The sequence below is a fragment of the Streptomyces sp. NPDC093591 genome (assembly GCF_044764885.1).
Taxonomy (GTDB): domain Bacteria; phylum Actinomycetota; class Actinomycetes; order Streptomycetales; family Streptomycetaceae; genus Streptomyces.
Map to the genome: position 1 here is coordinate 1 of NZ_JBIWIY010000010.1, position 378,203 is coordinate 378,203.

A 378,203-nucleotide genomic window follows, 5' to 3' on the forward strand; every position below is an offset into this window, starting at 1 on the left:
CTGCTCGGCGCGGTCCCCTCCATCGCCAACGGCCTGGTCTCCGGCGTCGACCAGGTACCGCCACTGTTCCTGCGAGCGGGCCGCACGCTGGGCGCGACGGGCCTGAAGGGCACCTGGCACATCGTGATGCCGGCCGCGCTGCCCGGCTATCTGGCGGGCCTGAAGCAGGGCTGGGCCTTCTCCTGGCGCTCGCTGATGGCCGCCGAGATCATCGCCTCCCACCCCGACCTGGGCGTGGGCCTGGGCCAACTCCTGGAGAACGGCCGCAACAACAGCAGCATGTCCATGGTGTTCTTCGCGATCCTGCTCATCCTCGTCGTCGGCATCGCCATCGATCTGCTGATCTTCAGTCCGCTGGAGCGGTGGGTGCTGCGCAGCCGCGGTCTGCTGGCAAGGAGCTGAAGTCCTGTGTTCAACAAGCCGGTTCTTCTCGTCATCGCCCACGGCAGCCGTGACCCGCGGCATGCCGCGACGGTGCATGCCCTGGTACGCCGGGTGCGCTCGCTGCGCCCGGACGTACGGGTGGAGACCGGCTTCCTGGACTTCAACATCCCCTCGGTACAAGGGGTGCTGGAGTCCTTGGCGGCGGAGGGGGTCCGCGATGTCGTGGCGCTGCCTCTGCTCCTGACCAGGGCGTTCCACGCGAAGGCCGACATCCCGGCGGTGCTGCGGGACGCGCCGCCGCAGCTGCGGATCCGGCAGGCCGAGGTGCTGGGGCCGTCGCCGCTGCTCCTGGCGGCCCTGGAGCGGCGGCTGTACGAGGCGGGGCTGACGCCCGCCGACAAGTCCTCGACCGGGGTCGTGCTGGCCTCGGCGGGGTCCACCGACCCGGAGGCGATCGCAGTGATCGCAGAAATCGCGCGGGAGTGGCGGCACACCGGTTGGTGCGCCGTGCGGCCTGCGTTCGCCTCCGCATCCCTTCCCCGCACCGAGGACGCCGTCCGCGAACTGCGGGCCCTCGGCTGCGCGCGCGTGGCCGTGGCCCCGTACGTCCTGGCCCCGGGCTTCCTCCCGGACCGCATCGCGCGGGGCGCGGCCGAGGCGGACGTACTGGCGGACGTGCTCGGGGCCGCGCCCGAGGTGGCGCGGGTGCTGCTGGAGCGGTACGACGCGGCCGGGTTGCCGGTGCTGGCGGCCGTGGGCGCCTGATCTGGGAGCGACGGTCCGGTTCTACGCGGTGCCCGCGGGTCCGACCGCTTCGTCGGCCAGGCGTACCAGCTCCGCCACCGGCATCGAGCCCGCCGCCCGCCTCTCGCGCGCGAAGGTGTTGGCGAGGCGCTGGAGGAGTTCGTTCAGCGGGGTCGGTACGCCGTGCAGGCGGCCGAGGAGGACGATCTCGCCGTTGAGGTGGTCGGCCTCGATGGTGCCGGTGCCGCGGGTGAGGGACTGCCAGGAGGAACCGCCACCGCGCGGGGCGCCGTCGAGGGGTACGAGGGTGATCTTGTCGCCCCGTGCGGCCTGCTGCTCCTCGGCGCTCACGTACGCGATCCCGGCGGCGTCGAGCACGGCCGCGCCCTCGGCCCGTACACGCCGGAACAGCGCTGCGGCCTCCTCGGTGTCGACGGGTCCGGTCACCGCTTCCAGGGAGTTGCCCAGGTTGGCCAGCAGCTTGGCGTACTGCCAGCGGGCCACGTCCGCCACGACCGGCGCCTCGAAGTGCGACTTCTCCAGGTCGGCGGCGATGAGGCGGGCGGTCTCGTCGGTGCCGTGCGGGTAACGGCCGAGGTGCAGCATGCCGGTGAGGGGGCTGCCCGCGGCGGAGACGACGCCGGGTTCGACGTACGTCGACGGCAGCCACACACAGACGCCGTGGACGCGGCGGAAGAGCCGCAGGGCGAGGCGCTGACTCTCGACCCCGTTCTGCGCGCAGACCAGCGGCAGGCGCTCGGCGGCCGTACCGCCGCCCGCGACCGGGGCGGGGCCCCACGTCTGGAGGGCGGCCGTGCTGTCCTGCGTCTTGACGGCGAGGACGAGGACGTCGTCGGGGCGGAGCTCGCCGAGCGCGGCGGGCCCGTCGACGACCGGCAGTCGGTGGGTCAGCTCGCCCTCCGGCACCCTGAGCCGCAGTCCGTGGTCCCGCAGCGCCTCGAAGTGCGCGCCCCGCGCGACCAGAACGACCTCGTGTCCCGAGCCCGCGAGCCGTCCGCCGATGACACCGCCGACCGCCCCTGCCCCGATGATGATGTAGCGCATGGGACGAGCCTCGCACAGCCGTTCCGCCGGGTTGACCCTGCCCCTGGGGCAGGCTTCAGGGTTCCGCGGCATGGACGACTTCTACTTGAAGCAGACGCCGTACAGCGATCCGGGGGACCTGGATGTCACCGGACTGCCGAATGATCCTGGTCAACTCGCCCAATTAGTAAGGGATGTGATCATCCATCAGGGCGACGGGAAGCGCCTGGGGTACGCCATCCCCGAGCAACGGCTGCGCGAGGACGCCGAGTCCCGGTACGTCACCGAGATCCTGCGGATCCTGCGGGAGCGCCGGGACGCTCCGCTGACCGAGGCGCGGGGGCCGCAGGAGCGGTTCGTGGGCACGTGCCGGGACTTCGCGCTGCTGCACGTGTCGCTGCTGCGCGCCACGGGTACGCCCGCCCGGGTCCGCGGCGGCTTCGGCACCTACTCGTCGACGGCTTCCACGAGGACCACTGGGTCACGGAGTACCGCCTGCCGGACGGGAGTTGGCGGCTGGTCGACCCGCAGGTCCTGCATCCGGCGTACGGCGACCTGGGCTTCGACCCGCTGGACGTGCCGCGCGACCGGTTCCTCGTGGCGGGCGAGGCCTGGCGGGCCTGCCGGGCCGGGGACGCGGACCCGGAGACCTTCGGGTTCTGGTCCGTCGAGAGCCTGCGCGGCATGTGGTTCGTCCGGGGCAGCCTCGTCCTCGATCTGGCCTGCCGGAACGGCGTCGAGACGCTGCCCTGGGACGGCTGGGAGCCACTGGCGGGCTTCGGCGACCACGAGTCGCTCCGCGCCGACGACCTCGCCCTCCTGGACGCTGTCGCCGGCGCGCGCACCGACGAGGAGGGCAGGCGCCTGTACGCGGATCCGCGGCTGGCTCCGCCTCGCGAGATCCTCTCCCAGTCGCCCTGTTTCGGCCTGCGCGGGGTCACGCTTCCTCAGGGGTGAAGGGCGTCCCCTGGTGGAAGTACATCTGCCATCCGTCACCGGTCCGCCGCCACAGCGAACTGCGGTGGGCGTGCCTGCCGTTGTTCACCGTGTCGAAGGTCAGATGGACGAGGTCCGGGGCGAGCCGGACGCCCCTGAACTCGGAGGTGACGACGTACCGGTCCTCCGGATCGGTGACCAAGGGGAGGCGGGACACGGTCGACTGCCAGTCCCAGCGCCGCCCCGAGGAGCCGAACTCGTGGAACTCGGGGTGCAGCAGCGCCCCGAGGAGTTCGGGCGAGCGGCGGACCTCGGGGTCGAGCAGCCTCAGCTCGCCCTCGATGGCGGCGCTCACGGCGGAATCGCGCTCAGTCACTGGTCATCTCCACGAGCTTGACGACGGTGTTCCAGTTACGGCTGGTGGCGATCAAACCCTTGTTCAGCCGGGGCCGCGACAGAATTTCGCCGAGCTTGGACCGCCCGAGGCCGTTCGGGGCGTACAGGTACAGCGCCCGGTCGCCGAGCCGGAACTCCTCCGGGAGATAGGCGGCCGGGTCGATCTCCGCGAAGCGCTCGGCGTCGACCGGGGCGGAGCAGTAGGTGACATGGAGCTGTTTGGGCTCCAACTCCGCTGCGGGGAAGGGGCAGTTGTCGGCGATCGCCTTGAGGTAGGCGTGGTCGCGCACGATCACGTCCACGGTGAAGCCGAAGTGCTTCTCGATCGCGGACGCGAGCTCCGCGGCCAGGGACTCCTCGTCGCCGTGGTCTGCGGCGAAGACCGCCTGACCGCTCTGCAGGTAGGTGCGTACGCCGTCGTGACCGAGGCCGGTCATCAGGGTGCGCAGGTCGGCCATCGGGACTTTTCTGCTGCCGCCCACGTTGATCCCGCGCAGCAGCGCCGCATACGTCGTCGTCATTCGGTCACCATAAGGCGGCCCACTGACACGGACACCGACGCGGCGGTCGTGCCCCGTGGGGGTGGGCACGACCGCCGCGCAGACCCGTAAGTTACTTACCGGTCAGCATGAAGCACAACCTCATTCGGCTGATCCACTTCCCGAGCCCCGCCCCCGAGCCAGGTCCCCGAGCCACCCGGATAGATGTAAGGGACCCCCATCCTCCCCAGTGGGGAGGGGCCGGTGGCCGAGCGGATGACTTTCGGCCGCCGCACTTCACCGGACAGCACGACGAGATGGCCTTATCCGGCCCATACCTTCGAAACGAAAGGGGGCGGCAGGGGGCCGCCACCGCAATCAAGGGGGCAAGCCCGTCATGGGGAACGGAGACACACGCGTGCGGGGACTCGCCGCCCGCGCCGGCGGCTGGAGCGCCCGCCATCGATGGGCTGCCGTCGGCATCTGGGTACTGTTCGTCGTCCTGGCGATGGGGCTCGGTTCGGCGGCGGGCCGGGTCGACGTCAAGGACAGCGACCAGCTGAAGGGCGAGACGCACACCGCGGCCAAGATCATCGAGGACGCGGGGATCGAGGAGCCGGCCAGTGAGACCGTCCTGATCCAGGCGAAGGAGGCGGGCCTCAAGGCCACGGACGCCGAGTTCAGGTCGGCGGTCACCGCGGTCGTGAAGGCGGTCGAGGACACCGGCAGGGTCACGGACGTGACATCGCCGTACGACACGCAGACCATCTCGAAGGACGGCCGCAGCGCGCTGGTGCAGTTCGACATGCGCGGTGAGTCGGACACCGCGGGCGAGCGCGTGGAGCCCGTGCTGAAGGCCGTCGAGGACGTCCAGAAGGACCATGAGTCGCTGCGGATCGAGGAGATCGGCGGCGCGAGCATGATGAAGACGTTCGACGACGCGTTCGGGGACGACTTCCAGAAGGCCGAGTACTCGGCGGTGCCGGTGGCCCTCGGCATTCTGCTCATCGCCTTCGGCGCGCTGGTGGCGGCCCTGCTGCCGGTACTGCTGGCGGTCACCGCGATCATGGCGACGATGGGCCTGATGGGCATCGTCAGCCATGTGATGCCGATGAGCGAGACGGCGAACTCCGTGATGCTGCTGGTCGGTCTGGCCGTCGGTGTCGACTACTGCCTGTTCTACCTGCGCCGTGAGCGCGAGGAGCGCGAGGCCGGCCGGGACGCGCAGACCGCCCTGAGGGTCGCCGCCGCCACCAGTGGCCGCGCGATCATCGTCTCCGGTGTCACGGTGTGCGTGGCGATGGCGGGCATGCTGTTCACGGGGCTCGCCGAGTTCGAGGCGATGGGCCTGGCCTCGCTGATGGTCGTGGCGGTCGCCATGGTCGGGTCGGTGACGGTGCTTCCCGCGCTGCTGTCGCTGCTGGGCGAGCGGGTCGAGAAGGGCAAGATTCCCTTCCTGCACCCGCAGAGCAAGCTCCGCCGCAACCGTGGGCGCGGCAATCGCGAGAGCCGGTTCTGGACGGCCGTGCTCAAGGGAGTGCTCGCGCGGCCCGTCCTCTCGGTCGTCGTGGCGACCGGCGCGCTGCTCGCCGTAGCGGCTCCCGCGGTCGGCATGAAGACCCAGAACCTCACGCTGGACCAGGAGTTCGGCGACTCGCTGCCCATCGTGCAGACGTACAACCGGCTCAACGAGGCCTTCCCGGGCGGTTCCGACCCGGCCGAGGTCGTCGTCAAGGCGGACGACATCAACGCTCCCGAGGTGACGTCCGCGCTGGCCGACTTCCGTGAGCGGGCGGTCAGTTCGGGTGCCTCGCGCGGGCCGGTGGAGATCAAGCTGCACGACGACAAGAACATCGCGTTCGTGTACGTCCCGCTGGTCGGCGGCTCCGACCTGGACAAGGCGGGCGAGAGCCTGGACAAGCTGCGCGACGACGTACGGCCCGCCACGCTCGGCAAGGTGGACGGCGTCGAGGCGCCGATCACCGGACAGGTCGCCGGCTCGCAGGACTTCAACGACCAGCTGGCCGGAGCGGTCATCCCGGTCTTCGCCTTCGTCGTGGTCTTCGCCTTCCTTCTGATGCTGCTGTCGTTCCGCTCGCTGACCGTCGCGATCACGTCGATCGTGCTGAACCTGCTGTCGGTGGGCGCGGCGTACGGCATCCTCGTCGCCGTCTTCCAGCACGGCTGGGGCGCGTCCCTGGTGGGCGCGGAGGGCGTCGGCGCCATCATCAGCTGGCTGCCGCTGTTCCTGTTCGTGATCCTGTTCGGCCTGTCGATGGACTACCACGTGTTCGTGGTCTCCCGGATCCGCGAGGCGCGGCTGCGGGGCCGTACGACGAAGGACGCGATCCAGCACGGCGTGGTCACCACGGCCGGGGTCGTCACCAGCGCCGCGGTCATCATGGTCGCCGTGTTCGCGATCTTCGGCACGCTGTCCATGCAGTCCATGAAGCAGATGGGTGTCGGCCTCGCGGCCGCGGTCCTCATCGACGCGACCATCATCCGGGGCGTACTGCTCCCGGCGGTCATGGCGCTGCTGGGCGAGCGCAACTGGTACCTGCCGAAGTGGCTGAACCGGCTGCCGGACCTGACGCACGACGAGGCGCCCGAGGCCGTGACGCGCAGCGCGGCCCGGGACGACGAGGGCGAGCGGGTGCCGGTCTGACCCCACCCGCCCGACGCGCAGGGCCCGTTGACTCCGGGGGAGTCAACGGGCCCTCGTACGTCGTCTACTCGGCCCGGCGGGCGGGCAGTTCGGCCTCGATGAGGTCGGCGGCCCGCCGGGTACCGCCCTCCTGGGCCATCTCGGCCTGGATGTCCTTCAGACGCCGGGCCACCTCGGGGTCGTCGACGAGCGCGAGTACGGCCTCGCGGAGGGTTTCAGCGGTGGCCTCCTCCGTCGGGACGTGGCGGGCGACGCCGAGGGACTGGAGCACGTCGGCGTTGCCGAACTGGTCGGCTGCCTGCGGTACGGCGACCATCGGCGTGGCGGTCGCGAGTCCCTCCTGGCTGCCGCCGGCGCCCGCGTGCGTGATAAAGGCGTCGGCCTGCTTCAGGATGGCCAACTGCGGTACCCAGTCCCGTACTTCCACATTGGCCGGGACAGCGCCCAGCTCGGCCGGGTCGACGTGCCTGCCGATCTGGAGCACCATGTGCCAGCCGGGCAGATCACCGAAGGCCTTGACGCACTCGCGGTAGAAGCCGGGCTGCTTGGTGAAGGCGGAGCCGAGGGAGACGAGGAGGACCTTCTCCGCCCCCGCCGGCCGCTGCCAGTCGCCCTGCGCCGAGCGGTCGCCCTGGCAGGCGCCGACGAAGGTGTAGCGGCTCTCGTCGACCCGATCGGCGCTCCACTGGAGCGCCTTGGGGATGAGGACGAGCGAGCGGTCGGGGCGGCCGCCGAAGGAGTCGGGGTCCAGGTCGATCCCGTTCTCGTCCAGCCAGGCCTGGAAGCGGGCGTAGTACGCCTGGCCGCGCTCGGTCTTCTTCGGCTCGGCCCACATGGGTTCGGCGACCTCCTCCTCGTAACCCTCCCAGGCGACCATGTGCGGGGAGAGCGAGATCGCCTTGACGCCCCAGCGGTGGGCGAGGACACGGGCCGGGTAGGAGGCGGTGTCGTGCAGCACGAGGTCCGGTTCGTCCCCCTCGTATGCCTCGATGAGCTGCGGCAGGGCCTGGATCGCGTCGTCGAGGAACGGCTCCACGTTGTCGAGGAGCGTGCTCCCCCACGCCTCGGGATCGTCGTCGGGTCCGGGCAGGGTCGAGTTCCAGAGCTTCGGCTCGGCACCGGTCTCGGCGACCTTCTCGGCGAACAGCGGCGGAATGGCGTAGGTGACCCGGTGCCCGCGCGCCACCAGCTCGCGGATCACTTCGAGGCTGGGGTTCACGTGGCCGTGGGCGGCGATGGAGAACATGGCGATGTGAGCGGGGCGACTGGTCATGGGCCCCACCGTAGGCGAGACGATACGTCTCGTGCAACTGGATTCCGTGGACTGGTGCGGCTTGGTTCCCGGGGGTGTCCGCTCGAATCCCGCCTCGATTCCGAAGGGTGCCGAGCTCACCGCTCGGGACAGCTCGCGCCGCTCCCCTCCATCTCCCGGCCGTCCGGCCCCGTGACGGTCACCGGCGAGGGTTCGGCACGGGGGTCCGCGAGGCGCTGGACCCCGAGGGCCGTGCAGGTCAGCTGGTCCACCGCGAGGCCGGGCAACTCGCCCGCCTCGGCGGCCAGTTCGATGGACACGCCCGTGTCGCTGGTCGTCACCTCGACGGGGTCGGCCGCAGGGGGCTCTTCCGGAGGGAGACTGTAGGTCGCCGCGGGAGTGGCTCGCGGGTCCGGTGCGAGCGTGGGCATGCCCGACAGGACCAGCCGCGTGGTCAGTCCTTTGGCGCGTTCGGCGTCGCTCGGACCCAGGAGCAGGAGCTCCACGGCCGACTCGACATCGACCGACGCGGGCGTCCTGCGGGGCGCGGCGATGAGGCTGCCGTCCGCCACGAAGTACACCGGGATCATCGGGATCACCCCACTGGCGGGCCCGCCCGCCTCCACCACCCCGGTCTCAGGGATGCCGCAGGACGCGAGCGTGAACAGGGCGGACAGGGCGGGCACGGTCAGCAGCGCGGCTCGGCGCACGGCTCTCACTCTCCACCTTCGGGGGCCGACTCGTCCCGGCGCAGCGGGAGTTCCACCGTGAAGACGGCGCCGCCCTCAGGACGGTTCGCCGCCCGGACGGTGCCGCCGTGCACCCTGACGTTCTCCGCGGTGATGGCGAGGCCGAGACCGCTGCCCTCGGTCCGGGTGCGGGCGGCGTCCGACTTGTAGAACCGCTCGAAGACATGGGGCAGGACGGCGTCGGGGATGCCGGGTCCGCTGTCCAGCACCTCGATCACCGCGAGGTCCTCCGTGCTGCCGTACAGCCGCAGTCGGACCGGCCGGGTCCCGTGCCGCAGCGCGTTGCCGACCAGGTTCGCGACCACCACGTCGAGGCGGCGCGGGTCGACGCGTCCCCGTACGGCGTCGGGCGGAGGCAGATCGGCGTCCACCTGGTCGGTCCAGCCCCGGGCGGCGAGGGTGCGCCGCAGTGACTCGGCGAGGTCTATCTCGTCCAGGTGCAGCACGGCCGCGCCCGCGTCGAAGCGGGAGATCTCCATCAGGTCGTCCACCAGCCGGGCCAGTTTCACGGTCTCCTCGCTGATCAGCCGGACCGCGGTGGCGGTGTCGGGGTCGAGGCGGGCGGCGTCCTCGTCGAGGACGTCGGTGACCGCCGACATGGCGGCCAGTGGGGTGCGCAGTTCGTGCGAGACGTCCGCGGCGAACCGGCGGGCCCGGGCCTCCATGCCGCGCAGTTCGGCCACGGTCGCCTCCAGGGCGGCGGCCGTCTCGTTGAACGTGTGGGAGAGATCGGCGAGTTCGTCGGAGCCGTCGACCGCGAGCCGGGTGTCCAGTCGCCCTTCGGCGATGCTGCGGGTGGCGTGCCGCAGCGCGCGTACCGGCCGCAGCACTCCGCGGGCGGCGAGCAGCGCGAGGAGTACGGCGAGCCCGAGGGCGGGCAGGGTGGCCCGTTCGATGGCGGTCACCAGGGCGTCGACGGAGGCCGCCTCGGCGGTCTGCGGCACGGTGAGGAAGACCTGGACCCCGGACGCGGCCATGTCGGGCACGGCGAACACGATCGTCATGCCGACGACCAGCGCGGTATGGTCGCCGCTGCGCACCCGCTGGAAGACGGTGGCCCGGCTGGAGTTCACCGCCCCGCGCAGGGCGGGGGTCAGCTCCTCGAACGGGTCGTCGACGGCGGAGGTCGCGCTCAGCTCGCCGTAGGCGACCAACACCCGCCAGGTACCGGCCGGTTCGGCGGCGGCGACGTCGGCCGCGAAGCGCCGCAGCTCGGACTCGCCCGGAGGGACGGCGAGCTCGGGGGCGAGCCGGTCGAGCTGGGCGCGCAGTTGCTTGATCACGGCGTCCTGGCTCTGCTGGAGGACCCCCGTGCGGGCTTCCCGGAAGGTCAGGGCGCCGGTGGTCGCGGCGGTGAGCGCGGCGACGAGCGCGAACGCCACCACCAACCGCATGCGCAGACCGCGCAGTTGGGGACGCCTTATGTTGATGGTCGGCCTCGCCTTGGATCCGTCGCGCGTCCTCACGGGGCGACGGACCGGGCGGCGAACCGGTAGCCGAAGCCGCGCACGGTCTGGATGTAGCGGGGTTCGCGCGGGGGTTCGCCCAGCTTGGCGCGCAGCCGTTTGACGCAGGCGTCCACCAGGCGCGCGTCGCCGTGGTAGCTGTGCTCCCAGACCGCCTCCAGGAGCTGCTGCCGGCTGAACACCTGGCCGGGCGAGGCGGACAGGGTGAGCAGCAGCCGCAGCTCGGACGGGGCCAGCGCAACCGGCTCGCCCCTCTGGCTGACCGAGAACCCGGCCCGGTCGACGGCCATGTCCCCGTAGGTCTCGATCTTCGGTATGCCCTCGTCGGCGGGTGCACCACCGGCCCTGCGCAGCACGGCCCGGATCCGGGCCTCCAGCACCCGCGCCTGTACGGGCTTGACGACGTAGTCGTCCGCCCCGGCCTCCAGTCCTACGACGATGTCCTCGTCGTCGCCCCGCGCGGTCGCCATGATGATCGGCAGCGTCTGGTCGAGGGCGCGCATCCCCCGGCACACGTCCAGGCCGGGCATCCCGGGGAGCATCAGGTCCAGCACCACGACGTCCGGCCGGAAGGACCGCAGCCGCTCCAGACCCTCCTCGCCGGTCTCGGCGGCGGCGACCTCGTGGCCCTGGCGGCGCAGCGCGAGGGCCACACCCTCCCGCACGGCACGGTCGTCTTCGATCAGCAGAACGCGTGGCATGTGCCCAGTATCCGCACGCCGTTCACCGACCCAGGGCTCTGTTACCGGATGATCACATCAGGCGCCGTTATCCATTCGTTACCACGCGGGCCAGATTCGATCACATAGTGGTCACAACCTGAACCATCATGACCGCGCACCGAACAACTCCGCCCCGCAACCGCCGCCGCAGGAGCGGCCCCGCACACGCCTCCGGGCTCGGGCGGAAGGAGACGCGGAAGACGCGGAAGGGGACGCTGTGGGGAGGTCTGACCGCGCTGGCCGTTCTCGGGGCGGCCGGTTTCGCGGCCGCGGGGTGGACGTTCGTGTCCGGGGGCGGGGACGGGGACGGGGGTGTGCGCGGGGCCGGTCGCGCCCCGAGCCCGTCATCGAGTCCGAGCGCGACCACGAGTCCGAACCCGCCCTCGTCGAGCCCGAACTCGCCTTCCAGCGCGAGCCGGCCGTCGAGCCCCTCCTCGAGCCCGTCCGCCCGCCCCTCCGAGCCCGACATCCCGGCGACGGGACCCGGCACGTTCACCACCGCCCCCGGCGAAAGCGCCAAGGTGGGGACGGGAACGGCCCTGCGCTACCGGGTCGAGGTGGAAGACGGCCTCAAGTTGTCGCCGGCTGACGTCGCCGAACAGGTGGAGCGCATCCTGGGCGATCCACGCGGCTGGACGACGGACGGGAAGTCGGCGTTCCAGCGGGTGTCGGGCGGCGCCACCGATTTCGCCGTACGCGTCGCGACGCCCGGGACCGTGGACGAGATCTGCGGGCAGTACGGGCTCGAAACCGGCGGCCGGGTGAACTGCAGCGTGGGCCGGAACGTCATGGTCAACCTCAGGCGCTGGGAACTGGCGACACCTGTCTACGCCAAGGACGTGGCGGCCTACCGGGCGCTGATCATCAACCACGAGGTCGGCCACTTCCTCGGCCACGACCACGTCGGCTGTCCCGGCCCGGGCAAACCCGCCCCCGCGATGATGCAGCAGATCAAGGGCATGCACGGCTGCGTGCCCAATGTCTGGCCGTACGACGAGGACGGCCGGTACCTCACCGGGCCCGCCGCGCCGTGAGGGCGGGCGGGACCGCGGGGCCCACGGGCGGGCGGGACGCGGGCGGGCGGTACTGCGGGCGGGCGGCTCAGCGCTGGTACCGGGCGAGCACCAAGTTGCCGTCCTTCTCCAGGCGTTCGCGCAGCTCACCGAGGTCGATGGCGCCGCTGTAGTACTCCTGGAACGCGGGGGTGGCGACCTTGTCCTTCCACTCCGGGTAGCCCCGTACGGACTGCGCGGGTGCCGAGCGCAGGTGGGCGGCGAGGGCGGTGCCGGTCGCCCAGCCGTTCTCCGTGGTGTGCAGGGCGGGGTCCTTCAACGCCTGGGTGCCGGTGGGCAGCATCCAGTCGCCCAGGGCCAGCCGGACCATGTTCTTCGGCTGGAGCAGGAAGTCGATGAACTCGGCGGCCTCCTTCTTGTGCGGGCTGTCCTCGGCGACGGACAGGGTCTGCGGACTGACGCCCTGAGTGAGCCCGTCGGCGCCGGCCGGCGCGGGCAGCACCTGCCACTGGAAGCCCTTGGGCGCCTGCTGGACGATCTGCTGACGGTACGAGAACCCGAGCGGCACCATCGCATACTTGCCGCCGAAGAAGCCGGGCAAGGTGTCCGAGCCGCCGCTGCCGAGGGTGGTCGGCGAGGCGCTGCGGTCGGTGCCGGCCTGGTCGTGGATCGTGCGGGGCACGACCTCGTCCCCCTGGTCGAACCGGATGGTGACCTTGCCGTCCGCGCCCCGGTGGAAGAGCCGGCCGCCCGCCGACAGCGACAGGTTGAGCGTGGCGGAGACGGGTTCCTTCAGCGGCCAGGCGACGCCGTACTTGCCGTCGCCGCTGAGCTCTTGGGTGATCCTGCGGAACTCCGGCCAGCTCCAGGGGCGTTGGGTGGTCGGGACCCGTACACCGGACTCCTTCAGCCACTTCGCGTTGGCGATGAGGACGCGCGGCTCCTGAAGGAAGGGCACGCCGTAGATCCCGTCGCCGAACGTCGTCGTGTCCCAACTGTGCCGCGGTATGTCGGACTTGAGCCGCTCGGGCAGCAGGTCGGTGAGATCGGCGAGGTAGCCGCCGTACGCGAAGTCCGCGAGGTCGTCCGAGGCGTCGTGGATGATGTCGGGCGCCTCACCGCCCTCGAAGGAGGTCAGGAGCTGGTCGTGGACGCTGTCCCAACTCCCCTGTACGTACTCGACCTTGACGTCGGGATGGGCTGTGTTCCACTCCTTCACCAGCTCCCTGTTGGCCTCGACGGACTCCTCCTGCCAGGCCAGGGACTGGAAGCGCAGGGTGACACGGCCGTCGGCACCGCCACCGTCGTCGCCACTGCATCCGGCGAGCAGCAGAGCCAGGACGACCAAGGGCCACAGCACTCTCGTACGCATCAGTTCTTCACCGCCCCGGCGAGCATGCCGCCCGTGATGCGGCGTTGGATGATCGCGAAGACGACCAGTGAGGGAAGGGTCGCCAGGAAGGCGGCCGCCGCCAGCGGGCCGAGGTCCGCTACGCCCTCCGCGCCGATGAAGTGGGTGAGGACGACCGGGAGGGTCTGCTTCTCGGGCGTCTTCAGCAGCACCAGCGCGAAGAAGAACTCGTTCCACGCCGTGACGAACGCGAACAGCCCCGTCGCCACGATCCCCGGCGCCAGCAGGGGCGCGGTCACCGACACCAGCGTCCGCACCCGTCCGGCCCCGTCGACCGCAGCCGCCTCCTCCAACTCGGGCGGCACCGCGCGGACGTACCCGACGAGCATCCACAGCGCGAACGGCAGCGCCCACACCACGTACACCATGACCAGCCCCGGCACCGAGTTGATCAGCCGCAGGTTCTTCAGCACCAGGAACAGCGGAATGATCAACAGCACCAGCGGGAACGCCTGGCTGACGACCACCCAGCCGGTCGCCGCTCGCGCGAGCGGGGTGCGGCGGCGGGCCATGACGTAGGCCATCGGAGTCGCGAGCAGTACGGCGATCAGGGCCGCGCCGAGCGCGGCGACAAGGGAGTTGAGGGCGGCGTGCAGCAGGGGCTGTTCGTCGAAGGCCTGCCGGAAGTTGGCGAGGGTGGGGTCCTTCGGGATCCAGGTGGGGTGCAGGCTGCCCAGCTCGCGCGGGGGCTTGAAGGCGGTGGAGATCAGCCAGAGGAAGGGGAAGGCGAGGAAGACGAGGTAGGCGAGCAGGGCGGCGTACTGGCCGACGCGGCCCGCGGTGCTGGTCCTCATGACTCGTCACCTCCCCTGAGCCGGCCGACGAGGAAGACGGCGAGGAGTATCGAGATCACCGCGACCATCACGCATCCCATCGCCGCCGCGTAGCCGAACTGCCCGTAGCGGAAGGCCTCTTCGTAGGCGAAGAGCATGGGCAGCCGGGTGCGGCCGCCGGGCCCGCCGCTGGTGAGCACGTAGACCAGGGCGAAGGAGTTGAAGTTCCAGATCAGGTTGAGTGCCGTGATGGACAGGGCGACGGGCCTGAGGGCGGGCCAGGTGACGGTGCGGAAGCGGCGCCAGGCGCCGGCGCCGTCCACGGCCGCCGCCTCGTGCAGTTCACGCGGGGTGTTCTGCAGGCCGGCGAGCAGAGCGACCGTCGTGGTCGGCATCCCCGCCCACACGCCCACGACGATGACAGCGGGAAGCGCGGTGCCGAGCCCGCTGAGCCAGTCGCGGCCGTCGCCGAGGCCCAGGTCGCGGAGCGTCTCGTTGAGGATGCCCGCGTCGGGGTTGTAGACCAGCCGCCACATGACGCCGACGACGACCTCGGGCATGGCCCACGGGACGATCGCGAGGGCTCGGGCGAGCCAGCGCAGCCGCAGGTCCTGGTTGAGCAGGAGGGCGAGGCCGAGCGCCAGCAGGAACTGCGGCACGGTGACGCCGACCGCCCACACCAGGCCGATCCGGAACGACTCCCAGAACAGCGTGTCGTGCAGCAGGTCCCGGAAGTTGAGAGCGCCGATCCACTGAGTGGATCGGGTCCGCCCGGACTGCGCGTCGGTGAAGGCGAGCAGGATGCCGTAGAGCAGCGGTCCGACGCTCAGGATGAGAATGGGGATCAGCGCGGGGAGTACGAGGAACCAGGCGCCGTGATCCGTGACGCGCCGCCGCCCGGTGCCACCCGGCGGGCGTCTCACCGGCCTTTCCGCCTCCGTCACCGTCGTCACGGAATCAGCCCCTTTGCGCCGCTCGGGATGGGCCCCGTCATGGTCGTGAAGGCGCTCTGCCCCGTCAAGGCAGCGCGCACGCGCTCCGACCTGTGCGAATGCGAGACTGAGCGAGGGATGGCGGGAATCCGACGCCGTTCCTGGAGGCGTACGACCACACGGAGGCGGGCGATGGACGAGGCACGGGCGCGGGACGTACTGGCCGCGGCGGGGGTGGTACCCGTCCCGGCGCGGGACGCGCGACTGCTCGCCCTGGGCGAGAACGCGGTGTTCGCCGCCGGTGACCTGGTCGTCAAGGTGGGCCGCGACGCCGAACTCCTGGGCCGGGCGCGGCGCGAACTGGACATCGCGCAGTGGCTGGCCGAGGCGGGCGTGCCGGCGGTGCGGGCGGCCGACCCCAAGGCACTGCTGGTGGAGGGGCACCCGGTGACCGTGTGGCACCGGCTGCCCGATCCGGTACGGCCCGCCGAGCCACGGGATTTGGCCGAACTGCTACGGGTCGTGCACACGTTGACGGCTCCCTCCTTCGAACTGCCGCCCCGTGAGTTGCTGGGCGGCGTGGAACGGTGGCTGCGGCTGGCGGGCGACGCGATCGATCCGGCAGACGCGGCGTATCTGCGGGAGCGGCGGGACGGGTTCGCCGCCGCCGCGGGTGCGCTGACGCCGCATGTGCCGCCGGGGCCGATTCACGGTGACGCCCTCCCCCGCAACGTCCATGTCGGCCCGGACGGGCCGGTTCTCGTCGACCTGGAGACCTTCTCGGTGGATCTGCGGGAGCACGACCTGGTGGTCATGGCGCTGTCGCGGGATCGGTACGGCTTGCCTGCGGCGGCCTACGACTCGTTCGTCGAGACGTACGGCTGGGATGTGCGGGAGTGGGAGGGCTGCTCGGTGCTGCGGGGGGCTCGGGAGACGGCCAGTTGTGCGTGGGTGGCCCAGCATGCGCCGAGCAGTCCGAAGGCGTTGACGGAGTTCCGTCGCCGGGTGGCTTCGCTGAGAGAGGGGGATGAGACGGTGCGGTGGCATTCGTTCTGAGCGCGTGTTTCTGACCTCGAAACAGCACGTCAGGCTGTGGCCACCCGCACCGCCGGCACCCTCGACCCGGTTCCGGTGGTCGCCCGGATGCTTTACGCGAGCATCAGCAGCAGCCGCGTGTTCGGTACGAGCTTGCGGTTCACGCTGGTGCTCTGCACGAATATCGTGAAGTCGGCGTTGTGGTCGGGCTTGACGCGGACTTCCACGTCCGGCAGGCCGAGCAGGGCTCGGGCCTCGGGCCCCGTGTACACCCGGTCCGTCTTCTTCTCCAGCACCGCGATCTGCTTCTGCGCCTGGATCTTCTCGGACTTGCTCAGCTGGTAGAACGCCCCACCGGTGCGGTAGGTGTGCCCGCATTCGACGACCCAGTCCCGGATCGCGGCGTCACGGGCCACGGGGATCAGCTGGTACTGCGACGGATCCACCGGGGTGAGCCCGGCTGCCTTGATGGTGTCCTTGTTGACCACGTCCGCACCCGTGGAGAACACCGCCCGTGATCCGCGGATGCCCTGGGCGCGGCCCATCATGAACTTCTCGGTGGCCTGCTGGATGACCTGCCCGGCCTCCTCCAGGCCCTGGGTGCTCGTGGCGTCCCAGATGGCGATGTTGTCCTTCGGGAACCCGCACTGCATGGCCTCGCGCTTGCCCATCTGATCGGGCACGAGGACGGCCAGCGTCCAGTTGTCCTCCTGTGTCGCGATCAACTTGGCGACGCCGTGCACCAGTTCACGCGGATCCCTGTCACGGGCGTCCGGGCAGCGGTGACTCGCGTTCTCCTGCCCGTCGGTGAGCACGAAGGTCAGGAAGCTGTGGTCTCCGTACAGTTGAGCCGTCTGCGCCAGCTCCCGCTGCGATTTGAGCGTGGCCGCCAGCAGCGCCGTCATTCCCCCGACGCGGTACAGCTGCTTCAGGGACGGCATCCGCAGCACGTCCTTGTCGTAGATGACGCACTCCACCGTGTCCGCGAAGACGTACACGGTGACGCGGGTCTCCTGGTCCAACTCCTGTGAGCGGCGGGCCAGATAGGCGATCTGCTGGTCGGCGACCTCGACGACCTTGCGGCTCAGGTGCGACATGGACGAACTGGCATCCAGCACGAGAGCGACGTGATTGATGTAGTTCTGGCTTCCGGACATGGCAGCTCCCCCTCTTTCCGAATCTTTCCGACTCGATGCTTCGATGCTCTCACCCACCACTGACAATCGATCTTGACGTCGGCGGCGGCCCAGCGGGCCTACGCGAGAGGGGCCGGGGCACCCGGGCCGGGACGCCATGCCGTGGCGGCACTCAGGGCATCGCCCAGCCGTCACTCTCCCTGCTCTGGATCCTGCGAGCCGCGCGCCCCAGTTCGGCGAGTACGGTGCGCACCGCCGACCTGGCCGTCCGCTCGGGGCGGTAGAGGGCGTCGATATGGCGTCGCGCCTGCACTCCGCTGAGCGGCCGCAGGACCAGCGCCGGATGCGGGCGCATCGTCCAGCGGGGCATCAGGGCCAGGCCCCCGCCGGCCGCGACGGCCTCGGCCACCACCGCGAACTCGTTGATGCGGTGGGCCAGATGGAGTCGGCGTCCGGCCGCGGCGGCGATGGCTTCGATGACCGCCAGGACCGGGAAGCCGTCGTGTACGGTGATCCACTGCTCCTCGGCCACGTCGCGCGGGGTGACGCGGCGCTTGGCAGCGAGCGGGTGATCGACGGGCATCGCCACGTCCAGCGGCTCGCGCAGCAACGTCGTCGCGGTCACCGTGCCCGGCCACGGCGGGGCGTGGTCCAGGCGGTGGGCCAGGACGATGTCGTACTCCCGGGTGAGCCGGGGGAAGTCCTCCTGCGGTACGTCCTCGTCGGCCAGCACGGGCACCGGCTTGCCCGGCCCGGCCAGCGCGCGGATCAGCAGCGGGAAGAACGCCGTGGCCGCGCTGTGGAACGCCGCCACGGACACCTCCCCGTCCGGCCGCTCGACGAACTCCTCGACGGTGTGCCGCGCCCGCGCCAGCGCCGTCTCCACCTCGACGGCCGCTCCGGCCAGCGCCTGTCCCGCGTCGGTGAGCACCAGCCGGCGCCCCTGCCGCTCGGTGAGCGGCACCGGGATCGCGCGCTGCAGCAGCCGTAGCTGCTGGGAGATCGCCGAGGGCGTCACCAGCAGCGCCTCGGCGACCGCCGTGACACTGCCCAGTTCGCCGAGCTCCCGCAGGATCCTCAGCTGCCGTTCGTCCATGGCCTCAGTGTAGGGACGATGTAGGGCTTCTAAATGATCGTTTTAGGGACTGGTACTGGGCTTCAGGGTCGCCGTCGGTGCACCGTATGCGGGTGTCCGACGTCCGCCGTACCGATGCGGTACTCCTCCTTGTCGCGCTCGTCTGGGGCTCCAGCTATCTGTCGGCCCAGACGGCCACCGCCGCGCTCCCCGTCCTGCTCGTGCTCTTCGCCCGCTACGCCCTGTCCGCGCTCACCTGCCTCGGCGTCGTCACCTCCCGTGGGCGCGGTGCGCGCCGGTGGACGCGTGACGAACTGCGGGCCGGTGTACCCCTGGGGGTGACCCAGGCCGCGGTGCTGCTCGTGGAGACGTACGGCGTCGCCCACACCAGTGCCGCCAACGCCGGGCTCATCATCAGCCTGACCATCGTCCTCACCCCGCTGCTCGACCGCGGTGGCCGCCGCGGCGCGCTGCCGGTCTCCTTCTTCGCCGCGACCGGCGTGTGCGTCCTGGCCGTCGGACTGCTGATGTCCGGAAACGGCTTCCATGCGCCCCGTCTCGGCGATCTGCTGATGCTCGGCGCCGCGCTGATCCGGGCCGGGCATGTGGCGCTGGTCGGCCGCTTCACCACCGGGCGGGCGATCCGCCCCCTGCACCTGACGACCGTGCAGACCCTCGTCGGCACGGCGCTGTTCCTGCCGGTCGCCGTCCTCGACCTGCCGACGCTCGCTCACGCGACCCCGGCCACCTGGGCCCAGCTGGTCTATCTGGCCCTGTTCTGCAGTGTGTTCGCCTTCCTCGCGCAGACCTGGGCCGTGCAGCGCACCTCCGCCAGCCGGGCCAGCCTGCTGCTGGGCACGGAGCCGGTCTGGGCCGTCGCGCTCGGCATCGCGCTCGGCGGCGAGCACCTCACCGCGCTCACCGGTCTCGGGGCGGCCCTGATGCTCGCCGGCACGTACTGGGGACAGGCGGTGGAGCGGGCGCACCGCGGCTCTCCAGGACTCCGGCTTCCCCCATCCCACCCACTCGACAAGGACCCGGCATGCCCGACCGAACCCTCCACGACACTTACGACCACCTGATCTCCCTGCTCGACTCCTCCTGCGTGGACTACCGCCTCATCGACCACGAGCCCGAAGGCGGCACGGAGGCGGTCTGCGCGCTGCGCGGGCACCCGGCCTCCGAGGCCGCGAAGTGCATCGTGCTGCGGGTCAAGGTCGACCGCCGCACCACACGGCATGTCCTCGCGGTCGTACCCGGGGACCGGCGGGTCGACCTGGACGCCGTCCGGGCGCTGTTCGGCGCGCGCTACGTCGGCTTCAGCGACCCGGAGACCGCCGAGCAGCTGGCCCGCGCCGTCCCCGGGACGGTTCTGCCGTTCAGCTTCGATCCCGATCTGGAACTGGTCGCCGACCCGGATGTCCTGGCCCAGCCGAGGCTGTACTTCAACGCCGCCCGGCTCGACCGTTCGCTGCTCATCTCGGGGGCCGACTACGAACGGCTGGCGAGGCCACGTGTCGAGCGCGTCGCGTCACCGGCACCCGGATCGGCGTAGGCCCGGACGCCGACACGTCGGGGGGGGCACCCGCCGTTCCTGTGGCGTCGCACCACGATCCTGCCGAGGATCTGACCATGGCCCACCGCACCACCTCCCGCACCCGCCGATCCCCCGGCCGCCGCCCGGGCCGGCCCACCTGGCTGTGGAGTGCGGTGGGCTTTCTGGTGCTGGCGGCGCTCGTGGGCGCCGGGACCGGCCTCTATCTCAACGAGCGGGACGAACGACAACGTCCCCTCAGAGCAGGCAGCAACGGCCCCGGCCGGATCGAGGTGCTGGCCGGCGTGCAGAAGACAGACCCTGACGAGCGCACGGCGACAGTCCACCTCAGCGTGACAGCGACCGGCGCGTACGCGGACTCGGACGGGTCAGGCTCCCCGACCAAGGACGTCACCGTCTTCACCAACTCGGCGCAGCAGCCTGAGGTGACATTCGACGCGGAAAGCCTCCGCTTGGTCAAGAGCGTAGTGGTTCCCCTGGAGTCGGGCACGGCGTCGGACTACCCCTTCGACCGCTACCAGGTCAGCCTCAGTGTCGCGGCCACCGTCGGCGACACCTTCGTCCCCACCCGCCTGGTGCTGCGCGACCAGGATCCGCGCTTCACACTGCGCCGAGCCGCAGTCGCCTACAAGGCCGAGGCCTCGGCTGTGCGAGTGCACGCGCAGAGGTCGCGCAGCACCTTCATCCTGGCCTGGTTCATGATCGTCGCCATGTGGGCCGTCACTCTGGCCGTTCTGATGGCATGCCATCTCGTCGTACGCCAGCGGCGCGGCCTGGTGTGGGGTGCCCTCGGCTGGATGGCGGGCACGCTCTTCGCGCTGGTCGGCCTGCGCAACGCCGCACCGGGGGACCCTCCCAACGGTTGTCTGCTGGACTACGCCGCCTTCTACTGGGCCGAAGCCCTGATCGCGCTGAGCCTGACCCTGCTCGTCTTCCGCGGCCTCTACGTCGAGCACCACCACGGCGGACCGCTGCCCGAGCCGGCTCTCGGGAGCCGTACGTTCCCTCCCGGACGCCGCCCCGTGCGGCCGCGAGCCCGTACCTCCCCGCATGTTCGGGTGCGGCATCCCGGCCGACGAGGCTGAATCGCGGCGCTGTGCAGTGGGTCCTCAGCGAGCCCTCAGCGAGCGAATCATCCAGGTTTCGCCTAGTGTCGTGTTCGGGTGGTGATCCCGTGAGCTGCGCACGGGCGAGGAGGTGCGAGGCATGAATCGGATCGCTGCGCCCACGCTGGCCGTCGCATCCGTCCTGGCGGTCGCCGCCGGGAACATACCGGCCGGCACGCCGAGCGATGAGGCGGCGATCCGCACGGTGACGTTCACCGCGGCCGACCGTCGCGAGACTCTCGCATACTGGACGGCAGACCGGATGCGTGACGTCGGTGCCGCCGACGTCCTCGGGCACGACGCCGCGTCCGTCCAGCCGTGGCGTGGCCCCGCAATGAAGACGGTGGGGCGGCTCTTCTTCACCAACGACAAGGGCCAGGACACCTACTGCACCGCCACCGCGGTCCAAAGCCGCAACCGTTCCACGGTAATGACGGCCGGGCATTGCGTGCAACCGCCCGCCGCCCCGGACAATTACCACATCAACATGGTCTTCGTACCGGGCTACAGCGACGGCAAGCGTCCGTACGGCGTGTTCGCGGTCCGGGCGGTCGCCATGCCGCGCAGTTGGGCGCAGGACGCCCAGAACGACGTGGCCGCTGTCGTGGTCGATCAGGGGAACGAGGCCCTGACCGACGCGGTCGGCGCGCAGGCAGTGGCTTTCGACCGCGAGCCGGGTGACGCGGTGACCGTCTTCGGGTATCCCGACAGCCAGGAGCAGCGCGGCGAGCACCTGATGTACTGCGCGGGCACCACGTCGACGGCCTCCGACCGCAAACAGAGCGTTCGCTGCCCGATGGAGGGAGGGTCGAGCGGCGGGCCGTGGCTGGCCGGATTCGACCAGAAGTCGGGCCAGGGCACGCTGGTCTCCGTGAACAGCTCTGGTGACGCGCTGGAGAACGGCACGGTCATGGAGGGTGAGGTCCTCGGCGCGGTGGCGGACCAACTGCACGCACAGGCCGAGAAGTTGTGAACCCCAGCCCTTGGTTCCTCAGGACTTGAGGTAGGGCTCAAGAAGCGTGCCCCAGGAGTGAGCGATCTTCTGGAACTCCTCGGGGCACCCCTCGGCCCGCTCCTCGGGGAGAACGCCGTCCGGGCTGTCGTCGCTCCGCACGATCCATTGGTACGCGGCCGGGTCCGAACCGTAGAGCCAGCAGGACCAGTTGTAGAACCGCTGGATGTCGAGGGAGTGCTCGTCGGCATACTCGTCGGCGGGCATCTCCCCGGCCGCGTCCGCCTCCGCGAGGCCGGCCCAGGCGTTGATCGTGTCGATGGCGTACTTCCGGTGTTCGTCGTCGCCGCCGGCGAGCAGCAGTGCGGACAGCTGATCGACTGCGTCCTCCTCCTTGCCGGTGGCGGGCAGGTCGTACATGGTGATGAGGCCGTGGCCGAGTTCGTGCAGGAGGACGCCGTTGGTGAGGCCGATGAGGTCCTGCTCCACGGCCGCGCCCCTTTGCCTCGCGCTGCCCTCGGTCTCCTGCTTCTCGTAGATCGGCCTGAGGGCGTCGATGAACTCGTAGCAGTAGGTGATGTCCTTCGTCTCTGGGTTCCAGAAGGCGTTGGCGAATCCGCAGCTCTTCGCACGCAGCGGCACGTCGTACGGAAGAGCGATGATGTCGTCGGCGTAACTCGACACGCGCTCCAGGACTTTGGCGCGTCTGAGGAAGTCTTCGGTCCTCCGGTCGACGGGGTTCTTCGGCCTCTCGTACGAGACCACGAGATCACCCTGGCCCGCGGACGGCGACGGGGCGGCGGTGACGGCTGCGGAAGCGGTGACCTTGACCGGCCGCACCCCGTCCTTGGTCTTCGTCGTCGCGTGGTGGGGGCCGGACGAGCAGCCGGTGGCGGTGGTGAGGGCGGCCACGACGACAGCGGCGCCCGCTCGGACTCGCGCATTTCTCACCGCTGTCACGAGGAATCACCCCTCACGGTACTGCCGCAGCGGAACGCCTCCGCACCCCACCCTGGTCACGGAACCTGCGCCGGGCAAACGGCACGGGCCGGACGGGTGGCCTCACTCACTCAGACCGTCTCGCCCGCCACCGTCTCCCCCGCCGGCTCCCTCAGCGGCCACGTCCCGTCGACCACCGCCGTCGCGTCGCCCTTGCGGCGCAGGAAGCTCTGGAAGTCCGCCGCCCACTCGGCGTACCACTCGATCTGGCGGCGGTGCAGCTCCGCCGGACCCAGGGCCGCGATCTTGGGGTGGCGGGTGGCTATCGCGCAGGCCAGCCGGGCCGCGGCGAGGGCGTCGGCGGACGCGTCGTGCGCGGCGTCGAGGGAGATGCCGTACTCCCGGCAGACCGCTTCGAGGTTGCGCTTGCCGCGGCGGTAGCGGTCGGCCCAGCGGTCGATGGTGTACGGGTCGATGACCGGGGCGGGATCCGGGCCGCCCAGCCGGTCGCGCAGGGACGGCAGGCCGTACCGCCGCAGTTCGGCGGAGAGCAGGCTCAGATCGAAGGCCGCGTTGTAGGCGACGACCGGTACGCCTGTCTTCCAGTGGGCCACCAGGACCTCGGCGATGGCGTCCGCCACCTGGTCGGCCGGGCGGCCCTCGGCGGCCGCGCGTTCATTGCTGATGCCGTGGACCGCGACCGCGTCCGCCGGGATCTCCACGCCCGGATCCGCCAGCCATTCCCGGTGCCCCAGGGCTTGCCCGTCCCTGACCTCGATCACGGCCCCCGTGACGATGCGCGCCTCGTGCGGATCGGTCCCGGTCGTCTCCAGGTCGAAGCCGATCAGCAGCTCCCGGTGCCAGCCCATGGGCGGTCCCCCTTCTTGGTGGTGCTTTCCCCCAGTGGTCTCCACCCTCCCATGCGCCACTGACAATCAGAGGACCGCATTCCGCTTATGCGGTGTGAGACCGCGCCGGCACGGCGGGACGACGCTTCCACGGTGGGACAGTTCAGGACACTGGTCGCGAATCCGCCCACATGAGCTCGAACTCCTCGCGATACGTCGGAAAAAGCCCACCTGGGTCGATCTCGTCCGACTTGACCACCCTGCTGCCGTTGCGCAGCACCAGGACCGGCGCCTCCAGGCCTCGCGTGCGCCTCAGATAGGACTGCACCACCGCGATGCCGTCGGTGCCGTCACCGTCCACGAGGTACGCCGTGAACCGGGGCGTCTCGTCGAAGACCTGGATCTCGAAGGCGCCCGGGTCCCGCAGCCGGGACCGCACCCGGCGCATGTGCAGGATGTTCATCTCGACCGCGCGGCTCAACTCGCCCCGCTTGATGCCGAGTTCACGCTCACGCCGCTTCACCGCGCTGGAGGCCGGGTTCAGGAACAGCAGCCGCACCCGGCAGCCGGACTCGGCGAGCCGCACCAGGCGCCGCCCGGAGAAGTTCTGCACGAGCAGGTTGAGGCCGATGCCGATGGCGTCGAGCCGGCGCGCGCCGCCGAAGATGTCCTCGGCCGGGAACTGGCGCAGCAGCCGCACCCGGTCGGGGTGCACGGCGACCACGTCGGCGTACCGGTCGCCGACCAGGTCCTCGACCGCGTCGACGGGCAGCCGGCGCGCGGAGGGTACGTCGCCGCCCGCGCCGAGGATCTCGAGCAGCCGTGCCGAGGCCCGCTCGGCCTGGTTCAGGACCGCCTCGGACAGGGCCCGGTTGCGGGAGACGACGTTCCGGGTCACTTCCAGTTCGTCCAGGGCGAGTTCGACGTCCCGGCGGTCGTCGACGTACGGCTCGAAGCACGGCCAGTGCTGCACCATCAGCTCGCGCAGCTGCGGCAGCGTGAGGAAGCTGAGGACGTTGTCGTCGGCCGGGTCGAGCAAGTAGCCCTTGCGGCGGCTGACTTCGCGTACGGCGACCGCGCGCTGCACCCACTCCTGGCCCGCCGGTCCGGCCGCCGCCACCACCCAGTCGTCGCCGTGGACGGGTTCGTAGATGGGGCGCAGAACAGCGGCCACGACCGCGCGCAGCCGCTGTTCGACGAGGTTCAGCCAGATGTAGGCCCGGCCGGCGCGCTGGGCGCGTGTCCGCACCTCGCGCCAGGCGCCGGTGTCCCAGTCCAGCTCCGGGCCGATGGAGTTGGTCTCCATCGGCCTGGCCAGGGACACCGTGCCGGGCGGGACGTCTGTGGAGTTCCCCTCGTGACCCTCGTCACCAGGGGGCAACTCCAGCCCTCCCGAGCCCACCCGCGCACCGCCTTCCGCTCCCCCGAGCACTCCCCGTCCCAACGATCAAGGAAGGGTACTCCGGGAGCGGTCGGCGGTGCAGCCGGATGGGCAGGGTCATTCTCAACGAGGGAATCCCCAGTTGCCGTTCTGCCAGGCGACGTCGGCGGGAGTGAGCGGATTCATAGCCGTCACGTCCCTGGGGACGACGGAGAATCCCTGCCAGTGGACCGGCATGGGCTGCTGGTCCTCGTCCCGCACGATGTGGTGGAAGCCCACGTTGGCCCAGACGACCGGGCGCGTGAGGTTCTGGCCGTTGACCCACTTGTCGACGGACTTGGGGTGGCTGCCCGCGCACGTCGGGTTGTGGCTGGCGAACTTCTCGCAGCTGTTGTACTGCGTGAAGTAGAAGTCGTGCTTGGTGAAGCTACGCCCCGGGAACTTCGTGCTGATGCCGGGGACGATCTCGTACGACCGGGCGTGTCCGTCCTTGTTCTTGCCGGTCGCGCTGACCACACGCCACCAGCGGTAGTTCTTGGAGTCGCCCGTCAGCTCCTTGGTGACCTTGGTGGCGGTGGTCTTGGTCTTCGGGCGGCCCTGTCCGGTGGTGACGGCCGAGTCGTACTGCTCCACGCGGTTCTTGGTGGAGCCGTCGAGCGCGAAGTCGAGCCGCCAGAAGACGTTGTGGCTGTGGCTGGTGGCCTTCGCCCGGGCACCCTTGCCGATCGGCCAGCCACGGCCGTCGCCGGCGTCGTAGTCGTCGTAGGAGAGGCTGCCGGTCGCGCCGACGTTCATGTTGATCGCGCCGTCGTCCTGGAAGCGCCACTCGGTGATGTACTCGTACCAGCCGACCTGGTTGACCGTGTAGACGAGCAGGTCCTTACCCTGGGCCTGGTAGGTCTTGTTCCCGTCGTTCATACGGTAGGCGTGGCCCCGGGAACGGGTGGTGGTGCACAGGCCCTTGACGTTGGGGTCCTCGGTCCAGGCATCGGGGACCTTGACCGTCTTGATGGTGCCGCCGGGGCACTCGCCCGGCGACAGTTCCATCAGGCCCTGGGCGAAGGGCTGGCCCGTCAGGTCGTCGAACTCGTTCTTCCCGTCGTCGTACGGGACGTGGATCTGTCCGAGCCGGGCGCTGTTGAGGACCTTGATCGGCTTGGTCTCGCCCTTGGGCTGGTAGGAGATGTGGTCCAGGACGAGTCCGGCCTTGCCGTCGTAGCGCCAGCACATCCGCCAGGTCGTGCCGCCGGAGAGCTTCTGCTCGATGCGGTAGGCGGCACTGCAGTCGGCGGCCGGCGCGGGGGCGGCCTTCGGCTGGGCGACGGCCGGTCCCGCGGCGGTCGTCACGCCGGCGGCCAGCGTGGCCACGGTCAGGCCCACGGCCGCATGGGTGCGGGCACGGCTCAGTCTGTTCACGCGCATGAAGAAATGACTCCCTTACAGGAGGTGCAAGTACTGGGTGCGAGTTGGAAAAGTGAACGGAGAGCCGCTCAGTCGAGCTTGGCCACCTTGCGGGCGCTCAGGTCGATCACGAGAGCACGGGTGTCGATCCACGGGCCGTTCTTGACCTTCACGAACAGCCGCACGCAGCGGTGCTCACCGCACTTGTCGAGAGCGGCGGACTGGGCGCCCGGATCGGCCCGGTAGATGCCGGCGCTGAGCTGCAGCTGGTCCGGGGAGGTGAGTTCCTTGCCGATGGCGTCCTTGTAGTCGGCCTTCAGGTCCGCGCCCAGCGGGTCGGCGATCAGGAGCCTGGCCGCCTCGATGCCCTCGTCGCGACTCGGGGGCGGCTGGACGCCCTGCGCGGTGTAGGACTTCTCGACCTTCCCGGTGTCGAGATTGACGGTCTTCGTCACGAGGGAGTCGTTCTTGTAGTCGTAGAACGTCACCTCGGCCCGGCGCGGCACGTTCGAGGAGTCCAGTTCGCCGGCCTCCGGCTCGGCGAGGCCGACACTGAGCCGCTGCGCGCCCCGGTCACCTTCGACGTCCTCGCCGGCGCTGCGCAACTGCCGGTCCGCCGCGATGCTCGCGACCCGGTCGATCTCGTCGTCGGTCAGCGGATCGCTGCCCTTGCCCGTCGCCCCCTGGCTCGGCGCCTCCTCGACGACGCCCGGCGCCACCGCACCGGGCCCCTGCCCCTGGGCCGCCTGCTGGGCCGACTGGGCGCTGCTGTCGGTCCCTCCCGCCGTGTCGGCCCCCGCCGTCCCCGGCAGGGTGATTCCGACCATCACGGCGGTTCCCGCCACCGCGATGGCCGCACCGGCCACCACCTTGCCCAGATGGCGGTGCACTATCTTGCGCACATCTTCCCCCTACTCCCCCTATGTCCTCGGGAGTACGTGATTGCCCCACTGGTTCGGCATACCGCGTATGCACTGGTCGACCGGTAAGAGGGACGTAAGTCATAGGTGGTTCCATCACTTTCGGGGAGACTCGAAGCCAAGGCGCCCCCGACGGCGCGCTCCAGCTGAAAGAGTCGTGTCCATGCAGGTCTGGCCTGGAGAGGCATATCCACTCGGTGCCACCTACGACGGCGCCGGCACCAACTTCGCGGTCTTCACGGAGGCCGCGGACCGAGTAGAGCTGTGTCTGCTGCACGACGACGGCTCGGAGACGGCGGTGGAACTGCGGGAGAGCGACGCGTTCGTGCGGCACGCGTACGTGCCGGGCGTCATGCCGGGGCAGCGGTACGGGTTCCGGGTGCACGGCCCGTACGCCCCCGAGCGCGGCCTGCGCTGCAACTCCGCGAAGCTGCTGCTCGACCCGTACGCCAAGGCGATCAGCGGCGCGATCCGCTGGGGCGAGGAGGTGTACGGCTACCACTTCGACAAACCCGACAGGCGCAACGACCTGGACTCGGCGCCGCACACGATGTCGTCGGTCGTGGTCAACCCGTACTTCGACTGGGGCGACGACCGGCCGCCGCGCACCGAGTACCACCACACGGTGATCTACGAGGCCCATGTGAAGGGCCTCACGATGCGCCACCCGGGACTGCCCGAGGAACTGCGCGGCACCTACGCCGCCCTCGCGCACCCGGCGGTCATCGAGCACCTCACCGAGCTGGGCGTGACGGCGCTGGAGCTGATGCCGGTCCACCAGTTCGTGAACGACCACCGCCTGGTCGACATGGGCCTGAACAACTACTGGGGCTACAACACCATCGGTTTCTTCGCCCCGCACAACGCCTACGCCTCCTGGGGCGACCGCGGCCAGCAGGTGCTGGAGTTCAAGTCGGCGGTGCGGGCGCTGCACGAGGCCGGCATCGAGGTCATCCTCGACGTGGTCTACAACCACACCGCCGAGGGCAACCACCTGGGCCCCACGCTGTCCTTCCGGGGCCTGGACAACCCGCAGTACTACCGCCTGACGGACGACCCGCGCTACTACATGGACACCACGGGCACCGGAAACTCCCTGCTCATGCGGTCCCCGCACGTCCTGCAGCTGATCATGGACTCGCTGCGCTACTGGGTCACCGAGATGCACGTCGACGGCTTCCGCTTCGACCTCGCGGCCACCCTGGCGAGGCAGTTCCACGAGGTGGACCGGCTGTCGTCGTTCTTCGACCTGGTGCAGCAGGACCCGGTGGTCTCCCAGGTGAAGCTGATCGCCGAGCCGTGGGACGTGGGCGAGGGCGGCTACCAGGTGGGCAACTTCCCGCCGCTGTGGACCGAGTGGAACGGCAAGTACCGCGACACCGTACGGGACCTGTGGCGCGGCGAGCCGCGGGCGCTGGCGGAGTTCGCGTCCCGGCTGACGGGCTCGTCCGACCTGTACCAGGACGACGGGCGGCGCCCGCTGGCCTCCATCAACTTCGTGACCTGCCACGACGGGTTCACGCTGCACGACCTCGTCTCGTACAACGACAAGCACAACCACGCCAACGGCGAGGACAACCGGGACGGCGAGAGCCACAACCGGTCCTGGAACTGCGGGGCGGAGGGCGATACCGACGACCCGGCCGTCCTGGAGCTGCGCGCCCGCCAGATGCGCAACTTCATCGCCACGCTGATGCTGTCCCAGGGCGTGCCGATGCTCAGCCACGGCGACGAGTTCGCGCGCACGCAGCGCGGGAACAACAACGCCTACTGCCAGGACAGTGAGCTGGCGTGGATCGAGTGGCCGCAGGAGGGCGGCGCGGACGGGGAGGACGGCTCGGCCGGCGAGGGCACGCGCGGGCTGCCCCGTGAGCTGCTCGCCTTCACGCGCGCGATGGTGTGGCTGCGGCGGGACCATCCGGTCTTCCGCAGGCGACGCTTCTTCCACGGGCGGCCGGTGCACGGCACCCACGACGACCTGTCGGACATCGCCTGGTTCACTCCGCAGGGCAAGGAGATGACCCAGCGGGACTGGGACCGGGCGCAGGCGTCGGCGCTGACGGTGTTCCTCAACGGCAACGCGATCTCGGAGCCGGGGGCGCGCGGGGAGCGCATCACCGACGACTCGTTCCTGCTGATGTTCAACGCCTCCCACAAGACCCTCGACTTCGTCGTGCCGGTCAACCACGGCCGCCAGTGGCAGGTGGTCGTCGACACCGCCCGCACGGACGGGGTGCCGCCGGGGACGGGAGCGAAAGTGCAGGCCGGGGACCGGTTGACGCTGGTGGACCGGAGCCTGACGGTGTTGCAGCGGCCGGTGTAGTGCGGTGCGTCCGGTGTGCGACGCCGGGCGCGCCGTCCGCCGGGGGATCCACGTCGGGACGGTACCGGTTCGTCGTTGCGGCAGTGGCCCACGTGGAGGCGCCGATGACACGAACGGCGTCCGGGCGGGTACGTAGCTTTCCATGACACCTGAGCGACCCGACCCGATGGTGCCCACCGCCACCTACCGGCTGCAGCTGCAGCCCGCGTTTCCCTTCGGGGCCGCGGCGGCGGCCGTGCCGTACGTGGCCTCGCTCGGTGTCTCGCACCTGCACCTGTCCCCCGTCCTGGAGGCGGTCCCGGGGTCGGGGCACGGCTACGACGTCGTGGACCACGCGCGCGTGCGCGAGGAACTGGGCGGCGAGGACGGGCTGCGCGCGCTGGCGCGTACCGCGCGCGAGCACGGCCTGGGCCTGGTGGTGGACATCGTGCCGAACCACATGGCCATGGCCCCCCGGCACAACCGCGCCCTGTGGGAGGTGCTGCGCGAGGGCCCCAAGTCGCCGTACGCGCGGTGGTTCGACATCGACTGGGAGGCGCAGGGCGGCCAGGTGCTGCTGCCGGTGCTGGGGCACCCGCTGGGCGAGGAGCTCGGCCGCATGGAGGTCGACGGTGACGTCCTGCGCTACTACGACCACGTGTTCCCGCTGCGCGAGGGCACCGAGGAGCTGCCGCTGCCGCAGCTCCTGGACGCGCAGTGGTACCGGCCGGCGTGGTGGCGGCTGGCCCGTACGGAGCTCAACTACCGGCGGTTCTTCAGCATCTCGGAGCTGATCGGGGTGCGGGTGGAGGACCCGGAGGTGTTCGAGGCCACCCACGCCAAGATCCTCCAGCTCCTGCACGAGGGCGTGATCGACGGGCTGCGCATCGACCACCCCGACGGCCTCGCCGACCCCGACACCTACCTCCAGCGCCTGCACGAGGCGACCGGCGGGCGCTGGACCGTGGTGGAGAAGATCCTGTCGGACGGGGAGCAGCTGCCGGCCTCCTGGCCCGTCGCGGGCACCACCGGCTACGACGCCCTGCGGCACATCGACGGCCTGTTCACCGACCCGGCCGGGTTCGGGGAACTCCTCGGCCAGTACCGGCGGTTCGCGGCCCCGCAGACGGACCGGGGCGGCGACTGGGAGGCGACGGTACGGCGGGCTGCGTACAAGGTGCTCACGCACGAGCTGGCCACGGAGGTCGACCGGCTGACGCGCGTGGCGAGCCGGGTGTGCGCCACGTCCCCGGAACCCGCCCTGCGCGACCGCGCGCCCTGGGCGCTGCGCACCGCGCTGCAGGAGCTCCTCGTCCGGCTGGAGGTCTACCGGCCGTACCTTTCCGGTGACGCGGCCCGTGTCGTCACCGAGAAGGCCGCTGCCGAAGCCCGGCTCGCCTTCGTCGTGCCCGAGGAGGCCGGCGCGGTCGACGTCGTGCGCGACCTGGTGCTCGGGCGGGCCGGTGACGGGCCGGAGCACCTGGAGTTCCGGACCCGGTTCGCGCAGACGGCGTCGGCGTTGCGGGCCAAGTCCGTGGAGGACACGGCGTTCTACCGCTATGTGCCGCTGCTGTCGGCGACCGAGGTGGGCGGGAATCCGGGGAGCCCTGCCGTCTCGTCCGACGAGTTCCACGCGTACTGCGCGCGCGTGCAGCGCGACTGGCCGCTCACCGGGACGGTCGCGTCCACCCACGACACCAAGCGCAGTGCCGACGTACGGGCCGCGCTGGCCGTGCTCACGGAGTGCCCGGAGCGCTGGGCGGACGTGCTGGCCGAGGTGACGCGCGACGGCGAGGGCGTGCCGGACGCGCAACTGGCGTGGGCGGCCTGGCAGACGGTGTTCGGGCTGGGCGACGCGGCCGGCGACCGCGTGCAGGGGGCCCTGTTGAAGCATGTGCGCGAGGCCGGGCTGTTCACGAGCTGGACGGAGCAGGAGCCGCCGTACGAGGAGGCGGTGGCGGAGTTCGTCGCGGCCGGGCCGTGCGGGGCGCCGTACGCGCGCGTGGCCGCCTTCCGGGACAGCCTGGAGCCGCACATCCGGGCGAACATGCTGGGCATGGCGCTGACCCAGCTGACGATGCCGGGCGTCCCCGACGTCTACCAGGGCACCGAGGGCGAGTACCGGGCGCTGGTCGACCCCGACAACCGGCGGGCCGTACGGTTCCCGCACGAGGATCCCGGCGAGAAGGGCGCCGTGACGGCGGCGGCGCTACGGCTGCGCAGGGGGCGCCCCGATGTGTTCGGTGACTCGGCGTCGTACACGCCCTTGACGGCCGCGGGACCGTCGGCCGCGCACTGTGTGGCCTTCGTGCGCTCCGGTGAGGTGGTCACCGCCGTGACGCGGCTGTCGCTGCGGCTGGCGCGGTCGGGCGGCTGGCGCGACACGGTACTGGCGCTGCCGCCCGGGCGATGGGCGGACGCGCTGGCTCCGGAGCGGGAGTTCAGCGGACACGCGCGCGTGGCGGAGCTGTTCGAGCGGCTGCCGGTGGCGTTGCTGGAGCGGGTCGGTGCGGAGGAGGCGGGGTGAGCGGGCTGAGCGGACGCACGGCCGTACGGCGTGCCCATGGAGCATGCTCTCGGGCGCGTACGGCCGTCCCGCGCGCCGTGGTGTCCTGCCGGCGACCGGCTCGGGCCCGCGCACGCTCCCGGGGCTCGGGCACGACGGCCGGCGCGTGGTGACGAGCGACGACGCCCTCTCGCGCCCGGGCTCTCGGCGGCCGCCGTGACGTTCGCAAGTGGTGCGAATGGGTTGAAAAAGGGCCCGCGATCCCCGGCAGGACGGGCCTCATGCACCCGAGAACGGGCCTCGTGCTCCCGTTGCCACCGGCCGCTCCTTGCCTGCCCGTGGCAAATGCTCCTGGGCGCCCCCAGGAGCCTCCCCCGTGAACTCCTTGACACGTAAACCAGACCATGGGGTACTGCGGATTGCGAAGCAGGGCGGACGTGACGGGGGTGAGTCTCCTGCCGGAGCTGCGCTACCCAACTCTGAGCGAACTGACCCTGTCCGCCCGAGCGTTGGCCGCTCACCGGCCCGACCTGTGTGTACTCAGACAGGTGGGGGCCTCCCGGGCGGGCAGACCCCTCCATCTGCTGTCCATAGGTCACGCGCGACGCGCCGTACTGGTGGTGGCGGGCGCGCACTCCAACGAACCGACCGGCAGCTCCACCCTGCTGGCGGTCGCCGAACGGGTTCTGCACGAGCGGGAGTTGCGGGCCGAAACCTCCTGGCACTTCCTGCTGTGCGCGGATCCCGACGGGGCGAGCCTGCACGTCACGCCGGCGCCCCGCAGCCTGTTCGACTACCACCGCGGCTTCTTCCGGCCCGCGGCCCCGGAGCAGCCGGAGTGGGCGCCGGCCGCGCTGCCGCCGGACCGGCTGCCGCCCGAGACACGCACGCTGACCCGGGTCATCGACGAGCTGCGCCCCTACCTTCAGGTGACCCTGCACGGCACCGACCTGGGCGGCAGCTGGGTGCAGTTGACGAAGGACGTCCCCGGTCTCGCCGAGCCGTTCGCGAAGTCCGCGGCTCAGCTGCACATCCCGGTGGAGACCGGCGCCTCGGACGCGGCGGGCTGGCCCGCGGCCGGCCCCGGGGTGCATGTGATGCCGGCGCCGGGCGCCGGCGCGGCGTATCCGAGCATGCCGGACGACGCACGCAGCAGCACCTGGTATCGCGTACACCGGTACGGCGGCCTGACCGCGGTCGTCGAGGTGCCGATGTGGGCGAGCGACCTGGTGGACGACCCTGCGCCGCATCCGGACCCGGCCGGGGCGATGCGGCGACTGGCGGCCCGGCTGCGGCGGGACGCGCTGGAGGTGGAGCGGGTGCTCGCCGAGGCGCTCCCCCGCCTGGACGGTGTCGACGGGCCCCTGTTGCGGGCCGCGAAGTGGTCGCTGGAGCTGGTGCCGGGGCTGGCCGCCGACTGGATGCACACGCCGCCCGCCGACGACACCATGGCGTACGTCGGGAGCGTGGACGCCTTCGGGCGGCGGCTGCCGCTGCGGGCGGCGGCCATGCTGCTGCGCGTCCTGCGGGAGACCGGCGACCGCGCGGCGCCGCCGCTCGAACGCCTGGTGGCGACCTGGAGCGACGCCTTCGCCGAACGCTTCCGCGCCCGCTGGGTGCCGCTGGAGCACCAGGTCGAGCACCAGTCCCGGACGGTCGTCGCGGCCGCGCTGCACGCACGTGACCGGGCGGCGTGAGCCACACCGACGGCACACGCGCGTGCAGCGCCGTGCGGTACGGCGTCAGTCGTCCAGGGCGAACACCGCGCCCGTCCGGGCGGACATCCCGCATCCGTTCGAGAACGTCTCCCGGTACTCGACCGGGCGTCCGTTCCACTCTCCGCGCGCGTGGGCGGTCACCGGCGCGTAGATCATCGGGCAGAAGGCGTCCTTGCGCTGGAGTCGGCCGATGTCGCCGCCCACCCTGTTGAGCTGCTCGCAGGCCTCCGCCGCCTTGCCGTGACCCTGCGGCGGATCGCACAGCAGCAACCTGCCGGGCGCCTCACCCTGGGGGGCGTCGCCCCGGGTGACGGTGACGAAGAGCCAGTTGACGGGGTCGGTGGCCCGGGCCGTCGCCTGGGGCGCGGCGGCGCCGAGGGCGAGGGCGGCGGCTGCGGTGAGCAGAGTGCCTCGTACGGCTGTGATGCATCGCGTCATTCCCGATGCATCGGCACGGCGGCCCCGGCATTCCACCCCGACTCACCCGAACGAGAGCACGCGGGCGCGTGCCGCGTGGCGAGTTCGAACGCGGCGAGCACCACCCGCGACTGGTACTCCACCTGGCGCGCGACCGGTATCCAGCGCGCTCCGCAGCCGTCGCGGTAGTCGTCGCACCACTCGTCGAGGAGCCGGTCCAGTTCGGGCAGCACCCGGGCCGGGTCGCGCCCGGCGCCGATCACGAGTTGGTGCAGCAGCCCGGCCGTCCGCAGGGCGAGGCGCCGTCCGGCGATGCGCAGGGCGGCCAGGTGGGCGGTGCTGAGCGGGGGCAGGGGGCGGGCGCCGACGGGTTCCTCGACGTCGGGGTCCCAGGTGTCGGCGAGGCCGGGGCAGACCAGTAAATAGTCGTCGACCGGGGCGAGCAGCCGGGCCGTCTCCGGTCCGGCGGGAAGATGGGGCCGCAGACGCTCCAGCAGCCGCTCCAGGACGCGGGTGTCATGGCGCAGGGTGTGGCTCACCCTGCGCAGGACCGTTTCCTCATCCGGGTGCGGGGCGCCGTCCGCCACGGCCGCCACGCCCCACATGGGGGCCTCGACGACCGCCGTCACCGTGCCGTGCCGGTAGGGATGGAACCAGGTCGACTCGACGGCCGCCTCGGTGATGGCGGCGGCCAGATCGCCCCGGCGGGGCCTGGGGATCCGGTAGACGGCGGGTCCCAATGCCGGCCAGTACAGGGTGTCGTAGGGGCCGAGCTCGCGCGGGATGCCGAGGCGGGCGGCGGTGTACGCGACGCGCTGGGCGAGGCCGGGCAGGTCGTGGGTCAGCTCGACGAAGCCGCCGCCGACGTCGACGCCGTGCAGGGAGCACTGGAGGAAGGGCCGCAGTTCGTCCTGGACGTCGAGCAGGGTGCGCGTCTCCGGCAGCGTGGCGGCGTCCGCGCCGTCGGGCAGCCATTCGGGCTGCTCCAGGAAGCCGGGCCGGAAGAAGTGCCGGAAGTAGCCGCCGAGGGCGTACGGGCCCTGCAGCCAGCCCTCGTTGCGGCGCAGGCCGTCCGGGTCCAGGCACAGCAGCAGGTTCCACGTGGCGTCGGCGCCCTCGTGCAGACGGGGGTCGGCCAGCACGCGTTCGGCCAGCCGCAGCACGGTGGCGCCGCCCACCGGTTCGTTGGCGTGCGGGCCGGCGACGACGAGGGCCTGGCGGCTGCCGTGGCCGACGGACAGCAGCCACAGGGGTGTGCCCGCGCGGGACGTCCCCACGCGGCGCAGCCGGGCGTCACTGGGGCGGCGGGCGACGAGCGCGGCAGCCCGGGCGCCCAGCTCGTCGACGGTCGGGTAGCGGAGGAGTGGCGGCAGGGCACACCTCCACAATGTGGTGCCGTCGATTCACCTGGTGTGCATGGTGTACGCACAGTCAGTCACGAGTTGACGAGTTCGTCAACACCACAGAGGGCAAAGCGACTTGAGTCAAGCGTCACGTAAAGCCAAGGCCAGAGCAGGCCGGAGCTGAGGTTCGGCTCAGTTCGCGGCGAGCCGGAACGACATCCGGCCGAAGCCGAGCTGGTCGCCCTCGCGGACCACGACGGCCCCGATGACGCGTCGGCCGTTCACCGTGGTGCCGTTGGTGGAACCGAGGTCGCGCAGGACCCACAGGCCGGCCTGGTGGCTCAGTTCGGCGTGCACCCGGGACACCGTCTCGTGGGTCAGCCGCAGACCGTTGGCGGGGTCGCGGCCGATACGCAGCGGATGACCGGTCGCGGGGTGGGGCAGCAGCAGCTTGGGCAGCCGCTCGGCCTGCCAGGCCCGGCGCAGCCGTACGGTGAAGCCGGAGATAGCCTCGACCGAGCCGAACACCAGGCGCGAGATGCGGCTCTCGACGGGCAGGTCGGCGGTGAGCACGGCGAGCTCGTCCGCGCGGCGGGCGGCGAGGGCCAGTTCCATGCGCCGCACGAACGTGTCGTGCGACAGCCGGCCCATGGCGACGCCGTCACGGAGCACCTTCAGCGCCTTGTCGCGCTCCGCGTCGGAGAGCCGCGCGGGGTAGGTATTGAACTCGAAGGACGACGTCACGGTGCTGATTGTCGGTCAGTGAACCCCGGGTGTCCAGAAAACGGGGAAACGGCCGCCACGCGCGCGTGATCGGCGAGAACGGCACGACACCTGCCGCAAAAGGGAAGATTCAAAAGCGGATTGATCTCGTTTGAAGCACCATGGACGGGCTACATCACGGTGAGCAGACGAAGGGGAACCGTCCGTGCAGTTCGAGGTGTGGGCACCGCAGGCCGACCGTGTGACGCTCCAGTGCGAGGGCGCCACGCGCGCGTTGGAGCGCGATCCCGATCGCGCGGGATGGTGGTGGGGGGAGGCCGAGGCGCGGGACGGCACGCGGTACGGCTTCGCGCTCGACGACGGCCCCGTGCTGCCCGATCCGCGCTCGCGCCGGCAGCCGGACGGCCCGGACGGGCTGAGCGCGGTCGTCGATCACGGGCGGTACGAGTGGCGTACCGAGTGGGCGGGGCTGCCCCTGCCCGGTGCGGTCCTGTACGAGCTGCATGTGGGCACGTACACGCGCGAGGGCACGCTGGACGCGGCCGCCGAGCGCCTCGGGCATCTCGCGGAACTGGGCGTCACCCATGTCGAGTTGATGCCGCTGTGTCCCTTCCCCGGGCGACACGGCTGGGGATACGAGGGCGTCTCTCTCTGGGCCGTGCACGAGCCGTACGGCGGGCCCGAGGCGCTGAAACGCTTCGTCGACCGGGCGCACGAGCTGGGCCTGGGCGTGGTCCTCGACGTCGTGCACAACCACTTCGGCCCGTCCGGCAACTACCTGCCCGCCTTCGGGCCCTACCTCACGGACACGCATCAGACGCCCTGGGGTTCCGCCGTCAACCTGGACGCGCCCGGCTCGGACGAGGTGCGCGCGTATCTCGTGGAGAGCTCGCTGGCCTGGCTGCGGGACTACCGGATCGACGGACTGCGCCTGGACGCGGTGCACGCGCTGGTGGACACGCGCGCGTGCCACTTCCTGGAGGAGCTGTCGACAGCCGTGGACGGCCTCTCCGCCGACCTCGGCCGGCCGCTGTGCCTGATCGCCGAGTCCGACCTCAACGATCCTAGGCTCATCACCGCGCGCGAGGAGGGCGGTCTCGGTCTGCACGCCCAGTGGAACGACGACTTCCACCACACCCTGCACGCCGCGCTGACCGGTGAGTCCCAGGGCTACTACGCCGACTTCGCCCGCGCCCCCATGGCGGCCCTCGCCAAGACCCTCACCGGCGGCTACTTCCACGACGGGACGTACTCGAGCTTCCGGGGCCGCAGTCACGGGCGCCCCCTGGACCGCACGCGCGTGGGCGCGCACCGGCTCCTCGGCTACAGCCAGACGCACGACCAGGTCGGCAACCGCGCCCAGGGCGACCGGCTCGCGGCCTCCCTCTCCCCGGGTCTGCTGGCCTGCGCGGCCACGCTGACGCTGACCGCGCCGTTCACGCCGATGCTGTTCATGGGCGAGGAGTGGGCGGCGGGCACGCCCTGGCAGTTCTTCACCGACCACACCGATCCGGAGCTCGCCGAAGCGGTACGCAGCGGCCGGCGACGGGAGTTCGCGGCGCACGGCTGGGCCGAGGAGGACGTGCCCGACCCGCAGGACCCGGCGACCCGGGACCGTTCCTGCCTCGACTGGTCCGAGCTCGACGGCGAGCACCACGCGCGCGTACTGGCCTGGTACCGGCGTCTCATCGCCCTGCGCCACGAACAGCCCGATCTCACGGATCCCGACCTCGCCGACACCAAGGTGGCCTACGACGAGCGGGAGCGCTGGCTCGCCTTCCGGCGCGGCGACGTACGCGTGGCCGTCAACCTCGCCAAGGAACCGGCGACGATCCCCCTGGGGCCCCGTCAGGCGACCGTACTGGCCGCGTGGGAGCCCGTGGAGGCGCCGGGCGCGGACGGCGTGCTGCATGTGCCCGGGGAGTCGGGCGTGGTGCTGTTGCAGGGATGAGCGGGGCGCCGGGGGCGTGAGCGTCCGCGCATGCGCCTCCGGCCGGAGAAGGTGCCCGCCGCCTACAGTTCCTCGTCCCCGTCGTCCTCCCGGAACTCCGTCACGCGTTCCAGCAGGATCGCCTCCCACGCTTGCCGGAGTTGCGCCCTCAGCAGCGGGAGGGGCGCCTCGCCCTTGCCGTCGAGGCGGCCCGCGAGGCGGACGAGCGCGTCGCAGCGGGCGAGCCAGAGGCCGCGCAGGCACGGGCGGGCACCGTAGCCGGCGAGGGTGGCGGCGCGTACGGCGGCCGGGGAGCCGACGGCGAGGGCGAGGCCGGCGATGTCCTCCGCGGGGTCGCCGAGGACGGTGTCGGCCCAGCCGAGGACCCCGCGCACCCGGCCATCGGCGCTGACGACGAGGTGGTCGCCGGTGAGGGCATGGTGGACGAGGACCGCGGTGCCGGGCTGGGCCGCGAGCTGGACGGCGGCCGGCGGGGTGAGCTGGCGCAGCCGGGCGGCATCGAACTCGTCGGCGTCGGCGAGGCGCGCGGTGGCCCGTTCGGCGGCGCGGCGCAGGGCCTCCAGGGAGCGCGGCGCGGCGCGCGGCACGCCGAGCGTCTCGGCCTGCCGTGCCGGGACCTCGCGCAGCCCCGTGAGCAGCCCGGCCAGGTCGGCCTCCCCGAGGGCGGAGACGTCGTGCTGCCCGCCCGCCCCGCCGGGCACCTTGGTGTCCAGGGTGTAGGTCAGCCCCGGCGCCCACTCCCCGTGCGCGACGCTCGTCGGCACCGCGACCGGGAGGTGCGGGCGGACGAGGTCGCGCAGGCGCAGTTCGCGGCGCTGACGGGCGGCGGCCTCGCGGTCGGGGGCCAGGCGCAGGACATGGCGGGTGCCGACCAGCCAGGTGGCGGGTTCGGCACCCGGGGCGGCAGGGCGGACCTCGGGTCCGGCCGAGTCGTCCACGCCGTCCTTGAGCAGGGAACGGACCAGTCGGCGGACGGTGTCCGCGGTGGGTGTCGGTGCCTGGGTCATGGTCGCGCCGTTGTCGCTCGGGGGTCTACGGGGGCTCCTTGCGCCGGGATCGGTCACCGGGGTCAGTCCACTATGACCATCTCGCGGGTCGTGTCGTTGAGCCGCCGGCCGCCGTCCTCGGTGACGGTCACGATGTCCTCGATGCGCACCCCGAAGCGGCCGGGCAGGTAGACACCGGGCTCCACGGAAAAGCACATGCCGGGCACCAGGGGCTGCTCCTCGCCCTCGATCATGTACGGCGGCTCGTGCGTGGTGACGCCGATGCCGTGCCCGGTGCGGTGGATGAAGTACTCGCCGTACCCGGCGTCCGCGATGACCGCGCGGGCGGCCCGGTCGACCTCCTGGCAGGCGACGCCGGGCCGTACGGCGCGGTAGCCGGCCTCCTGGGCCGCGCGCACCAGGTCGTGCACCCGGCGCTCCTCGTCGGTGGGTTCGCCGACGTGGACCGTGCGGGAGGTGTCGGAGCCGTAGCCGTCCTTCAGGCCGCCGAAGTCGAGGACGACCATGTCGCCGCGCTCGATCACGCGGTCGCCCACCTCGTGGTGCGGGTTGGCGCCGTTCGGGCCGGAGGCGACGATGGTGAAGTCGACCTGGGAGTGTCCGAACCGGCGCAGCAGGTGGGCGAGGTCGGCGGCGACCTCGGACTCACGGCGGCCACCGAAGGGAACCTTTCGGATCTCCTCGAACGTTGCGTCCGCGGCCGCGCCCGCGGCCGCCAACAGCTCCAGCTCGGCCGTGTCCTTGACGGCCCGCAGCATCGGCAGGGCGTCGGTGAGGGAGGCGTACGAGGTGCCGGGCAGCGCCTTCTGCAGAGCCAGCAGATGCATCGCCCAGGCGTTGTCGCTGATGCCGAACCGGCCGCTCGCGTCGAGAAGGGTCGCGGTGGCGGCGTAGGGGTCCTTGCCGTCGGTCCAGTCGCGCAGGGCCAGGCCGGGCACGCCGGCCGCCTTCGCGGCGTCCGGGGCCTCCAGGGCGGGGACGACGAGCACGGGGTCCTGGCCGGGGACGAGGACCAGCAGGGTGAGCCGCTCGGTCTCAGCGGTGGGCGCGTAGCCGGTGAGCCACACCAGGTCCGGGCCGGGGGCCACCAGGAGGCCGGCCAGTCCGGCGTCCGCGGCCGCCCTCGCGACCCGTTCCCTGCGGGCCCGGTAGTCGTCGGCGGTGAAGGGCGCGGGTGCGGTGCCGGTCATCCGGGCCTCCCTGGGCGCGTGAAAGGACTACGGTCAGCATCCTGCCCGGCCGCAGAGGGCGGCGCGAGCCGGTCGGCGGGGGTTTCCCGCGGCCGGCCGGGCATGACGTCAGCTGTCCAGTGCCATGCGGACACCCAGGAGCAGCAGCACGCCTCCGGAGACCTGCTCCAGGCGCCGACGCACTCCCGCGCGGGACAGCACGGTCTTCATCCGGCCCACGAACCACACGTACAGGCCGTAGTAGCCGACCTCATAGACCGCCCAGAGCGCGGCGAGGCCCACCATGGCCGGCAGGTGCGGGGCGCCCTCCGGCACGAACTGCGGGAGGAAGGACATCGCGAAGACGGCCGCCTTGGGGTTGGCGAGATTGAGCAGCAGTCCGCCGCGGTAGGAGGCCCAGCCGCTCTTCGGCGTGCCCTCCCAGGCGTCCTCGTGAGCCCCCTTGGCGCGGCGCGCCTGGCGCAGCGCCTGGACGCCGAAGCCGACGAGTACGACCGCGCCGACGATGCGCATCACGTCGTAGGCCACCTCGGAGGCCGTCAGCAGCGCGGTCAGGCCGAATGCGGCGACCACACCCCAGATGAAGACGCCGGTCTCGTTGCCGAGCACGGTGAGGAATCCGGAGCGCCTGCTGTGCAGTGACTGCTTGATGATCAGGACGGTGCTGGGGCCTGGCGAGGCGGCGACGAGGGTGCACGCCCCCAGGAAGGCGATGAGGGTGGTCGGCATGGGGTCATCGTGGCCCTGTCGGTGGAAGGGGACCAGTGGTTTTCGCGTACTCCCCCACGAGCTGCGAGGTGGTCAGGTCACGACGCCCGGGACCGCCGTCAGCTGCTGGAAGCCGCCGCTGCGGTGGCGCACCGTCAGGGTGACCTCGCTGCCCGGGCGGGCTCGGGCGACGGCTCGCGCGAGGTCGGCGGCCGAGTCGACGCGGGTCTCGTCGAACGCGAGGATCACGTCGCCCCGGATCAGGCCGGCCGCGTATCCCGGGCCGGGCACGTGGACGCCGACCACCAGGGCGCCCACCTTCTGGGCGTCCACCGCCTCCACGCCGAGGGTCGCGACGGCGGGGGCCTGCGGCGAGGCCGGCGGCGGCGACGGCCGGGCCGAGGCACCGGGGTCCGCCGAGGGGGCCGGGGCTGCCGGGGCGCCCTGCCCTGCCTGCCGCTGCAGCTCGGCGAGCTTGCTCATGCCGATCACCGTGGCCCCCACCGTGCCCAGTCCGACCCCGGACAGGACCAGGACCGTCCCGACGAGCAGGGCGGCCAGGAGGGGCGTGAGCCGTCGTCCGCATCGGCCGGGCCCGCCGTGCGGGCGCCGGGTGCCGGGGCCGGACCTGGCACCGTCGCCGGGCCCCTGACCTGGCATGGGCTTGGGTCGCAACGCAGTCTGTTCCATCGGATCGCCTCCGGCTGGTGACTACCCTGCGCACCGGCGCACAACGAGACACGATCGAGTGAGACTGACCAGTGGTCAAGGGCGGGAAGCCGTAGGCGTCACGGCGAGAACCGGACGTCAGAGAGCGTGACGGGACGTGAGGGAGGGGCGGAGGGATGGGCGGGCCGCTGCCTCGCGCGCGTGCGGCGAGTGCGTCATCTCCCTGCCCCACGTTCGTACGGCGCGTGGTCGCCCCCTCTCACGCCCGTTCGGTCAACGCCTCCGCGACCGCCGCCGCGGCTCCCCCGAGCGCTCCCGCGTGGACCAGTTCCGTCCGGTGCACGACACGCGGTTCCGTGACCGGTACGGCGACCGTGCCGGCCGTGCCGGTGGCTGCCGGGCGCGGCAGCAAAGTCAGGCCGTGACCCGCCGCGGCCAGGGCGGTGAGGGTGCGGACGTCGGTGCCCGCGTAGCGCAGGGCGGAGCGGAAACCGTGGCCGCCGTTCGCGGCGCGGAGGTGGGCGAGCGGCAGTCCCGCATCGGGGGCGTCCAGCCAGCGGGCGTCGGCGAGGTCACCCAGACGCAGGCCCGTGCGCCGGGCGAGGGGGTGGGTGTCGGGCAGGAGGACGCAGACCGGCTCCTCCCCCACGCCGTACGTCGTCAGCGGTGCCACGTCGGGCAGGCGCAACGGGTCGCTGGGGGCGGCCAGGCCGTCCACGAGGCCGAGATCCGCCATGCCCGTGGCGACGGCCGCGGGCACCTCGTCGCGCGGCAGCACGCGCAGGGTCACTCCGGAGGCCGGCAGCGCGGCGAGGACGCGTGGTCCGAGCGCGGTCGGCGCGGTAGCGAGCGTCAGCCCGTGGTCCGGTGCGGCCACCATGCGGGCAACGTCCGCGCGGGCCGCCTCCAGGCGCAACAGCAACGGCCCCGCGTGTTCCAGGAGCCGCTCGCCGGCCGATGTGGGCGCGACGGGGCGACGGGTGAGCAGCGGGGCGCCGAGGTCCTGTTCGAGCGCGGCAATGTGCTGGGACACCGCCGACTGGGTGTAGCCCAGCTCGCGCGCGGCCTCGGAGAACGAGGCGAGGCGGACGACGGTGACGTAGGTACGCAGCAGGTGCGGGTCCATGCCGGACAGCATCCCGCATGCCATCAGCTCTGCTTATCGGAGGTGCAGGAATCATCGTTGGACGTGAAGTGCGGGCCGCGCCCAGGATGAGTGCCATGACGAACACCGCTGCCCGGACGGCACAGACGGCAAAGCTCGCCCTGGTCGGGGACCGCTCCCCCAACGTCACCTCCCACACGCGCGTGCCGCTCCTGCTGGACGCCCTCGCCGAACGTGACCGGCTCGTCCTCGACGCCTACTGGATCCCGTCGCAGGACGCGGCGGCCGATGACGCGGTGCGCGGCTTCGATGCCGTGTGGGTGCTGCCGGGCAGCCCGTACCGCAGCGAGGCGGGCGTGCTCTCGGCGGTCCGCACCGCGCGCGAGGAGGGGATCCCGTTCCTCGGCACGTGTGGCGGCTTCCAGTACGCGCTCCTCGAGTACGCCCGCCACGTGTGCGGGCTGACCCGGGTCGCCCACGCCGAGAGCGACCCCGACGCCGACGACTTCCTCATCGAACCGCTGGCCTGCTCGCTGGTCGGCCATGAGGCGGTGGTCCGGATCGAGCCGGGCTCGCTCGCCCAGTCGGTGATCGGCTCGGAACGCACGGTCGAGCGCTACTTCTGCGCATACGGTCCCTCCCGCCACCTCGACACCCTGCGGGCACACGGACTGCGCTTCTCCGGGCACGACGAGGACGGCCACGTCCGCATCGCCGAACTCGCCGGCCACCCCTTCTTCCTGGCCTCCCTCTTCCAGCCGGAGCTGTCCGGCGACGGCTCGCGCCCACACCCCATCGTCAGGGCGCTGGCACGAGCCGCGGTCGAGCACGCGGCGCGGAAGGTTCCCACACGCGCGTGACGCGCCACGCGCGCCCACGGAGGCGCATGGCGTGCGCGCACCGGCTCGCGGCTTCGAGGAACTCGGCGACCACACCCAGGCACTCCGCCCCCAGCGTCTGCACACCGCGTTGCAGACGGCCGGAGACCGGATATCGGCCCGCCTCACCCAGGTGATCACGGGCACGCTCGATCCGCACCCGGCCCGCTACCCCGACGACGAATGGGCCCAATCGCCACAGCCCAGCTCACCGGGGTCCGTGCCACCCTCGCCCAGCTCTCCAAATAGCCCCCCGTCCACCCCCGATCACCTCTGCCGAGCCCGCCATGCCCGCTGCTTCCCGTCGCCGCCGCTGCCCGTCCGACGCATCCGTCGCCGAATGAGCCCTCCTGGAACCCTTGTTGCCGGTCCCGGCTTGCCAGACGAAGAGCGGCGGCCACCCGGAGAAGTGGCCCCGGACGTCGTCGACGGCATCCGCTACGTCGTCGACAACGGCGGGAAGTGGCGGGCCCTGCCTGCGGACCTTCCCCCGTGGGAGACGGTCTACGGGTTTTTCTGGAGGTGGAACCGGACCGGGGTCGTCACCTACATCCGTGACCAGCTCCACCGGAGGATCCGGGAGCCTCCACCGTCGGCCGGGACAGCCGCGGCTACGACGCCGCGAAGAAGATCAACGGACGCAAGCGGCATATCACCGTGGACACGCTCGGCCTGCCCGTGATGATCACGGTGACGCTCGCCGATGTCCAGGACCTCGACGCCGCCCGCGACGTGTTCTGGCGCCTGCGTCTCACGCAGTCGCAGATCACGCAGGTCTGGGCCGACCGCGGCTACGCCGACGACCTCGTGGACCAGGCCCGCGAACGCCTCTGGCTCACCCTGCGCATCGTCTCCCGGCCCAAAGGCACCAAGGGATTCGTCGTCCTGCCCCGCCGCTGGAAAGTCGAGCACACGAGCGGCTGGTGCATGAACGGCCGCCGCGACGCCCGCGACTACGAACGTCTGCCCCAGCACTCCGAAGCCCACCTGAACTGGGCACTCATCACCCTGCTGACCCGCCGCCTGACCCGCAAGAACCCCTCCCCTGACCGGGCGAAGAAGACCACGCAGCCGGAGACAATGGCTCCGTGATCACTTGCCACCTGCGCTACGAAATCGATCCACGGCAGATCTCCGCGTTCGAGAGGTATGTCACCGGGTGGATACCGATCGTGAACCGGCTCGGCGGCACCCACCATGGCTGCTTCTTGCCGCACGAAGGCGCCAATGACATCGCCTACGCGCTGTTCTCGTTCCCCAGCCTCACCGCCTACGAGACCTATCGCGAGGCCATCCGCCACGACCCCCAAGCACGCGAGCTCTGGCATCTCAGCGAGAGAACCGGCTGCATTCGCCGATTCGACCGAACCTTCCTCCGCCCAGCGTTCGACTCAGCCGACACCGAGGCTTCACCCGCAGCACCGCCCGGGACCACCGAGCCAGCCTGAGGGAGGGCGCCCAGGCACTGCCGCTGGCCTCTGTCGTCAGGCGACCAAGCCTTTCTGCCGGAGCAGCGGCAGAATCTGATCCCGCACCGCCGGAGCGAGCCGCACGTCCGGTTCACTACCAGAAATCCATCGCAAGTCCGCCAGCTCAGCTGCAGGCCGAGGGTCCTGGCTGATGCCCGCCTCGAAGACCGTCATCTTCATGGGCACGCCCTCAAGAGCCGCTAGTGCTTCAACAACAGCCAGGAACCTCGGCTTCAGCGGACGGACCCCCAATTCCTCATCGAGCTCTCGAACCAGTGCCTCCAGCAACTCCTCGCCCGCGTCAGGCTTCCCGCCGGGCAGATAGAACACGTGGGGAGCCGCCTTCTTGCTCACGACAAGCAGGCGCCCGTCCTGGACGATCGCGGCAGCCACGACCACCAAGAGCTCTGCCTCGTCGAGATCGCCGGGAACGACCACCCCACCGTCTTGTGTCATGCGTGCCATCTCCCCAGGCATCCCACCAGCGCTGCGCCAGCGGACTCGGAGGGATCAAAAACACCTGCTGAGGATGGGTACAGCCGGCGGGCGGTCCGGCAGGAAGCCGTGGGCGCGGCGGGACAGGAAGTCGGGCTTGTAACGGTCGACCGACCGGTGCCAGTTCAGGATGGCCGCCGTGTAGTTCCGCAGGTCGTCCACATAGTCCCCCATGGCCTTGCGCGCCTCGTCCGAGAGGCCGAAGTCCTCGTACACGACCGGCAGTTCATGCGCGGCCACGTGCTCGAACTGGCGCATCCGCTGGGTCATCAGGTCGTGGACGACTCCTAGCGCGGTCGGGTAGTCGATCCCGAAGAAGTTCTGCACGACGAGGATCGCGTTGTGGATCTCGCCCTCGTACTCGATCTCCTTCTGGTAGGAGAAGACGTCGTTGATGAGCATGGCGTAGTCGACGGCGGCGTTCTCCAGGGAGCGCACGGGCCCGCTGCGGTAGACCTCGGGCGGGACGGCGGGACCGCAGCCGGTGCGGCACAGGTTGAGCGTGAGGTCGGCGCCGAAGGTGGCGCGCCGCATCTCCAGGTAGTCGACCGGGTCGGGGATGCGGTTCTGGAACTGGTTGGCCAGCTCCCACACCCAGCTCTCGGTCATCTTGTTGATCGCGTCCTTCAGGGAGCGCCGCTGGGCCGGGGTCATCCCGGCCGTCGTCCGCGTCCAGAGGTCGGCGAGGCCGCACTCCATGCCGCCCACCGGGGTGACGGCGGCCTCACCGTCGAGGGGCATGCAGTCCGCCAGGCGCCGGGTGGTCAGCCGCGCGGCGGCCAGGTCGCGGCGGTGGCCGAAGACCAGCGGGTAGTAGTCGTCGCCGTACGTCCCCCAGGCGAGCCACTGCGCACTGAGGTCGAGCGCCTCGGGTGTGGCGTCCGGGTCGAGGCCGGCGGAGCACAGGGCGAGGTCGTAGGCGGCGAGTTTGTCCTCGTCCCAGACGCCCTCCTGGAGAATGCCCATGCGGTGCGTCCACTCGGTGAGGCGGGTGCGGGCGCCGGGCAGGTGCGGGCTGAGCTCCACCGCGAACGGCATGTAGAAGTCGGGCAGCCGGGACGGACCCACCTTCTGGAAGGGCACGTGCGTGTATGCGCGCAGGCGTTCGGCGCCGGCCGCGGCGAGCAGCGCGCCGACGTCGGCGGCGGAGGTGCCGGGGCCGGTGAGTGTCTGCCATGGCGTGGAGGACCGCGCGCGCTCGTTCATGTAGCGGCTGGAGCGCATGTGCCATTCGTGGCCGCCCGACTGCCAGTCCTGCAGGCCTTTGGTGTACGCGGCGACCGCGGCGACCTCCTGCGGCGTGAGCCCTTGCTCCAGTGCCACGGCGGGGACTTCGGTGAGGGCGGTGTGCTCGAACTGGTGGAGCCGGGAGGTGAGGACGTCGTTGACGGTGTCGGCGGCCTCCTGGGTGGTGCAGCCGAAGAACTTCTCCAACACGAGGACGCCGTTGCTGAGTTCGCCCTCGTCCTCGACCTCGCGCTGGTAGGAGAACAGATCGTTGCGCAGGTGCACGGCGTCCGAGAAGGTCTCCATCAGCACCCGCAGCGGCCTCGACTCGGCGACGGACGCGGGCACTTCGGCCGTCGCGTACTCCACGAGGCCCGAGGACCAGGGGGCGCCGCCCACCTTGCGGCGCATCTCGATGTACTCGACGGGGTTGGCGACGCGCCCCTCGTTGATGTTGGACAGCTCCCACAGGGACTCGTTGAGAAGGTGCTCGGTCGCGACGGCGAAACGACGGCGCCAGTCGGCCGACATCGAGGGCACCGTGCGCGTCCACAGGTCGGCGAGGCCCGCCTCGACCGGGTTCTGCGGCTCCGGCATCGGGGTCGACAGGTCCATCGGCATGAACAGCGGCAGCCGGTCCAGGTAGGTCTTGCCGCCGGCGCGGTCCTGGGTGCGCTTGAAGATCTCCAGGAAGTGGTCGTCGAAGAAGAAGACCCACACGTACCAGTCCGTGATGAGAGACAGGGCCGGGCCGTCGCAATCTGGGTGGGTGTAGGCGCAGAGCAGGCCGTAGTCATGCGCGTCCAGGTCGGCCTGCTCCCAGATCCCGGACCCCTCCAGCATGCCCATCTCGCGCGCCCACTGGGTCGAATGGGCGCGGGCCTCGTCCACGTGCGGGTTCAGCCGTGCGGGATACGGCATGTAGAAGTGCGGGAGTTCGAAGGGCTGCTGCGTCATGGCCGGGCCCTACCCCCGGGCCCCAAGGGGCATCCACCGCACGGCACATGATCACACCATCGCGTGAATCGCGGGTGAATCCGGGAGTTCTCGCCGGACCTTGTGGCGTTCATCTCTACGCGCGCAGAATTTTCGAGCCTCATGCGTCGCCTCCGTCCCCCTCCGCCTTCCCCCAACTTCCGCCTCTCGCCCTCCACCTCCACCTCCACCTCCCTCTCTCCGGAGCCTCGATGAACCACACCGGATCCCTCTCCCGCCGCACGGCGCTCGCCTCCCTCGCCGGAGCGGCGCTGGCCACGACCGCGGCGTTCCCGGCCTCGGCGGCCGAGCGGCACGGCCGCCGGTCCGTACGGTTCGCCACCTTCAACGCCTCGCTGAACCGCTCGGCCCAGGGCGCGCTGATCACCGACCTGTCCACGCCGGACAACATCCAGGCGCGCAACGCCGCCGAGACCATCCAGCGGGTCGACCCGGACATCCTGCTGATCAACGAGTTCGACTACGACGACCAGGGCCGGGCGGTCCGCCTGTTCCTGCGCAACTACCTGTCCGTCGGGCAGGGCGGAGCGAAGCCGGTTCGCTTCCCGTACCACTTCACCGGCCCGGTCAACACGGGCGTCGCGACGGGTGTCGACCTCGACGGCAAGAACGGCGCGGTCACGACACCCGGTTCGGATGCGTACGGGCAGGACGCGTACGGCTACGGCTGGTTCCCCGGGCAGTACGGCATGGTCGTGCTGTCGAAGTACCCGATCGACACGCGGGCGGTGCGGACCTTCCAGCGCTTCCTGTGGAAGGACATGCCGGGCCACCTCATGCCCCCGGGCTACTACAGCGACGAGGCCCACGCGATCCTGCGGCTGTCGTCGAAGAGCCACTGGGACGTGCCGGTGCGCATCGGCCGCTCCACCGTGCACTTCCTGGTCTCGCACCCGACCCCGCCCACCTTCGACGGCACCGAGGACCGCAACGGCCGCCGCAACCACGACGAGATCCGGCTGTGGGCCGACTACATCGGCGGGCGCGGACGCAGCGCCTACCTCTACGACGACAAGGGCGTGCGCGGCGGACTGCGGCCCGGGGCTCGGTTCGTGATCGCGGGCGACAACAACGCCGATCCGTACGACGGCGACAGCTACGACCACGCCATACGGCAGCTGCTGGACCACCCGGCGGTGAACCTCCCGGCCACTCCCCCGGCCAGCGCGGGCGCCGTGGAGGCCGCGAAGCTCCAGGGCGGCGCCAACGCCTCGCACACCGGCGACGCGGCGTACGACACCGCCGACTTCGGCGACACCGCTCCCGGGAACCTGCGGGTCGACTACGTCCTGCCGTCCAAGGGCCTGATACCGGGCGCGAACGGCGTGTTCTGGCCGACGTCCGACGACCCGCTGTACCGGCTGGTGGGGAACGGGACGACGGTGCCGACGTCCGATCACCGGCTGGTGTGGCAGGACGTGCGCGTGGGGTGAGCGACGGCGGCGTGGGCGGCGCGGTCTCTCGCCCCTGCCGCCCCAGCCCCGTTTCGGCCCTGAACGGGCCTCGTCCTCAAACTCCCCCAGAGGGGGCACCCCCAGACGGGCTGGGTCGGTTGCGCACCGCCCGTCCCACCTCCGACCGCAGGGCGACGAACTCCGCCAGGCCGCGGGTCGTGATCTGGTCCCGGGTGCCGGGGAGGTCGACCGGCAGGTCCAGGACGACCTTGGCGCCGGGCCCGGGGGACAGGACGACGACTCGGTCGCCCAGGTAGACGCTCTCGTCGATGTCGTGGGTGACGAAGACGATCGTCGCGCCGTCCGTGCGGTGGACCTCCAGGAGCAGGTCCTCCAGGTCCTCGCGGGTCTGGGCGTCCAGGGAGCCGAAGGGTTCGTCCATAAGGAGGAGGGAGGGGCGGCAGACCAGGGCGCGGGCGATCGCCACGCGTTGCTGCATTCCGCCGGAGAGCTGCCAGGGGTGGCGGCGGGCCGCGTCGGTGAGGCCGACCCGGGCCAGGATGCGGTCGGCCTCGGCCCGGCGTTCGGCTCTCGGCAGGCCCCGGCGGCGCAGCGGGAGCGCCACGTTCTCGCGGACGGTGAGCCAGGGGTAGAGGGAGCGGGCGTAGTCCTGGAAGACGACGGCCAGGTTGTCGGGGACGCCGCGCACGGGCGTGCCGTCCAGCGCGATCGTGCCGTCGTACGCCGGCAGCAGGCCCGCGATGGTGCGCAGGAGCGTGGACTTGCCGCAGCCGGACGGGCCCACGACGCACAGGAGTTGGCCCTCCGGCACGGTGAGGGTGATGTCGTGCAGGATCTGGTGGTCGCCGTAGTGCTGGCCGACCGCGTCTAGGCGGAGCATGGATGTCCCTCGGCGAAGGTGGTGGGGGGTGTGCGGGTCATACGGTGGTCGTCCTCCCCCTGCCGACGAGTCGCTTCTCGACCGCCAGCAGGCCGGTGTTGAGCAGGTAGCCGAGGGCGCCGAGCAGGGCCAGCGCCGCCCAGACGGTGAGCAGGTCGGAGCGGGACTGGGCGTCGGTGAGTGTGAAGCCGATGCCGTTGGCGGTGCCCGGGAGCAGTTCCGAGAACACCATGAGGATGAGGGAGAGGGAGAGGCTCAGGCGCAGTCCGGCGAAGATGCGCGGCAGCGCGGAAGGCAGGATCAGGAAGCGGAGCCGTTCGGTCGGGGTGAGGCGCAGGACTGCGGCGACCTCGATGCGCAGCGGGTCGGTGTCGCGGGCCCCTTCGGCCGTGTTGATCAGCACCGGCCAGACGGCGCTGAAGGCGATCGACGCGATCTGCATCGGCGTACCGAAGTCGAGGAGCACGACGAAGACGGGGACCAGGGCGGGCGGCGGGACGGCGCGCGCGAACTGCAGGACGGGGTTGCACAGGGCGTACACGCGCCGCGAGCGGCCGACCGCGATGCCGAGTGCGATCCCGGCGACGGCGGCGATCCCGAACCCGGCCGCCATTCGGCCGAGGCTCGGCAGGACGTCGGCCACGGCGACGTCGGTGAGGAAGGCGTGCCGTACGGGGCCGGAGAACCAGAGGTCGCGCGCGTGCCGGGCGATCTCGGCGGGCGGCGGGAAGTAGACACTGCCGTGGGCCCGGGCTGCCAACTGCCAGACGGCGACGGCGAGAGCGAGGACGAGCCAGCGGAGCAGGGCGTGCCGTACGGGGGCGGGGGCCAGGGTGCGGTGGATGACGGGCGGGAGCTTGGAGTGGCGTGAGGAATGGCGTGCGGCGGCCGGCCGTCGGTCGGGTGGCCCGGCGGATTCGGCTGCGGTGGTGCGCGGCTGGTTCACTCGGGACTCCTCGCAGCGCGAGGCGGCGAGTGTCGAAGGTGCTCGGGGCGGATCGGCCTGGGAGCCGGTGGGCGGGTCACGGGGGCGGCCCCGGGACGGCTGACGGGCGTCATGACCGCCGGGGACGGCTCGGGCCACGCGCCCGCTTCGCACAACGCGCCCGGCAGCGACGCCCGGGCGCCCAGCCCATGGGCCCTGCGCCCCACCACCCGCCGCGCCCCCGTGCCGAGCGCGCCACCCGGCACAGCAACGCGCGCACCCGCACCCGCACCGAGCGATCCACCCCGCGCAGCACCCCACACGCCGTCCCCCGCGCCCGCGCCCGGCAATCCACCCCCCACAACACCCGCCGTGCCCAAGCCCTCCACCCCAACCCCGCTCACGTCACCCCACGCCCCCTCCGACACCACTCCTCCCGGCCACGGCACCCCAGCCAGGGCCCGCCGATCAACCCACCGCCGCACCGCACCCCCGCGCACCGCACCCCCGCGCACCGCACCCCCGCGCCTACCCGACACCCCGCCGCCCCGGTGTCCACGGAAACAACCTCCGCTCGCCCCACACCAGCGCCCCGTTGATGACCAGCCCCAGCACCCCCGCCCACACCACCCCCGCCAGCACATCCCGCGTCCCGTCCGTGGCCAGGCCCGCCTGGGCAATGAAGATGCCGAGGCCGTCTCCGAAGCCGGAGAGGATCTCCGTGGCCACGGCGAGGATGAGGGCGACCGCCGCCGAGATGCGGATGCCGGCCGCGATGAAGGGGGCCGTGCCCGGCAGTTCGACGCGCAGGAGGACGGCGAGGCGGCCGAAGCCGAAGGCGCGGAGGGTGTCCTTGGCCAGGGGGTCGGTCTCGCCGAGGCCGTAGATGGTGTTGAAGAGGATCGGCCAGACCGACGCGTACGTCACCAGCGCGACCTTGGTCTCGGTGCCCGAGCCGAGGAGGAGGGAGACCAGGGGGATCAGCGCGACGGACGGCAGCGGCCGCAGGAACTCTACGATCGCACGCACGGCGGCGTCGACGACCGGCACGCTGCCGAGGACGAGGCCGACCGGGACGGCGATGGCACAGGCCAGGCCGAGCCCGAGCGCCCAGGCACGCAGTGTGGCGGCGATGCCCTCCAGGAAGACCGCGTCGCCCGCCAACTCCACCGCGCGGGCGACGACTTCGGAGGCGGGCGGGAGATAGCTGCGCCGTACGAGACCGGCGCGGGAGACGGCCTCGCAGGCGCCGAAGGCCAGCAGTACACCCAAAGCGCCCAGCAGAAGCCGCTCCTGACGGCTGCCCTTCACGTCACCACGTCACTTGACCATCAGCGTCGCCGGATCGATCGGCTTTTTCAGCATCCCCTGCTTTTCCATGAGGTCGGTGAGCCGGGTGAGCTGCGTGGCGTCCATGGTGGGCGGAAAGACGGGCAGGTCGATCGACTCGGCCTGCTGCTCGGTCACCTTGGTGTACGTCGGCAAGGTGTCGCGTACGACGGACGGGTCCTCGGCGGCGATCTGGACGGCCGCCTTGATGGCCCGCTGGAACGCGGCCAGGGTCTCGCCGTTCCCCTCGGCGTACTTGCCCGTGCTGATGTACCCGCTGAGGGGAAGGGCCTCCACAGGCGCGGACGAGCCGTCGACGAGCACCCTGGCCTTCAACTCGTCCTGGATGGAACTGTCGTAGGGCTCCACCGCGTGCACGGCGTCGACCTGCCCCTTGTCCAGGGCGGCCCCCATCTGTGGGAAGGGAATCGCCCGGTAGACGGGGTGTCCGACGCCCTGTTTGTCCAGGATCTCGTTGAAGGTGAGCGACTGGACGTTGTTCAGGGTGTTCACCGCGAGCTTCTTGCCCGCGAGGTCGGCGACGGTCTTGATGTCCGAGTCCTCGGGCACCAGGACCTCCATCATGCGCGGGGCCGCCCTGATCGCCTCCGCGACGATGCGGGCGTCGAGGGTGCCCTGCTCGTGAGCCTGCAGATAGGTGACGTAGTTCGCGCTCGCGACCATGTCGATCTGCCCCTTGGCCAGGGCGGGCAGCGCCTGGAGGCTCTGCTGGACCTGCTGGATGCGGACGTCGAGACCCTCCTTCTCGAACAGTCCCCGATCGCGCGCGATGTAGAGGGCGACACAGTCGATCAACGGCAGGGCGGCCACCGTGACGGTCTTCTGCCCCTCGGCCCCGGACGAGGAGTCCCCGTCGTCGCCACAGGCCGTGAGTGCCACCAGCATGAGGGTGGCCGTGGCGGCGGTCGCTGTCCTCGTTCCCGAGCGCAATTGGCGTAACGGCATGTCGACATGACTACCAAGCTTTTGTCATGATCACCACATACAGCATGTGAATGACGTCCCGTCAATCTGCCGGTCTCCGCCGATATGCGCCACCTTGGTCCCATGACCTCCTTCACACTTCCGCACGAGTTGCACGGCGACGGCACCCACAAGGTGTTCGCCGTGCACGGCTGGTTCGCCGACCGGTCCGCCTACGCGCCCGTCCTGCCCGACCTCGACCGCACGGCCTTCACCTACGCCTTGGTCGATCTGCGCGGATACGGTGACGGCAAGGACGCCGTCGGTTCGTGTACGACCGCGGAGGCCGCCCTGGACCTGGTGGAACTCGCGGACCGGCTCGGCTGGGAGCGCTTCTCCGTGGTCGGTCACTCGATGGGCGGAGCGGTCGGACAGCGCCTCCTCACCGTCGCCCCGCACCGGCTGCGCAGGCTCGTCGGAGTCTCGCCGGTGCCGGCCTCCGGGCTGGCCCTGCCGCCGGAGCAGTGGGAGCTGTTCGCTGACGCGGCGCACAAGCCGGAGAACCGGCGCGCCATCATCGACATCACCACCGGTGGTCACCGACCGGCCGCCTGGCTCGACCGTATGGTCGCCCGTTCGCTCGCGGTCAGCGACCAGAAGGCGTTCCGTGCCTGGCTGGACTCCTGGGCCGGGGAGGACTTCCACACTCAGGTCGAGGGCTCGCCCGTGCCCGCGCTCGCCGTGGCCGGCGCCCTCGACCCGGCCCTGTCCGCCGACCTCCTGCGCCGGACGTGGATGACCTGGTATCCCCGTGCCGAGCTGCACGAACTCCCCGCCGCCGGCCACTACCCGATGGACGAGACCCCGTTGGAGTTGATCCGGGTGGTCGAGGACTTCCTGCGCACGGACGGCACGGACGGCACGGACCGCGCGAACGAAGGTGGGCGGGCGTGACCGTCCACGACGCACCGCCCGTCCCCGACGTCTTCGACCCCCGGCAGTACGCCACCGGCGTGCCCTACGACGCCTATCGCACCCTGCGCGACCACCACCCCGTGGCGCGACAGGAGGAGCCCGAGGTGCTGGGCTGGCCGGCCGGGCCCGGGTTCTGGGCGGTGACACGGCACGCGGACGTCGTGCGCGTGCTCAAGGACTCGGCGACGTACTCCTCGTACATCGGCGCCACGCAGATCCGGGACCCCGACCCGGACGACCTGCCGTTCATCCGCCGCATGATGCTCAACCAGGATCCGCCGGGGCACGGGCGCCTGCGGCGGCTGGTCAGCCGGGCCTTCACTCCCGGCCGCATCGACCGTTTCACCGAGGTCGCGCGGGAACGGGCCCGATCGCTCCTCGCGCGCGCCCTGGGCGAAGCCCGCGCCTCGGACGGCACCGTCGACCTGGTCACCGCCGTCACCGACGACTACGCCCTGCTCAATCTCGCCGACCTGCTCGGCGTGCCGGAGGCCGATCGCAAGCTGCTGCTGCACTGGACGCAGCGGGTGATCGGCTACCAGGACCCGGACGAGGCGGGCGCCCCGGTGCTGGACGCGGCGGGTCGGCCGGTCAATCCGCGCTCGCCCGCGATGCTGGCGGACATGTTCGGGTACGCCCAGCAACTGGCCGCGCACAAGCGGCGCTACCCCGACGACGACGTCATGACCACCTTGGCCCACGACGCCGAACTCTCCCGCGCCGAGCTGGAGATGTTTTTCTTCCTGCTCACCGTCGCGGGCAACGACACCGTCCGCAGCGCGGCCCCGGGCGGCCTGCTGGCGCTGGCCGAGCACCCTGAGGCGTACGAGACACTGCGAGCCGGACGCGCCGAACTACCCTCGGCTGTCGATGAGTTGCTTCGCTGGCACCCGCCCGTCCTCACCTTCCGCCGCACCGCCGTCGAGGACACCGAACTGGCGGGCCGACACATCCGCGCGGGCGACAAGGTGGTCGTCTTCCATGCCTCCGCCAACCGCGACGAACGGGCCTTCGCCGCCCCGGACCGGCTGGATCCGTCCCGCGCCCCGAACCCGCACGTGTCGTTCGGTGACGGCCCGCACGTCTGCCTGGGCGCGCACTTCGCGCGGCTGCAGCTGCGGGTGCTCTACCGGGAGGCGCTGCGGGTCCTGCCGGTCCTGCGGACGGCGGGTCCACCCAGGCGGCTGGTGTCGAATTTCATCAACGGACTCAAGTCGCTTCCCGTACACATCACTTGAGAGCCGCCGAGCGAGCCGGCGCGGTCGTCACGTCCGTACCTGGACCAGCGCATGCGTCCCGCCGGTACGCCACTTCTGCCCCTCCGCCGCCACCAGTGCCGCCTCCGTGCGGGCGTCCAGGCCGGTGATCACGTCGGACTTCAGGGTGCGCAGGGCGGCGACCGGGCCGGGGAAGTGGGCGGTCACCTCGGCGAACGGCGTCGTCGGCGGCCACAGGCGGTCGCCGACGAGGCGGCGGTAGTTGAGATCGCCCTTGACGATGGTGAGGGTGGCCGCGGCGAGCTCCTCGCGGAGGTCATCGGGCATCGCCGCGTACGGCAGGGGGGCGGCGGCGAAGGGGTGGGCGCGGACGGCGAGGCGGCCGTCCGTCATCGCCGCCCAGAGCACGCGGCCGTACGTCGCGGCCGCGCCCGGTGCTCGAGTCAGCCGGCGCAGGGCGTCGAGCACGTCTGCGTGGGTGGCGTCGGAGACGTAGTAGGGGTACGGCTTGACGTGGAGGACGGCCCGTCCGACGCGCCCCTGGGTGAGGAGGCGGGCGATGAGGAGCAGGTCGGGGACGAGTTCGCGGCCCGCGTTGTCGGCGATCAGGCACAGGGTGGCGGAGCCCGAGGGTGGGAGCAGGGACCACAGGGTCTCGCTGTCGTCGGCCACCAGGGGCGGGGTGTCGGAGGAGGTCTCGTCCTGCGCGGCCGACAGACGGAATCCGAGGTCCGCTCGGTTGCCCCACAGCGACCCGTGCAGCAGCGCCCGGTCCTGCTCGTCGGCGGGCAGGTCCGCGAGGGCGTCGAGGGCGGCGAGTTCCTCGTCCGTCTCGGGGGCGTCGAGTTCAGCCAGCTTGGAGGGCCGGAAGGGGTCGATGCCCTGCCAGGGGCCCGGCGTGAAGTAGCCGACGGCTTCGAGGAGTTGGCGGTAGAAGTAGCTCTCCGACCACAGCCACGGTACGTCGAACCAGGACCGGCCGGTGCAGGTGTCGGCGCCCCAGGACGCCCAGCGGCCGCCGTCGGGCGCGTCGGCGGGGAGCGGTTCGATCACGCCCTTGGTGCAGCTCGCGAGGAGCGCGTCCAGCGCGCGGTGCCGCTCGGGGCCGTACGGGAACGACTCCCGTACCTGCCGGATGATCGCGGGATGCCGCTCGGCGAGCACGCTGTGCGGGAACGAGCCGGGTTCGTTGCCGAGGAGTACGGGTGCGAGCTGGGGGTCGGACCTGTCGGGCATACGGCTCACCGTATCGCGCCTGTCATACGGCTCTGATCTCCCGCTCCAGCTGCGTCGCGAGCGCGAGATAGCGGGCCCGGCGGGGTACCGGGACCAGGCCGCGGATCATGAGGTGCCACATCTCGGCCACCCTGCGGGGCTGGCGTGCGACGGGTTCGAGGGGGCGGCCGACTACGCGGGTACCGACGAAGAAACAGACCAGGGAGTGCGCCGCGGCCTCGGCGTCGACGTCCGGATGGATGTCGGACTCCTTGGCGGCGCCCAGGAGTTTGCGGGTGGTGATGTCCAGCAGCTCGGTGTAGGGGTGCCGCAGGGGCGGTCGTATCACCACTCCCCCCGTGGCCAGGCGCAGGCCGGCCCGGGGTATCGGCCCTTCGACGGACAGCCGCGTGATGCCGAACGTCGTGCGTATCAGGGCCTCCAGCGAGGAGTAGCCCCTGCCGTCCATCTCGGCCGCCACCTGGCGCGAGGCTCTGGACTGGAGCTCCAGGATGGCCTGGGCGAGGTCCTCCTTCGCCGCGAAGTGGAAGTACAGGGCGCCCTTGGTGACTTGGGCCTGCTCGACGATGTCGCTGAGACTGGTCGATTCATAGCCGTGACGGTCGAACAGTTCGGCGGCGGCTGTGAGGATCGTGGTGCGGGTCTGTTCGGCGCGTAACTGCCTCACCATCGGCGGGACTCTCCTGGGACGGAAAAGAACGGGTCATGCCGTTTGTTTCTAACTCTCCGCACACGATATCTCACCGCCCCTCGGTTCCCACCTCGCACTCGAAAACCGTCGATTCTCCCTGCCCTCCCAGCACTTGGACGCGGTCGCCGTTACCGCTGCCCCCGTCGACCGCTTCTATCCAGGTGAGCTGGTCGAGTTCGGCGTACTGATGGAAGACGGCATCGAACGCGACGGGCCGCCGTCGGCCGCCCCGCGTGCGGGCCCGTGCGGCCTGGCGGGCCGCCTCCAGCAGCAGCATTCCGGGCACATGATCGAGGGGATGGTCGAAGAAAACAGCATGTGCGGTATCAACTCGCAGCTGCCAGCGGCCCGGTCGGCCGGTCGGGGCGAGGACCACGTCCGCGGGCAGGGCGCGGTCCACCTCGGCGGGTGGCAGACCGGGCGGGACGGGCAGCGCGGACACGGTGGTCGCGGTGCGCCCGCCGCGCAGCCGGCGGTAGACCGCTGCGTTCGTCCAGGTGACGGCCAGGTGCCCGGTCGCGACACGTTCGCCACCGAGCCGTATGTCCGCGTCGCAGCGGAATCCGGCCGGGCGACCGGCGCGGTGGTCGACGTCGGAGACGGCGATGTGGAGGACGGGTTCGGCGGGCACGGCACCGACGGCCAGACACTCCGGACGGGTGCTGATCCTCAGTTCCCTGAGCACGAACTGGTGGCCCAGGGGGACGTCGTAGGCGGTGTGCGCGAGGAGCGCGGCGGTCTGACGGACGGTCTCCGCGACCAGTAGCGGCTCATACGCCGACCGGTCCGGCGACACGTGTAACTGATGAGCTCGCGGCCACTGGGCGAAGACGGTGAACCGGTCGGTGCCGGTGCTGGTCGCCCCGGTGAGAAACGTTTCGGCGACGGAGGCTCGGTGGACCAGCTGACGGGGTACGGTGGCGGTCAGGCCGTCCGTCGCCCTCGGGGTCTCGGTGAGCGGGATCGTGGCGAATTGCCGCGGATGAGGCATGTCCCCTCCTTGGGTCCCCCCGTATGTGCGTGAACAGACGGCGAGGTGCCCGTGCCGCGAGCGTTAGAGTACGAGGCGACCGGTTTGTTTTCAATGCGGCCTCGGGTCGCCCGACCGTGCCCGAACCGCTCCGGCGCACGCCGGACGCAGAGGTCAACTCGGTGCAGCGGAGGGGCTGTTATGGCGAGGCAGGAGCGCGCCATCAGAACGCGGAAGGTCATCCTGGAGGCCGCGGGCGCGGTCTTCGACGAGCACGGGTACACCGCGACGACCATCGCGATGGTCCTGGAGCGGGCCGAGGTGACCAAGGGCGCCCTGTATTTCCACTTCCCCTCGAAGGAATCCCTCGCCCAGGCCGTGCTGGACGAGCAGTTGTCGCTCGGCGCGGTGCCACCTCAGCCGTGCAAGCTGCAGGAACTCGTCGACATCACCTTCGTGTTCGGGCAGCGGCTGCTCAGCAACTCGCTACTCAAGGGCAGTGTGCGGCTGGCGGTGGACCAGAGCGGGCCGCCCGGCGTCGATCACTCCGGGCCGTTCCGGCAGTGGGCGGACCATCTGCTCGAGATACTGGAACGGGCCCGCGCCCAGGGCGAGTTGCTGCCCACGGTGCAGCCCCGGCAGACGGTGGAGCTGGTGGTCGGCGCGTTCGCGGGCATCCAGCTGATGTCCCGGGCACTGAACGACCGCGACGATCTGGCGGAGCGGATATCGGTCCTGTGGGGACACCTCCTGCCGAGCATCGCGCTCCCCGGCCTGCTGACCGGCATCGACCGGGAGCCCGATCGCGGGGCGCGCGTGCTGGCCGCCCTCGACGCCGCGGACTTCGAACCGGTCGCCATGGATCTGTCCGTACGCTGAGTACACGACACCGACCGGACCGACGGTTTCCGCCGGGCCGGCCGGTGGCCGAATCGCTCTCAACATACGACGGGCCGGCCGATGCCCCATCCGCACCGGCCGGCCCGCCCGCTTGTGGTACGCACCCGCTCAGGGCGCGCGTTCAGTTGTCGGTCGTCATGACTGTCGTCAGAAGGTCAGCTTCCAGCTGTTGAGCGTGCCCGTGTCCTGGGCCGCCGTGTCCTGGACGCGCAGCTTCCAGGTGCCGTTGGCGGTCTCGCTGGAGGCGTTGACCGTGTAGGTGGTCTTGACGTTGTCCGCGGAGTCCGAGGAGCTGGCGGACTTCAGACGGTAGGTCGAACCGTCCGGCGCCACCAGGTCGATGACCAGGTCACCGCGGTAGGTGTGGGTGATGTCCACACCTACCTGGAGGGCCGACGGGGCGTTTCCGCTGCGGCCACTGACGGCGATGGCGGACTCGATCGCGGAGCCGTTGTCCGGGACGGAGACGGCGGAGGTGCTGGTGAAGGTGGTGCCCCCCGTGGAGCCGCCGGAGCTGCCGCTCACCGCCTGCACCGTCTTGGCCGCGTCCGCCAGACCCGCGCCGCAGCCGCCCGAGCAGGTACCCGGCAGCGCACGCGAGTTGGTCTTGATCGCGGACTCGATCTGCGCCGGGGTCAGCGACGCGTTGGCCGACTTCATCACTGCGGCCAGGCCCGCGATGTGCGGGGCCGCCATGCTGGTGCCCTGGTAGTAGTCGTAGCTCTCGGAGGACGGGCCCTGCGTGCCGGAGTTCAGCGTGGACAGGATGCCGCTGGAGGTCACCGAGTTGGTCTCGCCGCCCGGGGCCGCGATGTCGACGACCGTTCCGAAGTTGGAGTAGTAGGAGCGGTTCCCCTGGCGGTCGGAGGCGGCCACGCTGATGACGTTGTTGCAGCTGGCCGGCGAGTAGTTGGCGGCGTTCGCGTTGCTGTTACCCGCCGCGACGACGACCGTCGTGCCACGGTTCACGGCCGCGTTGATGGCGCTCTGGGTGGCGGTCGTGCAGGCACCGCCACCGCCGAGGCTCATGTTGATGACCTTGGCGACGTTGGCGTTCGCCGGGACGCCGGAGACCGTGCCGCCGGACGCCCAGGTGATGGCGTCGATGATGTCGGAGTCGAAGCCGCCGCACTTGCCGAGGACACGCAGCGGGGAGACCTTCGCGCCGTGCGCGATGCCCGCGACGCCCTTGCTGTTGTTGGTGACGGCGGCGATGGTGCCCGCGACGTGGGTGCCGTGCCAGGAGGAGTCGGAGGCCGGGTCGCCCGCCTGGCACTCGTTGGCGGCGGTCCAGTCGCCCGGGTCGGCCGGGTTGCTGTCGCGGCCGTTGCCGTCGTTGCCGACCGTGGCGTCGGAGATGAAGTCGTAGCCCGCGACGATGTTGGCGCCGAGGTCGGAGTGGGTGACGTAACCGGTGTCGATGACGGCGACGGTGACCCCGCTGCCGGTGGCGACGTCCCAGGCTCCCGGCACGTTCATGCCCGCGGTGGTCTCGAACAGGTCCCACTGCTTGCTGTACTCGGTGTCGTTGGGGGTGGCCAGCGGCTTGTTCAGCCGGTCCGGTACGACGTAGGCGACCTGCGGGTCGGCCTGGTACTCGGCGACGACGTCGGCGACATCGGCCTTGGTGAGGTCCTCGCCCAGGTCGACGAGGGCGGCGCCGGAGCCGAGGCGGCGCTGGAAGTCGAGGTCCTCGCCGGCCTCCTTGCCCTTGGCGGCGGCGTCGGCCTCGGCGGCCTTGTTCGACTTGGCCTCGCTGGCACCGGACTTGTAGCCGACGATGAGGCGCTCGGCCGGGGTGCCGGGGGCGGCCTCGGTCTGGGCCGCCGGGACGGGGGCGGCGGCTTGCGGAGCGGCGGTGTCCTGGGCCACGGCGACGGTGGTGGCGGCCGTGAACAGCGCGGCGGAGACGGCGGCGACGGATATCAGCTTCCGTCTCATGGATGCAGAGGTACGCAAGGGATTGCCTTTCGTGGCCGGCCGTACTCCGGGCAGCGCGGAGCGGCGGTCGATTTCGCTTCGTCGTCGAAGCGGCGGGGGGTACGCCGGAAGGCGGGTGGAGTGGTGCGAAGTGCAGGTGGGGGTGGTGCGAAGTGCGGGGGCGCGGCGGCCGGCCTGGCGCGAGCTACGACCCGTTCGGGGTTACCTGTGGGTCGGCTGTGGTCGAACAATAGGCAAAGGGAAGGTCATCGGGATACAGGGGAAACCCTCGATCCGGCCGGAAACCCACCCTCGGGCTCCGCAGGTTGAGCAGGTATGGCCCGAGTTGCGCCGGATGCCTCGCGGTGAACGCGCCGGGCGTCGTTGCCGTACTGCACGGGAGCACACCGTTTCAGCGCCGGCCGAGGAGAGGTTCCGGATGTTCCGGACGACCGCATACAGCACCGCCGTCTTCAGTCTGCGGCGACGTCGCGGCTGGTCGCGCGCACGCGGCGGAACCGCATATCGGTACAGCCCCGCGCCCTTCGGGGCGCTGTCGAGCCGTCGGGGACTCCGTCTGGCCTGCTTGGCCGCCGTCGCCGTGAGCCCATTCCTCGCCGCCGGTCCCGCGCAGGCTCACGGTGCGCCGACGGATCCGGTCAGCCGGGTGTACGGCTGCTCCCCCGACGGCGGCAGCACGTCGCGGTCGGCGGCCTGCCGGGCGGCGGTCGCGTCGAACGGCCAACCCTTCACGGCCTGGGACAACCTTCGGATCGCGGGGGTGAACGGACGGGACCGGCAGATCGTCCCCGACGGGGAGCTGTGCAGCGGCGGACTGCCGGCCTACCGGGGCCTCGACCTGGCCCGCGCCGACTGGCCGTCGACCCGGCTGACACCCGGCTCCGCCCTGACGATGCGGTACGTCTCGACGATCCCGCACACCGGCACCTTCAAGCTCTATCTCACCAAGCCCGGATACGACCCGACGAAGCCGCTGACCTGGTCCAACCTCCCGGAGAAGCCGTTCGCGCAAGTGAGGGACCCGGCACTGACGGACGGCGCGTACCGGATCAGGGCGACGCTGCCGTCCGACCGGGCCGGGCGCCATGTGCTGTACACGATCTGGCAGAACAGCAGCACGCCGGACACGTACTACTCGTGCTCTGACGTGGTGTTCCCGGCGAGCGGGGGCGGCGAGGAGAGCGGAGGCGGGGGCACGGCCTCGGCAACCGCGAACGTGAACCGCGGCAACGGCCGTACGGATGCGGATCCTTCACCGGCGTCCGAGCCGACGAGCAAGGCGCGTACGACCGCCTCCCCGACGGCTTCCTCCCCGTCCGGCCCCGCGAACCCGGGCTCTCGGGAGGGCACCGTGCCCGACAGCACGCCGCTGGCGTCCACCGGCGGCACGAGTACGGGGCCCTCCACGCCCCTACTGGCGGGCGGCGCCGCCGCGGTGCTGGTGCTCACCGGGGGCGCCGCTCTGGCGCTGCGGTTGCGTCGGAGGTGAACTCCGGTGCCACGGACCTCAGTTGACGTACACCGCCTCGCCGCTGCCGGTCACCGGGGCGTACTTGGCGGTGAAGTAGCCGTTGGCGAAGCAGAGGGACGAGCCGGAGACCTTGGCGAACGGAGCGCTGGCGAAGTTGATCGTGTTGTCGTCGTTGCTCGCCGTACCGGACAGGGTGGGGGCCTGGTAGACGCAGTTGATGCTGCCCAGCAGGGTCCGCAGGACGACCGTCGTCTGGATGGTGGACCCCTCGGCCGGGGTGACGGTGACGGTGCCGTCGGAGGTCACCGCCGCACTGTACGGCAGGTTGTCGACCGTGATGCTGGTGACGCCGAGGACGCCGACCACGTTGGCGGTGCAGCTGGCGGCGTCGAAGGTGTGCGCCGAGACCGACTCCGTCGCGGTCCCGGGCGCGCTGGGGTTGTCCGTCACGGTGGCCGTGAACTGCGACGACGTGCAGGAGATACCGCTCGTACCGGTCGCGCTGGAGTAGAACGTGGCGGCGGTGCCGCTCGCCAGCGGCGCGGTGAGGACCTCGCCGACCGCGACCGCCGTACCCCCGGCGGAGCCGGTGGTGAGAACGGTCCCGTCGGCCGCGGACGCGGGGGCGGCCATGGGGAGGGCGAGGGCGGCGACGGTGCCGGCGAGGGTGAGGAGGGTGCGGGTGCGCATGGGGGTGTACCTCGGCTTTCGTTGGGGGGTGTGCCCTGAGGGCAGCTGAGCGGCTCAGGGGGGTTGGGAGGGGGTGGGGGGTGGGGCGCTTGAGAGATGGGCGCCGTTGCCGGTCCGTGACGCCTTCTCCGTACATCACGGACCGGCAACGGCAACCCGACCGGTGACCGGCCGGAGTCCCTGGGGAGGGCTCCTGACCGGACCGGGCGGGGGCGTCCGGCACGGACCGAGGGGGGAAGCGACCGTGACGGCGCCATGGAGTGATCTCGAGGAAATGTGAAGGACATCAAGTCCGGGAACGCGGGCCAAGGCCACGCGGCGGCGGATCCGGCGCCACGGATCCAGGGGGGAGCCAGGGCAAGTTGTAGACCTGAGTGTCCGTCAACGTCAAGGAGTGGAAAGGGAGTTGATGTCGGCGGCGAAGCTTTGCCGAGCCCTCGGAGTCCCTTGACGCACAGGTGACGCACAATCAACACCGTTTTTCCATAACCGCCTTGACCCTCGCCTGTAACCACCGGTAACTTCCCGGCTGGCTACTGCGGAGTACGAGAAAGCCCTTGCACCCGCCGGGAGTTGCGAGGGGCGTGCGCCGTGGGCGCTGTCCGCGCCAGGACAACGTGCCGCTGATGCCCTACCCGCACTTTCATGCACCTGGGAGCAGTTATGGCCTCGTCCTCGGACGTCACCTCGTCCGCCGACAACTTCCCCGAGAACCCGGAAAGCGGTTCCGGGTCCGAAGCATCCGACACCAGCGACGGCCCCGCCAGACGCGGACGGGTCCGGGCGCGCCGGGCCGCCGTGATGGCGGTGCCGGCCACCCTCGTCGCCGGCGCCCTCGCGGTCCTCACCGCCGAAGGCGCGCTGGGCGTGCAGTTCGCCATCTCCGGCATGCCCTTTACGGTCACCGCCACCGAGCTCAACGGCACCGGGTTCGAGCAGTTCGGCGGACTCGACAACATGGCGCCGGGCAGCCCCAACGCCGGGGACACCGGCGGGCAGGTGCTGGTCGTCACGTCCGCGATCAAGAGCGCGACGCTCACGAAGCTGTGCCAGAGCGTCGACCTCGGTGGCACGAACCTGCTCATCACCGCGGGCAGTGGTTCCGAGAAGGTGACGGCGAGCGATCTGACCACCGACTCGACGGAACTGTCGGGTGACGCGGCGTTCACCAACATCGAGATCGGCAACGACGCGAGTACGTTGACCAAGGCCGGGGTGAAGGGTCCGATCGGGGTCTTCAGCCAGCAGGCGGACACCGTGCGCATCGCCAACCTGCGGCAGACCAACTACGCGACGACGGCGGGTGTCTTCCGGCTTCCGGGTCTGAAGCTTCGCTTCAGCGGTACGGGTTGCTGATGAGCGGGCCTGCGGGTTTCCGGTCGGCCTTCCGTCGCTGGCGGGCCGACCGGCCGTTCTGGGGTGGGCTGCTGCTCGCGCTGGGCGGGGCGGAGATCCTGCTCACGATGAAGGCCTCGATGAAGGTCGTTCTGCATGTCGGGATGCAGGGTCTGGCGGGGTATCTGCTGCCTGTCCTGATGGTGCTGCTCGGGCTGTTGATCCTGTTCAATCCGGCGCAGCGGCTCTTCTACTCGATCACCGGGGTGCTGGTCGCTCTGGGGACCTGGCCCACGTCGAATCTGGGCGGGTTCTTCGTGGGGCTCCTGCTGGGGGTCACCGGAAGTTCCCTTGCCTTCGGGTGGCTTCCGGATCAGGAGCCGCGGGGGCGCCTGCGGCGGCGGGGCGGGCGGAAGGGCGTTGCGGTGACCGGCGCTCAGCAGGCGGGGGAGCCCGCCTGAACCACGCCGGAGCACCGTAGGGGGCCAGTGGGTTTGGCGCGTGCGGGTGTGTGGGGGCTGGTCGCACCCCGCGGCGGAGCCGCAAATCGACACAGCCCCGCGCCCCCTGGGTGGGGCATGCCGGCCGCCGGTCGGCCAGTGCCCGGGGTGGGCGTGCCGAACCACCGGCTCCCCTCCCCCGGCCATACGCACGCCCCGCCCAACTTCCCCGCTCCGCCAGCCCGTTGGCAGACTGAGCCGGTCCGACCGCCCGTGTCCCGGAGGCCCCATGTGTGCCGAACGTATTGACACCGAGATCGCCCACTCCGCCCGGATCTACGACTACATCCTCGGCGGCAAGGACCACTACCCGGCCGACCGGGAAGCGGGTGATGCCATGGCGCGTGAGTGGCCCGCGCTGCCCGTGCACATGCGGGCCAACCGGGACTTCATGAACCGGGCCGTGCGGTATCTCGTCGAGGAGGCGGGGATACGGCAGTTCCTCGATATCGGGTCCGGGATTCCGACGTCGCCCAACATCCACGAGATCGCCCAGTCGGTGGCCCCGGAGTCGCGGGTCGTGTACGTCGACAACGATCCGCTCGTGCTCGCGCTGTCGGAGGGGCTGATGGCGAGCACGCCCGAGGGGAGGACGGCGTACATCGAGGCCGACATGCTCGATCCGGCGGCCGTGCTCGACGCCCCGGCGTTCCGCGAAAGCCTCGATCTCGGGGAGCCGGTCGCGCTCACCGTCATCGCGATCGTGCACTTCCTGCTGGACGAGCACGACGCGGTGGGGATCGTGCGGCGGCTGCTCGAGCCCTTGCCCGCGGGCAGTTACCTCGCGATGTCCGTCGGCACCGCCGAGTTCGCGCCGGACGAGGTGGGCCGGGTCGCCCGGGAGTACGCGGCCCGGGGCATGCCGATGCGGTTGCGCACCCACGCCGAGGCCGAGGAATTTTTCACCGGTCTGGACCTCGTCGAGCCCGGCATCGTGCAGGTCCACAAGTGGCGTCCGGACGGAACGGGCACCGAGGTGATCCGGGACGAGGACATCGCGATGTACGGGGCGGTGGCACACAAGCCGAGTTGACCCGGTCGCGTGCGCGAGCAGCGGGCGTGGGCCGGTTCTCGGCCCGCCCTCCCGCCAGCGGTTCATCACGATGTGGCAGCAACGACTCACGCCGAGTGGTTGCACACTTGACTACCGGTGGTCACACGCGATTGGCTCCGGCCCAGCGAGAGTTCACCAGGTCGGCGCACTTCCGTGCGGCGCGGGCCGTGCTCTCGTTCGTTCCTCCGGCTCGGCCGCACAGCGAGGTGCCGCACCCTCATGAAGACCCCATCCCCCTCCTCCGCTTTCGCTCGCATCGCGACCCTGACGGCCGCCGCCTGTCTGCTGCTGGCCGGTTGTTCCGCCGTCGGCGGGACCGACGACGCGTCGGGTGCGGAGGCGGCGGGCACCTCAGGGATGAAGATCACCCTCATCACGCACGGCGGCGACGGTGACGCCTTCTGGGAACTCGTACGCAAGGGTGCCCAGGTGGCGGCCGCCAAGGACGGCGTCGAGCTGACCTACGCGCACGACGACGACCCGGCGGGCCAGGCCGAGCTGATGCGGGACGCGATCCGGCAGAAGGCCGACGGCATCGCGGTGACCCTGGCCAAGCCGTCGGCGATGGCGGGTCCGGTCGCCGAGGCGCGGGCCGCCGGCATACCCGTGGTCGGCCTCAACTCCGGTATGGACCAGTGGCAGTCCGCGGGGCTGCTGGGGTACTTCGGCCAGAACGAGAGCGTCGCGGGCACGGTCGTCGGCAACAGGCTCGACGGCCTCAAGGCCAAGCACGCCCTCTGTGTCATCCACGAGCGCGGCAACGTCGCCCTGGAGGCGCGCTGCGCCGGGGTGAAGAAGGGGTTCGGCGGCGAGACCGAGATGCTCTATGTGGAGGGCACCGACATGGACGCGGCGACCACCGCCATCACGGACCGGCTGCGGCAGGACTCCAGCATCGACGAGGTGGTCACCCTGGGCGCGCAGTTCGCGCTCGCTGCGGTCGACGCGGCCGAGAAGGCGGGCAGCGACGCCCGGGTCGCGACCTTCGACCTCAACAGCGATCTGGTCAAGGCCGTCAAGAACGGCGATGTCCAGTTCGCGGTGGACCAGCAGCCGTATCTGCAGGGCTACCTGGCCGTGGACTCGCTCTGGCTCTACAAGACCAACGGCAACACCCTCGGTGGCGGCGAGGCGCCCGTGCTGACCGGTCCCGCGCTCGTCTCGAAGGCCAATGTGGCCTCGGTGACGAGGTTCGCGGCCCGTGGGACCCGCTGAGCGGACGTTGCGTACAACGGTGTCCCCAAAGATTCGGTCACTCATGGGCTGTGCGGCCACTTGTGCGGATAACATCCTGCGCATCCCTTGTGCCGTACCGGACGCGTCGTCACCCCTCGCGCTCGTCCCCCGCCTCCCCTTCCCCCGCCGTTCCGTCTCCGCCGCCCGCCCGCCGCTCCCCCACTGATCGCCCTAGGACGACGATGTCTCCGCAGACACGTGCCCGGCGCCGCCTCGGCTCCATACGTCTCTCCCTGATCCTCCTGGCACTGATCCCCAGCATCACCCTCGCCGCCATGTGGGGGGTGACGACGACGCAGATGTTCTCGGAGGGGCTGCGGCTGCGGGAGCAGACCGAGCTGAGCAGGTCGAGCGGCGCCATGGGCACCGACGCGACCCTCGCCCTGCAGCGCGAGCGCGGTCTGTCGGCAGCGTTCCTGGCCGGTCAGCGCGGTGCCCGGGCCGCCCTCGACCAGCAGCGGCGGGAGACGGACGCGGCGATCGCGAAGCTGGTCGGCCGGTCGGAGGCGATCGAGGACGCCCCGTACCGCATCGGCGACCGGATGTACTCCGTCATCGCGGGCGTCGGAAGCCTCGAGTACTACCGGGACCAGGTCGACGACCTCACCGACATCTCCCCGCAGCAGGCGCTCGACCAGTACACCTCGATCATCGACGACCAGATCAACGCCTTCCGGGAGCTCTCCCAGGTCGACGACGGAAACCTCACCTCGCAGGCCGGCCCGCTCGTCATGCTGGAGCAGGCGGCGGAGCTGGTCTCCCAGGAGGACGCGCTGCTCACCCTCGCCTGGCCGTCCGGGGAGCTCGACGCGGACGTACGGGCCCGGTTCACGGAACTGGTCAACGCCCGCCGGTGGCTGCTCGAGGACCAGGTCGTCCCCTCCCTGAGCGGCAGTGTGAAGACCCAGACCGAGCGGATTCTCCAAGGGGCGGCGTGGCAGAATGTCGAGGTCATCGAGAACCAGGTGCTGGCGGCCCGCACGTCGGGCAGCGGCGACAGCGTCCGCACCGCCCTGCCCGACGCCCAGAAACAGTGGGCCGCAGCGATCGACACGCTCTCCGACCAGTACACCGGCCTGATCCAGCAGCAGACCCGGGCCCTGCTCGACCGCACCGACGACCAGGCGCACTCCCTGCTCATCAAGGCCGGCTCCCTGAGCGTGGGGGGCCTCGTCGCCGTACTCGTGTGCGCCGTGATGTCCTGGCGCATCACGCGCTCGCTGTCCCGGCGCCTGCGCGGTCTGCGCGTGGCCACCCTCAGCCTGGCGGAGGAGCGGCTGCCGGACGTGGTCACCCGGCTCGACCGCGGTGAGAAGGTCGACGTGGAGCTCGCCACGCCGCCGCTGGACTACGGCCACGACGAACTCGGCCAGGTGGCCAAGGCGTTCAACGCCGCGCAGCGCACCGCCGTGCACACCGCCGTCGAACTCGCCGACACCCGGCGTGGCTTCCAGAAGGTCATCCTCGGCATCGCCCGGCAGAGCCAGAACCTGGTCAACCTGCAGCTCACCAAGCTCGACGCGCTGGAGCGCGCGCATCAGGACCCGGAGATCCTCAAGGGCCTGTACGAACTGGACTCCACCGCCAGTCAGTTGCGCCGCTACGAGGAGAACCTCGTCATCATCAGCGGCGAGCGGCCCGGCCGCAGCTGGAGCGAGCCGGTCGCGCTGATCGACATCCTGCGCAGTGCCGTCGGTGAGGTCGCCGAGTACCAGCGGGTGGAGGTGCACACCGAGGAGGAGGTGCATCTCGCGCCGCCCGCGGTGGCGGACGTGATCCATCTGCTGGCCGAGCTGATCGAGAACGCCACGCTGTACTCCCCCGCGCCGGCCCCGGTCGGGGTGCGGGCCGCGATGGTGGCCAAGGGCCTGGCCGTGGAGGTCGAGGACCGCGGCCTCGGCATGTCGGAGGAGGACTACGACTCCTTCAACGCCCAGTTGGCCGATCCCCCGCAGTTCGACGTGGTGGCGCTCGCCGACGACCTGCGGCTCGGCATGTTCGTGGTCGCCCGGCTCGCCCGCCGGCACGGCATCGCCGTCACCCTGCGCTCCTCGCCGTACGGCGGCACGACGGCGATCGTGCTGATCCCGCACGACATCGTGGTGCGGGACGTGCCCGCGCCGGACCAGGACGAGGTGGAGCACGCCGGGGCCGCCGAACCGGAGGAACCCGTACGGGAGTCCCGCCCGGTCGTCCCGGCCCGCACCGCGCCCGAGCGGACCGCCGCGCCCGCCGCCGGCCGTGACCGCCTCACCCCGCTGCCCCGGCGCGTGCCGCAGACCAGCCTGGCCGCCGAGCTGCGCGAAGAGGCCGCCTCCCCCGAAGAGGACGGGGGCGCCGACGACTTCACCGCGGAACGAGCCGCCTCCTCGCTCGCCTGCTTCCAGCGGGGAACGTTCCAGGCCCGCGACGAATGCGACCACGAGGAGCCGTCCCCGGTGGGCTCGGCCCCCTCCGCCTCCTCCCCCACGTCCCCCACCCCGCCCGCCGACCGTTCATGAAGGACATCGCCATGACACGCCCCACCCCCGCCACGGACACCCAGCTCGACCAGTTGCTCACCGGACTCGTGGAGCGGGTCGCCGACGTCAACCACGCCGTCGTGCTCTCCGAGGACGGCCTGGTGGTCAGCAAGTCCACCGGCTTCCTGCGCGACGACGCCGAGCGGCTGGCGGCGACCGCGTCCGGCCTGATGAGCCTCAGCAAGGGCGTCAGCATGGACTTCAGAGGCGGACCGGTGCGCCAGGCGCTGATCGAGATGGCCAACAGCTATCTGATCCTGACCTCCGCCGGGCCGGGCGCCCATCTCGTCGTCCTCACCAACCAGGGCGCGGACGTCGGTGTGGTGGCGTACCAGATGAACATGCTGGTGAAGAAGATCGGCGAGCATCTGTCGGCGGCACCGCGGGCCCATGTCGGCCCTGGCGCGTGAGGTGGGCGGAGACGATTCGGCGGCCCGGCTGGTACGTCTCTTCGCCCTCACCGGCGGCCGGACGCGGCCCAGCCGCACCGACTTCACGCTGATCACCACGGTGACGGCGGTGGATCCGCCGCCGGAGCGGGCGCCGCGGCCGCAGCCCGAACAGGCACGGATCCTGCGGCGCTGCGCCCGGCCGATCGCCGTCGCGGAGCTCGCGGCCCATCTCGACCTGCCGGTGAGCGTGGTCGCCATCATGCTCTGCGATCTGCTGGAGGCGGGCCTGATCACCGTGCACCCGCCGCACCCCGTCACCCCTCGCACCCCGGACCTGGACCTGCTGCAGAAAGTGAGGGACGGCCTTGGCCGGCTCTGACACCACCGTGGAAGCGGTCGCACCGCCCGACACGGTCAAGATCCTCATCGCCGGCGGTTTCGGCGTCGGCAAGACCACCATGGTCGGGTCGGTCAGCGAGATCGCCCCGCTGCGTACCGAGGAGCCTCTGACCACGGCCGGTCTGGGCATCGACGACCTCAACGGCATCGAGGAGAAGCGGGCCACCACCGTGGCCCTGGACTTCGGCCGGATCACCATCAGCCGGGAGCTGGTGCTGTATCTGTTCGGTACTCCCGGGCAGCAGCGGTTCTGGTTCATGTGGAACGACCTGGCGATCGGCGCGCTCGGGGCCGTCGTCCTGGTCGACGTCCGCCGGCCGGACTCCAGCTTCGCGGCGCTCGACTTCTTCGAGCGCCGGGGCATCCCCTTCGTCGTCGGCGTCAACGGCTTCCACGGCGAGCATCCCTATCCCGCCGAGGACATCCGGGACTCCCTCGCGCTCCCCGGGCATGTGCCGGTGCTGCTGTGCGACGCGCGGGAGCGCGAGTCGTGCCGGGACGTACTGATCGCCCTGATCGACCAGTTGATCGCGGACGCTCGCAAGGCGAGCTGAGCCGCGAGCGGTCGCGTCCGCGCGTGGCGAGAACCCGCCAAGGATGACCATGTGATTGACGCGCCCCCAACTCACGCCTACTTTCTGGTCGATTCACCGAACTTCGTTCGATATATCGGCCATGACTGTCGGTCATAGAGCCGTACGGCAAGCCCCCCCGCCCCCTGGAGAGCCGCATGACGAACCCCTCCCGCAGACACTTCCTCGGCATGGCCGCCACCGTCCCGCTCGCCGCGACCGGTGCCCTGACCCTGGGTGCCGGAACCGCCCACGCCGCCGACTCGGCGTACGCGATGGTCTACTTCACCGAGTCCAACACCATGCTGGAGGCGGACTACAACCTCCATCTGGCCGTCAGCACCGATGGCCTGCGGTGGACGCCGCTCAACCAGAACGCCCCCGTCGCCACCCCCACCCTCGGCGCCGGCGGTCTGCGCGACCCGTTCCTGCTGCGCAAGCAGGACGGCACGTTCGTCGTCATCGCGACCGACCTGAGCGGCACGGACTGGACCCGCAACAGCGTCTACATCCACGTCTGGGACTCCACCGACCTGCGCACCTTCACCGGCTACCGCCTGCTGAAGCTGCACGACATGACCACCACGCACAGCTGGGCACCGGAGGCGTTCTGGGACGCCTCACGCGGGCAGTACGGCATCCTCTACTCGTCGGTGAACAGCAGCGGCCACAACGTCATCATGGTCAGCTACACGACCGACTTCCGTACGACGACGAACCCGCAGGTCTTCTTCGACCCCGGCTACGACGTCATCGACGGCAACCTCACCATCGGTGTGAACGGCGTCAACTACCTCTACTTCAAGAGGAACGGCACCCTGGTCGGCGCCCGCTCGACGAGCCTGAACCCCGGCAGCTTCACCCCGTTCAGCACGGCCGTGAACCACGGCGGCACCGAGGCGCCCACCGTGGTCAAGTCCCTCACCGGCAATACCTGGTACCTCTGGGGAGACACGTACACGCCGAACGGCGTCTTCTACGTCTGGCAGACGAGCAACCTGGCCGCCGGCACCTGGACGGCCCTGGACCAGAAGCTCTACACCCAGCCCCTCAACTCCAAGCACTGCGGCATCCACCCGATCACGTCGACCGAGTACAACAACCTGATCGCCAAGTGGGGCGCCCCGCCTGGAACCGGCTCAAGTCGTACAACTACCCGGCGCGTTACGTCCGGCACAGCGGCTTCGCCGGCCGGATCGACGCGTACCCCTTCGACCCGTTCCCCGACTCGCAGTGGAAGCTGGTGCCGGGCCTCGCCGACTCCTCCGGCGTGTCCTTCCAGTCGGTCAACTACCCGAGCCGCTATCTGCGGCACTACAGCTACGCCCTGCGCCTCGACGAGAACGACGGCACGTCGACGTTCGCCGCGGACGCGACGTTCTACCGGACGGCCGGGCTCGCCGACTCCTCCTGGGCGTCGTTCCGCTCGTACAACAACCCGACGCGCTACATCAGGCACTCCGACTTCGCCCTGCGCATCGACCCGGTCTCCACGGCCACCGAGCGCCAGGACGCCACGTTCCAGGTCGGCTACTGAGCAGCACAGCGGGGTTGTGACGAGAGCCCGTCACAACCCCGCGAGAGCCTGCCGCAGGTCAGTCCAGACCGGCCGACTTCAGCCAGGCCTTGGCCACGTCCAGCGGGTCCTTGTTCTCCAGCTGGACCTGGGAGTCCAGGTCGAGGAGCGTCTTGGTGTCCAGCTTGGCCGAGACGGCGTTGAGCGCCTCGACGCCCTCCTGGGAGAGGCCGCTCTTGTAGACGAGCGGGGTCACGTTGGCGAAGCCGAAGAGGTTCTTCGGATCCTTGAGGACGACGAAGCCCTCCTTGGTGATGGTGGGGTCCGTGGTGAAGATGTCCGCGGCCTGCACGGTGTTCTTCGTCAGCGCCGCCTGGGTCAGCGGGCCGCCCGCGTCCAGCGCCTTGAAGGACTTGAACTTCAGGCCGTACTCGGACTCCAGGCCCTTCAGGCCCTGCTGCCGGGTCTGGAACTCGGGCGAACCTCCGATCACCAACTCCGGGGCGATGTCCTTGAGGTCCTCGAGGCTGGAGTCGGCGGTCAGCTTGTACTTCTTCGCCGTCTCGGCGTTGATGCTGACGGAGTCCTTGTCCTCGGCCGGCGAGGACTCCAGCAGCGTCAGCTTCGCGTCCAGCTTGGCCTTCACCGCGGTGTTCACGGCGTCGGCCGACTTCTGCTCCGCCTTCGGGTCGAGGTAGGCGAGCAGCGAGCCGTTGTACTCCGGCAGGACCGTGACGGAGCCGTTCTTCAGCAGGCCGTAAGTCGTCTCGCGGCTGCCGATGTTGGGCTTGTAGGTGACCTTGATGCCCTTCGCCTTCAGGGCCTCGCCGTAGATGTCGGCGAGCAGGATGCTCTCGGCGAAGTTGTTCGAGCCGACGACCACGGTGTCGCCGCTCGCCGCGTCCTCGGCGAGCGGGTCGGACTTGTCGCCGGAGGAGGAACATCCCGCCAGCAGCGCCGCCGTGGCGGCGAGCGCGACGGCGGCCGCGCCGGGATGGTTCCTGAGGGACCTGCTGCGTGAGGCGGTGAGAGTCACGATTCCCGTTCCGGATTCAGGGGATTGTGGTGCGCAAAGAACGCTCTCCACTGATCCAATCCAGCCACCTCTTGGTCAGTCAAGAGCAGCCCGGTCACGATTGGCCCGGAAAAACGGGCAGTTGTGGGCCGATGTGAAGGCGGGACGGTTGAGGCACGGGGTGTTGTAACGGATTATTGAGGTCCAGTTTCGGTCATGACCAGCAAGAGACTGTAGTCTCCCCGAAATTGACCTGATCAACACCGGTCACGTGAACCCTTCGCGCGCCGTGTGACGCCACGAAGGAGGCAGGTATGCGCGGGTTCGCCGTCCGCTGGCCGTTCCGGCGCAAACTCAACCTTCTCGTGGGCGTACCGCTGACCGCGGTCGCGGCTCTCCTCGCCTACCTCATCGCCGACCAGACCGCGCAGTCACGCAACGCCGCCGACGCCGCCCGGCTGGTCCGGGAGAGCGTCGAGGTCGCGAGGCTCGTCGACCGGCTGGCCGCCGAGCACCAGCAGGCCGTCCTGCTCTCCGTCCGACACGAGGCCGCCGAGGGCGGTGCACCCTCGCCGGCCACCTACCGCACGGCGCAGTCCCTGGTGAACGCCCAGGTGGAGCGGGTGCGCGACGCGTTCGGTGACCAGCTGCCGGAGACCGAGGCGCAGGCCCTGAAGACGGTCGAGGGTCTGAGCAGCCTGCGCGACACCGTCGAGCAGGGGTATCTGGCCGCCGACAACATCGACCCCGCGTACACCCATGCCTCGCAGGGTCTGATCGACGGCCTGGGGCTGGACCGCAACCCCGATCTCGCGACCACCTTCACCGGCAACCTGCTCGACTCGCTGCTGCGCGCGGGCGCCGCGCACAGCGCCTTCGAGACCGGCGTCTTCTCCGCGTCGACCGGCGACTCCAACGCGCTGATCGAGTTCATCGGCGCGATCGGCGCCTACGACGAGTACACCCACCAGGCCGAACGCTTCGCCCGGTTCGCCACCGAGGCGCAGGCCCGCACGCTCGACGGGATCAAGTACACCCACGCGCAGACCACCATCAGCCGCCAGTACGCCGAGCTGCAGATCGACCCGGGCGCGGTGCAGGCCCAGTCGCCCGCCGAGGTCCGCGAGTCACTCGCGGAGGCGCTCGACTCCTACGGCGCCTACCGCGAGCAGGCCGAGACCCGGCTGTCGATCACCACCTCGCTCATCGACCAGATCGCCGACCAGGCGGACAGCGCCTCCGACGAGGCGGCGTGGCGCGCGCTGTCGCTGCTGGGGCTCGCCCTGTTCGGCTTCGCCGTCTGGCTGGTCCTCGCTGTGCTGGTGCGCCGCTCGGTGGTCCGCCCGGTGCAGGCCCTCACGGGTGCGGCGCGGCAGGTCGCCGAGGTCGCCGAGCGCGAGCTGGCGCGGGTGGCCGACGACGACGCCGAGGACGACGGTCCGCCGCGGCTGGGCGAGATGCCGGTCATGGCGCGCGACGAGATCGGCGAACTCGCCGAGGCGTTCAACCAGGTGCAGGCCACGGCGGTCGCGCTGCTGGAGCGGCAGGTGCTCAGCCGGCGCAACACGGCGGAGATGTTCGGCAACGTGGGCCGCAGGGTCAGCAACCTGACGTCACGTCAGCTGTCGTTGATCGACGTGGTGGAGCGGGGCGAGACGGACCCCGCGCTGCTGGAGCGCCTCTACTCCATCGACCACATCGCGGTCCGGCTGCGCCGCAACGCCGACAGTCTGATGCTGCTCGCCGGCATCCACGAGGCGGTCCTGGACACCGGGCCCGTCGCGCTCACCAACGTCGTACGCGCCTCGCTCGGCCAGATCGAGGGCTACCAGCGGGTGGAGCTGCGCGCCCGGACCGAGGTCGTGGTGGAGCCGGAGGTCCTCGGGGACCTGACGCTGATGGTGGCCGAACTCCTGGAGAACGCGGTGTCGTTCTCGCCGGAGGGCCGACCGGTCGAGGTGACCGTGGCGGACGGCGAGCACGGCGGCGCGGTGATCGTCGTCACCGACCACGGCCTGGGCATGAGCCCCGAACGCCTCGACGAGGAGAACGCCCGCCTCATCCGCCGCGAGCGACTGGACCTCGTACCGACCAAGGTGCTGGGCCTGTTCGTGGTCGGCACGCTGGCCCGGCGCTGGGAGATCGCGGTCGTCCTGTCGCGCACACCGGGTGGCGGCGTGACGGCCGAGGTGACGGTGCCGTCGTCGCTGCTGGTGACCGCCGGCACGACGGGGGCGACGGCGATGGCGGCCCTGGCCGCGGTCGCGGGCGGTACGAAGACGGACGACGCCGACCCCGCGGGCGCGGTCGGTGCCCCGGCATCCGACGCCGCGACGTCCTCGGCCCCCGCCTCTGGGCCCCGGCCCTCGGTCGCCGTGCAGGGGGATGCCGTACGGCCGGACGACGGCGCGGACGGCGACGGGCCGCGTCCTCTCCCCCGCCGGGTCTCCCAGCGGGGCGCCGCGCCGGGCGACACGGCGACGTCGACGGCCCTGCGGGCGGACGGGCCCACGGCACCGCCCTCCGGACCCCAGCCGGACGGGACACCGTCCACCCCCGGGGCCCGTGCCGAGGAACCGGCGGCCACCCGCCCCCTGCGTCGCCGCGTCCGCGGGGCGACCCTGCCGACGACGGCCGCCTCCGCCCCGCAGGCGGTGCCGCGGCAGAGCGTGCGTACCGTGGACCCCGAGGCCGTGCGGGCCGCGCTCGACGAGTTCGAGGCCGCCGTGGAACGCGCGCACCGCGACAGCCCACGCGCCGGCAGCGGAGCACGCTCCGCGCCGGCCACCCACCCGACCCCCCGTACGCAGGACCAGAACGACCCCCCGGAAGGAGCGGAGCAGTGAGCACGTCGACAGGTGGCACCCCGGCGGGAGGCACCACACCGGCCGAACTGCAGGCCGCCGCAGCCGACTTCACCTGGCTGCTGAATCGCTTCGCGAAGGAGACGGCCGGAGTCGTGGACGCCATCGCCGTCTCGTCCGACGGACTGCTCATCGCCGTCTCCGAACTGCGCGAGCACGCCGACTCCGAGCGGCTCGCCGCGATCGTCTCCGGCATCACCAGCCTGGCGGCCGGCGCCTCCGGCAACTACGGCCTCGGCGGCCTCAACAAGGTCATCATCGACCTGGAGGGCGGCCACGTCCTGGTCTCCGCGATCGGCAGCGGCGCCGTGCTCGGCGTGGTCACCGACAAGGAGGCCAAGCTGGGCAACATCGCCTACGAGATGACCGTGTTCGCCAACCGCGCCGGGTCCGCCCTCAGCCCGCAGCTCGTGCTGGAGCTGAAGAACAGCGTCGGCGCCGCGTCGGCCCGCTGACCAGGCCGGGCAGAGAGCCGGGAAGGACAAGGCACCGGGTCGAGGAGGACGGACAAGCCCATGGCGGACGGCATCCCAGCGCCGGACCCCGACGGACCGGACCCCGACGGACCGGCCCCGGTCGGACCCGCCCCCGCCGTGCGGCCGTTCCTGGTCACCGCCGGCCGGGTGGCGGCCGACGCCGACGGCCGGTCGATGCCCGTCGAGACCCAGGTGGTCGCCACCACCGAGGGGCTCGACGCGCTCGACCGGCTCGCCTTCGAGCAGCACGACATCGTCGCCGTGTGCCGGCTGCCGCAGTCCCTCGCGGAGATCGCGGCCCGGCTGCGGCTGCACCTCAACGTGGTGCGCGTCCTCGCCGAGGACCTGCGCGCCGCGGGGCAGTTGACGGTGCACGTGCCCGACCTGGGCGTCGTCCACGACGCATCCGTCCTGCGCAGGGTCATCGACGGCCTTCGCGCCATCCCCGACTCACGAGGGGTCACTCCGTGACGACGACTGAACAGGCCGCCGTACGACCGCCGCTGCCGGTCAAGATGGTGATCGCGGGCGGCTTCGGCGTGGGCAAGACGACCACCGTGGGCTCGATATCCGAGATCGAGCCGCTGACCACCGAGGCCGCCATCACGGAGGTCGCGGCGGGCGTGGACGACCTCGGCCACACCCCGCGCAAGACCACGACCACCGTGGCCATGGACTTCGGCTGCATCACCATCGACCCCACCCTGAAGCTGTACCTGTTCGGCACGCCGGGCCAGGAGCGGTTCGGCTTCATGTGGGACGACATCGTCGAGGGCGCGGTCGGCGGGCTCGTCATCGTCGACACCCGCCGCCTCGACGACTGCTACGCCGCCGTCGACTACTTCGAGCACAAGGCCATCCCCTTCGCGGTCGCCGTCAACGCCTTCGACGGCAAAGTCGAGCACACCCTGGAGGAGGTCCGCTGGGCGCTCGACGTCACCGACGGCGTCCCGGTGGTCGTCTTCGACGCCCGAGAGACCGGCTCGGTACGGGACGCCCTGCTCGTCGTACTGGAACTGGCGCTGGCCCGCACGCAGGGGTGACGCTCGGCGCAGTTCCCCACGGCCCCAAGGGGCGCCGCAAGCCAGTCAGTGGCGCCTGCGCACCCCCGGCGACACCGCGAGCCGCCCCACCGCCCAGAACACCGCGAGCGTCGTCAGCGCCATGGCGGCGACCAGTGTGGCGCCGCCCACCACCTTCTCGTAGTTCCGCTGGTAGAGGCCGTCGATGATGTAGCGGCCGAGGCCGCCGAAGCTGACGTACGCGGCGATCGTGGCCGTCGAGACGATCTGGATGGCCGCCGAGCGCAGGCCGCTGAGGATCAGCGGGAGGGCGACGGGGAGTTCGACCCGGAACAGGACCGCGGCCTCCGCCATGCCCATGCCGCGCGCGGCGTCGACCGGCGCGGGGTCGACGGAGCGCATCGCCTCGTAGGTGGTGACGAGGATGGGCGGGATGGCGAGCACGACCAGCGGGATCATGACGGGGGCCATGCCCAGGCCCAGCAGGATGAACATCAGCACCATCAGGCCGAAGCTGGGCAGCGCCCGGGCGGAGGTGGCGATGAGGCCGAGCGCGTTGCCGCCGCGCCCGGTGTGGCCCGTGAGCAGGCCGACCGGCAGGCCGACCGCGGCGGCGATACCGAGGGCCATCAGCGTGTACTGGACGTGCTCGGCGAGCCGCGCCGGGATACCGTCGTAGCCCTGCCAGTGGGCGTTGTCGCTGAAGAAGGAGTTGATGAAGTTCAGGACGTTCACCGGGCGGCCTCCTTCACGGCGAGCGTGCGCGCGCTCTTGCGGGTGGCGCGCGGCATCCAGGGCGTCAGCAGCACGCGCAGGCCGATCAGCGCGGCGTCGACGAGCAGGGCGAGAACGGCCGTGCCCACCACGGAGAGCCAGATCAGGCGCGGCTGGTTGTAGATCAGGCCGCTGTTGAGCAGATTGCCGAGGGCGCCCTCGTTGCCGATCAGCATGCCGATGCTGACCAGGGAGACGCTGGACACGGACGCCACCCGCAGTCCGGCGATGATCGCGGGCGCCGCGATCGGCAACTGCACCTGGACATAGCGGCGTACGGGTCCGAAGCCCATGGCGGTGGCGGCGGCCAGCGTCTCCTGCGGCACCGACCGCACCCCGTCCACGATCGCCGGGACGAGCACCACCAGGCTGTAGACGGCCAGCGGGATCATCACCGTGAGCTCGCTCAGTCCGGTGTAGTCGATGAGGATGACGCAGAAGGCGATCGAGGGGATCGCGTACAGCACGGTCGTCACCCACAGCACCGGCGCGTACAGCCAGCGCACCCGCACGCACAGCTGGGCGACGGGCAGGGCCACCAGCAGCCCGGCCAGCACCGGGATCAGTGCCTCGCGCAGGTGCAGGGCGACCAGTCCGAAGTAGCTGTTCTGGAGGTCACTGGGCAGGTCGAAGAGCTCACTCATGGGGCGACCTTCTGGGCCTGGCCGTCCCCGCCGCGCTCCGCGTCCGCACCGCGCTCCGCGTGCGCGCCGCGGATGGCCTCGCCGATGCTCTGCTGCGAGACGACCCCGGCGGCCCGGCCCTCGGCGTCCACGGCGACGGCCCAGCCGGTCGGCGAGAGCACCGCACAGTCGAGCGCGGCCCGCAACGAGTCGGTGCCGGCCACGAACGGGCGGCCGTACGACAGCAGTCGGCCGGTCTCGATCTCGCCGGCGGTGAGCTCCTGCGGCTCGCTCCAGCCGAGGGGTCTGCCGTCCGGGTCGGTGACGAGGAGATAGGGGGTCTCGGCCGTGCCGGCGGCGGCGATCCGCTCGGCGGTGGCGTCGACGGCGACGATGGGCCCCGTCAGCAACTCCAGCCCCGCCGAGGGGAAGAAGGACAGCCGCCGGATGCCGCGGTCGGCGCCGAGGAAGTCCTCCACGAAGGAGTCGGCGGGGTGGGACAGCAGCTCGGCGGGCGGCGCGAACTGGGCGAGATGGCCGCCGGTGCGCATCACGGCGACCATCGTGCCGAGCTTGACGGCCTCGTCGATGTCGTGGGTGACGAAGACGATTGTCTTGCCCAACTCCTCCTGGATGCGCAGGAGTTCGTCCTGCAGCCCCTTGCGCACCACGGGGTCGACGGCCGAGAAGGGTTCGTCCATCAGCAGCACCGGCGGATCCGCCGCGAGCGCCCGCGCCACGCCGACGCGCTGCTGCTGGCCGCCGGAGAGCTGGTACGGGTACCGCTTGGCGAGCGCCCCGTCGAGCCCCACCCGCTCCATCAACTCCCGTGCCCGCGCCCGGGACTTCTCCTTGCCCCAGCCGAGCATGCGGGGCACGGTGGCGATGTTGTCGAGGATCGTCCGGTGCTGGAAGAGGCCGGCGTTCTGGATGACGTAACCCATGGACCGGCGCAGCGTGTTGACCGGCTGCTGCTGGATGTCCTTGCCGTCGAGGAGGATGGTTCCCTCACTGGGCTCGACCATCCGGTTGATCATGCGCAGGGTGGTGGTCTTGCCGCACCCGGAGGGTCCGACGAGGACGGTGATCGAGCGGTCGGGTATCTCCAGGGAGAGCCGGTCGACCGCCACCGTGCCGTCCGGGTATCGCTTGGTGACTGAATCCATCCGTATCAAAACGCCGAACACCCCTCGGGTCTGGGACCGTCCGGCAGAGTCTAGACCTCTTGTGTTTCGGTCCTTCGCGGGCCGGTTCCTCGCCATCGGTCAGCGCTGTCCTGTGCGCGACCTGTGAGTCCGCTGATTCTCACCCTTCCCTCAGAACGGCCTCAGGGATCCCCCAGAAGCGGCCCCGATGGTCACTGACATGAACGAAACGAACGCGGGAGGCGTCCGGCGGCGGTCGGTCGAGATCGTGGTGCCGGTCCACAACGAGGCGCACGTCCTCGCCGACAGCATCGGCCGTCTCCACGCATACCTCGAAACGTCCTTCCCGTTCCCGTTCCGGATCACGATCGCGGACAACGCGAGCACGGACGGCACTTGGCAGGCGGCCGCCGAACTCACCGAGCGGCTGCCGCACGTGCACGCCGTCCACCTGGAGGCCAAGGGCCGCGGGCGCGCGCTGAAGCACATGTGGAGCCGCTCCACCGCGGACGTCGTCGCCTACATGGACGTCGACCTGTCCACGGGCCTGGAGGGCTTCCTGCCCCTGGTCGCGCCGCTGCTGTCCGGCCACAGCGACCTCGCCATCGGCAGCCGGCTGCACCGGCGGGCGGGCGTCGGGCGCGGCCCCAAGCGGGAGTTCATCTCCCGGTCCTACAACCTGCTGCCCAGGCTGGGGCTCGCGGCGCGCTTCTCCGACGCGCAGTGCGGCTTCAAGGCGGTGCGCACCGACGTCTTCCGGGCGCTCGCCCCGCACGTCGAGGACACCGCCTGGTTCTTCGACACCGAACTGCTGGTCCTCGCCCAGCGCAACCGCCTGCGCATCCACGAGGTGCCGGTCGACTGGGTGGACGGCCCCGACAGCCGGGTCGACATCGTCCGCACCGCCCTCGACGACCTCTTGGGCATGGGCCGGATGCTGCGCTCCACCGTCACCGGCCGCGCCCGCGTCCCCGCCGTACCCCGCCGGACCCGCACCCCACAGGTGTCGGCCGCCCGAACCACCGCCGCTGTCCTGCCCGTCGGGGCGAACACCCAACTGGAGTACGCGTCATGACGACCCTCGCCCCACCCCCCGCACCCGTCCAGGACGGCGGGCCCCGGCACCGGGCCGAGCCCCCGGCCGGCGGCGGCCTCGCCGCCCGTACGCGCAGGCTGCTGACCGGCGCCCCCGACGACCCGCGCTGGGCCCGCCCCGCCCTGGGGGCGATCCTGCTGCTGGCCACCGCCCTGTACGCCTGGAACCTCTCCTCCGTCACCGGCAACACCTTCTACAACGCGGCGGTCTACAGCGGCACCCAGAGCTGGAAGGCGTTCTTCTTCGGCGCGCTGGACGCCGGCAGCTTCATCACCGTCGACAAACCGCCGTTCGCGCTCTGGGTGATGGGCCTGTCGGCCCGCGTCCTCGGCTACGGCACCTGGCAGTTGATGCTGCCGATGGTCGCGGTGGGCGTCGGCTCGGTGGCGCTGCTGTACCGGACGGTCAAGCGGGACTTCGGGGTGGTCGCGGCGACGATCGCCGCACTGGCCCTGACGCTGACCCCGATCACCGCCGCCATCACCCGGGACACCAACCCCGACCCGATCCTGGTCTTCCTGATGCTGCTCGGCGCCGCCGCGCTGATGAAGGCCGTGCGCACCGGGCGGCTGATGCCGCTGGTGTGGTCGGGCGTGGCGATCGGCTTCGCGTTCAACACGAAGATGATGCAGGCGTACGTCGTCCTGCCCGTGTTCTTCCTGGTGTACCTGTGGGCCGCGAACGCCTCCCTGGGCCGGCGGATCCGCAATCTCGCCGTCGGCACGCTCGCGCTGGTGGTGAGCAGCGCCTGGTGGATGGTGGTCGTCGATCTGATCCCCGCCTCGTCGCGTCCGTACATCGGCGGCTCCACCGACAACACCGTCTGGGATCTCGTCATCGGCTACAACGGCTTCGGCCGTATCTTCGGGGCGAGTTCGTCGGTGGGCTCGCAGGGCAACGGCGCGAGCTTCGGCGGCGACGCCGGTCTGTACCGGATGTTCAACGAGATCATGGGCGGGCAGATCTCCTGGCTGATCCCGTTCGCGCTGATCGCTCTCGTCGGCGGCCTGGTGCTGCGCGGCCGGGCGCCGCGGACCGATGCCAAGCGTGCGGCGCTGATGCTGTGGGGCGGCTGGTTCGTGCTGCACTACCTGACCTTCGCCCTCGCCGAGGGCACCTTCCACCCGTACTACGTCACCGCCATGGCGCCGGGCATCGCGGCCCTGGCCGGTATCGGTGCCGTGATGCTGTACCGGGCGTTCGTCGAGGGTTCGGCCGTGAAGTGGGGCTGGGTGCTGCCGGGTGCGGTCGCCGCCAGCGCGGTGTGGGCGGTCGTGCTGCTCCAGCGGGTCTCCGGTTCCGGGACGCTGTACGTGGTCGCCGAGGTCGTCGTCGGTGTGGCGGGCGCGGCGGCCGTGCTCGGGCTGCTGGCCGGGCGGTTCACCAAGCGGCGGCGGCTGATCGGGATCGCGGCGCTGGCGGCGGTCGTGGCCCTGCTGGCCGGTCCCGCCGCGTACTCGGTGTCGGCGGCGACGAGCGCGAGCACCAACGGCACCAACCCGACGGCCGGGCCGAACACCGGTGGCGGTATGGGTGGCGGCCAGCGTCCGAGCGGCGGCGCGCCGAGCGGATCCAACAGCTCCGACGGCCAGGCCATGGGGCAGCCACCGACCGGCACCGGAAGCACCGGCGACGCCGAGGACGCCGGGCAGTCGCAAACCGGTCGAACCGCCGGAGGCATGGGCGGCACCCAGGTCAGCTCCGAGATGATCACGTACCTGAAGAAGAACCAGGACGGCGCGACCTGGCTGGTCGCGGTGGCCACCGACCAGACCGCCTCCTCGATCATCCTGGAGTCCGGTGAGCCGGTGATCTCCATGGGCGGCTGGTCCGGCACGGACGACGCGATGACGCTCGCCAAGCTCAAGAGTCTGGTGAAGGCGGGCAAGCTGCACTACATCGTGATCAGCGACAGCGGCCAGGGCTCCTCGAACACCGAGATCTCGACCTGGGTCAAGAAGTACGGCACGGCGGTGAGCGACTACAGCGGGCTGTACCGCCTGGACGCCTCCGACGTCGGCTGAACCACCGGCCCTCCCTGTGACGCCCCCGGCATGCTCGACGCCGGGGGCGTCATTCGGGTACCGCGTCCAGCAGCTCCGCCAGCCGCGGGTCGACCTCGGTGCTCGTCGCCACCTGGACGGCCTCGCCGTCCTTCCACCAGTGCACGCCGGTGATGGTGGTGAAGGAGGTGTCGTTCTCGTTGTCCGCGCACATCTTCCGCATCCCCGCCACCACGGCCTGGGCCCATATGCGCCGGACGATCCGGTGGTACATGAACAGGCCGGGGTCTCCGAGGATCCCCACCAGCACCCCGTGTTGTGGCGGCCCCCCGAGCCGCTCACCGAGCCGGTGGACCGACCATCGGGTCAGTTCGTCGATCCGCAGCAGGTGGCCGAGTCCGAAGCGGTCCTCCCCACTGGCATGGGTGAGTTCCGGTACGCCGTCCGCCGCCTCGGTGGTGGTGAGGTGGACGGGTTCGTCGCGCACGTTGCGCAGGGCGGCCTCCCACCACACGTCGGGATCCGCGCCGACCGCGCTCGCGTCGCTCACCGTGACCGCTCGCGTGCCTTCCGGTGCCCGTACGCAGAGCACGGCGACCACCCCGTCCGACCACCTCCGCACGAGGCCGTTGCTGAGGTCCGCGTCCTCCTCGACGGGTACGAGGAGCGGCATCAGGAGCGGGCGCAGCCGCTCCTCCTCCGTCCTGGCGCGCAGGACCTCGGGCGCGTGCCGGGCCTGGAACTCGAATTCCCGCCTGATGCCCTTGACCCAGGTCTTGTACTCCCAGGTGCAGGTGTCACGCAGCAAGGGGCCGATGTGGATGTCGATCCGAGGCCGGGTGAAGGTCCCGGTCACCGGGATGCGGCCGCTGCGGTGCCAGAGGGCGTACTCGCCGCGGCCGTACTCCCTGAGCACCCGTTCCAGACAGCGGACGCCGAGCTGGAACTCCTCGCTGGTCATACTGCCCAACTCCGCGTACCACTCGGGTACGCGACGCCCCCGCCCGAACCGCTTCATGTACCGCTCCCCCAGCTGCGCGGCCCCCCATGAGGCTGGCGACGGCACTCGCATGTCCCTCGGACATGATGCCGCCGCCGCTCGAGTCGCGTCAGCCGGTGAACCGGCCCCTTTTACGCCGTTTTACGCCGCCCGCGCCTCCGCGCGAGCCACCGGAAAGCCCTCGGTACGCAGGACCCGCCGCTCGGCGTCCACCGCGAACACCTCGCAGCCCTCCCGTGAGGCGGCCCACTCGACGCCCTCCGCGCCCATGGCGAAGGCCGCCGTGGCCACCGTGTCCGCCACGGTCAGGGAGGACGCCGCGACGGTGAGGGACAGCAGTCCCGTCGCCGGACGTCCGGTGCGGCCGTCGATGATGTGGTCGCCGCGCTCGTAGCGGGCGGACGTCGCGACGGCCCCGTCGGTGAGCTCGGCCACCACGCACACCTTGTCGGCCTGCTCGGGGTGGCGTACCCCGACCCGCCAGGGGCCGCCGGAGGCGACCACGTCACCACCGGCGTTGAGGACGAAGCGCCGCGCGCCCGCCGCCTTCAGCAGCTCGGCGGCCCGCTGCACGGACCAGCCCTTCACCACCGCGCACGGATCCAGCCCGCGCCCCGGCAGCCGTACGTCGAAGGCGCCGCCGGTGGCGAGCCGGTACTCCTCGCACAGGCCCAGTACCTCGTCGAGGTCCGCGCTGACGTCGCTCCGCGCGATCTCGTCCCGGTCCAGCCGGCACACCTCGCTGTCGGCCTTGAAGGGGCTGAACCGGGCGTCGACCTCGCGCAGCCAGGCGAACACGACATCGGCGGTCTCCTCGCCAACGTGCTCGTCGTCGACCCGCAGCGAGACCGGGAACCCCATGACGTGTTCGACTCGGTGCATGATCAGCCCTTCGCGTCGATCGCGGCCTGGAGGGACTCCTTGTAGCCGCCGCTGGTGATCGTCGCACCGGACACCGTGTCGATGTCCGCGCTCTGCGCCTCGAGCGTCTCCGCGATCAGCTTCGGCACCGCCGCCGTCGTCTGCGGATGGTTCGGCTGCTGGAGCATCTTCACAGCCGTGATCTCGTCGCCCTCGAAGGTCACCTGGACCTGCACGGGACCCTTGTCGGTGTTCACCGTCGAGCCGTCGACCGTCTGCGACTGCGCGGCGGCGGACGCCGAGGCCGAAGGGGAGGCGGAGGAGGACGCGGACTCCGCGTTCGCGTCGATCGCGGCCTGGAGGGACTCCTTGTAGCCGCCGCTGGTGATCGTCGCACCGGACACCGTGTCGATGTCCGCGCTCTGCGCCTCGAGCGTCTCCGCGATCAGCTTCGGCACCGCCGCCGTCGTCTGCGGATGGTTCGGCTGCTGGAGCATCTTCACAGCGGTGATCTTGGTGCCCTGGAAGGTCACCTGGACCTGCACGGGGCCCTTGTCGGTCTGCACGGTCGAGCCCTTGACGACCGTGCTGCCGGAACCCGAACCCGACGCGGCGGAGGACGACGCCGAGGGCGTCGCGGCTTCCGTGGAGACGATGCCGAGGGAGGGCTCGTAGAGCCAGACCGGGACCAGGCCCGCGACGCTCAGGACGAGGACAGGTATTGCTCGCTTCACGATGTCTTTCCCGTCCTTCTCAGCCGGCCAGGCTGAAGCGCTCGAAGTGGACCTGCTGCTTGGGCACGCCCAGCTCGCGCAGGCTGCCGATCACCGCGTTCATCATGGGCGGCGGCCCGCACAGGAAGACGTCCCGGTCGGTGATGTCCGGAACCAGCCGCGCCAGCTCGGCCGGGGCCAGCTTGTCGGGGACGGGCGGGCCGGTCACCAGGTGCAGCTCGGCGCCCTTGGCGTGGGCGAGCTCGACCAGCTCGCCGTACAGGACCGCGTCCCGGTCCGTGGCGACCCGGTAGATCACGACCGCGTGGCCGTGCAGCTCCTCCAGCAGCGCCCGGATGGGGGTGACGCCGACGCCACCGGCGATGAGCACGGCCTCCGGCCGGGTGCGGTGCATCGTGGTGAAGGCGCCGTAGGGGCCCTCGGCGAAGACCCGCGTGCCGACCTTGAGGTGCCTGAGGCCCGCCGAGCCGTCGCCGGCCGCCTTGGCGGTCAGGCGCAGCGTGCGGCCGTCGGGGGCGGCGGACAGCGAGAACGGGTTCGCCTGCCACCAGCGGTCCTTGGTCAGGAAGCGCCACAGGAAGAACTGGCCGGCCCGCGCGGGCAGCTGGTCCAGGTCACGGCCGGTGACGTAGACGGAGACGACGTTGTCGGACTCGGCGACGACCGCGGAGACGCGCAGCTGGTGGCGCCGGTTCCGCCACAGCGGCAGGACCAGCCGGCCCACGAACACCGAGGCGAGGGCCACGCCCCACACCGCGTACCAGTACGCGGTGGCGGCGGAGGACGAGGTGAAGGACGTACCGACCGCGACCTGGTGCGTGAACGCCAGGACGACGGCGACGTAGGTGTACAGGTGGATGAAGTGCCACGTCTCGTACGCCAGCCTGCGGCGCGCGAACCGGGCCGAGACCACGCCGATCACGATGATGATCCCCAGCGCGACGACGGCGCGCAGCACGCCCTCGACCGTCTCGGCGAGGTCGATCAGCTGGTTCACCGGGTCCAGGGAGGACGACTCGGCGTAGCCGAAGGTGATGAACACGGCGTGCGCGAGGAGGGCCCACAGGACGCTGAAGCCGGTCCAGCGGTGCCAGGACGTCAGCCGGTCCATGCCGATCCGGCGGTCGAGCCAGGGCAGCCGGGCCACCAGCAGCAGCTGGAAGGCCATGAGCAGGGCGCCGAACAGGCCGGTCAGCCGGCCGAGCACGATGAGCGTGTTCGAGGCGAAGCCTGCGGCGAAGAAGAAGTAGAGGACCACGGCCACGTTCGCGGCGAGCAGGGCGTACAGGCCCGTGCGGGCGACCACCCTGGGGCGTATCGCCGTGGGGGGCGCAGGGGGCGATTGGACGGTCGTCACGGGCGACAGCTCCTTGATCTCGTCTGTGGATACCGAGCTTGTCCGGCTGCTGCTGTCGAAAAGCTGTCGTACTTCTTTCAACTGGTTATCGATGTGGTCGCGGTACCCGCCCCGCCCCCGGGGGTCGCCGCCGGGTGCCGCACTATGAACGGGTGGAGAAAGTACGCCTTCTGGTCGTGGACGACGACCCGCCCATCGCCGACCTCGTCGCGACGGTCGCCCGGTACGAGGGCTGGGAGGCGGTCACCGCGAACTCCGGTGAGGAGGCGCTGCGGCTGGCCGCCGAGTTCCACCCGGACATCGTGGTGCTCGATCTGATGCTGCCCGACCTGGACGGCTTCGGCGTCCTGGACCGGCTGCGCCGTGCCGGGACGATGGTGCCCGTGGTGTTCCTGACGGCCCGCGACGGGGTCGCCGACCGGGTGGCCGGGCTGACCCGGGGCGGCGACGACTACCTGGTCAAACCGTTCGCGGTGGAGGAGCTGATGGCCCGGCTGCGGACCGTGCTGCGGCGCAGCGCCGGACCCGGCTTCCAGCGTTCCGTCCTTCGGGTGGCGGACCTGATGATGGACGAGGACACCCGCGAGGTGCGCCGCGGCGACAGGCTGCTCACGCTCACGCCGACCGAGTACGAGGTGCTGCGCTATCTGATGCGCAAGTCACCGACCGTGCTGACCAAGGCGCAGATCCTCGACCATGTGTGGGAGTACGGCTTCGGCGGCCGCTCGAACGTGGTCGAGCTGGTCGTCAGCCGGCTGCGCCGCAAGCTCGACGAGTCCGACGACGGCAGGGCGCCGCTGATCCACACCGTGCGGGGCTTCGGGTACGTGATCCGGCAGGCGGCCGAGTGATCGGGCGGGTGCGCCGGGCGTACCGCAGGATGCGGCTCGGGACCCGGCTGGCGCTGGGTCTCGGCGTGCTGTCGCTGGTCGTCTTCGGCGTCGTCGGCACGGCCCTGACGACGTACATGCGCGACTACCTGTCGGCCCAGCTGGACACGCAGCTCGCGCAGGGCCAGATCGCCCAGTCCAAGAGCATCGCGGACTACGGCACGCTGTCGGGCAAGAAGTACTACAGCTGGTTCTACGCCGTGTACGACGTCTCGGACGGCACCCCGCAGCTGCGCAGGCCCGAGGACCCCGCCGACCTGCCGAAGGACGTCGACGACTTCACCTCGCTCGCCCGGGCGCAGACCACCGCGCACAAGGAGCTGCTGCGCACCGAGTACCTGCGGGACAAGGGCGAGTACCGGCTGCGCGCCTGTGAGGTCGAGCCCGGCGTGGTGCTGGTCAGCGCGGCGCCCATGGAGGAGATCGAGGACACGGTGGGTCAGCTGATCACCATCCAGGTGGTCACCTTCGGGCTGGCGCTGCTGGCCCTGGTCGTCTTCGGGCGGGGCATGCTGCGGCGCGGCCTGAAGCCGCTGAGCGACATGGCGCACACCGCCCGCGGCATCACCTCGCACGATCTGACGGACTCGGCGCGGCTGCCGGTGCGGCACGACGGGCGCAGTGGCGGTCCCGAGGTCGAGGAGCTGCGGACCGCGTTCAACACGATGCTGGAGCACATCGACGACTCCCTCGCGGTGCGGGCGGAGGCGGAGCAGCGCCTGCGCCGCTTCGTGGCGGACGCCTCGCACGAGCTGCGCACGCCGCTGATGTCGGTGCGGGGCTATGCCGACCTCTTCCAGTACGCGGCCGCCAACGCCCCCGAGGAGCGGGACAGGCACCTGGCCCGGCTGCGCGCCGAGGCCGCCCGCATGGGCTTCCTCCTCGACGACCTGCTGCTGCTCGCCCGCCTGGACGCCGCGGAGGTCGAGACGCCGCTGCGCCCGCAGGAGGCGGACCTGGTGGAGCTGGTCGAGCAGGCGGCGGACGCGTTCCGGGTCACCCACGCCGACCACCCGCTGACGGTGGCGCCCGGCCCCGGTTCCCTGAAGCTCCGCCTGGACCCCCAGCGCGTCCGCCAGGTCCTGGACAACCTCCTCACCAACGCGGCGGTGCACACCCCCGCCGGGACGCCGGTGTCCGTCGCCGTGTCGATGGCGAACGGCTCGGCCCAGGTCCGCATCGCCGACGCCGGCCCCGGCATCCCGCCCGACGACCGGGAACGCGTCTTCGACCGCTTCTACCGCGTCGACAAGGCCCGCAGCCGCGACCGTGGAGGCAGCGGCCTGGGTCTGGCGGTCGCCCAGTCACTGGTGCACGCGCACGGCGGCCGGATCGACCTGACCAGCGAGCCGGGGGCGACGGTGTTCACGGTGACGATCCCGCTCACGCTCGGACGTCTTACGGACCCGTGACATGACCGGCGCCGACCGGCCGAAACACCCGTCGCCGCCCTAGCGTGAGCGCATGCGTGTACTGGTCACCGGCGGTGCCGGGTTCATCGGGTCCCATGTCGTCGAGGCGCTCACCGCGCACGGGCACGAGCCCGTGGTGTACGACGTCCGCGCCGACCCCGCAGCGGACGTACGCGACCCGCACGCCGTCCGCACCGCCCTGACCGGCGTCGACGCGGTGTGCCACCAGGCCGCGATGGTCGGCCTCGGTGCCGGCTTCTCGGATGCCGCGGAGTACGTCTCCCGCAACGACCTCGGCACGGCCGTACTGCTCACCGCCATGGCCGACGCGGGCGTACGGCGGCTGGTGCTGGCCGGGTCGATGGTGGTGTACGGGGAGGGGCGGTACGCGTGCGCACGGCACGGCGTCGTACGGCCGGGCCCGCGTGCCGTCGCCGACCTGGACGCGGGGCGCTTCGAGCCGCCCTGCCCGGTGTGCGGCGCCGATCTCGCGCCCGGGCTGGTCGCGGAGGACGCCCCGGTCGATCCGCGCAACGTGTACGCGACGACCAAGCTCGCCCAGGAGCACCTGGCTGCGGCGTGGGCGCGCGCGACGGGCGGTACGGCGGTGTCGCTGCGCTATCACAACGTCTACGGCCCGGGCATGCCCCGCGACACCCCCTACGCCGGGGTCGCCTCCTTCTTCCGCTCGGCACTCGCCCGCGGCGCGGCCCCGCGGGTCTTCGAGGACGGCCGCCAGCGCCGGGATTTCGTCCATGTACGGGATGTGGCCGCCGCCAACGTGGCCGCGCTGGAGGCGAGTTCGGCGGTGCTGCCGCAGGGCGCGCTCACGGCGTACAACACCGGCAGCGGCGATCCGCACACCGTCGGCGAGATGGCCCGGGCGCTCGCGGCGGCGTACGGCGGGCCCGAACCGGTGGTGACCGGGGAGTACCGGCTGGGCGATGTCCGGCACATCACGGCGGACTCCTCGCGGCTGCGGGCGGAGTTGGGGTGGAAGCCCGAGATGGAGTTCGCGCAGGGGATGCGGGAGTTCGCGGGAGCCGGATTGCGGGGGGCGTAGTCTGCCTCGGAGTCTGCCTCGGACCGGTGGTGCTGCCCGCCTTCAGGAAGCGGCAGCGGGCAGCACCACCTCGAAGCGGCAGCCGCCGGGGACGTTGCGTACCGTGGCCCGCCCGTCGTGCGCCTCCACGATGCCGCGCACGATGGCGAGGCCGAGCCCCGCGCCGGCCGGGGGTGTGCGGGCGTGGGTGCCGCGCCAGCCGGTGTCGAAGACGCGGGGCAGATCCTCCTCGGGGATCCCGCCGCAGCTGTCGGTGACGGACAGCACCACGCCGTCGGGGCCGCGTTCGGCGGCGACGGCGACCGTGCCGTCGGCGGGGGTGCGCCGGATGGCGTTGACCAGCAGGTTGCCCAGCACCCGGCTCATCTCCTTGCCGTCCACCCGCACCGGCACCGGTTCGACCCGGGCGCCGACGAGCCGGACCCCGTGTTCGCGGGCCAGCGCGTCCGCGCCCGAGAGGGCGTCGCCGACGAGGTCGTACAGGGACATCCGGGCGAGCGAGAGCGTCAGCGCGCCGGCGTGGATGCGGGACAGCTCGAAGAGGTCGCCCACCATGCCGTTGAGGCGCTCCACCTCCGTGCGGATCTGCTTGAGGTAGCGGTCGGGGTCGGCGGCCACCCCGTCCTCCAGAGCCTCCGCCATGGCGCGCAGGCCGGCCAGCGGGGTGCGCAGGTCGTGGGAGATCCAGGCGACGAGTTCGCGCCGCGAGGACTCAAGGGCCCGTTCGCGCTCGCGGGACTCGGCGAGCTTGGCGCTGGTCGTCTCCAACTCGCGGCTCAGCGCGGCGAGTTCGGCGGTGGCGGGGCCGTCGGGCGAGGTGAAGGCGCCGCCGTCGCCGAAGGAGCGGGCGGCGAGCGCGAGGGCGTGGCTGCGGGCGGCCACCCAGCGGCCGAGCAGCAGGGCGGTGGCCAGGGAGACCACGGCGGCCATGGCGACGACGGTGGTGACGACGGTCAGGTCGTGCCGGGACAGGAACATCGCCTGGGCGACGGCGAGGGTGCCGGCGAGCATGGCGGTGATGCCGACGCCGGCGACCACGGCGAGGTGGGCGATGAGCGAGCGGCGCCGGATCAACAGGAGTACGCAGGCGCCGAGCAGGCCGGCCGCGGCGGCGCCGAGGAAGGCGAAGAGGGCGATGAGCAGGGTGTCGCGCACGGTTCACGCCTCCCCGTCGGGAGCGCAGCCGGTGGCGTCGAAGCGGTAGCCGACGCCCCACACGGTCTGGATGAGCCGGGGCCTGGCCGGGTCGTCCTCCACCTTGCCGCGCAGGCGGCGGACGTGGACGGTGACGGTCGACAGGTCGCCGAAGTCCCAGCCCCACACCTCGCGCATCAGGTCCTCACGGCTGTAGACCCGGCCCGGATGGCGCAGGAAGAAGGCGAGGAGGTCGAACTCGCGGATGGTGAGGGCGAGTTCACCGCCGTCCTTGACGGCGCGGCGGGCCGCCGGGTCGACCGAGAGGCCCGCGGCGCGCACGGTCGCGGACGCCTCGGCTGGCCGGGTGCGGCGCAGCACGGACTCGACGCGCAGGACGAGTTCGCGGGGGCTGAAGGGCTTGGTGACGTAGTCGTCGGCGCCGACCTCCAGGCCGAGGATGCGGTCGTCCTCGTCGCCGCGCGCGGTGAGCATGATGACCGGCACGGGCCCGTGGCCGCGCATCCGGCGGCACACCTCCAGGCCGTCCATGCCGGGCAGCATCAGGTCGAGGACGACGAGGTCGGGCCAGTGCGCGGCGGCCCGGGCGAGGGCGTCGGGGCCGTCGCCGGCGCGGTCCACGACATATCCGGCGCGGTCGAGGTACCCGGAGACGATCTCGGCGACGGTGGGGTCGTCGTCGACCACCAGAACCCTGGCCCCGGCCTGCGCGTTCGATTGTTGCTGCTCCATGCCGCCAGCGTCGCACCCGACGCGCGCGTGCGGAGCCGGGCCGGCTCCGACGTCCGTGTTTCGTAAGGAGCAGCAGTCCGATATGCCCCTTTCGCGCTCGTAGGGTGAAAGCCGTGACGACTTCATCACCACGAGCGAGCGACCCTCACCCGACGTCCGTGGACGTCGTGCTCCCCTGTCTCGACGAGGCCGGGGCGCTGCCCTGGGTCCTGGAACGCGTCCCGCCCGGCTGGCGGGCCCTGGTCGTGGACAACGGCTCCACCGACGGCTCGGCGCGCGTCGCCCGCGACCTCGGCGCGACCGTCGTGCACGAGGAGCGCCGCGGTTTCGGCGCCGCCTGCCACGCCGGGCTGGCCGCCGCCACGGCCGACATCGTCTGCTTCTGCGACTGCGACGCCTCCCTCGACCCGGGCGACCTGGTGCCCTTCGTACGGCGGATCGCGGCGGGCGAGGCCGACCTCGTCCTGGGGCGGCGCCGCCCGCATGCCCGCGGGGCCTGGCCGCCGCACGCCCGCGTCGGCAACCTCGCGCTCACCCGCCTCCTGCGCCGCCGCACCGGCCTGCGCCTGCACGACCTGGGCCCCCTGCGCGCCGCCCGCCGTGAGCGGTTGCTCGCCCTCGGCCTGACGGACCGGCGCAGCGGCTACCCCCTCCAGATGGTCGTCCGCGCCGCCGACGCGGGCTGGCGCATCGCCGAGTACGACGTGCCGTACCTGCCGCGTACGGGTGCGTCGAAAGTGACGGGGACCTGGCGGGGGACATGGCAGGCGGTGCGGGACATGAGCCGGGTGCTGGCTGAGGACGACGGAGGGCGTACCGGGGCCGGTGACGAGCCCGCCGGGCGCACGGAGCCCACCCCCGTACAGAAGGGAACCCGCCCATGACCACGCTCCTCGTCATCGCCAAGGAGCCCCGGCCGGGCCGGGTGAAGACCAGGCTGACGCCGCCCTTCACACCCGAGGAGGCCGCCGTGCTCGCCGAGGCGGCCCTCGCGGACACGCTGGAGGCCGTGGCGCGCACGCCCGCCCGGCGCCGGGTGCTGGTCCTGGACGGGGCGCCGGGCCCCTGGCTGCCGCCCGGCTTCGAGGTCGTACGGCAGTGCGCGGGCGGTCTCGACGAACGGCTGGCCGCCGCCTTCGCGGGCTGCGACGGCCCGACGCTGCTCATCGGCATGGACACCCCGCAGGTGACTCCGGAGCTGCTGACCGTGGACTGGGCCGACTGCGAGGCGTACTTCGGCCCCGCCGAGGACGGCGGCTTCTGGGCACTGGGCCTGGCCGCACCGGACCCGGCACGGCTGCGGGGCGTACCGATGTCGACACCGCGGACCGGCGCCGTACAGCGCGCCCGCCTCGCGGACCTGCGGGTGCGCGACCTGCCCCGCATACGGGACGTCGACACGGCGTACGACGCCGATCTGGTCGCCGAGGCGGCGCCGGACGGACGTTTCGCCGCGGCACTGGGGCGGCTGACGGCGGCGGGCCGATGAGCGGCGTACGGGACATGATGTCGGCCCACATCGCGCTCCGGGCGGGCCCGGTCGGGACCCGCCGTGCGGACCCGGGCGACGGAGAAGTCGGTGCGTACGGCGATCGGGGCGGCGCGGGCGAGGCCGGAGACGGGTTCGGCGACGACGGCGACGGGCACGGCGGTCGCGCCGCAACGGCCCCCGCCGACGGCCGGCCCTGGTCGGCCGACCCCTATTCCCACGCCCTGCGCACCGGCCGGGGCCCTCTCTTCCTGCGCCGCCCCGACGGCTGGCTGCTGCCGCTCGAAGTGGAGCGGTGGTGCGCGGACGCCGACGCGGCGGATCTGGAGGTGCTGCGGCGCTGTGAGGGTGCGGTGCTGGACGTGGGGTGCGGGCCGGGGAGGCTGGTGGCGGCGTTGGCCCGGCAGGGGCGCCGCGTGCTCGGCGTCGACGTCAGCGAGGCGGCCGTCGCCCGCACCGTACGCCTCGGTGGCCCGGCGTTGCGCCGCTCCGTCTTCGACCCGCTCCCGGGCGAGGGCCGCTGGGGCACCGCCCTCCTCGTCGACGGCAACGTCGGCATCGGCGGAGACCCGGCCGCCCTGCTCGACCGGATGGCACAACTCCTCGCCCCGGGCGGCCTGTTGGTCGCCGAGACGGTGCCGGAGATGGACCTCGACGAACGGGTCCGGGTCCACGTCACCGACGCCCGGGGCGCCACCGGCACCGCCTTCCCATGGGCCCGGCTCGGCACGCCCGCCCTGCTGCGGCACGCGCAGCGCGCCGGCTGGCGGGCCGTCGATCAGTGGACGGCCGACGGGCGTTCCTTCGCCGCCCTGCGCAGCCGTCGCCACCGCAGCACGAGCAGCACCGCGGAGCCGCCGAAGAGCACGGCGGTGATCAGCAGCCAGCGGGCCGGGAAGCCGTCGGCGGACAGGCCGGTTCCGGAGGTGTAGCGGTCCGCTACCCGGCCGCTGATCAGCGGGAACCAGACCAGCAGGAGCAGCAGGGACAGTGCGGCGGGGACGCGGACGTACGCCACCCACCGTCGGTGTCCGGCCGCCTCGAACCCTCGTAGCAGCGTCCGGTCCGCCGCCCCGTACAGCGGCAGCAACACGAGGTCGTGAAGGACCGCCGCCGCCACGAACCACAGCGCGACCTCGAACCAGTCCCCCTCCAGCAGCCGCACCCCCGCATATCCGGCGAGTGCGAACGAGCAGACGAGCAGGAGGAGTTGGAGGGGGCTGCCCAGAGTCGGCCGGCCCAGAGCCGGCCTGCGCGGAGTGAGCCTCGGTCCTCGCATCACAGGTCTCCGAACGTCATCCGCGCCACCCACTTGGTATTCAGCACACCGGGCGCGGCGGGCACGATGATCCGCGCCGGGTAGCCGTGGTCGGGGGTCAGGTCCTCGCCGTTGACGAACAGGGCGAGCAGGGAACGGGGGTCGTCGACCTGGTTGGCGCGCAGGGCGGCCCGCCGGAAGGCGCCGCGCCGCTGGAGCGACTCCACGAGGACGTCGGGCGGGTCGCCGTCGTGGCCGACGAGCGCCGCGAGGTCCCGCAGCCGTACCCCGCGCCACCACTGGTCGGACGTCGACCAGCCCTCCACGCAGGCGATGGGCAACGCCGCGCTGTGCAGCGGCAGGTCGAGCAGGTCGGCACGGCTGAGGCGGACGGTCCGCCCGTTCCTGCCCTCCACCACCAGCCGCCACGCCTCCTCGTTCGTGTCGGCGTCGCGGATCCCCGCGTACGCCGCGGTCTTGTTGATCTGGAAGCCACCCGGCCCGCTGCCCGGTTCGGCGCCGCCGTGCGGGGCGAGGAGAGCGGTCCGGCGCAGGGCCCCGTCGAAGTTCTGCCCGACGGTCGTGCCGAAGAGCAGCAGCGAGCCGCCACCGACGAACCACAGCGCACCGCGCCGGGAGACGGTCGGCTCGGCGGGATCCGGAGAGGTCAACTCGCTTTTCTCGTCCCGCAGTTGACGCAAGTTCCGCAGCGCCATCGGTGTCTTCAGCACCGCGTGCACGACGAACGCGGCGAAGAACACCCACGCCCCGTAGAAGTGCAGGGTGTAGAAGGAGCCGGGGAAGACGTAGTCCAGCTGGACGTTGAGCACGCCCGTCACGAACTCGAACAGGGCGCCGCCGACCAGGAGCAGCAGCGAGATCCGCTCCAGGGCGTGCGCGAGCGACCGCGCCGGCGGCAGCGTGAAGAGCTTCGGTACGACCGACCATAGTTTGGCCAGGAGCACGGGGATCAGCGTGATGCCGAGCGTGACGTGGACGCCCTGGTTGAGCCGGTACAGCCAGTGCGGGTCGGTCGGCCAGGAGAAGAGGTAGAAGCCCAGGATCCCCTTGTCCGGGGTCTTGTCGTTCACCGGCGCCAGGTTCGGGTTGTAGGCGGCGTAGGACACCAGTCCCGTCACGAACAGCACCGTGATGCCGCCGAGCAGTACGACGCCGAGCACCGAGGTCAGCCAGGGGCCGCGCAGCGGACTGCGCCAGAAGGCGGGAGAGAAGGGGGAGAGAGGGGAGGAGGGAGTCCGTGCCATGCCCCGACGGTAGGTCCGGTCCACCCCGGGAAAGGGTGCGCGAACCATGACGAATCTCTGACGTCCGCGCCTGTCAGCCGTCCGGAGGAAGGTGCCCGTCCTAGCGTTCTGGCGTGAACCGCGACCTCCGCCATGACCTGTCCGCCGCAGCGGCCGCCGCACTCCTCGTCGTGACCGCCGCCGTCGTAGGCACCGTGATCCAGAACCGGGACGGCACCCTGCGGGTCAACTGGCCGCCACTGCTGGCCGATTGGGACCCCCATGCCGGTCCCGGCACCCCGGCCGCGCTCGCCGTCGCGGCGGCGGTCGTGGCGTACGGTCCCTCGGTGGCGGCCCGGCTGCGCTGGCCTGTCCTGCTCCTGGCCACCTGGGTCACCGGCATGGCCTGGACCTGGTCCCTGGCGCTGGTCGACGGCTGGCACCGGGGCGTCGCGGGGCAGCTGACGACCCCGCACGAGTACCTCCGGGCCGTGGACCGCTTCCAGGACATCCCCGCCACCCTGCGGGGCTTCTCCGACCACATCCTGCTCCAGTCGCCGGACAACTGGCCCGCCCATGTCGCCGGGCATCCCCCGGGCGCCACCCTCACCTTCGTCCTCCTCGACCGGATCGGCCTGGGCGGTGGCGGCTGGGCGGGAGCCTGGTGCATCACCGTGGGGACGACGGCGGCGGTCGCGGTCCTCGTCGCCGTGCGCGCACTGGCCGACGAACGGCTCGCCCGCCGCGCCGCGCCCTTCCTCGTCCTCGCCCCGGCCGCGGTGTGGGTGGGCACCTCGGCCGACGGGTACTTCGCGGCGGTCGCCGCGTGGGCGGTCGCGTTCCTGGCGTTGGCGGTGACGGGCCACCGGCCCGGGTGGACGGGTCCGGCCTCGGGCCTCCTCTTCGGCTGGACGGCCTACCTCTCCTACGGCCTGACCCTCCTCGCCGTGCCCGCGGCCGTCGTCCTGCTGCTGGGCACACGCCGCGGCCGCCCCCTGCCCTTCGTGCTGGCCGGATTCCTGGTCGCCCCCGTCGCCTTCACGGTCGCGGGTTTCCACTGGTGGGAGGCGTACCGCCTGCTGGTCACCCGCTACCACCAGGGCGTCGGCGGTGTGCGGCCCTACGGCTACTGGGTGTGGGCCAACTTCGCGTGCACGGTCGTCGTCGTGGGCCCGGCGACGGCGGCGGGGCTGCGCCGGGCGGGGGCGGCACTGGTCCGGCGCACGGAGACTGCCCAAGTCCGGTCGGCGGCCCTCGTGTTCGGGGCGCTGGTCGCGTTGCTGGTCGCCGACCTGTCCGGGATGAGCAAGGCGGAGACGGAGCGGATCTGGCTGCCGTTCACGCTGTGGCTGCTGCCCGCGTGTGCCTGCCTGACGGGGGCGCGTGGCTGGCTCGCGGCGCAGGCGGTGCTCGCGCTGCTCGTCAATCACCTGCTGTTGACGGGTTGGTGACCCCACGACAGAGAAGGATAGGTTAGGCTTACCTAAGTCGACCGTGCAGGATCGGAAGGTTCCCATGTCTGCTGCCACCCGCCCCGAGCCGACGCCCGCCGAGCGCGCACGCTCGGTGCTGGCGGCGGCCGGCTCGCTGACCGTCACCACGCACGGCCATCGCATCGAGCTGATCGGCCTGCACACCGTCGACGCCGCCGCGCGACTGCTCCTGCACAACCCGCCGGACGGCCACCTGGCCGCCGAGCTGACCATGGCACCGCACGGCGAGCTGACCGCCCTCGTGGAGTTCACCGACATCGCCCCCGTCTCCGTACGCGAGCGGGTGCGCGCCCGGCTGACGCTGGGCGGCCGGCTCGGCGCCCTCGGCCCGAAGACCCTGGTGTTCCACCCGGCTCGGGCCGTGCTCACCGAGGACGACGGGACGACCGTCGTCGACCTCGACGAGCTGAGCCTCGCCTCCCCCGACCCGCTGGCCACCCACGAGGCGGAGATGCTGGCCAGGCTGGACGCGGTCCACGCCGACACCGTGGCCCCGCTCGCCCGCCTGCTGCCGGCCCGGGAGCGACTCGGCGCGACCGGCGTACGGCCGCTGCGCCTCGACCGCCACGGCCTGGTGCTGCGCGTGGAGACAGCGGACTCCCACCACGACACCCGCCTGCCCTTCGCCGCCCCGGCCACCCACCCGGGAGACGCGGTGCGGGGGATCCACGCCCTGCTCGCCGAGGCCACCGCCCGTCCGCGCCGCCGGCGCCTGCCGACCACGTCGTAGCCGAGGCGCACGACCACGAGCCGCCGACCTCCGGGCCACTCGCAGAGGCCTTCCCGTCTCCTCCGCGAAGGCGCCCGGAGGTCGGCTCATCCGCGGACCCCCGCCCCGGTCCCCTCCTCCAGGCGCTGCGTCGTCTCCATGAGCGAGATCGTGAACGGATGCGCCGGCTGCGTCAGGATCCGCCGCGCCGCCCCCTGTTCGACCAGTTCGCCAGCGTCCAGTACGGCGATGCGGTGGGCCAGGCGTGCCGTGTCCAGGTCGTGGGTGATGAGCACGAGGGACAGGTCGTCGCCCTCGCCCACCAGGCCCGCGAGGACGTCGAGGATGCCGCGCCGGGTGACCATGTCCAGACCGGAGGTGACCTCGTCGCAGATCAGCACCCGGGGGCGGGCGAGCAGGGCACGGGCGAGGGAGGCGCGCTGGAGTTCGCCGCCGGAGAGTTCGCCGGGGCGGCGGCGGGTCAGGTCCGCCGCCAGGCCGAGGCGGTCGAGAGTGGCCGATGCCTCGTCCAGGGCCGCCCGTTCTCCGGTGCCGCGCAGGCGAACCGCCGTACGGGCCACCTGGTGCAGCACGGGCCGGTGCTCGTCGAAGGCGGCGCGGGCGTCCTGGAAGACGTACTGCACGGCGGCGAGTTGAGCGCGGTCGCGGTGACGCAGGCTGCGCGGGAGCGGTGTGCCGTCGAGCAGGATCTCGCCGTCGTGGTCACGGTGCAGGCCCGCGAGGCAGCGGGCGAGCGTGGTCTTCCCGCTGCCGGAGCGGCCGACCACGGCCAGGCACTCGCCCGGGCGCAGAGCGAGACGCGGGACGCGCAGGACGGTGGTCCGGCGATCGTGTATGGCGGTCAAGTCCCGTACTTCGAGGACCGGTTGGGCCGAGTCGGCACTCTCCGCGCCCTGCGGTACCGCGCGCTGTTCGTCGAGCAGTCGGCGTGTCCACTCGTGGCGGGGCGCCGACCACAGCCGCTCCGCCGGGCCCGACTCGACGACCCGGCCCGCGCGCATGACGAGGACCTCGTCGGCGAGGGAGCGCACCACGTCGAGGTCGTGGCTGAGGAGCACGACCGCGATGCCGCGGGTCGCCACGGCCGCCAGCTGCTCGACGATACGGCTCTTGGTCAACGCGTCCTGGCCGGTGGTCGGTTCGTCGGCGACGATGACACGGGCGCCGAGCAGCAGGGCCTGGGCGAGGACGACGCGTTGCTGCTGGCCGCCGGAGAGCTGGTGGGGGTGACGGCGCAACAGGGCTTCGCCGTCAGGGAGTTGGGCGTCGGACAGGGCGCGCAGGACCAGTTCGCGGGCCGCCGTGCGGCGTTCGGCGCGGGGCAGGTGGCGGACCTGGGGGCGGGCGATGTCGTCGAGGAGGGCGCTGACGCGGCGGGCGGGGTTGAGGACGGCCGCGGGGTGCTGGGGCACATAGCCCACCAGCCGGTCGGCGGGCGGGCTCACCTCGCCCGTGACCCGGGCACCCGGCGGGTACTCCCCCAGCAGCGCCAGGCCGGTGGTGGTCTTGCCGCTGCCGGAGGCACCCACCAGCGCGGTCACCTTGCCCGGCAGGACCCGCAGGTCCACTCCGTCCACGATCGCACGGCCGTCGATCTCCACGCGCAGGCCGCGGATCTCGGCGACGGCCTCATCCGTTGCCCGGCTCACGAACGTCGTCCCTTCTTCTCCAGCGCGGCGTCGAAGAGCAGGTTGGTGCCCATCGTCAGCGCCACGATCAGCAGCGCGGGCACCACCACGGCCCAGGGCTGCACCAGCAGGCCGGTGCGGTTGCGGTCGACCATGACCGCCCAGTCGGCGGCGTCCGGCGCGACACCGACGCCGAGGAACGCGGCCGTCGACACCAGGTACAGCACGCCCGTCAGCCGGATACCGGCGTCGGCGGCGAGGGTGCGCAGCGCCGACCGGCCGACGTAGCCGACGGCGATCCGCCACCGGCTCTCGCCCTGCATGCGCAGCGCCTCGACGGCGGGGCGGGCGGCGGCCTCCCCCGCCGCCGCCCGCACGATCCGGGCCGCGTCGGGCACGTTCACCAGGGCCACCAGCAGCGCGAGCCCGGCGGCGCCCGGCGACAGCACGGAGGCCACCAGCAGGATCAGCAGCAGCGACGGTACGGCGAGCAGCACGTCCAGCGGCCGCATCAGCAGCTCCTCCAGCCACCGCAGGCGGGTGAGCGCGCTGATGAGGGCGACCGGGACGGCGACGAGATAGGCGAGCGCGGTCGCGGCCAGGGCGGTGAGTACGACGGTACGGCCGCCCAGCAGGACCTGCTGCCACACGTCGCGGCCCACGAAGTCGGTGCCGAGCCAGTGGTCGCCGCCGAGGGTGAAGGACGTCGCCCGGGGGCCGGGGTCACCGGTGAACAGCGGTCCGAGGAGGGCGAGTGCGAGGGGGACGGCGACGACCGCGAGGCCGAGCGCGAAACGGCGATGCGCTGTCATGCGGCCACCCCCGCGCGGGGCGTGAGCCGATGCGCCACCAGGTCGGCCCCGAGGTTGAGCAGGACCGTCAGCACCCCGAACACCACGGCCAGCCCCTGCACCACCGGTACGTCACGTTCGGCCACGGCGTTGAGGAGGACCGTGCCCAGGCCCGGGATCACGAAGAGGGCCTCCACCACGATGACCCCGCACAGCAACCAGTCGACGGTACGGGCGAGTTGCTGTGCGGCCGGGGCGAGGGCGTTCGGCAGGGCGTGGGTGTAGCGGACGCGGGCGCCGGGGACGCCGTAGCGGCGGGCGTGGGCGGCGTAGGGGGAGGCGAGGGCGTCGACCATGCCGGCCCGCACCAGGCGCGACAGGGAGCAGACCGGGCGGGACAGCAGGACCAGCACGGGCAGGACGAGCGCCGCCGGATGGCCGAGCAGGTCGGTGCCGTAGCCGACCGCGGTGGGTGGCAGCCAGGCCAGCTTCAGGGCGAGGACCGTCACCAGCAGCACCCCGAGGGCGAACTCGGGGACGGCGTACACGGCCAGCGTCACCGAGCTGACCAGCCGGTCGACGAGGCCTCCCTCGTGGCGGGCGGCGAGCACGCCGAGGCCGAAGCCGAGGGGGACGAGGAGCGCCAGCGTGAGCGCGGCCAGCAGCAGGGTCGGGCCGAAGCCGTCGGCGATGTACTGGCTGACCGGGCGGCCGGAGGCCAGGGAGGTGCCGAAGTCGCCGTGCAGCAGGCCCGTCGCCCAGTCGGCCAGCCGCTCGTACGCCGGCCGGTCCAGGTCCATCGCCTCGCGGATCGCGGCGATGCGCGCGGGGTCCGGCTGATCGCCCGCGAGGGCCACGGCGGCGTCGCCCGGCAGCGCCTCGGTGAGCGCGAAGACCAGCAGCACCACGGCCGAGGTCTGCGCGACACCGAGGAGGAGCCGCCGGGCGGCGAAGGAGCGAAGTCCGCTCACGCCAGCCACACCTTGTCGAAGCGGGCCCAGTCGAGGGTGTTGGCGGGCGCCTTGGTCTCAACCCCCTTCACCGTGCGGGCCGTTCCGATGATCCAGTCGGCGAAGCCCCAGATGAGGAAGCCGCCCTCGGCGTACAGACGGCGCTGCATGCGCTCGTAGACGGCGGCCCGTTCGGTCTTGTCGCGGGTGGACTGGGCCTGCTGGTAGAGGGCGTCGAAGTCCTTGTGCCGCCACTTGGTGGCGTTGGTGGTGGAGTCGGTGAGCAGGCGCTGGGAGATGTGGGCCTCGATGGGCATGGCGCCGGAGCGGTAGCAGCACAGGGTGCCGCCGTCGAGGATGTCGCTCCAGTAGGAGTCCTTGCTGCCCATCTTGACGTCGATCGTGACGCCCGCCTTGGCCGCCTGGTCGCGGAAGATGCCGGCCGCCTCGGTGAACCCGGCGGCGACGGCCGACGTGTCCAGGGTGACCTTGAGCTTCTCGGCACCGGCCTGCTTGAGCAGGGCGCGGGCCTTGTCGAGGTCCTGTGCGCGCTGGGGCAGGTCGGCGGCGTAGTACTCGTAGCCCTTGCCGAACAGGTCGTTGCCGACCTCGCCCGCGCCGGACAGCGCGCCGTCCACGAGTTCCTGCCGGTCGGCGATCAGGAAGAAGGCCTCGCGGACCCGCTTGTCGTCGAAGGGGGCCCGGTCGGTCTTCATGCAGAACGCCTGCATGGCGCTGTTGCGCAGCCGGACGATCTCGATCTGGCCCTGGCCTTCGTGGGCGCGGGCGGTGGTGGGGTTGAGCTCGTGCGCGTACTCGACCTGGCCGCCGAGGAGGGCGTTGACGCGGGCGGACTCCTCGTTGGCGACGACGAACTCGATCTCGTCCAGGAGCGGGGCGCCGTCCCAGTGGTCGTCGTAGCGGCGGAAGACCGCCGAGCGGCCGGGGGCGAACGACACGAACCGGAAGGGGCCGGAGCCGACCGGCTTCTTGTCGAACTCGGTGGCGTTCTCGGGGACGATGTACGCGCCGAACGCGGCCAGGATGTTGGGGAATTCGGCGGTCGGCCGCTTCAGCACGAACTCGATCGACCGCTCACCGGTGGCGCGGCTGGCGTCGAGGTCGAGCGGCTCAAGGGACGCCTTGGCGCGGAACGCCTGCTTGGGGTCGGCGATACGGCGGTAGCTGTACAGGACGTCCTTGGCGGTGACCGGCTTCCCGTCGTGGAAGGTGGCCTGACGCAGCGTCACCTGCCAGCGGTCCAAGGTCTTGTTGGACTCCCACTTCTCGGCGAGGCGGGGCTGGGCGGAGAGGTCGGCTCCGTAGTCGGCGAGCTTGTCGAAGAGGGCCTTGGCGCGGGCGACGTCGGCGAAGAGGTTCGCCAGGTGCGGGTCGAGGGTCTCGCTCGCGCCTCCGCCGGCGAACGCGGCGCGCAGACGGCCGCCGCGCTTGGGGGTGCCGGACGCGCTGTCCGCCTTGTCGTCCGTGCCGCCGCCGCAGCCGACGAGGGCGAGGGCGGCGGCGCCCGAGGTGGCGGCGAGGAAGCCGCGGCGGCGCAGGCCGGGGAAGCGTTCGTTCATGACTGTCCCTTGAGATCTCGGTGTGTCAGTGGGAAGAGGTGCGGCGCGCGACGACGTGCAGCCGGTCCGCGTCGGCCGTGTGGCCGGGCAGGTCGCCCTCGCACCAGACGGGTTCGGTGCGCGGGCCGGGGCCGTCGTGCAGTTCGAGCACCTCGAAGCCGTGGACGGCGAGGAAGTGCCGTAGCTCCCGCGGGAACAGCAGCCGCCAGGCGGAGCGCTGTTCGACGGGCGCCGAGCCGTCGTCGGACGTCCATACGCGGGTACGGCGCAGGAGTTGGGCGGTGCGGTCGACGGTCAGGGTGGTGGTGGACCGGTAGGCGGCGCCCTGCCAGGTGAAGGTGTTGACGGACGGGGTGTCGAGGAGGTCCGTACGGCCCAGGAAGTACGCCCCGTTGCGCATCTCCGCGACCAGCAGGCCGCCCGGCGTGAGGGCGTGGCGGCAGGAGGCGAGGAAGCCGTCGAGCTGGTCGTTGGTGTGGCAGTACAGCACGGAGCTGTCGAGGCAGACGACCGCGTCGAAGGGGGTCCCGCCCAGCTCTCGCGGATCGAAGCCGTGCAGGTCGGCCCGGACGTACGCCGGGCCGGGGTGGTGGGCGCGGGCGTGCGCCAGCATCGCCTCGGAGAGGTCGGCGCCCGTCACCGTACGGCCGGCGGAGTGCAGGTGGGCGGCGTCGCGGCCGGTGCCGCAGCCCATGTCGAGGACCCGCGGACCGGCGCCGTGGCGGCGCAGGCAGTCCTCGGCCCAGCGTCCGGCGAGCCGGTCGGGGTCGGGGAAGCGGGCCTCGTAGAGGGCGGGGTTGTCGGTGAGGAGGTTGGCGTCCGTCATGCGTTGCTCCTCTCGCGCACCGGCTCCACCTGGGCCGGCAGCGCACCGCGGCGACGCAGCCACGCGACCCCGCCCGCCGACGCCAGCCCGAACAGGGCGCAGCACACCCACGGCAGCCAGGCGTGCCCGCCGTGCTCCCCGGCGTCCATGGACCAGCCGACCGCCGTGTTGCCGAGGGCGGCGGCGACGCCCGAGACGACGTAGAAGATCCCGAAGTACGTGCCGGTCAGCTCGGGCCGGCCGAAGCGCGGGATCAGCTCCATCACGAACGGCGAGGCGATCATGATGCCGAGGTAGAGCAGCAGCGTGCCCGCCAGGACGGGCACCACACCCGCGCTCAGGGCGGGCGGCAGGAAGGCCAGCCCCATCACCGCGAGGCCGAGGGCGATCCAACGTGCCCTGTCACCACGGGACTTGAGGCTTCGCGTGATTCTCAGCTGAAGCGCCAGGTTGGCCACCGTACCGACGAGGAAGACGATCCCCGCCGCGCCGTCCCAGCCGGTGGCCTCGCGGGCCCCGTCGGGCAGCAGCAGGTAGAGCTGGTTCTCCAGGGTGAACATGCCGACCATGGCGAGCGCGAAGGCGAGGAAGGCCTTGTTGCCGAGCACCTCCCGCCAGTCCGCGAGGACACCGCTGTTGCCGCTGGGCTCGACCTTCCGCGCGGGCAGGACGAGGGCCTGCGCCACGGTGAGCACCGCGAAGATCCCGGCGGCGGTGAGCGCGGAGGTACGGAAGTCGACGAGGAGCAGGGCGCTGCCCAGCAGCGGCCCGATGAGCGCGCCGGTGGTGGCGAACACGTTGAACAGCGCGAACGCCTCCGCCTTCCGCTCCCCCGACTCCTGCGCGAGATACGCCCGCACGGCCGGGTTGAACAGCGCCCCCGCGAGCCCGCTGAGCACGGAGGCGGCGAGCAGCACCGCCAGCCCGTCGCCGAGCGCGAACAGGGCGAACCCGACGGTCCGCAGGGCGCACCCGGCGATGATGACGCCGCGCGCCCCGAGCCGGTCGGACGCGGAGCCGCCGATGATGAACAGTCCCTGCTGGCTCAGGTTCCGCACGCCGAGGACGATCCCGACGACCGCCGCCGACATGCCGAGGTTCTCGCCGAGGTGGGTGGCGAGGTACGGGATGAGGAGGTAGAAGCCGGTGTTGACGCCGAGCTGGTTGACGAGGAGAAGTTGCACGGCGAGCGGGAATCGGCGCATCTCACGCCACGTCTTCATGCGCCGTCACCTCCTCGACTCCCAGTCCGGGCCGGTCACTTGGGCGTACGGTGCCGTCGGCGCCGCCGATCCCCGTCCACGGGTCGTGCGCGAGGAGCAGATGTCCGTCCAGGTCGGCCCAGCGGGCGCGGTCGGCCAGATGGACGGCGGGTGCCAGGCCGAGGCTGCTGGCGGTGAGGCAGCCGAGCATCAGCTCCGTCCCGCTGCCCTCGATCGACTCCGCGATCCGCAGGGCCGCTCGGACTCCCCCGCACTTGGCGAGCTTGACGTTGACGCCGTGGACGCGCCCGGCCAGCCGCCGTACGTCGTCCACGCTCACCGCGTCCTCGTCGGCGATGACCGGCAGCGGTGACTTCTCGGCGAGGGCGCCCAGCGCGTCCGGGTCGCCGGGCGGCAGCGGCTGTTCGACGGCCTCGACCCCGAGCGCGGCGAACCGGGGCAGCAGCCGCTCGGCCTGTGCCGCACTCCAGGCGCCGTTCGAGTCCAGCAGCAGCCGCACGCGAGGGGCCGCGTCACGGATGACCCGGGTGCGCTCGATGTCGTCCTCGGGGTCGGGGGTGCCCGCCTTCACCTTGATGACCTGGAAGCCGTGGGCAGCCAGGCGGCGGGCCTCGGCGGCCGCATGCGGGAGCGAGGTGATGCCGATGGTGCGTGCGGTGGCGACACCGAACGGCGTATCGGTGCCCAGGAGCCGGTGGACGGGCACACCGTCCCGCTTGCCGACGAGGTCCAGCAGCGCGGACTCGACGGCGGCGGTGACGGCGGGCGGAACGGACGGAACGGCATCCGAGGAAAGGGCCTGCGAGGACAGGGCCTCCAGGGCGCTCTCGGGATCGGCGAACCGTTCCAGGGCGACCGCCGAGATCAGCCGTACGAGCGTGTCGGCGTCCAGCCCGTAGTACACGCTGCTGACGGCCTCGCCGTATCCGGTCACTCCGTCGTGCTCGACGGCCAGCCACACGGCGTCGCGGGCGGTCATGGTGGAGCGGGAGATGCGCAGCGGCTCGGCGAGTTCGAGACGTACGGTGCGCAGGCGGACCTTCATCGTGTCCTTCCGGAAGAGAGCGGATCGGCGACCCGGGCGCACCGCGCCCACCCGCTCGCCTCGGCGGCATACGGATGCGGTATCTCCACGGGCCGGGTGGCCGCGGCGGCCAGGTCGAGGCCGTGGGCGGCGAGGAAGTCGTCGTCGTAGACGGTGCCGAGGTAGCGGTGCGGCCCGTCGGGGAACACGGTGGCGACGACCGCCCCCGGGTGCACGCAGGCCGCCCAGGCGGCGACCCGCCCGACGGCGCCCGTGCTCCAGCCGCCGCTGACGAAGCTGCCCCGGGCGAGCCGTCGGCAGCTGTCCACGGCCTCGGCGGGGCCGATCCAGTGGACCTCGTCGAAGGCGTCGTAGGCGACGTTGCGCGGGTGGATGCTGCTGCCGAGGCCGCGCATCAGGCGGGGCCGGGCGGGCTGGCCGAAGATGGTGGAGCCGGTGGCGTCGACGCCGATGAGCTTCAGCGCGGGCCAGTGCCGGCGCAGCGGGGCGATGACGCCGGCGCTGTGCCCGCCGGTGCCGACGCTGCACACCAGGATGTCCAAGTGGTCGAGCTGGGCGCCGAGTTCGGCGGCGAGGGAGGCGTAGCCGACCGTGTTGTCGGGGTTGTTGTACTGGTCGGGCCAGTAGGCGCCGGGCAGTTCGGCGAGCAGCTCGCGCAGTCGGCCGAGGCGGGCCGCCTGCCAGCCGCCCTGGGGCGCCGGGCGGTCGACGAGCTCCAGCCGGACGCCGTGCGCGCGCAGCAACTGGCGCATGGACGGCTCCAGTTCGCTGTCGCCGACCAGCACGACGGGGTGACCGAGCGCCTGCCCGGCGAAGGCGAGTCCGATGCCGAGCGTGCCGGAGGTGGACTCCACCACCGGGGCGCCGGGCCGCAGTTCACCGCGCTCGCGCGCACCGAGCAGCATCGACACGGCGGCCCGCGCCTTCATGCCGCCCGCCGCGAGGCCTTCGAGCTTGGCCCAGAAACCGGGGTGGGCGTGGGGCAGGTCGGTGGTGACACGGACGACCGGCGTACGGCCGAGCAGGGCGAGCAACTCCGGGCGCGCGGTGGGAAGTACGGCGGTGGCGGTCATCGCGCACCCCCGGGACAGCGGTACCGGTGCACGACGCCGGGCCCGCCGTCGAGCCAGAAGAAGGGGTACGGCTCCGCGCACACCGCGCTCACTCCGTGCCCGAGGAAACGGGGCAGGACCGCGCTGCCGGTCTGCGCGAACATCACCAGCCGCTTGCCGTGCCGCAGCGCGTGCTCGCGCAACGGCTCGAAGGTGCCGTTGCCCAGGGTCATCCCGGACACCAGCAGGGCGTCGCAGCGCCGGGCGGCGGTGAGCGCGTCGGTGGCGACCGGCTCGTCCCACTCGGTCACGCCACCCTTGAGGTCGCACGGCAGATAGCCGAGCCCGCGTGAACGCAGCGCCTCCAGCAGGGAGTTGACGACACCGACGACCAGCACGGTGCCCCCGGCCGGAAGGTCCAGCAGCTCGACCACCGCCCTCGCCCTGGCCTTGGACTTCTCCAGCGACGACCCGGCGGGCAGGGCGACGGGCAGTGCCCCGTGGTCCGGCGTGTGCGGGGTGACGTGCATCAGGTAGGCGTCGAGGGCGGCCACCCGCACCGCCGGCAGCGGATGCTCCAGCAGCCGTGCCACGTCGGCGCCCACGCAGTCGTCGAGGGCGCTGTCGGGCAGTTCGCCGGGCTCGACCGCGCAGGAGCCGACGGCCTCGGCGAGGCGCAGGCTGAGGACCTCGTTGCGGTAACCGGTGCCGCGCCCGTCGTGCCGTACGGCCTGCCGGGTGGTGAAGGCGACGGCGATGCGCTGGGTGCGCGGGTCGGGACCGAGGGCGCCGGCGCGGACGCGGGCGAGCAGTTCGTCGTACGTCCGGCACGGGGCCGTCGGGGAGACGGTGGCGCTGACGGTGGTCACCGGATCACCAACCCCGCGCGCAGTCCGGTCAGCAGGTCCGCCACGCGGTCACGGGCGCCGAGGCCCTCCGCGTCGCCCGCCATGACGTGGCCCAGGTACTCGTTGTTGCTGCCCGCCGCCTTCACGGCCTTGCCGGGCTCGGCGAGCTGGACCTCCAACACGCCTGGCTCGTCGGCCAGTTGTCCGGCGTCGAGCGCTTCGAGCCGGCCCGCGCGGTCCGGCACGAGGAAGCCGATGGCGGCGCTGCGCAGCCCGGTGTCCGTGCGCCTGAGGTCGGGCTCGCGGCCGAGGGCGACGTCCACGAAGGCGGCGGCGAGGTCGATGCCGGTGACATGGCGGACGAGCTCGGTGATGCGGTTGCCCGCGGGGCGGGGGTTGACCTCGACGACGCGCGGCCCGGCGGCGGTCAGCTTGATCTCGGTGTGCGCCACGACGCCGTCCGTCAGGCCGAGCGCCTTGAGCGCGCCGAGCGTGGTCTGCTCGGCGGCGTCGATGTCGGCGAGCGGCAGGGCGGCCGGGAACATGTGGCCGGTCTCGATGAAGGCGGGCGCTCCGCCGATGCTCTTGTCGGTGACGCCGATCAGGTGCACCACGCCCCCGTGCGACACGGTCTCGACGCTCACTTCGGGGCCGTCGAGAAGCTCCTCCAGGAGCACGGCGGAGGTGCGCCGCTGCCCGCGGGCGTTGACCGGGAAGTCGGCCAGCGCCCGGAAGGAGTCGGCGAGTTGGGTCTCGTCGTCGACGCGCCGCACATACATGCCCGCGCACAGGTCGACCGGCTTGACGACCAGGGGGTAGCCGATCTCCTTCGCGGCCCGCGCGAGGTCGGCCCACTCCTCGTGGACGGCGAAGCGCGGTCCGGGCAGGCCCGCGTCGGCCAGGACGCGGCGGGTGGTGTCCTTGCGGCAGGCGTTCTCCACCGCCTCGGGGCCGGGGCCGGGCAGACCGAGGTGGCCGGCGATCCGTGCCACGGTCGGCAGGTAGTAGTCGCAGGAGGTGACCACCCCGTCGAAGCCCAGCACCGAGTGCAGCCGCTCCACCTCGGGCAGCAGGGCGTCGATGTCATTGGTGTCGGTCGTGATCACGTTGCGGGCGCCGAGCAGCGGGTGCGCCGTGCCCTCGGGCGCCGAGCGCAGGTAGTGATGCAGGTCCCGGGTGAGGAAGGTGAACTCGTGTCCGCCCTCCCGGATCGCCCGTGGCAGCAGCCTGCTCATCGACCCGACCCAGCTCTCTACCACCAGCAGATGAGCCACAACTCCCCTTTTCGTGCCGTGAGTTCAGACGTCAAGGCAGCCCGGCGCGCCCCTCGGTCGGAGGGGTGCCGGACTTGATGCGCACACGTTAGCGATAATCATTTTCATTTACCACCCCGTTCTTACCCATCCGCCCAGGAGCGACCTCTTGTCCTTCCCGCCCCGCCCCACCGCCCTGCTGTGCGCCCTCGTGGCCGCGGCCGGCCTGCTCCCCACGGCCGCCGCCCCCGCCCGGGCGTCGGCCTCACTCACCTTCGGCGCCTGCCCGGACTCCGTACCGGGGCCGCCCGCGCCGGACCGCGTGGAGTGCGGGCGCCTCACTGTCCCGCTCGACCGGACACGGCCGTCCGGCCCGCGCATCGAGATCGCCGTCTCCCGCGTCCCCGCCTCCGGCACCCCGGCCGAGCGGCGCGGCATCCTGCTGGTGAACCCGGGCGGGCCGGGCGGCTCCGGGCTCCCCTACGCGGTGACCAAGCGCGCCAAACTCCCCGCGAGCGTGCGGCGTTCGTACGACGTCATCGGCTTCGACCCGCGCGGCGTGGGCCACAGCACGCCGGTGGACTGCGGTGCGATGGGCGGCCTGTTCGCCGCTCCGGGAGCCGACCCGGTGCCGACGACCCCGCGCGCCGAGCGGACCTACCTCGCGTCACAACGACACCTGGCCGACGACTGCGCGGCGGGCACGGACACGGGAGTGCTGCCGTATCTGTCCACCGAGCAGACGGCCTACGACATGGACGCGATCCGCGCCGCGCTGGGCGAGCCGCGCACGAGCTTCCTCGGTGTCTCGTACGGCAGTTACCTGGGCGCCGCCTACGCCGCGCGCTTTCCGCACCGGGTCGGCCGCATGGTCCTGGACAGCGTGGTCGGGCCCTGGGACTGGCACGACTTCGACGTGATCCAGAGCCGGGCGATGCTGCGCGCCCGTGACACCTTCTTCGCCTGGACCGCCGAGCACCCCGAGCGCTTCGGGCTGGGCGCCGGCGCGGACGCCGTACGGCGGTCGTATCTGCGCGTACGCGGCGGACTCGCCGCCCGCCCGGTGAACGGCTTCGGCCCGGCGGAGTTCGACCGCGCCGTCTACCGCGCCCTGGGCCGCACCGAGCGCTGGGCGGGCCTGGCCGACGGGCTGCGCGTCTATCTGACCGACGGCAGCCCGGACGGCCTGCGCCCCACGTCCGCCTTCGACAGCCCGGAATCGCGCAACTACGAGGCGGCCAACCGGATCGTGAAGTGCGCGGACGGCCCGGGACCGACGCCCCGGGAGGTCGTGGCGGACATACGGCGCATACGCCGGCTCGACCCGCAGCCGGTGCTGACCGGACTGGAGGCGTCGGCCTGCGCGTACTGGCGGCACCGCCCGGACCACCGAACACCGCTCGGCAGCCCGGCCGCTCCGCCCGTGCTGCTGGTCGCCTCCGCGCACGACCCGGTGACCCCGATCGAAGGCGCCCGCAGGCTGCGGGAGGTACTGCCCGGCTCCCGCCTGATCACCCTCGACGACGACTACTCGCACGGCGTGTTCGCCAGCCGGGGCAACGCGTGCGTGGACGGGACGGTCGCCGCCTATCTCGTCGACGGGACGGTACCCGCGGCCGATGTGCGCTGCTCAGGGCCGGGACTGCCGGTCACGGCAACGGCTGCTCCGTCCAAATGATCTTGCCGTTGGGGGTGTACCGCGTCCCCCAGCGCTCGGTGAGCTGGGCGACGAGGAACAGGCCGCGCCCGCCCTCGTCCGTGCTGCGGGCCCGGCGCAGCCGCGGTGAGGTGCTGCTGCCGTCGGAGACCTCGCAGATCAGGGCGCGATCGCGGAGCAGGCGGAGCTGGACGGAGCCGTGCGCGTGGCGGATGGCGTTGGTGACCAGTTCGCTGGCGATCAGTTCGGTCGTGAAGGCCAGGTCGTCCAGGCCCCAGGCGGCGAGCTGGCCGGTGACCGCGACACGCGCGCGGGAGACGACCGCCGGGTCGCTGGGCAGCTCCCACTGGGCCACCCGGTCGGCGCCCAGCGTGTGGGTGCGGGCGATGAGCAGGGCGACGTCGTCGCCGGGGCGGGCCGGCAGCAGGGCGTCGAGCACGGCCTCGCAGGTCTCCTCCGGCGGGCGGCCGACGTCGGCCAGGACGGTGCGCAGCTTGTCCAGGCCGGCGTCGATGTCACGATGCCGGTCCTCGACGAGACCGTCCGTGTAGAGCACGAGTTGGCTGCCCTCGGCCAGCTCCAGTTCGACCGTCTCGAAGGGCATGCCGCCGAGACCCAGGGGAGGGCAGGAGGGCAGGTCGACGAACTCGACCGTGCCGTCCGGGGCGACGACCGCGGGCAGGGGGTGCCCGGCGCGGGTGAGGGTACAGCGCCGGGACACCGGGTCGTAGACGGCGTAGAGACAGGTGGCGCCGACGATGCCGGAGTCGGGGGTGTTCTCCGCCGCCCAGCCCTCGCCGCGGTCGAGCCGGCCGACCAGGTCGTCGAGGTGGGTGAGGAGGTCGTCGGGCGGCATGTCGAGGGCGCAGAAGTTGTGCACCGCCGTGCGCAGGCGGCCCATCGTGGCGGCGGCGTGCAGACCGTGGCCGACGACGTCGCCGACGACCAGGGCGACGCGGGCGCCGGACAGCGGGATGACGTCGAACCAGTCGCCGCCCACACCGGCCTGCGCGGGCAGGTAGCGGTAGGCGACCTCGACGGCGCTCTGCTCGGAACGCCCCCGGGGCAGCAGGCTGCGCTGCAGCGTGAGGGCGGTGTTGTGCTCGCGGGTGTAGCGGCGGGCGTTGTCGATGCAGATCGCGGCGCGCCCGGACAGTTCCTGGGCCAGGGACAGGTCGTCGTCCTCGAAGGGGGCGGGCCGCACGGAGCGGTAGAAGCTGACCACGCCGAGGGTCGTGCCCCGCGCCCGCAGCGGCACGGTGATCAGCGAGTGGATGCCCGCCGCCAGCACCCGTGCCAGCCGTGCCGGGTCCTGCGCGATCCAGCCGCCCGCCTCCGCCAGGACGGGTTCGAGCACGGACTGCCGGGTCTCCAGGGAGCGGGCCTGCGGCGTGGACGGGACGTACTCGACCAGGTCGCCGACGTCGTAGAGGTTGTGGGGATCCTTGCGTACGGCGCGGATGGCCACCCGGCGCAGCGCGGTGGCGCCGCCGAGGGCTTCCGGTTCCTCGCCGCGCAGCACGGAGTCCGGAAGGTCCACGGCGACGAAGTCGGCGAACCGGGGGACGGTCACCTCGGCGAGTTCCTCCGCGGTGCGGGTGACATCCAGGGTGGTGCCGATCCGCACGCTCGCGTCGTGCAACAGCTCCAGCCGCCGCCGCGCCAGCACGGCCAGCCGGCCGACGCCGGGCTCCCCGACGAGAAGCAGCCACCCTTCGGCGCCGCCGCCGTCGCTCTCGCCGTCCGGTCCGGGCGGGGTGGGCGGTTGCGGCGTGGGTACGACCGTGGGGGCGCGCGGAGGCTGTCCGGCGGGGAGAGGGAGGACGGTGCGCGTCGTGGCGGGCGGTGCGGAGGCCGACCCCGGCAGCACCTTGGTGGACTCCGGCCCGTTCTGGGGCCGGGAGGGGGCGGGCCCGTCGGACGTGGGCGGTGCGACCGGCGCGACCGGCACTGCGTGGAACGCCTGGACGGCCTGGGCTGCCGGTCCGAGCGTGGTCTGTACGGCCGACGCGGCCGGCGCCTGCGCGACCGACGGCGCCGCGCGGACGTGACGCAGCCGCGGGCCGTCGAGGACGCGGGCCTCGACGGCGACGCCGGTCTCCCCCGCCGCTCCCTGGACCTGCCGGCGCAACAGGGTGGCGGTGCGGCCGCTGGGCAGGGTGACCTCGGCGAAGGTGCGCTGCGGTGAGGCGATGAGTTCCTCGGCCCTCTCCCGCAGCACCGCCAAGTCGATCCGGCCGAGAGCATCGGCGGCGTCGCCGTACCTCAGTTCCTCGGGCTGCCTCGGCCAGCCACGGGCGTGGCCGTCGGCGCGCCGGTACGCGGCGAGGAGGGCGCGTTCGCGCTGGGAGGCCTGTTCCAGCAGCCGGCCCTCGATGTCCCGGGCGGCGTCGCGGACCAGACGCACCATGGCCGGGTCGCCCTGGTCGCGCAGGCAGGTGAGGTCGAGGACGGCCTCGATGCGCCCGCTGAGCGGGTCCCGGACGGGCGCGCCCGCACAGGCGAAGGGCTGCAGGCAGTCGGCGAAGTGCTCCCGGCCGGCGACATAGACCGGGCCGCGCTCGGCGAGGGCGGTGCCGACGCCGTTGGTGCCCACGGCCGCCTCGGAGGCGTCGAACCCGGGCGCGAACTGCACCTCGTCGAGACGCTCGCACAGCTGCCGGCCACCGCCGAGCCGCTGGACCATCCGGCCCTGCCCGTCGCACACGGCGATGGTCATCCCCACGTCGACGAGCGAGGCGGCCAGGCCCTTGAGAACCGGGTCGGCGGCGCGCAGCAAGCGGTCGTCCAGCGCCACGTCCGCGGTGTAGCGGACCAGCAGCCGGTGCGGCTCGAGCCCGACGGAGCGGCAGCGCTTCCAGGAATCGAGCACGGAGTCCCGGACGTCCGACTCGACCAGTGAGCCGGCGAGGAAACGTTCGTGGGCATCGACGAGTCCGCCGATGTCGTCCCAGGCGACGGACAAAGGGATCACTTCCCTCACCCGAAGCCGGCCCGGCCACGCGCCGCCGCTCGACCCGCGGCCCCGTCGGCTTCTCCAGGCGTAATCACCCTAGTCCTTTTGTGACGTGCATCACAACGGATCTCTTGAGTGGCGACTCCGCCGCGTGGGCACCAGCCGCGCCGCCACCCCGAATGTGACGCACGACGCACAGCGGGCCCCAATTTTTTGCCTGCGGCGGTGATTGTTTCTCGCTCGCCCTACGTACCTCCTGGGGACCGAGCAGCTCACCTCAGGAGGCTAGGCACGATGCCCATCTCGCGCCGCATGGTAGGAACCGTCTTCGTGGGAGGCGCCCTCGTTCTGACCCTCTCCGCCCTCGCCTACCCCGCCATGCTGGGCGTGGAGACCACGTCCGCCAGTCAGGACCGCGTCATCGCCAACACGCAGTATGGGCCGCTGACCGAGGCCGACCGCGACTTCGTGGTCAAGGTCCGCGCGGCAGGCCTGTGGGAGCACCCCCTGGGCTTGATGGCCATGGAGCGGGGCACGACCCCGGAGATGAAGGAGGCCGGCGAGCACCTGGTCGTCGGACACGCCCGGCTCGACCTCGCCTGTCGCAAGATCGCGTCCGAGCTGAACATCACGCTGCCCAACCAGGCCAGCCCGCAGCAGCAGCAGTTCGTGGCGACCGTGGACTCCAAGACGGGCAAGGAGTTCGACGCCACCGGTGTCGCCATCATGCGGGTGACCCACGGGCAGATCTTCCCGGTCATCGCGAAGATCCGGGGCACCACGCAGAACACCATGGTCCGTCAGCTGGCCGACCTGGCCAACGACACCGTGCTCGACCACATGACGGTCCTGGAGAAGACCGGCATGGTGAACTTCGACGCGAACAACTTCCAGCAGACCACCCCGCCGAAGCTCCCCAAGGACCAGCTCACCCCGCCGGCGCCCCAGCCGGGCGCCCCGGTCCTCACGCTCGCCATCCCCAAGGGGCTCGAGGACCTGAACACCGCGTCGCCGTCGGCACTGCCGAGCGCGGACGTCAAGTGACGGCAGCAGCGCCCCGGAGGCCCTCCGGGGCGCTGTGACCCGACGTGCGACGCGGGATCAGCCCGTCTTCCACCCCCACGGCGTGTCCATCCGCTCCCACTCCGCGGCCCACTCCGCCAGCCGTCGCCGCTCCAGCAGCAGCCGTACCACCCAGGTGGACCCCAGCACGAGGCCGGCGGTGCCCGCTCCGGCCAGGACGCCTCCGGCGATCGAGTGCAGGACCAGCTCGCTCTCGGACAGCGGCTCGTTGGCGATGGCGCCGTTGCGGTCGGTCCACACCTCGACCTTGCTGCCCGCCTGTGCCTTCGGCGGTACTCGTGCCTCGTCCGTGCGGGTCGAGCCGTCCGGTTCGGACCAGCGGACGGTGGCCCACACCAGATGGTCGGTGGTGACCCGCGAGGGCGCCGGATCCTCGGCGTCCTTCACGAGTACGGCCGTCACCCTACGGCTCTCGTCCCGGTGCGCCTGCGCCGACTGCACGACCGCGTCCGCCGCCGCCAGTCCCACGAACAGGGCCCCGACCAGCGCGAGCACCCATCCGCACAGCACGACCCAGGCCTCGATGACGTCACTGCGCCGCCGCAGCGGACTGCGCCGCCACCGCCACAGCCGCACCCTCGTGCACTCCGACGCAGCCATGCCGACACCCCCTTGAGCACCGACAGCACTCTTCCAGTGTGCGCCCTCCGCGGCGGCCGCGTACGTCTCGTGTCGATGTCGCCGGCTCGAGCCGCGCCCCGCACCCGTGCCCGGCGGCTCAGCTCGCGGTGCGCCGGATCCGTCCGGCGTACCGCCTCTCCAGCTCCAGGTTGCCCTCGAAGCCGCCCGGCACGTTGGCCGAGACGTACACCGGCGGGCGCTCCCCGGCGGCCAGGAGCTGGGAGGAGGCCTCGGCCACGGCCATCTGGACGAGCATCACGCCGGTCAGCGTGGACAGGGCGCACACCGCGCCGCCGCCCGGGAGCTCCAGCAGCGCGTCGCCGCGCGGGGCCGCGTTGTCGAGGACGACGTCGGCGAGGTCGGCGAGCTTCCTGCCGCTGGGGTGGCCGGCGGGGACGGCGCGGGTGTGGGTGAGGGAGGTGAGGGCGAGGACGCGGTGGCCGCGCTCCTTGGCCCGCAGGGCCATCTCCACGATGACGTTGTTGACGCCGGAGTTGGAGATCACGACGAAGAGGTCCTGGGGGTGCGGTGCGGCAAGGTCGTAGATCCGGTCCGCCACCCCGGCCCGACGTTCCAGAAGCGGGTCGTCGAGGACGCTCGGCGAGTCACCGCCGTACAGGACGAGGTCGGCGATGCTCAGCCGGTTCGTCGGCACCAGCCCGCCCGCGCGTCCGGCGAGTTCGAGGACGACGGCCTGCGAGTGGCCGGTGCCGAAGGCCTGGATCACGCCGTCCGCGCGCACGCAGTCGGCGATCAGCCGGGCGGCACGCACCACGTCGTCGCGGGCGGAATCGGCGATGCGGTCGAGGACGGCCATGCTCTCGCGTGCGAAGCGCCGGGCGCTCAGGGACTCGTCGGACACGCGTCACTCCCCACGGGTGGATTGAACCACCCCATACGACTCTATCGGTGAATCAATAAATCACACACCGGACGGCGGGAGCAATGAGCGCACAGGCAAGGAGCCGGAGGCGCCCCATCCCCGCCCTCGGTCCTGGTATTCAACCTGCGGAGCAAACGGTGGCTGGTACCTTCTCCCCATGCCCCCGACGGACGTCACCACACTGATCCGCACCGAGCTGCCCCGGCTGGCCGGCTCCCTGCGGAAGGTCGGCGAGCTGATCCTGGAGGATCCGGCCGCCGTCACCCACTGCTCGGCCGCCGAGCTGGGCCGCCGCACCGGCACCTCCCAGGCGACGGTGACCCGCTTCTGCCGGGCCATCGGCCTCGACTCCTACCAGCATCTGCTGATCGAGCTGGCCCAGGAGCGCGGCCGCGGCGAGGTCTCTGACTGGGGCACCGCCGAGATCGGGCCCGACATCTCCCCCGACGACAGCCTGGAACGGGTGGTGCAGGTCGTCGGCACCGCGGACCTGCGGGCCATCCAGCAGACCATCGACCGGATCGACCTCGACGCGCTCGAACGCGCGGCCCAGGCCCTGGCCCGCGCCCGGCGCATCGACGTCTACGGCGTCGGCGGCAGCGGCGCCGTGACGCAGGAGACGGAGACACGGCTGTTCCGCATCGGCTGCTCGGTCCGCGGCTGGACCGAGGTGCACGCGGCGGCCACCTCCGCGGCCCTGCTCACCCCGGCGGACGTGGCGATCGGCATCTCCCACTCCGGGGCGACCCGCGAGACCCTCGAACCGTTCGAGATGGCCAAGGAGCGCGGCGCCACCACCGTCGCCCTCACCACCGACCCGCGCTCGCCGCTCTCCAGGGCCGCCGACATCCGGCTCATCTCGTCGTCCTCGGAGACCAGCTTCCGCGCCGAGAGCATCAGCAGCCGCCACTCCGTCCTGATGCTCGTCGACTGCCTGTACGTCCGGGTCGCCCAGCTCACCTACCAGCGCGCGAGCGCCTCGCTGGCGTTGACCGACCACATCACCCCGCAGCACGCGGTGAAGTCGCGCCGGGCGCGCTGAGCCCGTCCGGACCGTCCGGGACTGCATGGATGAACCACCGAAGAGACATCCACATGGTTGTTTGAACCAACCTCTCGGTGCCAGGATGGGGCTCCCCACGAGCACTCGTAGGAGCCCCATGCGCGTCATCTCTGTCGAGTCGACCGAGCTCTTCGTCGGCACCGAGGACCACCCGCAGCAGATACTGGCCGTCGAGATCGGGCACATCCCCGGCCGGAGGGTCCGCCTCACCGCCGAGGGGCCGGGGGTCCACGGCACTGCCGAGGCGACCGCGGCGGACGACGGCACCGTACGGGCCGAGATACCGGTGACGACCGACCTGGCCCCGGGCGACCGTACGCACATCAGGGTCACGGCCGAGGACGCCGAGGACCCGGCCCGCCGCGTGGGGCACTCCGCCGCGTTCACGGCCGCCGAACCCGGCTGGACCATGTTCATGGTCAGCCACTTCCACTACGACCCCGTCTGGTGGAACACCCAGGGCGCCTACACCGAGACCTGGGACGTCGCCGACGACCCTGCCACCACCGGCCTGCCCGCCCGCACCTTCGACTCACGCGGCCAGTCCGGCATGAGCCTCGTCCGCGCCCACTGCGATCTGGCGCGGCGCGACCCGGCGTACACCTTCGTGCTCGCGGAGGTCGACTACCTCAAGCCGTACTGGGACGCCTTCCCGGAGGAGCGCGCCTTCCTGCGCCAGCTGATCCGCACCGGCCGCGTCGAGATCATGGGCGGCACCTACAACGAGCCGAACACCAACCTCACCGGCGCCGAGGCGACCGTACGCAACGCCCTGTACGGCGACGGCTTCCAGCGCGGGATCATCGGGGCGTCGCCGGAGACGGCCTGGCAGCTGGACGCATTCGGGCACGACCCGCAGTTCCCGGGGCTGATGGCGGACGCGGGGGTCAGCTCCAGCTCGTGGGCGCGCGGCCCCTTCCACCAGTGGGGGCCGACCCTCTCCGTCTTCGGCGAGGAGCCGCGGGATCCGCAGCGGATGCAGTTCCCGGCGGAGTTCAGCTGGATCGCCCCGTCCGGGCGCGGCCTGCTGACGGCCTACATGGTCAACCACTACGGCGCCGGCTGGGCGATCGACAACGCGCCCACCCTGCCGGAGGCGGAGGCGGCCGCGCTCAAGCTCTTCAAGGGGCTCAAGCAGGTCGCGCTCACCCGCAACGTCCTCCTCCCGGTCGGCGGTGACTACGCGCCGCCGTGCCGCTGGGTGATGGACATCCACCGGGACTGGAACGCCCGCTACGTCTGGCCGCGCTTCATCAGCGGCATCCCGAGGGACTTCTTCGCCGCCGTACGCGCGGAGCTGGAGTCGGAGGGCCGCAAAGCGTCCCCGCAGACGCGCGACATGAACCCCATCTACACCGGCAAGGACGTCTCCTACATCGACACCAAGCAGGCCCAGCGGTACGGCGAGACGCTGCTCGCCGACGCGGAGGCCTGGGCGACGCTCGCCTCGCTGGTGACCGGGCACCCGTATCCGGACGCGGCGCTCGACAAGGCGTGGCGGCAGCTGATCTACGGCGCCCACCACGACGCCATCACCGGCTCGGAGTCCGACCAGGTCTACATCGACCTGCTCACCGGATGGCGGGAGCTGTACGACCTCGCCGAGACCGTGCACGCCGACGCGACCGACGCCCTTGCGGGCAAGGTCGCCCAACTACCCGGCGGGACACCGGACTTGGTCGTCTTCAACGCGGCGACCTGGGAGCGCCGGGACGTACTGGAGGTCGACGACCCCGGACTCGTCCCGCTGGACGACACCGGCCTGCCCCTGCCCGCCGTACGGGAGGACGGCGAACTCCGCGTCGTCGTACCGCAGGTGCCCGGCATGGGCCTCAAGGCGCTCCCCCTCGCCGAGGGGACCGTCCCCGAGTGGACGCGCGGCGAGGGCACCAGCATCCGCAACGAGTTCTACGAGGTGACGGTCGATCCCGCGCGCGGAGGCGCCGTGAGCAGCCTGCGGGCACTCGCGGAGGCCGGCCGGGAGCTGCTGCGCCCCGGCGACATCGGCAACGAGCTGGTCGTACAGGAGGAGTACGCCCGGCATCCGCGCTTCGGCGAGGGTCCCTGGCACCTCACCCCGACCGGCACCACGGCCGCCCGCAGCCGGGACGTCACGGCCGACATCGATGTCGATCACTCCCCCGCCGGATCGCGGATCACCGTCCGCGCCGACCTGGGCCTGTTCCGCTACACCCAGCGACTGACCCTCTGGAAGGGCGTCGACCGCCTCGACCTGACGACCACGCTGGACGGCTACGACGGCGCCGACCGCCTCATCCGGGTCCGCTGGCCGTCCGACGTGCGGGGCGGGCTGCCGGTGCACGAGGTGGCCGACGCGGTGATCGGGCGCGGGTTCGGGTTCGTGGAGGTGGACAGCGAGCGGTTCCCGTGGACGCTGGACAACCCGGCCAACACGTGGTTCGGGCTGGGGTCCACCGCGCGGGTCGCGGTGGCCGACGACTCCGGCCGCCCCCTCGGCGAACGGTCCATCGGGGTCGCCGAGTTGGTGTACTCCTCCTGGGACGACGCCGGTGAACTGGGCTCCGCGCTCGCGGCGGCCCTGGTGCGCGTGGGCGTGACGGCGACCTCGACGATCGCCGGGGGCCCGCGCTACGGCGACCTGGAAGTGGACTCCAACCTGCCCGACATCCGGATCGCGGTCGGCGCGCCCGAGCGCAACTCCGTGGTCGCCGAGGCCCTCGGCTGGGACCCGGCGGCCGGGCGCGAACTGCGCCGGCAGCTCGCCGAGCAGGGCGTGGCCGCCGTCTGGGTCGCACCGCGCGCCTCACTGCGGGAGGAGTGGGTGCCCGGCGCCGACCTGCGCGACCTGGAGCGGCTGCCGCTGCTCGTGGTGGCGGGCGCCCGCCCCGAGGACGACGCCAAGGCCGTGGACGCGCTCGTCGCCGACCTGGACGACGCGGTCCTGCGGGCCACGGCGGCGGGCGGCGGGGAGGCCCTGCCACCGGGGGACGCGTGGGACGGCCGCAGCTTCGCGGTCCTGAACCGGGGGACGCCGGGCTGTGTGGTGACGTCGTCGGGCGACCTCTACATGTCGCTGATGCGCTCCTGCACCGGCTGGCCCTCGGGCATCTGGGTCGACCCGCCTCGTCGCACCGCCCCCGACGGATCCGCCTTCCAGCTCCAGCGCTGGTCCCACACGTTCGAGTACGCCGTCGTCGCGGGTCCGGGCGACTGGCGGGAGCTGCGGCTGCCCCAGGCCGGACATGCGTTCAACCATCCGCTGACGGGGCGGGTACGGCGGACGGCCGCCGAGGATGCGGCGCTCCCCAGGAAGGCCGTACTGCTGGGGCTCGAACCGGCCGGGGAGGTGCTGCTCGACGCGCTCAAGGCGGCCGGGTCGCCGCTCGCGCGGGGCAGCGTGGCGGCGGCCGATCCGGGGCGCGGGGTCGTCGTACGGGTGCACGAGGTGAACGGGCGGCCGGTGCGGGCGCGGGTGCGCGGGCCGCAAGGGTGGACGGAGGGTGCGCGGGCGGATGTCCTGGAGCGGCGAGGTGAGCCGCTGACGCCCGACGATCAGGGGGCGCTCCCGGTCGGCCTGACCGGTTTCGAAGTTGCCACCCTCCTCGCCACCGCCGACGCGGAGAGCTCCTCCGGTCCCGGCATCGCCGCCCACGAACCGGCCCAGCCCGTCCCCACCCGTTACTGGCTGCACAACTCCGGCCCCGCCCCACGCGGCAACATGCCGGTCGCGGTGTACGTCTCCCCGACCACCCTCACCGTCGCCGACGGTCCGGTCACGGCGACGGTCCGGGTGAGCTCGGAGCTGACCGACGCGCCGGTGTCCGGCACGGCGAGCCTGCACGCCCCGCCCGGCTGGTCCATCGAGCCGGCCGAACTCCCGTATGCCCTGGGCCCCGGCGGGTTCACGATCGCCGAGGTCACGGTCACACCACCGCCCACCGCGGAGCCGGGCCGGCACTGGCTCGCCGCCCGGCTGTCGTACGGCGGGCAGACGTACGAGGACGTCGTGGCGCTGGACGTGCCGGACGGGCACAGGGGCCCAACGATCCTGACCGAGCTGGGAGTTGAGCGGGTGAGCGTACGCCGGGGTGACCGGACCCGGGTCCCGGTGACCCTGCGCAACCCGACCCGGGGGCCGGTCAGCGGCACGCTGTGGGCGGTCTCCTCGTGGGGGACCTGGGCGGCTGTGACACCGGGCTGCCAGGGCTTCACCGTGGCCGGCGGGGAGCGGCTGGAGTGCGCGATCGAGGTGGACGGCGGGGCGGTGCCGCCGGGGTCGTACTGGCTCATGGTCAAGGTCGGCTGGCACGGCTGTGTCGCCTATACGGAGGCGGTCGAGCTGGAGGTGACACCGTGACGGAACACGCCGCTGTCGTACAGGGCGAAGCGGTCCCGAAGGTCCGCGTGGACGCCTTCCTGGAAACCGTGCCACCCCGTGATCGCGAGACCCGTCCCGAGGCTCTCGCGCGTGCCGAACGGCAGCGGCGGCGCTGGGCGACCCAGGTGGTGGTGACCGACGAACTCGCCCGGCGCGCCTGCGCCGACCGAGGGCTGGACCCACCGGACGAGGTGTCCCCCTCCCTCCTGCTCACCGTGGCCGAGTCGGACGTCGCCGACCTCGGCAGCATCGTCGCGGCGGCGTTGACCCACTCCCCCGCCGCCCGTCTGCTGCTCGCCGAACTGGAGGCGGAACAGGACGTCCCGGAAACGGCCGTACGCGACTACTACGACCGCAACCGCGACCGCTTCCTCACCCCCGAGGCGCTCAGGCTCGGCGCCGACCCCTTCCAGGAGGCGGCGGACGTCGTGCCGTACGAGCACGCCCGCGACGGCATCGAACGCGAACTGCGCCGGGCGGCCGGCCGGCGGGCCTTCTTCGACTGGCTGGACCAGGCGCGCACCGGCGTGGAGTACGCACCGGGCCACGAGCACCCGGGCGACCCCTCCCACCCGGACCACGAGCACCGCCACTGACCGACCGGAACGTAAAAGCAACCCGGCAACCCATTGACCTCCGATGAATTCTGGTCCACCTTTTCATCAATCAGCGTCCAAGTTGGTGATTTGAACCAGCGAAACCCCGCCGTCTAGGTCGGCCGCAGGAGGGCACCCATGCGCGCAAGCAGACTTCCCGGATCCCTGGCATGTTTCCTCGCCCTGGCACTCGCGGCCGCCGGCTGCGGCCTCTCCGGCGGCTCCGACGACGGCGAGGCCACGGCCGGCGGCTGCAAGGTGGACAAGGCGAACGTCGGGTCCGGCGCGCTCTCCGGGGACGTCAAGGGCGACATCACCTTCCAGACGACCAATCTGAAGAAAGACTTCGGCGACTACTTCAACGGCGTCATCGACGCCTTCGAGAAGGAGCACCCGGGCACGAAGGTCAAGTGGATCGACGACCCCGGGGACGCCACCTTCACCCAGCGCCTGGTCGCCGACGCCCAGGGCTGCACCCTGCCGGACGTGGTGAACATCAACGTCAACACGGCGGTGGCGCTGACCAAGAACGGCTACCTGCTCAACCTCGACGAGAAGGCGCCGGACGCCGGCAAGCCGTTCACCGAGTCGATGTGGAAGTCGAGCACCTACGCCGCGGCCGACGGCACCGAGGTGCACAGCGTGCTCCCTTGGTACTCCGGCGGCATCGTGCAGACCTTCAACGACGACCTGCTGCAGAAAGCGGGCCTGGACCCGGCCAAACCTCCGACGTCCATACTCGGTCTGTTCTCCGACGCCGAGAAGATAGCCAAGGCCTCCGACGGCAAGTACTTCGCCTTCCTCGCCAACCCGCAGCTGCGCATCCCCGCCGACTGGCAGCAGATGGGCATCGAGGTCCTCTCGGCGGACGGCAAGAAGTTCACCTTCGCCGACGACCCGAAGACGGTGCGGTGGGTCGAGGGCATGACCAAGCTCTACAAGGCGGGGGCGATGCCGAAGGACTCCCTCTCCTCCACCCAGGACCCGGCCAACGTCTACGGCCAGGGCAAACTGGCCTACGGCCCGACCAACCCCAACTTCCTGCGCTTCATCCAGCAGAACAACCCGAGCGTCTACAAGAAGACCGGCGTCGCCCGCTACCCGCTGGACGACCTCGGCCACACCGTCGGCGCCCCGCAGTACATCGGCGTGGCGTCCACCAGCAAGAACGCGGTGACCGCGCTGGCCTTCGCGCGGTTCCTGACCAACGCGAAGAATCAACTGGAGTGGGCGAAGGACCCGAACGTCGTCATCTTCCCCTCCACGACCGAGTCGCTGAAGGACCCGTTCTTCCAGCAGGTCGAGGGCACCGACCCGTTCGCCGAGGCCCGCAAGATCGTCGCGAGTGACCGGCAGACCGCCACGGCCGACGAGATCGCCCTCACACCGGGCGAGCTGAACGCCATCTCGGCCCAGATCCAGCTGGCCATGCAGGGCAAGAAGAGCGCGCAGGACGCCCTCGACGAGGCCCAGTCCAAGGCCAACGCGCTGATCGAGCAGGCCGGCTGACGATGACTCAGCGCACCGCACCGGACAAGGCGCCCGTTCCCGCTCCCCCGGGGGCGGGCGCCCCGCGCCCCGGCGCTCTTCCCCCGCCGTCCCCGCCGGGGTCGCTGCGCCGCGTCCTGCGTGCCGTCACGCCCGGCCCGACGGCGGACGCCGGGGGCGCGGCGCTCTACCGCCGCTGGTGGCTGCCCTGGCTGTGGATGCTCCCGGCGATCGTCGGCACGACCGCGTTCGGGGTGTTCCCGTTCCTCAACACGATCCTGGTGTCCTTCACCGACGCCAAGCCGCTGGGCGGCGCGTACGAGCTGGTCGGCCTGGACAACTACAAGCGGATGCTGTCCGACTCCGACTTCTGGCTGGCCACCCGCAACAGCCTGCTGTACGCGCTGATCGTGGTCCCGCTGATGGTGCTGCTGCCGCTGCTGCTCGCCATCCTGGTCGAGAAGAACCTCCCGGGCATCGGCTTCTTCCGCTCCGCCTTCTACACCCCCGTCCTCGCCTCCAGTGTGGTCGTGGGCCTGAGCTGGCAGTGGCTGCTGAGCGACCAGGGCCTGGTCAACACCTGGCTGCAGAAGGCGCATCTCATCCGCGAGGCCATCCCGTTCCTGTCCGACTCCTGGCTGATCCTGCTGTCGGCGATGGGCCTGACACTGTGGAAGGGCCTCGGCTGGTACATGATCTTCTACCTGGCCGCGCTCGGGAACGTGCCGAGAGAACTGCACGAGGCGGCCGCCGTGGACGGCGCCGGCGCGGTCCGCCGCTTCTGGCACGTCACGGTGCCCGGCGTACGCACGTCGATGATGCTGGTCGGCACCCTGACGGGCATCGGCTCGCTCCGCGTCTTCACCGAGATCTACATGCTCGGCGGCGCCACCGGCGGCCCCGGCGGCGCCGACCGCACGCTCCCCTTCTACATCCGGGACGTCGGCCTCGACCCGCTCACCGGCAACGCCGGCTACGGCGCGGCGGTCAGCGTCGCCCTGTTCGCACTCACCCTGGGCCTCACGCTGCTCGCCCAGCGGCTGACGAAGGAGGACGAGGCATGACGACCGCCGCTCCCGAGGGCACGGCGACCGCGCCGCTCGAGTCCAGGCGCCGCCGCCTGATGCCCCGCTGGCGCGACTACGGCCGCCCCCGCGAACTCGCCCTGCGCTACCTGCTGTTGGTGTTCGTCCTGTTCATCACGGTCGGCCCTCTGGTCTGGCAGGTGCTGTCGTCGCTCAAGGGCGCCGGCGAGGACGTCTTCGGCGCGGGCGCCTCCCTGATCCCGCACCACCCGACGCTGCGCGCCTACGAGCAGGTCTTCGACCAGGTCCCGGTGTGGACGTACATCAGGAACAGCCTGTTCGTCGCGGTCATCTCGATCGCCAGCCAGCTCGTCTTCTCCACCATGGCCGGCTACATGCTCTCCAAGCCCGGCTGGAAGGGCCGGGGGCTGGTCTGGGTGCTGCTGATGGCGTCCATGATGTTCCCCTTCGAGTCGATCATGGTGTCGCTGTTCCTGAGCATCCGGGACATGGGCCTGGTCGACCACCTCGTCGGCGTCTGGCTGCCCGGCTTCGTCGCCGCGATCAACGTCCTGATCATGCGGGCCGCGTTCCTCGCCGTCCCGCGCGAGATCGAGGACGCGGCGATGCTGGACGGGGCGGGTGAGTGGAAGCGATTCCGGTATCTCTATCTCCCGTCCGCGTACGGCGCGATCCTGGTCGTCACCATCAACACCTTCATCAGCGCCTGGGACGACTTCCTCTGGCCGCTGATCGTGCTGCGCTCCGAGGAGCACTTCACGCTGACGCTGGGTCTGGCCCGGCTGCAGACGTCGTCGTTCGGGTACGACCAGCGGCTGGTGATGGCGGGGTCGGTGATCTCGGTGATCCCGGTGCTGGTGCTGTTCGTGATCACGCAGCGGTGGTTCTACAAGGGCGTCTCGTCCGGTGCCGTGAAGCTCTGAGTCGGTACGGCGGTCAGTGCGGCCCGCGCCGACTCGGCGACGCGGGCCTCCACCGTGGTCCCGGCGTCGGTGGCGGGCCGGGGGAAGACAACCGTGCGGGTCTCGCCCGGCGCGAGCTCGACGGCCCGGAACCCCCTCAGTTCGAGGGCGCGGGGCCAGACGGGGGTCCGCAGCCGCCGGATGTACAGCTGCGCGACCGTACGGCCGTACCGCTGCCCGGTGTTGGTGACGTCGACGCGGACGGTGTCCCCGTCCAGCCGCGGCGGTCCGTAGGTGAAGCTCGTGTACGACAGCCCGTGCCCGAATCCGTACAGCGGCTCGGCGCTGCCGTCGACATAGCCGCCGTACTCCGTCTCCTTGTGGTTGTAGTACACCGGGAGCCGGTCCGCCGAGCGGGGGACGGAGACGGGGAGGCGGCCGGTCGGCTCGGTGTGCCCGAGGAGGACCTCGGCGATGGCCTCGCCGCCCCAGGGGCCCGGGTACCAGGCGGTGAGCAGCGCGCCCGCGCGGTCCGCGGCCTCGGGTACGGCGTGCGGGCGGCCCTGGATCAGGACGACCGCCGTCGGCGTGCCGGTCGCGGTGACGGCGTCCAGCAGGGCGTGCTGGGCCCTGCCGAGCCGCAGTCCGGCCAGGTCGGCGCCCTCGCCGCAGGTCATGTGCGAAACGGCGGTCCGCGCGGCCCCGTTGGCGTCGAACTCCGTGTCGGGCGTACGGGCGCTGGATCCGCCCAGCACGAGCACCGCCAGGTCGCAGGCGGCGGCCGCGGCGACCGCCTCGGGGATGCCGGTGAGGTCGTCGCCCGTGAGCGCGCAGCCCCGGGCGTGCCGGATGCCGACCCCGGGCGGGGCGAGGCGCCGGAGTCCGTCGAGCACACTCGTCCCCGTGCCGGGGCGCTGTGGGGCGGTGTAGTCGCCCGACTGGTGGGCGACGGTGGCGGAGTGGGGTCCGAGGACGGCGATACGGGAGACGGCCGCCGGTATGGGCAGCACGCCGCCGTCGTTGTGGAGGAGGGTGACCGCCCCCCGGGCGACGCGCGTGCTCACCTCCCTGCCCCCGGCCGGGAAGGGCGGCGGCGCGCCCTGCCGGTCGAACAGCCCCAGCCGGAACTTCAGCCGCAGGACCCGGGCCACGGCGGTGTCGAGAGCCTCCTCGGCCACCAGCCCCCGCTCGACCGCCTCCCGAAGGTGGGTGAAGCCCTCGTCCCACAGGCTCAGATCGACACCGGCGTTCAGCGCGAGCGCGCCCGCGGACACCTTGTCGCCGGTGATACGGGCCAGCCGGTCCACGGCGAGGCCGTCGGCCATGACGAGGCCCTCGAAACCCCAGCGGCCCCTGAGCAGCTCGGTGAGCAGGGCCTTGTTTCCGGAGCAGGGCGTCCCGTCGACCTCGTTGTAGGCGGCCATGACGGCGGCGGCGCCGGTCCGGACACCGGCGCGGGCGGCGGGCAGATGGATCTCGTTCAGTTCGCGGAACCCGAGCTCGGACTCGGCGGAGTTGCGGCCGCCGACGGTGGCGCCCTGTCCGGCGAAGTGCTTGAGGACGACGGCGGCCTTGTCGGCGGCGAAGTACTCGGCGGGCCCGCCCTGCATGCCGCGTACGACGGCCTCCGTGAAGCAGGCCGCCAGGTACGGGTCCTCGCCGAAGCACTCCTCGGTGCGGCCCCAGCGCGGGTCGCGGGCGATGTCGAGGGCCGAGACGAGGGCGACATGGCCGCCGCGGGCCCGCAGTTCGGCGGCGGCGTGGGCGGCGGCGCGTTCGTACAGCCCGGGGTCCCAGGTGGCGCCGACGGCCAGATTGACCGGCAGGACCGTGCCGTCCAGCGCCATGTGGCCGTGCGGCACCTCCTCGACGAACAGCGCCGGTATGCCGAGCCGGCTGCGCTCGACGACATGCCGCTGCACCAGCTCGGCGAGGGCCGCACCGTCCTCGGCGCCGGGCCCGTCGGGGTGGTCGACGCCGGACCAGGCGTCGGCGCGCTGGAGGCCGTACAGGGCGCCGAGTCCCTCGAAGCGGTCGGTCTCGGTGTACAGGGCCTCGGTGAGTTCGAAGCCGCCGTCGGGGGTGCGGCGGTAGGCGTTCCAGCCGTACATCCGCTGGTTGAGCTGGCCCACTTTCTCGCGCAGCGTCATGCGGGCGAGAAGGTCGCCGACCCGGGCGTCCACGGGGGCGGTGGGGTCGCGGTACAGCGGGGTCGGCGGGAGTCCTGCGGGGTGCCGCCGCGCGGCGAGCCCGCTCATCCGGCGTACCCCAGTCGGGCGAGGGCGACGGCACCCCGGGAGCCGTCGGCCACCCAGTCGAGGGTGAGGCCGAGGGGGTGCAGCCGTGCGGTGAGGGGTGCGGTCAGCGGTCCGTCCGGGCCGAGCAGGGCGCCGGTCGCGACGATCCGCTCGCCCGGCCTGGGTTCGAGGGCGCGGACGGTGGCGGTGAGGTGCTCGGCGGCCGTTTCGAGGATGCCGGTGGCGACGGCGTCCTCGTACCGGGCGGCGGCCTCGGTGACGAGCGGGGCGAGCCGGGCCAACTGGACGGGCGGCCGGTCCATCACGGCGGGGAGCAGGTGCATGCGGTACGCCTCCCGCCGCGCCCGAGTCCAGGCCCCGGCGTCGTACGGCCCAGGAGTCCCGCCCGGCAGCACGTCCTGCGGCACCCCCAGCGCCCGCCCGACCGAGGCTGCCAGCGCCGTCGGCCCGCCCCTGCCGTCCGCCATGCGCAGCGCCACCCGGACCGCCTCGCGCCCGATCCAGAAGCCGCCGCCGTCGTCCCCGAGCAGCCAGCCGTCGCCCCCGGCGGTCGTCGTGCACGCGCGTGCGGTGATACGCGCCGCGACCGCGCCGGTGCCGGCCACCAGGGCGAGTCCGTCGGCGGGGTGGCCGGGCGCGGAGGCGAACGCGGCCTCGATGTCGCTGTGCACCTCGACCGAGGCGGCGCCGATGCCCAGCCGGCTCAGCGCGACGGTGAGCGCGGCGTGCGCCTTGACCCGGCCCGGCTCGTCCGGGGCGGTCCGGGACGCGCCCGCGAACCCGCCCGCCACGGCCACGACACGGCCGCGCAGCTCTTCCGGCACGGCGTGCGCGAGGGCCTCGGCGAGATGCTCGGTGAGCTGCGCACCGGGGACGGTCAGGGCGTTGCCCGGCCCGCCGACGCCCTCGCCCTCGGGGGCGCCGGCTGGCAGGGGTGCCAGGACGGCGCGGGTACGGGTGCCGCCGGCGTCCAGGCCGACGACGTACGCCGGGGCCTGCCCGACCGAAGCTTGGTTCAAATCACTATTCATCGGCGACCATGGTGGTTGATACATTCGCGATGGACAAGAGCCCGACCTAGCCCGACCGAGAGCCGGACGAAGAGCACGACCAGAGCCGGACAACAGCCGACAACAGCCGGACAGGCGCCAGGCCCCGCCCGAGGGCAGGCCCCGACCCGAGGAGGATCCCATCCACCCGCTCCGCTTCGGCGTCAACTACACGCCCCGCCACGGCTGGTTCCACTCCTGGCACGACTTCGACCCGGCACGCGCGCGTGAGGACCTGGACCGGATCGCCGGTCTCGGCCTCGACCACGTCCGCGTCTTCCACCTCTGGCCGCTGCTCCAGCCCAACCGCACCCTCGTCCGCAGCGCCGCCGTGGACCAGCTGGCACACCTGGTCGACCTGGCCGGCGAGGCCGGTCTGGACGTCATGGTGGACGGCGTCCAGGGCCACCTGTCGAGCTTCGACTTCTACCCGGAGTGGACCCGCAGCTGGCACCACCGCAACGTGTTCACGGACCCGGAGGCCATCGAGGCCCAGGCCACCCTCCTGCGCACTCTCGGCCGCGCACTCGCCGGCCGGCCGAACCTCATCGGCCTCCAGCTCGGCAACGAGCTCAACAACCTGGTCGAGCACAACCCGGTGACGGTCGACGAGGTCGACCACTACCTCGACACCCTGCTGGCCGCCGCCCGGGACGGGCTCGGCGACGGGGGCGGCCTGGTCACGCACTCCGCGTACGACGCCGCCTGGTACGGCGACGACCACCCCTTCACCCCGGAGGCCTCGGCCCGCAAGGGCGACCTGACCACCGTCCACCCCTGGGTGTTCTCCGGCGACTGCGCCCGCCGCTACGGCCCCCGCTCCCCGCAGGTCCGGCATCTCGCCGAGTACGGCACCGAACTGGCCAAGGCGTACGCCACCGACCCCGCGCGCCCCGTCTGGGTTCAGGAGACGGGCGCGCCCGAGCCGCATATCCCGGCCGCCGACGCCGCCGAGTTCGCGCGGGCGACCGTTCGGAACGCGGCCGAGTGCGCGGGGCTGTGGGGTGTGACCTGGTGGTGCTCGCACGACGTGGACCGCTCACTGGCCGACTTCCCGGAGCTGGAGTACACCCTGGGCCTGTTCGACTCCTGCGGCCGCCCCAAGCCGATCGCCGAGGCGCTCACCGAGACCCTCACCGAACTGCGCGAGGACCCCCACCCCGCACAGCCCCGTGCCACCGCCCTGGTCCTGGACTGCACGCCGGGCACGCGGTCGGTGTCCGGTCCGGGCGGCGCGTTCTTCGAGGCGTGGATGCGGATGCGGGCGGAAGGCGTCCGCCCGGCGGTGCTCCTGGCCGCGCGGGCGCAGGACGCGGAGTACTTGTCCGCCCGGGGGATCAAGGAGGTCGTACGGCCCTCCTGAGCGGCGTACGTCCGGCGGGCGCGCCTCAGTCGTCGGCGACGCCCGCCAGCACCTCGGCGACCGCCCGCAGGTTGGCCCGCCCGCGCCCGTACGAGCACAGCGCGCCGCCCTCCGGCAGCCCCGTGTCCACCCGTACCGCGTCCGGCCGCCGGGCCAACAGGGCGTCCCGCAAGCACAGTTGCCAGGGATGCAGAGCGGCGTCGCAGGTGGCGACGACGAGGGGCGCGTCTTTGCAGCAGCGCAGCATCCCGTCGACGAGCTCGGCCGGATCCGCCGGTTCACCGGTGACGGAGGTGCCCGTCGCCGTGGGGTCGGCGGAGCGCATCTCGGTCAGCAGGTCCTCGCCGCCCCAGTTGAGGGCGGGGTGCGGCGGCGGGAAGAGGTCGACGACATGGGCCCCGCGCACGGCGGGCGGTACGCCCCGGCCGCGTACGGCCCGGCGCGCGGCCGTGAGGCCGGCCTCCGCGTCCCAGCCGGCGACCTCCAGGGGCGGGGTCGCATAGCGCGCGGCGAGGCGCCGCACCCGCCCCGCAGCCTCCTCGACGCGCTCCCGGGCCAGCACGCCGGTGCGCAGCGCGTCGAGCACGGCTTCCCGGCAGGCCAGGGTGACACCGAGGTCCCCCACGGCGACTATGACCTGGTCCGCCCCCGCCGCGAGCGCGATGCGCGCGCCGGCCGCCTCGCCGTACGCGTCGGCGATCGCCTTCATCTCCAGGGCATCGCTGACGAGGACGCCGTCGAAGCCGAGGTCGTGGCGGAGCAGATCGCCCAGGATGCGGCGGCTGAGCGTGGCGGGGCGGCCCGGGTCCAGCGCCGGGAAGACGACATGGGCGCTCATCAGCATCGGCACGCCCGCGGCGACGGCCGCGCGGAACGGTTCGAGGTCGGCGCGCAGTTCGTCGTACGGCCTCGGGTCGACCGCGATGCCGTGGTGGCTGTCGGTGACGGTGCCGCCGTGGCCGGGGAAGTGCTTGGCGCAGGAGGCTATGCCGCGCGCCTCGGTGGCGGTGATCCAGGCGCGCAGGTGGCGGGCGGCGAGCTCGGGGTCGGCGCCGAAGGAGCGGGTGCGCACGATCGGGTTGTCCGGCCGGTGCTGGAGGTCGGCCACGGGGGCGTAGGAGGCGGTGATGCCGAGGGTGGCCAGGTGCCCGGCCAGCGCGTCGGCGCAGCGGGCGGTGAGGTTCGGGTCGTCGGCGACGCCGAGGGCGTAGGAGCCGGGTACGTCGGGGGCGCCGGCGCTCACCAGGTGGCCGATGCCGCCGCCCTCGTTGTCGATGGCGACGAGGAGGTCGGGGCGGATGGCCCGCAGCTCGTCCGTGAGGCGGCGCACCTGCTGCGCGTCGCGGATGTTGCGGGTGAAGAGGATGACCCCGCCGAGGCCCCGGTCGATGAGCTCCTTGAGCGTGCCCGGCACGCTCGTGGTCCCGTCGAACCCGGCGACGAGACAGCGGTGGGCGGCTTCGTCCAGATCGGCGGGGAGCGCGCTCGACCTGGACGATATGTGCTCGAAGTGGCTCACCCCGGCAATGCTCTGGCTCGATCAGCCGAAAGTCAACCTGTTGGTGGATGGCTGATTCAAGGTGCGGGCGGGGTCTCGGGTCCATGGGCAGGTTCAGGCCGGGGTCCCGCAAGGCCGTTTCGGCGCCCGATCAGCGCAGCACCGCGGCACGGCGGCACGGCGAACACGCCGGTCGTGTCGCCCGCCGGCCGACGATCCTTCGGGTCCCGGACACCGGGATGTCACGCCGGGCGGGCACGTTTTCGTCGTCCCCTCCTGCCTCGCCCTGTGTCCGTCCGCTCCGTGCCGCGCGGGCGTGACGTGGAAGGACGACCAGCGCCGTGTCCCTGCTCCCGCTCGGTGGTCTCCCCGGACCGCTCCCCGCCGCTCCCGCACCTTCCCCTGTCCCGTCCGCGACGACCACTGAGCCCTCCCGGCCCCCGTCCGCCGCCACCCCCGCGATCGCGCCTCCCCCCACCTGCGCCCGCTCCTCCTTCTCCCCCGCGAGCCTCGCCCGTCATGCGCTGACCCTGCTCCCGCTCGTGCTGGTCGGAGTGTGGGCGGCGGCCGACTGGCGCGCCTTCCGGGACGGAGTCACGCGGCTCGCCGCCGCCGACCCCTGGTGGCTGCTGGCCGGTCTCTTCTTCACCTGCATGGGCTGGGTGGCCGCCGCCTGCGTCCGCCAAGGGGCCGTACCGGAACGGCTTCCGCCGGGCCTGTTGCTCGCGTCGCAGTTCGCGGCCGGCGCCGCGAACCAGGTACTGCCGGCGAGTCTCGGCGCCCATGCCGTCACCCTGCGCTTCCTGCAGGGCCGCGGCATCCCCCTGGCCCGGGCCACGGCCTCCCTCGCCCTGTACTCGCTGGTCAAACCGATCGCGAAAACAGCGGTGCTCCTCGGCTTCCTGCTGGCCTTCCCCGAGCTGCTGCACCTGGGCGAACTCGTCCCGGACGGGCGGACGTTGCTCCTGGTGGCCGCGGGGGTGGCGACCGCCCTCGCCACGGCGGGCATCGTCGCGGCGGCCGTACGGCCCCTGCGCCGCCCCCTCGTCGGCTTCGTACGCACCGCACTGACCGACGTACGCCGGTTGCACGCCATGCCCACCCGCGTGCTCGCCCTCTGGGGTGGGGCCGCCGCCACTCCGCTGCTCCAGGCGAGCGTGATCGCCTCGGTCGGCTTCGCGCTCGGCCTGCCGCTGTCCTGGACCCAGGTGACCCTCGCCCTCCTCCTCGCCAGCACGGCGGTCGGGGCGGTGCCCGCGCCGGGCGGCATCGGCCCCGTGGACGCGGCGCTGGTGTTCACGATGGTCACCTTCGGCGCACCCATGGGCCTCGCCGCCGCCACGGTCATCGGCTACCGCGTCCTGACGGTCTGGGTCCCCCTGCTGCCGGGCGCGCTCGTGCTGTCGATCCTCGTCCAGCGGAAGGTCCTCTGACCCGACGACGGCGCCCGCCGCTCCCCTCTCCACGCTTCACGGCCGACCGAGCCGGCCGAGCCGCCCGCACACCGCATTGAATAGACGCGACGACTAGTCTAATCTTCTTGAGTAGACGCAACGGTAAGTCTCGCTTTTGATCGTGCGTCCTGTGTCCACAACCGCTCATGAGAGGCCACACCCGTGGGGAACCCGACCGTCCGCGCCATGGACCGGACCAGCGCGCCAGAGAAGGTGAAGGGCGGCGGTCTCGCCGCGTTCAGCGTCGCCTTCGCCTTATGGATCACCATGGCGGGCACCACGGCGCCGACCCCCCTCTACCCGCTCTACGGCGAGGAGTTCGGCTTCACGCCCTTCACCGTGACCGTGGTCTTCGCCGTCTACGCACTCGGCGTCGTCCTCGGACTGCTGGCCTTCGGCCGGCTCTCGGACCAGGTGGGCCGCCGCCCGGTACTGATCGCGGCCACGTTGCTGTCCGTGTGCGCCGCGGTCGTCTTCCTGCTCGCCCAGAACGTCGCAGCCATGCTCGTGGCCCGCGTCATCTCCGGCTTCTCGGCGGCCCTGGTGACCGGCGCCGCCACCGCCTCCCTGGCCGAACGACTCGGGCCGGACGCCCGGGTGAAGCCCGCCACCGTCGCACTGTTCGCGAACATGGGCGGCCTGGCGTGCGGCACGCTGCTGGCCGGCATCCTGGCCGACGTCGCCCCCTCCCCGCTGCGCACCCCCTGGGTCGTCATGCTCGCCCTGGCCGCCATCGGCACGCTCGGAGTCATGGTGAACGGGGAGAGCTCCGCGCACCGGTCCGGCTTCTCGCTGCAGTTCCAGCCGCTGCACGTACCGAGCGAGATCCGGTCGGACTTCCTGCGCTCCGCCATGGCGGCGGGTTCGGGCTTCGCGGTGCTCGGCGTGCTGACTGCGGTGACCGGCCTGTTCCTGGGCACGGTGCTGAACGAGTCCAGCCATGCGCTGACCGGCCTCGTGGTCTTCATCGCCTTCGCCTGCACCGCCTTCGGCCAGCTCCTGGTCCGCACCCTCAAGCCCGCCACCGCCCTGCCCGTGTCCTGCGTGGGTCTGATCGTCGCCGCCGGCCTGATCGCCACGTCGATGGCCACCAGCACCCTGGCACCCCTGCTCATCGGCGCCGCCGTCAACGGCCTGGCGACGGGCATCGCCGTGGGCCATGGCATCGGCAGCATCACCACGCGCAGCGCTCCCCAGCACCGCGGCGCCTCGGTGTCCACCTTCTTCGCGATCCTGTACTCGATGCTCGCGGTGCCCGCGATCGGTGTGGGCGTCCTGATCCGCGAGACCAGCCTGCGCCCCGCCGGCGAGACGTTCAGCGCGGTGGTCGCCGCGCTCTGCCTCGGTGTACTGCTCAGCCTGGTGCGAACCGGCGGGAAGTCGTCCTGATTCCGGTCGGCCGCACATCCGTTCGCGGCGAGCCCCTGTGCCAGAATCTCAGAAACGCACGACTCGAAAGGTTGACGGGACCATCAGCGCCACGCGGAAGCCACGACCGGCCTGCGAACAGACCGCGGTCATCAGCCGAACCGGCCCACGCCGCAGCGAGAGCGTCCGGCTGGCGGTGCTGCACGCCGCGGACGACCTCCTCGTCGAGCGGGGTTTCGCCGGACTGACCATCGAGGGCATCGCCCAGCGCGCGGGTGTGGCCAAGCAGACGATCTACCGCTGGTGGAAGTCGAAGGTCGACATCCTCCTGGACACCCTCATCGACGACGCGCGTGAGGCCCTGGAGTGGCGGACGGACGAGGCCGCGGGTGTCGAGGAGAACCTCGCGTCCCATCTGCGGCGGGTGGCAGACTTCTTCGCGGAGCCGGCCGGCCAGGTGCTGCAGGCACTGCTCGGCCACGCCCAGTTGGAGAGCGACACGGCCACATCACTGCGTGAGGGGTTCCTGCGGGAACAGCGCGAACGCGACATGGCCGGCCTGCGCGAACTCCTCGCCCGCGACGCGGAGATCACCGTCGACGAGGGGACCCTCGACCACCTCGTGGATCTCCTGCTCGGCCCGCTGTACTACCGGGTGCTCGTGTTCGGTGCGCCCATCGACGAGGAGCTCGTGGACTCCACGACCCGGCTGGTGCTCACGCTCGCCCGCGAGTCGTCACCCCGGACCTCCTGACCGACCGTTGGTATGTGAGTGGCCCCCGGCGGGAGCGCCGGGGGCCACTCACATACCAACGGTCAGTGCAGGCTGATACAACCGCTCCTGATTCCCTCTATGACTGCCTCGGTACGCGAAGCGGCACCCAGCTTGATGAAGATCGAGTGAAGATGCACCTTCACGGTACGCTCGGAAATTCCCAGCGCCCTGCCTACCATCCGGTTGGAGTATCCCTCCTTGATGCCGTTGAGGACTTGGCACTCGCGTGGCGTGAGCATCGAAGCCGGCCTCGGCGCTAAGTCCTCTGGTGCCGGACGGGATACGCGAGACATGTGTTCCCCCTGTCATGCAATGGTCACCACTCGCAACGATTACGCGCTGCGCAATAATTATATGGGCCGGACTCAATCGCGCCATCAAACGTGGGTTACCTCACAAATGAAAGTTGCGCCTTAAAATTCTTACGATTTCACTGTGCGTCATCTGTGAAGGTTCCCAGTCAGCGCCAATTCCTTTCAGGGAAAGTGTAGGTTGCACACAACGCACTGGATTAATTAATCGAGGATCAATAGAGTGAAGCTCGGAGGTGAGCCGATGCTCATTGACCGCAAACGGCGAAATAATCACTTGCTCTATCTTGCGGGCTGCCTCGTCTTCTCCGGTGGCGCCTATCTCTTCATTCACTCGGATCTGGGAACCGACCCCCTCGACGTGTTCGCGCTCGGCCTGCTGGAGCACGTGCCCGTCACCGTGGGTGTCTCCCAGGCCACGGTGGCCGCGATCTGCCTGGCCGTGGTGGCCGCCTGGACCCGGACGAGGCCCCTGCTGTCCCCCTTGTTCACGTTCTTCTTCTGCGGCAGCCTGATCGACCTTCTCCGCTGGTCCGATCCGGCTCGGGGCCTCCCGATTCCCTCTCCCGGAGTACTCGCGTGCGCGGTCCTGATGTGCGCGTACGGTTCGGCCCTCATCATCATGAGCGGCTTCGGCATCAGGGCCATCGATCTGCTCGCCCTCACGATGACCAGCAAATGGCGTTGGCCTTTCTGGGCGTCCAAAGGAATCATCGAGGCCTCTCTCATGGCCTTCGGATTCCTTATGGGCGGCCCCCTGGGAATCGGCACGATCTGTTTCCTCGCGGGCGTCGATCTGCTGATCCAGCCGCTTATCACAGCGAACTCCAGGGTTTTTCGGATTCCCAATCTCGGGCTCCCCGAGTGCTCCGTCAATCCTGCCCGATGAAAACTCTGAGCAGCCCGCCAAAAGCCATTCAGAAGCAGCAAAAATCCACCCACGAAGCCACCCAAGGAAGTACTGAAATGACCTCCTCGCTTTTCTCCCCGAAGGTACGGGACGTACTGGACCACATCGCGTCCGAGCAACGGCGGGTGGACGAGACGGAGCAGCCGAAACTGCTCGAGAAGATCAGGCAGCGCAAGGATCCCTGGACCCCCGAGGAACTCGTGTCGGCGTGTGCCGGCGGCTACTACGCGGCCCCGGCGGCCATCGGCCGGATGCTGTACACCTGTGTCCGCGCCGTACGCCCGCGCACCGTCTTCGAGTTCGGCACCTCGTACGGATTCACCGCCATCCATATCGCGGCGGCCCTGCGGGACAACGGCACGGGAAAGCTCTGCACGGTGGACCTGCACGGCGGAAAGTGCGCCGCGGCCCGGGACAATCTGAAATCGGCCGGACTCGACGCATACGCCGAAGTCGTCACCGGTGAGGCGGTGGACGTGGTGTCCTCGTTCTCCCCGCCGATCGATTTCCTCTATCTGGACGGCTGGGTGGATTTCTATCTCGACGTCCTCCGGGCCGCCGAACCCCGGCTTCGCTCCGGTGCGTTGGTGCACGCGGACGACACCGAGAAGTTCGCCGCCGGTGCCCGCCCCTATCTCGACTACATCCGCGATCCCGCCAACGGCTATGTCTCCCTCGGCATCACCGACGGGCAGGGCCTCGAACTCTCCACGTACACCGGCCGCCCTGAACGGGTCGTGTCGTGACCGCCACCTCGTCGGCCGGCCCCGCGCGGCGCACAGCCGCGCGGGGCGGTGCCCGTTCCGGCTCGCGCACCGCCGCCGCCGCGCTCGGGATGTGCGTCATGCTGGTGTTCGGCCTGGGCGCCGGGGTGAATCTGGCGGTCGGCCGGCTGGCCACCAGCGCGCTCCATCCGACCCCGACCCAGGTCCTGTGGATCGTCGACAGCTATCTCATCGTCTTCGGCTGCCTGCTGATCCCCAGCGGCGCCCTGGGAGACCGCTACGGCCGCAAGGGAGCCCTGCTCGTCGGCCTGGCCCTGATGATCGTGGGGTCCCTCGGTTCCGCCGTCGCCCCCACCGTGCCCCTCCTGCTCGCGGCACGGGCGGTGACCGGTGCCGGCGCCGCCCTGATCCTGCCCAACAGCCTGCCGCTGATGATCAGTTGCTATCCGGCCGACAAGCGTGGCCTCGCCGTCGCGCAGTGGACCGCGTTGAGCGGAGGCGGCGGCGTGGCGGGCAACGTCGTGGGCGGTGCCGTTCTGCAGTTCTTCGACTGGCAGGCCCTGTTCGCGATCGCCGCCCCCCTGGCGGCGCTCGGTCTCGTGGCGGCCGCGAGGTCCCTGCCCCGGGTCGAACGCCATCACCACACCGTCGACACGGGCGGGGTTCTCCTCCTGGTCGTCCTGGTGTTCTGTGTGCTGTTCGGCATCATCGAGGGAGCCGAGCTCGGCTGGACCTCACCCGCCGTACTGGTGGCCTTCGCCACCGGCGCGCTGTTCCTGTTGGTCTTCTGCCGCTACGAACTCCGCCGGAAGGAGCCGCTGTTGGACCCCCGGCTGTTCCTGCGTCCCGGGATGCGCGCGGGCACCCTCGGCATCGTCGTCTCGTTCGTCGCGATGTACTCGGTGTTCTACCTCAACGGCCAGTACCTGATGAACGTCAAGGACTACCCGGCCGTGCTGGCCGGACTGGGGACGGCCCCCCTGGCCGTGGTGATCTTCCTTGTCTCGCCGCGTGCCGCCCGGCTCGCCGACCGCCACGGCTCCCGCCCCGTCGTCGCCTGCGGACTGCTGCTGGTGGTCGCCGGTCTGGGGCTGTTCTCCCTGTGCGGGCCCGGGACCGCCTACCTCCTCTACGCCGGGTGCATCGTCGTGGTCGGCATCGGGTCGGGACTGTCCAACCCGCCGCTGTCCAACGCCCTGGTGGCCTCCGTGCCCGCGCATCAGGCGGGGGTCGGCTCGGGCGTCAACAGCTTCAGTCGTGAGATCGGCGGGGCGCTCGGTTTCGCCGTCTTCGGCACGCTGCTCAACGTCCGGTTCACCGACGCCCTCCCGGCCGAGTCCCGGCATCTGAAGGACGGTTCGGCGGGCGGGCAGGCCCTGGGGACCGCCCTGCGCGGTGCGCGGGACCTCGGCTCCGACACGGGCGTACGGCTCGCCGCGCAGGTGCGGGAGGCGTTCACCACCGGTATGGCCGAGTCGTTGCGGGTGATCGGCATCGCCGTGCTCCTGGCGGCGCTCCTGGTCATCACGTGGCTCCGCCCGCACGACGCGGAGCGGAACACCTCCCGGGAGAGGCCTTGAACGGAACCGATGTCGAAGACCCCGGTCACCACCGGGACTGGACCGACGGGCTGTCGGGCCCCTGCGTGCCGCACGTGGACATGCGTCTGCTGCCGGCCCTGGACGCGCTGCTGCAGGAGGGGAGCGTCACCGGGGCCGCCGAGCGTCTGGCGCTGTCTCCGCCCGCCATGAGCCGTGCCCTGGCCAAGATCCGCCGCGCCCTCGGCGATCCCGTCCTGGTCCGCGCCGGACGCGGTCTGGTGCCCACTCCGAGGGCGCTGGAACTCCAGCCGAAGGTACGGGCCCTGATGCGGGAGGCGGAGGCCCTGCTCACGCCGAGCAGGCAGGAGGATCTCACCCAGGTCGACCGGACGCTCACCATCGTCGCGGACGAGGCCTACGCGGCCGTCCTGGCGCCGGTGCTGCTGAACCGGGCGAGCACTCAGGTGCCGCTCGCCCGGTTCACCTTCACCGTGGAGAACTCCCACGGCAGCGCGCCGCTGCGGGAGGGCGCCGTGGACATCGAGGTCGGCATCATCGACGAGCCCAGCCCCGAACTGCGGATCGAGCCGCTCTTCGAGGACCGGTTCGTGGGAGTGGCGCGAGCCGGTCATCCGCTCCTCGACACCGAGGTCACCGCGGAGGCGTTCGCCTCGGAGCGGCACATCAGCGTCTCCCGCAAGGGCCGTATGACGGGTCCGATCGACGTGGCACTGCACGCCCGCGGTCTGCGCCGGGACGTCGTCGCCTCCGTGCCGAGCTACGGCGAGGCGCTGCTGATGATTCCCGCCGGCGACTTCGTGACCGCGATGCCCCGCTCGCTCGCCGGCAGCGCGTGCCGGGCCGTGGACATCGAGGTGTTCGACCTCCCGGTCGAGACGGCCCCCATCAGCATCTGCCAGGCGTGGCATCCGCGGCACGACACCGAGCCGGTGCATGTGTGGCTGCGGCACGCCGTCCGGGCCGCGCTCACCCGTCGGCCCTCAGGGGACCCCGGCGAGCGCGGCCCGGACCGGCCCGTCGAGCAGCAGGCCGACGACTGAGTCCGGCGCCACCCTCGGTCCGTCCGGGAGGCCGCCGGCGACGACGGCGCCGAGGAGCAGCCGGGCCGCGAGCCGGGGTTCGATGTCGGCCCGGACGTCGCCCTGGGCGGCTGCGTGCTCCAGCAGTTCCGCCAGCCGCCGGAACACCGCCTCACGGCAGACGGCGTCCGGGCCGTCCTGGCTCCGCATGCCGTGCGCTCCCCAGAAGAGGGCGTGTCGCGGCGGGTCCATGGCCGCCGCGCCGGCCAGTCCGCGCAGCAGTGCGGCAAGGGTGTCGACATGCCGGCCGTCCGCCGTCGCGCCCGCCGGGAGCAGCGCCAGTACGGTCGTGCGCACCGGCGCCGTCACCGCGTGCAGCAGCTCCGCCTTGCTCTTCACATGGCGGTACAGCGCGGCCTTGGTGACACCGAGGCGGTCGGCGATGTCGCTCATGCTCGTCGCGTCGTAGCCGCGCTCGTGGAACAGAGCCGTCGCGGCCGCGAGGACGAGCTCACGGCCGCGACGCGGAGGGGACGAGGACGGTGCCGTCCTCGGCGGCGCGCTCACCTCGACGACTGTCCCCGGCACAACGCGAGCAGGGCCTCGGCGAGCCCGGCTCCGCCCTCCCCCAGCTCCTCGGCGTACCGGCCGCGTATGGTCTGCTCCCGCCCGGAGTCCACCTGCGAGCCGCCACGGCCCGTTCGCAGGCCCTGGATCTCCCGTGACGTCCGCAACCGTTGCTTTAGGGTGCCGATGAGGGAGCGGTCCAGGTCGTCGATCTGCTCGCGCAGCCGCGCGATGTCCTCGGGCGCGGGTTCCGCGGGGCCGCCGGCCCCGGTGGTGGCCATGGTGTCCATCGTCTTGCTCCGTTCGTACAAGTCACACAAGTCGTACGGGCTGAACGGGTCGAGCGGGGCGTGCCGGTCGTACGGGTCGGCCGCCGAGGGGTACGACCCCAGGGATCTCAGCCCCGGTACGCGCAGTCGCAGCAGGCCGACGGCGCGGGCCGTGGGCTCCTGGTCCAGGCGGCCGGGGCAGTCGGCGAGGAGGAGCGAGCCGCTCGTGCCGTCGGGCACGAGGTGCAGGGACACGGCCCGCAGAAAGGGGTGCCGCCGCAGGCCGTCCAGCAGTCCGCCGATGTCCTCCGGCCGCCCGTCGAGCCGCCCGATCAGCGAGGTGCGGTCGGCGGGCCCGGGGGCGGGCCCGCTCTGCCTGCCGGAGCAGGCGCACAGCAGGAACCGGGTGGTGGCGCCGGCCGTGTCCTGTATTCCCGTGGCGGCAGGCTGCAGGCCGTAGTGGGCGGCGGTGAACTCACCGGCCACGGCGGCGTCGCACTCCCCGTCCCGCACCCGGCGCGCGGCCTCGGCGTTCGACGGCGCGGAGGCCCAACGCGCCTGTGGCACATGGCGGTCGAGCCAGCCGCCGACCTGCCGCCGCGCATGCGGATGCCCGCTCACGGTACGGATGCGGGCGAGCCGCGTGCCGGGGCGCACCAGCAAGGCGAACTCGATGCCGAGCACGACTTCCCGCAGCACGGTCGGCGCGGGGGACTCCGCGAGCGCGCGCAGCGTGTCCGGGACCGTCCCGGCCACCGTGTTGTGCACGGGAAGCATGGCGGCGTCGACGTCTCCGCGGCACGCCAGCGCCAGGGCCTCCCGCGCCGTCGCGGCCGGCGTCAGCAGGGAGCCCGCGGCCTCGGGGATCGAGCGCAGCGCCCGCTCGGTGAAGGTTCCCTCCGGTCCCAGATAGGCGAACCTCCGCTCCGGGCGCGGGAGTCGGGCCGCGGCGGGACGCGCTCGTGTGTCCTGTACCGGCGTCTTCATGTCACACGGCCGCCAGAGCCGCGTCCATCGTGGCGGCCACCGCGCTCTTGGCGCGCCGCAGCTCCTTCTCCTCCAGCAGCCCCGGAGCGAAGGCGGCGGCGTCGATGGTCACACCGGCGGCGACCCGTCCGGCCTGCTCCACCTCCACCGTCGTACGGAGGATGAGCCTGCTGGGCTCCGTCAGGTCGGACTCGTCCACCGTCAGACGCAGCGTGGCGCCCACCGGGAAGAGGAAGTTGGAGAACGTGGTGTTCATGGAGTTGAGGACGATGTAGTAGCGCTGCTGCGGCCACCGCGAAGTGAAGTAGTGCTCGACCACCGAGAGGAACATCTGGCGGGCCGCCTCGATCGCCACCATGCCCTGGACATGGACGCGGTCCTGCACGTCGACGAGGAGTTCGTTGTGGTCGTGCAGGCGCAGCCCTGCCTCGTACGTGCTGTCGTCGACCTGGGTGAGGCCGGCGACCAGCACGTTGTCCTCGCGGGCCTTGTGCAGTTCCTGGCGGCGGGCCGGCCGCTCGGCGGAGTGCACCAGGACGATCCGGTCGTCCAGTTGCCGACGGGTGATCGCGTCCTTGAGGTAGGAGATCTCGAACTCGCCGATCCCCTGGCCGGTGACCACGTGCACCGGCCCCTCCACGGTGTCCAGGTCACCGGCGTCGAGAGAGCGGGCGAGGGCCGAGAGCGTCTCGGCTCCGACGGCCTCGGCGAAGTCGCGGAAGCGGTCGCCGACGACGAGACGGGAGGTGGCGGTGCTGCTCATGGACATGCCTCCTGGCTGGGGAAACCGCGGTCGGTGAGCCGCGGGAGTGCATTCAGCGTGAAGTCCCCGAAAAGCCGCCGGTAGTCGCCTGTTGGGCGTAGGTCCGGGCGTCTAGTTCCAGGGTGTTAGCCCGGTCGGATCCCACGTTCGCGCCCGGCGCCGGGCGCCCCCGGACGCAGGGGTTAGAGCGGAGGTACTAGCCGCATCGGCCGACTGCCGTTCCCTCGCCCCGTCACGAATCCTGGTGACAGCCCCCGGCCCCCGGCCCTCGCCCACAAGGCGCATCGCATGCCGGGTGGTCTGGCCGCGGTCCCCTGGTCGACAGGGCAAGGGGCGACGCGCCGGACCAGGAGAGGATCCTCTCGTCCGGGGCCCACCCGGCACGCAGCCGCGCCGCGGCGCTCACCCGGCGGCTCGAGTGGTCGGATCCGCCACGGGGCTCAACGGACGGCGCTTTCCCCGCCGCATCCGGCGGGACCAGCGCCGCCATCGCCTCCGCGACGGCCGCCGATCGCGTCGTGTGCCCTCGATCCCCGCACCCGCGCGAGGCCGAGGCCGTCGCCGATCTCGACGCCTTTGATGGCTTGGACGCCCCGCAACGCGCCCGCCGGTCGGGCCCGGCGCCTTCGCCGAGGCCCGTTCGACGACATGGCTGACGATCTCGCTCCCAGCCGGCCGTCTCCTTCAGGTACGACCGGACCACCGCCCCCCACGACATGCGCGGAGGCCCGCTCCAGGATCGGGCGGGCCTCGTCGAAGCCGTACGTCTGCATGCCGGCCAGGCCGGGACGGCCGGGACGCGGCGCGTTGCGCGTCAGGCCGCCGGCAGCTTCAGGCCGACGGGGTCGGCCGCCATGACCTGCTCCACCCCGCCCATGACCGAGCCGCCGCCCGGTCGGAGGGCCCGCCACCTCAGCGGGCCCGGAACTCCTGCAGGGTCACGTGCTCGGGTTCGCCGGAGTGCGCGCGGCCCGTGCCGTGGGCCCGCTCGGTGGCGGGGTCCGCCGGGTGGAGGCCGGTGAGGCAGCGTTGGGCCAGCTTCTGGTACTGCAGGGTCCCGTTGCCCTTCCAGGCGATCTCGTCGGCCGTCAGCTCACGCACGACCTTCGCCGGGCTGCCCGCCACGAGGTGCCGTTCCGGCACATGGAAGCCGGACTTGACGAAGCTGCCGGCGCCGACGAACGCCTGCCGCCCCACGACCACGCCGTCCATCAGGACGGACTTCATGCCGATGAGGCTGTCGCGGCCCACCCGGCAGCCGTGCAGCACACTGCCGTGGCCGACGTGGCCGTCCTCCTCGACGACCGTGTCGGCTCCGGGGAAGCAGTGCAGCACGCAGCCGTCCTGCACATTGGAGCCCGCGCGGAGTTCTATGTGCCCGAAGTCGCCGCGGAGGCTGGCGAGGGGGCCGACGTAGCACCCGGGTCCGACGTCGACCGAGCCGATCAGTACGGCGTCGGGGTGGACGAACGCCGTGGGGTGCACAACGGGCACGCTGCCTTCGAAGGAGTAGGTCCTTGCCATGGTTTCTCTCACCGTTCGTCCATGTCGGGGGCCGGGGCGGGCAGGGTCGGGTGTTACGGCCGGCGCGGTCACACCGGTGCCGCCGCCGCACGCAGCGGGCCGAGGGCGTCGTGTCCGTGGATCCAGGCGAGGTCGTCGGGCAGGCCGGCCAGCCGCACGTTGCGGGCGTCCGCCTCCGGGCCGTCCGGCAGTTGGAAGCAGGTGGCGTTCTTGCGGGAGCCCGCCTGGAGCAGTCGGGTGCGCGGCCGGCGCAGCTGCTCGTAGGCGCGCAGGGCCACCGCGACCTCGTCGGCGCCGGCGCCACCGAGCAGGTGGGCCAGCACCACCGCGTCCTCCAGCGACTGGTTCGCGCCCTGCCCGTGGTGCGGCAGCATCGCGTGGGCCGCGTCGCCGAGCAGCGTGACCCGGCCCGCGCTCCAGGTCCGCTGCGGTTCGCGGTCGTACAGCGCCCAGCGGCCGGGCCGTTCGCACGCGGCGAGGATCTCGGTGACGAACGGGTGCCAGCCGTCGAAGGCGGCGAGCAGTTCGGCGCCGTCGCCCTCGGTGGACCAGGACTCGATCGTCCACTCGGCATCGGGGACGACGGCGAGGAAGTTCAGCGCGCCGCCGCCGGCCACCGGATAGGCGATGAAGTGCCGGCCGGGGCCCAGCCACAGCCACAGCACCTGTTCGGCGAGTTCGGGGAGGTGCCCGAGCCGGTCCATGGGGACCAGGGCGCGGTAGCCGCTGGTGCCGGAGAACACGGCCTCGTCCGGGCCGAAGACGCTGTGGCGTACGGCGGAGTGGATGCCGTCGGCGCCGATGACCGCGTCGGCCTCCGTCTCGGTGCCGTCGGCAAAGCGGAGCACGGCGCCGGAGCCGGTCTGCTCCACCTCCGTGCAGCGCGCGCCGAGCCGGACCTGCCCGGTCCCCAGCTCGGCGAGCAGGGCCTGCTGCACGGCCGCCCGCTCCACGGTCCAGAAGGGGGCCTTGAACCTCTCCTGGTACCTGCCGGCCAGGGCGTGCGTCACCATCGGCCGGCCGGTGCGCCAGTGCCGGAAGTCGGCACGCACGGGCTCGACGGCCGTTCCCGTCAGGCGCCCGGCGACACCGAGGTCGCGCAGGGCGCGGTGGCCGTTGGCGCCGACGGCGATGCCGGCGCCCTGGTGGGCCAGTTCGCGGGCCTGTTCGTGGACGACGACCTCGACGCCCTGCCGTCGCAGTCCGATGGCGACGGCGAGGCCACCGATTCCGCCGCCGACGACGGCCACGTACGGGCGTGTGCGCGCCATGGATGTCTCCTCCTGTCTCTGTGCGGGACCCGCGCGGTCAGCGCGCCGGCGAGAGCCCGGTGAAGGCGCCCCGGTGGAAGACCAGGGGCTCGTGGTCGCGGCCGACGGCGCCCAGCACCCGCCCGACGACGAGCACGTGGTCGCCGAGGGGCTGGGTGAGGTGCAGGGCGCATTCGAGCGTTCCGGGCCCGTCCGGCAGGACCAGGCAGCCGGTGTGCGGCCCGACGGCCCAGTCCGCGGCGTCCTCCACGGCGGGGCGCTGCGCTGCGGGCGTGGTGAGGACGCCGACCAGGGAGCGCGCCCGGTTGCCGAGGAACGACACGGCCCACTGGCCGGAGGTGCGCACGCGGTCCAGAAAGGTGGAGTCGGCGCGCAGGTACATGGACACCAGCGGCGGGTCGAGGGAGACCGAGGTGAACGAGTTCACCGCGATGGCATCGTGCCGGACTCCGGAAGGAGTGTCGAACCGGGTCGACACCGCGCACACACCGGTGACGAACTGCCCCATAACGCGCCGGAGTTGGGCTTCGTCCGGCAGGGCGCGGGTGCTCACCGCGCGGCCTCGGTGGGGGTGCCACCGCCGATGACGGTCGTGTCCTTGGGGTTGATCAGGTCGGGTACCGTCCAGCCGTTCTCGTCGTACTCCGACAGGCACTGGTCGACGAGCCGCTTGTAGTCCTCGAACTTCCCCGATGCCTGCTGGGCGTGCAGCGCCTCGAATCGGATCTGCTCGTGGTTGCCGGCGTAGTTCATCTCGTACAGCTCCCAGCGGGCACCGAACTCGGTGCCGACCGCGTCCCACGCGAGCTTCATCAGCTTGACGCGGTCGACCGCCTCCACACCGAGGCCCCTGACGTACTTGTCGAGGTAGGGCCGGACCTCCGGGTTGGACCAGTCGAGCGCGTGGGAGTTGTTGTAGATCAGGGCGCTGCCGAGGTCCCGCAGGAAGATCTCGCGGACCTTGGGGAAGATCGAGGAGGACAGGACGCGGAAGGCCAACGCGGTCTCGCCGTTGGGGGTGACCGTGCCGTCGGGCCACTTGGTCGGGTTCTCGGCCATGGAGTCCACCAGGGCCCAGAACATGTTGCGGTAGGCGAGAACCTCACCGAGCCGGCTCTGCACCCCGCGGAACTCCGAGGTGCCCGTCGTCTCCAGGCACTTGGCCAGCAGGCCGGTCAGGAAGTCCATCTTCACCGCGAAGCGGACGCAGGCGTGGAACATGGCGCGGTAGAAGAATCCGGAGCCGTAGAAGAAATTGTTCGCCTTGTCGACGTCGTAGCAGAACACGTTCTCCCAGGGAATCAGCACCTGGTCGAAGACGAGGATTCCGTCGTTCTCGTCCAGGCGACTGCTCAGCGGCTGGTCGAACGGGCTGCTGACGGTGGCCGCCGCGAATTCGTACGAAGGCCGGGAGATGACCTTCAGTCCGGGGCTGTTCGTCGGCACGATGAAGTACGCGGAGAATTCCTTCGCGCCCTTCGGTATGACGCCGTAGCTGCCGATGAAGATGTGCTGCGTGAGCGCCGCTCCGGTGCCGACGACCTTGGCCCCGGACACGACGAGACCGGCGTCGGTCTCCCGGTCGACCGTGAGCATCACGTCCTTGAGCTCGGTGAGCCCCCGGTTGCGGTCGATCGGCGGGTTGACGATGCCGTGGCCGATGAACAGCACGTTCTCCTGGGCCTTGCGGTACCACGCGGCGGCGTTGTCCTCGAACGGCGCGTAGTGCTCCCTGTTCGACCCCAGGGTGGACAGGAAGGCGGCCTTGAAGTCCGGGGTGCGGCCCAGCCAGCCGTAGGTCATGCGGGCCCACTCCTCCATGGCCCGCGCCGCCGCGCGCAGGTCGCCGGTGGTGTACGGGGCCTTGAAGTAGGGGTGGGTGAAACCGCCGTTGCCGGTGTCGGTGGGGACGACCAGCTTGCTGTTGCGCTCCGGGTCGTGCAGCGCGTCGTACAGCCGGGCCACCATGCGGGAGTTGTTGCGGAAGGCCGGGTGGCCGGTGACGTCCTCCACCCGCTCGCCGTAGATCCGCACCTCGCGGCCGTCGCGGAGGCTCTCGAGGTATTCGTCCCCGGTCTGCGGGCGGGAGACGGATCCGGACGGGTTGACGGTGTTGCTCATGCGGGATCACCTTTCGAGCGGACTTTTGCGCCTGCCGAAATGCTCCAGGAGTGCGACTGGCCACGACAGTCGGCCACTGGGGCTAGTACTCGGGTAGTAGATCCGCCCTTCTAGCCACAACGACGCACTGCACACCGCCTGTTGGCGCGTGACAGGCTGCGCCCACCAGCTGCCCCACCATGCCGTCGTCAGCGGAAGGCGTTGAGGTTGTCGCCGTGAAGTCCGTGGAAGCCATAGAGAATCCCGTAGCGAATGCTGTGGCGAATGCCGTAGAGAATTCAGCCGACGCGGAGAATTCACCTCCCGCGTCCTCCTCCGAAGCGTGGCGTGTCCTCCCCGCGGCCCAGCAGCCCGACTGGCCCGATCCCGCCGCGCTGCACGCCACCGTCTCGTCCCTTTCCGCCGCACCGCCCCTGGTGTTCGCGCGGGAATGCGACGCCCTGCTCGACCGTCTCGGCGAGGTGGCCCGCGGCAGGGCCTTTCTGCTGCAGGGCGGCGACTGCGCGGAGACCCTTGGCTCGGTGAGCGCGGAGTCCGTGCGGGGCAAGCTGGAGGTCCTGCTCCAGATGGCCGCCGTGCTGACGTACGCGGCCGGGGTGCCCGTGGTGAAGGTCGGTCGCATCGCCGGCCAGTACGCCAAGCCCCGTTCGCAGCCGACCGAGACCCGGGACGGCGTGACGCTGCCCTCGTACCGGGGCGACGCCGTCAACGGACTGGAGTTCACCGCCGAGGCCCGCACCCCCGATCCGGCCCGGCTGCAGCGCGTGTACCACGCGTCCGCCGCGACGCTGAATCTGTTGCGCGCCCTGTCCGCCGGCGGGCACGCGGATCTCGACCGGGTGCACGAGTGGAACCGTGACTTCGTGGCCCTGTCCGCCGCGGGACGCCGTTACGAGCGGCTGGCGGACGAGATCGACGCGGCCCTCACCTTCATCCGGGCGTGCGGCATGAGCACCTCGACGCTGCGCACCACGGAGGTGTTCGCCAGCCACGAGGCGCTGCTCCTCGACTACGAGTCCGCCCTCGTGCGCACGGACCCCGACACGGGGCGGCGCTACGCCCTTTCGGGGCACATGCTGTGGATCGGGGAGCGCACCCGCCAACTCGACGGGGCGCACGTGGCGTTCGCCGCCGGCGTCGGCAACCCCCTCGGCGTCAAGCTGGGTCCGGACGCCGGTGCCGATGACGTGCTGCGGCTGCTGGACCGGCTGGATCCGCACCGCACGCCCGGCCGGCTGACGTTCGTCGCCCGGATGGGGCGGGCCCTGGTGCGCGACCGGCTGCCCGCGCTGGTCGAGGCGGTACGCGCTCAGGGCGCCCGGGTGGTCTGGGCGTGCGACCCCATGCACGGCAACACGTACACCGCGCCGAGCGGTCACAAGACACGTCGCTTCGACGACGTCCTGGACGAGGTCACCGGTTTCTTCGAGGTGCACCGGGCGCTGGGCACGCATCCCGGCGGCGTCCATGCGGAGTTGACGGGCGAGGACGTCACCGAGTGCCTCGGAGGCAGCAGCGAGGTCCTCTCCGACGACCTGCATCTGCGCTACGAGACGGCGTGCGATCCGCGGCTGAACCGTGCGCAGTCGATGGATCTCGCCTTCCGGATCGCCGAGTGGTACAGCGCCGAGAAGCGCCGCCTCGGCCGCCCCCGCCCGGAACCCGTCCCCGCCCGCCCGTCGGGCATGTCCCTGCACGCCGACTACGCGGCATCCCTCGGCTGAGCGCCGGATCCGCGACCACGGAGGACAGTCACTGTGCGGCACTTCGAGCACTTCCCCGCCGGCAGCACCTATGAGCTGGGGGCCACGCGGCTGACCAGCGAGGACATCATCGACTACGCGCGCGCCTGGGACCCCATGCCCTTCCACCTGGACCCCGGGGCGGCCCGCCGCTCTCCTTTCGGGGGTCTGGTGGCCAGCGGCTGGCACACCGGAGCCGTGGTCATGGGGCAGTTCGTGCGCACCCTGCTCGCGGGCTCCGCCTGCCAGGGCTCCTACGGCATGGACGAGGTCCGGTTCCTCGCTCCCGTGCGCCCCGGCGACGAACTGCGCGGCCGGGCCACCGTGGAGGAGGCCTCACCGCATCCCCGGCGGCCCGGTACGGGCACGGTCCGCTTCGTCGTCGAGGCGGTCAACCAGGAGGACATGACGGTGTACCGGATGCGCACCCGGCTGCTGTTCGCCTGCGCGCAGCCGGCCGGCACCGAACACGAGGCCGTGTCCGTACGGCGCTGAGACCCGGCCCGGTCGGCTGACTCCCGTTCCTCCTCGGGCCTCCCCCTGCTCGAGGAGGAACGGGTTGCCTGTCACACACACCCTTTTGACTACACGCACCGTTGCGTCTAGTCTAAGGGCGCATCGATCGACGATCGAGGAGGGCCGCCATAGACGCACCGCACGACACCCCCCAGCCGGCCGGCGCGGCACAAGGGCGACGCATCAGAAACGGACCGAGGCGCAGCGAGGCCGCCCGTGTCGCCGTTCTGCGAGCCGCCGACGACCTGCTGGTCGACACCGGGTTCCAGGCCGTGACGGTCGGTTCGATCGCCGACCGGGCGGGGGTCTCCAAACAGACGATCTACCGCTGGTGGAGATCGAAGATCGACATCCTCCTCGACGTCCTGGAGGAGGACCTGCGGGACACGGCGTCCTGGCCGGCCCGGACGGAGTCCGCACCGGCCGCCCTGGTCGAGCATGTGACCCGGCTGAGCGGGGTCTTCACCCGGTCCTCCACGGGCCGCGTCCTGTTCGTGCTCATCGGCCACGCCCTGCAGGACGCCACGACCGCGGCCGCACTCCGAAAGCACGTGCTGGACCCCCAGCGCGGCCAGGACCGCGCACGGCTGCGCGCCGCCCTGGCCTCCGACTCGCCCGGCACCCTGCCCCGGCAGGAGGCCGACCAGTTCCTCGACCTGCTGGCGGGCCCGGTGTTCTACCGGGCCTTCATGACGGGACGGCCGACGGACCCACGGTTCGCCGAGCGTCTGGTCGCCACCCTCCTCACCTGCCGGCCGGGCACCCCGCCGGACCCGGCACCGACCGCCGACCCCATCCCCTGAAAGGCTGTTCCCGCATGTTCCGCGCACGCCGACCCCGTTACACCGCCACGGTGGAGGCGGTCTCCCTGATCGCCCCGCGGATGGCGCGCATCACCCTGGGAGGGCCCGGGATGTCGGCCTTCCGGTGCGACGAGCCCACGCAGTGGGTGAAGCTGTTCGTGACCGACCCGCTCGACGGCCGGACGGTCGGCCGCGCCTACACGGTCCGCCGCCAGTCCCCGTCGAGGCCATGCATCGACGTCGACGTCGTTCTGCACGGCAAGGGCCCGGCCGCACGCTGGGCCGAGTCCGCGCGCCCCGGCCAGGAGGTCTCCTTCGGCGGCCCCAAGGGGTCCTTCCGCCCCCTCCCGGACGCCGGCTTCTACCTCCTGGCGGGCGACGAGAGCGCCCAGCCCGCGGTCCTCACCATCGCCGAGAGCCTGCCGTCCGGAGTGCGCGGCACCGTCTACCTGGAGGTCGCGGGTCCCGAGGCCGAGGTCGCGGTGGACCGGCGAGCGGATCTGGACGTCGTATGGCTCCACCGGACCGCCGGCCGGCCCAAGGGTGAGGCCCTGCGCGACGCCGTGCTGACGGCCACCGTTCCCCCGCAGGGCGTCACCGCGTGGGTGGCCGGCGAGTCCGGCGCGGTGCGGGACATCCGCCGCCACTTCACGGACCGTCTCGGCCTGGACCGTCAGTACGCCTACGCGAAGGGCTACTGGAAGCTGGACGAGGCGGACCACCGCGACCCACTGGCCTCGGACTGAAACCCCTGCCGCATCGGTGACCGGTCTCGGCTTCCGGACCGCACTGCTCGCCCGGCCGGGCACACGCCGACCTCCGAGGGGCAACGGGTCACTCGTCGCCGACGCGTACGACCGCCACCGTGATGTTGTCGGGCCCGCCCGCCTCGATCGCGGCCTTCCACAGCTCGAAGGCCGCCCGCCCGTCGTCGTGCTCCCGCAGGATCTCGTCGAGTACGTCCTCCTTCACCGCGTCCGTCAGCCCGTCCGAGCAGACGAGGTAGCGGACGCCGGGCTCGAGGGACTCGGCCCTGACATGGGGCTGGACGGCACGGTACGTGGGCGAGCCGCCCAGGCACTGGGTGACGAGGGAGGTGATGCTCCCCGCCGGGTGCGGTGGGCTGTCGTCGACGCTCACCTGGCGCAGCCCGTCGCGGGAGACCGCGAAGACCCGGCTGTCGCCCACGTTGAACGCCAGCAGCGAGCCGGGCAGTACGACGACTCCGGCGACCGTCGTCCCCATGGCCGACAGCGCGCCTCCCTCGTCGCCGCCGGCCGCCTGGTACACGGCGCGGTTGCAGGCGTTCAGGGCGTCACGGACGGCGACCTCACTGCTCAGGGCGGGGCCGAGGGAGGCGATCCGGCGGACGACCAGGGCGCTGGCCACATCGCCGCCGGGATGCCCGCCGAGCCCGTCGGCGACGGCCACGACCAGGGGCGTCCCGAGCGGGAAGACCAGGCTCTGCGGATTCTCGGTGACGGTGGCGCACAGGGTCCACGGCCCCACGACGAGGCTGTCCTCGTTCCGCTCGCGCAGCAGCCCCGGATGGCTGATCGCACTCACAGCGACGTACGGCATGCAGCGCCACCGCCTTCCCGCACCGGACTGATCACCGGGGCCGGACGTCGACGTCCCCTACGAGTCTAGGAACACCGGCTTCCGACATGCCAGCGCAGCCGGAAGCGGCACCCCTCGCCCTCGAAGACATGCCCGAGATGCGCCCCGCACCGGGCAGACCGCACCTCGGCCCGCACCATCCCGTGCGAACGGTCCTCGATGAGCTCCACCGCATCGGAGTTGCGTGCATCGTAGAAGCTCGGCCGGCCTCAGTACCTGCAGCCGGCCGGGCATGAGCGCCCGTCCCGCGGGCGGGAGCACCTCACTCCCGCGCCACCGAGGCGATCTCACCCGCACCGGCCCGGTCACGCCGGAGTCGACTCAGGTCTCCCTCTGCGGCGCGTAGTCGGCCTCGTCCAGTCCGAAGGTCCAGGCGACGCCCTCCCGGGCGGTCCGGGCCCGCGGCGGCACCCGGAGCCAGTAGGTGCGGTGGGTGCCGTCGGGCTCCGGGGTGGAGTTGACGACCTCGACCATCACCAGGGGCTCGTCCCCCTCCAGTTCGATCCGCCACAGCACCCCGGTCTCGTCCCGCTGCAGGGGTTCGGCGCCGGACTCCTCCAGGTAGCGGTCGTAGCCGTAGTGCTCCAGCATCACGCGGCGCAGTTCGGCGTTCTCCTCTTCGCGTATCCGCCGGGGGGTCAGTGTGGCGAGCCCGCCCAGGAACGCGGCGGGAACCGGCATACCGTGCCAGGCGTGCAGCGCGAAGCCGTCGGGGAAGGCGAGCGCCGGGCCGTCCCCGCGGTGGAGCCGACCCGCCTCGTCCCGGTGCAGTTCCACGGGGCGTTCGGTGATGACCGCGGTCTTCTCGTACGGCCACCACCAGCCCGCGGCGCGGGCGACCGCGGCGATCCCGTCGAGTGCCTCCCCGCCGTCCTGGCCGTCGAAGGCTGCCAGCCAGGCCGCGTCGTGCTGCCCCAGGACCGCCTCGAGCAGTACGAGGCGGACGGCCTGTTCGCCACCGGCCACACCGGTGGCGGCCTCGACCACGCCCGTCCGGATGCGCTCGGTCAGACTGACGGTGCCGTCCCACAGCTGAGCGCCTGTCAGGGCCCACTGCTCGGCCCAGCCGGCCGGTCCGAGCCGGTCGGCGACACGCTCTCGCGCGACCGCCCAAGGGCGGGTGCGCACCTCGTCGCGGACGCTGCGGCCGGCGGCGCCCTGCCCCGTGAGCCGTGCGGCCAGTGCCGCGCCCTCGCGGGGCGATCCCGCCCAGATGACGCGCTCCGGCTCGGGCAGGTCCGCCCGCCGGTAGGCCAGACGCACGCCGTCCTCGGCCGCGGCGCGGTCCGCCGGACCGGTCGCCGCCGCGACGTCGCGCCACAGCACCGTCGTGTCCAGCAGTTCCGTTTCCATCGGCGCCCTCTCCACCGGCGCTTGCGACGGCGCCTCCATCGGCAGCGTCATCGTCCCGCTCCCCCGGTCTCAGTCCGCCACGACGCGTACCGCGCCGGGCACGTACTCCCGCTGTCGCACCACCCGGTACCAGCCCTTCGGCAGGGGTATCGCGGCGTGCTCCTCGTGCACCACCCGCCCACCGTCCGGGAGTTGGAGGTAGGCGGCGCCGAACGGCCCGGACTCCCGGACCAGAGTCCCCGGCCCGACCACCGCGTGGGCGTGTCCGGTGACCTCGCCGAGTGCCAGCACGAGCCTTCCCCGCGCGTCCCGCGGCTGCCGCGGCAGCCGGTCCGTGCCCGGTGGCACGGCTGCCTCGGCGATGGGCACGATCAGGACGTCCCCTTGCCGGTACATGCATGTCTCCCTTCACCGCCGGCGCCTTGCCGACCGATGCCAACGACGCTACGCCGGGGGTCTGACAACGCCCCTGGACAACGCGGCGGGCCGCGATCGCACAGCCCGCGAGGGGCGTTGTCAGAGGGGCTTGGTAGAACTCTTCGGGCCAGCACAGCGCCCCGCGTGCGTCCACCCGAGGAGACCAGCCGCATGTCCCACGTCGAGCATCTGAAGGAACTGCACGGCCTGCCGGCCTTCGACTTCCCCCGGCCCGGCGCGCGGCAGGAACTGCCGGAGGCGGGCACCGTGGCCTGGCGACTGAGCGTCGACCCCTATGACGACGACTCGGACGAGGATTTCGGCGCCCTGTGGGACCGCTTCCTCGACTCGGTGGACCCCGCCGGGGTCCGCGCGATCATCGTGGGCCAGTGGGGCGAGGCCTACGACCACGACTCCGGCTTCATCGTGCGACGACTCGTGGACGCCCGAGACCGGCTGAGCGCCCTGCAGGCCGTCTTCATCGGCGACCTGGAGATGGAGCAGGCGGAGATCTCCTGGATCGAGCAGTCCGATGTCACGCCGGTCCTGGAGGCCTATCCGCTGCTGGAGGAGTTGGGGATCCGCGGCGGCACCGGACTGCGCTTCCCGGCGCTCCGGCACAAGCACCTGCGCACTCTCTGCTTCGAGGCCGGCGGCCTGCCCGGCGAGGTCGTCCGCGGTGTCGCCGCCAGCGAACTCCCCGCGCTGGAGTACCTCGAAGTATGGCTCGGGGTGGAGGGGTACGGCGGCGACGCGACCGTCGCCGACCTCGCGCCGATCCTGTCCGCAGGGCGCTTCCCGGCGCTGCGCCATCTGGGCCTGCGCAACAGCGAGATACAGGACGAGATCGCCGCCGCCGTGGCCGGGGCCCCGGTCGTCGCCCAGCTCAAGTCGCTGGACCTGTCCCTCGGCGTGCTCACGGACGAGGGCGTGACGGCGCTGCTCGGCGGCCAGCCGCTCACCCACCTGGCCTGGCTCGACCTGCGCCACAACTTCGTCACGGACGCGGTGGCCCAGCGGGTTCGGGCGGCGCTGGAGCCGTCCGGCGTCGAGGTCGACCTTTCCGAGCCCGGCGAGGCCTGGGAGGACGACGGCGTCGTCCACCGCTTCACCGCCGTCGCGGAATGAGGCCGTCATGACCCTCGCGGATCACTTCGAGAGCTTTCACGGACTACCCGTCTTCACCCTCCCCGAGCCCGGTGAGCAGGCGCTTCCGGCGGCCGACGGTGTGGCCTGGCGACTGGACTGCTTCGCGGCCGGGGAGTTGCCGTTCGCCGAGCTGTGGCAGAGCTTCACGGACCGGGTGCCGAGTACCGGCGTGCGGGCTCTGGTCATCGGGCCCTGGTGGGACGACGAGTACACCGAGTTGCGTCCGGCGCTGGAGCTGATCCTGGCCGACGCCGACCGCTTCCCCGCACTGCGCGCCCTGTTCCTCGCCGACGTCACCGGCGAGGAGTGCGAGATCTCCTGGCTGCAGCTCACCGACGTCACCCCCGTCCTGGAGGCATTCCCCCTGCTGGAGGAGTTCGGCGTCCGCGGCGGCGACTCACAGGGGCTAGGTGAGGAGCCGCTGGCGCTGCGCCCGGTGCGGCACGGCGCGCTGCGGGTGCTGCGATTCGAATCAGGTGGCCTGCCCGGCCAGGTGGTGCGGGCCGTGGGCGCCTGCGAACTGCCCGCTCTGGAGCATCTGGAGCTGTGGCTCGGCGTGTCGCAGTACGGCGGTGACTCGACGGTGGCCGACCTCGCGCCGATCCTGTCCGCGGCACGCTTCCCGGCACTGCGCCATCTCGGCCTGCAGGACAGCGAGTTGCAGGACGAGATCGCGGAGGCGGTCGCCTCGGCTCCGGTCGTGGCACAACTCGAATCACTGAGCCTGTCCATGGGCACCCTCACCGACACCGGTGCCGAAGCCCTGCTCGGCGGCCGGCCGTTGACCCATCTCAAGCGGCTCGACCTGCATCACCACTTCCTGAGCGAGGCCGTGGCCGACCGGCTTCGTACGGCCGTCGGCTCCGCCGGGACCGAGGTGGACCTGTCGGACCCGCAGACCCCGCACCGGTGGCGGGACGAGGAGTGGCGCTATGTCGCCGTCTCCGAGTAGCCCGGCGGCCGGCTTGGCGCAGCACCCCGACGGCCATGTGGCCGGCTCGCGCCTTCGGTTCGCCGTCGTCGGCAATCCGGAGAACCGGCGGACGACGATGTTCGCCGACGCCGTACGCGCGGCGGGCCACCCGGCACCACGTGTGCTGGCCTGGCGCGATGTACTGGGCGGACGGTATGCCTTCACGCCCGGCGAGTTCGTGAGGATCGACTCCCCCGGCGAGAACGCCGAGGTCGACCGACTGCTGCGGGACACCGACGATCCCACGCGGGTGGAGGGAACGGCCCTGTGGTACCGCCGCTTCACGACGGCCGTCCGGCAGGTGACGCGCGCGGCGCGCCGTGCGGGTGCCATGCCGTCCGCCGACCCCGAGGAGGTCGCGGTGATGTTCGACAAACGGCGCTGCCATGCCCGGCTGACCGACGCGGGCGTCCCGGTGCCCCCGGCCCTGACGGGTCCGATCGGCGGCTGGGCGGAGCTACGGGACCGGATGAAGGCGGCGGGCGTCTCCCGGGCGTTCGTGAAACCGGCGCACGGTTCGTCGGCATCCGGCGTCGTGGCGCTCTCGGTGGCCGGACCCGGCCGGGTCAGGGCGACGACCTCGGTGGAGACCGCCCCCGATGGCCGACTGTTCAACTCCCTGCGGGTACGGCACTACAGCGGGGAGTCCGAGGTCGCCGCCCTCGTCGACGCGCTGGCCCCGGACGGGCTCCACGTAGAGCGGTGGCTGCCCAAGGCCACGCAGGACGGCCGGGCCGCGGACCTGCGGGTGGTCGTGGTCGCCGGACGCGCCACGCATGCCGTCGTACGGACCAGTCGGCACCCCATGACGAACCTGCACCTGGGCGGCGCCCGCGGCGACCTGGCCGCGGCACGCGAGGCGATCCGGGCCGCGGGAGGCAGCCTCGGCGACGCGCTGGACGCCGCCGAGCGGGCCGCGGCGTGCTTCCCGGGCACGCTGTGCGTCGGCGTGGACGTCCTGCCCTCCACCGGGTGGCGCCGCTTCACCGTCGGCGAAGTGAACGCCTTCGGTGACCTGCTGCCCCGCCTGACCGGCCTGCCCGCCAGCGGCGCCGAGGGCCTGGACACCTACGGCGCGCAGGTGGCCGCCGTACCGGCCGCGCTGCGGCACACCGAGCACGAGGAGCACCACCATGACGCCACCGGCTGACCAACCGTCGGCGGTCATGCCGCCGATCGACATGAACGAGGTCGTCGGCAGCCACGACCTCCTGATGGTCACGCTGGACACGCTCCGCTACGACGTGGCTCAGGAACTGGCCGCGTCCGGCCGCATCCCGAACCTGGCCCGGCATCTGCCCGGCGGCGCCTGGGAGCGCCGGCACGCCCCCGGCAGCTTCACCTACGCCTCCCATCAGGCGATGTTCGCGGGTTTCCTGCCGACACCGGCCACACCGGGTCCGCACCCGCGGCTCTTCGCCGCGCACTTCGCGGGCAGCGAGACCACGGCGGACGGCACTTTCGTCTACGACACTCCCGACCTGGTGTCGGGGCTCGCCGCCGCCGGTTACCGCACCGTCTGCGTCGGTGGCGTCGGCTTCTTCAACAAGCGGGGGCCGCTGGGCTCCGTGCTGCCCGGGCTGTTCCAGGAGAGCCACTGGGAGCCGGAGTTCGGCGTGCCCTCGCCCACGTCCTTCGAGGCGCAGGTGGCCTGTGCCGAGAAGGTCGTCGCCGGACTCCCGCGGGGGCAGCGGCTGTTCCTCTTCGTGAACGTGTCGGCGCTGCACCAGCCCAACTGGTTCCATCTGCCCGGTGCCACCGCCGAGGCGGGCGACACGCGGGCCACGCACGCCGCGGCCCTGGAGTACGTGGACCGGCACATCGGCCGGCTCTTCGCGGCCGCCCGCAGCCGCCGTCCGTGCTTCGCCGTCGTCTGCTCCGACCATGGCACCGCGTACGGCGAGGACGGCTACACCGGCCACCGCATCGGCCATGACGTCGTCTGGACCGTGCCCTACGCCCACTTCTTCCTCGACGAGGCCCGATGACGATCACCGAAGCGACCGGCACCGAAACCCGGGCACCGCGCACCGAAGCCGCGCCCCCGCCCGCCGTCCGCCCCTACCAGCACTACGTCTACGCGTACCCGCACAAGACCGCCTACCGACCGCTGCCCCACGAGCATGCGTCACTGCGCGCGCTGTGGGCCGACGAGCCGAAGACCGCCCTCTCCCTCTACTTCCACATCCCCTTCTGCGAGGTGCGCTGCGGCTTCTGCAATCTCTTCACCCGGATCGGGGCGCCCGGCGATCTGACCAGCGCCTACCTGGACGCGCTGGAGCGCCAGGCGGCGGCGGTGCGTGAGGCGCTGGGCGACGGGGCGCGGTTCGCGAACGCGGCCTTCGGCGGCGGCACTCCGACGTTCCTTCAGGCCGCGGAGCTGGAGCGGCTGTGCGATCTGGCCGAGCGTGGCCTCGGCGCCGATCTGAAGGCGATCCCGCTGTCCGTGGAGGCCTCGCCGGCCACGGCGACCGCCGACCGGCTGGCCGTGCTGGCCGCACGCGGCACCACACGGCTGAGCCTGGGCGTGCAGAGCTTCGTCGACGCCGAGGCGCGCACAGCCGTCCGCCCCCAGCGCCGGGCGGACGTCGAGGCGGCACTCGCCCGGATCCGCGACTGCGGCATCCCCGTCCTCAACATCGACCTCATCTACGGCATCGGGGGCCAGACCGAGGAGACCTGGCGCCGCTCCCTCGACGCCGCGCTCGCCTGGCGCCCCGAGGAGCTGTACCTCTATCCGCTCTACGTCCGCCCGCTCACCGGCCTCGGCCGGCACCGCGGTTCGGCGCCGACCGACGACGAGTGGGACGAGCAGCGACTGCGCCTGTACCGCCACGGCCGCGACCACCTGCTCACGCACGGCTACGAGCAGGTGTCGATGCGCATGTTCCGCCGCGCGGACGCGCCGACCACCGGCGGGGAGGACTACGCGTGCCAGACCGACGGCATGGTCGGCCTGGGCTGCGGCGCCCGCTCCTACACCTCCACGCTGCACTATTCCTTCGACTACGCCGTGGACATGCACCGCATACGCGGGATCATCGACGACTACACCGCCCGCACGGCCGAGGACTTCCGTCACGCGGACTTCGGCTGGGAGACGAACGAGGAGGAGTCCCGGCGCCGCCACCTGCTGCAGTCGCTGCTCCAGGCCGAGGGCATGCCCGTCGCGGACTACCGGGCCCGTTTCGGCACCGCGCCCGGTGACGACTTCGCCGCCGAGCTGGACCGGTTCGCCGGCCGGGGCTGGCTGGACGACTCCGCCGGTCCGGAGCTGCTGCGGCTGTCCCCCGAGGGCCTGGCCCATTCCGACGCGCTGGGCCCCGAGCTGTTCTCCGCCGCCGTGCGGGAGCGCATGGCCGCCTACGAGCTCAAGTGACGGAGCCCGCATGGACCTGACGATCCTCTACCGCGGCCCCCTGGCATCGTGCGACTACGACTGCCCGTACTGCCCCTTCGCCAAGCGCCGGGACAGCCGCGCCCAACTGGCCGCGGACCGCACCGCGCTGGAGCGCTTCACCGACTGGGCGGCCACGCAGCAAGAAGACCGGCTCTCCCTGCTCTTCACGCCGTGGGGCGAGGGCCTGGTTCGTTCCTGGTACCGGCGCTCGCTCGCGGAGCTGAGCCGGCTGCCGCACATCCACCGGGTGGCGATTCAGACCAACCTCAGCTGCCGTACGGACTGGCTGGCCGAAGCCGACCGGGACACCATCGCCCTGTGGTGCACCTTCCACCCCGGCCAAACGCCGTACGAGCGCTTCCTGGCCAAGTGCCACGATCTGGCCGCCCGCGGCATCCGCCACAGCGTCGGCGTGGTCGGCCTCCCCGAGCACCTGAAGCACGCGCGCCGCCTGCGCGCCGACCTCCCCGCCCATGTGTACCTGTGGGTCAACGCCGCCGAGGGCCATACGTACACCGATGCCGAGGCCGACCAATGGACCGCCCTCGACCCACTCTTCCCCTACAGCCGCCACCCCCACCGCAGCTCGGGCCTGCCCTGCCGGACGGGCGAGTCCGTCATATCCGTGGACGGCGAGGGCACGGTCCGCCGCTGCCACTTCGTCCGGTCGGAACTGGGCAACCTCTACGACGGCTCCTACCGGAAGGCGCTGCGGCCCCGCACCTGCCCTCTGACCGTCTGCGACTGCCACATCGGCTACGTCCACCTGGAAACCCTGCCGCTTTACGACGTGTTCGCAGGCGGAGTCCTGGAGCGAATCCCCGCAGTTCCGTGATTCCCAGGCCCAGCGGCAGGAAGGCGGGATGTAACTCGTGGTGTTGACTGGGACCGCATCGCGCACCCGTGCGGGGTAAGAGACCGGTGAAGACCCCGCAGTCCGAGCATGTCGACCTGGCCGGCGGTGCTCGTCGTCGGCGAAGATGCGCCGGTGAACAACCACATAACACCCCACACAGCCACGCCGGCACCCGCCCTGCGCCCCGTCCGCGGCGCGGCCCGGCTCGCGGTTGCCGCCCTCGCTCGGCGCGGTCTGGGCCGTACGGGCCGTCTGGGAGATCCGGCTCGCCGTGACCGGTCAGCCCGCCTCGGGACCGCCGGACCAGGGGGAGGGCGTGCACCGGCCGCTGACCTCGCTGGAGGACTCGTACCACCTGGTCGGCGCGGTGGGGGGCGGCGCGGTGCTGATCTGCGCGATCGTGTTCCTGCGGTGGCTGGACAATGTGCGGGACAACGCTCGCACCTTGTCCGGGCAGAAGCCGCGGTACTCCGGTTTCTGGCTCTACGCGGGGTGGTTGATCCCGATCGCCAACCTGTGGATCCCGCGCGGCATCATCGCGGACGCCCATCGGGACAGCGCCCCGGGCGAGCGGCTGCCGGGCTCCCTGAATGTGTGGTGGGGCCTGTGGCTGATCGGGATGTTCAGCGGGGTGGGCCTGATGTACGGCGATGACACGGACGAGATCATCGCCCGCGCCTACACCGACCTGTGGACGCTGCTCGCCTCGGACGCGGCCGTCATCGGTGCTGCCGTGGCCGGCATCCTCCTCGTCCGCGCCGTCACTGCCGTACAGGTGCGGTACCTGGACGGCAGTGTGCGGTAGCGATGCACCGGTTCACGCGAACCAGTGAGCCGGTTGCAGCTCACACAGAACCGTCGGCCGCAGTCGGCCGATGCCCACTCACTCCTCGTCCGGCACCAATCGCAACGAGATCGAGTTGATGCAGTACCGCTGATCCGTGGGCGTCGGATAACCCTCCCCCTCGAACACATGCCCGAGATGCGACCCGCACCGGGCGCACCGCACCTCGGTCCGCACCATCCCGTGCGAACGGTCCTCGATGAGTTCCACCGCGTCGGTGTCCTTCGGGTCGTAGAAGGACGGCCAGCCGCAGTGCGACTCGAACTTCGTGGTGGAGGTGAACAGTTCGGCGCCGCAGGCCCGGCAGGAGTAGACGCCCGTCGTCTTGGTGTTGGTGTACTCACCGGTGAAGGCGGGCTCCGTGCCGGCCTGGCGCAGGACGGCGTACTCGGCCGGACTCAGCTCCGCGCGCCACTGCTCGTCCGGCTTCTCGACGTCGTACGACATGGGTCCTCGTCCCTCACTTCGGCAGGCGGTCCAGGATGAGCGGGCCGAGGTCGGTGACATCGCCCGCGCCCATGGTGAGAACGAGATCGCCGGGCTTCGCCATTCCCGCGATCAGCGCGGGCACCTCGCCCTTGTCGTGCACCGCGGTCACTTCGGCGCCCGCCGCCCGGGCCGCCTCGATGATCAGGTCGCTGGTGACGCCGGGGATGGGGTCCTCGCGCGCCGGATAGATGTCCAGGACCAGCGAGGAGTCGGCGAGGGCCAGGGCGTCGCCCATCTCCTTGCCGAGCTCCTGCGTGCGGGAGAAGAGGTGGGGCTGGTAGACGACCAGGATCCGGGCGTCACCGGCGGCCGAACGCATGGCCTCCAGGTCGGCCGTCATCTCGGTCGGGTGATGCGCGTAGGAGTCGATGACCTGGACGCCGGCGGCCTCGCCCTTCAGCTGAAGACGCCGCTTCACACCCGTGTAGGCCGCCAGCGCCGGGGCCAGCTCGGCGGCCGGGACACCGAGCGCCGCGCCCGCCGCGAGGGCGGCCACCGCGTTGAGCGCGTAGTGGCGGCCGGGGACCGAGACCGTGAAGGTGAGCTCCTGGCCGTCGAGGAGGACGGTGACCTGGCTCTTCAGCCCCTGCGCCAGCACCGACAGGACCCGTACGTCGGCGTCCCGCGCCTCGCCGTACGTCACCACCCGCACCTCGCGCGCCGCGACCCGTCGGGTGAGCTCCCGCGCCCCGTCCTGGTCCGCCGAGATCACCAGCGTGCCGCCGTCGGTGATGCGGTCCGCGAACGTCTCGAAGGACTCGTAGATCTCGTCCATCGACGCGTAGTTGGCGTGGTGGTCGAGCTCGACGTTCAGGACGATCGCGACGTCGGGCGCGTACTTGTGGAAGCTGCGGTCCGATTCGTCCGCCTCGGCGACGAAGATGTCACCGTCGCCGTGCAGGGCGTTCGAGCCGGGGGCGTCGAGGTCGCCGCCGATGGCGTACGACGGCTTCAGGCCCAGCTCGCTCAACGAGACGGCCAGCATCGACGTCGTGGTCGTCTTGCCGTGCGTACCGGCGACGGCGATCGGGCGCAGCCCGTCCATCAGCGACGCGAGCGCGTCGGAGCGGTGCACCACCGGAATGCCCAGCTCGGCGGCGCGGGCCAGCTCGGGGTTGTCCTGCCGGATGGCCGACGACACGACGACACAGCTGGCATCGTCGGCGAGATGCTCCGCCGCGTGCCCGATGTGCACGGTCGCCCCCAGCGCCCGCAGCGCCTCGGCGGTCCCGGACTCCTTGGCATCACTGCCCGCCACCTTGGCCCCACGCTGCGCGAGGATCTTCGCGATCCCCGACATTCCGGCCCCACCGATACCGATGAAGTGCGGTCGGTCCATGGCGGGGGGAAGGCCGGCTGCCATGCGTGTTCTCCCAAGGTTGCGGTACGTGCGATACGACGGTGAGGCCCCAGCCTATGGGGTGAGGAGGTGGGCCTCACACATGGACGCAGGGAGCTGTGCCGACCTCAGGGGCGCGGGGAACTGCGCGACCAGCCACACGCGCCCCGCAGCCGGAAGGAGTGCCCAGCCCCTACGGCACTCACGGCCCAGCCCAGCGGCAGCGCTACGCCTTGCTGTGCGAGAACAGCTTCAGCACCGGCACCCCCACCTTGTGCCGAGCCCTCGACGCCCAGTCCCGATGGAAGAACTCCTCCACGTAGTGGGGATCGGTCAACACGATCACCTCGTCCGCGCCGACCTCGTCCACCACCGCCTTGAGCGCGTCGAGCGGATGGTCCTCCAAAAGCCGCCCCTCGGCCTCCGCCCCGGTCCCGCGCAGGGCGGTCAGCGACACTTCCAGCGCCCGCTCCCCCGTGCTCAGCGCCTCCTCGCCCTCCGGGGTCTTCCCCTCCCGGACCGCCTCGTCCAGCTCGCCGAGCGCGATGTCGTCGATGGCGCGCAGCAATCTGTCGGCCTGCTCACCGCGCGGCTGGAGCAGGACGTGGAAGGCGACCTGCTCGTCCCCGTGCAAGGTGGTGACGAACTCCACGTCGGCGGACGTCAGGGCCTTCTCGATCATCAAAACGCTTGTGAACACCGGGCGCCCCTTCTGCGGAAACCATCCTGCCCCGCGCTCGCACGGGGACTGCGACTTTCAGTGTGCCCGGCGGAAGCTAAACGGAACGGTAGATTCCGCCGTTTTCAGGACCACGACAGCGATAGAACCCTTTTCCGAACCACTCAAACCATCCTCACGTCCGCCGGTACCGGCTGAACAGGAAACCCTCCTCCTCCAGCAGCGACACCAGCTCGAACCGTTTCGGGACCGCCACCGAGGGCCCTCCGGCGATGCGCTGTGCGTCACCGGCGGTGAGCATCGGGGAGATCGTCAGACAGAGCTCGTCGAGCACCCCGGCGGCCACCAGCTGCCCGAGCAGCCGCGGGCCGCCCTCCGTCAGCAGCCGGGTGTGGCCGAGCTCGGCGAGGGCCTGGACGGCCCGTACGGGGTCGACGCCGACGCCGTCACCGGCGATCACCACCTGGGCACCGGCCTTCTCCGCGGCCGCGATCCGGTCCGGGGCCGCGGCGGCACCCGTGAGGACGAGGGTCGGGACCAGCGGCGAGGTGAAGAGCGGCAGGTCGTAGTCGAGGTCCAGGCTCGCGCTCACCACCGCGATGGCCGGGGCGGGCCCCTGCCCGGCCGCCTCGCGCGCCGCCGCGAACTCCGCACGCGCGCGTGCCGGACGGTACCCCTCCAGACGTACCGTTTCGGCACCGACGATCACGACGTCCGCCAGCGCCCGCAGCGTGCCGAAGATGCGCATGTCGGTGGCGGTGGAGATGGGCTGCGAGCGCCCGTCGTGCTGGGCGGCCCCGTCCAGCGTGGACACCATGTTGGCCCGCAGCCAGGGCAGCGCCCCGCCGGGTCCCGGCTCGGGATAGGCATACGCGGCGGCGATCTCGGCGAGACTCCACTCGCGGTCGATCAGGCCACCACCGGGAACCCCACCGGAGGCCTCGGCCCTCACCGCACCAGCCCCTGCACCCGAGGCGCCCTCACCACCGGCCGCGGAAGGCCCACCAGGCCCCTCGGCCACACCCCCCGCATCGACAGCTCCCACCCCCTCCTCCCCGGCCGAACCGCCGAAGGCCCTCGCTGCTGTCTCATCGGTCACAGGGAACAGGCGTCGCATGTCAAGGAGTGTGGCACGGCGATTAGCATGGTGAACCGTGTCGTCCTCCTCCGCCGCCTCCGGTCCGCGCCCGATAGCCGAAGCGAGCCCGCTGTCCCTGTGCGCGCGTGAGCCGCACGTCCCCGCGGACCGGCTGGTCGCCGAGATGGTGCCACCGCCGCGCTTCGACTCGGTCCGGTTCAGCACGTACATACCGGACCCGAACCAGCCCAGCCAGACCGAGGCGGTCGGCATCCTGGAGAACTTCGCCGCCGGGCTCGGCGGTGCGCACGCCAGCGGCGCCGGCAAGGCCAGGCGCGGCTTTCTCGGCTTCGGCAGGCCCAAGACGCCCAAGGCCCCCGCAGGCCCCCGCGGCGTCTACCTGGACGGCGGCTACGGCGTCGGCAAGACCCATCTGCTCGCCTCCCTCTGGCACGCCACCCCGGCCGAGCCGTCCCTCAAGGCGTTCGGCACCTTCGTGGAGCTGACGAACCTCGTCGGCGCCCTCGGCTTCCAGCAGACGGTCCAGACCCTCTCCGGTCACCGTCTGCTGTGCATCGACGAGTTCGAGCTCGACGACCCCGGCGACACCGTCCTCGTCTCGACCCTGCTCGGCAAGCTCGTCGACGCGGGTGTCGCCCTCGCCGCCACCTCCAACACCCTCCCCGGCAAGCTCGGCGAGGGCCGCTTCGCGGCGGCCGACTTCCTGCGGGAGATCCAGGGCCTGTCGGCCCACTTCCGCGCGCTGCGCATCGACGGCGAGGACTACCGCCACCGCGGACTGCCCGAGGCGCCGGCGCCGTACTCCGAGGAGCAGGTGACGAAGGCGGCGTACGCCACCGACGGCGCCTCGCTCGACGACTTCCCGCATCTGCTGGAGCACCTCGCCCGCGTCCACCCCAGCCGTTACGGCGCGTTGACCGATGGCCTGAAGGCCGTGTGTCTCACGGACGTCCAGCCGATCCCGGACCAGTCCACCGCGCTGCGGCTCGTCGTGCTCGCGGACCGGCTCTACGACCGTGAGGTCCCGGTCCTGGCCTCCGGACTGCCGTTCGACCAGCTGTTCAGCGAGGACATGCTCAAGGGCGGCTACCGCAAGAAGTACTTCCGCGCCATCTCGCGCCTCACCGCCCTGGCGCGCGACGCGCAGGGCCTCGTCACCGCCTGACGCCTTCTAACCGGCCAACTCCCCCAGGTCAAGGGGGAGTTTCAGCCATGCCACCCTCGCATTTCAGGCTCTCTTCAGCTCGAAACGTTAAGTTAACCCTGCAAACAACTTTGCCGGGCTAATGTGTTTCTTGACCAACGGTTGACCAAGTGTTGGCGCGGTCAAGAGGTGTGGACAGACTGGAGGGGGGCTCATGTTTCGAGGTACGACGGCCAGGACCGCGATTTCGATCTTCGCCGCCGTCCTGCTTGCCCTCCAGTTCTTCGCACCCACGACATCCTTCGCACACGCGCACACAGTCAGTCATGCAAAGGCCAAAGCCCAGCCCGGAATCAAGCTCTCCGGGAAGGCGCTGCGCGACGAAACCCTCACGTCCCGCAACTGCTTGCCGTCGGGTGATGGGGACCCGACCGGTCCGCTGCGCACTCGTGACCATCTGCGCTTCGCCGAATCCGGGCCTCAGGCGCCCGAGCGACCGTTGCTCACCCGGGACCCCGCGTCCGCGCACCAGCCGGCCAGAGCCGGCGCCGCGCACCAACGCACGTCGAGATCCTCGACATCCCACTCTCCGGCGGGACTTCAGGTCTTCCGCTGCTGAGAAGCAGAGCAGTCCCCCCACCTCTGTCATGTAAAACCACACCGACGCGCAAGTGCAGCGCGCCAGGAGGAGTCACCACATATGCAGCCCCTCATCGACAACGCCCGTACGTTCGGACAGCGCCCTGAGGAGTTCGCCAAGCTGGCCGAAGGGCAGTCACCGCAGGTCCTCTTCATCACCTGCTCCGACTCCCGTGTCGTACCCGCCCTCATCACGGGCGCCCGCCCCGGCGAGCTCTTCGAGCTGCGCACCGCGGGCAACATCGTCCCGCCGTACGTCTCCGAGCACCCCACCAGCGAGGCGGCCACCATCGAGTACGCCGTGGAGGTCCTCGGCGTCAGCGACATCGTGGTCTGCGGCCACTCCCACTGCGGTGCCGTCGGCGCGCTGGTGCGCGGCGACGACCTGGACGCCGTACCGGCCGTGCGCGACTGGCTCTCGCACGCCACCCCGCGCCCGTCCGGTGCCGTCGAGGACCCGGAGGTCGCCGAGGGCGTCCAGGCCCATGTGCTGACGCAGCTGCTGCGGCTGCGCTCGTACCCGTTCATCGAGAAGAAGCTGAAGGAGCGTCAACTGACCCTGCACGGCTGGTACTACGAGGTGCACAAGGGCGCCGTGCGCGCCCACAACACCGAGACCGACGCGTTCGAGGCACTGTGAGCGCCGTGATGACCAAGTTCCCTCACCTGCGGCAGGACTTCCTCGCCTCCATCGTCGTCTTCCTGGTCGCCGTGCCGCTGTGCGTCGGCGTGGCGGTCGCCTCCGGTGTCCCGGCCGAACTCGGCCTGATCACCGGCATCGTGGGCGGACTCGTCACCGGGCTCATGCGCGGCAGCAGCCTTCAGGTGTCGGGTCCGGCCGCCGGCCTGACCGTCCTGGTCTTCGAAGCCGTCAGCGAGTTCGGCGTGGCCACGCTCGGTGTCATCGTGCTGATGGCCGGTCTGCTCCAACTCGCCATGGGCTTCTCCGGGATCGGCCGCTGGTTCCGCGCGATATCCGTCTCGGTGGTCGAAGGCATGCTGTGCGGTATCGGTCTGGTGATCATCGCCGGACAGATCTACGCGGCAGCGGGCCTGAAGGCCCCGGAGAGCGGCCTCGGCAAGATCGCGGGGCTTCCGGACGCCTTCGCCGAAGCGTTCGGCAGCACCTCGGCGCTGGCCTCGCTCGCGATCGGGGCGGGCACCATCGCCGTGATCGCGCTGTGGAAGAAGATGCCGAGGGCCGTGCAGTCCGTGCCGGGCGCCCTCGCGGCGGTGGTCCTGGCCACGGTCACCTCGCTGGCCTTCAGTCTGCCGGTCGCCACCGTCGAGGTGGAGGGCCTGCTCGGCGTCATCCAGCCGCCCGGCGCCGAGGCCTTCGGCGAGCTGGCCAGCCCGGCCATCTGGGGCACGATCGTCGCTTTCGCGCTCATCGCGTCCGCCGAATCGCTGTTCAGCGCCGCGGCTGTGGACCGGCTGCACGACGGCCCGCGCACCGAGTACAACAAGGAGATGATCGCCCAGGGCGCGGGCAACACGGTGTGCGGCCTGCTCGGCGCGCTGCCCATGACCGCGGTGATCGTGCGCAGCTCCGCCAATGTCAACGCGGGCGCGAAGACCAAGGCGTCCCGTGTGCTGCACGGCGTGTGGCTGCTGCTGTTCGCCGCCGCGATGCCGTGGGCCCTGGCCCTGATCCCGATCCCCGCCCTGGCCGGCATCCTGGTCCACGCCGGCTTCAAGCTCATCCCGTTCCGCGAGGTCGCGGCGCTGTGGCGGAGCCACAAGGGCGAGGCGCTGATCCTCGTCGTCACCGCCGTCTCCATCGTCGCGGTGAACATGTTCGAGGGCGTGCTGATCGGTCTGGCCCTGTCGGTCGCCAAGACCGCCTGGGAGGCCTCGCACGTGAAGCTGGAGGTCATAGACAAGGGCGCCGGACCCATCCAGGCGTACCTGTCGGGCAACGCGACCTTCCTCAGGCTGCCGAAGATCCTCGACAGCCTGGAGGCCCTGCCGCAGGACCGCCCGGTCGAGCTCGACCTGTCCGGGCTGCACCACCTGGACCACGCCTGCCGTACGGCCCTGGAGTCCTGGGCCGAGCGGCACAGCGCGGTGGGCACGGAACCGGTGCGGGTCACCGAGCCGGAGCGGGTCACGGCGACCTGACCGGCGTATGACTCCTGGCGCGGTATGAAGTCCGGTCCGGGGCCGTCCATGGCCCCGGACCGGACACCGGGCATATCGTTACAGGAGCATACGGAACAGGCCTCTCGGCGAGGAGGTCGTCATGGTCGAGGAGCTGCTGGGCGCGGCTGTGGGCGTCGGCGTGGCGGGACTCGTGTATCTCGCGGCGGCCGCGCGGGTCGTCAAGCAGTACGAACGCGGGGTGATCCTGCGGCTCGGACGCCTGCGAGGCACCGTGCGCCAGCCGGGATTCACGCTGATCGTCCCCGCCGTGGACCGGCTCCACAAGGTCAACATGCAGATCGTGACGATGCCCGTGCCCGCGCAGGAGGGCATCACCCGTGACAACGTGACCGTGCGGGTCGACGCGGTCGTGTACTTCAAGGTCGTGGACGCGTCGGCCGCGATCATCAACGTCGAGGACTACCGCTTCGCCGTCTCCCAGATGGCCCAGACCTCGCTGCGCTCGATCATCGGCAAGAGCGACCTGGACGATCTGCTCTCCAACCGCGAGAAGCTCAACCAGGGCCTGGAGCTGATGATCGACAGTCCGGCGGTCGGCTGGGGCGTGCAGATCGACCGCGTCGAGATCAAGGACGTGTCCCTGCCGGAGTCGATGAAGCGCTCCATGGCCCGGCAGGCCGAGGCCGACCGCGAGCGGCGGGCCCGGGTCATCAACGCCGACGCCGAACTGCAGGCCTCCAAGAAGCTGGCCGAGGCCGCGCACCAGATGGCCGACGCGCCCTCCGCCCTCCAGCTGCGGCTGCTGCAGACGGTGATGGCGGTGGCGGCGGAGAAGAACTCCACGCTGGTGCTGCCGATCCCGGTGGAGTTGCTGCGGTTCCTGGAGAGGGGGGCGCAACCGCCGCCGGACCACGAGGTCCAGCCCGCCTCCGAGCACGCCACCGTGGAGAAGTCCGCCGAGCAAGCCATCCCGGAGTCCACGCCGGAATCCATCCCGGAATTGGCCCAGGAGTCCGTCCCCGAGTCCGTCCCGGGGCTCGTCCAAAGCTCCGCCCCGGAACCCGTCCCGGAATCCACGCCGGACACCCCCGGACAGCCCCTCAACAAGTGACACACGCTACGCGCGTGGTTCCCGCGACTCGCACCAGGTGATAGACACGGCGGGGTCACAGTTCCTGTCCGCCAGCAGGAAGGTTGCCCCATGTCCGAGCACACGACCGCCGACGGTACGTCACGTCGTCAACTCCTCGCCCGCACCGGCGCGTTGGGCGTCTCGATCGCCTTCGCCGGAAACCTCACCGAACTCTTCGCGGGCACCGCCGCCGCACAGAACCTCGGCCACACCGGATACGGCCCGCTGGTCCCCGACCCCAAGGGCCTGCTCGATCTGCCGGAAGGTTTCTCCTACCGCGTCCTCTCCCGCGAGGGCGACAAACTCCGCTCCGGTGAGGGCCTGGTCCCCTCCAACCACGACGGGATGACGGCGCTGCCCGGCAGACACGGCCGCGTCCACCTGGTCCGCAACCACGAGAACCGCGCCAACGGCAGGGTTCCGGTCCCGACGGTCGAGGGACTCACCTACGACCCCGCCGGCAAGGGCGGCTGTACGGCCCTGACGCTGGACTCCCGCAACCGGGTGCTGTCCGAGCGGGTCGCCATCGCCGGTACGGCCGTCAACTGCGCGGGCGGGCCCACGCCTTGGGGTACCTGGCTGACCTGCGAGGAGACCGAGGACAGGGCGGGCACCAACGGCTACACCAAGGACCACGGCTTCATCTTCGAGGTCGACCCGGCCAACCCGCACCGCTCCGGCGCGGTCCCGCTCACCGCGATGGGCCGCTTCCAGCACGAGGCGATCGCGGTGGACCCACGGCGGGGCATCGTCTACGAGACCGAGGACGCCTTCGAGAAGCCCTTCGGCCTCTTCTACCGCTTCCTGCCCCACCAGCCGCACGGCAGCCTGGGCACCCTGCGCGCGGGCGGCCGCCTCCAGGCGATGCGGGTGCCGGGCGTACCCGACCTCTCCTCGATCCAGGAGACCGGCGCGAGCTTCGAGAACATCGAGTGGGTCGACGTACCGGACCCCCTCGCCGCCCAAACTCCCATCCGCCACCAGAACTTCGGCCCGAAGGGCATCACGCACGCGCAGAAGCTGGAGGGCTGCTACTGGGGCGGCCGCAGCGTGTACTTCGTCTCCTCCTTCGCCCGCCGATCGGAGGGCTCGGCGGCGGACCACTACGGCCAGATCTGGCGCTACGACCCCGCCGCACGCCGCCTCACCCTGGTGATCGTCTTCGGCCCCGACACGAACGTGCAGCTCCCCGGCGAGTCGCCGGACAACATCTGCCTCGCCCCCAGCGGCGGCCTGATGGTGTGCGAGGACGGCAACGGCGCCCAGCACGTCTACGGCGTGACACGACGCGGGGAGGTGTACGCGATGGCGCGCAACGCCCAGAACATCGGGACCCCCGCGGAGCCGGAGTGGGGCGAGTTCGCCGGCGTCACCTTCTCGCCCGACGGCGGGACGATGTACGTCAACTGCTACACGCCGGGCACGACGTTCGCGGTGACGGGACCCTGGCGCGGGTAACTGCCCCGTCACGCCCCCGGAGCGGAGGTCTCCCCTGTCCGGGACGTCCTCTAGCCTGTGCGGCATGAACGTTCCGGGGGATGTCGTCGACGGCCGTTTCGAGCTGGTGGAGCGGCTCGGCAGCGGCGGAATGGGCACCGTGTGGCGGGCTCGTGACACGGTGCTGCACCGCGAGGTCGCGCTCAAGGCGGTCCGGTCCGACCCGGACACGGTCGGCGTGATGCGCGAGAGGGTCCTGCGGGAGGCGCGGGCGCTGGCCCGGCTCAGCCACCCACACGTGGTGACGGTCCATCAGATCATCGACGCCGACCCGCATCCGTGGATCGTGATGGAACTCGTGCCGGGCGTCTCGCTCCAACGGCGGCTGGACGACGGGCCGTTGACCCCGGTGGAGGCGGCCCGCCTCGGCCGTCAGGTGCTCGCCGCGCTGCGCGCCGCGCACGCGGCGGGCATCCAGCACCGGGACGTCAAACCCGCCAACATCCTCCTGCGCCCCGACGGGGACGCCGTCCTCACCGACTTCGGCATCGCCGCCCTGCAGGGCACGACGGCCCTCACGGTCACCGGCGAGCTCGTCGGTTCGCCCGAGTACATGGCGCCGGAGCGGATCCGGGGGCACGACGGCGACCCGGCCGCCGACCTCTGGTCACTGGGCGTGGTCCTGTACGTGTGCGTGGAGGGCGTCAGCCCCCTGCGCCGCCCCACCACCCTCGCCACCCTGGCCGCCGTACTCGACGCCCCGCTCCCGGCACCGACCCGCTCGGGCCCGCTGACGCCGGTGCTCGACGCCCTGCTCGTACGCGACCCGGCAGCCCGCCCGGACGCCGCCCGGCTGGACGCGATGCTGACGCAGGTGGAGGCGGGGGCGACACCGCACTGGACCCTGCCGACCCTGACCGCCGTCGCACCGCCCCACCCGACGCCGACCCCGCCACCGATCCCCACTCAGCTGGACACCCCGCACCCGACAACTCCGCAGCAGTCGCCGGGCCCACGACGCCGTACCCCGCTCGTGGTGGCGGCGAGCGCGGCGCTGGTGATCGCCACGGCGACGGCTCTGGTCCTCGCACTGCGCCCCGGCGGCACCGGCGACGACAAGGCCGGCGGCACCAAGACGCCGACGGCCACGAGATCCACCGACGCCCCGGCACCCCAGCGACAGTCCCCCGCACCGACCCCCAGCCCGACCGGCACACCCGTCGGGACGTCGGAAGGCGGCTGGATCGCCCAACTCCACTCCGAACCCATCGCCTCGGGCACCGCCGCCCGCGACCGGCGTCTCGCCACGGTCCGCCGATCCGTCCCGGAGGCGGCCGTACTGCGCAGCGACGACTACGCCTCCCTGCGCCCCGGCTACTGGGTGATCTACGCCCCCGGCCCCTTCACCGACGGCCGTGCCGCCCTGGCCTTCTGCGCCGAGCACGGCCGCACCACGGTGAACAGCTGCCTCGGCCGCTACCTGAGCACGGACGCGACCGACTCCGGCCTCCAGTGCCGCCCTCCGGCCACCGCTCCGACGGGGTCCTGCACCCGCCCCGACTGAGCAGACCAGTCCCGCCGGGCGGGTGACACCGACCCGGCACACCAGCCGACGAGCCGATATGACCAGTTGATCCTCATATCGTCATGCGGTGATCACTCCTGTACGACGCGTCGCCGCCGTCTGCGCCCTGAGCGCGGCGCTCAGCGCGCTCGCCTCCTGTGCTCCCGAGGCGACCCGCGCTCCCCTCCCGGCACCCAGCGCCACCGCCACCTCCTCCCCCGCCGCCAAGCCTCCGACCCTCGCGCCGGGCCCCGCCGGCCTGACCCCCGTCTTCGAGCACGGCCCCCGCACCCGGGACAGGACCGTCGCGCTCACCTTCGACGCGGACATGACCTCCGATCAGGGGCCACGGGCGGCGAGCGGGGAACGGTTCGACAATCCGGGGCTCGTCGCGGCCCTGCGGGAGCTGAAGGTTCCGGCGACCGTGTTCATGACGGGCCGATGGGCCGAGGAGTATCCGCGGCAGGCCCGGGCCATCGGGCGGGATCCGCTCTTCGAGGTCGCCAACCACTCGTACAGCCACCACGCCTTCACCGACGACTGCTACGGACTGCCGACCGTCGAGGAGGAGCGGATGCGGACGGATGTGGAGCGGGCCTACGCCGCGTTCCGGAAGGTGGGGGTGCGTGATGCGATGCCGTACTTCCGGTTTCCCGGCGGCTGTTACGACCGGCGTGCGCTGAAGGCGCTGGTCCCGGTCGGTGTCACCGCCGTGCAGTGGGACGTGGTGAGCGGGGACGCGTTCGCGACGGACGCCCGCGCGGTGGCCCGGGAGGTGCTGGACGGGGTGCGGCCCGGCTCGGTGGTCGTCCTGCACTGCACGCTCAGTGCCGCTCCGACGACCGAGCGGGTGGTCCGCAGCGTCGTGCCCGAGCTGCGCGGGAAGGGGTTCCGCTTCGTGAAGGTGTCCGAGCTGATCGGGGCTGCCGGCGGGCGGGGCTGATGCTCGTACGCTGGACGTATGAGCAAGGACCAGCCCACGACCGACTACTGCCTGATCGACGCGACCAGGCCGCCCAAGGCGGACGGGCCGCCCTACGCGGAGTGCGTGCTGTGCCGGGAGCCGACGGAGTACCCGGAGTCGTACAAGGGGATCACGCTGTGCCCGGTGTGCGAGTGGCAGGAGGCGCAGCGCACGGCCTGTTCAGGGTGATCTGCGGGACGTGAGCGCGCAGGCCGCGGCGGTCGCCGCCGCCGTGAGCAGGGCCGCCGCGGCCAGGGGCAGCAGCGGCAGGGGGACCGTTCCCGATCGGGAGCCGGTGACCAGGCCGCTGACCGCCGCCTGGGCCGGGGAGCCGGTCACCACCACCGACAGCAGGGCCGCGAGCAGCATCGTGGGGACCGCGCGGCCGGTCGAGCGCAGCACCGGCCAGCTGGTGAGGGCGCCGACGGCGGTGCCGAGCAGGGCGCAGGCGAGCGCGGCCAGCAGCCCGGCGGCGCCGGCGGGCAGCCGTGGCACCCGGGTCTGGAGGTCGGAGCTGACCGGGTTGCTGATCAGGGTGACGACGACGGTCGCCACCGTGCCGAGGGCCACTGCGGCGGCCAGCGCCACCAGCAGCGCGGCGAGGTGCGCCCGCCCCGGGCCGACGGCCGCGGAGACACAACTGCGGGCGGCGGGCGGCTCGTTGGTGACGCAGATCCGCACGAGCCAGGCGGCGACGGGCAGCAGGGCGGCGGCCGCGTAGCCGAGCGAGTCGAGCACGGGCTGCCCGCTCTGCACGCCGACGCCGAGGAACACGGCGTACAGGATGAACGGCGGCAGCCAGCGCTGCGAGCGGGCCAGCAGGGCGGCCTGGTAGCGGAGGAGGGCGTTCATCGGCGTCATCGGCGGCTCTCGGTCTCGGGGTGGTCGGGTCTCTCCTGGCTCACGCTCACCACATGCCATGGCGGCCGGGCGGTCAGCAGGGCGCGCAGGAGGACGTCCGAGTGGGACGCGGGGACGGTGAGGCGGTGGGTGCCGGGCGTGGGCTCCTCGACCGATGTGACGACGCGGGGCACGTCGGCGGGGAGTTGTCCGCCGCGCGGGCCCTGGACGACGACGATCACATGCGGGCCGGTGGGATCCGAAGCCGCCTCTTCCGTACGGCGCTCCAGGCCCGCGTCCCGCACGGTGTACGTCGCGTCGGGCGCACCCGCCAGGCGGCGCGGGTCGTGGTCCACGAAGACCACGGCGGTGCCGTCCGCCGTGCGTTCGGCGACGGCGCGCTCCAGCTCCGCGCGGGCGTCGGCGTCGAGGCCGGTCCACGCCTCGTCCAGGACGAGCAGCTCCGGTTCGGCGAGGAGGGCCTGTACGACGGCGACCTTCTGGCTGCTGCCCTTCGACAGCTGCGCCATCGGCGTGCGGGCGTACGCGGCGGCGCCGAAGCGGTCGAGCCACTCCAGGGCGGCACGGGTGGCCGCCGGCCGGGACAGGCCGTGGACCGTGCCGAGGTGGGTCAGGTAGCCGAGGGCGGTGAAGGGGAGGGCCGTGGGGAAGCGTTCGGGGACGTATGCGGTGCGCGGGCGTCCGGTGACGCGGCCCTCGGAGGGGGCGTCCAGACGGGCCAGGAGGCGCAGGAGGGTGGACTTGCCGGTGCCGTTGGGTCCGTCGACGCGGATGAGCGTGCCGGGGGAGACCGTGAGGTGGACGCCGCGTAAGACCCATGGGCCGCGTATGCCGTAACGGCGGCCCACGTTGTCCAGACGAAGATCGCGTTGCATGGGGCCCATCCTCTCGCGCCGAAGAACGGATCTTCCGCCTGGCAGACTGGAGGACGTGACCAGTGATCCGTCCGTTCCCGGCGCCAGCCCCTTTCGTACCGAGCCCTCGACGCGCGACGCGGCACCTCAGTTCGTCCTGCCCCTCGTCGTCCGCATCGAGCGGGCCGCTCCCCCGCCGCGTACGGACGCCCTGGAGACCGCCGCCCGCGCGGTACTGGTCATGCTGAGCGACGAGCGGTCCCTCGGCGAGGGCGAGTGGGCCGAGGCCGTGCGGGACTGGCAGGACGCCCGTATCCGCAAGGTGGTGCGGCGGGCTCGCGGAGCCGAATGGCGGCGGGCGGAAGGGCTGCCGGGCATCACGGTCACCGGCAAGTCGGCCGAGGTGCGGGTGTTCCCGCCCGTGCCGTTGGACGGGTGGCCCAAGGAACTGGCGAAGCTCCAGGTGTCCGGGACCGACCTCGACGATCCGGAGCCGCCCGTGGACGCCGACCTCTCGGCGCCGGTGCTCTGGCTCAACCCCGACCTCGACATGTCCGCCGGCAAGGCGATGGCACAGGCCGGGCACGCGGCGCAGCTCGCCTGGTGGGAGCTGTCGGACGAGGAACGCGGCGCCTGGCGCGAGGCGGGGTTCCCGCTCGCCGTACGAACCGCGCGGGCGGGGCGCTGGGGCGAGCTGACGGCCAGTGGGCTTCCGTTGGTGCGGGACGCGGGGTTCACGGAGATCGCGCCCGGGTCGTGCACGGTCGTCGCCGATCATCCGGCGCTGCGGCGGGCGCCGGGCGTTTGAACAACTTCGGTGGCTCACTCGTACGACCTTGCGGTGGCCGTTCGCGGTAGCGGCTGTTCGCCGGGTGTGCGGTATGGGGCGCCGGGTGGATCCCAACCTCAAATGTTGCTCTGAAGCTGCCGCCCACGGGGTTCGGGCGAGACCTGCGGGGCCATACCCCCGTCACGTCCGGCACGTCCGAGGAGACGGGGCAGCGGGTACGAAGCGGCCGAGGAGGGGACGATGGAGCGACTGGGCAAGCGACTGGGCACGGGAATCGGATGGCGTCCGGAGATCGCGGACGCCGTGGAGCGCATGCCGGGCATCGACTGGGTCGAGACGGTCGCCGAGAACGTCTGCCCCGGACACCTGCCGGAGTCCCTGGTACGGCTGCGCGAGCGCGGAGTGACCGTGATCCCGCACGGCGTCTCACTGGGCCTCGGCGGCGCGGACCGGCCCGACGCCGAACGGCTCGCCGCCCTCGCCGAACGGGTGGAGGCTCTCGGCTCTCCGCTGGTCACCGAGCACATCGCGTTCGTACGGGCGGGCGGTCCGCTGACGGCGTCCCCGCGTCTGGAGGCGGGGCATCTCCTGCCGGTCCCCCGCACCCGGGACGCCCTCGACGTGCTGTGCGAGAACGTCCGTATCGCACAGGACGCCCTGCCCGTGCCGCTCGCCGTGGAGAACATCGCCGCGCTGATCTCGTGGCCGGGCGAGGAGATGACCGAGGGTCAGTTCCTGTACGACCTCGCCGACCGCACCGGGGTACGGCTCCTCATCGACGTGGCCAACCTGCACACCAACCACGTCAACCGGGGCGAGGACCCGGCGAAGGCGCTCGCCGAGCTGCCGCTGGAAGCCATCGCGTACGTCCATGTCGCCGGCGGCTTCGAACGCGACGGCGTCTGGCACGACAGCCACGCCCACCCGGTCCCTCAGCCGGTCCTCGACATCCTGACCGACCTGGCCTCCCGCGTGTCCCCACCGGGGGTCCTCCTGGAACGGGACGAGAACTTCCCCGAACCGGCCGAGCTGGAGCGGGAGTTGGGGGCGATTCGGGGGGCTTTGGAGAAGGGGGGCGCTGAGAGGGCGGTGTCTGCGGGGGTGGGCGCCGGGAGCGGAGGGCTTACGGAAGGGGGCGCCGAGAGCGGGACGTCTGCGGAGGGGGCTACTGCGGGAGCGGCGACTGCGGGTGGGCCGTCCGGAGGGAGGTCAGCCGCGGAGGTGGTTCGCTCGGGAGAGGTTTCCGGGGTGGGGGCGTTCGCGGTCGGGTCGTCGGCGGAGGCCCTTGGGGGGTCGGCGCCGGTGGAGGGAGTCTCGGGGGAAGCGGGGCGGGAGCGGGAGAGGGCCCGCTCGGAAGAGGGGTCCAAGGAGAGGGCGCTCGCAGGCGGGGCGTCGCCAGCGGAGACGGCCGGAGGCTCGGCGCCCTTAGAAGGGGTCCCGCGCGAGGCGGGGCGGCAGCGGGAGACGGCTCACTCGGAGGAAGCGCCCGGGAAGAGGGCCTTCGCGGGCGGGGCATCGCCGACGGAGACGGCCGGAGGCTCGGCGCCCGCAGAGGGGGCCCCGGAGGAAGCCGCGCGCGAGCAGGAGTCGGCACGCAAGGCGGAGGTCATACCCGAGCCGGAGGAGGCCGTGGCCGGGGCGTTCGCCGACCCCGCCCGGCAGCGCCTCGCCCTCGCGCAGGCCGCGCTGCTGTCCGCGCTCGTCGCCGGTACGCCTGTGCCGGAGGGGTTCGACCGGGTCCGGCTCGGCGTGCAGGCGCGGGCGCTCGCCGGGAAGCGGGCGGACGTCGTGGCGAAGGTCGCGCCGGAGTTGCCGGTGATCCTCGGGGACGGATATCGGCGGGCGTTCCTCGCGTACAGCCACGGGCACCCGATGACCGACGGCTATCGGCGCGACGCCCTGGACTTCGCCGGATACCTGCTGGCCGAGGGCCGGCTCGGGGACCCGCGGGTGCGGGCGGAGGTACGGGAGTGGTGGCTGGAGCGGTCGGGACCCAAGCCGCGGTCACGGCGGCCGGGGGTGCGGCTGGCCCGGGCCACACGGCGAGTGCTGCTGCGGCGGTGAACGAGCTACGGCGGGCGCGCGACGGAGGTGACCGGGGCCGGGGCCGCGGGATCCACGGAACCGGGGGAACCACCGAACCGGGGGCTCTACGGGGCGGGGCCCGGCAGGACCGAGGGACTGAGGCGAAGGCGGTCGAGCCACCGACGGGGCCGGAAGGTCGAGGCGGCCCGGCGGTCGGGAAACGGAGGCTGGGAACCCACCGGGGCGGGGCCCGACGGGTCAGGAACCCGACGGGACCAGGGGACTGAGGCGAAGGCAGCCGCGCCACCGACGAGGCCAGAGGGTTGAGGCAACCCGGCGGTCGGGAACCAGGTCGAGGGACCACCGAATCGGGGGCCCGACGGGGCGGGGACCCGACGAGGCCGGGGGAGGCGGAGGCGGCCGGGCCACCGGCGAGACCAGGAGCTCGCCGCCAACGGGCCGGGAATTGGGGCGGCCGGGAATAAGGGCCGGAGACGCCCTGAATCGGGGGCCCACGGAGCCGGGGCCTTACGAGCCCCCGGGGCGGCGAGGAAGCCGGGGAACTGAGGCACCGGGAGCCCCGGCGCGGCCGTGTCGCCGTCGCGGCGCGCAGCAAAAGGCGGGAGGCGCGCAGCGGAAGGCACGCCGTGGTAAGCGCGCCGGCGTCGGAGCGGCGCGCAAGTCGGCGGCAGGAACGGCACGTGAGGCGTGTTCGGCGCAGTGGATCCCGTTGCTGATCGGCCCCCACGCGATCCGCCCCGCACCCGCGACCTGGCGACCCCGCCTACGCCAACTCCCGCTCCCCCGCTGGACACCCCCGCCCCTTCGAGTGTGCCGGGGTTAACACCCCAGCCCGCGGCACTGCCAACGCACCCGTTTCATCCACCTGTGGCACCCTATGCCTCCCCCCTCTCCTCCCCCATTCGCCCGTAACCATCCCTGTTGCAACCATTCGCTCCGGTACGGCAGTTGGCGTAGACCCCGAGGTACCCCGAAGTAATATGCCAATCCCACCCCCGAAGCGCACTAACGTGCGGTGCCGCAACAGGAGGCACCATGCGACCGCGACCGCGACCCCCCATCAACGGCCGAGGCATCTTCAGCGGCACCGGGCTCATCATCACGGGCCTGACGGCGACACTGCTGGCGATGATCTTCCCGATCTGGTCGTACGAAGACCGGTCCGGGACCGGACTGGACGTGCTCAACGCCGAGACCGTCTCGACCGGGTACGGGCCGCTGTCCGCCCTCGACCGCGACTTCATCACGAAGGTGCGGCTGGCCGGGCTGTGGGAGCTGCCGGCCGGTCGGCAGGCCCAGCAGAAGGGCACCACCCCGGCCGTACGGACCGCGGGGCAGCACCTGATCGAGGGGCACGCCTTCCTCGACGAGCGGGTCCGTGACGTCGCCGCCAAGCTCAGTCTGCAGCTGCCCAACGAGCCCACCGAGCAGCAGCGGGAGTGGCTGGCCACCCTGGACTCGGCCCAAGGCGTCGAGTACGACCGGCAGTTCGCCAACATCCTGCGGCTGGCGCACGGCAAGGTGTTCTCCGTCGTCGCCCAGGTGCGGGCCAGTACGCGCAACTCCCTCGTGCGCGAGCTCGCCGACGACGCCAACTCCACGGTGCTGGACCACATCACGGTCCTGGAAGCCACCGGTTACGTCGACTTCGACGCCCTGGCCCGGGGCATGGTCGCCGACAGCACGCCACCCCTGACGCCCTCCCCCGGCCCGCCCGGCCCCACCGCCGACCCCGCTCCGGCCGTCCCGATGACCCCGCCCGCATCGCCGGTCTACACCCTGCCGCCGGCCGCCACCAGCCCACGAACATCCGGCTCCCGAAATCCGGAACGTCACATCCCGGCAACTCTCCGTCCGCATTCTGAGCAAGGCATGGCGTTCCACGGAGCCTTTGACATAGAAACGCGGCATGTTCTGGGTCCTTCTCCTGCTGCTGGCCTGGGCCGTCGCCGGCACGGCGTGCACGCGGCTGTGCCTGGCCGCCGTACACGCCGCGGCCGCGGAAACGAAAGAGGCGGCCGCAGGCCGGGGACATGATCTGACGCTGTACGAGGCCGCGTTCCTGTCCGGCGGGCCCCGCCGGGTCGCCGATCTGACCCTCGTCTCCATGGCGCGGCAACGGCGGCTGCTGCTCGCGCACACCGGCTGGGCGACGGTCGTCGATCCGCGGGGCCGGGACGAGATGGAACGCTCGGTGATAGGGGCCATCGGGCCTCAGGGCCAGTCCCGGATCGAGCCGGTACGGGACGCCGCGGCCGCCGCCGACGCGATCGGCAGCCTCGCCGACCGGCTGGTCAGCGCGGGCCTCGCCGTGCCGGACGGGACGCGCAGTGGGATCGCCGCCGCGATCCGGCAGGTGCAGCTCGCCGCGGTGGTCGTGCCCGCCCTGGGGGCGGTCGCCCTGCTGGCGCCGGCCCAGTCGGACATGCCGGCGCATCTGGTCGCCCTCTGGTTCGCGCTCCCCTTCGTGCTCACCCTGAGCTGCCTCGCCATCGCCCGGATCGAGATCCACCCCTACGCGCAGTGGGCCTCCCCGGCGGGGCAGCGGCTGCTGAGCGGCCTGGTCCGGCGCTCCCGGGGCGGGGGCGACCGTACGTTCCTCACCTCCGTCGCCGTACGGGGCGTGCGCGCGATCGGCGAGCCGGACCTGCGGGCGGCGTTCACCCATCGCGAGCCGCACAGGCAATGAACAGGGAACGAACAGCGTCCCGAAGGCGTCAGGGCGTCCGCCCTCGACGCGGACCAGCGGAAGCTGCTGCACCCCGCTGTCGTCCCCCTGGCAGCTGCTGCTCCTGCTCGGCGCCTTTCACGCCCTGACGCCGGGTCATGGCAAGGCGCTGCTCGCCTCGTATCTGGTCGGCTCCCACAGCACCCGCCGGGCAGGCGGTCCTCCTCGGCGCGACGGTCACCGTCACACACACCGCCTCCGTGATCGCGCTCGGCACGGCGGTGCTCCTCGCGGGCGGGCTCATCCTGCTGCTGCTCGCCATCGGCCTGGGGCGAACGGCGCTGGGCCTCGCCGTGATCGTCGCGTTCAGCGTCGGCCTGGCCGGGGTGCTGGTCGGCCTGGGGCTGATCCTGGTCAGTGGCCGCACGGCGCTGGAGCGATTCCGGCGCCCCGGCAACGGCGCGCTCATCCGGCGGCTCCCCCTGCTCTCCGCCACCGTCGTGACCGCCCTCGGCGTGACCATCACGGCCGGCGGGGTGAGCGGGCTGCTGGGCTAGGGCGCCGGGCCTCGGTGACGCATAGGGGGCATTGACGCCGACACCGGCAGGGTGGTGCTTGCCTTCACCAACAGACAAACGAAATATCCCTTTTGTTGCTGCCGTGCTGCGAAGGGATACGCGATGAGAGCTGCCGCCCTCTACTCGGCCGCCGGGGCCATGCTCCTGACGACCCTCTCCGCCGCCCCGGCCGGCAGCACCGGGGCCGCGGCCCCGGGCGCGGACGAGCGGCGCGGCACGGCGGTGGCTGTGGCACGCGCCGAGGCGGCAGGCCTCACCTTCGGAAGCTGCCCGAAGAAGCTGGAGCTGCCGGACCACGTGAAGTGCGGCACGGTGTCCGTCCCGCTCGACTACGCACATCCCGACGGCAAGCAGATCAAGCTCACCGTCAGCCGGGCGCGGGCCACCCACAAGGATCCGCACAACAGCAAGCGCCGCGTGCCGAGCCAGGGTGCCCTGGTCTACAATCCGGGCGGACCGGGCGCCTCCAGCCTGCACTTCCCGCTGATCGGTGTCCTGCCCGCGTGGAAGCGACTGGCGGGCGCGTACGACCTCGTCGGCTACGCCCCGCGCGGAGTGGGACCTTCCGCGCCGCTGTCCTGCCAGGACCCCAAGCACTCCCTCAAGGGGCCCACGCAGGCGCCGACGTACCCCTCGGAGTCGTACAAGAAGGAGCGCATCGCCCGCGCGAAGGCCTACGCCCGCGGCTGCGCCCAGCGCACGGGCAGCGCGCTCAGGCACTACAACTCCCTCAACAACGCCCGTGACCTGGACGTCCTGCGCGCCGCGCTGGGCCAGCAGAAGCTGACGTTCATGGGTGCGTCGTACGGCACCTACTTCGGCGCGGTGTACGCGACCCTGTTCCCCTCGCACGTACGGCGGATGGTGTTCGACTCGGCGGTGAACCCCGACCCCGCGCAGGTCTGGTACCGCAACAACCTCGCCCAGTCGGCCGCGTTCGAGGGGCGCTGGGAGGACTTCCGGGAGTGGGTCGCCAAGCACCACGATGTCTACGGGCTCGGTGACACCGCCGAGGAGGTGACGCGCAATTACGACAAGGTGCGGGCGCGGCTGGCCGTGGAGCCGGCGGGCGGGAAGATCGGGACGGGGCAGTTGCAGGAGGCGTTTCTGCAGGCCGGTTACTACGACGACTACTGGCCCGCGCGGGCGCAGGCGCTGTCGGCGTATCTGAAGGGCGACCCGAAGCCGCTGGTCGAACTGGCCGCACCAGTGACGGAGGCGGCGGCCGAGGACGAGAACTCGCGCGCGGTGTACACGGCTGTGGAGTGCAACGACGCGTCCTGGCCGACGGACTGGGCGGTCTGGGACCGGGACAACACGCGGCTCGCGCGGGTGGCGCCGTTCGAGACCTGGGACAACGTGTGGATGAACCTGCCGTGCGCCTACTGGCAGGCGCCCCGGCAGGTGCCCGTCGATGTGCGGACCGGGCCGGGTGAGGTGCCGCCGATTCTGATCCTGGCCGCCGAGCGGGACGCGGCCACGCCGTACGAAGGGGCGCTGGAGATGCACCGGCGCCTGGCGGGCTCGGTCCTGGTGACCGAACGGGACGCCGGCACGCACGGTATCGCGTACGGCCCGAACGCCTGCGTCAACGGCCACCTCGACGCCTACCTGCTGGAGGGCCGCCTCCCGGCTCGGCGGGCGGCGTGCGAGGGGCACCCCGAGCCGAAGCCGGAGCGCCCGGGCGAGGCGAAGAAGCTGCGCCGGCAGACCGACACGAACCCGGGCGGCCGGCCCCAGGACGTCGCGACCGCCCGGCTACCGCACTGATCAAGCGAGCCCGGCGACCAGCTCCGCCACCGACTTCCGGCGCCCGGTGAAGAACGGCACCTCTTCGCGGACGTGCATCCGGGCCTCGGAAGCGCGCAGGTGGCGCATGAGGTCGACGATGCGGTAGAGCTCGTCGGCCTCGAAGGCCAGGAGCCACTCGTAGTCGCCCAGCGAGAACGAGGCGACCGTGTTGGCGCGCACGTCCGGGTAGCCGCGGGCCATCTTGCCGTGGTCGGCGAGCATGCGGCGGCGGTCCTCGTCGGGCAGCAGGTACCAGTCGTAGGAACGCACGAACGGGTACACGCTGACGTAGTTGCGCGGCGTCTCGTCGGCGAGGAACGCCGGGATGTGCGAGCGGTTGAACTCGGCGGGGCGGTGCAGCGCCATGTTCGACCAGACCGGCTCCAGGGCGCGGCCCAGCTTGGTGCGGCGGAAGAGGTTGTACGCCTCCTGCAGCTGGTCGCTGGTCTCGGCGTGCCACCAGATCATCAGGTCGGCGTCGGCGCGCAGACCGGACACGTCGTAGGTGCCGCGGATCGTCACGTCCTTGGCGGCGAGCTGGTCGAACAGCTCCTGGACCTCGTCGGCGTAGCCCGCGCGGTCCTCGGGGAGCACGTCCTTCAGCTTGAAGACGGACCAGAGGGTGTAGCGGATGACCTCGTTGAGGTCCTTGGCCAGCTTGCCCTTGTTCGGGATCCTGCCGGACTCGGTGGTGGGGGCGTCGTCACTCATGTCCCTTATTCTCCCGCTCCTCCGTGCAGACTCTGCACCGGGTGGGCGGTGAGCTCCTGCACACCGCTGAGGTCGCCATGGATCTGGTCCACCGCGGCGTACGCGCTCGCGATGCAGGCCGGGATGCCGACGCCGTCGTACTGCGCGCCGCACACCGCGAGGCCCGGCACCTTGGCGACGTGCTCGCGGATGCGGGCCACGCGCGCGTGGTGCCCGACCGGGTACTGGGGCAGGCCGTCGGTCCAGCGGGTGACGCGGGTTTCGAGGGGCGTGGCGGCGAGGCCGGTCGCCGCCTCCAGATCGTGCCGGGAGACGTCGACGAGGTGGGCGTCGTCGCGCTCCAGGATCTCCGTCTCGCCGTACCGCCCGACGGAGGTGCGCAGCACGACCACGTCCGGGTCCTCGTCGGCGATCCAGCCCCACTTCTGGGAGGCGAACGTCGACGCCTTGATGGTGCGCCCGTCCACCGGCGGCACGAGGAAGCCGCTGCCGGCGGGGAGGTCGGTGTCGGCGCGGCGGTAGGCGAGGCTGACCAGGGCCATGGAGGCGTACTCGATGCCGGCCAGCTCGGCGGCGGCCTCGGGGGCCTCGGCGCGCAAAAGGCCGGCAGCGGCCGGGGCGGGTACGGCGACCACGACCGCGTCGGCGTGCAGCACCCGGTCGCCGGCGACGACGCGCCAACCGGCGGCCGCCTCGCGACTCAGCTCCGTGACCGGCGCTCCGGTCACGATCTCGCCGCCCCGGGCGCGCACCGACTCCGCGACGGCGAGCGGGAGTTGGCCCACGCCGCCCTCGATGCCCATGAAGACCGGCCCGGTCTGCTGGTTGGCGGCGGCCTTGGCCTGGATCTCGCGGACCGCCTCCGTCAGGGAGTCGTGCGTCCGGGCGGCCTGGTAGAGCTGCGGGACCGCCGAGCGCATCGAGATGCGGTACGCGTCGCCCGCGTAGACGCCGCCCAGCAGGGGTTCGACCAGGCGGTCGACGACCTCGCGGCCGAGGCGTGCCGCCACGTACTCGCCGACCGCCACGTCGTCCCCGACCTCGGTGCGGGGCAGGTCGGCGTCGCGCTCGATGCGGGCCAGGCCCTCGTCGGACAGGACGCCGGAGAGGGCGGCGGCGGTGCCGGGGACGCCCATCACATGGCCCTTGGGCATGGGGCGCAGGGCGCCGCGGGTCCAGATCGAGGCGGTCGCGGTGGCGGGCGGCTGGAGGCGGTCGGCGAGGCCCACCTCGCGGGCGAGGGCGAGGGCCTCGGGGCGGCGGGCCAGCATCGACTCGGCGCCGAAGTCCACGCGCACGCCCGCGATCCGGCCCGGCAGCAGCTTGCCGCCGACCCGGTCCGACGCCTCCAGGACGGTCACCTGCCGGCCGGCGTCCAGCAGCCGGTGGGCCGCGGCGAGCCCCGCGATCCCGCCACCGATGACGACGGCCCGTCCCGTCCCCGTACGTGTCTCCACTTCGCGCATGTCCACAGCCTCTCAGACCCCACTGACATTCCGTCCGCGCCCCGGTGTCCTTCACGAGTCCCGACCGTGACCGCATCGGGACCGTTTCCCGCCAACGTTCCGCGGGGTCCCGGCGTCGAAGGAGCATCAGTCGTCACGACGACCCTCGGGGGGACGCCCGCATGCGCACACGACGCTCCACACGATCCGTACGACCGGTTCAGGCCCTGGCCGGCATCCTGCTGGCCGCGGCCCTCGCACTAAGCGGCTGCAGCGGCGCGGGCGACTCGGCGTCCGGCAGCAACGCCGGCGGGGACGAGGCGGCCGCGGCGGGCCCTCAGGAAGGGGTGAAGGAGGGCGCCCCGGGCAGCGGCTACGGCGCCGGCAAGGCGAGCGCGGCACCCAAGGTCACCGCGAGCCGCATCATCCGCACCGCCTCGCTGACCGTGCAGGTCAAGGACGTACCGAAGGCTTTGGACGAGGCCCGCGCCACGACCGAGAACGCGGGCGGCTACGTCGGCAACGAGACGACCACACGGGACGAGGAGGGCCACGAGCACACCCGCGTCGTCCTGCGCGTGCCCGTCGACCGGTACGCCGAGGTCCTCACCGCACTGGAGGGCGCGGGCAAGCTGGTCGAGCGCAGCGCCAAGGCGCAGGACGTCACCGACCAGGTCGTGGACGTGGAGAGCCGCATCAAGTCGCAGCGGGCCAGTGTGGCCCGGATCCGCGAGCTGATGGACCAGGCGACCAAGCTCAGCGACGTCGTCACGCTGGAGGGCGAGCTGAGCTCCCGCCAGGCCGACCTGGAGTCGCTGCTCGCCCAGCAGGCGTCTCTGAAGGACCGCACGAGCCTGGCCACGATCACGCTCTCCCTGTCGGAGACGCCGGTGAAGAAGGCGCCCAGGGCCGATGACGACCCCGGCTTCCTGGACGCGCTCGCGGGCGGCTGGGGCGCCTTCGTGACGATGCTGCGCTGGCTCGCCGTCGCGATCGGTGCCGTGCTGCCCTTCGCCGCGGTGACGGCGCTGATCGTGCTGGTGTGGCTGAAGGTCCTGCGCCCCCGGCTGCCCCGCCGGCCGGCCACCGCGCCCGTGACGACGGCCCTGGGCCCGCTGCCGACCGCCCGCCCGGCACCGCAGCCCACGCGCGCGGGCGACGATCAGAGCGGCGAGGGCGACTGAAATGCCCGGCCCTCGTAGCGTGTTCGCATGAACATGAGCGCTGCGAGGGGTGTGCGGGGTACGCGGGAGCGACTGGTCGTGATCGGAGGCGACGCCGCGGGGATGTCCGCGGCGTCGCAGGCGCGGCGCCTGAGGAGCGCCGAGGAGCTGGAGATCGTGGCGTTCGAACGCGGCCACTTCACCTCCTACTCGGCCTGCGGCATCCCGTACTGGGTGGGCGGTGAGGTCCCCGACCGCGACCGGTTGATCGCCCGTACGGCCGAGGAGCACCGCGCGCGGGACATCGACCTGCGCATGCGGACGGAGGTCACGGAGATCGACGTGGCCGGCGGCCGGGTACGCGCGCGTGACGTCGATTCCGGCGCCGAGTCCTGGACGTCGTACGACAAACTCGTCATCGCGACGGGCGCCCGCCCGATCCGCCCCGACATGCCGGGCGCCGACGCCCCCGGCGTGCACGGTGTGCAGACCCTCGACGACGGCCAGGCCCTCATCGACACGCTGGCACGCACGCGTGGCCGACGCGCGGTCGTGGTCGGCGCCGGCTACATCGGCGTCGAGATGGCCGAAGCCCTCATCAACCGCGGCTACGAGGTGACCGTCGTCAACCGCGGCAGCGAGCCCATGTCCACGCTCGATGCGGACATGGGCCGCCTGGTGCACCAGGCCATGGAGGGGCTGGGCATCACCATGGTCAACGACGCCGAGGTCACCAAGATCCTCACGGGCGAGGACGGCCGCGTCCGCGCGGTGGCCACGGAGGAGGCCGAATACCCGGCGGACGTGGTCGTCCTGGGCATCGGCGTTCGCCCGGAGACGACGCTCGCGCGAGCCGCCGGCCTCCCCCTCGGCGACCACGACGGCCTGCTCACCGACCTGGCGATGCGCGTGCGCGGCCACGAGAACGTCTGGGCGGGCGGCGACTGCGTGGAGGTCCTCGACCTGGTCTCCGGCCAGGAGCGCCACATCGCCCTCGGCACCCACGCCAACAAGCACGGCCAGGTCATCGGCACGAACGCCGCCGGCGAGTACGCCACCTTCCCCGGTGTGGTCGGCACGGCCGTCAGCAAGGTCTGCGACCTGGAGATCGCCCGCACGGGCCTGCGCGAGAAGGACGCGCGCAGGGCGGGCCTGCAGTACGTCACGGCGACGATCGAGTCCACGAGCCGCGCCGGCTACTACCCGAGCGCGTCGCCGATGACGGTCAAGATGCTCGCCGAACGCCGCACCGGCCGCCTGCTGGGTGTGCAGATCGTGGGGAGGGAGGGCGCGGGCAAGAGGGTGGACATCGCGGCGGTGGCCCTGACGGCGGGGATGACGGTGGAGCAGATGGTGTCCCTGGACCTGGGATATGCCCCACCGTTCTCGCCTGTATGGGATCCGGTACTGGTGGCGGCGCGCAAGGCAGCAAAGGCAGTGCATGCCTCATAACAGGCGGCGCGTGCAACTCCCTGAGGGGCGCGGGGCTGGATCGATATGCGGCTCCGCCGCGTGGGCGCGACCAGCCACAGACAGCCCGCAGCCGCCGAACCACCCACGCCCCTACGGCGCTTACGCAGATCCGTTGATCCTCTCAATGGCCTGCCGAGCCTGCTCAGCCGGCGGCCGCGACGGCAACGACGACACAGACGCACTCACGCTCGGCGGCATCGCCGCGGCGGCAGCCGGCTGCTCCCCCGCCGGCTTCGCATGCGCAGCCCCCCGCGCGGAGCGCAGCCGATGACTCACCGCCTCGTCAAGGGTCACCGGCCGCTGCATCTGCGAAGCAAGCCTCCCGGCCTCCTGGCCCAGCCGGGCCACGTCTTCCCACGGCAGCCGCAGCACCACGGCGATCTCGGCCTCCCCGTCGGGCATCGCCTGAATCGGAGGAGTAACTCGGTCGTTCATCGCCTGTTCCTCACGTAGTCCCCGCGACCCGCCTTCCCCGTGCCGCGGGCGGTTGCCGAGACATACGCACGCGGCGACGGCGACGTTCACCGATTCGCCGGACGTATCCAGGGCAGATACCTGTCGTGGTCATACCCGTCCATGACGTGAACCCGGTGCGCCGCACGCCCTGGGTGACATACGCGCTGATCGCCGCGAATGTCTACGTGTTCCTGTCCATGCCCGGCACAGTCGGCTCCGTGGCCGGTGAGAGCAGCCTGGCGCAGCTGTGCCATCTGCACGCGTTCCTGGACCACTACGCGGCCGTGCCGCGGGAGTTGATCCACGACCAGCTGCCGAGAGTGGTTCCCACGGGCGAGGTCGCCGTGGGCCCGCAGGGCCCCGGCTGTGTGATCGGCGCGCCGGACTACGACAAGTCCCCGGTGCTGTCCGTCTTCACCGCGATGTTCCTGCACGGCGGCTGGCTGCACCTGCTGGGCAACATGCTCTTCCTGCTGATCTTCGGCAACAACATCGAGGACCGCATGGGCCATGTGCGGTACCTGCTCTTCTACGTCGCCTGCGGCTACGTGGCGTCGTACGGCTTCGCGCTCCTCAACGACGACTCCGCCGACCCGTTGATCGGCGCGTCCGGGGCCATCGCGGGCGTACTGGGCGCCTATCTGGTGCTGTATCCGAAGGCCAGGGTGTGGGTCCTCGTCCCGTTCCTGATCTTCCTGCCGCTGCGGCTGCCGGCCTGGCTGGTGCTGGGCTTCTGGTTCGTGCTGCAGGCGGTGTACTCGAACGGCGAGGGCGTCTCCGACGCGGGCACGGTGGCGTACGCGGCGCACATCGTGGGCTTCCTGGCCGGTATGGCGTTCGCCTGGCCGCTCAAGCCGGGGACGCCGCCGCCACCGGAGCCGCGCGGTCTGCTGTTCGGCAGGAGGGCGCGGCCCCACACGTGGTGAGCGCCGCTACCGGGCCGTCTGCGTGTGGACGTAGTCGACGAGCCGGGTCAGCGCGTCCGGGTCGGTGGACGGCATGACGCCGTGGCCGAGGTTGAAGACGTGGCCTTCCAGGCCCGCCGCCGCGTCGAGCACCTCGCGGGTCTTGGCCTCGACGGCCTCGGGGGTGGTGAACAGGATGGTCGGGTCGAGGTTGCCCTGGAGCGCCTTGCCGGGGCCGACGCGGCGGGCGGCCTCGTCGAGCGGGACGCGCCAGTCGACGCCGACGACGTCCGCGCCGGCCTCGCCCATGAGATTCAGCAACTCACCGGTGCCGACGCCGAAGTGGATGCGCGGGACGCCGTAGCCGGCGACGGCGTCGAAGACCTTCGCGGAGTGGGGCATCACCGAGCGCCGGTAGTCGGCGGGGGCGAGGGAGCCGACCCAGGAGTCGAAGAGCTGGACCGCGGAGGCGCCGGCCTCGATCTGGACCTTGAGGAAGGCGGCCGTGATATCGGCGAGGCGGTCGAGCAGGTCGGCCCAGAGCTCGGGGTCGCCGTACATCATCGCCTTGGCGTTCTCGTACGTGCGGGACGGGCCGCCCTCGACGAGGTAGCTCGCAAGGGTGAAAGGTGCCCCCGCGAATCCGATGAGGGGGGTGGAGCCCAGCTCGCGCGTCAGCAGGCCGATGGCCTCGGTGACGTACGAGACGTCCTCGGGGGTGAGATCGCGCAGCTGGGCGAGGTCGGCGCGGGTGCGGATCGGGTTCTCGACGACCGGGCCGACGCCGGGCTTGATGTCGAGGTCGATGCCGATGGCCTTGAGCGGGACGACGATGTCGCTGAAGTAGATCGCCGCGTCCACGCCGTGCCGGCGCACGGGCTGCAGGGTGATCTCGGTGACCAGCTCGGGCCGCATGCACGATTCCAGCATCGGGATGCCCTCGCGCACCTTGCGGTACTCCGGCAGGGAGCGCCCGGCCTGCCGCATGAACCACACGGGCGTGTGCGGCACGGGTTCGCGCCTGCACGCCTTGAGGAAGGCGGATTCGTACGTGGCTGTCGGCGGCGTCTGGTTGGCACTCACGGGGGCAAGTCTCGCACGGCCGCACAGGGCCCGGCGTCGGGGTTGCCGTGTTGTCCGGGTGTCTCTCCCTGCACGAAGCCCCCGTTCCCCTTAATCTTCCCGGCATGGCTGCGGCTCAGGAACGACTGTCGGACGGCGCTGGCGGAATGGTCGACGCAAAGGACGCCAAGGAGGGCGACTTGGACGGGAGCAGTACGGCTCCGACGCCCTTCCGGGCCGCCGTCGACGCGCTCAGGGCCGCGCGGCTGCGGCCGCAGATCGAGGTCGAGCAGACGAAGGCGCCCCAACGCCTGGCTCCTTACGCGTACGCGCTGGAGGCCGCCGTCGTCGACGGTGACCAGGACCTGGCCGACGGCCGCCTGGTGCTGCTGCACGATCCGGCGGGGCACGACGCCTGGCGCGGTGCCTTCCGGCTGGTGACTCTGGTGCGGGCGGAGCTGGAGCCGGAGATGGCCGCCGACCCGCTGCTGCCCGACGTGTGCTGGTCCTGGCTGACCGGTGCGCTCCAGGCGCGCGGGCTGTCGTACGGCGAACCGAGCGGCACCGTCACGCGCGCGAGCTCGCATTACTTCGGCGGTCTGGCCGATCGCCCGGCGGCCTCGCAGATCGAGATCCGCGCCTCCTGGACGCCGCGCGAGGGCCTGGGCGGGGTTCCGGACACCGGGGCCCATCTGGCGTCCTGGTGCGACCTGCTGGCCCAGGTCGCGGGTCTGCCCCCGGCGGGTCCGGGCGACGCGTCGGTGGTGACGCTGCCGCAGCGCCGCGATCCGCAGTCCCGCTGACCGCCACCGGCTCGACCCTCACCTGCTCGATCTCCGCTTGCTCGAGCGCCCCCTGGTCGAGCCGTCACACACTTGACCATCACTTTGTCGATACGGCCACTTTCGGTCAGGAATCGACCTTGAGCGAACCGATTCAATCACCGAACGATCGACCACGTGTCTGAATTGCCCCGATTGTTACTCACTAAATCGTGATCTTTCCCTAAAGGGCCACGGGTTTGGTGCCGAAGACGACTGTGACCTTGAAAGCCGTCCCCGCACCCAGGAGGCCTGGTGTCCGTTCTCCTCGAGCAGCCCGCAAGCCTGGTCGCCTACCGCCCGAACAAGCCGACCGCCATGGTGGTCGTGGCCGATCCACGCGTCCGCTCCACCGTCACCCGCCACCTCTGGGCGCTCGGTGTGCGCGATGTCATCGAGGCCTCGTCCATCGCGGAGGCTCGTCCCCGCATCGGCAACCCCCGCGACATCTGTGTCGCCGACGTCCACCTGCCCGACGGCTCCGGCCTCACCCTCCTGTCGGAGACCCGCGCCGCGGGCTGGCCCAACGGCCTCGCCCTGTCCGCCGCCGATGACATCGGCGCCGTCCGCAACGCCCTCGCCGGCGGCGTGAAAGGTTACGTCGTCACCGGCACCCGCACCAACGTCGGGCTCCCCACCCGGCCTGGTGCCGCCCCCATCGGCGCCGCCGCCGCCCGTATGCACCGTCGCCACCCGGGTGCCCCGAGCCACCCGGGCGGCTACCGCGAGCTGTCCGGTCGCGAGGTCGAGGTGCTGCGGCTGGTGGCGGAGGGCCAGTCGAACAAGGCGATCGGCGTCTCGATGGGCCTGTCCGCCCTGACCGTCAAGAGCCACCTCGCCCGCATCGCCCGCAAGCTGGGCACCGGTGACCGCGCCGGCATGGTCGCCGTGGCCCTGCGAACCGGCATCATCCACTGACATCCGCCCCCGACATCCACCGCCACCCACCGAGCCCCGCCCCACCCCATTCGAACACTTGATCATTCCCTGACGTGAACGGGATCGGCCGCTGATCCCGCCCGCGTCCCCCCTCTGTCGTGGACCGGACCTTTCAGCCGACCGACTGGTTTACGACCCTCAGGCGCCCGCCGACGGAACGTTCCGTCGGCGGGCGCTGTCCATGCGGTGCCGCCGGGCAGCACGGCTCCTCGCCCGCGTGCGGGTGTGCCCCTACTGCGCCCCGTGGACGAGCCGGAGCACACCGGCGAAGAACCCGCCCGCCACCAGCAGCACCCCGCCCATGACGAGCGCGGCGACCCGCCACGGATACTCCTTGTCGCCGACGACCAGCGTGAACTTCCCGGGGACTTCGGCTCGGTTCAGCCCAGGGAGGCCAGGGGCTGCCGCCGGGGCGGGCGCGGGGGAAATGTGTGACCGCGAGGTGCGGATTGTGAGGGAGCACCAGGGGGGTGGGCCCGCGAAAGGGCCTCGGGGGATGCTGGCGCCATGAGTGGAATCGAAGCAGTCCTGTTCCTGCTGGCGATTGCCGGCGTCGTGGCTCTCGTCGTGTGGGACCGCCGGGGCAAGGCCCGCAAGCAGCGCAGGGCCGAAGAGGCGTCCGCGCGGCTGCAGTCGTTCGCCGAGAGCCGGGGGTGGACCTACGAGGAGGGCGTGCCCAGCCTCGTCGACGCGTACCAGGGGGGAGAGCCGCTCCCGGACCGGGCCAGCGGCGTCATGGGGGACAACGTCATCAGCGGCACGTACCGCGGATTCGGCTTCCGCGCCTTCGAGTACCGCTACTACAACAGCGACATCGACACAGAGACGACGCAGGTCATCGTCCACTCCGTCTGGGCCCTGAATCTGGGCGTGGAGGTTCCGGACCTGCGCGCCTACCGCGACGGCTGGTTCGACACGCTCATGCGGGGGCGGGCCATGGAGCTGGGAATCCCGCGGCTCGACAAGGACTTCCACATCGTCTCCCGTGACGAGGAGCGTGCCCGGGCCGTTCTGCTCGGCGGCCTGGCGGAGTTCCTCACCTCCGACCCCCGGGCCACGGAGCTCCCGCTCCGGCTTCACGACGGTCAGCTGATCACCTCGCGTTCGCGGACCGAGTTGAGCGGTGAGACGTTCGACGAGCCCCTTGAGTATCTCGTCGACGCCGCCGGCCACTTGGGGTCGCTGTCACCCGCCCGGCCTCCGCAGGCGCCGTAGGACAGCGCAGGACGGCCGTCCGAGGCGCACGATGCGGTCGCGCTATGAAGCTTCCCGGTAGGAATCATGTGAGGTCCGCAGCCGGTGTCGCAGCGTCTTTGCCTTTGGGAGACCCTTTTTGCGTTCTCAACAATCAGGGCGCGGACGTGCGTTCGCGCCCGCCTGGACGTAGAGGGGGGAGCCGATGGGCCAGTTCGACGTGGAGCCGTCCGAACTGCGGTCGGCCGCCAAGAAGATCAAGGACTCCGTGGGCAAGAGCGACAAGGTGAAGCTCGACGAACTCGGCAAGTCGAGCGGCGACTTCGGCCACGGCGACGCGGCCAAGGAGTTCGGGCAGCTGATGGCCACCTGGATGCAGGCCGTCAAGAGCCCGATGAAGGAGGACGGGGAGAACTCCTCGGCCAAGCTGGACGAGAACGCCGAGTCCTACGAACGCTCCGAGCGGGAGTCCCAGAACCACTTCACCGGGCCCGCGGTCACCGCCGGCCCGAGCTACTGACGGGGAAGCAATGGCGGCACAACTCGGCTCCACCAAGGACCCGCGCGAGCTGATCCCGGGAAACCCGTCGAAGCTCACGGGCGACGCGGACAAGCTCGACGGCCATGCGAAGACCCTCGACGGCATCGGGGACGAGCTCGGCTCCGTCCGCATTCCCGGCTGGCATGGACAGGCCAGCGACGCCTTCTGGGAGGACTTCTCGGGCCAGAAGCAGAAGTGGTACCGCGGCTCGGACGCCCTCGGTGCGGCCGCGCAGGCGCTGCGAGCCTACGCCGGTGCCCTGGCCTGGGCCCAGGGTCAGGCGGAGGACGCCATCCGGCTGTACGACGGGGGCGACGAGAGCGGCGGCGAGCAGCTGCTGGCGGCCGCGCGCGCCCACGTCGAGTCCGAGGGCGACGCCGCGGCCAAGAAGTTCAAGGCCCAGGGCGGTGAGGGCGACAACGCGCCCGACTGGCTGTTCTGGGCTTCGGAGGCGGCGCAGGACAACACCGGCGCGACGTCCAGGAAGATCCAGCGCAGCGAGCTGGAACGGGCACCCGAGACCAGGCCCGTCGGCGCCTGGGGCGACCACAAGAACATGACGCAGGCGGAGCGGGAAGCGCTGCGCGAGGGCAAGGGGCCGGGCGTCACCGTGGCCGGCCCTTCCGTCACCGCCGACGCCAAGGTCTGGGGCGCCGAGGCCAAGGGCCGCGGTGAGTTCGCGGGCGGCGAGGTCTCCGGCAAGGCCGGCGTCAACCTCCTCGGCGTCGATGCCTCCGCCGGCGTGGGCCTGGTGGACGGGAACGCCACCGCACAGGCATCCGGCAAGGCCTATCTCGCCCAGGCCGCGGCCGAAGGCAAGTACTCGGCCGGTCTGTTCGAGGCCTCCGGCAAGGGCGAGGCGTACGTGGGCGCCGAGGCCGGCGTCAAGGGCTCCATCGGCACCGACGGCGTCCACGTCGGCGGCGAGGCCTTCGCCGGTGCCAAGGCCAGCGCGGAGGGACATGCCTCCGTCGCCGGTGTCGGCGTCGGTGGCACGGCGGAGGCGTGGGCCGGCGCCGGTGCCGAGGCCCACTTCGACGCCGGCATGAAGGACGGCAAGTTCGTCATCGGCGCAGACCTGGGCGTCGCCGTCGGCGTCGGCGGCAAGCTCGGGGGCCAGATCGAGATCGACCCGGGCAAGATCACCGACGCGGCCGGCGACGCGGTCGACGCGGTCGGGGACTGGTTCGACTGACTCGCCGCGGGGAGCCCCGGCCGGGGCTCCCCGCCGTCGCCTCTCCCCCGTCGCTTCCCGTACCGTCAGAACCCGTACCGCAAGGAGTTGATCCACCATGCCGGGCACGCTTCCGGTCCCGCTCACCATCGAGCTCCCGCAGGGCTGGCAGTCGGCACCCCCGGACGAGGTCGGCGCCCCGAACGCCGCCTTCGTCGCCCTGCACATGGCCTCCCGGGGCCAGGGCTTCATGCCGAACATCACGGTCACCGGCCACACCCTCGACGGCCCGTCGAGCCTGCACGGCCTCGCCGAGGAGTCGGTACGGCGGCTGCGCGAGAACGTCGGCGCCGTCGACGTCGTCAAGCGCGCCGAGGTGGGCACCTCGCCCGCGCCGGGCCTCATCGACGCTCCGGGGATCGTGCAGAACCTGCGCATCCAGGCCACCGTCAACGGGCAGCCGATGGAGCTCGCGCAGAGCCAGTTCATCCTGGTGCTGGAGAACGCGCAGCGGCGCAGTGAGCGCGCCGAGATCGAGATCGCGCTGACGGCGAGGACGAGCCAGCTGCAGGACGTCCTGGAGGACTTCCAGGCCTTCCTCTCCACCCTCCGTCCGGCCACCTCCACCCCGGAGGGGTAGGGCCGTCCGACGAACCCCGTCCGCCCGGAGGGCGGGCGGGGAGGCGTCGCGCAGGGGCTGCGTCACGGGGGCCGGGGCCACGGCTCCCCGGTGGTGGAGATGGGCCGCTTTCGGAGGATTCCGGCCATCTGCGGGGCGCATCGAGGGCCGGAGTGGCCGAGAAGCACCGGTCGGCCATGAGAAACGACGAGGCGTGTTTCCGCAGGTCAGCGCCAATGTGTCCAGAACGCGCAGGTCAGACGCTCGCGCGTACGGATACCCTTGACATGTGACCGACGCCCAAGAGACCGCAGCAGACAGTTCACTGCGAACCACCGGAGGCGCCCCTCCGGACGACGGCGGATCTTCTGTTACGGAGGCGCCGATCCCTTTGCTGGAGCCCCGCGAGGGCATCCCGCCCGTGATCGCCGACGAGGCCGCGCTCGCCGAGGTGATCGCCGCCTTCACCGCGGGCTCCGGCCCCGTCGCCGTCGATGCCGAACGCGCGTCCGGCTACCGGTACGGCCAGCGCGCCTATCTCGTGCAGCTGCGCCGCGAGGGCGCGGGGTCCGCGCTGATCGACCCCGTGGCATGCCCCGATTTGTCCGGGCTCGGCGAGGCACTCTCCGGCGTGGAGTGGGTGCTGCACGCGGCCACCCAGGATCTGCCCTGTCTGCGCGAGATAGGCATGGTGCCGACCCGGCTCTTCGACACCGAGCTGGCCGGGCGGCTCGCCGGGTTCCCCAGGGTCGGCCTCGGGGCGATGGTCGAGAACGTGCTCGGGTTCGTCCTGGAGAAGGGGCACTCGGCCGTCGACTGGTCGACCCGCCCGCTGCCCGAGCCGTGGCTGCGGTACGCGACGCTCGACGTCGAGCTCCTCGTCGATCTGCGCGACGCCCTGGAGAAGGAGCTGGACCGGCAGGGGAAGCTGGAGTGGGCGTGGCAGGAGTTCGACGCGATCGCCGCCGCGCCGCCCGCTGAGCCGCGCAAGGATCCGTGGCGGCGTACGTCCGGGATGCACAAGGTGCGCAGGCGGCGGCAGCTCGCTGTCGTCCGGGAGCTGTGGCAGACGCGGGACCGGATCGCGCAGAAGCGGGATGTGTCGCCGGGCAAGGTGCTCAGTGACGCGGCCATCGTGGAGGCCGCGCTCTCCTTGCCGGCGAATGTGCACGCCCTGGCCGCGCTCAATGGGTTCGGGCACCGGATGGGGCGGCGGCAGCTGGAGCAGTGGCAGTCCGCGGTGGATCGTGCGAAGACCTTGACCGACGCGCAGTTGCCGGCGCCCGGGCAGCCGGTGACCGGGCCTCCGCCGCCGCGGGCCTGGGCCGACAAGGACCCCGCCGCGGCGGCTCGGCTCTCCGCGGCTCGGGCCGCGGTTTCGGCGCTGGCCGAGCAGCTCAATATGCCTCAGGAGAACCTGATCACGCCGGATACGGTGCGGCGGGTTTGCTGGGAGCCGCCGAAGGTTGTCGACGCGGAGGCTGTCGCGGAGGCGCTGGCTGCTTGCGGGGCCCGGCCTTGGCAGGTTGAGCAGGTCACGCCGGTACTGGTGGCTGCTTTGTCCGCCTAGTCGCCGTAGGAGGATCTCCTGTAGGGCGCCCAAAGGCCGTAGGCCCCTGAAGGGGCGCCTCACCTGGTCGCTCCCTTCATGAAGCCGTTGTAGACGAACCTCTGCAACAGCAGGAAGACGATCAAGGTCGGCAGGATCACCAGCACCGCTCCTGCCGAGATCGTCTCCCAGTGGGCGCCGAAGGGCCCTTTGAAGCGGAACAACGACGTCGAGATCACGCCAAGGTCCTCCGAGGGCATGTAGAGGAACGGGGTGTAGAAGTCGTTGTAGGTGGTGATGCCCTTGACGATCACCACCGTCGCGATCGCCGGCTTCAGCAGCGGGAAGATGATCTTGCGGTAGATCGTGAAGGCGTTGGCGCCGTCCAGGCGGGCCGCCTCGTCCAGGGAGGTCGGGATGGAGCGGACGAACTGCAGGAAGATGTAGATCGAGACGATGTCCGTGCCCATGTAGAGGGCGATCGGCGCCCAGAGGCTGTCGAACATGCCGAAGCTGTTGACGATCTGGAAGGTCGCCACCTGGGTCGTCACGCCGGGGACCAGGGCGGCGACCAGGAACAGGGCCACGACCAGCTTCCTGAAGCGGAAGGTGAAGCGGTCGACGGCGTACGCCGTCATCGAGCCGATGAGGACCGTGCCGCCGATGGCGAAGAGCAGGATGATCGCCGTGTTGGCGAACGCCGAGAGCATCCGTCCGTCCTGGAACGCCGTCACGTAGTTGCCGAAATTCAGCAGGTCGTCGGGGAGGGCCAGCGCTCCGCTGTCGTTCGCCATCTCCTGCTCGGACTTGAGCGACGTCAGGACCACCGCCGCCAGCGGGAGCAGGACCACCACCGTCGCGGCCATCAGGGACAGGTACACCAGGGTGCGGGCCACCGCGCGGCGGGTCATGCGAGGTCCATCCTCTTGTCGTCGGCGGAGTCGGGGACGAGGCGCCGCTGTACCCAGGTCACGGCCAGGACGATCAGCAGCAGCACGACCGCGGCCGCGGAGGCGAGCCCCGTCTTGTTGAACTGGAAGGCCAGCTTCACGGTCTGGATCACGAAGGTCTCGGTGCCGGTCGCCCCGCCCGTCATGATGTACGGGATCTCGAAGACCGAGAGCGAGCCGGAGATCGAGAGGATCACCGTCAGGCTCAGGACCGGCTTGATGCCCGGCGCGATGATGTAGCGGAACTGGTGCCAGCGGTTCGCGCCGTCCAGTTCGGCCGCCTCGTACAGCTCCCCGGGGATCGACTGGATCGCGCCGAGGAAGAGGACGAAGTTCAGGCCCAGGTAGCGCCAGACGGAGACGGCGGCGAGTGAGGTGTTCGCCGATTCCGGGGTGCCGAGCCAGGCACGGTCCGTCTCCACGCCGAACAGGCCGAGGACGGAGTCGAGGGTGCCGCCGTCCTGGAAGAAGTAGAGGAAGACGAAGCCGATCGCGACCCCGTTGATCAGATACGGGAAGAACAGCACGCCCTTGAAGAAGTTCCGGAAGCGGACGTTGAAGCTCAGGATCGTCGCGAAGTACAGCGCGGCGACGATCTGGAAGACGGACGCGGCCAGGTAGTAGCCGCTGACCCAGAAGACCTCGAACAGGTCGGAGCGCGTGAAGAGTTCGGCGTAGTTCTCGGTGCCCGTGTAGTGCAGCTCGGGGCTGACGCCGTCCCAGTCGGTGAAGCTGTACGCGACCATGTTGGCGATCGGCGCATAGGTGAAGGTGAGCAGCAGGGCCAGCGGGGCGAGCAGGAAGAGCCAGGGGGTGGCCCCGCGCCACAGACGGGCTGTGCGCGGGGCGGGGGCCGGTTCAGGGACGGCCGGCCCTGGTGAGGATTCGACCTCCCCCTTCTCGGTCGTGTCCGTCATCAGGACCCCAGCGACTTCTGGGTGTCCGTCCACTTCTCGCCCAGGCCGTTCAGGAAGTCGTCCAGGCTGCCCTTCGTGGCGCCGCGCGCGAGGTCGACCAGGTCCTGGCGGTAGTCGGGCTTGTAGATGCCGACCTCGGACTGGTTGTCGATGGACTTCACCTGGGCGCCCAGGGCGTCGTCGAGGTCGAGGAGCTTGACGCCCGCTTCCTCGTACGGCTTCAGGATCGCCGGCAGCGGGTCGGCCTTGAGCGGGGACAGCGCGAGGTTGTCGGCCGCGTAGCCGGACTTGTCGGTGAACCAGTCGATCCAGGCGCGGGCCGCCTCCTTGTGCTCGGAGTTGATGTTCACGGCCTGGTTGTAGTCGGGCAGCGTCACCGCGCAGAACATGCCGTCCTTCTGGGCGGGGAAGGGCATGAACCCGATGTCGTCCGGGTCGGCGCCGGCCTGCTTCGCCGCGCCCTGCATCTGGATGACCGCCCAGGAGCCGAGCCACATCGTGGCGATCTCACCCTTGGCGATCCGGGGCTTGGACGCCTCCCAGTTGGTGGTCGTCGGGTCCTTCTCGATGAGCCCCTCGTGGACGATGTCGTACAGCAGCGTGTCGGCGGTCCGGACATCGGCGCCCTCGGCCCACGGGTTGCCCTCGGCGAGCTTGGTGGTGGCCTGCTCGTCACAGCTGGGCGAGCCGTTGACCTGCGTCCACTGGGTGAGCGGCCACATGTCCTTGAAGTTGGTGTAGTACGGGACCGCGTCGGTCTTCGACTTGATCGCCTTCAGGCCGTCGAGGAACTCGTCCGGTGTGGTGGGCCAGTCGGTGATTCCGGCCTCGCTCCAGACCTTCTTGTTGTAGATGAAGCCGGGGACGGCGCCGAGCGGACTCTGGCCGTAGACCTTGCCGTCGACGGTGGTGTAGTCGGTGAAGCGGTACTTCTTGCTCCGCTCGGCCTGGGTGCCCAGCGAGGCGAAGAACTTGGGGTAGTCCTTCTTCTCGATCACGGCCGGGATCATGAGGACGTCGCCGTAGTTCTCCGTGTTCATACGGATCTTGACTTCGCCCTCGTAGTCGGTGATGGCGTCGAACTCGACCTTCACCTTGGGATACGTCTTGTTGAACTCGGCGGCGTACTTTTTCATCGTCCCGTCCTGCACGAGGTCGGTCCGGTGGGTGAGGACGGTGATGGTGCCGCTCACCTTCGACGGGTCGTCGGCGGCCTTGGCCTCGGCGCCCTGCGAGCTTCCTCCGGTGCCGGTGCACGCCGAGAGCAGCAGGGCACCCGTGACCATGGCGAGGACTGTACGGCTGTTCATGTGCGTCAGCTCCGTTCTTGGGATGGACGAGCACGAGCGGGTTGGCTGGTTCCGAACTCTGACAACGTTTTCTTAACCGGTAAAGTCCGTATCTCGCCAACGATGCCAAAAAGCTTCCCCGCGCTGGGACTTGATCGGTTTAGGAGAGCGCGCATGCTTCAGGCCACACCGCTCACCGACGGATGGACCCTGCGGCACGAGGGAGCGGCGCTCCCGGCCGCCGTGCCCGGCTGTGTGCACACCGATCTGCTGGCGGCGGGGGTGATCCCGGATCCGTTTCTCGGGCGGAACGAGGCCGAGGTGGCGTGGGTGGGTCGGCGGGACTGGACCTATGAGACCGACCTGACCGTCACCTCCGGTCATGAGCAGACCGACCTGGTCTTCGACGGGCTCGACACGGTCGCCGAGATCCTGCTCGACGGCCGGCTCCTGGGCCGGGTACGGAACATGCACCGCTCGTACCGCTTCGACGTGACGGGGCTGAGCGGGCGGCTCTCGGTGCGTTTCGCCTCCGCCTATGCCGAGGCCGAGGCCGTGCGCGGCAAGCTGGGCGAACGGCCCGCCGCTTACGCCGAGCCCTATCAGTACCTCCGCAAGATGGCCTGCTCCTTCGGCTGGGACTGGGGGCCGACCCTGGTGACGGCCGGGATCTGGCGGCCGGTGCGGCTGGAGCAGTGGTCGACGGCCCGGATCGCCCGCGTACGGCCCTTGGTGACGGTCGAACAGGGCACCGGGCACGTCGAGTTGGCGGTCGACGTCGAGCGGACCCGGGTCGAGGCGCCGCTCACCGTGGAGGCGACGGTCGGCGGGGTGCGGGCCCGGGCCGAGATCGACGGGACGGGTGGGGTCGTACGGCTGACGGTGCCGGACGTGGAGCTGTGGTGGCCGCGTGGATACGGTGAACAGCCACTGTACGACGTCGAGTTGACGCTTCTGCAGGGCGGGGACGCGCTGGATGTGTGGCGTCGGCGGGTCGGTTTCCGGACCGCCGAGCTGGACCGCCGGCCCGATGAGCACGGCACCGGCTTCACCCTCGTCGTCAACGGCGAGCGGCTGTTCGCACGGGGCGTCAACTGGATCCCGGACGATGTGTTCCCGTCCCGGATCACCCGCGAGCGGTACCGGGAGCGGCTGCGGCAGGCGGCCGACGCGGGCGTGGATCTCGTACGGATCTGGGGCGGCGGGATCTACGAGAGCGAGGACTTCTACGACGCCTGCGACGAGCTGGGGCTGCTGGTGTGGCAGGACTTCCCGTTCGCGTGCGCGGCCTATCCGGAGGAGCAGCCGCTGCGCGGGGAGGTGGAGGCCGAGGCCCGCGAGAACGTCGTACGGCTGATGCCGCATCCCTCGCTCGTGCTGTGGAACGGCAACAACGAGAACCTGTGGGGGTTCCGGGACTGGGAGTGGGAGCCTCGGCTGGCCGGGGACTCCTGGGGCGAGGGGTACTACCTGGGCCTGCTGCCGCGGGTGGTGGCCGAGTTGGATCCGACGCGGCCGTACACGGCGGGCAGTCCCTGGTCCGGGTCGTGGGACCGGCATCCGAACGATCCGGCGCACGGCACGCACCACTCCTGGGAGGTGTGGAACCGGGAGGACTACGCCGACTACCGGCTGAACGTGCCCCGGTTCGTGGCCGAGTTCGGCTGGCAGGCGCCGCCCGCGTACGCCACACTGCGGCGCGCGCTGCCGGGCGAGGAGCTCGCGCCGGACTCCCCCGGCATGCTGCACCACCAGAAGGCGGACGACGGCAACGGGAAGCTGCGGCGGGGGCTGGAGCGGCATTTCGCCTTTCCCGAGGGGGACTTGGAGGGGAGTCCCGGGGGGAACTTCGACCGCTGGCACTACCTCACGCAGGTCAACCAGGCGCGGGCCGTGGCGGCCGGGATCGAGCACTGGCGGTCGCACTGGCCGGTGTGCGCGGGCACGGTCGTATGGCAGCTCAACGACTGCTGGCCGGTGACGTCGTGGGCGGCGATCGACGGGGACGGGCGGGAGAAGCCGCTCTACCACGAGCTGCGGCGGCTGTACGCGGACCGGTTGCTGACGCTGCGCGTGCGGGACGGTGGGCTGGAGTTGGCCGTCGTCAATCAGGCGGCCGAGGGGTGGGCCGGGACCGCGCGGCTGCGGCGGATGTCCGTCGAGGGGGTGGTGGCCGGCGAGGCGAGCGTGAGGTTCGGCGCCGAGGGGCGGGCGGTGGCCCGGGTCGGTGTGCCCGGGGAGCTGGAGCCGGTCGGGCCGAAGGAGTTCCTCGTGGCGGACGCGGACGGTCTGCGGGCCGTGCACTTTCCCGCGCCGGATCGTGAAGTCCCGTATCCGCGGCCGGAGTTCGAGGTGAGGCTCGTGCCGGGTGGGCTCGTGGTGACGGCCCGTACCCTCGTACGGGACCTGCTGCTCCAGGCCGATCGGCTGCATCCGGACGCCCGGGCCGACCGGGGGCTCGTCACGCTGCTGCCCGGCGAAGAGGTGACCATCGGGGTGCGCGGCTGGGAGACTCCCGACGCGGAGGCCGCACGCTCCGCCCTGTACTGCATGGAGCCCAGCCGATGACGGCCACGCCGACACCCCGCGTCACCATCAAGGACGTCGCCGCGCGCGCCGGTGTGTCCAAGGGGGCCGTGTCCCTCGCCTTCAACCACAAGCCGGGCCTGTCGGAGGCGACCCGGGACCGGATCTTCCGGGCCGCGCGGGAGCTGGGCTGGGCGCCGAACCTCACGGCGCGGACGCTGGCCGGGTCGCGGGTGGACGTGGTGGGGCTGGCGATCTGCCGGCCGGCCCGGCTGCTCGGCCTCGAACCCTTCTACATGGAGTTCGTCTCGGGTGTGGAGAGCGTCCTGACCGAGCACTCCTGCTCGCTGCTGCTCAGGCTCGTACGGAATCTGGACGAGGAGGTCGGGCTTCAGGAGTCGTGGTGGCGGGGGCGGCAGATCGGCGGTTCGATCCTGGTCGACTTCCGCGCCGACGACCCGAGAGTGGCGGCGGCGCAGCGGCTGAAGATGCCGGTCGTCGCGGTCGGGCACCCGTCGCTGACGGGCGGGCTGACCTCGGTGTGGACCGACGACGCCACCGCCGTCACGGAGGCTGTGCGGTATCTGGCCGCGCTGGGGCATCGGCGGATCGCCCGGGTGGGCGGGGCGGCGGCGCTCGGGCACACGGCCATCCGCACGGCGGCGTTCGACGAGGCGGCGCGTTCGCTGGCGCTGGCCGGGGCGTGGCAGGTGGCGACGGATTTCTCCGGGGATGCGGGTGCTCGGGCGACACGGTCGCTGCTCATGGCCGCGCCGGCTGATCGGCCGACGGCGATCGTGTACGACAACGACATCATGGCCGTGGCGGGGCTTTCGGTGGCGGCGGAGATGGGCTTGTCGGTGCCGGGGGACGTGTCGTTGCTGGCTTGGGACGACTCGCAGTTGTGCCGGCTTACGCATCCGACCTTGTCCGCGATGAGTCATGACGTGCATGGGTTCGGGGCGGAGGTGGCTCGGACGTTGTTCGGGGTGATCATGGGTGGTGGGGTGGGGTCGCATCCCGTGCCTACTCCGGTGCTCACTCCTCGGGGGTCCACTGCGCCGCCTCGGTGAGGTTTCGTACGGGGCTGCGGGTTGTCGTGGGTTGCTCGCGCCCGCGCGGCGGTAGCCGCATATCGAGACAGCCCCGCGCCCCCTGGAGGGGCGCTCCTCGCCACCGGCGTTTATATGTGACCTTCGCCGCTCCGCCCTCCAGGGCTGTGCAGCTACGTTACTCATAAGTAGCATGGGCCTGAGCGCGCGCTCAGCGCATCGCAGCAGTGCCGTCCCGCATCCTGGAGGAGAGCCATCGTGCCTCGTACCGTCAGGGACGTCGTCTTCGTCGACGGCGTCCGCACCCCGTTCGGCAAGGCGGGCCCGAAGGGCATCTACCACGAGACCCGCGCCGACGACCTCGTCGTGAAGGCGATCCGGGAGCTGCTGCGCCGCAACCCCGGTCTCGACCCGAAGCAGATCGACGAGGTCGCCATCGCCGCGACCACGCAGATCGGTGACCAGGGCCTGACCCTCGGCCGCACCGCCGGCATCCTCGCGGGCCTGCCGCAGTCGGTGCCCGGCTACTCCATCGACCGTATGTGCGCCGGCGCCCTGACCGCCGTGACGTCCGTCGCCGGTTCGATCGCCTTCGGTGCCTACGACGCCGTCATCGCCGGTGGTGTCGAGCACATGGGCCGCCACCCGATGGGCGAGGGCGTGGACCCGAACCCGCGGTTCGTCAGCGAGAAGCTGGTCGACGAGTCGGCGCTGTTCATGGGCATGACCGCCGAGAACCTGCACGACCGCTACCCGCACATCACCAAGCAGCGCGCCGACGAGTACGCCGTGCGCTCGCAGGAGAAGGCCGCCAAGGCGTACGCCAACGGCAAGATCCAGCAGGACCTGGTGCCGATCTCCGTGCGCCGGACCAACGCCGAGGCCGGCGAGACCGGCTGGGGTCTGGTCACGGCGGACGAGCCGATGCGTCCCGGCACCACCCTGGAGAGCCTGGCCGGTCTGAAGACGCCGTTCCGCGTCCACGGCCGGGTCACCGCCGGTAACGCGGCCGGTCTGAACGACGGCGCCACCGCCTCGATCATCGCCTCCGAGGACTTCGCCCGCGAGAACAACCTCCCGGTGAAGATGCGCCTCGTCTCCTACGCCTTCGCGGGCGTCGAGCCGGAGGTCATGGGCTACGGCCCGATCCCGGCGACGGAGAAGGCCCTCGCCAAGGCGGGCCTGTCGATCGAGGACATCAACCTCTTCGAGATCAACGAGGCCTTCGCCGTCCAGGTCCTGGCCTTCCTCGACCACTACGGCATCGCGGACGACGACGCGCGCGTCAACCAGTACGGCGGCGCGATCGCCTTCGGTCACCCGCTGGCCTCCTCCGGCGTCCGTCTGATGACGCAGCTGGCCCGCCAGTTCGAGGAGCAGCCGAACGTCCGCTACGGCCTGACCACCATGTGCGTCGGCTTCGGCATGGGCGCGACGGTCATCTGGGAGAACCCGCACTTCGACGGAGGCAACAAGTGAGCACCACCGCTGAGCTCCTGAAGGGCGCGGCCGAGCTGTTCCCGGACGAGGTCGTGACGTCCGCGCACGTACGTCACCTCGACCTGCCGTACGGCGCCGGGCGCTTCGCCCTGATCACGCTGGACAACGGCTTCGACCACACCAAGCCGACCACGTTCGGCCCGCAGTCGCTGGCGAACCTTGACAAGGCCATCGACCAGGTCGAGGCCGAGGCCGCCGCCGGTGACATCGTCGGCGTCGGTATCACCGGCAAGCCGTTCATCTTCGCCGTCGGCGCCGACCTCAAGGGCGTCGAGCTCCTCAAGGAGCACAAGGACGCGCTCGCCATCGGCAAGGGCGGCCACGAGGTCTTCAAGCGCCTGTCGGGTCTGGCCGTGCCGACCTTCGCCTACTACAACGGTGCCGCCATGGGCGGTGGCGTCGAGGTCGGTCTGCACTGCAAGTACCGGACTGTGTCGAAGGCGCTGCCGGCCTTCTCGCTCCCCGAGGTCTTCCTCGGTCTGGTGCCCGGCTGGGGCGGCTGCACGATCCTGCCGAACCTGATCGGTGCCGACAAGGCCGTCTCGGTGATCATCGAGAACAGCCTCAACCAGAACAAGCAGCTCAAGGGCCGGCAGGTCTTCGAGCTCGGGATCGCCGACGCCATCTTCGAGGGCGCCGACTTCCTGGAGCAGTCGCTGATCTGGACCGCCCAGGTGCTGAAGGGCGACGTCGAGGTCGAGCGTCCGGTGATCGACCGCGGTGAGGCCTGGGACCAGGCCGTCGCCAAGGGCCGCTTCATCGCGGACAGCAAGGTGCACGGGGCCGCTCCGGCCGCCTACCGCGCCCTCGACATCATCGCCGCCGCCAAGAACGGTGACCTGCAGCAGGGTTACGACGCCGAGGACAAGGCCCTCGCCGACCTGATCATGGGTGGCGAGCTGCGGTCCGGCATCTACGCCTTCAACCTGGTGCAGAAGCGCGGCAAGCGTCCGGCGGGTGCGCCGGACAAGAACCTGGCGCGTCCGGTCACCAAGGTCGGCGTGGTCGGCGCGGGCCTGATGGCCTCGCAGCTGGCGCTGCTCTTCCTGCGCCGCCTGGAGGTGCCGGTCGTGCTGACCGACATCGACCAGGAGCGCGTCGACAAGGGTGTGGGCTACGTCCACGCCGAGATCGACAAGCTGCTCGGCAAGGGCCGTATCAACCAGGACAAGGCCAACCGCCTGAAGGCCCTGGTCACCGGTGTGCTGGACAAGGCCGAGGGCTTCTCGGACGCGGACTTCGTCATCGAGGCCGTGTTCGAGGAGATCGGCGTCAAGCAGCAGGTGTTCGCGGAGGTCGAGGCGGTCGCCCCGGCGCACGCCATCTTCGCCACCAACACCTCCTCCCTCTCCGTCTCGGAGATGGCGTCGAAGCTGAAGAACCCCGAGCGGGTCGTCGGCTTCCACTTCTTCAACCCGGTCGCCGTCCTCCCGCTGCTGGAGATCGTCCGCGGCGAGAAGACCGACGACGCGTCGCTGGCCACGGCCTTCGCCGTCGCCAAGAAGCTGAAGAAGACCGCGGTGCTGACGAAGGACGCCCCGGCGTTCGTCGTGAACCGCATCCTCACCCGCTTCATGGGCGAGATCCAGAACGTCATCGACGAGGGCACGCCGGTCGAGGTCGCCGAGAAGGCCGTCGAGCCGCTGGGTCTGCCGATGTCGCCGCTGGTGCTGCTGGAGCTGGTCGGCCCGGCGATCGGTCTGCACGTCTCCGAGACGCTCAACAAGGCGTTCCCGGACCGCTTCAAGGTGTCCCCGAACCTCGCGGCCGTCGTCAAGGCGGGCAAGCGCGGCTTCTACGTCTACGACTCCGGCAAGCCGGAGCTGGACCCCGAGGTCGCCGCGCTGCTGAAGCAGGGCGACGTCGTCCTGACCGAGGAGCAGGTCCGCGACCGCGTCCTCGACGCCGTCGCCCAGGAGATCGGGCTCATGCTCGACGAGGGCGTCGTCGCCGAGGCCCAGGACATCGACCTCTGCCTGATCACGGGCGCCGGCTGGCCCTTCCACCTGGGCGGCATCACGCCGTACCTGGACCGCGAGGGTGTCTCCGAGCGCGTGAACGGCAAGAAGTTCCTGGCCCCGGGCGTGGCGAGCGTCCCGGCGTAAGCGCTCCGCTGTGAACGCCGGTGCCCCGCATGCCGAGTTGGTGTGCGGGGCACCGGCGTTGTCGGCAGGTACCTGGGGGCTCCGCCCCCAGACCTCCGTACCGGGCTGAAGATGCCGGGACCGGCCGTTCAGAGAATCGCCGGAACCGCCCTCAAGGCGACAGCCCGCCGAACGCCCAAGGGGCGCGGGCCTGTATTGAATGTGCGGCTACCGCCGCGTGGGCGCGAGCAACCACGTACCACCCGCAGCCGCCGCACAAAAGCAGCCGACCGCTCCTCAGCGCCCTAGACCTCCCGCCACGCCTCCAGCGCCAACCCCGGCTCGTCCTTGCGCCGGGTGAGGAGCAGTTGCCCCGTCGACGGGGACAACGTTGCCGCGACCACCCGCTCGTCCTCGTCCACCGCCAGCGCCACCACCGCGTCCACCGGCAGCTGCGGACCGGACTCGGTCCACCACGCCCCGGCCGACTCCTGCTCCGTCGGATACGCGGCGAAGGCGACGCGGCCGCTCGCCGAGCGCTGGGCGAGCAACGTGCAGTCGTGGCCGTCGAGTTCGCAGCGGATCGCGGACACCGGGCCGGGGCCGGCGGACGGCAGCAGTGTCACCGGCTTGGTGCCGGGGCGCCAGGCGCACAGGTCGCCGGAGTCGTCGGCGTAGAAGAGGGTGGTGTGGTCCGCGGAGGTGGCCAGGGCGTGCAGGGTGCCCGGGCGGACCGGGGTCTCCAGCGCCTCCTGAAGGACGGGGACGCTGCCCGGCTTCTCCTGCTGCCAGTGCAGGATGGCGCCGGGGACGGCCGCGTACAGCTCGACCAGTCCGGACTCGCCGGTCACGGCCGCCAACTCGCCTTGTACCTCACGGCCCTTGAGGTCGCGCCAGGGCCCCCAGCCACCCACCTCCTTCTGGCCGCGCATGCTCACGCCGCCGCCCTTGTTGGGGACGAAGACGTGGGCCCGCCCCTGCGCGTCGACCGTGACGGCGGGCGTACCGGTGCGGTCGCCGGCCTGGTTGGGGTGGCCGATGGATATCCAGTCCAGGGCGGCCAGGCGCGGCCGGAAGTGCGTGGAGTGGACCAGTCCCGCCTCGCCCGCCTTGGTGGGCCGCCAGGCGGCCAGATGGGCGTAGGCGTCGGCGCCCTGCCCGACCGCCGGACCGGGGCGCAGCTTCTGGTCGCCGCCGACGCGGCGCGGGGGTTCCCAGGGGCCGCCGGGTCCGAGTTCCGCCCGGCACAGGACGCCGTCGTCGGTCGGCAGATAGACGCTGAGGCGGCCGTCGCGGCCGCGGATGAGCCAGTCGCCGTTCACAGTTTCACCTTATGCGGGGCGGTCCGGCGTGCGCGTGCCGCCCCCTGCCTGGTCAGGCGCGGCACCCGCCGGGCCCGTCGAAGGTCTGCGCTCCGCGCAGGACGTTGATCACAATCCGGGGTGATCGCACCTGACTCGACCGTCAGATGCGCGCCGCCCGGCCCCGAGAAGGCAGGCTGGACGTCGGCAGCAACGTCCGCAGGAGAAGGGGAAGTCGACGTCATGACCGACAAGCTCACCGTGAGCGTCCTGGGCACCGGAATCATGGGCGCCGCCATGGCCCGCAACCTCGCCAGGGCCGGACACACCGTCCGCGTCTGGAACCGCACCCGCGCCAAGGCCGACCCCCTGGCCGCCGACGGCGCACTCGTCGCCGACACCCCCGCCGAGGCGGTCCAGGGCGCCGACGCCGTCCTGACCATGCTCCACGACGGTCCCGCCGCCCTGGACGTCATGCGCGAGGCGGCGCCCGCGCTGCGCTCCGGGGCCACCTGGGTCCAGTCGACGACCGCCGGCATCGAGGCGATCGCGGACCTCGCCGTCTTCGCCCGCGAGTACGGCCTCGTCTTCTACGACGCCCCCGTGCTCGGCACCCGCCAGCCCGCGGAGGCCGGTCAGCTCACCGTGCTGGCGGCGGGGCCGGTCGAGGGGCGCGGGACGGTGACGCCGGTGTTCGACGCCGTCGGCGCCCGTACGGTGTGGACCGGCGAGGACGGCGGGGCGGGCACCGCGACGCGGCTGAAGCTGGTCGCCAACAGCTGGGTGCTCGCGGTGACCAACGCGGCCGGTGAGGTGCTGGCGCTCGCCAAGGCCCTGGACGTGGATCCGCAGAGCTTCTTCGACGTGATCGACGGCGGTCCGCTCGACATGGGGTATCTGCGGGCCAAGACCGGCCTGGTCCTGAACGGCGGGCTGTCCCCGGCCCAGTTCGCGGTGGCCACGGCGGCGAAGGACGCGCGGCTCATCGTGGAAGCGGGCGAGCGGTACGGCGTACGCCTGGATGTGGCGGCGGCGAGCGCGGAGCGCTTCGAGCGGGCGGCCGCGCAGGGGCACGGCAACGAGGACATGGCGGCGGCGTACTTCGCGAGCTTCGACGAGAAGGGGACGGCCGAGGAGTGAGCCACGCCGTGCGACGCTTGCCCCATGACTGAGGACACCCCGCTGCTCGTGATCGTCGACGCCGCCAATGTCGTCGGATCCGTGCCCGACGGCTGGTGGCGGGATCGGCGCGGGGCCGCCGAGCGGCTGCGGGACCGGCTGGCGGCGGACGGCGTGCCGGGGCGCGCGGGGCCGGTCGAGATCGTGCTCGTGGTGGAGGGGGCCGCTCGCGGAGTGCAGAGCGTGCCGGGCGTGCGGGTCGAGTCCGCTGCCGGGAGCGGGGACGATCACATGGTCGAGCTCGTCGCGCGGGCGAGTGGGCGGCCCTGTCTGGTGGTGACCGCGGACCGGGAACTGCGCCGGAGGGTGACGGAGTTGGGGGCGGAGGTGGCGGGGCCGCGTACGGTACGGCCGTAGGGAACGGCGGGGACCCGGAGGTGTTGCGCCCCTAGGTACGGCTCCGTACGTACAGCACCGCCCCCTCCACCATCCCCGCCTCCTCGTACCCGGCCGCGAGCAGCCGCCGCAGACCGGGCACCCCACGAGGTCCGTACGGCTTGCCCCGCGAGTCGTCGACCACCAGCGCCGGTGCCCGCTCGGTCATCTCCTCGCGGAAGACCGCCCACGCCCCGTCGACGGCGTATCGCTCGCCGACCTGTGGGCCGTCGCGTCCCCCGCTGTAGTTGGTGAGGAGCCCCGCCGTCAGATAACGGCTCGCGGGTCTGCGGTCGGCCAGCCAGTACGTCTCCGGGTGTATGCCCCAGACAAGGACCCGCTCCCCCGGCTCGGTCCGCATCGCCACCTCGTCCGCCAGCCTCCTCGCGTGGTCGAGCTCGGGTCGGGGCGCGAGCAGCCCCCAGGTGAGGAACAGGGCACAGCAGCAGGCCGAGGTCAGGACGGCTTGAGTCAGGCGCTCGCGCGGCAGGAGCTGCAGCGCGGCGGTCGCCAACAGGGTGAGGGGCGGCAGGAGTTGGAGGTAGTAGTGGCCGAAGAAGTGGAAGCCGAGCACGACCGCGCCGGCCGACGCGGCCGACCACAGCCAGAGGTCGGCGGCGCCCGTGCGGGCCATCCTCAACACCCGTAGCACCGGCGGGATCAGTCCGGCGCATGCCACCGCCAGGATCGCCGCGTTCGTCAGCCCCCGTGCCAGGACGTGGATCTCGGAGCCGGTGAACGAGGCGTACGCCCCCGATCCCGTGACCGTCCAGAACAGGAACCCCTCCGGATCGGTCACCACGGCCACGCCCAGCACCGGCACCACCACCCCGGCCGCCAGCCGGGCCGGTCCCCCGGCCCGGACCTCTCCCGCCGACACGCACAGCCACAGCACCGGCGCCAGGACCGCCCCGCCGGTCTGTTTGGTGAGGAAGGCGGCCGCGACCGCCAGGCCCGCCGCGCCCCACCGGCGCCGGTCCGCGCACCACATCGCCGCCGCCGTACAGGGCAGCATGAACACCTCGAAGGTCGCGGCCTGGGCGTCCTCCGGGTTGAGCCCGACCGAGACCAGCAGATACAGCACTCCGGCCGTCCCGCCCGCCGTGTCGCCCCAGCGCCGGCGGGCCAGGGAGGCCAGCAGTACGGCGGTCAGCAGCTGGGCCGCGACGGCCAGGACCCGCACCGGCGTGAGCGATCCGGACCCGGCCACCGCGAACGCGGCCTGGTACAGCCACGGCACCAGCGGCGGCTTGCGGTCGACGACCGTGGCGTACAGCTCTCCGCCCTGCGCGAGCAGCCGTGCCTGTACGGCGAGATAGCCCTCGTCGGGGTTCCACAGCGGCCGGGTGAAGGAGGGGATGCGGGTGACGCAGGCCAGCAGGGCCAGGGTGGGGAGCAGCCGTCTCCAGTAGCCGTGTTCCGCGCGTGGGGTGGACACGGAGCGTGGTGGTGTGAGGAGCTCGGCGACCATGGGGTGAACGCTATCCGGCCCCGCAGTTCCTGCCGAAGCAGGACATACGGGGCCGGAGAGCGGCGGGTTGACCGTCCGTCAACCGCTGGTTTCGACTACGCGCTGTCTCCCTTCGGCGGCTGGGTGACCTCGCCGACGGTCGTCTCCTCGTGCCGTCCGAGCCGGCTGTGGGAGCGGCCGTAGAGGAAGTACACGAAGAACCCGGCGGCCATCCAGATGGCGAACCGCACCCACGTCTCGGCGGGCAGGTTGATCATCAGCCACAGCGAGGCGCACACCGACAGGATCGGGATGACCGGCACCCACGGGGTGCGGAAGGCCCGGTGCAGGTCAGGGCGGGTCCTGCGGAGGATGATCACGCCGATGGCCACGACCACGAAGGCGAAGAGGGTGCCGATGTTCACCAGGGCGGCGAGTTCGGTGAGGGGAGTGAAACCGGCGAGGATCGCGATGACGACGCCGAGCAGGATCGTCGGGCGGTGCGGGGTCTTGAACTTCGGGTGGACGTGGGAGAAGAAGCGGGGCAGCAGTCCGTCGCGGCTCATCGCGAAGAAGACCCGGGTCTGGCCGAGGAGCAGGATCATGCAGACGGTCGTCAGGCCGACGGCGGCGCCGAAGCTGATGAAGCCCGCGTACCAGGGATGCCCGGTGGCCTTGAAGGCGTCGGCGAGCGGGGCGTCCACGGACAGCCGGCTGTAGTGCTGCATGCCGGTGACGACGATGGACACGGCGACGTACAGGGTCGTGCAGATGAGGAGGGAGCCCAGGATGCCGCGGGGCATGTCGCGCTGCGGGTTCTTGGTCTCCTCGGCGGCGGTGGCCACCACGTCGAAGCCGATGAACGCGAAGAACACCACCGAGGCGGCCGTGAAGATGCCCATCACACCGAAGTTGGAGGGCGCCCAGCCGAACATCAGCTGGATCAGCGGTGCCTGGAGACTCTCCCCGGCCTCCACGGCCTTCTGCTTCGGGATGAACGGGTCGTAGTTGTCGCCGTCGATGAGGAACGCGCCCGCGATGATCACGACGAGGACGACGGTCACCTTGATGGCGACGACGATCGACGTGATCCGCGCGGACAGCTTCATGCCGACGACGAGGATGGCGGTGAGGACGAGGACCAGCGCCGCGGCGAGGATGTCGAAGCCGAAGACGTCGGAGCCCTCCCGGCTGCCCAGGGCCGCGGGCATCTCCCAGCCCGCGTTGTCCATGAGCGACTGGATGTAGCCGGACCAGCCGACGGCCACCACCGCCGTGCCGAGCGCGAACTCCAGGACCAGGTCCCAGCCGATGATCCAGGCGGGCAGTTCGCCGAGGGAGGCGTACGAGAACGTGTAGGCGGACCCGGCGACCGGGACCGTGGAGGCGAACTCGGCGTAACACAGCGCGGCCAGCGCGCAGGCGACGCCGGCCGCGACGAACGCCAGGGCCACCGCGGGCCCGGCGTTGTTCTTGGCGACCGTACCGGTCAGGACGAAGATGCCGGTGCCGATGATGACGCCGACACCGAAGACGGTCAGATCCAGCGCGGACAAGGACTTCTTGAGCGCGTGCTCTGGCTCCTCGGTGTCGAGGATGGACTGCTCGACTCTCTTCGTCCGGAAGAGACTGCTGCTCACGGGGCTTACCTCCCACGCTTGTCGTCCTCGACATGATCGAGAGGGGGCGTGGTACGCATGCCCCGGCGCGGACGGATTCACACAGATGGGCCGGTTTCGCCACCGACACGGTGGAGAAACCGGCCCATCCGGCCGCATGAGGGTGTCAGTCGCGCGCGGGCTCGACCGAGTCGACCTCGGCCGCCGTACGGTCGAACCGGCCGTCCAGCTTGGAGACCAGCCCGGTCACCTGGCGGGCGATGTCGGGGGCGGTGAGGCCGATCTCGGCCATCACCTCGGCGCGGGAGGCGTGGTCGAGGAAGCGCGGCGGGATGCCGAAGTCCCGCAGCGGGACGTCGACGCCCGCGTCGCGCAGGGCCTGCGCGATCGCCGAGCCGACACCGCCGACGCGGGAGTTGTCCTCGACGGTGACGACCACGCGGTGCCGCTCGGCGAGCGGGGCCATGGCCTCGTCGACGGGCTTGACCCAGCGCGGGTCGACGACGGTGGTCGAGATGCCCTGCTTGTCGAGCAGGCCGGCGATCTCCAGGCACATGGGGGCCAGCGCGCCCACGGAGACCAGCAGCACGTCCGGGGTGTCGGTGCCGGGCTCGCGCAGTACGTCCATGCCGCCGACGCGGCCGACGGCGGCCACGGCGGGGCCGACGGCGCCCTTGGAGAAGCGGACGACGGTCGGCGCGTCCTTGACCTCGACGGCCTCGCGCAGCTGCGCCCGCACCTGGTCGGCGTCGCGCGGGGCGGCCAGCCGCAGGCCGGGCACGACCTGGAGGATCGACATGTCCCACATGCCGTTGTGGGAGGCGCCGTCGGTGCCGGTGACGCCGGCCCGGTCGAGCACGAAGGTGACCCCGCACTTGTGCAGCGCCACGTCCATGAGGACCTGGTCGAAGGCGCGGTTGAGGAAGGTGGCGTAGACGGCGAAGACGGGGTGCAGCCCGCCGTGGGCCAGCCCCGCGGCCGACACGGCACCGTGCTGCTCCGCGATGCCGACGTCGTAGATCCGGCCCGGGAAGGCGTCCGCGAACTTCTTCAGGCCGACCGGCTGGAGCATCGCCGCGGTGATCGCCACGATGTCGTCGCGCTCCTTGCCGAGCTTGACCATCTCGTCGCCGAAGACGGAGGTCCAGTCGGCGCCCGAGGCCTTGATCGGCAGGCCCGTGTCCGGGTGGATGGGCCCGATGCCGTGGAAGCGGTCGGCCTCGTCCTGGAGGGCGGGCTGGTAGCCGCGGCCCTTCTCGGTGAGGCAGTGCACGATGACCGGGCCGCCGAAGCGCTTGGCCCGCGCGAGGGCCGACTCCAGCGCCTCGATGTCGTGCCCGTCGATCGGCCCGACGTACTTCAGGCCGAGGTCCTCGAACATGCCCTGCGGCGCGATGAAGTCCTTCAGGCCCTTCTTGGCGCCGTGCAGGGTCTCGTAGAGCGGCTTGCCGACGACCGGCGTGCGGTCGAGGATCTCCTTGGTGCGGGTGAGGAAGCGCTCATAGCCGTCGGTGGTCCGCAGCGTCGCCAGGTGGTTCGCGAGGCCGCCGATCGTCGGCGCGTACGACCGCTCGTTGTCGTTGACGACGATGACGAGCGGGCGGTCCTTGGCCTCGGCGATGTTGTTCAGCGCCTCCCAGGCCATACCACCGGTCAGCGCGCCGTCACCGATGACGGCCACGACATGGTCGTCGCGTTTGCGCAGCTGGTTGGCTTTGGCGAGGCCGTCGGCCCAGCCGAGGACGGTCGAGGCGTGCGAGTTCTCGATGACGTCGTGCTCGGACTCCGCCTGCGAGGGGTAGCCGGACAGACCGCCCTTCTTCTTCAGCTTGCTGAAGTCCTGGCGGCCGGTGAGCAGCTTGTGGACGTAGGACTGGTGGCCGGTGTCCCAGAGCACCTTGTCCTTGGGCGAGTCGAAGACCCGGTGCAGGGCGATGGTCAGCTCCACCACACCGAGATTGGGGCCGAGGTGGCCGCCGGTCTTGGACACCGCTTCGACGAGGAAGGTCCGGATCTCCTCTGCCAGCTGGTCCAGCTGCTCAGGGCTGAGCCGGTCCAGATCGCGCGGTCCCGTGATGCGGGTCAGCAGCGGCACCCGTGCCTCCTTGCAGTAGAGCTGTTCGAGCTGTTGCCGGGCTCGTCGAGTCTAATGTTCCGCTCAGGCGGAAGGTTCCCGGCCCGGGAGTCGTACGTCACGCATTCGGCTCTACCCACGAACACGCTGTACTACAACGCCGCAAAGGGGCGCGGGGAACTGCGCGACCAGCCACGACGGACCGGCACACGGCAATCCACCCACGCCCCTACGGCGAGAGCCCTACGCTCGACCGGCGGTCTTCTGCGTCTTGCGGGTGATCGAGTCGATCACGACCGTCGTCAGCAGAACACCCGCGGTGATCATGTACTTCACCGGCTCGGCGATCGACTCCAGCTGCAGCCCGTACTGGATCGAGACGATCACCAGCACACCGAGCAGCGCGTTCCAGGTACGGCCGCGCCCGCCGAACAGCGAGGTGCCACCGATGACGGCCGCCGCGATGGCGTTCATCAGCAGGTCACCGGTACCGGCGCTCTGGTTGGCGGACGCGATCTTCGAGGCCAGGAACAGACCACCGATCGCGGCGAAGCCACCCGAGATCGCGAACACGGAGATCCGCACCGCGGTCACGTTGATGCCCGCACGGCGGGACGCCTCGACGCTGCCACCGAGCGCGAAGACCTTGCGGCCGTACGAGGTGCGCCGCAGCACGAAGTCCGTGCCGACCAGGAACACCAGGAAGATCACCGTGGCCAGGGGCAGGCCCTTGTACTGGTTGTACATGATCGCCGCGGCGAACGAGACCGCGCCCAGCAGCACCGTGCGCAGGATGGTGTCGCTCAGCGGCCGGGACGGGATCCCGGCGGCCTCACGGCGGCGGTTGCTCAGGAACGAGGTGATGAAGAACACCGCGGTCATGAACGCCGCCAGGCCGTACGCCGCCGCGACATCCGTGAAGAAGTACGTCGTCAGGTTGCCGATCAGACCGTCGCTGTCGAGGTTGATCGTGCCGTTCTCGCCCAGCGTCTGGAGCATGAAGCCGAGCCAGAAGAGCAGACCGGCCAGCGTGACGGCGAACGCCGGAGCGCCCAGCACCGCGAAGAAGAAGCCGTGCGCCGCGCCGATGACGACACCCGCCGCGATGGCGAAGAGCACGGCCGCCCACTCGGGCCAGCCCTGGTTGACCGCGAGGACGGCCGCGATGGCGCTGGAGGCGCCGCTGACCGAGCCGACGGACAGGTCGATCTCGCCGAGCAGCAGCACGAAGACGATGCCGACGGAGATCATGCCCGTGCCGACCATCGTGACGGTGATGTCGCTGATGTTCTGCGCGGACAGGAAGGCGGAGTTCAGGCTCTGGAAGATGACGCAGATGACGACCAGGCCCAGGATGACCGGCAGGGAGCCCAGCTCACCGGCCTTCATCTTGCGCCGGAACTCGGTGACGTAGCCGGCCAGACCCTGTTCCTGCACCAGCAGACGGGGGTCGACGGCGGTCACCGCGGCCGCGGCGGCCTCGGTGTTGACGACTTCGTGGTCCTGCGTCGCCGCGGAGGTCTTGTCGATGCTCACTTGGAAACCTCCCCGGTCGTGCGCGCCGCACGGCGGGTCACGGCGTTGTCGGTGGCGCCGGTGATGGCGGAGATGATCTCCTCCTGCGAGGTCGTCTTGACCTCGAAGACGCCGTTGTTGCGGCCGAGGCGCAGCACGGCGACCTTGTCCGCGACGGCCTTCACATCGGCCATGTTGTGGCTGATGAGGATGACCGCGTGGCCGCGCTCGCGCAGCCGCTCCACCAGGTCGAGGACCTGGGCGGTCTGCTCGACGCCGAGGGCGGCGGTGGGCTCGTCGAGGATGACCAGCTTGGGCTCGCCGAGCATGGAGCGGGCGATGGCCACGGTCTGGCGCTGACCGCCGGAGAGCGAGGCGATCGGGATGCGCACGCTGGGGATGCGGATCGACAGCGTCTGGAGCAGCTCGCGCGAGCGGCGCTCCATCTCCACCTCGTCGAGGACACCCCACTTGCGGACCTCACGGCCCAGGTACAGGTTGCCTACGACGTCGATGTTGTCGCACAGCGCGAGGTCCTGGTAGACCGTCGCGATGCCCAGGTTCTGGGCGTCGTGCGGCCGGTTGATCGAAACGGCCTTGCCTTCCCACTCGATGACGCCCTCATCGATGGGGTGCACGCCGGCGATCGTCTTGACCAGCGTGGACTTTCCGGCGCCGTTGTCGCCCACCAGGGCGACCACTTCACCGGCGTGGACCTCAAGCTCTACGTCGGTGAGCGCCTGGACGGCACCGAATCGCTTGGAGACCCCGCGCAACGCCAGCACGGGCGTAGCGGACACGTGAACCATCTCCTTCGCCGCCTGACCCGGCGGAAGGGTTGTACAGAGAGATTTGGGGGGTCCGTCCGGCGCCCCGCGCCGAGCTTGCGGGGCTGTCGTATGCGCGGGGCGCCGGAGGAGTCTGGAGCGAGCAGTCATGTCCCGTGCGGGAATTCAAGGACGAATTCCCGCACCTGGAAAGGGACCGGTACTGCTTGGCCGGTGCCGGTCTACTTGAGGCCGACCTTGGCGCAGGCGTCCTTGTACTTGCCGGTGCAGATCTCCTCGACCGTGTAGAAGCCTTCCTTGATGACCGTGTCGTTGATGTTCTCCGTGGTCAGCGACACGACCGGGATCAGGGCGGCGGGGATGTCGTTCGCGCTGCCGCTGGAGACCTTGTCCTTGGCGATGGAGTCCAGCTTCTCGCCCTTGGCCAGCGCGACGGCCATCTCGGCGACGACGCTGGCTTCCTGCGGGTAGGACTTGAACACGCTCATGTACTGGTCGCCGGCGACGATGCGCTGCACGGCGGCGAGTTCGGCGTCCTGGCCGGTGACCGGGACCTTGAGGCCGGCGGCCTGGAGGGCGGTGATGATACCGCCGGCCATGCCGTCGTTGGCGGAGTAGACGCCGGCGATGTTGTTCTTGCCGACCGCCGAGATCGCCGCCTCCATCTCGGAGTTGGCGTTCTCCGGCTTCCACTCCTTGGTGTCGTACTCCTTGGCGATGGTGACCTTGCCGTCGAGGGCGGAGTGGGCGCCCTTCTTGAACTGGGCGGCGTTCGGGTCGGTGACCGAGCCGTTGATCATGACGATCTTGGAGTCCTTGGTGGCCTTGTCACCCAGGGCCTTCAGCAGGGCCTCGCCCTGGGTCCTGCCGACCTCCTCGTTGTCGAACGAGGTGTAGCCGCTGATCGGGCCCTCGGCCAGGCGGTCGTAGGCGACGACCTTGATGCCGGCGTCCACGGCCTTCTGCACGGAGTTCTTGATCGCCTTGGCGTCGACGGCGTCCAGGATGAGGACGTCCACCTTGTTGGTGATCATGGTATCGACCTGCTGCGCCTGCAGGTTGGCGTCCTGCTTGGCGTTGTTGTAGTCGATCGTCGCCTTGTTGTTCGTCAGCTCCTTGATCTTCTTCTCGATCAAGGGCCGGTCGAACTTCTCGTAGCGCGCGGTCTGGTTCTCCGGGAGCAGGAGACCGACCTTGATGTCGTCGCCCTTGGCGGCGGAGGCGGTGGAGTCGTCCTTGCCGCCGGCTTCCTCGGCGCTGCCACAGGCAGCCAGCGAGACGGCCATCGCACCAGCGGCAACGGCAACGGCGGCACGACGCATACGCGTGTTCACTTCAGAAACCTCCCTGACGAGGCCGCGACATTGCGGCCGAGGTGGCTGGAAGTCAACTCGGCCACACGTGCGACGTCAAGAAGTAAATCCTTAACGGGTTGGCAACGGTGCCATCCGTTCTCTAAGTGAAGGCAGGCGTCACCGCATGCAGGGTGCTGTCCAAAAGGGTTGAATCGCCCATCTCGCTGAGCGCGAGCGCCAGCGCTCCGAGCACCTCCGCACGACCGCCAAGTGCCCCGGGGAGAACGGACAGTTGGCGCGCCGCACTGGGGATGGCGTAGCGGCCGACGGACTCCCGGATCGGCCCGAGCACCAGCTCACCGGCCTCGGCGAGATCACCGCCCAGGACCACGCGGCTCGGGTTCAGGAGATTGCAGAGATTGGCGACTCCACTGCCGATATGGCGGCCGACGTCGGCGATCACGCGACGGCAGCCCGGGTCTCCGTCCCTGGCCAGCCGTACGACACCCTCCATCGTCAGATCGGTGCCGTGACTGGACTGGAGGAGCGGCAGCACATAGCGGGCGGCCGCGAAGGTCTCCAGGCAGCCCCGGTTTCCGCAGCGGCAGACAGGGCCGGACTCATCAAGAGTAATATGCCCGATTTCTCCCGCCGTGCCACCCGGGCCCCGGTAGATCTTGCCGTTGATGACCAGTCCGGCACCGACACCGCTGGCCACCTTGATGTACGCCAGGTCCCGCACACCCCGCCCACTGCCCCAGACCAGCTCACCCAGGGCGCCCAGGTTGGCGTCGTTGTCCACGTGCACGGGCACGCCGAGCCGGCCGCGCAGTTCCTCGGCGGGCTTGGTGCCGGTCCAGCCGGGCAGGATGGCGGTCGAGCCGAGGGTGCCGGACTCGACGTCGATCGGGCCGGGCACGCCGAGACCGACGCCGGCGATCTTGGAGCGGTCGACGCCGGTCGCCGCGATCAGCCGGTTGACCAGCTCCTCGGCCCGGTCGAACCCCTGCGTCGAGGAGGCGTCCACGTCCAGCGGTTCGGACTCCTCGGCCAGCACCTGGTGGGCGAGGTTCCCGACCGCCACACGCAGGTGCGTATGGCCGAAGTCGACCCCTATGACGATGCCGGCATCTCCGCTCAGCGAGACGCTGCGGGCCCGGCGGCCACCCGCCGATGTGGGCGTGACCTCGACCGTTCCGCCGTCCTTGAGCTCCCGGACGATATTGGAGACCGTCGCCGCGGACAGACCCGTCGTCCTCGCGATCTCCGCCTGCGTGAGGGATCCGGCCAGCCGGACGGCCCGTACGACCCGCTCCAGGTTGGCTCGGTGCAGCGATGACTGCGACCCCGGAGTCTCCACGACGACCTCCTGCGCGCGGGACCGCTTCGATGAGGCCCCGTTACGTGTCCAACTAGTGAACTCTAAGCTGAGCCGTTCGGGTTGCCTCCCGTCAAGAGGTTGAACCGGATCCGGGAGTGTGTACGCGCACACGTGAGCCGCCCCGGGGTGAGGCGGCTCATGTGTGACGTGGGGTGATCCGGCGCTTACGGTGGAGCGAACAGAGAGCGTTTACTTGAGCGCTCCGGCCGTCAGACCCGCCTGCACCTGCCGTTGGAAGATGAAGTAGACAATCAGGACCGGCAGCATCGCGATCATCATGCCGGCCATCAGGGCGCCCCAGTCGTTCTCGTAGCCCTGCTGGAGGGCGATCATCGCCAGGCCCTGGGTGAGGACGTACTTGTCCTCGTTCTGGTTGAGCACCATCGGCAGCAGGTACTGGTTCCACTGCCCGAGGAAGTTGAAGATGCCGATGCTGATCAGCCCCGGCTTGGCCATCGGCAGCATCACCTGGAAGAACGTGCGCGTGTGCGAGGCGCCGTCGATCAGCGCGGCCTCCGCGACCGACGTGGGCAGCGTGCGGAAGAACGCGGTCATGAAGAAGACCGTGAACGGCAGCGAATAGGCGATGTAGACCAGGATCAGCCCCTGGTACGTCGCCAGCAGCGGGCTGCCGGGGAAGTCCCGCAGCACGAAGAACAGCGGGATGACCAGCATGAACACCGGGAAGGACATGCCGGCCACGAACATGAAGTAGATGAACCGGTTGCCCGGGAAGGTGAACCGGGCCAGCACGTACGCGGCCATGGAGCCCAGCACCATGGTGCCGACCACCGAACCGCCCACCACGATCGCGGTGTTGAGGAAGTACTGGCCCATGTTGGCCTTGTTCCAGGCGTTGGCCCAGTTCTCGAAGTGCAGCGAGGTCGGCAGCCCCCACGGGTCGGAGAGGATGCCGTTGCTCGTCTTGAAGGAGCTCCACAGCACCCACAGCAGCGGTACGCCGACCATCAGCGCCCACAGCACGAGCATGCCGTGCGAGAAGACGTGGAGCACACCGCCCTCGGAGCTGCGGCCGTCGGTCGCGCCGAGCTTCTTGGTCAGGCTCGGACGGTCCGGCTCGTCCGCCTTGGTGACGGTGCCGGTGTTCGTGTCGGTCGTCATGTCGCCCCGTACCCCTAGAACTCGATCCGCTCACGCCGCGCGAAGCGCATCGTGAGCACTGCGAACGTCATGGTGACGATGAGCATCGCGACGCCCATCGCGGACGCGTAGCCGAACTGGCTGTCGCGGAACGCCGTCAGATACAGGCGCAGCGGCATGACGTCCGTGGCGCCGTCGGGGCCGCCCATGTTGACCGACATGATCTGCACCAGGGCGAAGCCGTCCAGGGCGATGATGCCCATGTACACCCAGCCGGTCTGCACGGTGTCCCACAGCAGCGGCAGGGTGATCCGGAAGAAGGTGGGGAAGCGGCCCGCGCCGTCCAGCAGCGCCGCCTCGTAGATGTCCCGCGGAATGGACGCCATCGCCGCCGAGAACAGCACGACGTAGAAGCCCACGTGGGACCAGATCATCACCGCCATGATGCACAGCAGGGCGAGGCTCTTCTCGCCCAGCCAGGCGTTCTGCAGGCCGTCCAGACCGACCGCGCCCAGCAGGGAGTTGAGCATGCCGTCCTGCGGGTCCGGGTTGTAGATGTTGAACCAGATGACGGCGATGATGGTGATGGAGATGACCTGCGGGAAGAAGAACACGAAACGGTAGAACTTCGATCCGGTGACACCGGTGATGACTTCGTTCTTGCGTCGCTTTCCGCCGACGTTGAGCATGAAGGCGAAGAACAGGCCGAGTCCCAGTGTCACGATCGGCACCGCGATCAGCATGTAGACGTTGTGCCACAGCGCGTTCCAGAAGTCCTCGTTGTGCCACAGCTTTTCGAAGTTCTCGAGTCCGACGAACTTCGCCGTGCCGACAAGCCCCGACCAGTCGGTCAGCGAGATCTGGAACGCCTGGACGAACGGCGAGATCACGAAGACCGCGTAGACGATGACGGGCAGGGCCAGGAAGCCCACGATGAATCGGTATTTGCCGTGTTGCATGGTGCTTCCCGGCCCTTCCCCTTGAGTGCCGTTGTGCCTGACCGGACTCTTACTTCTCGCGCTTGAACTTCTTCACCGAGTCGTCCTTCGCCACGGCGTCGGCGTATTGCTGCGTCTTCTTGATCCAGTCGGCGGCGCTCATCTCACCGGTGAGCAACTGCCCGGTGAGACCGCCGATCTTCTCGTCCGTGAGCGAGGGGTACCACTCCTGGAGCTGCAGGCTGATGATGTTGTCGCCGGCGTCCTTGAACGCCTTGCTCGCCGAGGCGAGGCCCGGCGAGAGACTCATGCCCTCGGTGGCGTCGACGACACAGGTCAGCGACTTCACCAGCTTGGCGAAGTTCTGCGCGTGCTTCTTGGACAGCATGATGCGCAGCAGTTCCATACCGCCGGCCGGGTTCTTGCCCTTGCTCGCCACGATGTACGGCTCGCTGGGCTCGGCGCGGAGCGTTCCGTGCGGCATTTTGTCGCCGCTGCCGCCGTCGAAGAGGGCGCCCACGGACATCTGGAAGTCCTTGGGCGTGGTCGGGGCGGCCTCGTTCTCCACCCAGGAGCCGTTGGGGATGAAGATGGCCTTGCCCTTGTTCCAGGCGGTCTGCGACTGAATGTGCGTCAGGCCCTGGCTGCCTTCCAGGAAGTACTTCTTGGAGGCCAGCTCCGCATAGTGCTCGACGACCGTCTTCACCGCGTCGTTGCTGGTCCAGGCGTTGGGCTCCAGATTGTCGATGGCGATCCAGCCGTCCATGCCGCCGATCTTGGCGATCTGGGCGAACAGATTGAAGTGGACGTAGTACGGATACTTTCCGGCGTACGTCCAGGGCGCGATGCCCTTCTTCTTGATCTCGCCGCACAGCTTGACCATCTCGTCGAGGGTCTTGGGGTATTCCCAGCCGTTGTCGTCGAGGGCCTTCTGCGAATACCAGGTGCCGTAGATGGTGAAGGCGTAGTAGAGCACGTCGAAGGTGTCGCCGTGCTTGCCCTTCTCGATGGTGCTCGGGTGGATGACGTCCGAGATCTTCTTGCTCGCGTCGTCCATCGAGGGGGCGTCCAGCAGCGCCTGGAGGTCCTGGAGCTGGCCCTGGGTGGACAGCTTGTTCATGTCCAGGTGGTCGGCGCCGGAGTTGTCGATGACGTCCGGCGGGTTGCCGCCGGCGAAGCGCGGGGTCAGCTTCGGGCCGACCTGCTGGGTGCCGGTGTGCTTGACCGAGGCGCCGTAGGTGGCCTTGTAGTCGGCCTCCGCGTCCTTGGCGTACTGGTCGCCGAGGCCGCCCTTGAAGATGAACGCCTCCAGGGCGACGCCCTTCTCGACGCCGAGCGGGTTGGTGGCGGACTTCGCTCCGCCGGGCGCCTTGCTCTCCTTCTCCTCGCCGCCGCCACCGCCGGTGGCACACGCGGACAGGAAGCTCATCGTCGGTACGGCGATCAGACCCAGCGCGGCGGACCGCTTGATCAGATCGCGGCGTCCGACGCCTGCGGAGCCGTTCTTCTCAGGGTTCTCGGCGGAAGTGGATCCCATGCTCAAGTCCTCGCCTTCTCCAGGACTCAGGCGGTGAACCGGATCCTCCCCGGCACCGCGATCGGGTCAAGCTGGGGTCGTGCAGGAAGTGCGGAATCATGTGAAGTGCCGACAGGTATAGTCCACTTCCCGCCAGCGGAGCAAGATCGAATGCAAGGTTGGCCGATGGTCTTTTCCGAGTTGAGACCTCGCGGAAATATGAGCGGCCTGTGGGCGGCTTGCCGGAAAAATCCGCGACATAGGCCCCGAATGCCGCAGGCAACACCCTTGACAATACTTGGCACTTGAGCCACAACTGATCCTTGCTCAGCGAAGGTGACAACGTTATCCCGTGCGCAGGGAGGGTACCCGTTGAAGCAGGAGAGAGCTCGGCACAGATGGGGTACGGCGGTCGTGTCGGCGACCGCCTTTTGTGTGGCCGTGGGCTCGCAGGGCGCGGCGGTCGCCCTGCCTCAGGCGCCCGCGGCGGCCGACCGGGAGTTCGTGTCCTCGTTCGAGGCGGGCGACCCGGCACCCGACTGGCTCAACACCGTCGACACCGCACCGGACGGCGGCAAACGTGCCTCGGGCGTCGACGGCGGCTACAGCAGTGGCATTCCGGGCAATGTGACCGACCAGGTCACGGACGTACGGGCGAGCGGCGAGAACACCGGCGGCGGGGAGGTGAAGGAGAACCTCGCCGACGGGGAGCCGAGCAGCAAGTGGCTGGTCTTCGAGCCCACCGGGTGGGTGGAGTTCGACCTGGACAAACCGGTGAAGGTCGCGAGATATGCGCTCACCTCGGCCAATGACCATGCCGAGCGCGACCCGCAGGACTGGACCCTGAAGGGCTCCGCGGACGGCAAGGAGTGGAAGACCCTCGACACCCGCTCCGGCGAGTCGTTCGCCGAACGGTTCCAGACGAAGACGTACGACATAGCGGAACCGGCCGAGTACCGGCACCTCCGGCTGGAGGTCACCAAGAACAACGGCGCCTCCGGCATCCTGCAACTCGCCGACGTCCAGTTCTCCACGGGCGGCGGTGACGGCCCCGTCCCGCCCGACATGCTCTCCGTCGTCGACCGCGGCCCGAGCGGCTCGCCGACCGCGAAGGCGGGCGCGGGCTTCACCGGCAAGCGGGCGCTCAGGTACGCCGGACGTCACACGGCGGACGGGCGGGCGTACTCGTACAACAAGGTCTACGACGTGAACGTGGCCGTCGGCCGCGACACCCGGCTGTCCTACCGCGTCTTCCCGTCGATGGCGGACGGCGACCTCGACTACGACGCCACGAACGTCTCCGTCGACCTCGCTTTCACCGACGGCACGTACCTGAGCGACCTCGGCGCCACCGACCAGCACGGCTTCCCGCTGACGCCGCGCGGGCAGGGGGCGGCGAAGGTGCTGTACGTCAACCAGTGGAACAACGTGGTCTCGCGGATCGGGTCGGTCGCGGCGGGCCGGACGGTCGACCGGATCCTCGTGGCGTACGACTCCCCCAAGGGCCCGGCGAAGTTCCGGGGCTGGCTGGACGATGTCGCGCTGAAGCGCGTGGCGCCCGAGAAGCCGAAGGCCCACCCCTCCGACTACGCGCTCACCACCCGCGGCACGCTCTCCAGCGGCGGCTTCTCGCGCGGCAACAACTTCCCGGCGACCGCTGTGCCGCACGGCTTCAACTTCTGGACGCCGGTGACGAACGCGGGCTCGCTGAGCTGGCTGTACGACTACGCACGCGCGAACAACGCCGACAACCTGCCGACGATCCAGGCGTTCAGCGCCAGTCATGAGCCCAGCCCCTGGATGGGTGACCGGCAGACCTTCCAGGTGATGCCGTCGGGGGCCGCCGGCACTCCGGACACCGGGCGTGAGGCGCGTGAGCTGGCCTTCCGGCACGAGAACGAGACCGCGCGGCCGTACTACTACGGGGTGCGGTTCGAGAACGGGCTGAAGGCGGAGATGGCGCCGACCGACCATGCGGCGGTGCTGCGCTTCACCTACCCCGGTGACGACGCGAGCGTCCTCTTCGACAACGTGACCGACCAGGCCGGGCTCACGCTCGACAAGGAGAACGGGGTCGTCACCGGCTACTCGGACGTGAAGTCCGGACTGTCGACGGGTGCGACCCGGTTGTTCGTGTACGGCGTGTTCGACAAGCCGGTGACGGAGGGTTCCTCGAGCGGGGTCAAGGGACACCTGCGCTTCGACGCCGGCGACGACCGGGCCGTCACCCTCCGCCTCGCCACCTCGCTCATCAGCCTCGACCAGGCGAAGGACAACCTCCGCCAGGAGATCCCCGACGGCACGTCCTTCGACACCGTGAAGTCACGCGCCCAGCGCCAGTGGGATCGCCTGCTCGGCAAGGTCGAGGTGGAGGGCGCGACGCCGGACCAGCTGACGACGCTGTACTCCAGCCTGTACCGGCTGTACCTCTACCCCAACTCCGGCTTCGAGAAGGTCGGTTCGAAGTACCGGTACGCGTCCCCGTTCTCGCCGATGCCGGGTCCCGACACCCCGACGCACACCGGCGCGAAGATCGTGGACGGCAAGGTGTACGTGAACAACGGCTTCTGGGACACCTATCGGACGACGTGGCCGGCGTACTCGCTCCTGACGCCCGGTCAGGCGGGCGAGATGGTCGACGGGTTCGTGCAGCAGTACAAGGACGGCGGCTGGACCTCCCGCTGGTCCTCCCCCGGCTACGCCGACCTCATGACCGGCACCTCCTCGGACGTCGCCTTCGCGGACGCGTACGTCAAGGGCGTCGACTTCGACGCGGAGTCGGCGTACGACGCGGCCGTGAAGAACGCGACCGTGGTGCCCCCGTCGTCGGGCGTGGGCCGCAAGGGGATGGCGACCTCGCCCTTCCTCGGCTACACGAGCACCGAGACGCACGAGGGCCTGTCATGGGCGCTGGAGGGCTACCTCAACGACTACGGCATCGCGCGGATGGGGCAGGCGCTGTACCGGGAGACGGGCGAGAAGCGGTACAAGGACGAATCGGAGTACTTCCTCAACCGCGCCCGGGACTACGTGAACCTGTTCGACGGGAAGGCCGGGTTCTTCCAGGGCCGGGACGAGAAGGGCGACTGGCGCGTCGAGTCCTCGAAGTACGACCCGCGGGTGTGGGGGTACGACTACACGGAGACGAACGGTTGGGGGTACGCCTTCACCGCACCCCAGGACAGCCGCGGCCTGGCCAATCTCTACGGCGGCCGCAGCGGCCTGGCTGACAAGCTCGACGAGTACTTCGGCACCCCGGAGACGGCCTCGCCCGACTTCGTCGGCTCCTACGGCGGTGTCATCCATGAGATGACGGAGGCGCGGGACGTCCGGATGGGCATGTACGGACACTCCAACCAGGTCGCCCACCACGCCCTCTACATGTACGACGCGGCGGGCCAGCCCTGGAAGGCGCAGAAGAACGTGCGCGAGGTGCTGTCGCGGCTGTACGTCGGCAGCGAGATCGGGCAGGGGTACCACGGCGACGAGGACAACGGCGAGCAGTCGGCCTGGTTCCTCTTCTCCGCGCTGGGCTTCTATCCGCTGGTGATGGGCAGTGGCGAGTACGCCATCGGGTCGCCCTTGTTCACCAAGGCGACGGTCCATCTGGAGAACGGCCGGGAGCTGGTCGTCAAGGCGCCGAAGAACAGCGCGCGCAACGTGTACGTCCAGGGTCTGAAGGTCAACGGCGTTCCCTGGAGGTCGACTTCGCTGCCCCACTCGCTGATCGCGAAGGGCGGTGTCCTGGAGTTCGACATGGGGCCGCGGCCCTCCTCGTGGGGTACCGGCAAGAACGCGGCGCCGGTGTCGATCACCAAGGACGACGAGGTGCCCGTGCCACGGGCGGATGTGCTGCAAGGTGAAGGGGCCCTGTTCGACAACACCTCGGCGACCCAGGCGAGTGTCACGTCGGTGGATCTGCCGGTCTCCGAGGCCACCAGGACGGTGCAGTACACCCTCACCTCGCCGTCCGACCGGACGAAGGCGCCGACCGGCTGGACGCTCCAGGGATCGGACGACGGGACCACGTGGCGGACCGTCGACCGGCGCTCCGGGGAGTCCTTCGCCTGGGACCGGCAGACACGGGCGTTCTCCGTGGGGTCTCCGGGTACGTACGGGAAGTACCGCCTGGTGTTCGACGGTGAGGCGGTGGTCTCGGAAGTCGAACTGCTCGCCTGAACAAGGGAGTTGGGGTCTCATGCAGGGTGTCGATGCGGCCTGGCTGCCGGACGGGGCGTTCCGGCCGATCGGCACCCGACGGACGCTGATCCGTGGTTCGGGCCCGCTGGTGGACACGGTGCACGGTGAGGTGGCGCAGGCCTGCGTACGGTTCGGGGGGAACGTCTCGCGCGACGGGTCCCCCGGGCCGTACGACCTGGTGCTGGAGCTGACCGGTGACGGTCGTGACAGCGGCGACGGCGGCGAGGCGTTCACTTTCGAGCGCGGGGACGGCCGTACGACCGTCACCGCGTCCGGGGGCCCCGGGCTGCTGTACGGCTTCTTCCACGTCGTACGGCTCGGGGACGCGGCGTTCCGGGGCACATGCGAACGTGCGTACCACCGGCCGGAGTTGGCGCTGCGCATGCTCGATCACTGGGACAACGTGGCCGTGCATCCGGTCATGGGCCAGGTGGAGCGCGGATACGCCGGCGGGTCGCTGTTCTGGGCGGACGGGCGGGCGCGCGCCGAGTTGCTGGGGCGGGTGCGGGCGTACGCGCGGCTGCTGGCGGCGTGCGGGATCAACGCGGTGGCCGTCAACAACGTCAACGTGCACGAGGCCGAGGCGCGTCTGCTCACCGACCGGATCGGCGAAGTCGCCGATATCGCAGGCGTGTTGCGGCCGTACGGCATCCGGACCCATCTGTCGGTGACCTTCGCCGCGCCGATGGTGCTCGGCGGGCTGTCCACGGCCGATCCGCTGGACGAGGGCGTGCGGGAGTGGTGGGCGGAGACGACCTCGCGGGTGTACGAGGCGATCCCCGACTTCGGCGGGTACGTGGTGAAGGCCGACTCCGAGGGGCAGCCGGGGCCGTTCGCGTACGGCCGCAGCCACGCGGACGGCGCGAACATGCTGGCCGCCGCGCTGACTGCATCTGACAGCGGCTACGGCGGCACGGTGCACTGGCGGGCGTTCGTCTACGACCACCGGCAGGACTGGCGGGACCGGACGACGGACCGGGCGCGGGCCGCGTACGACCATTTCGTGCCGCTGGACGGCAAGTTCGCCGACAACGCCGTCCTCCAGGTGAAGCACGGGCCGATGGACTTCCAGGTGCGCGAGCCGGTCTCGCCGCTGATCGGCGCGATGCCGCGCACCCGGCTGGCGGTGGAGCTGCAGGCCACGCAGGAATACACCGGGCAGCAGCGGCATGTGTGCTGGCTGGGGCCGATGTGGAGCGAGGTGCTGCGGTTCCGGGTCGACGGGGTGTCCCCTGTCGGGGAGTTGGCGCGCGGTGGGCTCGTCGCCGTGTCCAACGTCGGCGACGACCCGTTCTGGACGGGGCATCCGCTGGCCCAGGCGAACCTGTACACCTTCGGGCGGCTGGCCTGGCAGCCGGACGCGGATCCGGGCGGGATCCTCGACGAATGGATCCGGCTCACGTTCGGGGTCTTCGAGGCCTTCGGGGCGGAGCCCGCGGCGGGGCTGCACGCGATCATGGACGGTTCGTGGCGGACGTACGAGAAGTACACCGCGCCGCTCGGGGTGGGCTTCATGGTGCAGCCGGGGCACCACTACGGGCCGAGCGTGGACGGGTACGAGTACAGCCCGTGGGGGACGTATCACTTCGCCGATCGGGACGGCGTGGGGGTGGACCGCAGCTGCACCACCGGTACGGGGTACGCGGGGCAGTACGCCAAGCCGTGGGCCGAGGTGTACGAGTCGCCGGGGACCTGCCCGGACGAGCTGCTGCTGTTCTTCCACCACGTGTCGTACGGGCACATACTGCACAGCGGCAAGACGGTGATCCAGCACATGTACGACACGCACTTCGAGGGCGTCGAGGAGGTGGAGGCGACCATGGAGGTGTGGGCCTCGCTGGCCGACTCGGTGGACCCGGCGCGCCACGCACGGGTGACGGAACGGCTTGAGGAGCAGCTCCGCAGTGCCCGCGAGTGGCGGGATCAGATCAACAGCTACTTCTTCCGGAAGTCCGGTGTGCCCGACGCACATGGGCGGCGCATCCACTGAAGTGCCGGTCTACTGAACGGCCCCTATCGCGGGCGTATCGAAAAGCGCATACGCCGTCGCAACGGCCCTCCGTCTCCCATGGGGGCATGAATCACGACGCATCTCTGTCAGCACCGCCCGACCGCGCGCGCAGGATGGTGTTCCTCGGCCTGGTGATCCTCGGCGTGGTGAGCGCCGTGTTCGTCGTGCGGGGGCCGCTCATGATGGCCGCTCCGAGGTGCACGGCGGGGCGGTGGCACGGCTGCTTCGACACGTTCAACGGTGTGGTGCTCATGACGTTGGTCGCGCTGCCGTTGGCCGTGCTGGTGGTGTGGGCTCTGGCACGGCGTCGGCGTGCCGCCGGCGTCCCATGGGCGTGGCGCATGTCGCTGGCGGAGGTGGGCATGGTGCACGGGACGGTGCCGTTCCTGTGGATGACCCTGATGCCGGGCGCCGGGGTCGGCATCGTCCCACCCCGGGTGAGCCTGGTACCGCTGCGGGACCTGGCCACGATGGGGCCGCTCGGGATCGGCGGCAACCTGCTGGTCTTCGCGGCGCTGGGGTTCTTCGCCCCGATGCGGTTCGCGGCACTGGCATCCGTGCCGCGGGTCCTGGCGCTCGGGGCGGGCTGCTCGGTCTTGGTCGAGACGGCACAGTACGTGCTGCGGCTGGACCGGGTGTCCTCCGTGGACGACGTACTGGTCAACGCCGTCGGCGCCGTGCTGGCCGCGCTGGCGTCGCGCCGCTGGTGGCGCACGGCGGCCGAAGTGCCGTCGGGCCGGGCTCGTCCCGCGCCGGCGCCGGCATCGGCAGGCTGAGGTGCGGTTGCGGTGTGCACACGCCTTTGCGCATGTCCCGCATACGTCGGCGATATGTGGTGCTGCTTAGGTTTCCGACATGCGCGTACTGATCGTGGAGGACGAGCCCTACCTGGCCGAAGCCGTCCGTGACGGTCTGCGGCTGGAGGCGATCGCCGCCGACATCGCCGTCGACGGCGGCCGCGCCCTGGAACTGCTGAGCGTCAACTCCTACGACCTCGTGGTCCTCGACCGCGACATCCCCGGCCCCTCCGGCGACGAGGTCGCGCGGCGCATCGTCGCCTCCGGCAGCGGCATCCCGATCCTCATGCTCACCGCCGCCGACCGGATCGACGACAAGGCGTCCGGGTTCGAGCTCGGCGCCGACGACTACCTCACCAAGCCGTTCGAGCTGCGGGAGCTCGTCCTGCGGCTGCGGGCGCTCGACCGAAGGCGCGCGTACGCCCGGCCCCCGGTCCGCGAGATCGCGGGCCTGCGGCTCGACCCGTTCCGCCGCGAGGTCTTCCGCGACGGGCGCTACGTCGCGCTCACCCGCAAGCAGTTCGCCGTGCTCGAAGTCCTCGTCGCCGCCGAGGGCGGGGTCGTCAGCACCGAAGAGCTGCTGGAGCGGGCCTGGGACGAGAACGCCGACCCTTTCACCAACGCCGTGCGCATCACCGTCTCCGCACTGCGCAAACGGCTCGGCGAGCCGTGGGTCATCGCCACGGAGCCGGGTGTCGGCTACCGCATCGACACCGGCACTGAAACTCACCCTCAGCTACGCCGGATTCCTCGCCGTCGCCGGCGCTCTCCTGCTGGCCGTGGTGTGGGGGTTCCTGCTGCGCTATGTACCCGACAACTCCCAGGGCCTTCTCGGGGTCTCCCCCAACCGCTACCTGCTGGTGCGCACCTTCGCCCCCGCCGCGGCCGTGGAGATGGTCTTCCTGCTCGTGTTCGGCCTCGTCGGGGGATGGTTCCTCGCCGGCCGGATGCTCGCACCGCTCACTCGGATCATGGCCGCGGCACGGATGGCCGGGGACGGATCGCTCTCCCACCGGATCCGCATGGAAGGCCGCCAGGACGAGTTCCGTGAACTCGCCGACAGGTTCGACACCATGCTCGAACAACTCGAGTCGCACGTCGCCGAGCAGCGGAGGTTCGCCGCGAACGCCTCCCACGAACTGCGCACCCCGCTGGCCATCTCGCAGACGCTGCTCGATGTCGCCCGCAAGGACCCCACGCGGGGCCGGGGCGAACTCATCGCACGCCTGCAGGCCGTCAACACGCGCGCGATCGACCTCACCGAGGCACTCCTGCTGCTCAGCCGCAGTGACCGCGGGACCTTCACCCGCGAGAGCGTCGACCTCTCCCTCGTCGCCGAAGAGGCAGCCGAAACCCTGCTCCCCCTCGCCGAACAGCGCGGGATCACGCTCGACGTCGGCGGCGGAGCGGCACGGGCCAGCGGCTCCGCGGAGCTCCTGCTGCGGATGGTGACGAACCTCGTCCAGAACGCGGGTCGAGAACACGGGCCATCCGCTCCCTCCGGAACTGGTGCCGACCCTCACCGAACCCTTCCTGCGCGGAACGGAACGCGTACGCACCGACGAGCACGCCGGCGTCGGCCTGGGCCTCGCCATCGTGCACAGCATCGTCCGCGCCCACGACGGCACCCTCGACCTCGTCCCCCGCCCCCGCGGCGGCCTCCTCGTCACGGTCCGGCTTCCCCGCACTCCGTAGGCGTCGTGCCCGTGCGCTGCGAGAGGCTCAGGATCGCCACGCCCAGCGGATCGAGGGTCAGCAGCTCACCCTCCTCGACCCCCTTGCCGGTCAGCAGGTCGGTGGCGGGGGTGTGGGCCGTCAGGTGGGCCGGTTCGGGGGCGTGGTTGAGGAGGAAGAGGAGGCGGGTGCCGTCGGGGGCGATTCGGGTCGCCGTCTCGACGGTCGGCCGGTCGGCGTAGGGGCCGAGCAGGTCGTGGCGGGCGAGGACCATGCGGACGACCTCGGCGACGCCGGGCTGGTCGAGGGCGGTGGCGACGTACCAGCCCTCGCCGCCGCGCTCGCCGAAGCGGTTGCGGGTCACCGCGGGTGTGCCCGCGTAGAAGTCGGCGCCGTACGTGCCGACCGGCTCGGCGCCGCGCAGCAGCACGATCTCGAAGACCAGCCGGGCTTCGCAGGTCAGCTGCCCCAGCTGGACCGGCTGTACGACCTCCGCGGGCCGCGCGTCCCATTCGTCGACGCGGACGCCCATGAGGGGCGCGAGCGGGCCGGGTACGTCGCTGAGGAAGGCCCGGTCGTGTTCGTCGACGCGCCCGGAGAGGAAGGTCGTCAGGACGGTGCCGCCGCGGGTGGCGACGGCCTCCAGGCGGGCGGCAAGGTCGCCCTTGACCATGTGCAGGGCGGGTGCGAGGACCACGTCGTACGCCGTGAGGTCGGCCGTGACCGGGACGACGTCCACGTCCGCGCCGACCTCGCGGGCGGCCCGGTAGTAGGCGTGGACCACCTCCTGGTACTTGACCAGCCGGGAGGGGCCGTCGGAGATCTCCAGGGCCCACCAGCTGTCCCAGTCGAAGAGCAGGGCGGTGCGGGCCGGGGTGCGGGCGCCGAGGGTCGCGTTGCCGAGGGCCGCCAACTCCCGGCCCAGCTCGGCCACTTCACGGAACACCCGCGTGTCGTCGCGGCCCGCGTGGCCGATGACCGCGCCGTGGTACTTCTCGCAGGCGCCGCGGGAGGCGCGCATCTGGAAGTAGAGGGCGGCGTCGGCGCCGTGGGCGACGGCCTGGAAGGTGGCGAGGCGGAGTTCGCCGGGGCGCCGCAGCGGGTTGACGTCACGGCAGGCCGTCGTGGACGGGGTCTGCTCCATCAGCCAGAACGGGGCGCCGTCCTTGAGTCCTCGCATCAGGTCGTGGGCGAGGGCGGGCCAGGTGGGCGGGGCGTCGAGGGGCGGGTAGCTGTCCCAGGAGGCGAAGTCGAGGTGGGGCGCCCAGCGGTGGTAGTCGAGGGGGCGAAACATGCCCATGAAGTTGGTGGTGACGGGCGTGTCCTGGTCGTGGGCGCGGATCACCTCCTTCTCGGCGAGGAAGCAGCCGAGGAGGGCGTCGGTGGTGAAGCGGAAGTAGTCGAGGGTGATGCCCTGGAAGGCGGTGTGGTCGGGGCCGCGCCAGTGCTCGGTGAGGGCGTTCGGCGGCTCGATCTCGGCCCAGTCGGTGTAGTGGTGGGACCAGAAGGCCGTCCACCAGGCGTCGTTGAGGGCGTCGAGGGTGCCGTACTTGTCCCTCAGCCACTCCCGGAACGCCTCGGCGCACAGATCGCAGTAACAGGCGCCGCCGTACTCGTTGTTGATGTGCCAGGCGAGCAGCGCCGGGTGGTCCGCGTAGCGTTCGGCGAGGCGGGACGCCATGGCGGTCGCATGGCTGCGGTACGCCGGTGAGTTGGGGCAGAAGTTGTGGCGCTGGCCGTAGCGGTGGCGGCGGCCCTCGAAGTCGGTGCGGTTGACCTCGGGGTGCCGTTTCGCCAGCCAGGGTGGGAGGGCCGCGGTGCCGGTGGCCAGGCAGACCTGGCGGTGCTCGGCGGCGGCTCGGTCCAGGATGCGGTCGAGGAGCGTGAAGTCGTAGGTGTCGGGGGCCGGTTGGGTGAGCGACCAGGAGAAGACGCCGACGGTGAGGGTGTCGATGCCGGCCTGGGTGAACAGGCGGTGGTCCTCGTCCCACACCGGCTCCGGCCACTGCTCGGGGTTGTAGTCGCCGCCGTACGGGATCCTCGGGGTGCGCGGCGCGGTCATGCGGTGAAGTCCTCCTCGGTCTCGGCGATCACCGGGCGGCTGCCGTGCAGCAGGGAGAGCAGCAGCGGGGCGGCCAGCAGGGCGGGCAGGGCCTCGGTCAGCAGGGCGGTCGACGCGGCCACCAGGACGAGCAGGGAGGCGGCGGCGAGGGTGGCGCGGGCGTGCCGGAAGAGGAAGTACGCGGCGAGGCGGGCGGTGTCGCGGCCCCGGAAGGCGAACAGCGAGGTGAGGACCAGCGCGTGCGCGCCCCACAGCAGCGAGCCGGCGCCGATCGCCCCGAGCAGCACCGCCCACCAGCCGGGCAGGCCGGTGGCGGCGAAGTGGGTGAGGGTGAAGGCGATGACGGTCAGCCAGGCGAGCAGGGGCGCCCAGAGCTTCAGCGCCGGGAGGGCGTTGAGCCGCCAGCCGCGTGCGTAGACGCGGGCCGGGTGCAGGTCGGTGAGGTCGCGGCTGCGGTGGTGCAGGGCGTACAGCGCGGCGGACAGGGCCGGGCCGAGCGGCAGCAGGCATACGGCGGCCAGCGGCAGGTTGGCGGGGTCGGGGCCGAGGAGGAGCAGGCCGGCGAGTCCCGGGGCGGCGGCGAGGAGCAGCAGCGCCTCCACCGTGACGAGGGTGTGGATCAGGCCGGCGGCACGGGAGAGGACTCCGGTGCCGAAGTCGGCCGTACGCACTCCGCTCACCCGTTCTCCTTCTTGTACCGCTCGTACGCCTTGTTGTGCAGGTCGACGAACTGCTGCATGTTCTTGGCCTTCAACTCGGTGACGTACGCGTCCCATTCGGACAGCGGGCGCTTGCCGAGGGCGAACTTGAGGGTGTTCTGGGTGACGTGGTCCCTGAGGGGTGTCTCCCACAGGGAGGCCTGTTCCTGCTCGAAGGACTGCAGCGGGTGGGCGGGGCCGATGGGCGTCTGTTCGCGCTGGGACATGGCGTCCTGGAACTTCTTCTCGTCGGGGCTGAACATGGAGGAGACGAGCTCCCAGCTGCCGCCGTAGGCGAAGACGCCGTTGTAGAAGCCGTAGTCCTTCTGCATGTCCTTCGGGGCGTCCGGGTCGGAGCCCATGAGGCTGATGCCGGGCTTCGGCTTGTACTGGCCGCCGGAGCGGGTGTAGGTGACGCCCTCGACGCCCCACCGGGCGAACCGCTGGCCCTCGTCCGAGTACCACAGCCAGTCCACGAACTGCATCATCGCGACGAAGCTGTCGCTCTTGAGTGCCTTGCTGGAGATCATGAGGCCGTTCTCCAGCCGGAGGCCGCCCAGCACCACCGGGCCGGCCGGCCCGAGCGGCACCGGGATCATCTCGATCTCCGCGCCCTTGACCTGCTTCTCCAGGTTGTACCGGTACTCCTGCACCAGTACCTGCGGGTTGGCGCTGATCGCGAACGACTTCTCGCCCAGCAGTTTCTGCGCGGCCTCGTCGTCGGTCTGGGTGAAGCTCTCCGGGTCCACGAGCTTCTCGGCGACCAGCTTGCGCACGTACTCGATCATCTGCCGGAAGGCGTCTGTCGCTCCGGTGAAGACGTACTTCTGCGCGTCGGCGTCCCAGCTGATGTTGTCGTACGTCCAGCCGGCCCGGACGCCGTACGCCTGGCCGAGGTAGCTGAAGAGGGCGGCGGCCGGGTAGGGCGTGTTCTTGCTCCAGCGGTCGGAGAACGGGTAACGGTCCGGGTACTCCTCCTTGATCGCCTTGAGGACGTCGTACACCTCGTCCCAGGTGCCGGGCCGGTTCAGACCGAGCCGGTCGAGGACGTCCGTGCGCAGCGCCATCGAGTAGCCGGATCTGGGCTTCTCGTGCAGGCCGGGCAGCAGGTACAACTTGCCGTCGGCCTGCCGGAAGGAGTCGATCTCCGGCTCCAGCTTCCAGCGCTTGACCTTGTCCTCGAAGTTCGGCATCAGGTGCAGGTAGTCGCTGACCGGGAGGATCGCGCCCGACGACACGAACGCGACCTCGGAGGGGTGGTACGTCTTGGGGATCAGGAACGGGGCGTCGCCCGAGCCGATGAGGACGCTGCGCTTCTTCTCGTAGTCGACGAGGGGGACGGCGACGGGGTCGAAGGTGACGCCGGTGCGCTTGGTGAGCTCCTTCCAGAACAGCCAGCCGTCCTTCATCGGGTAGACCGGGTTGTTGTTGTGCAGGACGGAGAACGACAGCGGCTTGGTCGCCTTGAACTGCTGGCCGACGCGGTACTCCTTCATCGCGCCGTTCTGTTTCTTCGACAGGTCCTTGGAGTCCCCTCCGTCGTCGCCGCTGCCGCAGCCGGTGAGGCTGGCGAGGCCGATGAACCCGGCGGCGGCAAGTATCTGACGCCGCGACAGCTGTCCTGCGTTGTTCACGGATGACACGGACACTCCTTTGTTAGCCCTTGACGGCGCCGAGCATCACGCCCGAGACGAAGTAGCGCTGGACGAACGGGTAGACACAGAGGATGGGCAGCGAGGTCAGCACGATCGTGACCGCCTGGATGTTCGCCCCCACCTGGCTGAGCTGCGCGTCCGCGGCACCGGCGTTGCCGCCCGTGGTGGCGCCCGAGATGAGGTTGCGCAGGTAGACGGTGACCGGCATGAGCTCGGACTTGTCCAGGTAGAGGAAGGCGCTGAACCAGGAGTTCCAGAAGGACACCGAGTAGAACAGCACCATCGTCGCGACGACCGCCTTGGACAGGGGCAGCACGATCCGCAGCAGGATGCCGTAGGTACTCAGGCCGTCGATCTGCGCGGCCTCCTCCAGTTCGGTCGGCAGGCTCTCGAAGAAGGCCTTCATCACCAGGAGGTTGAACACGCTGATCGCGTTGGGGAGCGCGATGGCCCAGACGCTGTTCTTCAGGCCGAGGCTGGTGACCAGGACGTAGTTGGGGATCAGGCCGCCGGTGAAGAACATGGTGAAGACGGCGAGGCCGACGAGGACGCCGCGTCCCTTGAGGTGCTTCTTCGACAGGACGTAGGCGTAGCAGGTGGTCAGGATCATGGCGACGGTGGTGGCGACCACCGTGTACAGCACGGTGTTGCCGTAGTTCCGCCAGAACATGGAGTCCTGGAACACGATCTTGTACGTGGTGAGGTTGAACCCCTCGGGCCACAGCGTCACTTCGCCGGCCCGGATGTGCCGCTCGGAACTGAAGGAGCGGGCGATGATGTTGGCGAACGGGTACAGGGTGACGAGCACGACCAAGGTGAGGACGACGCCGTTGACGCCCTGGAAGACACGGTAGGAACGGCTCGGCTTCACCACAGGCTCGTCCCCACTGTGCGGCGCGAGAGCTGGTTGGCGGACGTGATCAGCACCAGGCCGATGATCGCCTCGAAGAGCCCGATGGCGGCGGCGTAGCTGAAGCTGTTGGACTCCACGCCCGCGCGGTACAGATACGTCGAGACCACGTCGGCGGTCGGATAGGTCAGCGGGTTGTACAGCAGCAGGACCTTCTCGAAGCCGACCGCCATGAACGTGCCGATGTTGAGGATCAGCAGCGTGATCATGGTCGGGCGGATGCCGGGCAGGGTGACGTGCCAGATCTGCTTCCAGCGGTTGGCGCCGTCGATGCGGGCGGCCTCGTACAGGTCCTCGTCGATGGTGGTGAGCGCGGCGAGGTAGAGGATCGTGCCCCAGCCGGCGGTCTGCCAGATCTCCGAGCCGACGTAGACGGTGCGGAACCACTCGGGTTCCTGCATGAACCGGATCGGGTCGTGCCCGAACCACCCCAGGACGTGGTTGACCGGGCCGTCCGTGGCGAGCATCTGCATGGTGATGCCCGCGACGATCACGATCGACAGGAAGTGCGGCAGATACGACACCGACTGCACGAACCGTTTCAGCGCGCTGCGGCGCACCTCGTTGAGCAGCAGCGCGAGCACGATCGGGATCGGGAAGCAGAAGACGAGCGTGAGTCCGCCGAGCCACAGGGTGTTGCGGAACACCTGCCAGAACGTCGGGTCGTTGAGGAACATCTGGACATAGCGCAGTCCCACCCACTCCTCGCCGAAGATCGACCCGCCCGGCTCGAAGCGCCGGAAGGCGATCACGTTGCCGATCATCGGCAGATAGCGGAAGACCAGGAAGAACAGCAGCGGCAGCACGGCCAGCGAGTACAGCTGCCAGTCCCGGCGCAGCGCCCGCCGCCATCCGGTGCGCGCCGGCCGCCGCCCCCGGCGGGGTGGGGCCTTCGTCGGCGGCGGCCCCTTCGTGCCGGGCGGTGGAGCCGACGTGGTGGAGGTGCTGCTCATGCGGTGGCCTCCCGGTGGCACCGAAAGTTTCGGAGTCGTACCGGCAACTTTGCGGCGAGGTTAGGGGCGGGTGTAATGGCTGTCAATGGGACTGACAGGGAAGGCCAGTTGGGGGGCCGTTACCAGGGCGAGTCAGGGACTACGAAACATTCTGCTGTAGAGGCGCAACAATCGGAGGCCGTCGTTGCCCGCGTTCGATCTGCCGCTCAAGCAACTGGAGCACCACCGCCCGGACCCCCAGGAGCCCGCCGACTTCGACGAGTTCTGGCACGACACCCTCAAGGAGGCCGCGCAGCCGGAGGTGTTGGTGGCGGCGCGACCGGTGGAGACCGGTCTGCGGCTGACCGAGACCTGGGACGTGACGTTCCGGGGGTTCGGCGGCGATCCCGTGCGGGCGTGGTTCAGCAGACCGGCCGGGGTACGCGGCCGGGTGCCCGCCGTCGTCGAGTACGCCGGCTACGGCCGTGGCCGCGGCCTCCCGCACGAGCGGCTGACCTGGGTGAACGCCGGATACGCGCATCTGCTGATGGACAACCGGGGCCAGGGCGACCAGTACGGCAACGGCGGCGCCACCCCGGATCCGCACGCCATGGCGCCGGGCGGCCCGGGCCCGGCCGTGCGCGGCCTGCTGTCCCCACGGGACTACCACTACCGCCGCCTGATCACGGACGCCGTACGTGCGGTCGCGGCACTGCGCGCGCTGCCTGGCGTGGACGCCGCACGCATCGCCGCCGTCGGCAACAGCCAGGGCGGCGGGCTCGCCCTGGCCGTCGCGGGACTCGTCCCCGACCTCGCGGCGGCGCTGGTCACCGCCCCGTTCCTGTGCGGCATCCGGCGCGCACTCGACCTGACCGACGCCTCGCCCTACGGCGAGATCGCCGCGTACCTCTCGGTGCACCGGGGCGCCGAGCGGGCCGCGTACGACACGCTCGCCTACATGGAGGGGATCGCCTTCGCCCGACGGGCCCACGCACCGGCCCACTTCGGGGTGGGCCTGCGCGACACGGTGTGCCCGCCGAGCGGGGCGTACGGCGCGTTCAACCGCTATGCGGAGCTGTCGGGCGCCGATCCGCGCAGGGAGATCCACGCCTATCCGTTCAACGGCCACGAGGGCGGTGACGCGGTGCATGTGCGCCGCCAACTGGACTGGCTGGCGGCCGTGTTGCTCCCCTCGTGAGCCGGACGGACGTCACGCCGGGCCGGCCGACACCTCCACGGAGAGGTCGTTGTCGACCGTGTAGTAGGGGCGCACGGTGGCAGCGCCGACCACGGCGGTCGGATAGACGAAGATCTCCTTGCGGTCCGCCACGTCGTCCAGCAGCCGGCCGATCCGGATCACCGGGGCTCCCGCATCGAGGCCGGGCCGGACGGACAGGTCCCAGACGCCGGTTCCGGCGCCGTGGTCCGGGTCGCGGTCGGTGGCCAACTCCTCGTAGTCCACGGTGAAGGAGAACGCCCGACCGTCGCCCTCGGCCTGCGGCTCCAGCGTCCGTACGACGCCGTCGGTGCCCCGCAGGCGCAGCCGTACGGCGGCGGTCTCGGTGAGCGTGGCGCCGTGCAGCCGGGCCCTGACCGTCATCGACCGGTCCGTGACCTCGATGCCCTCGACCTCCGCGTGGGCGGTGCGCAGCCAGGCCCGCACCGCGAGGTAGCCGTCCTTGGTGGTGTACGGAACCCGCACGGCCACCGGTGACGGCCGGTCACGGGTGTGTCCGTCGACGAGGGCACGCTGGTCACGCAGACCGGGGCGCATGCGCTGCCGTGCGGCTCCCGGCTCGGGGAGCAGGTACACGTCCCACCGGCCGTCGGCGAGTGCGGGCTGTGGCTCCAGGACGGCGCGCAGGCGGCCGGCGTCCAAGGGCTCCGGATCGAGCACCCGCAGGAGCTTCTCGGGCTGCCCCTTCTTGGGGCGCAGCCGCAGCAGCAACTGGGGCGACCCGGGGGCGGTGTTCGCCGGTCGCGGAAGGACGAAGGTGATCCGGCCGTCCGCGTCGGTCGTGCAGTGGACCCGAAGGCTGGTGTCTCCGGTGGTGTCGCGTGTCGTACCCGGCTTCGTGTTCATCGACGTCCCTTCCGTACCGTGCGCAGGGCGCCGGAGGCCACCGCGTACGCGGCGTCGCGTGCGGCGAAGCCCTGGCTGACCAGGGCGCGATGTATTCGGCCGTGTTGCGGTGCGGCCGGTTTCCCGGCCGTGCGGGCCGAGATCGCCTCGTCGATCAGGCGCTCCGCCTGCTCCACGACCGGGGCCGGGGCGAACCGTCGCGCGTTCTCCATCGCCGTACGTCCCATGAGCCGGCGTCGCTCGTCGTCGCGGACCAGGTCCAGCAGCGCGGCGCCCAGCGCGTCCCGGTCCCCGACCGGGACCAGCCGGCCGTCGGCGCCGTCGTCGATGATCTCGCCGGGGCCGTACGGGCAGTCGGTGCTCACCACCGGCAGGCCACAGCGCATCGCCTCGACGATGGTCATGCCGAACGGCTCGAAGTTGGACGCGGCAGCGCCGATCGAGCCCTTGACCCACTCCGCCTCCATGGGGGCGGCCGCGCCCATCAGGAAGACGTTCTCGCTCAGGCCGAGACCGTGGACGAGCTGCCGCAGCCGGGCGTGCTCCTCCCCCTTGCCGTAGATGCGCAGCTGCCAGTCCGGGTGTTCGGCGGCGACCAGGGCGAAGGCCTCGATGAGCAGGTCGTAACGTTTCACCGGGACCAGCCGGCCGGCCGCGACCACCACCTTCGCGGTGCCGTCCGCCGCGGGCAGCACCGGGTCGGGGACGCTGTTCGGGAGCGCCGCCACGCGGACGCCGGGCAGCCGCATCTTGCGCCGGTAGGCGGCGGCGTCCGCCTCGGTGACCGTGGTGAGCACATCGAGCCGGCGGTAGGCCCGGCGCAGTGCGGTGCGCAGCCCGGGCGGATGGTTGTCGAGGGTGAGGTGCTCCTGCCCGACGCGGACGACGCGCTCCGGGGCCTGGAGGGCGAGGTGCACATTGAGGCCCGGCCGGGTGCCGATGACGACGTCGGCGTCGGTCGCCGCCAGACACTCCCCGATCCGCTGGTCGGTCAGCTCGCTGTACTGCTGGTAGCGGTACTCGGCGACGGGAAACACTCTTGCCGGTCTCAGATGCAGCGGATGTTCCTTCTCGTGGCGCAGATCCACCAAGGGCCTCAGCGACACTCTGGGGTCCAGGGTGAAGTTCGGGTGTTCCCGGTGGCGCAGCACGGAGACGATCTCCACCTCGTGCCGCTCGGCCAGCGCCTGGGCCAGATTGAACGTGGTGGTGATCGTGCCTCCGATCCCGTAGGCGTTGTGCAGCAGGAAAGAGATCTTCATGGCGGGCTAGACCTCGCCGAACTCCCCCAGGTTGCCCGCCGTTACCACATTGTTCTCCTGTCCAACACCCCTTCGACGGCCCCCGGCGACGGGCCCGGTGGACGGCGGCTCACCGCCCACCGGGCCCGCCCCGAGCAGCGGTTCAGCCCACCCGGCAGGGCAGGGTCGCCGTACTGTCTCCGCCCGGTCCGGAGACGACGTACCCGAACGTCGTGCTCTGACCAGGACTCAACGATCCGTTCCAGTTGGCGTTGTGGACCATCACGGCCTGACCGTTGTAGGTCGCGTTGCCGCTCCACAGGCTGTCGACCCTCTGGCCGGCGGGGAGCGTCCAGTCCACCATCCAGCCGAGCATCGGGACGTCGCCGGTGTTGGTCACGGTCACCTCGGACTGGTAGCCACCGTTCCAACTGCCGGTCGTACGGCGGGTGGCGGAGCACTCGCCGGGCACCGGGTCGGTCGGGTTGCCGGGCTCCTTGATCCCGGTCACCTCGCCGTTGCCGCCGTCGAAGACGATGTCGGAGCAGGAGTAGAAGGTTTCCTGACTGTCCGAGCGCTGCCAGACCATGTAGATGATGTGGCGGCCCGACTTGTTGTCAGGAAGCTTTCCCGTCCAGGAGTAGTTGGCCTCGACCGTGCCCGGGGAGCCGTTGAGCGGCGGGTGGTCGACCGAGAGGAAGGGCTGCTCCTCCATGTCGTCCCAGGTGAGGGTCTGCTTCGGGTCGAAGCCGTCCTTGGTGATGTAGACGTAGAACCAACCCGGGTGCGCTGCCCAGGCGTTGTAGGAGAAGTCGACCGTCGCACCCGAGGTGAGGTGGGTCAGCGGCCAGTCGTCGCGCGGCGCGTTGAAGCCGGTGAAGTTCGTGTTGCCGCCGCTGCACAGTTCGCCGTCGGGCACGAAGCCACGGGTGCGGCCGGCGCCGTCGGAGCGCAGCACCGAGAACCAGTTGTAGAACGGCGTTGTGCCGCTGACCTGTTGGGCCGCCTTGCAGGCCGGGTTCACCGGCTTGATCTCACCGGTGTCGGTGAGGCCGTCCTGCCAGCACAGGAAGGTACGGCTGCCCGGTTTCATGGGGGTGCCGTGGGCCTCCGCCTCGCCGCCGGCAGTCATGACGAGGGCGACGGCCGGGATGGTCGCGAGCAGGGAGACGAGGACGAGGAACAGGGCTCTGGCGCGGGTGGGGAGAGTTAATCGGCGGGGCGGCGGCGCGGTCGCCCCTGAGTTTGTCAGGATCATGACACTCAGTCCGTTCCTTCAGGCACGGGCCGTGCGGATGCGTGTGTGGGTGTGCGCGTGCGGATGTGCGGATGCACGGGGCGGGAGCGGTTCCGGGGTGGCGGGTTCCGGTCCACCACCCATGGGAGCGCTCCCACCCCGTCTGCTGCGGAAGGTAGCGCCGTGTGGCGCGGATGTAAACGCCTGGCGCACCAGGACCGCACCGGGATGGGTGCGGTCCTCCGGGACCCGTCAGAGGTTCCGGGCGAGCACAGGCCTGGACGGCGCCGAAGCCGGCACGGACGGACCGGACACCGTGTCGAGGAGCGGCGGTTCGGCTCCCACGGGCGGCAGTTCGACGGTGAACTCCGTACGGCCCGGCTCGCTCGCCACGTCGATACGGCCGCCGTGCGCGGAGACGATCGCCGCCACGATGGCGAGACCGAGACCGGATCCGCCGTTGTGCGGGCCGCTGCGCGCCCGGGAGGTGTCGGCGCGGGTGAAGCGGTCGAAGACCTGTGGGAGGAGCCCGGCCGGAATGCCGGGGCCGTCGTCCCGCACCCGGATCACGCAGCGGTCGGGGGCGGCCTCCACGGAAGCGACCACGGTCGTGCCCTCGGGGGTGTGGACCCGGGCGTTGGCCAGCAGGTTGGCCACCACCTGGTGGAGCCGGGCCTCGTCCCCGAGGACCAGCGCCGTGGCGTCCAGGCGGAGTTCGAGCTGCCAGTCGTGCCCGTCCCCGGCGGCCCGCGCGTCCCACACCGCCTCGGCGACCAGGGCCGCCATGTCCACCTCCGTGGACTGCAGCGGGCGCCCCTCGTCCAGCCGGGCCAGCAGGAGCAGGTCCTCGACCAGCCCCGTCATACGGGCCGACTCGGCGGAGACCCGGCGCCAGGCGAGCACCGGCTCGATCCGGTCGGTGCCGCGGTTCATGAGTTCGGCGTAGCCGGCGATCGAGGCGAGCGGGGTGCGCAGTTCGTGGCTGGCGTCGGCGAGGAAGCGGCGCATGCGTTCCTCGGTGCGCTGGCGGGCGGTGAGGGAGGACTCGACGTGGTCGATCATGCGGTTGAGCGCGGCGCCGACCTGGCCGGCCTCGCTGGCGGGGTCGGTGTCCCCGGCCGGGACGCGGGTGAGGCCGGCCACCTCGCCGCGGTCGAGCGGCGCGCGGGAGACCTCGGCGGCGGTGGCGGCGACCCGGCCGAGGGGCCGCAGCTGGCGCCGTATGACGACGGCGCACACGCAGCCCGCGACGGTGAGTCCGGCGCCCGCGACGACCGCCTCCACCACGACCAGGCCGCTGATCATGTCCTGTACGTCGTCCATCGGCAGCCCGGTCAGCACCCGCACGCCGTCGCTGTCGAGCGCGGTGATCCGGTAGGTGCCGAGGCCGGGCACGCTCCGGGTGTGCTTGCGGCCGTCGGCCTCGATGCCGGTGAGGGCCGCGCGCTGGGCGTCGGTGAGGTTCCGCGGGGCCGCGTCCTGGCTGACGACCTCGGCGGAGAGGATGTCGCCGTCGTCGTCGAACCGGGCGGCGAGCATGCCGGCCGGATGCCCGTTCTCGTTGAGGAAGCCCAGGTCGTCCGCGAGCTCCGGGTGGAGCAGGGCCCCGCCCAGGCTGCGTTCGGCGGCGTTGGTGACCCGGTCGTCCAGGTTGCCCAGCAGATAGGCGCGTTGGACGAACACGGTGGTGAGCGCCATAGCGGCGCACACGGCGACGAGGGTCGCGCCGATGAAGAGGAGCAGCCGGGTGCGCATCGAGCGGGTGCGCGGCCTCGGCCACGGCTTGCGGGACGTCACCGTGTTCATCTCCCGTCCTCCACCGGCCTGATGGCGTACCCGAGCCCGCGCACCGTATGGATCATCGGCGCCCGGCCCTTGTCGATCTTGCGCCGCAGGCCGGAGAGGTAGACCTCGACCAGGTTGCCGCCGCCGTCGAAGGAGCTGCTCCAGACGTGGTCGAGGATCTGGGACTTGCTGAGCACGCGCAGCTCCGGGCTCTCGTATCTCAGGCGGCGCAGCACCTGCAGGCCGTCCGGGTCGGGCAGCATCCCGTCGAGCACGACGGCGTGCGGCGGGCAGCCGCGCGCGATCCTCAGCGCGCTCTGTCCGTCGAGTGCCGGGTAGGGCCGCCAGCCCGCCTCCTCGACGGCCCCGGAGAGCACGTCGGTGAGCGCGGGCTCGTCGTCGACGATGAGTACACGGACGCGGCCGTTTCGGAACCCGGTGGTGGCGGTCATGTCCCGATCCTGTCCCCGTCCGCTGAGGGAATCCTGTGTTCCACCTGAGGGTGGGTGATGACCTGGGGTCTTTCCGCGTGGGCACGGCGAAGGGCCGCGCCCCCGGCACCGGGAACGCGGCCCTCAAATGGCCTGCGGGAAGGCTTACTTCCGGATCAGGCTGCGCAGCACGTACTGCATGATGCCGCCGTTGCGGTAGTAGTCGGCCTCACCGGGGGTGTCGATGCGGACGACCGCGTCGAACTCGACGCCCGTGTCGGTGGTGACCTTGACCGTGCTCGGGGTGGTGCCGTTGTTCAGCTCGGTCACGCCCGTGATGGAGAAGGTCTCCTCGCCGGTCAGGCCGAGCGAGTCGGCCGACTGGCCCGCCGGGAACTGCAGCGGCAGGACGCCCATGCCGATGAGGTTCGAGCGGTGGATGCGCTCGTACGACTCGGTGATCACGGCCTTGACGCCGAGCAGCGCGGTGCCCTTCGCGGCCCAGTCGCGGGACGAGCCGGAGCCGTACTCCTTGCCGCCCAGGATGACCAGCGGGGTGCCGGCGGCCTGGTAGTTCTGCGACGCGTCGTAGATGAAGGAGACCGGGCCGCCCTCCTGCGTGAAGTCGCGGGTGTAGCCGCCCTCGGTGCCCGGCGCGATCTGGTTGCGCAGGCGGATGTTGGCGAACGTACCGCGGATCATGACCTCGTGGTTGCCTCGGCGGGAGCCGTAGGAGTTGAAGTCACGACGCTCCACACCGTGCTCGGTGAGGTACTTGCCGGCCGGGGTGTCGGCCTTGATGGCACCGGCGGGCGAGATGTGGTCCGTGGTCACCGAGTCGCCGAGCTTCGCGAGGACACGGGCGCCGGTGATGTCGGAGACCGGGGTGGTCTCCATCGTCATGCCCTCGAAGTACGGGGGCTTGCGGACGTAGGTCGACTCGGCGTCCCACTCGAAGGTGTCGCCGGTCGGGATCGACAGCGCCTGCCACTGGGCGTCACCGGCGAACACGTCCTCGTACGACTTCGAGAACATGTCCTCGCCGATGGCGTTGGCGACGACGTCGTTGACCTCGGCCTCGGAGGGCCAGATGTCCTTCAGGAAGACCGGGTTGCCGTCCTGGTCGGTGCCGAGGGCGTCCTTGGTGATGTCCACCTTCATGGAGCCCGCGATGGCGTAGGCGACGACCAGCGGCGGGGACGCCAGGTAGTTCATCTTGACGTCGGGGTTGATACGGCCCTCGAAGTTCCGGTTGCCGGAGAGGACCGAGGTGACCGCGAGGTCGTGGTCGTTGACGGCCTTGGAGACCTCCTCCGGCAACGGGCCGGAGTTGCCGATGCAGGTGGTGCAGCCGTAGCCGACGAGGTTGAAGCCGACCTTGTCGAGGTACGGGGTGAGGCCCGCCTTGTCGAAGTAGTCGGTGACGACCTTCGAACCCGGGGCGAGGGTGGTCTTGACCCAGGGCTTGCGGGTCAGGCCCTTCTCCACGGCCTTCTTCGCGACCAGCGCGGCGGCGACCATGACGTACGGGTTGGAGGTGTTGGTGCAGGAAGTGATGGCCGCAACCGTCACCGCACCGTGGTCGATCTCGTACGTCGAGCCGTCGGGGGCGGTCACGGTGACCGGGTTGGACGGGGCGCCGTTCGGGGCGACGGCCGGGGCGTCGGAGGCCGGGAAGGACTCCTGGCCCGCCTCGTCCACGGTGTCCACGTAGTTGCGTACGTCCAGCTTGAACTGCTCGGCGGCGTTCGCGAGGACGATGCGGTCCTGCGGACGCTTCGGGCCGGCGATCGACGGGACGACCGTCGACAGGTCGAGCTCCAGCTTCTCGGAGAAGTCCGGCTCGGCCTTCGGGTCCAGCCAGAGGCCCTGCTCCTTGGCGTACGCCTCGACGAGCGCGAGCTGCTGCTCGGAGCGGCCGGTGAGCTTCAGGTACTTGATGGTCTCGTCGTCGATCGGGAAGATCGCGGCGGTGGAGCCGAACTCCGGCGACATGTTGCCGATGGTGGCGCGGTTGGCCAGGGAGGTGGCGGCGACGCCCTCGCCGTAGAACTCGACGAACTTGCCGACGACACCGTGCTTGCGGAGCATCTCGGTGATGGTCAGCACGAGGTCGGTGGCGGTGGTGCCGGTGGGCAGCTCGCCGGTGAGCTTGAAGCCGACGACGCGCGGGATGAGCATCGAGACCGGCTGGCCGAGCATCGCGGCCTCGGCCTCGATACCGCCGACGCCCCAGCCGAGGACGCCGAGCCCGTTGACCATGGTGGTGTGCGAGTCGGTGCCGACGAGGGTGTCGGGGTAGGCCTGGCCGTTGCGGACCATGACCGTGCGCGCCAGGTGCTCGATGTTCACCTGGTGGACGATGCCGGTGCCGGGCGGGACGACCTTGAAGTCGTCGAAGGCGGTCTGGCCCCAGCGCAGGAACTGGTAGCGCTCCTTGTTGCGGCCGTACTCCAGGTCGACGTTCTGCTTGAAGGCGTCGGACGTGCCGAACTTGTCGGCGATGACGGAGTGGTCGATGACCATCTCGGCCGGCGAGAGCGGGTTGACCTTGGCCGGGTCGCCGCCGAGGGCCTTGACGGCCTCACGCATGGTCGCGAGGTCCACCACACAGGGCACGCCGGTGAAGTCCTGCATGATCACGCGGGCCGGCGTGAACTGGATCTCCTGCGACGGCTGGGCCTGGGAGTCCCAGCCGCCGAGGGCGCGGATGTGGTCGGCGGTGATGTTCGCGCCGTCCTCGGTGCGGAGGAGGTTCTCCAGCAGCACCTTCAGGCTGTAGGGGAGGCGCGCGGCGCCCTCGACCTTGTCCAGCCGGAAGATCTCGTACGACTCGTCGCCCACCTGCAGCGTGCTGCGGGCGTCGAAGCTGTTCGCCGACACGACAGTCTCCTTCATTGATGTGCGCGTACTCACCACGATCCTGCCGCCACGGCGTCTTGGCCGATCCGCTAAGGTAAGGCTAAGTTAGGTAACCCTTACCGGGGTGGCGGCTGCGGTGCACCTCGGGCAGATATCTCGATGTCGAGATAACTCTAGTACATGGGGCCGGGATGGTCATGCCCGACCTCCCCCTCGCGCGCGTCAAAGAGGAGCGTCCGGCCCTGTGCGGCGCCCTCCACGGCCGCCATATGAGCCTCGGCCGCCCCGCAGCCTCAGCTGCCAGCCGGGCGGAGAGCGCGTTGCCGACCAGCGCGACGGAGCCCCCATTCCGCAGGTGGTGGCGCCCACCGAGCCGGCGCGACCCGATTCGACCGGCAGCGCGCCTCCAACCCCAGCCGCGATCTCGCCGCCAGACGCGACTTCCGGATCCGCCGGGAGCATGTCCAGCGAGGCCGGACGCGCCAGATCACCCCGCACAGGGCCGCCGCACACGGCCCCGACCACCTCGCGAGACCCCTCCCCATCCCGCCGAAGCCAGGGCTTCAGCACAGCCCTTTGCATGATCATGCGGAATCATGCATACTCTTCCCATGTCCAAGGTCCTCACCTCCCTCCCCACCGGCGAGCGCGTCGGCATCGCCTTCTCGGGCGGTCTCGACACCTCGGTCGCGGTCGCCTGGATGCGCGACAAGGGCGCCGTCCCGTGCACCTACACCGCTGACATCGGCCAGTACGACGAACCCGACATCGCCTCGGTGCCCGGCCGCGCGAAGACCTACGGCGCCGAGGTCGCGCGCCTGGTCGACTGCCGGGCGGCGCTGGTCGAGGAGGGGCTGGCCGCGCTCACCTGCGGGGCGTTCCACATCCGCTCGGGCGGGCGGGCGTATTTCAACACCACGCCGCTCGGCCGCGCCGTCACCGGCACCCTGCTGGTGCGGGCGATGCTCGAGGACGACGTCCAGATCTGGGGCGACGGCTCGACCTTCAAGGGCAACGACATCGAGCGGTTCTACCGGTACGGCCTGCTGGCCAACCCGAACCTGCGGATCTACAAGCCCTGGCTGGACGCGGACTTCGTGACCGAGCTCGGCGGCCGCAAGGAGATGTCGGAGTGGCTGGTCGCCCACGACCTGCCCTACCGGGACTCGACGGAGAAGGCGTACTCCACCGACGCCAACATCTGGGGCGCCACCCACGAGGCCAAGACGCTGGAGCACCTGGACACCGGCATCGAGACCGTCGAGCCGATCATGGGTGTCCGGTTCTGGGACTCGTCGGTCGAGATCGCCGCAGAGGACGTGACGATCGGCTTCGAGCAGGGCCGCCCGGTCACCATCAACGGCAAGGAGTTCGCCTCCCCCGTCGACCTGGTGATGGAGGCCAACGCCATCGGCGGCCGCCACGGCCTGGGCATGTCGGACCAGATCGAGAACCGGATCATCGAGGCCAAGAGCCGCGGCATCTACGAGGCGCCGGGCATGGCCCTGCTGCACGCCGCGTACGAGCGCCTGGTCAACGCGATCCACAACGAGGACACCCTCGCCCAGTACCACAACGAGGGCCGGCGCCTGGGTCGCCTCATGTACGAGGGCCGCTGGCTGGACCCGCAGGCGCTGATGATCCGTGAGTCGCTGCAGCGGTGGGTCGGCGCGGCCGTCACCGGCGAGGTCACCCTGCGCCTGCGGCGCGGCGAGGACTACTCGATCCTCGACACGACGGGTCCGGCGTTCTCGTACCACCCGGACAAGCTCTCCATGGAGCGCACCGAGGACTCGGCGTTCGGCCCGGTGGACCGGATCGGCCAGCTCACCATGCGCAACCTCGACATCGCCGACTCGCGCGCCAAGCTGGAGCAGTACGTCGGCCTCGGCTTGATCGGCACCGGCAGCCCCGCCGTCGGCGCCTCCCAGGCGGCCGCGACCGGGCTGATCGGCACCATGCCGGAGATGCCCCAGGGCGGCGCGGAGGCCATCGCCTCCCGCGGCGAGGTCTCCGAGCAGGACGCCCTGCTGGACCGGGCCGCGATGGAGTCGGGCACGGACTGACGACCGGCCACGACGAGGGTGGGACCACCGAAAGGGCCGGCCCGGCGCGCACAGCGCCGGGCCGGCCCTTTCCGTTCGTTCCCCGCCCGCCCCGGGGCCCGCGCCATTAGGCTCACCGCGTGATCCTCTGGCTGAACGGAACCTTCGGCGCAGGCAAGACGACCACCGCGAACGAGCTGGTCGGTCTCGTCCCGGACGCGACGATCTTCGACGCCGAAACCGTCGGCTACATGCTGAGACATGTCGAGAAGCTCCCCCCGGTCGGCGACTTCCAGGACTGGCCGCCGTGGCGCCATCTCGTGGTGGAGACCGCCGCGCAACTGCTCGGCTACCTCGGTAGCACGCTCGTGGTGCCGCAGACGGTTCTCGTCGAGCGGTACTGGACGGAGATCCGCACCGGCCTGGAGAAGTACGGCATCCCGGTCCACCACTTCGTACTCCACTCGGACCCGGACACGCTCACCGGCCGGATCGAGACGGACAGCGAGACCAACACCCGGTTTCCGCAGGCCCGCCAGTGGCGCCTCGACCATCGCGCCGTCTACCGGGAGGCCCTGCCCTGGCTCACCCGAGAGGCCGAGGTCGTCGACACGTCCCGGCTCTCCCCTCCGCAGGTCGCCCGGCTGGTCGCCGACACCGTTCCCGGCACTGCATCCGAGGCCTCTCCGTGACGAACTGCCATCAGTTCGCCAAGTCGGGGTAACCGGGGAACACGTACCTCGACCTCGGAGGGAGGCGTCCATGCCCCTCACATTCCGCAAGAGCTTCCGGATCCTGCCCGGCGTGCGGCTGAACATCAACCGGCACTCCTGGTCCATCACCACCGGCGGCAGGCACGGCCCGCGGCGCACACACAGCAGTACGGGACGTCGTACGACATCGATGGATTTGCCCGGACCTTTCGGGTGGCGGCGTACCCGTGCCGCCAGGCGACGTTGACGGTCCGTCACTCGAACGGCCCCCCTGGGATGTGCCATCTCATATCTGAGATAACCTCAACCTCATGGCAGACGATTACCTCGTACGCATCGGCAAGCTCATCCGTGACGCCCGGCAACACCGAGGCTGGACACAGGCGCAGCTGGCCGAGGCGCTCGGCACCTCCCAGAGCGCCGTGAATCGCATCGAGCGCGGCAACCAGAACATCAGCCTTGAGATGATCGCCCGAATCGGTGAAGCCCTGGACAGCGAGATCGTGTCCCTGGGTTACGCCGGCCCGATGCATCTGAGGGTCGTCGGCGGACGTCGGCTGTCCGGTTCCATCGACGTCAAGACCAGCAAGAACGCCTGCGTGGCCCTGCTGTGCGCCTCGCTGCTCAACAAGGGGCGCACGGTGCTGCGCCGCGTCGCCCGCATCGAGGAGGTCTACCGCCTCCTGGAGGTCCTCAACTCCATCGGTGTGCGCACCCGTTGGATCAACGACGGCGTCGACCTGGAACTCGTGCCGCCGGCCGAGCTGAACATGGCGGCGATCGACGCCGAGGCCGCCGTACGCACACGGTCCATCATCATGTTCCTCGGCCCGCTGCTGCACCGTATGACCCATTTCAAGCTGCCGTACGCCGGCGGCTGCGACCTCGGTACGCGGACCATCGAGCCGCACATGATCGCGCTGCGCCGGTTCGGTCTGGACGTGGCGGCGACCGAGGGTCAGTACCACGCCATGGTCGACCGTGACGTACGCCCCGACCGCCCGATCGTGCTGACCGAGCGCGGCGACACCGTGACCGAGAACGCGCTGCTGGCCGCCGCGCGGCACGACGGCGTGACGGTCATCCGCAACGCGTCCTCCAACTACATGGTCCAGGACCTCTGCTTCTTCCTGGAGGCGCTCGGCGTCCGGGTCGAGGGCATCGGCACCACCACGCTCACCGTGCACGGCGTGCCGAACATCGACGTGGACGTGGACTACTCGCCGTCCGAGGACCCGGTCGAGGCGATGAGCCTGCTGGCCGCCGCCGTGGTCACCGAGTCGGAGCTGACGGTGTGCCGGGTGCCGATCGAGTTCCTGGAGATCGAGCTGGCGGTCCTCGAGGAGATGGGGCTCGACCACGACCGTACGCCCGAGTACTTCGCGGACAACGGCCGTACGCGACTGGTGGACCTCACCGTACGGCCCTCCAAGCTGGAGGCGCCGATCGACAAGATCCACCCGATGCCGTTCCCCGGCCTGAACATCGACAACGTCCCCTTCTTCGCGGCCATCGCCGCGGCCGCGCAGGGCAAGACGCTGATCCACGACTGGGTCTACGACAACCGCGCGATCTATCTGACCGACCTCAACCGCCTCGGCGGCAGGCTGCAGTTGCTGGACCCGCACCGCGTCCTGGTCGAGGGCCCCACCCGCTGGCGCGCCGCCGAGATGATGTGCCCGCCTGCACTGCGGCCGGCCGTGGTCGTCCTGCTGGCGATGATGGCGGCGGAGGGCACGTCCGTGCTGCGCAACGTGTATGTCATCAACCGCGGTTACGAGGACCTCGCGGAGCGGCTGAACTCCATCGGGGCGCAGATCGAGACCTTCCGGGACATCTGATGTGCGGATGCCGCCGCACCCTGTCTGACCTGCACGAATGAGGGTCAATAAGGGCTGCGGCGGCACCTCTGGGACTTCTCTGGGACTTTGGCCCTGGACCGGCTTCCGCCGGCCGTCCGGGCTACGCGAAGACCGCGTCGATGGCGGCGCTGCCGCGTGCACCCGCGCGGGGCAGGAAGTGCGCGTACTTCCGGAGCGTGAACCCGGGGTCGGAGTGGCCGAGCCATCGGGCCAGGGACACGATCGACTCGCCGGCCTCCAGTTGCTCGGAGGCGTAAAAGTGGCGCAGGGCATGGTAGCCGTGCTCTCGGGACGGCTCCCATACTCGCGCCCCGTCCGGGGCACTCTCCTCCAACGTGGCGATCACGCCGGCCCCGGCCAGGGCGGGCTTCCAGACGTAGGAGTTGAAGTAGTTCCGGTTGATCGCCTTTCGCTCGCGGCCGGTCACCAGGAGGTTGTAGGTCCTCGGCCTTCTGTGCTTCGCCTCTACCGGCGTCTCTGCCGGGCGCGGGTCGTCCCAAGCCATCGTGACGGGCACAGGTGCGAAGAGCTCCATGTGCTGCCGCAGGGCTTTGGCCACGCTGGGGGGCAGGGGCACATCACGGACCTTGCGGCCCTTGGGAAGCGCGAAGCACAGCTTCGTCCGCACCATCTTGACCTGGCGCCGGACATGGACTACTTCCGCCTCGAAGTCGATGTCCTCCGCAGCCAGACCGAACGCCTCTCCTTGGCGGAGGCCAAGGCCGGCACCGATCTCGACGAGGACCCGGTAGCGCTCGGACAGAGCCGCGCGTACCGCCAGGACCCGCTCGGGCGGCCACGCCTCAACCCGACCCGGTGCAGCAGCAGGAGGGCGGACCGTACTCGCGCGGCACGGGTTGCGTGCAAGTCGACGGTCTTCGACGGCAGCCTGCAGTACGCCGGACAGCGTCGCCCAGACAAGTCGGATCGAAGTAGGGCCGAGGTCCTTCTCCAGCCGCTTCTTCCAGCTTCGCAGCGCTTCGGTGCCGACGCTGTTGAGCGGCAGCGCGCCGAGGTGCGGGACGATGTGCCGACGCACCCGCTGCTCGATGCGTTCGAGGGTGGACGGGTCGCCACTCTGGGTGGGCCACCAGTGGGTCTCGATGTAGTCCTTGAGGGAGATGGCTCCATCACGTGGATCGACGAACTCGCCTCGTCGTGCGTCGGTCTGGGCCTGGGCGAGCCAGGTCTTGGCGTCCTGGAGGGCGTCGAAGGAACGGTCCTTGACGCCGGGGATGCCCTTGACTCGGTAGCGGGTGCACTTGCCGTACATGGCGGTGCGCTCGCGCTTGCCGGTCTTCGGATTGGGGCGCTTCTTCAGCCATCGGTCTTCTATGTAGCCGGCCAGGTGGAGCTCCTTTTCGAAGGGGATGAAGACGGCGCTCTACGGCGCTCGGCGCGTCAGGCGCCCAACAAGCGGGCGGACCGCTCCTGAGGAGGGACGTTGAGTGGGTCGAGGGCCTGGTTGGAGCGGGAGTCGGCCCTCGGGGAGTATCCGAACGGAAAATAGCGGTAGGCGTCAGGTCATGGATCCCGGCCGAAGACCCTGCGCCACTTCGACGCCTGATCGTCAGCTGGGGCGTTTGGCCATGACGACGAGACCGGGCCCGCTGTAGTCCGTCGGGGGCAGCCGCAATTCGGCGACCGGGTTCAGGCCGGCCTGCTCGATCAGGTTGACGAGTTGTTCCGGCCGCCACTTGTGGGTCGTCCAGTGGACGGGTACGCCTCCGTAAGCCTCGGTGCGCACCGCGTCCTCGTCGCCGACGTGTGTTCCGGTGATGAAGTGTCCGCCTGGCTTCAACGCGCGCGCGAACAGGGCGAGGACCTGGGGAAGGACGTCACGGGGGAGGTTGAACAGCGACCACCACCCGAGCACGCCGCCCAGGGACGCTTCACCGAGGTCGAGTTCGGTGGCGGAAGCGACAGCGAAGCGGCACTCCGGATGAAGTCGGCGCGCGTTCTCGATCATGCGAGGAGAGAGATCCACCCCGGACACGTCGAGTCCGCGTTCAGCAAGGTAGGCGGTCACCGTTCCGGGCCCGCAGCCGACATCGAGGACAGGCCCGAGCCCGCGCACGGTGTCAGCGAAGGCGTCGATCGACGCCTTGAGCCACGGATCCCTGCGGATGTCGCCGACTCCCGTCGTCACGACCATGTGGGCATAGTTGTCGGCCACCCGGTCGTAGGACTCACGTACGACGTCGAGATCGGCCGGGCGGTCAATAGGGTGTGCGCGCATCAGCCAACCATAGGACCGCACGGAGGACTTGGGGCTGGTGAAGCGGTTAACACCAAGCCGTTCTTCACGGCCCGGCTGACCTCATGAGGGCGTTCACGCGGTTCTCGTACTCACGGCGGGCCTTGCGCTGTGCCGGTATCACCGGGACACCCTGGGCGCCGTCGAGCGGTTGACAGCGGGCGAGGAGCTGGCCGTGGACCGCGGGCGCGGCGCTGACGCGCAGGGTGTAGCCCTGGCCGCGCCGTACGGTGACGCCATGGTCGAGCGCGGCGCGCTCGGCGGGCTCCAGCTCGGTCGTGCGGAGGAATTCGGCGATCTTGCCCGGCATGTCGAGGGTGACCGGCACCTCTGAGGCCGGGGCGTCATGCTGGGTGGGTGTGCGGTGCTCGGGCAGGAGGTCGGCGACGGCGGTGCGGATGGCGCCACGACTGACGCCGTGTTCGCGGGCCAAGGCGGCGATGGACCGGCCGCTCAGGTACGCCGTGCGGACAGCATCAGTCTTCCCAGGCGCGATGGCAGGGCGGCGGCCGCCCCTGATCCCCTTGGCCTCGGCGGCCCGCAGCCCGTCGTAGGTCAGCTCACGTTGGAGGTCGCGCTGGAGTTCGCCGGCGGCAGCGAGGGTCTGCACCATGAACTTCACCGTGGACAGTAGCTCTCCGGTGCGCGGGTGGCGGGCGGTGAGGTCCATCGCGGAGAACGCGCCGTCGTGGATACGCAGGGCGAGGCGGTCGCGGTGGAGGACGTCGAGCACGTCGAGGATGTGCTGGGTGCCGCGCACGAGGCGGAACATCTCCGAGATGTGCACGGTGTCGCCCGGCCGGGCGTAGGTAAGCAGCTCGCTGAACTTCGGCCGCTGGAGCGGGTGGAGACGGCTGGAGGTGCCCGCGTCCTCCTCGAAGACGACCGGGTCCTCGATCCCGGCCTCGGTCAGGACGAGGTTCTGCCGGGCGGTCGACTGCTGGTCGGTCGAGACCCGCTTGTAGATCAGATTCGCCACCGGGGCCCCTTCCGCGCGGAGGATCAGAACCTATCTGTCCTCAATCCCTGTCATCAATCGCCATCGGATCTGATTGGATCGGCGCCGTCTCGGCGCCCCGGTATGTCCGAGTTCATTGGATGCTCGTGCAGTCTGTCGCCAAACGATCCTTTGCCGACAGGGGCGGCGGTTGATCGGGAGCAGTCAGCCACGTGGCCGAAAGGTGTTGAGCAAGCAGTCCCCGAGTCGAGGTCATCCGGGATCATGAAGCATGCTCCCGGATGACTGGCACCTCACCCAAGACGTCGACGACTTCCTCGCCCGAGCCGGGGACTTCCTGTGCTCGCGCGCCGCCCTGCACAACATGCCGCTGACGGACATCGAGAAGCTGCGGATACGTAGGGCGGCCGATCACGACGCCGAAGCCGCCGTTTTCGGCCGACTGGAGTCACAGGGTGAGGTCCGCGCGATCTTCTATCTCACTCCCCGCGGACGCCTGGGCCTCACGCCTCTCTCTGTCGAGCAGACCGATACCCTCGCTGCACACCTGGCCGACCTCGGCCACTCACCTGCCAACGTCATCGCGGACCACGAAACCGCTGGCGCTTTCGCCGAGTCATGGCAGCGGCGCACGGGCGCGGCGCCGGTACCTTTCTGGCGCACGCATCTGTACCGTCTGGGCACGCTCACCCCACCGCAGCCGTGCCCGGAAGGCCAGGGGCGCCTCACGGGCGGTAAGGACCGTGAGCAAGTCGTGCGCTGGTGCCGTGAGTTCTGTGTCGACGTTGGGGAGCAGTCTTCCATCGACTTGATCGACGCCGGCTCCTGGGAGGACTCGCGTTTCGGCGACAGGCACTTCACATTCTGGGAGACCCCGGAGGGCACCCCCGTCTCGATGGCGGCCGCGACCTCGGTCGTCGGCGGCATGGTCCGGGTGGACCCCGTCTACACCCCTGCCCACCTCCGCGGCCGCGGCTACGCGGGGGCCGTGACGGTCGAGGTGAGCAGTGCCGCGCTGGCCGCGGGGGCGACGGACGTTGTCCTGTTCACGGACCCGGACAACCCAACGAGCAACGCCCTCTACCAGCGCATTGGGTATGTCCATGTCGCCGACTTCGCCGGGTACAAGTTCTCCTACGGCGCGCCAGAAGTCGGGGGAGGGTCGTGATCGGGGCAAACACACCTGCCACCTACCGGTTGGGCGACCGCCGCGAAGCGGCTGACGAGAGCGGTGGCGCAGGCTGATCAGCCTTCTGGCCGGTGAAGCTCAGTCCTGCCCGCCGTCGTCGTCCTGGTCATCGGTGTGCGGGTCACGTAGCTGCCGCAGCCCCGGCGCGGCCGGCCGGGTGAAGGCGTAGCGGCCGAGGAAGTTGATGTGGTCGTACTGGAGCGGGGACAGCCGGGCGAGCAGCTCGTCGGTGATGGGGAAGCCGTCGGCGGCGAGCTGCTTGACGGCGGCGTCGATGTAGAGACTGTTGAACAGCACCACTGCGTTCAGGGCCAGACCAAGGGCGCCGAGCTGGTCTTCCATGCCCTCGCGGTAGTGCTGGCGTAGTTCGCCGCGCTGTCCGAAGAAGATCTTCCGGGCGAGGCGGTGGCGGGCCTCGGTGACGTTGAGCTGGGCGCCGATCATCCGCCGGTATCCCTCGTCGGAGACGAACTGGAGCAGGTGAAGGGTTTTGAAGATCCGTCCATAGTGGGCGAACGCGTCGCCCAGTCCGGTCGGTTTGCCGTCCCGGGAGAGCATGCGGATCAGGTCGTGGCCGCGGACCTCACCCAGGGTCAGGGAGCCCGCCACCCGGAGCATGTCGCCCCAGTGGGCGCGTATCCGGTCCAGGCGGATCGTGTGGTTGGAGACCGGCTGGAGCGGCCCGTAGTCGGCCGCGGTGTTCGTCCGCCACAGTCGGGCGTCGGAGATGTCGGCAATCCGAGGGGAGAACTGGTAGCCGCAAATCGCGAACAGGCCGAAGACGATGTCGGAGTACGACGCGGTGTCCGTGATGACGGTCTCCGGCTTCGGCCCGCCGTCGCGGGCGTGGATGGCGTCCAGGATGAACAGCGAGTCACGCAGCGTGCCCGGCACTACCACCCCACCCAGCCCCATCACCTGGTCGTTGACCACGTTCAGCCAGGTGGCGCCCTTGTGCCGCAGGCCGAAGTAGCGGGGATTCGAGCCCGCGTAGAGGGTCTGCACGGGGACGGTGAAGCGGACGCCGTCGGCGGAGGCGACCAGGCCGCCGCCCCACGCCCTTACGACGTCGATCTTCGCCTGTGCCTCGATGAACAGGCCATTGGCCGTCGAGATGTTCTCCGCCCGGAAGTAACCCTGGTCGACCTGGACCAGGCGGCCCCGGGTAAGCGCCGGGACGTCCGGCTTGATCACCGGGGTGAACCCGACGTTGCATGCCTCCGTCAGCAGGACAGCGCACAGGCTGGTGGTGAAGCCGTCCATGTGGGAGTCGGCGCCGGAGATGTGCGTGAAGGCGTCCGCCATCCCGGTCAGCTCGGCGACCTCCAGTAGCAGCTCGGGGAAGTCAACCTTCGGCAGCATGCCGTTGACCAGCTGCCTGAACGGCGGCATGAGCTTGGGCTCTTCGGCCTTGCCGAGCTTTGCCAGCTTCAGTTTCCCTCCCACCACCTCCAGTGCGGTGTTGCCTGGCAGCCCGGCGGCGACCTGGATGTACGCGGCGTGCAAGGCGGAGGCGAGTTCGGCAAGGTGTCCGGCCGGTTCGCTCTCCAGGCCGAGCGCGGTGAGCACCGTCGGCTCGGCGACGGTCCACTTCTCCCCGGCCAGCAGTTTGGCGCGGGGGTCGCCCCAGCGGTCGCCAGCCTTGGCGAACACGTCCCGCCGGCGCAGGGAGCGGTGCAGGTGCTCCAGGACGCAGAACGAGTACGCGGCCTTGTCGACCACGCCGTGCGGCAGATTCGGGTTGGCGAACACAAGCCGCCGCCACGAGCCAGTCACCAGATCTGAGGCGACCTCCTCGGCACCGACCTTCTTGCGGCCGATAAGGTCCGGCAGCCCCTTGAGCGCCTTCACGACCGGGGCGCCGGCCTCGACCGCGCCGAAGTCGATGACCTCGACCAAGAGGCGGATGAAGCCGCGCACGGTGCCATAGCGGGCGACGAGTTCGGCCCGCCATTCCGCGTCGTCGTCCCCGTCGGTGTCCGGGACCACCGCGGCGATCGTGGCGAGCGCCTCGGCCAGCTGCTCGCGCGGCACGACCTGCTCGATCGCCGACCACGCATCGACCACGGAGACGAGTTCGCCGGTGTCGGTCGCGGGCGGCGTCGTCATGAGTACGTCGACCGCCGCGGCGACCTTCTTCGCAGCCTTGCGCAACTGGGGCAGGGCCTTGAGCTTGGTGTCGTTTCCCATCCGCTCGGCCTTCGCGAGCAGTTTGGTGGCCATCAGTGCGTGCAGCAGGTCGAGCGCGTCGTCGACCGTGGCGGTCTCTAGGTGCCGCACGGTCGCCAGCAGGGTGGCGGTCTGCCGGGTGACCTCCAGGCGCTTGAGCGTCGGCGCCTTGGAGGTCAGCCCGTAGCGGGCCAGCCCGGTCATCCGCGCGGCCGGGATCCGCCCGGCGTCGACTGCGCCAGCACCCAGGCCCCGTACCTCACGGGCTCGGTCCAGAGCCAGCTGCATGGCCTTGCCCGACACTTTCATCGGGCCCAGCCGCAGCCGCTCCAATTCCGAAATCCGCTTGTTCTCGGGCACTTCGAGCAGCCGGACCATCTCAGTGCGCAGGTCGTACGGCACCGCTTCGTACAGCGTGGCGTGCAGCCGGTCGTTCTCCTCTTGGCGGACCGCGGCGACCAGCCGGGCCAGGGTCGTCAGGCCGGGCAGCAGCACCCGGTTGTTCACCAGCCACACCACCGCCCGGTCGAACAATGCGCGCGGCCCCTCCAGCGACGACCACACCCGCGCCGCCAGGAACTCCCGCAGCTCCGCCTCACCCGCGGCGAAGTCCCGGTAGCTGTACTCATCCCGGATCTCCCACGCGTGCTCGTAGGCCGTCTGCGAGCGCCCCCCGTACTCGGCGAAGTGCTCGTCATCGATGCCAAGCTGCTCGGCGACGAACCGCACTACGGAGGCCGGGACCGCCGTGGGCTCCTCGGTCAGGAAGGTCCCGAGCATCCGCACCGTGCCCCACTGCACCGCCCACCCCAACCGAGTCGCCGGACGGCGCTTCGCCCGCGCCAGACCCAGGGCTTTGGTGTCCAGGCGGAAGAACTGTTCCAGCTCGCCGGGCGACGGCTCCGTGGCGAACCGGCCGTAGCGGGCCTCTTGCTCAGCAGACAGGTACTCAACAGGCATGCCGAGGACCGTAGAGCCCGCTGAACAGGCAAAACAGGCACGTCACCGAACCGGAATCAAGATCGCCCCGCTACCGCTAATTTACGTTCCGATGCTCCCCACGGGCCGAGTCGGCCTGCTCCTGTTCACGGATCCAGGCGTCGAGAGCTTCCAACCGGTACATGACGCGGCCGCGTGGGCCCATACGAAAGCTCGGCGGTCCTTGGCGTCGGTGCCTCCAGACATACAGGGTGTGGGGCGAGAGGCCGAGGTATTCGGCTGCGTCGCTGACGTTCAGGAACGCTTTGCGGGTGGCGCCGGTGGAGTGCGGTGCGGTGCAGGAAGCAGATTGGGGGCGTGCAGGCATGGGAGGTCTTCTGTGAGGAGGTGGGGGCCGCGGGCGCGTAAGCGCGAGGCTCTTACGCCTGCATCCAGTGCTGAAAGGAGGGGAGGTCGGTCGTCAGGCTGCGGATGGAGGCACCCCTAGGCGTGCCGGGCTGTGCATCTCTTGTCGCCCTCCCGGCCCGTCGTGGTGAAAGCGGCTTCGATCAGGTCGTTGGCGATGTCACCCGACGTCCGGAAACAGTGCGGGAAGCGCCGGACGAGCGAGGGGGCACTGACGCCGACGCGCTCAGCCACCACGAAGCCCTTGAAGCCAGTGCAGTACTGGCCCAGCCACTTGGAGATGCAGGCGTCTCGGAGGCCAGAGACATGCCGACCAAGCGGCGAATCAATTTCGTGCGCTTCCAGGACCGCCTCCCGCGCCTGGTTCCATGCCCTTCGGTAGACCGCCCCAGACAGCGGCCGGCCGTCATCGCAGGTGAACAACGCGTCATCGGGGTGAAGCCCGCGCCGGGCGACCTCCTGCCTCAGGACCTCTACGAGCTCCGGGCACGCGGGTACGACCCGCGGGGCATCGTCGCCCTCCACTGCCTCGGACCTGTCCCTCGGGCGACGGGGGCGAATCACCAGGTCACCAGGTCCTTCGTCGGGCAGATGCGCATCACGAACTCGCAGGGCAAGGGCCTCTTGCTGCCTCAGCGCCGCGAACGCGACGGATGACAGGAAGGCATGCAACGGGCGTCCGTTGCAAGGACGTTGGCGAATCCAGTCCAGCAGAGCATCACGCTGCTGATCCGACAGCAGGAACCTATTGTCGACGATGGCATTGGACACAGGCGGAAACTCCTCTTTTGGGGGCTGCAGTTGCTTCACGGCAAGGCGTTCTCGGCGTCGCCGCCGACGAACAAGGTCAATACTCCGGAGAATCCCCGGTTTTGGTAACCGGGGATTGCGTGTTATAAGCCTCCGGGGAAGGCCGAGGCACCCTTTACAGACCTGCGCGAAGCATCATTAGCGCGTGGCGAGACATATGAGGGCCGACCCGCCGGAAGCCCTCACGAGCAGCCATGTGCGAGGTCTGGCCTCTTGTCCTGCGACACTTCCGATAGTCCCTCGTGCCGACATGATCAAGGTTGGCATGGTCCTGGCAAGCATTTCCAGTCCGTGCCACTTCGAATTGGTCTGCCGTCGGCGAACTGCCTTCAGAAGCAGCGCACAACCGAGCGCAACCCACACGAAGAGGCATGCACCTTGAGGGAAGTTCGGCTAGAATTTCCTTGTTTTCCAGTCGACTGCGGGAAGTTGACACGCTGTCACTCGGCAGCAATCCCCTCACTCCGGGAAAGAGCAACGGCCTCCGGAGTCGTTGCTCCTTTAGGCCGGAAGCATGAATCCGCCGACCCCGCGGCATGCATGACCGGAGCGGTATGGGCCCTGGGGCCGGGTGAATGACCTGTTCCGGCGCGTGCAGCGGGACGGCACGTAGAAACGGGGCTTCACCGAGCTGCAGGCCCAGGCCGACGCCAAGAACCTGATCACCTGGGACATCAGCGTCGACTCCACCGCCTGCCGGGCACGTCAGCATGCTGCTGGGGCGAGGAAAAGGGGGATCTGCAGAAGGAACCGCCCGGAGGCATCGCCATCGAGCCGGACGACCATGGCCTGGGGCGCTCACGACGCGGCCTGACCACCAAGCTGCATCTGGCCGTCGAGCAGGGGCAAAAGCCTATGTCGATCGTGATCACGGCCGGTCAGCGCGGGGACTCACCGCAGTTCGAGCCCGTCCTGAAGGCGATCTCTGTACCCCCGCGTCGGGCCGGGCAGACCCCGTACCCGATCCGATCACGTGCGCGCCGACAAGGCGTATGCCTCCCGGAAGAACCGTGCCTACCGTCGCAGACGCGGGATCCGCTGCACCATTCCGGACAAGGCCGATCATGTCCGCAACCGCAAAAAACTCGGCTCCTGCGGCGGCCGTCCGCCGAAGTTCGACAAGACGGACTACCGCGAGCGCCACGCGGTTGAGTGCCGAAACTCGCCGTCCGCTACGAAGCCACCGTGCACATCGCCGCCATCGACGAGTGGTTGTGACGGTGCCCGCGCCGCGCGAATGAAGGATACGGGCCGGGCAAATCGCTTGCTACCGCCGACACTGCTGCCCGACGATCAGCCATGTGATCGACACGTTCATCCTGCTCGACCGTCTGCCCACCCTGGCCGAGCACCGCCGACTCGCCGAAGCGGTCGGCTGGACATCCGCATTCGACTGGGACACGATGCCCGCGTCCCTGGCCGGATCCCTGGCTGGCGTGGTCGCCCTGGACGGCGACCATGTCGTCGGCATGGGCCGCCTGGTCGGGGACGGCGTCAAGTACTTCTACGTCCAGGACCTCGCCGTACTGCCCGCCTACCAGGGAGCCGGCATTGGCACGGCGCTGGTGCGTCGGCTGCTCGATCATGTGGCAAGCACCGCACCGTCCACGGCATTCGTCGGGCTGTTCGCCACGGATGGAGCTGTCCCGCTCTACCAGCGGAACGGGTTCACCCGCGGCGACATGACCGGCATGTTCCGCCTGGTCCAGCCAGCCGAGGACTGAAAGTCGTCAGTGATCGATCCCCCGGCACTGACATTCGACTGCGCAGGAACCCATAAAGCCCGCGCGCGTAGGCGGCCATCGAACCAGGAACCGCCACCACGGCGTGCGCCTTCACCGGGGCATCGGCGAGCGAGGGGGCAAGAAGGACGCCCACCCGGTGCCCCAGTTCCTGCGCGAGCTCCGCTTCGGCGACGACCTTCTCGGGCTCGACGAGGACGCCCGCGCTCGCGGCGTGTAGTGGGACGAATGCTGGCCCGGGACCCGAACACGGCTCGTCGAACGGACCGCAAGCGGGCACCCCAGCACCGCTTCGAGGTCCTCGCGCGTCACCCCCCACCGGGCCGAAGGACGCTCGGAACATCGCCCGTGGCGTCGGCGATGGTCGACTCGACGCCGACCTCGCAGGGCCCACTGTCCAGCACGAAGTCGCGTCCGGCCTGCTGCTGCGGGAACTCCGCCGCCGCGTCCACGTCCAGCTCGACACCGAGACCGGGCTCGTGGGAGAGGTAAAAGCAGCCGTCCTCGGAGTTCACCTGGGGGCAAGGGCAACGTCGTCCCCCGACTCCAGGCGGAAGCTCGAACACTCGCCTATCCCAGTGCGCGTAGTTCGGCGAAGTGGTCGTTCAGGGTGCGGCGGCAGGAGGCGAGGTGGTCCGCGTCGTATCCGCGGGGGCCGCACTCCACGACGAGCAGCAGGCCCAGGTAGAGGCCGTAGAGCGCCAGCCGGTGGCGGAAGGCGGGAGTGAAGTCGAGGCGGCCCCCGGCCTGGACGTAGCCCGCGACGAGGTCACTGTCCGGGCCGGCGGCCCCGCCGAACGCCAGGGAGACCAGCTCGGCGGCCGGGTCGCCCCAGAACGCCCGCTCGTGATCGATGATGCCGGTGATCCGGGGGTCCGAGGCGTTCCCGGCGGGGACGTGGACGAAGATGTTGCCCGGCCACAGGTCGAAGTGGATCAGACGCGGCTCGGTGACTTCGTCGAGGGCGTACCCGCCCTCGGCCACCATGGTCCGTATGTCGGCGGGCGGTACGCCGAGCGCGGACTGCCAGCGCTCGGCGTCGTCCAAGATGGCGTCCACCATGGCGGTGAACGCGGTCCGCCAGTCGGGGGCGGACAGCGCGGACTCGGGGGCCGGATAGCCGAACCGGCCGTCTTCGGGGGCCAGGGCGTGCAGGCGGGCGGTGATCGCGCCCAGCTCGCGGCGGAGAGCCGTCCGGGCGGTGAGGGGAAGGCGGTCGGCCACCTTGTCCCAGGGGGTGCCCTCCAGCACAGAGACGGCGAGGAATCCGTCTCCCGCGTGCAGCAGTGCGGGGGTCGGCACCCCGCCACCGGAAAGGGACGCGAGGCGCCGGTAGACCATAGCCTCGGTCGCCATGATGCCGCGCTCGTATCTCAGTACCGGAGCGCCGGCGGGCGGCGCGAGCTTCACCACAACCGCTCGGCCGTCGTCGAGCCGGACGCGGTACGCGCTGTTAAACCAGCCGTCGGTCAGTTCCGTCTCCAGGCGGCACCCGACGCCGGTGGATCCGCGCACCAAGGCATCCAGCTCGGCGGCGGACAGGCGGCGCTTGGTCAGGCTCTGCATGGGGCAGCACTCTTTCGGTGGTAGGCGCAGGGCGTAATTGCACAGGGTGTGGGAGCGCTCCCATAATGCCGTACGCATGGATCTCCGTACAGGCCCCATTGACGCATTCGACCTTGGCCGTTGGTCCTTTGGCAGCGGGCTGGAGGTTCTGCGCCAACTGGGACGACGTCGCACGGACGCCTTCGATGTCGCGATGATCCGCTACTCGTTGCGGCTGCCCGCCTTCGCGGGGGAAGGCTACTGTTTCTGCGCGGCCCGCACGCCGCCGGTGTCGGCTTCTGGGCCCGGTGGGATGTCGGCGTCCGGGTTCTGGATCTGCGCGGCAGCGCGGCGGAGTTCGGCGAGGACCGTTCGGACGGCTCTGCGGGCGGTGCGCTCGGGGCGGTGGAGCGCGTCGATGTGGCGTTGGGCGTGTACGTCGCTGAGTGGTCTCAGGACGATCGCCTGGTGGCGTCGGGCGGTCCAGCGCGGCATCAGGGCGAGACCAGCGCCAGCTGCGACGGCCTCGGCGGCGACGGAGAACTCGTTGATGCGGTGGACGATGTCGACTCGGCGGTTCGCTGCGGTGCCGATGGCCTCGATGGTGGCCAGCAGGGGGAAGCCGTCGTGGACGGTGATCCAGGGTTGGCCTGCTACGTCCTGCGGGGAGAGCCGTGTCTTGCCGGTCAGGGGGTGGCCGGCCGGCAGGGCCACGCCCAGGGGCTCATGGAGGAGGGGGGTGACCGTGACGGTGCGCGGCCACGGCGGAGCATGGTCGAGTCTGTGGGCGAGTACCAGATCGTAGTCTCGGGTGAGCCGGGGAAAACGGTCTTGGGCCACGTCCTCGTCGGCGAGCACGAGCCGGGGACTGTCCGGCCCGGCCAGACCGCGCAACAGCAGGGGGAAGAAGGTCGCGCCCGCGCTGTGGAACGCCGCGACCGACACGTCGCCGTCCGGTTGCTCAAGGAAATCGGTGATCGTCTGCCGAGCCCGGGCCAGTGCGGTCTCCACCTCGACTGCCGCGTCGGCCAGTGCCTGGCCGGCGTCGGTGAGGACCACCCGCCGCCCGGAGCGTTCGGTGAGCGGGACGGGGATCGAGCGTTGCAGCAGCCGCAGCTGCTGTGAGATCGCGGACGGCGTCACCAGCAGGGCCTCGGCGACTGCGCTGACGCTGCCGAGTTCTCCCAGTTCACGCAGGATCCGCAACTGCCGTACGTCCATCCGTACAGTGTAGGGAGGCTAAAACATCATTGCAGAAGTTAGTACTGGGCTTCAGCGTCCGTGGGGCTCAGCGTGGGCGCATGTCTGATGCGCGCCGTACTGATGCGGTACTGATGCGCCCGGAAACGGCCGTCCACCAGCCCGAGGCCATCGCGCTGTACACCCGGGCCGGCTACCTCCCGATCCCCAACTGCCCGCCGTACCAGCACAAGTCGCCCAGCCGCTGCTACGCCAAGCCCCTGCCGCTGCCCGCAGCCCGGTCGGCGGACCGGGAGGAGCTCACGGCCTTCCTCACGGACCAGGGGCTCTCCCCCCAGGACGTCCTCGCGCCCGGCACCCTGTACTGGCTCACCAGGGACACGGCAGGCCCGGCCATGGCTGCGGGCCTGGAGCGGCAGGGCCACCGTGTGCTGCTGCGCAGCGTCGCCGTCCGCGCCGATCTTCGGGGGTGCGGAGCCGCACGGCGGCTGGTCGAGCATGTCCTCGCGGAAGCGGCTGCGCGGGGAGGACGTACGGCATACCTGTTCTCCACGGGCGCCGGACCGTTCTGGGAGCGGCTCGGCTTCCGGCCGGTGCCGGTCGCCGAAGCCGCCGAGGCCCTGTCCGATGCGCCGCAGGTCCGCCGGTACCGCGAGACCGGAGCGCTGGCCGACGAGGCCGCATGGCGCCGTGACCTCGCCGACGCCGGGGCAAGCAGCCCGCCGCCCGCAAGCCGGGGCCGCTTCACGGCCGAGGCACCGCACACGACCCCGGCCGCCGGCAGATGAGACAGGCCGTCTCCGGGCTCCCGCGCCCTTTTTGGTGGCTGTGGACGAGCACTCTGATCAGTCGCCTCGGCTCCTTCGTCGCACCTTTCCTGGTCCTGTATCTGACGACGGAGCGCGGCTACTCGGCGAGCTTCGCCAGACTGGTCACGGCACTCTTCGGAGCCGGCGGCGCGGCCATCTCCGTGGTGGGCGGCATGCTGGCCGACCGGGTGGGGCGGAGGGCCACCCTGCTCGTCGCACACGTGGCGGCGGCCGGGCTGACCGCGGCTCTGGGCTTCGCGGACCAGCCCCTGCTGATCGCCCTACTCGCATGCGCGGCCGGCGCGGCGAGCAGCGCCTCCCGCCCGGTGGTGCAGACGGTCATGGCGGACCTGGTTCCTCCAGCAGACCGGGTGCGGGCGTTCTCTCTGTATTACTGGGTCGTCAACGTCGGCTTCGGCCTCGCCGCGGCGAGCGCCGGATTCATCTCCTCCTACGGATACCGGTGGCTGTTCCTCATAGAGGCCGCAGCGACGTTGCTCGCCGCGCTCGTAATCGCCACCAGGCTCCCGGAGACCATGACCGACCCGGCGGACCCCGAAGGTGAAGGTGCCGATGAGACAAACACCGGACTCCGGATGGTCCTGCGAGACAGGCCGTTCCTGGCGGCCGTGGGCCTGTCCTTCCTCCTGATCGTGGTGTTCCAGCAGGCGGCTGCCGGGCTGCCGGTGGCCATGGACCGCAACGGCCTCACCGCGGCCCAGTACGGGCTGGTGATCAGCCTGAACCGCATCCTCATCGTCGCCCTGCAACTGCCGCTCGCCGCAGACTCGAAAGCTCGGACCCGGGCCGTCTACTCGTCCTTGCCTCACTGCTGTGCGGAGGCGGCTTCGGCCTCAACGCGCTCGCCGGAGGCGCGGCCGTGTACGCGATCGCCGTCGTGGTGTGGACCCTCGGGAAGATCGTGCACTCGCCGGTGAACATGGGCCTGATCGCACGGTTCTCGCCAAGCACTGCCCGAGGCCGCTACCAGGGCATCCACGCGTTGTCCTGGGCCACCGCCACCATGGCCGCGCCCCTGTGCGCCGGCATCGTCATCGACCGTTTCGGCCCCGACACCCTGTGGGCCGCCTGCACGGTTCTCGGAGTCTGCGCCGCCGTTGGTCACTGGGCCCTGCTGCTGCGAAAGCCAGACCGTCACCGGCACACACCGCACCCCACCAACGCCACCGTTCGGCTTCGGCGTGCCCAGCGGCACCCGCCCCGCTCGACGCCGCCTCACACCCCACCGACACCTCGCACCACATCCCCGGAAGAGTGACAGCGTGAGCCGCAGCCTGAATCACCAGGACACCTCCGCACCGTGTCGCGAACGTAACGGCCGCCTCTCCCCCGCCCTGACGCTGGGCCCCACGACTGCCGAAGACCTCGGCGGTGTGGCCGCCTGGGAGAGTGACCCGGACACCTCCATGGCCAGGCAAGAGCGCACGGACCTGGCACGAACACGCCATGGCCGACCCCGACCAGGAACGCCTCATCGCTGTCCATGCCGGGACCCCTGTGGGATTCATCGTGCCCGCCGGACTGTCCCGAGCCGATGGCACGGTCGAACTGCACAGGCACGTCGTGGACCCCGCCCGGCGCCGGGCGGGCCGGGGACGTGCCCTCCGCGATGCCGCCGTCGCCCACGCCCGCGGACATCACGGCGCACGTGACGTCTGGCTGGACGTGCAGATCGACAGCCTGAGGGCCCGGGCCCTGTACGAGTCCGAGGGCTTCGTAGTGACTAGCGACTTCGTTCGCCGGTGCTGAAGGCGACGGCGCCGCCCAGGACGTCCTCATCGTGGTTCAGCGGCCCCGACAGCACGGCTCGCATGAGCCGAAGGCATCCGTCACATCACATCTGCTGTATCGCGATACACTCATTCCATGATGGAACGTTCCAGCACTGAGATGACTGACAGACCCGCGCCCTACGACGCGGTCGTTTTCGACTTGGGCGGAGTGCTGGCGCGTCCGGCCGACCCGATAGAGCCTCTGGCCCGCCTCCTCGGTCCCGACACCGTCGACGTGAAGGCGCTCACCGAGGTGTACTGGGCGCACCGCGATGCCTACGACCTGGGATGTCCGGAAGCCGAGTACTGGGGTGCAGTGGCCACCGGTGCGGGTGTCGCGCCTGTCGACGGGACCGCGGCGGCGTTGGCGCGGGCCGATGCACGGGAGTGGACAGTACTGGCCGCCGACTCCCTGCTGCTGCTCGAAGACCTACGGAGGCACGGCCTGCGACTCGGGCTGTTGTCCAACGCGCCGCTGGCACTCGCGGAGACGGCGGAGCAGTGCGCCTGGTCGGGGCTGTTCCAGAAACTGGTCTTCTCGGCACGTGAGGGGCTGGCGAAGCCGCAGGCGGCGGCCTACGAGCGAGCGACGGAGCTCCTCGGTGTGCCGCCCGCTCGGATCATCTTCTTCGATGACCGGCCGGAGAACGTCAAGGCGGCACGGCGTCACGGGTGGGACGGGCACGTCTGGACCGGTGTCACGGCCGCCCGAGAGGTGCTTGCCGAACGCCGACTGCTGCCGCGACAGCGGCCGGCAGGTCGTGCCGCCCCGGACGGCGCAGGTACCGTCGGCAGGCTGCGGTGCGAGGATCTCCCGGACCGGGCGGACCGGGCGGACCGGGCGGACCGGGCGGCACCCACGCCGAACGCGTCACGGGCATTGGAGTGATCGTCCTCGACACCACCGGCCTCATCCTTCTGGGGCTCGGCCACGACGGCCGCTGGGAGCTACATGGCGGCAAGGTCGATCCCGGCGAGAGCTTCGAGAGTGCGGCCGCCCGTGAACTGCGGGAGGAGACGGGGCTGGTGACCGAACCGCGGGCCGCGCGAACGGTCGCCGTGGCAATGGACGGCTGCGCGGGGTGACGTGGGTCTCCGCAGCCGCGGTGGGGGAGGCGACGGACGTCTCGGGAGAGCCGGCGGTGTGTGAGCCCGAGAAGATCCGGATGCGGGAGTGGGTGGAGCCGAGCGCGCTTCCGGACCGGCTTTTCGAACCCTCGGCGACGGTGCTGCGCGCAGGGCGGCAGGAGCTGGCGCTGCCGGACGTCGACGCTCACTGCTACCAGCTCGGATGACGGCTGGTAATACTGCCTCCGAAGACTGGCAACAAGTCGGCCAAGGCCCCGACCATCATCGACATCGCCCGAGAGGCGGGGGTGTCGAAGCCCCTGGTCTCACGGACCCTGTTGGGCCAGGGACGGATCAGCGAGGAGACGCGGCAGCGGATCCTTGAGGCCGCCCAGCGCCTCGGCTACGTCAAGAACGCGAGGGCGCAGAGCCTGGTCTCCCAGCGCGCCCAGACCCTCGGCGTCCTGGTCCGCGACGCCGCCAACCCCTTCTACGCCCACCTGCACGCGGCACTCGAATAACGCGCCGCCCAACGCGGATATCGCGTGGCGGCGGCGACCCAAGCGGAACCTTCGCTGTCGACGAGGAACGCCGGACACCGCAGACGCTGCTGGCACTGGGGATCGAGGGGCTCGTCGTGTGCAGCGGCATGCTGCCCGCGCAGGACATCACGCCGTTCACCGGGCATGTGCCCACCGTCGCGGCCGGACGGCCGGAGCGGGATCCCGCTCTCGGCAGCGTGGTCTGCGACGAGCTCAACCACGCCGCCGTCCTGCGCGCCGCGACCACGCCGTGCACGGGTCCCAATGAAGGCGTCGCCACAAGGCACGTGCCCGACGCTGTCATTGCATGCGGCGCGGGCACACGTTGATGGGACGGTCGGCCCAAGTCCGCCCCACCCATGCCTACCCCCGCTACACTCCCCACCGCCAGGCCGTTGACCAGGCTAAATACAGAAGACCGGCTGGACTGGCCGCAGGGGGTGTCCGACCTGGCCGGCGGGCTACGGGATGACGGCACGGATGCAGCGTCGGCGGAGATGCCCGCGGATTGCGCGGGAGGAATACGCACGATCCGCGAGGACGGCCTCCGGTCGGCCTCTGGATCCTCCGAGTCCGTTTCACGGAACCGGATCCTGGCCATGACGGCCTCGAATGCTGGAGCGTTCTTCTTGATGCAGACGATGTCGCCGGGGACGAGTTCCAGGCGCTCGTCCCCGGCGAGGCTTAGGTGTGGGCGTCGGCGAGTTCGCCGAGCTGCTTGAGCAGCAGACGACGTCCGGGTTGCCCTCGACGACGACCAGGCGGTCCTCGCTATCTGTGCCCTTGGGGACCTCGGCACGTTCCGCCACTGTCCACCTTGCCGCCCTCCTCCTGCCGTGCCGGGGCCGTCATCAGCCGGCGGCGGTTTCGAGGGTCCAGCTGCGGACGTGCTCCCATGTGAGGGTGGTCCACCAGTGGCCCTGCCAGTCCGGACTGTGGAAGCGGAAGAGGGAGACGGTCTCGGCGGTGAAGGAGGCGGGGGGCTGCCAGCCGAGTCGCTCGACGAACTCGGTGACCTCCGGCAGGAGGTCGGGGCGCAGCAGCATCTCGTGGGCGACGACGGACAGGTGGGCCCGGAATTCGGCCGGCTCGATGTCGATGAAGGGGAAGTGGTCGGGCGGCAGGGAGATGCCGTCGAATGCCTTGTGTGCGGTGAGGATCAGGTCCGCCATGGGGCGGTTGACGGTGCCGTCCGGCAGGTCGTGGACGTTGTAGGAAACGCCCTGGGTGCCCTGCTCAAAGCCACTGTTGTACACCGTGAACTGACGCGTTCCGCGCAGTGCCTCGCCGACCCGATCGGCCACCTCGGTGGGGTCGGCGAGGGTGTGCATGCTGCCCGCCAAGGTCGCGTGGGGCGGGAAGGCGGCGCAGGACACGAGGCCGTACTGCTGCTTCATCAGCAGATGCAACTGGGCCAGCAGGGCGCAGGTGGTGGGGTCGGGGCGCAGGAAGACGCCGTAACGGTAGGGGGTCGAAGGGTTCATCGGTTGCTCCTGTGGTTCGGCCGCGGGCTGGGAGTGGCGTGCGGTCGGGGGACTGGATCGCGATCTGATGGAACGTTCCACCATCGTGAGGTGAGGCTACCTTCACGCTCGTGGGGCGTGCAAAGGGGTCAGTGAGAGAGATTTCCGGTTCCGCGGGGGCACCTGTCACCGGACGGAGACGGCGTGGACTTCCGGCCGCTCGTGGATCGACGACATAAGGGCCTGCAGGGCCGTACGGTCACGGACGCGCACGCGCAGCAGTACGCGCCGCAGTCCGGGCGGGTCGGGGTCGGCCTCCACGACCAGCTCGTCGATGCGCCCCTTGAGCTCGGTGACACCCCGCACAAGCGGGCCGAGCGCGACGGAGCCCTGCTCATAGAGCAAATCCACTTCCAGGCTGCCCGGCCTCCTCCGCCTCAGCAGCCTGCGGGTGGCCGACAGCCCGACCAGGGCCGCGAGTACGGTGGCCAGGCCAGCGGCGAGCAGCAGGTACACCCCGGCGCCGGCGGCCACGCCGAGCGCGCCGCTGATCCACACGGTCGCCGCCGTGGTCAGGCCGCGGATGGACGCGCCGGACTGGATAATGGCGCCGGCTCCGAGAAAGCCGATACCGGAGACGACCTGAGCGGCGACCCGGGTGGGGTCTGTGCCGGCGGTGTGGACCGGGTCGAGCCCGTAGCCACCGGACAGGGTGAACAGACATGCCCCGACCGCGACGAGCAGGTGGGTGCGGGCTCCGGCGGGATGCCCGCCCCACTCGCGTTCGAGTCCGAGGGCCAGCCCTGCGGAGGCGGCCACGAGGATCCGTATCACCAGTTCCCATTGCGAGATCACGGGTTTCCTTTTTCTTCTGGCGTGGGCTCGACGGATCGGCGAGGTCGGTGTCGGAGCGCGGCCGGGCGGCTTCCATCTCGCGTGCCGCGTCATCGATCCGCCGCCTGGTGGGCGGAAGTCGCCGATGCCGCAAGCGGCGGCCGGACGGGGACGGCCCGTGGCCGCCGTACCGCCCCTCGCGCTGCCGGGAACAGCGGCCGGCCTCCGGCCAGACGCCCCTCCCGGCCAACGAAAGTTCGGCTGGAACCTCCCCCAGGCCCGTTCTGTGAACGTCCTGGATTTCGGTGCCCTCCAGGCCGTCGAGCAGGCGTATCGGTGAAGGCCGTGCCACCGCCCCTCCCCGCTACCGCGGTTCGGGAGCGCGCCACACGGCGGAGGCGTCATCGCGCAGGGGGTCGGGCAGCAGCAGCCGCCGTACCCGCAGGCCGTCGGCGCCGGCGCGGCCGTGGCGGCGGATGACGGTGCTCCGGCCGGAGTAGGTGCTCGCGTTCAGTACGTGCACTCCGTCGGCGTAGACCTCGATGTACTCCCCCACCGTCAGCACCCGTAGCTCCCGGACAGGGCAAGGCAGGTGTCTGAGGTGGGGGCCGCCCGTTGCGTTGGCCAGGGATATCTCCTGGCCGCGCAGCCGCAGGACGACGGGTTCGCCCGCGTCGCGTTCGCGGAGCAGGACGTCCATGTCGCCGCCCGCGCAGTCGATGTCGGTGACGGCGTTCAGGACGGGCTCGCCGGTGTGTGTGACGTCCGGGCCGATCCAGGGGTCGAGCCCGTCCCACCAGCGCAGGTGCCAGCCGTGGTCGGCGTCGTTGGCGAGCAGTTTCGGCTGGGCCAGCATGCCCCGGCACCGGGCCCCCGCGTCGGTGAGGCCGACGCGCCGGGGCACGGTGTGCAGCACGACGCGCCGCCGGTCCGGAGCAGTGGTGACGCGGGGGGCGTAGCTGCCGGGCGGCGCGACGCGGCCGACGCGGGTCCAGGGGCCGCGCAGTCGGGGGGCCTCCCATGCCTCGAAGGTGTAGTCACCGTGGTTGCAGCCCAGCAGCAGCCAGCCGTTCGCGGTGCGCTCCAGGACGGGGCACTCCAGCTGGTCGATGTCGCCAGGTGAGATCAACGGCGGGTGGACCGTCCAGTTGAGGAGGTCGTCCGACGTGGCGAACGCGACGCAGCCGCTTCGCTCGGCAGGCAGCCGTGCGTCGCTGGCACAGATCACCATCAGCCAGCCGGGGTTCTCGTCGTCGCGCACGACGAACGGGTCCCGCCATGCCTGGTGCGCTCCCTCCACCCGGTACCAGCGAGGATCGGCGCGCACCACGGGCTCATCCGGGCGGGCCCGCCGCCAGCCGGTGCCCTCGGCACGGTCGGACCAGGCCAGGCCGATCGTCTGGTCGAGCCAGCCGCGCTCGGTGACGCCGGTGTAGGCCATCGCCGTACGCCCCTCGGCGGGGAAGACGTGCATCGTCCACACGGCTGTGTCGTCGAAGCGGCCCGGCGCGCCGACTCCGAAGCCCGGTCCCAGGGGTTCCCAGGTGACCAGATCTGTGGAGAAGGCACGACCGTAGGAGGTCTCCATGTGGGTGTGGTCGAACCTGCGGGTCCACGGACCCTGCAGGTGGAGGGCGATGTAGCCGTCCTCGACGGTGATGAGGTCGAAGTCGTTCAGGCACAGCCCTGGGGGTGCGTATCGCATGGGTTTCCCATCGGAAGGGGGCGCCGGAAGGAGTGTGCGACGCGGTGCGGTTCGAGGCGGGCACAGGTGGTGTGCCGTGTCGTGTCAGCCCTTCAGGCCGCTGTTGGCCACGCTCTCCACGAACCAGCGCTGGAACAGGACGAAAATGATCAGGACCGGCGCGACGAGGATGACGCCGAAGGCGAAGACGCGGCCCCAGTCGACGGGCAACTGGGCGGAGAAGACGCTCAGCTCCAGCGGCAGTGTGCGCACGGACGGGTCGGAGACCATCAGGACCGGCCAGAGGAACGAGCCCCACTGGGAGAGGAAGGTCAGGATCGCCACCGTCGCGAACGCCGGCTTGCTGTTGGGCACCACGATGGAGAAGAAGATGCGCCACGGGCCCGCGCCGTCGATGAGCGCCGCCTCCTCGGTGCTCTTCGGCAGGTCGATGAAGTGGCTGTAGAAGAGGAAGATGCTGAACGCGTTCGCGATGAAGGGAAGCACCAGCACGTGCAGGGTGTCGCGGGCGTCGTTGAGCATGTAGAAGAGCGGTACCGCGACCGCCTCGAACGGCACCGCGATCAATGCGATGACCATGACGAGGAGCGCGTCGCGGCCGGGCCACGACAGCCGGGCGAAGGCGTAGGCCGCCAGTGAGTTCACCACGAGCCCCGAGGCGACGACGGCCCCCGTGACCACGAGTGACACCAGCAGGAAGTGCCAAAGGTACCCAGTGCTCGGCGAGTTCAGACTGTCGTGGACGCCAATGTAGTTGTCGAAGGAGAGGTCGCGCGGGATCAGGCCGGACAGGCCGTCGAGCACCTGCGCCGACGGCTTGAGGCTGCCGATGAAGAGATAGAGCACCGGAGACGCGAACAGGAGCGTCAGACACGTCATGAGCGCGTAGTTCGCTCCGGTACGCAGCATCTGTCCCGTGCGCCGGGCGGCTGGGGGGTGTGTCATGCGTCCGCGTCCTTCCGCTGACGGACAACCATCCGCTGGAGCAGCGTGACCGCGAGGACGATGCAGAAGAAGATCATCGAGATGGCGGAGGCCCGGCCCACGTTCTGCTGGTCGAACGCCGTGATGGTTGCCAGGTACATCATGGTCTGGGTCGACTTCTCGTCGAGTCCGGCGGTGGTGATCAGGATGTAGATCTGGTCGAAGACCCGGAACGCCTCGATCGTGGTGATCGTCGCGACGAACACCAGGGTGTTGCGGATTCCGGGTAGCGTGACGTGGCGGAACCGTTGCCAGCGGCCCGCTCCGTCGACGGAGGCCGCCTCGTACAGCTCGCGGGGGACCCGTTGCAGGCCGGCCAGGATGATCACCATCTGGAAGCCGACGCCCTGCCACATCGACAGCACGATCACCGACAGCATGGCCGTGCTGCCCGACCCCAGCCAGTCGTGGGGCCCGAGGAGCCCGCCGGTGAGGTGCCCCAAGAGGGCGTTCACCAGGCCGTTCGGGCCCGGGTCGAGAATCAGCCGCCAGATGATGGCCACCAGCGCCATCGGATACACGACCGGCATGAAGAAGAACGTGCGGAACACGGTCATGCCGCGCAGCTTGCGGTTCAGCAGCAGGGCCAGCCCGAGCGCGGCCCCGGTCTGCAACGGGACGACCAGCGCGGCGAAGGTGAAGTTGTTCAGGATCGAGTGCAGGAACGGCTGGGAGAAGACCGGAACGGTCAGCAGACGCCGGTAGTTCTCCAGGCCGAAGAACTCGGCCGGTACCGGTGAGTTGAGACGGACGTTGTACAGCGAGAGAACGATCGAGACCACGAACGGGACCACCAGGAAGACCAGCAGGCCCACCAGGGCGGGCAGGGCCATGAGAACACCGGCTGCCCTGCCCGGGCGGGGCCGGACCGTCCGCCCGGCTGATTCACTGTGCTCGCTCGGCGGTGGGTCGTCGTGAGGTGGATGGAGTGCGGTCTGCCGCACATGAGGTGATCTTGACACCGGCTGTCCCTGTTCTGTCCTGTCTGTGCTGCGCTGCCGCTGTACGAGGCGCGGTGGGATCGATCCGCCGGGTGGGCGCGGATCGATCCCCGCGGTGCGGCCGTCACACGTGCGGGCTGTGGTGCGAGCGCCTGCTGTTTACTGATAGTCGGCGTTGTCGGCGAAGTCGGTGTCGATGACGGTCGCCGCCTTGCGCAGTTCCGTCTCGGGGTCGGCTCCGCCCCAGATGTTGAGCAGTGCCTGCGAGAAGCTGGAGGTGATGACCGGATAGCCCGGGGTCACCGGGCGGGTGACCGCCCGGCAGGCGTCGTCGACCGCACCGGACGTGCAGGGCGCGGCGAGGTTGTCGGCGAACACCGACAGGGCGCCGCCCTTGCGGTAGAGGGTGCTCTCGGCGGCGACGCTCCGGGTCGCCGGCGGGGCACCGTTGGCGTCCGTCATGGCCTTCACGTTCGCGTCGCCGAGCAGGTAGTCGAGGAACTTACCGGCCGCAGCGGCGTTCTTCGAACTCCGGCTGATACCCCACTCCCAGGACCCGGCCCCGGCCTTCGACCCGTGCCCGAAGTCCGGCAGCGGTACGACGGTGAGCCGATCGCCGAGTGCCTCCTTGTACGTCGGATACACCCAGTGCCCGTTCCACGAGAGCGCGACCCGTCCCTTGGGGAAGGCGTTGCCGTCAGCGTCGGGGTCGACGTACGGCTTCCAGGAGGCGAACGTCTTCATCGCCTCCACCACGGGGGCGCTGTCCAGCACGCCCGTGGCCTTGCTGTCCTTCAGCAGGTCACCACCGGCGGACCACACGACGGGCGAGTACCGGTACGTCCCGCCCTCGCTGCCGAACCCGACCGCGGTCATGGCCTTGCCGCCCGGAGTGACCGCCGCCAGTTTCTTCAGCACGGACGTGAACTGCTCGGCACTCCAGCCCTTTCCGCCGGACGGCACGGAGACACCGGCCTTCTCCAGGAGCTTCTTGTCGGCGTACAGGCCGACGCTGGAGTCGTACATGGCCAGCCCGTAGCGCTTGCCCTGATAAGTACCCTCGTTGACCGCCGCTTCGGTCTGGTTGGAGAGCGTCTTCACGCTGACGTAGTCCTCGATCGGCGAGATCTTGTTGTTGTAGACGTAGCTCGCCATCGTGGGGCCGTCCATCTCGAGGACGTCCGGCATGCCGGATGCCTTCGTGGCCTGCACCGTGCTGGTGTAGGTCTCGGTCGGCAGCAGCTTCAGCGACACCTTGATCTCGCTCTGGGAGCTGTTGAACCCCTTGACCGCGCGCTGCAGGGCCGCGTTCTCCGCGTCCTGGCCCTGGTGGGCCCACACCGTGATCGCGCCGGTGCCCGAACCCGCCTCGGCGCCGCCGCTGTCCGCCCCGCCACCGCCGCACGCGCTCAGCACCAGGGCGAGAACCACGCCCGAGGCCGCGAGCCCGGCTCTCCCGGGCACTTTTCGAGCTGTCTTCATTTCGGACATGTCCCTGCCCCTTGCATCCCGGTACAGCACCATTTCAACACATGGTGGAGCGTTCCACCAACGGCGAGCACGGTACCTGTGCGATGCTTTCCAGACAAGACCTCTGATCGGCGCTTTCGTGGCTGGGCGGTGAACGGACGGGGGGAACGCGACCGGGATACGACCCGGCGGGCCCGGCGTTCGGAGATGTTCTGGTGGTCCGAGGCCGGCGCAGCCGCACTCGGTGGGTCTTCGCACCGGCGGCCGGCTATCGCGGGCGGTGCCCGCTCAGGGGTGGCACCGGCGGCGCAAGAGGGCCGGGAGCAGGGTGGTGCCCGTCCAGGAGGTCCGAGCGCTCAGCTCCGGGCCCGGCGCGTGGGCGAGGCGGTGGTCGTCCCAACGCGCAGAGTGCCCCTGAGGGCGATGTGCCTGACGGGCTGCGCAGACACGCCCAACTGCTCCACCAGCAGGTCGACAGCGCGCTTCGCGATCTCGTCCAGAGGCTGGTACAGGGTCGTCAAGCCCAGCAGCGGGGTGGTCAACTCCCCCACGCCGTCGTACCCCGTCGCCGAAACGTCGTCCGGCACCCTGATCCCCGCCTCGCGGAACGCCTCCAGGACGGCGACCAGGGTCCAGTCCGACGGACACATGACCGCCGTTACCGCCGGGTCGCCGAGGACGGCGGCCGTCGCCCCCTCAGCCGTGACACCGGGCGTCGACGCCTCCACCTCGGTGACGGCCGCTCCGGCCTCGCGCAGCCGCCGCACCATCGCGGCACCCCTCCTGTGCTCGGTAAGGGACTGCCGCTCGGGCACCAGCAGCACCACCACGCTTCGATGCCCGAGGCCGAGCAGATGGTCGACCAGTTGCTCGGCGCCGTCCTCCTCGTCGCAGAAGACACTGCTGACCGCGGGGTGGTGCTCCGGACGTCCGGCAACCACGGTCGGAACTCGCTCGGTGAAGGGGACGATGTCGTCTACAGGCAGCAGACCGCTGCACACGATCAGCCCCTCCACCCGCAGGGACAGCAGCGTCTGCAGCCCCCGGCGCTCCTCCTCCAGCGCGAACTCCCGCGCCCCGGTGGTGGTGACCACCCGATATCCGTGGTGTACGGCGCGCGCCTGCAGCAGCGTCTGAAGGTGACCGTAGAAGGGGCGTGAAGCATCACGGACCAGCATGCCCAGCGTGAACGTGCGGGAGGCGACCAACCCCTGCGCCATGGCGTTCTTCACGTACCCCAGGCGCTGGGCGACGCGAAGGATACGCTCCCTGGTCTCCTCGCTGAGCCGACCCTGGCCCAGCAGGGCAAGCGAGACAGCCGACTTCGACACCCCGGCCTCCCGGGCGATGTCGTTGATCGTCGGCGCCTTGGACGGCCTCACCTCTGCCACGCCATATGGGTATCACAGCGGCTGGATTCCGTCAGGGGGCGGGGGGACCACCACGAGTCCCGGCCGAACCCGCCGCCGCCCGCCACAAAGTCAGCCCCTTCCGCAGGCATACTGCGGCGCCAGCAGTCGCCGTCCCGCGAGCACGTCCCGGGGCGGCCGCGGCATCGGTCGAGACGTGGCCGTCCCAGCCGTGGCGCCGTGCGGCCTCGACGGTCTCCGGCCTGTGGTCGAAGAAGACGATCCGAGGGGGCGGCAGGCCAAGTTGTCCGTGCCCCGCTCGTAGGCCGCCAGGTCCGGCTTGGCCACTCCCTCGCCCGCAGAGAAGACCAACTGCTGGAACAACCCGGACCATGCATGTGTGAGCCCTTGGGGCTTGCTTGAGCCGGTTGCCTGGAAAGCGGGCATGGGTTCTGAGGGACCGGGGCACAGCAATGCGCTCCGGTTACCCGACCGATGCCCGCATGTCGTGGTCGAGAGCTCGGCCTGTGCGTCCAAGCACGACAACCGCTACGGCCGCGCCCGAACCGGCGTGACCACCCCGCCGCGCGACCAGGGACATCCCTCCGAGCGAGCCCTCGGCACCCTCCGCGCCCGCGCCGCAGCCCTGCTCATGCTCACCCTGCCCGGCGGCGTCTACATCCACCAGGTGAGGAACTCTTCCTGTACGAGGTCGAAGACCTGCCCGAAGAAGTGGTCGGCCCAGCGCACACGGCGGATTTCGATCTGGTCGAGGACGAGACCGAAGATCCGGTCGTGGGCATCGAGCACACCTTCAGGCGGACGAACAGGCCCCGGCGTATGCGCTGGTCGCGGCGGTTGCGGATGGTCGTGGCCGAGCACGTGGAATCCGCGCTCGCCTCGTGGGGGCAGCCGAACCGGAGGGCCTGGGAAACGCGCGGCGTCGACTCTGCGTGCGAAGATCAACAAGATTGACGCCTACTTTGCGTTCCTTGAGCAGCGGTATGCCGGCGAGATCATGCGTCGCTTCGGTGCTGCCGTGGAGTCGCCGATCGACCTGTTCAACCGGCCGCGGCACCGCGGGGACTTCGGGCTTCGGATCCCCCCGTCGCAGGCGGCGATGCGCGACTTCTTCGCTCGCTGGCGCGAGGACCTGCCGAACGCAAGGAAGTACTTCGTCGCGTGCCGCGACTACGTGATGACCAAGGTCGCGTACCTGTCCGGTGTACGCGCAGCGGAGCTGTGCGGGGTGTGCATGGGCGACATCCACTGGGAGCACGGCCAGTGAGGTCGTTTCGTCGTCCAGGGGAAGGGGGCCCGCGGTTCCGGGCCCCGGCCTCGCGAGGCGTACATGTTGCAGGAGGGACGTGCCCTGCTGTGGTGGTACATCGAAGAGGTCGGGGCGAGTTCGGGGACGACGCCGAGCACCCACGAGCACCTCTGTGGCCGTCTGAGCGCAAACCGACTGCGGTCGCCGCACTGAATCTGCCGATCGCTCCGACGATTGGGCTTCCACCTTCCGGCGGTCGCTGCACGTCGCAGCCACGAACTACCTTCCAGGCCCGGTCACTGACCTGTTCCCGCAGGCGCTCAAGCGGGAACGGATGGTCTTCCGGGATCCGACCCGTCAACTGTCGGTCGGTCACCTCAAAGGACTCCCGCAGTCCATGCGTAGTGATCTCCTGGCTGGATTGATGGATCAGGCCAAGACTCCACTCAACCGTCTGATCATCGCTTTGGTGGCCATCCACGCGTTGCCCGGTGAAGAACTCCGCACGCTGCTGACCACCGACTTGAGCCTCGCCCGCGGCACCCTCGAAGTCCAACGCGGGTTGCTGCGACACACCCTCTACCTGGAGGAGTTCACTCACCGACCTGCCAGCGAGTGGCTGGCCTACCGCCACCAGCGCTGGCCGGCCTCAACCAATCCGCATCTCCTCGTCAGCCAGAAGACGGCCCTTGATCCGGACCAGCCGACAGTCAGCAGGACTCTGCTTCGTAAGGCCGTGCCCAAGGACGTCACGCTCGTCGGCCTGCGCCAGGACCGCATGCTCGACGAGGCGTTTGCCACCGGCGATCCGCTCAAGCTGATGCGGCTCTTCCGGATCACCGCTCAGACCGCCATGCGCTACGTCGCTGCGGCGTACCCGGAACGGACAGCCCGACTACCCCGTTGACTGCCTGGCTGCTGAGGTGATCACCACGGCGGGCCGTCAGCTGGTCTCGTAAGACAATCAGCCATCGAAGCGGTTCCAGTCGATAGGGAGGTCGGCCAGCGGGTCCAGGGCACTTCGGTGGGTGGCGCCGGCCCAGGCATCGAATGCTTCCCCGTCCTCGCTGCTGACATGCACGACGAGACCGGGGGCCACATAGAAGTGGGTGGGTGCCCAGGGCCAGAAGGGACGCAGGGGCACAAGGTGCAGCGCTTCGGTGAGTTGCTCGACCTGTGGTGCAGTGAGTTTGCGGGGCAGAGCGAGGTAGTCGGCGCCCATGGAGGCCTCGAAGAGGGAGAACTGGATCAGGAAGCCGCTGAGCGGTTCCTGTTCGGCGATCGGCTCCTCGTCGAATTCACGGAACCAGACAGTCGGATCGGCTTCAGGTCCCTCAAGCGTCCACAGGAGTGACCAGAAGAAGCCTCCTTGGTTCTCGACGCCGAAGACGAGCATCTCCCCGAGATGGTCGGTGTGCAGGTCTGGCTCGGGCAGGATCCTGTTCTGGGTTCCGAGGGCACCCGGCCGCTGCTTCACGAGCCGGTACAGCTGTCTCAGTCCACCGGGAAGGTGTGACGCGGAGTCGCTGGCAGGTGATTCGGTGGCGTCGGTGGTGGGGTACCAGCCGGTGACGAACTGCTCGAGAGCTGCCGCACGGTCACCGTTCACATTCCCCAGCCACTCCAAGCCCGGCAAGTGCTCAGGTGGAAGTGGTGGGCGCACTCGGTTGAGGAGTTCTCTGCTCAAGGGTGCTTCAAAGCGCAGTTCGCAGTCGGTGAGAACGCCATCGGAGGTGCCAGCCTGGCTCACTTGGGCGGTGCCCAGGTACAAGACTTCACCTCCGACGCGGACCGCGATGTGGATCGGCAACGAGCCTTCGTCCACACCCCAGGGCGCCCCCATGAGTCGCTCTGTGACCGGCGCCGGTGCGGGCCCGATCAAGCGGACCTCCTCAGCGTTCCACACACCGCTTTTGGCGGGTGCGTCACTCGCTTCCGCGATGATCACCATTCCGGCCGGGCCTATGACGACACTGGCACCGCCCACCGTGAAGCGCCTGGGTACTACCGAGCCGCCGACGAGCACGGGTGCGTGCTCCCGATCGAACACCAGCGCTGGAATTACGGCGGGAACCTGATCATTCATTCCCGCATCATCCTCGACCACGACCGGTCACCCCCAATGCCCCGCGTCGAACCCGCTCCCGACACCACATCCAAGGCTGACAGGCGAGTGGGTTCGTCATCTCTCCGCTCCCGGAATCCGCGAACCCACACGTTTCTGTCGGGGCAGCCCCGCTCATGGGGCGTCTCCAGCGCCTGACCCGCACCCGAGGAGCGGGCCTTCCTTCTCCCCCGTGGTAGCGTAGCGCCCATTACGCAACATCTGTTACGCAAAGGGGGCGAGATGCCGAGACAGGTCGACCACGACGAGCGGCGGGAGGCGCTCTCCCAGGCCGTATGGCAAGTCGTCTCGGACAGCGGCCTGGAAGGGCTGACGCTGCGCGCGGTCGCGGCTGCCGCAGGCTGCACCACCGGCATGGTCACCCACTATTTCCCTGACAAGAAGGCACTGCTGGCCCATGCCCGCACCGAGATGCATCGCCGGATGGCGGCCCGCATCGATGCCCTCCCGTCCGGTGCCACTGCCCGCGAGACGCTGTACACCGTGGCCGAACAGGCCCTGCCCCTGGACGACGAACGACACCTCGAAGACGTCGTCTGGTCACAGTTCCTGCTCACCACCCGCAACGACCCAGCACTGTTCGGCGAGCACCGCCGCAGCCACGCCTCCTGGATCCGCCGCCTGACCGCTCTCGTCGACGCCGCCTGTCCGGAACCGCTGGAATCAGCGGACCTTGACGTCCGAGTACGCACCCTCGTCGCCTGCCTGGACGGTCTCGCCCTGAACGCGGTGACCGATCCGGACGCCTATCCTCCGGCCCTCCAACGGACCGTCCTGCGAACCCAGCTCGACCTGATTCTCAAAGGGACCCCCATTCAGTGACCAGCGAGGAACTGACCGTCACCCCCGCCGCGTCCGACGACCCCAGAGTTCTGGGACTGGTCCGCGACCTGGATGCCGACCTCGCCGCCCGCTACCCCGACGAACCCTGCACCGGCGGCTCCCACATCCACCCCGGAATACGCTTCCTGCTTGCCGAGGTCTCCGGCCGGCCGGTCGGCTGCTGTGCGGTACAGCCCTTCCCGTCCCCGGACACCGCGGCCGAACTCAAGCGCATGTACGTCATTCCCCAGGCACGCGGACGAGGTGTCGCCGCCCGCCTCCTGTCCGAGGCGGAACGCACCGCCGCCGCACTGGGTCATACCGAGATGCGCCTTGAGACGGCGGTTCACCAGCCGGAGGCCATCGCGCTGTACACCCGTGCCGGTTACCTCTCGATCCCCAACTACCCGCCGTACGAGCACAAGCGGCTCAGCCGCTGCTACGCCAAGCCCCTGCCCGTCCCGACGACTGACGGCATCGTCTCGGTGACCGCCGACTGAGAGTGTCCCGCTGTCGAGACCGGCTGATCGCCACCGCCAGAAGCAGAACGAGAGAACGCATGATCACCAAGGACCACATCAGGCAGACCGCTGAAGTCTACCTTCAGGAGAATCCGCAGGAAGCCGACGCTCTGGCACCGCTCTTCGAACTGCTGGAACAGGACGCCGAGTTGACATCCCGCAAGGAGTTCCGTGGTCACGTCACGGCGGGAGCGATCCTGACCGACCGCGAAGGCCGGGTCCTGTTCATCAGGCACGTGGCCCTGGGGCGCTGGCTCACCCCCGGCGGGCATCTGGAGGCCGAGGACGAGCGGCTGAGCGACTCCGCGCTGCGCGAGCTGACCGAAGAGACCGGCATCCAGGCGCACCATGTCGTCCCGCTCCTGGACGTGCCCGTGCACATCGACGTGCACCCCATCCCGGCCAGCGAAGCAAAGGGCGAGCCGGAGCACCGGCACATCGACTTCCGGTACCTGTTCACCACGGACCAGGACGTCGTCGAGCTGCAGACCGAAGAGGTCAGCGGCGCACAGTGGCGCGAAGTCGAGACGCTCGGCGACGCCGGAATGCGCGAACGGGTCCGGCAAGTCCTGCAGGTCCGCGCCTGACCGGCACGGCCGCGAGGCCGGTTTCGACCGCAGTCACTGCCCGCCCGATGGCAACTCGCCTCACACCAACTCGTCGACCCGCCACGCTGAACAAGGTGCGACACCATGACCCACACAGTGCCTCTACCCTCCCGTCCACTGCGCATCGCAACAGCTCAGGCATGCCCCGAGCCAGGTGACATCGTCGCCAACACCGCTACCGCTGCCGCCATGGTCCGTGAGTCCGCAGAACACTCGGGCGCCCAAGTGGTCGTCTTCCCGGAGAAGTTCCTCACCGGCTACGAGCCCGACCTCATCCGCGCCGACCCGGAACGCCGCGCGGTGCAGGCAGGGGGAGACGAACGGCTGGACCCCCTGCTGACGGCATGCCGTGACACCGGAACCGTTGCCATCGTCGGCACAGCCGTGCACGACGCCGGCGAGTTGACCGTGTCCGCCCTCGTGCTCGACTCGGACGGCACCTGGACCGCCCGCTACGACAAGCAGATGCTCTTCCGCACCGAGCGGGACGTCTACCGTCCCGGTGACCACGGCCTCTCGCTGGACATCGACGACTGGCGGCTCGGCCTCGGCGTCTGCTACGACTCCGGCTTCCCGGAGCATGCCCGCGCCGCAGCACTCGACGGCTGCCACGCCTACGTGGTGGGCGCGCTGTTCAGCGTCGGCAACGGCTACCACGAGTCCCGGATGTGGTTCCCGGCCCGGGCCTTCGACAACACCATGTACACGGTGCTCTCCAACCACGTCGGCTCCACGGGCGGCTGGGCCGCGTGCGGCAGCAGCGCCGTCTGGGACCCCACCGGCCGCCTCGTCACCGAGGCCGGGCCCGACGGGCGGGAACTGCTCGTCGCCGACCTCGACCCGGACTGCCTGAGCCGCGCCCGCACCGCACACTCCATGCTCGACGATCTGCGCGACCCGACCCTTGAGCCCCGCAAGCGGATCCCCATGTCCCCGCTTCCGTCAGGTCGCTAGCCACGCGCTTTCATGAAGCGGACTGTCCCACTGGTGATCGCGAAGGCAGAAAGTGCCTCTGAGCAGAGAGAATGAGGATTGCTGGGGTCCTTGTTCCCGCCCCTGGTTCGTAACGCAGGACGGCGACATCGGCTGGCGGAGCGAGTTTGACGACAGCGGGTCGGCCGTCGTCGAGAACGACTCGGTAGGCGGTGTTGAACCAGCCGTCGGTCAGCTCGGATTCCAGGCAGCCGATGCCGCTGGGGGCGCGCAGTAGGGCGTCGAGTTCGCTGGGGGACAGGCGGCGCTTGGTCTGGCTATGCATGGAGGGGCACGCATTCGGATGGCCGGACAGCGCAAGGACGGTGGGAGCGCTCCCATAGTGCAATCATTCACCTGTGCAGCCAGCGAGAGCCCAGGATTTCAGCCCATCGACCAGCGCGGCGAAGGAGCAGTTCACCGCCTCGGGTGGGCAAGTCCCGCCGTCGCCTCACCGCCACCCTGATGGCGTCCCGCCAGGTGGTGTAGGGGATCAAGACGCCGGAATCCGCAGGGCGGAGATGACGGCGCCACCGAAGCGGGCGCTCAACTCGCCCCAGCTGGACGCCTCGTGGGCTGCGGTTCGACGGAGATCGCCATGGGCGTCGTACCGGAACGCGTAGCCCTTGATCCCCTACACCACGTCGCGGGACGCGACCGCCACCCTCGCCCGCCGGACATGCTGTTCGTTGAGCAGCCTGGTCCAGGCGTAGTACATTCCGCGCGGAGGCGCACGAGTGCCTGCCCCGGACGAGATGTGCGCCGTACCCGGCCCGACAAGACGACGCTCTTAGGAGGCGTCATGGGCGTGCATGGGCAGTGGATCGACTTCGTGTCCGAGGCACCCGAGCCCCGCGTCCTGGAGGTCGACTGGATCCACGGATCGCCGTCGGCGAAGCACAACACCGATCCCGACATCCAGGTCCACGCGTACGACGAGCACACGTTCATCCTGCGGCAGAACAAGGCGGTCAACTATGAGGCGCCGTTCCTTTTCCTGATCTTCGGCAACGCGCGCGCCGTACTCATCGACACCGGAGCCACGGAGTCGGCCGAGGTCTTCCCGCTGAGACGGGTGGTCGACGAGCTGGTCGGCCGCTGGCTGGCCGGGCATCCGCGGAGCGACTACGCCCTGCTGGTGCTGCACACCCACTCTCACCACGACCACGTCGCGGGCGATGCACAGTTCGCCGAGCGCCCCCGCACCACGGTGGTGGGGGCGGATCTGGACAGTGCCTGGACGTACTTCGGCTTCACCGAGGACCCCGACCGGGTCGCCCGGGTCGATCTCGGCGGCCGGGTGCTGGAGTGCCTGGCGACCCCAGGTCACGACAAGGCAGCCGTCACGTACTACGACCCGTACACCGGATTCCTGCTCACCGGTGACACGGTGTATCCCGGGCGGTTGTACGTGGAGGACTGGGCCGCCTTCGGCCGGACGGTCGATCGCTTGATCGCGTTCGCCGGCACCCGAACGGTCACCCACGTCCTCGGCTGTCACATCGAGATGACCGACCAGCCCGGCGTGGACTACCCGATCCGGACCACCTACCAGCCGGACGAGCCGCCCCTGGAGATGACCGTCGGCCACCTGCGCGACATCCGTGCGGCGATCGACGAGATCGGCGACCGGCCCGGACGGCATCCCTTCGCCGGCTTCGTCATCTGCCGTGAGGACGGCTGAACGGACTCGGGCCTCTCGCGTTCGGGTCCGCTGTGTCGGTGACGCACAACCGGCAGGACCGGCCCAGCCACTGGGGGACGCCGACAGGCGCGCGGCGGCTTTGATCAGCTCGTCTTCGGCGGACCTCGGTGTGATGTATGCCTCGTTTCTCGGGCGGGTTTCCTGCGATTCCGCTGTAACGATCACCTCGTTCGGACCACTACCCGACGACAGAACACACCGGGAGGGACAGGAGGTGCGGCAGTGCCCGACGACGACGCGGATCGTTTCACCGCCATCTATGACGGCTGCCGGCAACGCGTGTGGGCCTACGTGGCCAGCCGTGCGGGACGGCAGGTCGCCGACGAGGTGGTGAGCGAAACCTTCACCGTGGCCTGGCGCAGGCTGGACGACGTGCCCGAGCAACCGCTGCCGTGGCTGCTCGTGGTCGCACGGAACATTCTGCGGGACAGCATCCGGTCGGAGGCCCGGCGCGCCTCGTTCGCCGCCGAGTTGATGTCCTGGGCGGAGCCCGCCGAGGCGGACATCGCCGAGGAGGTATCCGAGCGCTATGCGTTGCTCAAGGCGCTGGCCACGCTGCCGGAGGACGATCGGGAACTGCTGATCCTCTCCGCATGGCAGGGCCTGCCCCCGACACAGGCGGCCACGGTGGTCGGCTGCTCGCCCCTCACCCTGCGGGTCCGCCTGCACCGGGCGCGCAAGCGCCTCGGCCAGGCCGCGTCGGCCTCCCCGCCCCTGGAGGAGGCCGCAGCCGCGCGGCGCGTGTCCACCCGAGCCCGCATCACGGTAGGAAAGGAAGCCCGGTGAAGAACGACGTCCTGCAGCGCCTGACCGCCGCCCGCCCCGCCCACCTCGACCCCGACCTCCCCACGCCGTCACCGGTCCGGGAAGAGGAGCTCGCAACCGTCATGAGCCGTCCGCGCGCGACGCACAGAGCGCGCGCCACTGCCCGGCCGCGTCGGGTGGGCCGTCCTCTCGTCACGGGTCTCGCCCTGGCCAGCGCGACGGCGGTGGCGGCTCTGGTGATCACCGATACCGCGCCGGAGAGGCCGGGACCCTCTTCCTCCGCGACGTCGGGATCCGGCAGCCAGATCCTTCTCGCCGCCGCCTCCCACGTCGAGCGGCAACCGGCCGGCTCGGGCACGTACTGGTACGTGGAGGAACACATCGGTTCCCTCCACAAGGTCCCCGGCGAGAACTACACCATCGACGTCCGAACAGAGCAGCGGTACTGGACAGCCGCCGCCAAGAACAAGTACTGGTCGCAGTCCGTGGACTCCGGGGCCCGTCCGGCCACGAAGGCCGACGAGGCGGCGTGGAAAGCGGACGGTTCCCCCACGTCGTGGAAACTGACGAGCGAGACCGACGGGATCGTCACCTACGCCGGCAAGGGGGAGATCAACCACGACGCCCCCGGCGGCAGGGCCGACAGCGTGCCGTACGGCGAGGTTCCCCTCCGCCTGCTGCCCACACTTCCCACTGACGCAAAGGCCCTCCGCAAGCGCCTGTCCGACCTGGTCGACAAGGACTACAACGCCCCCCAGAGGGTCCTCGACCAGATCGTCGTCAGCACCGCCCGCCAACTCGCCACATCGCTCCCGTCCAGCCCGGCACTCCGCGCCGCCGCCTACCGCCTCCTCGCCGCCGAACCCGGCGTGCGCTCCCTCGGCGACGTCAAGGACCACACCGGCCGCACCGGCTACGCCGTCGCCCTCCCCAGCCCCTACGAATCCGCCCCCGAACTCCGCCTGATCTTCGACAAGTCCACGGGCCTGCCCCTGGGCACCGAGACGGTGGCCACCCGGAGCGGCGACGGTGTGAGCAAGGGCGAGCTGCTGAGCTACACCACGATCACGGCGATGAAGTGGACCGACGAAGCACCGCCCTTCGACACCGACACCCCTGACCCGGGCCCGGTCCTGAAGTCGGATCGCTGAGGCTGCCGGGCTCGCCGAGCGGCGGGATCCCGGGGCGATGCCATGGCCAGGGGCCCCGCCGAAGCCGGTTGAGGGCGGCGCGACCGGCAGGAGCGGCCGCCCACTGGCCTGAGCGGGCGCGATTGCGTAACATGCGTTACGTAACGCTCGTTTTACAAAGAGAGGGACGCGTGCCTCGACAGGTGGACCATGCCCAGCGCCGTTCCGAGATCTCCGGTGCCGTATGGCAGGTGGTGAGCGAGAGCGGGCTGGAGGGGCTGACGCTGCGGGCGGTCGCCGCCGCGGTCGGGTGCACGACCGGCATGGTCACCCACTACTTCCGTGCCAAGAAGGCGCTTTTGGCGCACGCCCGGTCCGTCATGCATCGCCGCATGGCGGACCGCATCGACGCGATGCCTGTGCGGCACGACGACCCGCGCGCCCACCTGTACGCCGTCGCCGAGCAGGCACTGCCGCTGGACGAGGAACGGCACCTGGAGGCCGTCGTGTGGTCGTCCTTCCTGCTCACCACCCGCACCGACCCGGAACTTCTGCGCGAGCACTCCCTCAGCCGCGCCTCCTGGGTACGCCGGCTGACCACCCTGTGCGCGCCGCACTCCCCGGCGAGCCGGAGCCGGGGGACCTGGAGGCCCGGGTGCGCGCCCTCGTCGTATGCCTGGACGGCCTGGCCCTGAACGCCGTCACCGATCCGGACGCCTACCCACCCGACCTCCAGCGGCGCGTCCTGGACAGGCAGCTGGACCTGATGGGACGACTGTGGACGAGCACACTGCTCAACCGCCTCGGATCCTGCAGGGCTGGCTTCCTCATCCTGCACGAGCGCCCGGGCCTGGCGCAGGTCCCGTGCAACCGCCCCGACGGTGCCTGCACCGCTTTGAGACATGCCAGGCAGCGCCGCTGGTGCCGGCCCGCGCTCTCGGGGTCGCGATCACCAAGGCGATGACCGATCGGGGGACTGCTGGACTGGGAGAGGGGACTGACTCTCACCAGTGCCGGGACCGCCTGGCTCGCTGAACTCGGCATCGCGCTACCGCCCGCCACGCGGCGCCCGCCCGTTCGCTCGTGCCTGGACTGGACCGAAAGTCTCCCCCACCTGGCGGGCGCGGTCGGCGCCGCTCTATGTCGTCACACCTTCGACGCCGGCTGGATCACTCGGATCGGCACAAGCCGCGCCCTCGCTCTCACCGACGCCGGCGAGCACGCGCTCAAGGACCACCTCGGTCTGGCCGGCGAGACGCAGACTCCAATCAGGTGAAGACCAGGCCACCACAGCCAGAGCCTTTCGTTACTGACCCGTGCTCCTAGGGGCGGAGGCGTCGAGGAGCCGCGCTGCCTCATCCACGCCCCTCGACGAGAGCGTCGGCCACATCAAGGTCGCGGACATGGCTCACGTCGAAGCCTGGTTCCTGCGCGAGTATGGGGCGGCCCACCACCGCTGAACCGTCGGGGTACGGGTCCTCCTTCGGGCGTCCGGGAGGACCAAGCACACCGGTAGGGATCATCGTGCGAGGTCAGGGGGGTGGCCCGGGGCGGTGCCGCTCGGCCCGGCGTGCTGTTGGCGGCAGGGCGAGTGCCGCGCCGCTGAAGACCGCGCCGAGCACGAGCCAGCCCGCGGTGCCGTGCGGCAGAACGAGCGTGGTGACCATGACGGGACCCAAAGCCTGGGTGAGGGAGATCCCGGTCTGGAAGACGCCCTGGTAGGCGCCCTGGGCGTGATCGGGCGCCAGGGCGTAGCCGAGCGTCCAGCTGCCGGCCTGGGAGGTGACCTCGCCCAGGGTCAGGAGCAGGACGGCCGCCAGGAGGATCACGGTGGCGGCGGCCGGGGCGCGGTGCGCGGCCGCGGCAGCCGTGACGCAGGCGAGGGCGGTGAGCAGGCCGCCGAGCCGGAAGGCCCGTGCGGCGGCGGGGAGCTCGGTGACGCCACGGCTGGCCCGGACCTGGAGGGCGACGACGAGGACAGTGTTGAGGACGAGGAGGACGCCGACCAGGGGACGGGGGGCGCTCGTGTAGCCGGCGAGCCACAGCGGGAGGGCGACCTCCAGGACGACGTAGAGCATGTTGACGATCGCGTTGAGCGCCGTGACGGCGAGGTATGGGCGGTCGCGCAGCGCGCCCGGACGGCGACCGGGGGGACCGGGGCTGTCCGGCCGGTCGGAGCCGCCGGTCCGGTCAGCGGCGCAGGGCCGGCCAGCGGATCCTCCTGTGGCCGGGTGTACGACGGGGACCGCGCGCAAGGGAAGCAGTGCCAGCAGGAAGGTGAGGGCGTCGGCGAGGATCGCGGCCTGGTAGGCCACGTGGTGGTCGAGGGCCGCAACTCCGGCTCCCAGGGCCGCGCCCGCGCCGATGCCCGCGTTGTTGACGGCGCGGAGCAGACCTAGGGCGGGGGTGCGGGTGGCGGCCGGCAGGCTGTGCGCGTACAGGGCGCCGCGCACGGCGGCGTTGGCCCTGCTTCCGGTGGTGACCCCGCACGCCAGCAGGACGAACGCGGGATAGGTGTCGACGAGGGCGAACCCGGCCATCGCGGCGGCCTGGAACACATGCAGGACGGCGAGGACCCGCTTGGCGCCGTACCGGTCGGCGGACCGGCCCGCGGGGTAGGCGGCGAGGACGCCGCACAGTCCGGCGAGGGTGAGCGCTAGGCCGATTTGGCTCGTGGAGTAGCCGAGACCGCGGGTGAACCAGAGTGTGCTGATGGCGAGGAACAGGCCGTTACCCGTCGCGTTGACGACGATCAGGAGGCCCAGGGACCGTACGACGGGATCGGCAACGAGTCCGGGCTTCTCTCCACTGGGCCGGGGCCGGGGCGGAGCCGGAGGAGGGAGAGGGGAGGAAGACGGCGGTGCGGTGCTCATGGCCATCAGCCAAGCCCGCGCGCAGACGGGCCGGAATGGATTAAGACTGGGGCTTAATGATTCGTTTCCGTCTCGGCCTAGCCGACCTCGCCGCTACCTCCTTCGCGTACTCCCCCCTGCAGGAGACCGTCCTCAGCCTGCGTATGTGGGGGCCGCACGCCTCCCGCATGCCCCATATGAGAGGCGCCTTCACGGGTATGCGGCCGGTCTTCGAACAACTCGACCACGAGCTGCTGACCGCCCTCGTGGCCCGGCGGCGCTACTGGGTCCCGGACCTCCTCACCCCTCGCCCCGCCGTGCCCGCACCCGACATCAGGGCGGAGTTCGCCGCCCTGCGCGCCACCGACCCGGCCCTGCTCGGCCCTGACCTGGAACAGACCTTCGTACCGCTCGGCGAACCGGTCCCGCCCCGGCTCGCCACTGGCCTGCGCGACCCGGCCGGACTCCTGGCCGAGATCACCGACGCCCTGGAGGCGTACTGGGACGCCTGCCTGCTGCCCCTGTGGCCCCGCCTGCGATCACTCCTCGAAGCAGATCTCGCCTACCGGGCCCGGGTCCTGGCCGAGCATGGAGCCGGCCTGCTGTTCGCCGGTATCAGCGAACGACTCACCTGGCAGGACGGCGTCCTCAGCATCCACCGGCAGGGGCCTGGGGCCGGCACCACAGCCGACATCCCCATCGAGGGCCGCCGCCTGCTTCTGACCCCCAGCTGCTTCGTCGACGGCGTCTCCACCATGCTCGGCCACGGCGCCCCGCCCCACATCGTCTACACCGCCCGCGGCACGGCTCTCCTGGCCGAACAACCCGATCCCGCCGCTCCGCACGCCCTGGAGAACCTGCTCGGCCGCCCCCGCGCCTGGCTGCTGGTCCTCCTCGCCGAACCGGCCACCACCACGGAACTCTCCCACCGACTGAACGTCACCCCCGCCGCCGTCAGTCAGCACCTGTCCGTCCTCGCCGCAGCCCGCCTCGTCGACCGCACTCGTCACGGCCGCCACGTTTACTACCGCCGCAGCACCCTCGGCGCCGCCCTCTGCCTGGCCGAGGACGACACCCCCCCGGCCGGTTCCTGAGCCCCACGTGCCGGCACGGTGCCACACGCCTACCGTGCCAGGGGACTGTAAAACGTTCGGCCCTGTCTCACATTCGGTGGTGACGGAGCGTGCTGTCATCCGAGGAGGATGCGGTGCCGGAGCAGGGTGAAGCCTGCTCGTCCGTGCATCTGGCGCGCGATCCGTTTGGTCTTGGTGTTGACGCCAGTGGGACCGTTGCTGTACGGAAGCGTGAGCCCGGCGATCACGGCGTCGATGTCCCGGCCCAGGCCCCGGGTGAAGGCGTGTAGGTGGGGCAGGTCGGCTGTTCGGACTTGGGCGATCCAGTGCGTGAGCGCATCGGCGTTGTTGGTGTGTGGCGTGAGGAGCGGTGCGAAGTCTCTGATACCTGCGGCCAGTTCGGTTACTTCGGAGCAGGCGGCGGTGAGCTTGGCCAGGAGCTCGTGCTGCTCGGGCTTGAGGTTGTCGGGTCTGGTCAGCAGCATCCGGGCGAGTCGACGTGGCGAGATGTGCCTGCGGTGGGCGTCCGCGCGGCCTTGGTTGATGTACTTGTGCAGAAGGTTCAGGCAGCCGGTGAAGCCGAGGGCCTTGATCTCTTCGAAGAGGTGCTGGACGGGGACGCCGGGGTCTTCACTTCGGCGTTTGCGCAGGTGCTCGCGGTAGGGATCGACCAGGCTGGCACGGTACTTGGGGACGCGGAGCATGCGCTCGGGCCGGTCGGCTCGGGCGTAGCGTTTGACGGTGTTCAGGACCAGTTGCAGGCGGCGGGCGCATTGGAGCAGGCCCACGCCCTTCTCGAGCAGGCCATGAACCTGATGCCAGCGTTCGAGGGTGGTCTGAGCGCGGGGCCCGTCGTGGATCGGCGCGTCCAGTACGGTGGTCCACCAGGCACTGTGTGCCTTCACCTCGCTCAGGGCGGCTTCGCACAAGTTCTTCCATAAATGCCGGCGATCACCGACTTGCACCGCGTCAGGCAGAGCACGGCGGATGGCCCCGGCGTAGGTGGCTGAGCCGTCGCGGCACACGACCTCGATGCCCGAATGCCCGCGCAGCCACGCTTCCAGCGTGTCGGCCGTGCGGTCGGGCAGCACGTCGATCTGCTCATGGGTCTGGGCGTCGATCACCACGGTGGCGTAGCGGTGCCGCCGCCGGCGCAGGCGAAGTCGTCGACGCCGATCACGCGGGGCACCCGCCGGTGGGCAGCGGGATGCGCAGCAGGGCGCAGGGCCGTGTGACGGGACAGGCCCACCGCGAGTATCGCCAGCAAACGTGATCCCGCCCGGTCTGCTAACTCTTTGACCACGGCCTTGACCTGCCTGGTCAGACGAGCGGTGCGTCGCTGGTATCGCTCTAGCACCCCGGGCACCTGTTCGCGGAAGGTGTGGCGGCAGCCTCGCGTGGGACACACCAGACGCCGCACCCGCACACGGACCACCACCCGTCGCCCGTCGACCGGAACGTCGGCCACCGTCCGCCAGTGATAGCCGTGCACCCGTCCCGACGAGGCCCCGCACACCGGGCAGACCGCGGTGTCCAGCGGCGTCCTGGCCCGCACCACGATCCGCTCACCCTCGTCGACCACATCCTGACTGGAAACAGCCGAACGTGAGTCCGTTCAGCTCGCCCAGGAGATGCCCGAAACCGTCCACCCTGACGGTTTCGCGGTGCGTATCGAGGCAGCTCGTGACCATCCACTGATGCTGGAACGTCTGGACAGCGCAGGGCTGACCCTCATGAGCAGCCATCCGCAGACAGACGATCGCCAGCAGGACGCACTGGTATGGATCCCCTTCGACAAGGTCTCCTCCTTCGCGCAGCGGATCACCGCCTTCACCGAAGACACCGACGGCGGCAATCCCCAGCAGGCCACGCTGGTGGCCAACATGGAGAAGATCCACCGCGCGCTGCTGGAGAACCTCTGGCAGGAGCGGCAGGAACTGCCGCCGCTGGATGAGGAGCGGTGGTGGGAGTTGTGGTTCGATCCGCGGATCTCGCCGACAGATCCGGTCCTCACCCTGCGTGCCCTGGCCGGTGAGCGGCAATGGCAGGTCAGCGACCGGGCTATCCACGTGGGAGAACGCCTGGTCGCCCACGTCGCAACGACCGGAGACGAGCTGACGCTCCTGCTGGCCACGAACGCCTGCCCCGCCGAGATCCGCAGGCCGACCTTCGCCGAGGGCCTCTACGCCGTCGACCGCGCTTTCCGCGTGGACCTCGTCGAAGACCTCGCCCAGCGCATCAAACCGGCCGACCCGCAGGCTCCTGCGGTGTGCATTCTGGACACGGGCATAGCCCAGGAGCACGCCCTGCTCAAGCCTTCGCCGCACAAGCGCGCCTACTGCGTGCTGCCCGGCAGCACACCGGCCGACCGGCACGGACACGGCACACAGATGGCTGGCCTCGCCCTGTTCGGCGACTTCGCCTCCGCTCTGGAGTCACAGGGACCTGTGGGGCTCAGCCACGGTCTGGAGTCCGTGAAGATCCTCGATGACGGCCACAGACCGGCGACGTCTCCGAGGACCTGCGCCGAAACGACCGCGAACGCGGTAGCAACCGCCGAAATCCGCGCCGCAGAGCACGGCGCAGGAGCTGCCCGTTCGGGCGACCCGGCATGTCCCAGCACATCGCCATGGTGATCGCCGTGAGCGCTTCGCTGACCTCGTCCCGGGTCTTCGCCGCCCTGCCAGGCCAGTGCGCCCGCGCGTATTCGGTCGCGAAGGCGTACCAGCTCATCTTGAATGGACCCCGGGGGCCGTACACGGGGCTGGCGCCCTGAGCCAGGCCCGTGCGGATGGCCCGCACCAGCTCCGCGCCGAACTCGCCTGCCAGATCCGCGACCGCGCTGCCGTGGCCGTGCGGTTCGTCACCATGTGGTTGCCTCGGGGACTGGTCCGCCGGTCGTTCCGGGTTCGGTGCGGCATCGTCGTGATACTCGTTTGAGTCCATGCCCGCCTCCTTTTGATCGGCGGGGGCATGACTGCCCGGCTGGTCCATTCGAACATCCCCCGGCAAGTGTGCATTCGGGAACCGCCGGTTGACGAGTGCGGATTGTCGGACGTTATGGCGTCCGTCACCGCTGGTGAGAACCGAACCTCGGTGCGACTGCTTCGGCGTGAGAACTGCGCGACAATTCTTAACTCACTCAGCCGCTCGACGAGCGCTCACATCCGGTCGACGACAGAGCTGGCCGCGCAAACGGACACCGGGGCGGCGGCTATCGAACAACAAAGGTCAGGACAGGGCCAGGAAGCAGTTCCCCGCAGGAAACCCGAACTGCGCCCCGCCGCACGGCCGAGTGCAGCCAGCGGAATGGGTCAAGGGTTGATCGATCCGGGAAATGGAGCGGCCCGATCTCGTCCCACGGCGACGGCACCACCATTGCCCTGAATATCGTGCCCATTCACAGAAGGCGCGCGCTGATACGTCCTGGCACCACCCGGCCAGCACAGGGATTCAGAGATCGTTCCCCGTCACATTGGCCGATTTGAGCAGCGCAATATAGCGCAGGATCGCCGGTTAGCCAAACCGGCGATCGCCCGCACCATTGAAGAACCACCGCCACGCCCCATCCGCCCCGACGAAAGGCCGCATCCCAAAAACCAGCTCACAACTTCACACGACAGCCGTCTGCCTTCACAACTAGGTACGGCGGCGCCCTCCTGCCAACGCTCCAGGTCACCATCGACTCACGCGGTCTGCCCGTCTGCCTCGATACGCGCCGGCCTCTCGACGACGGCTCACCCGAGCTGGTTCTCACCGTCCGGTTGCGCAACTGCCGGCTGGGCAGTCCGGCGCAGGACTCGAGCACTCATCCATGGGGCCGCAGGTCCTGCCCTCCGACCGGCGCCGCTCTCACCATCAAGGGGAGAGCCGCGGCGCGGAGCTCCCGGCTCAGGATGGACGGCGGCCCTGCCGTTGCCTTCGGCCCGCCCCGGTCACCAGCCGAGGGCTATGCACCAACACTCGGACGCCCCCTCCGGCCATCTGCCGGAGGCCATGACGCATGCCCGCCAGCCACCGTGCTCCAGGGCAAGGTGTCATACGGAAGAGCCTTCCCGGGCCAGGCGCACACCGGCGCACTCGGCTGCCCGCGCGCTCCCGACCGTCTCCCCGTTCGATTGAAGCGGGCCGGATACACCCTCTGCCCTGACAAGGCATTCGTGATCTCCATCACCCGATGCAAGCCGACCAGTACAGCGAGACAATCGGAGTGAGACGACCAAACGGGACATTTCTTTTCCGTGGGCTATTCACGGGACGGCCTGCCTGACAGCTCGTCAGGCAGGCCGTTGACCAGCGGAAACCTCCGGAGCCGTGTGCGCAGGTTCGAATCCTGCCGGGGGCACTCCGGGAAAATCTCCTGACCTGCAGAAATACAGGGCGGGAGTTTTTGCGTTCACGTCAAAACGCACACGGTCTTGTGACCGTTGCTCTTTTTCGCGCCGTGGCAACCCGAACGACGCGACCAGCCTCCTCTGTTGACGCATTTCCGCAGGTCAAGGACGCTTCGCGAAGCGTCCGATGGCCAGACTCGCGACGGAACTCCGACCCTGGCACGGGCCTGGAGGCAAAACTGGTTTCTTGCCCGAGAACGGCACCTGACCTGCCTGAATGTGGCTGACGCCACACGGAAACGTAAGCGGTCTGGTGGGTCGTTGCTGTTTCCCGCGCCAGCGTGTAGCAGGAGTCACTTCGGTAACTCCGTGGCGGTATCGGCTCTGCCGTTTCTAGCAGAAGCGCAAGAAACGCCAGGCAATGCTGATGCCGACGGTGTTGATCGTCGACCTGAGCGGTAACGATCTGCCGGATCTTCGGTGCTGGCCGGACGTGTTCAGCTCTCTCTGGGAACCCGGCGACGAGTTCCTCGCTATGGGCGGCATGACTGTCAGTACCCGCAGCCGCAAGCCCGAACTGCGGTTCGCTCTTAACCCGTTCACGGATGAGTATGTCGATGACGGGCAGCAACACTTATCGGTGAGTTCCAGCAACGACTGGGTGGGGTCGGTGTCTGGAATGTCGGTGAGTTTCAGCAACACCGCCGGGGCCGCGGGAGCACCGACGAAAGGCTGCTGACGCACCGACGGAACGGGCGGCATCGTGGTCACGATGCCGCCCGTTCCATCCTATCAATCGCCGCGGCGGCCGGGCAGCTCCGGGCGGTGGTCCGCAGGCGGAAGACAGCCCAGGCAGAAGCGGCCCGCTCCTCTACACCCGCTTCGATCGCGAGACACGCGGCGGCGAGCCCTCCGCCCTGTCGTGGGGAGAGCCGGTACTGTCCATCTGCCTCCAGACGGGGAAGATCACCGGGCACAGCGTGGCGAGCAGATACACACCGCCAACCGTCAGCAGCGCGGAGGGCAGGCTGGCCGAATCCACGAGGAAGCCCGCAGCCAGTCCGCCCAGCGGAGTGACCAGCTGGACCGCGGCTGTCGTCGCACTCAGCACGCGGCTGCGCAGTTCCTCCGGCACCGTCTCGTACGTCACTGTGGCCATGATGGGGTTGAGCACACCGAAGGCGAGACCCTCAACTGCCATGATCACGGCCAGCGGCGCGAAGGTATCGGTGAAGGCGGCCACCACGAAGCGCGGCAGGCCCCCGATGAGAAACGCGATCGTGAACACTGGCCACCGCCGAAAGCGGCTGCCCAACGCCCCAAAGACCAGCGCCCCCATGAGAGCGCAAACCCCGAACGCCGCGTTCAGCAGGCCGAGATCGACGGCACCATCAAGCTCCTCACGGGCATGCACGGGCAGGAGCACGGCGCTCCATCCCTGGTCGAGGCCCCTCGTGACCAGGGTCATGAGGCACAGGCCCAGCAGCAACGGCGTGGCCGCCATGAAGCGATACCCTTCCGCGAGTTCACGACGGTAGGCGCGCAGCGATGCCGGCTCGACCTGCCGTTGGGCCTGCGCCTCAGGCAGGCCGCGCACCCCGAATGCGAACAGTGGCGCGGCCACGGCGAAGGTCGCGGCATCCACCAGCAGGACGTTCTGGGCACCGAGTACGGCGATCAGCACGCCTCCGAGAGCAGATCCCGTCAGCGCCGCACAGCGTGCCGCACCGTCGTACAACCCGGCAGCCCGGGTCAGCGGCATTCCGGCGCGTTCGGCGAGCGTGGGCAACAGCACGCCGCGAGCGGTTTCACCCGGCGCACGGAACAGCCCTGTCAGCGCCATCAGCACGCACAGCGTCCAGAACTGCAGGATGCCGGCGAACTGCAGCAGCGGGATCGCCGCAACGGCGACCCCGCAGGCGAGATCCGAGGCGACACTCACCCGCCGTCGCCCCATCCGGTCGATGACGGGACCGATGACGAGCGCAGCGAGCACGGTGGGCAGGAGTGTGCAGAACGCGACGATCCCGGCCTTGGCGGCGCTGCCCGTGCTCTGCAGCACGAACCACGGCACGCCCATGTATGTGAGGCAATTCCCTGCGATCGAAACGAGGTTGGCAGCAAGAACCATTGCCAGAGGACGACGATCAACCGTCCCGAAGTCTTCGGACACTACGGTGGTCTCCCATAAGGGGAAGCGCCCACCGCGAACTAAGAAGGCCAGCCGGTGGGCGAAGCGAAGTGGTCAGCGTCTGGCGCGCATGGCGAGGCGCACCGCGATGCGGTGTTCACAAGCAGCGCCTCCAACACTTCGCCGGGATGACCACCCGGCACCTCCATGCATTGTCACCTCGGACACCGGTCCTCCGCAACGATGATCCGTTCGCAACGGGCGGCTCGCGCAGGGAGTCGTCGAGATGCGCAGATGAAGGCAGAACCTGCTGACGACCTGGATCCGGGCGACGCCGGCCTTGAGCGTTCCCGGTCTCGGAACATCCACCGATGGGTCACGCTGGTCTCGGAGTGCGGCGTGTTCGCGGATATGGTGCAGCAGTTGCAGGGCCGCCGACGGCGCGTCGGGTGATCCGGCACAACAGGACGCTCGCAAAGCCCAGCGTCACTGGGAACGAGCCGAACGGGGCACGGCCACCACCTCCGCTGGTGACGGAGGCGGTGGCCGTTCGGTGCACCCTCGGCCGGAGCACCGGATGCATCCGGCTGAGGGGCACGGTCAGTGACGGTGCGGGCTGGCCGACCGCTGTGCCGTGCAGGCCGTGCCGTGGTTACGGCGACCGCGGATCGACAGGGTCGGCGCCCGGAGTGTTTACGGTTCGCAGTTCGTCGCGTCGCCGGCCGGGTGCCGTGTGGGCACCTTCAGCGCTGTGCCGGGCTTGACCTTGCGCACGTCATCGCTGCCGATGCCGACCCGCACGGGGAGCGGTGGGCCGGACCGCAGGGTCAGCTTCGTTGTCTGCTGGCCGACTGACAGGTCGAACGTGCGCCCATGCCATTTCACCCCGGTGATGTCCACGCCCGGCAGCTGCGGGGGGAGGAAGGGGTCGATGGTGATCGTGTCGGTTCCCCAGCGCATCCCGGTGAACCCGTACAGGAACTCCTGCAGGTAACCCCCTTGCCCGGTGGTGAAGTTGAAGGCTCCGCCGTTGCGGGTCTCGTACCACTGGTTGAACGGTGCGGCCTGGTACGGATCCACGCTGTTCCGCATGTAGTCGTAGACCTGGCAGCCCGGTGATCCGAGAGCCGAGCCCGCGATGGTGGCGATCGCGTCCGTCATGGACGGGCCGTTCGGGTCGGTGCGTGCCTGGTAGTAGTCGAGGTCGTTCTGGGCCAGGCTGGGCGGCATCGGCACGGCCCAGGGGTATTGCAGCAGGGTGACGTCGGCCTGCTTGACGGTCTGCCCGTTGTAGCCCTCGAACTCGGGGTGGATGTTGAGTGTCGTGTCCACCGGGATCTTCAGGCCGTCGGCGACCTTGCTCCATTCCGGGTCGGCGGGCCGGCCGAGGATGCGGGCGGCGCGGACGGCGATACGCAGCGATGCCTGGGCGCCGGCGTTGGTGGTCACGCTGTTGTCGACGTAGTCGTGGTACTCGTCCGGACCCATCACGTCGTTGATGTCGTAGCCACCGGCCGGGTCGGGCACGGCGCGCGTGGCCCAGTAGTCGGCGATGTCCTTCAGCACCGGCCACGCCATGTCCCGCAACCACTGCTTGTCGCCGCTCGCCTGGTAGTACTGCCACTGGGCCAGGGCGATGTCGGAGTTGATGTGGAGTTCGGTGTTGCCCTCGTTCCAGGGCGGCGGGGTCTCTTCCTTGCCGGTCAGCGCGCTCTGCCACGGGAACTTCGCGCCCTTGATCGGGTGGGCGGGAGTGGACAGTTCCTTCGCGGCCGCCCTGGCGGCGGGCAGCAGTTTCTGCCGGTAGGTGTTCGCGCCGAGGGCGATGTCCGGGTACTGGGCGAGGAGCGCCGGGTACATCCAGGTTTCCGTGTCCCAGAACACGTGACCGCCGTAGCCGTCCGAGGACAGTCCGGCCGGGCTGAGGCTCCAGTCGACGCCGGCGCGCGTGCTTGCGAGCAGGTAGAACATGGACGCGCGGATCTGCGCGGTCATGGCGCTGTCACCGGGGATCGAGATGCTCGACTGCCACAGGCGGGACCATGCCTTGTTGTTGCGGGCGAGCGCTTGTCGGTAGCCGTCCGCGGCGGCGCGGGCCGCGGTCTTCGCGGCGGCCTGTTGCGGGGTCGCGGATCGGAGCGGTCGGTCGGTGTCGACGCTGGAGGCCACGCCGACGTACTTGGTGATCCGCAGGGGCTGACCGGCGCGGACCGGGATGGTCGCGCTCTGCCCGGCGGTGCCGTCGTCGGGTACGGCCATCGCCTTGGTCGGCACGGCTCGGTTGTTGACGCGGAGTACGGAGTTCAGTCCGGCGGTGACCAGGTTCCCGTCGCTCACGACGGTCTGGGACAGCGTCGCGGTCCTGCCGTCGACGCGCGCATTCCTGGTCGAGGCGTATTTCAGTCCCTGGCCGTCGAACTGGTCCACGACGGTGGCGGTTCCGCTCCAGTGCGGGACGGCCCGCACGCTCACCGTGCCCAGATGGCCGTCCGCACGGTTGGCGTTGACCTCGTAGTCGAAGCTGGTCGTGTCGCCCGCCGGGGAGGTCCAGTCGAACGACGTGCTCAGCACCCCGGTACGCAGGTCCAGCGACTGCCGGTACTTGCTGGTGGTGCCGACGGTGGCAGAGGCGATGTCGGTGGGTGGCTGTGCGCCGTCCGGATACACCGTGAGGTAGTCGACGTTGACCCGGGCCGTGTCACCCTCCTCGACGGCGATCTTGAGCGTGTTCGCGCCCGCCGTCAGCGTCACCGGCACGGTCAGCGTCGCCCAGCTGTCCCAGCCGCCCGTGCTGGGCAGGGTCAGTTGCTGGAGCGTGCCGTTGACGCCGAGGTGGATGGTCTGCGGGTCGCCGCTCCCGTTGGCGTACCGGACGGCCAGCGTCGCCTCTCCGGCGGGTGCGTCACGGATCGGGACGACTCCGCCGCCGCCGACCGTCGGGTTGCCGCCATTGTTCAGGCCGGCCAGGTAGCCGCCGGCGACCGAGCCAGGGTGGGACCTCTCCACGAACGCGCCGCCGGAGATCTGCCCGTACATCGCCGGACACAGCTGGTTGAACGCGCAGGACCAGCGCCCGATCCCGTAGAGATCACCGCCGCGACCGAAGCCGAGCGTGGCCCAGCTCGGCAGGCTGGCCCGGTCCTCGAACTTGCTGGGCAGACGGGCGTAGAAGCCGGCGAGCTGGGACTGGGTGACGATGGGTGTGCTGCTGTATCCGTGACCCGCCGCGGGCACGCGCGCGGCGAGGTAGCCGTTGCCGATGAACGTCGGGGAGTAGTTCTTCGATGTGTCGGTCGTGCTCAATACCCAGCCGTCGCCGCCACCGGCCTGGCCTGGCTCGGGTGCGGGGGACGCTGGCACTGCCGCCGTGCCCAAGAGCAGGCAGGCGAGGGCCAGCCCGACGGACGCTGTCCTCCTGGTCATGCGTGAGCGGGCATGCGGATGGACGGTCGCTGACGGCACCGTGTCCTGCGCGGCCCGGTTGCGGCCTCGGGCGCCGTATCCGGCCCGGTCGCCCGGGCTGGTCACCTTCGATACCGCGGCAGCCGCCACGGCCGTGAAACGGCCCCAGGCCGACCTGCGGCGTGAGGTATCCGGCCTCACTCCTGTGTCGCCTACGGCCTCGCCGTACTGCTTCATCGAAACGCCACCTCCTTGTGGGGTATGGGTTCAGGCCGACCGCGTGGTGAAGATCGCGGCGGCGCCGGCAGGCAGTCGGTAGCTGTACGTTGTGCCGCCCCACCGGATGTCGAACGCCGCGGTGCCGCTGCCGGAGTTGTACGCCACCGACAGGCGTGTGCCGTCCGGCAGTTGAGCGCTCTTGCGCTGAACACCCTTGGTCACACCGGCGTTCGAGGTGACCTTGCCGTCGGGAGCGAGGACGGAGAGGTCGTGGATGGACCACCAGCTGCCGGAGTCGGACTTGTTGACGACGCGGATGTAGCGGGCGGTGGTGGTGGGCAGCAGGATCCGGGTCACGGCGCTGCCGGGGCCGGTGGCCATCGGCTTGCCCCAGGTGGTGCCGTCGTCGGAGGTGTACACCTCGTACTGGCGGGCGAAGTCGCCGGACGAGGCGCTGGTGTCCAGGACGATCTGGTTGAACGTCTGGGTGGAGCCGAGGTCGAGTTGGAACCAGTCGCCCGGTTGCATGCCGTGGCCGGCGCTCCAGCGGGTGGCCGTGTCGCCGTCGATGGCCTTGGTGGGCGGGTCGTCCGAGCTGCTCGCGGAGGCCGATGCCTGCCAGCTGTCGCGGGGCAGGGCCGCCTCACCGGTGGGCGGGGTGAGGGAGGCGCCGGTGGGCAGGGTGTAGCCGAGCCACTGGTCGCCGACGCGTATCTGGGGTTGCCGGGTGAGCAGGCTGCTGTCGTAGGTGATCAGGGCCTTGCTGCCGTCGGGGTTGCGGAAGGGGAGGTCGACGGAGCCGATGGCGGCCGGGTCGGTGCTGCCCCGTTGGGTGCCGTCCCAGGTGAAGGTCGCGGCTGCTCCGGCGGCCAGGGTGTAGGTGAAGTGGCGCTTGCCCCAGCGGACGGTGAACGTGCGGTCGGTGGCGCCGGAGTTGTAGGTGACCAGGGCTGTGGTGCCGTCGGGGTTGGTGAATGCGACGTCTTCGACGTTGCCCTTGCCGAGGGTGTTGGAGGCGACCCGGCGGGCGCCGGGCTGGACGAACTTGCTGGCCTGGGCGAGCCCCCAGTAGTCGGCCGTCGGTGTGTACGACCATGTGCCGTCGGCGTTCTGCGAGATTGTCACGACCGGGCGGCAGCCCTGGCATCCGTTGTTCCTGGGGCCGCCGTCGGTGTCCAGGGCGATGTTCCAGCGGACGATGCTCTGGGCCCAGTTCCGGGGGCCGTTGATGACGTTGTCCATGGCGCCGGCGAAGCCACCCTGCTCGTCGCCCTCCCAGGTTCCGCCGGAGCACTCGGTCTGGAAGGCGGGCTTGCCCGGGTAGTTGTTGTGGACGACGCTCTGGTTCACGACCAGCTCGGCGGCGGCGTAGCAGTGCCAGGCGGTGCCGGTGACGTTCCGGGCGGTCGCCGGGTCGGCGTAGAAGGATTCGGGGTAGCTGGTGACGTCCCAGTTGTGGTCGTAGCCCAGGATGCGCGTGGACAGCCCCTGTTTGCGCAGGGCCGGGGCGAGGTTGCGGGTGATGAAGGTCTTCGCCTCGTCGGCGGGCAGATACATGCCGGGGTACGTGGACGGCTCGTGCAGCGGCTCGTTCTGCGGGGTGATGTAGCGCACCGGCACGCCGGCCGCCTCGTACGCCTTGAGGTACTTGGTGAAGTAGTCGGCGTACGGCTGGTAGGCGTCCGGCTTGAGCCTGCCACCGTTCATCGAGTCGCTGGTCTTCATCCACCCCGGCGGGCTCCACGGGGTGGCCATGACCGTCAGCTTCGGATTGAGCGCGCGGGCCTGCTTCAGCAGGGGGATGGTGTACGCCCGGTCGTGGTCGATCGAGAAGTTCGACAGCGTGGGGTCACTCTGGCCGGCGGGCATGTCGTCGTAGGAGTAGTTACCGCTGACGGTGAAGTCGCTGGCTCCCATGGGCTGACGCAGGATGCTCAGGCCGATGCCGTCGCGGCGGCTGAACAGGTCGCCCATCAGCGCGGCACGCTGGGTCGAGTCGAGCTTGGTGCCGACAAGCCAGGCGGAGGAGTCGGTGAAGGAAGCTCCGAAGCCGGTCATCGGCTGGTACGTGCGGGTGGTGTCCACGGTGATCGTCGAGCCGGAGGAGCCGGAGGGTGCGGGTCCGGTCTTCCAGGTCACCGGGGACTGCTGAGACAGGTACGTCTTGGCGGACGGGTTGGTGAGCCAGACCGACGCCCTGCCGGGAGTGGTGCCGGCGGAGGCCGGTGCGGCCGACGGGAGGACGGGGAGCGTGGCGATCAGGGTCGCGGTGGCTGTCAGGGCGGTCCGGCGTCGTTGCCGGGTGGTGGATTTCATGGTGCGGCTCCTTGCGGGCATGACGGCCCTGCACGGCGGCGCGCGTGCAGGACGTGGGTTGGTGCGAAACCGGCGCGTGGGGGCCGGGGAGGGCGCCGGAGCTGGGGTCACTTCAGGCCGGTGGTGGCGATGCCGGCGACGAAGTGGCGCTGGAAGAGCAGGAAGACGATGGTCACCGGGAGCAGGACGATGACGGCACCGGCGAGGAGGATGCCGAAGCGGGTGAAGTCCTGTCCGCTGCTGGCCAGGGCGAGGCCGACGGGGAGGGTGTATTGGCTCTCGTTCTGGGCCACGACCAGGGGCCAGAGGAAGTTGTTCCAGGAGCCGAGGAAGGTGATGATTCCCAGAGTGGCGAGGGCCGGTTTGGTCAGCGGGAGGATGATCTTCCAGAAGACGGCCAGTTCGCGGCAGCCGTCGACGCGGGCGGCGTCGATCAGTTCGTCGGGCAGGGTGGAGATGAACTGCCGCATCAGGAACACCCCGAACGGGGTGGCCAGGAACGGCAGGATCAGCCCGAGCAGGGAGCCGGTCAACTGCATGTTGGCCACCAGCACGTACAGCGGTACGAAGGTGACCAGGCCCGGGACCATGAGGGTGGCGATGACCACGGTGAACACGGCACGCTGGCCGCGGAACTCGAGCTTGGCCAGGGCGTATCCGAGCATCGAGCAGAAGATGAGGTTCCCGGCGGTGACGGCCAGGGCCACGAGCACGGAGTTGGCGAACATCCTCGTGAAGTCCAGGCTGCTGAACAGTTCCTGGAAGTTCGTGAGCGTGGGGCGGGCGGGGATCAGGTCGGGCGGGATCTTGCGGATGTCGGCCTCAGCCTTGAACGCCCCGGACAGCATCCACAGGAACGGCGTGACCATCAGCAGCAGGAGGCCGCTGAGCGGCAGGTAGAGCCAGGGCCGGCCCCATTCCTGCCGGATGCGGCGGCGTCGGAGGACCTTGTCGTGAGCTGCGGTGAGGGTGCTCATGGGGCATCAGTCCTTGTCCCGCAGCAGGCGGAACTGCAGCACGGTGAGAGCGATGATGAGGACGAAGACGACGTAGCCGGCCGCCGAGGCGACGTCGTAGTTGCCGTTGCCGAACTGCTTGTAGGCGTACAGCGTGGTCGACAGGGTCGAGTCGAGCGGTCCGCCGTCGGTCATGACGAACGGCTCGTCGAAGAACTGCAGGTAGCCGATGCCGGTGGTGACGGCGGTGAGGAGGAGGGCGGGGCGCAGGAGGGGGAAGGTGACCCGCCAGAACCGCTGCCAGGCTCCGGCGCCGTCGAGTTCGGCGGCCTCCATCAGGGACTGGGGCACGGACTGCAGGCCCGCCAGCATGATGATCATGACCGTGCCGAGGTTGCGCCACACGGCCATCACGATCATGACGGGCAGGGCGAAGCGGGTGTCGGCCAGCCAGGCCGGGCCGTCGATTCCGAACCAGGCGAGGACTGTGTTCACCAGGCCCGTGTGGGGTTCGAGGAGGGTTTTCCACACCACGGCGACGGCGACGATGCTGGTGATCACCGGCAGGTAGAACCCGACCCGGAAGACGGCCCGGAAGCGACGGATACCGCTGTCGAGGGCGACCGCCGCGGCGAGCCCGGCAGCCAGCGTCAGGGGCAGGGCCGCCAGGACGAACACGGCCGTGTTGCGCAGAGCGGTGAAGAACTGCGGGTCCTCGAAGAGCCGTACGTAGTTGTCGAGGCCGACGAACGACACGTTCAGCGGGGTGCGCAGGTCGGCGCTCTTGGTGTCGGTCAGGCTCATCAGCGTCGACCAGACGACCGGCAGCAGCATGAAGGAGAAGAACAGGGCGAGGAACGGGGCGGCGAGAACCCACGCGGCGCGGGCCTGCCGACCCCGTGCGGAGCTCCGTCGCGGCGAAGGAGCGGCCTCCGGTTGCTTGCCGGCGGCGGCCCACTTCCGGGTGCCCTGCCCGGTAATGGTGCTGGTGGGCATGGTTGTCATCCGTCCGTACGAGGGATGCAGCGGCGCTTCAGCGGCCGGTGCCGATGCTGGTGGCCTTGGACTGCAGGGTCTTCTGCACGTCGGCGACGGTGGCCTTGCCGTAGGCGAGCTTCTCCAGCTCGGAGTCGATGGCGTCGGCGATCTGCTGCCAGGTGGTGATCGCCGGGGGCGCCTTGGTGACCTTCAGCTGGGTCTCGAAGGCGGCCATCTTCGGGTTCTCGGCGAGGTCGCCCTCCGACCAGGAGTCGACGGCGGCGGGAAGGTTGCCGGAGGCGTCGGCGTACTCGGCCAGGTTCTTCGGCTCGGTGAGGAACCGGACGAACTTCCAGGCCGCGTCGGCGTTGTCGGCGTCCTTGAAGACCGCCAGGTCACTGCCGCCGGCCAGGCCGGCCGCCTGTGTGCCCTTGGGCAGCGGCATGGTCTGCCACTTGCTGTCCAACTCGGGCGCGTTCTTGTGCAGGTCGCCGCCGGTGCTGGGGCCCTGCTGTACGGTGCCGATCAGCCCGTTCTGGAGGTTCTGGCGGGCGTCGGTCTTGTCGTTGGGCGACAGCTTGTCCTTGAAGATTCCGCTGTAGTAGTCCAGCGCGTTGGTGACCTCGGGCGAGTCGAACGTGAACTTCTTCGCGTCGGCGTCGTAGATGTCACCGCCCTGCTGCCACACCATCGGCAGCCAGAACAGCCAGGAGTTGAAGCCGACCTGCAGCTGGGTCGCGTTACGCAGCTTGGCGTTCTGCTTGCCAGCGGTGGCCTGGATGGTCTTGAGGTCCTTCAGGTAACCGTCCCAGTCACCGGCGGGAGCGCCCTTGATGCCGGCCTTGGTGGTGATGTCGGTCCGGTAGTAGATCACCGAGGTGTCCGCGATGAACGGGACACCGTAGGAGGTGTCCTTGTACTTCGTGGTGTCCCACTGGCCGGGGAAGAACGCGGACTCCTCGAACGAGGCCGGGGTGGCCTGGAAGCCCTTCATGGAGGCCATTTCGGCCATCCAGGTGGAGCCGATCAAGGACATGTCCGGGGTGTTGCCGCCGGCGATCGCGGTGGTCAGCTTCTCGTGCGCGGCGTCCCACGGCACCGCGGTGATCTGAACGGTGACGTCCGGGTTCTGCTGCTCGAACTTCTTCGCCAGGCTCTGCAGATCCTTGTCGGCCTTGTCGCCCATGGACCACATGACCAGCTTGCCCTTGGCCTTGCCGCTGCTGATCTTCGCCGGGGCGTTGTCGGCGGCCGAGGAGTCGTCGCTGCGGCCGCAGCCGGTGGCCAGCAGGGCCGCCGCGACGGTGGCGCAGGCTATCTGGAGGGTTCTGGTGGTGGGACGAGGGGTGCGCATGGTTGCGGCTCCTTGCGGTCATGCTGACGAGGGTGCAGGGGGTGGGGGAAAAGGGACGGGCGAGCCGGGAGGCTCAGACTGCGGGGTGCAGGCGGCCGTCGTCGACGGTGACCTCGGCGGTGAGTTGCGGATCACGGCTGGAGCGTCCGACGTGCAGGCGGTAGCGGCCGGGCGGCGTACGCCACGCGCTCGCCTCGCTGTCCCAGATCCGGAAGACGCGGCCAGGCACGCACATTTCGGCGGTGACGCGTGCGCCCGGTTCCGCCTGGACCGTGGCGAACCCGGCGAGCAGGCGCACCGGCCGGTCGGTGCCGTCCGGCGGCGGCTCCAGGTAGACCTGGACGACCTCACGGCCGGCCCGAGGGCCGGTGTTGGTCAGTGCCACGGTCAGGTTGAGCCCGTCTCCACCCGCGGGGCAGGGCAGATCGGCGGAGACGGGAGTCGGGGAGAGGGACACGGACTCGTACGTCCACTGGCTCCAGCCCAGGCCGTGGCCGAACGGGAAGGCCGGCGTGAGGCCGTCCCGGTCCCAGGCCCGGTGGCCTACGTGGACGCCCTCGGTGTAGTCCACGATGCCGTCGCGGGGGCGGGCGTCGGGGACGGGGACGTCCTCGGTACGGGCGGGCAGTGTCCAAGGCAGGCGACCCGCCGGCTCGGTACGACCCAGCAGTACGTCGGCCAGGGCGTGTCCGGCCTCCTGGCCCGGCAGCCATGACCACAGCAGGGCGGGAGCCTCGTCGGCCCAGGGCAGCAGCACCGGGGCGCCGGCGTTGACGACCACGATGGTGCGCGGGTTGGCGGCGATCACCTTGCGAACCAGGTCGTTCTGGTGGCCGGGCAGATCGAGGCCGGTGCGGTCCCAGCCCTCGGACTCCACCTCCTCGTTGGTGCCCACCACAACCACGGCCACGTCGGCCGCCTGGGCCGCGGCGGCGGCTTCGGCGATCTCCTCGTACGGCGTCGGACCGGGCGGTGCGTGCCGGACCTGGCCGGTGACGAAGCGACCGTACCCACCGGCCTCGACGACGGTGAGGTCCAGGGCGAGCGCGAGTCTGCGCCCTTCCGGACCCACCTCGATGTCGATCCCCCGCTGCGGCGGATGGTTGTGGCTGGACTCCAGCACCAGCTCCACACCCCGGTCGTCGTCCCCGGCCAGGACCTCGTCGCCGTCGATGGTCACGCTGAAGCGCCCCGCGCAGCCGAACTCCAGGCGGTGCGTCCCCGGTTCGGTGAGAGTCAGCACCGTGCGCAGCAGCACCCGGTGGGTTTCCGGGGCCAAGCCGTCGTACGTGGTCCAGTCCCCGGTGGCGCGGACCTCGCTTCCGATGAGGTCGCCCCCGGCGTCCAGGTGGTCGGCGCGTACGCCCGCCGCGCCGGTGTCGGGATCGGTGAGCAGCTCGGCGGAGGCGTGCGGCAGACGCAGGCGGGCATCGCCGCCACGGTGCACGGTCAGCCGGACGTCCTCGGGGAGTGCGGCGCGCAGCCCCTCCTCGTACGACACCGTGCGCACCGCCGGGACGAACGCGCTGCCGCCGCCCTGGAGGTACGGAGCTACGGCGTTGGGGCCGATCAGGGCGACACTGCGGATGCCGTCCGGCGTCAGTGGCACCAGGTCGGCCTCGTTGCGGAGCAGTACTGTGCCGCTGGCGGCGACCTCGCGCAGCAGTTGGTACTCCTCCTCAGCGGGCTCCGCCGAGACGGTGGCCGGCCCCGGCTCGTCGAGCGCACCAACGTGCCGGGCCAGGCGCAGCAGCCGCAGCACCTTGTCGTCGACGGTCTCCTCGGCCACGTCGCCCGCGCGCACCGCCGCCGCGAGGGCGTCACCCCACGGGCCGTCGGGACCGGGCATCACAAGATCCAGACCGCCGACCGCGGAGGCCGTGGTGGACCGGGTCGCGGCCCAGTCGCTGACCACGGGCCCGGAGAAACCCCACTCACCCTTCAGCACCTCGCGCAGCAGCCGCGCGTTCTCGGTCATCGGCGCCGCCACGGTCCCGTCGTCCAGGCCCGAGTACGCGGCCATCACACTCCACGGCTCGGCCTCGGCGAGGACCTGCTCGAAGGGAGCGAGGTAGACCTCCCGCAGCGTCCGCTCGTCCAGCCGCGCGCGGTACTGCGTGCGGTCGGTCTCGGAGTCGTTGGCTACGAAGTGCTTCAGACAGGCGCCCACACCCCGGCTCTGCAGGCCGCGTACGACGGCGGCGGCCAGGGTGCCGGTGAGCAGCGGGTCCTCGGAGAAGTACTCGAAGTGCCGCCCGGCGACCGGGGTGCGCTGCAGATTCACCACTGGTGCCAGCACCACGTCGACGCCCTTGCGGCGGGCTTCGACGGCGAACAGCTCCCCCAGCCTCTCGGCGAGGCCGGTGTCCCAGGCCGCCGCCAGTGCACTCGGCGCGGGGGCCAGCAGCCCGGTCTCGTCCGGGTCGTCGCCGGTCCCTCGTACGCCCTGCGGGCCGTCGGACATCGTCACCGCGGACAGCCCGAGCCGGGGCTCGGCCGGGAGTCTCCACAGGTCCGCGCCGGTCAGCAGCCGGATCTTGGAGTCCAGGTCCAGGCCGCGGACGCGGTCACGGAGTTCGGTGTCATCAGGGAGGGCAGGGCGGCTCATGCTCGTCCTTCCAGGCCGCGGCGCGGCACGAAGCGGGCGGAACGGAGAGCAGGAAAGCACACTTACTAAGTACTTAGTAAGTCCTTGTGCGTAAGTTCTTTCTCGGGTTTGATCGGAGGGTGACCACTGATCGACACCCCCGTAGACTCCGCACGATGAGCGAGAGCACGCCGAACGGGGAGCGGCAGCCCCGCACAGGAAGAAGCCTCAAGGCCCAGCAGCGACGGCAGGAAATCCTGCAGATCGCCATGGACACCTTCGCCGCCCGCGGCTACAACAACGCCTCCCTTCAGGAGATCGCCGACCGCGCCGGAGTCACCCAGGCCGGCGTCCTGCACTACTTCCGTTCCAAGCCCCAACTGCTCACCAGCGTCCTCGCCTTGCGGGACGAAACGGACATCGAGCAGCTCGGCCCCGAGCGCCCCCGCGGTCTCGCCTTCCTGCGCCACCTCGTCGACACCGTCCGCCGCAACACCGAACGCGAAGGCATCGTCCGCCTCTACGCCGTGCTCTCGGCGGAAAGCGTCACCGAGGGACACCCGGCGCAGGGCTACTTCCGCGACCGCTACGCCGGCCTGCGTGTCATGGTCACCGAAGCCCTCGCCGAAGCATCCGAACTCGGTGAGACACGCCCCGACCTCAACCTCGAAGAGGCGGCCACGGCGATCATCGCCGTCATGGACGGCCTCCAGGTCCAGTGGCTGCTCGCCCCCGAGTCCGTCGACATGACGGCCGTGACAGATCGGGTCGTCACCGCACTCCTGGCCGAGTTCACTACCCGAACCGCCTGATACCCGGCGGCAGTTGTCGCCGGGGGCGCGTGCGCGTGTTCAGGCGTGCGGCATGAGTCGTTCGGCCTCGGGGCCAAGAAGGCCGGGACCGTGCGGGGAGGGTTCGCGCCGGGGACGGAGCAGGTCAGGGCGGCGACGCGGGCGGCGAAGGTGCAGGCGTCGGTGAGGTCCGCGATGCTCAGTCCGTCGAGTCGGCCGCCGAGGTGTCCGAGGGCTGCGAGGCGGTGGAGCAGGCCGGCGGTGAAGGAGTCGCCCGCGCCGACGGTGTCGACGACGTCGACGGGCGGAGCGGGCACGGTGACGCGGTGGCCGTCGAGGGACGCGAGGGCGCCGCGTTCGCCGAGGGTGATGACGACGAGCCGCACACCGGCGGCGTGCCAGGTGTCGCACGCGTGCTCGGGGCCGGCGCCGGGGAGGAGCAGGGCGAGGTCGTCCTCGCTGAGGCGGAGGATGTCGGCCAGGGCGCACCAGCGGGAAATGCGCTCGCGGTAGGCGGCGGGCGGCACGAGCAGGGGGCGGACGTTCGGGTCGATGGACACGGTGACGCGCTCGCGCGCGGTGGCGAGGTGGTCCTCGATTCGGCTGCCGCCGGGTTCACGGATCAGCGCCAGCGAACCGGTGTGCAGGCAGACGGTGTCGTCGTGCACGCCGGCGGCGAGCTCGTCGGCGGCCCACTGCCAGTCGGCGGTGTTGTCGGCGTAGAAGGTGTAGGCCGCCTGGCCGGTGTCGTCGAGGGTGGCGATGGCGAGCGTGCTGGGCTCGGGGGTGGTCACGCTGCCGCTCAGGTCGACGCCGGAGTCGGTGAGGCGGCGACGGAAGAGGGTTCCGAAGGCGTCCTGGGAGAGGCGGGCGCGGAAGCGGGTGGGGGTGCCGAGCCGGGCGAGCGCGACGGCGGTGTTGGCGGGGCCGCCGCCGGGCAGGACGCGCAGGCTGAGTTCGTCGGAACCGGATCGGGTGGGGTCGGTGAAGGCGTCGGCGACGCACTCGCCGACGACGGTGACCGTGCCGGGGGATGCGAGTCTGGCCATGATGAGGGTCTGCCTCTCTGGGAAAGCCACGGGTGCCGCGCACGGGCTGCCGAGGGCCGCGTGGGACGTGCGGTCGGTGCTGGTTGTCTGCTGATCGTCCGGTGGGTACGGGCTGGCGGAGGTCGCTGGACCGGTGGCTTGGTGCGCCGGCTCACTGGCCGGTTCGCACACGCTTCTGCGCTGCCGCCGCCGAGAAGGGGGTTCTGCGGCTGGTCGCCGCCGATACCCCCTTGCTCACCGCGGTCCGGCGCGACCTCGCCCAGCAGACCGCGCCTGAGCCTGGTCGCCCTCGACACGGCCGCCTCGCTCCTGCGGCCGTCCGTGAGTCGTGTCAGGCCAGAGGCTGCCCGCCCACGGGTGTCAGATCCCATGCTTCGACCGCGTACGCAGCCGACTCCGCGCCCACTCCGCTCATCTGTACCCGCCAGGGACCGTCACCGGTGGGGTAGAGGCGCACGGTCAGAGTGCGGCCGGACGCGGTGAAGATCTCGGCGACCGAGTGGTCCAGCAGGATCCGCAGGTTCGCGGTCCGCCCTTCCGGCGGGAGGTGCCAGCGGCCGCCCTTCGCCCGGGGATCGAGCGAGGCGTGGTCGCGGTCGACGACCAGCCTGCCGCTGACCAGGTGGTGGACGATGTCGAGATACTCGGCCCCGTCCTCGGAGGTCAGCAGCCGTAGCCGCGCGCCGGGCTCCATGCTCACCATCAGGTCGGTCGCCCGGGAGATCTCGCCGAGGTCCACCGGCTGCTCTGCGTTCGCCCGGCCGGTGGCGGAGATCCGGTGTTCGCCCCGCAGGGAGAGTAGTTCGCGGGCCGGGCTCTGGACCAGCCCGCCGTCCGCGGCCGGCTCCAGTTCGCGGGGCAGCGACAGCATGCCCGCCCAGCCGGCCTCGTCGGTCCAGGTACTGGGGGCGCCCACGCGTTCCTCGTCCCGGGCTTCCCAGATCCAGGCCCACATCAACCAGCGGCCATCGGGAGCCCGGAGCAGGGCGGGGGCGTAGAAGTCCGGCCCGTGGTCGAGGAGCCGGGGCGCCGTGGCGCGGAATGCGCCGTCCTCCTCGCGGCCCGGCCAGTAGACCGTGCAGCTGGCACCCTCCTGGGGGTCCCAGGCGCTGGCGAGGACGGCCCCGGTGCCGTCGGGGAAGGCGGCGTACTGCGCGCACTCCCAGCCTTCTTCGGTGTTGCGCCCGTCGGGCAGGGGCTGGGCTGGGCGGGCGAGGAAGACGCCCTGGTACGACCACGCGTCGAGGTCGTCGGAGGTGTACTCCACGGCCGCTGCCCGGCCGTCGGCGAGGGCGGCGCCGACGAGCATCCGCCACCTGTCGCCGTCCCGCCACACATAGGGGTCGCGGAACATCGTCGTACCCTCAGGCGCTTCTGGGATCAGCAGCCGGCCGCGCTTGGTGAAGGTCGTACCGCCGTCGTACGACACCGCCGAGGTCACCGGCTGGTGCCAACGGCCGGGATGGCGAGCCGAGTAGAAGGCGGTCAGGTGGCCGTCGTGCGAAACGGCGTTGCCCGACCAGACGCCGCCCTCGTCGTCACCGCCAGGGGTGGGCGCCAGGGCCACCGGCAGGAGCTCCCAGTGGATGAGGTCCGGGCTGCGGAAGTGGCCCCAGTGCATGTCGGCATGGCGGGCGCTGTGCGGGTTGCACTGGAAGAACACGTGGTAGTGGCCGTCGTGGAAGACCAGGCCGTTGGGATCGTTGATCCAGTGCGCCGGCGGTCGGAGATGGACGGCCGGGAAGTGCGTGTCGAGCGATACCGCCGCCTGGGTCTCAGTCATCGGCGCGCTCGTCATAACGGCGGCGCACGGCCGCGGCCTGCTTGATGTTGGCCTCGGACTCCTGGAGCGAGCGCTCGCCACGCTGCCGGGTCCGCTCGGCGAGGTGCTCCATGTGGCGCTCGAAGCGGGCCTGGTACCGCTCGCGCATCACCGCGATCTCCTCGGCGACGGCTCCGGAACGAGAGGCCGGAACCGGCATCGGCTGTCCGGCCGGACGGACGGGAAGCCGCTGTTCCAGCGGCAGGATGGTGGCCTTGGGGGACGGCAGTGTCTGGTACCAGTAGGCGGTCGAGGCCCAGTCGTCGGCGAGGTGGTTGCCGTGGCCGTGCTCGATCGAAACCTTGATCCGCTCCTCGAAGCGGACCGGGTCGGCCACGTGGAAGCGGTAGTTGACCGAGTAGCCGGGGACGTCGGCCTCGTGGAGGATGGCGCCGTGGTAGAGGTAGGCGTTCTTCTGCATCCCCCACGCGTGGTTGAAGTAGTCCTCGGTGCCGGTCCCGTGCAGGGAGGGCGGCCAGCTGGTGGAGCCGTCGGGCAGGAAGTCGTCGTCGATCCAGATCATGTCGTTGCCCTCGCCCCACCAGCTGCCCTGGCGGTGGTGGACGGAGAGGTTGCAGCCGACGTAGTGGCCCTTGCCCTCGGTGTCGAGGATGACGTAGTTGTCCTCGCCCGTCACGTCGACGATGTTGACCTCGGGGCTGTTGGTCTGGATGTCGGGGGCCCAGCCGTTGCAGGGGTTGTTGCGGTTCCAGCGGGCGTGGAAGTAGAGGGTGTCCTCGGGCAGGTCATCGGGGAACAGCTCATAGTCGATGTAGAAGTACTGCTGGATCGGCAGGTCGTTCTCGTTGACCAGCTCGATCCGGGCGCGCTTGTTGAACGGCATCGGCGCCCAGCAGTTCAGGGCCGCGCTGCCGCCGAAGATCAACGACTCCTCGGGCTTGGCGGAGACGGTGAACAGGGCCGACTGGTAGCTGTTGGGCATGCAGTGGCCGATGCCGAAGAAGTCGCCGAGCGGGACGAGGACGGCGGGCTCCTCCTCGTCGTCCCAGGTGATGCGGATCAGGACCTTTCGGTAGTAGTCCGGGTCCGGCTCCTCCCAGTTCACGCCGAGCGCGTTGTGGATCTCCATCACCGGGGCCACGGTGTCGGCCTCCAGCGGGTCGATCAGGCCGGGGCCGAGGGTCTTGCGGCAGAACTGGGTCATCCAGATGTGGGTGATGCGCCCGGGGCCTTCGAGGTCGGCCAGGACGCGGCTGGAGTGGGCGGGGGTCGTCCAGTAGTCCTGGTTGCGGCCCCGCTGGTCCCAGCTGGAGACACGGGCCGTGCGGGCCCGTGTGGGACGGGTGAGGTGTTCGAGAGAGTGTGAGGACATGGGAAACTGACCCCTTCAGTGATGGTTCGCTGAACTCGGGCGGCGAGAGACTGGACCTCTCTCGCCGCCCCCTTGCTGGTGTGGATGTGGTTCAGGCCGGGCAGCCGCAGGACTCCCGGTAGGTGATCTCCGGCTCCAGGCGGACGGTGCGCGGGCGGGACGTGAGACTGCCGTCGATACGACTGAGCAGCAGCTCCATCGCCGTGGCCCCGATCTCGTGGGCGGGCTGGACGACCGCGGTGATACCGGGGCGGAACAGATCGGTATGCGGGAAGCCGTCGAAGGTGGCGAAGGCGAAGTCCTCAGGCGTGGTCAGGCCCAGTTCCTTCGCCGCCGCCAGTACGCCCACCGCTGTCTCGGTGCCGGCGGCGACCACCGCCGACGGCCGCTGTTGCCGTAGGACACTCGTCATGCGCTCGCGGGTGTCGTCCGCCCGTCCGGTGCCGGTGACGATCAGGGTTTCGTCGACGTCGATGCCCGCCTCGTAGAGCGCCTCGAGGTAGCCGCGCCGCCGCTCGGAGATGGTGGACACAGCGGTGTCGCCCGCGGCCAGGGCGATCCGCCGGTGGCCGTGCCGTTCCACCAGGTGCAGCACCAGCTCCCGCATGGGTGCGGTGTTCTCGACGCCCACCTGGTCGGCCTTGGCTCCGTTGAGGCGGTCGATCAGGACGACCGGAGTGCCCTGGTCGATGACCGCGGTGATGGCCTCCCGGTGGGACCGGGCGACGGGCGCGATGAGCAGGCCGTCGACCCGGCGCTCGGCCAGGACCTCCAGCGCCCGGGCCTCCAGCTCCGCGTCCTCGCCGGAGTTGGCCAGCAGCACGGTCAGGCCGGCGCGCATTGCCTCCCGCTCGACACCGCGGGCCATCGCCGCGAACGCCGGCTCGGACACGTCCGTCAGAATCAGCCCGATGGAGTCGGTGCGTGAGCGGCGCAGGGCGCGGGCCAGGCTGTCCCGCCGGTAGCCCGTGGCCCGGATCGCGTCCTCGATCCGGGTGCGGGTCTCGTCGCGAACCGGCCGTGTGCCGTTGATGACGTGGGACACGGTGGACGTGGAGACGCCGGCCATCCGTGCAACGTCGGAGATCGTGGCCACTGCTGCTTCGCCGCCTCCTCGTGTCGTCGGACCCGATCCGTGATCCAGTCCGTAACTGCATAACTCCATACGGTCCACCGGTCCATGTGGCTGACCGGTTCGCCGTCCACTCGTTTCGCTCACCCAGAGGCTCATCGAAACGATTGCGCAGACCTTCGCACGCCGTAACGCGGACCGTCAATGGCTGTGGCCAGCGCGACTAGCGCCCTCCTGGAAACTTCTCTGTCACATGGTATTGACACGCCGGGACTCGCGAGGCACCTTTCATCGAAACGTTTGCGTCAACGGCCGCAGAGCCGCCCGATGCCGAACATTCGGACATCCATGCCGGAACAGACGGCCTGCCCCAATACCGAACATCTCCTCGGAGCCCTGCCACCCCCACGCCGGTTCCGCCTCCCCACCCAGTTCCCGGAAGGCATCAGCACCATGGCGACCTCCCCTCAGCCCGCGACCCCGACGTCGAGACGGCCGTCCGGCATCTCGCGCCGACTCCTGCTCACGGCCACCGCGAGCGCCCTGTTCGTCACCGCCACGGCCTGCGGGTCCGCGGTGAACACGGCGGACGGATCGTCGTCGGACGGCCTGATCACGCTGTCCATGCACAACCCGGACAGCAAGACCCAGGACCCGGCGACCTGGCAGATGGTGCAGGAGTTCAACAAGAAGCACCCCGACATGAAGATCAAGCTGGAGGGCCAGCCGGTCGACCAGCACGAGCAGCGGATGACCATCGCCGCGCAGAGCGGCACGCTGCCGGAGATCTTCTGGGTCTACGACTCGCTCGCGAAGACCATGGTCAAGAGCGACGACCTGCTGGATCTGAGCCCGATCCTCGCCGAGAACGGCCTCAAGGCGAAGTTCGCCCCGAGCATGCTCGCCGGTTTCCAGCAGGACGGCGTCCAGTACGGCCTGCCGTACCAGGCGCTGGTCACGGGCTTCTACTACAACAAGGCCATCCTGGACGAGCACAAGATCGCCGTCCCCGAGACCTTCGAGGACCTGCTCGCCGCGGTGAAGAAGCTCAAGGCGGCCGGCGTGACGCCGATCGCGCAGGGTGCGAACAACTCGTCGTTCAGCGTGTGGGCGTTCCTGACCATGCTCGACCGCTTCGGCTACGAGGCGAAGTACCAGGACATCCTGTCCGGCAAGGCGAGCTACGACAACGCCGACTTCCTGCGCCTGTACCAGCACGTGGAGGAGCTGGCGAAGGCCGGCGCCTTCCCCTCGAACATGAACACCCAGACCTACGCCCAGGCCGTCGCCTCCTACACGGACGGCAAGGCCGCCTTCCTGGACGCGGGCGTCTGGGAGGCGGCGAAGATCCAGAAGAGCACCGTGGGTAAGGACACCGGCTTCTGGGCCGGACCCACCTTCTCCGACGGTGTCGGCGAGCAGAAGCTCGTGATGAACGTGCCCTCGGCGCCGTTCGTCGTCAGCGCCAAGGTCAAGGACGACAAGAAGAAGTACGCCGCGGTGAAGGCGTTCATCCAGTTCTACTACAGCGACGCGGGCCAGAAGATCCTCGTCGACAACGCCCAGCCGCCGGTGACGACGTACGAGCCGGCCGTCGATGCCGCGAAGAACTCGGTCTTCGCCGCCGTCCTGGCCGAAGCCACCAAGCCCGGCTGGAAGAGCCCGAAGGCCCAGCCCGACCTGGTCGTCTCCGCGGCCACCGCGAGCGCCATGTACGACAGCTTCTACGGCGTGATGGGCGGCAGCCTCAGCCCCGAAGAGGCCGTGAAGAACGTCCAGAAGACCATCAAGTAGTCACGCTGCCGGCGCCCGCGTGCCGCACGGGGCGGCGCGCGGGCCCGGACGACGGGAACAGCATGAACTGGCTCACCACGCGCCGGCACTTCACCCTCATGGTCGCGCCGGCTCTGATCATCTACAGCCTGTACATGATCTATCCGATCCTGTACTCGCTCTACTACAGCTTCACCAACTTCGACGGCGTCTCCGCCAACGGCTTCGCGGGCCTCGACAACTACCAGCAGATGGGCCAGGACGACGCGTTCTGGACCTCGATGCGCAACACCGGGATCATCCTCGGCATCGCCCTGTTCCTGCTGATCCCCCTGGGCTTCCTGCTCGCGATCCTGCTCAGCGGCAAGGTGAAGGGCAGCGGCGCGATGCGGGCGCTCGTCTTCGCCCCCGCGATCATCGCACCGATCCTCGTCGGACTGATCTGGATCTTCATCCTGGACCCGAAGATCGGCCTGGTGAATGCCTTCCTGCTGGCGATCGGGGTGCCCGCGCACCCACAGTGGATCGGCGGCCCCACCCTCAGCCCGTACTCGATCGGCCTCGTCTACCTGTGGCAGCAGATCGGCTTCGTCCTGACCATCTTCTACGCCGGCCTGCGCATGCTGCCCCGTGACGTGATGGAGGCCAGCAGCCTGGACGGCGCCAGCCGCTGGCAGCAGCTGCGGCACATCCAGATCCCGATGATGCGCGAGACGTTCGGCATCGTCACCGCACTCGTCGTCACCGGCGTCTTCAAGGTCTTCGAGCTCGTCTACGCCCTCACCGGCGGCGGTCCCGTCCACCTCTCCGAGGTCATGGTCAGCTACATGTACCACATCACCTTCACCACCCAGCAGTACGGCTACGGCATGGCCCTGGCGGTGGTGGTGTTCGTGGTCGGCGCGCTCGCCTCCGCGGCCACGTTCTTCGGCAACCGCCGTAAGGGAGAAGTCCGTTGAGCATCGATACCGAGGTCAAGATGCCGCTCGCGTCCCCGGCGGCTACCGGCGAGACTCCGAGCAGTCCGCGACGCCGCAGCCGCGGCAGGATCGTGGTCTCGGCGGTCGCCTACCTGATCACCTTCGTGATCCTCTTCCCGCTGCTGTGGATCATGCTGTTGTCGTTCCAGACCAGTGACAACATCCTCAACGACCCGTTCTCGCTGAACAATCTCACCCTGGCCAACTACCAGCAGGCCCTGGAGACCCTGAACCTGCTGGTGATGTACAAGAACACCCTGATCCTGGCCGTCGTGTCGGTCACGGTCGGGCTGGTCATCTCCTACATGGCCGCATTCGCGCTCACCCGCATGGTCTTCCGCAGCGGCCGGCGCCGCACGCAGAACACCCTGGGCTTCTACTTCCTTGCCGGACTCGCCATCCCCGTCTACATCCTGCTGTTCCCGGTGTACCGGCTGGACATCGCCTTCGGCCTGTTCGGCACCTACTTCGCGCTGATCCTTCCGTACATCGCGGTGACGATCCCCTTCAACATCCTGCTGCTGACCGGCTTCCTGCGGGACTTCCCCGAGGAGATCGAACAGGCCGCCGTGATGGACGGGGTCGGGCTGTGGCGCATGGCCTGGAAGGTCGTCTTCCCGCTGATGCGGCCGGTCATCGCCACTCTCGCCATCCTCAACGTCATCTACGTCTGGAACGAGTTCCCCTTCGCGGTCACCCTCATCAACGACCCGAACATGACCACCGTGTCCCTCGGCGTCTCCCAGTTCCAGGGCGTCTACAGCGTCAACTACGGCGCCATGATGGCGTCCGCCACCCTCGTCCTGCTGCCGCAGCTGGCGATCTACGCGGCCTTCCAGAAGCAGGTCATCGCGGGCATGACCGCGGGCGCCGTCCGCTGACCCCCGCGCACACCCACCTCACCGGTTCGCTAGGAGCCGTCATGCACCCTGACCAACCACCCGCCCCGTCCCGCCGCACCCTGCTCAGAGGCGCCGCCGTCTCGGCGCTGACCACCGTGGCGTTCCTGGCCGCCGCACCGTCGCAGCCGGCCGCCGCTGCCGTCCCGGAACGCCCCGAGCCCGACGCGCGCGCCCCCAAGGCGCATCCGCCGTACGCCAAGATCGTCGGCCTCCTCTGAGCAGAAACCTCGGCCTGGCAGAACCCATCAACCGGAAGGACACCCGTGGCCCGCACCGTCTACGACGTCACCACCTTCGAGGGCAGCGTCTCCCCGCAAACCGACATCGGCAAGGTGATCAACGAGATCATCGCCGACATCAAGTCCAGGCAGACCACCCAGAACACCAGACCCGGCGCCGTCATCTACATCCCGCCGGGCCACTACGACCTGCTCACCCGCGTCGTCATCGACATAAGCTTCCTGACGATCAAGGGCTCCGGACACGGCTTCCTCTCCCGGGCCATCCACGACGACACCTCCGACACCAGCAAGTGGATCGAGGTGCAGCCCGGCTCCAGCCACATCCGGGTCAAGCACACCGACGGCAACAACGAGGCGTTCCTCGTCCAGCGTTCCGGCGCGCCCGCCGAGGTCGGCCGGCTCAACGGCATCGTCTTCCAGGACTTCTGCATCGACGGCGTGGCCTCCACCAAGCCCTACGTGGAGGGCAACCACAAGATCGGCATCTCGGTCCAGTCGGACAACGACTCGTTCCGCTTCGAGGGAATGGGCTTCGTCTACCTCACCCAGGCCATGGTCGTCCGGGGCGCGGACGCCTGCAGCTTCACCAACAACTTCGTCGCCGAGTGCGGCACTTCCATCTCGCTCACGGGCGCCTCGCAGGTCGCGAAGATCACCAACAACTACCTGATCAGCGCCTGGGCCGGCTACTCGGTCTTCGCGGAGAACGCCGAGGGCATCCTCATCTCCGGCAATACCATCCTGTGGGCCTGCAACATCACCCTCATCAACTCCAACCGCTGCAACATCTCCGCCAACAAGCTGCTGAGCAACTTCCCCAGCATGATCGCCCTGACGAACGGCAGCTCGGAGAACCTGATCTCCGGCAACCACTTCCGCCGCGTCTACGGCGACGGCACCAGCACCCGCTACGACGACCTCTACGGCCTCGTCCACATCAACGGCAGCGACAACTCAGTGACCGGCAACCAGTTCTCCTTCTCCGTACCGGCCGACAACATCACCCCGTCCGGAGCCGACCCCACGCTCATCCTCATCGCGGGCGGCGCCCGTAACTACCTGGCCACCAACAACATCAAGGCCAACCTCGGCGTCAAGGTCGTCCTCGACTCCTCCTCCACCGAGACGAAGATCCTCTACAGCGCCAAGGGCTCCCAGCTGCAGTCCTACACCGACAACTACTCACTCGTAGCCACACCTTGAGCGGACCGGATCGCCTGCGCGGGCACAGGAGCGCGAAAGCAGCCCTGCGTTCCCGCGCAGGCTCTCGCGCGCCAGGCAGCGTCCAACCGTGCGAGGGGCCTCCGAAGCACCGGCAACCGCAGCTCAGGCACGCCGCCGGAACACTGAACGAAAGCCGGCGCTTCGAACCCGAGTCAGGCGCCTACACCCTGATCTACCTCGCAGACCCCAACGTGCCGGGCGAGCACATCCCCTGGCGCCCTCGGGCAAGTCGGCTATCAGCAGGCTGCCGAGCGGTGTCCAGGTGACACCGTTGTCCCGGGACTCGGCGGTGGTGACCGGTCGGGCCCAGCGGTCGGTACGGAAGGCGGAGCAGAAGGCGACCATGCGGTCGCCGTCGGAGACAGCGTTGCCGGAGAAGCAGCCGTCGGCGTCCTCACTGCCCGGTGTCGCGGTCAGCGCGACCGGGAGTTCCTCCCAGGTCAGTAGGTCGAAGCTGCGGAAGTGGCCCCCCGTACATGTTCGCGTGCTCCGGTCGATACGGGTGTACTGGTGGTCGTCCCGCCGCCCGGGTGTCTTCGCTCCGGGCGGCGGGACAACCGCTTTCGGGGGCCCGGGGTCAGCCAGCCGCGGGGGCGCCGATGGAGGCACGCTCGCGCAGCGGCATGGGCACACGGTGGACGACTGCTTCGAGCGGCCCCTCGGCGAGGATCAACTCCACAGCAAGACGGCCGAGTTGGTAGTGCGGCAGCTTCAGGGTGGTGAGCGCCGGGCGCAGTATGGCCGCGATGTCCTGGTCGTCGAAGGAAACCACCGACACGTCACCGGGCACGGACAGCCCTGCCTCGCCCAGCGCCTGATAGGCGCCGAAGGACACCCGGTCGGTCAGGCACACCAGCGCCCGGGGGCGGTGGCCCGCCGCCAGCAGCGCGGAGACCTCCCGGTAGCCGTCCCGCGTGTTCCAGTCGCACTCGACGACGCCGTCCAGGCGGGCCCCGCCCGCCCGCAGGACCTCCTCCAGGCCGCGCATGCGCTCATTGCCGGCGATGATTCCCTCAGGGGTGGCCGGAACGGCCTGGTGACCGCCGATCGCCCAGATGCCCTCGGTGTGACCGGCCGCGAGCAGGGCACGGGCCGCGTCCCGGCCGGCCTCCAGTTCGTCCGGGACGACGGATGGCGCGTCGAAGGCCGGGGCCAGGCAGTTGAGCAGGACGACCCGGCGCCCGTAGAGCTCCTTGGGCGGGGTGACGTAGCGCGTGAACATGGTCGCGTAGATCACCGCGTCGACCTGGCGGTCCAGCAGCGCGTGGACGAGTGACGACTCGGCGGCGCGGTCGCCGCCCGCCTCCGTGATGAACAGCAGGTGGTCCCGCTCCCGGGCGGCCTCCAGCGCGCCGCGGATCACGTCGCCCGCGAACGGTGTCGTGGTGATGCGGTCCGAGACGAACCCGATGGTCTGGGTCGACTTCGTCCGCAGGCTGCGCGCGGTGACGTTGGGGCGGTAGCCCAGATCCCGGGCGGCCTCCAGCACGCGTTCACGGGAAGCGTCGGCGATGCGCATGTCGGTGCGGCCGGAGAGCGCGAACGACGCGGTCGTCGGCGAGACACCCGCCCGGCGGGCAACGTCGGCCATCGTCACGCGGCGTTCAGGCATCGGCTGCTCAGCTCCGTTGTTAAATCGGATTAGCAAGGTTACGACGAGAGTGATGCGCTCTTCGCTCGACGTCAACACCCTGGACATCTCGAACCCGCAGCAGCGAGCTTTTGTGCCGCTATGTTCCGCCTCCAGGTAACACCACGGTAAATGGCTTTGCGTTAGCTCTTGCTTTAGCCGAGACGGCACGCGAACGATGCCTAGCCACGTGGTTAAACCGATTTGGCTCGGCGAACCCTGCCGCACCTCCCAGGAGTCAGCCATGAGGAGAAAAATCGGCCCTCAGTGTCGTGCGCGATCGTCCCGTTCTCGTTCGCTGCCGCTCCCGCCGCCGCGCGGAGCCGGGCACTGCCCGGAAGTCCCACCGCCCGCTGGGACTTCGACGAGCGTGTCGGCACGAATCACCCGCGAGGCGGTGTCCGGCACCGCCGACCCCGTCGGCTACGGATTCAACGACGCCCGCTATAAGCCCGACAGTGATCCCTTACGACGCCGTGGAGTGCGCGGCCGGGCACTGTACTTCGACGGCTACTCAACCGTCGTCACCACGCAGGACCCCGGCGGCCTCGCCGCCTCCGGCGGCCTCACCCTCGACGTGTGGATCGCCCCTACGCGTCCACCATCCCCACCCCGCCTGTCGTCGTCGGCGCAGGTGACTCCTTCACCGCCGGCCTGTCCCACCGACTCGCCGCCCACGGCCACTTCGGCGGCCGACTCGACGAGCTGAGCCTCGAAGACCTCACCGACGCCTGCATCTTCGCCGCCCGCGTCGCTGCCGCCCTGACCTGCTCCGTCCCCGGCGCGAACCCGCCCAGCGCGGACGAGGCAGCGCTGAAAGCCGACGTCGAACGGCTGCCGTCCCACGTCTGAACACGGTCGCGTCAGTGCGTGCTTCGTCCGCCGGTTCTGACCCCCCGGCGGTGAGGCTTTCGACTGCTTCTCGCGGGGCGGGCGCTGCCCGCGGGGCGCCGACGGCTTCGGCCGCAGCGCCCAACATGCCTGCTCCACCATCACCCACAACCGGAGGTATGCATGCGCACACGCTCGCCGGCGAGGGGCACAACGAGGCCCTCGCTCAACGTTCTGCGACTGCTGCTCGCGCTCACGATATGTCTCGGCCTGACGTCACCCCTGACTGCGGCACCCGCCGACGCAAGCGAGAGCATCCTGTCCAATCCGGACTTCGAGACCGGCGACTTGAGCGGCTGGACCACTACGGGAACAGCGTTCGACGGAGCGGTCACCGACAAACCGGGCTGGGGATGGGGCTGCTGCTTCAACCAGCAGGGCACCCACCACTTATGGGGCTTCGCCGCCGGCGGCGACGCACCCACCGGCACCGTCACATCCGAGCCGTTCACCCTGACCGGCACCGGAATGGTCAGCGCGCTCGTGTCCGGCGGCCGCAACGACAACGACCTGTACGTCGCCCTCACCACACTCGACGGCACAGTGCTCCACAAAGCCACCGGAACCGACGACGAGGCGTACCGCAGAGTTACCTGGGACGCACGTGAGCACCTGGGCAAGCAGCTGCGCATCACCGCGGTCGACCGGGCCACCGGCGGCTGGGGCCACATCAACCTCGACGACGTCAGAGTGGGGATCGACAAGGCGCCGGATCCCTCCGAAGCGGGACTCGCCGCCTACTGGGACTTCGCCGACGGCCAGGGCACCACGACCAAGGAAAGAATCAGCCAGGCCGCCGACCCCATCAGCTACGTCTTCAACGACGCGCAGTACAAGCCGGACAGCGGTCCGCTCTGGCGCCCGAAGCGCGAGGAGGACGGCGTACTCTCCGGCGCCCTCCTCTTCGACGGCTATTCCACCTGGGTCACGCGCGCCGCAGCGCAGACGCAGCTGCCCACGGAGGGCATGACCGTCGAGGCGTGGGTCGCACCGCGCGCGTTCGAGTGGGGTGACGAGGGCAAACCGTCCGCCGTCGTCAACCAGCAGGACAAGGGGGCAAAGCGAGGCTTCTCCCTCGGTGTCGGCCGGCACGGACGGTGGCAGTTCGGCGTCGGAACCGGTGACACGTGGTACGAGACGACGGTCCCGAAGTCGGCGGCCCTGGCCGCGGGCAAGTGGGCGCACCTCTCGGCGGTGTTCGCCCCGGGCGACGGAGCGATCAGGCTCTTCCTCAACGGCGAGCAGGTCGCCGAGACCGCCATCCCCACAACCGCGCGGCTGGCCAAGGCCGATGTTCCGCTGATCATCGGCCGTCACAACCAGCCCGCCATCATCAACGGCACATTCGCCGTGAACATGTTCAACGGACTGATCGACGAGGTGAAGATCCACACCAGCGCACTCACCCCGGCATCGGTGACGGCCGGCCATCAGAAGGATGTGCGGTCCTTCGCCGGTGGCGTCACTCCCAATGCCGAGATGGACATGGACCGTTCGCGCTACGACGGTGACCGGTACCGTCCGGCCTACCACTTCACCGCCCCGAACCACTGGATGAACGAGCCGCACGCTCCCATCCAGTACAAGGGCAAGTACCACCTCTTCTACCAGCACAACTCCCACGGCCCCTACTGGCACAACATCAGCTGGGGACACGCGGTGAGCGAGGACCTGGTCCACTGGCGCGACCTGCCCGTCGCGCTCGCGCCCACCGAGGACAGCGTGGCACCCGACGGGGTCTGGTCCGGCGATGCCACCCTCGACGAGAACGGCGTGCCCGTCCTGCTGTTCACGGCCGGCAACGACTCCCAGCGTCCCAACCAGGCGACCGGCCTGGCACGCCCCGTCGACCCCGGCGATCCCGACCTGGTCGAGTGGAAGATGCACCCCACCCTCGTCACCAGCCAGACCGCCGACCTCAATGTCGGCGCCGGACGAAAGGTCCGCTTCGGGGACTTCCGTGACCCGTTCGTCTGGAAGGAGGGCGACACCTGGTTCCAGCTGATGGGCTCCGGCGTCCAGACCAGCGAGGGCAGGGACGTCGGAGGCACGGCGCTCCTCTACACCTCCAAGAACCTCACCGACTGGACGTACTCCGGACCGCTGATGGTCGGTGACGTGGCGGCCCATCCCAAGACCGGCCAGGTCTGGGAGCTGCCCACGTTCCTGCCGATCGGAAAGGACGCCCAGGGCCGCGAGCGCCGGGCCCTGCTCGTCAACCCGGCCTTCCCCGCCGGCCCCGGCGAGTACAGCAGCAAGTACGTCTACTACTGGGTCGGCACCTGGGACGCCCAGGCCCGCCGCTGGACACCCGACACCACAGAACCGAAGCTCATGGACTACGGCGACCACTTCACCGGCCCCAGCGGAACCGTGGACGACAAGGGGCGCTCTCTGGTCTTCAGCATCGCGCAGGACCGGCGGACCGAGCGCGCCCACTACGACGCGGGATGGGCGCACAACGCCGGCCTCCCCATCGAACTGTCCATGCTGCCCAACGGCGACCTCGGATTCACCCCCGTCGAGGAAGTCTCACGCCTCCACGTCGGCGAACCCCTCATGGACATCAATGCCCCGACGTCCATCACCGACGCGAACACGCAACTGACGAACGTCAAGGGGGACATGCTCCACATCAAGCTGACACTCGAGCGCGGCAGCGCAGACACCTTCGGTCTCGACGTGCTGCGCAGCCCGGGAGATGAAGAACGAACACGCCTGTTCTACGACGCGCCCGCCGGACAACTGGGAGTGGACCGAACGAGGTCCGGGAACAACTCCAGCGCCGAGCCGAACCTCGGTATACAGAAGGGGCCGCTGACACTTTCCAACGGCACTCTGACACTGGACGTGTTCGTCGACCGCTCGGTGATCGAGACCTACGCGAACTCGCACAAGTCGATCACCACCCGCGCCTACCCATTCCGGCCGGACTCCCTCGGCCTGCGACTCTTCGGTGACGGCAGCGTCGTCAAGTCCATGACCGTCTGGGCGATGGGCAACATGACCGACTGACATGGCGCGTGCCCTCCCATCCGCCGACTCTCACGGGTGAAAGGACAGCGCGGAACATCGGTCATCCTTCGGAAGGCGCGCCAGGACTTCCGTAAGGGAGATGTCCAGCTTCTTCCTGGCAGTTCGACAGCCAAGGACGCTGGACGCCGCCGACCAACTGGCCGGCCAAGTGACTCCGCCCTGTCCCTAATAAGGACAGGGCGGAGAATCTCTCCTATGCGGCTGCGGGCGACGGAACTCCCAGACACTGCCAGGCACAGCCCCTCCGCCGTCCGACATAAGTCTGTTCAATCCCCCAACTGCCGGAACCGCTCATGGCCGAAGCCAGGACGCAGGAGCCGGACAACCCAACAGCGTCTGAGCAGTACGCCCAGAGGTCCGCTCGTCCGTGAGAGGCTGTTGTCATTCCGATCTTGTCGGGTGGCAAGCGAACGGACGTCTCGACCCGGAACCCGCACGGGTGCTCTTCGTGAGGGCTGCGCACGGAAACAGGGCCTGCTGGTAGGGCTAGGAAACCGCTCCGAGCGTCAGGTGACCCTTGTTGTCCTGGTCTGCCGAGCCCGTGCTGCCAGAGTCCAACTCTCGCATGTCGCTGTGCGATTGCCTCGCGCAACGGTTCGACAACGTAGGCGATCACCCTGTCCGAGCCCCGTTTACAGCGCGGTCTTCACCCTTGCGTGCTAATCAGCGATCATGCCCCGGTTTTGACGGTACGTGATGCCTAGCCTTGCCGTGACGGCGAGTGGCCAGCAGTGAGTGCGTGCCACCGCCGTAGAGCCCGGGGGTGCGGTGGAGGTTCGGGATGTGCGTCACGCATACGGTCGCCGTGAGGTCTTGCGGGGCCTCGACCTTGATCTACGGCCTGGAGTGCTGGTCGGGATTGTCGGCGAGAACGGTGCGGGCAAGTCAACGCTGTTGAAGATCTTGTCTGGTGAGCTGCGCCCGCTGGGTGGCACGGTCCGTCATGAGGGCCGTTTCGGCTACTGCCCGCAGGACGTGGTGGTCAACGAGGCTCTGACCGTTCGCCAGCATCTGGAGTTCTTCCGAGTCGCGCGCGGGCTGTCGGATCTGCAGTACGCCGGGCAGGTGATGGACGCGTTGCGCTTGTCGGAGTACGTCGATGAGCGTGCCGGCCTGCTCAGCGGCGGAACCCGTCAGAAGCTGAACCTGACCCTGGCGCTGATGCATGACCCGCAGGTGGTGCTGCTGGACGAGCCTTACCAGGGTTTCGACTGGGAGACCTACCAGCGTTTTTGGGACTTGGCAGCCCGATTACGCGAGATGGGCCGCTCAGTCCTTGTCGTCTCCCACCTGGCCTATGACGCTGAGCGCCTGGACGAGTTGTGGCGCCTTCAGGGCGGCGTGCTGCGCCCCGCTGAGGGGGCGCCGGCGTGAGGCGGCACCTGAACCTGTTCGTCACAGCAGTCCGCTTCGACCTGGTCGAACACGCCCGGAACAGGCTCGCCATGGTCCTGGTCGCCGTGTTCATCCCCTGCTGGATCAACCTGGCGTACGCCGTCATCCCCAGCAGGCACCTGACCTTCCGCCTGCGGGCGACCGGCCAGCTCCTGGCACCGGCCGGCAACCAGATCACACAGATCACCGGCGCCATCAACGCCGTCACCCTCATCACCGGGTTCATGATGTTCGCCGTCACGTTCAACGGCGGGCGCTTCGACCGCCGCCTGGCCTTGGCCGGCTACCCCCGCATCCATCTCGTCCTGGCCAAGACCACCTCGCTGACCCTGGCCTCCGGCGCCATCGCCGCCTATGCCACTGCGGTGATCTGCATGGCCTGGAGCCCTCACCAGCCACTGCTGCTCGCCGCTGCCTTGTTCTGCGGAGCGATGACCTACGGGGCGCTCGGCGTCGTCTTCGGCTCGCTGCTGCGCCGTGAGGTGGAGGGCATGTTCGCCCTGGTCATGACCAGCCTCGTGGATGTCGGTCTTCAAAATCCACTGGCCGGCGGCGGTGCCGGAAGCCAGGTCGTGCGGTTCCTGCCGACCTACGGCACCATGCAGGCTGCCTCAGCTGCGGGTTTCACCCACGAGTGGCTGCCCGGTGATCTGGCCGTTCAGTTCTTGTGGTTCGCCGGCGCCGCGTTCCTGGGCCTGCTCGCTTTCCACCGCCGCACCAAAGACGCCCTCACCGCAAAGCCGTCCTTCCGTCTGCCTTGGCTGCCCACGCGCCGACAACCTGCGCACCCGGCCCGGCCCACGTCGACGCTCCGCTGAAGCGGCACCCCGGCACGACGGCCCGACAAGGGCCCTGGAGGTACGTGTCGCGCCCTCATCTCAGAGCGGAGTCCTGGCCCCAAGGGGGCCGGTTGAGCAGAAAGGGGTTCACAGATGCTGGTAGGGCGATGGCTGGACGCGGCGGGTATCACCGATCCTGTCCTTCGGCATTGCTACACGGTGTGCGCGCGAGAGGTATCGGGGCTCGTCGGAGGGCGCGGCCGCTGGGGGGCACTACGCATCGCGCCCGCAGCGGCACGGCCTCACACGGCGGCGCTGGTGGCACACGGGTGCCGTGCCGATGCCTGTGTAGACAGCGGGCCGGTGGAGAACCGTCAGCGTCGGCTCGCCGAGTTCGCGGAGGCCACCTGGGCGGCATTCGCCGCCGGCGGCTCCGACGACCCCGTCCTGCATGCCACGGTGCACACCTACCGGACCTTCGGCATGCCGCTGTCACTGATCGAGGACATGTTCACCGGGATGCAGCGCGACGTCGACTTCCGCGACTTCGCCACCTACGCGGAACTGCGCCAGTGGGCCACGCAGGTCGCCGGCTGCCCGCTCTACGGGGTCATGTGGGCCATGGCGGGCACCGAACTCACGGAAGCGCAGCCGCTGGTGCGTGAATTCGCCGAACTTGGCCAGTTGACCGACGTGCTGTGTGACCTGTCCGAAGACCTCGACGACGGCCGCCTCTACCTCCCTCTCGCGGATCTCCACCAGTTCGGGGTCCACCCCGAGGACGTCAGGGCCAAACGGTGGACACCGGCCATGGCCGACGTCATCGCGTTCGAGGCCGAGCGTGTCACCTGCAGGTTGACCGCTCTGACCGCTGAACTGGAACACACCCCGGTCGGCCCCGTCATCCACACATTCGGCGAGCATTTCAGGCTGCAAGTGGCCAGCGTGCTGGCCGCAGATCAGGACGTGCTACACCAGCCGGTGCAGCCACCCATGGGCGCCTTCCTCAACGTGTGGCGCCCTCTCATGCGCGCCGTCATCCCCTGCTGACCATCGAAAGGACGTGTCTTGTCCATCGCCGTGACCCCAGTCGGGGGCACACACATTCCGCTCCTGGAGGCTGAGCTGCTGCGCTGGGTGGGCAGCGGCGACAGCCTGCTGGAGGTGGCCTGCCTGGACGCCCTGTTCCCCCCGGGCAAGCTCCTTCGCCCCATCCTGTGTATGGAGTCGGCGAAAGCCGTCGGCGGCACCGCTGAGCAGGTGCTGGCGTTCGCGGCCGGCATCGAATGCCTGCACGTCGCGAGCCTCATCCACGACGACATCGTCGATCAGGACCCGGTACGCCGCGGGCGGGCCTCCACCGCCGAGCAGTACGGTCTCGCCGAGGCCCTGGTAGCAGGCGACGGACTGTCGATGGCCGGAATTGCGGCCATGCTCAGCGGCGGCCCCGCCGAGCGCGTACTGCACGCAGCACGGGTCACCGTCGAGGCCCTGCGTCACATGTGCCAGGGCATCATGCGCGAAACCGAAATCCGCGGCGACCTGACCTGCGGGGTACCCGCCGTCCTGAACGTCATGCAAGCCAAGACCGCCGCGCTGACCGGCGCCGCCTGCCAGGCCGGCGCCATCCTGGCCGGAGCAACCCTGGAGCAGGACCAGGCTCTACGCAGGTACGGAGAACAGCTCGGCATGGCCTTCCAGATCCGTGACGACCTGCTCCCCTACACCGCCGAGGACCAGATCACCGGCAAGACAGCCATCAGCGACGTCGCCAACCTGCAGCCCACCCTGCCCGTCCTGCTCGCCTACGAAGTGGCCGACAAAGCCGACCGCGACCGCCTGACCACCGTATTCCACGGCGACACCGACCCCGTCACCGCACACCGAGACATCCTCGCCGTGCTGACACGCACCGGCGCCCTCACCAAGGCGGCCCAGATGGCATCCTCCCGCGCCGAACAAGCACACGTTGCACTCACCGGCCTGCCGGACGCCCTGCGCCTCGCCGAACTGGCCACATCAGCAGCCGACCGTCAGCACTGAGTAGGGCCGGGACTGGCGCGGTGGCTGATGCTCCGTTTCCAGTCCCCGCCCCTGGTCTGCACCGGGGCTGGCCGCTCAGCCCTCAAGTACAGGAGACCTGCGCTCATGAACACCTCCCGCATCCTCAAGCGCTCCGCTCTGGCCGTGGCCGGGGCCGCCGGTGTCCTGGCGGTGGCGGTGACTGTCATCCCTCAGGAGGAGACCCCGGCCGCTCAGAGTGTGAAGTCCCCTCCGCTCCTGGCCGCCCTTGCGCAAGCCGCTTCGCTGCCGTTCGCCTGCCAGGAAGCGATCTTCAAGACCGGGGATCAGTTCGCCACCACCCGCTACGCCATCCCGGACGAGTTCTGGAACGCCGCTGTCGCCGCTCTGGGCAGTCTGACCGAGACCGAGCGGGCCGAACTCACCCGGCCTGCCTGTGCGGCGTGGAACAGTTGGGCCACCGCCCACAGCTCCGCTGTGACGGGTGAACTCGACAACCGCTACCGCAACGCCGCCCTGCCTGTGTGCAACAAGTTCACCGTCGCCACTGTGGGAACGGTCAGGAAGTTCTCTCCGAACACCCCCGCGGCGGCCCGGGGCCTGGAAAATGTGGTCAAGAAGGTGTGGACCGAGGCCATGATCAAGCTTTCCGCTACGGCCTCCGACGCCACCTGCCTCACTTCCTACAGCAACGCCAAGAACGCCTGGTAGCCACCGCGGCCGGCCCCTGTCCTCCGAGGATTCCACCCCTTCTCAGCGGGCCTGGTTCAGTGCCCGGGTCAGTTCCCGGTTGGCCGCCCGCGCGGCATCGAGCTCCTCGGTCCGCTCATCGAGCTGGCCCTTCATGTCGGTGACGTGTTGTTCGAGCAACGTGATGCGACGTTTGAAGCTGGTCGATGTCGGCGGACGCGCCAAGGCCAGATTCTTTCCAGGCGGTTTCACCAAGGCTCTCGGACAGACGCTTCTCTTAGAAGCACTCAAACCGCCAGACCGGAACGCATGTAGGCCAGTCCCCGCGCGGCTGCGTGCCATGGCGAAGGCGCGTTCACGCGTGACCCGCTCCAGGCCGTCGAGGAACAAGGGGCCGCTCGTCAGATCACCGATCAACCGGCCCAGCAGCGATGCCGTCAGCTCACTCACCGGGACCCACTCCGGCGTGTCCGGTCTCACCGGCTCCCACACTCGCACCCGCCAGCGCGGGAGGTCCACGTCCTCGACGCCCGCCCGCAGCCAATCCGCCACCCTTGCCTTGCCGTCCCACAGCGCCGACCACAGCGCACGGTGAGCCAACGAGATCCCCTGATCGGCAACCAGGTCCTCCAACCGCTCCCGGCCCACCTTCTCGACTTCGACCGCCATGCCCCCATCTCCCCACTGCCGAGATCGCCTGATCCAGTTCCCGCAACCCGATGCCGAACTCCTCACGCCACGTCCGATTCCGGCGGCTGGTCGTAGGAGCTCAGAAGCCCTTCGATGCGCTGGTTGTTGATGGACTGCCGGTCATAGAGACACTTCGCGTACCGGCTCAGCAGGACCTCGACGCTGTTGCCGGCCCGCTGGGCGACCTCGGCTGGGTCCGCCCCGGCGCACAGCCAGGTGGACAACGCCGAATGCCGCAGGTCGTACGGGCGCTTCGCAAGCGGGGTGCTGGTGAGAGCGGGCGGCAGGCCGAGGCTGCGGGCTTCGTGCCAGACACGGTGGTAGGTGGTGTAGGCGAGGATGCGTCCGCTTTCGCTGAAGAAGAGCCGGCCGTCATCGGCGGTCCCGAACGTGGCGACGTGCTCGCGCCACAGGGCCACCAAGTAGGGAGGGAGCGGCACCACCCTGGTGTCGCCGGGCGGCCGGTTCTTCACCCGCGGTCATCGTGGTACTCGCCGGTGTCGGTCCACCGTCTGCCCGCCTGCGGACGGGTGCGGTGCACGATCAGACGCCCCCAGCCGGTCCTGGGCAGGCGGCAGTCCGGCAGCGCCGCCGCGACCGCCTCCTCCGGGCGCAGGCCCGCGTAGTACATGCCGGCGAAGAACGCGACCAGCCGGCGACCGCGGGCCCGTCGGTAGCCGCCCACGTAGGAGACGGCACTCAGCAGGTCCCGCGCCTGGTACGGATTGACCACCACCCGCGGATCCACCACGTTGGCCGGCTTGGGCACCCCCCAGCGAATCTTCGCCAGCGGATGACTGCCCAACTCGCCCCTCTCCACGGCGTAATACAGGGCGTGCACCAGCACCTTGCGCTTACGGCGCATCGTCTCCACCGCAGCCTCGCCGCCGTCCAGCTTGCGGCGCAGCGACTCCAGCACATCACGTGCCAGGATCGGATCGTGCAGGTCCACCAGTGGCCGGGATGCCTTCGCCACCCACTGGAGCAGCAGTCGGTCCTGCGCCGGCAGCTCCCGCTGCTCCGGCCCGGGCACGACAAACGCCCAGCGGCGCAAGGCGCGGCGCAGCAGTTGCTCGTTCGGCCGGCCCGGGATGTCCCAGAGCATGGCCAGGGTGACCGCGGTGAGCGCCTCGCTGGCCTCGTCCCAGGTCTTGGCCGCCCGGCCGGGCCAGTGTGCCTGCGCGTACTTGATCGCAAAGACATACCAGCTCAGCCTGGACGGGCCCCGGGAACCGTACGCCGAGTCGGCTCCCTGGGACAGGCCCACGCGAATGGCCCGCACCAGTTCTGCGCCGAACTCGCCCGCCATATCCGCGACCGCGCTGCCATGGACTTGGCGTCCCTCACCATGCAGCTGCGCCGGTGATCGGTCCGCCAGCTGTTCCGGGTCCGGTGTGCCACAGCTTTCATGTCCGTTTGGGTCCATGCCCGCCTCCTTTTGATCGGCGGGGCATGGCTGCCCGAAATGTCCACTCGAACATCCCCCGATGAGGGCGTATCCGGATCACGGCGGGTTGACGGGCGGAGATTGTCGGACGTTCGGGATGGCGCCCGATCGGGAGAGATGGGCTGATTCTCGACGATGACGTGACTGAACCCGTGGAGTCGGCGGAACTGACTTGATCACTGTCACCGAGGTCTGGTGATCAGTATGTTCGTCATATTCGTCTTGCCGAAGGCTCGGACGTAGGACGTCGAGGGGGATGCAGTGCTGGACACGCTGGTATAGCTTCCACCCACTTACCCGGTGGCGGCCCTTCTGGATGCGTTTGCGGGGAGGTTCCAGTCGGTGAGAAGCCGTTCGACCAACTCGGTCGCCTTGGCTCGTCACGCACGAGCGACGGGCCGTTCGGCGTAGGGCACGGAGCTACGCCTGCGCCCAGCATGTCCGCCGGATGCCGCCTGGTCGCCCCCTTCAGCTGGCGTCAACCCTCAGGACGATGGCCATGTTGAAGGTAGTAGAGGCCGTCCTCGGTGACCTCCACGAGCGCTTCCCGCACTCCGACTGACCCCTACAGCCCTCGATCACGCAAGGCATAAGCCGACCGCCGATCCCCCGGCGCCCAGGCTGCGGGATGTTCCTCACCGGCTGCGAGCCGTTCGAGCACTGAGCGTTGCCGTCGGGCCAGACCATCGATCCACGATCACCAATCCACAGCGCACTCGCATGCCCTGTACAGAGCCGAAAGAGTGGCTCCTGCCCGTGGGAGTTCTCTGGGACTTTCCTGGGACTTCCGGCCGCATCAGCCAGCACGAGCGTGAAACAACCGAAAGGGCATTCATGCAGGTCAACGACCTGCCACGGCCAGACATCGCAGGTCACCGCGCTGGCTGGTCTCTTCCGGGACATCTGATGTGCGGATGCCGCCGCCCCTTGCCTGACCTGCGGTGAAGCGGGCCATGAAGGGGGCGGCGGCCTAGGGCTGCGCCGGTTGGGATGGCATCGAGCATGGTGCCCCTCTCCGACCGGGCGACGCGGGTCAGAGGGAGTGGAGCAGGGCGAGTGTCCGCTCCAGCTCCTCCCGCAGGGCGCGGCCGGCCGCCTCGGCGTCCGACCGCACGACGGCGTTCACCAGTGCGGCGTGCCCCTCGTCTCCGTCGTTCGGGTTCTTGGAGCGCAGGTCGAGCAGCTCGACCAGATCGAGCAGCCGCTGTTGCAGCACGGGTACGAACTCGGTGAACAAGCCGGTGAGCACCGGGTTGTGCGCCGCGGCGACCACGGCCTGGTGCAGGGCGATGTCGGCCTCGACGAACTCGGCGTTGCCGGCGTGGGCGGTGTCGCGGCGCCTGGCCAGGGCATCGTGGAGGACGGCGACGTCGTCGTCGGTGCGGCGCCGCGCGGCCAGTTGCGCGGCCTCCACCTCGATGAGCATCCGGACCTCGTAGACATCGGTGATGGCCGCCTGGCGGAGCTGGATGGACCAGTCCTCCTTGGGCTTGGTCGCGATGACGAAGACACCGGATCCCTGGCGCGCCTGCACCAGCCCGGCGCCGGCCAGGGCGCGCAGGGCCTCGCGGACGGTGGAACGCCCCACACCGAGGGACTTGGCCAGGGCGGTCTCGCCGGGGAGCTTGGTCCCCACGACCCACTCGCCGCCGGTGATCTGCTCACGCAGGCGCACGGTGGCCTGCTCGACCAAGGGGGACGGCCGCAAGGCACCTAGTGGCATGTGAGGTTCACCTTCACCTCTCAACTTGTCTGAGGACCTGAGTGGTCGTTACTCTACCTCGCATGTCGCTGCGCGAGCTCCTTCTTCTCGGCTGCCGTTGCGGGGTCTGACACGACCGGCACCCCGCAGCGGAGTGTCGGACTGCGCCGGTCACGGGTGACCGACCGAAGGAACTCAAGCACGATGACTCACTCCTCCGCGAGCACGCTGTTCCCCACCCTGCGCACTCCCTCCGGCGACATGCCGGCGCACGCGCCGCACTGGAACCCCCAGCGGCCGAGCGCGATGCCGCATCACCGCTACCGGTCCGCACACGAGCGGGTGGCCCTGCCGCTGACCGACCGCACCTGGCCGTCGCGCCGGATCGAGCGGGCCCCGCTGTGGGTGCCGGTCGACCTTCGGGACGGCAACCAGGCGCTGGCCGAGCCGATGGACACCGAGCGCAAGCGCCGGATGTTCGATCTCCTGGTCACCATGGGGTTCAAGGAGATCGAGGTGGGCTACCCCTCCGCCAGCCGGACCGACTTCGACTTCGTCCGCCACCTGGCCGAGAGCGGCGCCGTCCCCGACGACGTGACCGTCTCCGTCTTCACCGCGGCCCGCCGGGACCTGATCGACCGGACCGTCGCCTCCGTCGAGGGGCTGCCCCGCACGCTCGTCCACCTCTACACCGCGACCGCGCCCACCTGGCGGGACGTGGTCCTGGGCCGCTCCCGGGCCGACGTCCACGAGCTGATCCACGACGCCGCCACGTACCTGATGCGCCAGGCGGATCAACGCCCGCATGCCGACATTCGGTTCGAGTTCTCTCCGGAGGTCTTCAACCTCACGGAGCCCGACTTCGTCCTGGAGGTGTGCAACAGCCTGACGGAGCTGTGGGAGGCGAGCCCGGACCGACCGGTGGTCCACAACCTGCCGGCCACGGTGGAGATCGCCACGCCCAACGTCTACGCGGACCAGATCGAGTACATGGACCGCCACCTGGCGCGCCGTGACGGCGTGATCCTGTCGGTCCACCCGCACAACGACCGCGGCACCGGCGTCGCCTGCGCCGAACTCGCCGTCCTCGCGGGGGCGCAGCGCGTGGAGGGCTGCCTGTTCGGCAACGGCGAACGCACCGGGAACGTCGACCTGGTGACCCTCGCCCTGAACCTGTACACGCAGGGCGTCAACCCCATGATCGACTTCTCCGACATCGACGCGGTGCGCGAGGCGGTGGAGCACTGCAACCGCCTGCCGATCCACCCCCGCCACCCCTACGGCGGCGACCTCGTGCACACGGCGTTCTCCGGCACCCACCAGGACGCCATCGCCAAGGGCATGGCCCACCACGCCGAGCAGGCCGCCGAGCAGGGCGTCCCCGCCGAACAGGCCCCCTGGGCGGTGCCGTACCTGCCCATCGACCCGGGTGACATCGGCCGTACGTACGAAGAGGTCATCCGGATCAACTCCCAGTCCGGCAAGGGAGGCATCGCCCACCTGCTCCACACCCACCACGGTCTGGACCTGCCCCCGGCGATGCGCCCGGACTTCTCCCGCGCGGTGCAGCAGGTCACCGACGCCACCGGTCGCGAGCTGTCCCCCAAGGAGCTGTGGGAGCTGTTCCGCGCCACGTACATCGCCCCGGCCCTGGACGGCCCGGTCACCCTGGGCTCCTGGACCGCCACCGAACCCGCGCCCGGCGAGCACCGGTTCACCGGCACGCTGCTCGTCGACGGGCGGGAGCGCGCCTGCCAGGGCATCGGCAACGGCCCGCTGTCCGCCTTCGCCGACGCTCTGCGTACCGTCGGGATCACCGTCGACATCCTCGGCTACACCGAGCACTCCACCACCGCCGGTCCGGGAAGTCCCGCCGTCGCCTACGCCGAATGCCGGTTGGGCGACGTCCCCTGCTGGGGCGCGGGCTGGGACACCTCGGTGCTGACCGCGTCGGTCCACGCCGTCATGGCCGCCGTCAACCGCTGCGGGCAGGCCTCCTCGTGACGCCGACTCCGGTCCTGCGCGTGAGGGATGTGGACGTCGTGCGCGACGGCAATCCGATCCTGAGCGACGTGTCGCTGACGGTGCGGGCGGGCGAGCACTGGGCGCTGCTCGGCGCCAACGGGGCGGGCAAGAGCACCCTGCTCGGCCTCCTCGGGGCGCTCGCCCACCCCAGCCGGGGCACGGTCGAGGTGCTGGGCCACCGGCTGGGGCGGGTCGACATGCGCCAACTGCGCTCCTACGTCGGCCATGTCAGCCCTCGGCACGACCTGCGCTCCCCTCTCAAGGTGCGGGACGTCGTGCTGACCGGGCTGACCAACACCCTGGAGCGGGTTCCCCGTTGGCAGCCGACGCCCGAGCAGGTCGCGACGGCGGAACGTCTCATCGGTCTGCTCGGTCTCGGCGAGCGCGTCGAGGCCCGCTGGCCGACCCTGTCGCAGGGGGAACGGGGCCGAGCACTGATCGCCCGCGCGCTCATGCCCCGTCCACGGCTCCTGCTGCTGGACGAGCCGGCGACCGGCCTGGACGTCGCCGGCCGCGAACAGCTCATCGAACGCGTCGACGCGCTGCAGCACACGTACCCGGCTCTCGCGTCCGTCCTGGTCACCCACCATCTGGAGGAACTCCCTCCGGGGACGACCCACGTGATACTGCTGCGCGACGGGCGCTGTCTGGCCTCGGGCCCGGCCGGTGAGGTCCTGACCAGCGACCAGGTCAGCAAGTGCTTCGACCATCCGATCCGGCTCACCCGCGTGGACGGACGGTGGAGCGTACGGGCGGGCCGCCCGGCCGGAGCCGGACGCGACTGAGGTGGTGGCCGCGGTGGCGCGCGCCCGTCGGCGTACGCCACCGCGGCCGTCCCACGAGGCCCTCAGTCCGGCGGCGCAGTTGGTGGACACGGGGCCGCCGCCGCGCAGCGTGATGGAGCATCGCTCTGCGAAGAAGGTGTGAACGGCGGCCTGGCCGGCTCGACCGTCCTCGCCCGGCAAGAAGACCAGCTGTCCGCCACGCGACCGCACACCCAGCTTCCGAGAAGCGGCCGGACTCGGTGACCTCCGCACGCGCCTCCCCACCGCCGCCCTTTGCGCCTGCCGCGGGGCCCTGGTGGTCTGGTAGCGGACCGAGCGGCGCTCAGGCATGCTCACCCGCATGATTTCGGTGGTGCAGAACGTGGCGATCGACTGTTCGGATGCCTATGAGCTGGCTCGGTTCTGGAGCGAGGTGACCGGGTGTCCGCTGCATCCGCAGGACAGGCCGGGCGACCGGGAGACTCAGGTGATGCTTCCGGAGGGCCCGGTGCTGTACTTCAACCAGGTGCCGGAACCGAAGACGGTCAAGAACCGGATCCACTTGTGTCTTCGCCCGACGACCTCGCGCGAGGCGGAGATCGAGCGGCTGCTCGATCTCGGAGCCAGGCTGGTCGCTGATCGCCGGGAGCCCGAGGGCGCGGGCTGGGCCGTCCTCGCGGATCCTGAAGGCAATGAATTCTGCGTCCTACGCAGTGAGTCCGATCGCGCCGCGACCTCTTCGTAAGGCTCGGACGTTTGCGCCGAAAGCCCCGGGGCGACCGGTCACAGCCACTCGTCGAGTACTGCGGCCGACGTGGTCGCCTCGTGGCCTACGGCGAGCTTGTCCTGCTTTGCGGCCACGGCCCGGGGCGGCGCTCCAGCCGGGCGGTCCCCTGTCAGGAGTACGGCAGGATGATCACTCCGTCGGTGTCGGCGTGCAGGATGTCGCCGGACGCGAACGTGACGCCGCCGAAGGTCACCGGCACGTCGACGGCATCCGTCCCGCCTGAACTCCGAGGTCCATGCCGGCCAGGGCGGCGGTGTCCCGGCGGGCGCCGTACACCACGACGCCCGCCCAGCCGTTGCCCACCCGGCACCGGCATCATCCACCAGGTCAACATGGAGACCCTCGCCCGCGTCGTCCGGCAGGACGACCCAACGCGCTGGGAGTCGTCGGCTGGGGAGTGGGCGGCCTGGAGGGGCAGGCCGCGATGCTGGGCGAGCCGGTCACCATCCCGTATCCGCAGCGGCGGACTCCTGCCGTATGTGGTGCGCCGTGCGGTCGCGGCGTCCTGACCACACGCCGCGAACGCGCGGCCCACCCGGTGCACCCGTGCACACCGCTCGCGCACGAGTCAGCGACGGCACGTGGAAGGCGATGCAGCCGACGCCTCACTCAAGGCTCGGCGCGCCCGAATCCGGAGGAGCCGACGTCCTCACACGGACTCCTCCGCGTGCCGGCATACCGGGCAGGTCAACCGGCGAGCCGGCTCTTCGTGGATCACCTTGCCCGGATTCGCGGGCTCGCGCAGCTGCTTGCGCTCCGTGCGCACATGGTCGGCGCATACTCCCGCGCCGCAGACGGAGCAGACAGCGACGGCGGCGACCGTGCGATCCAGCTGTACGCATTCGTAGCAGTTCATTGACCGGGCCCTTCAGTCAGCGGGGGGAGCTGGACCGGATGCCCGGTCCAGCTCGTGTGGCACGTGCCGCCGCGTGTGGTGGCCGGGCCGCCGAGGCTAAGCGATCAGAGCCACCACCATGGCGATCAGCCCGATCGCCACCAGGGCCACCACCGCCATGATGAGGACGAGCGGCATCGCGCCCCAGCCCTTGCGCAGCTCGGGCTGCGGATGGGAGATGCCGGCCGTGCCACCTGCCTCGGCGGGTGGGGTCTCACCGGGTGGCACCCCGCTGCCGGGTTCGAGTCCTGGAGTTCGTGACGGCTCGGGATCAGGACTGGTCATGGCGCACCCTCCGGAGTCGTACGGGTCGTGTCCTTGTCCTCACCTGTGCGGAAGCCCTGCCAGAGGTGGCCCTTCCTTCACTGGTTGGGGCGGGCGGCGCTGATGTCGCCGAGCGCCGAGTCGGGATCGCGCTCGATGGCCAGGTCGCCGATGGAGATGATGCCCACCGGGTGACTTTCCTGGTCGACGACCGGTACCCGTCGGACGGAGTGCTCGCGCATCACCTGCACCGCGACGACCAGGTCGTCGTCGGGCCCGACGGTGACGAGGTCCTCGCTGCATGCCTGGGCCACGGTCGTACGGTCCGGGTCGCCGCCCTCGGCCACCGCGCGTACCACCAGGTCACGGTCGCTGACCAGCCCGCGCAGCCGCTCGCCCTCGGTGACCAGCACGGCACCGATGTTCTCGTCGCGCATCATCCGGGCCACCGCCTGGACTGAGGTCTGCGGCTCGACGGTCATCGGGTCGGCCGTCATGACGTCGCGGACATGCTGAGTCATGGGATCGTCCCTCCGTGGAGTGGGGCGGTGCCGTTCACCGCCGTGCAGTCGCCGAGTACCCGCAGCCGGGCGGCGCTCCCACGTCCGCGCCGATTGCTCGGGGGCCAGCAGGGTCAGTGCTGCCGCGACGACCTCACCCGCTTCGATCCGCAGCAGCCGCGGATCGGGGAGGTCGCCGTGGGGATCGCCGGGTGGGCCGGGTTTCCACAGGGCGACATGGCGTTCGCACGGGGGCGGGCCCCACAGGTGGGGGGAGACCGGCCCGAAGAGCGTCACGGACGGGGTGCCGTGGGCCACCGCGAGATGGGCCAGGCCGGTGTCGCCGCTGACGACGAGTGCGGCGTGGGCGACGAGCGCCGACAGCCGGTCGAACGGCAGGCCGCCCCGCAGCACGTCCCGCGCGGGCAGCGCCGAGCGGGCGGCCACGTCCGCGGCCAGGGCGCCCTCCTTCGGTCCCGCGGTGAGCACGACCCGGTGGCCGGTGCCGCGCAGCGTCCGCACCACGGTGGCGTAGCGCTCGGCCGGCCAGCGGCGGGAGGCGGCCTCCGCACCGGGATGGACGACCACGGCTCCCGGCGCGGGGGATGCCGTGGCCGGTGGCGGCAGCCGTACCTCGGCAGGGTCCGCGCTGATGCCGTACGCCCGGAGGAAGTCGCACCAGCGCTCGCGCTCGTGCGCCTCCGGTCGCCATACGGGAGGCCGGACGAGGCCGGGTTCCGGCTCGGCGTGGGCCAGCAGTCGGCGGGGGCCGAGGGCGGCCAGCGCGTCTCGGCTCTCGGGTCCGTTGCCGTGCAGGTCGATGGCCAGATCCGGGGGCGCCCCCGGCCAGTGGGTCAGGGACGGCACGGCACGGTTCGGTGCCTCGGCCGGGAGGACGGCGTCCACGGCGCCGGTGGCAAGGGCGGCCTCGGTGAGCGACGGCGGCAGCGCGAGGACGATGTGGTGCCGGGGGAAGGCTCTGCGGATGCCGCGCAGGGCGGGAACCCCGGCGAGCAGGTCGCCGAGTCCCAGCGCGCGCAGCACCAGCAGGCGGGGCCGGTGCGGTGGGGCGGTCACCGTCACCTCCGTCCGTCCGGCGCCGCCGGGGACGCGGCCACCGGCCGTGGGGCCAGCGCCGCACGCTCGGCGAGGCCCGTCGTGGAGCGGCCGTCGAGGTAGGGCAGCAGGACGACCTGGCCGCCCCAGCTCGCCACGAGCTCCGCCTCCGGCAGATCGACGCGGGCGTAGTCGCCGCCCTTGGCCCAGATGTGCGGGCGCAGTTCGCCGAGCAGCCGCTCCGGGGTGTCCTCGTCGAACACGGCGACCGCGTCGACGCACTCCAGGGCGCGCAGTACGCGGATCCGGTCCGCCAGCGGGACGAGCGGGCGGCCGTCCCCCTTGCGTCGGCGCACCGAGGCGTCGGAGTTGACGCACACCACCAGGCAGTCCCCGGTACGGCGGGCGGCCTGGAGCAACGCGACGTGACCGGCGTGCAGCAGGTCGAAGCAGCCGCCGGCGGCGACCACCGTCCCGCCCGCGGCCCGCACCCGGGCCGCCGTGCCCAACGCGTCGTCCGTGGAGGTGCGCTCGGGTGTGAGGGGCGGGTCCTGAGGCGTCGTCGTGGTGTGCGCTGCGGCGTCCCCCGCATAGGCGGCATCGGCGGCGCCCGTGGCATCCGCACTGTCCTCGGCGCTCATGGTGAGCGACCCGACACCTCCCTCGGCGACGTACCGGGTCGCGGCGTGCACGGCTCCCCGTACGGCGGTCTCGGTGAGTTCGCCGTCCGCGAGGAGCCCGGCGGCGGTGGCGGCGAACCGGTCGCCGGCGCCGCACGCATCGCCGTCGGCCGCGACCGGCGACGGCACCAGCAGCGGTGTCTCCCCGTGCGACAGCAGCGCCCCGCGCCCGCCCAGGGTCACCGCCACGGCGGCCGCCCGCCAGGCCCTGACCAGCGTGTCGGCGTCCCGGGCCGCCGTGTGCAGGGCGCCACCGTCCTCCGGCTCCGCGGTGCCCAGGGCGTCCGCGAAGCCGCGTGCCTCGGTGGCCGACGGCGTGACCAGCCGGACGTCGGGCAGGGGCTGTCGGCCGCGCGGATGCGGGTCCCAGACGACGGGCACCCGCCTGACCGCGTCGCCGAGCGCGTCGCGCAGCACGTCGGCGGTGCCGCGCCCGTAGTCGGCGACGAGTACGGCGTCGGCCTCGGCGATCGCCCGGCACGCCTCGTCGGTGGCCCGGCGGGCCCGGCCGTCGCCGTCGTCCAGGCGCAGCAGCGACCGTCCCCCGGCCAGCACCCGGGTCTTGCTGGACAGGGCGCCGGTCAGGGGCAGCGCGACCAGCTCGACCCGGCCGGCCAGGAGGCGGCGCAGGGACGCGCTGGCCGGGTCGTCCCCCAGAGCGGTGACGAGGGTGACGGGCCGGTCGTCGGCGGCGGCGAGGCAGGCCGCGAGCGCGGCGCCGCCCGGCCGGGTGGTGCGCCGGGCGCCGCTCACGACCGGTACGGGGGCGTCGGGGGCCAGTCGCTCGGCGCGGCCGGACAGGTCGTGGTCGAGCAGCGCGTCCCCGACGACGAGCAGCGGAGCCGGGCCGCTCATGGGCTCTCCTCCCCCGCGACGACCGGCCACCCTCGCGCGGAACTCCGGCCGGCACCAAGGCTCCGGTCGAAGGCCTCACAGAGCATGTGGACGGCCACCAGGTGCAGTTCCTGGACCGTGGCGGCGACGGCCGCGTCCACGCACAGGGCCTCGTCGGCGGCGACCGCCAGGGGGTTGGGCGCCGGGCCGGTCAGTGCCCACACCGTCACGCCGAGGCGGCGCGCCTCGGTGGCCGCGACGCGCAGGTTGGCGCTGGCGCCGCTGGTGGACAGCAGGATCAGGACGTCGCCGGCCCGGCCGTGCGCGGCGACCTGCCGGGCGAAGATCTCCTGGACTCCGTAGTCGTTGGCGATGGCCGTGGTGGCGGACGTGTCGGCGTGCAGCGCGAGCGCGGAGAACGGCGGGCGGTCGTCCCGGTAGCGGCCGACCAGTTCGGCCGTCAGGTGCTGGGCCTGTGCGGCGCTGCCTCCGTTGCCGGCGGCGAGCAGTCTTGCTCCGTCGCCCAGTCGCGCGGCGAGGCCGGCGCCCCAGTGCTCGACCAGGGGGACGGAGGCGCGAAAGCCCTCCAGTGCCTTCATCAGCTGGTCGCAGTGTGCGGTGTCGGCGGCGAGTTTCATCGGACGGCTCCCGAGAGCGCGGGGACGCAGGAGACGGCGCCGTAGACCCGGGACACGCGGTCGGCCACGGTGTCCCAGGTGTAGTGGGCGAGCACGCGTCGGCGTCCGAGGGTGCCGTAGCGGGCGAGCAGGGTCGGGTGGTCGAGCAGGTCGCGGACGGTGCCGCTGATGTCGTGGTCCTCCTCGGGCGGGACCAGGACACCGGTGACGCCGTCCATCACGGTGTCGAGCTGGCCGCCGACGGCGGTGGCGACGACGGGGGTGCCGCAGGCCATGGCCTCGACCGGCACGATGCCGAACGGCTCGTAGCGGGGCAGGGACAGCACGAGGTCGGCGCTGGACAGGAGCCGGGGCATCTCCTCGCGGCTCACCCCGCCGAGCAGCCGCACCCGGTCGGCCACCCCGTACTCGGCCGCGACCGCCCGCAGCCGCTCGGCCTCGGGTTCGGCGCAGAGAAGGGCGGGTTCGGGTCCGCCGGCGATGAGGAGTTCGGCGTGGGGCACACCGGCCAGGGCGCGGATCGCGCGGTCGAAGCCCTTGCGGGGCACGAGCCGGCCGACGGTGACCAGCCGCCGGGGCGCGTACGGCCCCCGTCGGGCGCCGCGGACCTGGCTGAACCGGCGGGGGTCCACCCCGCAGGGGACGACGGAGACGGTGTCGCGGGACAGGCCCATGGCCTCGAGTTCGCGTACCTCGTCCCGGCAGGTGGCGATGATCCGGGCGCACTCCCGGCCCACGGCTCGCTCGATCGCGATGCGGTCGGGCGGGCTGGTGTCGGCGGCGCCCTGGTGGCGCTTCTTCACGGTGCCGAGCGCGTGGTAGGTCTGCACGACGGGCACGCCCAGGGCGCGGGCGCCGTCGAGTGCCGCCATGCCGGACATCCAGAAGTGGGCGTGCACGACGTCGGGCGTCCACTGTTCCCACTCGCGGGCCAGCCATCGGCCGAACTCCGGTATGTGAGGGAGAAGTTCGTCCTTGGGAACCGGCGTCGGGGGTCCGGCGGGCACGTGGACGACGGTGAATCCGTCGGGGGTGGTGATCCGGTCCGGCAGCCGGTGGCTGTCCCGGCGCGTGTACACGACGACCTCCTGGCCGCGGCGGGCGAGTTGCCGGGCGAGCTGTGCGACGTAGACGTTCTGGCCCCCCGCGTCGGGTCCGCCGAGCGCGGCCAGGGGGCCGGCGTGCTCGGAGACCATGGCGACGCGTCCGGACGGAAGGCAGGTGGGGCTCATCGGGTGACCTCCTTGATCAGGCGTTCCCAGTCGTCCCGGAAGCGCCGCTCTCCGTAGCGGGCCTGTGCCGCGGCCCTGGCGGCCTCCCCTGTCAGCCGGGCGTGCACGGGATCGGCGAGGAATTCGCGTACGGCGTCCTGGAGTACGTCCAGCCGGTTCGAGACGACGCCGGCTCCCTCGGGTACGGCTTGGCGCACCTCGGTGGTGTCCAGGGCCACCACGGGCATGCCCAGGTACATGGCCTCCAACAGGGACAGGCCGAGGGACGTCCATCGGACGGGGTGGACGTAGAGGCGGCAGCGGGCCATCCGCGGATGCAGTGCGCTCTGCGGGAGGTCCCGGCAGCGGCAGAGTTCGGGGGGCAGTCCCAGGTGCTCGGCGAGCCCTTCGGTGCGCATGCCGAACACGTCCAGCGGCACCGTACGGGCGAAGTACGGCAGCAGGTCGGTGCCGGTGGTGCGGCCGCGCCGTACGGGCTCGTTGACGACGACCGCGGCGCGTCGTTCCTCGCCGGTCCACAGCTGTCCGGGGTCGATGATCCCGTGCTCGATCACGGTGGTCGGTGCCCGTCCGTTGTCCCACATCAGACGGTTGAAGTGGGTGACGTGGACGACGGGGATGTCGGAGCGGCCGGCCAGCGGGTGGCGGGTGTCCACGGCCGTCTCGTGCGGGCTGTTGTGCTCGACGTACACGGCGGGCACGTCGATGCCGGGGCGGCGGCCGGTCCACTCCCGGGCCAGTTCCAGCTCGTGCGGCCGTTGCAGCACCATCAGGTCGATGTCGGCCTCGCGCAGCTCGGCCGGGCTCAACTCCCTTACCGTGGGCGGCCATTGCCATGTCCGGGCCCGTCCCAGACCGTCCGGGCCCCGGTCGGGGGTGACGGGGACGAGGAAGGTGTACGGGCCCTGCACGAACGTGGTGAGCCACGAGCCGTGCACATGCCAGACAAGGGTGTTCATGCGCTCTCCTTGAGCAGTTTCTGCACCGCGCGCACCACGTCCTGGCCGGTGATCTCCTCCAGGCACGGATGGCCGGGTACGGGGCATTCGCGGGCCCTGCTGCCGGCGCACGGTGCCCGCTGGTCGCCGAGGAGCACGCTCGGCACGCCGTACGGCGCCCACCGTTCGGCCGGGACCACCGGCGCGAACAGCGAGACCACGGCGGTGCCGACGGCCGCCGCCAGGTGGGCGGGGCCGGTGTTGCCGCTCACCACGACGTCGGCCAGGCGCAGCACCCCGGCGAGAGTGGCCGGGGCGGTCCGGCCGCCGAGGTCCACCGCCGTGCCGCCGCTGACCTGCCGGGTGAGGTCCCTCTCGGCGGGACTGCCGGTGACGACGACGCGGTGGCCGGCGTCGGCGAGCAGGCTCACGGCCTCGGCGCAGCGTGCGGGGCTCCAGGCCCGTGCGGGCGCGCTGGCGCCGGGGTGCACCACGACGTAGGGGCCGTTGCCGGTCAGTGCGACGGTGTCGGGCGGCGGCAGGACCCGCAGCCGGCCGTCGTCCCCCGGGTGCGGCAGGAAGCCCATGGCGGCGGCGGTGTCCAGGGCGGCCTCGGCCTCGTGGCGGCCGGGGAGCCGCCGATGCCGTACGTCGAGGAGGCGGCCGGGGTGGTCGACGCTGTCGGCCCCGATCCGGCCGACGCCGGCGAGACGCAGCAACAGCGCGGTGGGCAGGGGGCTCTGGTGGAACGAGGTGAGGACGAGCGCGGTGTCGAACGCCTGCGCCGCCAGCCGCCGTACCAGTGCGTCGACGTCCGCCTCCTGGACGGTGGGCGGGTCGAACCCCTCCCACGGCGCCTCCCACACCATCACCTCGTCCACGCAGGGCAGCAACCGGGCCGCGGGTTCGCCGCGGGGACCGCACAGGAGTGTCACCCGGGAGCAGTGCGCCGCCACCGCGCGTATCGCGGGACCGGCGAGCAGGACGTCGCCGAAGCTGTCGAGCCGCACGACCAGCGCCTTCACGACCGGCCACCTCCCCCGGTCCCGGGTGCCTGGGCGAGGAGCCGGCGGACCGCCGTGAGCAGGTCGCGGGCGGTCTCCGGGGCCCGCCGGACCTCCTCGGGCAGCGTCGCCGCGTTGGGGACGAGCACGCCCCGGGCTCCTGCGGCGTGCGCGGCCCGGACGTCGGCGGCGATGTCGCCGATCACCACGCAGTCCCCGGGCGTGACGCGTAGGCGGCGGGCCGCCTCGACGACGAGTCCCGGCCGGGGTTTGCGGCAGGCGCAGCCGGCGTCGGGGAGATGCGGGCAGTACAGCCAGGTGCCGAGCCCGCCGAGCAGGGCGTCGGCCCGGTCGTTGACGCGGCGGACGTCGGCGTGCGTGAGCAGGCCGCGGCCGATGCCGGACTGGTTGCTGACCACGCCGGTCGCAACGCCCCGGGCCCGCAGCAGCTCCAGCGCCTCCCGCGCTCCGGGCATCGGCCGCACCAGCTCGGGGTCGCCGTTGTACGGGACGTCCTCGACGAGGGTGCCGTCCCGGTCGAAGAGGACTGCGGCGACGGGGGCCGGGCCGCGGAAGGAGGCGGCGTCCCCGAAGGGTTGGTGGAGCGCGGGGCGGTTCATGGTGCGCTCCCCGAGGGCGCGGTGCGCGGGACGGCGGTGCGCCGTGCCGCCGCGTGGGGCGCGGTGGGGTGTTGCGGGACGTCCAGCGGCTCGGCCCTCCGGTGGCGTATCAGGCCGCCCAGCCAGTACCCGACCGCGAGCGGGGGGATGACCGCGCTCGTGGCCGCCATGGTGACGATCTCGTCCGGGGTGCGGGGTCCCGGCCGGATGCGGGCCAGGGCGAACTCGGCCGTGCCGAGCGCCCATACGGCACCGGCGACGGCGGCGGTCCGCCCCCGGCCGGCCGGCGCGCAGCCGCAGGCGGCGAGCGCGGCCGCGGTCACCACCGCGTGCCGGGGCAGCCGTCCGCGGGGCGCCTCGGCCCGGGACCACCAGTCGCGGCCGTGCAGCCGGGTCATCAGCACGTCGTCCGCGTTGCCGCGCTGCGCCCGCAGCGACACCCAGCGATCGGCGGGGCGCACCGGATGCCGGGTCACGCGCCGGCCGCGCCGCAGCGTCCAGCCGGCTCCCAGCACGCGCAGGGCCAGGTCGGCGTCCTCCCGGAACGCGCGGGGGAACCGTTCGTCGAAGCCGCCGACGGCCGCCAGTGCCGCGGTCCGGTAGGCCATGTCCGCCGTCGCCCAGGCCGCTTGCTCCAGCCCGGCCGTGCCCCGCTCCCAGTCGGTGGGCCGGCGGTCCTCGGGCAGCGGGACGCGCAGGCGTCCCTGGATGCCGCCCGTGTCCGGGCCGGCCGCGCCGAGGTCGGCCGCGAGGCGGCGGGACCAGTCGGGCAGGACCTGGACGTCGTCGTCGAGGAAGACGGTCCAGGGCGTACGGACCGTGCGCCGGCCGGCGTTGCGGGCGGCCGCCGGGCCCCGTCCCGCGGTGCGCAGGGTGCGGAGCCGTCCGCGCAGTGCGCCGGCCGCGTCCAGCGGCAGCGGGCCGCCGGGCTCGGGGCGGTCGTCCACGACGACGACCTGCTCGGGCGGGTGATCCCGGGTGGCCGCGGCGAGTGCGCGCAGGCAGTCGGCGAGGCAGGGGCGGCCGATCGTCGGGATGACGACGCAGTAGGCGGCGGCGTCCGTCATGCGAACACCTCCTTCCGCCGGATCGCGAAGGGGCCGAGGGCGAGCAGGTCGACGGGCGCGGAGCCGAAGCACTCCAGGGCGTCCCGCGGATCGTCGACCATGGGCCGGCCGGCGGTGTTGAGGCTGGTGTTGACGACGACGGGCAGGCCGGTGCGGCGCTCGAATCCGTCGATCATGCGCGCGACGAGGGGCTCGTCCCGGCGGTCCACGGTCTGGATGCGGGCCGTGCCGTCCACGTGGACGACGGCCGGGATGCGGGTGCGCCACTCCTCGGCGACGTCGTGCACGAACAGCATGTAGGGGCTGGGCAGCGGTCCGTCGAAGAGTGCCGCGGCCCGCTCGGCCAGGACCATGGGCGCGACGGGGCGGAACTCCTCGCGGCCCTTCACGGCGTTGAGACGCTCCAGGTTCCGCGCGCGGCCGGGATGGGCGAGCAGCGAGCGGTGGCCGAGCGCCCGGGGGCCGTACTCGCTGCGGCCCTGGAACCAGGCCACGATGCCGTCCTCGGCGAGTTCGGCGGCGACGGTCGCGGCGATGTCGTCGGGTTCTTCGTAGGGCACGGCCGCGCGTTCCAGCCAGGCGCGCAGCTCGTCGTCGCTCCAGCCGCGGCCCAGGGCGGCGGTCGGCATGGCCTCGACGGCCTCCTTCTGGCCGGCGACGTGCAGCGCGGCGCCGAGTGCGGTGCCCGCGTCCCCGGCGGCGGGCTGCACCCACACGTGGCGGAAGGGCGTCTCGCGGTAAAGCCGGGTGTTGGCCACGCAGTTGAGGGCGACGCCGCCCGCGAGCGTCAGCACGTCCTCACCGGTACGGTCGTGCAGCCACCGCGCGAGCCCCAGCAGGACCTCCTCCAGACAGGCCTGCGCGCTGGCGGCGATGTCGGCGTGGTCCTGTGTCCAAGGGCCGCCCGCCGGGCGCGGCGGGACCAGCGACGCCCACGGCACGGGGCGGGCCCGGAAGCCGCCGTGACCGTCCAGGTGGACGTAGTCGCGCAACCGGTCCAGAAAGCGGGGCTCGCCGTAGGAGGCCAGCGCCATCACCTTGAACTCGTCGCTGCTGCGCAGGAATCCGAGGTGCTGGGTGAGGTCCTCGTAGAACAGGCCCATCGAGTCGGGCAGCGACTGCGAGCCCAGGACGGTGAGTTCCCGGTTCGCGTAGCGGCCGGCGAGGTGGGAGCCGCATTCGCCGCGGCCGTCCAGCACCAGCACGGCGCTGTCGGGGTACGGGCCGGCCTGCCCTGCGGAGGCGGCGTGCGCGACGTGGTGGCCGACGAAGCGGACCTTGTCCGGGTCGAGTCCCGGCAGCGCCTCGGCGAGGAACTCGGGAGCGCGGCGGGCGTATTCCTGGCGCAGGTGGTCCCAGGGGTCGTTCAGGCCCAACCACTCCGCCGGGCGGGCGAGTTCGGGGTCGTAAGAGTAGGCGACCGCGTCCAGGTCGGACGGGGTCAGGCCGGCCCGGTCCAGGCACCATCGGGCGGAGAGTTCGGGCAGTTCCCAGGCGGAGAAGGGGACGGGGCGCTTGCCGTGCTTGCGCCGGCTGAAGCGTTCCTCCTCGGCCGCCGCCACGATCCTGCCGTCCATGACGAGGGCGGCGGCGGGGTCGTGGAAGAGGGCGTTGATTCCCAGGACACGCATGCGATGCCTCCGTGCGGCGTACGGGGGTGAGGAGTGCGGGGTTCACGCCTGCGGGGCGGACCCGGGGTCCGGCTGTGCCGTGGCGAAGTAGGCGATGGTCTGCTTGACGCCTTCCTCCCAGGGCACGCGGGGCGTCCAGCCGAGCAGTTCACGGGCCAGGCCGGTGTCGGGACGGCGGCGCTGCGGATCGTCGGTGGGGCGGTCGACGTGGACGATCGTGGAGGAGGAGCCGGTCAGTTCGACCACGCGACGGGCGATCTCGCCGACCGTGACCTCGTCGCTGCCGCCGATGTTGACGGGGCGCACCGAGTGGCTCGCGGCCACGAGGAGGACGCCGTCGACCGTGTCGTCGACGTAGCACAGGGAGCGGGTCTGCCGGCCGTCCCCCGCCACCGTCAGTGGTTCGCCGGCCAGTGCCTGGCTGACGAACGTGGGGACGGCACGCCCGTCGTGCGGGCGCATGCGGGGGCCGTACGTGTTGAACAGGCGCACGATGCCCGCGTTCGCGCCCCTCGCCCGTACATGTGCGGTGACCAGTGCCTCGGCGAACCGTTTGGACTCGTCGTACACGCTGCGCGGCCCCACCGGGTTGACGTTGCCCCAGTAGTCCTCGCGCTGCGGATGCCGCAGGGGGTCGCCGTACACCTCGGACGTCGAGGCGAGCAGGAAACGCGCTCGGTCACGCTCCGCCACGGCCAGCATGTTGCGCGTTCCCAGGCTGCCGACGTCGAGCGTCTCCAGCGGCAGCCGGAGGTAGTCGGCGGGTGAGGCGGGGCACGCGAAGTGCAGGACCAGGTCGTACGGCCCCGGCAGCCGCTGGGCGGCGTCGGGCGAGGAGACGTCGCACTCGACGAACCGGAACCCGCGGCGCTCCGTGAGGTGGGCTACGTTCTCGCGTGACCCGGAGCACAGGTTGTCGGCGCAGTCGACTTCGACTTCCGAATCCAGCAGCCGCTCGCACAGATGGCTGCCGAGAAAACCGGCACCGCCCGTCACCAGAGCATGGCGCCATGTACATGGCAAAAGTTCGGTCATGGAAGTTCCTTCGTCCGCATCGACAACGCATCGGCGGTCGCACGCCCCGGCATACCGATCGGCGCGGTACGGGAGAACGCGGTACGGGAGATTTCGGGACAGCCGCGGAAGGCCTCAGCAGGCCCTCCGGCGCTGTCGCGTATGAAAGATCAGGTCGCGGATCGCGCTGAGCAGCAGGACCGCCCCGGTGGGTCGTCCACTTTCGGCAACGCGGTGACACGGGGTTCCCGTGCCGGTTCGTCTTCACACGCTGATTCCGACTCCACTATGCGACGGTTCGCAGCTCCTCGCGACTCCCGTGTGAGCCCGCCGACGGCGGGCACTCGGAGCCGCGGCGCGCCCGACCGGGCCGCCGCTGTCCAGGCTGGAGGTGGAGGACATGGGTCACGGTGGGAACGTCATCGACGAGCTGGTGACCGATCACCGCGAGGTCGAGGAGCTCTTCGGCCGCATCGAGGGGCTGCCGACCGGTGAGAAGGACCGCAAGGTGTATGCCGAGCAGGTCACGATGGAGCTGGTGCGGCACTCGGTCGCCGAGGAGGAGTACCTCTACCCGGCCGTGCGGGAGCACGTGGCGGGCGGGGACGCCATCGCCGACAAGGAGATCGACGATCACTCCAAGGCCGAGCAGATCATGAAGGACCTGGAGGGGTGCGACGCCGGCGACGCGGAGTTCGACCGGCTCATCGGGATGCTGATGAGTGAGGTCCGCTCGCACATCGCCGACGAGGAGCAGAACCTCTTCCCCAAGCTGCGCGCGGCGTGTCCCCCGCAGGCGCTGGACGACCTGGGCGACAAGGTGCGCATGGCGAAGAAGATGGCCCCGACCCGCCCGCACCCTTCGGCGCCGGACAAGCCGCCGGCCAACAAACTCCTGGCCCCGGGCGCCGGGCTGGTGGACCGCGTGCGCGACGCGCTGAGCGGCCGCGGCAAAAAGGACTGACCGCGAGAAGGAGTGATCGCGAGAAGGAGTGATCACGCCCCGGGGGACGCCCGTACGGTCCGGCCCGTCCGAGGGCTGTGAGCAAGCACACTCGACCACGAAACAGGGCATTCCCCCCGGCAGTTGACCCCTCGGGCGGCGGCGTGACAGGGCAGGCGCCGCCGCTCGGGGGGTCCTGTCTGTCACGATGGTCCGCGCCGTGACCGACTCGGTGGAACCTCCGCGCAGCGCAGCCGGTGATTCCGGTTCCCCGGTCCTCCTCCGACTCTCTGGTTCCGGGTACCGACTGTGTCTTCCACCCCTGCCCAGCCCTCACCTGCGCCGAAATCCGTCTCCGCCCAGCCCGGGCGCGCGTCCCGCGCGCCCTGGCGATCGCTGCGCTACCGCAGCATGCGCTGGTGGTCCGTCGCCAACTTTCTGTCGAACGCCGGCACCTGGATGCAGCTCACGGTCCAGAACCTGCTGGTCCTCGAGATCACCGGCTCCGCGGCGGCGACGGGACTCTCGATGTCGGTCCAGGCCGCTCCCGCCCTGTTCATGAGCCTGCTGGGCGGCACGGCCGTGGACCGCTGGCCCCTCAAGCTGACGGCCGCCGTCAGCCAGGCGCTGCTGGGCGCGGTCGCCTTCACCACGGCCGTACTGGTGGCGCTGGACCGGCTCGACATGACGTCCCTGATGGTGCTGGCCGCCGTGACGGGCATGATCGCCACCGTCGACGGCCCGGCGTGCGCCTTGCTGGGCAACGATCTCGTCCCCGTGGCGGACGTCCCCTCCGCCATCGGTGTCGGTGCGCTGGTGCACAACGCGGGGCGGCTCGTGGGCACCGCCCTGGCGGGGGTGACGATCGGCTTCCTCGGCACGGCGGCCGCGTACGCCGCGAACGGCCTGTCGTTCCTCTTCGTGACCGCGGTCATTCCCTTCCTGCGCCCGGCACCCGGCGCGGTTCGCCACGCCGCCCAGGTGCGCGCCGCGCCACGGGCCGGGAGGGGGCAGCCGGAGCCGGACATGACCGTGCGCCAGGGGCTGCTCTTCTTCGCGCGCCGGCCCCGTCTGGTCGCGCTCGCCGCCGTCACCGGGATCAGCTCGGTCTTCGGCCGCAACTACGGCCTCACCCTGGCCGTCCTCGTCACCGGACCGCTCGCGGGCGGCGCCGGCTCCTTCGGCACCGTCTCCACGGTCCTCGCCGTCGGCGGGATCCTGGGCGCCGTGCTCGGTGCCAGGCTGCGCCGGCCCTCCGTGCGGCTCGTGGGCACACTGGCGGCCGCGGGCGGACTGCTGCAGGTGGCGGCGGGGCTGTCCCCGTCGCTGGCGGTTCTGCTGGTGCTGGTGCTGCCGATGGCCGTCGTGGAGTCCGTCTCCGACACCGCGGGGACCGCCGTACTGCAGACCGACCCGCCCGTTCACCTGCGCGGACGTGTGCTCGGCGTGTGGAGCAGCATCGGCACCGTCTGGGGGCTCGGCGGCCCGCCGGCGCTGGGACTGCTCATGGAACTCGCGGGAGCCCGCGGAGCCCTTGTGGCAGGCGGACTGATCATCGCCGGCGCGATCGGCGCGGGCCTCGTCCTGCGGGCCCGCCGGACGCCGGCACCGGTGCCCCTGCCGACGAAGGACGGGGACGTGGGCCTGGCGGCGCTGGGCACGGCTGCCTGACGGGGCCCGGCACCGCATGGGAGGGGGCCGGGCCCGTGGGCCCGGCCCGGACGCCCGGACTCAAGGACGTCGGGGTCAGTCCTTGGTCAGCATGATGTCCTGCTTGTCCTGCACGGCGTGGAAGCGGGGCAGGGGCAGGCCGCCCACGGGGTGGAGTTCGACGATGGTGGCCTCGACGTACGCCTTGCCTGCCTTGAGGGGGGCCGAGGACGTGCCCGTCTGGGGCCTGCCGGTGTTCTCCCAGCTGTGCAGCTTGCCGTCGCACACGGCGCGGGTGCCGCCGATGCCGTACCGGACGTCGGAGGACCGCTGGCCGACGGTGGAGCTCACGAACGCGGGCCCCGAGGCGTCGGCGCAGCGGTAGGTGCCGGACACGGTGACGGTGCCGTCCGAGGCGATACGGCCCGTGTCGTCGATGGTCACGGTCTCCTTGGGGTCGGCGAGGGCCGCGGAGTCGGCCGGGGCCGACGGAGCGGCGACCAGCAGAAGCAGGGCGGCACCGGCGGCGGTGGCGAGGGCGGGGCGCAGGGGCATGGTATGACCTCCCGGATAATCGGAGTGGGGCCATCCACTGGTACCTGGCGGGTGCGCCCATGGCCGTGACCGTCACCCCTTCGGTGGCGAGTCCGCCCCGACCGTCGTGGATCGGTCAGAGTGTTGTCCGTGTGTTGTCACGGTTTACGGTCGGCCGTTCCGGTGAGTTCGGGGCGGGAGCATGGTCTACCCATATGGACGAACCACACGGCTCGTCCGTCCGATGTGGAGGTGCGCCATGTGTTCCCACCAGCCTTCGTGCCCTTCCTCCGATGGCCGAGCCCCCCATGTGGTGGCCGCACACCCCGAGCAGGGCTGGAGCCTGCTCTGCGACGGCGCGATTGTGTTCGACGACAGCGGTGAGCTGCTGCCCGACGGCCGCGTCGTCGCCCCCCACCGGGTGCCGGCCGAGCGGCTCGCCACGGCGGCGTGAGCGGAACCTGCGACGCGCGAGCGGAACCTCGACGCGCGAGCGGAACCTGCGACGCATGAGCAGCAACCGCCTCAGTACGGCGAAGCTCCTCGGCGGCATGGCGATCCCGTCGAGGCCCTACGACAGTACGGCGAACCCGTCGAGCTCCACCATCGCCTCCTCGTCCCACAGGCGTACGACCTCGACGACCGCCATCGCCGGATAGTCCCGGCCCGCCAACTGCCGCCAGATGCGGCCGAGTTCCGCGGCCTGGGCGCGGTACGCGGCGACGTCCGTGGCGTAGACCGTGACCCGGGCGAGGTCGGCAGCGGTGCCGCCGGCGGCGTCGAGCGCGGCCAGCAGATTGGCCAGGGCCCGCTCGAACTGCTCGGGCAGGGTGGCGCCGGTCACCTTGCCGTCCGCGTCGAGGGCGGTCTGACCGGCCAGGAAGACGACCCGTGAGCCGGTGGCGACGACCGCGTGGGAGAACCCGGCGGCCGGGGAGAGGTCGGGCGGGTTGACTCGCTCGGTGCTCACTGACCGGCCTCCAGGTTCGCGTACAACTCCTTGGCGATGATGCCCCGTTGGACCTCGCTGGCGCCCTCGTAGACGCGCGGCGCCCGCACCTCGCGGTAGAGGTGCTCCAGGAGGTGGCCGCGGCGCAGGGCGCGGGCGCCGTGCAGCTGGACGGCCTTGTCGACGACGTACTGCGCGGTCTCGGTGGCGAGCAGCTTCGCCATCGCGGCCCGCTTCGGGACGTCCGGGGCGCCTTCGTCGTACGCCGTCGCCGCCGCGTACACCATGAGACGGGCCGCCTCCGTGCGCAGGGCCATCTCGGCGACCTGGTGGGCGACCGTCTGAAGCTCCTTCAACTTGCCGCCGAACGCGTCCCGTCGGGCGGTGTGCGCGAGGGTCGCGTCCAAGGCCGCCTGGGCCATGCCGACGGCGAAGGCGCCGACGCTGGGCCGGAAGAGGTTGAGGGTGCCCATCGCGACCCGGAAGCCGCGGTCGGGCTCGCCGAGCATGTCGTCGGCGGTGACGGGGACGGCGTCGAACGTGAGGGTGCCGATGGGGTGCGGGGACAACATGTCGAGGCCCGCCCCGGTGAGGCCGGGGCGGTCGGCGGGGACCAGGAAGGCGGTGACGCCACGGGCGCCGGCGCCGGGGGTGGTGCGGGCGAAGACGGTGTAGAAGTCGGCCTCGGGGGCGTTGGAGATCCAGCACTTGTCGCCGGTGAGCCGCCAGCGGGCGGGGCCGTCGGGTTCGGCGGCGAGTGAGGCGACCGGCGAGTCCCCCGAGCTTGCCGGCGCCCCTGGTCCGCCCGCTTCCCCCGGCCGCGAGGCCTCCCGGTCCGCCCGCAGTTCCAGAGCCGCCGCGTCCGACCCGGCCCCCGGCTCGCTCAGCGCGAAGGCCGCCACCGCGCTGCCCTCGGCCACCCGGGCCAACCAGCGCTCCCGTTGGGCCGGCGTGCCGTACGCGTGGACCGGATGCGCGCCCAGCCCCTGCAGGGCGAGCGCGGTCTCCGCCTCCGTGCAGGCGTACGCCAGCGACTCCCGCATCAGGCACAGGTCGACCGCTCCCGAGGTGAACAGCCGCTCCAGCAGGCCCAGTTGACCGAGTTCGGTGACCAGCGGGCGGTTGACGTGCCCGGGTTCAGCCTTCTCGGCGAGCGGGCGCAGTCGTTCGGCGGCCAGCGTGCGCAGTTCGGCACACCATGCGGTTTGCGGCGGATCGAGTGAGAATGCGGGCATTGCCGACCTCCCTGCGGAGCCGTCCGCGACGGCCCCCTCGACGGACCCGTCGAATGAGCCCCTTCCGACGGTATCGCGCACCATTGACTGTCGTCACCAACACGATACGCTCCCTCTGCGAGCCCACCACGACGCCCACGAGGCAGCCCACAAGGCACCCACTAGGCAAGGGGGCGAACCGCCATGGCCGGTCTGCACCGCTCCGCCCACGTCGACACCTTCGCCCGCGAGCATCTGCCGCCACCCGACCAGTGGCCCGAGCTCCGCTTCGACCTTCCGCGGCTGAACTACGCCGATCGGCTCAACGCGGCCGCCGAGCTGCTCGCCGGCCCCGACGACGAGCGGCCCGTGTTCCACACCCCGTCCGGCGACACATGGACGTACGGCACACTGCGCGCCCGCGTCGACCGGCTCGCACATGTGCTCACCAACCACCTCGGCGTCGTCCCGGGCAACCGGGTGCTGCTGCGTGGCCCGACCACGCCGTGGCTGGCGGCCTGCTGGCTGGCGGTGCTGAAGGCCGGTGCGGTCGCCGTCACCGTGCTGGCCCAGCAGCGGCCGCACGAGCTGCGGACCATGTGCGAGATCGCCCAAGTACGGCACGCGCTGTGCGACGTCCGGGCCGTCGACGACCTCGCCAAGGCCGAGATACCGGGGCTGCGGATCGCGACGTACGGCGGTGACGCCCCCGACGACCTGCTGCGCCGCCCGGCGCCCGGCACGCCGTACCCCGCCGCCGACACAGCGGCCGACGACGTCGCGCTCATCGCCTTCACCTCCGGGACCACCGGACGGCCCAAGGGCTGTATGCACTTCCACCGGGATGTGCTCGCGATAGCGGACACCTTCTCGGAGCATGTGCTGCGCCCCCATGTGGGCGATGTCTTCGCCGGCAGTCCCCCGCTCGGCTTCACCTTCGGCCTCGGCGGGCTCGTCATCTTCCCGATGCGGGCCGGCGCCAGCGCCCTGCTCCTCGAACAGGCCGGTCCCAACCAGCTGTTGCCCGCGATCGCCGAGCACCGGGTGTCCGTGTTGTTCACCGCCCCGACGGCGTACCGCGCGATGCTCGACGCGCTCGACTCGCACGACATCTCCTCGCTGCGCCGCTGTGTCTCGGCCGGCGAGAACCTGCCAGCCGCCACCTGGGAGGCCTGGCACGAGCGGACCGGCCTGCGCATCATCAACGGCATCGGCGCCACCGAGCTGCTGCACATCTTCATCTCGGCGGCCGACGAGCACATCAGGCCCGGCACGACCGGGGTGCCGGTGCCGGGGTGGCACGCGCGCGTGGTCGACCACGAGGGCCGGGAACAGCCCGACGGGGAACCGGGTCTGCTCGCCGTGCGCGGGCCGGTCGGCTGCCGCTATCTCGCCGACCCCCGGCAGCGCGAATACGTGCGCGACGGCTGGAACATCACCGGCGACACCTACGTCCGGGAGAGTAACGGCTACTTCCGCTATGTCGCCCGCGCGGACGACATGATCATCTCGGCCGGTTACAACATCGCGGGCCCGGAGGTCGAGGAGGCCCTGCTGCGCCACCCGGACGTGCTGGAGACGGCGGTGGTGGGGCGGCCCGACGAGGCGCGCGGCCAGGTCGTGGTGGCGTACGCGGTGCTCAGGGAGGGCGCGCGGCGGGACGCGGAGGCGCTGCGCACGTTCGTCAAGAGCGAGCTGGCGCCGTACAAGTGTCCGCGCGAGATCGTCTTCCTGGACGCGCTGCCGCGCACCGCGACCGGCAAGCTCCAGCGTTTCCGGCTGCGCGCGGGTGGTGACCCGCAGGGTGACCAGCAGTGATCCGTACGACCTAAGATGATCAACGTGTCCGACCAGCATGCACCACGGTCTCTCATCGTCACGCTCTACGGCGCCTACGGCCGCCACATGCCCGGCCCGGTGCCGGTCGCCGAGCTGATCAGACTGCTGGCCGCGGTCGGCGTGGACGCCCCCTCCGTACGTTCCTCGGTGTCGCGCCTGAAGCGACGCGGGCTGCTGCGGCCGGCCCGTACGGTCCAGGGCGCGGCCGGGTACGAACTGTCGCCGGAAGCCCGCCAGTTGCTGGACGACGGCGACCGGCGCATCTACGCCACCGCGCCGCCCGAGGACGAGGGCTGGGTGCTGGCGGTGTTCTCGGTGCCGGAGTCCGAACGGCAGAAGCGGCACGTACTGCGCTCCCGGCTGGCCGGCCTGGGCTTCGGGACGGCGGCGCCGGGCGTGTGGATCGCTCCGGCGCGGCTGTACGAGGAGGCCCGGCACACCCTGCAGCGGCTGCGCCTGGAGGAGTACGTCGACTTCTTCCGCGGCGAACACCTCGGCTTCGCGCCGACCGCCGAGTCGGTCGCCCGCTGGTGGGACCTGGCCGCGATCGCCAAGGAGCACGAGGCGTTCCTCGACCGCCACGCGCGCGTGCTGCACGACTGGGAGCGCCGGCCGGACACCCCGCCCGAGGAGGCCTACCGCGACTACCTCCTCGCCCTCGACTCCTGGCGCCACCTCCCCTACACCGACCCCGGCCTGCCCGCCCGGCTGCTGCCCGAGGACTGGCCGGGCGCCCGCTCGGCGGCCGTCTTCCGGGGACTGCACGAGCGGCTGCGGGATGCGGGCGCCGCATACGCCGGCCTGTGACCTCGGGCACACCACGCGCCCCTAACGGAACCCTCAGGTTCCTCTGCACCTCTTCTCAAGTTTCTTACCTAGCGTCCATCAGGTCGTCGCCGGGTAAGAGATGAGGACTGTTGCGCATGACCACCACGCCCCGAAAGGGAGGCCCAAAGGCTCAGGGAGCCACCGTCTGGCTCACCGGTCTGCCGAGCGCGGGCAAGACGACCATCGCCCGCCTGCTCGGTGACCGGCTGAAGACGGAGGGACACCGCGTGGAGGTCCTCGACGGGGACGAGATCCGTCGTTTCCTCTCCGCCGGCCTCGGCTTCTCGCGGGCGGACCGCAACACCAACGTGCAGCGCATCGGCCTGGTCTCGGAGGTACTCGCGCGCAACGGCGTGCTGTCCGTCGTGCCGGTCATCGCCCCGTACGCCGACAGCCGCGAAGCCGTCCGCAAGCGGCACGAGGCGAGCGGGACGCCGTACATCGAGGTGCATGTGGCCACCCCCGTCGAGGTGTGCAGCGAGCGGGACGTGAAGGGGCTGTACGCCCGGCAGGCCGCGGGCGAGCTGACCGGGCTGACCGGTGTCGACGACCCGTACGAGCCGCCGGTGGACCCGTCGCTGGTCCTTCCCACGCAGGTCCAGACGCCCCGGGAGTCGGCCGACGCGGTGTACACCGTGCTGGCGGAGCGGGGGCTGGTGTGACGACGTTCGGTCTTTCTCACCTGGACGCCCTGGAGTCCGAGGCGGTGCACATCTTCCGCGAGGTGGCGGGTGAGTTCGAGCGGCCGGTGATCCTGTTCTCCGGCGGCAAGGACTCCATCGTCATGCTGCACCTCGCCTTGAAGGCGTTCGCGCCGGCGCCGGCGCCGTTCGCGCTGCTGCATGTGGACACCGGACACAACTTCCCCGAGGTCATCGACTACCGCGACCGTGTGGTGGCCGCACATGGGCTGCGGCTCCATGTGGCCTCCGTACAGGACTACATCGACCGGGGTGTGCTGCGCGAACGTCCCGACGGGACACGCAATCCCCTCCAGACACTGCCGCTGACCGAGAAGATCCAGAGCGAGAAGTTCGACGCGGTGTTCGGCGGCGGGCGGCGCGACGAGGAGAAGGCTCGGGCGAAGGAGCGGGTGTTCAGCCTGCGGGACGAGTTCTCGCAGTGGGATCCGCGCCGGCAGCGGCCCGAGCTGTGGAACCTGTACAACGGCCGCCACGCGCCCGGCGAGCACGTCCGTGTGTTCCCGCTGTCCAACTGGACCGAGCTGGACGTCTGGCAGTACATAGCCCGGGAGCGCATAGAGCTGCCGGACATCTACTACGCCCACCAGCGCGAGGTGTTCCAGCGGGGCGGCATGTGGCTGACGGCGGGTGACTGGGGCGGGCCGCGCGAGCACGAGGTTCCCGAGAAACGGCAGGTCCGCTATCGCACGGTCGGCGACATGTCCTGCACCGGTGCGGTGGACTCCGACGCCGACACCATCGAGAAGGTGATCGCCGAGATCGCCGCCTCCCGGCTGACCGAGCGGGGCGCCACCCGCGCCGACGACAAGCTCTCCGAGGCCGCGATGGAAGACCGTAAGCGCGAAGGGTATTTCTAGTCATGACCGTTGACACGCTTCGGTTCGCCACGGCGGGCTCCGTCGACGACGGCAAGTCCACCCTGGTCGGCCGGCTGCTGCACGACTCCAAGTCCGTGCTCGCCGACCAGCTGGAGGCGGTGGAGCTCGCCTCCCGCAACCGTGGTCAGGACACCCCCGACCTCGCGCTGCTGACGGACGGCCTGCGGGCCGAGCGGGAGCAGGGCATCACGATCGACGTGGCGTACCGCTACTTCGCCACCCCGCGACGCCGGTTCATCCTGGCCGACACGCCGGGCCATGTGCAGTACACACGCAACATGGTCACCGGCGCCTCCACCGCCGAGCTGGCGATCATCCTGGTCGACGCCCGCCACGGCGTCGTCGAACAGACCCGTCGGCACGCCGCCGTGGCCGCCCTGCTCCGGGTTCCGCATGTGGTCCTCGCCGTCAACAAGATGGACCTGGTCGGGTACGAGGAGCAGGCGTTCGACCGTATCGTCGAGGACTTCGCGGGCCATGCGGCCGAGCTGGACCTGCCCGGCTTCACGCCGATCCCGGTCTCGGCGCTCGTCGGTGACAACGTCGTGGAGCGCTCGGCCCACATGGACTGGTACGGCGGGCCGGCGCTCCTGGAGTTCCTGGAGAACGTCCCGGTCGGCACCGACCCGGCCGACGCCCCCGCCCGCTTCCCCGTCCAGTACGTCATCCGGCACGGCGAAGTCCGCCACTACGCCGGGCAGTTGGCGTCGGGGACGCTGCGGGTCGGCGACCGCGTCACCGTGCACCCGTCCGGCGGGACTTCCGAGATCACCGGCATCGACGTGCTCGGCAGGGACGTCGACGTGGCGTACGCACCGCAGTCGATCGGCGTGCGTCTCGCCGGCCAGCGGGACGTCGCGCGCGGCGACCTGATCACCGCGGGTGTCGACGTTCCGACGCTCACCCAGGAGGTACGGGCGGCGGTCTGCCATCTGGCCGACCGGCCGCTGAAGGCCGGTGACCGCGTGCTGGTCAGGCACACGACGCGGACCGTGAAGGCGATCGTCGAGGACCTGGCCGGCGCGGCCGAACTGACCGCGAACGATCTCGGCCGGATCACCTTGCGCACCGCCGAGCCGCTCGCGCTCGACGACTACGCGGTCTCCCGGCGCACCGGCGCGTTCCTCCTGATCGATCCCGCGGACGGCGCGACGCTGACCGCCGGGATGGTCGACCTGTAGAAGGCCGCCCTCACAGGCGGGGCGTACGCCCTCAGGTCCCGAGCGTCAGGCGGGGCTTGGGGGCGTCCGTGCGTCCCGTCTGCGGGCGGCGGCTGCCTGCCCGGTACGGAGCCGGCCAGACGACGCCCGGCCCGTCGTAGCCCTGCTCGGCCGCGGCGTGCAGCGTCCAGTGCGGGTCGTACAGGTGGGGCCGGGCGAGCGCGCACAGATCCGTACGGCCCGCCAGGATCAGGGAGTTGACGTCGTCCCAGGAGGAGATCGCGCCGACGGCGATCACCGGGAGACCGGTGGCGTGCCGGATCCGGTCCGCGTACGGGGTCTGGTACGACCGCCCGAACTCCGGCCGTTGGTCGGCCACGACCTGCCCCGTCGACACGTCGATCGCGTCGGCGCCGTGCGCGGCGAAGGCGCGGGCGATCTCGACGGCGTCCTCGGCCGTCGTCCCGCCGTCGGCCCAGTCCGTGGCGGAGATACGGACGGTCATGGGCCGTTCCTCGGGCCATACGCCCCGTACGGCGTCGAAGACCTCCAGCGGGAAGCGGAGCCGTTTGCCGAGGGAGCCGCCGTAGGCGTCGGTGCGGCGGTTGGTCAGCGGGGAGAGGAAGCCGGAGAGCAGATAGCCGTGCGCGCAGTGCAGTTCGAGCAGGTCGAAGCCGGCCCGGGCGGCACGCCAGGCGGCAGCCGTGAACTGCTCGCGGATGTCGGTGAGTTGGGCGCGGGTCAGCTCGCGCGGAGTCTGGCTGGACGGTTTGTAGGGGATCGGGGACGGGGCCACGAGCGGCCAGTTGCCATCCTCCAGGGGCTCGTCGATCCCCTCCCACATCAACTTGGTGGAGCCCTTGCGACCGCTGTGGCCGAGTTGCACGCCGATCGCGGTGCCGGGCGCCTGGGTGTGCACGAACCCGACGATCCGCCGCCAGACCTCGCCCTGTTTGCCGTTGTAGAGGCCGGCGCAGCCGGGGGTGATCCGTCCCTCGGGGCTGACGCACACCATCTCGGTCATCACCAGTCCGGCGCCGCCGAGGGCGCGGGCACCGAGGTGGACCAGATGGAAGTCGCCGGGAACGCCGTCCGTGGCCGAGTACATGTCCATCGGGGACACGACGACCCGGTTGCGCAGGGTCAGACCGCGCAGCCGGAACGGCGTGAACATCGGAGGCGTACCGGGCGGGCAGCCGAAGTCGCGCTCCACGGCCTCGGTGAAGTGGGCGTCGCGCAGGCGCAGGTTGTCGTGGGTGACGCGGCGGCTGCGGGTGAGGAGGTTGAAGGCGAACTGGCGGGGCCGCTGGTCGAGGTAGAGGCCGAGGTTCTCGAACCACTCCAGGCTGGCGCGGGCGGCACGCTGCGTGGAGGCGACGACGGGCTTGCGCTCCTCCTCGTACGCGCTGAGCGCGCTCGCGATGTCGGGCTGTTCCTCCAGGCAGGCGGCGAGCGCAAGGGCGTCCTCGACGGCGAGCTTGGTGCCGGAGCCGATGGAGAAGTGGGCGGTGTGGGCGGCGTCGCCGAGCAGGACGATGTTCTCGTGCGACCAGCGCTCGTTGACGACGGTGCGGAAGGTGGTCCACGCCGACTTGTTGGACTTCAGGGGCCGTCCGCGGAGCGCTTCCGCGAAGATCTTGGCGCAGCGCTCGACGGACTCCTGTTCGTCGAGTTCCGCGAACCCGGCCGCCTGCCAGACCTCTTCGCGCATCTCGACGATCACCGTGGAGGCGTCGGCCGCGTACGGGTAGCTGTGCAGTTGCATCACGCCGTGCTCGGTCTCGGCGATCTCGAAGCGGAAGGATTCGAAGGCGAAGTCCGCGGCCAGCCAGATGTAGCGGCAGTGGTGTTCGGCCACATGGGGGCGGAACACATGGGCGTAGGCCTCGCGGGTGGTGCTGTGCACACCGTCCGCGGCGATGACGAGGTCGTATGTCTCGGCGAGCCAGGCCGGGTACGGGGCCTCCGTCCGGAAGCGGAGCTCCACGCCGAGGTCGCGGCAGCGGTCGTGCAGGATTTCCAGGAGGCGTTTCCTGCCGAGGGCCGCGAAGCCGTGTCCTCCGGAGGTTTGGCGGGTGTTTCTGTGGACGATGTCGATGTCGTCCCAGCGGGTGAAGTGCTGTTGCAGGGCCTCGTAGACCACGGGGTCGGCGTGTTCGATGCCGCCGAGGGTTTCGTCGGAGAGGACCACTCCGAAGCCGAAGGTGTCGTCGGGGGCGTTGCGTTCCCAGACGGTTACTTCGCGGGACGGGTCGAGGCGTTTGAGGAGGGCGGCGGCGTACAGCCCTCCGGGGCCGCCGCCGATGATCGCGACTCGTAGGGGGTGGCTGGTCGTCGTCGGCGGCTGCGGGTTTGTGGGGGCTGGTCGCGCCCGCGCGGCGGTAGCCGCACATCCAATACCGCCCCGCGCCCCTGGGGTGGGGACAGTCCCCTGTGCCGAGAGCATCCCTACCTCCCCTGCCACTTCGGCGGACGCTTCTCCGTGAAAGCCGCGTGGAACTCCGCATAGTCCTCGCCGTTCATCAGGAGGGCCTGCGTCGACGCGTCCATCTCCACCGCCGCCGCCAGTGGCATGTCCAGCTCCGCCGTCAGCAACGCCTTCGTCTGGGCGTACGCCAAGGCCGGGCCCTCGGCCAGGCGGCGGGCGAGCGTCCCCGCGGCCTCGTCCGCCTTGCCCTCCTCCGTCAGCTCGCTGATTAGGCCGATGCGCTCGGCCTCCGGGGCGCGGACCGGCTCGCCCAGCATGAGCAGGCGGGTCGCGTGCCCGAGGCCGACGACGCGCGGCAGCAGATACGCCGCGCCCATGTCGCCGCCCGACAGGCCCACCCGGGTGAAGAGGAAAGCGAAGCGGGCGGTGGGGTCGGCCACCCGGAAGTCGGCCGCGAGTGCCAGGACCGCTCCGGCCCCGGCCGCCACCCCGTGCACCGCCGCGATCACCGGGAACGGGCACTCCCGTACGGCCCGCACGACCTGCCCGGTCATCCGGTTGAAGTCGAGAAGCTGGGCGGTGTCCATGGACAGGGTCGCGTCGATGATCTCGTCGACGTCGCCGCCGGAGCAGAAACCGCGGCCCTCGCCGGCCAGCACCAGGGCCCGTACCGCCCTCTCCCTCGACAGCTCCGCGAGCAGATCGCGCAGGTCGGCGTAGGCGCCGAAGGTGAGCGCGTTGAGTTTCTCGGGGCGGGCGAGGGTGACGGTGGCGACCCCGTCGGCGTGCTCGACCCGCAGATGTTTCCAGTCGGAGGTGCGGGCGGCGGAGCCGGTGAAGGGACTCATGACGTGCGGCCTCCTCGGGCGGACGGCGGGCACTGCCTCACGGAGCTCTACCCCTCGAAGTTATCACCCAACTTTGACTGTCGTCACGAGTGCGCAATAGACCGTTCGGGTGTGACCTGGTCCCGTCACATCCGTCACGACTCCGCGACACCGCCGTAACGGCGGGATCAGCCGGGGGAGGCGGGCCGTTCACCCGGGTAAGCCGCCCAGCAGTCGGGGCCGAAGGTCCCGAACGGTGCCCTTCGGATGCCTCTGCCGGGTGGCGCCGTACCATTCATAAGGTTGAAAGCAGGACAGCCTGCTCATGAACGGACCCGCCTTGCAAGATCGCCCCGCAGCCTCCGCCTCCTGGCGCATCGCACTGCCGCACACCGTCGCGGCCGTGCCCGTCGCCCGCGCACTGGTCCGTACGGCGCTGGCCGAGCTGGAGCAGTCCGCCGACAGCGACACCGCGGAGCTGCTCACGGCGGAGCTGGTCGCGAACGCCGTGGAGCACACCGCGGGGAGCGGCCCGATAGAGCTGGTGGTGGAGCTGCTGCCGTCCGGCTGCCAGGTCGAGGTGCACGACCCGGACCCGGCACCGCCGGGCAACCTGACCCGGCCCGCCGTCGGCGAGCCCGATCCCTGGCAGGAGCACGGCCGCGGCCTGCTGCTGATCCGCGCCTTGAGCTCGTCCTGTGGCCACCGCCTCACCGACTCCGGCAAGGCGGTGTGGTTCCGGCTGCCGGTCATCCCAGCTCAGCGAAAGCCCACCTAGGGGCGTGGGGCTGTGTCGATTTGCGGCTCCGCCGCGTGGGCGCGACCAGCCACACACGGCCGGCAGCGGGCAGACCACCCGCACCCCCGCGGCGCTCCCCCCTGAAACTCAGGCCAGCGTGGCCACCAGAACCGCCTTGATCGTGTGCATCCGATTCTCCGCCTCGTCGAAGACCACCGAGTGCACCGACTCGAACACCTCGTCGGTCACCTCCAGCGACTCCAGCCCATGGGTCTCGAAGATCTCCTGCCCCACCTTCGTACCGAGGTCGTGGAAGGCCGGCAGGCAGTGCAGGAACTTGACGGCCGGGTTCCCGGTGGCGCGCAGGACGTCCATGGTCACCGCATACGGAGCGAGCGCGGCGATCCGCTCGTCCCAGACCTCCTTGGGCTCCCCCATGGAGACCCAGACGTCGGTGGCGACGAAGTCGGCGCCCGCCACGCCCTCCTCGACCGCCTCGGTGAGGGTGACGCGCGCCCCGCTGGCCCCGGCGAGTTCCCGGGCCCGGTCGACGATCTCCTGGGCGGGCCAGTAGCTCTTCGGCGCGACGATCCGTACGTCCATGCCGAGCAGGGCACCGGTGATCAGGTAGGAGTTGCCCATGTTGAAGCGGGCGTCGCCCAGGTAGGCGAAGGCGATCTCGTCCAGCGGCTTGCTGCTGTGCTCCGTCATCGTCAGCACGTCGGCGAGCATCTGGGTGGGGTGCCAGTCGTCGGTGAGGCCGTTGTAGACGGGCACGCCGGCGTACGCGGCCAGCTCCTCCACCTTCGCCTGGCTGTCCCCGCGGTACTCGATCCCGTCGTACATCCGCCCCAGCACGCGCGCGGTGTCCTTCACGGACTCCTTGTGGCCGATCTGCGAGCCGGACGGGTCGAGGTACGTCGTCGAGGCGCCCTGGTCGGCGGCCGCGACCTCGAACGCGCAGCGCGTGCGCGTCGAGGTCTTCGCGAAGATCAGCGCGATGTTCCTGCCCCGCAGGTACTGCGTCTCGGCCCCGGCCTTCTTGGCGGCCTTCAGCTCGGCGGCCAGCTCGATCAGTCCGCGGAACTCCTGCGCGGTGAAGTCGAGCTCCTTGAGGAAGTGGCGGCCGGCGAGGGCGGTCGGGACAGTCGCCATGGGGGCGCTCCAGAGGTACGTGAACAGGGACCCTGGAAGTCTATACGACCTTCAGCATTTCTATACGGCCTCACGTTCGACCGGACAGCTCATACAGCGCGGCCCGCCCCGCCCCCGCCCCAGCTCGCTGCCCGGGATCTCGATCACCTCGATGCCCTGCTTGCGCAGATGCGTGTTGGTGGTGGAGTTCCGCTCGTAGGCGACGACGACACCCGGCTCGACGGCCAGCACGTTGCAGCCGTCGTCCCACTGCTCGCGTTCGGCCGCGTGGACGTCCTGGGTCGCGGTCAGGACGCGGATCTCACTGAGGCCCAGGGCGGCGGCGATCGCGCGGTGCATGTGCTCCGGAGGATGGTCGGTGACCTTCAGCTCCTTGTCGCCGGCGCCCGGTTCGATGGTGTAGGAGCGGAGCATGCCGAGCCCGGCGTACTGGGTGAAGACATCGCCGTCGACCATCGTCATCACGGTGTCGAGGTGCATGAGGGCGCGCCGCTTGGGCATGTCGAGGGCCACGATCGTCTGGGCCGACCCGGCGGCGAACAGCTTGTGGGCGAGCATCTCGACGGCCTGCGGCGTGGTCCGTTCGCTCATCCCGATGAGGACCGCGCCGCTGCCGATCACCAGGACGTCCCCGCCCTCGATGGTGGAGGGGTAGTCGGCCTGCCCCTCGGACCAGACATGGAACGTTTCCTCACGGAACAGCGGGTGGTGCCGGTAGATCGCCTCGAAGTGCACGGTCTCGCGCTGGCGGGCGGGCCAGCGCATGGCGTTGACGGAGACGCCGTCGTAGATCCAGGCGGAGGTGTCGCGGGTGAAGAGGTGATTGGGGAGGGGCGCGAGGAGGAAGTCGTCGAGCTCCATGACGTGGAAGCGCACGGAGATCGGCTCGGGGTGCGCCTCCAGGAACTCCCGCTTGGTCATACCGCCGACGAGGGCCTCGGCGAGCTCGGCCGACGGCAGACCTTCGAAGGCCGCGCGGAGGTGGTCCGTGGCCAGGACCCCGTACTCCTTCTCGTCGAAGACCCGGTCCAGGACGAGCCCCCGGGCCGCCGGGATCTCCAGGGCCTCGGTGAGCAGGTCGCCGAAGAGGTGGACGGTGACCCCGCGGTCACGCAGGACGTCGGCGAACCCGTCGTGCTCGGCGCGCGCCCGGCGCACCCACAGCACGTCGTCGAAGAGCAGCGCGTCCTTGTTGCTGGGGGTGAGCCTTTTGAGCTCGAGATCCGGCCGGTGCAGGATGACGCGGCGCAGCCGCCCGGCCTCGGAGTCGACATGGAATCCCATGCCTCCATCCTGACCATCGGCGACCGAGTTCACCCCCTGCTCGACCGTTTCCGTTTTCGTCCCCTCGACGACAAGCGGCCACCACCCTTACGCGGTCCCGGCCACCGGTACGTCACCGGTGGCCGGGAACTCAACGGCGGCCACTCCCCGGCATCACGTCACAGCCGCGGGTCCACCGGCTCCGACTCCAGCGCCAGCACGCCGAACACCGCCTCGTGCACCCGCCACAGCGGCTCGCCGTCCGCCAGCCGGTCCAGCGCCTCCAGCCCGAGCGCGTACTCGCGGATGGCGAGGGACCGCTTGTGGTTGAGGAACCGCTGCCGCAGACGGGCCAGGTTGTCCGGGCGCGTGTACTCGGGACCGTAGATGATCCGCAGGTACTCGCGGCCCCGGCACTTGATGCCCGGCTGCACCAGGCGCCCCGCGTCACTCCTCACGACCGCACCGAGCGGCTTGACGACCATGCCCTCACCGCCGCGGCCGGTCATCTCCAGCCACCAGTCGACGCCGGCCTGGACCGACTCCGGGTCGCCGGTGTCGACGTACAGGCGCCGGGTCGTCCGGAGCAGGCCCGTGCTGTCGTGCTCCACCAGCCGGTCGAGGAGTGCGAGCTGCTCGTCGTGCGGGAGCGCGGCGAGGCTGCGCCCCTGGACCGCCAGGATCTGGAAGGGGGCCAGGCGTACGCCGTCCAGGCCGTCAGTCGTCCAGCAGTAGCGGCGGTACGCCTCCGTGAACGCGGCGGCGTCCGAGGCACGTTCGCGCTGGCGTGCCAGCAGCCCGGACACGTCGACGCCGCGCGCCGCGGCGCCCTCCAGGGCGGCCAGCGCACCGGGGAACACGGCCCCGGAGGCGGCGCCGACCGCCGCGTACTGCGAGCGCAGCAGGCCGGAGGCCTTGAGCGACCACGGCATCAGCTCGGCGTCGAGCAGCAGCCAGTCCGTCTCCAGCTCCGCCCAGAGACCAGCCTCGGTCACAGCGCCCCGGAGCCGCTCCAGGATCGTCTCCGTCACGGACTCGTCGTCGAAGAAGGGGCGACCGGTACGGGTGTACAGCGATCCGGTGGGGCCGTCGACCCCGAACCTCTTGCGCGCGACCTCCGCGTCCCGGCACACCAGGGCCACCGCCCGCGAACCCATGTGCTTCTCCTCGCACACGACCCGCTCGACCCCGTCCTCCTTGTACTGCGCGAAGGCCTCCGCCGGGTGCTCCAAGTACCCCTCGATGTGTGAGGTCGCCGTCGGTGCCATCGTCGGCGGGAGGTACGGCAGCAGGCGCGGGTCGACGGCGAAGCGGCTCATGACCTCCAGAGCCGCCGCCGCGTTCTCCTCACGGACGGACACCCGGCCGGCGTGCCGCGTCTCCACGACCCTGCGCCCGTGCACGTCCGCCAGGTCCAGCGGTCGCCCGTCGTGCCCGCCGGGTGCCTCCGTCCGCAGCGGCTTCGTCGGCTCGTACCAGACCTGCTCGGCCGGTACGTCGACCAGTTCCCGCTCCGGCCAGCGCAGCGCGGTCAGCTTGCCGCCGAAGACAGCACCGGTGTCCAGGCAGATGGTGTTGTTCAGCCATGTGGCCTCCGGCACCGGAGTGTGGCCGTACACCACAGCCGCCCGGCCCCGGTAGTCCTCCGCCCATGGGTAGCGCACCGGCAGCCCGAACTCGTCGGTCTCCCCGGTGGTGTCGCCGTACAGCGCGTGCGAGCGCACCCGCCCCGACGTACGCCCGTGGTACTTCTCGGGCAGACCGGCGTGGCAGACCACCAGCCGGCCGCCGTCGAGGACGTAGTGGCTGACGAGCCCGTCGATGAACTCCCGCACCTCGGCGCGGAACTCCTCGCTCTCGCCCTCCATCTGGTCGATGGTCTCGGCGAGTCCGTGGGTGTGCTGGACCTTGCGGCCCTTGAGGTAACGCCCGTATTTGTTCTCGTGGTTGCCCGGCACACACAGCGCGTTGCCCGACTTCACCATCGCCATCACGCGGCGCAGCACGCCCGGGCTGTTCGGGCCGCGGTCGACGAGGTCGCCGACGAAGACGGCGGTACGGCCGTCCGGGTGCACGCCGTCGACGTAGCCCAACTTGCCGAGCAGGGACTCCAGTTCGCTCGCACAGCCGTGGATGTCGCCGACGATGTCGAAGGGGCCGGTGAGGTGGGTCAGGTCGTTGAAGCGCTTCTCGGTGACGACGGTGGCGTTCTCGACGTCCTCGACGCCCCGCAGGACGTGCACCTTGCGGAAGCCCTCGCGCTCCAGGTGCCGGAGCGAGCGGCGCAGTTCACGGGTGTGCCGCTGGATGACCCGGCGCGGCATGTCGGCCCGGTCGGTGCGGCTCGCGTTGCGCTCGGCGCACACCTCCTCCGGCACGTCGAGCACGATGGCTATCGGCAGCACGTCGTACTGCTTGGCCAGGTCGACCAGCTGCCGCCGGGCGTCCTGCTGCACGCTGGTGGCGTCGACGACCGTACGACGGCCGGCGGCCAGGCGCTTGCCCGCGATGTAGTGCAGGACGTCGAAGGCGTCCCGGGTCGCGCTCTGGTCGTTCTCGTCGTCGGAGACCAGGCCGCGGCAGAAGTCGGAGGAGATGACCTCCGTGGGCTTGAAGTGCCGGCGGGCGAAGGTGGACTTGCCGGAGCCGGAGGCGCCGACGAGTACGACGAGGGAGAGGTCGGTGACGGGCAGGACCCGCCCCTCGGACGTCCGGGTGGTCTCGCTCATGCGGCCTTCGCCTCCTTCTCGTCGTTCACGCTGCTCTGCATGCTGAAAACGGCCATCTGCGTGGGCGGCCCCACCTCCGGGTCGTCGGGTCCCACGGGCACGAACTCCACGCCGTACCCGTGCCGTTCGGCCACCGCTTCCGCCCAGGCCCGGAACTCCTCGCGGGTCCACTCGAAGCGGTGGTCGCCGTGCCGGACGTGCCCGGCCGGGAGGGACTCCCAGCGGACGTTGTACTCGACGTTCGGGGTCGTCACCAGAACCGTCCGCGGGCGGGCGGAGCCGAACACCGCGTACTCCAGGGCGGGCAGCCGCGGCAGGTCGAGGTGCTCGATGACCTCGCTGAGGACGGCGGCGTCGTAGCCCTTGAGCCGGCTGTCGGTGTAGGCGAGGGAGCTCTGGAAGAGCTTCACCCGCGAGGCCTGCCGCTCCCCCATCCGGTCCAGCTTCAGCCGCCGTCCGGCGATGGTCAGCGCCCTCATCGACACGTCCACGCCCACGATCTCGGTGTACGCGGGGTCCTTGAGCAGCGCCTGCACCAACTGCCCCTGCCCGCATCCGAGATCGAGCACCCGGGCGGCTCCGGACGCCTTCAGCGCGGCCATGATCGCGTCCCGCCGCTGCACGGCGAGCGGCGTCGGCTTCTCCTCCCCCTCGCTCTCCTCCTCGACGGCGTTGTCGATGTCCTCGACCTCGCTGTCGTCGGCCTCCGCGAGCCGCACGAGCTCCAGCCGCTCCATCGCCTGCCGGGTCAGCGACCAGCGGCGCGACAGATACCGGCTGGTGATCACCTTCTGCTCCGGGTGCCGGGGGAGCCAGCCCTCACCGGCCCGCAGCAGCTTGTCGACCTCGTCGGAGGAGACCCAGTAGTGCTTGGCGTCGTCGAGGACGGGGAGCAGGACGTACAGGTGGCGCAGGGCCTCGGCGAGGGTCAGCGCGTCCGACTCCAGGACGAGACGGACGTAGCGCGAGTCGCCCCACTGCGGGAACTCGGTGTCCAGCGGCACCGGCTCGGCGGTCACCGCCCAGCCGAGCGGCTCGAACAGCCGCCGTACGAGCTCCGGGCCGCCTCGGGCCGGCAGTGCGGGCACCTCGATCCGCAGCGGCAGTGGCTGCGCGGCGCGCTCGGGCCGGGCGTTGCACACGCCCCGCAGCGCGCTGGAGAAGACGGCGCTCAGTGCCACGGCCAGCAGCGAGGAGGCCGCGTACGGACGGTCGTTGACGTACTGAGCGAGCGCCGCGTCGGGCGCTCCGCCCCGGCCCTTGCCCTTGCCGCGCCGGACCAGTGCCACGGCATCGACCTCCAGCAGCAACGCCGCCGTGCAGCGCTCGGCGTCCGCCTCCGGGTAGAGGACGTGCGCCTTGCCGTAGGAAGTGGAGAACGCCTGCGATTTCTCGGGGTGCTTGTGCAACAGGTAGCCGAGATCGGTGGCGGGGCGTTCCGGCGTGCCGGTGGTACTGATCGTCAGGAACACGGTGGTTGCCTCGAAAGTGGTCTGAACTGCGGACACCACAACGTACAGCCCGCCGCCCGGCCGTACGCAGGCATTTTTGCTGGCCACCGCCAGGGCGGGCGGTGGAGCGGCGTCTCGGTGATCCTGAAGACGACGGTAAATAAAAGGCTGTTGAGAACCGGAAAAGAATCACCGATTCCGCTCGACCGCGGCGAAGGCCAAGCCCGGGTAATCCCTCGGCAATTCCACGGCACACACCACCGCACCCGCGAAAAGGAGTCCTCCATGACGGATCTCCGCAGGGCCGGACAGCGCCTCGGGCAGCGCGTCCGTGCCATCGCTGCCCGAGGCGTGGCGTGGCCTACGACAGCTGCGACTGAACCCGCGAGGAGATGAGCTCCAGGTGGTCCAGATCGTCGAGGTCGAGGAGCTGGAGGTAGATCCGCCGCGACCCGATCTCCTGGTACCGGCCGATCTTCTCCACGACCTCGTCCGGGGAGCCGGCGAGCCCGTTGAGCTTCAGCTCGTCCACCTCGCGTCCGATCGCGGCGGCGCGACGGGCGACCTCCTGGTCGTCCTTGCCGACGCACACGACGAGGGCGTTGGAGTAGACGAGCTCCTCCCCCTTGCGGCCGGCCTCCTCGGCGGCGGCCCGCACGCGCCCGAACTGCCGCTCGCTGTCCTCGACCGAGGCGAACGGCATGTTGAACTCGTCGGCGTACTTCGCGGCCAGCCGCGGCGTACGGGTGGCGCCGTGCCCGCCGATCAGGACCGGAATGCGGTCCTGGGCGGGCTTGGGCAGGGCGGGCGAGTCGCTGAGGTCGTAGTACTTCCCGTGGAAGTCGAAGGTCTCACCGACCTCGGTCGCCCACAGCCCGGTGACGATCGCGAGCTGCTCCTCCAGCCGCCCGAACTTCTCCTTCGGGAACGGGATGCCGTACGCCTGGTGCTCCTCCTCGAACCACCCGGCTCCCAGGCCGAGTTCGACACGGCCGCCGGACATCTGGTCGACCTGGGCGACCTGGATGGCGAGCACGCCGGGCAGTCGGAAGGTGCCGGCGGTCATCAGGGTCCCGAGGCGAATCCGCTTGGTCTCCCGCGCGAGGCCGGCGAGCGTGATCCAGGCGTCCGTGGGGCCGGGAAGACCATCCACGGAACCCATCTTCAGATAATGATCCGACCGGAAGAAGGCATCGAAGCCAAGGTCCTCGGTGGCCTTCGCCACGGTGAGGAGCGTGTCGTAGGTGGCGCCCTGCTGGGGCTCGGTGAAGATGCGAAGATCCATACGTCCATCCTGCACGCCGCGCCACCCGTGGACCGAACCGGTCCCCCGGCCGTCCGCGTCCCCGGTCGGGTGAATTCCGTCCACCCCGTTGCCGCCCCCCGCCCGGGCCAGTGACCGCCCCCGACGGTGATCGTTGGCTCGGTCGGAGCCGGACCGCCCGGCCCCCGCCCCGGCCGTCGAGCGCCGGACGCGTCACCGTGTCGGCCCGCTTCCATCGCGGGCCGGAGGCCGAGGAGGCCGTCATGTCCGAGAACTTCCCGCCACAGCAGGGCGGCGGCACCGGCCAGCCGAAAGGACTGCTACAGCAGATGGAGGAGCTGATGGCGGCCCTGAACGCGGACCTGTCGGCCCTCGACGCGGATCTGCAGTCGACCGGGGGGTCCGGGCGCGGGCACCTGCAGGACGGGGAGACGGCCTGACTCCGTCGGCTGGGCCGGGTCTGCGGGGTACCCGGCGCGGGGGCTGGGCGGGGGTACGTCGCGCAGCCCGGCGCTGACGGGGCGCCGCCCGCGCCCACCCGTGCCGCCCCAGCACAGCCGCGAGTAGGGCTCGGACAGGACGGTCCGCGGCTGGGGCGGCGACTGCACGCGGCTGAGGCGTGGAACGGCCCGCAGTCGCCCGCGGCGGGAAGGGGACGGGCCGGGGGGTGTCCGCCCGCAGAGTCGGGCGTCAAGAAACAGCACCTCCAGCCCAACGCCCACCGCCCGACCGAGGACGGACACCCCCCGGCCCGGCCCCGCCCCACAACCCAACCCAAGGCCGTACCCGCACCCCCCC

317 protein-coding genes, 20 pseudogenes and 1 riboswitch are annotated in these 378,203 nt (G+C 70.8%); of the genes and pseudogenes, 163 read left to right on the plus strand and 174 right to left on the minus strand.

Translation table 11 applies throughout. The features are described 5' to 3' along the window. Together ACIREI_RS21725 and ACIREI_RS21730 are read left to right on the plus strand one after the other, a co-directional pair. A partial coding sequence (locus ACIREI_RS21725; RefSeq protein WP_403335134.1) for an ABC transporter permease occupies nt 1-402 on the plus strand: 402 nt, incomplete at its 5' end. Nucleotides 403-408: 6 nt separating this feature from the next. Further along, nucleotides 409-1,149, plus strand: coding sequence for a sirohydrochlorin chelatase (locus ACIREI_RS21730; RefSeq protein ID WP_403335137.1), 741 nt, complete (start codon nt 409-411; stop codon nt 1,147-1,149). A 21-nt stretch (nt 1,150-1,170) separates the two neighbouring features. On the opposite strand, the gene ACIREI_RS21735 is transcribed toward ACIREI_RS21730, so the two are convergent. Beyond that, nucleotides 1,171-2,193 carry a ketopantoate reductase family protein gene (locus ACIREI_RS21735; RefSeq protein ID WP_403335139.1) on the minus strand — a complete coding sequence of 341 codons (1,023 nt, stop codon included), beginning with the start codon at nt 2,191-2,193 and terminating at the stop codon, nt 1,171-1,173. A gap of 70 nt (nt 2,194-2,263) precedes the next feature. Here ACIREI_RS21735 and ACIREI_RS21740 point away from each other — a divergent pair. Together ACIREI_RS21740 and ACIREI_RS21745 are read left to right on the plus strand one after the other, a co-directional pair. After that, a pseudogene (locus ACIREI_RS21740) lies at nt 2,264-2,581 on the plus strand (transglutaminase domain-containing protein); the annotation flags it as partial. After that, a complete protein-coding gene (locus ACIREI_RS21745; RefSeq protein WP_403335142.1) occupies nt 2,539-3,129 on the plus strand; it encodes a hypothetical protein in 591 nt (196 codons plus the stop codon). The pseudogene ACIREI_RS21740 and the gene ACIREI_RS21745, both read left to right, overlap by 43 nt. On the opposite strand, the gene ACIREI_RS21750 is transcribed toward ACIREI_RS21745, so the two are convergent. Together ACIREI_RS21750 and ACIREI_RS21755 are read right to left on the minus strand one after the other, a co-directional pair. Next, nucleotides 3,110-3,484 (minus strand): DUF4440 domain-containing protein, encoded by a 375-nt coding sequence (locus ACIREI_RS21750; RefSeq protein WP_403335145.1) that lies wholly within the window; start codon nt 3,482-3,484, stop codon nt 3,110-3,112. The genes ACIREI_RS21745 and ACIREI_RS21750 overlap by 20 nt on opposite strands. Continuing rightward, complete coding sequence (locus tag ACIREI_RS21755; protein ID WP_403335147.1) at nt 3,477-4,025, minus strand: DUF1697 domain-containing protein; 549 nt, start codon at nt 4,023-4,025, stop codon at nt 3,477-3,479. The genes ACIREI_RS21750 and ACIREI_RS21755 overlap by 8 nt, the downstream gene beginning before the upstream one ends. A gap of 355 nt (nt 4,026-4,380) precedes the next feature. Between ACIREI_RS21755 and ACIREI_RS21760 the strand changes: the two genes are divergently transcribed. Then, nucleotides 4,381-6,648: an MMPL family transporter gene (locus ACIREI_RS21760; RefSeq protein WP_403335150.1), complete on the plus strand. Its 2,268-nt coding sequence runs from the start codon at nt 4,381-4,383 to the stop codon at nt 6,646-6,648. Between the two features lie 64 nt (nt 6,649-6,712). On the opposite strand, the pseudogene ACIREI_RS21765 reads toward ACIREI_RS21760, so the two are convergent. The 4 genes and pseudogenes from ACIREI_RS21765 to ACIREI_RS21780 all read right to left on the minus strand — a co-directional run bounded on the left by ACIREI_RS21765 (nt 6,713) and on the right by ACIREI_RS21780 (nt 10,816). Continuing rightward, nucleotides 6,713-7,964 (minus strand): annotated as a pseudogene (locus tag ACIREI_RS21765) (glycosyltransferase). A 73-nt stretch (nt 7,965-8,037) separates the two neighbouring features. Then, nucleotides 8,038-8,610, minus strand: coding sequence for a hypothetical protein (locus ACIREI_RS21770; protein WP_403335153.1), 573 nt, complete (start codon nt 8,608-8,610; stop codon nt 8,038-8,040). Nucleotides 8,611-8,615: 5 nt separating this feature from the next. Next, nucleotides 8,616-10,043 (minus strand): sensor histidine kinase, encoded by a 1,428-nt coding sequence (locus ACIREI_RS21775; protein WP_403335921.1) that lies wholly within the window; start codon nt 10,041-10,043, stop codon nt 8,616-8,618. A 68-nt stretch (nt 10,044-10,111) separates the two neighbouring features. Beyond that, the gene (locus ACIREI_RS21780; protein WP_403335155.1) at nt 10,112-10,816 is read right to left on the minus strand and encodes a response regulator; all 705 of its coding nucleotides are present in this window, start codon (nt 10,814-10,816) and stop codon (nt 10,112-10,114) included. Between the two features lie 128 nt (nt 10,817-10,944). On the opposite strand from ACIREI_RS21780, the gene ACIREI_RS21785 reads away from it, so the two are divergent. Continuing rightward, entirely contained in the window at nt 10,945-11,871 is a 927-nt protein-coding gene (locus tag ACIREI_RS21785; protein ID WP_403335158.1) for a DUF3152 domain-containing protein, read from the plus strand. A gap of 67 nt (nt 11,872-11,938) precedes the next feature. Here ACIREI_RS21785 and ACIREI_RS21790 read toward each other — a convergent pair whose 3' ends face one another. From ACIREI_RS21790 to ACIREI_RS21800, 3 genes are read right to left on the minus strand one after another with little or no spacing between them, the layout of a single operon-like run. Further along, the gene (locus ACIREI_RS21790) at nt 11,939-13,222 is read right to left on the minus strand and encodes an ABC transporter substrate-binding protein (protein WP_403335161.1); all 1,284 of its coding nucleotides are present in this window, start codon (nt 13,220-13,222) and stop codon (nt 11,939-11,941) included. Then, entirely contained in the window at nt 13,222-14,055 is an 834-nt protein-coding gene (locus ACIREI_RS21795; protein ID WP_403335164.1) for a carbohydrate ABC transporter permease, read from the minus strand. Before ACIREI_RS21795 ends, ACIREI_RS21790 begins: the two co-directional genes overlap by 1 nt. Beyond that, the gene (locus tag ACIREI_RS21800; RefSeq protein ID WP_403335166.1) at nt 14,052-14,987 is read right to left on the minus strand and encodes a carbohydrate ABC transporter permease; all 936 of its coding nucleotides are present in this window, start codon (nt 14,985-14,987) and stop codon (nt 14,052-14,054) included. Before ACIREI_RS21800 ends, ACIREI_RS21795 begins: the two co-directional genes overlap by 4 nt. A gap of 171 nt (nt 14,988-15,158) precedes the next feature. Here ACIREI_RS21800 and ACIREI_RS21805 point away from each other — a divergent pair, with 171 nt between their 5' ends. Next, on the plus strand, nt 15,159-16,022 hold the full coding sequence (locus ACIREI_RS21805) for a phosphotransferase enzyme family protein (RefSeq protein ID WP_403335169.1): 864 nt from the start codon (nt 15,159-15,161) through the stop codon (nt 16,020-16,022). A gap of 92 nt (nt 16,023-16,114) precedes the next feature. Here ACIREI_RS21805 and ACIREI_RS21810 read toward each other — a convergent pair whose 3' ends face one another. Both ACIREI_RS21810 and ACIREI_RS21815 read right to left on the minus strand, forming a co-directional pair. Then, nucleotides 16,115-17,158, minus strand: a complete 1,044-nt coding sequence (locus ACIREI_RS21810) for a vWA domain-containing protein (protein ID WP_403335172.1) — start codon at nt 17,156-17,158, stop codon at nt 16,115-16,117. Between the two features lie 151 nt (nt 17,159-17,309). Beyond that, nucleotides 17,310-18,233 (minus strand): LysR family transcriptional regulator, encoded by a 924-nt coding sequence (locus tag ACIREI_RS21815; protein ID WP_403335174.1) that lies wholly within the window; start codon nt 18,231-18,233, stop codon nt 17,310-17,312. 92 nt (nt 18,234-18,325) lie between these two features. Here ACIREI_RS21815 and ACIREI_RS21820 point away from each other — a divergent pair, with 92 nt between their 5' ends. From ACIREI_RS21820 to ACIREI_RS21835, 4 genes are all read left to right on the plus strand, one after another. After that, nucleotides 18,326-19,294, plus strand: coding sequence for a DMT family transporter (locus ACIREI_RS21820; protein ID WP_403335177.1), 969 nt, complete (start codon nt 18,326-18,328; stop codon nt 19,292-19,294). After that, nucleotides 19,255-19,767, plus strand: a complete 513-nt coding sequence (locus tag ACIREI_RS21825; RefSeq protein WP_403335180.1) for a YbaK/EbsC family protein — start codon at nt 19,255-19,257, stop codon at nt 19,765-19,767. The genes ACIREI_RS21820 and ACIREI_RS21825 overlap by 40 nt, the downstream gene beginning before the upstream one ends. Nucleotides 19,768-19,844: 77 nt before the next feature. Further along, nucleotides 19,845-20,852: a DUF4436 family protein gene (locus ACIREI_RS21830; protein ID WP_403335182.1), complete on the plus strand. Its 1,008-nt coding sequence runs from the start codon at nt 19,845-19,847 to the stop codon at nt 20,850-20,852. 121 nt (nt 20,853-20,973) lie between these two features. Next, nucleotides 20,974-21,846 (plus strand): trypsin-like serine peptidase, encoded by an 873-nt coding sequence (locus ACIREI_RS21835; RefSeq protein WP_403335184.1) that lies wholly within the window; start codon nt 20,974-20,976, stop codon nt 21,844-21,846. Nucleotides 21,847-21,864: 18 nt separating this feature from the next. Here the strand turns inward: ACIREI_RS21835 and ACIREI_RS21840 are convergent, their stop codons facing one another. From ACIREI_RS21840 to ACIREI_RS21860, 5 genes are all read right to left on the minus strand, one after another. After that, a complete protein-coding gene (locus tag ACIREI_RS21840) occupies nt 21,865-22,776 on the minus strand; it encodes a DUF4344 domain-containing metallopeptidase (protein ID WP_403335186.1) in 912 nt (303 codons plus the stop codon). A gap of 119 nt (nt 22,777-22,895) precedes the next feature. Beyond that, entirely contained in the window at nt 22,896-23,633 is a 738-nt protein-coding gene (locus ACIREI_RS21845; RefSeq protein WP_403335189.1) for a 3'-5' exonuclease, read from the minus strand. A 142-nt stretch (nt 23,634-23,775) separates the two neighbouring features. After that, a complete protein-coding gene (locus ACIREI_RS21850) occupies nt 23,776-25,044 on the minus strand; it encodes an SAV2148 family HEPN domain-containing protein (RefSeq protein WP_403335924.1) in 1,269 nt (422 codons plus the stop codon). Nucleotides 25,045-25,116: 72 nt separating this feature from the next. Further along, nucleotides 25,117-26,415 (minus strand): copper amine oxidase, encoded by a 1,299-nt coding sequence (locus tag ACIREI_RS21855; protein WP_403335191.1) that lies wholly within the window; start codon nt 26,413-26,415, stop codon nt 25,117-25,119. Between the two features lie 68 nt (nt 26,416-26,483). Continuing rightward, complete coding sequence (locus ACIREI_RS21860) at nt 26,484-27,296, minus strand: Tat pathway signal sequence domain protein (RefSeq protein WP_403335194.1); 813 nt, start codon at nt 27,294-27,296, stop codon at nt 26,484-26,486. 181 nt (nt 27,297-27,477) lie between these two features. Between ACIREI_RS21860 and glgX the strand changes: the two genes are divergently transcribed. The 3 genes from glgX (at nt 27,478) to ACIREI_RS21875 (ending at nt 33,819) form a co-directional block, all read left to right on the plus strand. After that, nucleotides 27,478-29,637: a glycogen debranching protein GlgX gene (gene glgX, locus ACIREI_RS21865; protein ID WP_403335196.1), complete on the plus strand. Its 2,160-nt coding sequence runs from the start codon at nt 27,478-27,480 to the stop codon at nt 29,635-29,637. Between the two features lie 142 nt (nt 29,638-29,779). Beyond that, the gene (gene treY / locus ACIREI_RS21870; protein ID WP_403335199.1) at nt 29,780-32,143 is read left to right on the plus strand and encodes a malto-oligosyltrehalose synthase; all 2,364 of its coding nucleotides are present in this window, start codon (nt 29,780-29,782) and stop codon (nt 32,141-32,143) included. A gap of 425 nt (nt 32,144-32,568) precedes the next feature. Then, complete coding sequence (locus ACIREI_RS21875) at nt 32,569-33,819, plus strand: M14 family zinc carboxypeptidase (RefSeq protein WP_403335926.1); 1,251 nt, start codon at nt 32,569-32,571, stop codon at nt 33,817-33,819. Nucleotides 33,820-33,864: 45 nt separating this feature from the next. Here ACIREI_RS21875 and ACIREI_RS21880 read toward each other — a convergent pair whose 3' ends face one another. The 3 genes from ACIREI_RS21880 to ACIREI_RS21890 all read right to left on the minus strand — a co-directional run bounded on the left by ACIREI_RS21880 (nt 33,865) and on the right by ACIREI_RS21890 (nt 36,344). Next, on the minus strand, nt 33,865-34,278 hold the full coding sequence (locus ACIREI_RS21880; protein ID WP_403335201.1) for an SSI family serine proteinase inhibitor: 414 nt from the start codon (nt 34,276-34,278) through the stop codon (nt 33,865-33,867). Then, entirely contained in the window at nt 34,275-35,645 is a 1,371-nt protein-coding gene (locus tag ACIREI_RS21885) for a M14 family zinc carboxypeptidase (protein ID WP_403335204.1), read from the minus strand. Before ACIREI_RS21885 ends, ACIREI_RS21880 begins: the two co-directional genes overlap by 4 nt. Nucleotides 35,646-35,792: 147 nt before the next feature. Beyond that, on the minus strand, nt 35,793-36,344 hold the full coding sequence (locus ACIREI_RS21890) for an FHA domain-containing protein (protein ID WP_403335207.1): 552 nt from the start codon (nt 36,342-36,344) through the stop codon (nt 35,793-35,795). 184 nt (nt 36,345-36,528) lie between these two features. Here ACIREI_RS21890 and treZ point away from each other — a divergent pair, with 184 nt between their 5' ends. Then, on the plus strand, nt 36,529-38,274 hold the full coding sequence (gene treZ, locus ACIREI_RS21895; RefSeq protein ID WP_403335209.1) for a malto-oligosyltrehalose trehalohydrolase: 1,746 nt from the start codon (nt 36,529-36,531) through the stop codon (nt 38,272-38,274). Nucleotides 38,275-38,336: 62 nt separating this feature from the next. Here treZ and ACIREI_RS21900 read toward each other — a convergent pair whose 3' ends face one another. The 5 genes from ACIREI_RS21900 to ACIREI_RS21920 all read right to left on the minus strand — a co-directional run bounded on the left by ACIREI_RS21900 (nt 38,337) and on the right by ACIREI_RS21920 (nt 42,974). After that, nucleotides 38,337-39,281, minus strand: coding sequence for an aminoglycoside phosphotransferase family protein (locus ACIREI_RS21900; RefSeq protein WP_403335212.1), 945 nt, complete (start codon nt 39,279-39,281; stop codon nt 38,337-38,339). Between the two features lie 62 nt (nt 39,282-39,343). Next, a complete protein-coding gene (locus ACIREI_RS21905) occupies nt 39,344-40,471 on the minus strand; it encodes an aminopeptidase P family protein (protein ID WP_403335214.1) in 1,128 nt (375 codons plus the stop codon). 108 nt (nt 40,472-40,579) lie between these two features. Continuing rightward, on the minus strand, nt 40,580-41,200 hold the full coding sequence (locus tag ACIREI_RS21910; protein WP_403335215.1) for a LysE family translocator: 621 nt from the start codon (nt 41,198-41,200) through the stop codon (nt 40,580-40,582). A 72-nt stretch (nt 41,201-41,272) separates the two neighbouring features. Continuing rightward, a complete protein-coding gene (locus tag ACIREI_RS21915) occupies nt 41,273-41,869 on the minus strand; it encodes a PDZ domain-containing protein (RefSeq protein WP_403335218.1) in 597 nt (198 codons plus the stop codon). Between the two features lie 238 nt (nt 41,870-42,107). After that, the gene (locus ACIREI_RS21920; protein ID WP_403335221.1) at nt 42,108-42,974 is read right to left on the minus strand and encodes a LysR family transcriptional regulator; all 867 of its coding nucleotides are present in this window, start codon (nt 42,972-42,974) and stop codon (nt 42,108-42,110) included. Between the two features lie 95 nt (nt 42,975-43,069). Between ACIREI_RS21920 and ACIREI_RS21925 the strand changes: the two genes are divergently transcribed. From ACIREI_RS21925 to ACIREI_RS21935, 3 genes and pseudogenes are all read left to right on the plus strand, one after another. Continuing rightward, nucleotides 43,070-43,813, plus strand: a complete 744-nt coding sequence (locus ACIREI_RS21925) for a hypothetical protein (RefSeq protein WP_403335224.1) — start codon at nt 43,070-43,072, stop codon at nt 43,811-43,813. A gap of 368 nt (nt 43,814-44,181) precedes the next feature. Continuing rightward, nucleotides 44,182-44,923: pseudogene (locus ACIREI_RS21930) on the plus strand (IS5 family transposase). Continuing rightward, nucleotides 44,920-45,279 carry an NIPSNAP family protein gene (locus ACIREI_RS21935; protein WP_403335226.1) on the plus strand — a complete coding sequence of 120 codons (360 nt, stop codon included), beginning with the start codon at nt 44,920-44,922 and terminating at the stop codon, nt 45,277-45,279. Before ACIREI_RS21930 ends, ACIREI_RS21935 begins: the two are co-directional and overlap by 4 nt. A 36-nt stretch (nt 45,280-45,315) precedes the next feature. Here ACIREI_RS21935 and ACIREI_RS21940 read toward each other — a convergent pair whose 3' ends face one another. Beyond that, on the minus strand, nt 45,316-45,756 hold the full coding sequence (locus ACIREI_RS21940; protein ID WP_403335229.1) for an NUDIX domain-containing protein: 441 nt from the start codon (nt 45,754-45,756) through the stop codon (nt 45,316-45,318). A gap of 54 nt (nt 45,757-45,810) precedes the next feature. After that, complete coding sequence (gene cyc2 / locus ACIREI_RS21945; RefSeq protein ID WP_403335232.1) at nt 45,811-47,979, minus strand: germacradienol/geosmin synthase Cyc2; 2,169 nt, start codon at nt 47,977-47,979, stop codon at nt 45,811-45,813. Between the two features lie 230 nt (nt 47,980-48,209). Between cyc2 and ACIREI_RS21950 the strand changes: the two genes are divergently transcribed. Further along, entirely contained in the window at nt 48,210-49,451 is a 1,242-nt protein-coding gene (locus ACIREI_RS21950; RefSeq protein ID WP_403335235.1) for an endonuclease/exonuclease/phosphatase family protein, read from the plus strand. A 76-nt stretch (nt 49,452-49,527) separates the two neighbouring features. On the opposite strand, the gene ACIREI_RS21955 is transcribed toward ACIREI_RS21950, so the two are convergent. The 4 genes from ACIREI_RS21955 to ACIREI_RS21970 all read right to left on the minus strand — a co-directional run bounded on the left by ACIREI_RS21955 (nt 49,528) and on the right by ACIREI_RS21970 (nt 53,473). Then, the gene (locus tag ACIREI_RS21955) at nt 49,528-50,313 is read right to left on the minus strand and encodes an ABC transporter ATP-binding protein (protein ID WP_403335237.1); all 786 of its coding nucleotides are present in this window, start codon (nt 50,311-50,313) and stop codon (nt 49,528-49,530) included. A gap of 37 nt (nt 50,314-50,350) precedes the next feature. Beyond that, nucleotides 50,351-51,259, minus strand: coding sequence for an ABC transporter permease (locus tag ACIREI_RS21960; protein ID WP_403335240.1), 909 nt, complete (start codon nt 51,257-51,259; stop codon nt 50,351-50,353). 507 nt (nt 51,260-51,766) lie between these two features. Further along, on the minus strand, nt 51,767-52,549 hold the full coding sequence (locus ACIREI_RS21965) for an ABC transporter permease (protein WP_403335242.1): 783 nt from the start codon (nt 52,547-52,549) through the stop codon (nt 51,767-51,769). Between the two features lie 9 nt (nt 52,550-52,558). Further along, nucleotides 52,559-53,473, minus strand: a complete 915-nt coding sequence (locus tag ACIREI_RS21970) for an ABC transporter substrate-binding protein (protein WP_403335244.1) — start codon at nt 53,471-53,473, stop codon at nt 52,559-52,561. Between the two features lie 162 nt (nt 53,474-53,635). Between ACIREI_RS21970 and ACIREI_RS21975 the strand changes: the two genes are divergently transcribed. Beyond that, nucleotides 53,636-54,445, plus strand: coding sequence for an alpha/beta fold hydrolase (locus ACIREI_RS21975; RefSeq protein WP_403335247.1), 810 nt, complete (start codon nt 53,636-53,638; stop codon nt 54,443-54,445). Then, complete coding sequence (locus tag ACIREI_RS21980) at nt 54,442-55,704, plus strand: cytochrome P450 (RefSeq protein ID WP_403335250.1); 1,263 nt, start codon at nt 54,442-54,444, stop codon at nt 55,702-55,704. The genes ACIREI_RS21975 and ACIREI_RS21980 overlap by 4 nt, the downstream gene beginning before the upstream one ends. Nucleotides 55,705-55,731: 27 nt before the next feature. Here ACIREI_RS21980 and ACIREI_RS21985 read toward each other — a convergent pair whose 3' ends face one another. The 3 genes from ACIREI_RS21985 to ACIREI_RS21995 all read right to left on the minus strand — a co-directional run bounded on the left by ACIREI_RS21985 (nt 55,732) and on the right by ACIREI_RS21995 (nt 58,601). Further along, nucleotides 55,732-56,919 (minus strand): damage-control phosphatase ARMT1 family protein, encoded by a 1,188-nt coding sequence (locus ACIREI_RS21985; RefSeq protein ID WP_403335253.1) that lies wholly within the window; start codon nt 56,917-56,919, stop codon nt 55,732-55,734. A gap of 22 nt (nt 56,920-56,941) precedes the next feature. Then, nucleotides 56,942-57,589 (minus strand): ScbR family autoregulator-binding transcription factor, encoded by a 648-nt coding sequence (locus ACIREI_RS21990; protein ID WP_403335256.1) that lies wholly within the window; start codon nt 57,587-57,589, stop codon nt 56,942-56,944. 70 nt (nt 57,590-57,659) lie between these two features. Further along, the gene (locus ACIREI_RS21995; RefSeq protein WP_403335258.1) at nt 57,660-58,601 is read right to left on the minus strand and encodes a ScbA/BarX family gamma-butyrolactone biosynthesis protein; all 942 of its coding nucleotides are present in this window, start codon (nt 58,599-58,601) and stop codon (nt 57,660-57,662) included. A gap of 180 nt (nt 58,602-58,781) precedes the next feature. On the opposite strand from ACIREI_RS21995, the gene ACIREI_RS22000 reads away from it, so the two are divergent. After that, nucleotides 58,782-59,459 carry a ScbR family autoregulator-binding transcription factor gene (locus tag ACIREI_RS22000; RefSeq protein ID WP_403335261.1) on the plus strand — a complete coding sequence of 226 codons (678 nt, stop codon included), beginning with the start codon at nt 58,782-58,784 and terminating at the stop codon, nt 59,457-59,459. Nucleotides 59,460-59,627: 168 nt separating this feature from the next. Here ACIREI_RS22000 and ACIREI_RS22005 read toward each other — a convergent pair whose 3' ends face one another. Then, complete coding sequence (locus tag ACIREI_RS22005) at nt 59,628-61,421, minus strand: S8 family peptidase (RefSeq protein WP_403335264.1); 1,794 nt, start codon at nt 61,419-61,421, stop codon at nt 59,628-59,630. Between the two features lie 556 nt (nt 61,422-61,977). Here ACIREI_RS22005 and ACIREI_RS22010 point away from each other — a divergent pair. Continuing rightward, a complete protein-coding gene (locus ACIREI_RS22010) occupies nt 61,978-62,910 on the plus strand; it encodes a lytic polysaccharide monooxygenase (RefSeq protein ID WP_403335929.1) in 933 nt (310 codons plus the stop codon). A gap of 18 nt (nt 62,911-62,928) precedes the next feature. On the opposite strand, the gene ACIREI_RS22015 is transcribed toward ACIREI_RS22010, so the two are convergent. Beyond that, entirely contained in the window at nt 62,929-63,582 is a 654-nt protein-coding gene (locus tag ACIREI_RS22015) for a Tat pathway signal sequence domain protein (RefSeq protein WP_403335267.1), read from the minus strand. 663 nt (nt 63,583-64,245) lie between these two features. On the opposite strand from ACIREI_RS22015, the gene ACIREI_RS22020 reads away from it, so the two are divergent. The 9 genes and pseudogenes from ACIREI_RS22020 to ACIREI_RS22060 all read left to right on the plus strand — a co-directional run bounded on the left by ACIREI_RS22020 (nt 64,246) and on the right by ACIREI_RS22060 (nt 73,129). Beyond that, nucleotides 64,246-64,938: a DUF6230 family protein gene (locus ACIREI_RS22020; RefSeq protein WP_403335270.1), complete on the plus strand. Its 693-nt coding sequence runs from the start codon at nt 64,246-64,248 to the stop codon at nt 64,936-64,938. Beyond that, complete coding sequence (locus ACIREI_RS22025) at nt 64,938-65,378, plus strand: DUF6114 domain-containing protein (RefSeq protein WP_403335273.1); 441 nt, start codon at nt 64,938-64,940, stop codon at nt 65,376-65,378. Before ACIREI_RS22020 ends, ACIREI_RS22025 begins: the two co-directional genes overlap by 1 nt. Before the next feature lie 268 nt (nt 65,379-65,646). Further along, nucleotides 65,647-66,450, plus strand: a complete 804-nt coding sequence (locus ACIREI_RS22030) for an SAM-dependent methyltransferase (protein ID WP_403335276.1) — start codon at nt 65,647-65,649, stop codon at nt 66,448-66,450. A gap of 240 nt (nt 66,451-66,690) precedes the next feature. After that, nucleotides 66,691-67,686: a substrate-binding domain-containing protein gene (locus ACIREI_RS22035; RefSeq protein WP_403335279.1), complete on the plus strand. Its 996-nt coding sequence runs from the start codon at nt 66,691-66,693 to the stop codon at nt 67,684-67,686. Nucleotides 67,687-67,889: 203 nt separating this feature from the next. Continuing rightward, entirely contained in the window at nt 67,890-70,208 is a 2,319-nt protein-coding gene (locus tag ACIREI_RS22040) for a nitrate- and nitrite sensing domain-containing protein (RefSeq protein ID WP_403335282.1), read from the plus strand. Nucleotides 70,209-70,219: 11 nt separating this feature from the next. Continuing rightward, nucleotides 70,220-70,639 (plus strand): roadblock/LC7 domain-containing protein, encoded by a 420-nt coding sequence (locus ACIREI_RS22045; RefSeq protein WP_147997842.1) that lies wholly within the window; start codon nt 70,220-70,222, stop codon nt 70,637-70,639. Beyond that, a complete protein-coding gene (locus ACIREI_RS22050; RefSeq protein WP_403335286.1) occupies nt 70,620-71,000 on the plus strand; it encodes a DUF742 domain-containing protein in 381 nt (126 codons plus the stop codon). Before ACIREI_RS22045 ends, ACIREI_RS22050 begins: the two co-directional genes overlap by 20 nt. Beyond that, a complete protein-coding gene (locus ACIREI_RS22055; RefSeq protein ID WP_403335289.1) occupies nt 70,987-71,574 on the plus strand; it encodes a GTP-binding protein in 588 nt (195 codons plus the stop codon). Before ACIREI_RS22050 ends, ACIREI_RS22055 begins: the two co-directional genes overlap by 14 nt. A 176-nt stretch (nt 71,575-71,750) precedes the next feature. Further along, a pseudogene (locus ACIREI_RS22060) lies at nt 71,751-73,129 on the plus strand (glycoside hydrolase family 43 protein). A gap of 58 nt (nt 73,130-73,187) precedes the next feature. On the opposite strand, the gene ACIREI_RS22065 reads toward ACIREI_RS22060, so the two are convergent. Further along, nucleotides 73,188-74,144: an ABC transporter substrate-binding protein gene (locus ACIREI_RS22065; RefSeq protein WP_403335292.1), complete on the minus strand. Its 957-nt coding sequence runs from the start codon at nt 74,142-74,144 to the stop codon at nt 73,188-73,190. 293 nt (nt 74,145-74,437) lie between these two features. Between ACIREI_RS22065 and ACIREI_RS22070 the strand changes: the two genes are divergently transcribed. The 4 genes and pseudogenes from ACIREI_RS22070 (at nt 74,438) to ACIREI_RS22085 (ending at nt 78,506) form a co-directional block, all read left to right on the plus strand. After that, nucleotides 74,438-76,969 carry an ATP-binding protein gene (locus ACIREI_RS22070; RefSeq protein ID WP_403335295.1) on the plus strand — a complete coding sequence of 844 codons (2,532 nt, stop codon included), beginning with the start codon at nt 74,438-74,440 and terminating at the stop codon, nt 76,967-76,969. Further along, a complete protein-coding gene (locus ACIREI_RS22075; protein WP_403335297.1) occupies nt 76,966-77,442 on the plus strand; it encodes a roadblock/LC7 domain-containing protein in 477 nt (158 codons plus the stop codon). The genes ACIREI_RS22070 and ACIREI_RS22075 overlap by 4 nt, the downstream gene beginning before the upstream one ends. Before the next feature lie 60 nt (nt 77,443-77,502). Next, nucleotides 77,503-77,944 (plus strand): annotated as a pseudogene (locus ACIREI_RS22080) (DUF742 domain-containing protein). Between the two features lie 34 nt (nt 77,945-77,978). Further along, entirely contained in the window at nt 77,979-78,506 is a 528-nt protein-coding gene (locus tag ACIREI_RS22085) for a GTP-binding protein (RefSeq protein ID WP_403335932.1), read from the plus strand. 45 nt (nt 78,507-78,551) lie between these two features. On the opposite strand, the gene ACIREI_RS22090 is transcribed toward ACIREI_RS22085, so the two are convergent. Genes ACIREI_RS22090 through ACIREI_RS22100 form a run of 3 tightly spaced genes read right to left on the minus strand, consistent with a single transcriptional unit; the run spans nt 78,552 to nt 81,057 of the window. Continuing rightward, nucleotides 78,552-79,220, minus strand: a complete 669-nt coding sequence (locus ACIREI_RS22090; RefSeq protein ID WP_403335300.1) for an ABC transporter permease — start codon at nt 79,218-79,220, stop codon at nt 78,552-78,554. Beyond that, the gene (locus ACIREI_RS22095; RefSeq protein ID WP_403335303.1) at nt 79,217-79,903 is read right to left on the minus strand and encodes an ABC transporter permease; all 687 of its coding nucleotides are present in this window, start codon (nt 79,901-79,903) and stop codon (nt 79,217-79,219) included. Before ACIREI_RS22095 ends, ACIREI_RS22090 begins: the two co-directional genes overlap by 4 nt. Continuing rightward, nucleotides 79,900-81,057 carry an ABC transporter ATP-binding protein gene (locus tag ACIREI_RS22100; protein WP_403335935.1) on the minus strand — a complete coding sequence of 386 codons (1,158 nt, stop codon included), beginning with the start codon at nt 81,055-81,057 and terminating at the stop codon, nt 79,900-79,902. The genes ACIREI_RS22095 and ACIREI_RS22100 overlap by 4 nt, the downstream gene beginning before the upstream one ends. 190 nt (nt 81,058-81,247) lie before the next feature. Here ACIREI_RS22100 and ACIREI_RS22105 point away from each other — a divergent pair, with 190 nt between their 5' ends. Together ACIREI_RS22105 and ACIREI_RS22110 are read left to right on the plus strand one after the other, a co-directional pair. Further along, nucleotides 81,248-82,102 (plus strand): dolichyl-phosphate beta-glucosyltransferase, encoded by an 855-nt coding sequence (locus ACIREI_RS22105; RefSeq protein WP_403335305.1) that lies wholly within the window; start codon nt 81,248-81,250, stop codon nt 82,100-82,102. Further along, nucleotides 82,099-84,147 (plus strand): ArnT family glycosyltransferase, encoded by a 2,049-nt coding sequence (locus tag ACIREI_RS22110; protein WP_403335307.1) that lies wholly within the window; start codon nt 82,099-82,101, stop codon nt 84,145-84,147. Before ACIREI_RS22105 ends, ACIREI_RS22110 begins: the two co-directional genes overlap by 4 nt. A 49-nt stretch (nt 84,148-84,196) precedes the next feature. Here ACIREI_RS22110 and ACIREI_RS22115 read toward each other — a convergent pair whose 3' ends face one another. The 4 genes from ACIREI_RS22115 to ACIREI_RS22130 all read right to left on the minus strand — a co-directional run bounded on the left by ACIREI_RS22115 (nt 84,197) and on the right by ACIREI_RS22130 (nt 88,078). Next, complete coding sequence (locus ACIREI_RS22115) at nt 84,197-85,144, minus strand: hypothetical protein (protein WP_403335310.1); 948 nt, start codon at nt 85,142-85,144, stop codon at nt 84,197-84,199. A gap of 123 nt (nt 85,145-85,267) precedes the next feature. Continuing rightward, nucleotides 85,268-86,008 carry an FAD:protein FMN transferase gene (locus ACIREI_RS22120; protein WP_403335312.1) on the minus strand — a complete coding sequence of 247 codons (741 nt, stop codon included), beginning with the start codon at nt 86,006-86,008 and terminating at the stop codon, nt 85,268-85,270. Nucleotides 86,009-86,010: 2 nt separating this feature from the next. Then, nucleotides 86,011-86,721 (minus strand): FMN-binding protein, encoded by a 711-nt coding sequence (locus ACIREI_RS22125; RefSeq protein WP_403335315.1) that lies wholly within the window; start codon nt 86,719-86,721, stop codon nt 86,011-86,013. 19 nt (nt 86,722-86,740) lie between these two features. After that, nucleotides 86,741-88,078 (minus strand): ferric reductase-like transmembrane domain-containing protein, encoded by a 1,338-nt coding sequence (locus tag ACIREI_RS22130; protein WP_403335317.1) that lies wholly within the window; start codon nt 88,076-88,078, stop codon nt 86,741-86,743. Nucleotides 88,079-88,230: 152 nt separating this feature from the next. Between ACIREI_RS22130 and ACIREI_RS22135 the strand changes: the two genes are divergently transcribed. From ACIREI_RS22135 to ACIREI_RS22145, 3 genes are read left to right on the plus strand one after another with little or no spacing between them, the layout of a single operon-like run. Further along, nucleotides 88,231-88,929: a response regulator transcription factor gene (locus ACIREI_RS22135; RefSeq protein ID WP_403335320.1), complete on the plus strand. Its 699-nt coding sequence runs from the start codon at nt 88,231-88,233 to the stop codon at nt 88,927-88,929. Continuing rightward, nucleotides 88,926-90,380, plus strand: a complete 1,455-nt coding sequence (locus tag ACIREI_RS22140; RefSeq protein ID WP_403335322.1) for a sensor histidine kinase — start codon at nt 88,926-88,928, stop codon at nt 90,378-90,380. The genes ACIREI_RS22135 and ACIREI_RS22140 overlap by 4 nt, the downstream gene beginning before the upstream one ends. Nucleotides 90,381-90,432: 52 nt before the next feature. Continuing rightward, nucleotides 90,433-91,443: an NAD-dependent epimerase/dehydratase family protein gene (locus tag ACIREI_RS22145; RefSeq protein ID WP_403335325.1), complete on the plus strand. Its 1,011-nt coding sequence runs from the start codon at nt 90,433-90,435 to the stop codon at nt 91,441-91,443. A 42-nt stretch (nt 91,444-91,485) separates the two neighbouring features. Here the strand turns inward: ACIREI_RS22145 and ACIREI_RS22150 are convergent, their stop codons facing one another. Both ACIREI_RS22150 and ACIREI_RS22155 read right to left on the minus strand, forming a co-directional pair. Next, a complete protein-coding gene (locus ACIREI_RS22150; RefSeq protein ID WP_403335328.1) occupies nt 91,486-92,598 on the minus strand; it encodes a sensor histidine kinase in 1,113 nt (370 codons plus the stop codon). Between the two features lie 3 nt (nt 92,599-92,601). Then, nucleotides 92,602-93,330, minus strand: a complete 729-nt coding sequence (locus tag ACIREI_RS22155) for a response regulator transcription factor (protein ID WP_403335330.1) — start codon at nt 93,328-93,330, stop codon at nt 92,602-92,604. Nucleotides 93,331-93,434: 104 nt separating this feature from the next. On the opposite strand from ACIREI_RS22155, the gene ACIREI_RS22160 reads away from it, so the two are divergent. The 3 genes and pseudogenes from ACIREI_RS22160 to ACIREI_RS22170 all read left to right on the plus strand — a co-directional run. Continuing rightward, nucleotides 93,435-94,214, plus strand: coding sequence for a glycosyltransferase family 2 protein (locus tag ACIREI_RS22160; RefSeq protein ID WP_403335333.1), 780 nt, complete (start codon nt 93,435-93,437; stop codon nt 94,212-94,214). Then, complete coding sequence (locus ACIREI_RS22165) at nt 94,211-94,819, plus strand: DUF2064 domain-containing protein (RefSeq protein ID WP_403335336.1); 609 nt, start codon at nt 94,211-94,213, stop codon at nt 94,817-94,819. Before ACIREI_RS22160 ends, ACIREI_RS22165 begins: the two co-directional genes overlap by 4 nt. A gap of 17 nt (nt 94,820-94,836) precedes the next feature. Beyond that, nucleotides 94,837-95,412 (plus strand): annotated as a pseudogene (locus ACIREI_RS22170) (class I SAM-dependent methyltransferase); the annotation flags it as partial. Between the two features lie 185 nt (nt 95,413-95,597). On the opposite strand, the gene ACIREI_RS22175 reads toward ACIREI_RS22170, so the two are convergent. Further along, nucleotides 95,598-96,098, minus strand: a complete 501-nt coding sequence (locus tag ACIREI_RS22175) for a hypothetical protein (RefSeq protein WP_403335339.1) — start codon at nt 96,096-96,098, stop codon at nt 95,598-95,600. Next, the gene (locus ACIREI_RS22180; protein WP_403335341.1) at nt 96,098-97,342 is read right to left on the minus strand and encodes a molybdopterin-dependent oxidoreductase; all 1,245 of its coding nucleotides are present in this window, start codon (nt 97,340-97,342) and stop codon (nt 96,098-96,100) included. Before ACIREI_RS22180 ends, ACIREI_RS22175 begins: the two co-directional genes overlap by 1 nt. Before the next feature lie 113 nt (nt 97,343-97,455). On the opposite strand from ACIREI_RS22180, the gene ACIREI_RS22185 reads away from it, so the two are divergent. Beyond that, a complete protein-coding gene (locus ACIREI_RS22185) occupies nt 97,456-98,772 on the plus strand; it encodes a hypothetical protein (RefSeq protein WP_403335343.1) in 1,317 nt (438 codons plus the stop codon). 64 nt (nt 98,773-98,836) lie between these two features. Beyond that, nucleotides 98,837-99,544 carry a DUF2470 domain-containing protein gene (locus tag ACIREI_RS22190; protein WP_403335346.1) on the plus strand — a complete coding sequence of 236 codons (708 nt, stop codon included), beginning with the start codon at nt 98,837-98,839 and terminating at the stop codon, nt 99,542-99,544. A gap of 86 nt (nt 99,545-99,630) precedes the next feature. Here the strand turns inward: ACIREI_RS22190 and ACIREI_RS22195 are convergent, their stop codons facing one another. Genes ACIREI_RS22195 through ACIREI_RS22240 form a run of 10 tightly spaced genes read right to left on the minus strand, consistent with a single transcriptional unit; the run spans nt 99,631 to nt 110,761 of the window. Then, nucleotides 99,631-101,193: an ABC transporter ATP-binding protein gene (locus tag ACIREI_RS22195; protein WP_403335348.1), complete on the minus strand. Its 1,563-nt coding sequence runs from the start codon at nt 101,191-101,193 to the stop codon at nt 99,631-99,633. Continuing rightward, nucleotides 101,190-101,984 carry an ABC transporter permease gene (locus ACIREI_RS22200; protein ID WP_403335350.1) on the minus strand — a complete coding sequence of 265 codons (795 nt, stop codon included), beginning with the start codon at nt 101,982-101,984 and terminating at the stop codon, nt 101,190-101,192. Before ACIREI_RS22200 ends, ACIREI_RS22195 begins: the two co-directional genes overlap by 4 nt. Continuing rightward, the gene (locus ACIREI_RS22205; RefSeq protein WP_403335352.1) at nt 101,981-102,934 is read right to left on the minus strand and encodes an ABC transporter permease; all 954 of its coding nucleotides are present in this window, start codon (nt 102,932-102,934) and stop codon (nt 101,981-101,983) included. Before ACIREI_RS22205 ends, ACIREI_RS22200 begins: the two co-directional genes overlap by 4 nt. Continuing rightward, nucleotides 102,931-104,493, minus strand: coding sequence for an ABC transporter substrate-binding protein (locus ACIREI_RS22210; RefSeq protein ID WP_403335355.1), 1,563 nt, complete (start codon nt 104,491-104,493; stop codon nt 102,931-102,933). The genes ACIREI_RS22205 and ACIREI_RS22210 overlap by 4 nt, the downstream gene beginning before the upstream one ends. 25 nt (nt 104,494-104,518) lie before the next feature. Then, nucleotides 104,519-105,319, minus strand: a complete 801-nt coding sequence (locus ACIREI_RS22215; protein ID WP_403335357.1) for a class I SAM-dependent DNA methyltransferase — start codon at nt 105,317-105,319, stop codon at nt 104,519-104,521. Further along, complete coding sequence (locus ACIREI_RS22220; protein WP_403335359.1) at nt 105,316-106,542, minus strand: MFS transporter; 1,227 nt, start codon at nt 106,540-106,542, stop codon at nt 105,316-105,318. Before ACIREI_RS22220 ends, ACIREI_RS22215 begins: the two co-directional genes overlap by 4 nt. After that, nucleotides 106,526-107,587, minus strand: a complete 1,062-nt coding sequence (locus tag ACIREI_RS22225; RefSeq protein ID WP_403335361.1) for a dipeptide epimerase — start codon at nt 107,585-107,587, stop codon at nt 106,526-106,528. Before ACIREI_RS22225 ends, ACIREI_RS22220 begins: the two co-directional genes overlap by 17 nt. Then, nucleotides 107,584-108,660 (minus strand): PLP-dependent cysteine synthase family protein, encoded by a 1,077-nt coding sequence (locus ACIREI_RS22230; protein WP_403335364.1) that lies wholly within the window; start codon nt 108,658-108,660, stop codon nt 107,584-107,586. Before ACIREI_RS22230 ends, ACIREI_RS22225 begins: the two co-directional genes overlap by 4 nt. Next, a complete protein-coding gene (locus tag ACIREI_RS22235; protein WP_403335367.1) occupies nt 108,657-109,508 on the minus strand; it encodes a Rossmann-like domain-containing protein in 852 nt (283 codons plus the stop codon). Before ACIREI_RS22235 ends, ACIREI_RS22230 begins: the two co-directional genes overlap by 4 nt. After that, the gene (locus ACIREI_RS22240) at nt 109,505-110,761 is read right to left on the minus strand and encodes an ATP-grasp domain-containing protein (RefSeq protein WP_403335369.1); all 1,257 of its coding nucleotides are present in this window, start codon (nt 110,759-110,761) and stop codon (nt 109,505-109,507) included. Before ACIREI_RS22240 ends, ACIREI_RS22235 begins: the two co-directional genes overlap by 4 nt. Nucleotides 110,762-110,909: 148 nt before the next feature. On the opposite strand from ACIREI_RS22240, the gene ACIREI_RS22245 reads away from it, so the two are divergent. Further along, a complete protein-coding gene (locus ACIREI_RS22245) occupies nt 110,910-112,418 on the plus strand; it encodes an alpha/beta hydrolase (RefSeq protein WP_403335372.1) in 1,509 nt (502 codons plus the stop codon). Here ACIREI_RS22245 and ACIREI_RS22250 read toward each other — a convergent pair. Beyond that, nucleotides 112,390-115,371: a SpoIIE family protein phosphatase gene (locus ACIREI_RS22250; protein WP_403335375.1), complete on the minus strand. Its 2,982-nt coding sequence runs from the start codon at nt 115,369-115,371 to the stop codon at nt 112,390-112,392. The two genes, ACIREI_RS22245 and ACIREI_RS22250, sit on opposite strands and share 29 nt — an antisense overlap. A 276-nt stretch (nt 115,372-115,647) precedes the next feature. On the opposite strand from ACIREI_RS22250, the gene ACIREI_RS22255 reads away from it, so the two are divergent. Then, entirely contained in the window at nt 115,648-116,397 is a 750-nt protein-coding gene (locus ACIREI_RS22255; RefSeq protein ID WP_403335377.1) for a DUF4142 domain-containing protein, read from the plus strand. A gap of 57 nt (nt 116,398-116,454) precedes the next feature. Here the strand turns inward: ACIREI_RS22255 and ACIREI_RS22260 are convergent, their stop codons facing one another. Both ACIREI_RS22260 and ACIREI_RS22265 read right to left on the minus strand, forming a co-directional pair. Continuing rightward, a complete protein-coding gene (locus tag ACIREI_RS22260; RefSeq protein WP_403335380.1) occupies nt 116,455-117,036 on the minus strand; it encodes a hypothetical protein in 582 nt (193 codons plus the stop codon). Nucleotides 117,037-117,154: 118 nt separating this feature from the next. Continuing rightward, complete coding sequence (locus tag ACIREI_RS22265; protein WP_403335383.1) at nt 117,155-117,919, minus strand: sugar isomerase domain-containing protein; 765 nt, start codon at nt 117,917-117,919, stop codon at nt 117,155-117,157. Between the two features lie 178 nt (nt 117,920-118,097). On the opposite strand from ACIREI_RS22265, the gene ACIREI_RS22270 reads away from it, so the two are divergent. The 6 genes from ACIREI_RS22270 to ACIREI_RS22295 all read left to right on the plus strand — a co-directional run bounded on the left by ACIREI_RS22270 (nt 118,098) and on the right by ACIREI_RS22295 (nt 127,416). Further along, a complete protein-coding gene (locus ACIREI_RS22270) occupies nt 118,098-118,982 on the plus strand; it encodes a MurR/RpiR family transcriptional regulator (RefSeq protein WP_403335386.1) in 885 nt (294 codons plus the stop codon). A 118-nt stretch (nt 118,983-119,100) separates the two neighbouring features. Further along, nucleotides 119,101-123,342, plus strand: coding sequence for an NEW3 domain-containing protein (locus ACIREI_RS22275; RefSeq protein ID WP_403335388.1), 4,242 nt, complete (start codon nt 119,101-119,103; stop codon nt 123,340-123,342). Further along, complete coding sequence (locus tag ACIREI_RS22280; protein ID WP_403335391.1) at nt 123,339-123,959, plus strand: peptidyl-prolyl cis-trans isomerase; 621 nt, start codon at nt 123,339-123,341, stop codon at nt 123,957-123,959. The genes ACIREI_RS22275 and ACIREI_RS22280 overlap by 4 nt, the downstream gene beginning before the upstream one ends. A gap of 138 nt (nt 123,960-124,097) precedes the next feature. Then, a complete protein-coding gene (locus ACIREI_RS22285) occupies nt 124,098-125,468 on the plus strand; it encodes an extracellular solute-binding protein (RefSeq protein WP_403335394.1) in 1,371 nt (456 codons plus the stop codon). Nucleotides 125,469-125,470: 2 nt separating this feature from the next. Then, nucleotides 125,471-126,511 (plus strand): carbohydrate ABC transporter permease, encoded by a 1,041-nt coding sequence (locus ACIREI_RS22290; RefSeq protein WP_403335397.1) that lies wholly within the window; start codon nt 125,471-125,473, stop codon nt 126,509-126,511. After that, a complete protein-coding gene (locus tag ACIREI_RS22295) occupies nt 126,508-127,416 on the plus strand; it encodes a carbohydrate ABC transporter permease (protein WP_403335400.1) in 909 nt (302 codons plus the stop codon). Before ACIREI_RS22290 ends, ACIREI_RS22295 begins: the two co-directional genes overlap by 4 nt. Here ACIREI_RS22295 and ACIREI_RS22300 read toward each other — a convergent pair. Next, nucleotides 127,380-129,653 (minus strand): glycoside hydrolase family 3 N-terminal domain-containing protein, encoded by a 2,274-nt coding sequence (locus tag ACIREI_RS22300; protein WP_403335402.1) that lies wholly within the window; start codon nt 129,651-129,653, stop codon nt 127,380-127,382. The genes ACIREI_RS22295 and ACIREI_RS22300 overlap by 37 nt on opposite strands. Continuing rightward, nucleotides 129,650-130,684, minus strand: coding sequence for a BadF/BadG/BcrA/BcrD ATPase family protein (locus tag ACIREI_RS22305; protein ID WP_403335405.1), 1,035 nt, complete (start codon nt 130,682-130,684; stop codon nt 129,650-129,652). The genes ACIREI_RS22300 and ACIREI_RS22305 overlap by 4 nt, the downstream gene beginning before the upstream one ends. A gap of 160 nt (nt 130,685-130,844) precedes the next feature. Between ACIREI_RS22305 and ACIREI_RS22310 the strand changes: the two genes are divergently transcribed. Further along, the gene (locus ACIREI_RS22310) at nt 130,845-132,065 is read left to right on the plus strand and encodes a glycosyl hydrolase (RefSeq protein ID WP_403335938.1); all 1,221 of its coding nucleotides are present in this window, start codon (nt 130,845-130,847) and stop codon (nt 132,063-132,065) included. Between the two features lie 25 nt (nt 132,066-132,090). Here the strand turns inward: ACIREI_RS22310 and ACIREI_RS22315 are convergent, their stop codons facing one another. Next, on the minus strand, nt 132,091-133,584 hold the full coding sequence (locus tag ACIREI_RS22315) for a glycoside hydrolase family 3 N-terminal domain-containing protein (protein WP_403335408.1): 1,494 nt from the start codon (nt 133,582-133,584) through the stop codon (nt 132,091-132,093). A 320-nt stretch (nt 133,585-133,904) separates the two neighbouring features. Here ACIREI_RS22315 and ACIREI_RS22320 point away from each other — a divergent pair, with 320 nt between their 5' ends. The 3 genes from ACIREI_RS22320 (at nt 133,905) to ACIREI_RS22330 (ending at nt 137,139) form a co-directional block, all read left to right on the plus strand. Further along, nucleotides 133,905-134,996, plus strand: a complete 1,092-nt coding sequence (locus tag ACIREI_RS22320) for a YbhN family protein (RefSeq protein ID WP_403335410.1) — start codon at nt 133,905-133,907, stop codon at nt 134,994-134,996. Nucleotides 134,997-135,203: 207 nt separating this feature from the next. Beyond that, a complete protein-coding gene (locus ACIREI_RS22325; protein ID WP_403335413.1) occupies nt 135,204-136,406 on the plus strand; it encodes an MFS transporter in 1,203 nt (400 codons plus the stop codon). A gap of 175 nt (nt 136,407-136,581) precedes the next feature. Then, complete coding sequence (locus tag ACIREI_RS22330) at nt 136,582-137,139, plus strand: TetR/AcrR family transcriptional regulator (RefSeq protein ID WP_403335416.1); 558 nt, start codon at nt 136,582-136,584, stop codon at nt 137,137-137,139. 62 nt (nt 137,140-137,201) lie between these two features. Here the strand turns inward: ACIREI_RS22330 and ACIREI_RS22335 are convergent, their stop codons facing one another. Beyond that, complete coding sequence (locus ACIREI_RS22335) at nt 137,202-137,453, minus strand: response regulator transcription factor (RefSeq protein WP_403335418.1); 252 nt, start codon at nt 137,451-137,453, stop codon at nt 137,202-137,204. 262 nt (nt 137,454-137,715) lie between these two features. Between ACIREI_RS22335 and ACIREI_RS22340 the strand changes: the two genes are divergently transcribed. From ACIREI_RS22340 to ACIREI_RS22355, 4 genes are all read left to right on the plus strand, one after another. Further along, nucleotides 137,716-138,360 (plus strand): YitT family protein, encoded by a 645-nt coding sequence (locus ACIREI_RS22340; protein ID WP_403335421.1) that lies wholly within the window; start codon nt 137,716-137,718, stop codon nt 138,358-138,360. Between the two features lie 77 nt (nt 138,361-138,437). Then, nucleotides 138,438-139,127 (plus strand): O-methyltransferase, encoded by a 690-nt coding sequence (locus ACIREI_RS22345; RefSeq protein WP_403335424.1) that lies wholly within the window; start codon nt 138,438-138,440, stop codon nt 139,125-139,127. Continuing rightward, nucleotides 139,124-140,686 (plus strand): MFS transporter, encoded by a 1,563-nt coding sequence (locus ACIREI_RS22350; protein WP_403335427.1) that lies wholly within the window; start codon nt 139,124-139,126, stop codon nt 140,684-140,686. The genes ACIREI_RS22345 and ACIREI_RS22350 overlap by 4 nt, the downstream gene beginning before the upstream one ends. Continuing rightward, on the plus strand, nt 140,683-141,708 hold the full coding sequence (locus ACIREI_RS22355; RefSeq protein WP_403335430.1) for a LysR family transcriptional regulator: 1,026 nt from the start codon (nt 140,683-140,685) through the stop codon (nt 141,706-141,708). The genes ACIREI_RS22350 and ACIREI_RS22355 overlap by 4 nt, the downstream gene beginning before the upstream one ends. On the opposite strand, the gene ACIREI_RS22360 is transcribed toward ACIREI_RS22355, so the two are convergent. The 8 genes and pseudogenes from ACIREI_RS22360 to ACIREI_RS22395 all read right to left on the minus strand — a co-directional run bounded on the left by ACIREI_RS22360 (nt 141,649) and on the right by ACIREI_RS22395 (nt 149,189). Beyond that, complete coding sequence (locus tag ACIREI_RS22360) at nt 141,649-142,254, minus strand: TetR family transcriptional regulator (RefSeq protein WP_403335433.1); 606 nt, start codon at nt 142,252-142,254, stop codon at nt 141,649-141,651. The genes ACIREI_RS22355 and ACIREI_RS22360 overlap by 60 nt on opposite strands. Beyond that, the gene (locus ACIREI_RS22365; RefSeq protein WP_403335436.1) at nt 142,251-143,510 is read right to left on the minus strand and encodes a chorismate mutase; all 1,260 of its coding nucleotides are present in this window, start codon (nt 143,508-143,510) and stop codon (nt 142,251-142,253) included. The genes ACIREI_RS22360 and ACIREI_RS22365 overlap by 4 nt, the downstream gene beginning before the upstream one ends. Before the next feature lies 1 nt (nt 143,511). After that, on the minus strand, nt 143,512-144,273 hold the full coding sequence (locus tag ACIREI_RS22370; RefSeq protein WP_403335439.1) for an AfsA-related hotdog domain-containing protein: 762 nt from the start codon (nt 144,271-144,273) through the stop codon (nt 143,512-143,514). Between the two features lie 491 nt (nt 144,274-144,764). Then, nucleotides 144,765-145,300, minus strand: a pseudogene (locus ACIREI_RS22375) (hypothetical protein); the annotation flags it as partial. Further along, nucleotides 145,186-145,797 carry a transferase hexapeptide repeat family protein gene (locus tag ACIREI_RS22380; protein WP_403335442.1) on the minus strand — a complete coding sequence of 204 codons (612 nt, stop codon included), beginning with the start codon at nt 145,795-145,797 and terminating at the stop codon, nt 145,186-145,188. The pseudogene ACIREI_RS22375 and the gene ACIREI_RS22380, both read right to left, overlap by 115 nt. Nucleotides 145,798-145,865: 68 nt before the next feature. Further along, complete coding sequence (locus ACIREI_RS22385) at nt 145,866-147,068, minus strand: FAD-dependent monooxygenase (protein WP_403335444.1); 1,203 nt, start codon at nt 147,066-147,068, stop codon at nt 145,866-145,868. Nucleotides 147,069-147,105: 37 nt separating this feature from the next. Further along, entirely contained in the window at nt 147,106-147,621 is a 516-nt protein-coding gene (locus ACIREI_RS22390) for a flavin reductase family protein (RefSeq protein ID WP_403335447.1), read from the minus strand. Next, nucleotides 147,618-149,189 carry a 4-hydroxyphenylacetate 3-hydroxylase family protein gene (locus ACIREI_RS22395; RefSeq protein WP_403335450.1) on the minus strand — a complete coding sequence of 524 codons (1,572 nt, stop codon included), beginning with the start codon at nt 149,187-149,189 and terminating at the stop codon, nt 147,618-147,620. Before ACIREI_RS22395 ends, ACIREI_RS22390 begins: the two co-directional genes overlap by 4 nt. 257 nt (nt 149,190-149,446) lie before the next feature. On the opposite strand from ACIREI_RS22395, the gene ACIREI_RS22400 reads away from it, so the two are divergent. From ACIREI_RS22400 to ACIREI_RS22415, 4 genes are all read left to right on the plus strand, one after another. Next, nucleotides 149,447-150,913 (plus strand): class II 3-deoxy-7-phosphoheptulonate synthase, encoded by a 1,467-nt coding sequence (locus tag ACIREI_RS22400; protein WP_403335453.1) that lies wholly within the window; start codon nt 149,447-149,449, stop codon nt 150,911-150,913. 33 nt (nt 150,914-150,946) lie between these two features. Then, entirely contained in the window at nt 150,947-151,426 is a 480-nt protein-coding gene (locus ACIREI_RS22405; RefSeq protein ID WP_403335455.1) for a MaoC family dehydratase, read from the plus strand. A 248-nt stretch (nt 151,427-151,674) separates the two neighbouring features. Continuing rightward, nucleotides 151,675-152,250: a TetR/AcrR family transcriptional regulator gene (locus ACIREI_RS22410; protein WP_403335941.1), complete on the plus strand. Its 576-nt coding sequence runs from the start codon at nt 151,675-151,677 to the stop codon at nt 152,248-152,250. A gap of 14 nt (nt 152,251-152,264) precedes the next feature. Beyond that, nucleotides 152,265-152,996 (plus strand): siderophore-interacting protein, encoded by a 732-nt coding sequence (locus ACIREI_RS22415; protein WP_403335458.1) that lies wholly within the window; start codon nt 152,265-152,267, stop codon nt 152,994-152,996. Nucleotides 152,997-153,084: 88 nt separating this feature from the next. On the opposite strand, the gene ACIREI_RS22420 is transcribed toward ACIREI_RS22415, so the two are convergent. From ACIREI_RS22420 to ACIREI_RS22435, 4 genes and pseudogenes are all read right to left on the minus strand, one after another. Then, the gene (locus ACIREI_RS22420) at nt 153,085-153,831 is read right to left on the minus strand and encodes a PP2C family protein-serine/threonine phosphatase (RefSeq protein WP_403335461.1); all 747 of its coding nucleotides are present in this window, start codon (nt 153,829-153,831) and stop codon (nt 153,085-153,087) included. Nucleotides 153,832-153,896: 65 nt separating this feature from the next. Next, nucleotides 153,897-154,079: pseudogene (locus ACIREI_RS22425) on the minus strand (peptide-methionine (R)-S-oxide reductase); the annotation flags it as partial. Between the two features lie 112 nt (nt 154,080-154,191). Then, the gene (locus tag ACIREI_RS22430) at nt 154,192-155,223 is read right to left on the minus strand and encodes a DUF6745 domain-containing protein (protein WP_403335943.1); all 1,032 of its coding nucleotides are present in this window, start codon (nt 155,221-155,223) and stop codon (nt 154,192-154,194) included. 69 nt (nt 155,224-155,292) lie between these two features. Then, complete coding sequence (locus tag ACIREI_RS22435; protein ID WP_403335464.1) at nt 155,293-155,619, minus strand: hypothetical protein; 327 nt, start codon at nt 155,617-155,619, stop codon at nt 155,293-155,295. Between the two features lie 192 nt (nt 155,620-155,811). Between ACIREI_RS22435 and ACIREI_RS22440 the strand changes: the two genes are divergently transcribed. The 7 genes from ACIREI_RS22440 to ACIREI_RS22470 all read left to right on the plus strand — a co-directional run bounded on the left by ACIREI_RS22440 (nt 155,812) and on the right by ACIREI_RS22470 (nt 162,823). Beyond that, entirely contained in the window at nt 155,812-156,768 is a 957-nt protein-coding gene (locus tag ACIREI_RS22440) for an STM4015 family protein (protein ID WP_403335467.1), read from the plus strand. Nucleotides 156,769-156,775: 7 nt separating this feature from the next. Continuing rightward, nucleotides 156,776-157,741 carry an STM4015 family protein gene (locus ACIREI_RS22445; RefSeq protein WP_403335470.1) on the plus strand — a complete coding sequence of 322 codons (966 nt, stop codon included), beginning with the start codon at nt 156,776-156,778 and terminating at the stop codon, nt 157,739-157,741. Next, a complete protein-coding gene (locus ACIREI_RS22450; protein ID WP_403335472.1) occupies nt 157,722-158,912 on the plus strand; it encodes an STM4014 family protein in 1,191 nt (396 codons plus the stop codon). Before ACIREI_RS22445 ends, ACIREI_RS22450 begins: the two co-directional genes overlap by 20 nt. A 31-nt stretch (nt 158,913-158,943) precedes the next feature. After that, entirely contained in the window at nt 158,944-159,750 is an 807-nt protein-coding gene (locus ACIREI_RS22455; protein ID WP_403335946.1) for an STM4013/SEN3800 family hydrolase, read from the plus strand. After that, entirely contained in the window at nt 159,747-161,141 is a 1,395-nt protein-coding gene (locus tag ACIREI_RS22460) for an STM4012 family radical SAM protein (protein WP_403335475.1), read from the plus strand. Before ACIREI_RS22455 ends, ACIREI_RS22460 begins: the two co-directional genes overlap by 4 nt. 10 nt (nt 161,142-161,151) lie before the next feature. After that, complete coding sequence (locus tag ACIREI_RS22465) at nt 161,152-161,997, plus strand: STM4011 family radical SAM protein (protein WP_403335478.1); 846 nt, start codon at nt 161,152-161,154, stop codon at nt 161,995-161,997. A gap of 232 nt (nt 161,998-162,229) precedes the next feature. Then, nucleotides 162,230-162,823, plus strand: a complete 594-nt coding sequence (locus ACIREI_RS22470; protein ID WP_403335481.1) for a DUF4328 domain-containing protein — start codon at nt 162,230-162,232, stop codon at nt 162,821-162,823. A 78-nt stretch (nt 162,824-162,901) separates the two neighbouring features. On the opposite strand, the gene msrB is transcribed toward ACIREI_RS22470, so the two are convergent. The 4 genes from msrB to ACIREI_RS22490 all read right to left on the minus strand — a co-directional run bounded on the left by msrB (nt 162,902) and on the right by ACIREI_RS22490 (nt 166,486). Continuing rightward, on the minus strand, nt 162,902-163,309 hold the full coding sequence (gene msrB / locus ACIREI_RS22475; protein ID WP_403335483.1) for a peptide-methionine (R)-S-oxide reductase MsrB: 408 nt from the start codon (nt 163,307-163,309) through the stop codon (nt 162,902-162,904). 13 nt (nt 163,310-163,322) lie between these two features. Continuing rightward, the gene (gene murC / locus ACIREI_RS22480; protein ID WP_403335485.1) at nt 163,323-164,714 is read right to left on the minus strand and encodes a UDP-N-acetylmuramate--L-alanine ligase; all 1,392 of its coding nucleotides are present in this window, start codon (nt 164,712-164,714) and stop codon (nt 163,323-163,325) included. Nucleotides 164,715-164,916: 202 nt separating this feature from the next. Beyond that, the gene (locus ACIREI_RS22485) at nt 164,917-165,390 is read right to left on the minus strand and encodes an indole-3-glycerol phosphate synthase (RefSeq protein WP_301996052.1); all 474 of its coding nucleotides are present in this window, start codon (nt 165,388-165,390) and stop codon (nt 164,917-164,919) included. A 154-nt stretch (nt 165,391-165,544) separates the two neighbouring features. Then, nucleotides 165,545-166,486 (minus strand): pyrimidine reductase family protein, encoded by a 942-nt coding sequence (locus tag ACIREI_RS22490; RefSeq protein WP_403335488.1) that lies wholly within the window; start codon nt 166,484-166,486, stop codon nt 165,545-165,547. 37 nt (nt 166,487-166,523) lie between these two features. Between ACIREI_RS22490 and zapE the strand changes: the two genes are divergently transcribed. The 8 genes from zapE (at nt 166,524) to ACIREI_RS22530 (ending at nt 175,640) form a co-directional block, all read left to right on the plus strand. Next, entirely contained in the window at nt 166,524-167,633 is a 1,110-nt protein-coding gene (gene zapE, locus ACIREI_RS22495; protein ID WP_403335490.1) for a cell division protein ZapE, read from the plus strand. A gap of 679 nt (nt 167,634-168,312) precedes the next feature. Beyond that, complete coding sequence (locus ACIREI_RS22500) at nt 168,313-168,891, plus strand: carbonic anhydrase (protein WP_403335493.1); 579 nt, start codon at nt 168,313-168,315, stop codon at nt 168,889-168,891. 8 nt (nt 168,892-168,899) lie between these two features. After that, the gene (locus tag ACIREI_RS22505; protein WP_403335496.1) at nt 168,900-170,372 is read left to right on the plus strand and encodes a SulP family inorganic anion transporter; all 1,473 of its coding nucleotides are present in this window, start codon (nt 168,900-168,902) and stop codon (nt 170,370-170,372) included. A gap of 121 nt (nt 170,373-170,493) precedes the next feature. Continuing rightward, complete coding sequence (locus tag ACIREI_RS22510; protein WP_403335498.1) at nt 170,494-171,465, plus strand: SPFH domain-containing protein; 972 nt, start codon at nt 170,494-170,496, stop codon at nt 171,463-171,465. A gap of 90 nt (nt 171,466-171,555) precedes the next feature. Then, on the plus strand, nt 171,556-172,944 hold the full coding sequence (locus ACIREI_RS22515) for a PhoX family protein (protein WP_403335501.1): 1,389 nt from the start codon (nt 171,556-171,558) through the stop codon (nt 172,942-172,944). 64 nt (nt 172,945-173,008) lie between these two features. Beyond that, nucleotides 173,009-174,487, plus strand: a complete 1,479-nt coding sequence (locus tag ACIREI_RS22520) for a protein kinase (protein ID WP_403335504.1) — start codon at nt 173,009-173,011, stop codon at nt 174,485-174,487. A gap of 88 nt (nt 174,488-174,575) precedes the next feature. Next, on the plus strand, nt 174,576-175,430 hold the full coding sequence (locus ACIREI_RS22525) for a polysaccharide deacetylase family protein (protein ID WP_403335506.1): 855 nt from the start codon (nt 174,576-174,578) through the stop codon (nt 175,428-175,430). Between the two features lie 18 nt (nt 175,431-175,448). Beyond that, complete coding sequence (locus ACIREI_RS22530; RefSeq protein ID WP_301996062.1) at nt 175,449-175,640, plus strand: hypothetical protein; 192 nt, start codon at nt 175,449-175,451, stop codon at nt 175,638-175,640. Here ACIREI_RS22530 and ACIREI_RS22535 read toward each other — a convergent pair. Both ACIREI_RS22535 and ACIREI_RS22540 read right to left on the minus strand, forming a co-directional pair. Then, nucleotides 175,632-176,303, minus strand: coding sequence for an ABC transporter (locus tag ACIREI_RS22535; protein WP_403335508.1), 672 nt, complete (start codon nt 176,301-176,303; stop codon nt 175,632-175,634). The genes ACIREI_RS22530 and ACIREI_RS22535 overlap by 9 nt on opposite strands. A gap of 5 nt (nt 176,304-176,308) precedes the next feature. Further along, on the minus strand, nt 176,309-177,187 hold the full coding sequence (locus ACIREI_RS22540; protein WP_403335511.1) for an ATP-binding cassette domain-containing protein: 879 nt from the start codon (nt 177,185-177,187) through the stop codon (nt 176,309-176,311). Between the two features lie 55 nt (nt 177,188-177,242). Between ACIREI_RS22540 and ACIREI_RS22545 the strand changes: the two genes are divergently transcribed. From ACIREI_RS22545 to ACIREI_RS22570, 6 genes and pseudogenes are all read left to right on the plus strand, one after another. After that, a complete protein-coding gene (locus tag ACIREI_RS22545) occupies nt 177,243-177,974 on the plus strand; it encodes an aminoacyl-tRNA hydrolase (RefSeq protein WP_403335514.1) in 732 nt (243 codons plus the stop codon). 222 nt (nt 177,975-178,196) lie between these two features. Next, nucleotides 178,197-180,020: a DUF692 family multinuclear iron-containing protein gene (locus ACIREI_RS22550; protein ID WP_403335516.1), complete on the plus strand. Its 1,824-nt coding sequence runs from the start codon at nt 178,197-178,199 to the stop codon at nt 180,018-180,020. Nucleotides 180,021-181,037: 1,017 nt separating this feature from the next. Further along, nucleotides 181,038-181,808 (plus strand): annotated as a pseudogene (locus tag ACIREI_RS22555) (DUF4142 domain-containing protein); the annotation flags it as partial. A 103-nt stretch (nt 181,809-181,911) separates the two neighbouring features. Further along, nucleotides 181,912-182,691, plus strand: a complete 780-nt coding sequence (locus tag ACIREI_RS22560) for a TIGR04222 domain-containing membrane protein (RefSeq protein ID WP_403335519.1) — start codon at nt 181,912-181,914, stop codon at nt 182,689-182,691. A gap of 137 nt (nt 182,692-182,828) precedes the next feature. After that, nucleotides 182,829-183,227, plus strand: a complete 399-nt coding sequence (locus ACIREI_RS22565; RefSeq protein ID WP_403335522.1) for a hypothetical protein — start codon at nt 182,829-182,831, stop codon at nt 183,225-183,227. 123 nt (nt 183,228-183,350) lie between these two features. Then, nucleotides 183,351-185,018, plus strand: coding sequence for an alpha/beta hydrolase (locus ACIREI_RS22570; protein WP_403335524.1), 1,668 nt, complete (start codon nt 183,351-183,353; stop codon nt 185,016-185,018). Here ACIREI_RS22570 and hemQ read toward each other — a convergent pair whose 3' ends face one another. After that, nucleotides 185,019-185,750 (minus strand): hydrogen peroxide-dependent heme synthase, encoded by a 732-nt coding sequence (gene hemQ, locus ACIREI_RS22575; protein WP_094222354.1) that lies wholly within the window; start codon nt 185,748-185,750, stop codon nt 185,019-185,021. A gap of 5 nt (nt 185,751-185,755) precedes the next feature. After that, nucleotides 185,756-187,216 carry a protoporphyrinogen oxidase gene (gene hemG, locus ACIREI_RS22580; RefSeq protein ID WP_403335528.1) on the minus strand — a complete coding sequence of 487 codons (1,461 nt, stop codon included), beginning with the start codon at nt 187,214-187,216 and terminating at the stop codon, nt 185,756-185,758. Between the two features lie 161 nt (nt 187,217-187,377). Between hemG and ACIREI_RS22585 the strand changes: the two genes are divergently transcribed. Continuing rightward, nucleotides 187,378-188,379: a DUF4349 domain-containing protein gene (locus ACIREI_RS22585; RefSeq protein WP_403335531.1), complete on the plus strand. Its 1,002-nt coding sequence runs from the start codon at nt 187,378-187,380 to the stop codon at nt 188,377-188,379. Nucleotides 188,380-188,406: 27 nt separating this feature from the next. Beyond that, complete coding sequence (locus ACIREI_RS22590) at nt 188,407-189,810, plus strand: FAD-dependent oxidoreductase (protein WP_403335534.1); 1,404 nt, start codon at nt 188,407-188,409, stop codon at nt 189,808-189,810. Nucleotides 189,811-189,930: 120 nt separating this feature from the next. Here ACIREI_RS22590 and ACIREI_RS22595 read toward each other — a convergent pair whose 3' ends face one another. Next, the gene (locus tag ACIREI_RS22595) at nt 189,931-190,266 is read right to left on the minus strand and encodes a hypothetical protein (RefSeq protein ID WP_403335536.1); all 336 of its coding nucleotides are present in this window, start codon (nt 190,264-190,266) and stop codon (nt 189,931-189,933) included. Nucleotides 190,267-190,391: 125 nt separating this feature from the next. On the opposite strand from ACIREI_RS22595, the gene ACIREI_RS22600 reads away from it, so the two are divergent. Then, nucleotides 190,392-191,213 (plus strand): rhomboid family intramembrane serine protease, encoded by an 822-nt coding sequence (locus ACIREI_RS22600; RefSeq protein ID WP_403335539.1) that lies wholly within the window; start codon nt 190,392-190,394, stop codon nt 191,211-191,213. A 6-nt stretch (nt 191,214-191,219) separates the two neighbouring features. Here ACIREI_RS22600 and hemE read toward each other — a convergent pair whose 3' ends face one another. Further along, a complete protein-coding gene (hemE, locus tag ACIREI_RS22605; protein WP_403335542.1) occupies nt 191,220-192,275 on the minus strand; it encodes a uroporphyrinogen decarboxylase in 1,056 nt (351 codons plus the stop codon). A gap of 104 nt (nt 192,276-192,379) precedes the next feature. Between hemE and ACIREI_RS22610 the strand changes: the two genes are divergently transcribed. From ACIREI_RS22610 to ACIREI_RS22640, 7 genes are all read left to right on the plus strand, one after another. Then, nucleotides 192,380-193,057: a DUF3000 domain-containing protein gene (locus tag ACIREI_RS22610; RefSeq protein WP_403335545.1), complete on the plus strand. Its 678-nt coding sequence runs from the start codon at nt 192,380-192,382 to the stop codon at nt 193,055-193,057. Between the two features lie 273 nt (nt 193,058-193,330). After that, nucleotides 193,331-193,993, plus strand: coding sequence for a response regulator transcription factor (locus ACIREI_RS22615; RefSeq protein ID WP_003997051.1), 663 nt, complete (start codon nt 193,331-193,333; stop codon nt 193,991-193,993). Nucleotides 193,994-194,521: 528 nt separating this feature from the next. Then, a complete protein-coding gene (locus ACIREI_RS22620; protein WP_403335548.1) occupies nt 194,522-195,229 on the plus strand; it encodes a hypothetical protein in 708 nt (235 codons plus the stop codon). 184 nt (nt 195,230-195,413) lie between these two features. Beyond that, nucleotides 195,414-195,728, plus strand: coding sequence for a hypothetical protein (locus ACIREI_RS22625; protein WP_403335551.1), 315 nt, complete (start codon nt 195,414-195,416; stop codon nt 195,726-195,728). Nucleotides 195,729-195,738: 10 nt separating this feature from the next. After that, complete coding sequence (locus tag ACIREI_RS22630) at nt 195,739-196,944, plus strand: putative T7SS-secreted protein (protein WP_403335554.1); 1,206 nt, start codon at nt 195,739-195,741, stop codon at nt 196,942-196,944. 97 nt (nt 196,945-197,041) lie between these two features. Then, on the plus strand, nt 197,042-197,563 hold the full coding sequence (locus ACIREI_RS22635; RefSeq protein WP_403335556.1) for a hypothetical protein: 522 nt from the start codon (nt 197,042-197,044) through the stop codon (nt 197,561-197,563). Nucleotides 197,564-197,831: 268 nt separating this feature from the next. After that, nucleotides 197,832-199,112 (plus strand): HRDC domain-containing protein, encoded by a 1,281-nt coding sequence (locus tag ACIREI_RS22640; RefSeq protein WP_403335559.1) that lies wholly within the window; start codon nt 197,832-197,834, stop codon nt 199,110-199,112. 59 nt (nt 199,113-199,171) lie between these two features. Here the strand turns inward: ACIREI_RS22640 and ACIREI_RS22645 are convergent, their stop codons facing one another. Genes ACIREI_RS22645 through ACIREI_RS22655 form a run of 3 tightly spaced genes read right to left on the minus strand, consistent with a single transcriptional unit; the run spans nt 199,172 to nt 202,268 of the window. After that, on the minus strand, nt 199,172-200,002 hold the full coding sequence (locus ACIREI_RS22645; protein WP_403335562.1) for a carbohydrate ABC transporter permease: 831 nt from the start codon (nt 200,000-200,002) through the stop codon (nt 199,172-199,174). Further along, the gene (locus tag ACIREI_RS22650; protein WP_403335565.1) at nt 199,999-200,958 is read right to left on the minus strand and encodes a carbohydrate ABC transporter permease; all 960 of its coding nucleotides are present in this window, start codon (nt 200,956-200,958) and stop codon (nt 199,999-200,001) included. Before ACIREI_RS22650 ends, ACIREI_RS22645 begins: the two co-directional genes overlap by 4 nt. Then, nucleotides 200,958-202,268 carry an ABC transporter substrate-binding protein gene (locus ACIREI_RS22655; protein ID WP_403335568.1) on the minus strand — a complete coding sequence of 437 codons (1,311 nt, stop codon included), beginning with the start codon at nt 202,266-202,268 and terminating at the stop codon, nt 200,958-200,960. Before ACIREI_RS22655 ends, ACIREI_RS22650 begins: the two co-directional genes overlap by 1 nt. Before the next feature lie 153 nt (nt 202,269-202,421). Between ACIREI_RS22655 and ACIREI_RS22660 the strand changes: the two genes are divergently transcribed. From ACIREI_RS22660 to ACIREI_RS22675, 4 genes are all read left to right on the plus strand, one after another. After that, complete coding sequence (locus tag ACIREI_RS22660) at nt 202,422-204,815, plus strand: glycoside hydrolase family 2 protein (protein ID WP_403335571.1); 2,394 nt, start codon at nt 202,422-202,424, stop codon at nt 204,813-204,815. Then, a complete protein-coding gene (locus ACIREI_RS22665; RefSeq protein WP_403335574.1) occupies nt 204,812-205,846 on the plus strand; it encodes a LacI family DNA-binding transcriptional regulator in 1,035 nt (344 codons plus the stop codon). Before ACIREI_RS22660 ends, ACIREI_RS22665 begins: the two co-directional genes overlap by 4 nt. A 237-nt stretch (nt 205,847-206,083) precedes the next feature. Continuing rightward, nucleotides 206,084-207,304 carry a thiolase family protein gene (locus ACIREI_RS22670; RefSeq protein WP_403335577.1) on the plus strand — a complete coding sequence of 407 codons (1,221 nt, stop codon included), beginning with the start codon at nt 206,084-206,086 and terminating at the stop codon, nt 207,302-207,304. Next, nucleotides 207,301-209,430, plus strand: a complete 2,130-nt coding sequence (locus ACIREI_RS22675; protein ID WP_403335580.1) for a 3-hydroxyacyl-CoA dehydrogenase NAD-binding domain-containing protein — start codon at nt 207,301-207,303, stop codon at nt 209,428-209,430. The genes ACIREI_RS22670 and ACIREI_RS22675 overlap by 4 nt, the downstream gene beginning before the upstream one ends. Before the next feature lie 284 nt (nt 209,431-209,714). On the opposite strand, the gene ACIREI_RS22680 is transcribed toward ACIREI_RS22675, so the two are convergent. After that, nucleotides 209,715-210,731 carry a hypothetical protein gene (locus ACIREI_RS22680; protein WP_403335582.1) on the minus strand — a complete coding sequence of 339 codons (1,017 nt, stop codon included), beginning with the start codon at nt 210,729-210,731 and terminating at the stop codon, nt 209,715-209,717. Between the two features lie 222 nt (nt 210,732-210,953). Between ACIREI_RS22680 and ACIREI_RS22685 the strand changes: the two genes are divergently transcribed. Beyond that, nucleotides 210,954-211,850, plus strand: coding sequence for an NAD(P)-dependent oxidoreductase (locus tag ACIREI_RS22685; protein WP_403335585.1), 897 nt, complete (start codon nt 210,954-210,956; stop codon nt 211,848-211,850). Between the two features lie 24 nt (nt 211,851-211,874). Continuing rightward, nucleotides 211,875-212,246 (plus strand): NTP pyrophosphohydrolase, encoded by a 372-nt coding sequence (locus tag ACIREI_RS22690; protein WP_403335587.1) that lies wholly within the window; start codon nt 211,875-211,877, stop codon nt 212,244-212,246. Nucleotides 212,247-212,277: 31 nt separating this feature from the next. Here ACIREI_RS22690 and ACIREI_RS22695 read toward each other — a convergent pair whose 3' ends face one another. The 10 genes from ACIREI_RS22695 to ngcE all read right to left on the minus strand — a co-directional run bounded on the left by ACIREI_RS22695 (nt 212,278) and on the right by ngcE (nt 225,962). Then, nucleotides 212,278-213,735, minus strand: a complete 1,458-nt coding sequence (locus ACIREI_RS22695) for an ArnT family glycosyltransferase (protein WP_403335590.1) — start codon at nt 213,733-213,735, stop codon at nt 212,278-212,280. A gap of 95 nt (nt 213,736-213,830) precedes the next feature. Beyond that, on the minus strand, nt 213,831-215,354 hold the full coding sequence (locus ACIREI_RS22700; RefSeq protein ID WP_403335592.1) for an amino acid permease: 1,524 nt from the start codon (nt 215,352-215,354) through the stop codon (nt 213,831-213,833). 145 nt (nt 215,355-215,499) lie between these two features. After that, nucleotides 215,500-217,428 carry a 1-deoxy-D-xylulose-5-phosphate synthase gene (gene dxs / locus ACIREI_RS22705; RefSeq protein WP_403335595.1) on the minus strand — a complete coding sequence of 643 codons (1,929 nt, stop codon included), beginning with the start codon at nt 217,426-217,428 and terminating at the stop codon, nt 215,500-215,502. Nucleotides 217,429-217,650: 222 nt separating this feature from the next. Beyond that, entirely contained in the window at nt 217,651-218,943 is a 1,293-nt protein-coding gene (locus tag ACIREI_RS22710) for a sugar ABC transporter permease (protein WP_403335598.1), read from the minus strand. Then, a complete protein-coding gene (locus ACIREI_RS22715) occupies nt 218,940-219,731 on the minus strand; it encodes an ATP-binding cassette domain-containing protein (RefSeq protein ID WP_403335600.1) in 792 nt (263 codons plus the stop codon). Before ACIREI_RS22715 ends, ACIREI_RS22710 begins: the two co-directional genes overlap by 4 nt. Nucleotides 219,732-219,931: 200 nt before the next feature. Next, nucleotides 219,932-221,032, minus strand: a complete 1,101-nt coding sequence (locus ACIREI_RS22720; protein ID WP_403335949.1) for a sugar ABC transporter substrate-binding protein — start codon at nt 221,030-221,032, stop codon at nt 219,932-219,934. Between the two features lie 133 nt (nt 221,033-221,165). Next, nucleotides 221,166-222,365: an ROK family protein gene (locus ACIREI_RS22725; RefSeq protein WP_403335603.1), complete on the minus strand. Its 1,200-nt coding sequence runs from the start codon at nt 222,363-222,365 to the stop codon at nt 221,166-221,168. A gap of 210 nt (nt 222,366-222,575) precedes the next feature. Continuing rightward, nucleotides 222,576-223,508: a carbohydrate ABC transporter permease gene (locus tag ACIREI_RS22730; RefSeq protein ID WP_403335605.1), complete on the minus strand. Its 933-nt coding sequence runs from the start codon at nt 223,506-223,508 to the stop codon at nt 222,576-222,578. A 14-nt stretch (nt 223,509-223,522) separates the two neighbouring features. Next, nucleotides 223,523-224,446, minus strand: coding sequence for a carbohydrate ABC transporter permease (locus tag ACIREI_RS22735; protein WP_403335608.1), 924 nt, complete (start codon nt 224,444-224,446; stop codon nt 223,523-223,525). Between the two features lie 49 nt (nt 224,447-224,495). Further along, nucleotides 224,496-225,962, minus strand: a complete 1,467-nt coding sequence (gene ngcE / locus ACIREI_RS22740) for an N-acetylglucosamine/diacetylchitobiose ABC transporter substrate-binding protein (RefSeq protein ID WP_403335611.1) — start codon at nt 225,960-225,962, stop codon at nt 224,496-224,498. A gap of 414 nt (nt 225,963-226,376) precedes the next feature. Between ngcE and ACIREI_RS22745 the strand changes: the two genes are divergently transcribed. From ACIREI_RS22745 to ACIREI_RS22765, 5 genes and pseudogenes are all read left to right on the plus strand, one after another. Next, nucleotides 226,377-230,120: a GH92 family glycosyl hydrolase gene (locus ACIREI_RS22745; protein ID WP_403335952.1), complete on the plus strand. Its 3,744-nt coding sequence runs from the start codon at nt 226,377-226,379 to the stop codon at nt 230,118-230,120. A 19-nt stretch (nt 230,121-230,139) separates the two neighbouring features. Beyond that, on the plus strand, nt 230,140-232,131 hold the full coding sequence (locus ACIREI_RS22750) for an alpha-glucuronidase (RefSeq protein ID WP_403335614.1): 1,992 nt from the start codon (nt 230,140-230,142) through the stop codon (nt 232,129-232,131). Between the two features lie 86 nt (nt 232,132-232,217). Further along, on the plus strand, nt 232,218-232,928 hold the full coding sequence (locus tag ACIREI_RS22755; protein ID WP_403335616.1) for a VanZ family protein: 711 nt from the start codon (nt 232,218-232,220) through the stop codon (nt 232,926-232,928). A 79-nt stretch (nt 232,929-233,007) separates the two neighbouring features. Beyond that, nucleotides 233,008-233,664 (plus strand): annotated as a pseudogene (locus ACIREI_RS22760) (response regulator transcription factor); the annotation flags it as partial. Beyond that, nucleotides 233,642-234,644: pseudogene (locus ACIREI_RS22765) on the plus strand (sensor histidine kinase). The pseudogenes ACIREI_RS22760 and ACIREI_RS22765, both read left to right, overlap by 23 nt. On the opposite strand, the gene ACIREI_RS22770 reads toward ACIREI_RS22765, so the two are convergent. Genes ACIREI_RS22770 through ACIREI_RS22790 form a run of 5 tightly spaced genes read right to left on the minus strand, consistent with a single transcriptional unit; the run spans nt 234,616 to nt 240,901 of the window. Continuing rightward, nucleotides 234,616-236,685 (minus strand): beta-galactosidase, encoded by a 2,070-nt coding sequence (locus ACIREI_RS22770; protein WP_403335618.1) that lies wholly within the window; start codon nt 236,683-236,685, stop codon nt 234,616-234,618. The pseudogene ACIREI_RS22765 and the gene ACIREI_RS22770 sit on opposite strands and share 29 nt — an antisense overlap. Continuing rightward, nucleotides 236,682-237,365 (minus strand): hypothetical protein, encoded by a 684-nt coding sequence (locus tag ACIREI_RS22775; protein WP_403335621.1) that lies wholly within the window; start codon nt 237,363-237,365, stop codon nt 236,682-236,684. Before ACIREI_RS22775 ends, ACIREI_RS22770 begins: the two co-directional genes overlap by 4 nt. Then, complete coding sequence (locus ACIREI_RS22780) at nt 237,362-239,017, minus strand: extracellular solute-binding protein (RefSeq protein WP_403335624.1); 1,656 nt, start codon at nt 239,015-239,017, stop codon at nt 237,362-237,364. The genes ACIREI_RS22775 and ACIREI_RS22780 overlap by 4 nt, the downstream gene beginning before the upstream one ends. 22 nt (nt 239,018-239,039) lie before the next feature. Continuing rightward, a complete protein-coding gene (locus ACIREI_RS22785; protein ID WP_403335627.1) occupies nt 239,040-239,912 on the minus strand; it encodes a carbohydrate ABC transporter permease in 873 nt (290 codons plus the stop codon). Continuing rightward, entirely contained in the window at nt 239,906-240,901 is a 996-nt protein-coding gene (locus tag ACIREI_RS22790; protein WP_403335630.1) for an ABC transporter permease, read from the minus strand. The genes ACIREI_RS22785 and ACIREI_RS22790 overlap by 7 nt, the downstream gene beginning before the upstream one ends. Nucleotides 240,902-241,085: 184 nt before the next feature. Here ACIREI_RS22790 and ACIREI_RS22795 point away from each other — a divergent pair, with 184 nt between their 5' ends. After that, a complete protein-coding gene (locus ACIREI_RS22795; RefSeq protein ID WP_403335633.1) occupies nt 241,086-242,078 on the plus strand; it encodes an acetylxylan esterase in 993 nt (330 codons plus the stop codon). A gap of 12 nt (nt 242,079-242,090) precedes the next feature. Here the strand turns inward: ACIREI_RS22795 and ACIREI_RS22800 are convergent, their stop codons facing one another. From ACIREI_RS22800 to acnA, 6 genes are all read right to left on the minus strand, one after another. Then, nucleotides 242,091-242,963 carry a transferase gene (locus tag ACIREI_RS22800; protein WP_403335636.1) on the minus strand — a complete coding sequence of 291 codons (873 nt, stop codon included), beginning with the start codon at nt 242,961-242,963 and terminating at the stop codon, nt 242,091-242,093. Next, nucleotides 242,960-244,225: a glycosyltransferase family 4 protein gene (locus ACIREI_RS22805; protein ID WP_403335638.1), complete on the minus strand. Its 1,266-nt coding sequence runs from the start codon at nt 244,223-244,225 to the stop codon at nt 242,960-242,962. The genes ACIREI_RS22800 and ACIREI_RS22805 overlap by 4 nt, the downstream gene beginning before the upstream one ends. Nucleotides 244,226-244,367: 142 nt before the next feature. Next, on the minus strand, nt 244,368-245,462 hold the full coding sequence (locus tag ACIREI_RS22810) for a lytic polysaccharide monooxygenase (protein ID WP_403335641.1): 1,095 nt from the start codon (nt 245,460-245,462) through the stop codon (nt 244,368-244,370). 231 nt (nt 245,463-245,693) lie between these two features. Continuing rightward, entirely contained in the window at nt 245,694-247,247 is a 1,554-nt protein-coding gene (locus ACIREI_RS22815; protein WP_403335644.1) for a sensor histidine kinase, read from the minus strand. Beyond that, nucleotides 247,244-247,678, minus strand: a complete 435-nt coding sequence (locus ACIREI_RS22820; RefSeq protein WP_403335646.1) for a DNA-binding response regulator — start codon at nt 247,676-247,678, stop codon at nt 247,244-247,246. The genes ACIREI_RS22815 and ACIREI_RS22820 overlap by 4 nt, the downstream gene beginning before the upstream one ends. A 144-nt stretch (nt 247,679-247,822) precedes the next feature. Continuing rightward, nucleotides 247,823-250,540, minus strand: coding sequence for an aconitate hydratase AcnA (acnA, locus tag ACIREI_RS22825; RefSeq protein ID WP_403335649.1), 2,718 nt, complete (start codon nt 250,538-250,540; stop codon nt 247,823-247,825). 590 nt (nt 250,541-251,130) lie between these two features. Here acnA and argG point away from each other — a divergent pair. The 4 genes from argG (at nt 251,131) to ACIREI_RS22845 (ending at nt 255,118) form a co-directional block, all read left to right on the plus strand. Beyond that, nucleotides 251,131-252,585, plus strand: coding sequence for an argininosuccinate synthase (gene argG / locus ACIREI_RS22830; RefSeq protein WP_403335652.1), 1,455 nt, complete (start codon nt 251,131-251,133; stop codon nt 252,583-252,585). A 119-nt stretch (nt 252,586-252,704) separates the two neighbouring features. After that, complete coding sequence (locus ACIREI_RS22835; RefSeq protein ID WP_403335654.1) at nt 252,705-253,256, plus strand: AAA family ATPase; 552 nt, start codon at nt 252,705-252,707, stop codon at nt 253,254-253,256. Between the two features lie 70 nt (nt 253,257-253,326). Then, the gene (locus tag ACIREI_RS22840) at nt 253,327-253,524 is read left to right on the plus strand and encodes a DUF4236 domain-containing protein (protein ID WP_369173088.1); all 198 of its coding nucleotides are present in this window, start codon (nt 253,327-253,329) and stop codon (nt 253,522-253,524) included. 64 nt (nt 253,525-253,588) lie between these two features. Next, nucleotides 253,589-255,118: a helix-turn-helix domain-containing protein gene (locus ACIREI_RS22845; protein WP_403335657.1), complete on the plus strand. Its 1,530-nt coding sequence runs from the start codon at nt 253,589-253,591 to the stop codon at nt 255,116-255,118. A gap of 121 nt (nt 255,119-255,239) precedes the next feature. Here ACIREI_RS22845 and ACIREI_RS22850 read toward each other — a convergent pair whose 3' ends face one another. The 3 genes from ACIREI_RS22850 to ACIREI_RS22860 all read right to left on the minus strand — a co-directional run bounded on the left by ACIREI_RS22850 (nt 255,240) and on the right by ACIREI_RS22860 (nt 258,375). After that, complete coding sequence (locus ACIREI_RS22850; RefSeq protein WP_403335660.1) at nt 255,240-256,412, minus strand: tyrosine-type recombinase/integrase; 1,173 nt, start codon at nt 256,410-256,412, stop codon at nt 255,240-255,242. Nucleotides 256,413-256,709: 297 nt separating this feature from the next. Further along, the gene (locus ACIREI_RS22855; protein WP_403335663.1) at nt 256,710-257,378 is read right to left on the minus strand and encodes a class I SAM-dependent methyltransferase; all 669 of its coding nucleotides are present in this window, start codon (nt 257,376-257,378) and stop codon (nt 256,710-256,712) included. 64 nt (nt 257,379-257,442) lie between these two features. Next, complete coding sequence (locus ACIREI_RS22860; protein WP_403335665.1) at nt 257,443-258,375, minus strand: recombinase family protein; 933 nt, start codon at nt 258,373-258,375, stop codon at nt 257,443-257,445. A gap of 250 nt (nt 258,376-258,625) precedes the next feature. Here ACIREI_RS22860 and ACIREI_RS22865 point away from each other — a divergent pair, with 250 nt between their 5' ends. Continuing rightward, nucleotides 258,626-259,522, plus strand: coding sequence for a GNAT family N-acetyltransferase (locus ACIREI_RS22865; protein ID WP_403335668.1), 897 nt, complete (start codon nt 258,626-258,628; stop codon nt 259,520-259,522). A 99-nt stretch (nt 259,523-259,621) separates the two neighbouring features. Here the strand turns inward: ACIREI_RS22865 and ACIREI_RS22870 are convergent, their stop codons facing one another. The 3 genes from ACIREI_RS22870 to ACIREI_RS22880 all read right to left on the minus strand — a co-directional run bounded on the left by ACIREI_RS22870 (nt 259,622) and on the right by ACIREI_RS22880 (nt 263,827). After that, nucleotides 259,622-262,672, minus strand: a complete 3,051-nt coding sequence (locus tag ACIREI_RS22870) for a Tn3 family transposase (protein WP_403335670.1) — start codon at nt 262,670-262,672, stop codon at nt 259,622-259,624. Between the two features lie 76 nt (nt 262,673-262,748). Continuing rightward, nucleotides 262,749-263,018, minus strand: coding sequence for a helix-turn-helix transcriptional regulator (locus tag ACIREI_RS22875; protein ID WP_403335673.1), 270 nt, complete (start codon nt 263,016-263,018; stop codon nt 262,749-262,751). A 116-nt stretch (nt 263,019-263,134) separates the two neighbouring features. Further along, complete coding sequence (locus ACIREI_RS22880) at nt 263,135-263,827, minus strand: hypothetical protein (RefSeq protein WP_403335676.1); 693 nt, start codon at nt 263,825-263,827, stop codon at nt 263,135-263,137. A gap of 1,340 nt (nt 263,828-265,167) precedes the next feature. On the opposite strand from ACIREI_RS22880, the gene ACIREI_RS22885 reads away from it, so the two are divergent. Further along, complete coding sequence (locus ACIREI_RS22885) at nt 265,168-265,590, plus strand: GNAT family N-acetyltransferase (protein WP_403335679.1); 423 nt, start codon at nt 265,168-265,170, stop codon at nt 265,588-265,590. Between the two features lie 40 nt (nt 265,591-265,630). Here the strand turns inward: ACIREI_RS22885 and ACIREI_RS22890 are convergent. From ACIREI_RS22890 to ACIREI_RS22900, 3 genes and pseudogenes are all read right to left on the minus strand, one after another. After that, nucleotides 265,631-266,018: pseudogene (locus ACIREI_RS22890) on the minus strand (L-threonylcarbamoyladenylate synthase); the annotation flags it as partial. A gap of 160 nt (nt 266,019-266,178) precedes the next feature. Beyond that, entirely contained in the window at nt 266,179-267,174 is a 996-nt protein-coding gene (locus ACIREI_RS22895) for a phosphotransferase family protein (protein WP_403335682.1), read from the minus strand. A gap of 237 nt (nt 267,175-267,411) precedes the next feature. Further along, nucleotides 267,412-268,374, minus strand: a complete 963-nt coding sequence (locus tag ACIREI_RS22900; RefSeq protein WP_403335685.1) for a LysR family transcriptional regulator — start codon at nt 268,372-268,374, stop codon at nt 267,412-267,414. An 80-nt stretch (nt 268,375-268,454) separates the two neighbouring features. Between ACIREI_RS22900 and ACIREI_RS22905 the strand changes: the two genes are divergently transcribed. The 9 genes from ACIREI_RS22905 (at nt 268,455) to ACIREI_RS22945 (ending at nt 272,894) form a co-directional block, all read left to right on the plus strand. After that, nucleotides 268,455-269,141 carry a GNAT family N-acetyltransferase gene (locus tag ACIREI_RS22905; RefSeq protein WP_403335688.1) on the plus strand — a complete coding sequence of 229 codons (687 nt, stop codon included), beginning with the start codon at nt 268,455-268,457 and terminating at the stop codon, nt 269,139-269,141. Beyond that, a complete protein-coding gene (locus ACIREI_RS22910; RefSeq protein WP_403335691.1) occupies nt 269,138-270,100 on the plus strand; it encodes an MFS transporter in 963 nt (320 codons plus the stop codon). The genes ACIREI_RS22905 and ACIREI_RS22910 overlap by 4 nt, the downstream gene beginning before the upstream one ends. Continuing rightward, nucleotides 269,995-270,441 carry an MFS transporter gene (locus ACIREI_RS22915; RefSeq protein WP_403335954.1) on the plus strand — a complete coding sequence of 149 codons (447 nt, stop codon included), beginning with the start codon at nt 269,995-269,997 and terminating at the stop codon, nt 270,439-270,441. Before ACIREI_RS22910 ends, ACIREI_RS22915 begins: the two co-directional genes overlap by 106 nt. Nucleotides 270,442-270,572: 131 nt before the next feature. Continuing rightward, complete coding sequence (locus ACIREI_RS22920) at nt 270,573-270,932, plus strand: GNAT family N-acetyltransferase (protein WP_403335693.1); 360 nt, start codon at nt 270,573-270,575, stop codon at nt 270,930-270,932. A 141-nt stretch (nt 270,933-271,073) separates the two neighbouring features. Continuing rightward, nucleotides 271,074-271,844, plus strand: coding sequence for an HAD family hydrolase (locus tag ACIREI_RS22925; protein ID WP_403335695.1), 771 nt, complete (start codon nt 271,074-271,076; stop codon nt 271,842-271,844). Further along, the gene (locus ACIREI_RS22930; protein WP_403335698.1) at nt 271,841-272,041 is read left to right on the plus strand and encodes an NUDIX domain-containing protein; all 201 of its coding nucleotides are present in this window, start codon (nt 271,841-271,843) and stop codon (nt 272,039-272,041) included. The genes ACIREI_RS22925 and ACIREI_RS22930 overlap by 4 nt, the downstream gene beginning before the upstream one ends. Beyond that, complete coding sequence (locus ACIREI_RS22935) at nt 272,038-272,250, plus strand: hypothetical protein (protein ID WP_403335701.1); 213 nt, start codon at nt 272,038-272,040, stop codon at nt 272,248-272,250. The genes ACIREI_RS22930 and ACIREI_RS22935 overlap by 4 nt, the downstream gene beginning before the upstream one ends. Nucleotides 272,251-272,313: 63 nt before the next feature. Next, nucleotides 272,314-272,544 (plus strand): LacI family DNA-binding transcriptional regulator, encoded by a 231-nt coding sequence (locus ACIREI_RS22940; RefSeq protein ID WP_403335957.1) that lies wholly within the window; start codon nt 272,314-272,316, stop codon nt 272,542-272,544. Between the two features lie 116 nt (nt 272,545-272,660). Further along, the gene (locus tag ACIREI_RS22945; protein ID WP_403335704.1) at nt 272,661-272,894 is read left to right on the plus strand and encodes a hypothetical protein; all 234 of its coding nucleotides are present in this window, start codon (nt 272,661-272,663) and stop codon (nt 272,892-272,894) included. A gap of 135 nt (nt 272,895-273,029) precedes the next feature. Here the strand turns inward: ACIREI_RS22945 and ACIREI_RS22950 are convergent. The 9 genes and pseudogenes from ACIREI_RS22950 to ACIREI_RS22990 form a co-directional block, all read right to left on the minus strand. Beyond that, nucleotides 273,030-273,134: pseudogene (locus ACIREI_RS22950) on the minus strand (IS5/IS1182 family transposase); the annotation flags it as partial. Nucleotides 273,135-273,416: 282 nt separating this feature from the next. Continuing rightward, the gene (locus tag ACIREI_RS22955; RefSeq protein WP_403335707.1) at nt 273,417-274,049 is read right to left on the minus strand and encodes a hypothetical protein; all 633 of its coding nucleotides are present in this window, start codon (nt 274,047-274,049) and stop codon (nt 273,417-273,419) included. A gap of 165 nt (nt 274,050-274,214) precedes the next feature. Continuing rightward, nucleotides 274,215-274,883 carry an MgtC/SapB family protein gene (locus tag ACIREI_RS22960; protein WP_403335708.1) on the minus strand — a complete coding sequence of 223 codons (669 nt, stop codon included), beginning with the start codon at nt 274,881-274,883 and terminating at the stop codon, nt 274,215-274,217. 343 nt (nt 274,884-275,226) lie between these two features. Beyond that, nucleotides 275,227-276,567 (minus strand): mucin-1, encoded by a 1,341-nt coding sequence (locus tag ACIREI_RS22965; RefSeq protein ID WP_403335711.1) that lies wholly within the window; start codon nt 276,565-276,567, stop codon nt 275,227-275,229. Nucleotides 276,568-276,651: 84 nt separating this feature from the next. After that, the gene (locus ACIREI_RS22970) at nt 276,652-277,512 is read right to left on the minus strand and encodes a carbohydrate ABC transporter permease (protein ID WP_403335714.1); all 861 of its coding nucleotides are present in this window, start codon (nt 277,510-277,512) and stop codon (nt 276,652-276,654) included. Continuing rightward, the gene (locus ACIREI_RS22975; RefSeq protein ID WP_403335717.1) at nt 277,509-278,384 is read right to left on the minus strand and encodes a carbohydrate ABC transporter permease; all 876 of its coding nucleotides are present in this window, start codon (nt 278,382-278,384) and stop codon (nt 277,509-277,511) included. The genes ACIREI_RS22970 and ACIREI_RS22975 overlap by 4 nt, the downstream gene beginning before the upstream one ends. A gap of 267 nt (nt 278,385-278,651) precedes the next feature. Further along, complete coding sequence (locus ACIREI_RS22980; RefSeq protein WP_403335720.1) at nt 278,652-279,983, minus strand: ABC transporter substrate-binding protein; 1,332 nt, start codon at nt 279,981-279,983, stop codon at nt 278,652-278,654. 335 nt (nt 279,984-280,318) lie between these two features. Continuing rightward, entirely contained in the window at nt 280,319-281,353 is a 1,035-nt protein-coding gene (locus ACIREI_RS22985; protein ID WP_403335723.1) for a LacI family DNA-binding transcriptional regulator, read from the minus strand. A 714-nt stretch (nt 281,354-282,067) separates the two neighbouring features. Further along, nucleotides 282,068-282,249: pseudogene (locus tag ACIREI_RS22990) on the minus strand (IS5/IS1182 family transposase); the annotation flags it as partial. Between ACIREI_RS22990 and ACIREI_RS22995 the strand changes: the two are divergent. Together ACIREI_RS22995 and ACIREI_RS23000 are read left to right on the plus strand one after the other, a co-directional pair. Then, a pseudogene (locus ACIREI_RS22995) lies at nt 282,234-282,906 on the plus strand (site-specific integrase); the annotation flags it as partial. The pseudogenes ACIREI_RS22990 and ACIREI_RS22995 overlap by 16 nt on opposite strands. 72 nt (nt 282,907-282,978) lie before the next feature. After that, nucleotides 282,979-283,488 carry a hypothetical protein gene (locus ACIREI_RS23000; RefSeq protein ID WP_403335969.1) on the plus strand — a complete coding sequence of 170 codons (510 nt, stop codon included), beginning with the start codon at nt 282,979-282,981 and terminating at the stop codon, nt 283,486-283,488. Between the two features lie 57 nt (nt 283,489-283,545). Here ACIREI_RS23000 and ACIREI_RS23005 read toward each other — a convergent pair whose 3' ends face one another. Then, on the minus strand, nt 283,546-284,688 hold the full coding sequence (locus ACIREI_RS23005) for a hypothetical protein (protein WP_403335726.1): 1,143 nt from the start codon (nt 284,686-284,688) through the stop codon (nt 283,546-283,548). Between the two features lie 240 nt (nt 284,689-284,928). Here ACIREI_RS23005 and ACIREI_RS23010 point away from each other — a divergent pair, with 240 nt between their 5' ends. From ACIREI_RS23010 to ACIREI_RS23045, 8 genes and pseudogenes are all read left to right on the plus strand, one after another. After that, entirely contained in the window at nt 284,929-285,528 is a 600-nt protein-coding gene (locus tag ACIREI_RS23010; RefSeq protein ID WP_403335729.1) for a TetR/AcrR family transcriptional regulator, read from the plus strand. Beyond that, a complete protein-coding gene (locus ACIREI_RS23015) occupies nt 285,525-286,028 on the plus strand; it encodes a GNAT family N-acetyltransferase (RefSeq protein WP_403335731.1) in 504 nt (167 codons plus the stop codon). The genes ACIREI_RS23010 and ACIREI_RS23015 overlap by 4 nt, the downstream gene beginning before the upstream one ends. Nucleotides 286,029-286,087: 59 nt before the next feature. After that, nucleotides 286,088-286,636 carry an NUDIX hydrolase gene (locus tag ACIREI_RS23020; RefSeq protein ID WP_403335734.1) on the plus strand — a complete coding sequence of 183 codons (549 nt, stop codon included), beginning with the start codon at nt 286,088-286,090 and terminating at the stop codon, nt 286,634-286,636. Between the two features lie 105 nt (nt 286,637-286,741). After that, the gene (locus ACIREI_RS23025; protein ID WP_403335736.1) at nt 286,742-287,611 is read left to right on the plus strand and encodes a carbon-nitrogen hydrolase family protein; all 870 of its coding nucleotides are present in this window, start codon (nt 286,742-286,744) and stop codon (nt 287,609-287,611) included. Between the two features lie 741 nt (nt 287,612-288,352). After that, nucleotides 288,353-288,420: riboswitch (guanidine-III (ykkC-III) riboswitch) on the plus strand. An 11-nt stretch (nt 288,421-288,431) separates the two neighbouring features. After that, nucleotides 288,432-289,313 carry an MBL fold metallo-hydrolase gene (locus ACIREI_RS23030; RefSeq protein WP_403335739.1) on the plus strand — a complete coding sequence of 294 codons (882 nt, stop codon included), beginning with the start codon at nt 288,432-288,434 and terminating at the stop codon, nt 289,311-289,313. A gap of 243 nt (nt 289,314-289,556) precedes the next feature. After that, a complete protein-coding gene (locus ACIREI_RS23035; protein WP_403335742.1) occupies nt 289,557-290,120 on the plus strand; it encodes an RNA polymerase sigma factor in 564 nt (187 codons plus the stop codon). Beyond that, nucleotides 290,117-291,250 carry a CU044_5270 family protein gene (locus ACIREI_RS23040; RefSeq protein WP_403335745.1) on the plus strand — a complete coding sequence of 378 codons (1,134 nt, stop codon included), beginning with the start codon at nt 290,117-290,119 and terminating at the stop codon, nt 291,248-291,250. The genes ACIREI_RS23035 and ACIREI_RS23040 overlap by 4 nt, the downstream gene beginning before the upstream one ends. A 131-nt stretch (nt 291,251-291,381) precedes the next feature. Further along, a pseudogene (locus ACIREI_RS23045) lies at nt 291,382-292,193 on the plus strand (TetR/AcrR family transcriptional regulator). A gap of 568 nt (nt 292,194-292,761) precedes the next feature. On the opposite strand, the gene ACIREI_RS23050 reads toward ACIREI_RS23045, so the two are convergent. Beyond that, the gene (locus ACIREI_RS23050; RefSeq protein WP_403335748.1) at nt 292,762-294,102 is read right to left on the minus strand and encodes an MFS transporter; all 1,341 of its coding nucleotides are present in this window, start codon (nt 294,100-294,102) and stop codon (nt 292,762-292,764) included. A 56-nt stretch (nt 294,103-294,158) separates the two neighbouring features. Here ACIREI_RS23050 and ACIREI_RS23055 point away from each other — a divergent pair, with 56 nt between their 5' ends. Continuing rightward, entirely contained in the window at nt 294,159-295,175 is a 1,017-nt protein-coding gene (locus ACIREI_RS23055; RefSeq protein WP_403335751.1) for an ArsR/SmtB family transcription factor, read from the plus strand. 95 nt (nt 295,176-295,270) lie between these two features. Here ACIREI_RS23055 and ACIREI_RS23060 read toward each other — a convergent pair. Further along, nucleotides 295,271-296,742 (minus strand): annotated as a pseudogene (locus ACIREI_RS23060) (ISL3 family transposase); the annotation flags it as partial. A 109-nt stretch (nt 296,743-296,851) separates the two neighbouring features. Here ACIREI_RS23060 and ACIREI_RS23065 point away from each other — a divergent pair. Together ACIREI_RS23065 and ACIREI_RS23070 are read left to right on the plus strand one after the other, a co-directional pair. After that, nucleotides 296,852-297,790, plus strand: a complete 939-nt coding sequence (locus ACIREI_RS23065; protein WP_403335753.1) for a S8 family serine peptidase — start codon at nt 296,852-296,854, stop codon at nt 297,788-297,790. A gap of 2,119 nt (nt 297,791-299,909) precedes the next feature. Further along, complete coding sequence (locus tag ACIREI_RS23070; protein WP_403335755.1) at nt 299,910-300,227, plus strand: hypothetical protein; 318 nt, start codon at nt 299,910-299,912, stop codon at nt 300,225-300,227. Nucleotides 300,228-300,359: 132 nt separating this feature from the next. On the opposite strand, the gene ACIREI_RS23075 is transcribed toward ACIREI_RS23070, so the two are convergent. The 7 genes from ACIREI_RS23075 to ACIREI_RS23105 all read right to left on the minus strand — a co-directional run bounded on the left by ACIREI_RS23075 (nt 300,360) and on the right by ACIREI_RS23105 (nt 313,452). Continuing rightward, nucleotides 300,360-301,619 carry an MFS transporter gene (locus ACIREI_RS23075; protein ID WP_403335960.1) on the minus strand — a complete coding sequence of 420 codons (1,260 nt, stop codon included), beginning with the start codon at nt 301,617-301,619 and terminating at the stop codon, nt 300,360-300,362. Between the two features lie 693 nt (nt 301,620-302,312). Continuing rightward, nucleotides 302,313-305,258 carry a glycosyl hydrolase family 65 protein gene (locus tag ACIREI_RS23080; RefSeq protein ID WP_403335758.1) on the minus strand — a complete coding sequence of 982 codons (2,946 nt, stop codon included), beginning with the start codon at nt 305,256-305,258 and terminating at the stop codon, nt 302,313-302,315. A 30-nt stretch (nt 305,259-305,288) separates the two neighbouring features. After that, nucleotides 305,289-307,556, minus strand: coding sequence for a discoidin domain-containing protein (locus tag ACIREI_RS23085; RefSeq protein ID WP_403335761.1), 2,268 nt, complete (start codon nt 307,554-307,556; stop codon nt 305,289-305,291). Nucleotides 307,557-307,663: 107 nt separating this feature from the next. After that, a complete protein-coding gene (locus ACIREI_RS23090) occupies nt 307,664-308,533 on the minus strand; it encodes a carbohydrate ABC transporter permease (protein WP_403335764.1) in 870 nt (289 codons plus the stop codon). A 6-nt stretch (nt 308,534-308,539) separates the two neighbouring features. Further along, nucleotides 308,540-309,517 carry a carbohydrate ABC transporter permease gene (locus tag ACIREI_RS23095; protein WP_403335767.1) on the minus strand — a complete coding sequence of 326 codons (978 nt, stop codon included), beginning with the start codon at nt 309,515-309,517 and terminating at the stop codon, nt 308,540-308,542. A 28-nt stretch (nt 309,518-309,545) separates the two neighbouring features. Further along, the gene (locus ACIREI_RS23100; RefSeq protein ID WP_403335770.1) at nt 309,546-310,844 is read right to left on the minus strand and encodes an extracellular solute-binding protein; all 1,299 of its coding nucleotides are present in this window, start codon (nt 310,842-310,844) and stop codon (nt 309,546-309,548) included. A 73-nt stretch (nt 310,845-310,917) separates the two neighbouring features. Then, nucleotides 310,918-313,452, minus strand: a complete 2,535-nt coding sequence (locus tag ACIREI_RS23105; RefSeq protein WP_403335773.1) for a beta-glucosidase — start codon at nt 313,450-313,452, stop codon at nt 310,918-310,920. 155 nt (nt 313,453-313,607) lie between these two features. On the opposite strand from ACIREI_RS23105, the gene ACIREI_RS23110 reads away from it, so the two are divergent. After that, nucleotides 313,608-314,243 carry a TetR/AcrR family transcriptional regulator gene (locus ACIREI_RS23110; protein WP_403335776.1) on the plus strand — a complete coding sequence of 212 codons (636 nt, stop codon included), beginning with the start codon at nt 313,608-313,610 and terminating at the stop codon, nt 314,241-314,243. Between the two features lie 92 nt (nt 314,244-314,335). On the opposite strand, the pseudogene ACIREI_RS23115 reads toward ACIREI_RS23110, so the two are convergent. The 4 genes and pseudogenes from ACIREI_RS23115 to ACIREI_RS23130 form a co-directional block, all read right to left on the minus strand. Then, nucleotides 314,336-315,271: pseudogene (locus ACIREI_RS23115) on the minus strand (carbohydrate kinase); the annotation flags it as partial. A gap of 331 nt (nt 315,272-315,602) precedes the next feature. Beyond that, nucleotides 315,603-317,054, minus strand: a complete 1,452-nt coding sequence (locus tag ACIREI_RS23120) for a glycoside hydrolase family 32 protein (protein ID WP_403335779.1) — start codon at nt 317,052-317,054, stop codon at nt 315,603-315,605. Beyond that, nucleotides 317,047-318,426: a glycoside hydrolase family 172 protein gene (locus ACIREI_RS23125; RefSeq protein WP_403335781.1), complete on the minus strand. Its 1,380-nt coding sequence runs from the start codon at nt 318,424-318,426 to the stop codon at nt 317,047-317,049. The genes ACIREI_RS23120 and ACIREI_RS23125 overlap by 8 nt, the downstream gene beginning before the upstream one ends. Nucleotides 318,427-318,517: 91 nt before the next feature. Next, nucleotides 318,518-319,522: a LacI family DNA-binding transcriptional regulator gene (locus ACIREI_RS23130; RefSeq protein WP_403335784.1), complete on the minus strand. Its 1,005-nt coding sequence runs from the start codon at nt 319,520-319,522 to the stop codon at nt 318,518-318,520. Between the two features lie 429 nt (nt 319,523-319,951). Between ACIREI_RS23130 and ACIREI_RS23135 the strand changes: the two genes are divergently transcribed. The 5 genes from ACIREI_RS23135 to ACIREI_RS23155 all read left to right on the plus strand — a co-directional run bounded on the left by ACIREI_RS23135 (nt 319,952) and on the right by ACIREI_RS23155 (nt 324,598). Further along, on the plus strand, nt 319,952-321,292 hold the full coding sequence (locus ACIREI_RS23135; RefSeq protein ID WP_403335786.1) for an ABC transporter substrate-binding protein: 1,341 nt from the start codon (nt 319,952-319,954) through the stop codon (nt 321,290-321,292). 62 nt (nt 321,293-321,354) lie between these two features. Further along, a complete protein-coding gene (locus ACIREI_RS23140; protein WP_403335789.1) occupies nt 321,355-322,230 on the plus strand; it encodes a carbohydrate ABC transporter permease in 876 nt (291 codons plus the stop codon). Beyond that, nucleotides 322,227-323,132 carry a carbohydrate ABC transporter permease gene (locus ACIREI_RS23145; RefSeq protein WP_403335792.1) on the plus strand — a complete coding sequence of 302 codons (906 nt, stop codon included), beginning with the start codon at nt 322,227-322,229 and terminating at the stop codon, nt 323,130-323,132. Before ACIREI_RS23140 ends, ACIREI_RS23145 begins: the two co-directional genes overlap by 4 nt. A 41-nt stretch (nt 323,133-323,173) precedes the next feature. After that, complete coding sequence (locus ACIREI_RS23150) at nt 323,174-323,371, plus strand: hypothetical protein (protein ID WP_403335795.1); 198 nt, start codon at nt 323,174-323,176, stop codon at nt 323,369-323,371. A gap of 45 nt (nt 323,372-323,416) precedes the next feature. After that, entirely contained in the window at nt 323,417-324,598 is a 1,182-nt protein-coding gene (locus ACIREI_RS23155; RefSeq protein ID WP_403335797.1) for a NosD domain-containing protein, read from the plus strand. A 123-nt stretch (nt 324,599-324,721) separates the two neighbouring features. Here ACIREI_RS23155 and ACIREI_RS23160 read toward each other — a convergent pair whose 3' ends face one another. Together ACIREI_RS23160 and ACIREI_RS23165 are read right to left on the minus strand one after the other, a co-directional pair. Next, complete coding sequence (locus ACIREI_RS23160; protein ID WP_403335800.1) at nt 324,722-325,252, minus strand: hypothetical protein; 531 nt, start codon at nt 325,250-325,252, stop codon at nt 324,722-324,724. Further along, the gene (locus tag ACIREI_RS23165; protein WP_403335803.1) at nt 325,197-326,231 is read right to left on the minus strand and encodes a LacI family DNA-binding transcriptional regulator; all 1,035 of its coding nucleotides are present in this window, start codon (nt 326,229-326,231) and stop codon (nt 325,197-325,199) included. The genes ACIREI_RS23160 and ACIREI_RS23165 overlap by 56 nt, the downstream gene beginning before the upstream one ends. A 597-nt stretch (nt 326,232-326,828) precedes the next feature. Between ACIREI_RS23165 and ACIREI_RS23170 the strand changes: the two genes are divergently transcribed. From ACIREI_RS23170 to ACIREI_RS23200, 7 genes are all read left to right on the plus strand, one after another. Then, nucleotides 326,829-327,101, plus strand: coding sequence for a PfkB family carbohydrate kinase (locus ACIREI_RS23170; protein WP_403335805.1), 273 nt, complete (start codon nt 326,829-326,831; stop codon nt 327,099-327,101). Between the two features lie 162 nt (nt 327,102-327,263). Next, entirely contained in the window at nt 327,264-330,155 is a 2,892-nt protein-coding gene (locus ACIREI_RS23175; RefSeq protein ID WP_403335807.1) for a GH32 C-terminal domain-containing protein, read from the plus strand. A 789-nt stretch (nt 330,156-330,944) separates the two neighbouring features. Further along, complete coding sequence (locus ACIREI_RS23180; protein WP_403335963.1) at nt 330,945-331,550, plus strand: ABC transporter ATP-binding protein; 606 nt, start codon at nt 330,945-330,947, stop codon at nt 331,548-331,550. After that, nucleotides 331,547-332,389 (plus strand): ABC transporter permease, encoded by an 843-nt coding sequence (locus tag ACIREI_RS23185; protein WP_403335809.1) that lies wholly within the window; start codon nt 331,547-331,549, stop codon nt 332,387-332,389. Before ACIREI_RS23180 ends, ACIREI_RS23185 begins: the two co-directional genes overlap by 4 nt. A 114-nt stretch (nt 332,390-332,503) precedes the next feature. Next, the gene (locus ACIREI_RS23190; protein WP_403335812.1) at nt 332,504-333,400 is read left to right on the plus strand and encodes a phytoene/squalene synthase family protein; all 897 of its coding nucleotides are present in this window, start codon (nt 332,504-332,506) and stop codon (nt 333,398-333,400) included. Nucleotides 333,401-333,418: 18 nt separating this feature from the next. Further along, the gene (locus ACIREI_RS23195) at nt 333,419-334,393 is read left to right on the plus strand and encodes a polyprenyl synthetase family protein (protein ID WP_403335815.1); all 975 of its coding nucleotides are present in this window, start codon (nt 333,419-333,421) and stop codon (nt 334,391-334,393) included. A gap of 105 nt (nt 334,394-334,498) precedes the next feature. After that, a complete protein-coding gene (locus tag ACIREI_RS23200) occupies nt 334,499-335,083 on the plus strand; it encodes a hypothetical protein (protein ID WP_403335818.1) in 585 nt (194 codons plus the stop codon). Between the two features lie 42 nt (nt 335,084-335,125). On the opposite strand, the gene ACIREI_RS23205 is transcribed toward ACIREI_RS23200, so the two are convergent. The 4 genes from ACIREI_RS23205 to ACIREI_RS23220 form a co-directional block, all read right to left on the minus strand. Further along, nucleotides 335,126-335,731: a hypothetical protein gene (locus ACIREI_RS23205; protein ID WP_403335820.1), complete on the minus strand. Its 606-nt coding sequence runs from the start codon at nt 335,729-335,731 to the stop codon at nt 335,126-335,128. A 62-nt stretch (nt 335,732-335,793) separates the two neighbouring features. Beyond that, on the minus strand, nt 335,794-336,225 hold the full coding sequence (locus tag ACIREI_RS23210) for a hypothetical protein (protein ID WP_403335823.1): 432 nt from the start codon (nt 336,223-336,225) through the stop codon (nt 335,794-335,796). Beyond that, entirely contained in the window at nt 336,222-337,178 is a 957-nt protein-coding gene (locus tag ACIREI_RS23215; RefSeq protein WP_403335826.1) for a hypothetical protein, read from the minus strand. The genes ACIREI_RS23210 and ACIREI_RS23215 overlap by 4 nt, the downstream gene beginning before the upstream one ends. Before the next feature lie 1,054 nt (nt 337,179-338,232). Then, nucleotides 338,233-338,922, minus strand: a complete 690-nt coding sequence (locus tag ACIREI_RS23220) for a FadR/GntR family transcriptional regulator (RefSeq protein WP_403335828.1) — start codon at nt 338,920-338,922, stop codon at nt 338,233-338,235. Between the two features lie 183 nt (nt 338,923-339,105). On the opposite strand from ACIREI_RS23220, the gene leuA reads away from it, so the two are divergent. The 3 genes from leuA to ACIREI_RS23235 all read left to right on the plus strand — a co-directional run bounded on the left by leuA (nt 339,106) and on the right by ACIREI_RS23235 (nt 342,435). Further along, entirely contained in the window at nt 339,106-340,905 is a 1,800-nt protein-coding gene (gene leuA, locus ACIREI_RS23225) for a 2-isopropylmalate synthase (protein WP_403335831.1), read from the plus strand. Continuing rightward, complete coding sequence (locus ACIREI_RS23230; protein ID WP_403335833.1) at nt 340,902-341,711, plus strand: ABC transporter ATP-binding protein; 810 nt, start codon at nt 340,902-340,904, stop codon at nt 341,709-341,711. Before leuA ends, ACIREI_RS23230 begins: the two co-directional genes overlap by 4 nt. Nucleotides 341,712-342,051: 340 nt before the next feature. Then, entirely contained in the window at nt 342,052-342,435 is a 384-nt protein-coding gene (locus ACIREI_RS23235; RefSeq protein ID WP_403335836.1) for a VOC family protein, read from the plus strand. Nucleotides 342,436-342,586: 151 nt separating this feature from the next. Here ACIREI_RS23235 and ACIREI_RS23240 read toward each other — a convergent pair. The 14 genes and pseudogenes from ACIREI_RS23240 to ACIREI_RS23305 all read right to left on the minus strand — a co-directional run bounded on the left by ACIREI_RS23240 (nt 342,587) and on the right by ACIREI_RS23305 (nt 354,871). After that, nucleotides 342,587-342,780: pseudogene (locus ACIREI_RS23240) on the minus strand (hypothetical protein). Between the two features lie 346 nt (nt 342,781-343,126). Continuing rightward, nucleotides 343,127-343,333 (minus strand): DUF2180 family protein, encoded by a 207-nt coding sequence (locus tag ACIREI_RS23245; protein WP_403335838.1) that lies wholly within the window; start codon nt 343,331-343,333, stop codon nt 343,127-343,129. Between the two features lie 96 nt (nt 343,334-343,429). After that, on the minus strand, nt 343,430-343,657 hold the full coding sequence (locus tag ACIREI_RS23250; RefSeq protein WP_403335840.1) for a DUF6480 family protein: 228 nt from the start codon (nt 343,655-343,657) through the stop codon (nt 343,430-343,432). A 77-nt stretch (nt 343,658-343,734) separates the two neighbouring features. Continuing rightward, nucleotides 343,735-344,157 carry a CBS domain-containing protein gene (locus ACIREI_RS23255; RefSeq protein ID WP_403335966.1) on the minus strand — a complete coding sequence of 141 codons (423 nt, stop codon included), beginning with the start codon at nt 344,155-344,157 and terminating at the stop codon, nt 343,735-343,737. A 90-nt stretch (nt 344,158-344,247) separates the two neighbouring features. Beyond that, nucleotides 344,248-345,219: pseudogene (locus ACIREI_RS23260) on the minus strand (glycosyltransferase family 9 protein); the annotation flags it as partial. Beyond that, nucleotides 345,216-346,727, minus strand: coding sequence for a D-glycero-beta-D-manno-heptose 1-phosphate adenylyltransferase (gene rfaE2 / locus ACIREI_RS23265; RefSeq protein WP_403335843.1), 1,512 nt, complete (start codon nt 346,725-346,727; stop codon nt 345,216-345,218). The gene rfaE2 and the pseudogene ACIREI_RS23260, both read right to left, overlap by 4 nt. Continuing rightward, the gene (locus tag ACIREI_RS23270; protein ID WP_403335846.1) at nt 346,724-347,344 is read right to left on the minus strand and encodes an SIS domain-containing protein; all 621 of its coding nucleotides are present in this window, start codon (nt 347,342-347,344) and stop codon (nt 346,724-346,726) included. The genes rfaE2 and ACIREI_RS23270 overlap by 4 nt, the downstream gene beginning before the upstream one ends. Continuing rightward, entirely contained in the window at nt 347,341-348,576 is a 1,236-nt protein-coding gene (locus tag ACIREI_RS23275; RefSeq protein ID WP_403335849.1) for a glycosyltransferase, read from the minus strand. The genes ACIREI_RS23270 and ACIREI_RS23275 overlap by 4 nt, the downstream gene beginning before the upstream one ends. Further along, nucleotides 348,573-349,535 (minus strand): glycosyltransferase, encoded by a 963-nt coding sequence (locus tag ACIREI_RS23280; protein ID WP_403335852.1) that lies wholly within the window; start codon nt 349,533-349,535, stop codon nt 348,573-348,575. Before ACIREI_RS23280 ends, ACIREI_RS23275 begins: the two co-directional genes overlap by 4 nt. After that, a complete protein-coding gene (locus ACIREI_RS23285) occupies nt 349,532-350,539 on the minus strand; it encodes a glycosyltransferase family 9 protein (protein ID WP_403335855.1) in 1,008 nt (335 codons plus the stop codon). Before ACIREI_RS23285 ends, ACIREI_RS23280 begins: the two co-directional genes overlap by 4 nt. Beyond that, nucleotides 350,536-351,138, minus strand: coding sequence for a D-glycero-alpha-D-manno-heptose-1,7-bisphosphate 7-phosphatase (locus ACIREI_RS23290; protein ID WP_403335858.1), 603 nt, complete (start codon nt 351,136-351,138; stop codon nt 350,536-350,538). Before ACIREI_RS23290 ends, ACIREI_RS23285 begins: the two co-directional genes overlap by 4 nt. Beyond that, nucleotides 351,135-352,205 (minus strand): glycosyltransferase family 2 protein, encoded by a 1,071-nt coding sequence (locus ACIREI_RS23295; RefSeq protein ID WP_403335861.1) that lies wholly within the window; start codon nt 352,203-352,205, stop codon nt 351,135-351,137. Before ACIREI_RS23295 ends, ACIREI_RS23290 begins: the two co-directional genes overlap by 4 nt. After that, nucleotides 352,202-353,836 (minus strand): carbamoyltransferase, encoded by a 1,635-nt coding sequence (locus tag ACIREI_RS23300; RefSeq protein WP_403335864.1) that lies wholly within the window; start codon nt 353,834-353,836, stop codon nt 352,202-352,204. The genes ACIREI_RS23295 and ACIREI_RS23300 overlap by 4 nt, the downstream gene beginning before the upstream one ends. A gap of 42 nt (nt 353,837-353,878) precedes the next feature. After that, nucleotides 353,879-354,871 carry an NAD-dependent epimerase/dehydratase family protein gene (locus ACIREI_RS23305; RefSeq protein ID WP_403335867.1) on the minus strand — a complete coding sequence of 331 codons (993 nt, stop codon included), beginning with the start codon at nt 354,869-354,871 and terminating at the stop codon, nt 353,879-353,881. A 379-nt stretch (nt 354,872-355,250) separates the two neighbouring features. On the opposite strand from ACIREI_RS23305, the gene ACIREI_RS23310 reads away from it, so the two are divergent. Next, nucleotides 355,251-355,814 (plus strand): hemerythrin domain-containing protein, encoded by a 564-nt coding sequence (locus ACIREI_RS23310; protein WP_403335870.1) that lies wholly within the window; start codon nt 355,251-355,253, stop codon nt 355,812-355,814. Between the two features lie 390 nt (nt 355,815-356,204). Next, nucleotides 356,205-357,464 (plus strand): MFS transporter, encoded by a 1,260-nt coding sequence (locus ACIREI_RS23315; protein ID WP_403335873.1) that lies wholly within the window; start codon nt 356,205-356,207, stop codon nt 357,462-357,464. A gap of 75 nt (nt 357,465-357,539) precedes the next feature. Here the strand turns inward: ACIREI_RS23315 and ACIREI_RS23320 are convergent, their stop codons facing one another. After that, the gene (locus tag ACIREI_RS23320) at nt 357,540-357,998 is read right to left on the minus strand and encodes a DUF6299 family protein (RefSeq protein ID WP_403335876.1); all 459 of its coding nucleotides are present in this window, start codon (nt 357,996-357,998) and stop codon (nt 357,540-357,542) included. A gap of 238 nt (nt 357,999-358,236) precedes the next feature. Here ACIREI_RS23320 and ACIREI_RS23325 point away from each other — a divergent pair, with 238 nt between their 5' ends. Further along, complete coding sequence (locus ACIREI_RS23325; RefSeq protein WP_403335879.1) at nt 358,237-358,431, plus strand: DUF5999 family protein; 195 nt, start codon at nt 358,237-358,239, stop codon at nt 358,429-358,431. A gap of 117 nt (nt 358,432-358,548) precedes the next feature. Here ACIREI_RS23325 and ACIREI_RS23330 read toward each other — a convergent pair whose 3' ends face one another. Further along, entirely contained in the window at nt 358,549-358,947 is a 399-nt protein-coding gene (locus ACIREI_RS23330) for a RidA family protein (protein ID WP_403335882.1), read from the minus strand. Next, nucleotides 358,944-360,161, minus strand: coding sequence for an acyl-CoA dehydrogenase family protein (locus ACIREI_RS23335; protein WP_403335885.1), 1,218 nt, complete (start codon nt 360,159-360,161; stop codon nt 358,944-358,946). Before ACIREI_RS23335 ends, ACIREI_RS23330 begins: the two co-directional genes overlap by 4 nt. Before the next feature lie 183 nt (nt 360,162-360,344). Between ACIREI_RS23335 and ACIREI_RS23340 the strand changes: the two genes are divergently transcribed. From ACIREI_RS23340 to ACIREI_RS23360, 5 genes are all read left to right on the plus strand, one after another. Next, on the plus strand, nt 360,345-361,958 hold the full coding sequence (locus ACIREI_RS23340) for an AMP-binding protein (RefSeq protein ID WP_403335887.1): 1,614 nt from the start codon (nt 360,345-360,347) through the stop codon (nt 361,956-361,958). A 15-nt stretch (nt 361,959-361,973) separates the two neighbouring features. Next, entirely contained in the window at nt 361,974-362,786 is an 813-nt protein-coding gene (locus ACIREI_RS23345) for a PaaX family transcriptional regulator C-terminal domain-containing protein (protein ID WP_403335890.1), read from the plus strand. A 116-nt stretch (nt 362,787-362,902) separates the two neighbouring features. Further along, the gene (gene cysC / locus ACIREI_RS23350) at nt 362,903-363,469 is read left to right on the plus strand and encodes an adenylyl-sulfate kinase (RefSeq protein WP_403335893.1); all 567 of its coding nucleotides are present in this window, start codon (nt 362,903-362,905) and stop codon (nt 363,467-363,469) included. Beyond that, nucleotides 363,466-364,368: a sulfate adenylyltransferase subunit CysD gene (gene cysD, locus ACIREI_RS23355; protein ID WP_403335896.1), complete on the plus strand. Its 903-nt coding sequence runs from the start codon at nt 363,466-363,468 to the stop codon at nt 364,366-364,368. Before cysC ends, cysD begins: the two co-directional genes overlap by 4 nt. Before the next feature lie 2 nt (nt 364,369-364,370). Next, nucleotides 364,371-365,570, plus strand: coding sequence for a sulfate adenylyltransferase subunit 1 (locus ACIREI_RS23360; protein ID WP_403335898.1), 1,200 nt, complete (start codon nt 364,371-364,373; stop codon nt 365,568-365,570). A 31-nt stretch (nt 365,571-365,601) separates the two neighbouring features. Here ACIREI_RS23360 and ACIREI_RS23365 read toward each other — a convergent pair whose 3' ends face one another. Continuing rightward, nucleotides 365,602-367,995 carry a bifunctional salicylyl-CoA 5-hydroxylase/oxidoreductase gene (locus ACIREI_RS23365; protein ID WP_403335900.1) on the minus strand — a complete coding sequence of 798 codons (2,394 nt, stop codon included), beginning with the start codon at nt 367,993-367,995 and terminating at the stop codon, nt 365,602-365,604. Nucleotides 367,996-367,997: 2 nt separating this feature from the next. Next, entirely contained in the window at nt 367,998-368,825 is an 828-nt protein-coding gene (locus tag ACIREI_RS23370) for an enoyl-CoA hydratase family protein (RefSeq protein ID WP_403335902.1), read from the minus strand. Between the two features lie 304 nt (nt 368,826-369,129). Here ACIREI_RS23370 and ACIREI_RS23375 point away from each other — a divergent pair, with 304 nt between their 5' ends. Continuing rightward, nucleotides 369,130-369,582 carry an ATP-binding protein gene (locus tag ACIREI_RS23375; RefSeq protein WP_403335904.1) on the plus strand — a complete coding sequence of 151 codons (453 nt, stop codon included), beginning with the start codon at nt 369,130-369,132 and terminating at the stop codon, nt 369,580-369,582. Nucleotides 369,583-369,690: 108 nt separating this feature from the next. On the opposite strand, the gene argF is transcribed toward ACIREI_RS23375, so the two are convergent. The 5 genes from argF to ACIREI_RS23400 all read right to left on the minus strand — a co-directional run bounded on the left by argF (nt 369,691) and on the right by ACIREI_RS23400 (nt 377,426). Beyond that, nucleotides 369,691-370,698 carry an ornithine carbamoyltransferase gene (gene argF / locus ACIREI_RS23380; protein WP_403335906.1) on the minus strand — a complete coding sequence of 336 codons (1,008 nt, stop codon included), beginning with the start codon at nt 370,696-370,698 and terminating at the stop codon, nt 369,691-369,693. 60 nt (nt 370,699-370,758) lie between these two features. Beyond that, nucleotides 370,759-371,982, minus strand: a complete 1,224-nt coding sequence (locus ACIREI_RS23385; RefSeq protein WP_403335908.1) for an arginine deiminase — start codon at nt 371,980-371,982, stop codon at nt 370,759-370,761. 158 nt (nt 371,983-372,140) lie between these two features. Then, on the minus strand, nt 372,141-374,690 hold the full coding sequence (locus ACIREI_RS23390; RefSeq protein ID WP_403335911.1) for a polynucleotide kinase-phosphatase: 2,550 nt from the start codon (nt 374,688-374,690) through the stop codon (nt 372,141-372,143). Next, nucleotides 374,687-376,162 (minus strand): 3' terminal RNA ribose 2'-O-methyltransferase Hen1, encoded by a 1,476-nt coding sequence (locus ACIREI_RS23395; RefSeq protein WP_403335913.1) that lies wholly within the window; start codon nt 376,160-376,162, stop codon nt 374,687-374,689. The genes ACIREI_RS23390 and ACIREI_RS23395 overlap by 4 nt, the downstream gene beginning before the upstream one ends. A 340-nt stretch (nt 376,163-376,502) precedes the next feature. Then, nucleotides 376,503-377,426 carry an LLM class F420-dependent oxidoreductase gene (locus tag ACIREI_RS23400; protein WP_403335916.1) on the minus strand — a complete coding sequence of 308 codons (924 nt, stop codon included), beginning with the start codon at nt 377,424-377,426 and terminating at the stop codon, nt 376,503-376,505. A gap of 242 nt (nt 377,427-377,668) precedes the next feature. Here ACIREI_RS23400 and ACIREI_RS23405 point away from each other — a divergent pair, with 242 nt between their 5' ends. Next, the gene (locus tag ACIREI_RS23405; RefSeq protein WP_403335919.1) at nt 377,669-377,845 is read left to right on the plus strand and encodes a hypothetical protein; all 177 of its coding nucleotides are present in this window, start codon (nt 377,669-377,671) and stop codon (nt 377,843-377,845) included. The last annotated feature ends 358 nt before the right edge of the window (nt 377,846-378,203 follow it).

Coding starts and splice junctions, on each gene's coding strand:
- ACIREI_RS22750 (WP_403335614.1), top strand. CDS start 230,140: ATGCAGGGTGTCGATGCGGCCTGGCTGCCGGACGGGGCGTTCCGGCCG.
- ACIREI_RS22200 (WP_403335350.1), bottom strand. CDS start 101,984: ATGACAGCGCATCGCCGTTTCGCGCTCGGCCTCGCGGTCGTCGCCGTC.
- ACIREI_RS22585 (WP_403335531.1), top strand. CDS start 187,378: ATGCGCACACGACGCTCCACACGATCCGTACGACCGGTTCAGGCCCTG.
- leuA (WP_403335831.1), top strand. CDS start 339,106: ATGACTCACTCCTCCGCGAGCACGCTGTTCCCCACCCTGCGCACTCCC.
- ACIREI_RS22650 (WP_403335565.1), bottom strand. CDS start 200,958: ATGACGGACACGACCGAGAAGGGGGAGGTCGAATCCTCACCAGGGCCG.
- ACIREI_RS22905 (WP_403335688.1), top strand. CDS start 268,455: ATGTCTGATGCGCGCCGTACTGATGCGGTACTGATGCGCCCGGAAACG.
- ACIREI_RS22110 (WP_403335307.1), top strand. CDS start 82,099: ATGACGACCCTCGCCCCACCCCCCGCACCCGTCCAGGACGGCGGGCCC.
- ACIREI_RS22215 (WP_403335357.1), bottom strand. CDS start 105,319: ATGACGGACGCCAACCTCCTCACCGACAACCCCGCCCTCTACGAGGCC.
- ACIREI_RS22225 (WP_403335361.1), bottom strand. CDS start 107,587: ATGAAGGTCCGCCTGCGCACCGTACGTCTCGAACTCGCCGAGCCGCTG.
- ACIREI_RS22035 (WP_403335279.1), top strand. CDS start 66,691: ATGAAGACCCCATCCCCCTCCTCCGCTTTCGCTCGCATCGCGACCCTG.
- ACIREI_RS22420 (WP_403335461.1), bottom strand. CDS start 153,831: ATGCCGTACGTCGCTGTGAGTGCGATCAGCCATCCGGGGCTGCTGCGC.
- ACIREI_RS23030 (WP_403335739.1), top strand. CDS start 288,432: ATGGGCGTGCATGGGCAGTGGATCGACTTCGTGTCCGAGGCACCCGAG.
- ACIREI_RS22270 (WP_403335386.1), top strand. CDS start 118,098: ATGCCCCCGACGGACGTCACCACACTGATCCGCACCGAGCTGCCCCGG.
- ACIREI_RS23365 (WP_403335900.1), bottom strand. CDS start 367,995: ATGCTCTCGGCACAGGGGACTGTCCCCACCCCAGGGGCGCGGGGCGGT.
- ACIREI_RS22085 (WP_403335932.1), top strand. CDS start 77,979: ATGGTGATCGCGGGCGGCTTCGGCGTGGGCAAGACGACCACCGTGGGC.
- ACIREI_RS22790 (WP_403335630.1), bottom strand. CDS start 240,901: ATGAGCAGCACCTCCACCACGTCGGCTCCACCGCCCGGCACGAAGGGG.
- ACIREI_RS21900 (WP_403335212.1), bottom strand. CDS start 39,281: ATGACCCAGGCACCGACACCCACCGCGGACACCGTCCGCCGACTGGTC.
- ACIREI_RS23280 (WP_403335852.1), bottom strand. CDS start 349,535: ATGAACACCCTTGTCTGGCATGTGCACGGCTCGTGGCTCACCACGTTC.
- ACIREI_RS23360 (WP_403335898.1), top strand. CDS start 364,371: ATGACCGTTGACACGCTTCGGTTCGCCACGGCGGGCTCCGTCGACGAC.
- ACIREI_RS22275 (WP_403335388.1), top strand. CDS start 119,101: ATGCGCGTCATCTCTGTCGAGTCGACCGAGCTCTTCGTCGGCACCGAG.
- ACIREI_RS22165 (WP_403335336.1), top strand. CDS start 94,211: ATGACCACGCTCCTCGTCATCGCCAAGGAGCCCCGGCCGGGCCGGGTG.
- ACIREI_RS22460 (WP_403335475.1), top strand. CDS start 159,747: ATGACGATCACCGAAGCGACCGGCACCGAAACCCGGGCACCGCGCACC.
- ACIREI_RS21970 (WP_403335244.1), bottom strand. CDS start 53,473: ATGCTGGTGGCACTCACGGCCTGTGGCGACGACGGGGACTCCTCGTCC.
- ACIREI_RS23220 (WP_403335828.1), bottom strand. CDS start 338,922: ATGCCACTAGGTGCCTTGCGGCCGTCCCCCTTGGTCGAGCAGGCCACC.
- ACIREI_RS22145 (WP_403335325.1), top strand. CDS start 90,433: ATGCGTGTACTGGTCACCGGCGGTGCCGGGTTCATCGGGTCCCATGTC.
- ACIREI_RS21905 (WP_403335214.1), bottom strand. CDS start 40,471: ATGACCGGCACCGCACCCGCGCCCTTCACCGCCGACGACTACCGGGCC.
- ACIREI_RS23405 (WP_403335919.1), top strand. CDS start 377,669: ATGTCCGAGAACTTCCCGCCACAGCAGGGCGGCGGCACCGGCCAGCCG.
- ACIREI_RS23390 (WP_403335911.1), bottom strand. CDS start 374,690: ATGAGCGAGACCACCCGGACGTCCGAGGGGCGGGTCCTGCCCGTCACC.
- ACIREI_RS22660 (WP_403335571.1), top strand. CDS start 202,422: ATGCTTCAGGCCACACCGCTCACCGACGGATGGACCCTGCGGCACGAG.
- ACIREI_RS23295 (WP_403335861.1), bottom strand. CDS start 352,205: ATGACGGACGCCGCCGCCTACTGCGTCGTCATCCCGACGATCGGCCGC.
- ACIREI_RS23275 (WP_403335849.1), bottom strand. CDS start 348,576: ATGAGCCCCACCTGCCTTCCGTCCGGACGCGTCGCCATGGTCTCCGAG.
- ACIREI_RS22095 (WP_403335303.1), bottom strand. CDS start 79,903: ATGAGTGAGCTCTTCGACCTGCCCAGTGACCTCCAGAACAGCTACTTC.
- murC (WP_403335485.1), bottom strand. CDS start 164,714: ATGGCAGCCGGCCTTCCCCCCGCCATGGACCGACCGCACTTCATCGGT.
- ACIREI_RS23375 (WP_403335904.1), top strand. CDS start 369,130: ATGAACGGACCCGCCTTGCAAGATCGCCCCGCAGCCTCCGCCTCCTGG.
- ACIREI_RS22015 (WP_403335267.1), bottom strand. CDS start 63,582: ATGCGCACCCGCACCCTCCTCACCCTCGCCGGCACCGTCGCCGCCCTC.
- ACIREI_RS22335 (WP_403335418.1), bottom strand. CDS start 137,453: ATGTCTCGCGTATCCCGTCCGGCACCAGAGGACTTAGCGCCGAGGCCG.
- ACIREI_RS23125 (WP_403335781.1), bottom strand. CDS start 318,426: ATGTCCTCACACTCTCTCGAACACCTCACCCGTCCCACACGGGCCCGC.
- ACIREI_RS21735 (WP_403335139.1), bottom strand. CDS start 2,193: ATGCGCTACATCATCATCGGGGCAGGGGCGGTCGGCGGTGTCATCGGC.
- ACIREI_RS21805 (WP_403335169.1), top strand. CDS start 15,159: ATGGACGAGGCACGGGCGCGGGACGTACTGGCCGCGGCGGGGGTGGTA.
- ACIREI_RS22715 (WP_403335600.1), bottom strand. CDS start 219,731: ATGGTTCACGTGTCCGCTACGCCCGTGCTGGCGTTGCGCGGGGTCTCC.
- ACIREI_RS23200 (WP_403335818.1), top strand. CDS start 334,499: ATGAACACCTCCCGCATCCTCAAGCGCTCCGCTCTGGCCGTGGCCGGG.
- ACIREI_RS23310 (WP_403335870.1), top strand. CDS start 355,251: ATGGGTCACGGTGGGAACGTCATCGACGAGCTGGTGACCGATCACCGC.
- ACIREI_RS22805 (WP_403335638.1), bottom strand. CDS start 244,225: ATGAAGATCTCTTTCCTGCTGCACAACGCCTACGGGATCGGAGGCACG.
- ACIREI_RS23000 (WP_403335969.1), top strand. CDS start 282,979: ATGCGTAGTGATCTCCTGGCTGGATTGATGGATCAGGCCAAGACTCCA.
- argF (WP_403335906.1), bottom strand. CDS start 370,698: ATGGCGACTGTCCCGACCGCCCTCGCCGGCCGCCACTTCCTCAAGGAG.
- ACIREI_RS23335 (WP_403335885.1), bottom strand. CDS start 360,161: ATGCCCGCATTCTCACTCGATCCGCCGCAAACCGCATGGTGTGCCGAA.
- ACIREI_RS22685 (WP_403335585.1), top strand. CDS start 210,954: ATGACCGACAAGCTCACCGTGAGCGTCCTGGGCACCGGAATCATGGGC.
- ACIREI_RS22040 (WP_403335282.1), top strand. CDS start 67,890: ATGTCTCCGCAGACACGTGCCCGGCGCCGCCTCGGCTCCATACGTCTC.
- ACIREI_RS21810 (WP_403335172.1), bottom strand. CDS start 17,158: ATGTCCGGAAGCCAGAACTACATCAATCACGTCGCTCTCGTGCTGGAT.
- ACIREI_RS22255 (WP_403335377.1), top strand. CDS start 115,648: ATGCCCATCTCGCGCCGCATGGTAGGAACCGTCTTCGTGGGAGGCGCC.
- ACIREI_RS22735 (WP_403335608.1), bottom strand. CDS start 224,446: ATGCAACACGGCAAATACCGATTCATCGTGGGCTTCCTGGCCCTGCCC.
- ngcE (WP_403335611.1), bottom strand. CDS start 225,962: ATGGGATCCACTTCCGCCGAGAACCCTGAGAAGAACGGCTCCGCAGGC.
- ACIREI_RS22370 (WP_403335439.1), bottom strand. CDS start 144,273: ATGAGCAGCACCGCCACCTCCCGTCTCGTCGTCGGCGACCGCTTCCGC.
- ACIREI_RS23050 (WP_403335748.1), bottom strand. CDS start 294,102: ATGAGCACCGCACCGCCGTCTTCCTCCCCTCTCCCTCCTCCGGCTCCG.
- ACIREI_RS22000 (WP_403335261.1), top strand. CDS start 58,782: ATGGCGAGGCAGGAGCGCGCCATCAGAACGCGGAAGGTCATCCTGGAG.
- ACIREI_RS22850 (WP_403335660.1), bottom strand. CDS start 256,412: ATGTACGGCAAGTGCACCCGCTACCGAGTCAAGGGCATCCCCGGCGTC.
- ACIREI_RS21835 (WP_403335184.1), top strand. CDS start 20,974: ATGAATCGGATCGCTGCGCCCACGCTGGCCGTCGCATCCGTCCTGGCG.
- ACIREI_RS23305 (WP_403335867.1), bottom strand. CDS start 354,871: ATGACCGAACTTTTGCCATGTACATGGCGCCATGCTCTGGTGACGGGC.
- ACIREI_RS22050 (WP_403335286.1), top strand. CDS start 70,620: ATGTCGGCCCTGGCGCGTGAGGTGGGCGGAGACGATTCGGCGGCCCGG.
- ACIREI_RS23100 (WP_403335770.1), bottom strand. CDS start 310,844: ATGCGCACCCCTCGTCCCACCACCAGAACCCTCCAGATAGCCTGCGCC.
- ACIREI_RS23135 (WP_403335786.1), top strand. CDS start 319,952: ATGGCGACCTCCCCTCAGCCCGCGACCCCGACGTCGAGACGGCCGTCC.
- ACIREI_RS22285 (WP_403335394.1), top strand. CDS start 124,098: ATGCGCGCAAGCAGACTTCCCGGATCCCTGGCATGTTTCCTCGCCCTG.
- ACIREI_RS22845 (WP_403335657.1), top strand. CDS start 253,589: ATGGCAGACGATTACCTCGTACGCATCGGCAAGCTCATCCGTGACGCC.
- ACIREI_RS22510 (WP_403335498.1), top strand. CDS start 170,494: ATGGTCGAGGAGCTGCTGGGCGCGGCTGTGGGCGTCGGCGTGGCGGGA.
- ACIREI_RS22665 (WP_403335574.1), top strand. CDS start 204,812: ATGACGGCCACGCCGACACCCCGCGTCACCATCAAGGACGTCGCCGCG.
- ACIREI_RS22720 (WP_403335949.1), bottom strand. CDS start 221,032: ATGCGTCGTGCCGCCGTTGCCGTTGCCGCTGGTGCGATGGCCGTCTCG.
- ACIREI_RS23025 (WP_403335736.1), top strand. CDS start 286,742: ATGACCCACACAGTGCCTCTACCCTCCCGTCCACTGCGCATCGCAACA.
- ACIREI_RS22365 (WP_403335436.1), bottom strand. CDS start 143,510: ATGAAGACGCCGGTACAGGACACACGAGCGCGTCCCGCCGCGGCCCGA.
- ACIREI_RS22440 (WP_403335467.1), top strand. CDS start 155,812: ATGTCCCACGTCGAGCATCTGAAGGAACTGCACGGCCTGCCGGCCTTC.
- ACIREI_RS22450 (WP_403335472.1), top strand. CDS start 157,722: ATGTCGCCGTCTCCGAGTAGCCCGGCGGCCGGCTTGGCGCAGCACCCC.
- ACIREI_RS21915 (WP_403335218.1), bottom strand. CDS start 41,869: ATGGAACAGACTGCGTTGCGACCCAAGCCCATGCCAGGTCAGGGGCCC.
- ACIREI_RS22260 (WP_403335380.1), bottom strand. CDS start 117,036: ATGGCTGCGTCGGAGTGCACGAGGGTGCGGCTGTGGCGGTGGCGGCGC.
- ACIREI_RS22655 (WP_403335568.1), bottom strand. CDS start 202,268: ATGAACAGCCGTACAGTCCTCGCCATGGTCACGGGTGCCCTGCTGCTC.
- ACIREI_RS22770 (WP_403335618.1), bottom strand. CDS start 236,685: ATGACCGCGCCGCGCACCCCGAGGATCCCGTACGGCGGCGACTACAAC.
- ACIREI_RS22020 (WP_403335270.1), top strand. CDS start 64,246: ATGGCCTCGTCCTCGGACGTCACCTCGTCCGCCGACAACTTCCCCGAG.
- ACIREI_RS22865 (WP_403335668.1), top strand. CDS start 258,626: ATGCTCCCGGATGACTGGCACCTCACCCAAGACGTCGACGACTTCCTC.
- ACIREI_RS23140 (WP_403335789.1), top strand. CDS start 321,355: ATGAACTGGCTCACCACGCGCCGGCACTTCACCCTCATGGTCGCGCCG.
- cyc2 (WP_403335232.1), bottom strand. CDS start 47,979: ATGACGCAGCAGCCCTTCGAACTCCCGCACTTCTACATGCCGTATCCC.
- ACIREI_RS22515 (WP_403335501.1), top strand. CDS start 171,556: ATGTCCGAGCACACGACCGCCGACGGTACGTCACGTCGTCAACTCCTC.
- ACIREI_RS21925 (WP_403335224.1), top strand. CDS start 43,070: ATGACGAACACCGCTGCCCGGACGGCACAGACGGCAAAGCTCGCCCTG.
- ACIREI_RS23315 (WP_403335873.1), top strand. CDS start 356,205: ATGCGCTGGTGGTCCGTCGCCAACTTTCTGTCGAACGCCGGCACCTGG.
- ACIREI_RS22815 (WP_403335644.1), bottom strand. CDS start 247,247: ATGAACACGGTGACGTCCCGCAAGCCGTGGCCGAGGCCGCGCACCCGC.
- ACIREI_RS22155 (WP_403335330.1), bottom strand. CDS start 93,330: ATGGAGCAGCAACAATCGAACGCGCAGGCCGGGGCCAGGGTTCTGGTG.
- ACIREI_RS22175 (WP_403335339.1), bottom strand. CDS start 96,098: ATGCGAGGACCGAGGCTCACTCCGCGCAGGCCGGCTCTGGGCCGGCCG.
- ACIREI_RS21790 (WP_403335161.1), bottom strand. CDS start 13,222: ATGCGTACGAGAGTGCTGTGGCCCTTGGTCGTCCTGGCTCTGCTGCTC.
- ACIREI_RS23055 (WP_403335751.1), top strand. CDS start 294,159: ATGATTCGTTTCCGTCTCGGCCTAGCCGACCTCGCCGCTACCTCCTTC.
- ACIREI_RS22385 (WP_403335444.1), bottom strand. CDS start 147,068: ATGGCGCGCACACGCCCGTACGTGGCCGTCGTCGGCGGCGGAATCGGT.
- ACIREI_RS22590 (WP_403335534.1), top strand. CDS start 188,407: ATGAACATGAGCGCTGCGAGGGGTGTGCGGGGTACGCGGGAGCGACTG.
- ACIREI_RS22045 (WP_147997842.1), top strand. CDS start 70,220: ATGACACGCCCCACCCCCGCCACGGACACCCAGCTCGACCAGTTGCTC.
- ACIREI_RS22415 (WP_403335458.1), top strand. CDS start 152,265: ATGTTCCGCGCACGCCGACCCCGTTACACCGCCACGGTGGAGGCGGTC.
- ACIREI_RS22925 (WP_403335695.1), top strand. CDS start 271,074: ATGACTGACAGACCCGCGCCCTACGACGCGGTCGTTTTCGACTTGGGC.
- ACIREI_RS22810 (WP_403335641.1), bottom strand. CDS start 245,462: ATGATCCTGACAAACTCAGGGGCGACCGCGCCGCCGCCCCGCCGATTA.
- ACIREI_RS22840 (WP_369173088.1), top strand. CDS start 253,327: ATGCCCCTCACATTCCGCAAGAGCTTCCGGATCCTGCCCGGCGTGCGG.
- hemG (WP_403335528.1), bottom strand. CDS start 187,216: ATGCGCGAAGTGGAGACACGTACGGGGACGGGACGGGCCGTCGTCATC.
- ACIREI_RS22105 (WP_403335305.1), top strand. CDS start 81,248: ATGAACGAAACGAACGCGGGAGGCGTCCGGCGGCGGTCGGTCGAGATC.
- ACIREI_RS23400 (WP_403335916.1), bottom strand. CDS start 377,426: ATGGATCTTCGCATCTTCACCGAGCCCCAGCAGGGCGCCACCTACGAC.
- ACIREI_RS23300 (WP_403335864.1), bottom strand. CDS start 353,836: ATGCGTGTCCTGGGAATCAACGCCCTCTTCCACGACCCCGCCGCCGCC.
- ACIREI_RS21760 (WP_403335150.1), top strand. CDS start 4,381: ATGGGGAACGGAGACACACGCGTGCGGGGACTCGCCGCCCGCGCCGGC.
- ACIREI_RS21830 (WP_403335182.1), top strand. CDS start 19,845: ATGGCCCACCGCACCACCTCCCGCACCCGCCGATCCCCCGGCCGCCGC.
- ACIREI_RS23320 (WP_403335876.1), bottom strand. CDS start 357,998: ATGCCCCTGCGCCCCGCCCTCGCCACCGCCGCCGGTGCCGCCCTGCTT.
- ACIREI_RS22870 (WP_403335670.1), bottom strand. CDS start 262,672: ATGCCTGTTGAGTACCTGTCTGCTGAGCAAGAGGCCCGCTACGGCCGG.
- ACIREI_RS22380 (WP_403335442.1), bottom strand. CDS start 145,797: ATGGCAAGGACCTACTCCTTCGAAGGCAGCGTGCCCGTTGTGCACCCC.
- ACIREI_RS23340 (WP_403335887.1), top strand. CDS start 360,345: ATGGCCGGTCTGCACCGCTCCGCCCACGTCGACACCTTCGCCCGCGAG.
- ACIREI_RS22695 (WP_403335590.1), bottom strand. CDS start 213,735: ATGGTCGCCGAGCTCCTCACACCACCACGCTCCGTGTCCACCCCACGC.
- hemQ (WP_094222354.1), bottom strand. CDS start 185,750: ATGAGTGACGACGCCCCCACCACCGAGTCCGGCAGGATCCCGAACAAG.
- ACIREI_RS22220 (WP_403335359.1), bottom strand. CDS start 106,542: ATGAAGACGTGGCGTGAGATGCGCCGATTCCCGCTCGCCGTGCAACTT.
- ACIREI_RS22325 (WP_403335413.1), top strand. CDS start 135,204: ATGGACCGGACCAGCGCGCCAGAGAAGGTGAAGGGCGGCGGTCTCGCC.
- ACIREI_RS21910 (WP_403335215.1), bottom strand. CDS start 41,200: ATGCCGACCACCCTCATCGCCTTCCTGGGGGCGTGCACCCTCGTCGCC.
- ACIREI_RS22445 (WP_403335470.1), top strand. CDS start 156,776: ATGACCCTCGCGGATCACTTCGAGAGCTTTCACGGACTACCCGTCTTC.
- ACIREI_RS23065 (WP_403335753.1), top strand. CDS start 296,852: ATGCTGGAACGTCTGGACAGCGCAGGGCTGACCCTCATGAGCAGCCAT.
- ACIREI_RS22630 (WP_403335554.1), top strand. CDS start 195,739: ATGGCGGCACAACTCGGCTCCACCAAGGACCCGCGCGAGCTGATCCCG.
- ACIREI_RS23190 (WP_403335812.1), top strand. CDS start 332,504: ATGCTGGTAGGGCGATGGCTGGACGCGGCGGGTATCACCGATCCTGTC.
- ACIREI_RS21845 (WP_403335189.1), bottom strand. CDS start 23,633: ATGGGCTGGCACCGGGAGCTGCTGATCGGCTTCGACCTGGAGACGACC.
- ACIREI_RS22005 (WP_403335264.1), bottom strand. CDS start 61,421: ATGAGACGGAAGCTGATATCCGTCGCCGCCGTCTCCGCCGCGCTGTTC.
- treY (WP_403335199.1), top strand. CDS start 29,780: ATGACACCTGAGCGACCCGACCCGATGGTGCCCACCGCCACCTACCGG.
- ACIREI_RS22535 (WP_403335508.1), bottom strand. CDS start 176,303: ATGAACGCCCTCCTCCGCTACCAGGCCGCCCTGCTGGCCCGCTCGCAG.
- rfaE2 (WP_403335843.1), bottom strand. CDS start 346,727: ATGAGCGGCCCGGCTCCGCTGCTCGTCGTCGGGGACGCGCTGCTCGAC.
- ACIREI_RS22490 (WP_403335488.1), bottom strand. CDS start 166,486: ATGCGACGCCTGTTCCCTGTGACCGATGAGACAGCAGCGAGGGCCTTC.
- ACIREI_RS23110 (WP_403335776.1), top strand. CDS start 313,608: ATGAGCGAGAGCACGCCGAACGGGGAGCGGCAGCCCCGCACAGGAAGA.
- ACIREI_RS22465 (WP_403335478.1), top strand. CDS start 161,152: ATGGACCTGACGATCCTCTACCGCGGCCCCCTGGCATCGTGCGACTAC.
- ACIREI_RS21985 (WP_403335253.1), bottom strand. CDS start 56,919: ATGCCCGACAGGTCCGACCCCCAGCTCGCACCCGTACTCCTCGGCAAC.
- ACIREI_RS22645 (WP_403335562.1), bottom strand. CDS start 200,002: ATGACCCGCCGCGCGGTGGCCCGCACCCTGGTGTACCTGTCCCTGATG.
- ACIREI_RS22690 (WP_403335587.1), top strand. CDS start 211,875: ATGACTGAGGACACCCCGCTGCTCGTGATCGTCGACGCCGCCAATGTC.
- ACIREI_RS21855 (WP_403335191.1), bottom strand. CDS start 26,415: ATGCGCGTGAACAGACTGAGCCGTGCCCGCACCCATGCGGCCGTGGGC.
- ACIREI_RS21755 (WP_403335147.1), bottom strand. CDS start 4,025: ATGACGACGACGTATGCGGCGCTGCTGCGCGGGATCAACGTGGGCGGC.
- ACIREI_RS21995 (WP_403335258.1), bottom strand. CDS start 58,601: ATGCCTCATCCGCGGCAATTCGCCACGATCCCGCTCACCGAGACCCCG.
- ACIREI_RS22430 (WP_403335943.1), bottom strand. CDS start 155,223: ATGGAAACGGAACTGCTGGACACGACGGTGCTGTGGCGCGACGTCGCG.
- ACIREI_RS22180 (WP_403335341.1), bottom strand. CDS start 97,342: ATGGCACGGACTCCCTCCTCCCCTCTCTCCCCCTTCTCTCCCGCCTTC.
- ACIREI_RS21950 (WP_403335235.1), top strand. CDS start 48,210: ATGAACCACACCGGATCCCTCTCCCGCCGCACGGCGCTCGCCTCCCTC.
- ACIREI_RS23235 (WP_403335836.1), top strand. CDS start 342,052: ATGATTTCGGTGGTGCAGAACGTGGCGATCGACTGTTCGGATGCCTAT.
- ACIREI_RS22965 (WP_403335711.1), bottom strand. CDS start 276,567: ATGCGATACGCACCCCCAGGGCTGTGCCTGAACGACTTCGACCTCATC.
- ACIREI_RS22395 (WP_403335450.1), bottom strand. CDS start 149,189: ATGAGCAACACCGTCAACCCGTCCGGATCCGTCTCCCGCCCGCAGACC.
- ACIREI_RS23205 (WP_403335820.1), bottom strand. CDS start 335,731: ATGGCGGTCGAAGTCGAGAAGGTGGGCCGGGAGCGGTTGGAGGACCTG.
- ACIREI_RS22520 (WP_403335504.1), top strand. CDS start 173,009: ATGAACGTTCCGGGGGATGTCGTCGACGGCCGTTTCGAGCTGGTGGAG.
- ACIREI_RS22345 (WP_403335424.1), top strand. CDS start 138,438: ATGACCTCCTCGCTTTTCTCCCCGAAGGTACGGGACGTACTGGACCAC.
- ACIREI_RS22435 (WP_403335464.1), bottom strand. CDS start 155,619: ATGTACCGGCAAGGGGACGTCCTGATCGTGCCCATCGCCGAGGCAGCC.
- ACIREI_RS23215 (WP_403335826.1), bottom strand. CDS start 337,178: ATGGACCCAAACGGACATGAAAGCTGTGGCACACCGGACCCGGAACAG.
- cysC (WP_403335893.1), top strand. CDS start 362,903: ATGACCACCACGCCCCGAAAGGGAGGCCCAAAGGCTCAGGGAGCCACC.
- ACIREI_RS23095 (WP_403335767.1), bottom strand. CDS start 309,517: ATGACAACCATGCCCACCAGCACCATTACCGGGCAGGGCACCCGGAAG.
- ACIREI_RS22620 (WP_403335548.1), top strand. CDS start 194,522: ATGAGTGGAATCGAAGCAGTCCTGTTCCTGCTGGCGATTGCCGGCGTC.
- ACIREI_RS22070 (WP_403335295.1), top strand. CDS start 74,438: ATGCGCGGGTTCGCCGTCCGCTGGCCGTTCCGGCGCAAACTCAACCTT.
- ACIREI_RS23010 (WP_403335729.1), top strand. CDS start 284,929: ATGCCGAGACAGGTCGACCACGACGAGCGGCGGGAGGCGCTCTCCCAG.
- ACIREI_RS22625 (WP_403335551.1), top strand. CDS start 195,414: ATGGGCCAGTTCGACGTGGAGCCGTCCGAACTGCGGTCGGCCGCCAAG.
- argG (WP_403335652.1), top strand. CDS start 251,131: ATGTCCAAGGTCCTCACCTCCCTCCCCACCGGCGAGCGCGTCGGCATC.
- ACIREI_RS21940 (WP_403335229.1), bottom strand. CDS start 45,756: ATGACACAAGACGGTGGGGTGGTCGTTCCCGGCGATCTCGACGAGGCA.
- ACIREI_RS22210 (WP_403335355.1), bottom strand. CDS start 104,493: ATGAACGAACGCTTCCCCGGCCTGCGCCGCCGCGGCTTCCTCGCCGCC.
- ACIREI_RS23090 (WP_403335764.1), bottom strand. CDS start 308,533: ATGAGCACCCTCACCGCAGCTCACGACAAGGTCCTCCGACGCCGCCGC.
- ACIREI_RS22300 (WP_403335402.1), bottom strand. CDS start 129,653: ATGAGCGGGCTCGCCGCGCGGCGGCACCCCGCAGGACTCCCGCCGACC.
- ACIREI_RS21795 (WP_403335164.1), bottom strand. CDS start 14,055: ATGAGGACCAGCACCGCGGGCCGCGTCGGCCAGTACGCCGCCCTGCTC.
- ACIREI_RS23270 (WP_403335846.1), bottom strand. CDS start 347,344: ATGAAACTCGCCGCCGACACCGCACACTGCGACCAGCTGATGAAGGCA.
- ACIREI_RS23250 (WP_403335840.1), bottom strand. CDS start 343,657: ATGACCAGTCCTGATCCCGAGCCGTCACGAACTCCAGGACTCGAACCC.
- ACIREI_RS23150 (WP_403335795.1), top strand. CDS start 323,174: ATGCACCCTGACCAACCACCCGCCCCGTCCCGCCGCACCCTGCTCAGA.
- ACIREI_RS23345 (WP_403335890.1), top strand. CDS start 361,974: ATGATCAACGTGTCCGACCAGCATGCACCACGGTCTCTCATCGTCACG.
- ACIREI_RS23370 (WP_403335902.1), bottom strand. CDS start 368,825: ATGAGTCCCTTCACCGGCTCCGCCGCCCGCACCTCCGACTGGAAACAT.
- ACIREI_RS23080 (WP_403335758.1), bottom strand. CDS start 305,258: ATGAAGCAGTACGGCGAGGCCGTAGGCGACACAGGAGTGAGGCCGGAT.
- ACIREI_RS23070 (WP_403335755.1), top strand. CDS start 299,910: ATGCTGATGCCGACGGTGTTGATCGTCGACCTGAGCGGTAACGATCTG.
- ACIREI_RS23290 (WP_403335858.1), bottom strand. CDS start 351,138: ATGAACCGCCCCGCGCTCCACCAACCCTTCGGGGACGCCGCCTCCTTC.
- ACIREI_RS22800 (WP_403335636.1), bottom strand. CDS start 242,963: ATGAACACGAAGCCGGGTACGACACGCGACACCACCGGAGACACCAGC.
- ACIREI_RS22550 (WP_403335516.1), top strand. CDS start 178,197: ATGGAGCGACTGGGCAAGCGACTGGGCACGGGAATCGGATGGCGTCCG.
- ACIREI_RS21785 (WP_403335158.1), top strand. CDS start 10,945: ATGACCGCGCACCGAACAACTCCGCCCCGCAACCGCCGCCGCAGGAGC.
- ACIREI_RS21825 (WP_403335180.1), top strand. CDS start 19,255: ATGCCCGACCGAACCCTCCACGACACTTACGACCACCTGATCTCCCTG.
- ACIREI_RS22955 (WP_403335707.1), bottom strand. CDS start 274,049: ATGAACCCTTCGACCCCCTACCGTTACGGCGTCTTCCTGCGCCCCGAC.
- ACIREI_RS22290 (WP_403335397.1), top strand. CDS start 125,471: ATGACTCAGCGCACCGCACCGGACAAGGCGCCCGTTCCCGCTCCCCCG.
- ACIREI_RS22570 (WP_403335524.1), top strand. CDS start 183,351: ATGAGAGCTGCCGCCCTCTACTCGGCCGCCGGGGCCATGCTCCTGACG.
- ACIREI_RS22115 (WP_403335310.1), bottom strand. CDS start 85,144: ATGAAGCGGTTCGGGCGGGGGCGTCGCGTACCCGAGTGGTACGCGGAG.
- ACIREI_RS23105 (WP_403335773.1), bottom strand. CDS start 313,452: ATGAGCCGCCCTGCCCTCCCTGATGACACCGAACTCCGTGACCGCGTC.
- ACIREI_RS21780 (WP_403335155.1), bottom strand. CDS start 10,816: ATGCCACGCGTTCTGCTGATCGAAGACGACCGTGCCGTGCGGGAGGGT.
- ACIREI_RS21955 (WP_403335237.1), bottom strand. CDS start 50,313: ATGCTCCGCCTAGACGCGGTCGGCCAGCACTACGGCGACCACCAGATC.
- ACIREI_RS23255 (WP_403335966.1), bottom strand. CDS start 344,157: ATGACTCAGCATGTCCGCGACGTCATGACGGCCGACCCGATGACCGTC.
- ACIREI_RS21880 (WP_403335201.1), bottom strand. CDS start 34,278: ATGACGCGATGCATCACAGCCGTACGAGGCACTCTGCTCACCGCAGCC.
- msrB (WP_403335483.1), bottom strand. CDS start 163,309: ATGTCGTACGACGTCGAGAAGCCGGACGAGCAGTGGCGCGCGGAGCTG.
- ACIREI_RS22595 (WP_403335536.1), bottom strand. CDS start 190,266: ATGAACGACCGAGTTACTCCTCCGATTCAGGCGATGCCCGACGGGGAG.
- ACIREI_RS23245 (WP_403335838.1), bottom strand. CDS start 343,333: ATGAACTGCTACGAATGCGTACAGCTGGATCGCACGGTCGCCGCCGTC.
- ACIREI_RS22730 (WP_403335605.1), bottom strand. CDS start 223,508: ATGACGACCGACACGAACACCGGCACCGTCACCAAGGCGGACGAGCCG.
- ACIREI_RS22455 (WP_403335946.1), top strand. CDS start 158,944: ATGAACGAGGTCGTCGGCAGCCACGACCTCCTGATGGTCACGCTGGAC.
- ACIREI_RS23120 (WP_403335779.1), bottom strand. CDS start 317,054: ATGACTGAGACCCAGGCGGCGGTATCGCTCGACACGCACTTCCCGGCC.
- ACIREI_RS22540 (WP_403335511.1), bottom strand. CDS start 177,187: ATGCAACGCGATCTTCGTCTGGACAACGTGGGCCGCCGTTACGGCATA.
- ACIREI_RS21775 (WP_403335921.1), bottom strand. CDS start 10,043: ATGCGGTTGGTGGTGGCGTTCGCGCTCGTCGCCGCGCTCACCGCCGCG.
- ACIREI_RS22980 (WP_403335720.1), bottom strand. CDS start 279,983: ATGTCCGAAATGAAGACAGCTCGAAAAGTGCCCGGGAGAGCCGGGCTC.
- ACIREI_RS22025 (WP_403335273.1), top strand. CDS start 64,938: ATGAGCGGGCCTGCGGGTTTCCGGTCGGCCTTCCGTCGCTGGCGGGCC.
- ACIREI_RS22030 (WP_403335276.1), top strand. CDS start 65,647: ATGTGTGCCGAACGTATTGACACCGAGATCGCCCACTCCGCCCGGATC.
- ACIREI_RS22565 (WP_403335522.1), top strand. CDS start 182,829: ATGGCAAGGCGCTGCTCGCCTCGTATCTGGTCGGCTCCCACAGCACCC.
- ACIREI_RS21920 (WP_403335221.1), bottom strand. CDS start 42,974: ATGGACCCGCACCTGCTGCGTACCTACGTCACCGTCGTCCGCCTCGCC.
- ACIREI_RS23175 (WP_403335807.1), top strand. CDS start 327,264: ATGCGCACACGCTCGCCGGCGAGGGGCACAACGAGGCCCTCGCTCAAC.
- ACIREI_RS22820 (WP_403335646.1), bottom strand. CDS start 247,678: ATGACCGCCACCACCGGGTTCCGAAACGGCCGCGTCCGTGTACTCATC.
- ACIREI_RS21815 (WP_403335174.1), bottom strand. CDS start 18,233: ATGGACGAACGGCAGCTGAGGATCCTGCGGGAGCTCGGCGAACTGGGC.
- glgX (WP_403335196.1), top strand. CDS start 27,478: ATGCAGGTCTGGCCTGGAGAGGCATATCCACTCGGTGCCACCTACGAC.
- ACIREI_RS23020 (WP_403335734.1), top strand. CDS start 286,088: ATGATCACCAAGGACCACATCAGGCAGACCGCTGAAGTCTACCTTCAG.
- ACIREI_RS23385 (WP_403335908.1), bottom strand. CDS start 371,982: ATGGGATTCCATGTCGACTCCGAGGCCGGGCGGCTGCGCCGCGTCATC.
- ACIREI_RS22295 (WP_403335400.1), top strand. CDS start 126,508: ATGACGACCGCCGCTCCCGAGGGCACGGCGACCGCGCCGCTCGAGTCC.
- ACIREI_RS22970 (WP_403335714.1), bottom strand. CDS start 277,512: ATGACACACCCCCCAGCCGCCCGGCGCACGGGACAGATGCTGCGTACC.
- ACIREI_RS23085 (WP_403335761.1), bottom strand. CDS start 307,556: ATGAAATCCACCACCCGGCAACGACGCCGGACCGCCCTGACAGCCACC.
- ACIREI_RS23325 (WP_403335879.1), top strand. CDS start 358,237: ATGTGTTCCCACCAGCCTTCGTGCCCTTCCTCCGATGGCCGAGCCCCC.
- ACIREI_RS22500 (WP_403335493.1), top strand. CDS start 168,313: ATGCAGCCCCTCATCGACAACGCCCGTACGTTCGGACAGCGCCCTGAG.
- ACIREI_RS21975 (WP_403335247.1), top strand. CDS start 53,636: ATGACCTCCTTCACACTTCCGCACGAGTTGCACGGCGACGGCACCCAC.
- ACIREI_RS22230 (WP_403335364.1), bottom strand. CDS start 108,660: ATGACCGCCACCGCCGTACTTCCCACCGCGCGCCCGGAGTTGCTCGCC.
- ACIREI_RS22900 (WP_403335685.1), bottom strand. CDS start 268,374: ATGGACGTACGGCAGTTGCGGATCCTGCGTGAACTGGGAGAACTCGGC.
- ACIREI_RS22305 (WP_403335405.1), bottom strand. CDS start 130,684: ATGAATAGTGATTTGAACCAAGCTTCGGTCGGGCAGGCCCCGGCGTAC.
- ACIREI_RS22340 (WP_403335421.1), top strand. CDS start 137,716: ATGCTCATTGACCGCAAACGGCGAAATAATCACTTGCTCTATCTTGCG.
- ACIREI_RS22120 (WP_403335312.1), bottom strand. CDS start 86,008: ATGCACCGAGTCGAACACGTCATGGGGTTCCCGGTCTCGCTGCGGGTC.
- ACIREI_RS22610 (WP_403335545.1), top strand. CDS start 192,380: ATGGCTGCGGCTCAGGAACGACTGTCGGACGGCGCTGGCGGAATGGTC.
- ACIREI_RS22505 (WP_403335496.1), top strand. CDS start 168,900: ATGACCAAGTTCCCTCACCTGCGGCAGGACTTCCTCGCCTCCATCGTC.
- ACIREI_RS22910 (WP_403335691.1), top strand. CDS start 269,138: ATGAGACAGGCCGTCTCCGGGCTCCCGCGCCCTTTTTGGTGGCTGTGG.
- ACIREI_RS22530 (WP_301996062.1), top strand. CDS start 175,449: ATGAGCAAGGACCAGCCCACGACCGACTACTGCCTGATCGACGCGACC.
- ACIREI_RS22635 (WP_403335556.1), top strand. CDS start 197,042: ATGCCGGGCACGCTTCCGGTCCCGCTCACCATCGAGCTCCCGCAGGGC.
- ACIREI_RS22895 (WP_403335682.1), bottom strand. CDS start 267,174: ATGCAGAGCCTGACCAAGCGCCGCCTGTCCGCCGCCGAGCTGGATGCC.
- ACIREI_RS21990 (WP_403335256.1), bottom strand. CDS start 57,589: ATGGTGAGGCAGTTACGCGCCGAACAGACCCGCACCACGATCCTCACA.
- ACIREI_RS22875 (WP_403335673.1), bottom strand. CDS start 263,018: ATGCCTGCACGCCCCCAATCTGCTTCCTGCACCGCACCGCACTCCACC.
- ACIREI_RS22975 (WP_403335717.1), bottom strand. CDS start 278,384: ATGGCCCTGCCCGCCCTGGTGGGCCTGCTGGTCTTCCTGGTGGTCCCG.
- ACIREI_RS22855 (WP_403335663.1), bottom strand. CDS start 257,378: ATGCGCGCACACCCTATTGACCGCCCGGCCGATCTCGACGTCGTACGT.
- ACIREI_RS22755 (WP_403335616.1), top strand. CDS start 232,218: ATGAATCACGACGCATCTCTGTCAGCACCGCCCGACCGCGCGCGCAGG.
- ACIREI_RS22560 (WP_403335519.1), top strand. CDS start 181,912: ATGTTCTGGGTCCTTCTCCTGCTGCTGGCCTGGGCCGTCGCCGGCACG.
- ACIREI_RS23165 (WP_403335803.1), bottom strand. CDS start 326,231: ATGCCTGAACGCCGCGTGACGATGGCCGACGTTGCCCGCCGGGCGGGT.
- ACIREI_RS23075 (WP_403335960.1), bottom strand. CDS start 301,619: ATGGTTCTTGCTGCCAACCTCGTTTCGATCGCAGGGAATTGCCTCACA.
- ACIREI_RS22190 (WP_403335346.1), top strand. CDS start 98,837: ATGTCTGCTGCCACCCGCCCCGAGCCGACGCCCGCCGAGCGCGCACGC.